398 protein-coding genes, 5 tRNA genes, 3 rRNA genes, 1 pseudogene and 2 riboswitches (1 of these 409 cut by a window edge) are annotated in these 458,486 nt (G+C 70.9%); of the genes and pseudogenes, 263 read left to right on the top strand and 144 right to left on the bottom strand.

All coding sequences use genetic code 11. The features are described from left to right. Positions 1-81: 81 nt before the first annotated feature. A complete protein-coding gene (locus tag ACTWJ8_RS26035; RefSeq protein ID WP_356373939.1) occupies positions 82-537 on the top strand; it encodes a DUF2550 domain-containing protein in 456 nt (151 codons plus the stop codon). A gap of 73 nt (positions 538-610) precedes the next feature. On the opposite strand, the gene ACTWJ8_RS26040 is transcribed toward ACTWJ8_RS26035, so the two are convergent. The 3 genes from ACTWJ8_RS26040 to ACTWJ8_RS26050 form a co-directional block, all read right to left on the bottom strand. Beyond that, positions 611-2,473, bottom strand: a complete 1,863-nt coding sequence (locus ACTWJ8_RS26040; protein WP_443260409.1) for a glycosyl hydrolase family 18 protein — start codon at positions 2,471-2,473, stop codon at positions 611-613. Between the two features lie 138 nt (positions 2,474-2,611). Further along, positions 2,612-3,259, bottom strand: coding sequence for a response regulator (locus ACTWJ8_RS26045; protein WP_443260410.1), 648 nt, complete (start codon positions 3,257-3,259; stop codon positions 2,612-2,614). Further along, positions 3,256-4,431, bottom strand: coding sequence for a sensor histidine kinase (locus ACTWJ8_RS26050; protein WP_356373936.1), 1,176 nt, complete (start codon positions 4,429-4,431; stop codon positions 3,256-3,258). Before ACTWJ8_RS26050 ends, ACTWJ8_RS26045 begins: the two co-directional genes overlap by 4 nt. Before the next feature lie 163 nt (positions 4,432-4,594). On the opposite strand from ACTWJ8_RS26050, the gene ACTWJ8_RS26055 reads away from it, so the two are divergent. Next, on the top strand, positions 4,595-5,146 hold the full coding sequence (locus ACTWJ8_RS26055; protein ID WP_356373935.1) for a hypothetical protein: 552 nt from the start codon (positions 4,595-4,597) through the stop codon (positions 5,144-5,146). On the opposite strand, the gene ACTWJ8_RS26060 is transcribed toward ACTWJ8_RS26055, so the two are convergent. The 3 genes from ACTWJ8_RS26060 to ACTWJ8_RS26070 are packed head-to-tail and all read right to left on the bottom strand — an operon-like array spanning position 5,143 to position 7,272. Next, a complete protein-coding gene (locus ACTWJ8_RS26060; protein WP_356373934.1) occupies positions 5,143-5,715 on the bottom strand; it encodes a cob(I)yrinic acid a,c-diamide adenosyltransferase in 573 nt (190 codons plus the stop codon). The genes ACTWJ8_RS26055 and ACTWJ8_RS26060 overlap by 4 nt on opposite strands. A 13-nt stretch (positions 5,716-5,728) precedes the next feature. Beyond that, complete coding sequence (locus ACTWJ8_RS26065) at positions 5,729-6,484, bottom strand: ABC transporter permease (RefSeq protein WP_443264995.1); 756 nt, start codon at positions 6,482-6,484, stop codon at positions 5,729-5,731. Between the two features lie 5 nt (positions 6,485-6,489). Then, complete coding sequence (locus tag ACTWJ8_RS26070; protein ID WP_443260411.1) at positions 6,490-7,272, bottom strand: ABC transporter ATP-binding protein; 783 nt, start codon at positions 7,270-7,272, stop codon at positions 6,490-6,492. A gap of 82 nt (positions 7,273-7,354) precedes the next feature. Here ACTWJ8_RS26070 and ACTWJ8_RS26075 point away from each other — a divergent pair, with 82 nt between their 5' ends. From ACTWJ8_RS26075 to ACTWJ8_RS26090, 4 genes are all read left to right on the top strand, one after another. Further along, a complete protein-coding gene (locus tag ACTWJ8_RS26075; protein WP_443260412.1) occupies positions 7,355-7,993 on the top strand; it encodes a TetR/AcrR family transcriptional regulator in 639 nt (212 codons plus the stop codon). 169 nt (positions 7,994-8,162) lie between these two features. After that, positions 8,163-9,014 (top strand): 3-hydroxyacyl-CoA dehydrogenase family protein, encoded by an 852-nt coding sequence (locus ACTWJ8_RS26080; protein WP_356373931.1) that lies wholly within the window; start codon positions 8,163-8,165, stop codon positions 9,012-9,014. 164 nt (positions 9,015-9,178) lie between these two features. Beyond that, complete coding sequence (locus ACTWJ8_RS26085) at positions 9,179-9,502, top strand: STAS domain-containing protein (protein WP_356373930.1); 324 nt, start codon at positions 9,179-9,181, stop codon at positions 9,500-9,502. Positions 9,503-9,752: 250 nt separating this feature from the next. Continuing rightward, a complete protein-coding gene (locus ACTWJ8_RS26090) occupies positions 9,753-12,206 on the top strand; it encodes an ATP-binding protein (RefSeq protein WP_443260413.1) in 2,454 nt (817 codons plus the stop codon). A gap of 51 nt (positions 12,207-12,257) precedes the next feature. On the opposite strand, the gene nucS is transcribed toward ACTWJ8_RS26090, so the two are convergent. Beyond that, positions 12,258-12,929 (bottom strand): endonuclease NucS, encoded by a 672-nt coding sequence (gene nucS, locus ACTWJ8_RS26095; RefSeq protein WP_356373928.1) that lies wholly within the window; start codon positions 12,927-12,929, stop codon positions 12,258-12,260. Positions 12,930-13,181: 252 nt separating this feature from the next. Here nucS and ACTWJ8_RS26100 point away from each other — a divergent pair, with 252 nt between their 5' ends. Then, positions 13,182-13,574, top strand: coding sequence for an SCO5389 family protein (locus tag ACTWJ8_RS26100; protein WP_356373927.1), 393 nt, complete (start codon positions 13,182-13,184; stop codon positions 13,572-13,574). Positions 13,575-13,665: 91 nt separating this feature from the next. On the opposite strand, the gene ACTWJ8_RS26105 is transcribed toward ACTWJ8_RS26100, so the two are convergent. Further along, the gene (locus ACTWJ8_RS26105) at positions 13,666-14,700 is read right to left on the bottom strand and encodes an LLM class flavin-dependent oxidoreductase (protein WP_443260414.1); all 1,035 of its coding nucleotides are present in this window, start codon (positions 14,698-14,700) and stop codon (positions 13,666-13,668) included. Between the two features lie 213 nt (positions 14,701-14,913). On the opposite strand from ACTWJ8_RS26105, the gene ACTWJ8_RS26110 reads away from it, so the two are divergent. Further along, positions 14,914-15,255, top strand: coding sequence for an ATP/GTP-binding protein (locus ACTWJ8_RS26110; protein WP_356373925.1), 342 nt, complete (start codon positions 14,914-14,916; stop codon positions 15,253-15,255). A gap of 25 nt (positions 15,256-15,280) precedes the next feature. Here the strand turns inward: ACTWJ8_RS26110 and ACTWJ8_RS26115 are convergent, their stop codons facing one another. The 8 genes from ACTWJ8_RS26115 to mce form a co-directional block, all read right to left on the bottom strand. Next, the gene (locus ACTWJ8_RS26115; RefSeq protein ID WP_356373924.1) at positions 15,281-16,114 is read right to left on the bottom strand and encodes an ABC transporter permease; all 834 of its coding nucleotides are present in this window, start codon (positions 16,112-16,114) and stop codon (positions 15,281-15,283) included. After that, complete coding sequence (locus tag ACTWJ8_RS26120) at positions 16,111-17,277, bottom strand: ABC transporter ATP-binding protein (RefSeq protein WP_356373923.1); 1,167 nt, start codon at positions 17,275-17,277, stop codon at positions 16,111-16,113. The genes ACTWJ8_RS26115 and ACTWJ8_RS26120 overlap by 4 nt, the downstream gene beginning before the upstream one ends. 113 nt (positions 17,278-17,390) lie before the next feature. Beyond that, positions 17,391-18,104 (bottom strand): hypothetical protein, encoded by a 714-nt coding sequence (locus tag ACTWJ8_RS26125; RefSeq protein WP_356373922.1) that lies wholly within the window; start codon positions 18,102-18,104, stop codon positions 17,391-17,393. Positions 18,105-18,139: 35 nt separating this feature from the next. Next, the gene (locus ACTWJ8_RS26130; RefSeq protein ID WP_356373921.1) at positions 18,140-18,910 is read right to left on the bottom strand and encodes an ABC transporter permease subunit; all 771 of its coding nucleotides are present in this window, start codon (positions 18,908-18,910) and stop codon (positions 18,140-18,142) included. A 1-nt stretch (position 18,911) separates the two neighbouring features. Further along, the gene (locus ACTWJ8_RS26135; protein ID WP_356373920.1) at positions 18,912-19,928 is read right to left on the bottom strand and encodes an ABC transporter ATP-binding protein; all 1,017 of its coding nucleotides are present in this window, start codon (positions 19,926-19,928) and stop codon (positions 18,912-18,914) included. A 74-nt stretch (positions 19,929-20,002) separates the two neighbouring features. Then, positions 20,003-20,938, bottom strand: coding sequence for a cellulose-binding protein (locus ACTWJ8_RS26140; protein ID WP_356373919.1), 936 nt, complete (start codon positions 20,936-20,938; stop codon positions 20,003-20,005). A 193-nt stretch (positions 20,939-21,131) separates the two neighbouring features. Then, positions 21,132-25,181, bottom strand: coding sequence for a polarized growth protein Scy (scy, locus tag ACTWJ8_RS26145; RefSeq protein WP_443260415.1), 4,050 nt, complete (start codon positions 25,179-25,181; stop codon positions 21,132-21,134). A 242-nt stretch (positions 25,182-25,423) separates the two neighbouring features. Then, complete coding sequence (mce, locus tag ACTWJ8_RS26150; protein WP_356373917.1) at positions 25,424-25,864, bottom strand: methylmalonyl-CoA epimerase; 441 nt, start codon at positions 25,862-25,864, stop codon at positions 25,424-25,426. A gap of 138 nt (positions 25,865-26,002) precedes the next feature. Between mce and ACTWJ8_RS26155 the strand changes: the two genes are divergently transcribed. Next, entirely contained in the window at positions 26,003-27,205 is a 1,203-nt protein-coding gene (locus ACTWJ8_RS26155) for an acetyl-CoA C-acetyltransferase (protein WP_356373916.1), read from the top strand. A gap of 42 nt (positions 27,206-27,247) precedes the next feature. After that, a complete protein-coding gene (gene meaB, locus ACTWJ8_RS26160; RefSeq protein ID WP_356373915.1) occupies positions 27,248-28,204 on the top strand; it encodes a methylmalonyl Co-A mutase-associated GTPase MeaB in 957 nt (318 codons plus the stop codon). A 1,400-nt stretch (positions 28,205-29,604) separates the two neighbouring features. Here meaB and ACTWJ8_RS26165 read toward each other — a convergent pair. Further along, complete coding sequence (locus tag ACTWJ8_RS26165) at positions 29,605-30,237, bottom strand: PepSY domain-containing protein (RefSeq protein WP_356373914.1); 633 nt, start codon at positions 30,235-30,237, stop codon at positions 29,605-29,607. 115 nt (positions 30,238-30,352) lie between these two features. On the opposite strand from ACTWJ8_RS26165, the gene ACTWJ8_RS26170 reads away from it, so the two are divergent. Beyond that, positions 30,353-31,024: a response regulator transcription factor gene (locus ACTWJ8_RS26170; protein WP_356373913.1), complete on the top strand. Its 672-nt coding sequence runs from the start codon at positions 30,353-30,355 to the stop codon at positions 31,022-31,024. Beyond that, on the top strand, positions 31,021-32,430 hold the full coding sequence (locus ACTWJ8_RS26175; RefSeq protein WP_356373912.1) for a sensor histidine kinase: 1,410 nt from the start codon (positions 31,021-31,023) through the stop codon (positions 32,428-32,430). The genes ACTWJ8_RS26170 and ACTWJ8_RS26175 overlap by 4 nt, the downstream gene beginning before the upstream one ends. Before the next feature lie 5 nt (positions 32,431-32,435). Here ACTWJ8_RS26175 and ACTWJ8_RS26180 read toward each other — a convergent pair whose 3' ends face one another. The 4 genes from ACTWJ8_RS26180 to ACTWJ8_RS26195 form a co-directional block, all read right to left on the bottom strand. Next, on the bottom strand, positions 32,436-32,912 hold the full coding sequence (locus ACTWJ8_RS26180) for a MarR family winged helix-turn-helix transcriptional regulator (RefSeq protein WP_356373911.1): 477 nt from the start codon (positions 32,910-32,912) through the stop codon (positions 32,436-32,438). Positions 32,913-33,007: 95 nt separating this feature from the next. Next, entirely contained in the window at positions 33,008-33,781 is a 774-nt protein-coding gene (locus ACTWJ8_RS26185; RefSeq protein ID WP_356373910.1) for an AIM24 family protein, read from the bottom strand. Continuing rightward, positions 33,778-34,431 (bottom strand): AIM24 family protein, encoded by a 654-nt coding sequence (locus ACTWJ8_RS26190; protein WP_356373909.1) that lies wholly within the window; start codon positions 34,429-34,431, stop codon positions 33,778-33,780. Before ACTWJ8_RS26190 ends, ACTWJ8_RS26185 begins: the two co-directional genes overlap by 4 nt. Continuing rightward, complete coding sequence (locus tag ACTWJ8_RS26195; RefSeq protein WP_356373908.1) at positions 34,431-35,069, bottom strand: AIM24 family protein; 639 nt, start codon at positions 35,067-35,069, stop codon at positions 34,431-34,433. Before ACTWJ8_RS26195 ends, ACTWJ8_RS26190 begins: the two co-directional genes overlap by 1 nt. Before the next feature lie 131 nt (positions 35,070-35,200). On the opposite strand from ACTWJ8_RS26195, the gene ACTWJ8_RS26200 reads away from it, so the two are divergent. The 4 genes from ACTWJ8_RS26200 (at position 35,201) to ACTWJ8_RS26215 (ending at position 39,720) form a co-directional block, all read left to right on the top strand. Beyond that, on the top strand, positions 35,201-35,545 hold the full coding sequence (locus ACTWJ8_RS26200) for a DUF3817 domain-containing protein (protein WP_356373907.1): 345 nt from the start codon (positions 35,201-35,203) through the stop codon (positions 35,543-35,545). After that, positions 35,542-35,835 (top strand): MTH1187 family thiamine-binding protein, encoded by a 294-nt coding sequence (locus ACTWJ8_RS26205; protein WP_356373906.1) that lies wholly within the window; start codon positions 35,542-35,544, stop codon positions 35,833-35,835. The genes ACTWJ8_RS26200 and ACTWJ8_RS26205 overlap by 4 nt, the downstream gene beginning before the upstream one ends. Positions 35,836-35,997: 162 nt before the next feature. Then, complete coding sequence (locus ACTWJ8_RS26210; RefSeq protein ID WP_356373905.1) at positions 35,998-37,761, top strand: glycosyltransferase family 2 protein; 1,764 nt, start codon at positions 35,998-36,000, stop codon at positions 37,759-37,761. A gap of 3 nt (positions 37,762-37,764) precedes the next feature. Continuing rightward, complete coding sequence (locus ACTWJ8_RS26215) at positions 37,765-39,720, top strand: kelch motif-containing protein (RefSeq protein ID WP_356373904.1); 1,956 nt, start codon at positions 37,765-37,767, stop codon at positions 39,718-39,720. A gap of 24 nt (positions 39,721-39,744) precedes the next feature. On the opposite strand, the gene ACTWJ8_RS26220 is transcribed toward ACTWJ8_RS26215, so the two are convergent. After that, positions 39,745-40,821: a glycoside hydrolase family 6 protein gene (locus ACTWJ8_RS26220; protein ID WP_356373903.1), complete on the bottom strand. Its 1,077-nt coding sequence runs from the start codon at positions 40,819-40,821 to the stop codon at positions 39,745-39,747. A gap of 212 nt (positions 40,822-41,033) precedes the next feature. On the opposite strand from ACTWJ8_RS26220, the gene ACTWJ8_RS26225 reads away from it, so the two are divergent. The 5 genes from ACTWJ8_RS26225 to ACTWJ8_RS26245 all read left to right on the top strand — a co-directional run bounded on the left by ACTWJ8_RS26225 (position 41,034) and on the right by ACTWJ8_RS26245 (position 46,332). Then, positions 41,034-41,543, top strand: a complete 510-nt coding sequence (locus ACTWJ8_RS26225; protein ID WP_356373902.1) for a MarR family winged helix-turn-helix transcriptional regulator — start codon at positions 41,034-41,036, stop codon at positions 41,541-41,543. A gap of 70 nt (positions 41,544-41,613) precedes the next feature. Then, complete coding sequence (locus tag ACTWJ8_RS26230; protein ID WP_356373901.1) at positions 41,614-41,952, top strand: DUF3817 domain-containing protein; 339 nt, start codon at positions 41,614-41,616, stop codon at positions 41,950-41,952. 14 nt (positions 41,953-41,966) lie between these two features. After that, positions 41,967-43,022 (top strand): acyl-CoA dehydrogenase family protein, encoded by a 1,056-nt coding sequence (locus tag ACTWJ8_RS26235; protein WP_443260416.1) that lies wholly within the window; start codon positions 41,967-41,969, stop codon positions 43,020-43,022. Between the two features lie 73 nt (positions 43,023-43,095). Beyond that, positions 43,096-44,796 carry an acyl-CoA mutase large subunit family protein gene (locus ACTWJ8_RS26240; RefSeq protein ID WP_356373899.1) on the top strand — a complete coding sequence of 567 codons (1,701 nt, stop codon included), beginning with the start codon at positions 43,096-43,098 and terminating at the stop codon, positions 44,794-44,796. A 453-nt stretch (positions 44,797-45,249) separates the two neighbouring features. Then, positions 45,250-46,332: an alpha/beta fold hydrolase gene (locus ACTWJ8_RS26245; protein ID WP_443260417.1), complete on the top strand. Its 1,083-nt coding sequence runs from the start codon at positions 45,250-45,252 to the stop codon at positions 46,330-46,332. Between the two features lie 15 nt (positions 46,333-46,347). Here ACTWJ8_RS26245 and ACTWJ8_RS26250 read toward each other — a convergent pair whose 3' ends face one another. Then, on the bottom strand, positions 46,348-47,001 hold the full coding sequence (locus ACTWJ8_RS26250) for a TetR/AcrR family transcriptional regulator (protein WP_356373897.1): 654 nt from the start codon (positions 46,999-47,001) through the stop codon (positions 46,348-46,350). A 329-nt stretch (positions 47,002-47,330) separates the two neighbouring features. On the opposite strand from ACTWJ8_RS26250, the gene ACTWJ8_RS26255 reads away from it, so the two are divergent. The 4 genes from ACTWJ8_RS26255 to ACTWJ8_RS26270 all read left to right on the top strand — a co-directional run bounded on the left by ACTWJ8_RS26255 (position 47,331) and on the right by ACTWJ8_RS26270 (position 51,523). Then, positions 47,331-48,302, top strand: a complete 972-nt coding sequence (locus tag ACTWJ8_RS26255; protein ID WP_443260418.1) for a tetratricopeptide repeat protein — start codon at positions 47,331-47,333, stop codon at positions 48,300-48,302. A 645-nt stretch (positions 48,303-48,947) separates the two neighbouring features. Beyond that, positions 48,948-49,565, top strand: coding sequence for a DUF6230 family protein (locus ACTWJ8_RS26260; protein WP_356373895.1), 618 nt, complete (start codon positions 48,948-48,950; stop codon positions 49,563-49,565). A 151-nt stretch (positions 49,566-49,716) separates the two neighbouring features. Further along, positions 49,717-50,280: a DUF6114 domain-containing protein gene (locus tag ACTWJ8_RS26265; RefSeq protein WP_356373894.1), complete on the top strand. Its 564-nt coding sequence runs from the start codon at positions 49,717-49,719 to the stop codon at positions 50,278-50,280. Between the two features lie 106 nt (positions 50,281-50,386). After that, complete coding sequence (locus ACTWJ8_RS26270) at positions 50,387-51,523, top strand: hypothetical protein (RefSeq protein ID WP_443260419.1); 1,137 nt, start codon at positions 50,387-50,389, stop codon at positions 51,521-51,523. A 93-nt stretch (positions 51,524-51,616) separates the two neighbouring features. Here ACTWJ8_RS26270 and pyk read toward each other — a convergent pair whose 3' ends face one another. The 3 genes from pyk to pta form a co-directional block, all read right to left on the bottom strand. Further along, positions 51,617-53,047, bottom strand: a complete 1,431-nt coding sequence (pyk, locus tag ACTWJ8_RS26275; RefSeq protein WP_356373892.1) for a pyruvate kinase — start codon at positions 53,045-53,047, stop codon at positions 51,617-51,619. Positions 53,048-53,121: 74 nt separating this feature from the next. Next, positions 53,122-54,336: an acetate kinase gene (locus ACTWJ8_RS26280; protein WP_356373891.1), complete on the bottom strand. Its 1,215-nt coding sequence runs from the start codon at positions 54,334-54,336 to the stop codon at positions 53,122-53,124. Between the two features lie 24 nt (positions 54,337-54,360). Further along, a complete protein-coding gene (gene pta / locus ACTWJ8_RS26285) occupies positions 54,361-56,436 on the bottom strand; it encodes a phosphate acetyltransferase (protein WP_356373890.1) in 2,076 nt (691 codons plus the stop codon). A 308-nt stretch (positions 56,437-56,744) separates the two neighbouring features. Between pta and ACTWJ8_RS26290 the strand changes: the two genes are divergently transcribed. Further along, positions 56,745-57,770, top strand: coding sequence for an ATP-dependent 6-phosphofructokinase (locus ACTWJ8_RS26290; RefSeq protein ID WP_356373889.1), 1,026 nt, complete (start codon positions 56,745-56,747; stop codon positions 57,768-57,770). 10 nt (positions 57,771-57,780) lie between these two features. Here ACTWJ8_RS26290 and ACTWJ8_RS26295 read toward each other — a convergent pair whose 3' ends face one another. From ACTWJ8_RS26295 to ACTWJ8_RS26310, 4 genes are all read right to left on the bottom strand, one after another. Then, positions 57,781-58,488 (bottom strand): helix-turn-helix domain-containing protein, encoded by a 708-nt coding sequence (locus tag ACTWJ8_RS26295; RefSeq protein WP_443260420.1) that lies wholly within the window; start codon positions 58,486-58,488, stop codon positions 57,781-57,783. Between the two features lie 39 nt (positions 58,489-58,527). Next, positions 58,528-59,352: a carbohydrate ABC transporter permease gene (locus ACTWJ8_RS26300; RefSeq protein WP_356373887.1), complete on the bottom strand. Its 825-nt coding sequence runs from the start codon at positions 59,350-59,352 to the stop codon at positions 58,528-58,530. A 1-nt stretch (position 59,353) separates the two neighbouring features. Next, positions 59,354-60,163 (bottom strand): carbohydrate ABC transporter permease, encoded by an 810-nt coding sequence (locus ACTWJ8_RS26305; protein WP_356375843.1) that lies wholly within the window; start codon positions 60,161-60,163, stop codon positions 59,354-59,356. Positions 60,164-60,254: 91 nt separating this feature from the next. Further along, positions 60,255-61,622 carry an ABC transporter substrate-binding protein gene (locus tag ACTWJ8_RS26310; protein WP_356373886.1) on the bottom strand — a complete coding sequence of 456 codons (1,368 nt, stop codon included), beginning with the start codon at positions 61,620-61,622 and terminating at the stop codon, positions 60,255-60,257. Positions 61,623-61,793: 171 nt separating this feature from the next. Between ACTWJ8_RS26310 and ACTWJ8_RS26315 the strand changes: the two genes are divergently transcribed. After that, positions 61,794-62,834 carry a YncE family protein gene (locus tag ACTWJ8_RS26315; RefSeq protein ID WP_443260421.1) on the top strand — a complete coding sequence of 347 codons (1,041 nt, stop codon included), beginning with the start codon at positions 61,794-61,796 and terminating at the stop codon, positions 62,832-62,834. 4 nt (positions 62,835-62,838) lie between these two features. On the opposite strand, the gene ACTWJ8_RS26320 is transcribed toward ACTWJ8_RS26315, so the two are convergent. Both ACTWJ8_RS26320 and ACTWJ8_RS26325 read right to left on the bottom strand, forming a co-directional pair. Then, positions 62,839-63,525 carry a response regulator gene (locus ACTWJ8_RS26320; protein ID WP_356373884.1) on the bottom strand — a complete coding sequence of 229 codons (687 nt, stop codon included), beginning with the start codon at positions 63,523-63,525 and terminating at the stop codon, positions 62,839-62,841. Next, on the bottom strand, positions 63,518-65,155 hold the full coding sequence (locus ACTWJ8_RS26325) for an ATP-binding protein (protein WP_443260422.1): 1,638 nt from the start codon (positions 65,153-65,155) through the stop codon (positions 63,518-63,520). Before ACTWJ8_RS26325 ends, ACTWJ8_RS26320 begins: the two co-directional genes overlap by 8 nt. 143 nt (positions 65,156-65,298) lie before the next feature. Here ACTWJ8_RS26325 and ACTWJ8_RS26330 point away from each other — a divergent pair, with 143 nt between their 5' ends. From ACTWJ8_RS26330 to rrf, 4 genes are all read left to right on the top strand, one after another. Then, complete coding sequence (locus ACTWJ8_RS26330; RefSeq protein ID WP_443260423.1) at positions 65,299-66,684, top strand: cation:dicarboxylate symporter family transporter; 1,386 nt, start codon at positions 65,299-65,301, stop codon at positions 66,682-66,684. 567 nt (positions 66,685-67,251) lie between these two features. Beyond that, positions 67,252-68,777 (top strand): 16S ribosomal RNA (locus tag ACTWJ8_RS26335). 303 nt (positions 68,778-69,080) lie between these two features. After that, positions 69,081-72,204: ribosomal RNA gene (locus tag ACTWJ8_RS26340) — 23S ribosomal RNA — on the top strand. 87 nt (positions 72,205-72,291) lie between these two features. Continuing rightward, positions 72,292-72,408: ribosomal RNA gene (gene rrf / locus ACTWJ8_RS26345) — 5S ribosomal RNA — on the top strand. Together the 16S, 23S and 5S rRNA genes form the textbook arrangement of a ribosomal RNA operon. A 52-nt stretch (positions 72,409-72,460) precedes the next feature. Here rrf and ACTWJ8_RS26350 read toward each other — a convergent pair. Further along, positions 72,461-73,258: a maleylpyruvate isomerase family mycothiol-dependent enzyme gene (locus ACTWJ8_RS26350; RefSeq protein WP_356389951.1), complete on the bottom strand. Its 798-nt coding sequence runs from the start codon at positions 73,256-73,258 to the stop codon at positions 72,461-72,463. Between the two features lie 122 nt (positions 73,259-73,380). Between ACTWJ8_RS26350 and ACTWJ8_RS26355 the strand changes: the two genes are divergently transcribed. The 4 genes from ACTWJ8_RS26355 (at position 73,381) to ACTWJ8_RS26370 (ending at position 76,910) form a co-directional block, all read left to right on the top strand. Beyond that, positions 73,381-73,749, top strand: coding sequence for a hypothetical protein (locus ACTWJ8_RS26355; RefSeq protein WP_356389949.1), 369 nt, complete (start codon positions 73,381-73,383; stop codon positions 73,747-73,749). Between the two features lie 29 nt (positions 73,750-73,778). Beyond that, entirely contained in the window at positions 73,779-74,201 is a 423-nt protein-coding gene (locus tag ACTWJ8_RS26360; RefSeq protein WP_356389947.1) for a MerR family transcriptional regulator, read from the top strand. Beyond that, positions 74,198-74,518 (top strand): thioredoxin family protein, encoded by a 321-nt coding sequence (locus tag ACTWJ8_RS26365; protein ID WP_443260424.1) that lies wholly within the window; start codon positions 74,198-74,200, stop codon positions 74,516-74,518. Before ACTWJ8_RS26360 ends, ACTWJ8_RS26365 begins: the two co-directional genes overlap by 4 nt. A 154-nt stretch (positions 74,519-74,672) precedes the next feature. Then, positions 74,673-76,910 carry a HelD family protein gene (locus ACTWJ8_RS26370; protein WP_443260425.1) on the top strand — a complete coding sequence of 746 codons (2,238 nt, stop codon included), beginning with the start codon at positions 74,673-74,675 and terminating at the stop codon, positions 76,908-76,910. 60 nt (positions 76,911-76,970) lie between these two features. Here ACTWJ8_RS26370 and glgB read toward each other — a convergent pair whose 3' ends face one another. The 5 genes from glgB to ACTWJ8_RS26395 all read right to left on the bottom strand — a co-directional run bounded on the left by glgB (position 76,971) and on the right by ACTWJ8_RS26395 (position 85,972). Beyond that, entirely contained in the window at positions 76,971-79,190 is a 2,220-nt protein-coding gene (gene glgB, locus ACTWJ8_RS26375; protein WP_443260426.1) for a 1,4-alpha-glucan branching enzyme, read from the bottom strand. A gap of 136 nt (positions 79,191-79,326) precedes the next feature. Beyond that, on the bottom strand, positions 79,327-80,682 hold the full coding sequence (locus ACTWJ8_RS26380) for a maltokinase N-terminal cap-like domain-containing protein (protein ID WP_443260427.1): 1,356 nt from the start codon (positions 80,680-80,682) through the stop codon (positions 79,327-79,329). Positions 80,683-80,753: 71 nt separating this feature from the next. After that, the gene (gene treS / locus ACTWJ8_RS26385) at positions 80,754-82,457 is read right to left on the bottom strand and encodes a maltose alpha-D-glucosyltransferase (RefSeq protein WP_443260428.1); all 1,704 of its coding nucleotides are present in this window, start codon (positions 82,455-82,457) and stop codon (positions 80,754-80,756) included. Positions 82,458-82,504: 47 nt separating this feature from the next. Then, the gene (locus ACTWJ8_RS26390; RefSeq protein WP_443260429.1) at positions 82,505-84,526 is read right to left on the bottom strand and encodes a maltotransferase domain-containing protein; all 2,022 of its coding nucleotides are present in this window, start codon (positions 84,524-84,526) and stop codon (positions 82,505-82,507) included. A 216-nt stretch (positions 84,527-84,742) separates the two neighbouring features. After that, on the bottom strand, positions 84,743-85,972 hold the full coding sequence (locus ACTWJ8_RS26395) for a S8 family peptidase (protein WP_356389251.1): 1,230 nt from the start codon (positions 85,970-85,972) through the stop codon (positions 84,743-84,745). 146 nt (positions 85,973-86,118) lie between these two features. Between ACTWJ8_RS26395 and ACTWJ8_RS26400 the strand changes: the two genes are divergently transcribed. The 3 genes from ACTWJ8_RS26400 to glgP all read left to right on the top strand — a co-directional run bounded on the left by ACTWJ8_RS26400 (position 86,119) and on the right by glgP (position 90,091). Next, the gene (locus tag ACTWJ8_RS26400; RefSeq protein ID WP_443260430.1) at positions 86,119-86,691 is read left to right on the top strand and encodes a maltokinase N-terminal cap-like domain-containing protein; all 573 of its coding nucleotides are present in this window, start codon (positions 86,119-86,121) and stop codon (positions 86,689-86,691) included. 140 nt (positions 86,692-86,831) lie between these two features. Beyond that, positions 86,832-87,302 carry a hypothetical protein gene (locus ACTWJ8_RS26405; RefSeq protein ID WP_443260431.1) on the top strand — a complete coding sequence of 157 codons (471 nt, stop codon included), beginning with the start codon at positions 86,832-86,834 and terminating at the stop codon, positions 87,300-87,302. A gap of 170 nt (positions 87,303-87,472) precedes the next feature. After that, positions 87,473-90,091, top strand: a complete 2,619-nt coding sequence (gene glgP / locus ACTWJ8_RS26410) for an alpha-glucan family phosphorylase (RefSeq protein ID WP_356389245.1) — start codon at positions 87,473-87,475, stop codon at positions 90,089-90,091. 24 nt (positions 90,092-90,115) lie between these two features. On the opposite strand, the gene ACTWJ8_RS26415 is transcribed toward glgP, so the two are convergent. The 3 genes from ACTWJ8_RS26415 to ACTWJ8_RS26425 all read right to left on the bottom strand — a co-directional run bounded on the left by ACTWJ8_RS26415 (position 90,116) and on the right by ACTWJ8_RS26425 (position 96,115). Continuing rightward, positions 90,116-92,185, bottom strand: a complete 2,070-nt coding sequence (locus ACTWJ8_RS26415) for a M4 family metallopeptidase (RefSeq protein ID WP_356389243.1) — start codon at positions 92,183-92,185, stop codon at positions 90,116-90,118. 256 nt (positions 92,186-92,441) lie between these two features. After that, positions 92,442-94,307: an ABC transporter ATP-binding protein gene (locus ACTWJ8_RS26420; protein ID WP_443260432.1), complete on the bottom strand. Its 1,866-nt coding sequence runs from the start codon at positions 94,305-94,307 to the stop codon at positions 92,442-92,444. Further along, a complete protein-coding gene (locus ACTWJ8_RS26425; protein WP_443260433.1) occupies positions 94,304-96,115 on the bottom strand; it encodes an ABC transporter ATP-binding protein in 1,812 nt (603 codons plus the stop codon). Before ACTWJ8_RS26425 ends, ACTWJ8_RS26420 begins: the two co-directional genes overlap by 4 nt. Before the next feature lie 160 nt (positions 96,116-96,275). On the opposite strand from ACTWJ8_RS26425, the gene ACTWJ8_RS26430 reads away from it, so the two are divergent. The 4 genes from ACTWJ8_RS26430 to ACTWJ8_RS26445 are packed head-to-tail and all read left to right on the top strand — an operon-like array spanning position 96,276 to position 99,943. Then, positions 96,276-97,196: an ABC transporter ATP-binding protein gene (locus ACTWJ8_RS26430; RefSeq protein ID WP_443260434.1), complete on the top strand. Its 921-nt coding sequence runs from the start codon at positions 96,276-96,278 to the stop codon at positions 97,194-97,196. Continuing rightward, the gene (locus ACTWJ8_RS26435) at positions 97,193-97,972 is read left to right on the top strand and encodes an ABC transporter permease (RefSeq protein WP_356389236.1); all 780 of its coding nucleotides are present in this window, start codon (positions 97,193-97,195) and stop codon (positions 97,970-97,972) included. The genes ACTWJ8_RS26430 and ACTWJ8_RS26435 overlap by 4 nt, the downstream gene beginning before the upstream one ends. A gap of 35 nt (positions 97,973-98,007) precedes the next feature. Then, positions 98,008-99,309: a sensor histidine kinase gene (locus ACTWJ8_RS26440; RefSeq protein ID WP_356389267.1), complete on the top strand. Its 1,302-nt coding sequence runs from the start codon at positions 98,008-98,010 to the stop codon at positions 99,307-99,309. Then, the gene (locus tag ACTWJ8_RS26445) at positions 99,299-99,943 is read left to right on the top strand and encodes a response regulator transcription factor (protein WP_356389234.1); all 645 of its coding nucleotides are present in this window, start codon (positions 99,299-99,301) and stop codon (positions 99,941-99,943) included. The genes ACTWJ8_RS26440 and ACTWJ8_RS26445 overlap by 11 nt, the downstream gene beginning before the upstream one ends. A 12-nt stretch (positions 99,944-99,955) precedes the next feature. Here ACTWJ8_RS26445 and ACTWJ8_RS26450 read toward each other — a convergent pair whose 3' ends face one another. Continuing rightward, positions 99,956-101,071, bottom strand: a complete 1,116-nt coding sequence (locus ACTWJ8_RS26450; RefSeq protein WP_443260435.1) for a haloacid dehalogenase-like hydrolase — start codon at positions 101,069-101,071, stop codon at positions 99,956-99,958. 135 nt (positions 101,072-101,206) lie between these two features. Here ACTWJ8_RS26450 and ACTWJ8_RS26455 point away from each other — a divergent pair, with 135 nt between their 5' ends. Further along, entirely contained in the window at positions 101,207-102,076 is an 870-nt protein-coding gene (locus ACTWJ8_RS26455; RefSeq protein ID WP_443260436.1) for a helix-turn-helix domain-containing protein, read from the top strand. Continuing rightward, a complete protein-coding gene (locus ACTWJ8_RS26460; protein ID WP_356389229.1) occupies positions 102,073-102,507 on the top strand; it encodes a VOC family protein in 435 nt (144 codons plus the stop codon). The genes ACTWJ8_RS26455 and ACTWJ8_RS26460 overlap by 4 nt, the downstream gene beginning before the upstream one ends. A 17-nt stretch (positions 102,508-102,524) precedes the next feature. Here ACTWJ8_RS26460 and glgX read toward each other — a convergent pair whose 3' ends face one another. Continuing rightward, positions 102,525-104,795: a glycogen debranching protein GlgX gene (gene glgX, locus ACTWJ8_RS26465; RefSeq protein ID WP_356389227.1), complete on the bottom strand. Its 2,271-nt coding sequence runs from the start codon at positions 104,793-104,795 to the stop codon at positions 102,525-102,527. A 144-nt stretch (positions 104,796-104,939) separates the two neighbouring features. Between glgX and ACTWJ8_RS26470 the strand changes: the two genes are divergently transcribed. From ACTWJ8_RS26470 to ACTWJ8_RS26495, 6 genes are all read left to right on the top strand, one after another. Continuing rightward, on the top strand, positions 104,940-106,160 hold the full coding sequence (locus ACTWJ8_RS26470) for an Ig-like domain-containing protein (protein WP_443260437.1): 1,221 nt from the start codon (positions 104,940-104,942) through the stop codon (positions 106,158-106,160). A gap of 152 nt (positions 106,161-106,312) precedes the next feature. Then, positions 106,313-107,506 (top strand): L,D-transpeptidase, encoded by a 1,194-nt coding sequence (locus ACTWJ8_RS26475; RefSeq protein WP_356389224.1) that lies wholly within the window; start codon positions 106,313-106,315, stop codon positions 107,504-107,506. A 47-nt stretch (positions 107,507-107,553) separates the two neighbouring features. Next, on the top strand, positions 107,554-108,321 hold the full coding sequence (locus tag ACTWJ8_RS26480) for an enoyl-CoA hydratase/isomerase family protein (protein WP_356389223.1): 768 nt from the start codon (positions 107,554-107,556) through the stop codon (positions 108,319-108,321). 189 nt (positions 108,322-108,510) lie between these two features. Beyond that, complete coding sequence (locus ACTWJ8_RS26485) at positions 108,511-109,119, top strand: ATP-binding protein (protein ID WP_356389265.1); 609 nt, start codon at positions 108,511-108,513, stop codon at positions 109,117-109,119. A gap of 73 nt (positions 109,120-109,192) precedes the next feature. Continuing rightward, positions 109,193-110,107: a MerR family transcriptional regulator gene (locus tag ACTWJ8_RS26490; RefSeq protein ID WP_356389221.1), complete on the top strand. Its 915-nt coding sequence runs from the start codon at positions 109,193-109,195 to the stop codon at positions 110,105-110,107. Positions 110,108-110,153: 46 nt separating this feature from the next. After that, a complete protein-coding gene (locus ACTWJ8_RS26495) occupies positions 110,154-110,366 on the top strand; it encodes an EF-hand domain-containing protein (protein ID WP_356389219.1) in 213 nt (70 codons plus the stop codon). A gap of 49 nt (positions 110,367-110,415) precedes the next feature. Here the strand turns inward: ACTWJ8_RS26495 and leuA are convergent, their stop codons facing one another. After that, positions 110,416-112,110, bottom strand: a complete 1,695-nt coding sequence (gene leuA / locus ACTWJ8_RS26500) for a 2-isopropylmalate synthase (RefSeq protein WP_443260438.1) — start codon at positions 112,108-112,110, stop codon at positions 110,416-110,418. Between the two features lie 211 nt (positions 112,111-112,321). Here leuA and ACTWJ8_RS26505 point away from each other — a divergent pair, with 211 nt between their 5' ends. Next, positions 112,322-113,008 (top strand): FadR/GntR family transcriptional regulator, encoded by a 687-nt coding sequence (locus tag ACTWJ8_RS26505; protein ID WP_443260439.1) that lies wholly within the window; start codon positions 112,322-112,324, stop codon positions 113,006-113,008. Positions 113,009-113,018: 10 nt separating this feature from the next. Here the strand turns inward: ACTWJ8_RS26505 and ACTWJ8_RS26510 are convergent, their stop codons facing one another. Next, positions 113,019-113,573 (bottom strand): glycoside hydrolase family 25 protein, encoded by a 555-nt coding sequence (locus ACTWJ8_RS26510; protein WP_356389213.1) that lies wholly within the window; start codon positions 113,571-113,573, stop codon positions 113,019-113,021. A gap of 202 nt (positions 113,574-113,775) precedes the next feature. Here ACTWJ8_RS26510 and ACTWJ8_RS26515 point away from each other — a divergent pair, with 202 nt between their 5' ends. Next, positions 113,776-114,444: an endonuclease domain-containing protein gene (locus ACTWJ8_RS26515; protein ID WP_443260440.1), complete on the top strand. Its 669-nt coding sequence runs from the start codon at positions 113,776-113,778 to the stop codon at positions 114,442-114,444. A 22-nt stretch (positions 114,445-114,466) separates the two neighbouring features. Here ACTWJ8_RS26515 and ACTWJ8_RS26520 read toward each other — a convergent pair whose 3' ends face one another. Next, positions 114,467-115,378: an SDR family oxidoreductase gene (locus tag ACTWJ8_RS26520; protein WP_443260441.1), complete on the bottom strand. Its 912-nt coding sequence runs from the start codon at positions 115,376-115,378 to the stop codon at positions 114,467-114,469. Positions 115,379-115,522: 144 nt separating this feature from the next. Between ACTWJ8_RS26520 and ACTWJ8_RS26525 the strand changes: the two genes are divergently transcribed. Together ACTWJ8_RS26525 and ACTWJ8_RS26530 are read left to right on the top strand one after the other, a co-directional pair. Continuing rightward, the gene (locus tag ACTWJ8_RS26525; protein ID WP_443260442.1) at positions 115,523-115,867 is read left to right on the top strand and encodes a DoxX family protein; all 345 of its coding nucleotides are present in this window, start codon (positions 115,523-115,525) and stop codon (positions 115,865-115,867) included. A gap of 96 nt (positions 115,868-115,963) precedes the next feature. Further along, a complete protein-coding gene (locus tag ACTWJ8_RS26530; RefSeq protein ID WP_443264997.1) occupies positions 115,964-116,992 on the top strand; it encodes a L,D-transpeptidase in 1,029 nt (342 codons plus the stop codon). A 4-nt stretch (positions 116,993-116,996) separates the two neighbouring features. Here the strand turns inward: ACTWJ8_RS26530 and ACTWJ8_RS26535 are convergent, their stop codons facing one another. The 4 genes from ACTWJ8_RS26535 to gcvT all read right to left on the bottom strand — a co-directional run bounded on the left by ACTWJ8_RS26535 (position 116,997) and on the right by gcvT (position 121,362). Continuing rightward, entirely contained in the window at positions 116,997-118,367 is a 1,371-nt protein-coding gene (locus tag ACTWJ8_RS26535) for an L-serine ammonia-lyase (protein ID WP_443260443.1), read from the bottom strand. A gap of 165 nt (positions 118,368-118,532) precedes the next feature. Beyond that, the gene (glyA, locus tag ACTWJ8_RS26540; protein WP_443260444.1) at positions 118,533-119,795 is read right to left on the bottom strand and encodes a serine hydroxymethyltransferase; all 1,263 of its coding nucleotides are present in this window, start codon (positions 119,793-119,795) and stop codon (positions 118,533-118,535) included. An 8-nt stretch (positions 119,796-119,803) separates the two neighbouring features. After that, positions 119,804-120,181, bottom strand: coding sequence for a glycine cleavage system protein GcvH (gene gcvH, locus ACTWJ8_RS26545; protein WP_356389199.1), 378 nt, complete (start codon positions 120,179-120,181; stop codon positions 119,804-119,806). A 65-nt stretch (positions 120,182-120,246) separates the two neighbouring features. Next, positions 120,247-121,362 carry a glycine cleavage system aminomethyltransferase GcvT gene (gcvT, locus tag ACTWJ8_RS26550; RefSeq protein WP_443260446.1) on the bottom strand — a complete coding sequence of 372 codons (1,116 nt, stop codon included), beginning with the start codon at positions 121,360-121,362 and terminating at the stop codon, positions 120,247-120,249. 56 nt (positions 121,363-121,418) lie between these two features. Next, positions 121,419-121,519: riboswitch (glycine riboswitch) on the bottom strand. Further along, positions 121,520-121,619, bottom strand: a riboswitch (glycine riboswitch). It abuts the riboswitch before it with no gap. 129 nt (positions 121,620-121,748) lie between these two features. Here gcvT and ACTWJ8_RS26555 point away from each other — a divergent pair. From ACTWJ8_RS26555 to ACTWJ8_RS26605, 11 genes are all read left to right on the top strand, one after another. Next, on the top strand, positions 121,749-122,405 hold the full coding sequence (locus ACTWJ8_RS26555) for an AAA family ATPase (protein WP_443260447.1): 657 nt from the start codon (positions 121,749-121,751) through the stop codon (positions 122,403-122,405). A 114-nt stretch (positions 122,406-122,519) separates the two neighbouring features. Beyond that, on the top strand, positions 122,520-123,344 hold the full coding sequence (locus tag ACTWJ8_RS26560; RefSeq protein ID WP_356389195.1) for an enhanced serine sensitivity protein SseB: 825 nt from the start codon (positions 122,520-122,522) through the stop codon (positions 123,342-123,344). Between the two features lie 126 nt (positions 123,345-123,470). Further along, complete coding sequence (locus tag ACTWJ8_RS26565) at positions 123,471-124,244, top strand: enhanced serine sensitivity protein SseB C-terminal domain-containing protein (protein ID WP_356389193.1); 774 nt, start codon at positions 123,471-123,473, stop codon at positions 124,242-124,244. A gap of 300 nt (positions 124,245-124,544) precedes the next feature. Further along, the gene (locus tag ACTWJ8_RS26570; RefSeq protein WP_356389191.1) at positions 124,545-125,549 is read left to right on the top strand and encodes an ABC transporter permease; all 1,005 of its coding nucleotides are present in this window, start codon (positions 124,545-124,547) and stop codon (positions 125,547-125,549) included. Between the two features lie 109 nt (positions 125,550-125,658). After that, complete coding sequence (locus ACTWJ8_RS26575) at positions 125,659-127,428, top strand: ABC transporter substrate-binding protein (protein WP_443260448.1); 1,770 nt, start codon at positions 125,659-125,661, stop codon at positions 127,426-127,428. 117 nt (positions 127,429-127,545) lie between these two features. After that, positions 127,546-128,547, top strand: a complete 1,002-nt coding sequence (locus ACTWJ8_RS26580; RefSeq protein WP_356389187.1) for an ABC transporter permease — start codon at positions 127,546-127,548, stop codon at positions 128,545-128,547. Further along, a complete protein-coding gene (locus ACTWJ8_RS26585) occupies positions 128,544-129,644 on the top strand; it encodes an ABC transporter ATP-binding protein (protein WP_356389185.1) in 1,101 nt (366 codons plus the stop codon). The genes ACTWJ8_RS26580 and ACTWJ8_RS26585 overlap by 4 nt, the downstream gene beginning before the upstream one ends. 26 nt (positions 129,645-129,670) lie before the next feature. Beyond that, positions 129,671-130,852 carry an ABC transporter ATP-binding protein gene (locus tag ACTWJ8_RS26590; RefSeq protein ID WP_356389183.1) on the top strand — a complete coding sequence of 394 codons (1,182 nt, stop codon included), beginning with the start codon at positions 129,671-129,673 and terminating at the stop codon, positions 130,850-130,852. Between the two features lie 127 nt (positions 130,853-130,979). Next, positions 130,980-132,377, top strand: coding sequence for a M1 family metallopeptidase (locus tag ACTWJ8_RS26595; protein WP_443260449.1), 1,398 nt, complete (start codon positions 130,980-130,982; stop codon positions 132,375-132,377). Positions 132,378-132,410: 33 nt separating this feature from the next. Next, on the top strand, positions 132,411-133,082 hold the full coding sequence (locus ACTWJ8_RS26600; RefSeq protein WP_356389179.1) for a trimeric intracellular cation channel family protein: 672 nt from the start codon (positions 132,411-132,413) through the stop codon (positions 133,080-133,082). A gap of 61 nt (positions 133,083-133,143) precedes the next feature. Then, positions 133,144-134,019, top strand: a complete 876-nt coding sequence (locus ACTWJ8_RS26605; protein ID WP_443260450.1) for a thioesterase family protein — start codon at positions 133,144-133,146, stop codon at positions 134,017-134,019. Between the two features lie 7 nt (positions 134,020-134,026). On the opposite strand, the gene ACTWJ8_RS26610 is transcribed toward ACTWJ8_RS26605, so the two are convergent. Further along, entirely contained in the window at positions 134,027-134,875 is an 849-nt protein-coding gene (locus ACTWJ8_RS26610; RefSeq protein WP_443260451.1) for an alpha/beta fold hydrolase, read from the bottom strand. An 18-nt stretch (positions 134,876-134,893) separates the two neighbouring features. Further along, entirely contained in the window at positions 134,894-135,517 is a 624-nt protein-coding gene (locus ACTWJ8_RS26615) for a TetR family transcriptional regulator (RefSeq protein ID WP_443260452.1), read from the bottom strand. A 101-nt stretch (positions 135,518-135,618) separates the two neighbouring features. Between ACTWJ8_RS26615 and ACTWJ8_RS26620 the strand changes: the two genes are divergently transcribed. From ACTWJ8_RS26620 to ACTWJ8_RS26630, 3 genes are read left to right on the top strand one after another with little or no spacing between them, the layout of a single operon-like run. After that, the gene (locus ACTWJ8_RS26620) at positions 135,619-135,780 is read left to right on the top strand and encodes a hypothetical protein (protein ID WP_443260453.1); all 162 of its coding nucleotides are present in this window, start codon (positions 135,619-135,621) and stop codon (positions 135,778-135,780) included. Between the two features lie 50 nt (positions 135,781-135,830). Next, positions 135,831-136,142: a hypothetical protein gene (locus ACTWJ8_RS26625; RefSeq protein WP_443260454.1), complete on the top strand. Its 312-nt coding sequence runs from the start codon at positions 135,831-135,833 to the stop codon at positions 136,140-136,142. A gap of 42 nt (positions 136,143-136,184) precedes the next feature. Next, positions 136,185-137,354, top strand: coding sequence for a cysteine desulfurase family protein (locus ACTWJ8_RS26630; protein WP_443260455.1), 1,170 nt, complete (start codon positions 136,185-136,187; stop codon positions 137,352-137,354). A 48-nt stretch (positions 137,355-137,402) separates the two neighbouring features. Here ACTWJ8_RS26630 and ACTWJ8_RS26635 read toward each other — a convergent pair whose 3' ends face one another. Further along, positions 137,403-138,098 (bottom strand): N-acetylmuramoyl-L-alanine amidase, encoded by a 696-nt coding sequence (locus ACTWJ8_RS26635; protein ID WP_443260456.1) that lies wholly within the window; start codon positions 138,096-138,098, stop codon positions 137,403-137,405. Positions 138,099-138,182: 84 nt separating this feature from the next. On the opposite strand from ACTWJ8_RS26635, the gene mnmA reads away from it, so the two are divergent. Beyond that, positions 138,183-139,334, top strand: coding sequence for a tRNA 2-thiouridine(34) synthase MnmA (gene mnmA / locus ACTWJ8_RS26640; protein ID WP_443260457.1), 1,152 nt, complete (start codon positions 138,183-138,185; stop codon positions 139,332-139,334). A 12-nt stretch (positions 139,335-139,346) separates the two neighbouring features. Here mnmA and ACTWJ8_RS26645 read toward each other — a convergent pair whose 3' ends face one another. Together ACTWJ8_RS26645 and ACTWJ8_RS26650 are read right to left on the bottom strand one after the other, a co-directional pair. Continuing rightward, complete coding sequence (locus ACTWJ8_RS26645; RefSeq protein WP_443260458.1) at positions 139,347-139,796, bottom strand: hypothetical protein; 450 nt, start codon at positions 139,794-139,796, stop codon at positions 139,347-139,349. 58 nt (positions 139,797-139,854) lie between these two features. After that, complete coding sequence (locus ACTWJ8_RS26650; protein WP_356389163.1) at positions 139,855-140,184, bottom strand: DUF427 domain-containing protein; 330 nt, start codon at positions 140,182-140,184, stop codon at positions 139,855-139,857. A 64-nt stretch (positions 140,185-140,248) separates the two neighbouring features. Between ACTWJ8_RS26650 and ACTWJ8_RS26655 the strand changes: the two genes are divergently transcribed. The 17 genes from ACTWJ8_RS26655 (at position 140,249) to ACTWJ8_RS26735 (ending at position 161,285) form a co-directional block, all read left to right on the top strand. Then, positions 140,249-140,794, top strand: a complete 546-nt coding sequence (locus ACTWJ8_RS26655; RefSeq protein WP_356389161.1) for a TIGR00730 family Rossman fold protein — start codon at positions 140,249-140,251, stop codon at positions 140,792-140,794. A gap of 7 nt (positions 140,795-140,801) precedes the next feature. Beyond that, entirely contained in the window at positions 140,802-141,500 is a 699-nt protein-coding gene (locus tag ACTWJ8_RS26660; protein WP_356389159.1) for an SDR family oxidoreductase, read from the top strand. A 1-nt stretch (position 141,501) separates the two neighbouring features. Then, complete coding sequence (locus ACTWJ8_RS26665) at positions 141,502-141,885, top strand: hypothetical protein (RefSeq protein ID WP_443260459.1); 384 nt, start codon at positions 141,502-141,504, stop codon at positions 141,883-141,885. Positions 141,886-141,920: 35 nt separating this feature from the next. Next, positions 141,921-142,940, top strand: coding sequence for a methionine synthase (locus ACTWJ8_RS26670; RefSeq protein WP_356389155.1), 1,020 nt, complete (start codon positions 141,921-141,923; stop codon positions 142,938-142,940). A 32-nt stretch (positions 142,941-142,972) separates the two neighbouring features. Further along, a complete protein-coding gene (gene ligA, locus ACTWJ8_RS26675; protein WP_443260460.1) occupies positions 142,973-145,174 on the top strand; it encodes an NAD-dependent DNA ligase LigA in 2,202 nt (733 codons plus the stop codon). 812 nt (positions 145,175-145,986) lie between these two features. Continuing rightward, positions 145,987-148,119, top strand: a complete 2,133-nt coding sequence (locus ACTWJ8_RS26680; RefSeq protein WP_443264999.1) for a putative bifunctional diguanylate cyclase/phosphodiesterase — start codon at positions 145,987-145,989, stop codon at positions 148,117-148,119. A gap of 227 nt (positions 148,120-148,346) precedes the next feature. Then, positions 148,347-148,643 (top strand): Asp-tRNA(Asn)/Glu-tRNA(Gln) amidotransferase subunit GatC, encoded by a 297-nt coding sequence (gatC, locus tag ACTWJ8_RS26685; RefSeq protein ID WP_016432511.1) that lies wholly within the window; start codon positions 148,347-148,349, stop codon positions 148,641-148,643. A gap of 6 nt (positions 148,644-148,649) precedes the next feature. Further along, on the top strand, positions 148,650-150,149 hold the full coding sequence (gene gatA, locus ACTWJ8_RS26690; RefSeq protein WP_356389151.1) for an Asp-tRNA(Asn)/Glu-tRNA(Gln) amidotransferase subunit GatA: 1,500 nt from the start codon (positions 148,650-148,652) through the stop codon (positions 150,147-150,149). A 5-nt stretch (positions 150,150-150,154) separates the two neighbouring features. Next, positions 150,155-150,388, top strand: coding sequence for a hypothetical protein (locus ACTWJ8_RS26695; protein ID WP_356389257.1), 234 nt, complete (start codon positions 150,155-150,157; stop codon positions 150,386-150,388). A gap of 19 nt (positions 150,389-150,407) precedes the next feature. Next, a complete protein-coding gene (gene gatB, locus ACTWJ8_RS26700) occupies positions 150,408-151,928 on the top strand; it encodes an Asp-tRNA(Asn)/Glu-tRNA(Gln) amidotransferase subunit GatB (protein ID WP_443260461.1) in 1,521 nt (506 codons plus the stop codon). Between the two features lie 737 nt (positions 151,929-152,665). Then, on the top strand, positions 152,666-153,901 hold the full coding sequence (locus ACTWJ8_RS26705) for an arsenic transporter (RefSeq protein WP_356389255.1): 1,236 nt from the start codon (positions 152,666-152,668) through the stop codon (positions 153,899-153,901). A 140-nt stretch (positions 153,902-154,041) separates the two neighbouring features. After that, complete coding sequence (locus ACTWJ8_RS26710; RefSeq protein WP_443260462.1) at positions 154,042-156,300, top strand: MMPL family transporter; 2,259 nt, start codon at positions 154,042-154,044, stop codon at positions 156,298-156,300. Next, positions 156,278-156,844 carry a GNAT family N-acetyltransferase gene (locus ACTWJ8_RS26715; RefSeq protein ID WP_443260463.1) on the top strand — a complete coding sequence of 189 codons (567 nt, stop codon included), beginning with the start codon at positions 156,278-156,280 and terminating at the stop codon, positions 156,842-156,844. Before ACTWJ8_RS26710 ends, ACTWJ8_RS26715 begins: the two co-directional genes overlap by 23 nt. A gap of 35 nt (positions 156,845-156,879) precedes the next feature. Beyond that, positions 156,880-157,497 carry a hypothetical protein gene (locus tag ACTWJ8_RS26720; protein WP_356389143.1) on the top strand — a complete coding sequence of 206 codons (618 nt, stop codon included), beginning with the start codon at positions 156,880-156,882 and terminating at the stop codon, positions 157,495-157,497. A 177-nt stretch (positions 157,498-157,674) separates the two neighbouring features. Continuing rightward, positions 157,675-157,866, top strand: coding sequence for a hypothetical protein (locus ACTWJ8_RS26725; protein WP_443260464.1), 192 nt, complete (start codon positions 157,675-157,677; stop codon positions 157,864-157,866). 62 nt (positions 157,867-157,928) lie between these two features. After that, positions 157,929-161,000 carry a helix-turn-helix transcriptional regulator gene (locus ACTWJ8_RS26730; RefSeq protein ID WP_443260465.1) on the top strand — a complete coding sequence of 1,024 codons (3,072 nt, stop codon included), beginning with the start codon at positions 157,929-157,931 and terminating at the stop codon, positions 160,998-161,000. A gap of 48 nt (positions 161,001-161,048) precedes the next feature. Continuing rightward, complete coding sequence (locus ACTWJ8_RS26735) at positions 161,049-161,285, top strand: DUF6191 domain-containing protein (protein ID WP_443265001.1); 237 nt, start codon at positions 161,049-161,051, stop codon at positions 161,283-161,285. Here the strand turns inward: ACTWJ8_RS26735 and ACTWJ8_RS26740 are convergent. Together ACTWJ8_RS26740 and ACTWJ8_RS26745 are read right to left on the bottom strand one after the other, a co-directional pair. Further along, positions 161,278-162,447 carry a PQQ-dependent sugar dehydrogenase gene (locus ACTWJ8_RS26740; RefSeq protein ID WP_356389135.1) on the bottom strand — a complete coding sequence of 390 codons (1,170 nt, stop codon included), beginning with the start codon at positions 162,445-162,447 and terminating at the stop codon, positions 161,278-161,280. The genes ACTWJ8_RS26735 and ACTWJ8_RS26740 overlap by 8 nt on opposite strands. 106 nt (positions 162,448-162,553) lie before the next feature. Continuing rightward, positions 162,554-163,495 carry an aldo/keto reductase gene (locus ACTWJ8_RS26745; RefSeq protein WP_443265003.1) on the bottom strand — a complete coding sequence of 314 codons (942 nt, stop codon included), beginning with the start codon at positions 163,493-163,495 and terminating at the stop codon, positions 162,554-162,556. Positions 163,496-163,641: 146 nt separating this feature from the next. Between ACTWJ8_RS26745 and ACTWJ8_RS26750 the strand changes: the two genes are divergently transcribed. From ACTWJ8_RS26750 to serA, 6 genes are all read left to right on the top strand, one after another. Beyond that, complete coding sequence (locus ACTWJ8_RS26750; RefSeq protein ID WP_443260466.1) at positions 163,642-164,592, top strand: 2-hydroxyacid dehydrogenase; 951 nt, start codon at positions 163,642-163,644, stop codon at positions 164,590-164,592. 532 nt (positions 164,593-165,124) lie between these two features. Further along, positions 165,125-167,938, top strand: coding sequence for a putative bifunctional diguanylate cyclase/phosphodiesterase (locus ACTWJ8_RS26755; protein WP_443265005.1), 2,814 nt, complete (start codon positions 165,125-165,127; stop codon positions 167,936-167,938). Positions 167,939-168,204: 266 nt separating this feature from the next. Then, positions 168,205-170,055, top strand: coding sequence for an acetolactate synthase large subunit (locus ACTWJ8_RS26760; RefSeq protein ID WP_356389127.1), 1,851 nt, complete (start codon positions 168,205-168,207; stop codon positions 170,053-170,055). 26 nt (positions 170,056-170,081) lie between these two features. Next, positions 170,082-170,606: an acetolactate synthase small subunit gene (gene ilvN, locus ACTWJ8_RS26765; protein WP_164300538.1), complete on the top strand. Its 525-nt coding sequence runs from the start codon at positions 170,082-170,084 to the stop codon at positions 170,604-170,606. 101 nt (positions 170,607-170,707) lie between these two features. Further along, the gene (gene ilvC, locus ACTWJ8_RS26770; protein ID WP_356389125.1) at positions 170,708-171,709 is read left to right on the top strand and encodes a ketol-acid reductoisomerase; all 1,002 of its coding nucleotides are present in this window, start codon (positions 170,708-170,710) and stop codon (positions 171,707-171,709) included. Positions 171,710-172,123: 414 nt separating this feature from the next. After that, on the top strand, positions 172,124-173,725 hold the full coding sequence (serA, locus tag ACTWJ8_RS26775; protein ID WP_356389123.1) for a phosphoglycerate dehydrogenase: 1,602 nt from the start codon (positions 172,124-172,126) through the stop codon (positions 173,723-173,725). Between the two features lie 67 nt (positions 173,726-173,792). Here serA and ACTWJ8_RS26780 read toward each other — a convergent pair whose 3' ends face one another. Together ACTWJ8_RS26780 and ACTWJ8_RS26785 are read right to left on the bottom strand one after the other, a co-directional pair. After that, positions 173,793-176,744 (bottom strand): helix-turn-helix transcriptional regulator, encoded by a 2,952-nt coding sequence (locus tag ACTWJ8_RS26780; RefSeq protein ID WP_443260467.1) that lies wholly within the window; start codon positions 176,742-176,744, stop codon positions 173,793-173,795. Positions 176,745-176,806: 62 nt separating this feature from the next. Next, positions 176,807-178,297: an MFS transporter gene (locus tag ACTWJ8_RS26785; RefSeq protein ID WP_443260468.1), complete on the bottom strand. Its 1,491-nt coding sequence runs from the start codon at positions 178,295-178,297 to the stop codon at positions 176,807-176,809. 83 nt (positions 178,298-178,380) lie between these two features. Here ACTWJ8_RS26785 and ACTWJ8_RS26790 point away from each other — a divergent pair, with 83 nt between their 5' ends. Next, positions 178,381-178,953 carry a TetR/AcrR family transcriptional regulator gene (locus tag ACTWJ8_RS26790; protein ID WP_356389117.1) on the top strand — a complete coding sequence of 191 codons (573 nt, stop codon included), beginning with the start codon at positions 178,381-178,383 and terminating at the stop codon, positions 178,951-178,953. Here the strand turns inward: ACTWJ8_RS26790 and ACTWJ8_RS26795 are convergent. Next, entirely contained in the window at positions 178,942-180,123 is a 1,182-nt protein-coding gene (locus ACTWJ8_RS26795; RefSeq protein ID WP_443260469.1) for a PucR family transcriptional regulator, read from the bottom strand. The two genes, ACTWJ8_RS26790 and ACTWJ8_RS26795, sit on opposite strands and share 12 nt — an antisense overlap. A gap of 168 nt (positions 180,124-180,291) precedes the next feature. Here ACTWJ8_RS26795 and ACTWJ8_RS26800 point away from each other — a divergent pair, with 168 nt between their 5' ends. Together ACTWJ8_RS26800 and pruA are read left to right on the top strand one after the other, a co-directional pair. Then, complete coding sequence (locus ACTWJ8_RS26800; protein ID WP_356389114.1) at positions 180,292-181,218, top strand: proline dehydrogenase family protein; 927 nt, start codon at positions 180,292-180,294, stop codon at positions 181,216-181,218. A gap of 56 nt (positions 181,219-181,274) precedes the next feature. Continuing rightward, positions 181,275-182,912 (top strand): L-glutamate gamma-semialdehyde dehydrogenase, encoded by a 1,638-nt coding sequence (gene pruA, locus ACTWJ8_RS26805; protein WP_443260470.1) that lies wholly within the window; start codon positions 181,275-181,277, stop codon positions 182,910-182,912. Positions 182,913-183,288: 376 nt separating this feature from the next. On the opposite strand, the gene ACTWJ8_RS26810 is transcribed toward pruA, so the two are convergent. Beyond that, positions 183,289-184,212, bottom strand: coding sequence for an NADP-dependent oxidoreductase (locus ACTWJ8_RS26810; protein ID WP_443260471.1), 924 nt, complete (start codon positions 184,210-184,212; stop codon positions 183,289-183,291). A 381-nt stretch (positions 184,213-184,593) separates the two neighbouring features. Here ACTWJ8_RS26810 and ACTWJ8_RS26815 point away from each other — a divergent pair, with 381 nt between their 5' ends. Beyond that, entirely contained in the window at positions 184,594-184,737 is a 144-nt protein-coding gene (locus ACTWJ8_RS26815) for a hypothetical protein (protein ID WP_266714423.1), read from the top strand. A gap of 22 nt (positions 184,738-184,759) precedes the next feature. Here ACTWJ8_RS26815 and ACTWJ8_RS26820 read toward each other — a convergent pair whose 3' ends face one another. Then, positions 184,760-186,337: a purple acid phosphatase family protein gene (locus ACTWJ8_RS26820; protein ID WP_443260472.1), complete on the bottom strand. Its 1,578-nt coding sequence runs from the start codon at positions 186,335-186,337 to the stop codon at positions 184,760-184,762. A 128-nt stretch (positions 186,338-186,465) separates the two neighbouring features. Here ACTWJ8_RS26820 and ACTWJ8_RS26825 point away from each other — a divergent pair, with 128 nt between their 5' ends. Both ACTWJ8_RS26825 and ACTWJ8_RS26830 read left to right on the top strand, forming a co-directional pair. Further along, on the top strand, positions 186,466-187,509 hold the full coding sequence (locus tag ACTWJ8_RS26825; protein ID WP_356389106.1) for a 3-isopropylmalate dehydrogenase: 1,044 nt from the start codon (positions 186,466-186,468) through the stop codon (positions 187,507-187,509). 282 nt (positions 187,510-187,791) lie between these two features. Continuing rightward, positions 187,792-188,880 (top strand): branched-chain amino acid aminotransferase, encoded by a 1,089-nt coding sequence (locus ACTWJ8_RS26830; RefSeq protein WP_356389104.1) that lies wholly within the window; start codon positions 187,792-187,794, stop codon positions 188,878-188,880. A gap of 76 nt (positions 188,881-188,956) precedes the next feature. Here the strand turns inward: ACTWJ8_RS26830 and ACTWJ8_RS26835 are convergent, their stop codons facing one another. Further along, the gene (locus ACTWJ8_RS26835; protein ID WP_356389102.1) at positions 188,957-189,121 is read right to left on the bottom strand and encodes a hypothetical protein; all 165 of its coding nucleotides are present in this window, start codon (positions 189,119-189,121) and stop codon (positions 188,957-188,959) included. Positions 189,122-189,264: 143 nt separating this feature from the next. On the opposite strand from ACTWJ8_RS26835, the gene ureA reads away from it, so the two are divergent. The 4 genes from ureA (at position 189,265) to ACTWJ8_RS26855 (ending at position 193,329) form a co-directional block, all read left to right on the top strand. Further along, positions 189,265-189,975: an urease subunit gamma gene (gene ureA, locus ACTWJ8_RS26840; RefSeq protein WP_443260473.1), complete on the top strand. Its 711-nt coding sequence runs from the start codon at positions 189,265-189,267 to the stop codon at positions 189,973-189,975. Next, positions 189,972-191,684: an urease subunit alpha gene (locus tag ACTWJ8_RS26845; RefSeq protein ID WP_356389098.1), complete on the top strand. Its 1,713-nt coding sequence runs from the start codon at positions 189,972-189,974 to the stop codon at positions 191,682-191,684. The genes ureA and ACTWJ8_RS26845 overlap by 4 nt, the downstream gene beginning before the upstream one ends. Positions 191,685-191,695: 11 nt before the next feature. Beyond that, on the top strand, positions 191,696-192,727 hold the full coding sequence (locus tag ACTWJ8_RS26850; protein ID WP_443260474.1) for an agmatine deiminase family protein: 1,032 nt from the start codon (positions 191,696-191,698) through the stop codon (positions 192,725-192,727). A gap of 65 nt (positions 192,728-192,792) precedes the next feature. Then, entirely contained in the window at positions 192,793-193,329 is a 537-nt protein-coding gene (locus tag ACTWJ8_RS26855) for a TetR/AcrR family transcriptional regulator (RefSeq protein WP_443265007.1), read from the top strand. Here the strand turns inward: ACTWJ8_RS26855 and ACTWJ8_RS26860 are convergent. From ACTWJ8_RS26860 to ACTWJ8_RS26870, 3 genes and pseudogenes are all read right to left on the bottom strand, one after another. After that, entirely contained in the window at positions 193,326-194,183 is an 858-nt protein-coding gene (locus tag ACTWJ8_RS26860) for a biotin-dependent carboxyltransferase family protein (protein WP_356389092.1), read from the bottom strand. The two genes, ACTWJ8_RS26855 and ACTWJ8_RS26860, sit on opposite strands and share 4 nt — an antisense overlap. Positions 194,184-194,629: 446 nt before the next feature. Next, positions 194,630-195,295, bottom strand: a pseudogene (locus ACTWJ8_RS26865) (5-oxoprolinase subunit B family protein); the annotation flags it as partial. Beyond that, positions 195,292-196,056: a LamB/YcsF family protein gene (locus tag ACTWJ8_RS26870; RefSeq protein ID WP_443260475.1), complete on the bottom strand. Its 765-nt coding sequence runs from the start codon at positions 196,054-196,056 to the stop codon at positions 195,292-195,294. The gene ACTWJ8_RS26870 and the pseudogene ACTWJ8_RS26865, both read right to left, overlap by 4 nt. A 138-nt stretch (positions 196,057-196,194) precedes the next feature. Between ACTWJ8_RS26870 and ACTWJ8_RS26875 the strand changes: the two genes are divergently transcribed. The 7 genes from ACTWJ8_RS26875 (at position 196,195) to ACTWJ8_RS26905 (ending at position 204,338) form a co-directional block, all read left to right on the top strand. After that, the gene (locus ACTWJ8_RS26875) at positions 196,195-196,914 is read left to right on the top strand and encodes a DUF969 domain-containing protein (RefSeq protein ID WP_356389088.1); all 720 of its coding nucleotides are present in this window, start codon (positions 196,195-196,197) and stop codon (positions 196,912-196,914) included. Further along, positions 196,911-197,870, top strand: coding sequence for a DUF979 domain-containing protein (locus ACTWJ8_RS26880; RefSeq protein ID WP_356389086.1), 960 nt, complete (start codon positions 196,911-196,913; stop codon positions 197,868-197,870). The genes ACTWJ8_RS26875 and ACTWJ8_RS26880 overlap by 4 nt, the downstream gene beginning before the upstream one ends. Before the next feature lie 11 nt (positions 197,871-197,881). Next, positions 197,882-198,526 (top strand): pyroglutamyl-peptidase I, encoded by a 645-nt coding sequence (gene pcp / locus ACTWJ8_RS26885; RefSeq protein ID WP_356389084.1) that lies wholly within the window; start codon positions 197,882-197,884, stop codon positions 198,524-198,526. A 182-nt stretch (positions 198,527-198,708) separates the two neighbouring features. Beyond that, positions 198,709-199,674: a DUF2891 domain-containing protein gene (locus ACTWJ8_RS26890; protein WP_356388855.1), complete on the top strand. Its 966-nt coding sequence runs from the start codon at positions 198,709-198,711 to the stop codon at positions 199,672-199,674. A 61-nt stretch (positions 199,675-199,735) separates the two neighbouring features. Next, positions 199,736-201,058 carry an MFS transporter gene (locus ACTWJ8_RS26895; protein ID WP_443260476.1) on the top strand — a complete coding sequence of 441 codons (1,323 nt, stop codon included), beginning with the start codon at positions 199,736-199,738 and terminating at the stop codon, positions 201,056-201,058. A gap of 293 nt (positions 201,059-201,351) precedes the next feature. Continuing rightward, positions 201,352-202,971 (top strand): citramalate synthase, encoded by a 1,620-nt coding sequence (cimA, locus tag ACTWJ8_RS26900; protein ID WP_443260477.1) that lies wholly within the window; start codon positions 201,352-201,354, stop codon positions 202,969-202,971. A gap of 35 nt (positions 202,972-203,006) precedes the next feature. Further along, the gene (locus ACTWJ8_RS26905) at positions 203,007-204,338 is read left to right on the top strand and encodes a hypothetical protein (RefSeq protein WP_443260478.1); all 1,332 of its coding nucleotides are present in this window, start codon (positions 203,007-203,009) and stop codon (positions 204,336-204,338) included. Here ACTWJ8_RS26905 and qcrB read toward each other — a convergent pair. After that, positions 204,335-205,975 (bottom strand): cytochrome bc1 complex cytochrome b subunit, encoded by a 1,641-nt coding sequence (qcrB, locus tag ACTWJ8_RS26910; RefSeq protein WP_443260479.1) that lies wholly within the window; start codon positions 205,973-205,975, stop codon positions 204,335-204,337. The genes ACTWJ8_RS26905 and qcrB overlap by 4 nt on opposite strands. 103 nt (positions 205,976-206,078) lie before the next feature. Next, on the bottom strand, positions 206,079-207,455 hold the full coding sequence (locus ACTWJ8_RS26915; protein WP_443260480.1) for a pentapeptide repeat-containing protein: 1,377 nt from the start codon (positions 207,453-207,455) through the stop codon (positions 206,079-206,081). A 210-nt stretch (positions 207,456-207,665) separates the two neighbouring features. On the opposite strand from ACTWJ8_RS26915, the gene ACTWJ8_RS26920 reads away from it, so the two are divergent. The 5 genes from ACTWJ8_RS26920 to ACTWJ8_RS26940 are packed head-to-tail and all read left to right on the top strand — an operon-like array spanning position 207,666 to position 212,112. Next, positions 207,666-207,824: a putative RiPP precursor gene (locus ACTWJ8_RS26920; protein WP_356388866.1), complete on the top strand. Its 159-nt coding sequence runs from the start codon at positions 207,666-207,668 to the stop codon at positions 207,822-207,824. A gap of 55 nt (positions 207,825-207,879) precedes the next feature. Further along, the gene (locus ACTWJ8_RS26925) at positions 207,880-209,718 is read left to right on the top strand and encodes an asparagine synthase-related protein (protein WP_443260481.1); all 1,839 of its coding nucleotides are present in this window, start codon (positions 207,880-207,882) and stop codon (positions 209,716-209,718) included. Beyond that, positions 209,715-209,966 (top strand): lasso peptide biosynthesis PqqD family chaperone, encoded by a 252-nt coding sequence (locus ACTWJ8_RS26930; protein ID WP_356388870.1) that lies wholly within the window; start codon positions 209,715-209,717, stop codon positions 209,964-209,966. Before ACTWJ8_RS26925 ends, ACTWJ8_RS26930 begins: the two co-directional genes overlap by 4 nt. Continuing rightward, positions 209,963-210,376: a lasso peptide biosynthesis B2 protein gene (locus ACTWJ8_RS26935; RefSeq protein ID WP_356388872.1), complete on the top strand. Its 414-nt coding sequence runs from the start codon at positions 209,963-209,965 to the stop codon at positions 210,374-210,376. The genes ACTWJ8_RS26930 and ACTWJ8_RS26935 overlap by 4 nt, the downstream gene beginning before the upstream one ends. Then, positions 210,373-212,112: an ABC transporter ATP-binding protein gene (locus ACTWJ8_RS26940; protein ID WP_443260482.1), complete on the top strand. Its 1,740-nt coding sequence runs from the start codon at positions 210,373-210,375 to the stop codon at positions 212,110-212,112. Before ACTWJ8_RS26935 ends, ACTWJ8_RS26940 begins: the two co-directional genes overlap by 4 nt. 14 nt (positions 212,113-212,126) lie before the next feature. Here the strand turns inward: ACTWJ8_RS26940 and ACTWJ8_RS26945 are convergent, their stop codons facing one another. Next, the gene (locus tag ACTWJ8_RS26945) at positions 212,127-212,741 is read right to left on the bottom strand and encodes a YceI family protein (protein WP_356388875.1); all 615 of its coding nucleotides are present in this window, start codon (positions 212,739-212,741) and stop codon (positions 212,127-212,129) included. A 369-nt stretch (positions 212,742-213,110) separates the two neighbouring features. On the opposite strand from ACTWJ8_RS26945, the gene ACTWJ8_RS26950 reads away from it, so the two are divergent. Further along, a complete protein-coding gene (locus ACTWJ8_RS26950) occupies positions 213,111-214,706 on the top strand; it encodes an acyl-CoA carboxylase subunit beta (protein WP_356388877.1) in 1,596 nt (531 codons plus the stop codon). A gap of 28 nt (positions 214,707-214,734) precedes the next feature. After that, positions 214,735-214,929 carry an acyl-CoA carboxylase subunit epsilon gene (locus ACTWJ8_RS26955; protein ID WP_356388879.1) on the top strand — a complete coding sequence of 65 codons (195 nt, stop codon included), beginning with the start codon at positions 214,735-214,737 and terminating at the stop codon, positions 214,927-214,929. Positions 214,930-214,998: 69 nt separating this feature from the next. Here ACTWJ8_RS26955 and ACTWJ8_RS26960 read toward each other — a convergent pair whose 3' ends face one another. From ACTWJ8_RS26960 to ACTWJ8_RS26995, 8 genes are all read right to left on the bottom strand, one after another. Then, positions 214,999-215,589, bottom strand: coding sequence for a GTP-binding protein (locus tag ACTWJ8_RS26960; RefSeq protein ID WP_306318780.1), 591 nt, complete (start codon positions 215,587-215,589; stop codon positions 214,999-215,001). Further along, the gene (locus ACTWJ8_RS26965; RefSeq protein WP_356388881.1) at positions 215,570-216,154 is read right to left on the bottom strand and encodes a DUF742 domain-containing protein; all 585 of its coding nucleotides are present in this window, start codon (positions 216,152-216,154) and stop codon (positions 215,570-215,572) included. Before ACTWJ8_RS26965 ends, ACTWJ8_RS26960 begins: the two co-directional genes overlap by 20 nt. A gap of 94 nt (positions 216,155-216,248) precedes the next feature. After that, positions 216,249-216,662 carry a roadblock/LC7 domain-containing protein gene (locus tag ACTWJ8_RS26970; RefSeq protein ID WP_240140277.1) on the bottom strand — a complete coding sequence of 138 codons (414 nt, stop codon included), beginning with the start codon at positions 216,660-216,662 and terminating at the stop codon, positions 216,249-216,251. A gap of 10 nt (positions 216,663-216,672) precedes the next feature. Then, the gene (locus ACTWJ8_RS26975) at positions 216,673-219,948 is read right to left on the bottom strand and encodes a nitrate- and nitrite sensing domain-containing protein (RefSeq protein WP_443260483.1); all 3,276 of its coding nucleotides are present in this window, start codon (positions 219,946-219,948) and stop codon (positions 216,673-216,675) included. Between the two features lie 380 nt (positions 219,949-220,328). Then, on the bottom strand, positions 220,329-220,916 hold the full coding sequence (locus ACTWJ8_RS26980; RefSeq protein ID WP_356388885.1) for a GTP-binding protein: 588 nt from the start codon (positions 220,914-220,916) through the stop codon (positions 220,329-220,331). Continuing rightward, positions 220,897-221,307 (bottom strand): DUF742 domain-containing protein, encoded by a 411-nt coding sequence (locus tag ACTWJ8_RS26985; protein WP_356388887.1) that lies wholly within the window; start codon positions 221,305-221,307, stop codon positions 220,897-220,899. The genes ACTWJ8_RS26980 and ACTWJ8_RS26985 overlap by 20 nt, the downstream gene beginning before the upstream one ends. A gap of 170 nt (positions 221,308-221,477) precedes the next feature. Beyond that, positions 221,478-221,891 carry a roadblock/LC7 domain-containing protein gene (locus tag ACTWJ8_RS26990; RefSeq protein WP_306318913.1) on the bottom strand — a complete coding sequence of 138 codons (414 nt, stop codon included), beginning with the start codon at positions 221,889-221,891 and terminating at the stop codon, positions 221,478-221,480. Between the two features lie 9 nt (positions 221,892-221,900). Next, positions 221,901-225,773 (bottom strand): nitrate- and nitrite sensing domain-containing protein, encoded by a 3,873-nt coding sequence (locus ACTWJ8_RS26995; RefSeq protein ID WP_443260484.1) that lies wholly within the window; start codon positions 225,771-225,773, stop codon positions 221,901-221,903. A gap of 563 nt (positions 225,774-226,336) precedes the next feature. Here ACTWJ8_RS26995 and ACTWJ8_RS27000 point away from each other — a divergent pair. From ACTWJ8_RS27000 to ACTWJ8_RS27040, 9 genes are all read left to right on the top strand, one after another. Further along, the gene (locus tag ACTWJ8_RS27000) at positions 226,337-226,525 is read left to right on the top strand and encodes a hypothetical protein (RefSeq protein WP_356388891.1); all 189 of its coding nucleotides are present in this window, start codon (positions 226,337-226,339) and stop codon (positions 226,523-226,525) included. A gap of 92 nt (positions 226,526-226,617) precedes the next feature. Beyond that, a complete protein-coding gene (locus ACTWJ8_RS27005) occupies positions 226,618-227,403 on the top strand; it encodes a fumarylacetoacetate hydrolase family protein (protein ID WP_356388893.1) in 786 nt (261 codons plus the stop codon). Next, complete coding sequence (gene gltX / locus ACTWJ8_RS27010; RefSeq protein ID WP_356388895.1) at positions 227,387-228,871, top strand: glutamate--tRNA ligase; 1,485 nt, start codon at positions 227,387-227,389, stop codon at positions 228,869-228,871. Before ACTWJ8_RS27005 ends, gltX begins: the two co-directional genes overlap by 17 nt. Before the next feature lie 73 nt (positions 228,872-228,944). After that, the gene (locus ACTWJ8_RS27015) at positions 228,945-229,676 is read left to right on the top strand and encodes an HAD family hydrolase (RefSeq protein ID WP_356388897.1); all 732 of its coding nucleotides are present in this window, start codon (positions 228,945-228,947) and stop codon (positions 229,674-229,676) included. A gap of 89 nt (positions 229,677-229,765) precedes the next feature. Then, positions 229,766-229,837: transfer RNA gene (locus ACTWJ8_RS27020), tRNA-Gln, on the top strand. 42 nt (positions 229,838-229,879) lie between these two features. Beyond that, positions 229,880-229,952, top strand: a tRNA-Glu gene (locus tag ACTWJ8_RS27025). 62 nt (positions 229,953-230,014) lie between these two features. Further along, positions 230,015-230,087: transfer RNA gene (locus tag ACTWJ8_RS27030), tRNA-Glu, on the top strand. A 37-nt stretch (positions 230,088-230,124) separates the two neighbouring features. After that, positions 230,125-230,196 (top strand) — tRNA-Gln (locus ACTWJ8_RS27035). A gap of 21 nt (positions 230,197-230,217) precedes the next feature. Continuing rightward, positions 230,218-230,290, top strand: a tRNA-Glu gene (locus tag ACTWJ8_RS27040). 149 nt (positions 230,291-230,439) lie between these two features. Here ACTWJ8_RS27040 and ndgR read toward each other — a convergent pair. Then, on the bottom strand, positions 230,440-231,156 hold the full coding sequence (gene ndgR / locus ACTWJ8_RS27045) for an IclR family transcriptional regulator NdgR (protein ID WP_055552755.1): 717 nt from the start codon (positions 231,154-231,156) through the stop codon (positions 230,440-230,442). Between the two features lie 189 nt (positions 231,157-231,345). On the opposite strand from ndgR, the gene leuC reads away from it, so the two are divergent. The 4 genes from leuC (at position 231,346) to ACTWJ8_RS27065 (ending at position 234,716) form a co-directional block, all read left to right on the top strand. Continuing rightward, on the top strand, positions 231,346-232,770 hold the full coding sequence (leuC, locus tag ACTWJ8_RS27050; RefSeq protein ID WP_443260485.1) for a 3-isopropylmalate dehydratase large subunit: 1,425 nt from the start codon (positions 231,346-231,348) through the stop codon (positions 232,768-232,770). 6 nt (positions 232,771-232,776) lie between these two features. Next, positions 232,777-233,370 carry a 3-isopropylmalate dehydratase small subunit gene (gene leuD, locus ACTWJ8_RS27055; protein WP_356388901.1) on the top strand — a complete coding sequence of 198 codons (594 nt, stop codon included), beginning with the start codon at positions 232,777-232,779 and terminating at the stop codon, positions 233,368-233,370. A 287-nt stretch (positions 233,371-233,657) separates the two neighbouring features. Beyond that, positions 233,658-233,897 carry a hypothetical protein gene (locus ACTWJ8_RS27060; RefSeq protein WP_266714505.1) on the top strand — a complete coding sequence of 80 codons (240 nt, stop codon included), beginning with the start codon at positions 233,658-233,660 and terminating at the stop codon, positions 233,895-233,897. Between the two features lie 132 nt (positions 233,898-234,029). Next, positions 234,030-234,716, top strand: a complete 687-nt coding sequence (locus ACTWJ8_RS27065; RefSeq protein ID WP_443260486.1) for an HU family DNA-binding protein — start codon at positions 234,030-234,032, stop codon at positions 234,714-234,716. A 124-nt stretch (positions 234,717-234,840) separates the two neighbouring features. On the opposite strand, the gene ACTWJ8_RS27070 is transcribed toward ACTWJ8_RS27065, so the two are convergent. Both ACTWJ8_RS27070 and cofC read right to left on the bottom strand, forming a co-directional pair. After that, the gene (locus tag ACTWJ8_RS27070) at positions 234,841-235,044 is read right to left on the bottom strand and encodes a hypothetical protein (RefSeq protein ID WP_443260487.1); all 204 of its coding nucleotides are present in this window, start codon (positions 235,042-235,044) and stop codon (positions 234,841-234,843) included. Positions 235,045-235,057: 13 nt separating this feature from the next. Next, entirely contained in the window at positions 235,058-235,693 is a 636-nt protein-coding gene (gene cofC, locus ACTWJ8_RS27075; RefSeq protein ID WP_443260488.1) for a 2-phospho-L-lactate guanylyltransferase, read from the bottom strand. A gap of 122 nt (positions 235,694-235,815) precedes the next feature. On the opposite strand from cofC, the gene ACTWJ8_RS27080 reads away from it, so the two are divergent. From ACTWJ8_RS27080 to ACTWJ8_RS27090, 3 genes are all read left to right on the top strand, one after another. Further along, a complete protein-coding gene (locus ACTWJ8_RS27080; protein ID WP_356388909.1) occupies positions 235,816-236,589 on the top strand; it encodes a lysophospholipid acyltransferase family protein in 774 nt (257 codons plus the stop codon). Next, a complete protein-coding gene (locus ACTWJ8_RS27085; protein WP_356388911.1) occupies positions 236,586-237,596 on the top strand; it encodes an NAD(P)H-dependent glycerol-3-phosphate dehydrogenase in 1,011 nt (336 codons plus the stop codon). The genes ACTWJ8_RS27080 and ACTWJ8_RS27085 overlap by 4 nt, the downstream gene beginning before the upstream one ends. 69 nt (positions 237,597-237,665) lie before the next feature. Further along, on the top strand, positions 237,666-238,838 hold the full coding sequence (locus tag ACTWJ8_RS27090; RefSeq protein ID WP_356388913.1) for a D-alanine--D-alanine ligase family protein: 1,173 nt from the start codon (positions 237,666-237,668) through the stop codon (positions 238,836-238,838). Between the two features lie 22 nt (positions 238,839-238,860). Here ACTWJ8_RS27090 and ACTWJ8_RS27095 read toward each other — a convergent pair whose 3' ends face one another. Both ACTWJ8_RS27095 and ACTWJ8_RS27100 read right to left on the bottom strand, forming a co-directional pair. Then, a complete protein-coding gene (locus ACTWJ8_RS27095; protein ID WP_443260489.1) occupies positions 238,861-239,373 on the bottom strand; it encodes a DUF3515 domain-containing protein in 513 nt (170 codons plus the stop codon). A 20-nt stretch (positions 239,374-239,393) separates the two neighbouring features. Further along, a complete protein-coding gene (locus ACTWJ8_RS27100) occupies positions 239,394-239,627 on the bottom strand; it encodes an Lrp/AsnC ligand binding domain-containing protein (RefSeq protein ID WP_356388917.1) in 234 nt (77 codons plus the stop codon). Between the two features lie 242 nt (positions 239,628-239,869). On the opposite strand from ACTWJ8_RS27100, the gene ACTWJ8_RS27105 reads away from it, so the two are divergent. Further along, entirely contained in the window at positions 239,870-240,838 is a 969-nt protein-coding gene (locus ACTWJ8_RS27105; RefSeq protein ID WP_356388919.1) for a thiamine-phosphate kinase, read from the top strand. An 87-nt stretch (positions 240,839-240,925) separates the two neighbouring features. On the opposite strand, the gene rpmB is transcribed toward ACTWJ8_RS27105, so the two are convergent. Continuing rightward, positions 240,926-241,111 carry a 50S ribosomal protein L28 gene (gene rpmB / locus ACTWJ8_RS27110; RefSeq protein ID WP_030195073.1) on the bottom strand — a complete coding sequence of 62 codons (186 nt, stop codon included), beginning with the start codon at positions 241,109-241,111 and terminating at the stop codon, positions 240,926-240,928. 267 nt (positions 241,112-241,378) lie between these two features. Between rpmB and ACTWJ8_RS27115 the strand changes: the two genes are divergently transcribed. From ACTWJ8_RS27115 to mutM, 10 genes are all read left to right on the top strand, one after another. Beyond that, positions 241,379-243,121: a DAK2 domain-containing protein gene (locus ACTWJ8_RS27115; protein WP_443260490.1), complete on the top strand. Its 1,743-nt coding sequence runs from the start codon at positions 241,379-241,381 to the stop codon at positions 243,119-243,121. An 86-nt stretch (positions 243,122-243,207) separates the two neighbouring features. Further along, a complete protein-coding gene (locus ACTWJ8_RS27120) occupies positions 243,208-244,539 on the top strand; it encodes a glucarate dehydratase family protein (protein ID WP_443260491.1) in 1,332 nt (443 codons plus the stop codon). Between the two features lie 59 nt (positions 244,540-244,598). Then, positions 244,599-246,809, top strand: a complete 2,211-nt coding sequence (gene recG / locus ACTWJ8_RS27125; protein ID WP_443260492.1) for an ATP-dependent DNA helicase RecG — start codon at positions 244,599-244,601, stop codon at positions 246,807-246,809. Between the two features lie 126 nt (positions 246,810-246,935). Beyond that, positions 246,936-247,535 carry a 16S rRNA (guanine(966)-N(2))-methyltransferase RsmD gene (rsmD, locus tag ACTWJ8_RS27130; RefSeq protein ID WP_356388927.1) on the top strand — a complete coding sequence of 200 codons (600 nt, stop codon included), beginning with the start codon at positions 246,936-246,938 and terminating at the stop codon, positions 247,533-247,535. A 26-nt stretch (positions 247,536-247,561) separates the two neighbouring features. Continuing rightward, positions 247,562-248,041, top strand: a complete 480-nt coding sequence (gene coaD / locus ACTWJ8_RS27135) for a pantetheine-phosphate adenylyltransferase (protein WP_356388929.1) — start codon at positions 247,562-247,564, stop codon at positions 248,039-248,041. 82 nt (positions 248,042-248,123) lie between these two features. Then, complete coding sequence (locus ACTWJ8_RS27140; RefSeq protein ID WP_356388931.1) at positions 248,124-249,227, top strand: ATP synthase F0 subunit B; 1,104 nt, start codon at positions 248,124-248,126, stop codon at positions 249,225-249,227. Positions 249,228-249,382: 155 nt separating this feature from the next. Further along, positions 249,383-250,027: a YceD family protein gene (locus ACTWJ8_RS27145; protein ID WP_356389069.1), complete on the top strand. Its 645-nt coding sequence runs from the start codon at positions 249,383-249,385 to the stop codon at positions 250,025-250,027. A 2-nt stretch (positions 250,028-250,029) separates the two neighbouring features. Continuing rightward, positions 250,030-250,203 carry a 50S ribosomal protein L32 gene (gene rpmF / locus ACTWJ8_RS27150; protein ID WP_026165248.1) on the top strand — a complete coding sequence of 58 codons (174 nt, stop codon included), beginning with the start codon at positions 250,030-250,032 and terminating at the stop codon, positions 250,201-250,203. A gap of 7 nt (positions 250,204-250,210) precedes the next feature. Beyond that, positions 250,211-251,002 carry a ribonuclease III gene (gene rnc / locus ACTWJ8_RS27155; protein ID WP_356388933.1) on the top strand — a complete coding sequence of 264 codons (792 nt, stop codon included), beginning with the start codon at positions 250,211-250,213 and terminating at the stop codon, positions 251,000-251,002. 83 nt (positions 251,003-251,085) lie between these two features. After that, entirely contained in the window at positions 251,086-251,946 is an 861-nt protein-coding gene (mutM, locus tag ACTWJ8_RS27160; RefSeq protein WP_356388935.1) for a bifunctional DNA-formamidopyrimidine glycosylase/DNA-(apurinic or apyrimidinic site) lyase, read from the top strand. 7 nt (positions 251,947-251,953) lie between these two features. On the opposite strand, the gene ACTWJ8_RS27165 is transcribed toward mutM, so the two are convergent. Then, positions 251,954-252,898, bottom strand: a complete 945-nt coding sequence (locus tag ACTWJ8_RS27165; RefSeq protein ID WP_443260493.1) for a CAP domain-containing protein — start codon at positions 252,896-252,898, stop codon at positions 251,954-251,956. A gap of 152 nt (positions 252,899-253,050) precedes the next feature. Between ACTWJ8_RS27165 and ACTWJ8_RS27170 the strand changes: the two genes are divergently transcribed. The 4 genes from ACTWJ8_RS27170 to ACTWJ8_RS27185 all read left to right on the top strand — a co-directional run bounded on the left by ACTWJ8_RS27170 (position 253,051) and on the right by ACTWJ8_RS27185 (position 259,413). Then, positions 253,051-253,332, top strand: a complete 282-nt coding sequence (locus ACTWJ8_RS27170) for an acylphosphatase (protein ID WP_356388939.1) — start codon at positions 253,051-253,053, stop codon at positions 253,330-253,332. Positions 253,333-253,713: 381 nt separating this feature from the next. After that, the gene (locus ACTWJ8_RS27175) at positions 253,714-253,914 is read left to right on the top strand and encodes a hypothetical protein (RefSeq protein ID WP_356388941.1); all 201 of its coding nucleotides are present in this window, start codon (positions 253,714-253,716) and stop codon (positions 253,912-253,914) included. Between the two features lie 222 nt (positions 253,915-254,136). Next, a complete protein-coding gene (smc, locus tag ACTWJ8_RS27180; protein WP_443260494.1) occupies positions 254,137-257,766 on the top strand; it encodes a chromosome segregation protein SMC in 3,630 nt (1,209 codons plus the stop codon). Between the two features lie 231 nt (positions 257,767-257,997). Next, entirely contained in the window at positions 257,998-259,413 is a 1,416-nt protein-coding gene (locus ACTWJ8_RS27185; RefSeq protein WP_443260495.1) for a sugar porter family MFS transporter, read from the top strand. An 87-nt stretch (positions 259,414-259,500) separates the two neighbouring features. On the opposite strand, the gene ACTWJ8_RS27190 is transcribed toward ACTWJ8_RS27185, so the two are convergent. Beyond that, positions 259,501-260,478: an LLM class flavin-dependent oxidoreductase gene (locus ACTWJ8_RS27190; protein WP_443260496.1), complete on the bottom strand. Its 978-nt coding sequence runs from the start codon at positions 260,476-260,478 to the stop codon at positions 259,501-259,503. Positions 260,479-260,541: 63 nt separating this feature from the next. Continuing rightward, positions 260,542-261,987 carry a cytosine permease gene (locus ACTWJ8_RS27195; protein ID WP_356388947.1) on the bottom strand — a complete coding sequence of 482 codons (1,446 nt, stop codon included), beginning with the start codon at positions 261,985-261,987 and terminating at the stop codon, positions 260,542-260,544. Between the two features lie 245 nt (positions 261,988-262,232). On the opposite strand from ACTWJ8_RS27195, the gene ftsY reads away from it, so the two are divergent. Continuing rightward, complete coding sequence (gene ftsY, locus ACTWJ8_RS27200; protein ID WP_443260497.1) at positions 262,233-263,459, top strand: signal recognition particle-docking protein FtsY; 1,227 nt, start codon at positions 262,233-262,235, stop codon at positions 263,457-263,459. Between the two features lie 86 nt (positions 263,460-263,545). On the opposite strand, the gene ACTWJ8_RS27205 is transcribed toward ftsY, so the two are convergent. Then, positions 263,546-264,214 carry a bifunctional DNA primase/polymerase gene (locus tag ACTWJ8_RS27205; protein ID WP_356388951.1) on the bottom strand — a complete coding sequence of 223 codons (669 nt, stop codon included), beginning with the start codon at positions 264,212-264,214 and terminating at the stop codon, positions 263,546-263,548. A 473-nt stretch (positions 264,215-264,687) separates the two neighbouring features. On the opposite strand from ACTWJ8_RS27205, the gene nsdA reads away from it, so the two are divergent. From nsdA to ACTWJ8_RS27225, 4 genes are all read left to right on the top strand, one after another. Beyond that, entirely contained in the window at positions 264,688-266,169 is a 1,482-nt protein-coding gene (gene nsdA / locus ACTWJ8_RS27210) for a transcriptional repressor NsdA (RefSeq protein ID WP_356388953.1), read from the top strand. A 237-nt stretch (positions 266,170-266,406) separates the two neighbouring features. Next, the gene (locus ACTWJ8_RS27215) at positions 266,407-267,768 is read left to right on the top strand and encodes an ammonium transporter (protein ID WP_356388955.1); all 1,362 of its coding nucleotides are present in this window, start codon (positions 266,407-266,409) and stop codon (positions 267,766-267,768) included. After that, complete coding sequence (locus ACTWJ8_RS27220) at positions 267,765-268,103, top strand: P-II family nitrogen regulator (RefSeq protein WP_266714579.1); 339 nt, start codon at positions 267,765-267,767, stop codon at positions 268,101-268,103. The genes ACTWJ8_RS27215 and ACTWJ8_RS27220 overlap by 4 nt, the downstream gene beginning before the upstream one ends. Positions 268,104-268,141: 38 nt before the next feature. Further along, positions 268,142-270,577 carry a [protein-PII] uridylyltransferase gene (locus tag ACTWJ8_RS27225; RefSeq protein ID WP_443260498.1) on the top strand — a complete coding sequence of 812 codons (2,436 nt, stop codon included), beginning with the start codon at positions 268,142-268,144 and terminating at the stop codon, positions 270,575-270,577. 43 nt (positions 270,578-270,620) lie between these two features. On the opposite strand, the gene ACTWJ8_RS27230 is transcribed toward ACTWJ8_RS27225, so the two are convergent. The 4 genes from ACTWJ8_RS27230 to ACTWJ8_RS27245 are packed head-to-tail and all read right to left on the bottom strand — an operon-like array spanning position 270,621 to position 274,228. Further along, the gene (locus ACTWJ8_RS27230; RefSeq protein WP_443260499.1) at positions 270,621-271,646 is read right to left on the bottom strand and encodes a glycine betaine ABC transporter substrate-binding protein; all 1,026 of its coding nucleotides are present in this window, start codon (positions 271,644-271,646) and stop codon (positions 270,621-270,623) included. A 40-nt stretch (positions 271,647-271,686) separates the two neighbouring features. Further along, on the bottom strand, positions 271,687-272,478 hold the full coding sequence (locus ACTWJ8_RS27235) for an ABC transporter permease (RefSeq protein ID WP_443260500.1): 792 nt from the start codon (positions 272,476-272,478) through the stop codon (positions 271,687-271,689). Then, positions 272,475-273,584 (bottom strand): ABC transporter ATP-binding protein, encoded by a 1,110-nt coding sequence (locus ACTWJ8_RS27240; RefSeq protein WP_356388963.1) that lies wholly within the window; start codon positions 273,582-273,584, stop codon positions 272,475-272,477. The genes ACTWJ8_RS27235 and ACTWJ8_RS27240 overlap by 4 nt, the downstream gene beginning before the upstream one ends. Further along, positions 273,581-274,228 carry an ABC transporter permease gene (locus ACTWJ8_RS27245; RefSeq protein ID WP_356388965.1) on the bottom strand — a complete coding sequence of 216 codons (648 nt, stop codon included), beginning with the start codon at positions 274,226-274,228 and terminating at the stop codon, positions 273,581-273,583. Before ACTWJ8_RS27245 ends, ACTWJ8_RS27240 begins: the two co-directional genes overlap by 4 nt. Positions 274,229-274,559: 331 nt before the next feature. Between ACTWJ8_RS27245 and ffh the strand changes: the two genes are divergently transcribed. Beyond that, complete coding sequence (gene ffh / locus ACTWJ8_RS27250) at positions 274,560-276,122, top strand: signal recognition particle protein (RefSeq protein ID WP_356388967.1); 1,563 nt, start codon at positions 274,560-274,562, stop codon at positions 276,120-276,122. Between the two features lie 128 nt (positions 276,123-276,250). On the opposite strand, the gene ACTWJ8_RS27255 is transcribed toward ffh, so the two are convergent. The 8 genes from ACTWJ8_RS27255 to yhfZ form a co-directional block, all read right to left on the bottom strand. Continuing rightward, a complete protein-coding gene (locus ACTWJ8_RS27255; protein WP_443260501.1) occupies positions 276,251-277,522 on the bottom strand; it encodes a phosphopentomutase in 1,272 nt (423 codons plus the stop codon). After that, positions 277,519-278,685 carry an alanine racemase gene (locus tag ACTWJ8_RS27260; protein WP_443260502.1) on the bottom strand — a complete coding sequence of 389 codons (1,167 nt, stop codon included), beginning with the start codon at positions 278,683-278,685 and terminating at the stop codon, positions 277,519-277,521. The genes ACTWJ8_RS27255 and ACTWJ8_RS27260 overlap by 4 nt, the downstream gene beginning before the upstream one ends. Positions 278,686-278,690: 5 nt before the next feature. After that, positions 278,691-279,875, bottom strand: a complete 1,185-nt coding sequence (locus ACTWJ8_RS27265; protein WP_443260503.1) for an aminotransferase class V-fold PLP-dependent enzyme — start codon at positions 279,873-279,875, stop codon at positions 278,691-278,693. 2 nt (positions 279,876-279,877) lie between these two features. Continuing rightward, positions 279,878-280,825 (bottom strand): phosphotriesterase family protein, encoded by a 948-nt coding sequence (locus ACTWJ8_RS27270; protein WP_443260504.1) that lies wholly within the window; start codon positions 280,823-280,825, stop codon positions 279,878-279,880. A gap of 43 nt (positions 280,826-280,868) precedes the next feature. Beyond that, entirely contained in the window at positions 280,869-282,221 is a 1,353-nt protein-coding gene (locus tag ACTWJ8_RS27275; protein WP_443260505.1) for a YhfT family protein, read from the bottom strand. A gap of 16 nt (positions 282,222-282,237) precedes the next feature. Continuing rightward, a complete protein-coding gene (locus ACTWJ8_RS27280; RefSeq protein ID WP_356388979.1) occupies positions 282,238-282,594 on the bottom strand; it encodes a DUF2620 domain-containing protein in 357 nt (118 codons plus the stop codon). Between the two features lie 22 nt (positions 282,595-282,616). Beyond that, the gene (locus tag ACTWJ8_RS27285) at positions 282,617-282,994 is read right to left on the bottom strand and encodes a PRD domain-containing protein (protein WP_356388981.1); all 378 of its coding nucleotides are present in this window, start codon (positions 282,992-282,994) and stop codon (positions 282,617-282,619) included. A gap of 113 nt (positions 282,995-283,107) precedes the next feature. Next, positions 283,108-284,052 (bottom strand): GntR family transcriptional regulator YhfZ, encoded by a 945-nt coding sequence (gene yhfZ / locus ACTWJ8_RS27290; RefSeq protein ID WP_356388983.1) that lies wholly within the window; start codon positions 284,050-284,052, stop codon positions 283,108-283,110. A gap of 123 nt (positions 284,053-284,175) precedes the next feature. Between yhfZ and ftsH the strand changes: the two genes are divergently transcribed. Next, positions 284,176-286,119, top strand: coding sequence for an ATP-dependent zinc metalloprotease FtsH (ftsH, locus tag ACTWJ8_RS27295; RefSeq protein WP_356388985.1), 1,944 nt, complete (start codon positions 284,176-284,178; stop codon positions 286,117-286,119). A gap of 19 nt (positions 286,120-286,138) precedes the next feature. On the opposite strand, the gene ACTWJ8_RS27300 is transcribed toward ftsH, so the two are convergent. Further along, positions 286,139-286,993 carry a class I SAM-dependent methyltransferase gene (locus ACTWJ8_RS27300; protein WP_356388987.1) on the bottom strand — a complete coding sequence of 285 codons (855 nt, stop codon included), beginning with the start codon at positions 286,991-286,993 and terminating at the stop codon, positions 286,139-286,141. A gap of 287 nt (positions 286,994-287,280) precedes the next feature. Between ACTWJ8_RS27300 and proS the strand changes: the two genes are divergently transcribed. The 18 genes from proS (at position 287,281) to ACTWJ8_RS27390 (ending at position 302,061) form a co-directional block, all read left to right on the top strand. Next, on the top strand, positions 287,281-288,696 hold the full coding sequence (gene proS / locus ACTWJ8_RS27305; RefSeq protein WP_443260506.1) for a proline--tRNA ligase: 1,416 nt from the start codon (positions 287,281-287,283) through the stop codon (positions 288,694-288,696). A 168-nt stretch (positions 288,697-288,864) separates the two neighbouring features. Then, positions 288,865-289,464: a hypothetical protein gene (locus ACTWJ8_RS27310; protein WP_443260507.1), complete on the top strand. Its 600-nt coding sequence runs from the start codon at positions 288,865-288,867 to the stop codon at positions 289,462-289,464. Between the two features lie 202 nt (positions 289,465-289,666). Beyond that, a complete protein-coding gene (rpsP, locus tag ACTWJ8_RS27315; RefSeq protein ID WP_356388993.1) occupies positions 289,667-290,086 on the top strand; it encodes a 30S ribosomal protein S16 in 420 nt (139 codons plus the stop codon). A 2-nt stretch (positions 290,087-290,088) separates the two neighbouring features. After that, the gene (locus tag ACTWJ8_RS27320) at positions 290,089-290,328 is read left to right on the top strand and encodes an RNA-binding protein (protein WP_014176063.1); all 240 of its coding nucleotides are present in this window, start codon (positions 290,089-290,091) and stop codon (positions 290,326-290,328) included. Between the two features lie 99 nt (positions 290,329-290,427). Then, positions 290,428-290,985 (top strand): ribosome maturation factor RimM, encoded by a 558-nt coding sequence (rimM, locus tag ACTWJ8_RS27325; protein ID WP_356388995.1) that lies wholly within the window; start codon positions 290,428-290,430, stop codon positions 290,983-290,985. Further along, a complete protein-coding gene (trmD, locus tag ACTWJ8_RS27330) occupies positions 290,982-291,803 on the top strand; it encodes a tRNA (guanosine(37)-N1)-methyltransferase TrmD (protein WP_356388997.1) in 822 nt (273 codons plus the stop codon). Before rimM ends, trmD begins: the two co-directional genes overlap by 4 nt. A gap of 132 nt (positions 291,804-291,935) precedes the next feature. Further along, complete coding sequence (gene rplS, locus ACTWJ8_RS27335; protein WP_356388999.1) at positions 291,936-292,286, top strand: 50S ribosomal protein L19; 351 nt, start codon at positions 291,936-291,938, stop codon at positions 292,284-292,286. 78 nt (positions 292,287-292,364) lie between these two features. Beyond that, positions 292,365-293,069, top strand: coding sequence for a signal peptidase I (lepB, locus tag ACTWJ8_RS27340; RefSeq protein ID WP_443260508.1), 705 nt, complete (start codon positions 292,365-292,367; stop codon positions 293,067-293,069). Next, positions 293,062-294,174 (top strand): signal peptidase I, encoded by a 1,113-nt coding sequence (gene lepB, locus ACTWJ8_RS27345; protein ID WP_443260509.1) that lies wholly within the window; start codon positions 293,062-293,064, stop codon positions 294,172-294,174. Before lepB (ACTWJ8_RS27340) ends, lepB (ACTWJ8_RS27345) begins: the two co-directional genes overlap by 8 nt. After that, positions 294,062-295,030 (top strand): signal peptidase I, encoded by a 969-nt coding sequence (gene lepB / locus ACTWJ8_RS27350; protein ID WP_443260510.1) that lies wholly within the window; start codon positions 294,062-294,064, stop codon positions 295,028-295,030. The genes lepB (ACTWJ8_RS27345) and lepB (ACTWJ8_RS27350) overlap by 113 nt, the downstream gene beginning before the upstream one ends. Positions 295,031-295,123: 93 nt before the next feature. After that, a complete protein-coding gene (lepB, locus tag ACTWJ8_RS27355) occupies positions 295,124-295,864 on the top strand; it encodes a signal peptidase I (RefSeq protein WP_356389007.1) in 741 nt (246 codons plus the stop codon). After that, complete coding sequence (locus ACTWJ8_RS27360) at positions 295,857-296,387, top strand: NUDIX hydrolase (RefSeq protein ID WP_356389009.1); 531 nt, start codon at positions 295,857-295,859, stop codon at positions 296,385-296,387. Before lepB (ACTWJ8_RS27355) ends, ACTWJ8_RS27360 begins: the two co-directional genes overlap by 8 nt. Positions 296,388-296,442: 55 nt before the next feature. Then, on the top strand, positions 296,443-296,751 hold the full coding sequence (locus ACTWJ8_RS27365) for a DUF2469 domain-containing protein (RefSeq protein WP_055510545.1): 309 nt from the start codon (positions 296,443-296,445) through the stop codon (positions 296,749-296,751). A gap of 134 nt (positions 296,752-296,885) precedes the next feature. Beyond that, entirely contained in the window at positions 296,886-297,269 is a 384-nt protein-coding gene (locus tag ACTWJ8_RS27370) for a YraN family protein (RefSeq protein ID WP_443260511.1), read from the top strand. Further along, entirely contained in the window at positions 297,269-298,891 is a 1,623-nt protein-coding gene (locus ACTWJ8_RS27375) for a YifB family Mg chelatase-like AAA ATPase (RefSeq protein ID WP_356389011.1), read from the top strand. The genes ACTWJ8_RS27370 and ACTWJ8_RS27375 overlap by 1 nt, the downstream gene beginning before the upstream one ends. Then, positions 298,888-300,228 carry a DNA-processing protein DprA gene (dprA, locus tag ACTWJ8_RS27380; RefSeq protein WP_443260512.1) on the top strand — a complete coding sequence of 447 codons (1,341 nt, stop codon included), beginning with the start codon at positions 298,888-298,890 and terminating at the stop codon, positions 300,226-300,228. Before ACTWJ8_RS27375 ends, dprA begins: the two co-directional genes overlap by 4 nt. Positions 300,229-300,578: 350 nt before the next feature. Further along, complete coding sequence (gene whiG / locus ACTWJ8_RS27385) at positions 300,579-301,421, top strand: RNA polymerase sigma factor WhiG (RefSeq protein ID WP_356389015.1); 843 nt, start codon at positions 300,579-300,581, stop codon at positions 301,419-301,421. A gap of 82 nt (positions 301,422-301,503) precedes the next feature. Beyond that, the gene (locus ACTWJ8_RS27390) at positions 301,504-302,061 is read left to right on the top strand and encodes a TetR/AcrR family transcriptional regulator (RefSeq protein WP_356389075.1); all 558 of its coding nucleotides are present in this window, start codon (positions 301,504-301,506) and stop codon (positions 302,059-302,061) included. A gap of 36 nt (positions 302,062-302,097) precedes the next feature. Here the strand turns inward: ACTWJ8_RS27390 and ACTWJ8_RS27395 are convergent, their stop codons facing one another. After that, a complete protein-coding gene (locus tag ACTWJ8_RS27395) occupies positions 302,098-302,646 on the bottom strand; it encodes a murein hydrolase activator EnvC family protein (protein ID WP_443260513.1) in 549 nt (182 codons plus the stop codon). Between the two features lie 286 nt (positions 302,647-302,932). Between ACTWJ8_RS27395 and rpsB the strand changes: the two genes are divergently transcribed. From rpsB to ACTWJ8_RS27430, 7 genes are all read left to right on the top strand, one after another. Then, entirely contained in the window at positions 302,933-303,811 is an 879-nt protein-coding gene (rpsB, locus tag ACTWJ8_RS27400) for a 30S ribosomal protein S2 (protein WP_356389017.1), read from the top strand. A 123-nt stretch (positions 303,812-303,934) separates the two neighbouring features. After that, entirely contained in the window at positions 303,935-304,771 is an 837-nt protein-coding gene (gene tsf, locus ACTWJ8_RS27405; protein WP_356389019.1) for a translation elongation factor Ts, read from the top strand. Positions 304,772-304,942: 171 nt separating this feature from the next. Next, complete coding sequence (gene pyrH, locus ACTWJ8_RS27410; protein ID WP_356389021.1) at positions 304,943-305,713, top strand: UMP kinase; 771 nt, start codon at positions 304,943-304,945, stop codon at positions 305,711-305,713. Positions 305,714-305,867: 154 nt separating this feature from the next. Beyond that, entirely contained in the window at positions 305,868-306,425 is a 558-nt protein-coding gene (gene frr, locus ACTWJ8_RS27415; RefSeq protein WP_356389023.1) for a ribosome recycling factor, read from the top strand. Positions 306,426-306,457: 32 nt separating this feature from the next. Then, entirely contained in the window at positions 306,458-307,723 is a 1,266-nt protein-coding gene (locus ACTWJ8_RS27420) for a phosphatidate cytidylyltransferase (RefSeq protein ID WP_443260514.1), read from the top strand. A 178-nt stretch (positions 307,724-307,901) separates the two neighbouring features. After that, positions 307,902-308,555 carry a YceI family protein gene (locus ACTWJ8_RS27425; protein WP_356389025.1) on the top strand — a complete coding sequence of 218 codons (654 nt, stop codon included), beginning with the start codon at positions 307,902-307,904 and terminating at the stop codon, positions 308,553-308,555. Positions 308,556-308,712: 157 nt separating this feature from the next. Next, the gene (locus ACTWJ8_RS27430; protein ID WP_443260515.1) at positions 308,713-309,804 is read left to right on the top strand and encodes a hypothetical protein; all 1,092 of its coding nucleotides are present in this window, start codon (positions 308,713-308,715) and stop codon (positions 309,802-309,804) included. On the opposite strand, the gene ACTWJ8_RS27435 is transcribed toward ACTWJ8_RS27430, so the two are convergent. Beyond that, on the bottom strand, positions 309,791-310,180 hold the full coding sequence (locus tag ACTWJ8_RS27435; RefSeq protein WP_443260516.1) for a hypothetical protein: 390 nt from the start codon (positions 310,178-310,180) through the stop codon (positions 309,791-309,793). The genes ACTWJ8_RS27430 and ACTWJ8_RS27435 overlap by 14 nt on opposite strands. Before the next feature lie 73 nt (positions 310,181-310,253). On the opposite strand from ACTWJ8_RS27435, the gene rlmN reads away from it, so the two are divergent. From rlmN to ACTWJ8_RS27455, 4 genes are all read left to right on the top strand, one after another. Continuing rightward, a complete protein-coding gene (rlmN, locus tag ACTWJ8_RS27440; RefSeq protein WP_356389037.1) occupies positions 310,254-311,360 on the top strand; it encodes a 23S rRNA (adenine(2503)-C(2))-methyltransferase RlmN in 1,107 nt (368 codons plus the stop codon). Between the two features lie 227 nt (positions 311,361-311,587). After that, complete coding sequence (locus tag ACTWJ8_RS27445; protein WP_356389039.1) at positions 311,588-312,682, top strand: thiamine ABC transporter substrate-binding protein; 1,095 nt, start codon at positions 311,588-311,590, stop codon at positions 312,680-312,682. Further along, complete coding sequence (locus tag ACTWJ8_RS27450; RefSeq protein ID WP_443260517.1) at positions 312,658-314,340, top strand: ABC transporter permease; 1,683 nt, start codon at positions 312,658-312,660, stop codon at positions 314,338-314,340. The genes ACTWJ8_RS27445 and ACTWJ8_RS27450 overlap by 25 nt, the downstream gene beginning before the upstream one ends. Before the next feature lie 4 nt (positions 314,341-314,344). Next, complete coding sequence (locus tag ACTWJ8_RS27455) at positions 314,345-315,382, top strand: ABC transporter ATP-binding protein (RefSeq protein WP_443260518.1); 1,038 nt, start codon at positions 314,345-314,347, stop codon at positions 315,380-315,382. Positions 315,383-315,461: 79 nt separating this feature from the next. On the opposite strand, the gene ACTWJ8_RS27460 is transcribed toward ACTWJ8_RS27455, so the two are convergent. The 7 genes from ACTWJ8_RS27460 to ACTWJ8_RS27490 all read right to left on the bottom strand — a co-directional run bounded on the left by ACTWJ8_RS27460 (position 315,462) and on the right by ACTWJ8_RS27490 (position 321,936). After that, complete coding sequence (locus ACTWJ8_RS27460) at positions 315,462-316,109, bottom strand: LAETG motif-containing sortase-dependent surface protein (RefSeq protein ID WP_443260519.1); 648 nt, start codon at positions 316,107-316,109, stop codon at positions 315,462-315,464. Positions 316,110-316,275: 166 nt separating this feature from the next. Then, positions 316,276-317,415 (bottom strand): LOG family protein, encoded by a 1,140-nt coding sequence (locus ACTWJ8_RS27465; RefSeq protein WP_443260520.1) that lies wholly within the window; start codon positions 317,413-317,415, stop codon positions 316,276-316,278. 38 nt (positions 317,416-317,453) lie between these two features. After that, the gene (locus tag ACTWJ8_RS27470) at positions 317,454-317,867 is read right to left on the bottom strand and encodes a VOC family protein (protein WP_356389049.1); all 414 of its coding nucleotides are present in this window, start codon (positions 317,865-317,867) and stop codon (positions 317,454-317,456) included. Positions 317,868-317,944: 77 nt separating this feature from the next. Next, the gene (locus ACTWJ8_RS27475) at positions 317,945-319,105 is read right to left on the bottom strand and encodes a hypothetical protein (RefSeq protein WP_356389051.1); all 1,161 of its coding nucleotides are present in this window, start codon (positions 319,103-319,105) and stop codon (positions 317,945-317,947) included. Continuing rightward, entirely contained in the window at positions 319,087-319,839 is a 753-nt protein-coding gene (locus ACTWJ8_RS27480; RefSeq protein WP_356389053.1) for an ABC transporter ATP-binding protein, read from the bottom strand. The genes ACTWJ8_RS27475 and ACTWJ8_RS27480 overlap by 19 nt, the downstream gene beginning before the upstream one ends. A 217-nt stretch (positions 319,840-320,056) precedes the next feature. Continuing rightward, the gene (locus tag ACTWJ8_RS27485; RefSeq protein WP_443260521.1) at positions 320,057-321,436 is read right to left on the bottom strand and encodes an aspartate aminotransferase family protein; all 1,380 of its coding nucleotides are present in this window, start codon (positions 321,434-321,436) and stop codon (positions 320,057-320,059) included. Then, positions 321,421-321,936, bottom strand: coding sequence for an Lrp/AsnC family transcriptional regulator (locus tag ACTWJ8_RS27490; RefSeq protein WP_356389057.1), 516 nt, complete (start codon positions 321,934-321,936; stop codon positions 321,421-321,423). The genes ACTWJ8_RS27485 and ACTWJ8_RS27490 overlap by 16 nt, the downstream gene beginning before the upstream one ends. Before the next feature lie 167 nt (positions 321,937-322,103). On the opposite strand from ACTWJ8_RS27490, the gene ACTWJ8_RS27495 reads away from it, so the two are divergent. From ACTWJ8_RS27495 to ACTWJ8_RS27510, 4 genes are all read left to right on the top strand, one after another. Continuing rightward, entirely contained in the window at positions 322,104-323,546 is a 1,443-nt protein-coding gene (locus ACTWJ8_RS27495; RefSeq protein ID WP_356389059.1) for a gamma-aminobutyraldehyde dehydrogenase, read from the top strand. Then, positions 323,543-324,037 carry a DUF1990 family protein gene (locus ACTWJ8_RS27500; RefSeq protein ID WP_356389061.1) on the top strand — a complete coding sequence of 165 codons (495 nt, stop codon included), beginning with the start codon at positions 323,543-323,545 and terminating at the stop codon, positions 324,035-324,037. The genes ACTWJ8_RS27495 and ACTWJ8_RS27500 overlap by 4 nt, the downstream gene beginning before the upstream one ends. Positions 324,038-324,120: 83 nt before the next feature. After that, positions 324,121-325,323, top strand: a complete 1,203-nt coding sequence (locus ACTWJ8_RS27505) for a polyamine ABC transporter substrate-binding protein (RefSeq protein ID WP_443260522.1) — start codon at positions 324,121-324,123, stop codon at positions 325,321-325,323. Between the two features lie 50 nt (positions 325,324-325,373). Beyond that, positions 325,374-325,928 (top strand): HXXEE domain-containing protein, encoded by a 555-nt coding sequence (locus ACTWJ8_RS27510; RefSeq protein WP_443260523.1) that lies wholly within the window; start codon positions 325,374-325,376, stop codon positions 325,926-325,928. Here the strand turns inward: ACTWJ8_RS27510 and ACTWJ8_RS27515 are convergent. From ACTWJ8_RS27515 to ACTWJ8_RS27525, 3 genes are all read right to left on the bottom strand, one after another. Further along, on the bottom strand, positions 325,897-327,018 hold the full coding sequence (locus ACTWJ8_RS27515; RefSeq protein WP_443260524.1) for a serine hydrolase domain-containing protein: 1,122 nt from the start codon (positions 327,016-327,018) through the stop codon (positions 325,897-325,899). The genes ACTWJ8_RS27510 and ACTWJ8_RS27515 overlap by 32 nt on opposite strands. A gap of 312 nt (positions 327,019-327,330) precedes the next feature. Continuing rightward, complete coding sequence (locus ACTWJ8_RS27520) at positions 327,331-328,011, bottom strand: glycerophosphodiester phosphodiesterase (protein WP_443260525.1); 681 nt, start codon at positions 328,009-328,011, stop codon at positions 327,331-327,333. Positions 328,012-328,034: 23 nt separating this feature from the next. Next, positions 328,035-329,123 carry an adenosine deaminase gene (locus ACTWJ8_RS27525; RefSeq protein WP_356389860.1) on the bottom strand — a complete coding sequence of 363 codons (1,089 nt, stop codon included), beginning with the start codon at positions 329,121-329,123 and terminating at the stop codon, positions 328,035-328,037. Positions 329,124-329,193: 70 nt separating this feature from the next. On the opposite strand from ACTWJ8_RS27525, the gene ACTWJ8_RS27530 reads away from it, so the two are divergent. Next, positions 329,194-329,604: a DUF4190 domain-containing protein gene (locus tag ACTWJ8_RS27530; RefSeq protein ID WP_356389856.1), complete on the top strand. Its 411-nt coding sequence runs from the start codon at positions 329,194-329,196 to the stop codon at positions 329,602-329,604. Between the two features lie 26 nt (positions 329,605-329,630). Here ACTWJ8_RS27530 and ACTWJ8_RS27535 read toward each other — a convergent pair whose 3' ends face one another. Then, positions 329,631-330,179, bottom strand: coding sequence for an NADAR family protein (locus ACTWJ8_RS27535; protein WP_356389854.1), 549 nt, complete (start codon positions 330,177-330,179; stop codon positions 329,631-329,633). Between the two features lie 226 nt (positions 330,180-330,405). Between ACTWJ8_RS27535 and ACTWJ8_RS27540 the strand changes: the two genes are divergently transcribed. The 8 genes from ACTWJ8_RS27540 to ACTWJ8_RS27575 all read left to right on the top strand — a co-directional run bounded on the left by ACTWJ8_RS27540 (position 330,406) and on the right by ACTWJ8_RS27575 (position 340,259). Then, complete coding sequence (locus ACTWJ8_RS27540; protein ID WP_356389852.1) at positions 330,406-331,959, top strand: gamma-aminobutyraldehyde dehydrogenase; 1,554 nt, start codon at positions 330,406-330,408, stop codon at positions 331,957-331,959. 75 nt (positions 331,960-332,034) lie between these two features. Continuing rightward, positions 332,035-333,288, top strand: coding sequence for a polyamine ABC transporter substrate-binding protein (locus ACTWJ8_RS27545; RefSeq protein WP_356389850.1), 1,254 nt, complete (start codon positions 332,035-332,037; stop codon positions 333,286-333,288). 72 nt (positions 333,289-333,360) lie between these two features. After that, positions 333,361-334,533 (top strand): ABC transporter ATP-binding protein, encoded by a 1,173-nt coding sequence (locus ACTWJ8_RS27550; RefSeq protein ID WP_443260526.1) that lies wholly within the window; start codon positions 333,361-333,363, stop codon positions 334,531-334,533. Continuing rightward, on the top strand, positions 334,530-335,462 hold the full coding sequence (locus ACTWJ8_RS27555) for an ABC transporter permease (protein WP_443260527.1): 933 nt from the start codon (positions 334,530-334,532) through the stop codon (positions 335,460-335,462). The genes ACTWJ8_RS27550 and ACTWJ8_RS27555 overlap by 4 nt, the downstream gene beginning before the upstream one ends. Then, positions 335,462-336,250 (top strand): ABC transporter permease, encoded by a 789-nt coding sequence (locus tag ACTWJ8_RS27560; RefSeq protein ID WP_356389843.1) that lies wholly within the window; start codon positions 335,462-335,464, stop codon positions 336,248-336,250. Before ACTWJ8_RS27555 ends, ACTWJ8_RS27560 begins: the two co-directional genes overlap by 1 nt. 30 nt (positions 336,251-336,280) lie before the next feature. Continuing rightward, positions 336,281-337,717, top strand: a complete 1,437-nt coding sequence (locus ACTWJ8_RS27565; RefSeq protein ID WP_443260528.1) for an NAD(P)/FAD-dependent oxidoreductase — start codon at positions 336,281-336,283, stop codon at positions 337,715-337,717. Between the two features lie 163 nt (positions 337,718-337,880). Further along, the gene (locus tag ACTWJ8_RS27570) at positions 337,881-338,339 is read left to right on the top strand and encodes a hypothetical protein (protein ID WP_356389839.1); all 459 of its coding nucleotides are present in this window, start codon (positions 337,881-337,883) and stop codon (positions 338,337-338,339) included. 90 nt (positions 338,340-338,429) lie between these two features. After that, on the top strand, positions 338,430-340,259 hold the full coding sequence (locus ACTWJ8_RS27575) for a chitinase (RefSeq protein WP_443260529.1): 1,830 nt from the start codon (positions 338,430-338,432) through the stop codon (positions 340,257-340,259). Here the strand turns inward: ACTWJ8_RS27575 and ACTWJ8_RS27580 are convergent. Both ACTWJ8_RS27580 and gabT read right to left on the bottom strand, forming a co-directional pair. Continuing rightward, positions 340,213-340,644, bottom strand: coding sequence for a phosphatase PAP2 family protein (locus ACTWJ8_RS27580; RefSeq protein WP_443260530.1), 432 nt, complete (start codon positions 340,642-340,644; stop codon positions 340,213-340,215). The genes ACTWJ8_RS27575 and ACTWJ8_RS27580 overlap by 47 nt on opposite strands. Positions 340,645-341,216: 572 nt before the next feature. Next, positions 341,217-342,551: a 4-aminobutyrate--2-oxoglutarate transaminase gene (gene gabT / locus ACTWJ8_RS27585; protein ID WP_356389833.1), complete on the bottom strand. Its 1,335-nt coding sequence runs from the start codon at positions 342,549-342,551 to the stop codon at positions 341,217-341,219. A gap of 269 nt (positions 342,552-342,820) precedes the next feature. On the opposite strand from gabT, the gene ACTWJ8_RS27590 reads away from it, so the two are divergent. From ACTWJ8_RS27590 to ACTWJ8_RS27665, 16 genes are all read left to right on the top strand, one after another. Next, on the top strand, positions 342,821-345,187 hold the full coding sequence (locus ACTWJ8_RS27590; RefSeq protein ID WP_443260531.1) for an ATP/GTP-binding protein: 2,367 nt from the start codon (positions 342,821-342,823) through the stop codon (positions 345,185-345,187). Positions 345,188-345,405: 218 nt separating this feature from the next. Further along, on the top strand, positions 345,406-347,052 hold the full coding sequence (locus tag ACTWJ8_RS27595; protein WP_443260532.1) for a PucR family transcriptional regulator: 1,647 nt from the start codon (positions 345,406-345,408) through the stop codon (positions 347,050-347,052). Between the two features lie 151 nt (positions 347,053-347,203). Continuing rightward, the gene (locus ACTWJ8_RS27600; RefSeq protein WP_356389827.1) at positions 347,204-348,646 is read left to right on the top strand and encodes an aldehyde dehydrogenase family protein; all 1,443 of its coding nucleotides are present in this window, start codon (positions 347,204-347,206) and stop codon (positions 348,644-348,646) included. 200 nt (positions 348,647-348,846) lie between these two features. After that, a complete protein-coding gene (locus tag ACTWJ8_RS27605; RefSeq protein WP_443260533.1) occupies positions 348,847-350,781 on the top strand; it encodes an acyl-CoA dehydrogenase family protein in 1,935 nt (644 codons plus the stop codon). Between the two features lie 62 nt (positions 350,782-350,843). Next, the gene (gene dxr, locus ACTWJ8_RS27610) at positions 350,844-352,112 is read left to right on the top strand and encodes a 1-deoxy-D-xylulose-5-phosphate reductoisomerase (RefSeq protein WP_356389823.1); all 1,269 of its coding nucleotides are present in this window, start codon (positions 350,844-350,846) and stop codon (positions 352,110-352,112) included. Then, positions 352,109-353,410, top strand: a complete 1,302-nt coding sequence (locus ACTWJ8_RS27615; RefSeq protein WP_443260534.1) for a M50 family metallopeptidase — start codon at positions 352,109-352,111, stop codon at positions 353,408-353,410. Before dxr ends, ACTWJ8_RS27615 begins: the two co-directional genes overlap by 4 nt. A gap of 174 nt (positions 353,411-353,584) precedes the next feature. Then, a complete protein-coding gene (gene ispG, locus ACTWJ8_RS27620) occupies positions 353,585-354,742 on the top strand; it encodes a flavodoxin-dependent (E)-4-hydroxy-3-methylbut-2-enyl-diphosphate synthase (RefSeq protein ID WP_356389819.1) in 1,158 nt (385 codons plus the stop codon). 372 nt (positions 354,743-355,114) lie between these two features. Continuing rightward, complete coding sequence (locus ACTWJ8_RS27625; RefSeq protein ID WP_356389270.1) at positions 355,115-355,963, top strand: GNAT family N-acetyltransferase; 849 nt, start codon at positions 355,115-355,117, stop codon at positions 355,961-355,963. A 141-nt stretch (positions 355,964-356,104) separates the two neighbouring features. Further along, complete coding sequence (locus ACTWJ8_RS27630; protein WP_443260535.1) at positions 356,105-356,815, top strand: DUF1684 domain-containing protein; 711 nt, start codon at positions 356,105-356,107, stop codon at positions 356,813-356,815. Between the two features lie 35 nt (positions 356,816-356,850). Then, a complete protein-coding gene (locus ACTWJ8_RS27635; protein WP_443260536.1) occupies positions 356,851-358,368 on the top strand; it encodes an ABC transporter substrate-binding protein in 1,518 nt (505 codons plus the stop codon). Between the two features lie 10 nt (positions 358,369-358,378). Next, on the top strand, positions 358,379-359,347 hold the full coding sequence (locus ACTWJ8_RS27640; RefSeq protein ID WP_443260537.1) for an ABC transporter permease: 969 nt from the start codon (positions 358,379-358,381) through the stop codon (positions 359,345-359,347). Then, positions 359,344-360,171, top strand: coding sequence for an ABC transporter permease (locus ACTWJ8_RS27645; RefSeq protein ID WP_356389278.1), 828 nt, complete (start codon positions 359,344-359,346; stop codon positions 360,169-360,171). Before ACTWJ8_RS27640 ends, ACTWJ8_RS27645 begins: the two co-directional genes overlap by 4 nt. Beyond that, positions 360,168-360,974, top strand: a complete 807-nt coding sequence (locus ACTWJ8_RS27650; RefSeq protein WP_356389280.1) for an ABC transporter ATP-binding protein — start codon at positions 360,168-360,170, stop codon at positions 360,972-360,974. Before ACTWJ8_RS27645 ends, ACTWJ8_RS27650 begins: the two co-directional genes overlap by 4 nt. Beyond that, positions 360,971-361,744 (top strand): ABC transporter ATP-binding protein, encoded by a 774-nt coding sequence (locus ACTWJ8_RS27655; protein ID WP_356389282.1) that lies wholly within the window; start codon positions 360,971-360,973, stop codon positions 361,742-361,744. Before ACTWJ8_RS27650 ends, ACTWJ8_RS27655 begins: the two co-directional genes overlap by 4 nt. A 43-nt stretch (positions 361,745-361,787) precedes the next feature. Further along, positions 361,788-362,351, top strand: coding sequence for a GNAT family N-acetyltransferase (locus ACTWJ8_RS27660; RefSeq protein WP_356389284.1), 564 nt, complete (start codon positions 361,788-361,790; stop codon positions 362,349-362,351). Positions 362,352-362,422: 71 nt separating this feature from the next. After that, positions 362,423-364,123: a proline--tRNA ligase gene (locus tag ACTWJ8_RS27665; protein WP_356389286.1), complete on the top strand. Its 1,701-nt coding sequence runs from the start codon at positions 362,423-362,425 to the stop codon at positions 364,121-364,123. Positions 364,124-365,448: 1,325 nt separating this feature from the next. Here ACTWJ8_RS27665 and ACTWJ8_RS27670 read toward each other — a convergent pair. From ACTWJ8_RS27670 to ACTWJ8_RS27680, 3 genes are read right to left on the bottom strand one after another with little or no spacing between them, the layout of a single operon-like run. Further along, entirely contained in the window at positions 365,449-366,351 is a 903-nt protein-coding gene (locus ACTWJ8_RS27670) for an aminoglycoside phosphotransferase family protein (RefSeq protein WP_443260538.1), read from the bottom strand. A 42-nt stretch (positions 366,352-366,393) separates the two neighbouring features. After that, on the bottom strand, positions 366,394-366,864 hold the full coding sequence (locus tag ACTWJ8_RS27675) for a ferritin-like domain-containing protein (RefSeq protein ID WP_356389290.1): 471 nt from the start codon (positions 366,862-366,864) through the stop codon (positions 366,394-366,396). Beyond that, on the bottom strand, positions 366,861-367,376 hold the full coding sequence (locus tag ACTWJ8_RS27680; RefSeq protein WP_443260539.1) for a hypothetical protein: 516 nt from the start codon (positions 367,374-367,376) through the stop codon (positions 366,861-366,863). The genes ACTWJ8_RS27675 and ACTWJ8_RS27680 overlap by 4 nt, the downstream gene beginning before the upstream one ends. 209 nt (positions 367,377-367,585) lie before the next feature. Between ACTWJ8_RS27680 and rimP the strand changes: the two genes are divergently transcribed. The 10 genes from rimP to ACTWJ8_RS27730 all read left to right on the top strand — a co-directional run bounded on the left by rimP (position 367,586) and on the right by ACTWJ8_RS27730 (position 380,210). Further along, positions 367,586-368,098 carry a ribosome maturation factor RimP gene (rimP, locus tag ACTWJ8_RS27685; protein WP_356389294.1) on the top strand — a complete coding sequence of 171 codons (513 nt, stop codon included), beginning with the start codon at positions 367,586-367,588 and terminating at the stop codon, positions 368,096-368,098. Between the two features lie 2 nt (positions 368,099-368,100). After that, positions 368,101-369,111, top strand: a complete 1,011-nt coding sequence (nusA, locus tag ACTWJ8_RS27690; RefSeq protein WP_356389296.1) for a transcription termination factor NusA — start codon at positions 368,101-368,103, stop codon at positions 369,109-369,111. Between the two features lie 101 nt (positions 369,112-369,212). Next, positions 369,213-369,491 (top strand): YlxR family protein, encoded by a 279-nt coding sequence (locus ACTWJ8_RS27695; RefSeq protein WP_356389298.1) that lies wholly within the window; start codon positions 369,213-369,215, stop codon positions 369,489-369,491. Positions 369,492-369,637: 146 nt separating this feature from the next. Next, positions 369,638-372,697 carry a translation initiation factor IF-2 gene (gene infB / locus ACTWJ8_RS27700; protein ID WP_443260540.1) on the top strand — a complete coding sequence of 1,020 codons (3,060 nt, stop codon included), beginning with the start codon at positions 369,638-369,640 and terminating at the stop codon, positions 372,695-372,697. 141 nt (positions 372,698-372,838) lie between these two features. Beyond that, positions 372,839-373,132 (top strand): DUF503 domain-containing protein, encoded by a 294-nt coding sequence (locus ACTWJ8_RS27705; RefSeq protein WP_266714802.1) that lies wholly within the window; start codon positions 372,839-372,841, stop codon positions 373,130-373,132. Between the two features lie 38 nt (positions 373,133-373,170). Beyond that, positions 373,171-373,623: a 30S ribosome-binding factor RbfA gene (gene rbfA, locus ACTWJ8_RS27710; protein WP_356389302.1), complete on the top strand. Its 453-nt coding sequence runs from the start codon at positions 373,171-373,173 to the stop codon at positions 373,621-373,623. Between the two features lie 2 nt (positions 373,624-373,625). Continuing rightward, positions 373,626-374,531 carry a tRNA pseudouridine(55) synthase TruB gene (gene truB, locus ACTWJ8_RS27715; protein WP_356389304.1) on the top strand — a complete coding sequence of 302 codons (906 nt, stop codon included), beginning with the start codon at positions 373,626-373,628 and terminating at the stop codon, positions 374,529-374,531. 239 nt (positions 374,532-374,770) lie between these two features. Beyond that, complete coding sequence (locus tag ACTWJ8_RS27720) at positions 374,771-378,559, top strand: serine protease (protein WP_443260541.1); 3,789 nt, start codon at positions 374,771-374,773, stop codon at positions 378,557-378,559. A 124-nt stretch (positions 378,560-378,683) separates the two neighbouring features. Continuing rightward, positions 378,684-379,637 (top strand): bifunctional riboflavin kinase/FAD synthetase, encoded by a 954-nt coding sequence (locus ACTWJ8_RS27725; protein ID WP_356389308.1) that lies wholly within the window; start codon positions 378,684-378,686, stop codon positions 379,635-379,637. A 102-nt stretch (positions 379,638-379,739) separates the two neighbouring features. Then, a complete protein-coding gene (locus ACTWJ8_RS27730) occupies positions 379,740-380,210 on the top strand; it encodes a carboxymuconolactone decarboxylase family protein (protein WP_443260542.1) in 471 nt (156 codons plus the stop codon). Positions 380,211-380,275: 65 nt separating this feature from the next. Here ACTWJ8_RS27730 and ACTWJ8_RS27735 read toward each other — a convergent pair whose 3' ends face one another. The 6 genes from ACTWJ8_RS27735 to ACTWJ8_RS27760 all read right to left on the bottom strand — a co-directional run bounded on the left by ACTWJ8_RS27735 (position 380,276) and on the right by ACTWJ8_RS27760 (position 388,829). Then, entirely contained in the window at positions 380,276-381,298 is a 1,023-nt protein-coding gene (locus ACTWJ8_RS27735) for an ABC transporter ATP-binding protein (protein WP_356389311.1), read from the bottom strand. After that, the gene (locus tag ACTWJ8_RS27740) at positions 381,295-382,290 is read right to left on the bottom strand and encodes an ABC transporter ATP-binding protein (protein WP_356389313.1); all 996 of its coding nucleotides are present in this window, start codon (positions 382,288-382,290) and stop codon (positions 381,295-381,297) included. Before ACTWJ8_RS27740 ends, ACTWJ8_RS27735 begins: the two co-directional genes overlap by 4 nt. Then, positions 382,287-383,210, bottom strand: a complete 924-nt coding sequence (locus tag ACTWJ8_RS27745) for an ABC transporter permease (RefSeq protein ID WP_443260543.1) — start codon at positions 383,208-383,210, stop codon at positions 382,287-382,289. Before ACTWJ8_RS27745 ends, ACTWJ8_RS27740 begins: the two co-directional genes overlap by 4 nt. After that, positions 383,207-384,292 carry an ABC transporter permease gene (locus ACTWJ8_RS27750; RefSeq protein ID WP_356389317.1) on the bottom strand — a complete coding sequence of 362 codons (1,086 nt, stop codon included), beginning with the start codon at positions 384,290-384,292 and terminating at the stop codon, positions 383,207-383,209. Before ACTWJ8_RS27750 ends, ACTWJ8_RS27745 begins: the two co-directional genes overlap by 4 nt. Before the next feature lie 49 nt (positions 384,293-384,341). Next, positions 384,342-386,255 carry an ABC transporter substrate-binding protein gene (locus tag ACTWJ8_RS27755; RefSeq protein ID WP_356389319.1) on the bottom strand — a complete coding sequence of 638 codons (1,914 nt, stop codon included), beginning with the start codon at positions 386,253-386,255 and terminating at the stop codon, positions 384,342-384,344. A 273-nt stretch (positions 386,256-386,528) separates the two neighbouring features. Next, complete coding sequence (locus ACTWJ8_RS27760) at positions 386,529-388,829, bottom strand: AAA family ATPase (RefSeq protein ID WP_443260544.1); 2,301 nt, start codon at positions 388,827-388,829, stop codon at positions 386,529-386,531. 241 nt (positions 388,830-389,070) lie between these two features. Here ACTWJ8_RS27760 and ACTWJ8_RS27765 point away from each other — a divergent pair, with 241 nt between their 5' ends. The 3 genes from ACTWJ8_RS27765 to ACTWJ8_RS27775 all read left to right on the top strand — a co-directional run bounded on the left by ACTWJ8_RS27765 (position 389,071) and on the right by ACTWJ8_RS27775 (position 394,457). Continuing rightward, on the top strand, positions 389,071-391,269 hold the full coding sequence (locus ACTWJ8_RS27765) for a protein kinase domain-containing protein (RefSeq protein WP_443260545.1): 2,199 nt from the start codon (positions 389,071-389,073) through the stop codon (positions 391,267-391,269). A gap of 65 nt (positions 391,270-391,334) precedes the next feature. Further along, positions 391,335-393,428 carry a protein kinase domain-containing protein gene (locus ACTWJ8_RS27770; protein ID WP_443260546.1) on the top strand — a complete coding sequence of 698 codons (2,094 nt, stop codon included), beginning with the start codon at positions 391,335-391,337 and terminating at the stop codon, positions 393,426-393,428. Between the two features lie 156 nt (positions 393,429-393,584). Beyond that, entirely contained in the window at positions 393,585-394,457 is an 873-nt protein-coding gene (locus ACTWJ8_RS27775) for a serine/threonine protein kinase (protein WP_443265008.1), read from the top strand. A gap of 23 nt (positions 394,458-394,480) precedes the next feature. Here the strand turns inward: ACTWJ8_RS27775 and ACTWJ8_RS27780 are convergent, their stop codons facing one another. Further along, positions 394,481-394,777, bottom strand: a complete 297-nt coding sequence (locus ACTWJ8_RS27780) for a DUF397 domain-containing protein (protein WP_356389327.1) — start codon at positions 394,775-394,777, stop codon at positions 394,481-394,483. 199 nt (positions 394,778-394,976) lie between these two features. Here ACTWJ8_RS27780 and ACTWJ8_RS27785 point away from each other — a divergent pair, with 199 nt between their 5' ends. Continuing rightward, on the top strand, positions 394,977-395,876 hold the full coding sequence (locus ACTWJ8_RS27785) for a hypothetical protein (protein WP_443260547.1): 900 nt from the start codon (positions 394,977-394,979) through the stop codon (positions 395,874-395,876). A gap of 55 nt (positions 395,877-395,931) precedes the next feature. On the opposite strand, the gene ACTWJ8_RS27790 is transcribed toward ACTWJ8_RS27785, so the two are convergent. From ACTWJ8_RS27790 to eccB, 6 genes are all read right to left on the bottom strand, one after another. Beyond that, complete coding sequence (locus ACTWJ8_RS27790; RefSeq protein WP_443260548.1) at positions 395,932-397,296, bottom strand: S8 family serine peptidase; 1,365 nt, start codon at positions 397,294-397,296, stop codon at positions 395,932-395,934. Positions 397,297-397,502: 206 nt separating this feature from the next. After that, positions 397,503-398,861: a S8 family serine peptidase gene (locus tag ACTWJ8_RS27795; protein ID WP_443260549.1), complete on the bottom strand. Its 1,359-nt coding sequence runs from the start codon at positions 398,859-398,861 to the stop codon at positions 397,503-397,505. Between the two features lie 88 nt (positions 398,862-398,949). Continuing rightward, positions 398,950-400,527 (bottom strand): hypothetical protein, encoded by a 1,578-nt coding sequence (locus ACTWJ8_RS27800; protein ID WP_443260550.1) that lies wholly within the window; start codon positions 400,525-400,527, stop codon positions 398,950-398,952. A gap of 14 nt (positions 400,528-400,541) precedes the next feature. Beyond that, on the bottom strand, positions 400,542-400,808 hold the full coding sequence (locus tag ACTWJ8_RS27805; RefSeq protein WP_443265010.1) for a hypothetical protein: 267 nt from the start codon (positions 400,806-400,808) through the stop codon (positions 400,542-400,544). Between the two features lie 197 nt (positions 400,809-401,005). Further along, positions 401,006-402,256: a type VII secretion-associated serine protease mycosin gene (gene mycP / locus ACTWJ8_RS27810; protein WP_356389336.1), complete on the bottom strand. Its 1,251-nt coding sequence runs from the start codon at positions 402,254-402,256 to the stop codon at positions 401,006-401,008. A gap of 29 nt (positions 402,257-402,285) precedes the next feature. Then, entirely contained in the window at positions 402,286-403,788 is a 1,503-nt protein-coding gene (gene eccB / locus ACTWJ8_RS27815; RefSeq protein WP_356389338.1) for a type VII secretion protein EccB, read from the bottom strand. A 258-nt stretch (positions 403,789-404,046) separates the two neighbouring features. Between eccB and eccE the strand changes: the two genes are divergently transcribed. From eccE to ACTWJ8_RS27830, 3 genes are all read left to right on the top strand, one after another. Next, positions 404,047-405,450 carry a type VII secretion protein EccE gene (eccE, locus tag ACTWJ8_RS27820; protein ID WP_356389340.1) on the top strand — a complete coding sequence of 468 codons (1,404 nt, stop codon included), beginning with the start codon at positions 404,047-404,049 and terminating at the stop codon, positions 405,448-405,450. Next, on the top strand, positions 405,450-407,039 hold the full coding sequence (locus ACTWJ8_RS27825; RefSeq protein ID WP_443260551.1) for a hypothetical protein: 1,590 nt from the start codon (positions 405,450-405,452) through the stop codon (positions 407,037-407,039). Before eccE ends, ACTWJ8_RS27825 begins: the two co-directional genes overlap by 1 nt. A gap of 224 nt (positions 407,040-407,263) precedes the next feature. Beyond that, positions 407,264-409,732, top strand: coding sequence for an AAA family ATPase (locus tag ACTWJ8_RS27830; RefSeq protein ID WP_443260552.1), 2,469 nt, complete (start codon positions 407,264-407,266; stop codon positions 409,730-409,732). 73 nt (positions 409,733-409,805) lie between these two features. On the opposite strand, the gene ACTWJ8_RS27835 is transcribed toward ACTWJ8_RS27830, so the two are convergent. After that, a complete protein-coding gene (locus ACTWJ8_RS27835; RefSeq protein WP_356389346.1) occupies positions 409,806-410,549 on the bottom strand; it encodes a sporulation protein in 744 nt (247 codons plus the stop codon). A 244-nt stretch (positions 410,550-410,793) separates the two neighbouring features. Here ACTWJ8_RS27835 and ACTWJ8_RS27840 point away from each other — a divergent pair, with 244 nt between their 5' ends. From ACTWJ8_RS27840 to ACTWJ8_RS27855, 4 genes are all read left to right on the top strand, one after another. Further along, the gene (locus ACTWJ8_RS27840) at positions 410,794-411,132 is read left to right on the top strand and encodes a hypothetical protein (RefSeq protein WP_443260553.1); all 339 of its coding nucleotides are present in this window, start codon (positions 410,794-410,796) and stop codon (positions 411,130-411,132) included. 103 nt (positions 411,133-411,235) lie between these two features. Beyond that, the gene (locus ACTWJ8_RS27845; RefSeq protein ID WP_443265011.1) at positions 411,236-412,468 is read left to right on the top strand and encodes a WXG100-like domain-containing protein; all 1,233 of its coding nucleotides are present in this window, start codon (positions 411,236-411,238) and stop codon (positions 412,466-412,468) included. Positions 412,469-412,532: 64 nt separating this feature from the next. Next, complete coding sequence (locus ACTWJ8_RS27850) at positions 412,533-412,883, top strand: hypothetical protein (RefSeq protein WP_443260554.1); 351 nt, start codon at positions 412,533-412,535, stop codon at positions 412,881-412,883. 5 nt (positions 412,884-412,888) lie between these two features. Continuing rightward, the gene (locus tag ACTWJ8_RS27855) at positions 412,889-413,524 is read left to right on the top strand and encodes a hypothetical protein (protein ID WP_443260555.1); all 636 of its coding nucleotides are present in this window, start codon (positions 412,889-412,891) and stop codon (positions 413,522-413,524) included. Positions 413,525-413,588: 64 nt separating this feature from the next. Here the strand turns inward: ACTWJ8_RS27855 and ACTWJ8_RS27860 are convergent, their stop codons facing one another. Continuing rightward, entirely contained in the window at positions 413,589-414,194 is a 606-nt protein-coding gene (locus ACTWJ8_RS27860) for a hypothetical protein (RefSeq protein ID WP_443260556.1), read from the bottom strand. Positions 414,195-414,426: 232 nt separating this feature from the next. Here ACTWJ8_RS27860 and ACTWJ8_RS27865 point away from each other — a divergent pair, with 232 nt between their 5' ends. Genes ACTWJ8_RS27865 through ACTWJ8_RS27875 form a run of 3 tightly spaced genes read left to right on the top strand, consistent with a single transcriptional unit; the run spans position 414,427 to position 415,882 of the window. After that, entirely contained in the window at positions 414,427-414,780 is a 354-nt protein-coding gene (locus ACTWJ8_RS27865) for a hypothetical protein (RefSeq protein ID WP_443260557.1), read from the top strand. Positions 414,781-414,794: 14 nt separating this feature from the next. Then, positions 414,795-415,436, top strand: a complete 642-nt coding sequence (locus ACTWJ8_RS27870; protein WP_443260558.1) for a hypothetical protein — start codon at positions 414,795-414,797, stop codon at positions 415,434-415,436. Then, complete coding sequence (locus tag ACTWJ8_RS27875; protein ID WP_443260559.1) at positions 415,433-415,882, top strand: hypothetical protein; 450 nt, start codon at positions 415,433-415,435, stop codon at positions 415,880-415,882. The genes ACTWJ8_RS27870 and ACTWJ8_RS27875 overlap by 4 nt, the downstream gene beginning before the upstream one ends. Positions 415,883-415,889: 7 nt before the next feature. On the opposite strand, the gene ACTWJ8_RS27880 is transcribed toward ACTWJ8_RS27875, so the two are convergent. After that, complete coding sequence (locus ACTWJ8_RS27880; RefSeq protein WP_443260560.1) at positions 415,890-416,531, bottom strand: hypothetical protein; 642 nt, start codon at positions 416,529-416,531, stop codon at positions 415,890-415,892. 283 nt (positions 416,532-416,814) lie between these two features. On the opposite strand from ACTWJ8_RS27880, the gene ACTWJ8_RS27885 reads away from it, so the two are divergent. The 5 genes from ACTWJ8_RS27885 (at position 416,815) to ACTWJ8_RS27905 (ending at position 420,274) form a co-directional block, all read left to right on the top strand. Next, positions 416,815-417,168: a WXG100 family type VII secretion target gene (locus ACTWJ8_RS27885; protein ID WP_443260561.1), complete on the top strand. Its 354-nt coding sequence runs from the start codon at positions 416,815-416,817 to the stop codon at positions 417,166-417,168. Between the two features lie 82 nt (positions 417,169-417,250). After that, a complete protein-coding gene (locus ACTWJ8_RS27890; protein ID WP_356389367.1) occupies positions 417,251-418,444 on the top strand; it encodes a WXG100-like domain-containing protein in 1,194 nt (397 codons plus the stop codon). Positions 418,445-418,689: 245 nt separating this feature from the next. Continuing rightward, positions 418,690-419,016 carry a WXG100 family type VII secretion target gene (locus tag ACTWJ8_RS27895; protein WP_356389436.1) on the top strand — a complete coding sequence of 109 codons (327 nt, stop codon included), beginning with the start codon at positions 418,690-418,692 and terminating at the stop codon, positions 419,014-419,016. Positions 419,017-419,122: 106 nt separating this feature from the next. Then, entirely contained in the window at positions 419,123-419,413 is a 291-nt protein-coding gene (locus ACTWJ8_RS27900; RefSeq protein WP_356389368.1) for a WXG100 family type VII secretion target, read from the top strand. Positions 419,414-419,950: 537 nt separating this feature from the next. Beyond that, the gene (locus ACTWJ8_RS27905) at positions 419,951-420,274 is read left to right on the top strand and encodes a hypothetical protein (protein ID WP_443260562.1); all 324 of its coding nucleotides are present in this window, start codon (positions 419,951-419,953) and stop codon (positions 420,272-420,274) included. Between the two features lie 106 nt (positions 420,275-420,380). Here ACTWJ8_RS27905 and ACTWJ8_RS27910 read toward each other — a convergent pair whose 3' ends face one another. Continuing rightward, positions 420,381-421,730, bottom strand: a complete 1,350-nt coding sequence (locus tag ACTWJ8_RS27910; protein ID WP_443260563.1) for a hypothetical protein — start codon at positions 421,728-421,730, stop codon at positions 420,381-420,383. A gap of 159 nt (positions 421,731-421,889) precedes the next feature. Next, entirely contained in the window at positions 421,890-422,255 is a 366-nt protein-coding gene (locus tag ACTWJ8_RS27915) for a hypothetical protein (RefSeq protein WP_356389374.1), read from the bottom strand. 286 nt (positions 422,256-422,541) lie between these two features. Here ACTWJ8_RS27915 and ACTWJ8_RS27920 point away from each other — a divergent pair, with 286 nt between their 5' ends. The 8 genes from ACTWJ8_RS27920 (at position 422,542) to ACTWJ8_RS27955 (ending at position 430,001) form a co-directional block, all read left to right on the top strand. Further along, complete coding sequence (locus ACTWJ8_RS27920; RefSeq protein WP_356389376.1) at positions 422,542-422,907, top strand: type VII secretion target; 366 nt, start codon at positions 422,542-422,544, stop codon at positions 422,905-422,907. 2 nt (positions 422,908-422,909) lie between these two features. Next, positions 422,910-424,205, top strand: coding sequence for an amidase domain-containing protein (locus ACTWJ8_RS27925; RefSeq protein WP_356389378.1), 1,296 nt, complete (start codon positions 422,910-422,912; stop codon positions 424,203-424,205). Next, on the top strand, positions 424,205-424,573 hold the full coding sequence (locus ACTWJ8_RS27930) for a hypothetical protein (protein ID WP_443260564.1): 369 nt from the start codon (positions 424,205-424,207) through the stop codon (positions 424,571-424,573). The genes ACTWJ8_RS27925 and ACTWJ8_RS27930 overlap by 1 nt, the downstream gene beginning before the upstream one ends. 88 nt (positions 424,574-424,661) lie before the next feature. Continuing rightward, entirely contained in the window at positions 424,662-425,282 is a 621-nt protein-coding gene (locus tag ACTWJ8_RS27935) for an SMI1/KNR4 family protein (RefSeq protein WP_443260565.1), read from the top strand. Positions 425,283-425,726: 444 nt separating this feature from the next. Next, positions 425,727-426,167, top strand: coding sequence for a hypothetical protein (locus ACTWJ8_RS27940; RefSeq protein WP_443260566.1), 441 nt, complete (start codon positions 425,727-425,729; stop codon positions 426,165-426,167). 537 nt (positions 426,168-426,704) lie between these two features. Continuing rightward, complete coding sequence (locus tag ACTWJ8_RS27945) at positions 426,705-427,088, top strand: hypothetical protein (protein WP_443260567.1); 384 nt, start codon at positions 426,705-426,707, stop codon at positions 427,086-427,088. Between the two features lie 43 nt (positions 427,089-427,131). Next, positions 427,132-428,532: a WXG100 family type VII secretion target gene (locus tag ACTWJ8_RS27950; RefSeq protein ID WP_443260568.1), complete on the top strand. Its 1,401-nt coding sequence runs from the start codon at positions 427,132-427,134 to the stop codon at positions 428,530-428,532. A gap of 92 nt (positions 428,533-428,624) precedes the next feature. After that, a complete protein-coding gene (locus ACTWJ8_RS27955; protein ID WP_443260569.1) occupies positions 428,625-430,001 on the top strand; it encodes a S8 family serine peptidase in 1,377 nt (458 codons plus the stop codon). Positions 430,002-430,140: 139 nt separating this feature from the next. Here the strand turns inward: ACTWJ8_RS27955 and ACTWJ8_RS27960 are convergent, their stop codons facing one another. Next, on the bottom strand, positions 430,141-432,801 hold the full coding sequence (locus ACTWJ8_RS27960; protein ID WP_443260570.1) for an SUKH-4 family immunity protein: 2,661 nt from the start codon (positions 432,799-432,801) through the stop codon (positions 430,141-430,143). Positions 432,802-433,026: 225 nt separating this feature from the next. On the opposite strand from ACTWJ8_RS27960, the gene ACTWJ8_RS27965 reads away from it, so the two are divergent. From ACTWJ8_RS27965 to ACTWJ8_RS27985, 5 genes are all read left to right on the top strand, one after another. Next, positions 433,027-437,334, top strand: coding sequence for a toxin glutamine deamidase domain-containing protein (locus ACTWJ8_RS27965; protein WP_443260571.1), 4,308 nt, complete (start codon positions 433,027-433,029; stop codon positions 437,332-437,334). Between the two features lie 89 nt (positions 437,335-437,423). Beyond that, positions 437,424-439,439: an SUKH-4 family immunity protein gene (locus ACTWJ8_RS27970; protein ID WP_443260572.1), complete on the top strand. Its 2,016-nt coding sequence runs from the start codon at positions 437,424-437,426 to the stop codon at positions 439,437-439,439. Positions 439,440-440,222: 783 nt separating this feature from the next. After that, positions 440,223-440,411: a hypothetical protein gene (locus ACTWJ8_RS27975; protein WP_356389398.1), complete on the top strand. Its 189-nt coding sequence runs from the start codon at positions 440,223-440,225 to the stop codon at positions 440,409-440,411. A 68-nt stretch (positions 440,412-440,479) separates the two neighbouring features. Further along, entirely contained in the window at positions 440,480-441,049 is a 570-nt protein-coding gene (locus ACTWJ8_RS27980) for a hypothetical protein (protein WP_356389400.1), read from the top strand. A 93-nt stretch (positions 441,050-441,142) separates the two neighbouring features. Continuing rightward, complete coding sequence (locus tag ACTWJ8_RS27985) at positions 441,143-441,514, top strand: hypothetical protein (protein ID WP_356389401.1); 372 nt, start codon at positions 441,143-441,145, stop codon at positions 441,512-441,514. A gap of 24 nt (positions 441,515-441,538) precedes the next feature. Here the strand turns inward: ACTWJ8_RS27985 and ACTWJ8_RS27990 are convergent, their stop codons facing one another. The 5 genes from ACTWJ8_RS27990 to eccCa form a co-directional block, all read right to left on the bottom strand. Next, a complete protein-coding gene (locus ACTWJ8_RS27990; RefSeq protein ID WP_356389403.1) occupies positions 441,539-442,015 on the bottom strand; it encodes a hypothetical protein in 477 nt (158 codons plus the stop codon). Between the two features lie 36 nt (positions 442,016-442,051). After that, positions 442,052-443,074, bottom strand: coding sequence for an SUKH-4 family immunity protein (locus ACTWJ8_RS27995; RefSeq protein ID WP_443260573.1), 1,023 nt, complete (start codon positions 443,072-443,074; stop codon positions 442,052-442,054). Then, a complete protein-coding gene (locus tag ACTWJ8_RS28000; protein ID WP_443260574.1) occupies positions 443,071-443,310 on the bottom strand; it encodes a hypothetical protein in 240 nt (79 codons plus the stop codon). Before ACTWJ8_RS28000 ends, ACTWJ8_RS27995 begins: the two co-directional genes overlap by 4 nt. A 108-nt stretch (positions 443,311-443,418) precedes the next feature. After that, positions 443,419-443,691: a hypothetical protein gene (locus ACTWJ8_RS28005; protein WP_356389409.1), complete on the bottom strand. Its 273-nt coding sequence runs from the start codon at positions 443,689-443,691 to the stop codon at positions 443,419-443,421. Positions 443,692-443,798: 107 nt separating this feature from the next. Beyond that, positions 443,799-447,740, bottom strand: coding sequence for a type VII secretion protein EccCa (gene eccCa, locus ACTWJ8_RS28010; RefSeq protein ID WP_356389410.1), 3,942 nt, complete (start codon positions 447,738-447,740; stop codon positions 443,799-443,801). 311 nt (positions 447,741-448,051) lie between these two features. Here eccCa and eccD point away from each other — a divergent pair, with 311 nt between their 5' ends. The 6 genes from eccD (at position 448,052) to ACTWJ8_RS28040 (ending at position 455,141) form a co-directional block, all read left to right on the top strand. Further along, the gene (gene eccD, locus ACTWJ8_RS28015; RefSeq protein ID WP_356389412.1) at positions 448,052-449,521 is read left to right on the top strand and encodes a type VII secretion integral membrane protein EccD; all 1,470 of its coding nucleotides are present in this window, start codon (positions 448,052-448,054) and stop codon (positions 449,519-449,521) included. A 200-nt stretch (positions 449,522-449,721) separates the two neighbouring features. After that, positions 449,722-450,009: a 30S ribosomal protein S15 gene (rpsO, locus tag ACTWJ8_RS28020; RefSeq protein ID WP_356389414.1), complete on the top strand. Its 288-nt coding sequence runs from the start codon at positions 449,722-449,724 to the stop codon at positions 450,007-450,009. Positions 450,010-450,301: 292 nt separating this feature from the next. Next, the gene (locus ACTWJ8_RS28025) at positions 450,302-452,521 is read left to right on the top strand and encodes a polyribonucleotide nucleotidyltransferase (RefSeq protein WP_356389416.1); all 2,220 of its coding nucleotides are present in this window, start codon (positions 450,302-450,304) and stop codon (positions 452,519-452,521) included. After that, entirely contained in the window at positions 452,518-453,894 is a 1,377-nt protein-coding gene (locus ACTWJ8_RS28030; protein WP_356389418.1) for a M16 family metallopeptidase, read from the top strand. The genes ACTWJ8_RS28025 and ACTWJ8_RS28030 overlap by 4 nt, the downstream gene beginning before the upstream one ends. A 29-nt stretch (positions 453,895-453,923) precedes the next feature. After that, entirely contained in the window at positions 453,924-454,679 is a 756-nt protein-coding gene (gene dapB / locus ACTWJ8_RS28035; RefSeq protein ID WP_356389420.1) for a 4-hydroxy-tetrahydrodipicolinate reductase, read from the top strand. A gap of 9 nt (positions 454,680-454,688) precedes the next feature. After that, positions 454,689-455,141 carry a hypothetical protein gene (locus ACTWJ8_RS28040; RefSeq protein ID WP_356389422.1) on the top strand — a complete coding sequence of 151 codons (453 nt, stop codon included), beginning with the start codon at positions 454,689-454,691 and terminating at the stop codon, positions 455,139-455,141. A 4-nt stretch (positions 455,142-455,145) separates the two neighbouring features. Here the strand turns inward: ACTWJ8_RS28040 and ACTWJ8_RS28045 are convergent, their stop codons facing one another. Both ACTWJ8_RS28045 and ACTWJ8_RS28050 read right to left on the bottom strand, forming a co-directional pair. Further along, positions 455,146-455,700 (bottom strand): hypothetical protein, encoded by a 555-nt coding sequence (locus tag ACTWJ8_RS28045; protein WP_443260575.1) that lies wholly within the window; start codon positions 455,698-455,700, stop codon positions 455,146-455,148. 106 nt (positions 455,701-455,806) lie between these two features. Then, positions 455,807-456,046, bottom strand: a complete 240-nt coding sequence (locus tag ACTWJ8_RS28050) for a hypothetical protein (protein ID WP_443260576.1) — start codon at positions 456,044-456,046, stop codon at positions 455,807-455,809. A gap of 220 nt (positions 456,047-456,266) precedes the next feature. Here ACTWJ8_RS28050 and thyX point away from each other — a divergent pair, with 220 nt between their 5' ends. From thyX to ACTWJ8_RS28065, 3 genes are all read left to right on the top strand, one after another. Next, on the top strand, positions 456,267-457,007 hold the full coding sequence (thyX, locus tag ACTWJ8_RS28055) for an FAD-dependent thymidylate synthase (RefSeq protein WP_356389427.1): 741 nt from the start codon (positions 456,267-456,269) through the stop codon (positions 457,005-457,007). Between the two features lie 199 nt (positions 457,008-457,206). Then, the gene (gene dapA / locus ACTWJ8_RS28060) at positions 457,207-458,106 is read left to right on the top strand and encodes a 4-hydroxy-tetrahydrodipicolinate synthase (protein WP_356389429.1); all 900 of its coding nucleotides are present in this window, start codon (positions 457,207-457,209) and stop codon (positions 458,104-458,106) included. Positions 458,107-458,253: 147 nt separating this feature from the next. Continuing rightward, a protein-coding gene (locus ACTWJ8_RS28065) for a ribonuclease J (protein WP_443260577.1) crosses the window boundary here: on the top strand, positions 458,254-458,486 show its beginning. 1,453 nt of this gene lie beyond the right edge of the window; the window shows 233 of its 1,686 coding nt (coding positions 1-233); it begins with the start codon at positions 458,254-458,256; the stop codon falls past the right edge of the window.

Genomic DNA, 458,486 nt, shown 5'->3' on the forward strand with positions numbered 1-458,486 from the left:
TCCGGACCGGGTCGCGGCTGAGGCGATCTACAACTGTTTTGCTGTTCCGTTATCGGTCGAGAAGCGAGGAGGTCGGTGCAGATGGTCCTCGTTCTCGTGCTGTGCGTAGTCGCGGTCGTCGTACTCGTGGTGGTGGGGCTCGTCGCCTTCGGCGTACGACGGCGGCTCATCCAGCGGTCCGGCGGTACGTTCGACTGCTCGTTGCGGTGGGACGCGCCGGCGCCCGATGCGGACGACGCCTCCGGCAAGGGCTGGGGGTACGGGATCGCCCGCTACAACGGGGACCGGGTCGAGTGGTTCCGCGTCTTCTCGTACGCGCCCCGGCCGAAACGAATCCTTGAGCGTGCGGCCATCGAGGTCACCGGGCGTCGTTCCCCCGAGGGCGAGGAAGAGCTCGCCCTCCTCTCCGACGCGATGATCCTCGCCTGCACCCATCGCGGCACGCGCCTCGAACTCGCCATGAGCGAGGACGCCCTCACCGGTTTCCTGGCGTGGCTGGAGGCGGCGCCTCCCGGCCAGCGGGTCAACGTGGCGTAGCCGCCAAAAGATGTCCTCGTGGAAGAAGCCGGGCCGCGGGGGGCGTTCCCGGGGCCCGGCTTCGGTCGGAGGGTTACTTCAGGCCGGAGTCGATGGCCGTCACCAGTTCGCCGTTGGACGTGTCGCCGGAGAACTCCCAGAAGAACGCGCCGCCGAGGTTCTGCGACTTCGCCCAGCTCATCTTGGAGTTGATCGTCGCGGGCGTGTCGTACGACCACCAGTCGGAGCCGCAGTGCGCGTACGCCGTCCCGGCGACCGTCCCGTTCGAGGGACACTTCGTCTTGAGGACCTTGTAGTCCTCGATGCCCTGCTCGTACGTCCCTGCGGCGGGCCCGGTCGCCGTGCCGCCCGGCTCCTTCTGCGTCACGCCGGTCCAGCCGCGGCCGTAGAAGCCGATCCCGAGGAGGAGCTTCGAGGCGGGCACGCCCTGCGCCTTCAGCTTGGCGATCGCGTCGGCCGACGTGAAGCCCTGCTGCGGGATGCCGGAGTACGAGGTGAGCGGGGAGTGCGGGGCCGTCGGACCCTTCGCGTCCCAGGCGCCGAAGAAGTCGTACGTCATGACGTTGTACCAGTCGAGGGCCTGCGCCGCCCCCGCGTAGTCGTTCTTCTCGATCTTGCCGCCGGCGGAGGCGTCGGCCGTGATCGCGGCGGTGACCAGGTTCTGCGAGCCGAACTTCGAACGCAGCGCCGTCGTCAGCTTCTTGAGCGCGTCCTGCCCCGACGTGTCACAGCTCAGGCCGCACGCGTTCGGGTACTCCCAGTCGATGTCGATGCCGTCGAAGACGTCGGCCCAGCGCGGGTCCTCCACCAGCTTGTAGCAGGAGTCGGCGAACGCGGCAGGGTCCTTCGCGGCGTCACCGAAGCCACCGGACCAGGTCCACCCGCCGAACGACCAGATGACCTTGAGGTTCGGGTGCTTGGCCTTCAGCTGGCGCAGCTGGTTGAACGCGCCGCGCAGCGGCTGGTCCCAGGTGTCGGCCTGCCCGGACACGGAGTTGGCCGCGGTGTAGGCCATGTCGGTGTCGGCGTAGGCGTCGCCCATGGTGCACTTGCCGCCCTGGACGTTGCCGAAGGCGTAGTTGATGTGCGTGACCTTGGCGGCGGAGCCGGACGTCTCCAGGTTCTTCGGGTAGTACTGGCGCCCGTAGACGCCCCAGTCGGTGAAGTACCCCAGCTTCACCTTGCCGCCGGTGCCGGGCCCGGGGTCGGTGCCGCCGCCCCCGGTGGTGTGCACCTTCACGGAGCCGGAGACCGGCCCCGTCTGGTCGGCGGTGTCACGGGCCTGCACGGTGTACGAGTAGTCCGTGCCGGCCTTGAGGCCGGTGTCGGTGTATGTCGTGCCGGTCACCGTGGCGACCTTGGCGCCGTCGCGCAGCACGTCGTAGTTCTTGACGCCCTTGTCGTCGGTGGCGGCCGTCCAGGACAGCTTGGCCGAGGTGTCGGTGATGCCGGACGCGGTCGGGGTGCCGGGCGCGGAGGGCGCCGCGTCGTTCGGCACGTCGCCGCCGTCGCAGGAGGCGCCGTTGAGCTTGCAGCCGGTGGGGGCGCCGTTTCCGGTGCCGTTGAAGCCGAAGGAGACCGAGGCGCCGGGGGCGAGCGACCCGTTCCAGGAGAGGTTCTTGGCGGTCCAGTGGTCCGCGGAGTTGGTGACGGTCGCGTCCCACGCGGAGGTCACCTTCGTACCGGACGGGAAGTCCCACTCGACGTTCCACGCGTTCACCGTCGTGGTGCCGGAGTTTTTGATCGTCCACTTGCCTTCGAAGCCGCTGCCCCAGTCCTGGGTCTTGGCGTACGTGGCGGTGACCGCGGAGGCCTGGGCGGCGGCGTCCGCCGGGGTGGCGAGGCCGACGAGGGCCGCGGCGGGGAGGGCGAGGGTCGCGAGGACCGCGGTCGTTCGGTGGCGAAGTCTCGGTCTGGGTACGTCGGTCGAGCGCATCGGGTGCTCCTCGGGAGGTCCGGGGTTCGTGATGGGGGTGGAACCCTGCGACGCCCGTGAGCACCGGAGTGGGGACTGTGCTCACCGCAGTGCGGCGAGAATAGAAAGGTCTGGACCAGCGGTCAAGGTCTAAACCAATCACTGCTTTCGGCCAACTTCCCGCGCCAGCACGGCCGCCTGCACCCGGCTGCGCAGGTTCAACTTGCCGAGCAGACGGCTGACATGGGTCTTCACCGTGGCCTCCGCCATGTCGAGCCGGTCCGCGATCTCCGCGTTGGACAGGCCGTCGCCCAGTCGGTCGAGCACCTCCCGCTCCCGGCGGGTGAGCGTCTCCAACTCCGGGGGAGCGTCGGTGGGTTCGCTCCCGGAGGGGCGCGCGAACTCGGCGATCAGGCGGCGGGTGACCGCGGGGGCGATCAGGCCCTCGCCGCGGGCGACCGTGCGGACGGCCTCCAGCAGGTCCCGCGCGTCGGTGTTCTTGAGCAGGAACCCGGACGCCCCCGCGCGCAGCGCCCCGAACACGTAGGCGTCGAGGTCGAAGGTGGTCAGGACGAGCACGTCGGCGAGCCCCTCCTCGACCACGGCCCGGGTGGCCGAGACCCCGTCGAGGCGCGGCATCTGTACGTCCATCAGGACGAGGTCGGGCCGCAGTTCGCGGGCGAGGTCCACCGCCCGCTCGCCGTCCTCCGCCTCGCCGACGACCTCGATGTCGGGCGCGCTGTTCAGGATCAGCACGAGCCCTGCCCGTACGGCGGACTGGTCCTCTGCGACGAGTACGCGGATCACGCGGGGTCCCCTCCTTCGGTGTGCAGCGGCAGGCCGGCCCGCACCCGCCACGTCCCGTCCTGCGTCGGCCCGGCCTCGAACGTGCCGCCGAGCAGCGCCGCCCGCTCCCGCATCCCGACGAGCCCGGCGCCCGACCCCGGCGCCCGCGGCCCCTCCCGCTCGCCGGGCGGGCTGTCGACCCGCACCTCGACCCGCCCGTCCGCGCGGTCGACGAGCACCACGACCCGGCCGGGCCCCGCGTGCTTGAGCGCGTTCGTGAGGGACTCCTGGACGATCCGGTAGGCGGCGAGCTCGACCGGCGCGGGCAGCCCCGTGAGGCCGCCGGAGACGGTCAGGTCGACGTCCAGCCCGTTCGCGCGGGACTGCTCGACGAGCGCGCCGAGGCCCGCGAGGGTCGGCGCGGCCACCGGCTCCGCGTCGCCGCCCGCGTCCCGCAGCAGCCCGATCAGGCGGCGCATCTCGGCGAGCCCGTCGACGCTGTTCTCGCGGATCGTGGTCAGCGCCGTACGGGTGGTGGCCGGATCGTCGAGGGAGAGCGCGGCCGTCGAGTGGATCGCGATGGCCGACAGGTGGTTCGCCACCATGTCGTGCAGCTCGCGGGCCATCCGGGCGCGCTCGGCCGTCACCGCCTGCGTCCGGTCCATCTCGGCGAGCAGCGCCGTCTGCTCCGCCCGCAGCCGCTCCGCCTGCGCCGCCTCCCGGTGCCCGCGCACCAGCAGCCCCGTGGCGGCCGGGCCGAACGAGACGAGCCCGGTCGCGACGCCGATCAGCAGGGCCTCCGGCTGCCGCAGCCAGGCCACGAAACCGAGGGTGACCGCGACCGTCACCAGGCCGGTGCTGACGGGGAGGCGGCGGGCCGCGGCCGGGGTGCCGTACAGGGCGGCCGCGTACATCAGGTCCGTGTACATGAGGACCGTCGCCAGGCTGCCCTGCGTGAACTGGTCCGCGACCAGCACGAGCGTGCCGACGACCACGGCGAAGCGGGGGCGGGTGCGGCGCAGCAGTTCCAGCGCGGCCATCGCGACGAGCGGCAGCAGCAGCCAGGAGCCGTCGAGGGGCCGCCCCGTGTTCATGCCGAGCCCGACGCCCCACAGCACGAGCCCGCCGAGCAGCCCGCCGACGGCGATGCGCACGTCGTCGCGGTGCGGGCGGGGGAGAGCGGCGGCCAGCATGCCTCCATCCAACACGGCCGGGGCGCGCCGGGCATGGTGCGGCGGGACGAGCCGTCGCCCGGCGGCACTACATCGAAGGATGCAGTCCCACTTCGTCACCTACGACGACGATCACGCGGCGCGCGGAAGGGAGCCTTGAAGTGGGGAACGAGAGGAGCCCGTCGTGATCGTCACGCTCATCGTCGTCTGCGAGATCGCCTTCTGGGTGTTGCTCGCCGCCGGCCTCGCGCTGCGCTACTGGGCGCGGATGCCGCGCGCGAGCGTCGCGGTGCTGCTGTGCGAGCCGCTCCTCGAGGTGCTGCTGCTCGTCGTGACGGCGGTCGACCTCAAGAACGGCGCCGAACCCGACTGGAAGCACGGCCTCGCCGCCGTCTACATCGGCTATTCGATCGCGCTCGGCCACTACACGATCAAGTGGGTCGACGTCCGCGTCGCCCACCGCTTCGCGGGCGGCCCGCCGCCCTCGACGCCGAGGTACGGGGCGGCGCGCGCGATCCACGAGTGGAAGCTGGCCGCGCGCTGGATCCTCGCGGCCCTCATCGCGATGGGCCTGCTCCAGGGCGCCATCTGGTACGTGGGCCCCGACGGGTCGACCGAGTCCCTCGCGCAGTGGCAGCAGCGCATGCTGTTCCTGATCGCCATCAACGTGGTCATCGCGACGAGCTACACGGTCTTCCCGAAAAAGGCGCCGACCGTCACCACGAACAAGGGCTAACGCTCACCGCCCGGCACCCACAGCACGTCCCCGACCTCCTTGTTCGCGATCCGGGCGAGAATGAACAGGAGGTCGGAGAGGCGGTTGAGGTAGGTGGCCGTGAGGGGGTTCATCGTGTCGCCGTGGGTCTCCATCGCCGCCCACGTCGAGCGTTCCGCGCGGCGGACGACCGTGCAGGCCTGGTGGAGGAGGGCGGCGCCCGGCGTGCCGCCGGGGAGGATGAAGGAGCGGAGCTTCTCCAGCTGCTCGTTGAAGCGGTCGCAGTCCGCCTCCAGCTTGTCGACGTAGAACTGCTCGACGCGCAGCGGCGGGAACTCGGGGTTCTCGACGACCGGCGTGGACAGGTCCGCGCCGACGTCGAACAGGTCGTTCTGCACGCGCACCAGCACCTTCACCACCTCCTCGTCGAGGCCGCCGAGGGCGATCGCCGTGCCGATGACGGCGTTGGCCTCGTTGGCGTCCGCGTACGCCGAGATCCGCAGATCGGTCTTGGCGGTGCGGCTCATGTCGCCGAGGGCGGTGCTGCCCTTGTCTCCGGTACGGGTGTAGATGCGCGTCAGATTGACCATGCGACCAGCGTAGTTACGCGGCGGCCCGGCGGAAGCCGCGTGTGCCGACCGTCACGGCGAGCGCCGCGAAGGCGACCGCGACCAGCGCCCCGTACAGCATGTGCGCTGTCGCATAGTGGCCGACGTACGCGTCCCGCATCGCGTCCACGAGGTACCGCAGCGGCATCACGTGCGAGAGCGCGTCGAGCCAGCCCGGCGCGAGCGCCATCGGCAGCATCAGCCCCGACAGCAGCATCGACGGCATCGTGACCGCGTTGATCACGGGCCCGAACTCCTGCGGCGTACGGGCCCGGAAGGCGAGCGCGTACGAGAGGGACGCCAGCGACACCGTCAGGAGCGCCACGAACGCGAAGCCGATGAGGATGCCGCCGAGCGGCGCCCGCAGGCCCATCACGAGCGCGGCGAGGACCAGCAGCACCGCCTGGAAGAGGAACAGCGCGGTGTCCCGCAGTACGCGCCCGAGCAGCAGCGCGAGCCGGCTCACGGGCGTCACGCGCATCCGCTCGACCACCCCGTGGTTCTTCTCCAGGATGATCCCGAAGCCGCAGAACGCCGCCCCGAAGAGCCCGAGTTGCAGCAGCAGCCCGGGGACCAGGACCTGCCAGGAGCTGCCGGCCGAGCCCAGCGGGAGCTCCGTGAGCAGCGGTCCGAAGAACAGCAGGTAGAGCAGCGGCATGAGGATGCCGAAGAGTATCTGGAAGCGGGACGACAGGGTCTGTCGTGCGTACCGTCCGAAGACGATCGCGGTGTCGGAGGCCAGGGTTCTCATCGCGCTCACACCGCCACCGGAGCCGTGTCGACGGGCGCGGGGCCGCGCCCGGTGATCGCCAGGAACGTGTCCTGGAGCGACGCGTCGATCGATCCGCCGTGCGCCAGCTTGAGCGCGCTCGGCGTGCCGTCGGCCGCGACGACGCCCTTGTCCACCACGACGATCCGGTCCGCGAGCGCGTCCGCCTCGTCGAGGTAGTGCGTCGTGAGGAAGACGGTCGTGCCGTGCTCGGCGCGCAGCCGCCGCACGAGGTCCCACAGGTCGGCGCGGCTGCCGGGATCGAGCCCGGTCGTCGGCTCGTCGAGGAAGAGCACCTCGGGGCGGTGCACGAGCCCCATCGCGATGTCGAGGCGGCGCCGCTGCCCGCCGGAGAGCGCCCCGGTCCTGCGCTCCATGAGGTCGGCGAGGCCGAGGTCCGCCGCCAACTCGTCGGCGCGCTCGGCCGCCTGAGCCTTCGTCAGCCGGTACAGGCGGCCCTGCGTGACCAGCTCCTCCCGTACGGACACGGAGGGATCGACGCCGCCGGACTGCGCGACGTACCCCACCGCGCGCCGCACGCCCGCCGGGTCGTCCGCCAGGTCGTGCCCCGCGACGGTGGCCGCGCCGCCGGTGGGCGGGAGCAGCGTGGTGAGCATCCGCAGGGTCGTGGTCTTCCCCGCGCCGTTCGGCCCGAGGAAGCCGAGGATCTCGCCCGGCTCGACGCGCAGGTCGATGCCGCGGACCGCCTCGACGGGCCCGTGCCGGGTGGTGAAGGTCCGGGCGAGGCCGGACGCGCTGATGACTGCCATGACAGCCAGAAAAACAGAGTCACTGAAATTTTGCAACGTCCCCAAAATTTCAGCGAGGCCAGCGAAGCCGTAGGATCGGGGCATGGCAGAAGGGCTCAGGGAGCGGAAGAAGCGGCAGACCAGGCAGTACATCTCGGACGTCGCGACCGCCCTGTTCGTGGAGCGCGGCTTCGACGCGGTGACCGTCGCGGAGATCGCCGACGCGGCGAACGTCTCCGTGAACACGGTCTACAACTACTTCCCGGCGAAGGAGGACCTGTTCCTCGACCGCTCCAAGGGCGTCGTCGAGCGCATGTCGCGCTGGGTGCGCGCCCGGGACGTGGGGGAGTCGGCCGCCGCCGCCGTGCTGCGCGAGCTGCGCGAGGAGATCGAGACCGTCTCGCCGCGCGTCGGTCTCATGGACGGCTACAGCGCGTTCATGCGGGTCGTGCACGCCGCGCCCGCGCTGCGCTCCCGGCTCTGGGCGATCCAGCAGGAGGTCCACGACAACCTCGTGGCGACGCTGCGCGAGGAGGTCGGCGCCATGGACGACGACCCGCTGCCCGACCTGATCGCCGGTCAGATCGGCTGGGTCCACCAGGCCGTCATGGCCGGCATCGGCCGCCGGATGCTCGCGGGCGGCACCCCCGCGGAGGTCTCCCGCGAGATGCTCGACGTGCTCGACGAGATGGAGGAACTTCTGAGCGACAAGGTGCTCAACTACGCCGTCCGTGACGCCTGATGACCACGGATGATCGATCACCGGGCCGTGTCGGTGTGATGTCCGTCATTCGAGACGTGACGCGCATCTCTAAGCGTCCACACGGCCGCCCACGGGCGCTAGTGTCCGCCGGAGAGCAACGTAAACAGTGGTTGAGCGGTCGCGCGTGACACGCGGTTAGGGGACGTACGTGGCAAGGAAGCTCGCGGTCATCGGTGCCGGTCTCATGGGGTCGGGCATCGCCCAGGTCTCCGCCCAGGCGGGCTGGGACGTCGTCCTGCGCGACGTCACCGACGAGGCGCTGAAGCGCGGCACCGACGGGATCAAGGCCTCGTACGACAAGTTCGTGAGCAAGGGGAAGCTCGACGCCGCCGACGCCGAGGCCGCGCTCGGCCGCATCACCGCCACCACCGACCTGGACGCCGCGGCCGACGCGGACGTCGTCGTCGAGGCCGTCTTCGAGAAGCTCGAGGTCAAGCACGAGATCTTCCGCGCGCTCGACAAGATCGTGCGCGAGGACACCGTGCTCGCCTCGAACACCTCGGCCATCCCGATCACCAAGATCGCGGCGGCCACCGCCCACCCGGAGCGCGTCGTCGGCGCGCACTTCTTCTCGCCGGTGCCGATGATGCAGCTGTGCGAGCTGGTGCGCGGCTACAAGACGAGCGACGAAACCCTCGCCACCGCGCGGGAGTTCGCCGAGTCCGTCGGCAAGACCTGCATCGTCGTGAACCGGGACGTCGCGGGCTTCGTGACGACCCGGCTCATCTCCGCCCTCGTCGTCGAGGCCGCGAAGCTCTACGAGTCCGGGGTCGCCACCGCCGAGGACATCGACGTCGCCTGCAAGCTGGGCTTCGGCCACGCCATGGGACCGCTCGCCACCGCCGATCTGACGGGCGTCGACATCCTGCTGCACGCGACGGAGAACATCTACACCGAGTCGCAGGACGAGAAGTTCGCCCCTCCGGAGCTCATGCGCCGGATGGTGGACGCCGGTGACATCGGTCGCAAGAGCGGGCAGGGCTTCTACAAGCACTCCTGATCGCACGGCTGATGCCATGTCACCCCTCGGGGTGAATTCGGTATCGGTTCGCTTACAGACGGCAACTTTCGGCCCCCGCGGCACGTCAGTTGCAGTGACATACCCAGATCACATCCAGATCGCATCGACCACCGCATGACACCTCTTGCCACGGGGGAGCGCATATGTACATCAGGGGCGACCACGCCGAGCTGGTCGTCGGGGGCCGCCTCGACGTCCGCAGCGCGGCGGACGCCCGTTCGGTCCTGCACACCGCCGTCGACGACGGGATCGGCGACCTCGTGCTCGACCTGTCCGAACTCGACTCCTGGGACGCGACGGGGCTCGGCGTCATCATGGGCGCCCACCGACGCGCGGGCCGCTGCGGGCGCCGGCTCGTGCTGCGCCGCGTGCCGCCCCAGATGCAGCGCCTGCTCGTCGCCACCCGACTCCACCGGATCCTGGCCATCGAGGGCGGCATCGGCCTCGAGTCCCTGCCGCGCGTCTGAACCGGAAGGTTTGGCCCCGGAAGGGGTGAATCCGTCATTCCGGAGGGAATCGCCCGTAATCCTCACGAGACTGTGACGTCTCGGGCGGCGCCGTACCTCCCGGCTTCGTAGATACTGGGCGAAGGTCTAAGGTTCGGTCGCCCGCCACAACAGAGAACCCGGGGCGCGGGCGCCGGGCCAGAAGCGACAGCGCTGTGTGCACAGGCCGGGAGGGGCAAGCGGCACACCACGCTTTTGGGGGGCTTTGACCATGGACCCGATGAACCGGGGACCGGAAGATTTCGGCCAGGACCGGCAGGACGGGACGGGGGACGGCGGCGCGGGCCGACGGCCGCCCCGCGACCCCCTGACGCCCGACTTCGGCCAGCCGTCGCCCGCGGTCGTCCGCGCCGTGCGGCTGGTCTCGGGCGACCACCTGCTGACCGTCAATCCCGTCGACGGCAGCGAGATCGAACCCTGCCCGCCCGGCGAGCGCCCCGCCCGGCCCGCCAAGCACGACGCGGCGGCGCGCGCGGCGCGGGCCCGCGCGTCCAGGCCGCCGCTGCCGCCGGGCCCCGCGCAGCCCCAGCGGCCGCTCCTGGAGCGTCAGGAGGAGCGCGAGCGCCTGGTGCGGCTCCTGGCGCGCGGCCGCTCCGTACGGCTCACAGGGCCCGCCGGAGCCGGGCGCACGGCGCTGCTCGACCAGATCACCGAGGACTGCGCCGACCTCGCGCCCGACGGCGTCGTCCGGCTCTGCGGCCACCGGCGCACCGTCGACGAGCTGCTGCACGAGCTGTTCGCCGCCGTGTACGACGCGCCGCTGCACCGCCCCGACCGGGCGCTGCTGCTCGAACTCGTCCACGAGATCGGCGCCGTCGTCGTCCTCGACGACCTGGAGTTCGGCGGCGCGGCGCTCGACGAACTCCTGGAGGCCACGCCCGAGTGCGCCTTCCTGCTGTCCACGACGCCCGACGTGCCGGCGCCCTCCGCGGACTCGCACGTCGAGGAGGTCTTCCTCGCGGGACTCGGTCGCGGCGCGGGACAGGAGCTCCTGGAGCGGGCCGTCGGCCGGGTGCTCACCGACGAGGAGGCGCAGTGGGCCGCCGACCTCTGGTTCGAGTCCGAGGGCCTGCCGCTGCGCTTCGTCCAGGCGGGCGCCCTGCTGCGGCAGCGCGACCAACTCCGCGCCGACCCCGAGGCCTTCGACGCGTTCGGCTACTACGAGGGGCCGGGCGCGGCCCCCGTCGACGCGCCGTTCGACACCTCCGACGGGCACGACGTGCCGCTGCCCGCCCTCGCCGAGGCCGCAGCGCCCGCCCCGCTGCTCGCCTCCCGGCTCGGCGCGTCCGCGCGCGCCACCCTGGAGTTCGCGGTCGCGCTCGGCGGCGAGGTGCCGCACCAGGCGCACCTGCCGGCCCTCGTCGGCGACACGCACGCCGACGCGGCCCTCGCCGAGCTCGTCTCCTGTGCGCTCGTCACCCCGGTCGGCGGCCGCTACCGGCTCGCCGCCGGAGTCCGGCAGCAGCTGGAGGCCGCGGGCTACGGCACCGACGGCGCGGGCCGCGGGCGCACCGCCGCCCAGCACTACGCCTGGTGGGCCGCGCACCCGTCGGTCGGGCCCGAGCGCGCGGTCGCCGAGTGCGACGCGGTGCTCGCCGCGCTCGCCGCCGCACCGGCCCCCGAGGTCTCCCTCGAACTGGCCCGCGCCGCCGCACCCGCGTTCGCCGCGGGGCTCGCCTGGGGTGCGTGGGAGCGCGCCCTCAGGGCCGGGCTCGAAGCGGCGCGCTCCGCGGGCGAGGTGGCCGAAGAGGCGTACTTCCACCACGAGTTGGGCGTCCTCGCGATACTCGACGGGCAGCTCGACCGGGCCCGCGTCGAGCTGGAGGCCGCCATCGCGCTGCGCGGCGCCGCCGCCGACAAGCGCGGCACGACCGCGGGCCGCCGGGCCCTCGCGCTCGTCGCGGACCGCTCGGGCGGCGCGACGGCCGGCGAGGAGATCCCGGAGGCGATGTACGAGGAGTCGGCGTCGCCGCCCGGGGGAGTCCCCGCGCGACCGGTCGAGCCCGACACCGTGGTGACCCGGCAGGCCGCCCTGCCCACCCCGGCCCCGCCGCCCGCCCCGACGGTCCTCGGGGCCAAGGCACCCCCGCGCAGGTCGGTGCTGAACGGCGCGCGGCGCAACATGGTGGCGGCCGGCGCCGGCGCGCTGCTCGCGGCGGTGCTCGGCACGGTCGTCACGCTCGGCGCCACGTCGGGCAACGACGACTCGCCGTCGGACAAGGTCAGGACGAACCCGTCGGCGACGGCGGGGGAGAGCGGCGGGGACCTCGGCGCCGACGAGGCGGGCGGCGAGGGCGGCGGCGCGAGCGCGGCGCCGACCGATCCCGGCGAGGACGGCGTCCTCGGCACATCGGACGACCCGACGCCGTCGAAGGCCCCGAGCGACGACGCCTCCGGCACGCCGAGCGACTCGGCGTCCCCGGACGACCCGACGAAGAAGCCGACCAGGTCCCCGTCGAAGTCGCCCTCGAAGTCCCCGTCCAAGAGCCCGACGAAGCCCCCTACGCAGTCCCCGACCAAGCCTCCGTCGTCGTCCCCGCCGCCGAGCCCGACCACGACGGAACCGACGACCCCGACCACGGAGCCGTCCACCCCCGACACCTCGGACACGGCCAGCGGACCGATCTCGACGTCGCCGGGTTCGTCGGGAACGACCACCGCATAGGAAAGCGGGGCCGACGCCGCAAAGCGTCGACCCCGCCTCCCGCGAACAACGTCAGAAGAGCCGCAGCTTGTCGTCCTCGATGCCCCGCAACGCGTCGTAGTCCAGCACCGCGCACCCGATCCCCCGGTCGGTCGCGAGCACGCGCGCCTGGGGCTTGATCTCCTGCGCCGCGAAGATTCCCTTCACCGGCGCGAGGTGCGGGTCGCGGTTCAACAGCTCCAGGTACCGGGTGAGTTGCTCGACCCCGTCGATCTCGCCGCGCCGCTTGATCTCGACGGCCACCGTCTGCCCGTCGCCGTCCCGGCAGAGGATGTCGACGGGCCCGATCGCGGTCATGTACTCGCGGCGGATCAGCGTGTAGCCCTCGCCGAGCGTGTCGATGCGGTCGGCGAGCAGCTCCTGGAGGTGCGCCTCGACGCCGTCCTTGATGAGGCCGGGGTCGACGCCGAGCTCGTGCGAGGAGTCGTGGAGGACCTCCTCCATCGTGATGATGAGTTTCTCGCCCGCCTTGTTCGTGACGGTCCACTTGCCCTCGTCCTCGCCGCTGCCCTCCTTCAAGGTGCAGGGCGGCGACATCCAGTTGAGGGGCTTGTAGGCGCGGTCGTCCGCATGGATCGAGACGCTGCCGTCCGCCTTCACGAGGATGAGGCGGGGTGCCGACGGAAGATGGGCGGTGAGCCGGCCCGCGTAGTCCACGGAGCAACGGGCGATGACGAGACGCATGGTCGGCAACGCTACTCGACGCACAGTGGTCCACGCACTTCGCCCTAATAAGCACGCGTAAGCACGCGTTCAGCATTGGCCGGTTGTGTGCGACCCGTTGCCCCTACGCCCTGTTGCCGTCCGGACACGTTGCCTACCGTAGAAGCAGGAGGTCGCGGCGCGTGCACGCTGCGTGTTCCACGGGCCGTGCGTGCCGAGGACTTCTGCCCTGTCCGTCAACCCCCGCTCCCCGGGGGTGCGAGAGGAGAACCCATGTCGCTCGACGTCTCACCGGCACTGTTGGAACAGGCCGAGCGAGGCGAGGTCGACGAAAAGGACTTCGTCGACTGCGTCCGGACCTCCCTGCCTTACGCATGGGAGATGATCAGCTCCCTGGTGGCCCAGCTGAAGGTCGACGGCGGAGACTTCGCCGACAACCAGACGCCGCCCCCGGACGAGCAGGCGCGCGGACAGCTTCTGCGCGCGCTCGCGAGTGACGCGATACGTGGGGCACTGCAGCGGCACTTCGGTGTCCGCCTCGCGTTCCAGAACTGCCACAGGGTCGCGGTGTTCCCGCAGGACCCGTCGGTGGACGACACGCTCGCCCGCTTCACCTCGGCACGTAACCAGCTGCTCAACCAGTCGCCGGAACTGCGTGACTGCTGAGCGGTGAGGGCGTGACAGCCCTGCCTGCCGTCCCGTACGCGGGAGGTGCATCAGTACGGGTCGGCAGGCACTGGGCGAACGCCCCACCGGTTCAGCCGAGTTGCGGCAGGACCTCGGCGCCGAGGCGCCGCACGTTCTCCTCCGTCGCCGCGAGGTCGCCCGAGCCCTCGACGAGCAGGGCGAACCGCGTGATCCCCGTCCGCTCCGCCGTGGCCGCCAGCCGGTCGGCGCACAGCTGCGCGGTGCCCACCGGATGCAGCGAGCAGAGCAACTCCGTGTACGCGTACGGGTCGCGCATCGACCGCGCCCGGCCGTCGACCGTCACATGGGCGTCAAGACCCTGCTTCAGCCAGCCCGGCATCGCCTTGAGGAGGGTCTCCGAGGCCTCGGGCCCGCTGTCACCGATCTGGGCGACACCGGCGGACACGTGCTCCGCCGCGTAGATCTCGTCGACCGAGCGGCCCGCCTCGCGCGCGTGGCGCCGCCACAGGCCGACCATCTCCGCCTTCTCCGCGTCCCCGACGTGCATGCCGAGCAGCATCGGCAGGCCCCGCTCGGCGGCGAGCCGCACGGTCTTCGGCGACGTACAGGCGACGACCACTTCCGGCCCTTCCGCGCCGGCCCCGCCGATCGCCTCAGCGGGGCGCGGCACCACCGGCACCTCGCGGAACGCGAAGCGCTCGCCGGAGCCGCCGACGCGCTCCTCCCGCAGCCAGTCGAGCAGCAGGTCGAGGGATTCCGGGAACCCCTTCTCGTACGCCTCGATGCCCGAGCCGAAGACCTCCAGGTCCACCCACGGGCCGCCGCGGCCGACGCCGAGCGAGAACCGGCCGCCCGACGTGACGTGCAGCAGCGCGGCCTGCTCGCCGAGGGCGACGGGGTGCGCGGTCGGCAGCACGCTCACCGCCGTGCCGACCCGCAGGGTGCGGGTGCGGCCGAGCAGCAGCGCGGCCAGGGTGACGGCCGAAGGGCACGTCCCGTACGGCACGAAGTGATGCTCGGCGAGCCAGACGGAGTCGAGCCCCGCCTCCTCGGCGACCTCGGCGGACCGCACCGCGCGGTGCAGCGCCTCCCCCTGACCCTGGCCGGGAAACTGGGCGGCCAGTACAAACGTTCCTACACGCATCGCACTCCTGCCTTCCTTGGCGCCGACGCGGGCACTCCCCCCTGAAGGCAATAACGGTTGGCAAGTGCCAAGGACACGGCCTCGCAAGAAGATTGGCGGATTTTCCGGCAATTCCCGGTGCGGCCCCCGGCGGGACGGTCCTCGGGTACCCCCGCTCCTTCGGCGTAGGCTGGACACGACCTCCTGCTCCGTTCATACATCCCGAGGTGAGACGTGTCTCCGCGCCGCAACCGCCCGAAGGCCGGCGGGTCCTCCAGCAGCAGCGAGTCCGCCGGGGGCGGGGGCGAGTCGAGGCGCTACGGCGGATTCCAGTTCACCGAGAGCTGGCAGGGCGAGGAGTGGAGCGTCCGCCACGTCGCCGGCGCGAGCGCCGCGGGGAAGACCTACCGCTGCCCCGGCTGCGACCAGCAGATCCCCTCCGGCGTCGCGCACGTGGTGGCCTGGCCCGAGTACGGGGGAGTGGACGACCGCCGGCACTGGCACAAGGCGTGCTGGAACGCGAAGGACCGCCGCACCACGAAGGTGCAGCGGTCCAGGAACGCGCCGCGGTACTGAGACCCGCCGGGGCCTCCCGATCCCGCTACACGTCGCGGTTGTTGAGCGAGAGGAACGCGCCGCCGAGCGCGACGGCGGTGATGAGCGCCATGATCCACAGGGGCTCCCAGCCGGTGGGGCCCGATGTGCCGGTCACGGACTGGTCGTAGAGCACGGCGAGCTGGCTCGGGACCGAGTACTCGAACAGCGCCTGCTGCACGTCCTTCAGCGACTCCGCGAACATGAACATCGCCATGACCAGCGGCAGCAGCACGACGCCCACCATGATGGTGATCGCGCCCGCCGAGTGCCGCACCAGCGTGCCGACGGCGAGGCCCAGCAGACCGAGCAGCGCGACGAACAGTCCGACGCCGACGGTCGCCTTCGCCCACGTGCCGCCCTCCGGCGAGTCCACGCCGACGATGCCGACCTGGAGCGCGCCGACGAGCGCGGCGAACACCGTCGTCAGGACGGAGACGAGCACGAAGAACACGATCGCCTTGGCGGCGAGCACCCGGCTCCGGCTGGAGCAGGCCGTCATCGTCGTCCGGATCATGCCGGTGCCGTACTCGGACGCGATGGTCAGGACGCCGAGGGTCATCACGCAGATGGTGCCGAGCAGCGTGCCGAAGAAGCCGAGGCTGAGCACCTGGTCGCTGCTCGGCTTCGGGCCGTCGTCGGAGGCGACCACGGCGGCGGACGCCAGGCCGATGCCGACCATCAGCACGATCATCACGCCCAGCGTCCACATCGTGGAGCGCACGGACCGGATCTTCGTCCACTCCGACGCGAGCGCGTCGCCGAGGTGCGCCTTGCGGACCGGGATGGGCGAGGCGTACGTGGCGCCGGGGGCGGCGAGGGGCGGGGGCGGCGTGCTCATCGGGCGTCCTTGTCCATCGGCGGGGCGGTCGGGGCCGGGGCTGCGGGCGGTGCCGGGGGCGCGGCGGGCGGGGCCGCGGGAGGCATCGGGGCCGCGTACGGGTTCTGGTCCGCCATCGGCGGCATCGGCTGCGCCTGGGGCGGCGGCGGGGCGTACCAGCCGGGCTGGCCCTGGCCCGGCACCGGCATCTGGCCGGGCGGCACCGCGCCGGGCGGCAGCGGCTCGTGCAGGCCCGCGCGCTGGTCGGCGGTCGAGCGGTAGTCGACGGCGCCCTGCGTCATCCGCATGTACGCCTCCTCGAGGGAGGCCTGGTGCGGCGAGAGCTCCCACAGCCGTACGTCCGCGTCGTGCGCCAGGTCGCTGATGCGCGGCAGCGGCAGGCCGGTGACCCGGAGGCCGCCGTCCTGCTCGGGCAGCACCTGGCCGCCCGCCTCGGTCAGCGCCGCCGTCAGCTTCTCGCGCTGCTGCGGCTCGCTGTCGGGCGTGCGCACGCGCGCGAAGCCCGCCGAGTTGTGCGCGATGAAGTCCCGCACGCTCATGTCGGCGAGCAGTTGCCCGCGCCCGATCACGATCAGGTGCTCTGCGGTCAGCGCCATCTCGCTCATCAGGTGCGAGGAGACGAAGACCGTGCGGCCCTCGGAGGCGAGCGTCTTCATCAGATTGCGGACCCAGAGGATGCCCTCGGGGTCCAGGCCGTTGACCGGCTCGTCGAAGAGCAGCACCTGCGGGTCGCCGAGCAGCGCCGCCGCGATGCCGAGCCGCTGCCCCATGCCGAGCGAGAAGCCCTTGGAGCGCCGCTTGGCGACCTCCTGGAGGCCGACGACGCCGAGCACCTCGTCGACGCGCCGGGCCGGGATGCCGGACAGCTGGGCGAGGCTCAGCAGATGGCTGCGGGCCGTCCGCCCGCCGTGCACGGCCTTCGCGTCGAGCAGCGCGCCCACCTGCCGCGGCGCGTTCGGCAGCTTGTTGTACGGGTAGCCGCCGATGGTCACATGGCCCGCCGTCGGCTGGTCGAGGCCGAGGATCATGCGCATCGTCGTGGACTTGCCCGAGCCGTTCGGCCCGAGGAACCCGGTCACGGTTCCCGGCCGGACCTGGAAAGAAAGGTTGTACACGGCTGTCTTCGCGCCGTAGCGCTTCGTCAGGCCGACTGCCTCGATCATTCTCCGCACCCATCGGAAGGTTCTGAGAGTTTCAGGACGTCGGGGCAGACGCCCCCGTAAGGGTTAGGAGCGTATACGGGCGCTGACGGTTCCGGCCAAGAGTGGGCAAAGAGTCAGACGGGGCCGGAGGGGGTGGTTCCGACCGCGCGGAGCAGCCGGGTGCCCTGCTCGCGCACGGCGGGCGACGCGGCGGCGAGCCGCACCCAGTCCCGCGGGGTCGGCCCGAGCAGCGCGGCCAGCTCGGGGGAGCCCGCCATGAGCGCGCTCAGGAGGCCCGCCTGGTCGCCGCCGCCGGCCCGCGGCAGCCCGGTGGCCGGGTCGAGGAGGACGCCGTGCTCACCGACGTACATCTGGAGGCCGGGCACCGGGGCGTCGGGGACGGCGACCCGGCGGTAGTTCGGCAGCTCGGTGGCGTCGACGGCCTTCAGCTGCGCCGCGTCGAGCCAGGACACCACGAGGGTGCGGGCGGCGCGCGGGTCCGGGTAGGGGGCGGCGGCCACATAGCCGTTGCGCCCGATGTGTGCGGAGCAGCCGACGCCGATGCCGCGGGTGGGCAGCGGCACCATCGGCACGGCGACCGGAAGCCCGAGCTTCTTCAGCTTGTACGCGACCTGGGCGGGGGCCGCGTTGGAGCCGACCGCGAGGACGGGGGTGCGGTCCTCGGTCCAGCGGGGCAGCTCGCGCTCCACGTCCAGGTCGAGGAGTTCGTCGCCGCGCAGCAGGGCGGGGGCGGTGACCGGGCGTCCGGGGTAGCTCAGCGGCGTGAGGGCGGGGACGGTGTCGTAGCCGAGGGAGGCCAGGGTGCGGCCGGGGTCGATGAGCGCCATGGGGCCGCAGGGTAGGGCAGGCCGGGGCTGCCGTCCTACGCGTCCCGCTTCTTCAGGAGCACGTACCCGACGATCAGCGCCACGGCCACCCACACCAGCAGGATCGCGAGGCCGCCCCACGGCCCGTACGGGGCGTCGTCGCTCGGCGGGTCCACCACCTGCATGATCTTCGCGCCCGCCTGGTCGGGGAAGTACTGGGCGACCTTCTTCGTCGCGGAGACGCTGCCGAGGATCGGCGAGACCAGGAAGAAGAACGGCATCAGGATGCCGAGCGAGAGCATGGGGGAGCGGAGCATCGTCGCGACGCCCATCGAGAACATCGTCAGCAGCGTCATGTAGACGGCGGCGCCGAACACGGCGCGCAGCACGTTCGGCGCGCCGAGGTCCGTGCCGTGGTCGCCGAGCATCAGCTGGCCGAGGAAGAACGACGCGAAGCTGATGACCAGGGCGACGACGAGTGCGAGCAGCGCGGCGACCAGGATCTTCGAGAACAGGAACGTGCCGCGCTGCGGGACCGCCGCGAGCGAGGTCCGGATCATGCCCGTGCTGTACTCGCTGGCGACCACCAGGACGCCGAAGACGAGCATCGCGAGCTGGCCGAGGGTGAGGCCGGAGAACGAGATGAAGGTCGGGTCGAAGGTCAGCTTGTCCCCGGTCGACATCTTGTCGAACTCGTTGTTGGTGAGCGCGCTGATCAGCATGCCGAGGCCGACGGAGACCAGCACCGCGAGGCCGAGCGTGAGGGCCGTCGAGTTCACCGATTTGATCTTGGTCCACTCGGAGCGGAGGACCTGGGCCGCGGCCATCTCAGGCGCCCTTCTGTCGGTTCGCGTGCTTCGCCTGTTTCCAGCTCGAACCCCATCCCGGCTGCTGCGGGTCCTGCGGCGGCTGCGGGTTCTGGAGGTCGTACCGGTCCGGGGCGTCGGTGTGTGCGTGGTACTCCACGGACTCCGCCGTCAGCTGCATAAACGCTTCTTCGAGCGAGGCCTGCTGGGGGCTCAGCTCGTGCAGGACGATCTGGTTGCGCGCGGCGAGTTCGCCCAGCTCCTCCGCGGGGTGGCCGTCCACCTCCAGGGCGTCGCCGGACTCGACGACGGTGATGCCGGCGTCGTGCAGCACGTCGAGCAGGCGCTCGCGCTGCGGGGAGCGCAGGCGGACGTACGAGCGGGAGTTCCGGCGGATGAAGTCCGGCATCGACATGTCGGCGAGGAGCCGGCCCTGGCCGATCACCACCAGGTGGTCGGCGGTGAGGGCCATCTCGCTCATCAGGTGCGAGGAGACGAAGACCGTGCGGCCCGCCGCGGCGAGGGACTTCATCAGGTTGCGGATCCAGTGGATGCCCTCGGGGTCGAGGCCGTTCACCGGCTCGTCGAACATCAGGATCCGCGGGTCGCCGAGGAGGGCGCCGGCGATGCCGAGGCGCTGGCCCATGCCGAGCGAGAAGCCCTTGGCCTTCTTACGGGCCACGGCCGTGAGGCCGACCGTGTCGAGGACCTCGTGCACCCGGGTCTTCGGGATGCCGTTGGACTGCGCCAGGCAGAGGAGGTGGTTGTAGGCGCTGCGGCCGCCGTGCATCGCCTTCGCGTCGAGCAGGGCGCCGATGTGGCGCAGCGGGTCCTTCAGCTGGGCGTAGTGCTTGCCGTCGATGCGGACGTCGCCGGCCGTCGGGTTGTCGAGGCCGAGCATCATCCGCATGGTGGTGGACTTGCCCGCGCCGTTGGGGCCGAGGAAGCCGGTGACGATTCCCGGCCGCACGGAGAACGTGAGGTCGTCCACGGCGGTCTTCTCGCCGTACCGCTTGGTCAGCCCCGAGAGCTCGATCATGCGCCCACGCTAAAACGCACCAAAGCCCCCGGCCACTTGTGTGTGACCGGGGGCCGGGTGAGCGCGAGCGAGCGCTACCGGGACTGCTGGGCCGGGACGCCGCGGGAGACGGGCTCGTCCTCCGCCGGGGCGCCCGCGGCGGCGACCGCCGCACCGGTGAGCGTCGCCAGCATCTCGCGCACGTTCGTGAGCTGCGCGTTGATGGAGTCGCGGCGGTTCGTGAGCGCCGCGAGCTCCCGCTCGGATTCGCTGCGGATACGGTCCGCCTTGGCGTTCGCGTCCGCGACGATGTCCTCGGCCTGGCGCTGCGCCGTCTCCACCGTCTGGCGCGCACGGCGCTCGGCGTCGGTGCGCAGCTTCTCGGCCTCGAGGCGGAGCTGCTCGGCACGGTGCTCGATCTCGGCGAGGCGCTTCTCGGCCTTGGCCTGACGCGAGGCCAGATCGCGCTCGGACTGCTCGCGGCGCTTGGCCAGGTTCGTCTCGAAGTCGGCGGCGGCCTGGGCGGCCTTGGCGCGCGTCTCCTCGAAGAGGGCGTCCGCCTCCTCGCGCTTGGACTGCGCGTCCTTCTGCGCCTCGGTGCGCAGCGCGGTGGCCTCGCCCTTGGCCTTCTCGACGATCCGAACGCCCTCGTCCTCGGCCTTGGCCTTGCGCTCGGCGGCGAACGACTCCGCGTCGTTGCGCACCTGCTGGGCCGCGGACTCGGCGAGCTCCCGGTGCTGCTCGGCCGCCCTGCGGGCCTCTTCGCGCAGGTCCTTGGCCTCCTCCTCGGCGAGGCGGAGGATCTTCTCGACGCGCGCGCCGAGGCCGGCGTACGACGGCTCCGCGTCGTTCACCTGAGCCTGGGCGTTCTGCGTCTCGAGGTGGAGTTCCTCGATGCGCTTTTCCAGAGCAGTGATACGGGCAAGAGCGCTGTCACGGTCGGAGACGAGCTTGGAGATCCGTTCGTCCACCTGAGCGCGGTCGTACCCACGCCGCACAAGCTCGAAGCCGTAGGGGGAAGTGTCGCTCATGGGGTTCCTGTCGAATGAGACCGGTGAGGTGATAGGGGGAATCCTAGGGGGCACAGCGGCGTGTCATCGGGCAGATGTCGGATTGATCAGCCTTCAGCTCTAGAATGACCCCCCTTTTGAGTGGCGTAGGGACGGAGTGCTTGCGGGGAACCGGGACCAAGGTCCTTGATGAGCACGGTCGTTGGCCGAATCGCTAGCCCTCCGAGCCCTTGCCACCCGAACGTGTGGCCCCTGCCGCGGCCCCCGCCTTGACGCCGTCCTTGCTTCCCCCGCCGGACGGCGCCTCAAAACTCTCCAACGCTTCCAGCACGTCCTGGACACGGGAGATCTCGGCATTGATGTCCTCGCGCCGCCTGACGAGCACGTCGAGTTCGCGCTGACCCTTCTCGATCATCGCGGCGGCCTCCTGCTCGGCTTCCGCCTTGATCCGGTCCGCCTCGCGGGAGAGCTCGGCCTTCTTCTGCTCGGCTTCCTTGAGCAGACCCTCGGCCTTCTTCACGGCGGCGATCCGGACCTTGCCGGCCTCCGAATCCGCGTCGCTGAGCACTTCCTTGGCCTTGGCCTGCGCCTCGGACAGCTGCTCCTCGGCGGCCTTGACCAGCGCGTCGCAGCGCTCGCCCGCGCTCTTCATGGCCTCCGCCGACTCGCGCCGCGCGTGCTCGTGCAGCTCCTCGATCTCGGCCGTGATCCGGTCGCGCAGCTCTTCGGCGCGCTCCCTGATCTGCGTCGCGTCCCTGCGGGCACCGACCAGCAGCTCGTCCGCGTCCGTACGGGCCTTCTCCACAATGGAGTTGCCCTCGACGGTCGACTCGGCGATCAGGCGCTCGGCCTCGGTGCGGGCCGCGCCGACCATCGTGTCGGCCTGCGCCTCCGCGTCCGCGGTCTTCTTCTGCGCCGCCTCCTGGGCCTCGCGGGTCAGCTTGTCGGCCTCCGCGGTGGACTCCGTGATCAGCTTGTCGACCTGCTCGGCGGCCTCCGTACGGCGCTTGTTGGCGTCCTTGCGGGCCTCGTCGAGGGTGCGCTCGGCCTCCTCGCGGGCGGCCGCCGTGATGCGGTCCGCCTCGGCCGCCGCGTCCGCCTTGACGCGCTCGGACTCGCTGCGGATCCGCTCGGCGTGCTGCTGCGCCGACGTCACCGTCTCCGCGGCCTCGGCGCGCAGCCGCTCCGCGTCGCCCGACGCGTCCGCGATCAGCTTCTCGGCCTTGGCGACGGACTCGGTCCGCACGCGCTCGGCCTCGGCCCGCGTCTCGTTCGCCAACTGCTCGGCGGCGGCCGTCGATTCGGCGCGCAGCCGCTCGGCCTCCGCCGTCGCGTCCCCGACGAGCTTCTCGGCCTTCGCCGTCGACTCGGCGGTGAGCCGCTCGGCCTCCGCGGTGGCGTCGCCCACCAGCTTCTCGGCCTTCGCGGTGGACTCGGCGCGGACGCGCTCCGCCTCCGCGTTCGTCTCCGTCGTCAGGCGCTCGGCCTCGGAGGTCGCCTCGGTGATCAGGGAGTCGGCCTGCTCCGCCGCGTCGGACCTGATCCGGTTCGCGTCCTCGCGGGCGTCGGCCCGGGTGCGCGAGGCGTCCTGGTCGGCCGCAGCACGCAGGTCGGAGGCCTCCGTACGGACCTGCTGGGCGTGCTCGGACGCGTCCGTGCGCAGCCGCTCCGCCTCCGCGAACGCCTCCGAGACGGTGCGCTCCGCCATCGCCTTGGCGGCCTCCGCCTCCGCGGTGGCCTCGGAACGCAGCCGGTTCGCGTCCTCGGTCGCGCGCTCCCGCTCCGCGTAGGCGTCGGAGCGGACCCGGTCGGCCTCCTCCTGCGCCTCCGTGCGCGTGCGCTCCGCCGCGTGCTCGGCGGCCGACCGGAGCCCGGTGATCTCCTCCTGGGCCTGCTCGTGCAGACCGGCCACGGAGTCGCGCACCTGCTGCGCCGTCTGCTCGGCGGTGGAGACCATCTCGGTCGCCCGCTGGTCCGCCTCCTCGACCAGGCGGACGGCCTCGGCCTGTGCCTCCTCGACGCGGGCGCGCGCCACGGCGAGCAGCTCCTCGCTCTGCTCGCGGGCCCGCTCGCGCTCCTGCTCGGCCTCCTCGCGCGCGCTGCCGAGCGTCTCCTCGGCCTCGCGGCGGCGCCGTGCCGCCTCCTCCTGGGCGGCGGCCAGCGTCTCGGCGGCCTCCGCGGAGATCCGCTCGGCGGCGGTCCGTGCCTCGGCGCGGGTCCGGTCGGCGGACTCCTGCGCCTCCGTCTTGAGCCGCTCGGCCTCGGCCGCGGCCTCGGACTGGAGCCGTACGGCGGCGTTCTCGGCCTCGGAGCGGGTCGTCGAGGCGTCAGCCGCGGCCTCCGTACGAAGGCGCTCGGCCTCCGCCTCGGCCTGCGCCTGCACCGTACGGGCGCGCTCCGCGGCCTCGGTGCGCAGCCGCTCGGCCTCCTCCGCGGCCTCGCGGCGCAGCGTCTCGCCCTGCTCCCGCGCCTCGTTCAGCGTCGTCTCGGCCGCGGCCAGGCGCTCCTCGGCCTCCGTGTGCAGGCGGGTCAGCTCCTGGGCCGCCTCCTCCTGCTTGGCCCGCATGGCCTGCTCGGCCTCGTCCTTGAGCTCCTGCGCTGCGCGCTCGGCCTCGGCGCGGGTGGCCTCCGCCTGCTCCTCGGCCTCGGTGCGGTAGCGCTCCGCCTCCGCGCGCGTGCGCTCCAGGGTCTCCTCGGCCTGCTTGCGCAGCGACGTGGCCCGCTCGATGGCCTCCGTGCGGACGCGCTCGCTCTCCGTCGTCGCCGCGGTGCGCAGCTCGTCGGCGTCGGCCTTCGCCTTGGCGAGGACCTGCTCGGCGGTGCTGGCCGCCTCCTCGATCTGCTGGACGGCCTCGCGGCGGGCCTCGGCCCTGATCCGCTCGCCCTCCTCCACGGCCTCGGCCCGCAGCTGCTCGGCCTCGCCGCGCAGCCGCCGCGCCTCCTCCTGGAGCTCGACGGTCTTGGCGCGGTACTCCTTGGTGTCGTCCTTCGCCGCGCCCTTGAGCTCGGCGGCCACGTCGTGCGCCTCTGCGCGCAGCCGGTCCGCCTCGGCCTCGGCCTCGGTGCGGATCCGCTCCGCCTCGTCGGCCGCCGCCTTCGTCGTCGCCTTGGCTTCCTCGGACGCCTTGTTGAGCACGTCCTCCGCGGTGCGCGCGGCCTTCGCGAGCTCGCCCGCCGTCTCCTCCGCGGTGACCGTACGGGCCTTCTCCTTGGCCTCGGCGATCAGCTTCTCGGCCTCGGCCCGCGCGTCGGCGACGACCTGCTCGGCCTCCGACTTCGTGGTCTCGGCGTCCTTGGTCGCCTCCTGGACCAGGCGGGCGACCTGCTCCTTGGCGGTGCGGGTGCGCTGCTCGTTGGCCGCCTCGGCGCTCGCGAGCTGCTTCGCCGCCGCGTCCTTCGCCTCCGCGAGCACCTTGTCGGCCTCGGCGCGGGCCTCGCGCAGCGCGCTGTCCGCCTCGGCGATCTTCTGCTCGGCGGCCCGGTTCAGCTCGCTGGAGCGGCGGCGGGCCTGCTCGGACTCCTCGGTCGTCGACGTCCGCAGCTGCTCGGCGTGGTCGGTGGCCTCCTGCGCCTGCGTGGAGGCGGCGCTCAGCAGGCGCTCGGCGTCCTGGCGGGCGCGGGCCAGGATCGACTGCGCCTCGGCGCGCGCCTCCTCGGCCTCGGACGTGAGGCGCTGGCGGGCCTGCTCGGCGACGCGCTCGGCCTCGGTGCGGGCGGCGGCGAGCGCCTGGTCGGCCTCGGCGCGGGACTCGTCGAGGAGGCGGCGGGCCTGCTGCTCGGTGCGGGCGCGCAGCTGCTCGGCCCACTGCACGTTCTCGTTGACGTGGTTCTCGACCGTGCGGCGGCGCTCGGCGAGCTCCTGGTCGAGCTGCTGCCTGCGGTTGACCGCCTCGGTGTGCAGCTCGGACTGGAGCCGGGACTGCTGCTCGGCGTGCTCCTGGAGGATGCGCTGGGTCTGCGCGCGGGCCTCGCGCAGCTCGCGCTCGGCGTCGGCGCGCAGCTGGTCGGCCTGGATCTGCGCGTTCCGGAGGAGCTGTTCCGCCTGGTAGCCCAGGTCGGCGCTGTCGTAGGCAGGCCGGGACGCCAGGCTGCGGCGCGCCTCGTGCAGCTTGGCGCGCAACACCTCCACCTGGTAGCCGAGGTCCTCGGCGTGCTGGACGGCCTTCTCCCGCTCGGTCTTCAGCCGGTCCATCTCGGCTTCGAACCGCGAGAGATGGTCGGTCTCAGCCGGCCGACGGCCGTCCTGGCTCTCATAGCCCCGCACTGCGCGGTCCCATCCGTCCCCTGGTCGCAAGTTCTTCTTACGAGCCCCGCCCATCCCGCGAACGGGGCCCCCGGGGAATGGTGTCAGATCGAATCCGCCGGTGCCGTCGGACCGTTACGGCTGATGCCGTGTGCTGCCCGACTTGCCCCGACCCTCGTCCCCCGATACCCGGACCCCGGCCCGCGGCTGGCCGTCCAAGACGTCAGCCGCCCCACAACCCTACCGGCACGGCTATGTGGAGGTCAGTGCTCCGCCGACTCCTTCGGTGCGGCGGTGACGAGTTCGGTGAGCACGCCGTGGCAGTCCTTGGGGTGCAGGAACGTGATGCGGGAGCCCATCGAGCCGCGCCGGGGCTCGTCGTAGAGGACGCGTACGCCCTTGTCCTTGATGTCGGCGGCGTCCGCGTCGACGTCGGCCGTGCCGAAGGCGATGTGGTGCACGCCCTCGCCGTTCTTGGCCAGCCACTTGCCGACGGCGGAGTCCTCGCGGGTGGGTTCGAGCAGCTGGAGGTAGGAGGCGCCCCCGTCGCTCGTCTCGTTGATCTTGAGCATGGCCTCGCGCACGCCCTGCTCCTCGTTGACCTCGGAGTGGAAGACCTCGAAGCCGTACGTCGCCCGGTAGAACTCGACTGTCTTGTCGAGGTCGAAGCAGGCGATCCCGATGTGGTCGATTCGCGTCAGCATGCTGTCAGTGCAGCGCGGACCGAGTGGTTACGCAACGTGCGCGCGATCACACTCACGCGACGATGACGCGGGCCATACCGGTCAGTACCTTTTGAGGTAAACCCTCGTTCACTTCTCACCTCCAAGGGGCCGTGCCTCATGTCAGGAACGACCGGTACCACCTCAGTGATCGTCGCGGGCGCGCGGACGCCCATGGGCCGACTGCTCGGCTCGCTCAAGTCCTTCTCCGGAGCCGACCTCGGCGGCTTCGCGATCAAGGCCGCCCTCGACCGTGCGGGGATCGGTGGCGACCAGGTGCAGTACGTGATCATGGGCCAGGTGCTGCAGGCCGGGGCGGGGCAGATCCCGGCGCGCCAGGCCGCGGTCAAGGCCGGCATTCCGATGAACGTCCCCGCGCTCACGATCAACAAGGTGTGTCTGTCCGGGCTCGACGCCATCGCGCTCGCCGACCAGCTCGTTCGCGCCGGCGAATTCGACGTGGTCGTGGCCGGCGGCCAGGAGTCCATGACGAACGCGCCGCACCTGCTCCCGAAGTCCCGCGAGGGCTACAAGTACGGCGCGGTCGAGATGCTCGACGCGATGGCGTACGACGGCCTCACCGACTCCTTCGAGAACATCCCGATGGGCGCCTCCACGGAGAAGCACAACACCCGCCTCGGCATCGCACGCCCCGAGCAGGACGAGATCGCGGCGCTGTCCCACCAGCGGGCGGCCGCCGCGCAGAAGAACGGCGTCTTCGAGGCCGAGATCACGCCGGTCGAGATCCCACAACGCAAGGGCGAGCCGGTCGTCTTCAGCAAGGACGAGGGCATCCGCGCCGAGACCACGGCGGAGTCCCTCGGCAAGCTGCGCCCCGCGTTCGCGAAGGACGGCACGATCACCGCGGGCACCTCCTCGCAGATCTCCGATGGCGCCGCCGCGGTCGTCGTCATGAGCAAGGCGAAGGCGCAGGAGCTCGGCCTCGAGTGGATCGCCGAGATCGGCGCGCACGGCAATGTCGCGGGCCCCGACAACTCGTTGCAGTCGCAGCCGTCGAACGCGATCCAGCACGCCCTCAAGAAGGAGGGCATCGGCGTCGAGGACCTCGACCTCATCGAGATCAACGAGGCGTTCGCCGCGGTCGCCGTGCAGTCAATGAAGGACCTCGGCGTGTCCTCGGAAAAGGTGAACGTCAACGGCGGGGCCATCGCCCTGGGTCACCCGATCGGGATGTCCGGCGCGCGCATCGTGCTGCACCTCGCCCTGGAGCTGAAGCGGCGCGGCGGCGGCGTCGGCGCGGCCGCGCTGTGCGGTGGCGGCGGTCAGGGTGACGCGCTGGTCGTGCGGGTACCCAAGGCGTAACGCGGTTCGTTGTACGTACGGCAACTGGTGAACGGAGCTGTGATGCAGGACGTCCCCACGTTGGTAGCGCAGGCGAGGGAGGGCAGGCCGCGGGCCGTGGCCCGGCTGATCTCGCTGGTGGAGGGGGCGTCCCCGCAGCTGCGCGAGGTCATGGCGGCGCTGGCGCCGCTGACCGGGAACGCGTACGTGGTCGGGCTCACCGGCTCGCCCGGTGTCGGCAAGTCGACCTCCACGTCGGCGCTCGTGAGCGCGTACCGGCGGGCGGGGAAGCGGGTCGGCGTGCTCGCCGTCGACCCGTCGTCGCCGTTCAGCGGGGGCGCGCTCCTCGGTGACCGGGTCCGGATGTCGGAGCACGCCTCCGACCCCGGGGTCTACATCCGGTCGATGGCGACGCGCGGTCACCTCGGCGGGCTCGCCTGGGCCGCGCCGCAGGCGATCCGGGTGCTGGACGCCGCCGGGTGCGACGTGATCCTCGTCGAGACGGTCGGCGTCGGCCAGTCCGAGGTCGAGATCGCCTCGCAGGCCGACACGTCGGTGGTGCTGCTCGCGCCCGGCATGGGAGACGGGATCCAGGCGGCCAAGGCCGGAATCCTGGAGATCGGCGACGTGTACGTGGTCAACAAGGCGGACCGGGACGGGGCCGACGCCACGGCCCGCGAGCTCAACCACATGCTGGGGCTCGGCGAGGCGCGCTCCGCGGGCGACTGGCGTCCGCCCATCGTGAAGACGGTCGCCGCGCGCGGGGAGGGCATCGACGAGGTCGTCGAGGCCCTCGAGAAGCACCGGGCGTGGATGGAGGAGCGCGGGGTCCTCGCGGAGCGCCGTGCGGCGCGGGCGGCGCGCGAGGTCGAGGCGATCGCGGTGACGGCGCTGCGCGAACGCATCGGCGACCTCTCCGGCGACCGCCGCCTCGGCGCCCTGGCCGACCGCATCGTCACGGGCGACCTGGACCCGTACCGCGCGGCGGACGAACTGGTCGAGGGCCTGACGGGCAACTGACCGGCTCCGCCGGGGTGGCGGGGGTGTGTTGCGGCGTAGGCGGGGCGTTCGGGTCACGCCCCGCCCTCGCCTCCACCTACGGGCGGTCGCCCGCCCATCTCCCACCCACCCGCCCCTCCGGGGGCTCGGCTCCCGTGGGTTGCGGCGTGCGGGTCACGCCGCGGTGGGCCCGAGGGCTGCGGGGCGCGGCTCCGGCCGCCGTGGTGCCAGGGCATGCCTGCGCGTTCGCCGCCTTCTGCGGCCCGTTGCCTGCTTATGTTCCACGCTCCGGTCCCCTCCGGGGCTGGGCCTTGTGGGGTGCGGTGTGTGGGTTACGCCGCTGTGGTGCCTGTGGGCTGGGTGCGGTTTCGGCCGCCGTGGTGCCAGGGCGTGCCCGCGTGTTGGCCTCCGTCTGCGGCCCGTTGCCTGCTTATGTTCCGCGCTCTGGTCCCCTCCGGGGCTGGGCCTTGTGGGGTGCGGTGTGTGGGTTACGCCGCTGTGGTGCCTGTGGGCTGGGTGCGGTTTCGGCCGGCGTGGCGCCAGGGCGTGCCTGCGTGTTGGCCTCCGGTTGCGGCCGTTGCCCGCTGATCTCCCACCCTCCCGCCCCCTCCGGGGGCTCGGCCCCCGTGGGTTGTGCGGGGTGGGTGTGGCCTGAGCCGAGGTGCCCGCTGAGTGGGTGTGGCCTGGAGTGGTTGTGCGGCGTGGCTGCGCTTGCGTTGCCGGTTGCGGGCTGCCGTTGCCCGCCTGCCACCCGCCCTCCCGGCCCTTCCGGGGCATGGCCGCCGTGGGCGTGCCCCGTGCGGGGCGGTATCGGTCGGTCACGGCTGCGCGGCATGGGAGGCCGGGTGATGCGTGGTCACATCCGTTGCGCGGCACCAACGTGCCGCCCCGTCCTGCCGACGCCCCCGGAGGGGGCGGGAGGGTGGGAGACGACCGGGGGAACGTGCTCGACCCGGGCAGCGCCGCGTACACCGAGCCGCTGCCGAGGGTGGGCAGAGAAAGCCCCTGCGGCGTTTGAGCAGCCGGGGGCCCGGGGCGGAGCCCCGTGACGTGTGTGCGGGGTGCCGGTGGGGGTCGGCTGGGCTCGCTCGGGCCCGGCTTCGGGGCTGGCGTGGGCCCGATGCTGGTGGCTCAAGACCTGCGGCGTTGGAGTCACGGGGCTCCGGGGCCCGGTGGCGTGTGGGCGGGGAGTAGACGTGGGTCGGCTGGGCTCGCTCGGGCTCGGCTTCGGGGCTGACGTGGGGCCGGTTTCGGTGGCTCGAGTCACGGGGCTCCGGGGGGCGGAGCCCCGTGAGGCGTGGGTTGTCGTGCCGCAGAGGGTCGGCTTGGCTCGGGGTCGGATGTCGCGGCCCGCACAGGGCCGGCGCCGAGCGGGGTCCGGGGCGGAGCCCTGTCGGCCGCGCCCCGGTGCCGGGTGAACGTCAGTCGTCGTCGCCGTCGTCGTCCGACGCGTGATCCACGGTCACCGCGCCCGACCGGAGGTCCACGTGCCAGTCGTGCTGCTTGCCGGTCGTCGACGTCGTCTCGACCTCCCACACCTTGACCGAACCGTCGTCGTCGGCGTCGACCGACGTCACCGTGCCCTTGGAGGCCGCGGCCTTCGCGGCGTCCTCGGCCGACGTCGGCGCGTCCTTCAGGGCTGCCGCGACGCGGGACGCGCTGTCGTCCTCGTCCCGCTCCTCGTGGGCGCCGAGGACCTTGCCCGTGCCCGGGTCGACCTCGACGTGCTGCCACTTGTCGCCGGAGCCGATGACGTCGACGTCCCAGACGAGCCGGCCGTCGTCGGAGTCGAGGTCCGCGCCCACGGCCGTGCCGGGCGTGTGCTTCAGGGCGGCGGCGATGGCGTCCTCGGCGGAGACCTTGGCGCCCTTCGCCTCGTTCGCCTCCTCTTGGTCGTCGCTCACGCCGTCGTCGTCCTTCACCTTCACGGACGACTGGGAGGCGGCCGACTTCGTGGGGGCGTCGTCGTCGGCGACCGCGACCGCGGTGGCCGTGCCCGCGCCGAGCAGGGCGACGACGGCGATGGCGGAGATGACAGTGGTACGGCGCTTCATGAGCTTCTCCCGTGTCCGGTGGGCGACTTCGGGAACCACACTGCCCGGACGCACCTGAAGCCCCGCTGAAGGAGCCTGAAGCCTTCTTCAGGTTCGACCTGCGACCCTTGCTCACATGCGCCTGTTGATCGTCGAGGACGAGAAGCGACTCGCCCTGTCCCTCGCCAAGGGCCTCACCGCCGAGGGCTACGCCGTGGACGTGGTCCACGACGGCCTGGAGGGGCTGCACCGCGCGAGCGAGGCACCGTACGACCTGCTCGTCCTCGACATCATGCTGCCGGGCATGAACGGTTACCGGGTCTGCGCCGCCCTGCGCGCCGCCGGCAACGACGTGCCGATCCTGATGCTGACCGCGAAGGACGGCGAGTACGACGAGGCGGAGGGCCTCGACACCGGCGCCGACGACTACCTGACGAAGCCGTTCTCGTACGTCGTCCTCGTCGCGCGCGTGAAGGCGCTGCTGCGGCGCCGTGGCAACAGCCAGAGCGCCAACCCGGTGCACACCGTGGGCCCGTACGCCGTCGACACCGCCGCCCGTCGTGTCACCCATGCCGAGGACGGTGAAGTGCCGCTCACCGCCAAGGAGTTCGCCGTTCTGGAGCAGCTCGTCACGCGGGCCGGTGAGGTGGTGTCGAAGGGCGAGATCCTCGATCACGTGTGGGACTTCGCGTACGAGGGCGATCCGAACATCGTCGAGGTGTACGTCTCCGCCCTGCGCCGCAAGCTCGGCTCCTCGCTCATCCGCACCGTGCGCGGCGCCGGCTACCGCCTGGAGGTGCCCCGATGAGGCGCCCCTTCGGCTCCGTACGGGCCCGCGCGGCCCTCGCCGCCACCCTCGTCGTCGCGGTCGCCCTCGTCGCGGCCGGCGCCACCGTGCTGCTCTCGCTGCGCGCCAACCTCACCGACCAGGCGGGCGGCGACGCCGACTCCACCGCCCGCCGCGTCGCCACCGCCCTGGCCACCGGCACCGCCCCCGACGCCCTGGACCTGGACGACGAGGACCCGGTCCAGGTCGTCGACGGCGACGGCCGGGTGGTGGCCGTGTCCGAGGACCTGGAGCAGGTCTCCGGTACCGGCGTGCGCGACGTGAAGCCCGTCGCCGCGCGCCCCGAGGACGACGGGGACGACGACGGGGGAGACGACGACAGGCGGAGCGCGAGCGTCTCCGACCACACCGACTACACCGACGGCGCCGCCACCATCGACGGCGACGAGGGCGACTACCGGTTCGCCGCGGTCGAGGTCGAGGACACCGCGTACGGGGATCTGACCGTGCACGCGGGCGGCTCCCTGGAGGCCGAACGCAGCGCGGTCAACACGGCGTTGACCTCGATGCTGATCGGTTTCCCGGTGCTGCTCGTCATCGTGGGCGGAGTGACGTACCTGGTGACCCGGCGCGCGCTGCGGCCCGTGGAGGGCATCCGCGCGGAGATGGCCGCCATCACGGCGTCGCAGGACCTCGGCAGGCGGGTGCCCGAGCCGGACACCCACGACGAGGTGGCCCGCCTCGCCGGCACCACGAACGAGACGCTGGCCGCCCTGGAGTCGTCCGTGGAGCGCCAGCGCCGCTTCGTCGCGGACGCCTCGCACGAGCTGCGCAGCCCGATCGCCTCGCTGCGCACGCAGCTGGAGGTGGGCGCGGCGCATCCGGAGCTGCTGGACGTGGACGGCGCGGTGGAGGACACGGTGCGGCTCCAGGAGCTGGCGGCCGACCTGTTGCTGCTGGCCCGGCTCGACGCGGGGGAGAAGCCGGGCGGCGCCGAGGTGGACCTCGCCGCCCTGGTCCGCGAGGAGCTGTCGCAGCGCACCGGCGACCGGGTCCCGGTCACCGTCGACGTACGGGACGTGCCGCGGGTCAGCGGCTCGCGCGGCCAGCTGGCGCGGGTGCTCGGGAACCTCGTGGACAACGCGCAGCGGCACGCCCGCGCCGGGGTCCGGGTGGGCGTGCGGGCCGAGGGCGGCCGGGTGCTGCTGGGGGTCGCGGACGACGGGCAGGGTGTGCCCGACGCCGAGCGCGAGCGGATCTTCGAGCGCTTCGTGCGGCTCGACGACGCGCGTACCAGGGACGGCGGCGGGGCCGGTCTCGGCCTCGCCATCGCCCGGGACGTCGCGGAGCGGCACGGCGGCACGCTCACGGTGCGTTCCGCGCCGGAGGGCGGCGCGTTCTTCGAGCTCGCGCTGCCCGCCGACTAGTCAGTTCAGGGTTTGCCGCGTTGCGAACGCAGGTGTTCCGCGATCGGTGAGAGGGCCTGGCGCAGATTGCCGAGCTGCTCCGCCGAGATCAGGTCCACGAAGTGCCGGCGCACGGACGCCACGTGGTGCGGGGCGACCTTCCGCATGGTCTCCATGCCGTGGTCGGTGAGCACGGTGTAGAGGCCCCGGCGGTCCGACTCGCAGTTCTCGCGGCGGACCAGACCGGCGTTCTCCATGCGCGTGATCTGGTGCGAGAGCCGGCTCTTGGACTGCAGCGTCGCGGCGGCGAGGTCGCTCATCCGCATCCGCAGATCCTCGGCCTCGGAGAGGTTCACGAGGATCTCGTAGTCGTTCATCGTCAGGCCGAAGGGCTGGAGATCCTTCTCCAGCTGATAATTGAGCAGTCTGTTGACCTCCAGGTGCGTGCGCCAGGCGCACTGCTCCTCGTCGGTCAGCCACGGCGTGGCCGTCTCGGTCTCCATGGAATCGATTCTACCTAAGAAGTTGAAAGGTGAACGAATGTGGGGGGTGACACACTACGCACTCGCGTTCGACGTCACACTCCGCAGATTACCGCTCACAGCCCGAAGCGACGCTGGAGGTCGCCGAGCTGTCCGGGAAGGCGCGGTGCTCCAGGATTGCCCGCGGAGGCTCCCGGTCCGCCCGGAACTCCGGCCTGGTGAGGTACGTCACCCACCGGCTGTTCCGGCATCAACGACTCGCTGGACTGCAACAGCACCGTACCGGCACCCACGAACTCGAACTGGTGCTCCTCGCCGGAGACCCCGCCGACGCCCGTCATCGCACGTAGACCGCCGATCACGCCCGTCAGATACCCGTGGTCGTAGTGGTGGCACGGCGAGGGGCAGTCGGCCCAGCCGACGAGCGCCTGCGGATCGACCCGCAGCGGCGGCTCCATGAACACAACCGGACCGTTTGATGCCGCGACGAATTTGCCGGTGCCAATGAGTGTGAGGAAGCCGGGCACGATCGACTGCTTCAGCGAGAGAGTTGGCTGAAAAGCGAGCAGATTGCCCGCGCGGATCGTCAGATTCCCCTCGTCGAGGTCGTACGAGTTCACGTCGAAGGCCCGGTCCGCGAGCAGCATCTTGCCGGTGCCCTCCGCGACCACCCAGTCGCTCGCGTGCAGCGGCGAGTGGAACGAGGTGCGCACGAGCCGGTCGAGCCTGCCGTGCCCGATGCCGTTGAAGTCGATCCGCCCGTAGTAGGCGATCATCTTGCCCTTCTGGAGGAACCACTGGCCGCCGCGCAGCTCCACGCAGAAGGTGTACGCGTTCACGTTGTCGTCGACCGGCAGGGACGCCGGGTCGTACACGATCGGGCCGGTCACAGCTTCTCCTCCGACGCCTGGACGTACACCGCACCGCTCCCGCTCAGCTCCAGCTGGAACGCCTCACCGCTGCCGCGCCCCACCATGTCCCGCCAGCCGACCGCCGTGGACAGCCTGTTCCGTACGTCGCCGTGGTGCGCCACGTACGCCTGCGGGTCGACGTGCACGGAACGGCCCGGCGTGATCGGCACCTCGATGACCCCGCCGTGCGCCATCACGGCCACCGCCCCGTGCCCCTCCAGCGTCGTCGTGAACAGGCCCTGGCCGCTGACCTGACCGCGCACCATGCCCATCACGCCGCCCTGCGAGCCCAGGAACATCGTGCCCTGGCGCAGCGCCCCGTCGAAGGCGAGCAGCCGGTCCGCCTCCACGTACAGGGTGTCGCCGGACAGCGTGATGACCTGCACGTGGTGGCCGCCGTGGCCGAACAGCACGGTGCCGCTGCCCTCGACCGTCATCAGCGGCGTCGCCTCGTTCGCGACGCGTCGGCCGATCATGGACATCAGTCCGCCCTGGCCGCCCTGCACGTTCGGGGTGAAGGTGACGTCGCCGCGGTACGCGAGCATCGCGCCGCGCTGGCTGTAGAGCCGCTGACCGGGGACGAGGGTCGCCTCGACCATCTTCGAGTTGATCTCGCGGAAGGCGGCCATCACACGTCACCCGCGATCGTGTTGCGCTCGCTGGGCTGCACGTAGACGAGCCCGTCGCCCTCGAACAGGATCTGGAACGCCTCGCCGCCGCCTTCCCCCAGGTACGTACGGAAGGTCACGCCCGACTGGAACGACTGGTGGAGGTTCCCCTGGTGGGCGATGTACGCGCCGGGGTCCACGGTCAGCGGGAAGTCACGGCTGACGCGGAGCACGACGGCCGGACCCTCGCTCATGATCGCCGCCTGGCCGTGGCCCTCCACGGTCGTCGTGAACAGACCGTTGCCCTGCGAGGCCCCGCGTACGCCGGTGAACGAGGTGCCGGTGCGCAGGCCCGCGTCCGTGCACAGCAGATTGCTCGCCTCGACGTACAGCTTGTCGCCGGTCAGGCCCACCAGGTTGATCTCGCTCGCCCGGTCGGCGAACCAGCAGGTGCCTTCCCCTCTGACCTCCATCACGGTCAGCTGTTCGCCGGTGATGCGCCGGGTCACCATGCCCCGGATGCCCTCGCCGCCGCCGCTGAGCTTCTTGAACGCCATCCGGCCGTCGTACGCGACCATCGAGCCGTTCTTCGCCTTCACGCTGTCGCCCGTCATGTCGACGGCGAGGACCTTGCTGCCCTGAAGTCGGAACGTAGCCACGAGGTCGAAGGTAGCCGCCGACGGCAGCCCGCCGACAGGGCCCCCGAAGTGCGATGCCACAATGGGAAAACGCTTGTGCGTACATTCACAAGATCATCGACCCGTCCGCCCGCTCTGCCGAAGGTGCACCTGTGGACCTCAAGACCGCCTCCGCCCTCCGACGCCTCCGCCTGGTCTCCGCCCCGGAGGCCGTCTCCTTCCTCCTGCTCCTGATCTGCTCGGTGCTGAAGCGGACGACGGAGTTCAACGCGGTGCCCGTGATGGGCATGGTGCACGGCGTCCTCTTCGTGCTGTACGTGATCTTCTGGCTCGACGCCTGGAACCGCGCCAAGTGGAGCTTCGGCACCGCCGCGCTCTACTTCGTCCTCTCGGTCCTGCCCACCGGCGGCTTCTTCGCCGAACGCAAGCTGAAGCGCGAGGGCGAGGCCGCCGTGATCGCGAGCCGCGCCCGCCAGGAAGGCGTGGTCAACGCATGATCGTCGCCTTCTCCGTGACCCCGCTCGGGGTCGGTGAGGACGTCGGCGAGTACGTCGCCGACGCCGTCCGCGTGGTCCGCGAATCCGGTCTCCCGAACCGCACCGACGCGATGTTCACGTCGATCGAGGGCGAGTGGGACGAGGTGATGGCCGTGATCAAGCGCGCCGTCGCCGTGGTCGAGGAGCGCGCCCCGCGCGTCTCCCTCGTCGTCAAGGCGGACATCCGCCCCGGCGTCACGGACGGCCTGACGTCGAAGGTGGACACGGTCGAGAGGCACCTCGCCGAGTAACACCTGACCGAGTAACAGTGGGGCGGCAACTCTCCGGCGGCTGACCGGAGTAGCGTGCCGCCCCGCTCACTCTTACGCCCTCTTCTGGTCGACACGCCCCGGAACGTCCCCTTTTGTGGGGTGGGTACCGAAGCGGTTGATCCCCAGATACCGGAGGGCGCTGTGCGGCCTGACGAGGGCTACGACTACGACACCTACAGCCGGCTCGCCGGGCCGCTCACCGAGCCGCCCGCCGACGGCCACTACCGGGTGCAGTACACCTCGCTCCTCTCGAACGAGCCGCACCGAATACGAGCCGTCCTGCTGATGACGCTCGCGCCCCTGCTCACCGGGGCGCTCCTCGTCTATCTGGTGTGGCCCTCGCACTGGGTGGAACGCGAGGGCGGCGACCGCTGGTTGGTCTCGCTCGACATCGTGATGCTCGTCGCGATCGGGCTCATCGAGCTCTTCATGCTCGTCAACGTCATCTCCATCGCCCACGCCACGATGGTCGCCAGGGACCCCGTCCCGGTCCGCCCCGAGCCCGGCACCCGCGTCGCGTTCCTCACGACGTACGTCCCCGGCAAGGAACCCCTCGCGATGGTTCGCGCCACCCTCGAGGGCGCCGTGCGCGTCGCGCACGACGGGCCCCTCGACGTCTGGCTCCTCGACGAGGGCGACGACCCCGAGGTCAGGGAGCTGTGCGCGCGGCTCGGCGTCCGCCACTTCACCCGCAAGGGCATCCCGGAGTGGAACCAGAAGAAGGGCGCCCACAAGACCCGTACCAAGCACGGCAACTACAACGCCTGGCTCGCCGCGCACGGCGGCGACTACGACTTCTTCGCCTCCGTCGACACCGACCACGTGCCGCACCCCGAGTTCCTGGAGCGGATGCTCGGCTACTTCCGCGACCCGGACGTCGCCTTCGTCGTCGGCCCCCAGGTCTACGGCAACTACGACTCCCCGGTCACCAAGGCCGCCGAGTCCCAGCAGTTCCTCTTCCACGCGCTGATCCAGCGCGCGGGGAACCGCTACCGCGCCCCCATGTTCGTCGGCACCAACAACGTCGTACGGATCTCCGCCCTCAAGCAGATCGGCGGCCTCGTCGACTCCATCACCGAGGACATGGCCACCGGCTTCGAGATCCACCGCCACCGCAACCCGGCCACCCACGAGCGCTGGCGCTCCGTCTACACCCCGGACGTGCTCGCCGTCGGCGAGGGCCCGGCCTCCTGGACGGACTTCTTCACCCAGCAGACCCGCTGGTCGCGCGGCACGTACGAGACGCTGTTCCGGCAGTACTGGAAGGCGCCCGCCTCGATGCCGCCCGGCCGCCTCTTCTCGTACTCGATGATGCTCGTCTACTACCCGATGACGGCCGTCAACTGGCTGCTCGGCGTGCTGAGCTGCGTGCTCTTCCTCTGGTTCGGCGCCTCCGGCACCCAGGTCTCCGCGTCCGTGTGGCTGATGCTCTACAGCGATGCCGCGGCCCTCCAGATCGGCCTCTACCTCTGGAACAGGCGGCACAACGTCTCCCCGCACGAACCCGAGGGCTCGGGCGGACTCGCGGGCATGGCGATGTCGGCGATCTCCGCGCCCATCTACCTGAAGTCGCTCGGCTCGGCCGTCCTCGGCCGCCCCAGCCGCTTCGTCGTCACCCCGAAGGGCGGCGACGCCAGCGCCGACCGGCCGCTGACCTTCCGTATCCACCTGTCCTGGGCGGCCGTGCTCGGCACGTCGCTCGCGGCGTCCGTCGTCCTCGACCACACCCACGTCGCCATGCGCACCTGGGCGGTCCTCGCGCTGGCCATCGCGCTCGCACCGCCCGTCGTCTGGTACGCCACCCAGCGCCGCGAGACCGCGGCCGCCAGGTCGGCGGCGGTCTCGCGGAGCGAGCCGGTGCGCGCCGTACAGCCGGTCTCCAGCTCGACCTCAGGAGGGAACTGACCCATGGCCTACAGACCGTCACGCCGGATGAGGAAGACCGTCTTCGGGGCCGGCGGCGTCGCCGTCCTGGTCGGCCTGAACGCGCCGGCCGCCTGGACCTTCGCCAGCGAGCAGTACGAGGACTGGAAGATCGCCCGCCCCGGCTACAAGGCCAAGTACGGCTCCTGGTCGCAGGTCGACATCCCGGAGGAGTACCGCACCAACGCCATCCACGCCGCACTCCTGCACACCGGCAAGGTGCTCATCGTGGCGGGCTCCGGCAACGAGCAGAAGAAGTTCGACGCCGGCTCCTTCGACACCGTCCTGTGGGACCCGAAGGCGAACACGTTCAAGAAGATCCCCACGCCCGCCGACTTCTTCTGCGGCGGCCACGCCCAGCTCCCCGGCGGCCGCCTGCTGGTGGCGGGCGGCACCGCCCGCTACGAGCGGCTCGACGGCGAGGTCGAGAAGGCCGGCGGCGGCATGCGGGTGAAGAACGAGAGCCCCGACAAGGCGGTGTTCCTGAAGAAGGGCACGAAGTTCCGCTCGCCCTCGGGCGTCGAGTACGTCTCGAAGTTCGACGTCACCGTGCCCCGCGCCAAGCGCACCTTCGACAAGAAGCGCAACGCGGCCGGCGTCATGCAGCCCTGGAAGACGAAGGTCGAGGCGAGCGAGGCCCGCGTCTTCGTCGAGGCCACCAAGAAGGGCAGGCAGTACGTCACCGACGACAACGCCCAGTACGAGATCGAGGGCCTGCGCGGCAAGGACGCCGACAACACGTACGGGCTCTCCGAGAAGATCACCCTGGAGAAGCAGGACTTCCAGGGCATCAAGGAGGCGTACGAGTTCGATCCCGTCGCCGAGCGGTACGTGCCGGTCGACCCGATGGAGAAGGCCCGCTGGTACCCGACGCTCGTCGGCCTCCAGGACGGCAAGGTGCTCGCGGTGTCGGGCCTCGACGACGTCGGCGTCATCGACCCCGGTGACAACGAGATCTACGACCCCAAGACCAAGAAGTGGTCGATGGGCCCCAAGCGCTACTTCCCGACCTACCCGGCCCTCTTCCTCACCAAGGGCGGCAAGCTCTTCTACCCGGCCTCGAACGCCGGGTACGGACCCGCGGACAAGGGGCGCGTGCCGGGCCTGTGGGACCTGAAGACCAACAAGTTCGAGAAGGTCCCCGGGCTCACCGACACGGACCAGACGGAGACCTCGTCCTCGCTGCTGCTGCCGCCCGCGCAGGACCAGAAGGTCATGATCCTCGGCGGCGGCGGGGTCGGCGAGTCCAAGAAGTCGACGCCGCGCACGGCGGTGGTGGACCTGAAGAAGGAGAACCCCTCCTTCAAGACGGGCCCCGACCTCCCGCAGGGCACCCGCTACCTGAACTCGGTGATCATGCCGGACGACTCGGTCTTCACGACGAACGGCTCCAAGGACTACCGGGGACGCAGCGCCAGCAACATCTTCAAGGCGCAGTTCTACGACCCGAAGAGCAACGCGTTCCAGGAGGCCGCCGCCCCCAAGGTCGGCCGCAACTACCACTCCGAGGCGCTGCTGCTGCCCGACGGCCGCGTCGCCAGCTTCGGCTCCGACCCGCTCTACGACAACCAGCAGAACACCAAGCTCGGCCACTTCGAGCAGCGCATGGAGGTCTACACGCCGCCCTCGCTGCACCGAGGAGGCGATGACCGCCCCGTCCTCGGTTCGGGGCCGAAGGCCCTTCCGGAGAGCGGCGTCGCCACGTTCGGCACCCAGCAGGCCGACACGATCGTCAAGGCCCGCCTGATGCGCCCGTCCGCCGTGACCCACACGACGGACGTGGAGCAGCGCTCGATCGCCCTCGACGTCAAGAAGTCGAAGCACGCGGTGTCGGTGACCGTCCCGAAGGACCGCACGCTGGTGCCTCCGGGCTGGTACATGCTCTTCGTGACGGACAAGGACGGCGTCTCGTCCGAGGCGAAGTGGATCCAGGTGACGTGACGTCCCGCCGGGCGCGGGACGGGCTCAGCCCTTGGCGTTGCGGGCGAGCCCCAGGGCGTAGTCCGGCCACCAGGTGCCTGCCGCGGGGCCGCCGCGGCAGGTGCCGTCGGATTCGCCGGGCCGCTTGATCCACAGGTTCGCGTCGTTCAGGGCGTCGCCCGTCCGCGTCGTCGGGGCGGCGCCGAGCGCGCGGCCGGGCGGGTTGCACCAGGCGTCGCCCTTGCCGTCGCCGTAGGGGCCCGCGCCGTTGCGGCTCGTGTCGACCACGAAGTGCGCGCCGCCGAGCAGCCCGGACAGCCGCCGCCCGTACGCCGCCGTGGCCTTGTCCGTCTGGAAGTTCGACACGTTCAGGGCGAAGCCGTCGGCCTTGCCGATGCCGGCCCTGCGCAACGGCTCGACCAGCTTGTTCGCGTCGGGGATCCAGGCCGGGTTCCCCGCGTCGACGTACACCTTGGTGTTCGGCTGCCGCTTCAGGCGGTCGACCGCCGACGACAGCAGGGCGTACCGCTCGTCGTCGTACTGCGGGGCGGTGCAGCCGCTGACCGTCTGGCCGATCGCGTCCGGTTCGAGGACGACGACGGCCTTGGCCTGCCCGATGCCGTCGGCGAACGCGTCGATCCACTGGTGGTAGAACGCCGCGCTGTGCGCCCCGCCGGCCGAGTGCTGGCCGCAGTCCCGGTGCGGAATGTTGTACGCGACCAGGACCAGCGTCCTGTCCGCCTTCCTCGCCTGCGCCGCCGCCTCGGCGATGGGCGGCTTCGGGTAGTCGCCGGGCGCCCACATCGCCTGCGGGTGCGCGGCGATCCGCCGGATCAGCGCGGCGTCGGAGCCGCGGCCCTCCTGCCGCCACTTCTCGACCTGGCGGGCGGCCGCCGTGTCCGGGTCGACCCAGAACGGCGAGGTGTCGGCGGCAGCGGAGTCCGGCGCGGTCCTCTGGGCGGCCTCCGCGGCGGAGTCGCGGCCCCCGCCGCTGCTGCCCGCGCCCGAGCCGCCGCCGTCGGAGCAGCCGAGCACGAAGGCGGACAGGCAGAGCGCCGCGGTGGCGAACGCGAGCGTGTGGGCGGGTCGACGGGCGGGTGTGCGGCTGGGTCGCACGGGCATCCAGGCCCCCTGGTTCGGAGCGCGTACAGGGCGACGTACAGGGCGTACGAATACGTACGAACGCGTACGAAAAGGTAAAGGCCGGGCAATCCTTGCACAGGGTCGCCGCCCCGCCCCGTATTCCGCGCCGCGCGAGGCCGCGCACACCCACCGGTGGTTCAAAGGCCGAGACGGGGCTGACCGCCATATGACCGCCCGGTAGGGTCGGGAGCGTGCCGAAGCCCCTCTCTCTCGCCTTCGATCCGATCGCCCGCGCCGACGAACTCTGGAAGCAGCGGTGGGGGTCCGTGCCCTCCATGGGCGCCATCACCTCGATCATGCGCGCGCACCAGATCCTGCTCGCCGAGGTCGACGCGGTCGTCAAGCCGTACGGGCTCACCTTCGCGCGCTACGAGGCGCTGGTCCTGCTCACCTTCTCCAAGGCCGGCGAGCTGCCCATGTCGAAGATCGGCGAGCGCCTCATGGTGCACCCCACGTCCGTGACGAACACGGTCGACCGGCTCGTGAAGTCCGGCCTCGTCGACAAGCGCCCCAACCCGAACGACGGGCGCGGCACGCTCGCCACCATCACGGACAAGGGCCGCGAGGTCGTCGACGCGGCCACCCGCGACCTGATGGCCATGGACTTCGGCCTCGGCGTGTACGACGCGGAGGAGTGCGCCGAGATCTTCGCCATGCTGCGCCCGCTGCGGGTGGCGGCGAACGACTTCACGGACGAGTAGGGCGACGAGTGAGACGCGGGCCACCCGGCCCGCCCGAGGTCCGCGCAAAACGGGCGGTTACCCTCGACCCATGAAGAAGAGCGTGCTGACCCGCTACCGCACCATGGCCTACGTGACCGGTGTGCTCCTGGTCCTCCTGTGTCTCGGCATGATCGCCAAGTACGCGCTCGGCATGGACGGCGCCGCGGACGTCACGCGCGTCATCGCCATCGCCCACGGCTGGCTCTACGTCGTGTACCTCGTCTTCGCCTTCGACCTGGGCTCCAAGGCGAAGTGGCCGGTCGGCAAGCAGCTGTGGGTGCTGATCGCGGGCACCATCCCGACCGCCGCCTTCTTCGTGGAGCGCAAGATCTCCGCGGAGCTGGAGGGCAAGGTCGCGGGCGACGACACGAAGCTCGCCAAGGCGTAGCCGAGCGGACCCGGATGACCGTCGACGACCACCCGCTGGTGCGGTCCGCGCGGCGGCTCGCCGACGATGTTCTCGCGCCCGCCGCCGAGGCCCACGACAGAACCGGCGTCACGCCGGAGGCGATCGACGCGGTCAAGGCGTCCGGGGTGCTCGGCGTCAACGCGCCGACCGGCTACGGCGGTTCGGCGGCGTCCGCCGCCGTCGCCCGGGAGATCGCCGAGATCCTCGCGGGGGCGTGCTGCTCCACGTTCTTCGTGCAGGTCCAGCACCACACGCCGGTCCGCGCCCTCGCCACGGGCGCCGCCCCCGCGCGCGAGCGATGGCTGCGCCCGCTGGCCGAGGGGCGCGCGCTCGCCGGCATCGCCGTCTCGCACCTGCGCGCCTTCCCGAAGCTCCCGGTGCGTGCGACGCCGCTGCCGGACGGCGGCGTGCGCTTCGACGGCCGGGTGCCCTGGTACACCGGCTGGGGCCTCAACGACGTGTTCCTGCTCGGCGGCGCGACCGAGGACGGCGAGGTCGTCTTCGCGGTGGCGGAACCCCGCGAGCAGCCCGGCCTCACCCCCACCGAACCGCTCCAGCTGGCCGCGCTCACCGGCACCCGCACCGTCGGCCTGCACCTCGACGGCCTCACGGTGCCCGCCGAGAACATCGTCGTACGACAGCCGTACGAGGAGTGGGCGCGGGCCGACCGGCCCAAGAACACCAACACCAACCCGGCCGTCTTCGGAGTGGCCCGCGCCGCCCTCGACCTGCTCGACGCGTCGGGCGACGCCGAGGCCAAGGAGACGGCGGGCGCCCTTCGCGAGCGCCTCGATGCCGCGCGCCGGGACGCGTACGCGCTGGTGGACGAGGTCCCGGCGGGGGAGCGGCTCACGGACCGGCTCGCGGTGAAGACCCGCGCGTACGACCTGATGCGGGCGGCGACGACGGCCGCGATCGTGGCCGGGGGAGGGCGCGCCTTCGGGCTCTCGGCGCCGGCCCAGCGGCTGGCCCGCGAGGGGCTCTTCCTGGTGGTGCAGGGCCAGACGGCGGACGTGCGCACGGCCCATTTGGCGGCGCTGCGGGCCTGAGGAGGCCCCGATTCCGGTGATCGGTCGCCGTGGCCCATCGACATTTAGTAGGACGTCCAAGTAAATTTGAAGCATGGACGCTGACGCGATCGAGGAAGGCCGCCGCCGCTGGCAGGCCCGTTACGACAAGGCCCGCAAGCGCGACGCGGACTTCACCACGCTCTCCGGGGACGAGGTCGACCCCGTCTACGGGCCGCGGCCCGGCGACACGTACGAGGGCTTCGAGCGGATCGGGTGGCCCGGCGAGTACCCGTTCACGCGCGGCCTGTACCCGACCGGGTACCGGGGCCGTACGTGGACGATCCGCCAGTTCGCCGGGTTCGGCAACGCCGAGCAGACCAACGAGCGCTACAAGATGATCCTCCGCAACGGCGGCGGCGGGCTCTCGGTGGCCTTCGACATGCCCACGCTGATGGGCCGGGACTCCGACGACCCGCGCTCGCTCGGCGAGGTCGGGCACTGCGGCGTCGCCATCGACTCGGCGGCCGACATGGAGGTCCTGTTCAAGGACATTCCGCTCGGCGACGTCACGACGTCGATGACGATCAGCGGCCCGGCGGTCCCGGTCTTCTGCATGTACCTGGTGGCGGCGGAGCGGCAGGGCGTCGACCCGGCGGTCCTGAACGGCACGCTCCAGACCGACATCTTCAAGGAGTACATCGCGCAGAAGGAGTGGCTCTTCCAGCCCGAGCCCCATCTGCGCCTCATCGGCGACCTGATGGAGCACTGCGCCACCTCCATCCCCGCGTACAAGCCGCTGTCGGTCTCCGGCTACCACATCCGCGAGGCGGGCTCGACGGCCGCGCAGGAACTCGCGTACACGCTGGCGGACGGCTTCGGATACGTGGAGCTGGGCCTGTCGCGCGGCCTGGACGTGGACGTCTTCGCGCCGGGCCTCTCCTTCTTCTTCGACGCCCACGTGGACTTCTTCGAGGAGATCGCCAAGTTCCGCGCGGCGCGCAGGATCTGGGCCCGCTGGATGCGCGACGTGTACGGAGCGCAGAGCGAGAAGGCGCAGTGGCTGCGCTTCCACACGCAGACGGCGGGCGTCTCGCTGACGGCGCAGCAGCCGTACAACAACGTCGTGAGGACGGCGGTGGAAGCACTCGCGGCGGTCCTCGGCGGCACCAACTCCCTCCACACGAACGCGTTGGACGAGACCCTCGCCCTCCCGAGCGAGCAGGCGGCCGAGATCGCCCTTCGCACGCAGCAGGTGCTGATGGAGGAGACCGGTGTCGGCAACGTCGCGGACCCGCTGGGCGGTTCCTGGTACGTCGAGCAGTTGACTGACCGCATCGAGGCCGACGCCGAGAAGATCTTCGACCAGATCAAGGAGCGGGGGCTGCGCGCGCATCCGGACGGACAGCACCCGATCGGGCCGATCACGTCCGGGATCCTGCGCGGGATCGAGGACGGGTGGTTCACGGGCGAGATCGCCGAGTCGGCCTTCCGGTACCAGCAGGCGCTGGAGAAGGGCGACAAGAAGGTCGTCGGCGTCAACGTCTCGGAGGAGTCCGTCACCGGCGACCTCGAGATCCTCCGCGTCAGCCACGAGGTCGAGCGGGAGCAGGTCCGGGTCCTGGCCGACCGCAAGTCGCGGCGTGACGAGGGGGCGGTGCGGGGGGCGCTCGACGCGATGCTCGCCGCGGCGCGGTCCGGGGGGAACATGATCGCGCCGATGCTGGACGCGGTGCGGGCGGAGGCGACCTTGGGCGAAATCTGCGGGGCGCTCCGCGATGAGTGGGGCGTCTACACGGAGCCGCCCGGCTTCTGACCGTGACCACGACGGGACCCCCACGTCCGGGGCGCGCTGCACCGGGGTGCCTGTGCTTTGCGGTGGTCGACGCCTGACGCGGGTTCGGCCTGCGCCGGGGGCCGCCTTGCCCACCCTGCCGCCCTGGGGGTCCCCCCGGACGGAGTCTGGGGGAGGCAGATTGCCCAAGTCGGTGACGGCTAGCCGTAGCCGTTACGGCTGCCCGTGGCGGGGCGGCGGAGTCAGTGGGCCCGGGAACGGGATGCCTGGCAGGGCGGCGCGGGCAGGTACTTCAAGCCCCTGCGGCGTTTGAGCAGCGGGGTCCGGGGCGGAGCCCCGAGGCGTAGGGACGGACGGCCGGCAGGGGCGGAGCTCGAGGCGTCAACGCCGGGGAGCCGGGGTGACAGGTGTCACCGGTGATCTTGGGGGTAGGCGCGGGCACGCCATGTGTCCGTGCCCAACGAGGAGTCACCCGTGTTCAAGCGCCCCAGGATCACCACCACCCTCGCCCTCCTCGGCGGCATCGCCATCGGCGGAGCCGCCGCCGGCGCCGGCGCCGTGAGCGCGAGCTCCCCCGCCGAACCGAAGGTGCAGAACCGCTTCGACTCCCTCGGCGCCGACGTCCACGCCGCCGACCTGTCCTCCGGCCGCACCGCGCACTACACGGACTCCGGCCCGGCCGACGGCACCCCCGTGCTCTACATCGGCGGCACCGGCACCAGCGCCCGCGCCGTCCACATGACCGACTTCATGCGCACCACCAGACAGAACCTGGACCTCCGCATGATCACGGTCGAGCGCAACGGCTTCGGCGACACCGACTACGACCCGAAGCTCGGCAAGGCCGACTACGCCAAGGACGCCCTCGAGGTCCTGGACAAGCTGGGCGTGAAGAAGTTCAAGGTGATCGCGATATCCGGCGGCGGCCCGTACGCCGCCGAGATCGCGGCCGAGGCCCCGGACCGGATCAGCGCCCTGCACCTCGCCGCCGCCCTCCCGCCGTACGGCGAGAAGCCCTCCTACTGCGCCCTGACGGACGATCAGCTCGCGGCCGCCGTCAAGGACGAGATCAAGGACCCGCGCAAGTGGTGGGCCTTCCCCGACGACAGCCCCGTCAAGTCGATCCCCGGCTTCGCCGACACCGCGTACGAGGAGGGCGCCCGCACGTACAACCAGCGCGGCCAGCAGGCCGATCCGGCTCCGCAGGTGCACGAGCAGCGGCTGTACTGCGACCGCCCCGGCCCGGACCTGTCGCAGCTGAGGGCGCCGGTCTTCCTGTACCACGGCGACAAGGACACGACCGTGCCGGCGAGCACCCTGAAGGCCTGGCGCGACAACCTCCCGAAGTCGGCGCAGGTGACCACCCGCACGTACGCCGACACCGGGCACGACGTCCAGTACCGCCACTGGGACCAGATCCTGCTCGACCTGGCGGGCCGCTCCGACCGCACGGTGGTCTGCCACGACGACCGCACCCGCGCCCTCCCGGCGACGGAGGCCGACGCCCTGGTGGCCAAGAAGCGCGCCACCCTGGGCAGTTGCGCCTGGAACAAGTGACGGACGAGTGACCTGCTAGTCGGCCGACGCCGCCGCGAGGCCGCCGAGCAGCAGCGCCGTGAACCGGCGGACCCACTCCGCGTCCGCCGGCTCCGCGCTGACCAGCGTGCGGTGCACGACCGCCCCCGCCGCCACGTCGTAGATGAGGTCCGCCGTGGCCGCGGCGGCGGCCGGGTCGGGGGAGGCCGGGAGTTCGCCGCGGCGCTCGGCGCGGGCGCGCCCCTCCAGGACGAGCCGCTTCTGGCGGTCGACGATGGACGTCCTGATCCGGTCCCGCAGCGGAGCGTCCCGCGTGGACTCCGCCACCACGGCCATCAGCGCCGTCTTGGTCTCCGGCCGGTCAAGGATCGCCGCGAACTGCCGCACCACGCCTTCCACATCGGCCGCGAGCGACCCCCGGTCGGGCAGTTCCAGCTCGTCGAAGAGGACCGCGACCGCGTCCACGACGAGCTCGCTCTTGCCGGGCCACCGCCGGTACAGCGTCGTCTTCGCGACGCCCGCGCGCGTGGCCACGTCCCCGAGCGTCAGCTTCGACCAGCCGAGCTCCACGAGCGCCGCCCTGGTCGCCTCCAGGATCGCCTCGTCCGCCGCCGCGGAACGCGGACGCCCCGTCCGAACGTTGGAGGGGGAGGACGGGTTGGGCGAGGGAGACGGCGTGCGGCTCTGCATGGTCGTCGACCATACCGGCGGGTACGGCCGAAAGATCGCGTGAGGCAGATCACCGGCCGTTCACCGGGGCCCTGTTTCCGTGCCCGGTCCACGGCAGTTACGCTACGAGTCGTAGCGAAAGCTACTCGATCTCGTACGACCGTCTCGGATCTGCACCCCGAGCGGCCCGGACGAGCGGCAACCACACAAGGTGCCGGGTGGGGACCCGGCGCCGAACCCACATCGGGCCGAGTCCGCTCCGTGCCCCCATATGCGTCTCGCATTCCGGCGGAGGGCGCACGGGGCAGGACCCGGCCCACAACTGTCCGCGGAAGGGGGAGACTGTACGCATGCAGCCACGGAACATGTCCATGAGCGGAGTCGTCGATCTCGCCGCGGTGAAGGCGGCCCAGGAGGCCAAGGCGAAGGCCGAGCAGGCCCGCGCCGAGCAGGCCCGGCAGGGCGGCGGCGGCGCCGTACCGCCGTCGAGCCTGGTCATCGACGTCAGTGAGGCGGACTTCGAGCGCGCCGTGCTTCAGCGCTCCACCGAGGTGCCCGTCGTCATCGACTTCTGGGCCGAGTGGTGCGAGCCCTGCAAGCAGCTCAGCCCGCTGCTCGAGCGGCTCGCCGCCGAGTACAGCGGCCGCTTCGTGCTCGCCAAGATCGACGTCGATGCCAACCAGATGCTGATGCAGCAGTTCGGGGTCCAGGGGATCCCGGCCGTCTTCGCCGTCGTGGCGGGACAGGCGCTGCCGCTCTTCCAGGGCGCGGCCCCCGAGTCCCAGATCCGCGGCACCCTCGACCAGTTGGTCCAGGTCGCGGAGGAGCGCTTCGGGCTCACCGGCATCGCGGTCGACCCGGAGGCGGAGGGCGCGGCCCCGGCCGCCCAGGAGGCGCCCGCGGGCCCGTACGACGCCCTCCTGGAGGCCGCCGTGCAGGCGCTGGACGCCGGTGACCTCGACGGCGCCGTGCAGGCGTACAAGAACGTCCTGTCGGACGACCCGGGCAACACGGAGGCCAAGCTCGGCCTCGGCCAGGCGCAGCTCCTCCAGCGCGTGCAGGGCCTCGACCCGCAGCAGGTCCGCAAGGACGCCGCGGAGAAGCCCGGCGACGTACAGGCGCAGATCGCGGCGGCCGACCTCGATCTGGTCGGCGGTCACGTCGAGGACGCCTTCGGGCGGCTCGTCGAGACCGTGGGCCGCACGGCGGGCGAGGACCGCGATGCGGCACGCGTGCGACTGCTCGAACTGTTCGAGGTCGTGGGCTCGGACGACCCGCGCGTGACGACTGCGCGTACGGCTCTGGCCCGAGTTCTCTTCTGAGCCTTCAGTGACCAGTTGTTAAACACTGCGGCTTGTGATGCCGGAGTGAAAATTTCGTCTGCGGAAGCCCACAGCGGCCGCGTTTTACCAAAACTTGGTAATCGCGGCCGCTGTTACTTGGAGTAAGTCGGGCGCGATCTTCTGTCCGGTTCCGTCCTGTATTCAACCTGTTTAAAAACTCTGTTGACTGCACCCTCAGTTGTTGTTCGGTCTCCGTCCGCATGTGTTCGGTTACCCGTCCGTTACCCGCGAGTAACGAACCCCCTTGTGTCAGCGGCTCGAATGCACCACGATCGGGCACGCTCGGTCCTCTCCCCACCGTCCGACAGCCAATCGTGCGGCGGGGTTTTTGGGTCCCCACCGGGCGGTCGACGGCGAACCAAGGGGAGCGCCGGCGGTCTAGGACAGGGGGGTCTCAGCCGTCCGGCTGGGCCTGTCCGGCAGGTTGCGCGTGATGGCTCAGGTGCGACCAGTGGTTGTCGCTCGGGGGTGATCGCCGGTGATCAGGGTGCAGTACAGACCAGGCACTCCCGATGCGGGCGCTCTCCTTCCCGAGGACGTAGCACTTCTCCCATCCCTGCCCGGCTGAGCCGCCTTTCGGGGCAGTCAGGGCCGGAGATGTACGTCCGAGAAGGAGGAACAGTCATGAAGTCCGTGACTCGTGGCGGAACCAGATGGAAGCGGTTCGCCGTAGTCATGGTGCCGAGCGTCGCGGCGACTGCCGCGATAGGCGTGGCCCTGTCCCAGGGCGCGCTCGCGGCATCGTTCAGTGTGTCGGGTCAGTCGTTCAAGGTGACGGCGGACTCCCTCGACGGCAAGGGCTTTGTCCAGTACGGAGCCATTGACTCCGGCAAGACGGGCAACCACCCGGTCGCCGTCGTCGGCATGAAGTCGGCCCAGATCACCAACCTCTGCCAGTCGGTGGTTGTCCCGGTCCCGGTCTTCGGCGACGTGTCGATGAAGCTCGGTGCCGGTGCCGCGGGCGGTCCGCGGGTCGAGGCCAAGACCCTGTACATCGACGCCGATGACCTGAAGGCCGACGCGACCTTCAACAACATCGACATCGGTGTGGCGGCGGGTGACGCCAAGAAGGGCCCCGGTATCCACCAGGGCGACAAGGCGGACCCGAACTCGTTCGCCCAGCAGGCGGACTCGGTGCACTTCGAGAACGTCAAGCAGCGTGCGTGGGCCACCACGGCCGGCACCTTCAAGCTCTCGGGCCTCAAGATGAGTGTTCAGAAGGGCAAGCACGAGTGCTACTAGGCCCACAGGGCCCGAGCACGGGCCGGGGTCTTGGCACTTGATGCGCTGAACGGCCGGGCGCGGGGGCACTCGCACTGACAGGGTCCCCGTGCCCGTTTCCGGACAGCCACCATCACCACAGATCAACGCCTTTCCCGAGGAGCTGTACGACATGAGCGCCGAAGCGCACGCAGGACTGGGCCCCAAGCTTGGTCAGATGCGCCAATCGTTCCGAGGGTGGCGCGGTCAGCGCCCGTTCTGGGGCGGTCTGCTGTCAATCCTCGGCGGCCTCCCGATCATGTACTTCCCGTACGCGAACCTCACGCTCGGCAATATGACGATCAAGATGGCGACCACGGCCGGTGCCGGTTCGCTCATCATCGGCATCCTGCTGGTCGTGCTCGGCCTGACGATGTGGTTCCAGCCGCACTCCCGTGTGTTCGCGGGTGTCGCGGCGATTCTTCTCGCCCTGGTCTCCCTCGTGGTCTCGAACTTCGGCGGCTTCGTCATCGGTTTCCTGCTGTCGCTCGTCGGCGGTGGCCTCGGCATCGCGTGGGCTCCGGGTGAGCAGCAGGAGGACTCGGCCAGGAAGGGCGGTGACGACGCCACGTCCACGGACGGGGCACCGGTCGTGCCGCCGATCGCGGGAGCCACCTATCAGGTCGCGGGCGTAAACGACGACGTGTCAGGGACGAGCCCGAACAACGGGACGAACGGGAGGCACCGTGCCGGCTGACGAGGTGCACCACGAGGGCTCTTCTGAGCCCCGTGCGAGAACCGGGCCGCGGCATGCGGCGCGGCGGCATGCGGCACCGAAGAAGCATCTGTTCACCAAGATGCACATGCCCGCGGGCAAGGCGGTGGCACTCGCGGCCATGCCCACGGCCGTGCTGATGGGGCTCGGCCTGACGCCGACGCTCGCGTCGGCGAAGGACAACCCGACCAAGTTCTCCGTGGACGACTACAAGGCGTGCGCCGACGCCATCGAGTCGAACAAGAAGGACGACGGGGCCGACAAGGACAAGGCGGAGGAGTCGGCCAAGCCGACGCCGTCGCCGTCCGCGTCGGAGTCCAAGGACAGCGCCGACGAAAAGGCCGCGAAGAAGGAGGAGGCCACCCCGACTCCTTCGCCGTCCGCCTCCGAGTCGAAGCAGTCCGACGACGGGTCGGACGACTCGGCCACGCCGTCGCCCTCGGCCTCTGAGACGAAGAACCCGCTGGACCCGCTGGGCGTCGGCGACGCCCTCAAGAAGGCGTTCACGCCCGACGACCAGGAGTCCGAGAGCGCGACTCCGACCCCGTCGGCGTCGACGTCCTCGAAGGAGTCCGGCGGTCTGCTCGGCGGCACCACCGACAAGGTGGGCGACACCGTCAAGGACACGACCGACACGGTCAAGGACACCACCGACAAGGTCAAGGACACGACCGACAAGGTGGGCGAGGCGGCCAAGGACGCCACCAAGAACGTCGGCGATCCGCAGGGCTCCGGCGACGTGCCGGAGAACTGCCCCGCCGCCACGGACGCCTCGGGCGCGGACGAGGACACCCCCTCGCAGCTCCCGGACAAGTCCTGGCGCCTCGAGGCCAGCTCGCTCCTGCTCAAGGGCGCGGACTACAAGGGCCTGGTGGATGTGCGGATGGCCGACGGGTCGACCAAGCGCGTCATGAAGTACATCATCTCGAAGGGCACGGACATCGGTGATCTGCACCAGATCGCCCCGGGCCCGAACGGGAAGTTCTTCCACATCCGCGCGGACAAGGGCTCCACGTCCACCATCCGCGGCGGGCAGACGACGATGTACACGGAGGAGCTCTCGGGCAATCTGTTCGGGCTCATCCCCATGACGTTCAACGCGAAGAACCCGCCGCCGCTCAACCTGCCGACGCTGTTCTTCACGAACGTCAAGGTCACGCAGGCCTCGCAGTTCGGCGGGAACCTGCACGTGCCCGGCCTGCACACCACGGTCGAGGACAGCTGACCGTAGCCACGAGGCCCGTTCGGGAGCCGCACACGACAAAGGGCGCCCCCCTCTCAGGGGGCGCCCTTTGTCATGCCGTCGGGCGGGCGGGCGTCAGGCGCGCTCGCCGCCGCCCAGGTGGTGCACCCGGACCATGTTGGTGGTGCCGGGGACGCCGGGGGGCGAGCCGGCCGTCATGACCACGGTGTCGCCGTCGTTGAAGCGGTTGAGCTTCACCAGCTCGGCGTCGACCAGGTCGACCATCGCGTCCGTGGACTCCACGTGCGGGACGACGTGCGCCTCGACGCCCCAGCTCAGCGAGAGCTGGTTGCGGGTCTCCTCGTCCGTGGTGAACGCGAGGATCGGCTGGGCGGCGCGGTAGCGGGAGAGGCGGCGGGCCGTGTCACCGGACTTGGTGAACGCGACGAGCGCCTTGCCGTCGAGGAAGTCCGCGATCTCGCACGCGGCGCGGGCCACCGAACCACCCTGCGTACGCGGCTTCTTGCCGGGCACGAGCGGCTGGAGGCCCTTGGAGAGCAGCTCCTCCTCGGCCGCGGAGACGATCTTCGACATCGTCTTGACGGTCTCGATCGGGTACGCGCCCACGGAGGACTCGGCGGACAGCATGACCGCGTCGGCGCCGTCCAGGATCGCGTTCGCGACGTCGGAGGCCTCGGCGCGCGTCGGGCGCGAGTTGGTGATCATCGACTCCATCATCTGGGTCGCGACGATCACCGGCTTGGCGTTGCGGCGGCACATCTCCACGAGGCGCTTCTGCACCATCGGGACCTTCTCGAGCGGGTACTCGACGGCCAGGTCGCCGCGGGCGACCATGACGCCGTCGAAGGCCGCGACGACGCCCTCCATGTTGGCGACGGCCTGCGGCTTCTCGACCTTGGCGACGACGGGGACCCGGCGGCCCTCCTCGTCCATGATCTTGTGGACGTCCTTGACGTCGTTCGCGTCCCGCACGAAGGAGAGGGCGACCAGGTCGCAGCCCATCTTCAGGGCGAAGCGGAGGTCCTCGATGTCCTTCTCGGAGAGGGCGGGTACGTTCACGGCCGCGCCGGGCAGGTTGATGCCCTTGTGGTCGGAGATGACACCGCCCTCGACGACCATCGTCTTCACGCGCGGCCCGTCGACCTCGACGACGCGCAGCTCGACGTTGCCGTCGTTGATCAGGACCTGGTCGCCCTTGGAGACGTCGCCCGGCAGCCCCTTGTACGTGGTGCCGCAGATCGACTTGTCGCCGGGGACGTCCTCGGTGGTGATGGTGAACTCGTCACCGCGCACCAGCTCGACGGGGCCCTCGGCGAAGGTCTCCAGGCGGATCTTGGGGCCCTGGAGGTCGGCGAGCACACCCACGGCGCGGCCCGTCTTCTTGGCGGCGGCGCGCACCCGGTCGTAGCGACCCTGGTGCTCGGCGTGGGTGCCGTGGCTGAAGTTGAAGCGGGCCACGTTCATGCCGGCCTCGATCAGCGAGACGAGCTGCTCTTCGGAGTCGACGGCGGGGCCCAGCGTGCAGACGATTTTGGAACGGCGCATGGGGGCGATCCTATCGGTTTGTTTCGCTACGGAATATTCCGTCTGGTGGAATCTACAAATGGGCGGACGGGCGCTCAGTCGTTGCGGTTCTGGACCAGGGCGTAGGTCTGCTGCGCGATCTCCAGCTCCTCGTCGGTCGGCACCACGGCCACGGCCACCCGGGCGTACTCGGGGGAGATCAGCCGCGGCTCGTCGGAACGTACGGAATTCAGCGCGCCGTCGACCGCGAGCCCCAGCTCCTCCAGGCCCGCGACGGCAGCCTCGCGCACCGGCGCCGCGTTCTCGCCGACCCCCGCCGTGAACGCGATCGCGTCCACCCGGCCGAGCACGGCGTAGTAGGCGCCGATGTACTTCTTCAGGCGGTGCACGTAGATGTCGAAGGCGAGCCTCGCAGCCTCGTCGCCCTCGTCGATGCGGCGGCGGATCTCGCGCATGTCGTTGTCGCCGCACAGGCCGATGAGGCCGCTCTTCTTGTTCAGCAGATCGTCGATCTCGTCCGCGGACATCTTGCCCACGCGCATCAGATGGAAGATGACGGCCGGGTCGACGTCTCCCGAACGCGTACCCATCACGAGCCCCTCAAGCGGGGTGAGGCCCATCGACGTCTCCACGCACTGCCCGGCGCGCACCGCCGACGCGGAGGCGCCGTTGCCCAGGTGCAGCACGATCACGTTGACGTCCTCGGGCTTCTTGCCGAGGAGCGCGGCCGTCTTGCGCGAGACGTACGCGTGCGACGTGCCGTGGAAGCCGTAGCGGCGCACCCGGTGCTCGTCGGCGGTCTTCACGTCGATGGCGTAGCGCGCAGCCGACTCCGGCATCGTCGTGTGGAACGCCGTGTCGAAGACCGCGACCTGCGGCAGGTCCGGGCGCAGCGCCTGGGCCGTGCGGATGCCGGTCAGGTTCGCCGGGTTGTGCAGCGGCGCGACCGGGATGAGCCGCTCCACCTCCTTGAGCACCGCGTCGTCGATGACGGTCGGCTGCGTGAACAGCTTCCCGCCGTGCACCACCCGGTGGCCGATCGCGGCCAGCTCGGGGGAGTCCAGGCCGAGACCGTCCTCGGTCAGCTCGGCCGCGACCGCCTTGAGGGCCTCTTCGTGGTCGGCGATCGGCCGGTTCTGCTCGCGCGCGGCGCCGCCCGTGGCGAGCGGCGTGTGCTTGAGCCGGGAGGTCTCCTCACCGATCCGCTCGACGATGCCCACGGCGAGCCGCGCGTGGTCCCGCATGTCGAGGAGCTGGTACTTCACCGACGAGGAGCCGGAGTTGAGGACGAGGATGCGCGTCGGGGTCACGGGTACTGCTTTCGGTGGTGGGGGTCAGTTGGCGGGCGTCTGGGCCTGGATCGCCGTGATGACGACCGTGTTCACGATGTCCTGCACGAGCGCGCCGCGCGACAGGTCGTTGACCGGCTTGCGCAGGCCCTGGAGGACCGGTCCTACGGCGATGGCGCCGGCCGAGCGCTGCACGGCCTTGTACGTGTTGTTGCCGGTGTTGAGGTCGGGGAAGATCAGCACGCTGGCCTGGCCCGCGACCTCGGAGTCGGGCAGCTTGGTGGCCGCGACGGACGGCTCGACCGCGGCGTCGTACTGGATCGGCCCCTCGATCTTCAGGTCGGGCCGCGCCGCCTTCACGATCTCGGTGGCCTCGCGGACCTTGTCGACGTCGGCGCCGGAGCCGGAGGTGCCGGTGGAGTACGACAGCATCGCGATCCGCGGGTCGACGCCGAACCGCGCGGCGGTGCCGGCGGACTGGGTGGCGATGTCGGCGAGCTGCTGGGCGTTCGGGTCCGGGTTCACGGCGCAGTCGCCGTAGACGAGGACCTTGTCGGCCAGGCACATGAAGAAGACGGACGAGACGATCGCGGCGTCCGGCTTGGTCTTGATGATCTCGAAGGCGGGCCGGATCGTCGCCGCCGTGGAGTGCACGGAGCCGGAGACCATGCCGTCGGCCAGGCCCTCCTGGACCATCAGCGTGCCGAAGTAGTTCACGTCCGCGACCACGTCGTGGGCCAGCTCGGGAGTGACGCCCTTGTGGGCGCGCAGCCCCGCGTACGTGTCGGCGAACCGTTCCCGCAGCGGCGAGGTCTGCGGGTCGATGATGTCGCTGTCGGCGAGATCGACGCCGAGGTCGGCCGCCTTCTTGCGGATCTGCTCGACCGGCCCGAGCAGCGTCAGATCGCAGACACCGCGGCGCAGCAGCACGTCGGCGGCGCGCAGCACGCGCTCCTCCGTGCCCTCGGGCAGCACGACGCGCCGCTTGTCCGAGCGGGCCTGCTCCAGGAGCTTGTGCTCGAACATCATCGGGGTCACGCGGTCGGAGGACGGCGCCTGGATGGTGCGCAGCAGGCCCGCCGTGTCGACGTGCTTCTCGAAGACGCCGAGCGCGGTCTCCGCCTTGCGCGGCGTCGCGGCGTTCAGCTTGCCTTCCATGGCGAAGAGTTCGGCCGCCGTCGGGAAGGAGCCGCCGGTCACCGCGATCACCGGGGTGCCGGGCGCGAGCCGCTCCGCGAGCTTGAGGATCGCCTCGCCGGGCCGCTCGTTCAGGGTGAGGATGACGCCCGCGATCGGCGGGGTGCCGGCGCTGTGCGCCGCGAGCGCGCCGACGACGAGGTCCGCGCGGTCCCCGGGCGTGACGACCATGCAGCCGGGCGTCAGGGCGTTGAGGAAGTTCGGCAGCATGGCGCCGCCGAAGACGAAGTCGAGGGCGTCGCGGGCCAGGCCCGAGTCGTCGCCGAGCAGCACCTTGCCGCCCAGCGCGTGGGTGATCTGGGCGACGGTCGGCGCGGCGAGCGCGGGCTCGTCCGGCAGCACGTAACAGGGCACGGGCAGCCGGTTGGCGAGCTTGTCCGCGATCTCCTCGCGGTCCGCCGGGGCCACCCGGTTGACGACCATCGCGAGGACGTCGCAGCCGAGGCCGTCGTACGCGCGGTACGCGTTGCGGGCCTCGGCGCGCACGGACTCCTCGGTCTGCTTCTTGCCGCCGACGACCGGGATCACGGAGGCGCCGAACTCGTTCGCGAGCCGCGCGTTCAGCGCCAGCTCGTCCGGGAGCTGGGTGTCGGCGAAGTCGGTGCCGAGCACCAGGACGACGTCGTAGTCGCGGGCCACGTGGTGGAACCGGTCGACGAGCCGGGAGACCAGCTCGTCGGTGCCCTGCTCGGCCTGGATGGCGGAGGCCTCGTGGTAGTCGAGGCCGTACACCGTCGCGGGGTCCTGCGACAGGCGGTAGCGCGCCCGCAGCAGGTCGAAGAGCCGGTCGGGGCCGTCGTGGACGAGCGGTCGGAAGACCCCCACCCGGTCGACCTGACGGGTCAGGAGCTCCATGACCCCCAGCTCCACGACCTGGCGGCCGTCGCCGCGGTCGATCCCGGTCACGTACACGCTGCGCGTCACGCGTGCTCTCCGTTTCCCTCGTGTCCTGCGCGTCTTGTTCTACGCGTCCCAACCCGGCTTTTCCGGGCGTATTCGGTCTCTTTCGGGTCAAAAAAAGGCCCGCAATGGAAGCCGTGCCCTCTTGACAATACCTCCGGCTGTGGCTAGGTCGCCCGCCGGACGGAAGGCCTGTTTCCCTGGGTCCAAGTGCCCAGGGAACCCCTTCCGAAGCTCCCTGCCCAGCCGCGCGCGAGCGCGCCCCCCTCATGGGCGTGGAAGAATCGACAGCGCTCACCGACGTACCAGTAGCGAGCAGGAGACACAGCACGATGCGTATCGGAGTTCTCACCGCAGGCGGCGACTGCCCTGGCCTGAACGCCGTGATCCGGTCGGTCGTGCACCGCGCCGTCACGCACTACGGCGACGAGGTGCTCGGCTTCGAGGACGGCTACGCGGGGCTCCTCGACGGCCGCTACCGACGCCTCGATCTGAACGAGGTCAGCGGCATCCTCGCCCGCGGCGGCACCATCCTCGGCTCCTCCCGACTGGAACGCGACCGGTTCCGCGCGGCCTGCGAGAACGCCAAGCAGCTCGCCGAGGAGATCGGCTTCGACGCCCTCATCCCGATCGGCGGCGAGGGCACGCTCACGGCGGCCCGCATGCTGTCGGACGCGGGCCTTCCGGTGGTCGGCGTGCCGAAGACGATCGACAACGACATCTCCTCCACCGACCGCACCTTCGGCTTCGACACCGCCGTCGGCGTCGCCACCGAGGCCATCGACCGGCTCAAGACGACCGCCGAGTCCCACCAGCGCGTCATGGTCGTCGAGGTCATGGGCCGGCACGCGGGCTGGATCGCCCTGGAGTCCGGCATGGCGGGCGGCGCCCACGGCATCTGCCTGCCCGAGCGGCCCTTCGACCCGGCCGACCTGGTCAAGATGGTCGAGGAGCGGTTCGCCCGCGGCAAGAAGTTCGCCGTCGTCTGCGTCGCCGAGGGTGCCCACCCCGCCGAGGGCACCATGGACTACGGCACCGGCGAGATCGACCAGTTCGGCCACGAGCGCTTCCAGGGCATCGGCACCGCCCTCGCCTACGAGCTGGAGCGCCGCCTCGGCAAGGAGGCGCGGCCCGTCATCCTCGGCCACGTGCAGCGCGGCGGCACCCCCACCGCGTACGACCGCGTGCTCGCCACCCGGTTCGGCTGGCACGCCATGGAGGCCGTGCACCGCGGCGAGTTCGGCAAGATGACCGCCCTGTACGGCACCGACATCACGATGGTGCCGCTCGCCGAGGCGGTCACCGAGCTGAAGACGGTCCCCAAGGACCGGATGGACGAGGCCGAGTCGGTCTTCTAGCCGCCCGCCGCTACGGATGACGGATCCTGGACCAGAACTCGTCCAGGATCCGCTCCAGGAACTCCCGGCCCGCGTCCCCGGCCCCCGGCGACGTGCCGCCGCCCCAGCTGAGCGTCGCGGCCATCAGCGCCTGGTACTCCAGGTGCATCTCGTGCAGCACGTCCTCCAGCTCGCGGCGCTGCACGGGCACGAGCCGGGCGATCGGCCGCACCGAACCCTGCCAGCGGGTCCGCGCCGCGTCCCGCAGCAGCTCCGCGAGGTGCGCGTCCCTGCCGGTCACCGTCGACAGCGCGCGCGGGGAGAGCCGCAGCGTCTCGGCGAGCGCCGCCGCCTGCCGGTCGTTGCCCTGCCACTCGCCCGTCTCCTCGGTGCGCAGATACGAGTGGATCTCCATGCCGACGGCGCGCGCCACGTCCTCGGGCGCGAGCCCGAGCGCGAGCCGGTACTCGCGCAGGGTCCGCGGCGTCCCGATGAGCTCGCTCACCGAACACCACAGCGCACCGGCGAGCGCGGTCAGCTCACCGGACGTCGGCGCCGCGTCGCCGCGCTCCCACGCGACGATGACGTCCGGCGTGATGTGCGCGAGCCCGTACGAGGCGCGCATGCCGTACGCGACGTGCCCCGGCGCCATCCCGAGCGCTTCGCGCAGGCGCCGGGCGGCGGGGGCGTTGAACGGTGGTGTCGGCTGGTTGGGCGTGACCTCGTGCTGCACGGCCACAAAGTAGGGGGTCGCGGGGCGCTTGGCTACAGTCCGCGCTCATCCCTTCACGGCTCCGCCCAGCGCGAAGCCCCCGCCGAAGCGCCGCGACACCAGTACGTACAGCAGCACCACGGGTGTCGAGTAGATGATGGAGAACGCCGCGAGCTGCCCGTACACGACGGTCCCGCGGTTGCCGAAGAAGTCGTTGATGCTCACCGACGCCGGCATCTGGTCGGGGGAGAGCAGCAGCATGAACGGGACGAAGAAGTTCCCCCACATCATCGCGAACGAGTAGACGGTGACGACCGCGACACCCGGCCCCATCAGCGGCAGCACGATCCGCACGAGTCCCTGGAAGGTGCTCGCCCCGTCCGTCCACGCCGCCTCCTCCAGCTCCTTGGGCACGCCGTCCATGAAGTTCTTCATCAGCCAGACGGCGAACGGGAGTTGGGACGCGGCGAAGAAGTAGATCGTGCCGGACAGCGTGTCGATCAGGTTCACCTGCACGAACAGCGCGTACACCGGGACCATCACCGCCGTGATCGGCAGACAGGTCGCGAACAGCGTCGTCGTGAGGAACGGGTTGTTCAGGCGCGAGCGGTACCGGGAGAGCGGATACGCCGCGAGCGCCGCGCAGCCGACCGTGAGGGCCGTCGCGCCGCCGCACAGGATCAGCGAGTTGAGCAGCGGCGTGAACGTGACGTCCGGCTTCAGGACGTCGTCGAAGTTCCCGAACGTGAACCGCTCGGGCCACTTCACCCGCAGATTCGCCCCGGCGTCGACCGACGACAGGACGACCCAGGCGAGCGGCAGCGCGAAGGCGAGCGCGACGACGAGCAGCGCCACGTCCGCCGTCAGTCTTCTCCGGATCCGGGTCCGCACCTCAGACCTCCTCGGTCCGCAGCAGCCGCATGTAGACCAGCGAGAACAGGGAGCCGACGACGAGCAGCAGCAGCGCCACCGCGGTGCCGTAGCCGATCATGCTCTTCTGGAAGGCCTGCTCGTACATGAACAGCGGCAGCGTCTGGCTGTGGTTGCCAGGACCGCCGCGGGTCATCACCCAGATCAGGCCGAAGACCGACAGGGTCTGCAGCGTGTTGAGCATCAGGTTCGTGCCGATGGAGCGGCGGATCATCGGCAGCGTGATGTGCCACAGCCGCTGCCAGGCGTTCGCGCCGTCCACCTCGGCGGACTCGGTGACCTCCGTCGGGATCTCGCCGAGCGCCGCCGAGTAGACGAGCATCGAGAAGGCGGTGCCGCGCCACACGTTCGCGAACGACACGGCGAGGATCGGCAGCGTGAACAGCCAGTTCTGACCGGGCAGTTGGAGCCAGTCGAGGATCGCGTTGAGGGTGCCCTCGCGCCGGAAGAACGCGTACAGGAGAAACCCGGCGACGACCTCGGGCAGCACCCACGCCGTCACCACGACGGCCCCGGTGACGGTGCGGACCGGCTTCGACGCGCGCTGCATCAGCGCCGCGAGCGCGAGGCCCAGCGTGTTCTGCCCGACGATCGACGACAGGAACGTGAAGACCAGCGTCAGCCAGACGGCGTTCAGGAACGCGGGGTCCTTGAACGCCGTCGCGAAGTTGTCGAAGCCGACGAAGGACGACTCCGCCTGCCCGGTCAACTGGAGGTCGGTGAAGGCGATGTAGACGCAGTACGCGATCGGCCCCGCGAGGAAGAGCGCCATGAGGACGGTCGCCGGGGCGATCGGTACGAGCCGGAGGACGGTTCTGCGACGGTTCACGGTGAGCCTGCTGTCTGCCTCGAGTCCCCTTCCGCTACGGCTTCTCGACGACCTTCCCGTCCGTGGCCGCCTTCACCTGCTCGTCGTACGTCGCCGCCGCCTTGTCGACCGACGCGTCCCCGGTCGTCACCGACTCCATGGCCTCCTGGATCGCCGTGGAGACCTTCGGGTACGCGGGGTAGGCGGGCCGGTAGTGGGTGCTCGCCACGAGGTCGGTGAAGAACTTGATGCCGGGCTGCGCCTTCACGTACGCCGGGTCCTCGGCCACGTCCTTGCGGACCGCGATCCCGGAGTTGGCGATGTACCAGCGCTGCGCGTTCTCCTTCGTCTGCATCGTCTTGACGAACTCGAAGGCCAGGTCGGGGTTGGCCGACTTGGCGGGGATCGCCCAGGTCCAGCCGCCGGACATCGAGACCTTGCCGGGCGCCTGCCCTTCTTGCGTCGGCATGTGCGCGAGGCCCAGCTTCTGCGACCACTCGGGCCATTCGTGGCCGCTGCCCTTGATCCAGTCCTGCGGCAGCCAGGAGCCGTCGAGGTTGATGCCGAGCTTCCCCTCGGGCAGCAGCTCGCCGCGCACCTGCGTGGGGAAGTTCGGGTCGAGGGCGTCGGCGGTGTCGGGCCCGAGCTTCTCCTTGTAGACCGTCTCCACGAACTCCAGGCTGTCCCTGAACGCCTTCGAGCCGGTGACCCACTTGCCGCTGCCCTTGTCGTAGAGCGGGTCGGCGGACCCGTCCCCGGTCCCGTACAGGAGCATCTGGAAGCCCTGCATCGTCGAGGCCTCGCCGGCCGGCTTGCCCGTGTAGACGTTCAGCGGGGTGACGCCGGGGACCTTCTTCTTGATGGCGCGGGCGGCGTCCAGGACCTCGTTCCAGTTCTTCGGCTGCCACGGCAGCGCGATCCCGGCCTTCCTCAGGATCGCCTTGTCGTACCAGAGGCCGCGGGTGTCGGTGCCGTCCGGGACGCCGTACGTCTTCCCGTCCCTGGCCTTCGCCGCCGTCTTCGCCGTGTCGATGAACTGGTCCCAGTCCTTCCACTTCCCCAGGTACGAGTCGAGGGGCTTCAGATATCCGCTGGCGATGTCGGAGTTGATGAGGAACGTGTCCTCGTAGACGAGGTCGGGCGCGGTCCTGGGGGAGCGGAGCATCTGCTGGAGCTTCGTGTAGTACTCCGCGTCCGGCGCCTTGATCGGGACGAACTCCACCTTCTTGCCGGGGTGCGCCTTCTCGAACTTCTTCTTCATCGCGGCCAGGTAGTCGTCCATGACCTTGACCTTGTTGTCCGTCGACTGCTTGAAGGAGACCTTGATGGTGTCCGCGTCGCTGCCGGACCCGCCGCCGCAGGCGGTGAGCGTCGCGGCGGCCAGCAGGACGGTGGCGGAGAGGAGCGGGGCGGTGGGACGCACGGGCACGACCTCCTACGGAGCATCGCGGGCTTCGTTGCCTCGCGGGGCTGCCGTGAAGGTATGAGCGGCGGCGATCAGGGTCAATGGGTGGTGCAAGTTAGGTTAGGCTAAGCTAAGTTGGTCTTCGGGTGGCGTCACAACGCCCCCGTCCGCAAAGGAGATTGACGCAGCATGCCTCGAATCACCCCCAGGATCCGCCGTTCCGCCGCCGTCGCCGTGGCCCTCGTCGCGGGCGCCACGCTCGCCCCCGCGGGCACCGCGAGCGCCTCCACCGGCCCCGCCACCGCCACCGCGCCGGTCACCAAAGGCCTCTACCAGTCGGCGTACTCGGAGCGGAACCACGCGCTGTGGACGACGTCGGCCGTGGGCCGTCCCCCGGTGACGACCTCCGCGCTCACCAAGCTCGACCCCGTCACGCTGAAGGTCGAGGCGACGTACACCCCGCCCGTCACCGACGCGACCACCGGGGCCGTCGAGGCCGTCTACGGCATCGCCGTCGACGACGAGCACAACACCGTGTGGGTCACCAACACCCGCGACAACTCCGTCGCCGTCTACAGCCAGCGCGACGGCTCCCACCTCGCCACGCTCCCGAACGTCGCCCACGCCCGCGAGATCGTCGTCGACGAACGGCACGACACGGTGTGGGCCAGCGGCTTCGGCGACGGCAGCGTCGTCGCCTTCGACAGCCGTACGTACAAGGAGAAGAAGCGCGTCACCGTCGACGGCGCGGGCCCCACCGGCCTCACCGTCAATGAACGCACCGGCACCGTCTACGCCGCCGACCTCACGAACGACCAACTCATCGAGGTCACCCGCAAGTCCACGAAGCCCCGCCTCATCCCGACCGGCGACGGCCCCATCTCCGTGACCCTCTCCAAGAACGGCCGCACCGCCTACACCGCCGACAACACCGCGGGCACCGTCTCCGTCGTCGACCTCGACAAGGGCCTCGTCGCCAAAACGATCCCGACCGGCGCCGGCACGCTCTCCGTCAGCGCCGACGACCGCTCCGGCAAGGTCGTCGCGGTCAACCGCACCGACGCGACCGCCACCGTCGTCGACCCGCGCAAGGGCTCCGTGGTCAAAAAGGTGAGCACGGGCGCCAACCCGAACCACGTCGAGGTCGCCCGCGGCACGGCCTACGTCGTCGACAAGTCGGGCACGGGCCCGTCCGGCGAGGACACGCTGACCCGCTTCCGCGTCCGCTGACGGGCTACTTCCAGGTGTAGATCAGCTCCGGCCGGCCCACCTGCCCGTACTGCGGGCTGCGCACGGCCCGGCCGGAGTCCACCAGATGCTCCAGATAGCGCCGGGCCGTGATCCGCGAGATGCCGACCGCCTCCGCCATCGCCGCCGCCGTCATGCCCTCGGGCACCGCGTCCCGCAACGTGGTCGTCACCCGCTCCAGGGTGGGCGCGCTCAGCCCCTTCGGCAGCGCGGCCGGCGCGGGCGACCGCAGCGCCGCGAGCGCCCGGTCCACCTCGTCCTGCCCCGCCGCCTCGCCGGACGTCGCGCGGTACTCGGCGTAGCGCACGAGCCGGTCCCGCAGCGTCGCGAACGTGAACGGCTTCAGCACGTACTGCACGACCCCCAGCGACACGCCCTCCCTGACCACGGCCAGGTCCCGCGCCGACGTCACCGCGACCACGTCCGCCTGATGCCCGGCGGCCCGCAACGAACGGGCGAGCGTGAGCCCGTGCCCGTCCGGCAGATGCAGGTCGAGCAACAGCAGATCCACCGGATTCCGGTCCAGGAACCGCCTGGCCTGCGCCGCGGAATGCACCTTCCCCACCGCCACGAAGCCGGGCACCCGCCCGACGTACAAGGCGTGCGCATCAGCCGCGACCGGGTCGTCCTCGACGACGAGGACCCGGATCCTGTCGCGCTCGACGTCACTCACGGGCACTTCCCTCCACACTCACCGCGGCCCGACGGGCCGAGCCGATCGGGACCCGGACCGTGAACTCCGCCCCGCCTTCCACCGCCCGCTCAAGATCCAGCCCACCCCCGCACCGCGTCAACGCCTGCCGCACCAGCGCAAGCCCCAAGCCACGCCCCCCGGCCCCCGACGGCTTGGTCGACCACCCCCGCTCGAAGACGGAGTCGACATGCTCCGGGTCCACGCCGGGCCCCGTATCGGAAACCCGCAACAACAACACGTCCCCGTCCGCCCGCGCCGTCACCGTCACCCGCGCCCCCGGCGACCCCTGCGCCGCGTCCACCGCATTGTCGACGAGGTTCCCCAGCACCGTCACCAGGTCCCGCGCCGACAGCGCCTGCGGCAGCAACCCGTCGTCGATCCGCGTGTCCGCCGACACCACCAGCTCCACCCCGTGCTCATTGGCCTGCGCCGCCTTCCCCAGCAGCAGCGCGGCCAGCACCGGCTCGTTCACCGCCCCCACGACCTGATCGGTCAACGCCTGCGCCAGCTCCAGCTCCGCCGTCGCGAACTCCACCGCCTCGTCCGACCGGCCCAGCTCGATCAGCGAGACGACCGTGTGCAACCGGTTCGCCGCCTCGTGCGCCTGCGACCTGAGCGCCCGCGTGAACCCCCGCTCCGAGTCCAGCTCACCCATCACCGCCTGCAACTCCGTGTGATCCCTGAGCGTGACCACCGTGCCCCGCCGATCCCCGCTCGCCACCGGCGACGTATTGACGACGACCACCCGGTCGACCGTCAGATGCACCTCGTCGACGCGCGGCTCCGCCGCCAGCAACGCCCCCGTCAACGGCGCGGGCAGCCCGAGCTCGGCGACCGACCGCCCCACGACCTCGCCCTCCACACCGAGCAGCACCCGCGCCCCGTCGTTGATCAACGCGACCCGCCGCTGCCCGTCCAGCATCACCAGACCCTCGCGCACCGCGTGCAACGCCGCCTGGTGATACGCGTGCATCCGGCTCAGCTCGGTCGCGTTCATCCCGTGCGTATGCCGCCGCAGCCGCGCGTTGATGACGTACGTACCGATCCCGCCGAGCACCAGCGCCGCCAGCGCCACCCCGGCCACGGCGAGCACCTGACCCTGCGCCTGGGCCGTGATCTCGTCGATCGTGATCCCCGCACTGACCAGCCCGACGACCCGATGCCGCCCCTCGTCGTACACCGGCGTGACCACCCGCACCGAAGGACCCAGCGTCCCCGTGTACGTCTCCGAGAACGTACGCCCCTTCAACGCGGGCCCGATGTGCCCGAGGTAGCGCTCCCCGATCCGCCGCTCGTCCGGATGCGTCCACCGGATCCCGTCCGGATCCATGATCGTCACGAAGTCCACGCCCGTGTGCCGCTGCACCTCACGCGCGTACGGCTGCAACCGCCCGGTCGGATCGACCGCACCCGACGCCGCCTCCCGCACCGACGCCGCATCCGCGACCGACCGCGCCACGGCCGTCGCCTGCCGCCGCGCACTGCCCTCCGCCTGCCCCCGGTCACTGACGTACGTGAACAGCGCACACCCCGCCACCACGACGGCCACCAGCACGACCTGCATCGCGAAGAGCTGGCCCGCGAGGCTGCGGGGACGGGGGATACGCATGCGGGCCAGTCTGCCTCTTCGTATAAGCGCGAACTAAATGAACGGAAGGGTGACGGTGCTCACCGGGGGGAGAGATAGTCGCCAGGATTCGCAGGACGTGAGCCGCACGACCTGGTACGCCGACGTCGTCGTCAGGAGGAACCGTGGCCGACACAGAGACCACAGGGCCAGCAGCACCAGCGAAGCGGGACCGCACCCACTATCTCTACATCGCCGTGATCGTGGCGGTGCTGCTCGGCATCGCCGTCGGCTTCATCGCACCCGACTTCGCCAAGGAGCTCAAGCCCATCGGCACGGGCTTCGTGAACCTGATCAAGATGATGATCTCGCCCATCATCTTCTGCACGATCGTCCTGGGCGTCGGCTCCGTCCGGAAGGCCGCCAAGATCGGCAAGGTCGGCGGCCTCGCCCTCGGCTACTTCATCGTGATGTCGGTCGTGGCCCTCGCCATCGGCCTGCTCGTCGGCAACTTCCTGCACCCCGGTGACGGCATGCACCTCACCGAAGCGGTGAAGGGCGCCGGCCACACCGCCGCCGAAGAGGCCAACGAAGGCCCCGTCGACTTCATCCTCGGCATCATCCCGACCACCATGGTCTCCGCCTTCACCGGCGACTCCGTCCTCCAGACGCTGCTCGTCGCCCTGCTCGTCGGCTTCGCCCTCCAGGCCATGGGCCGCTCCGGCGAGCCCGTCCTGCGCGGCGTCGAGCACATCCAGAAGCTCGTCTTCCGGGTCCTCGGCATGATCATGTGGGCCGCCCCGGTCGGCGCCTTCGGCGCGATGGCCGCCGTCATCGGCGAAACCGGCCTTGACGCCCTCAAGGCCCTGCTCACGATCATGGTCGGCTTCTACGTCACGTGCGCCCTGTTCGTCGGCATCGTGCTGGCCGCGATCCTCCGCCTGGCCACGGGCTTCAACGTCTTCTCGCTCCTGAAGTACCTCGGCCGCGAGTTCCTGCTGATCCTCTCGACGTCCTCGTCGGAGTCGGCCCTGCCGCGCCTCATCGCCAAGATGGAGCACCTCGGCGTCTCCCGCCCGGTCGTCGGCATCACCGTCCCGACCGGCTACTCCTTCAACCTCGACGGCACCATGATCTACCTGACCATGGCGTCCCTCTTCATCTCCGACGCCATGGACCAGCCGATGTCCGTCGGCCAGCAGATCGGTCTGCTCCTCTTCATGATGATCGCGTCGAAGGGCGCCGCCGGCGTCTCCGGCTCCGGCATCGCCGTCCTCGCCTCCGGCCTCCAGTCCCACAAGCCGGCCCTGGTCGACGGCGTCGGCCTGATCATCGGCATCGACCGCTTCATGAGCGAGGCCCGCGCCCTCACCAACTTCGCGGGCAACGCCGTCGCCACGCTGCTCATCGGTACGTGGACCGGTGAGGTCGACCGGGACCGCGTGAAGCGCGTCCTCGCCGGCGACCTCCCCTTCGACGAGCGCACGCTCCTCGACTCCGCCACCGACGACTCCGACGGGGACGTCCCGACGCCGCGCGACGGCGGCACGAAGGAGCCGGTCGGAGCCTGAGCCTCCACCACCCTCCACCGGGCGGGGTCCGATGCGCACAGCCGCATCGGACCCCGCTTTTGTGTCGCTGGGGCGGGTGGCGTAGAGTCCTGCGAGTTGCCTTCACCGGCGACACCCCCCCCAACCAACAGCACGATCTCCCACCGGGATTGTTTTCGGCTGCCCGAATTCAATTCCAAAACCCCGATTAGCTTCGGGGCGGGAAATCCGCTAAAGTCTGGGACGTCGGAACGGCCCAACAGCCGCGAAGACAAAACCCCCGCCGACCGGGAATCGGGCCCGAAAGAGTCTGATAGAGTCGGAAACGCAAAACAGCAAGACCGAAGGGAAGCGCCCGGAGGAAAGCCCGAGAGGGTGAGTACGAAGGAAGCGTCCGTTCCTTGAGAACTCAACAGCGTGCCAAAAATCAACGCCAGATATGTTGATACCCCGTCTCCAGCATCCGCTGGGACGAGGTTCCTTTGAAAAGTCCTTCTTCGGAAGGCACACAGCGAGGACGCTGTGAACGGTCGGATTATTCCTCCGACTGTTCCGCTCTCGTGGTGTCACCCCGATTACGGGGAAACATTCACGGAGAGTTTGATCCTGGCTCAGGACGAACGCTGGCGGCGTGCTTAACACATGCAAGTCGAACGATGAAGCCCTTCGGGGTGGATTAGTGGCGAACGGGTGAGTAACACGTGGGCAATCTGCCCTGCACTCTGGGACAAGCCCTGGAAACGGGGTCTAATACCGGATGACACTCCTTCAGGCATCTGGAGGGGTTGAAAGCTCCGGCGGTGCAGGATGAGCCCGCGGCCTATCAGCTTGTTGGTGAGGTAGTGGCTCACCAAGGCGACGACGGGTAGCCGGCCTGAGAGGGCGACCGGCCGCACTGGGACTGAGACACGGCCCAGACTCCTACGGGAGGCAGCAGTGGGGAATATTGCACAATGGGCGCAAGCCTGATGCAGCGACGCCGCGTGAGGGATGACGGCCTTCGGGTTGTAAACCTCTTTCAGCAGGGAAGAAGCGAAAGTGACGGTACCTGCAGAAGAAGCGCCGGCTAACTACGTGCCAGCAGCCGCGGTAATACGTAGGGCGCAAGCGTTGTCCGGAATTATTGGGCGTAAAGAGCTCGTAGGCGGCTTGTCGCGTCGGTTGTGAAAGCCCGGGGCTTAACCCCGGGTCTGCAGTCGATACGGGCAGGCTAGAGTTCGGTAGGGGAGATCGGAATTCCTGGTGTAGCGGTGAAATGCGCAGATATCAGGAGGAACACCGGTGGCGAAGGCGGATCTCTGGGCCGATACTGACGCTGAGGAGCGAAAGCGTGGGGAGCGAACAGGATTAGATACCCTGGTAGTCCACGCCGTAAACGGTGGGCACTAGGTGTGGGCAACATTCCACGTTGTCCGTGCCGCAGCTAACGCATTAAGTGCCCCGCCTGGGGAGTACGGCCGCAAGGCTAAAACTCAAAGGAATTGACGGGGGCCCGCACAAGCAGCGGAGCATGTGGCTTAATTCGACGCAACGCGAAGAACCTTACCAAGGCTTGACATACACCGGAAAACCCTGGAGACAGGGTCCCCCTTGTGGTCGGTGTACAGGTGGTGCATGGCTGTCGTCAGCTCGTGTCGTGAGATGTTGGGTTAAGTCCCGCAACGAGCGCAACCCTTGTTCTGTGTTGCCAGCATGCCCTTCGGGGTGATGGGGACTCACAGGAGACCGCCGGGGTCAACTCGGAGGAAGGTGGGGACGACGTCAAGTCATCATGCCCCTTATGTCTTGGGCTGCACACGTGCTACAATGGCCGATACAATGAGCTGCGATACCGCAAGGTGGAGCGAATCTCAAAAAGTCGGTCTCAGTTCGGATTGGGGTCTGCAACTCGACCCCATGAAGTTGGAGTTGCTAGTAATCGCAGATCAGCATTGCTGCGGTGAATACGTTCCCGGGCCTTGTACACACCGCCCGTCACGTCACGAAAGTCGGTAACACCCGAAGCCGGTGGCCCAACCCCTTGTGGGAGGGAGCTGTCGAAGGTGGGACTGGCGATTGGGACGAAGTCGTAACAAGGTAGCCGTACCGGAAGGTGCGGCTGGATCACCTCCTTTCTAAGGAGCACTTCTAAGCCAAGCTTGCTTGGTTCAGAGGCCAGCATGCGAGCGAACGTCTCGCACTGGTTGCTCATGGGTGGAACGTTGATTATTCGGCACGCTCAGGATGAGGGCTGTTAGTACTGCTTCGGCGTGGAACGCAGATCGTCAACTGGGCGTGTTGGGCACGTTGTTGGGTGTCTGAGGGTACGGCCGCGAGGTCGCCTTCAGTGCCGGCCCCAGTGCACTCGAGCCGTAAGGCTTGGGGTGATGGGTGGTTGGTCGTTGTTTGAGAACTGCACAGTGGACGCGAGCATCTGTGGCCAAGTTTTTAAGGGCGCACGGTGGATGCCTTGGCACCAGGAACCGATGAAGGACGTGGGAGGCCACGATAGTCCCCGGGGAGTCGTCAACCAGGCTTTGATCCGGGGGTTTCCGAATGGGGAAACCCGGCAGTCGTCATGGGCTGTCACCCGCTGCTGAATATATAGGCAGTGTGGAGGGAACGCGGGGAAGTGAAACATCTCAGTACCCGCAGGAAGAGAAAACAACCGTGATTCCGGGAGTAGTGGCGAGCGAAACTGGATGAGGCCAAACCGTATACGTGTGAGACCCGGCAGGGGTTGCGTGTGCGGGGTTGTGGGATCTCTCTTGATCAATCTGCCGGTTGGTCGACGAGTGAGAAACCGTTGATGTAGGCGAAGGACATGCGAAAGGTCCGGCGTAGAGGGTAAGACCCCCGTAGCTGAAACGTTAGCGGCTCGTTTGAGAGACACCCAAGTAGCACGGGGCCCGAGAAATCCTGTGTGAATCTGGCGGGACCACCCGTTAAGCCTAAATATTCCCTGGTGACCGATAGCGGATAGTACCGTGAGGGAATGGTGAAAAGTACCGCGGGAGCGGAGTGAAATAGTACCTGAAACCGTGTGCCTACAAGCCGTGGGAGCGTCGGAACCAAGCTTGCTTGGTTCTCGTGACTGCGTGCCTTTTGAAGAATGAGCCTGCGAGTTTGCGGTGTGTTGCGAGGTTAACCCGTGTGGGGAAGCCGTAGCGAAAGCGAGTCCGAATAGGGCGATGTAGTAGCGCGCTCAAGACCCGAAGCGGAGTGATCTAGCCATGGGCAGGTTGAAGCGGAGGTAAGACTTCGTGGAGGACCGAACCCACCAGGGTTGAAAACCTGGGGGATGACCTGTGGTTAGGGGTGAAAGGCCAATCAAACTCCGTGATAGCTGGTTCTCCCCGAAATGCATTTAGGTGCAGCGTCGTGTGTTTCTTGCCGGAGGTAGAGCACTGGATAGGCGATGGGCCCTACCGGGTTACTGACCTTAGCCAAACTCCGAATGCCGGTAAGTGAGAGCGCGGCAGTGAGACTGTGGGGGATAAGCTCCATGGTCGAGAGGGAAACAGCCCAGAGCATCGACTAAGGCCCCTAAGCGTACGCTAAGTGGGAAAGGATGTGGAGTCGCAGAGACAACCAGGAGGTTGGCTTAGAAGCAGCCACCCTTGAAAGAGTGCGTAATAGCTCACTGGTCAAGTGATTCCGCGCCGACAATGTAGCGGGGCTCAAGCGTACCGCCGAAGTCGTGTCATTCATGCAATAGCCCCAACGGGTGCATGGATGGGTAGGGGAGCGTCGTGTGCCGGGTGAAGCAGCGCCGGAAGGTAGTTGTGGACGGTTCACGAGTGAGAATGCAGGCATGAGTAGCGATTCACACGTGAGAAACGTGTGCGCCGATTGACTAAGGGTTCCTGGGTCAAGCTGATCTGCCCAGGGTAAGTCGGGACCTAAGGCGAGGCCGACAGGCGTAGTCGATGGATAACCGGTTGATATTCCGGTACCCGCTGTGACGCGAAAGACATCGAATCCAGTGATGCTAAGGCCGTGAAACCGCCCGCGCCGGCTTTGCCGGTGGTGGGAGTGGTGGAGCCGCTGACCCAAGTTGGTAGTAGGTGAGTGATGGGGTGACGCAGGAAGGTAGTCCAGCCCGGGCGGTGGTTGTCCCGGGGTAAGGGTGTAGCCCGTGCGGTAGGTAAATCCGTCGCACATTGAGGGTGAGACCTGATGCCGAGCCGATTGTGGTGAAGTGGATGATCCTATGCTGTCGAGAAAAGCCTCTAGCGAGTTTCATGGCGGCCCGTACCCTAAACCGACTCAGGTGGTCAGGTAGAGAATACCGAGGCGTTCGGGTGAACTATGGTTAAGGAACTCGGCAAAATGCCCCCGTAACTTCGGGAGAAGGGGGGCCACTTCTGGTGATCACTCTTGCAGTGTGAGCTGGGGGTGGCCGCAGAGACCAGCGAGAAGCGACTGTTTACTAAAAACACAGGTCCGTGCGAAGCCGTAAGGCGATGTATACGGACTGACGCCTGCCCGGTGCTGGAACGTTAAGGGGACCGGTTAGTCACATTTCGGTGTGGCGAAGCTGAGAACTTAAGCGCCAGTAAACGGCGGTGGTAACTATAACCATCCTAAGGTAGCGAAATTCCTTGTCGGGTAAGTTCCGACCTGCACGAATGGCGTAACGACTTCTCGACTGTCTCAACCATAGGCCCGGTGAAATTGCACTACGAGTAAAGATGCTCGTTTCGCGCAGAAGGACGGAAAGACCCCGGGACCTTTACTACAGTTTGATATTGGTGTTCGGTTCGGCTTGTGTAGGATAGGTGGGAGACTTTGAACCCGGTACGCCAGTATCGGGGGAGTCGTCGTTGAAATACCACTCTGGTCGTGCTGGATGTCTAACCTGGGTCCGTGATCCGGATCAGGGACAGTGTCTGATGGGTAGTTTAACTGGGGCGGTTGCCTCCCAAAGGGTAACGGAGGCGCCCAAAGGTTCCCTCAGCCTGGTTGGTAATCAGGTGTTGAGTGTAAGTGCACAAGGGAGCTTGACTGTGAGACCGACGGGTCGAGCAGGGACGAAAGTCGGGACTAGTGATCCGGCGGTGGCTTGTGGAAGCGCCGTCGCTCAACGGATAAAAGGTACCCCGGGGATAACAGGCTGATCTTCCCCAAGAGTCCATATCGACGGGATGGTTTGGCACCTCGATGTCGGCTCGTCGCATCCTGGGGCTGGAGTCGGTCCCAAGGGTTGGGCTGTTCGCCCATTAAAGCGGTACGCGAGCTGGGTTTAGAACGTCGTGAGACAGTTCGGTCCCTATCCTCTGTGCGCGTAGGAATATTGAGAAGGGCTGTCCCTAGTACGAGAGGACCGGGACGGACGAACCTCTGGTGTGCCAGTTGTTCTGCCAAGGGCATGGCTGGTTGGCTACGTTCGGGAGGGATAACCGCTGAAAGCATCTAAGCGGGAAGCCTGCTTCGAGATGAGTATTCCCACCCCCTTTGAGGGGTTAAGGCTCCCAGTAGACGACTGGGTTGATAGGCCGGATCTGGAAGCACCGTGAGGTGTGGAGGTGACCGGTACTAATAGGCCGAGGGCTTGTCCTCAGTTGCTCGCGTCCACTGTGTTGGTTCTGAAACCACGAACAACCGTCGAAGCCATGGTTTCGGCTCCGGTTGTGTGTTTCATAGTGTTTCGGTGGTCATAGCGTGAGGGAAACGCCCGGTTACATTCCGAACCCGGAAGCTAAGCCTCACAGCGCCGATGGTACTGCAGGGGGGACCCTGTGGGAGAGTAGGACGCCGCCGAACTAATATTGCAGAAAACCCCCGTGCCATTCGGCACGGGGGTTTTCTGCGTTCACTACTGCGTCGAAATGTTGAGGCACATCCGCAGTTCCGCCATCGCCTCGGACGGTGCCGGGCCCTCCGCCGTGTCCGCGCGGTTCCACAGGTCCCGCAGGACCTCCTCCGGTGAACCGCTCACCGTCGCGTCCGCCGGCTGCCCGGCCCCGGTGCCGCCGTCCTCCACCGTGAACGTGGGACCCGGGCCCGTACGGATCAACCAGGAGGCGGGCGGTTCGGTGTCGGCCCGGACCTCGTACGTACGGCCCGGGGAGTCGGCCAGGGGTTCGCGGAAGTAGTCGGACCACTCGGTGACGGCGTACGCCGTGAAGACCTTCAGGAGTTCGTCGATACCGTCGATCGCCAGGTCGTCGGGGACGGGGGAGACCGGGCCGCCCGCGGCGAGTTCGGCGTCGATGCGGTGGACGACCGTCTCCTGGGCCATGCGGCGGATCCAGAAGCCGACCGTCTGGTCCGGGGCGTACCAGGTGCCCGAGGGGGCGTCGGGGGCGTGTGTGGTGAGGGCCGTGCGCAACTCCTCGTAGGCGCGGTCCAGGAGGGCGAAGGGCTCCTCGGTGTCCGTGCCCTTCGGCGGCCACTCCGGCTCGGTGCCCGGCGTCGCCGCGAGGACGGCCTCCGTCTTGTGCGCGTAGACCTGGCCCACGTGCCGCACCAGGTCGGTGGCCGTCCAGTCGGGGCAGCTCGGCACCTGGGCGGTCGGCGCCGACGCGGCGGCTGCCCTCAGGAGCGCGAAGTCGGCGGCCAGGCAGTCGAGGTACCGGGAGGCCGGCAGCGGTGTGCGTTCGTCGTGGCTCATGACCGCAACGTAGCGGCAGGCACTGACAATTGGCCGTGCGTCATGTGTGCGGCGCCGTCTGAGTACGTCACCTGAGTACGCGCACTCAGGTACGGGAACGGCTGTGCGCCTTGGATGGGAGCATGATCTCCGAACTCGTGGACGAGCCCGTCGCACCGCCCGCGCCGCGTCCCAGGACGTGGGTCGCCCCGCTGGTGTCCAGCCTGATCACGCTGCCCGCGGCCCTCGTGGCCCATGTGATCGCCGGGGCCTCGCAGATGGCGTGCGACGCGTGCTCGCCGGCCGTGGCGGTCCGGTTCGAGCGGAGCGTGGAGTGGGCGTTCACCGTCTTCGGGTGGGGGCTCACCGTGTCGCTCCTGACGCTCGCGACGGCCTGGCTGCTGCCGTGGGAGGAGCGGTTCGCGGGGCGGCGGATCGGGTTCTCGGTCGCGGCGCCGTTCGCCGTCGCGGCGACGTTCGTGCTGTTTCTCGCCCTCGTCGACTGGCCTTGACGTCAGCGGCAAGGTCTAACGTCTTCGGTATGCGCATCGGAGAGCTCGCCGCCCGCGCCGGTACGACGACGCGGGCGCTCAGGTACTACGAGTCGCGTGGGCTGCTGCCCGCGCGGCGCGGCAGCAACGGGTACCGGACGTACGACGACGCCGACCTGAAGGCCCTGCGGCAGATCCGTGTCCTCCAGGACTTCGGGTTCGACCTGGAGGAGACCCGGCCGTTCGTGGAGTGTCTGCGGGCCGGGCATCCGGAGGGCGATTCGTGTCCCGCCTCGCTCGCCGTGTACCGGAGCAAGGTGGCCGAACTCGATGCGCTGATCGGCGAGTTGACCGCCGTACGGGAGAAGGTCGGCGCGCAGTTGACGCGTGCCGAGCGGGCCATGGAGGCGCTGGCCGCGTCGCAGGAGACGGAGCCGCGCTGCGAACTGGGTGAGGCAGGGGAGACAGGATGACGCTGAGTGCCGTGACCGACGTGGACTTCGGGGAGCGGGTGCTGCGGGCCGGGCGACCGGTGCTCGTCGAGTTCACCGCGCGGTGGTGCGGGCCGTGCCGGCAGCTGGGGCCGGCCCTGGAGTCGGTCGCAGAGGAACAGCGGGGGCGGCTCGACGTCGTGGCCGTCGACGTCGACGTGAGTCCGGAGACGGCGGTGACGTACAACGTGCTGGGGACGCCCACGCTCATGGTGTTCAAGGACGGCGAGCCGGTGTGGTCGCGCGTCGGGGCCCGGTCCAAGCGGAAGCTGCTGGAGGAACTGGCAGAGCTTCCTTAGCGCCGGAGGAGCGCGACCGGCAATTGGAATTCAACCCCTGCCCGGGGTATATTCGGTGTTTCTGTGTGCCCACAGAAAAGGCCCCTCACTGGGGGCCAACAAAAACCACGGTACCGGGCAGGGAGTTGTTTTGTCAAGCCGGGACAGCCTGGAATTGCAGAAAGAACAGGAATACATCGACGCGCTCTACAGGCGCGTCGATGAACTGCGTGGCGTCGCCGCGGACTCCGTCCGTGACGCGATCACCCCGGTGGGGACCGGCCAGCAGGCCCGCCTCGAGCGGGACCTGCTGGTCGTCGAGCGTTCAGGTCTCCTTGCCGCGCTGAACGCGGTCGAGGGCTCGCTCTGCTTCGGTCGAATTGATCTCAAGCCCGAGGCCGATCAGGAAGACGGTGTCGCGCACCACATCGGCCGTATCGGAATTCGCGCCGACGACTCGGAACGCACGCCGATGCTGATCGACTGGCGGGCGCCCGTCGCCCGGCCTTTCTATCTCGCCACCGGTCATACGCCGATGGGTCTTCGCCGGCGCCGCCACCTCACGTTCGACGGGCGCACGGTCACCGAGCTGCACGACGAGATCCTCGACCTCGACGACGCGGAGCGCACCGGGTACGAGGACCCGACAGGCGACGCCGTGCTGCTCGCCGCGCTGAACTCGGCGCGCACCGGCCGCATGGGCGACATCGTGCAGACGATCCAGGCCGAGCAGGACCGCATCATCCGCCACCCGCACCCCGGCGTGCTGGTGGTCGAGGGCGGGCCCGGTACCGGAAAGACGGCCGTCGCGCTGCACCGCGCCGCGTTCCTGCTGTACGAGCAGCGGGAACTGCTCGCCAAGCGGGCCGTGCTGATCGTCGGCCCGAACCCGGCGTTCCTGAAGTACATCAGCGAGGTGCTCCCGGCCCTCGGCGAGACCGGCGTGCTGCTCTCCACGGTCGGCGAGCTGTTCCCCGGCGTGCACGCCACCGCGAAGGACACGCCGCGCGCCGCCACCGTGAAGGGCGCGGCGACCATGGCCGAGACGCTGCGCAGGGCCGTCGAGGACCGGCAGCGGCTGCCCGAGCCCGGCGCGCCGCTCGTGATCCCGCACGACGACGGCGATCTGATCCTCGACTGGGAGATCGCCTACGAGGCCCGGCAGGCGGCCCGCGACACGAAGCTGCCGCACAACCTGGGGCGCCCGCACTTCGCCTTCCGGGTGATCGACGCGCTCACCGAGCAGCTCACGGAGCGGCTCGGCGCCGACCCGTACGGCGGTCCGAACTTCCTGGGCCCCGACGACATCGCCCAGCTCGGCAAGGCCGTCGCGTCGAGCGCCGAGGTGCACGCGGCCATCGAGGAGCTGTGGCCTCAGCTCACCCCGCAGGGCTTCGTCGCCGACTACCTCGCCGACCCGACGCATCTGCCGGAGGACGACGCGGACGCGATCCGGCGCGCCGAGGGCGGCGAGTGGACGCTCGGAGACGTACCGCTGCTCGACGAGGCCGCCGAGCTGCTCGGGTACGACGACAGCGCCGAGCGGGCCGCCGCCGAGGCCGAGCGGCAGGAGCGGATCGCGTACGCGCAGGGCGTGCTCGACCTGTCCAAGGGGTCGGAGACGTACGAGTTCGAGGACGAGGACGAGTCGGAGGTGCTCGCCGCGCACGACATCGTCGACGCCGACCGGGTCGCCGGCTGGTACGAGGAGGAGGACCACCGCAGCGCGGCCGAGCGGGCCGCCGCGGACCGGACCTGGGCGTTCGGGCACATCATCGTCGACGAGGCGCAGGAGCTGAGCCCGATGGCGTGGCGGCTGCTCATGCGCAGGTCGCCGACGCGGTCGATGACGCTGGTCGGCGACCCCGCGCAGACCTCCGAGGAGGGCAGCGTCGGCGCCTGGGCGGACATCCTCGAGCCGTACGTCGAGGACCGCTTCGAGCACACCCGGCTCGGCGTCAACTACCGGACGCCGTCCGAGATCATGGACGTCGCGGCGGCGGTCCTCCGGGACGCCCACCCGGGCTACGAGCCGCCGTCGTCCGTGCGGTCGACCGGGGAGCGGCCGTGGGTGCTGCGTGCCGACGACGTCGTGGAGGCGACGGCCAAGGCCGCCGTCGAGCGGATTCCCGAGGAGGGGCGGCTCGCGGTGATCGCGCCGCGGCGGCTCCACGAGGGGCTGGCCGCCAGGCTGCCCGGGGTCGTCGCCGGGGGTGAGCCCGATCTCACGCGGCACCTCGTGCTGCTCGATCCGCGGCAGGCCAAGGGGCTCGAGTTCGACCGGGTGATCGTGGTCGAGCCCGGTGAGTTCGGGGTGAGCGATCTGTATGTGGCCTTGACTCGGGCCACGCAGGATCTTGGTGTGGTGCACGAAGGGGAGTTGCCGGAGGCGTTGGGGGCGGCGCTGCGGTAGGGCCGCGGTGGGGTGGGGGTGTTGATTCCCCCACCCCGTCCCTTCCCGAAACCGGGGGGATCAGGGGCGCAGCCACACCGTTGCCAGGGGCGGCAGCGTGAGGGCGATGCTTGCCGGGTGGCCGTGGGCGGGGGTGTCCGTCGGTTTGATCGGGTCGCGGTTTGTGACGTCGCCGCCGCCGTAGCGGGACGCGTCCGTGTTGAGGGTCTCGTGCCATGCGGGGATGTCGTCGGGGACGCCCAGGCGGTACGCGTGGCGGACCACCGGGGAGAAGTTGGAGACCGACAGGAGCGGGGTGCCGTCGGCGGCGTGGCGGAGGAACGCGAAGACGTTGTCCTCGGCCGCGTCTCCCGCGATCCACGAGAAGCCCGCGGGGTCCGTGTCCCGTTCCCACAGGGCGGGTGCCGCGCGGTAGCGCGCGTTCAGGTCGCGTACGAGCTCGCGCACGCCCCGGTGGTCCGGTTCCGCGCCGTACGCCGGGTCGAGCAGCCACCAGTCAGGGCCGTGCGCCTCGGACCATTCGGCGCCCTGGGCGAATTCCTGGCCCATGAAGAGGAGTTGTTTGCCGGGGTGGGCCCACATGAAGGCCAGGTAGGCGCGGAGGTTGGCGCGTTGCTGCCACCAGTCGCCGGGCATTTTGGACACGAGGGAGCGTTTGCCGTGGACGACCTCGTCGTGGGAGATGGGCAGGACGTAGTTCTCGCTGTAGGCGTACACCATGGAGAAGGTCATCTCGTTGTGGTGGTACCGGCGGTGCACGGGTTCGTGGCTCATGTAGTCGAGGGAGTCGTGCATCCAGCCCATGTTCCATTTGAGGCCGAAGCCGAGGCCGCCGAAGCCGGTGGGCCCGGTGTGGTGGGTGGCGCGGGTGACGCCGTCCCAGGCGGTGGATTCCTCGGCGATGGTGACGACGCCGGGCACCCGCCGGTAGAGGGTGGCGTTCATTTCCTGGAGGAAGGCGACGGCGTCGAGGTTCTCCCGGCCGCCATGGCGGTTGGGGGTCCACTGGCCGTCCTCGCGGGAGTAGTCCAAATACAGCATGGAGGCGACCGCGTCGACGCGCAGGCCGTCGATGTGGAACTCCTCGCACCAGTACAGGGCGTTGGCGACCAGGAAGTTGCGGACCTCGGTGCGGCCGTAGTCGAACTCGAGGGTGCCCCAGTCGGGGTGGGCGGCGCGGGCCGGGTCCTCGTGCTCGTACAGGGGGCGGCCGTCGAACTCGGCCAGGGCCCAGTCGTCGCGGGGGAAGTGGGCGGGCACCCAGTCCATGAGGACGCCGATGCCGGCCTGGTGGAGGGCGTCGATGAGGTGCTTGAAGTCGTCGGGGGTGCCCAGGCGGGCGGTGGGGGCGTAGAAGCCGGTGACCTGGTAGCCCCAGGAGCCGCCGAAGGGGTGCTCGGCCACCGGCAGGAACTCCACGTGCGTGAAGCCGAGTTCGGATACGTAGGCGGGCAGCTGCTCGGCCAGTTGACGGTAGGTCAGGCCGGGGCGCCAGGACGGCAGATGCACCTCGTACACCGAGAACGGCGACTCGTGCACCGGACGCGCCGACCGCTGCTCCAGCCACGCCGCGTCGCGCCAGGTGTGGTGGGAGGCGTGCACCACCGACGAGTTGGCGGGGGGCTCCTCGGTGCGGGTGGCCAGCGGGTCGGCGCGCATCGTCCTGGTGCCGTCGGGGCGGGTGATCTCGTACTTGTAGAGCTCGCCCTCGCCGATGTCCGGCACGAACAGCTCCCAGACGCCGGTCGAGCCGAGGGAGCGCATGCTGTGGGCCGCGCCGTCCCAGAAGTTGAACGTGCCGACGACGCGGACACCGCGGGCGTTCGGCGCCCACACGGTGAAGCGGGTGCCCTGGATCCCCTGGTGGGTCATGGGGTGAGCGCCGAGCGCAGTCCACAGCTCCTCGTGGCGGCCCTCGCCGATCAGGTGCAGGTCGAGTTCGCCGAGGGAGGGGAGCAGGGCGTACGCGTCCGCGATCCGCTGGGTCGTCTCGGCGTACGTGATCTCCAGCTCGTACGAGGGTGGGATCTCGCGGAGCTGGAGCAGCGCGGAGAAGAAGCCGTCGCCGTCGTCGTGGAGGTCGGCGTGCAGGCCCTCCGGGGTGGTGACGGCGACGTGGCGGGCGTAGGGGCGCCAGGTGCGGAAGGCGATGCCGGCGTGGGTGGGGTGTGCGCCGAGCACTCCGTGCGGGTTGTGGTGGGTCGCGGTCAGGAGTCGCTCGCGGTCGTCCGGGGGGACGGGGGACGGGGGCGGTGTGGTGGTCGTCGGGCGGCGGGTCACGGTGGGGCCTCCTTGGGGGCCGTCGTGGGTGGTCCGGTTCGCGTGTGGTGCCGTTTTGTCGGAGGTCGCCCCCTCCTCCCCTTCCCGTCCCGTCCCCGGGGGCTGCGCCCCCGGACCCCTCGCCCCCAAAGGACAGCTACTCGGCCAGGTGCTGCAGCGCTGCCAAGGGGACCTTCAGCCAGTCCGGGCGGTGGCGGGCCTCGTAGAGGGACTCGTAGATCGCCTTGTCCGTTTCGTAGGCGCGCAGGAGGACCGGGGAGGTGCGGGGGTCCGTGCCGGTCACCTGGGCGTAGCCGTCGCAGTAGGCGGCGCGGCAGGAGCGGGACCAGTCCGACTGGGGGGAGGCGTAGTCGAAGGAGCGGAGCATTCCGGCGATGTCGCGGTGGACGGGGTGCGGGAGGCGGCGTTCGGCGAGGGGGCGGGACGGTTCGCCCTCGAAGTCGATCAGCTTCCAGGCGCCGGACGGTTCGCGCAGGCACTGGCCGAGGTGCAGGTCGCCGTGGATCCGCTGGGCCTGCCAGGTGCGGCCATCGGCGCCGAGCCGGGCGAGCGCGTCGAACGCGGAGCGGAGCCCGGGGACGTGAGGGAGCAGCGCGGGGACCTGCTGGGCCGTGGCCTCCAGGCGGTGCGTCATGGACGCGGCGAGCTGCTCGATGTGGGCCCGTGTGTATGTGACCGTGGGCAGCGCGCGGGCCAGGGCCGTGTGCACCTCCGCGGTGGCGCGGCCGAGGTCGCGGGCCTGCGCCGTGAAGTCCTGCTGGTTGGTGAGGTGCTTGAGGGCGAGGTCCCAGCCGTCGGCGGCGCCCTTGAGGAAGGGCTGGAGGAGGCCGAGCGTGGTGGGGGCCGTGTGGTCGCTCTCGCGGGTCTCGAACCAGGCGACGGGCGTCGGCACGCGGTCGCAGTTCTCGCGGGCGAGCGCGAGGGGGAGTTCGAGGTCGGGGTTGGTGCCGGGGACGACCCGGCGGAACACTTTGGCTATCAGTGTGTCGCCGTACACCACCGAGGAGTTGGACTGTTCGGCCATGAGCGGGCGGGGCGGCAGGTCGCGCGGCACCTCGCCGTGCGGGCCGCGGTGGAAGCGGAGGGCGCCGAGCGCCCCGGGTATCCGGAGCCGTTCGAGGAGGACGGCGCTGTGCCGCGGGTCCTGGAGCGCCTCGTACGCGGTGCGGCCTGCCAGCGGGCCGTGCGTGACGTGGCCGATGACGGCGGGCGCGAGGTGCGGGGCCGCGGCCTCGGCGGTGCCGATGAGCAGCTGGTAGCGGTCGCCGGGGCCTTCCTCGTCGGCGGGTGGCTGGTGGACGCGGACGAGGAGGTGCAACAGGCCCGCGTCCGGGAGCAGTTCGGTGACGGACTCCAGGGTGAAGCCGGTGACCGGGCGTCCCTTGCCCGCGAACCAGCGCCGGCGCGGCAGCCAGGCGCGCAGCAGCGGGTCGAGCGAAGGGAGCAGGTCGTCCACCGGCTGTGCGGTGGGCCGGGTGGTGGCTTCCGACATGGTGTCGCGTCCTTTCCCCGGGATGTGGAGAGTGCCCAGGGCGGGGCGGCGAAAACCGCCCCGCCTTGTCGCTATTCGCCCATTTCGTTGCGCAGCCTGAACCAGTAGAAGCCGTGTCCGCCGAGGGTGAGGAGGTAGGGGAGTTCACCGATGGCGGGAAAGCGGACGCCGCCGATCAGCTCGACCGGGTGGCGGCCGTCGTACGTCCGCAGGTCGAGCTCGGTGGGCTGCGCGAAGCGGGAGAAGTTGTGCACGCACAGCACCAGGTCGTCCCCGTACTCGCGCAGGAACGCGATCACGGCCGGGTTGGAGGAGGGGAGTTCGGTGTACGAGCCGAGGCCGAAGGCGGGGTTCTGCTTGCGGATCTCGATCATGCGGCGGGTCCAGTGCAGCAGCGAGGAGGGCGAGGACATCGACGCCTCGACGTTGGTGACCTGGTAGCCGTAGACCGGGTCCATGATGGTCGGGAGGAACAGGCGGCCGGGGTCGGAGGACGAGAAGCCGGCGTTCCTGTCGGGGGTCCACTGCATCGGGGTGCGGACGGCGTCGCGGTCGCCGAGCCAGATGTTGTCGCCCATGCCGATCTCGTCGCCGTAGTAGAGGATCGGGGAGCCGGGCAGGGACAGGAGCAGGGCCGTGAAGAGTTCGATCTGGTTGCGGTCGTTGTCGAGGAGCGGTGCCAGGCGGCGGCGGATGCCGATGTTGGCGCGCATCCGTGGGTCCTTGGCGTACTCCGCGTACATGTAGTCGCGTTCCTCGTCGGTGACCATTTCGAGGGTCAGCTCGTCGTGGTTGCGCAGGAAGATGCCCCACTGGCAGCCGGATGGAATGGCCGGAGTCTTGGCGAGGATCTCGGAGACGGGGTGGCGGGATTCGCGGCGCACCGCCATGAAGATGCGCGGCATGACCGGGAAGTGGAACGCCATGTGGCACTCGTCGCCGCCGGAGGGGAAGTCGCCGAAGTAGTCGACGACGTCCTCGGGCCACTGGTTCGCCTCCGCCAGCAGGACGACGTCGGGGTACTGGGCGTCGATCTCCTTGCGGACCCGCTTGAGCATCTCGTGCGTGGCCGGCAGGTTCTCGCAGTTCGTGCCCTCCTGCGCGTACAGGTACGGGACCGCGTCGAGGCGGAAGCCGTCGATGCCCAGGTCCAGCCAGAACCGCAGCGCGGCCAGGATCTCCTCCTGCACGGCCGGGTTCTCGTAGTTCAGGTCGGGCTGGTGGGAGAAGAAGCGGTGCCAGTAGTACTGCTTGCGCACCGGGTCGAAGGTCCAGTTCGACGCCTCGGTGTCGACGAAGATGATCCGCGCGTCACCGTACTGCTTGTCGTCGTCGGCCCACACGTAATAGTCGCCGTACGGGCCGTCCGGGTCCGAGCGGGACTGCTGGAACCACTCGTGCTGATCGCTCGTGTGGTTCATGACGAAGTCGATGATCACGCGCATGCCGCGCTGGTGCGCCGCGTCCACGAACTCCACGAAATCCGCGAGGTCGCCGAATTCGGGGAGCACCGACGTGTAGTCGGAGACGTCGTAACCGCCGTCCCTGAGCGGCGACTTGAAGAACGGTGGCAGCCACAGGCAGTCCACGCCGAGCCACTGGAGATAGTCCAGCTTTGCCGTGATGCCCTTGAGGTCGCCGATGCCGTCGCCGTTGCTGTCCTGGAAGGACCGCACCAGGACCTCGTAGAACACGGCACGCTTGAACCAATCGGGGTCCCGGTCCTTCGCAGGGGTGTCCTCGAAGGTGTCCGGGACGGGTTCGTTCATCATCATGGTGTGGGTGACCCTCCGATTCCCATGTCCCGTCAGATCCTGGGAATTCATCGCGGCGTGGCCGGGTGCGGGACGACGAGGATGTGCGCGGGCGTGCGGCCCGGCTCCAGGCGCACGTAGTTCGTCCTGCCCCAGTGATAGGTGTCGCCGGTGAGTTCGTCGCGTACCGGCACGGACGGGTGCCAGTCGAGCCCCAGGCGCGGCATGTCCAACGACACCGTGGCCTCCTGGGTGTGGTGCGGGTCGAGGTTCACGACGACCAGAACCGTGTTCGAACCCTGCCCGGTCCGGGCCGACTTGGAGAACACCAGCACCGCGTCCTTGTCCGCGTGATGAAAGTGCACCCCGCGCAGCGTGCGCAGCGCCGGGTTGCGGCGCCTGATCGCGTTCAGCTCCGTGATCAGCGGGGCGATGGTGCGGCCCTCCCGCTCGGCCGCCGCCCAGTCCCGCGGACGCAACTGGTACTTCTCCGAGTCCAGATACTCCTCGCTGCCCGCCCGCAGCGCAGTGTTCTCGCACAACTCGTACCCGCTGTAGACCCCCCACGTCGGCGACAGCGTCGCCGCCAGCACCGCCCGCAACTCGAACGCCGGACGGCCGCCCTCCTGCAACACCTCATGCAAAATGTCCGGGGTGTTCACGAAGAAGTTCGGCCGCATGTACGCCGCCGCCTCCCCCGCCAACTCACTCACATAGTCCGTGAGTTCACTCTTCGTGGTGCGCCAGGTGAAGTACGTGTACGACTGCTGGAAACCGATCGCGGCCAGCGTGTGCATCATCGCCGGACGCGTGAACGCCTCCGCCAGAAAAATCACATCCGGGTCGGTCGCGTTGATGTCGGCGATCACCCGCTCCCAGAACACCACCGGCTTGGTGTGCGGATTGTCGACCCGGAAGATCCGCACCCCGTGCCCCATCCACAGCCGCAGGATCCGCACCGTCTCCGCGACCAGCCCCGGCATATCCGCATCGAACGCGATCGGATAGATGTCCTGGTACTTCTTCGGCGGATTCTCCGCATACGCGATCGACCCGTCCGGGCGGTGGTGGAACCACTCCGGATGCTTGTCCACCCACGGATGATCCGGCGAACACTGCAGCGCGAAATCCAGGGCCACCTCCATGCCCAGCTCCCGCGCCCGCCCCACGAAATGATCGAAGTCGTCGAAGGTGCCCAGGTCCGGATGGATCGCGTCGTGCCCGCCCTCGTGCGAACCGATCGCCCACGGCACCCCCACATCGTCCGGACCCGGCGACAGCGAGTTGTTCGGCCCCTTGCGGAAGGTCCGGCCGATCGGGTGCACCGGCGGCAGATACACCACGTCGAACCCCATCCCCGCGATCGCCGGAAGCCGACGCTCCGCCGTCCGGAACGTCCCGCTCACCGGCGCCTCACCCGGCCGCACCACCGCCCCCTCAGAGCGCGGAAAGAACTCGTACCACGACCCGAACAACGCCCGCTCCCGCTCGACCAGAAGCGGCAACTTCCCGCTGCGCGTGACGTGTTCGCGCAGTGGATGGCGGGCCAGCGTGCGCCGTACGTCGGGGGCGAGCGCGGCGGCGAGCCGGGAGGCGGCGGGGCGTGTCTCGTCGCGGAGCGCGGCGGCGGCCCGCACAATCGTTTCGCGGAGCGGCGCGGGGACGCCCTTGGCGGCGCGCTCGTGCAGCAACGCGCCCTCCTCCAGGACGAGTTCGGTGTCGATGCCCGCCGGAATCTTGATCTTCGCCGTGTGCCGCCACGTCGACACGGGGTCCCCCCATGCCTCGACCCGGAACGACCAGTGCCCCGTCGCGTCGGGGGTGACCTCGGCGCCCCAGCGGTCGGTGCCGGGCGCCAGCTCGCGCATCGGGATCCACGGCCCCGGTTCGCCGTCGGGGCCGCGCAGCACGACGTTCGCGGCGACGGCGTCGTGCCCCTCGCGGAACACGGTCGCCGTCACCATGAAGGTCTCGCCGACCACGGCCTTCGCCGGGCGCCTGCCGCGCTCGACGACGGGTCGGACGTCGCGTACGGGAATGCGCCCCATGACGGTGCGCGGTGTCGTGGGCGTAGAGCGTTGTGTGGGCATGACCGCTCCTGTCCGCGGGGAATTCGGGGGTGCGGAGACGAGATTCGGGGAGAGGGCCGTGCGATGAAGCCGTGCGGCGTACCGGGGGAGCCTTCCACGCTCCATCGGCGGGCAATCCGTGTCGTACCAACTACTCGTCACTACTCGCGCGTAAGGGAACACATAAGACCGGTCCCGCCGAAATCGACGGGACCGGACCATGAACTCACCGTCCTTCTACGGCCTGTCGGCCGCGTCGTCGACCTGGAGCAGCTTGTCGGGCGAGCCCACGCCCGCGTCCGTCACCCTGCCCGGTGCGGCGCGCTCGGCCAGCGCCCTGCCGACCTCGGCGGGCGTGGCCCCCGCGTGGTCGGCGAGGTACAGCGCGGCCGCGCCCGCGGCGTGCGGTGACGCCATGGACGTGCCGGAGAAGGTGGCCTTCCCCGAGTCGCTCGCGTACGAGGCGGAGGTGATGCCCACCCCGGGCGCGAACAGGTCGAGACGGGTACCCCAATTGGAGAAGCTCGCACGTGCGTCCTTCTTGTCGCTCGCGCCGACCGTGATCGCTTGCTTCACGCGGGCGGGCGAGTACAGCTCGGCGGGCATTCCGTCGTTGCCCGCGGCGACCGTGTACGTGACGCCCGACGCGATGGAATTGCGGACGGCGGCGTCGAGTTGGGCGTTGGCGTAGCCGCCGAGGCTCAGGTTGGCGACGGCCGGCTTCTGGGCGTGCCGTGTCACCCAGTCGATGCCGGCGAGCACCTGCGCCGTGGTGCCCGAGCCCTCGTCGTCGAGGACCCGCACGGCGACCACGTCGGCCTGCTTGGCGACGCCGTACTTCTCGCCCGCGACGGTTCCCGCCACGTGCGTGCCGTGCCCGTTGCCGTCCTGCGCCACGGAGTCGTTGTCGACGAAGTCCCAGCCGCTGGTGGCCCGGCCGCCGAAGTCGCGGTGGGTGGCGCGGACTCCGGTGTCGATGACGTAGACGTGCACGCCCTCGCCCGCGGACTCGGGCCACGTGTACGCCTTGTCGAGCGGCAGATCGGGCTGGTCGACGCGGTCGAGGCCCCACGACGGCGGGTTCTTCTGCGTGTGGTCCATGGCGATCCGGGAGTCCTGGACGACCGACGCGACGTTCCCGTCGGCGGCGAGCCGCCCGGCCTGGTCCTTGCCGAGGGTCACCGCGTACCCGTTGAGCGCCTTGCTGTAGGTGTGGCGGATTTTCGCCCCGTACTTCGCCGCGAGGTCCTTGCCCGCGGCGGACGGGGCCTTCGTGTCCCCCTTCAGTGTCACGATGTAGCTGCCCGCTATGGAGCCGGGCTCCCCGGCGCCGGATATCCGTCCCGTCGCGGGGGCGGCGTCCGCGGGCAGGGTGATGGCCGAAAGCACCGCGACCGTGGCGACCGCGACGAGCCCGGGGGCCCAGCGCGTCCGTCGCCTCCGCGTCACTCGCACGGTCCCTGCCATGGGTGAGTTCCCCTCCTCAACACGGCGCGCTCTCACGCCAGTTGGCAGCCTCTCGTGCGGTGTGAAGCGCCACAAGGAGGTACGAGGTGGCGGAATCGGCCATATCCCCCTTGGCGGGAGGGGCGGGAGCGGCCGATGATGACCCCGTGTCGATCATTCACCGCACCACACTGAAGCCCACGAAGCTCGAACTCCTCGCCGAGTGGCTGCCGAAGCAGCCCTGGTACCAGGGGTCGGGGGCCCCGGACCTCGCCAAGGCCGGCGGGTTCCGCCTCGACGACCCGGCGGGCGAGGTCGGCCTCGAGTTCATGGCCGCCACGGACACCTCGGGCCCCGAGCCCGTTACGTACCACGTGCCGATGGCCTACCGCGGCGCCCCGCTGGAGGGCGCCCCCGACGACGCGCTCATCGGCACCGTCGAGCACGGCGTCCTCGGGAAGCGCTGGGTGTACGACGGGGCGAAGGACCCGGTCCTCGTACGGGAGTTGACCGCCCTGCTGAAGGGCGAGGTGCCCGCGCACGCGCAGAGCGTCGACGGGGAGCTCGACCCGACCGTGCACGCCCGCGCCACCGTTGATGACGTGCGCCCCGAGATCGTGCGCGTCCTGGCGGCCGGTTCGACGGTGCCCGACGACGCGCTCGGCGAGGTGACCGCCGAGTGGGAAGCGGAGGACGGGCGGCGGGTCCGTGGGGTTTTCGTGGTGGTCCGCGCCGGCTGACGACCTCTGGGCGTTGCGTGCCTCTGGGTGATCATGAAATCTGACATCGTGGGAAGGTCGCCGACGACCTGAGGCGACGACTTCCTGCACCGACGTCCGAATGGTTTGGATGTGGTTTTTTGATCTGGGGGGCAACACGCATGACAGCGACCCGACGTCCGCGGCGCCTGGCACGCATCCTCACGGGAGCGGCCCTCGCGGTGGGCGCGCTGCTCGGGGCGGCCGCGGCACCCGCGGCGGCCGCCGACCCCAACCCCGAGGCCTCCGTCACCTACCAGAACGTCGGCACCAGTGTCGGCGTCCGGGTGGCGCTGACGCAGGCCGGCACGTACCTCGGCCAGGTCGAGTTCGACCCGGCCGAGCAGCAGCTGCGCGTCCTCGACACGCTGAACGACGACGACACGTTCTACGTGCACGTCTCCTCCACGCAGGGCGGTGTCCGGCACAACCTGGGCACCTACTCGGCGCCCGGCAGTGAGGCGCCCGTGGACTCCCTCGTGAAGGACTTCGACCTGCCGAAGGGCACGCCCCTCGACATCGAGGTCTACGACGACGCGGCCCTCACCGACTACATCGGCGGGGCGCGCGGCACCGGGGCGGCCATCGCCTAGCAGCGGCCTTCACGGCATCCGCGGACGGCGGTCCGGGCGCGCACGGCGCGTGCCCGGGCCGCCGTCCGCGTTCCGGCGCCCCGGCACGCGCCGTGGCCCGCGGCGCGGAGGGGCCGCTACCGTCGGGGGCACGACCCAGGCATCCGACGCGCAACCGCAGAGGTGAGCACGTGAAGGCCATCCGTCGATTCACCGTCCGCCCGGTCCTGCCCGAACCCCTCGCCCCGCTGCACGACCTGGCGCGCAATCTGCGCTGGTCCTGGCACGCGGGGACGCGCGACCTGTTCGCCGCCGTCGACCCGGAGCGCTGGGCCGCGTCCGGCGGCGATCCGCTGCGGCTGCTCGGCAGCGTTCCGCCCGAGCGGCTCGCCGCGCTCGCGGGCGACGAGGACTTCCTGGCGCGGCTGAGCGAGGTCGCCGACGATCTGCGCGGCTATCTGCACGACGACCGCTGGTACCAGGAGCGGGCGCGCCAGTCCGAACTCCCGTCCGGCATCGCCTACTTCTCGCCGGAGTTCGGCATCACGGCCGCGCTGCCGCAGTACTCGGGCGGCCTCGGCATCCTCGCGGGCGACCACCTCAAGGCGGCCAGCGACCTCGGGGCTCCGCTGATCGGCGTAGGGCTCCTCTACCGGCACGGGTACTTCCGGCAGTCGCTGTCGCGGGACGGCTGGCAGCAGGAGACGTACCCGGTCACCGACCCGAACGAGCTGCCGCTGACGCTGCTGCGGGAGCCCGACGGCACGCCCGCGCACCTCGCGCTCGCCCTGCCCGGCGGGCGGCGGCTGCTCGCCCGGGTGTGGCAGGCGCAGGTCGGCCGGGTGCCGCTGCTCCTGCTCGACTCGGACGTCGAGGAGAACGACGTCCACGAGCGCGAGGTGACCGACCGGCTCTACGGTGGCGGCAGCGAGCACCGGCTGCTCCAGGAGATGCTGCTCGGCATCGGCGGGGTGCGCGCCGTCCGCGCGTACTGCCGGATCAGCGGGCATCCGGCGCCCGAGGTGTTCCACACGAACGAGGGGCACGCGGGCTTCCTCGGCGTCGAGCGGATCGCCGAACTCGCCGAGCAGGGCCTCGACTTCGACGCGGCCCTGGAGGCCGTGCGGGCGGGCGCCGTCTTCACCACTCACACCCCCGTGCCGGCCGGTATCGACCGCTTCGACCGGGAGCTCGTCGCCCGCCACTTCGGCGCCACCGCCGAGCTGCCCGGACTCGACGTGCAGCGGATCCTCGGCCTCGGCATGGAGACGTACGCGGGCGGCGACCCGAACGTCTTCAACATGGCGGTGATGGGCCTGCGGCTCGCCCAGCGCGCCAACGGCGTCTCCACGCTGCACGGCTCGGTCAGCCGCGCCATGTTCGCGGGCCTGTGGCCGGGATTCGACGTCGAGGAGGTGCCGATCGCGTCGGTGACCAACGGCGTGCACGCGCCCACCTGGGTCGCGCCCGAGGTGTACCGGCTCGGCGCCCGGCAGATCGGCGAGCGGCGCACCGAGGACGCCCTGTCGGTCGGCGGCTCGGACCGCTGGGACGCCGTCGGCGAGATCCCCGACCGGGACATCTGGGAGCTGCGCGGCGAGCTGCGCCGTCAGCTCGTGGACGAGGTGCGCGAGCGGCTCGCCGCGTCCTGGCGGCAGCGCGGCGCGGGCGCCGCCGAACTCGGCTGGATCGACGGCGTGCTGGACCCCGACGTGCTCACCATCGGCTTCGCGCGCCGCGTCCCCTCGTACAAGCGGCTCACACTGATGCTGCGCGACCCGGACCGGCTGATGCGGCTGCTGCTCGACGAGGAGCGTCCTGTTCAGATCGTGGTCGCGGGCAAGGCGCACCCGGCGGACGACGGCGGCAAGCGGCTCGTGCAGGAGCTGGTGCGGTTCACCGACGACCCGCGCGTGCGGCACCGGATCGTCTTCCTGCCCGACTACGGGATGGCGATGGCGCAGAAGCTCTACCCGGGCTGCGACGTGTGGCTGAACAATCCGCTGCGCCCGCTGGAGGCCTGCGGCACGTCCGGCATGAAGGCCGCGCTCAACGGCTGCCTCAACCTGTCCGTCCTGGACGGCTGGTGGGACGAGTGGTTCGAGCCCGACTTCGGCTGGGCCATCCCCACGGCCGACGGCACGGCCACGGACGAGCACCGGCGCGACGACCTGGAGGCGGCCGCCCTCTACGACCTGCTCGAACGCCGGGTGACGCCGCGGTTCTACGAGCGCGGGCCCGGCGGGCTGCCCGACCGGTGGATCGAGATGGTCCGCCAGACCCTCACCCACCTCGGCCCGAAACTGCTCGCGGGGCGCATGGTCCGCGAGTACGTCGACCAGCTGTACGCCCCGGCCGCCGCCTCGGCCCGCTCCCTGGGCCCGGACGCCGCCCGGGACCTCGCCGCGTGGAAGGCCCGGGTGCGGGCCGCCTGGCCGCGGGTCACCGTCGACCACGTGGAGGCGTCGGCGGGCGGCGCCGAGCTGGGCGCCACCCTCGGCCTCCATGTCCGGGTCGCGCTCGGCGCGTTGGGGCCCGACGACGTCGAGGTGCAGGCCGTCGCGGGCCGCGTCGACTCCGAGGACCGGATCACCGAGCCGACGACGGTGCCGCTGAAGCCGGTCGGCGGCCCCGACGACGAGGGGCGTTGGGCGTACGAGGGGCCGCTGGCCCTCGACCGGAGCGGCCCCTACGGGTACACCGTGCGGGTGCTGCCCGCGCATCCGCTGCTCGTCTCCGTGGCGGAGACGGGGCTCGTGGCGCTGCCGACGGAGGCGACGCAGGAAGGGGCCGGGGTCCTGATGCGCTGACCCCGGCCCCACCGCATCCGCGGTCTACGGGAACGTCAGCTTGAAGCTGTTGATGTAGCCCGTGTCCGAGGCGCCGAGGTCCTGCACCTTGAGCTTCCAGGTGCCGTTCGCGGTCTCGGCGGAGGCGTTGACCGTGTACGTGGTCTGGATGTTCGGCGTCGGGTCGTACGCGGAGCTGTGCAGCCGGTACGTGCGGCCGCTCGGCCCCACCAGGTCGACCTGGAGGTCACCGCTCCAGGTGTGCACGATGTCGACGCCGACCTTCAGCGTGGACGGGGCCGCGCCGCTGATGCCGGAGACCGTGACGGATGAGGTGACGGCCGAGCCCGGGTAGTCGGGGATGTTCACGTTCGTGTCGTTGGTGAACGTCTTGCCGGTGCCCGGGTCGCTGCCGCCGGAGCGGGCGCCGACGTTGACGCCGGCCCACGCGTCCTGCACGGCCTTGTACTCGGCGGACGTCGTCCCGTACAGCTCACCGGCGGCGGCGAGGGTGCCGGTGCGGGCGCCCGCGTAGTTCGTCGTCGACGTGAACTTCGTGGAGAGCGCCTTGAACCAGATCAGCGCCGCCTTGTCGCGGCCGATGCCGGTGACCGGAAGGCCGTCGGAGGTCGGCGAGTTGTAGGTGACGCCGTTGATCGTCTTCGTTCCGCTGCCCTCGCTGAGCAGGTAGAAGAAGTGGTTCGCGGGGCCCGACGAGTAGTGCACGTCGACGCTGCCGATGCCCGAGTACCAGGCGTCCTTGGAAGCGCCGTCCTTGCTCGGCTTGTCCATGTAGCGCAGCGGGGTGCCGTCACCGTTGATGTTGATCTTCTCGCCGATGAGGTAGTCGCCCACGTCGGTCGAGTTGTTGGCGTAGAACTCCACGGTCGAGCCGAAGATGTCGGACGTCGCCTCGTTCAGGCCGCCGGACTCGCCGGAGTAGTTGAGACCCGCGGTGTGCGACGTGACGCCGTGCGTCATCTCGTGCGCGGCCACGTCGATCGAGGTCAGCGGGTGGGTGTTGCTGGTGCCGTCGCCGTACGTCATGCAGAAGCAGCTGTCGTCCCAGAACGCGTTGACGTACGCGTTGCCGTAGTGGACCCGGCTGTACGCGCCGACGCCGTCGCCGCGGATGCCGGTCCTGCCCTGCACGTTCTTGTAGTAGTCCCAGGTCAGCGCGGCGCCGTAGTGCGCGTCGGCGGCGGCCGTCTCGGAGTTGGAGGCCGAACCGTTGCCCCACACGTCGTCGGCGCCGGAGTAGAGGGTGCCGGTGCCGGACGTGCCGCGGTTCAGGTTGTACGTCTTGTGGCCGCCGCGGTTCGTGTCGTTCAGCGTGTACGAGGAGCCGGACTGCGCGGTGCCGAGGGTGACGGTGCCGCTGTACTGGGTGTTGCCCGTGCCGGTCTCGATGGCCTGCCACTCGTGGAGCTTCTTGCCGGTGGTGGCGTCGGTGATGACGTGCAGTTCGTTGGGCGTGCCGTCCTCCTGGAGGCCGCCGACGACGGTCTCGTACGCGAGGGTGGGCTTCCCCTTCGTCGCGCCCTGGCCGAGCCAGACGACCTTGCGGGGCGCCTTGTCGGCCTCGGTCTTCTTCGAGCCGTCGGCCTTCGCGAGCTTCACCGCCTGGTCCTCGGCCGCGGCGGGCTTCACGTCGGCGCTGGTGTCGACGTTCGTGAGCCGGGCCTTCGCCGCCTTGGTGACGCTCTTCTCGGTGCCGGACTTCGTGGCCTCGACGATCAGGTCGCCGCCGAGGACCGGGAGGCCGTCGTAGGTGCGCTCGTAGCGGGTGTGCGTCGTGCCGTCCTTGTCCTGGAGGACGTCACGGACGACGAGTTTCTCCTGCTTGCCGAGGCCGAGGTCCTTGGCGGTGTCGGCCTTGCCGGCGTTCGCCTCGCGTATCAGCTCGGCGCGCTCGGCGGGGGAGAGCTTCACGGGCAGGGCGCCGGGGTCGGCCCCCTTTGCGGCGTTGGCGACCGAGCGGGCGGCGGGGCTCGCGCCCTGGGCGTCCGCGGTGGCGGCGCCCGAGGGGAAGGCCACGGCCAGCAGGGCGGTGACGGCTCCGACGGCCGCCGCAGCGGTCGCCCTACGTCTGTGGGAGGTGGAGGTGCGTGTCACGCTGACTCCTTCTGCACGGCCGCAGCATGGGTGCGCGGCCAGCGGGGAACGGACGGCGGGGTTGGCCGTCCGGGCAGAACGCAGTGCAGGCAGTGCTCTGTGGAGAGGCCGGGCACGTCGGGGCTGTGGGGCAGCTGTGCTTCGGCCGTGGGGAAGAGTGGCAGCAGAGAGCGCGATCTGTCAGGAGCGCGCCAACAGGTTGGCCGGAAATCGTTCGTTGTCCGGTGGACGACGTTCGGTTGCCGGTGCGGCCGGCTCAGCCGACCACGCTCTCCCGCCACGCCCGGTGGAGTTCGGCGAACGTGCCGGTCCCCGCGATGAGTTCGGCCGGTGGGCCGTCCTCGACGATCTCGCCGTGCTCCATCACCAGCACCCGGTCCGCGATCTCCACCGTCGACAGTCGGTGCGCGATCACGACGGCCGTGCGGTCGCGCAGCACCGTGCGCATGGCGCGCTGCACCGCGCGCTCGCCGGGGATGTCGAGGGAGCTGGTCGCCTCGTCGAGGATCAGCACCGCGGGGTCGGCGAGCAGGGCGCGGGCGAACGCCACCAACTGCCGCTGACCTGCGGAGATCCGGCCGCCGCGCTTGCGTACGTCCGTGTCGTAGCCGTCCGGGAGACCGGCGATGAAGTCGTGCGCGCCGATCGCCTTCGCGGCCCGCTCGATCTCCTCGCGGCTCGCCTCGGGGCGGCCGATCGCGATGTTCTCCGCGACCGTCCCGGAGAACAGGAAGGCCTCCTGCGTCACCATCACGACGCCCGCGCGCAGCTCGGTGAGGGACAGCTCGCGCAGGTCCACACCGTCGAGGAGGACCTGCCCGTGCGAGGGGTCGTAGAAGCGGGCGAGGAGCTTGGCGAGCGTCGACTTGCCGGCGCCCGTGGAGCCGACGACCGCCACCGTCTGCCCGGCCGGAAGCGTCAGGTCGAAGCGGGGCAGGACCTCGCCGCCCGTCCGGTAGCCGAAGGAGACCGACCGGAACTCGACCTCGCGGCCCCGCTGTTCGCCCTCGCGCGCGGGCAGCGGGCGCGGCGTGGCCGGTTCCGGCACGGACGGCTCCTGGGCGAGCAGTCCGGCGATCTTCCGCAGCGAGGCGGCCGCGCTCTCGTACGCGTTGAGGAACATCGCGAGCCGGTCGATCGGGTCGTACAGGCGGCGGATGTACAGCACCGCGGCCGCCAGCACACCGAGTTCGAGGGTGCCGCCCGCCACCCGGTAGGCGCCCCACAGGACCATGCCCGCCACCGCCGTGTTCGCGACGAGCCGGGAGCCGACGACATAGCGGGCCATCTCCAGCATCGCCGTGCCGTTGGACCGCTCGTGCCGGTGGTTGAGCCGCGCGAAGTGCTCGTCGTTGGCCCGCTCGCGGCGGAAGGCGCGCACCGGCCTGATCCCGTTCATGGTCTCGACGAACTTCACGATGACCGCGGCGATGGCCGAGGAGCGCTCCGCGTAGGCCCGCGCCGCGCGCTGCCGGTACAGCCGGATCAGGACGTAGAGCGGGCCGAAGGACAGGGCGGCCACGGCGCCGATGCCGAGGTCGAGCCAGAGCAGCATGGCCGTGATGTAGACCGAGCCCACGATCACGTTGACCAGCTCCTGCAGGCCCTCGCTGAGCAGTTCGCGCAGCGCCTCGACGTCCGTCGTGGCCCGCGAGATGACCCGGCCCGACGTGTACCGGTCGTGGAAGTCGACGCTCAGCGCCTGCGCGTGCCGGAAGATCCGGCCGCGCAGGTCAAGCAGCACGTTCTGGCTGACGCGGGCCGAGAACTGGACGTACGCGTACACGAAGGCCGCCGATCCTGCCGCGCACAGCAGGAACGCCGCGCCGACGACCACCAGCGGGCCGTGGTCGCCCGCCCGGAACGCGGGGACCGCGCTGTCGATGGCGTACGCGACGATCAGCGGGCCCGACTGCACGGCCGCCTGTTGCAGGAGCAGCGCGAGGACGGTGAGCGCCACCGTGCGGCGGTGCGGGGCGAGCAGCGAGCGCAGCAGGCCGCCCGTCGCGCCCTTGGCGGCCGGCAGGTCGTCGCGGTCGAAGGGGTCGCCGGGGGAGGGGAGCCGGACGTCCTCGTCCTCCGGCTCGCCGGTCGTGGGGTTCGGCTTCGCGGTCGTCGTCATACGCGCTCGGTCTCCGTCCTCGTGCCCTGCTCCTCCGCGTCGCCCGACATCAGGTGCCGGTACTCGGCGTTCGTGCGCAGCAGTTCGTGGTGCGTGCCCACCGCCGCGATCCGGCCCTCCGACAGCAGCGCGACCCGGTCGGCGAGCAGCACCGTCGACGGCCGGTGCGCCACCACGAGCGCCGTGCTGTCGGCGAGCACCCGGCGCAGGGCCGCCTCCACGGCCGCCTCGGTGTGCACGTCGAGCGCGGACAGCGGGTCGTCCATGATCAGGAAGCGGGGCGCGCCCACGACGGAGCGGGCGAGGGCGAGCCGCTGGCGCTGGCCGCCGGACAGGCTGAGGCCCTGCTCGCCCACCTCGGTGTCGACGCCGTCGGGCAGCCGCGCCACGAAGTCGGCCTGCGCGACACCGAGCGCCTGCTCAAGGCGGTCGGGGCCGGTGGCCTCTCCGGCACCCATCAGCACGTTCTCCGCGACCGACGCCGAGAACAGGGTGGGCTCCTCGAACGCCACGGACACCAGCTCGCGCAGCTCGGCGCGCGGCATCGAGGCGATGTCCCGGCCGTCGACCGTGATGCGCCCCGCCGTCACGTCGTACAGCCGCGGCACGAGCGCGGTGAGCGTGGTCTTGCCGCTGCCGGTGGCCCCGACGAGCGCCATCGTCTCGCCGGACCGGATGTGCAGGTCGACGCGGGCGAGGGTGGGCGGGGAGTCCGCCGCCGCGTCGGGGTACCGGAAGGAGACCCCGTCGAACCGCAGCCCGTCCGCGGCCGGTTCGCCGGCCTCGGCGCGCACCCGGGGGTCCTCCGGGTCCGCGTCCATCACCTCGAAGAACCGGCGCGTGGCCGTCGCCGCCTCCTGGCTCATCGCCAGCAGGAAACCGATGGACTCGATGGGCCAGCGCAGCGCGAGCGCCGTGGACAGGAACGCGACGAGGGTGCCCGCCGACAGCGATCCCTCGGCGACCTGCACCGTGCCGACCACCAGAGCGGCGCCGAGCGCCACCTCGGGAAGCAGCGTGATCACCGTGAGGATCCCGGCGAGCAGCCGCGCCTTGAGCAGCTCCGTGCCGCGCACCGTACGGGCCAGGTCGCGGAAGGCGCGGGCCTGGCTGCGGTGCCGGCCGAAGCCCTTGATGACGCGGATGCCGAGCACCGACTCCTCGACGACCGTCGTCAGGTCGCCGACCTGGTCCTGCGCACGCCGCGACGCCTGCGCGTAGCCGTGCTCGAAGCGGTAGCAGAACGCGATCAGCGGCACCGCGGGAGCCAGCAGCACCAGTCCGAGGCCCCAGTCCTGCACGATGAGCAGGGCGAGCCCGGCGAGGATCGTCACGCCGTTGACGATCAGGAACGTCAGCGGGAACGCGAGGAACATCCGCACCACCATCAGGTCCGTCGTGCCGCGCGACAGGAGCTGGCCCGAGGCCCACCGGTCGTGGAAGGCCACGGGCAGCCGCTGCAGATGCCCGTACAGATCGGCCCGCAGCGCCGCCTCCACCCCCGCGAGAGGCCGCGCCACCAGCCAGCGGCGCAGCCCGAAGAGCAGCGCCTCCGCGACGCCGAGCGCCAGCAGCATCCCGGCGCCCAGCCACACCCCGGCCGGATCGCGGTCGGTGACCGGGCCGTCCACGATCCACTTCAGGACGAGCGGGAACACCAGCGCCAGGCACGAGGCGAGCACGGCCACGACGGCCGCGCCGGCCCACCGCGCGCGCACCGGGCGCACGTACGGCCACAGCCGCAACAGCGTCCGCACGGCGGAGAGTTGACCGGTCGTCTCTGTGGTGGCACGTGTCGTCTTCGGCATCAGGAGCGAGCCTACGGATTGCCACTGACAACGCCCACCGAGTTTCGGCCCGGCCCCCGCGGCGCCCCGGAGTCGTACCCGCCATCAACCGATCGGCTGATGCGCGCTCGAGCGCGATGGCCGATGCCCCGGCCCGGCCCGCGCCGCGAGTCTTGATGCCATGACCACCACCACAGCACCGCTCATCGAGGTCGCAGGGCTGCGCAAGACGTACGCCGGGCGGGCCGTCGTCGACGGGGTGTCGTTCACCGTCGGCGAGGGCGAGATCTTCGGGGTCCTCGGGCCGAACGGCGCCGGCAAGACCACCACCGTCGAGTGCGTCGAGGGCCTGCGCGCGCCCGACGAGGGGCGGGTGCGGGTCGCGGGCCTCGACCCCGTGCGGGACCACGCGCGGGTCACCGGGATCCTCGGCGCCCAGCTCCAGGAGAGCGAGATCCAGCCGAAGCTGACCGTCCGCGAGGCCCTGGAGCTGTACTCCGCGTTCTACCCGGACCCGCTCGACTGGCGGCCGCTCGCCGAACGACTGCGGCTCACCGACAAGCTCGGCACCCGGTTCGCGAAGCTCAGCGGCGGCCAGAAGCAGCGCCTGTTCATCGCGCTCGCCCTCGTCGGCAACCCGCGGGTCGTCGTCCTCGACGAGCTGACCACCGGGCTCGACCCGCGCTCGCGCCGCGACACCTGGGAGCTGATCGAGGAGGTGCGCGCGGGCGGCGTCACCGTCCTGCTCGTCACGCACTTCATGGAGGAGGCGCAGCGGCTCTGCGACCGGATCGCCGTGATCGACAACGGCCGGGTCGCCGCGCTCGACACCCCGGCGGGCCTGATCAGCAGGGCCGCCTCGTCCACCGTCATCTCGTTCACGCCGTCCGCCCCGCTCGACGCGGACGCGCTCGCCGGACTGCCCGCGCTCACCGCCGTCGGCCACAAGGACGGCCGGATCACCCTGAACGGCACCGACGACACCGTCACCGCGCTGCTCACGCTGCTCGCCCGGCAGCACATCACCGCCCACCAACTCCGGGTCTCCGACGCCACGTTGGACGACGCCTTCCTGGACCTGACGGGAGTCGGACAGTCATGACCACCGCGACCGCACCCACCTCCGCGGCCGACCGGACGCCCGCCAACAGGGCCGTCCTCAAGGCCGAGTTCACCCTCTTCCGGCGGGAGGCGGGCAGCGTCGTCGGGATCCTGCTGTTCCCCGTCGCGCTCCTCGTGATCCTCGGCTCCATCCCGTCCTTCCGCGAGACCGACGCCGGGATCGGCGGGATCCGGCTCGTCGACGCGTACGTGCCCGTGACCGTGCTGCTCGGCATGCTCGCGGGCGGCATCCAGTCGATGCCGCCGATCATCACCGGGTACCGGGAGCGCGGAATCCTGCGCCGCATGTCGACCACGCCGGTGCGCCCCTCGGCCGTGCTCGGCGCGCAGATGGGCATCCACGGCGCGGCCGTCCTCGTCTCCGTCGCGCTCTGCCTCGCCGTGGGCCGCCTCGCCTTCGACGTGGCGCTGCCCCGGCAGCTCGCCGGCTACCTCCTCGCGCTGGTCCTGTCCGTCGTCGTCTCGCTCGCCCTCGGCGCGCTGATCGCCTCCCGGGCCCGTACGACGAAGGTGTCCAACGCGATCGGGTCGATCGTGTTCTTCCCCGCGATGTTCTGCGCGGGCGTCTGGCTGCCGGTGCAGGCGATGCCGGACACGCTGGCCCGGATCGTGGAGCTGACCCCGTTCGGCGCCGCCGCGCAGGCGCTCAACGAGGCGGCGGCGGGGGACTGGCCCGCCTGGTCCCACCTCGGCGTGCTCGCGCTGTGGGCCCTCGTGCTGATCCGCGCCGCACGGCGCTGGTTCCGCTGGGAATGACCCGGGAGGCGGGCATGGTCGCGCAGACTGAGGTCATGGACGAGCGTGACCCCCAGGACGTGCCGGCGGCGGGCGGGCCGCTCGGCGACGCGGTGGCGGACGTCGAGCGGCGGTGGCGCGAGTTCCACCGCTACTCGCCGTACGCCCTGCTCGGCGTCAGCGTGCTCCTTTCGGTGCCGACGAACGCGGCCTTCGGAGTCACCCGGCCCGGCTGGTACGCGATGGCCGCCCTGGTCGTCGCGGCGGCCGTCCTGGAGGGCCTCGCGGTGCGCGCCCGGCTCGCCGCGAAGGGGCCGTCGGCCACCGGGTCGGTCTACTACGGGCTGCGCTGGGCGCTCGCCTTCGGCCTCGCCTGGATCAACCCGCTCTTCGCGTTCTACGCCGCCATCGGCTACTTCGGCGCCGACCGCTTCCTGCTGCCCCGGCTGATCAAGCCGGGCCTCGCCGCGTCCGCCGTGATCCTCGCCGGCTCGCAGTCCGGCGGGCTCCCGCCGCAGAACGCGGCGCAGTGGGCCCTGTTCGGCGCGCTGTACGCCATCAACATGGCGCTCGTCGCGGCCATGATCCACCTCGACTCGAAGGAACGGGAGCGCACCCAGGCGCAGGTCGCGACCATCGCCGAGCTGGAGCGCACCAACAAGGCGCTCCAAGAGGCCCTCGACGAGAACGCCGCCCTGCACTCCCAGCTCCTCGTCCAGGCGCGGGAGGCCGGCATCTCCGACGAGCGGCGCCGGCTCGCCGCCGAGATCCACGACACCATCGCCCAGGGCCTGACCGGGATCATCGCCCAGCTCCAGGTCGTCGCGGGCACCGACGACCGGGACCTGGCCCGCGAGCACCTCGACCGGGCCGCCGACCTCGCCCGGCACAGCCTCGGCGAGGCCCGCCGCTCCGTGCACAACCTGGCGCCCGCCGCCCTCGACGACGCGACGCTCGCCGAGGCGCTGAAGAAGACCGTCGCCGACTGGTCGGCGCGCACCGGTGTCCGTGCCGACTTCACCCTCACCGGCACCGCCGAACCGCTGCACGAGGAGATCGAGGCCAGCCTGCTGCGGATCGCCGAGGAGGCGCTGTCGAACGCGGCCCGGCACGCCGCCGCCACCCGCGTCGGCGTCACCCTGTCCTTCATGGCGGGCCAGGTCACCCTCGACGTGCGCGACGACGGCCGCGGCTTCGACCCGCTCGGCGTGCCCGCCCGCTCCGGCAGCGGCGGCTTCGGCCTCGACGGCATGCGGGCCCGCGCCGAGCGGCTCGCGGGCGGCGTCACCGTCGAGTCGGAGCAAGGCGGCGGCACCGCGATCTCCGCTCACGTACCGTTGGTGCGCCATGACCAGTGACCCCGCCATCAGCCTGCTCATCGTCGACGACCACCCCGTCGTACGGGACGGTCTGCGCGGCATGTTCGAGTCCGCCGCCGGTTTCACGGTCCTCGGCGAGGCGGCGAACGGGGTGGAGGCCGTCGCCCGCGCCGCCGCCCTCGACCCGGACGTCGTCCTCATGGACCTGCGGATGCCGGGCGGGAACGGCGTCGACGCGATCCGGGAGCTGGCCAGGCAGGGCGTGCGGGCCCGTGTCCTGGTCCTCACCACGTACGACACGGACTCCGACACGCTGCCCGCGATCGAGGCGGGCGCCACCGGCTATCTGCTGAAGGACGCGCCGCGCGAGGAACTCTTCACGGCGGTACGGGCCGCGGCCGAAGGCCGCACGGTGCTCTCGCCCGCGGTGGCGTCCCGCCTGGTCACGGCCGTGCGGGCGCCCGCGCCCGGCACCGACGAGACGCTGTCGGCGCGCGAGCGCGAGGTCCTCGTGCTGGTCGCGAAGGGCACGTCGAACAAGGAGATCGCTCGCGAGCTGTTCATCAGCGAGGCCACGGTCAAGACCCATCTCACCCACATCTACGGCAAGTTGGGCGTGAAGGACCGCGCGGCGGCGGTGGCCGTGGCCTACGACCGGAAGATCCTCGGCTGAACCGCGGCGTCCCTAGCGGATCTCGTCCGGAGTCACCGTCACCCACCGCTTGTCGGCGGTCACCTTCTGGCCCAGCTCCTTCTGCCGCTTGACGCCGTCCGCCTTCATGGCGTCCAGCTCCTTCATGTAGCTGTCCTTGCGGTTGACCCACACCCGCACGCCGCCGTGCGCCACGTCCACCGAGCGGAACAGCATCGGGCCGTCGCTCTTCGGGGTGTCGCCGGCGGCGAGGATCGGCTTCTTCCAGGCGTCGACGTACGTGCTGATGGCGGCGGGCTTGCCCTCGTACCAGGTCGCCGGTGCCCACAACTTCGGCGTCAACTCCCGGTTCTCCAGGGCCTTCTGGTCGAACGTCCCGGCCGCGATCTCCTTGCGCGCGCTCGTCACGTCACCCGTCTTCCGGTCCTTCAGGAGCGCGGCGACCCCGATGACGTTCTCCGGCTTCACGTCGTAGCCGTACTTCGGGTCGGCGAGCACCATCCGTACGAGGTCCTCGCTCGCGGCGCTCACCACGTACACCTCGATGCCGTGCGAGCGCAGCACGTGGTACAGCTCGCGCATCCCCTCCGAGAACTCCGGCGGCTTCGCCCCGCCCGGCAGCGGCCCGTCGTACGCGAGCAGCTCGTCGACCCAGCCCTTCAGCTGCTTCAGCGTGAACCCGGAGAAGATCTGCGCGGCCCACGGATAGCAGACCTGGTCGTCGACCTCGCACAGCCGGTTGTAGTACTCGGTCAGCGTCTCCTTGTGGTCCGCCGTGTCCTTGAAGGGGATCACCTTCAGCGACGGGTCCATGGTGTCCCGCGTCAGGACGCCCTTCTGCTCCAGGAACGGCAGCAGCGACTCCTCCAGGTCGTTGCGGTACGTCGTGTTGTCCGCGTCGAACGTCGCGTAGGCGCCCTTCTCGCCCTCGTGCGCCGCCACGACCCGGGCGAGCTGCTTCGCCTGCGCCCGCGGCCAGTGCTTCAGCTGGGCGGCGACGGCCCGCGCCGTCGCGTCCCGGCCCGTGGCAGCGGTCGCCTCGGTGTCCGGCCACGCCACGGTGGTGGCGAGCGCGGCGGCGAGGGCGGCGGCCGCGGCGCCGATGAGGAGGGGCTTCTTGCGCGAGGAGTTTCTGCTGGCTTCGGTCACGGCGCGCCACCCTAGAGCCACGGCCGCCGGATTCCCATGATCGAACTCACCGTCCGTGACCGGCATGCGACCGCCGGGCGCGGGTAGGTCTCGGGCTCGTATAGCGGGTAGGCCTCCGGCTCGCATACTGGAGGCATGACCGGCTCCCAGGAGTTCGTGCGCGCGACGCCACGGCCCGGCGGACCGATCGTCTCGGCGGTCGGCTACCGCACGCAGGGCCTGCCTCCCGCGCTCCACCGCGGCCTGCCGTCGCCGTACCTCACGGTGATCTTCACCCTCGACGAGCCGGTCGTCGGCGGCCACACCCCCGAGGAGGCGCTCGGCCCCGGCGCCGTCCGCACCGACATCGTCGTCGGCGGACTGCACCAGCGCCCCGAGTACATCGCCCAGTCCGGCTCCGACGCGGGCATCCAGCTGGCCGTGCACCCCCTCGCCGCCCGCGCGCTGCTCGGCGTCCCGGCGGCCGAACTGGCGGGGCCCGTGGCGGTCGAGGGCACGGACCTGCTCGGCCGGGCCGCCGCCGACGTACGCGAGGAGCTGGCGGAACTCGACGACTGGCGGGCCCGGTTCGACCGGCTCTCCGGCTACCTCGCGCGCAGGGGCGGCGGCGAGCCGCTGGCCGGGGTGCGGCCCGAGGTCGCGGAGGCCTGGACCTGGATCGCACGGCACCGCGGCGCCGGCACCCTGAAGGGGCTCGCCGCGCACGTCGCCCTCAGCGAGCGCCGACTCACCACGCTGTTCCGCGCCGAGACCGGACTCAGCCCCAAGCAGGCCGCCCGCCTGATGCGCTTCCAGCACGCGAAGGCCGCCGTCGTCCGGGCCGTCGCCGCCGGTGACCCGCCCGACCTGGCCCGCGTCGCCGCCGAGCACGGCTACTGCGACCACTCCCACCTGGTCCGCGACTTCCGCCAGTACACGGGCGTGAGCCCGACCGGGTGGATCGCCGAGGAGTGCCGAAACATCCAAGCCGGGGGCCACCGCAACGGCGAAGAATCGACAGCATGAACACCACACAGAGCACCCAGCGGACCACCCGCGAGCCCGCCGTCTGGCCCACTCTCCAGGCGAACGACGCGCCCGCGCTCATCGACTTCCTCGTCAACACCGTCGGCTTCCTGCGCACAGCCGTCTACGAGGACGGCGACCGCGTCGCCCACGCCCAGCTCGACTGGCCCGAAGGCGGCGCGATCATGCTCGGCTCCCACAAGCCGGAGGCCGAGGAGGGCGCCTGGTGCCTCAAGCCGGGCACCTTCGGCTGCTACGTCGTCACCGCCCGCGTCGACGAACTGTACGGCCGCCTCGTCGACGCCGGCGTCAAGATCCTCCGAGAGATCGCCGACCAGCCGTACGGCAGCCGCGAGTTCGCGATCGTCGACCCGGAGGGCAACCGCTGGTCCTTCGGCACGTACGCGGGCGAGCCGCGGCCTACGGCCTGACCTTCACGCCCTGACGTTCAGGACCCGACCTTGAGGAGCAGCACCGTCCGCGCGGCGACGGTGATCGTGGCGCCGGCCTCGTACGACACGGCCGGCGCCGCGGACTGCTCCTCCTCACCGGTGTCCACCACCACCTCGTACGCGCGGGCCCAGGGCTCCGGCGGCAGCACGAAACTCTCGGCGCGGTCGCCGGCGTGCAGGATCGCCAGGAAGCTGTCGTCGCGCACCGGCTCGCCGCGCGCGTCCCTGCCGGGGATGTCGCGCCCCGACAGATACATGCCGACCGTGCCCGCGGGCGCGTACCAGTCGGCCTCCGTCATCTCGGTGCCCCGCGACGTGAACCAGGCGAGGTCCCGCAGCCCGTCCGCCGAGTGCGCCCGGCCGGAGAAGAAGGCCCGCCGCCGCAGCACCGGATGCGCGTGCCGCAGCGCGACGAGCCGCGCCGTGAGCTCGAACAGCTGACGGCAGCCGGGGTCGTCCATGAGGCCCCAGTCCACCCAGCTGATCTCGTTGTCCTGGCAGTACGCGTTGTTGTTGCCGCGCTGCGTGCGGCCGAACTCGTCGCCCGCGACCAGCATCGGCACCCCCGTCGAGAGCAGCAGCGTCGTCAGCAGGTTCCGCAACTGCCGCCTGCGCAGGGCCCGTACGTCCTCGTCGTCGGTCTCGCCCTCGACGCCGCAGTTCCACGACCGGTTGTCGTGCGTGCCGTCCCTGTTGCCCTCGCCGTTCGCCTCGTTGTGCTTGAACTCGTACGACACGAGGTCCCGCAGCGTGAAACCGTCGTGCGCCGTCACGAAGTTGACCGAGGCGTACGGGCGGCGCCCGCCCCACGCGTAGAGGTCGCTGGAGCCGGACAGGCGGTACCCCAGGTCCCGTACGTCGGGCAGCGCTCCGCGCCAGAAGTCCCGCACGGCGTCGCGGTAGCGGTCGTTCCACTCCGTCCACAGCGGCGGGAAAGCGCCGACCTGGTAGCCGCCCGAGCCCACGTCCCACGGCTCCGCGATCAGCTTCACCCGGCGCAGCACCGGGTCCTGCGCGATCACCGCGAGGAACGGCGAGAGCATGTCGACGTCGTGCATCGAGCGGGCCAGCGCCGCCGCCAGGTCGAAGCGGAAGCCGTCGACGCCCATCTCCGTGACCCAGTACCGCAGCGAGTCCGTGATCAGCCGCAGCACCTGCGGCTGCACGACGTGCAGGGTGTTTCCGCAGCCCGTGTAGTCGGCGTAGCGCCGCGCGTCGCCCTGGAGCCGGTAGTAGCCGCGGTTGTCGATGCCCTTCAGGGAGAGCATCGGACCCAGCTCGCCCGCCTCCGCCGTGTGGTTGTAGACGACGTCGAGGATGACCTCGATGCCCGCGTCGTGCAGCGCCCGCACCATCCGCTTGAACTCGCCGACCTGCTGCCCGGCCGTGCCCGACGCCGCGTAGCCCGCGTGCGGGGCGAAGTAGCCGATGGAGTTGTAGCCCCAGTAGTTGCGCAGGCCCCGGCGGAGCAGATGGTCCTCGTGCGCGAACTGGTGCACCGGCAGGAGCTCCACCGCCGTCACACCGAGCCGCACCAGGTGCTCGATCGCGGCGGGGTGCGCGAGCCCGGCGTACGTACCCCGCAACTCCTCCGGGATTCCCGGGTGCTGACGGGTGAAGCCGCGCACGTGCAGCTCGTAGATCACCGAGTCCGCCCACGGCGTCTTCGGCCGCCGGTCGTCCACCCACTCGTCGCCGTCGGCGTCGTCGTGCACGACCACGCCCTTCGGCACGTACGGCGCCGAGTCCCGGTCGTCGCGCACGGTGTCGGCCACATGCTGCTCGGGCCAGTCCCGCACGTGCCCGTAGACCTCGGGCGGCAGGCCGAACTCGCCGTCCACCGCCCGCGCGTACGGGTCGAGCAGCAGCTTCGCCGGGTTCCAGCGGGCGCCGGTCCACGGGTCCCAGCGGCCGTGCACCCGGAACCCGTAGCGCTGCCCCGGCAGCACGCCCGGTACGAAGCCGTGCCAGATCTCGTGCGTCAGCTCGGTCAGCGGCGCCCGCCGCTCGTGACCCGCCTCGTCGAACAGGCACAGCTCCACGGACTCGGCGCCGCCCGCCCACAGCGCGAAGTTGGTGCCCGCGACCCCGTCGGGGCCGACCCGGAAGCGGGCGCCGAGCGGCACGGGCGTGCCCGGCCACACCGGTTCCAGGGCGGGCACGCGCTCCCGCTCGTGGGCCCGCCCGGAGAACGGCGCGGGCAGCGCTCTGCCGTTGCCCCCGCGCGGTGCGCTCTGTACTGCCTCCTGCTCGGCTGCGCTCGACACCTGTCGGCCTCCCGCGGCTCCACGACTCATGGGCACGGGGTGCCCGGCGTCCCGGCCGCGCGCCCCGTGCTCCTTCCCCTGTTCTGCCCAGAGGTTCGCTCGCACTCACGTTTCCCCATCGGGGTGCACGTCGTTGCCCTTGGCGTGAGAGCAGCTGTGAGGCGTGCGCGGCACGCAGGGGCGACACTGGGCGCCGTACTGACCGGGGCAGGACTGATCGGGGCGCTCGCCGGGTGCACGTCGGACACCACGTTCGACAAGCCGCCGTCCGCGCGGGAACTGATCCGTGTCACGCCGGACGACCGGACGAAGGGCGTCCGGACGCAGCAGCCGCTCCGCGTCACCGTGCCGGAGGGCCGCCTCCAGTCCGTGCGGGTCGTCGAGGTGAGGGACGCGGAGGAGCGGGCGGTGCCGGGCCGCCTCGAGCACGACGCGATGCGCTGGCGCCCCGCGGGCCGCGACCGCCTCGCGCTCGCCGCGCAGTACAGGGTCGACGCCGTCGCGGTCGACGGGCACGGCCGCCGCGTCGCCCGGCACACCACGTTCACCACCGACGTCCCGGACAAACGGTTCATCGGCTACGTGACGCCCGAGCACCGCGCCAGGGTCGGCACCGGCATGATCGTCAGGATCGCGTTCAACCGGCGGATCGAGAACCGGGCCGCCGTGCAGCGCGCCATCCGGGTCACCGCGAGGCCCCGCGTGGCGATCGCCCCGCACTGGTTCGGCCACGACCGCCTCGACTTCCGGCCGCGGCGATACTGGCGGCCCGGCACCAGGGTCACCGTCGACCTCGGCCTGCGCGACGTACGGGCGGCGCCCGGTGTCTACGGGCGGCAGGACAAGACCTTCACGTTCACGGTCGGCCGCAGCCAGGTCAGCGTCGTCGACGCGGCGGCGCACACCATGCGGGTGTTCAGGAACGGCCGCCTCGCGGAGACCGTGCCGATCACGGCGGGGGCGCCCACCTCGACGACGTACAACGGAAAGATGGTCGTCAGCGAGATGCTCGACGTGACGCGCATGGACGGCCGCACCGTCGGCTTCGGCGGCGAGTACGACATCCCCGACGTGCCGCACGCGATCCGGCTCACCGACTCCGGCACCTTCCTGCACGGCAACTACTGGTCGGGCGGCGTATTCGGCAACAGCAACGTCAGCCACGGCTGCGTGGGCCTGCGCGACGTGAAGGGCGGCGGCTCCTGGACGCCCGCGGGCCGCTTCTTCGACCGCACGCTCATCGGCGACGTGGTCGAGGTCAGGAACAGCGCGGACAAGAAGGTCGCGGCCGACAACGGTCTGGGCGGCTGGAACATGGACTGGAAGCGTTGGAGGGCCGGGGGAGCGCGGGCCGGCGGGGCGTAGTCGAACGTCACGCGTCCTCCCCGTTGTTGGGACTGAACGGTGACATCCCTGGGGATCCGTTTCCCCAGGTCGTGTGGTTATCTTTCGCAGTGCGCGCGTGTTGGCGCGGTAGTGCGGGCCTTGGGGCAAGGCCGTGCGAGGGGAGAAACATCTTGAACGGGCGACGACCGATATCGGCGGCTCTGCTGGGGGCGGCGGTCTTCCTTGTCACCGCGTGCGGTGGCGGCGGCTCGGGTTCGGGCCACGACGGCAAGGGCGCGGAGAAGGCGGGTGCGGCGCAGAAGGCGTCGCAGGCCGTGGTGAAGGTGGCGCCGAAGGACGGCGCCGACGACGTGGCGACCAGCGGGGAACTGGAGGTCACGGCGGACAAGGGGAAGCTGACCGAGGTCAAGGTCGCCGACACCAAGGGCAACGAGGTGCCGGGCTCGATCACCGGCGGCGGCGCGAGCTGGAAGCCGGCCCACCACCTCGCCGCGTCCACCGAGTACAAGGTGCACGCGGTCGCCAAGGACACGGCGGGCCGCGAGTCGGCCAAGGACTCCACGTTCACCACGCTCACCCCGAAGAACACCTTCATCGGCACGTTCACGCCGGAGGACGGCTCGAAGGTCGGCGTCGGCATGCCGTTCTCCGTCCGCTTCTCGCGCGGCATCACGCACCCCGAGGACGTGGAGAAGGCGATCTCGGTCAAGGCGGAGCCCTCCGTCCCGATCGAGGGCCACTGGTTCGGCAACGACCGCCTCGACTTCCGGCCCGAGGAGTACTGGGCCAAGGGCACCAAGGTCACCGTCAGGATGAACCTGGACGGCGTCGAGGGCCGACCCGGCGTGTACGGCAAGCAGGTCAGGACCGTGAAGTTCACCGTCGGCCGCAGCCAGATCTCCACGGTCGACGCGAAGACGCACATGATGACCGTCAAGCGCGACGGCAAGACCATCAAGAAGATCCCGATCACCACGGGCAAGCCGGGCTACGAGACGTGGAACGGCAAGATGGTCATCAGCGAGCGGCTGCGCGTGACCCGCATGAACGGTGAGACGGTCGGCTACGGCGGCGAGTACGACATCAAGGACGTCCCGCACGCCCAGCGCCTGACCGACTCCGGCACGTTCATCCACGGCAACTACTGGGGCGGCGGCACCTTCGGCAACGTCAACTCCAGCCACGGCTGCGTCGGCCTGCGCGACGTCCGCGGCGGCTACGACAAGAAGATCCCGGCGGCCTGGTTCTTCGACCAGTCGATGACGGGCGACGTGGTCGTGGTCAAGAACTCCCACGACAGGACGGTCGACCCGGCGAACGGCCTGAACGGCTGGAACATGTCCTGGGCCGACTGGAAGAAGTGACCAAGCGCACCGCCCCTCTTCCGGTGAACGCCCGCTAACCTGCGGGCATGACCGTTCACCTCGAAGTAGCCGAAGGCGTCGGGACCATCCGCCTGGACCGGCCCCCGATGAACGCCCTGGACATCGCCACCCAGGACCGCATCAAGGAGCTTGCGGAGGAGGCCACGGCCCGCGACGACGTGCGGGCCGTGGTCGTCCGCGGCAGCGAGAAGGTGTTCGCGGCCGGCGCGGACATCAAGGAGATGCGGGACATGGACCACGCGGCCATGGTCGTCCGCTCCCGCGGCCTCCAGGACGCGTTCACGGCGGTCGCCCGCATCCCCAAGCCGGTCGTCGCGGCCGTCACCGGCTACGCGCTGGGCGGCGGCTGCGAGCTGGCGCTGTGCGCCGACTTCCGGATCGCCGCGGACAACGCCAAGCTCGGGCAGCCGGAGATCCTGCTCGGCCTGATCCCCGGCGCGGGCGGCACCCAGCGCCTGTCCCGGCTCGTCGGCCCCTCCAAGGCCAAGGACCTGATCTTCACGGGCCGCCAGGTGCGGGCCGAGGAGGCGCTCACCATCGGCCTGGTCGACCGGGTGGTGCCCGCGGCCGAGGTCTTCGACGCCGCGAACGCCTGGGCGGGGCAGCTCGCCAAGGGGCCCGCGATCGCGCTGCGGGCGGCGAAGGAGTCGATCGACGCGGGTCTCGAGACGGACCTCGACACCGGTCTGGCCATCGAACGCAACTGGTTCGCAGGGCTGTTCGCCACCGAGGACCGGGAGACCGGGATGCGCAGCTTCGTGGAGGACGGGCCGGGCAAGGCGAAGTTCGCCTGACGGCCCCTCGGGGCGCCTCCGGACGGCCCGTCAAATGCCCTGTGGACAAGCGGAGTTGATCAGTTCGCCCGTTCGGGGAGCATTATCCGAACCTTAAACGAACCTTAAGCGATGTCGGCCGTAAATGATCAATGGCGTCGCGCAGGCGGGGCGTTTACGCAGGTCAGCAGGGCTGCGGAGGGGGTTGTCCTGCCACGGGCATATGCCCAAACGGCCCTCCGGAACGAAGCGTTCCGGGGGGCTTATTCCGTCGGAACGACCCCACGGAACGCTCCGTGGCCCCATCATGGAGGCATGGCGGGGCTTGAGGGTGTGGAACAACCGCGGCGGCACGCGAGTGCGACCGCGGCGCGCTGGTCTCCCGCGGTCGAGGACGAACACGCCCTGAGGGCCCTGGAGTTGTTCGGGAACCCGGCCGAGGCGGAGGTGTCGCTGCCGTCGCGCCCCGAGTCGGCCGCGACCGCGCGACGGCTCGCGCAGGTCGTCGTCCTGCGCCACTGGGGCCTCTCCCCGAAGATGACCGAGGACGCCGTCCTCCTCGTCTCCGAACTCGTCGGCAACGCGGTGCGGCACACCGGCGCCCGCCACTTCGGCCTGCGCATGGTGCGCCGCCGCGGCTGGATCCGCATCGAGGTGCGCGACCCGTCCCGCGGACTGCCCTGCCTGATGCCCGTCCACGAACTCGACATCTCGGGGCGCGGCCTCTTCCTCGTCGACAAGCTCTCCGACCGCTGGGGCGTCGACCTGCTGCCGCGCGGCAAGACCACCTGGTTCGAGATGCGCGTCGCCGACCGCTGACCCGTCTTCCCCCCGCAGGGCCTCGTACGCTGGGCTTGAGTCTCCACCCACTGGAAGGCCCAGACTCCTCGACATGATCGACGACGGTCCCCGGCTGCTCACGATCGGACAGCTGGCCCGCCGCACCGGCCTCACGGTGCGCACCATCCGGTTCTGGTCCGACGAGGGCGTCCTGCACCCCGCGACCCGCAGCGAAGGCGGCTACCGGCTCTACGACGCCGAGTCCGTGGCCCGCCTGGAACTCATCCGCACCCTGCGCGAACTGGGCCTCGGCCTGGACGACGTACGGAAGATCCTCTCCGGCGAGCGGGACATCGCGTCCGTCGCCGCCGCGCACGTGGCGGCGCTCGACGCGCAGATCCAGGTGCTGCGGCTCAACCGGGCCGTCCTGTCGACCGTCGCACAACGGAACTCGACCGCCGAGGAGATGGCCCTCATGAACAAGCTGGCACGACAGTCCGCCGCCGAACGCAAGCGGATCATGGACGACTTCGCCGAGGAGATGCTGCGCGGCCTCGACACCGTCGACCCCGCGGTCCAGGAGCGGATGCGGGGCATGAGCGCGGGACTGCCCGACGACCCGACGCCCGAGCAGGTCGACGCCTGGGTCGAGCTCGCCGAACTGCTCCAGGACCCGGAGTTCCGGGCCGGCATGCGGCGGGCCACCGAGTACAACGCCGCCGACCGCGGCCCCGAGGACGCGGCCGGCGCGTCCATGCTGTTCCTGCGCAAGCTCGTCGCGCTCGCGGGCGACGCGGTGCGCGAGGGCGTCGACCCCGCCTCGCCCGCCGCCGAACCCGTCCTCGCCGAGCTGCTCGGCGACGCGGACCGCGCCACCGTCCTCGACCGGCTGCTCGCCACCATGAACGACAAGGTGGCCCGCTACCGCGAACTCCTCGGCGTCCTCAAGGGCGGCGGCCCCGACCACCCGCACCGCGAGGAGTTCGCCTGGGTACTCGCCGCACTGCGCGCCCGGGTCGCCGAGTAATCTGACCTCCGTCAACACGGCAGTGAGAACAACGAGGGGTGACCCGGTGGCGGACATAGAAGAGGCACGCAAGGCGTTCCAGCGGTTCGACGCGGACGGCGACGGCTTCATCACGGCGGCCGAGTACAAGAGCGCCATGGCACAGATGGGCGACTTCAACGTCACGGACTCCGTGGCCGAGGTCCTCATCGCGGGCCAGGACGCCAACGGGGACAAGAAGCTCTCGTTCGACGAGTTCTGGGCAAACCTGAACAAGTGAGCCCGAACCCGGTGGGGCGTACGCGACACGCGTACGCCCCACCGGTGCGTCAGGCCCCGGCCCTGTTCACGGCCGACAGCACCGCCCGCACCGACGCGGCGAGCACGGACGTGTCACGGCCCGCGCCCCACACCGGCACCCCGTCGACCCGGCAGTGCGCGAACGCCACGGTCTCGGCCTCCCGGCCCGCCGCCACCGCCTGCTGCCCGAAGTCGAGGACGTCCACGTCGCGGCCCACCGCCGCGAGCGCGTCCGCGAACGCCGCCAGCGGCCCGTTGCCCTTGCCCTCCACCTCGCGCACGACCCCGTCGACATCGAGCGCACACGTGAAGCGGTGCACGGCACCTTCCTGCCGCGCCGACCAGCCGTCGGCGAGCACCACAGGCCCCGCGGCATCCAGGTAGACCGTCCGGAACAGGCCGTACAGCTCGTCGGGCGTCGCCTCCCGGCCGCTGTCGTCCGTGGCCTCCTGCACGATCCGCGCGTACTCGGGTCGCAGCGCCGCCGGCAGGTCCACGCCGTACTGCTCCTTCAGCAGATACGCCATCCCGCCCTTCCCCGACTGCGAGTTCACGCGGATCACCGCCTCGTACGTGCGCCCCACGTCGGCCGGGTCGATCGGCAGGTACGGCACGTCCCACGGCTCGTCCGGGTGCGCCGCCCGGTGCGCGAAGCCCTTGGCGATGGCGTCCTGGTGGGTCCCGGAGAACGCGGTGTGCACGAGATCGCCCGCGTACGGGTGGCGCGGGTGCACCGGCAGGCGGTTGCAGAACTCGACCGTCTCGCGCACCCCGTCGATGTCCGAGAAGTCGATCATCGGGTCGACGCCCTGCGCGTACAGGTTCATCGCCAGGGTCACCAGATCGACGTTCCCCGTCCGCTCGCCGTTGCCGAACAGGCAGCCCTCCACCCGCTGTGCGCCCGCAAGGACCGCGAGTTCGGCGCAGGCGACGCCGGTTCCGCGGTCGTTGTGCGGGTGCACGGAGAGGATCACCGCATCGCGGCGGGCCAAGTGGCGGTGCATGTACTCGATCTGGTCCGCGTACACGTTCGGTGTCGCGATCTCGACCGTCGTCGGCAGATTGTGGGTGACCGGACGGTCGGGGCTCGCGTCCCACAACTCCGTCAGGCCGTCGCACAGCTCCAGCGCGAAGTCCGGTTCGGTCAGGTTGAACGTCTCCGGGGCGAACTGGAAACGGATGTGCGCGTCGGGGCGGGCGTCCGCGAGGCGGGCCATGCGCGTGCCGGCCTCGCGCACGGTGCGCAGGATCTCGGCGCGCGTCATGCCGAGGACGACGTCGCGCCAGGTGGGGGAGGTCGCGATGTAGAGGTGCACCACGGCACGTGGCAGCCCTTCGATCGACGCGAAGGTCCGCTCGATCAGCTCCGGCTTGGCCGGGGCGAACACGACGGGCGTGACGTCGTCGGGCAGTGCGGCGGAGGTCGCCAGGTGCCGTACGAAGTCGAAGTCCGTCCGGCTGGCCGACGGATAGCCGACCTCGATCTCCTTGAAGCCCATCCCCACCAGCAGGTCGAAGAAGCGACGCTTGCGGTCGGTGTCCATCGGCTCGGCGAGCGCCTGATTGCCGTCGCGCAGATCGACGGGCACCCACAGCGGCGCCGCGGTCAGCTGCTTCGACGGCCAGCTCCGGTCGGCGAGCGGCGCGGTGGCGACCCGCTCGTGGTACGGGCGGTAGCGGTGGTACGGCATCGGTCCGGGAGTCTGCGGATTCCAGCGGTACATGGTGGCTGAGGCCTTCCTCGGCTCGGTCGTGAGGGGACGACCGGCAGCACGGCACCCCGCGGCGGGGTGCCGGTCGCGTCAGGCCCCGCCGCGGCAGCCGAGAAGAAGGAGTCCGCGGAGCATGGCCGGTACACTAGCCACACCTCAGGTCCTCAGACAAGTACCCCTCAGACAAGTTCCGTTTCGCCCCGAGTTCGATTGGAATGGCCCCGTGTCCACCGGCCCCCTCCGCCCCAGCCCCCTCGTCGAACAGGCGGCGGAACACCTCCGCACGCAGATCGCCGACGGCGTCTGGCCCCTTGGTGCCCGCCTGCCCGGCGAGACCACCCTCGCCAAGGAACTCGGCGTCGGCCGGTCCACCGTCCGCGAGGCCCTGCGCGCGCTCACCGGGCAGGGGATGCTGCGCCCGAAGCAGGGGGCCGGCGTCTTCGTGACGGCGATCCGCCCCGTCGAGGACTGGCCGACCCGCCTGCGCCGCGCGGCCGTAGCCGACGTCTACGAGGTCCGTACGCTCCTGGAGATCCAGGCCGCACGCCTCGCCGCCGAGCGCCGCACCGACGAGGACATCGCGGCGATGCGCTCCGCGCTCGACGCGCGCCGGGCGGCGGCGGGCGGCCCCGGCGACGCCTTCGTCGACGCCGACATCGCCCTGCACGCCACGGTGGTGGCGGCCGCCCGCAACCCCGTCCTCACCGACCTCTTCACCGAGTTCACCCCGGCCCTCCGCCAGGCCCTGATCGACCTCCTCGCCCTGGTCGACGTGCAGGCCGCGGAACAGGACCACGGCGACGCGGCCCACGCGACCCTGGTGGAGTCGATCGCGACGGGCGACGCCGAGTCGGCGACACGGGCGGCGCGGGACGAACTCACCGCCATCCAGGGCAAGTTGGCCCCCTGAAGCGAGCCACTCAGTCCCCGCTCGCCCACTCCTTCATGGCGGCCTTGCTACCGAAGTCGGCGACGTTCTTGTCGAGGGGGCTGTCGGTGTACTGGTGGATGGTCCAGTCCGCCTGGATGCGCGGCTTGCCGGCGGACACGTAGTCGGCGATCCAGAGGCCGTCGCCGGCGTAGGACGTCGTGTCCTGAGTGAGCCAGTAGTGCCGATTGCAATAGAGCAGCGTCCTGTGGTTCGGGCGCAGCCGCTTCACCTCGCGGATGAACCTGTCCTTCTCCGCATTGCTCGCGTGGGTGCCCTCACTGGTCGTCTCCCAGTCCACGGCCAGCAGGTCCCCGGCCTTCTCGGGGGCCTTGCTGACGAAGTACTCGGCCTGCGCCGTGATGTTCCCCGGCCACAGGAAGTGGTAGAAGCCCACGACGCATCCGGCGTCGCGGGCCCGCTTCGTCTGGGCGGCGAGGCGCGGATTGACGTACGAACGCCCCTCGGTCGCCTTGACGAAGACGAAGGACAGGCCGTCCGTGTCGAACGTGGACTGGTGCGAACTGACGTCAATGCCACGGATCACGCAGGCCTCCTGGCCGGTGGGGCGACTAGGTCGAGCCTTCATCTTTCCCGGTCGGGGCGCGGGTGGAACTCCGATGGAGTAACCAGATTCACGCTCGACCGTTAATGCGACTATGAAACAAGTGGCCGTATGTCGGGCGCAGGGGGACGGGTGGGCATGTGCCCGGTCTTCGGATCAGTTCAGGCTCACGCGAGGGCTGTGCATGGGGCACTACCGGCAGACGCAGAAGGGGAAGCCGTTCACCGAGCTCGGACCGGGGCGGTCCCTGGCACTCGATCGCCGGGGCTGCTTGTTCGACGGCTGTGACAGGGCTCTGGTCGCCAGAGGGCTCTGCAACGGGCATTATCAGCAGGACATTGCGGGAAAGCCGTTGGCGCCGCTGCGCCGGAGAAGATCCACGGGGTCACTCGAGGCCGCGCTCGCACAAGGTTTGACCGATTGCCTGGCGTGCGGCGAGATCAAGCCTGTGGAAGATTTTTCCACCGACCAGGTTTCGGGCTATCCGCGGGCGTACTGCAAGGTATGCAATGCCGAGCGTGTCCGGTTGAGCCACTACAACATCGATCGTGACTTCCTGGACCGACTCTGGGGATATCAGAAAGAGCGTTGTGCGATTTGTGAGTCGGCGGATGTGGGGAGCAGGCGCGCTTTGCACATCGATCACGACCATGCGTGCTGCAAGGGACGGCGTAGTTGTGGCATGTGCGTACGAGGCCTCGTCTGCTCGAGCTGCAACGCCTACGGGCTTGCCTGGTACGAAGCGTTGCCACTCCACCTGCGGACCTACGACGTGCTGAACACGTACCTGTCCTGCCCGCCGGCTCGAGAATTCCGCGAGGCTGTGAAAGTCGGCGTGGCCTCGCCCGGTTGAACCCTCTGGGCGGGAGGGGGAGTCAGCGGCTGTCCGTCATGCCTCCCGTGACCGCGACGACCTCGCCGACCGTGTAGCTGGAGTCCGCGTCGGAGGCCAAGTGGACGTAGGCGGGGGCCAGTTCCTCGGGTTGGGCGGCGCGGCCCATGGGGTCGGACGTGGAGCCGAGGTCTTCGAGGTAGCTGTCGGGGAAGCGCTGTCCGGAGAGGTTGAGGACGGTCCAGGTGGGGCCGGGGGCCACGACGTTGGCGCGGATGCCGCGCTGGGCGAGGTGGCTCGCGATGGACTTGGTGAAGGCGATCTGCGCGCCCTTCGTGGCGGCGTAGTCCATCATCATGTCGCTGCCCTTGAGGCCCTCCTCGGAGGCCGTGGCGATCACCGCGTCGCCGTCGCCGAGGTGCGGGAGCGCCGCCTTGAGGAGGTGGAAGTAGGCGTACATGTTGGTCTTGAAGACCAGGTCGAAGTCCTCGAAGTTCAGGTCGTCGAGGCTGTTCTGGCCGTTGAGCCGTGCGGCGTTGCTGACCAGGACGTTGAGTCCGCCCAGTTCGCGCACCGTGGCCTCGACCGTCTCCCGGCAGACGTCCGCGTCGCACAGGTCGCCGGGCAGCAGCAGGCAGCGCCGGCCCTCCGCCTCGACGGCCTCGCGGGTCTCCTCGGCGTCGGGCTGTTCCACGGGGAGGTACCCGATGGCGACGTCCGCGCCCTCCCGTGCGTAGAGGACGGCGACGGCCCGGCCGATCCCGGAGTCGCCGCCGGTGATCAGGGCGACCTTGCCCTCGAGCTTGCCGGAGCCGCGGTAGCGGGGTGCCAGGTAGTGGGGGCGCTGGCTCATCCGCGACTCCAGGCCGGGCCGCTCCTGCCGCTCGTACGAGTACGGCGGCGTCGGCTGGTCCTCTTCCTGGGCGGGCCGTGTGTTCGACGGGAGACCGGTCACCGTTCTCGCCTCCTTGTCCGGGGAGCGTGTGCCCCTCCCGTGTCTCCCACCAGCACGGAACGAAACGACCGCGCCGCGCTGCCGATGTCACATCCGCGCGGGGCCGGACCGTCGGTGTGGTGAAGGGTTCGGAAGGAGCAGAGCATGTTCAGCGTCTATGTCGTCGTCACCGCCCTCGCCGCCGCCGTCTACGGCTCTGCGGCCGTCGCCAACCTCGCGGGGCACTCGTATCCGAAGGCGCAGGCCGACAAGCTGCGGGTGCCGTACGCGTGGATCCCGTGGCTCGGGACGGCGCTGGGGGCCGGGGCGCTGGGGCTGGTGGCCGGGTTCGTGGTTCCGGCGCTCGGGGTCGCCGCCGGGGCGGGCCTGGTCCTGTACTTCGTCGGGGCGCTCGGCGCGCATCTGCGGGTCGGTGACCGGAGTTACGGTCCGTGGTCGTTCTGTTGCGCACTCGCTGTGGCCGCGCTGGTTCTGAGGGTAATTGTCTAGCTCTGGGCGTTTCGTGAGCCCCGGTTTTGGAATGCGTGGGGTATGGATTGGCGGAACAGTGGCGGCCGTACCGGGGTCGCGATAGCGGCGGTCGTCATGCTGGTGGGCGCGAGCGCCTGCGGCGGCGGTGACGGTGGTGGGCCCAAGGCGGACGGGGATCAGTCCGGGCGGACGAGTGCGAGTGAGAGTCCGAGCGCGGGCGACTCGCCGTCGTCGTCGCCGAGCACGTCCTCGTCGCCGAGCAGGTCGACGTCGAGCAAGGCGTCGCCCAGTACGACGAAGCCCAAGCCGCCGCCGATGCTCCTGGACAGCATCACTCCGCAGTCGGGCGCGACGGTCGGCGTCGCCATGCCGGTCTCCGTGGTGTTCACCAACCCCGTGGCGGCGAAGGCCCGCGCGAACGTCGAGAAGCACCTGAAGGTGAGCGCGTCGCAGCAGGTGAACGGCGCCTGGCACTGGTTCGGCGACCGGCGCGCCGACTGGCGCCCCCAGACGTACTGGCCCCCCGGTACGAAGGTGAAGGTCGACGCCGACATGAAGGGCGTCAGCAACGGCTACGGCCGCGTCGGCACGCACGGCTACACCCACACGTTCACGATCGGCGACGACGTCCGCGCGGACGTCTCCGTACCGGGCCACACCCTGAAGGTCACGAAGAACGGCCGGGCGATACGCACCCTGTCGATCAACGCGGGCAGCGAGAAGTACCCGACGTGGAACGGCACGATGGCCGTGATCGACAAGCAGCGCAAGGTCCACATGACCTCGTGCAGCATCGGGATCACCTGCGACAAGAACGACCCCGACTACTACGACCTGACGCTGCCCTGGGACGTCCACCTCACTCAGTCCGGCACGTACGTCCACTACTCGACCGGCGACCCGAACCCGGGCAGCGGCAGCGCCCGCGGCTCGCACGGCTGCGTCCACCTGTCGTTGTCCGACGCCAAGTGGTTCTACGACCAGGTGAAGCAGGGCGACCCGGTGACGATCACCGGCTCGCCCCGCGCGAAGGCCCCCGCCGACAACGGCTACGCGTCCTTCAACCTCAGCTGGAGCGACTGGCTCGCGGGCAGCGCGTCGGGGGAGGGCACGACCAGCGCCCTCCAGACCACAGGCCGGTAGGGGCTCAGCACTCGATGATGTTGACCGCGAGGCCGCCCCGCGCCGTCTCCTTGTACTTGACCGACATGTCGGCGCCGGTGTCCCGCATCGTCTTGATGACCTTGTCCAGGGACACCTTGTGCGAGCCGTCGCCGCGCAGCGCCATCTTCGCCGCGGTGACGGCCTTGACCGCCGCCATGCCGTTGCGCTCGATGCAGGGGATCTGGACGAGGCCGCCGACGGGGTCGCAGGTGAGGCCGAGGTTGTGCTCCATGCCGATCTCGGCCGCGTTCTCGACCTGCTCCGGGGAGCCGCCGAGGGCCTCGGCGAGCGCGCCCGCCGCCATGGAGCAGGCGGAGCCGACCTCGCCCTGGCAGCCGACCTCGGCGCCGGAGATCGAGGCGTTCTCCTTGAACAGCATGCCGATGGCGCCCGCGGTGAGCAGCAGGCGGACGACGCCGTCCTCGTCGGCGCCCGGCACGAAGTTCACGTAGTAGTGCAGGACGGCGGGGATGATGCCGGCCGCGCCGTTCGTCGGGGCGGTGACGACCCGGCCGCCCGCCGCGTTCTCCTCGTTCACGGCCATCGCGTAGAGGGTGATCCACTCCATGGCGTGGGCCACGGGGTCGCCCTCGGCGCGCAGCTTGCGGGCCGATCCGGCGGCGCGGCGGCGGACCTTGAGGCCGCCGGGCAGGATGCCCTCGTGGGACATGCCGCGGGAGACGCAGGCCTGCATGACGCGCCAGATGTCGAGGAGGCCCTCGCGGATCTCGTCCTCGGTGCGCCAGGCCTTCTCGTTCTCCAGCATCAGCGCCGGGATGGACAGGCCGGTCTCGCGGGTGAGGCGGAGCAGCTCGTCGCCGGTGCGGAAGGGGTACTTGAGGACCGTGTCGTCGGGGACGATCGGGTTCTCGCCCTCCACGGCGTCCTCGTCGACGACGAAGCCGCCGCCCACCGAGTAGTACGTCTTGGAGAGCAGCTCCTCGCCCTCGGCGTCGTACGCCCACAGCGTCATGCCGTTCGCGTGGTACGGCAGGGCCTTGCGGCGGTGCAGGATCAGGTCGTCGTCGAAGGAGAACGCGATCTCGTGGGCGCCGAGCAGGTTCAGGCGGCCCTTCTCCTTGATCGTCTCCACGCGCTCGTCGGCCTTCTCGACGTCGACGGTGCGCGGCGAGTCGCCCTCAAGGCCGAGCAGCACGGCCTTCGGGGTGCCGTGTCCGTGCCCGGTGGCGCCGAGCGATCCGTACAGCTCGGCGCGGACGGAGGCGGTGTGGGCCAGCAGGCCCTCGTTCTTGAGGCGCCGCGCGAACATGCGGGCCGCGCGCATCGGGCCGACCGTGTGCGAGCTGGACGGGCCGATGCCGATCGAGAACAGGTCGAAGACCGAGATGGCCACGGTGGGACTCCAAAGATGGTGGTAGACGCCGTTGTCTGCCGGACGTGCGGGAGTGCGGTGCGGTGGAAGCGGGCGGGGCACCGCGCTCACTGTTCTCCTGGTGGTTCCAGTGTGCGGGTGCCCCGTCCGGACGTACCTACGAAAGGGTACGTAATCCGGGCCGAATTACTTCAGGCCGGGGTACAGCGGGTGCTTCTCGGCCAGAGCGGTCACGCGGGCCTTGAGCGCCTCGGCGTCGTACGTCGGCTGGAGGGCGAGCGCGATGACGTCGGCGACCTCGCGGAAGTCCTCAGCCCGGAAGCCGCGGGTGGCGAGGGCCGGGGTGCCGATCCGGAGGCCGGAGGTGACCATCGGCGGGCGCGGGTCGTTCGGGACGGCGTTGCGGTTGACCGTGATGCCGACCTCGTGGAGGCGGTCCTCGGCCTGCTGGCCGTCGAGCTCCGACTCGCGCAGGTCGACGAGGACCAGGTGCACGTCGGTGCCGCCGGACAGCACGTTGACGCCCGCCGCGCGGGACTCCGGGGTCGTCAGACGCTCGGCGAGGATCTGGGCGCCCTCGATCGTGCGCTGCTGGCGCTCCTTGAAGTCCTCCGAGGCCGCGACCTTGAAGGAGACGGCCTTGGCCGCGATCACGTGCTCGAGCGGACCGCCCTGGAAGCCCGGGAAGACGGCCGAGTTCAGCTTCTTCGCGAAGTCCTTGTTGCGGGCGAGGATGATGCCGCCGCGCGGACCGCCGAGCGTCTTGTGCGTCGTGGACGTGACGACGTCGGCGTAGGGGACCGGGTTCGGGTGCAGGCCCGCGGCCACGAGGCCCGCGAAGTGCGCCATGTCGACCCACAGGTACGCCTCGACCTCGTCGGCGATGCGACGGAACTCGGCGAAGTCCAGCTGGCGCGGGTACGCGGACCAGCCGGCGATGATCACCTTCGGGCGGTGCTCCTTGGCGAGCCGCTCGACCTCGGCCATGTCGACCAGGCCGGCGTCGTCCACGTGGTACGGGACCACGTTGAACTGCTTGCCGGAGAAGTTCAGGCGCATGCCGTGCGTGAGGTGGCCGCCGTGCGCCAGGTCCAGGCCGAGGATGGTGTCGCCCGGCTTGGCGATGGCGAAGAGCGCGGCCTGGTTCGCGGAGGCGCCGGAGTGCGGCTGCACGTTCGCGTACTCGGCACCGAAGAGCGCCTTCACGCGGTCGATGGCGATCTGCTCGGTGACGTCGACGTGCTCGCAGCCGCCGTAGTAGCGGCGGCCGGGGTAGCCCTCCGCGTACTTGTTGGTGAGGACCGAGCCCTGGGCCTCCATGACGGCGGCCGGGGCGAAGTTCTCCGACGCGATCATCTCGAGCGTCGACTGCTGGCGCTTCAGCTCGGCGTCGACCGCGACGGCGACCTCGGGGTCGAGCTCGTGCAGGGATTCGTTCAGTACGGACATCGGTGGGGTCAGCTCCCGGAGAACTCGGTGTACTCGTCGGCGGAGAGCAGGTCCTTGGGCTCGTCGCTGAGCCGGACCTTGAACAGCCAGCCGCCCTCGAACGGAGCGGAGTTCACGAGCGCCGGGTCGTCGACGACGTCCTGGTTGGTCTCGGTGACCTCGCCGGTGACGGGGGAGTACAGGTCGGAGACGGACTTGGTGGACTCCAGCTCACCGCAGGTCTCGCCCGCCGTGATGGAGTCGCCGACCTCGGGAAGCTGGACGAACACGATGTCGCCGAGCGCGTTGGCCGCGTGCTCGGTGATGCCGACCGTCGCCACGCCGTCCTCGACGGCCGACAGCCACTCGTGCTCCTTGCTGTAACGCAGCTGCTGGGGGTTGCTCATGATGCGAATTCTCCTGTACGCGGGAAGGTGCTGGTGACAGAGGGGGAGACCCGGGCGGGCGCGGGCTACTTCTGACGCTTGTAGAAGGGCAGGGCCACGACCTCGTACGCCTCGTGCGTGCCGCGGATGTCGACACCGACACCGGCCGTGCCCGGCTCGGCGTGCGCCGCGTCCACGTACGCCATCGCGATCGGCTTGCCGAGCGTCGGGGAGGGGGCGCCGGAGGTGACCTCGCCGATCACCTGTCCGTCCGCGACGACCGACATTCCGGCGCGCGGCACGCGGCGGCCCTCGGCGATCAGGCCGACGAGCTTGCGGGGCGGGTTGGCCTCGGCCTTCGCGGCGGCCTCCTTGAGGGCGTCGTGGCCCACGAAGTCGTCGCCGTGCGAGGTCTTCTCGAACTTCACGACGCGGCCGAGCCCGGCGTCGAAGGGCGTGAGGTCCGTCGTCAGCTCGTGCCCGTACAGCGGCATGCCCGCCTCCAGGCGCAGCGTGTCCCGGCAGGACAGGCCGCAGGGGACGAGGCCGTGCGCGGCGCCCGCCTCGGTCAGCGCCTGCCACAGCTTCTCGGCGTCGGCGGGGGAGACGAACAGCTCGAAGCCGTCCTCGCCCGTGTAGCCGGTGCGCGCGATGAGCGCCGGCACGCCGGCGACGGTGCCGGGCAGACCCGCGTAGTACTTGAGGCCGTCCAGGTCGGCGTCCGTGACGGACTTCACGATCGTCGCGGAGTTCGGGCCCTGCACGGCGAGCAGCGCGTACGCGTCGCGGTCGTCGCGGACCTCGGCGTCGAAGCCGGCGGCGCGCTCGGTGAGGGCGTCGAGGACGACCTGCGCGTTGCCCGCGTTCGCGACCACCATGTACTCGGTCTCGCCGAGCCGGTACACGATCAGGTCGTCGAGGATCCCGCCGTCCTCGCGGCAGATCATCGTGTACCGGGCGCGGCCGGGGCCGACGGAGCCGATGTTGCCGACGAGGGCGCGGTTGAGCAGGTCCACGGCCTGGGGCCCGGTCACCGTGATCTCGCCCATGTGGGAGAGGTCGAAGAGCCCTGCCGCCGTGCGCACGGCGTTGTGCTCGTCGCGCTCGCTCGCGTAGCGCAGCGGCATGTCCCAGCCGGCGAAGTCGGTCATCGTGGCGCCCAGCGAGCGGTGCAGGGCGTCCAGTGCGGTGGTGCGGGTCATGGCTGGTGTGCTCCCGGTGGCATGACGGCGATGGCGGAGTCTCGGAACACGAGACGTCCTCCCCATCTGTCATCGGAACCTGAGAGGTTCGCCCCGAGGGGCTTGCACCTTGGGTGGGGGCGCCGTGTCACAAAGGCGCCCCACTTTTCAGATCTGCCTCGCCCGCGCGGTACGGGGCCTGAGAGATTCAAGGGAGGAACTTGCTCCTTCGGCGTCCGGGGACCGATGGGTACCCGGAACTCTCCCGCGCGGATTCAAGCGGCCGGTATGCAGTTGCGCGCACATCATTGCATGCCGGTCGGACAGGGAAACCCCTTGAGGGGCATTACCTTCTCTTTACACTCGAGGGGCAGGGGTGACGTGACCGAACGGGGAGGACGATCACGGTGCACAAGGCAGTGGCGGGGGCATACGCGGTGTCGGCATCGGCGCCGGCGGTCGCCGGGGTGCGGATTCCCGGCCAGCGCTCGGTGCGGGACCTGCGCGGGCGGCGCGGGCACACACCGCGGCGGCTCGCGTTCGCGGCGGGCGACCTGGTCGTGCTCTCGGGGCTGCCCGGCAGCGGCAAGTCGACGCTGATGCGGCGGGCCGTCACGGAGGTCCGCATCGACTCGCAGGACACCAGGGAGCGCTGGGCGGCCCGGATGCCGCGCTTCCTGCCGTACGCGCTGTACCGGCCGCTGGTCCGGATCGCGCACTACGCGGGGCTCAGGCGGGCGATGCGCTCGGGCGCGAGCGTCGTCGTGCACGACTGCGGTACGCAGGCGTGGGTGCGCCGCTGGGTGATCCGCACGGCGCGGCGGCGCGGGGTCGCCGTCCACCTGATGCTGCTCGACGTGCCGGAGGACACGGCCCTTGACGGCCAGCGGGAGCGCGGCCGCGGGGTGTCCCGGTACGCGTTCGCCCGGCACCGCCGCGCGGTCGGCGCGCTCGTCAGCTCGACCGAGCGGGGCGAACTGCCGGCCGGGATGGCGTCGGCGGTGCTGCTCGACCGGGCGGCGACGGAGGCGCTGGGCGGGATCACCTTCGGCGACGGCCGCTGAGGGCGGGGGACGCGCCGCGTACGTTTGTATGCACGGGCTAAGGTCGGGTGCGCGGGCGCGGACGGGTCCGCGCGGGCACAGCAGCGGGCAGAACAGCAGAGGTTGATGGCAGTCATGGAGTTCCCAGGCACCCCCGAGCCGGGTCACGGTCACGCCCAGGGGCACGAGGGCGCGTACGCGCACCCGGCGCAGGGCTGGCCCGCGAACGAGCTGGAGGAGATCCTCGCCGCGGCCCTCGGCCAGGACGCGGGCGGCTCGGCGGCGGGACGGATCGTCGAGGCGCTGGGCCGCAGCCATGTCTGGATCCCGCTGCCCAAGGGCGGTTCGAACGCCAGCCGCGATCTCGACCTGCCGAGCCTGGAGATCGAGGGACAGGCCTACGTCCCGGTGTTCAGCTCCGAGCAGCAGTTCATGGCGGTCACCGGCGGCCGGATGGACTGCACGATCGCCCCGGCCGTGGAGTTCGCCCGCGGGCTTCCGCCGCAGGTCGGCATCGCCGTGAACCCCGACGGCACGGTGGGCGTGCCGCTGCCGCCGCCGGCCGTCGCCGAGCTGGCCCGCAGCGGGCGCACCCCGCTCGACGGGCCCGCGACAGGCGGCCGTGTGGTGCTGTCGGAGCCGGACTGGCAGGTCGACCCGGTGGACTTCCTCGCGGCGGTGCGCGAGGAGTTCGAGGGGATCGGCACGGTGCTGAGCGCGCGGCGCTGCCTGGCGAAGGTGGAGGACACGGAGCCCTCCCTGTTCATCGGCGTGGAGCTGGCGCAGGCGGCCGGTGCGGCGGGGGCCGCGCGGGACCTGCCGCTGGACGCGCTGGGGCGCGCGCTGGGCCGGGTGCCCGTGCCGTGGGCCGTCAACATGGTGTTCCTGGACGTGACGCAGGACCCCGTCGCGGACTGGCTGCGTACACACGTACGGCCGTTCTACGTACGAGAAGGGTGACGGCGTCCGTCAAGTCGGTGTCAGTATCGCCGCTTAAGCTGGTTTCATGACGTGACCGGTCGGCGCTTCGCTTTCCGGCCATGTGTGGAACACGGACGTATTGAAGAGCCGAAGGGGCGGTTACGGGTGAGTGCGTCGGGCACGGCCGCGGCCGGACAGGTCGAGCACATGCTGCGCCAGGTGACTCCCGGGCGCTACGACGCGTACGAGGCGCTCCTCAAGGCCCTCGCCGACCCCGCGGCCGGGCAGGTCTGGATGCTGCTCTGGCACGGCCAGGCCGGATCCCCCGACGCCCAGTACGGGAACATGGAGGTGGACGGCTTTTCGTACGCCCCCTGCGTGACGTCCGCCCAGGAGCTCTCCGCCTCCGGCTGGTCCCGGGCGTACGAGGTGGTGAGCGGCGTCGACGCGGCGCGCACGCTGTACCCGGACCACTACGGGCTCTGGCTGAATCCGCACGCGCCGGGCGGCGGCGTCGGCATCCCGTGGCTGGATCTGCGCCGTATCGCGGGCGGCCTCGACCGCCAGCCCGCCGGGCCCCTGCGCCTGTCGGAACCCACGATCGAGATCCCCCAGTTCTACGCGGTGCTCACGCAGAACGCGCACCGGACGACGGCGGTCCGCTCGCTGCGCCGCGCATGGGTCCAGCCCGCGCTCGGCGCCCCGTACCTCGCCATCGGCCTCGACGTGTACGACACGTCGCCGGCGTCCGTGGACGCCGTCCGCGCGATGATGCAGCAGTCCATCCCCGCGGTCCCCGAGGGCCTCCCGGTCTCCACGGTCGCGATGTCGGACGAGTACGACCCCGTCGCCATGTGGCTCCGCCAGGCCCGCCCCTTCTACGACCGCGACGCGGCCCCCAGCCCGACGGGCTACGGCTACCCGCCCTCGCACGCCTGACCTCGTGTAGCCCGGTATGGGCAGGTTCCTCACCAACTGGTGGGGTCAAGGGCGGAGTTCACCCCTAACGCCCCAACTGCCCACCGTCCGACCCCCGTTCACGGCAGTCCGGATAACGGAACACCCCAGCCAGCATCACGTTTAGGCATCCTTTCGCCGTCAAGTCTGGCAACAGATCGCGCCCAGGTTGAAGACTCCCGCTCCAAGGGGGCTTCGCCTCTGTGTACGACGGACTGAACCAAGCCGCCACAGCGGCAAGTGCGGGCCGGTCACCGCCGGTTGAGAGGGGTCCCTGCCACGATGACGGCACCATTGCACGACACGAGCGCAGAAGCGGAACCGAGCGCACCGGTCGAGCCTGTCAAGGGAGACGGCGGCCGCAAGGTCGAGGGCCGGTCGCTCAAGCAGATCGCCTGGAACCGGCTCAAGCGCGACAAGGTCGCCCTCGGCGGTGGCATCGTTGTCGTCCTCCTCGTCCTGGTCGCGGTGTTCGCCCCGCTCATCGTCAGCCTGCTCGGCCACCCGCCGAACGAGTTCCACCAGGACAAGCTGGACGAGCTGACCAACCTGCCGAAGGGCGCGCTGGGCGGCGTCAGCGCCGATCACCTCTTCGGCGTGGAGCCCAACAAGGGCCGCGACATCTTCAGCCGCATCGTCTACGGCACCCGCGTCTCGATGCTGGTCGCCGTCCTCGCCGCGGTCGTCGCCGTCGTGCTCGGCACCTTCTTCGGCATCATCGCCGGGTACTTCGGCGGCTGGGTGGACGCGATCATCAGCCGCGTGATGGACGTGCTGCTCTCCTTCCCGCAGCTCCTCTTCATCATCTCCCTGGTCTCCGTGCTCCCCAACGACCTGCTCGGACTGACCGGCAGCGGCGTCCGCATCATGATCCTGATCATGGTGATCGGCTTCTTCGGCTGGCCGTACATCGGCCGGATCGTGCGCGGCCAGACGCTCTCGCTGCGCGAGCGGGAGTACGTGGAGGCGGCGCGCAGCCTCGGCGGCGGATCCCGGCACATCCTCTTCCGCGAACTGCTGCCGAACCTGGTGGCGCCCATCACCGTGTACACCACGCTGATGATCCCCACCAACATCCTCACGGAGGCGGCGCTCAGCTTCCTCGGCGCCGGTGTCCGGCCGCCGACCGCCTCGTGGGGCGGCATGCTGCGGGACGCGCTCGGCACCTACGAGCACGACCCGATGTTCATGGTCTTCCCTGGCGTGGCGATCTTCATCACCGTGCTGGCCTTCAACCTCTTCGGGGACGGCCTGCGCGACGCGCTCGACCCCAAGGGCACCCGATAGACACCCAGTTCACTGCCCCTGCCGTCCCGTCAGGAGCACTCCCTGTATGTCCCCCATGGCCCTGCGGCCGCAAGGCCGGGGGCCGCGAATCCCGGAGGATGCGAGAAGAATGCCCAAAGGTTTCCAGAGTCGACGGATGACGGCCGCCGCGGCCCTCGTGGCCGCCTCGGCGCTCACGGTCACCGCCTGTGGCGGTGGCGGCGACAGCGACGACAAGTCGAAGGGCGCCGGCTACAACGCCGCCATCGGCAAGATCGCCAACAAGTCGACCAAGACGGGCGGCACGCTCCGCATGGTCGCCAAGCAGGACCTGGACAGCTTTGACCCGCAGCGCGCCTACTTCGGCATGGCGTGGGACTTCATGCGGTTCTACAACCGCACCCTGGTCACGTACGACACCAAGCCGGGCGCCGCGGGCAACGCGCTGGTCCCCGACATGGCCAAGGACATGGCCAAGATCACCGATGGCGGCAAGACCTACACGTACCAGCTGCGTGACGGTCTGACCTGGGAGGACGGCTCCAAGCTGACCTCCAAGGACATCAAGTACGGCATCGAGCGCATCTGGGCGGACGACGTCATCACCGGCGGTCCCGTCTACCTGAAGCAGGTCCTCGACCCCAAGGGCGAGTACAAGGGCCCGTACAAGGACAAGTCCAAGGACAAGCTGGGCCTGAAGGCGATCGAGACGCCCGACGACAACACGATCGTCTTCCATCTCCCGCAGCCCAACAGCGACTTCGAGCAGATGCTCGCCATGCCGTCCGGCTCCGCCGTGAAGGCCTCGGCCGACACCCGCGAGAAGTACACGACCAAGCCGCTCTCCAACGGCCCGTACAAGATCCAGTCGCACAAGGCGAACAAGTCGATCGTGCTGGTCCGCAACAAGGCGTGGAAGAAGTCCTCGGACCCGAACAACCCGGCGCTGCCCGACAAGATCACGGTCGCGATCAACAAGAATCTCGAAGAGAACGACAAGAACCTGATGGCCGGCGAGTACGACGTCGACCTCAACGGCACCGGCATGACCCAGTCCGGCCGCACCACCGCCGTGACCGACCACAAGGCCGACGTCGACAACATGCAGACGCCGTTCGTCCGTTACGTCGCCCTGGTCACCACGACCAAGCCGATGGACAACGTCAACTGCCGCAAGGCCGTCTTCTACGCCACCGACTTCAAGAGCCTCCAGCAGACCCGCGGTGGCGAGGTCGCGGCCGGCAAGATCGCCAACAACCCCTTCCCGAAGGCGGTTCCGGGCCACGACGACTCGTACGACCCGTACGGAGTGGTGGCGCGCAAGGGCAAGCCGGACCTGGCCAAGGCCAAGGAAGAGCTGAAGAAGTGCGGCAAGCCGAGCGGCTTCTCGACCGTGCTGACCGCGCGCAGCGACCAGCCCGGTGAGGAGGACGCCGCCGAGGCGCTCCAGGAGCAGCTGGGCAAGGTCGGCATCAAGCTGACCATCGACACCTTCTCCGGTGCCGACGCCTCCTCGATCTCCGGCGACCTGAAGAAGGTCAAGGAGCGCGGCTACGGCATGACGATGAGCGGTTGGGGCCCGGACTTCAACACCGGCCAGGGCTACGGCCAGCCGCTGTGGGACAGCCGCTTCATCCAGAAGACCGGCAACTACAACGAGTCGCAGATCGACGACCCGAAGATCGACAAGATGTTCGACGACGCGCTGAAGACGACCGACAAGGCCGAGGCGAAGAGCATCTACACCGACATGGGTCACCGGATCCTCGACCAGGCCTACTGGATGCCGTTCATCTACGAGGCCAACATCACCTGGCGCGGACCGCGTCTGACGAACGCGTACTCGGCTCCCGCCTGGAGCGGTCGCTACGACTACGCCAAGCTCGGCGTGACCAAGTAGCACTCGCCGATTCGCTGAAACACCAGCCGATACCCGCCAGTCCGAAGGGCAGGTGATGGTCCCGGCAGGCGGCCGGACCCCGCAACCCGAGGTCCGGCCGCCCAGGGGCCGCGCACAGTGCTTGCTTACCTCATCCGGCGCTTGAGCGCCGTCATTGTGATGGTGCTGATCGTCTTGCTGACGACGTTCGCCATCTTCTTCCTGCTGCCGAAGTGGTCCGGGCAGGACGTCGCCACGCTCTTCGCGGGCAAGGCCACATCGCCGGAGCAGCTTGCGGGCATCCGCGTCAAGCTCGGTCTCGACGACCCGCTGCTCGTGCAGTTCTGGGACTTCATCCGGGCGATCCCGATGGGCCGCGACTACGTCTCCGGCGGCAGTGTGACCCACTGCCCGGCGCCGTGCCTCGGCTACTCCTTCCGTACGGAGGAGCCGGTCTGGGACACCATCACCGCCGCCCTGCCGGTGACCGTCGCGCTCGCCGCCGGCGCCTGCGTCCTGTGGCTGGTCGGCGGCGTGGCCGTCGGCGTCGTCTCCGCGCTGAAGCGGGGCACGATCTGGGACCGCAGCGCGATGATCGCCGCGCTCTCCGGCGTCTCCATGCCGATCTTCTTCACCGGCATGGTGATGATGGGCATCTTCGTCCACAGCCTGGGGCTCATCAAGATCAGCGACAACCTGTCGAGCGACCAGTCCATCGGCACCTGGATCGAGACGCTGATCCTGCCGTGGATCGCCCTCGCCTTCCTGCAGGCGGCGATGTACGCCCGCCTCACCCGGGCCACCATGCTCGAGGTCATGGGCGAGGACTACATCCGTACCGCCCGCTCCAAGGGCCTCGGCGAACGGGCCGTCATCACCCGGCACGCGCTGCGCTCCACGATGACGCCGATCCTCACCGTCTTCGGTCTCGACCTGGGCGTGCTGATGGGCGGCGCCATCCTGACGGAGTCGACCTTCGGGCTGAAGGGCGTCGGCTTCGAAGCCGTCAACGCCGTCGAGGCCAAGGACCTCCCGGTGATCCTGGGGGTCACCCTGGTCATGTCGCTGGCCATCGCCGTGGCGAACCTCGTCGTCGACATGATGTACGCCGTGATCGACCCCCGAGTGAGGCTGGGATGAGCGAGCAGATCAACACCGGGACCGCAGTGGGCGAGCCGTTCGCGGCCGACTCCCGGCCGCCCTCCGCCTTCCTCGAGGTCCGCGACCTCAAGGTGCACTTCCCCACCGACGACGGCCTCGTGAAGTCCGTCGACGGCCTGAACTTCACGCTGGAGAAGGGCAGGACCCTCGGCATCGTGGGCGAGTCCGGATCCGGCAAGTCCGTGACCTCGCTCGGCATCATGGGCCTGCACACGGTCGGCCAGTACTCCAAGCGCCGGGCGCAGGTCTCCGGCGAGATCTGGCTGGACGGCGAGGAACTGCTGTCCTCCCCGGCGGACAAGGTGCGCAGGCTGCGCGGCCGCGAAATGGCGATGATCTTCCAGGATCCGCTGTCGGCCCTGCACCCGTACTACACGATCGGCAAGCAGATCGTGGAGGCCTACCGGGTCCACCACGACGTCGACAAGAAGGTCGCGCGCAAGCGGGCCGTCGAGATGCTCGACCGCGTCGGCATCCCGCAGCCCGACAAGCGCGTCGACTCCTACCCGCACGAGTTCTCCGGCGGCATGCGCCAGCGCGCGATGATCGCGATGGCGCTCGTCAACAACCCCGAACTCCTCATCGCCGACGAGCCGACCACCGCGCTCGACGTCACGGTGCAGGCGCAGATCCTCGACCTGATCCGCGACCTCCAGAAGGAGTTCGGCTCCGCCGTCATCATGATCACGCACGACCTCGGGGTCGTCGCGGAGATGGCCGACGAACTGCTCGTGATGTACGGCGGCCGGTGCGTCGAGCGCGGCACCGCCGAACAGGTCTTCACCGCGCCCCAACACCCGTACACCTGGGGCCTGCTGGGCTCGATGCCGCGCATCGACCGGGAGCAGACCGACCGGCTCACCCCGGTCAAGGGCTCCCCGCCCAGCCTCATCAACCTGCCGAGCGGCTGCGCCTTCAACCCGCGCTGCCCCTACGCGGACGTGCCCAAGGACAACATCACGCGCACCGAGCGCCCCGAACTGCGGGAGGTCGGCTCCGGCCACTTCTCGGCCTGTCACATGTCGGCCGGGGAACGCGAGCGGATCTGGAACGAAGAGATTGCGCCGAAGCTGTGACGGACGCCAAAGGACCTGACACCGAGATGACGCCCTCCACGATTCCCCAGCAGGCGACGACCTCTCCGGACGCCGCGGCCGGTGAGCCGCTGCTCAAGGTCGAAGGGCTGGTCAAGCACTTCCCGATCCGCAAGGGCCTGCTCAAGCGGCAGGTCGCCGCCGTGCAGGCGGTCGACGGGCTCTCCTTCGACGTCCGCGCGGGGGAGACCCTCGGGGTCGTCGGCGAGTCCGGCTGCGGCAAGTCGACGATGGGCCGGCTGATCACGCGGCTTCTCGAACCCACGGGCGGGCGCGTCGAGTTCGAGGGCAAGGACATCACGCACCTCGGCACCGGTGGCATGCGGCCGCTGCGCCGCGACGTGCAGATGATCTTCCAGGACCCGTACTCCTCGCTGAACCCGCGCCACAACATCGGCACGATCGTCGGCACGCCCTTCCGCCTCCAGGGCGTCAAGCCGGAGGGCGGCGTGCGCAAGGCGGTCCAGGAGCTCCTGGAGAAGGTCGGGCTCAACCCCGAGCACTACAACCGCTACCCGCACGAGTTCTCCGGCGGCCAGCGCCAACGCATCGGTATCGCACGGGCGTTGGCCCTGCGCCCGAAGCTGGTCGTCGCCGACGAGCCGGTCTCGGCCCTCGACGTGTCGATCCAGGCCCAGGTGGTCAACCTCCTCGACGACCTCCAGGACGAGCTCGGCCTCACGTACGTGATCATCGCGCACGACCTGTCGGTAATCCGGCACGTCTCGGACCGCATCGCGGTCATGTACCTCGGCAAGATCGTGGAGCTCGCCGACCGCGACGACCTCTACTCGACGCCGATGCACCCGTACACGAAGGCGCTGCTCTCCGCGGTGCCGGTCCCGGACCCCAAGCGCCGCGGCGCCAAGAGCGAGCGCATCCTGCTGCGCGGCGACGTCCCGTCTCCGATCGACCCGCCCACCGGGTGCCGTTTCCACACCCGGTGCTGGAAGGCGACGGAGCTCTGCGCGACGAAGGAGCCCCCGCTGCTCCAGCTCGGCACGGGCCACCAGGTGGCCTGCCACCACCCGGAGAACGCCCCCGACCAGGCCCCCGAGGACACGAAACTCCTCCAGGTGGCCAAGGAGGCGATCGACGTCATCACGGTCCCGAAGACGGTGGCTCCGCCGGAGGACGGGAAGCCTCCGACGGACGGTGAGCCTCCGGCGGACGAGCCGACGTCGGACTGACGGAAGGCCCGTCCGCCCACTTCCGCGGTCGGCGTGTACATGGCCCGAAAGGGTCATGTACACGCACACCCCCTCGCGGCAGAGTTCCGCTGTCCGTTACACCGGAACCCGCTCGAAGGGACGCCCCATGGCACTATCCCGTTCGGCACGCCTGGCCGCGCTCACCGTAGCCGCCGCCTCGTTCTGTCTGATCGCCGCCGCTCCCGCCCCCACCCCCGGCTCCGACGGCGTCGGCGACCCGTACTTCCCGCAGCTCGGCAACGGCGGCTACGACGCCCGCCACTACGCCCTCGACGTCGCGTACAACCCGGACACCGACCGCCTCGACGGCCGCACGACCCTCACCGCGCGGGCCACCCAGAACCTCTCCTCGTTCGACCTGGACCTGCAGAAGCTCACCGTCACCAAGGTCGAAGTGGACGGCAGACGCGCCGAGTTCACGCGCAGCGGCGACGAGCTGCGCGTCACCCCGCGTGCCTCGATCCGCAAGGGCAACACCTTCACCACGACCGTCACCTACGGCGGCGTGCCCGAACCGCTCAGCGGTCCCATCGTCTTCGGCTCCGACTACGGCTGGATGAAGACCGAGGACGGCGTCTTCGTCGCGTGCGAGCCGAACGCCGCCTCCACCTGGTTCCCGTCCAGCGACCACCCCTCGGACAAGGCGACGTACGACATCAGGATCAAGGCTCCGAAGGGCCTGACCGGCGTATCGAACGGCCGTCTTGTCGACACGTACGACACCGACAAGGGCAAGCAGACCGTCCACCACTGGCGCGAGTCGAAGCCCATGGCGACGTATCTCGCGACCGCCACCATCGGCAAGTTCGACGTGAAGACCGGGAAGACGGCCGGGGGCACACCCGTCTACGTGGCCATCGACCCGGTGCTCTCCAACAGCAACGACGTCGACGTGTACGCCGTGACCGCCGAGGCCACCGACTACTGGTCGCAGGTCTTCGGCCCGTACCCGTTCGAGGAGACCGGCGCGATCGTCGACGACATGCCGCAGGCCGGCTTCTCGCTCGAGACCCAGTCCAAGCCCATCTACTCCGCGGTCCGCTCCGAGTCGACGATCGTGCACGAGCTGGCCCACCAGTGGTTCGGCGACTCCGTCTCCGTCGAGCAGTGGAAGAACATCTGGCTCAACGAGGGCTTCGCCACGTACGCCCAGTGGCTGTGGACCGAGCACAAGGGCGGCGCCTCCGCCCACGACTCCTTCCTCGCCGGCTACAACTCCCGCCCCGCGAACTCCACCTTCTGGCAGGTGAAGGTCGGCGACCCGCAGCGCGACACGATGTTCGCCTCCGCCGTCTACCAGCGCGGCGCGATGACGCTCCAGATGCTGCGCGAGCGCATCGGCGACAAGGCGTTCTTCAAGCTGCTGCCGCAGTGGACGCGCCTGCACAGCTACGGAAACGCCGACACGGACGACTTCATCGCCCTCGCCGAGCGGGTCTCCGGGCAGCAGCTCGACGACCTGTTCGACACGTGGCTGTTCACGACGGGCAAGCCCAGCCTGTAGTAGGCCCGGGGACGCGGCAGGTAAGAATGTCGCGTGCTTCAGGAACTGTTCAGTCCCTCCGTCCAGCATTGGCTCGACCTCATCGGGATCTTCGTCTTCGCGATCTCCGGCGCCCTGATGGCCGTCCGCAAGAACTGGGACGTCTTCGGGATCGCCGCGCTCGCCGAGGTCACCGCGCTGGGCGGAGGGGTGTTCCGCGACCTGGTGATCGGCGCCGTGCCACCGGCCGCCTTCGTCGACCTCGGCTATTTCGTCACGCCGCTGATCGCCGCCGCGCTCGTCTTCTTCCTGCACCCGGAGGTCGAGCGCACCCAGACCGCGGTGAACGTCTTCGACGCGGCGGGCCTCGGCCTGTTCTGCGTCACCGGCACGACGAAGGCGTACGACTACGGGCTCGGGCTCACCGCGTCCGCCGCGCTCGGCCTGGCCACGGCGGTCGGCGGCGGTGTGCTGCGCGACATCATCGCCAACGAGGTGCCCTCCCTGGTGCGCTGGGACCGCGACCTGTACGCGGTGCCCGCCATGGTCGGCGCCGGGATCGTCGTCCTGTGCATCCAGCTCGACGCCCTCGACGGCTTCACCAGCGGCATCGCGGTCCTCACCGCGTTCGTGCTCCGGCTGCTCGCGATGCGCTACCACTGGCGGGCGCCGCGCGCGTGGAACCGCAGGTCGGCCGGGGTGGACGTGACGGAGGAGACGCCGTAGTCGGCGACGGGTAACCGATGAAAGCTACCGCTTAGTAATTTCCTGTTGTACGTTTCCGGGTATGGCAGACGCAGTATCCACGCAGAGCCGCCCGGCGACCGTCGGCGACAGCGAGTTCGACCGCGACACCGCCGTCACGCGGCGCCCGGACGAGCCCGGTGTCTACGACATCGACCTCTCCGCGGGCTGGACGATCATCAACGCCCTCAACGGCGGCTACCTCCTCGCCGTGCTCGGCCGCGCCCTCTCGGACGCCCTGCCGCACGACGACCCGTTCACGATCTCGGCGCACTACCTCACCGCGTCCGCGCCGGGCCCCGCCGTGATCAGGACCGACGTGGCCCGCACCGGCCGCACCCTCTCCACGGGCCAGGCCTCCCTCTTCCAGTACGCGGAGGACGGCAGTGAGGTCGAGCGGATCCGGGTCATCGCGTCGTACGGCGATCTGGACACGCTCCCCGACGACGTGCGCACCAGCGCCGAGCCGCCCGTGCTGCCCGCCATCGACCAGTGCTTCGGCGCGGGCGACGCCCCCGAGGGCGCGCCGCCGGTGCCCGGCAGCTCCGCGATCTCCGACCGCCTGCACCTCAAGCTCGACCCGGCCACGCTGGGCTGGGCCCTCGGCGCGCCGTCCGGCAAGGGCGAGATGCGGGCCTGGTTCGGCCTCGCCGACGGCCGTGACATGGACCCGCTGGCGCTGCTGCTCGCGGTGGACGCGCTGCCGCCGACCGCCTTCGAGATGGGCCTCAAGGGCTGGGTGCCGACGGTCGAGCTGACCGTCCACGTGCGCTGCCGCCCGGCTCCGGGCCCCGTCCGCGTGTCGATCACCACGCGGAACCTGGCGGGCGGCTTCCTGGAGGAGGACGCCGAGGTCTGGGACGCGAAGGACCGCCTCGTCGCCCAGTCCCGCCAGCTCGCCCGCGTACGGCTCGGCTGAGCGGGCCCTACGAACGCAGGAACTCGCCGAGTACGGCGGCGAGTTCCGCGGGCGCGTCCTCCTGGACGAGATGCCCGGCGCCCTCGATGATCCGCAGCTCGGCGCCGGGGATCAGCTTCGCCAGCTCGTGCGCCCGCTCGACCGGGATCCAGGTGTCGTCGGCGCCCCACGCGACCAGGACGGGCAGGTCCAACTCCCCGTAGCGGCCCTGGATGTCGTCGGTGGCCGCCCACAGCGGGTTCTGCTCGATCTGCCGGTAGAACGAGTCCTTTCCGGTCTCGGTCAGCCAGGGAGCGACCACGCGCGCGTGCGTCTCGGGGTGCAGCCCGCGGTGGCTGCCGGAGGCGACGTACCGGTGCACGAGCGCCTCGTGGAGGTCGGGCGGCAGCTGCCGGAACACGTCGGAGTGCTCGCCGAGCAGCCGGTACGTGGGGGAGCCCCACGGCCGGATCGCCACCGGGTCGACCAGGGCGAGGCGGTCGTACGCGGCGCCGTGCACGAGATGCGCGCGCAGCGCGACGCAGCCGCCGAAGTCGTGCCCCACGACGGCGGGTGCGCGCCCCTCGCCGGTCAGGCCCCAGTGGTCGAGCAGCTCGGTCAGGGCGCGGGCCTGGGCGTCGAGTGAGAGGTCCTGGTCGGGGCGCATCTCCGAGTCGCCGTAGCCGGGCAGGTCCCAGGCGTACACGCGGTGCCGGCGGGCGAGGGCGCGGGCCGGCTGCCGCCAGACGTACGAGGAGAACGGCGTGCCGTGGACGAGGACGACGGGCGGCGCGTCGGCCGGCCCGAGCGCCGTCCAGCGGATCTCGCCGGACGAGCCGGAGAAGCTTCGGTCGAGGTTCCAGTCGGCTGATGTCATGACCGTAACGCTAGTTGCTCATGACATGTCGAGCCAGTGCTTTCGGCCGATGCTCACGAGACGGAGCTGCCGCTCGGCCCGGTCCGCCACCCGGTCGAAGTCCTCGGCGGGCGTCGTGAGCAGCACCGATGCCGTCACCAGCATGTGGTCGACGTACAGATTCGCCAGCATCATCAGGTCCTCCTGGCTCCAGCCTGCCGCGCCGGGATCGTGCCGGAGCGCCTCCCGCACCTCGTCCGCGAACTGTCCGAGCTGCTCGCCGATCGCCTCCCGCACCCGCTGGACGCCGCCGTGCCGTTCGCGCGCGATGAAGCGGACGTGTGCGGGGTACGCGTGCACGTGGCGGGCGATCAGCTCGATGGTGCGCGTGATGCGCTCGTCGCTGTCCCAGGTCGCCGTCAGGGCGTCGCGGATCACCGCGTGCAGGCTGCCGAGCGCCTCCTCGACCAGGGCGACGCCGAGGTCGGCCGTGCTGTCGAAGTGCCGGTAGAACGCGGTCGGGGTCACGCCCACGGCGCGCGTGACCTCGCGCAGGCCGAGGCTGCTGAGGCTCTGGTCCTCCAGCAGTCCGAGGGCCGCGTCCAGGAGCGCCTGCCGGGTCTTCTGCTTCTGCGCCTGGCGCGCGCCGAGAGTGTGACTCATGTCATCCAGTTAACAACTGTTCTCTGTAATGGGGAAGTCGTGGCGCGAGCTAGACTCGATAGTCAGTGAACAGTTGTAACCCAACTTTCCGAGAGGCAACCATGCTGTTCCTCGTTGCGGCCCTTCTCCTGCTGGGCTTCGCGCTCGGCACCGTGGCCCACGCCCCGCTGCCCGTCACGCTCGTCGCGGCCGCCGTCATCGCCGTCTGGCTGGCCGTCTTCGCCGTCCGCGAGCGCCACGCGCGCCGCAGGCACCAGCACTGAACCGTTCGGCGGTTCACCTTCCGCAGTTCACGTTCTCAGGGGGTATCACCGTGCAACTCACCGCAGAACAGCGCGTCGTAGAAACCGAGAAGGCAGGAACCGGGGAGCAGGCCCGTCCCGTCGGCCGCCGCGACCGCGACGGCATGGCCGTCGCCTCGTTCGTGCTCGGCCTGGTCGGACTGCTCGTCATGAACGTCTTCCTCGGCCCCGTCGCGATCGTCCTCGCGTCCATCGCCCTGTGGCGCGGCACCGAGCGGCGCGGTCGCGCCCTGCTCGGCCTCGGCCTCGGCGTCGCCGATCTCGTCGTGCTCGCCGCCCTGATCGCCGCCGACGGCACCATGTCCTGGAGCATCACGGGCTGACCGTCGGCCGGGCGCCGCCGGGCTCGTAGAATCGAGCCCACCATGGCTTACCTCGACCACGCCGCGACCACTCCGATGCTCCCGGAGGCGGTCGAGGTGATGACCGCCCAGCTCGCCGTCACCGGCAACGCCTCGTCCCTGCACGCCGCGGGGCGCCGCGCCCGCCGCACCGTCGAGGAGTCCCGCGAGACCCTCGCCGAGTCGCTCGGCGCCCGCCCCAGCGAGGTCGTGTTCACCTCCGGCGGCACCGAGGCCGACAACCTCGCCGTCAAGGGCCTGTACTGGGCGCGCCGCGCCGCCGATCCGGCCCGCACCCGCGTCCTCTCCAGCCCCGTCGAGCACCACGCCGTCCTCGACGCCGTGCACTGGCTCGCCGAGCACGAGGGCGCGACCGTCGAGTACCTGCCCGTCGACGCGCACGGCCGCGTGCACGCCGACGCGCTGCGCGAGGCGGTCGAGCGGAACCCCGACGACGTCGCCCTGGCCACGGTCATGTGGGCCAACAACGAGATCGGCACCGTCCAGCCGGTACGCGAACTCGCCGACGTCGCCGCCGAGTTCGGCATCCCGCTGCACGCCGACGCCGTGCAGGCCTACGGGCAGCTCCCGCTCGACTTCGCCGCGTCCGGGCTCGCCGCGATGACCGTGTCGGGCCACAAGGTCGGCGGCCCGTACGGCATCGGGGCGCTGCTGCTCGGCCGCGAGTACAGCCCCGTCCCCGTCCTGCACGGCGGCGGGCAGGAGCGGCACGTCCGCTCCGGCACCCTCGACGTCCCCGCCATCGCGGCCTTCGCCACGGCGGGCCGGATCGCGACCGAGCGGCGCGAGTGGTTCGCCCGCGAGATCGGCGCGCTCCGCGACGCCCTCGTCGACGCCGTGCGCTCCGCCGTCCCCGAGGCGATCCTCGGCGGCGACCCGGAGCCCGGCGGCCGCCTCCCGGCCAACGCGCACTTCACGTTCCCCGGCTGCGAGGGCGACTCGCTCCTGCTCCTCCTGGACGCGCAGGGCATCGAGTGCTCCACCGGCTCGGCCTGCACCGCCGGAGTCGCCCAGCCGAGCCACGTACTGCTCGCCACCGGCACCGACCCGGACCTGGCGCGCGGCACGCTGCGCTTCTCCCTCGGCCACACCACGACCAAGGCCGACGTGGAGGCGGTGGCGACGGCCATCGGCCCCGTGGTGGAGCGGGCGAGGTCGGCGGGGCTCAGCTAGGGCCTGACGAACGACAGACCCCAGGCCCTGCCGTCGGACTCCCGGCCGTCACGTCTTGGCCGCGCCGTCCCGCTCGTACGCCGCCTTCACCAGGCGCATGTACCGGTCCCAGTCCCAGTGCGGCCCCGGATCGGTGTGATCCGTGCCCGGCACCTCGACGTGCCCGATGATGTGCTCGCGGTCGACCGGCATGTCGTAGCGCCTGCATATCCGGGCGGTGAGCCGCGCCGACGCCTCGTACATCGCGTCCGTGAAGTCGGCCGGCCGGTCCACGAAGCCCTCGTGCTCGATGCCGACACTGCGCTGGTTGTAGTCCCGGTTCCCCGCGTGGAACGCGACGTCCAGCTCCCGGATCATCTGCGCGATGTGCCCGTCCTGCCGCACCACGTAGTGCGCCGCCGCCCCGTGCCACGGGTCCTTGAAGACCTTCAGCGTCCCCTGGTAGCTGCCCTGTGTGACGTGGATGACGACGCGGTCCACCGTGTAGTCGGCCGGGCGGTCCGCCCGCCGCCAGTTCGCCGACGCCGCCGCGACCCACTCCGCGCCCTTGAAGTCGACCTCGCCCGCCTTGCGCGGCTTGTCGACGCCCGGGACCTGCCACCACATACGGGCCAGGTCACCGCGCGCGAGCAGGCCCACGCCGACGGCCGACGCGGCCCCGCCGACGATCAGCGTCCGCCGGCTGATCCCGCGGTCCTTGTCCCCGCCCCGGCCCTTCCCCGAACCGGACTTCTTGTTCGCCATGCGACGCCCCCGTCATTCCCGTACGAGATCCACAACGCATCTCCGGCCGATTCGGTTCCCGGGGGCCCGTACCCTGTTAGGGCTATGACTTCGCAGACTCCGCAGCGCCCCGCGGGCCCCGAGAAGGCGGCCCGACCCCTCCGCGTCCTGGCCGCCATGTCCGGCGGCGTGGACTCCGCCGTCGCCGCCGCCCGCGCCGCCGAAGCGGGCCACGACGTCACCGGCGTGCACCTCGCGCTCTCCGCGAACCCGCAGTCGTTCCGCACCGGAGCCCGCGGCTGCTGCACCATCGAGGACTCCCGCGACGCGCGCCGCGCGGCCGACGTCATCGGCATCCCGTTCTACGTCTGGGACCTCGCCGAGCGCTTCCGCGAGGACGTCGTGGAGGACTTCGTCGCCGAGTACGAGGCCGGGCGCACGCCCAACCCCTGCCTGCGCTGCAACGAGAAGATCAAGTTCGCCGCGCTCCTCGACAAGGCGCTCGCCCTCGGCTTCGACGCGGTCTGCACCGGCCACTACGCGCAGGTGATCGTCAACGAGAACGGCGACCGCGAGCTGCACCGCGCCGCCGACATGGCCAAGGACCAGTCGTACGTCCTCGGCGTCCTCGACGACCGGCAGCTCGCCCACGCGATGTTCCCGCTGGGCGACACGGAGACGACCAAGGAGGAGATCCGCGCCGAGGCCGAGCGCCGCGACCTCGCGGTCGCCAAGAAGCCCGACTCGCACGACATCTGCTTCATCGCCGACGGCGACACCCAGGGCTTCCTCGCGAACCGCCTCGGCAAGGCGGAGGGCGACATCGTCGACGAGTCCGGCGCCAAGCTCGGTACCCACGAGGGCGCGTACGGCTACACCATCGGCCAGCGCAAGGGCCTGCGCATCGGCACGCCGGCGCCCGACGGCAAGCCCCGCTACGTCCTGGACATCTCGCCGGTGAACAACACGGTGACGGTCGGCCCCGCCGAGGCCCTCGACGTCACCGGCCTCACCGCCATCAAGCCCCGCTGGTGCGGCGCAGCGCCCACGGGCCCCGGCACCTACACCGCCCAGCTGCGCGCGCACGGCGGCGAGACCGAGGTGTCGGCCGAGCTGGTCGACGACGAGCTGCGGGTGCGCTTCACCGAGGCCGTCCGCGGCGTCGCCCCCGGCCAGGCGATCGTGCTGTACGACGGCACGCGCGTGGTGGGCTCGGCGACCATCGCCACGACGGAGCGGGCCACGGCTGCGGCCTAGGCTTCCGGCCCGCTAGGCCCTGCCCTGGAGGTAGTGCTGGAGCACGGCGCCCAGGTGGCCGCACCACTCGGCCGCCTGCGCCTTCTTCCTGGCCTGCACCTGGCAGGTGTAGACGGCGCCGTCCGACATGGACGCCGTGACGAACACCCCGGACGGCATCGGCTGGAAGTGCGCTGTGCGCACGTGCGACCAGGGCAGGTCGATGGCGTGCGGGCCCTGCTCGAAGTGCAGCCCCTCCGCGTCCACGACCATGCCGTTGTGCTTGTCGGCGGCCACGAACTCCGGCCCACCGGGCCCGCCCGGCCCCGCCGGGGGAGCGGGCGGTGCGGGCGGGGCGCCCGGCGCGTACGCGGGCGGCGGCGGGGCCGCGGGCGGCGCGGCCGGAGGGGCGGGGGCGAACGGCGGTGGGGGAGCGCCGAAACCGCCCGTGGGAACGTCCTGCTGACCGTCTCCGTGAGTCATGTCGGGCTCACCTTCCGCCGTGCTCTGCCTACCTTCCCATTCGACCACGCGCGCGTGGTCAGTCGGTGACCACCTGCGTGTCGTAGAAGCACAGGTGGTCCTTGATGGCGGCCACGTCGTCCTTCGGATCCGGATACGCCCACACCAGGTCGGGTGCGCCGGGCAGCGACCAGTAGGAGGCGTCGCCCTTGAAGGGGCAGTGCGTTGTCGTGTTCGAAGGAGTAAGGAGCTCCGTGCGGACGTCGTCCGGCGGCAGGTAGTACCGCACCGGACAGCCCGTCTCCTTGAGGACCAGCGGGCGCGCGCTCTCGGCGAGCACCTGCCCTTCGTGGACGACCCGCACGCGCTGCGAACCCCGCTCGACGGTGATCGTGTGTCCTTGAGTCATGGGTGTGTCAGCGCTCACAGCGGGCGAGTTCTTCCCGCCGGCGGCGGACCGTACGGTAGATGGCATGAACATCTGTGTCTTCCTCTCCGCCGCCGACCTCGACGAGCGCTACACCCGGCCCGCCCGCGAATTCGCCGAACTGCTCGGCAAGGGCGGCCACACGCTCGTCTGGGGCGGCTCGGAGAGCGGCCTGATGAAGGTCGTCGCCGACGGCGTCGCGGCGGCCGGAGGACGGCTCACCGGGGTCTCCGTGGACTTCCTCGCGGCGAAGGCGCGCGTCGTGGCCGAGCCCGACCAGATGGTGATCGCCAAGGACCTCGCCGAGCGCAAGGCGCTGCTCCTGGAGAAGGCCGACGCCGTCGTCATCATGGTGGGCGGCACCGGCACCCTCGACGAGGCCACCGAGATCCTGGAGCTGAAGAAGCACGGCAAGACGGACAAGCCGATCGTGCTGCTCAACTCCGAGGGCTTCTACGACGGCCTGAAGGAACAGTTCCGGCGCATGGAGGACGAGGGCTTCCTCCCCGTGCCCCTCACTGACCTCGTGTTCTTCGCCGAGGAGCCGGTCGGCGCCCTGGCCTACCTGGAGGAGTCGCGCGGCATCGAGTAGTGCGAGCATGGCGGGCATGGCTACCCATGTGATCACCGGCGCCGGTTCCGGAATCGGCGCCGCCGTCGCCCGCCGTCTGCACGAGCGCGGCGATGAAATCTATCTCCACGCGCGCGACGCGGGCCGGGCCAAGGAGCTCGCCGCCGAGTTCCCCGGCGCGAAGACGCTCGTCGGCGACCTCGCCGACCCGGACAAGCTGTCCTGGGCCTTCTCGCACCAGACGCTGCCGGACCGGATCGACTCGCTGCTGCACATCGCCGGCGTCGTCGACCTCGGCAAGGTCGACGAGCTGACGCCGAAGTCCTGGCGCCACCAGCTCAACGTCAACCTGATCGCCCCGGCCGAGTTGACCCGGCACTTCCTGCCCCAACTCCGCGTCGCCCAGGGCCACGTGCTCTTCGTGAACTCCGGCTCCGGCATCCACGCGGGCCCCGCCTGGTCCGCGTACGCCGCCTCCAAGCACGGACTGCGGGCCCTGGCGGACTCGCTGCGCAAGGAGGAGCACGACAACGGCGTGCGCGTCACCTCCGTCTACCCGGGCCGCACCGCGAGCGCCATGCAGGCCAAGGTGCACCAGCAGGAGGGCAAGGAGTACGACCCCTCGCACTGGATCGACCCCGAGTCGGTCGCCACGACGATCCTCATGGCCCTCGACCTCCCGCGCGACGCCGAGGTCAACGACCTGACGGTGCGCCCCGGCCGCTGACGTGACCGCCACGGGGGAGGGCGCGATCCGCGCGTGGCTCGACGACGTGTGGGGGCGCGCGGAGGCCGCGGCGCTGCTCGCCGGCGGCGACACGGCCGAGCCGTTGGCGCGACGCGAGGTGCTGGCCGAGGTCTACGACCCGGCCGCCCTCGCCGCGCTGCGGCGGCTCACCACCGAGGGTGTGTTCGCCAGTGACATCTGCCGCTGCCCGGGTGGTGCGACGCTCGTGCTGCTCGACGTGGACGGCGAGTTCATCGCGCGCGGCAGCCTGCACGGGCCGGACACGATCGCCTGGGAGCGCGCCCGGTTCCGCAACAATCTGGACCTGGCGGACCCGGACGGTCTGCGCCGCCGTCTGGAGCGGATCGGCGTCCGCTCCGTGTGACACGCCCGGTCGGAGGCGTTGCGTACCCTTCCTGGGTGGATGAAAAGAGCGACTTCAGGTGGGGGCCGGCCACGGGTGTCGGGTCGATGCCCGGTGGTGACGCCCGCGAGGCCGCCAAGACCGTGACCGGCAGCTTCGAGGGGCCCGAGCAGGGCATGCCGTACCTCCCGGAGCTGCCCGCGCGCGGTCCTGGCGCCGACATGATCGGCCGGACGGCCGGACTGCTGGTCGACCTCTACGCGCGCGTGGAGCCCAGCGGCTGGCGGATCGGCGACCGGCCGGGCCGCGACACCAAGCGCGCCCGGTCCTGGCTGGGCGAGGACCTCGACGCGCTCGAGGAGTTCACGCAGGGGTACGAGGGCCCGCTCAAGGTCCAGGCCGTCGGTCCCTGGACGCTCGCCGCCGCCCTGGAACTGCGGAACGGCGAGGCGGCCCTCTCCGACCTCGGCGCCTGCCGCGACCTCGCCGCCTCCCTCGCCGAGGGACTGCGCGCGCACCTCGCCGACGTCCGCCGCCGGGTGCCCGGCGCCCGGCTGACGCTCCAGCTCGACGAGCCCTCGCTCATCGCCGTGCTGCGCGGCCAGGTCAAGACCGCCAGCGAGTACCGCACGCACCGCGCCGTCGACCGCCAGATCGTCGAGAGCGCGCTGCGGGACGTCATGGACGTGCTCGACGACGGGCCCCGGATCGTCCACTCGTGCGCCCCCGACGTGCCGTTCGCGCTCCTTCGCCGGGCCGGGGCCGACGCCGTCTCCTTCGACTTCTCGCTGCTCACCGAGCGTGACGACGAGGTGATCGGGGAGTCCGTCGAGGCGGGACTGCGACTCGTCGCCGGTGTCGTGCCCGGCGTGGACGGCCCATTGTCAGACCCTGCCGGTAGCGTCATGGGTGTCAGGACGCTGTGGCGCAGGCTGGGGCTGAATCCGGGTTCCCTCGCGGACTCGGTGGTGCTCACGCCGTCGTGCGGACTCGCGGGTGCCTCACCCGCGTACGCCCGCGCGGCGCTCGCCCACTGCGTCCGGGCGGCGAGATCACTCGCGGACAACCCTGAGTGACCGTGGACGAAGGCATACGGGAGGACGAGACGGTGGCTGACGCACTGCAGAGCGAGGGCACGGTGCCCGCCGAGGCGAGGGACGAGCACGCCCAGCTGGCGGAGCAGATCGAGGAACACCGCTTCCGGTACTACGTGAACGACGCCCCGGTCGTCTCCGACGCCGAGTTCGACAAGCTCCTGCGCTCCCTGGAGGCGCTGGAGGAGAAGTACCCGGAGCTGCGCACGCCCGACTCGCCGACCCAGAAGGTCGCGGGTCAGTACGAGACGGAGTTCACGTCCGTCGAGCACCGCGAGCGCATGCTCTCCCTCGACAACGCCTTCGACGACGAGGAGTTGGCGGCCTGGGCCGACCGCGTCGCCAAGGAGGTGGGCGCGCCCGGCTACCACTTCCTGTGCGAGCTGAAGATCGACGGCCTCGCGGTCAACCTGACGTACGAGAACGGGCGGCTGACGCGCGCGGCCACCCGCGGCGACGGCCGGGTCGGCGAGGACATCACGCCGAACGTCCGCACGATCAGCGACATCCCGACCCGCCTCAAGGGCGACAACATCCCGCCGCTCGTGGAGATCCGCGGCGAGGTGTACTTCCCGATGGAGAAGTTCGAGGAGCTGAACGCGCGGCTCGTCGAGGCCGGCGACAAGCCCTTCGCCAACCCCCGCAACGCGGCGGCGGGTTCGCTGCGCCAGAAGGACCCGCGCGTCACGGCGACCCGCCCGCTGCACATGGTCGTGCACGGCATCGGCGCCCGCGAGGGCTTCGACATCGACCGCCTCTCCCAGGCGTACGGGCTGCTCCGCGAGTGGGGCCTGCCCACCACCAAGTACAGCAAGGTAGTCGACGACCTGGCGGGCGTCCGCAAGTTCATCGCGTACTACGGGGAGAACCGCCACTCGGTCGACCACGAGATCGACGGAGCCGTCATCAAGCTCGACGAGATCCCGCTCCAGGGCCGCCTCGGCTCCACGGCGCGCGCCCCGCGCTGGGCCATCGCCTGGAAGTTCCCGCCCGAGGAGGTCAACACCAAGCTGGTCAACATCCGGGTGGGCGTGGGCCGCACCGGCCGCGTGACGCCGTACGCGCAGGTCGAGCCGGTCACCGTGGCGGGCTCCGAGGTCGAGTTCGCGACGCTGCACAACCAGGAGATCGTCAAGAAGAAGGGCGTCCTCATCGGGGACACCGTCGTCATCCGCAAGGCGGGCGACGTCATCCCCGAGATCCTCGGCCCGGTCGCCGACCTGCGGGACGGCAGCGAGTACGAGTTCGTGATGCCCGCCGAGTGCCCCGAGTGCGGCACCCCGCTGCGGGCCATGAAGGAGGGCGACATCGACCTCCGCTGCCCCAACGCCCGGACGTGCCCCGCCCAGTTGCGCGAGCGCCTCTTCTACCTGGGCGGCCGCCAGTGCCTCGACATCGAGAACTTCGGGTACGTCGCGGCCGCCGCGCTCACCGGCCCCCTGGAGCCGGAGCAGCCGCCGCTCACCGACGAGGGCGATCTGTTCGACCTGACGATGGACCAGCTGCTGCCCATCAAGGCGTACGTCCTCGACCAGGACAGCGGGCTGCCCAAGCGCGACCCGAAGACCGGCGAGGAGAAGATCGCCGACATCTTCGCCACCAAGGCCGGCGAGCCGCGCAAGAACGCCGTGTCGATGCTGGAGCACATCGAGGCCGCGAAGACCCGCCCCCTGGCCCGCGTCATCAACGGTCTCTCGATCCGGCACGTGGGCCCGGTCGCCGCCGCCGCGCTCGCCCGCGAGTTCCGCTCCATCGACCGCATCGACCAGGCCACCGAGGAGGAGCTCGCCGCCACGGACGGCGTCGGCGGGATCATCGCCGCGTCCGTGAAGCAGTGGTTCGCCGAGGACTGGCATCGGGAGATTCTGCGGAAGTGGCGTGAGGCCGGTGTGAGGATGGAGGAGGAAGGGGCCGGAGAGGACGAAGGGCCGCGCCCCCTCGAAGGACTCACCGTCGTGGTCACCGGAACGTTGCAGAACTTCACGCGGGATGGCGCAAAAGAGGCCCTCCAGACCCGGGGTGCGAAGGTCACGGGTTCCGTTTCGAAGAAGACGTCCTTCGTGGTCGTGGGCGACAACCCCGGGTCGAAGTACGACAAGGCCATGCAGGTGAAGGTTCCGGTTCTGGACGAGGACGGCTTCGCCGTCCTGCTGGAGCAGGGGCCCGAGGCCGCCGCGGAGGTGGCGCTGCCCGCGGAGCAGCAGACCGCCGAGTAGCGTTCGGAAAGTCACTCGAACGGCGCATACCAGACGCACGCGGAACGCCGGGGTCATTCGGGCAACCGTGCCCGGGCGCGTCCGTCTGGTGCCCGTGGAAGCCTTCTGCGGCCTACTGTTGAGGTGTGCGCCTGCCGAGTCCTGCTGCGGATGGGGCGAATCCCCGCTCAGTGGAAGCGAGGAGCGCGGGCAGCGGACGGAGAGTGCCGCCGGCAGTGAGAGGGACGGGAATGGAACCGACCGAGAGCGCCGCCCCGGACTCACGCCTGCGCCCGCGCCGCCGCACGCGACGCGAGACGGCACGGCGCCCCGGCGGCGACGGACCGGCCGGCAGCGAAAGCGGTCACGGGGAGAACGAGCGCGGTGGTGTGGTGAACTGGCGCAACTGGTGGCGGGGCGGCGCGCTCGGCGCCGGCCGGACGGACGGGCCCGAAGTCGCGGGCCGCGAAGGGCCGGTGCGGCACGGAGCCGCCGACCGCCCGGCGGACGACGGGAGTTCGGCCGAGGCGCACGCCGTGTCGGCCCCCGACGACCCCGCCCCGGCCTGCTCCCGCGAGGAACCGGCGGCGCCGCGCGCGCTGCCCGCCCGCGTGCGCAGGGCCGAGGGGACGGCCGACGAGCCGGGACCCGGCGCGGGCCCGCCCAGCGGCCCGATATCCAAGGCCTGCCGCCTGGACGACCGCCCGTCCGACCACCCCGCGCCTGTCGAACGCCCCGCGGCCGGCCGTGAGCCCCGCGTGCTGGACGGCCGGCCGATCCCGCCGACCGGACCCGCACGGACCACCGACGGCACCGTCGTCAGGGGGAGGCCGCTGCCCGGTACCGTCCCCGCGGGCGGCCGGGTCGGCGCCGCCACCCCCGCGCGCAACCAGTACGCCGCACCGGGCGAGGCCTCGCGGGCCGCGCTCGTCCCGCTGCTGCCCGGCGTCGTCGTGGCACTCGCCGCCGTCGTGCTCGGCGCCGGCTTCTACTGGTCGTTCGGCGACGGCCACGCGCTCTTCCCGTCCGGGGCGGTCGGCTGGTGCCTCGCCATCCTGACCGGGATCATCGTCGGCCACCTCGTGGCCCTCGGCCGCGACCGCTGGTGGGGCGGCACCGGATCGGGCGCCGCCCTCACCCTCGCCGTCCTGCTCCTCTACGGCTGGGTGCCCGCGGGCATGGTCAGCCTCACCGTCGTCGTCCTCGTCGGCGTCGCCCGCAGGAACTGCTGGCGCCAGGGTCTGCTGCACGGCGCCATCGACATCCTCGGCATCGGCGCGGGCGCTCTCGTCCTCGCCGCCTTCGGCCGCGTGCCGTCCGTCGAGACGCCGTGGCGGCCGGAGGGCTGGGGCATTTCCACCGTCCCCGAGGTCGTTCTCGCCGCCGTCGCGTATCTGCTGGTCACGCGCAGCCTCCTCTGGTACGTGCACGCGCCGCCGAACTCCGGGCTCCCGACCGTCGCCCGCACCGCGCTCGTCCGGCACGGCCTCGTCGCCGTCGCGCTGCTCGGCATCGCGCCGCTGATCTGCGTCGTCGCGGACGCCCTGCCGGTGCTCCTGCCGCTGTTCGCGATCCCGCTCATCGCCCTCGACTCCACGCTGTGGATCGCCCGCGCCCGCGCCGAGGAGCAGCTCCGCGACCCGCTCACCGGGCTGCCGAACCGCCAGTGGCTTTTGGAGCGCACCTGGTCCGCGCTGGACGACGCCGAGCGGATCGGGGCCCGCAGCGCCCTCATGCTGATCGACCTCGACCGGTTCCGTTCGGTGAACGACACGCTCGGGCACCTCGCGGGCGACCGGCTCCTGCTCCAGATCGCGGACCGGCTGAGAGCCGCTCTGCCGCGCGGGGCGGAGGTCGCGCGGCTCGGTGGCGACGAGTTCGCCGTGCTGCTGCCGGTCGCCGACTCCACGACGTCCGCGACCCGCGTGGCCCGCGGTCTCGTGGCGACGCTGGGCTCGCCCCTCGATCTGGACGGGCTGACCCTCGTACTGGAGGCGAGCGCCGGGCTCGCCGTCTTCCCCGACCACGCGCTCGACGCCGAGGGGCTGCTGCGGCGGGCCGACGTCGCGATGTACCAGGCCAAGCGGGACAGGACCGGCGTCGAGGTGTACGAGTCGAAGCGGGACTCCAACACCCCGGACCGGCTCGGCCTGTTGGGCGACCTGCGGCGCGCGCTCGACGCGGGCGAGGTCGAGCTGCACTACCAGCCGAAGGTCCGGTTCGACGGGCACGTCGCGGGCCTGGAGGCGCTCGTACGGTGGGTGCACCCGGAGCGCGGGAAGGTGCCGCCGGACGAGTTCATCGCCATCGCCGAGTCGTCGGGGCTCATGCCGCATCTGACCGAGTACGTCCTGGAGACCGCGCTCGGACAGGTCGCGCGCTGGCGCAAGCAGGGGCTGCACGTGCCGGTCGCCGTGAACGTGTCGCCGCGCGACGTGCACACGCCCGGATTCGCCGGAGCGGTCGCGGCGCGGCTCGCCCGGCACGGGGTTCCGGCCGGGTCGTTGCAGCTGGAGATCACGGAGCACGTGCTCCTCGAGGACCCGCAGCGGGCCGCCGACACCCTCGCGGGGCTCACCGGGCACGGCGTGAAGATGTCGCTCGACGACTTCGGCACGGGCTACTCCTCGCTGGTGCACCTGCGCCGGCTCCCGGTCAGCGAGCTGAAGATCGACCGCTCGTTCGTGGCCCGGCTCGCCGTGGACACCGAGGACGCGGAGATCGTCCGCTGCACGGTCGACCTCGCCCACTCCCTCGGCCTCCTGGTCGTGGCGGAGGGCGTCGAGGACGACGAGACGTGGGAGCGGCTGCGGGACCTGGGCTGCGACGCGGTGCAGGGCTGGCTCGTCGCCGCGGCGATGCCGCCCGACGAGACGACGGCGTGGCTCCGCGCCCGCGGCGACCGCGGCTGGCACCCGGCCGCCCTCCCGGCGGCCCCGGCCGACGACCGCGGCCAACTGGGCTGACCGATCCCGGCGGGCGCCACCACGGGTGGGCATCTTGGGGGCGCGGGGAACTGCGCGCCCAGCCCCGTTTCGCGCGCACCGGGGTGCGGCCCACCCCGGCTCCGCGCGCCCCGTGCCTCGCCGCCGAGCGCCGCCCCCGGTAAACCGTTTACCGGGCACGGCCCCGCGCCCCATAGGATTGGGGCACACGCCGAAAACACAGAAAAACGCACCCCGTGAGGATCCGCATGCCTGGCATCACGCGCGAGGAGGTCGCCCACCTCGCCCGGCTGGCGCGTCTGGAGCTGAAGCCCGAAGAGCTCGACCACTTCGCAGGCCAGCTCGACGACATCATCGGCGCGGTCGCCCGCGTCAGCGAGGTCGCCGACCAAGACGTACCGCCGACTTCGCACCCGCTGCCGCTGACGAACGTCATGCGCAAGGACGAGGTCCGTCCGTCGCTCACCCCCGAGCAGGCGCTCTCCGGCGCCCCGGCCCAGGAGCAGCAGCGTTTCAAGGTGCCGCAGATCCTGGGGGAGGACTAAGAAGTCATGACGGACACGAACATCATCAAGCTCACCGCCGCCCAGACCGCCGAGAAGATCGCTTCCGGTGAGCTGACGGCAGTCGAGGTCACCGAGGCCCATCTGGCCCGGATCGAGGCCGTCGACGAGAAGGTGCACGCCTTCCTGCACGTCGACCGCGAGGGCGCCCTCGCGCAGGCCCGTGCCGTCGACGAGAAGCGCGCCAACGGCGAGAAGCTCGGCCCGCTGGCCGGCGTCCCGCTCGCGCTCAAGGACATCTTCACCACCGAGGGCGTCCCGACCACGGTCGGCTCCAAGATCCTCGAGGGCTGGATCCCGCCGTACGACGCGACGGTCACGAAGAAGCTGAAGGCCGCCGACGTCGTCATCCTCGGCAAGACCAACATGGACGAGTTCGCCATGGGGTCCTCCACCGAGAACAGCGCGTACGGCCCGACCGGCAACCCCTGGGACCTCACCAAGATCCCCGGCGGTTCCGGCGGCGGCTCCTCCGCCGCCCTCGCCGCGTACGAGGCCCCGCTCGCCATCGGCACCGACACCGGCGGCTCCATCCGCCAGCCCGCGGCCGTCACCGGCACCGTCGGCGTCAAGCCGACCTACGGCGGCGTCTCCCGCTACGGCATGGTGGCGTTCAGCTCCAGCCTCGACCAGGGCGGCCCCTGCGCCCGTACGGTCCTCGACGCGGCCCTGCTGCACGAGGCCATCGCCGGGCACGACCCGCTCGACTCCACGTCCATCGACGCCCCGGTCCCGCCGGTCGTCGAGGCCGCGCGCAACGGCAGCGTGCAGGGCATGCGCGTCGGCGTCGTCAAGCAGTTCCGCGGCGAGGGCTACCAGGCCGGTGTCGTGCAGCGCTTCGACGAGTCGGTCGAGCTGCTGAAGTCGCTCGGCGCCGAGATCGTCGAGCTGGACTGCCCGACGTTCGACCTCGCCCTGTCGGCGTACTACCTGATCGCGCCGTCCGAGTGCTCCTCGAACCTCGCCCGGTTCGACGCCATGCGCTACGGCCTGCGCGTCGGCGACGACGGCACGCACTCCGCCGAGGACGTCACCGCGCTCACCCGCGAGGCCGGCTTCGGCCCCGAGGTCAAGCGCCGCATCATCCTCGGCACGTACGCCCTGAGCTCCGGCTACTACGACGCGTACTACGGCAGCGCCCAGAAGGTGCGCACGCTGATCACGCAGGAGTTCGAGGCCGCGTTCGAGAAGGTCGACGTCATCGTGTCGCCGACCACGCCGACCACCGCCTTCCCGATCGGCGAGCGCGCCGACGACCCGATGGCGATGTACCTCGCGGACCTGTGCACGATTCCGACGAACCTCGCGGGGAACTCGGCGATGTCGCTGCCGTGCGGTCTGGCCCCCGAGGACGGCCTGCCGGTCGGTCTGCAGATCATCGCCCCGGCGATGAAGGACGACCGCCTGTACAAGGTGGGCGCCGCCGTAGAAGCCGCTTTCGTGGAAAAGTGGGGACACCCGCTGCTTGAGGAGGCTCCGTCGCTGTGAGTGCCATGGCAAAGAAGGCCAAGAACTTCAAGAAGTCCAAGACCGGCGTCTATGTCTCGCTGGCCAGCACCGCCTTCGGCGCGATCAGCGTCGCCAAGCAGGCGAAGATGGCCCGCAACGACAACGACACCCTGCGGCTGATCGACGCCGCCGTGTCCGCCGCCGCCATCGTCACCGGTATGGCGATCCTCTACCGGGAGCTCAAGCGCCTGGGCGACGACGACGTCCTGCTGGGCTGAGAGGGAAGTTTCAACAATCGTGACTGCCACGACCACGTCCGAGCTGATGGGGTACGAGGACGCGCTCGCGTCGTACGACCCGGTCATGGGCCTCGAGGTCCACGTCGAGCTCGGCACGAAGACGAAGATGTTCTGCGGCTGCTCCACCGAGCTGAAGCAGGACGCCAACAGCCAGACCTGCCCGACCTGTCTCGGCCTGCCCGGCGCGCTGCCGGTCGTCAATGAGATCGGCGTCGAGTCCGCCATCAAGATCGGCCTGGCGCTCAACTGCCAGATCGCCGAGTGGTGCCGCTTCGCCCGGAAGAACTACTTCTATCCGGACATGCCGAAGAACTTCCAGACCTCCCAGTACGACGAGCCCATCGCCTTCGACGGCTACCTCGACGTACAGCTGGAGGACGGCGAGGTCTTCCGCGTGGAGATCGAGCGCGCCCACATGGAGGAGGACACCGGCAAGTCGACGCACGTCGGCGGTGCCACCGGCCGCATCCAGGGCGCCTCGCTCTCGCTGCTCGACTACAACCGGGCCGGCATCCCGCTCATCGAGATCGTCACCAAGCCCATCGAGGGCGCGGGCGAGCGGGCTCCCGAGGTCGCGAAGGCGTACGTCGCCGAGCTCCGCGAGGTCATCCGCGCGCTCGACGTGTCCGAGGCCCGGATGGACAAGGGTCAGATGCGCTGCGACGTGAACCTCTCCCTGCGTCCCAACGGGACCAAGGAGTTCGGTACGCGTTCCGAGACGAAGAACGTGAACTCGCTGCGTTCCGTCGAGCGCGCCGCGCGCTACGAGATCCAGCGGCACGCCGCGGTGCTGTCCTCCGGCGGCTCGATCGTGCAGGAGACCCGTCACTTCCACGAGGACGACGGCTCCACCACGTCCGGCCGCATCAAGGACAACGCCGAGGACTACCGGTACTTCCCGGAGCCCGACCTCGTCCCGGTCGCCCCGTCCCGCGAGTGGGTCGAGGCCCTGCGTGCCGAGCTGCCCGAGCTGCCGCTGGCCCAGCGCAACCGGCTGATCGAGGAGTGGGGCATCAGCTCCCACGACATGCAGTCGATCCGCAACGCCGGGGCCATCGCCCCGATCGTCGCCACGATCAACGCCGGCGCCGACTCGGCGTCCGCCCGCAAGTGGTGGATGGGCGAGCTGGCCCGCTCCGCGAACGACCAGGGCGTCGAGCTCGGCGCGCTGCCGATCACGCCGGAGCAGGTGGCCCGGGTGTCCGAGCTGGTCGCCAAGGGCGACCTCAACGACAAGCTGGCCCGCCAGGTCATCGAGGGCGTCCTCAAGGGCGACGGCACGCCCGACGAGGTCGTCGAGAAGCGCGGCCTGAAGGTCGTCTCCGACGAGGGCGCGCTCACGGCGGCCGTCGACGAGGCGATCGCGGGGAACGCGGCGATCGCGGACAAGATCCGCGGTGGCAAGGTCGCCGCCGCGGGTGCCCTCGTGGGCGCGGTCATGAAGGCGACCCGGGGTCAGGCCGACGCGGCGCGCGTCAAGGAGCTGATCCTGGAGAAGCTGGGCGTCTCCGACGGCTGATCGGATTCCGGGCGGCGGGGCATCGGACAGCCGACGCCCCGCCGCCTTTCCACCCCCGCCACCTCGGGGCCCCACCCCGCACCCCGCTGCTCAATCGCCGCAGGGGCTTGCTGTGGGGGCTCTGCCCCGGACTCGGCTGCTGATTTGCTGCCGGGGCTGGGTTCGGGGCTCTGCCCGGGCTCCGCTGTTCAGTCGTTGCTGGGGTTTGGTGTGGGGTCTTGCCCCGGGCTCGGCTGCTTCTTCGCTGCTGGGGCTTGGTGTGGGGTCTTGCCCCGGGTTCGGCTGCTTCTTCGCTGCTGGGGCTTGGTGTGGGGTCTTGCCCCGGGTTCGGCTGCTTCTTCGCCGCTGGGGTTTGGTGTGGGGCTCTGCCCCGGGTTCCGCTGTTCGGTCGCTGCTGGGGCTTGGTCTGGGTTCCTGCCGCGGGCTCGGCTGGTTCTTCGCTGCTGGGATTGGTGTGGGGTCCTGCCGCGGGTTCCGCTGCTTCATCGCCGTAGGGGCTTGGTTTGGGGCTCCGCCCCCCGCTGTTCAATCGCCGCTGGGGCTTGGCGTGGGGCTCTGGTCCCGGGCTCCGCTGTTCAATTGCTGCTGGGGCTTGGTGTGGAGCTCTGCCCTCGGCCCCGCCGCTCAATCACCGCTGGGGTTTGATCTGGGGCTCTGCCCCGGCCCCGCTGTTCAATCGCCGCAGGGGCTTGGTCTGGGGTTCTGCCCCGTATTCAGCTCCCCGATCGCCGCAGGGGCTGACCTTGCTCGTCTCTCTCGCCCTTCTCGCCGCCACGCTCGTCTTCGCGGTGCTACGGCCCCGTAAGTGGCCGGAGGCCGTCGTCGCCGTGCCTGCCGCGGCCGTGGCCGTGGTCACCGGGAAGGTCACGCCCGACCACGCCTGGGCCGAGACCCGGGAGCTGCTGCCTGTCGTCGGGTTTCTCGCCGGGATCCTCCTCCTCGCGCAGCTGTGCGCCGACGAGGGGTTGTTCCGGGCCGCCGGGGACGCGGTCGCCCGCGCCTGTCACGGGAGTCCGAGGCGGATGCTCGGCGGCGTGTTCGTCGTGGCCGCCGGGATCACCGCCGTACTGAGCCTCGACGCCACCGTCGTGCTGCTCACCCCGGTCGTCTTCGCCACCGCCGCCCGGATCGGCGCGCGCCCGCGCCCGCACGTCTACGCGGCGGCCCACCTCGCCAACTCGGCGTCCCTGCTGCTGCCGGTGTCGAACCTCACGAACCTGCTGGCCTTCGCGGCGAGCGGGCTCACGTTCACGCACTTCGCGGGGCTGATGGCGCTGCCCTGGCTGGTCGCGATCGGCGTCGAGTACGCGGTGTTCCGCCGGTACTTCGCGGACGATCTGGCGGCGCCCGCGCACGAACCGGACCCCGAGGACGCGCCCGGCGTCCCGCTGTTCACGCTCACGGTGCTCGCGCTCACCCTCGCCGGGTTCGTCGTCACGTCGTTCGCGGGCGTGGAGCCGCTGTGGGCGGCCTTCGCGGGCGCGGCCGTCCTGGGCGCGCGGGCCCTCGCCCGCCGCCACAGCACGCCCGGCGAACTCCTCAAGGCCGCCAACCTGCCGTTCTGCGTCTTCGTGCTCGCGCTCGGCATCGTCGTCAAGGCGGTCGTCGACAACGGCCTCGGGGACGCCGTCGCCCGCTTCCTGCCGGACGGCTCCGCGCTGACCACGCTCCTCGCGATCGCCGGTGTCGCCGCACTGCTGTCCAACGTGATCAACAACCTGCCGGCGATCCTCGCCCTGCTCCCGGTCGTCGGCCCGATGGGCCCCGGCCCGGTGCTCGCCGCCCTGATCGGCGTCAACATCGGCCCCAACCTGACGTACGTCGGCTCGCTGGCGACCCTGCTGTGGCGGCGCATCGTGCACGCCCACGGCACCGAGCCCGAGCTGGGCGAGTTCACCCGGCTCGGCCTGCTCACGGTCCCCGCGACGCTCGCGGCGGCGACCGTTGCGCTGTGGGTGGGGCTCTCCTTGTGAGTAAGGACACGAAAGCGACAAAGGATCACTTCCGCCTGTAAGAGTGTCTCGTCATTGCTCATGTGTTCTTTGCGGGCTGTTCACGCGCCAAGCGGATGTACCCGGTCAAAGATCCACGAAATGACTCAGGGAGCACGTCCGTGGCCGCACTCGCCCGCTGGTGTGTCAATCACCGGCTCGTGGTCGTCCTTCTGTGGCTGACCGCCCTCCTGGGCACCAGTGCCGCGGCGGCCGTCGCGGGCTCCGCGTACTCGAACGACTACGAGGCACCCGGCACCGAGTCGGGCCGCGCCACCCAGCTCCTAGACGAGAACTTCTCCGGGCTCGGCGGCGACAGCGACACGGTCGTGTGGCACATCGAGGGCTCGACCGTGCGCGCCGCCGACGTCGAGAAGACGATGAGCAACACGCTCGGAGAGATCGCGGACCTGCCGGGCATCGCCTCCGTCGGTTCCCCGTACGAGTCCGGTGGCACGGGCCAGGTCAGCGCCGACGGGCACACCGCGTACGCGACCGTCACCTTCGAGAAGCAGGCCGACGACATCCCCAAGGGACAGGCGCAGGCCCTCGTCGACACGGCCCTGGCCGCGGAGGACGACGGTCCCGACGGGCTCCAGGTGGAGCTCGGCGGCAGCGCCGTCGCCCTCACCGAGTCCACGTCGGCGCACACCTCGGAGATCATCGGCGTCGTCGTCGCGGCGGTCGTGCTCTTCGTCGCCTTCGGTTCGCTCGCCGCCGCCGCGCTGCCCATCGCCACCGCGCTGGTGAGCGTCGGCACCGCGTACGCGGGGATCGTGCTGCTCGGGCACGTCATGACCGTCGCGGACTTCGCGCCGATGCTCGGCATGCTGGTCGGTCTCGGCGTCGGGATCGACTACGCGCTGTTCATCGTGACCCGGCACCGCAGAGGGCTGAAGCGGGGCCTGCCGGTGGCCGAGGCCGCCGAGCGGGCCGTCGCCACCACCGGCAGGGCCGTCGTCTTCGCGGGCGCCACGGTGTGCATCGCGCTGCTCGGCATGCTCATGCTGGGCCTCGACTTCCTCAACGGCGTCGCCATCGCCGCCTCCGTGACCGTGCTGCTCACCGTCGCCGCGTCCGTGACGCTGCTGCCGGGACTGCTCTCCTTTATCGGGATGCGGGCCCTGTCGCGGCGCGAGCGGCGGCGGCTCGCCGAGCACGGTCCGGAGCCGACGGTGCCGACCGGGCTCGCCGCCCGCTGGGCCGCCTTCGTGGAGCGCAGGCCGAAGCTGCTCGGCGCGCTCGCCGTCGGCGTGATCGCGGTGCTCTCGCTGCCCACCTTCTTCCTCCACCTCGGCACGTCCGACCAGGGAAACAACCCGGCGAGCAGCACCACCCGGCAGGCGTACGACCTGCTGGGCGACGCCTTCGGCCCCGGTGTCAACGGGCCGCTGACGCTCGTCACGCCGGTCGACGGCGCCAAGGACAAGGCCGCTCTCGCCGAACTGACGGGCGAGCTGCGGACGACCGACGGGGTCGCCTCCGTCTCCCGTGTCACGTACAACGCCGACGACAGCGCGGCGCACCTCACCGTCGTACCGACGTCGTCGCCGCAGTCCGAGCGGACCAGCGACCTCGTCGACCGGCTGCGCGCCGACGTGGTGCCGGCCGCCGAGCAGGGCAGCACCCTCGACGTGCAGGTCGGCGGCGTCACCGCGAGCTACGACGACTTCGCCGAGGTCATCGTCGGCAAGCTGCCGATGTTCGTGGGCGTCGTGGTCGGGCTCGGCTGCGTGCTGCTCCTGCTGGCGTTCCGGTCCATCGGGATCCCGCTCAAGGCCGCCGCGATGAACGTCGCGGCGGTGGGCGCCGCCTTCGGTGTCGTCGTCGCGATCTTCCAGTGGGGCTGGGGGAGCGAGCTGATGGGGCTCGGCAGGTCGGGGCCCATCGAGCCGTTCCTCCCGGTGATCATGGTCTCGGTCCTCTTCGGGCTCTCCATGGACTACCAGGTGTTCCTCGTGAGCCGGATGTACGAGGAGTGGCTGGAGACCGGCGACAACCGGCGGGCCGTGCGGGTCGGGCTCGCCGAGACCAGCCGCGTGATCAACTCGGCGGCCGTGATCATGATTTCGGTCTTCCTGGCGTTCGTGCTCAGCGGGGACCGGGTGATCGCCATGTTCGGCATCGCGCTCGCCGTGGCCGTCGCCGTCGACGCCTTCGTCCTCCGTACGCTCCTGGTGCCCGCCCTCATGCACATGCTCGGCGGCGCCAACTGGTGGCTGCCCGGCTGGCTCGAGCGGCGGCTGCCGCGCCTGAGCATCGAGCCGCCGGAGTGCCGCGCCGCCGCGGGTGCGAGGATCCCCGTGCAGCGCGCGGCCACCAAGGGCGCGCTGGACGAGCTGGTGACGAAGGAGACCGATGTACGCGATCCCGCTGGGTGACGGCGCCGAACTGCGCCCGCTGGAGCCCTGGCACGCCGAGGAGTTCCTGCACCACCTGGACCGGGGCCGCGACTTCATCGGGGAGTTCATCCCCTTCGGCTCGACGGCGACCGACCTCGAATCCGCGCGCGAGCTGCTCCAGGGCCACGCGGAGGCGCGGGCCGCGGGCACGCGCGCGTACCACGGCATCTGGCTCGACGGCACCCTCGTGGGCGGCGTCCTGACGCTCAACTTCGACGCGGACAACGGCAACTGCGAGGTCGGCTGCTGGCTGGAGCCGGCCGCGGCGGGCCGCGGGCTCGTCACGCGCGCGATGCGGCACCTCATCGACTGGGCCGTGGACGAGCGCGGAATGCACCGTGTGGAATGGCATGCCGCGTCCGGGAATGTCGCGAGCGTGAACGTCGCCCGGCGCCTCGGATTCACGAAAGAGGGAGTGCTCCGGGAAAGTTTTCCCTGGCGGGGAAAGCGCCATGACATGGAGGTTTGGTCCGTGCTCGGCCCCGAGTGGCGCACGGCACGGAGCGGGCACAGGGAACGTTAAGACACCTCTCAGACTCCGTCCGTACGGTGCGCAGCATGACTACGAAGACTGAAGCGCAGCGCGACGCCGAGACCCGGGAGGAGGGCACGGAGGCCCAGGACGCCAAGGCCACCGAGGCGACCGACACGACGGAGGACACCACGGCGGCCACGGCGGCCGACGAGGCCACCGAGGACGCGCGGGACGACGAAGCGGCCGCCGAGGCGGCTGCGGAGGCCGAGCTGGAGGCCCTCGCGAGGGCCGAGGCCGACAAGCCGTCCGGCGTCGGCCAGGGCGCGGGCGCGATCGTCTCCGTGGCGCTCGGCGTCGTCGGGCTCAGCGGCGGCTGGCTCGGCACCATCGCCTCGGCCCGCGAGCAGCTCATCGGCCAGCTCAACACCGCGCAGAGCGCGGGCATCGCCAAGCAGATCCAGGCGATGTACGGCGAGGCCTGGCACTCCGCCGCGCTGGTCGGCGGCCTCTTCTCGCTCGTCGCGCTGCTGGTCGGCGCGGCCGTCCTGGCGCGGCCCGCGTTCGGCGCGCCCGGCAAGCCGCAGGCGCTGTGGATCAAGTCGACCGCGTGGGCGGGGCTCGCCGTCGGCGTCATCGGGCTGCTGCTCGCCGTCGCCAAGTACACCGACCTCATCATGGGCATGCCCAGCACCAGCGGCTGAGGCCGCGACATAAGGGCGGCCGAGCCGCCTAAGGCACCCCGTGGGCCGCGCCTAAGGAGGCGCGGCCCACGAACATGCGGCACTCTCCCGATGTGCCGCACCCCCCTGGGAGACGAAAGTCGAGGCATCGCGGAAAACGGTCCGCGAAACCCGCAGCGATCGTCACCAGGGGGCGACATGTTCGAGTACGAGATGCACCAGTTCCGCTCCGCCGAACTCATCGAGGAGGCCGAGCGGTTCCGGCTCGCGCGCTTCGCCCGCGAGCAGGCCAGGGCGCGCCGCGCCGAGCGCCGCGATCGGCGCCACGAGGCCGAGAGGACGGTGAGTACCGACCGCTCCGGCCGGCGCCGCGCCCCGCGCACCGCGTGAGCGCGCACGCACCGGTCGACGGCGGTGCCGAAATACCCGGCCCGTTGTCAGACCCCTGTGCGATGCTCAGCGATGTGGAGACCAGGTCCGTCAGCCCGGTTTTCGTCGGCCGGGCCGACGAACTGGGCGTACTGAACAAGGCCCTTGCCCGGGCCGAGGCCGCCGAGCCGCAGGCGCTGCTGCTCGGCGGCGAGGCCGGCGTGGGCAAGACACGCCTCATCGAGGAGTTCGGCGCCGGCGCCCGCGCGCGCGGCGCCGTCGTCGTGACCGGCGGCTGCGTCGAGATCGGCGCCGACGGACTGCCGTTCGCGCCGTTCTCCACCGCCCTGCGCGCCCTGCGCCGCGCGCTGCCCGCCGAGGTGGACGCCGCGGCATCGGGCCGCGAGCACGAACTGGCGAGGGTGCTCCCCGAGTTGGGCGACACCGAGGGCCGCGGCTTCGACGCCCGGGGCGACGAGAGCGCCATGGCCCGCCTCTTCGAACTGACCGCGCGGCTCCTGGAGCGAGTCGCCGCCGAGCACACCGTCGTCGTCATCCTCGAAGACCTGCACTGGGCGGACGCCTCCACCCGCCACCTGCTCAGCTACCTGTTCCGTACGCTGCGCAGCGGCCGCCTCGCCGTCGTCGCCAGCTATCGCGCGGACGACGTGCACCGGCGCCACCCGCTGCGCCCCCTGCTCGCCGAGCTCGACCGGCTGCGCACCGTCACCCGCATCGACCTCGACCGCCTCAGCAGGGACGAGGTGGCCCGCCAGGTCGCCGGCATCCTGGCCGCCGAGCCCGACCCGGCCGTCGTGGACGACATCTTCCGCCGCTCGGAGGGCAACGCGTTCTTCGTCGAGGAGCTCGCCTGCGCCGCCACCGAGGGCTGTGCCACGGGCCTGACCGACTCGCTGCGCGACGTCCTCCTGGTCCGCGTCGAATCGCTGCCGGAGTCCGCGCAGCGCGTCGCCCGGATCTGCGCGGAGGGCGGCTCCACGGTCGAGTACCCGCTGCTCGCGGCCGTCGCGGGGCTCGGCGAGGACGAGCTGATCGAGGCGCTGCGCGCGGCCGTCGGGGCGAACATCCTGCTGGCGTCGCCGGACGGCGACGGGTACCGCTTCCGGCACTCCCTGGTCCGCGAGGCCGTCAGCGACGACCTGCTGCCCGGCGAGCGCTCCCGGCTCAACAGGCGGTACGCACAGGCCCTGGAGGCCGACCCGGCGCTGGTGCCCGCCGACGCGCGCGTGACGCGGCTCGCCAGCTACTGGTACCACGCGCACGACCCGGCGAAGGCCCTGCCCGCCGTCCTCGACGCCTCCGTGGCGGCCCGCCGCAGGCACGCGTACTCCGAGCAACTGCGCCTCCTGGAGCGGGCGATGGAGCTGTGGGACGTGGCCCCCGAGGAGATCCGCGCCGACCTGCGCATGGGCGAGTACGTCATCGCCTTCAGCTCCTGCGGCTGCGACCCCGCCGAGACCCCGCTCGACCACCTCGACCTGCTCTCCGAGGCCGCGGTGGCGGGCCGCCTGTGCGGGGAGCGGGAGCGCGCCCTCAAGATCGGCAAGCGGGCGCTGCGCATCCTGGAGGAGGCCGAGGGCACCGGCAGGGCGGACCCCCTGCGCGCCGCGTGGTTCCACATCCAGAACTCCAAGATCGTCTCCCATATCGGGCGCGGCGACGGCTGGGACGAGATCGCCACGGCCCAGGAGCTCGTCCGCGGCCTCCCGCCGTCCGCCGTGCACGCGGAGGTGCTGGCGAACGTGGCGGCGTGGGGCATGCTGCACAGCCCCGGCGCCGAGACCCTCGCCGCCGCCGAGCGCGCGGTCGAGTACGCGCGCATGGTCGACGACGCGGAGGAGATCGAGCTGCACGCGCGGCTCGTCCGCGGCGGACTCCTCGTGGACGCCGGCGCCATCGAGGAGGGCTTCGCCGAGATGTACGCGGTCCGCGAGCGCGCCTTCGGCCGCGGCATGACGGCCCGCCTCATCAATGTGAACGTGAATCTGCCGTCCCAGCTGGAGGGCGTCGGCCGCTCCGCCGAATCCGTGCGGATCTGCGAGGAGGCCGTCGCCCTGTGCCGCCGCTACGGCCTCACCGACAACAAGGGCTGGGTCAGGTCCAACCAGGCGGAGTCCCTCGTCTCCCTCGGCCGCTGGGACGAGGCGGTCGAGCTGGCCGAGTGGGTCAGCCGCCGCTTCGGGCTCAGCGACAAGCCGCGCGGCACCGCCTGCGCGCATCTCGCGATGATCGCGCTCGGCCGCGGCGCCCTCCAGGAGGCGTCCGACCACCTCGCGGCGGCCAACGGGTACTACGGCGCGCACGACCCGCAGCCCCAGTACACGCTGCCCCGCGCCCACCTCGCCCTCGCGCTCGCCGCCGCCCAGGGCCGCCTCCAGGACGCGCGCGCCGAGCTCGAGCGGCTGGTCGCGGCGGGCCTCCCGCCCTCCATGCACCGCTACTCCTGGCCCCTGCTGCGCTCCGCCGCCGCGGCCGAGGCGGACGCCCGCGGGCTGCCCGCCGCCGACGCCGGACGGGCCGAGGCCGTCGCCCGGATCAGGGACGCCGCCAAGCGTCAGGCCACCCCGGTCCCCGTCTGGCAGGCGTACGAGCGGTGGGTGCGCGCCGAGCTGCTGCGCGCGGAGGGCCGCGACACCGCCGACGACTGGTCCGCCACGGTCACCGCGTTCGAGCCCCTCGACCGGCCCTACGACCTGGCCCGCGTCCGGCTCCGGCTCGCGGAGGCCCTGGTCGCGCGCGGCGCGGACGACGACAGGGACCGGGCGACCGAGCTGCTGCGGCTCTCCGGAGCCGTCGCCGAGCACCTGGGCGCGCGTCCGCTCGCCGAGTGCGTCGCCCTGCTCGCCCAGCGCGCCCGCCTGAGCCTGACGCCCGACGCGCCGCGCCCGAGCGGCGGCCCGGCCGACCCCGCCGAGGAGTTCGGCCTCACCGGCCGCGAGCGGGACGTGCTGCGCCTGGTCACGGCGGGGCGCAGCAACCGCCAGATAGCCGAGGAGCTGTTCATCTCGCCGAAGACGGCCAGCGTCCACGTCTCGAACATCCTGGCCAAGCTGGGCGTCGCGGGCCGCGGCGAGGCGGCCGCCCTGGCCCACAGGCTGCACCTCTTCCCGCAGGAGGCCGCTCCCGTACGCTGAGGAGGAGGGCCCGGTCGGGCCACGCCACTGGGAGGCGCCGTGTTCAACATGTTCGAGGAACTGTTCGCGCCCGGCCGCAAGCACACCAACGACGAGCGCAAGCGCCTGGAGCTGACCCGTGTCGACCTGAACGACGGCGACCCGGGCCGCGGCCCGATAGACCTCACCTCGGGCAAGGTCGTCGTCCGCCCACCGAAGCCCGCGGAGGCGGATGCGGCGGACGCGGCGGACGCGGATGCCACCGACAAGGACGCCACCGACGGGGACGACGGCGCGGTCAGCTGACCTTCAGCTCCAGGATCCGGTCGTCGCCCTTCTCCGGCGTCCCCCGCGTATCGGTCTCGCTCGTCACGAGCCACAGCTTGTCGCCGCCCGCGGGCACCACCGTGCGCAGCCGCCCGTACTTCCCCTCCAGGAACGCCTGCGGGTCGTGCGCCGCCTTCGCCCCGTCCAGCGGGATCCGCCACAGCCGCTCGCCGCGCAGCCCCGCCATCCAGATCGACCCCTTCGCGTAGGCGATCCCGCTGGGGGAGGCCTCCGAGGTGTGCCACTGGGCGGCGGGGTCGTGGTACTTGTCGCCGCCGCTCTTCCCCTCGGCGTCCGGCCACCCGTAGTTGTCGCCCGCCACGATGTGGTTCAGCTCGTCCCAGGTGTCCTGCCCGAACTCCGACGCCCACAGCCGCCTGTCGTCGTCCCAGGCCAGGCCCTGCACATTGCGGTGCCCGTACGAGTACACGGGGGAGTCGCCGAAGGGATTGCCCGGCGCGGGATCGCCCTCGGGGGTCAGCCGGAGGATCTTGCCGCCCGTCGACTTCTTGTCCTGCGCGAGCGGCTTGTCGTACGTCTCGCCCGTGCCCACGTACAGCAGCTTGTCCGGGCCGAACGCGATCCGCCCGCCGTTGTGGTTCGTGCCCTTGGGAATGCCCCGGAACACCGTGTCGGGCGCGCCCAGCCGCTCGCCCGACGGCTTCTTCTCGTCGTAGATCATCCGCACGATGCGGTTGTCCGACTCCGTCGTGAAGTACGCGTAGACCATGTGGTCGGAGGCGTACGAGGGGGAGAGCGCGAGCCCGAGGAGGCCGCCCTCGCCCTCCGGGGCCACGCCCGGCACCTCGCCCAGGACCGTCTTCTTGCCGGTCTTCGTGTCGACGCGGGTGATCGTGCCCTCGTCGCGCGACGACACCAGCAGATCGCCGCCGGGCAGCTCGACCAGCCCCCACGGCGACTTCAGGCCCTCCGTGACGGTCCGCTCCACGCTCACCGAGCCCTTCGCCGGCGGCACGTCCTTCTTCGGCGCCGAGGAGCCGCCCGAGCCGCTCGCGCTCGGCGCGCTCGTGTCGCCCCGGCCGGGCGGCGGCGAGTCGTCGCCCGAGGAGCACCCGGCCGTGAGCAGGAGCGCGGCGCAGGCGGTGAGGGCCAACGCGGGCCGCACAGCTGGACGTTGCACGATCAGGATCCCTTCGACGCGAAGCTCTGCCGTTCACACACCGCTCTACCGTTGGAACACCGCACAGACGGCTCAGGTTCCCGAGCCGCCCCACGAACCGGGCGGCTCAGTCCCAGGAACCCTGCGCCGGGGGCAGCGCCGCGATCTCCGCGAAGTCCTCCGCGGTGAGCCGGAGTTCGGCGGACGCCGCGTTCTCCAGCGCCCAGCGCTCCTGCTTGGTGCCCGGTACCGGCACCACGTTCTCACCCTGCGCCGCGACCCAGGCGAGCGCCACCTGGGCGGGCGTGACGTGCTCCCCGTGCCGCGCGGCGACCCGGCGCAGGCCCGCCACGATCGGCTGGTTCGCCGCCATCATCTCGGCGGTGAACCGGGGGTGCCTGGCCCGCAGGTCGTCCGGCTCGAAGCCGCCTCCGGGGGTGAGCGTGCCGGTCAGGAAACCGCTGCCCAGCGGCATCGCGGCCAGGAACCCGACGCCACGCGCCGCGCACCACGGCAGCAGCGCCCCGAGCGCCTCGGGGGACCACACCGACAGCTCGGCCATCACGGCGCTCACCGGGAACACCTGTTGCACGCGTTCGAGCAGGCGGATCGTTCCGGCATGCCGGTCGGCCCGGCCACCCCGGCGCGCGGCCCGCGCGCCCACCGCGCAGAACCCCAGCGAGCGCACCTTGCCCGCGCCCACCAGCTCCGCCATCGCGCCCCAGGTCTCCTCGACCGGCACCTCGGGGTCCTCGCGGTGCAGCTGGTACAGGTCGATGACGTCGGTCTGGAGCCGCCGCAGCGACGCGTCGCAGGCCCGCTTCACATAGCCGGGGCGGCCGTTGGCGACGATGTGCTGCTCGCCGACGAGCAGCCCCACCTTCGTCGACACGAAGGCGTCCGCGCGCCGCTCCTTGAGCACCCGGCCCAGCAGCAGCTCATTGGTGAAGGGGCCGTACATGTCCGCGGTGTCGACCAGCGTGCAGCCGTGGTCCAGGGCGGCGTGCAGGGCCCGCAGCGACTCCTCGCCGCGCTGCCGCGAACCCGTGTAGGCCCAGCTCATCGGCATGCAACCGATGCCGACCGCGCCCACGTCGAGGCCTGCCGCGCCGATCGCCTTGCGCGCACCACCTTGCTTCACGAACCCGTGCCCCTCCTGCTGAGGTCCCCAACCTAACCTCTGTACCTTCACTCGGCTGACATAGCCTCCTGGCCATGACTGGTGATGTATGGCTGCCCTTCCGCGCCGATGAGATCCCGGGCCTGCCGGAGGGCCTCGACTACCGCTTCTGGAACGGCGAACCGGACTTTCCGGCGGACCCGGCCGACTGCGCGTTCTACGTCGTCCCCTACATGAAGCCGCCGGGCGTGGGCGTCCGCCCGATGCCGGAGATGACGTCCGTACGCGCCGTGCAGACGCTCAGCGCGGGCGTCGACCACGTACAGGGCGGCCTGAAGTACCTGCGCCCCGGCGTCCAGTTGTGCAACGCCCGCGGGGTGCACGACGCCAGCACCGCCGAGCTCGCGCTCACCCTGATCCTCGCCTCCCTGCGCGGCATCCCGGACTTCGTGCGCGGCCAGGACCGCGGCGAGTGGCGCGGCGGCTTCCGCCCCGCGCTCGCCGACAAGCACGTCCTCATCGTCGGGTACGGGGCGATCGGCGCGGCCATTGAGGACCGGCTCACGCCGTTCGAGGTCGCGCGGGTGACACGCGTCGCGCGCTCCGCCCGTACAACGGAGCGCGGGCCCGTGCACCCGCTCACCGACCTGCCCGGGCTGCTGCCCGAGGCCGACGTCGTGGTCATGGTCACGCCGCTCACCGAGGACACCCGCGGCCTCGTGAACGCCGAGTTCCTCGGCCGCCTCAAGGAGGGTGCCCTGCTCGTGAACGTCGGCCGCGGCCCGGTCGTCGACACCAAGGCCCTGCTCGCGGAGCTGGAGACCGGCCGCATCACCGCGGCCCTGGACGTCACCGATCCCGAACCGCTGCCCGAGGGCCACCCGTTGTGGCAGGCTCCTGGGGTGCTCATCTCGCCGCACGTGGGCGGTCCGACATCCGCCTTCCTGCCGCGCGCCAAGCGCCTGCTGGCGGCTCAGCTCACGCGGTACGCGGCGGGGGAGCCGCTGGAGAACGTCGTGCTCACCACCGACGGGCACGGCGACTGACCCCGGTGGCCCATGGCCCTGCCCACCCCCGCAGGCCCCACGCGCCACACCGGCCCCACGGGCAACTCCCGTGCGGTCGCACGCCGTTCGCCGGGCACGCTGCGCGCCCGTCCGGATGCACCCCGTGCCCATTCCGTGTCGGCATCGTGCCTGGTCGTCACGGAGAGTAGAGGAACTATGTCCCTGAGTGACGAGACTGGTGTATCGTCCCGACTGGGGCAGCGCCGTGCCAGCACACGGCGCCGGGGAAGAGTGACGGACTGCGAGGGGGGCGACGGGCGATGCACGGCCTATGGGCGAACGATCCGACGCGGCGGGGCCGCCGACGGCTGTCTTGTACGGTGACCCGCGCACCGATGCGGGGCCGAAGTCCCGGCTGCCGCAGGACACATGTGCACCGGACCGGACCGCGCGGGGGCCGCAGGAGGCACCCGCAGGCGGGGCAGCGCAAGGCGGACACGGGGGCCGCCCGGCGGACCGGGGCGGCCCGGTGAGTACGCACCCCACGCCGACGACAGCGCTGGGCGCCTCCATGTACTCCGGCGGCCACGCACCCGCCCGCGCGCCTCAGCGGGGCAGCACGGGAGCCCAGTTGCTCCTCGCCCTGCTCTGCGCCGGCTTCGCGGTGGGCTCCGCCGTCGGCTGGGGTTCCGACCGACTCGCCCTGATCATGGGCGACTTCGGCCTGAGTTTCGCGGCCGCCGTCGCCGCCGTGTCGAACTTCGTGTACGCGCGCAGCCGGTACGGCCGCTTTCGACCCGCCTGGCTCCTGTTCGCGTTCTCCTCGCTGATGGCCAGCCTCGGGAACGGGGTGTGGGGCTGGTACGAGGTCGTGCTGCGCCGCCCGGTGCCGACGCCGAGCCTCGCCGACCTGTTCTTCCTCTGCTTCGCTCCGCCCGCCATCATCGGCCTGCTCGTGCTCGCCCGGCGGCCCATGACCAAGGCCGGCTGGATCTGCCTCGCGCTCGACGCGTGGCTGATCGCCGGCTCCCTGATCACGCTCTCCTGGAGCCTCGCGCTCGCGCACACCGCCGAGTTCGAGGGGCAGAGCGTGCTGCGCACCGCGCTCTCCCTCGCGTACCCGCTGCTCGACATCGCCCTCGTCAGCATGGTCCTCGCGCTGCACTTCCGCCGCACGCCCGGCAACCGGACTGCGGTGAACACCGCGATCGGCGCGCTCGCCCTCACCGTGCTGTGCGACGCCCTGTTCACCTCGCCGCTGCTGCACGCCAGTTACCGCTCGGGCGAGATCCTGGACGCCGGCTGGTTCGCCGGATCGCTGCTGCTCGCGTACGCGCCGTGGGTGGGCGCCAAGCGCGAGGCCCGCGAGGACGAGGGGCCGCTCGGGCCCGGTGGCCGCTACCAGGTGAGCTACACGCGGCCCATCTCCGGCTCGCTCGCCGCCCTCACCCCGTACCTGGCCGCCGCGGTCTGCACGCTGGGCATTCTCTACAACGTGCTGGACGGGCACCGGGTGGACCGCGTCGTGCTCTTCACGGCCTGCACCGTCGTCCTGGCGCTCGTCATGCGCCAGGGCATCATGCTGCTCGACAACATCACGCTCACCCAGGAGCTGGCGCAGAAGGAGAACCACTTCCGCTCCCTGGTCCAGGGCTCGAGCGACGTCATCATGATCGCCGCGCCGAACGGGACGCTGAGATACGTCAGCCCGGCCGCCGCGGGGGTCTACGGGCGGGAGGCCGACGAGCTGGTCGGCTCCGAGCTCGCCTCGATCATCCACCCCGAGGACCTCGGGCGCGTGATGCACGAGGTGCGCAGATTCCTCGCCGCCAGCCAGGTCGAGGAGCCCACTACGCGCATCGAATGCCGCTTCCGGTCCGGCACCGGGGCCTGGTTGAACGTGGAGTCGACGATCAACCGCCACCACGGCGGCCTGATCCTCAACAGCAGAGACGTGACCGAAAGGGTCCGCCTCCAGGCCCAGTTGCAGCACAACGCCGAGCACGACCCGCTCACCGACCTGCCCAACAGGTCGCTGTTCACCAAGCGGGTCGGCCAGGCGCTCGCCGGGCGCAGAGCAGGCGACCCCGGCACCGCCGTGCTCTTCATCGACCTGGACGGCTTCAAGCAGGTCAACGACACGATCGGCCACCAGGCGGGCGACGAGCTGCTCGTGCAGGCGGCGAGAAGGCTGGCCGACTCCGTGCGCGCGTCGGACACCGCCGCCCGCCTCGGTGGCGACGAGTTCGCGGCGCTGATCGTCGGTGACGGCGGCCGTGACCACGCGGCCCGTGAGCAGCAGATCTACGAGTTGGCCGACCGGCTCAGAATCACCCTGTCGCAGCCCTACACGATCGAGGGGCACGACGGGGTGCGGGTCGCCGCCTCCATCGGCGTCGCCTTCGCCGAGCCCGAGATCACGGCGGGCGAGCTGCTGCGCAACGCCGACCTGGCGATGTACCGCGCGAAGGCCGCGGGCAAGGGCCGCGTCGAGCTGTACGCGCCGCAGATGCAGGCCGACGTCGTCCGCAAGGCCGAGCTGGCGACCCGGCTCCGGTCGGCGCTCCAGGAGGGCGAGTTCGCGCTGCTCCACCAGCCCGTGGTCTCGCTCGACGACGGCCGGATCACGGCGGTCGCCGCCCAGGCCCGCTGGCGCAGCGCCCAGGGCATCCTGTTCACGCCCGCCGAGTTCCTGCGGGTGGCCGACGACAGCGAGCGCACCGCCGAGCTGGGCCGCTGGATGCTGGAGGAGGCCGTCGAGCAGGCCGCCGAGCGCGGCCGCAGCGGGCACGCGACGCCGGTCTGCGTGCGGATCAGCGCGCGTCGACTCCTCGACCGGGCGATGCCGCTCGGCTCGATAGAGGCGCTCCTGACGCGGCACGGGCTGCCGTCGGGCGCGCTCATCATCGAGCTGGCGGACAGCGACCCCAGAGTCCCGCTGGACGAGCTGGAGCGCCGCCTGACGGCCTTGCGGCGGCTCGGCGTCCGGATCGCCCTGGACGGTTTCGGCAGCGGCTATGCGGCCATCACGGCGCTGCGCCGTCTCCCCGTCGACGTACTGAAGCTGGACCGTTCGCTCGTCGAGGGCGTCGTCGAGTCCGCGCGCCTGCACAAGATCACCAGTGGGCTGTTGCGGATCGCGAGCGATCTGGGGCTGAGCTCCGTGGCGGACGGTGTGGACCTGCCCGAGCAGGTCGCGGCGCTGCGGGCGATGGGGTGCACGCACGGGCAGGGCATGGCGTTCTCCGGGCCGCTGGACGAGTACCGGCTGCGCCGGGCGCTCGGCTCGGGGGAGTACCCGGTGCCCACGGGGCCCGCGGAACCGGTGTTCGCGGGCATCCCCGCGGCGCGCTCACATAATGAGACGCCTGTCCCACCCACTTGACACGCCATATGCGCCGGGGGGATGGTCAGTGCCATGCGCACCCGAATTCTCGTACTTGGAAAGCGCGTCGGCTGAAGCTGGGACCACCGGTCAGGACACCGGAAACCCAGCGACCGCACCCGGCGCGCTCCCCTCGCTTGCCTCACGGCACGAGGGGTTTTTTGTTGCACCGGTGCCGCTTCAGACCCGCCGCCGCCCGCCCGACAAACACGTAAGACCCTGCAGAACCCTCGCAAAAAACCCTCAGCATCGAGAAGAGAATGCCGATGACCGAGCAGGCCACCGGGGCCGGCAATCCGCAGCCGCGGCCCCGTTCCGGAGGACAGCAGTCCGCCCCCGTCGAGCACGTCACGGGTGCGAAGTCCCTCATTCGCTCGCTTGAGGAGGTCGGGGTCGACACCGTATTCGGCATCCCCGGCGGCACGATCCTTCCCGCGTACGACCCGATGATGGACTCGAGCCGGGTGCGCCACGTGCTCGTCCGTCACGAGCAGGGAGCGGGCCACGCGGCCACCGGTTACGCGCAGGCCACCGGCAAGGTCGGGGTCTGCATGGCGACTTCGGGTCCTGGTGCCACCAACCTGGTGACGCCGATCGCCGACGCCATGATGGACTCGGTGCCGCTCGTCGCGATCACCGGCCAGGTCGTCTCCAAGGCCATCGGTACGGACGCCTTCCAGGAGGCGGACATCGTCGGCATCACCATGCCGATCACCAAGCACAGCTTCCTGGTCACGAAGGCCGAGGAGATCCCGCAGGCGATCGCGCAGGCGTTCCACATCGCCTCCACCGGCCGCCCGGGCCCGGTCCTCGTGGACATCCCGAAGGACATCCTGCAGTCGCAGACGACGTTCTCCTGGCCCCCGCAGCAGGACCTGCCCGGCTACCGCCCCGTGACCAAGCCGCACGCCAAGCAGATCCGCGAGGCCGCGAAGCTGATCACGAGTGCGAAGCGGCCCGTCCTCTACGTCGGCGGCGGCGTCCTCAAGGCGCAGGCCACCGCCGAGCTGAAGATGCTCGCCGAGCTCACCGGAGCGCCCGTCACCACCACCCTGATGGCGCTCGGCGCATTCCCCGACAGCCACCCGCTGCACGTGGGAATGCCGGGCATGCACGGTGCGGTCACCGCCGTCACCGCGCTGCAGAAGGCCGACCTGATCGTCGCCCTCGGAGCCCGCTTCGACGACCGCGTCACCGGCAACCTGGACAGCTTCGCCCCGTACGCGAAGATCGTGCACGCCGACATCGACCCGGCGGAGATCGGCAAGAACCGCGCCGCGGACGTGCCGATCGTCGGTGACGCCCGCGAGGTCATCGCCGACCTGATCCAGGCCGTCCAGAAGGAGCACGGCGACGGTCACACCGGCGACTACAGCGCCTGGTGGAACGACCTGAACCGCTGGCGCGAGACCTACCCCCTCGGCTACGACCAGCCCGAGGACGGCTCGCTCTCCCCGCAGCAGGTCATCGAGCGCATCGGCCAACTCGCCCCGCAGGACACGATCTTCGCGGCGGGCGTCGGCCAGCACCAGATGTGGGCCGCGCACTACATCCAGTACGAGAAGCCGGCCACCTGGCTGAACTCGGGCGGCGCCGGGACCATGGGCTACTCCGTGCCCGCCGCGATGGGCGCCAAGGCCGGGGCCCCGGACCGGACCGTCTGGGCGATCGACGGCGACGGCTGCTTCCAGATGACCAATCAGGAGCTGACCACCTGCGCCCTGAACAACATCCCGATCAAGGTCGCCGTCATCAACAACGGCGCCCTCGGGATGGTCCGCCAGTGGCAGACGTTGTTCTACAACCAGCGCTACTCGAACACCGTGCTGCACGCGGGCCCCGACGGCGAGATCCCGCCGAACAAGGGCACCCGCATCCCGGACTTCGTGAAGCTGTCCGAGGCCATGGGCTGCTACGCCATCCGCTGCGAGCGCCCCGAGGACCTCGACAAGTGCATCGAGGAGGCGAACTCGATCAACGACCGCCCGGTCGTGATCGACTTCATCGTCCACGAGGACGCCATGGTGTGGCCGATGGTCGCCGCCGGCACCTCCAACGACGAGATCATGGCCGCCCGGGACGTCCGCCCCGACTTCGGCGACAGCGAAGACGACTGAGAGCCGCAGGAGAAGGAACCAAGACCATGTCCAAGCACACGCTCTCCGTCCTCGTCGAGAACAAGCCCGGTGTCCTCGCCCGGATCACCGCCCTCTTCTCGCGCCGCGGCTTCAACATCGACTCGCTCGCCGTCGGCGTCACCGAGCACCCCGACATCTCGCGCATCACCATCGTCGTGAATGTCGAGTCGCTCCCGCTCGAACAGGTCACCAAGCAGCTCAACAAGCTGGTCAACGTCCTGAAGATCGTCGAGCTCGAGCCGGGCTCCGCCGTCCAGCGCGAGCTCGTCCTCGCCAAGGTCCGCGCCGACAACGAGACGCGCTCGCAGATCGTCGAGATCGTCCAGCTGTTCCGCGCCAAGACCGTGGACGTCTCCCCGGAGGCCGTCACCATCGAGGCCACCGGATCGAGCGACAAGCTGGAGGCGATGCTCAAGATGCTGGAACCCTTCGGCATCAAGGAGCTCGTGCAGTCCGGCACCATCGCGGTCGGCCGCGGCTCGCGCTCCATCACCGACCGGAGCCTGCGGGCGCTCGACCGCACCGCCTAGCGCTTCCGCGCGCCCCCTCTCGCATAGCGAGACCTGAAAACTTTCCTTCCGCACCCCGCCGTACGGTGGGACGCAACACCAGCACACCAAGGAGAACCCCAGTGGCCGAGCTGTTCTACGACGACGACGCCGATCTGTCCATCATCCAGAACCGCAAGGTCGCGGTGATCGGCTACGGCTCCCAGGGCCACGCCCACGCGCTCTCCCTGCGCGACTCGGGTGTCGACGTGCGCGTCGGTCTGCACGAGGGCTCGAAGTCCAAGGCGAAGGCCGAGGAGCAGGGCCTGCGCGTGGTCACGCCGTCCGAGGCCGCGGCCGAGGCCGACGTCATCATGATCCTGGTCCCGGACCCGATCCAGGCCCAGGTCTACGAGGAGACCATCGCCCCGAACCTGAAGGACGGCGACGCCCTCTTCTTCGGCCACGGCCTGAACATCCGCTACGGCTTCATCAAGCCCCCGGCCGGCGTGGACGTCTGCATGGTCGCCCCGAAGGGCCCGGGTCACCTGGTGCGCCGCCAGTACGAGGAGGGCCGCGGCGTTCCGTGCATCGCGGCCGTCGAGCAGGACGCCTCCGGCAAGGGCTTCGAGCTGGCCCTGTCCTACGCGAAGGGCATCGGCGGCACCCGCGCCGGCGTCATCAAGACGACCTTCACCGAGGAGACCGAGACCGACCTCTTCGGCGAGCAGGCCGTTCTCTGCGGTGGTACGGCCGCGCTGGTCAAGGCCGGCTTCGAGACGCTGACCGAGGCCGGCTACCAGCCGGAGATCGCGTACTTCGAGTGCCTGCACGAGCTGAAGCTCATCGTCGACCTCATGTACGAGGGCGGCCTGGAGAAGATGCGCTGGTCGGTCTCCGAGACCGCCGAGTGGGGCGACTACGTCACCGGCCCGCGGATCATCACGGACGCCACCAAGGCCGAGATGAAGAAGGTCCTCGCCGAGATCCAGGACGGCACGTTCGCCAAGAACTGGATGGACGAGTACCACGGCGGTCTGAAGAAGTACAACGAGTACAAGAAGCAGGACGAGGACAGCCTGCTCGCCACCACGGGCAAGGAGCTGCGCAAGCTCATGAGCTGGGTGAACGACGAGGAGGCGTAGCCTTCACGGAACGGGGTCGCGGCACACGCCGCGACCCCGTTCTCCATCACTCCTCCACCCGGTTGTCCACCGTGTCCAGCCTCGGACGAGTGATCCTTCCGGGGAGGCGCAAGACGCCCTCTCCAGCGCCACTACACTGCTGACTACATTCGCGTTGGGCCCACAGCGTCGTGCGTCTTCCACGCGGCAAAGCGACACCGAGATGGACCAGGCACGTCCCCACGCCGCCCGGCACGCACTCTCGCCGCACCGGCCAAAGGCCCTAGTAGCTCCGCTACGAGAACCTTCGTCCGGCACGCCGATAGCACGCACCGAACGACGTGGGAACGCACCCGGCCCATCCCGGTGCCGCTACACCCTCCACCGCCTGCGGCCGTCGGGACGGCCGTCCGCATTGGACCTGTGAGGACTCACGTGAGCACTGCTGCCAACGGCAAACCCGTCGTACTCATCGCCGAAGAGCTGTCGCCCGCGACGGTCGACGCCCTGGGCCCGGACTTCGAGATCCGCCAGTGCAACGGCGCGGACCGGGACGAGCTGCTCCCGGCCATCGCCGACGTCGACGCGATCCTGATCCGCTCGGCCACCAAGGTCGACGCCGAGGCGATCGCCGCCGCGAACAAGCTGAAGGTCGTCGCCCGCGCCGGCGTCGGCCTCGACAACGTGGATGTCTCCGCCGCCACCAAGGCCGGCGTGATGGTCGTGAACGCCCCGACCTCCAACATCGTGACCGCCGCCGAGCTGGCCTGCGGTCTCCTCATCGCCACCGCGCGCAACATCCCGCAGGGTTCGCAGGCCCTCAAGGGCGGCGAGTGGAAGCGCAGCAAGTACACGGGCGTCGAGCTCGCCGAGAAGACGCTGGGCGTCGTCGGCCTGGGCCGCATCGGTGCCCTCGTCGCGCAGCGCATGTCCGCCTTCGGCATGAAGGTCGTCGCGTACGACCCGTACGTGCAGCCCGCGCGCGCCGCGCAGATGGGCGTGAAGGTGCTCTCGCTCGACGAGCTGCTCGAGGTCTCCGACTTCATCACCGTGCACCTGCCCAAGACGCCGGAGACCCTCGGCCTCATCGGCGACGAGGCGCTCCACAAGGTCAAGCCGAACGTACGGATCGTCAACGCCGCGCGCGGCGGGATCGTCGACGAGGAGGCCCTCTACTCGGCGATCAAGGAGGGCCGCGTCGCCGGCGCGGGCCTCGACGTGTACGCGAAGGAGCCCTGCACGGACTCCCCGCTGTTCCAGTTCGACCAGGTCGTCTGCACCCCGCACCTCGGCGCCTCCACGGACGAGGCGCAGGAGAAGGCCGGTGTCGCCGTCGCCAAGTCGGTGCGCCTCGCGCTCTCCGGCGAGCTCGTGCCGGACGCCGTGAATGTCCAGGGCGGCGTCATCGCCGAGGACGTCAAGCCGGGTCTGCCGCTCGCCGAGCGCCTCGGCCGGATCTTCACCGCCCTCGCGGGCGAGGTCGCGGTCCGCCTCGACGTCGAGGTGTACGGCGAGATCACCCAGCACGACGTGAAGGTGCTCGAACTCTCCGCGCTCAAGGGCGTGTTCGAGGACGTCGTCGACGAGACGGTCTCCTACGTCAACGCCCCGCTGTTCGCGCAGGAGCGCGGCGTCGAGGTCCGCCTCACGACGTCCTCCGAGTCGCACGAGCACCGCAACGTCGTCACCGTGCGCGGCACCCTCGGCGACGGCCAGGAGGTCTCGGTCTCCGGCACGCTCGCGGGCCCGAAGCACCTCCAGAAGATCGTCGCCGTCGGTGAGTACGACGTGGACCTCGCGCTCGCCGACCACATGGTCGTCCTGCGCTACGAGGACCGTCCCGGCGTCGTCGGCACCGTGGGCCGCGTCCTCGGCGAGGCGGGCATCAACATCGGCGGCATGCAGGTCTCCCGCGCCGACGTCGGCGGCGAGGCTCTCGCGGTCCTGACCGTGGACGACACGGTGCCGCAGTCGGTCCTGAACGAGCTGGCGGCCGAGATCGGCGCCACCTCGGCGCGCTCCGTCAACCTCGTCTGAGGTCCGGCGGCTTTCCCGAGTACGGCCGAGGGCCGGGTCACCCGCGGGTGACCCGGCCCTCGCGCGTTCAGCTTCCGGAGGTGCTCGGCTCCGGTTCGATCAGGCCCTCGCGGTAGGCGATGCCGACGGCCTCGGTGCGGCTGGAGGCGCCCAGCTTGGCGAGGATGTTCGACACGTGGACGCTCGCCGTCTTGCCGCTGATGAACAGCTCCTCGCCGATCTGCCGGTTGGTGCGGCCACGGCCCAGCAGCCGCAGCACGTCGCTCTCCCGGGCGGTCAGCGCGGCGATCCGCTCCCCGGCGGCCGGGGCGTCGGACAGCCGGCCCCGCCGGATCAGCGCGTCCAGGGCCTCGCGCAGCGGCACCGCACCCAGCTGCTCGGCGGTGTCACGGGCCGCGTACGCCTGCTCGGCGGCCTCCTCGCGGCGGTCCGCGCCGAGCAGCGCCTCCGCCAACCGGCGGCGGCAGCGGGCCAGTTCGTACGGTTCGCCGTAGCCGAACGCCGCCACGGTGCGCTCCCACGCCGCGACGTCGGGGCCCGTGGCCGCGCGGATCTCCTCGGCCTCGGCGCGGGCCAGCCAGGCCAGGCCCTCGGGGCCCTGCTCCACGCCGTCGCCGCCGCGGGTCGCCGTGCTCCTGGCCAGCTCCGCCAGCTCGGCGGCGGCCGAGGCCCAGCGTTCGGCGGCCGCCGTGTCACCGGTGAGGCGGGCCCGCTCCGCCGCGTCCGCGACCGCCGCCAGGGCGAGCGCCGCGATCCGCACCAGGGCGTCGGGCCGCTCGCCCGAGACCTCCGTGAGCGCCTCGACCGCCGTGTCCGCCTGCCGTGCGCAGTCCTCCGCGTCGCCCCGCAGCGCCGCCGCGTCGACCAGGACGACGCTCGCGACCAGCATCGCCATCCAGTCGACCGTGCCGTCGACGTCCGTCAGGGCGCGGGCCCCCGCGACGGCGGTGTCCAGGTCGCCGCGGGCCAGCGACACGTACAGGGCGGGCGCGGTCGCGAACGCCCCGGCGGCCGGGAGGAGTTCGGCGTCGGCCGCGGCGGCCCGCGCGCACTCGTCCCAGCGGCCCCGCGTGTAGAGCAGCAGCGACTGGAGGTAGCGCAGCTCCAGGGCGTACGGGGAGGACAAGAGGCCCGCGCGGCGGGCGCCGTCGAGGCCCTCGCCGATCCACGTGAGGCTCTCGTCGAGGTCGCCCGACTCGAAGCAGCCGACGGCGAGGTTGTAGAGCGCGCGCATCTCCACCGGCAGGTTCCCCGCGGCCCCGGCCAGCTCCCGGGCGTCGACGAGCCGCGCACGGCCCTGCGGGGTGCCCCGGTCGTGCGGTTCGAGGCCGACCAGCGAGACGATCAGGTCGGCCTGCGCGTCGGCGAGCCCCAACCGCTCGGCGACGCCCACGGCCTGCCGGGCGACGCGCTCGGCGTCCTCGTCACGGCCCACGTACCGGGCGGCCATGACGTGCGTCGCGGCGGCCCACACCCACGTAGGGGACGGAGGCTCGGCCGGGATCAGGTCCAGCGCCTCGCTGCTGTACGCGAACGCGGCCTCCAGGTTGTCGATCCGGATCAGATTGCCCGCGAGGGTGTAGCGCACGCGCGCGGCGATCTCGGTGTCGGCGTCGGAGCCGGTGTTCGCGAGCGCGGAACGGGTGAGCTGGACCGCGCGGTGCGGTTCGCCGGCCCGCGCGGCGGCGGCCGAGGCGCGCAGCGTGAGTGTGATCGTGTCGTGGTGCGCGGGGTGGGCGGACGCGTCGACCACGTCCCACAGCTCGAGCGCGGTCTCCAGGTGGCGCAGCTCCTCGGCGGGCGCGCCGACCCGCTGGGCGTGGTCGGCCGCCTCCAGGGACGCGGCCAGCGCGTCGGCGAGGTCGTGGGACTCGCGGGAGTGGTGGGCCCGCTCGGCCGCGCTCTCCGGCGATCGGCCCTCGCCCGCGAGGAGTTCGGCGAAGAGCCGGTGCAGCCGGATCCGCTCGCCGGGCAGCAGGTCCGCGTAGACGGCCTCGCGGATGAGGGCGTGCCGGAAGGAGTACGTGCCGTCGTCGCCCGGCAGCAGCAGCTGCCGCCCGATGGCCTCGCGCAGCGCCGACTCCAGCTGCTCCTCGGGGAGCCGGACGGCGTCGCGCAGCAGGGCGTGCTCGACGCGGCGGCCCGCCACGGCGGCCGTGCGCAGCACCTGCTGGGCGGTCTCGGTCAGTTGCTCGACGCGGATGAGCAGCACGTCGGCGAGGCCGCCCAGCGCCTCGTCGCCGGGCAGCGCGGCCAGCAACTCCTCGGCGTAGAAGGCGTTTCCCTCCGCGCGGTCGACGATGCGGCGCACGGTGCCGTCGTCGACGGGGCCCGCGTGCCGCGCGCGCACGAGCCGGGCGACGTCCGCGTCGGCGAGCGGGCGCAGGTCGAGTCGGTCGACGGCGGGCAGCCTGATCAGCTCGGCGAGCAGCGGGCGCAGGGGGTGGCGGCGGTGCAGGTCGTCCGTGCGGTACGAGGCGAACAGCGCGAGGCGGCGGGGCGGCCCGCCGGGCGCGGGCCGCTGGAGCACGCCCCGACCGAGCAGGAAGCGGAGCAGGTCGCGTGAGGACTGGTCGGCCCAGTGCAGGTCCTCGACGACGAGGAGCAGCGGGGTCAGCTCGGCCAGGTCGGCGAGCAGCCCCGCGATGCCCTCGAAGAGCTGGAGGCGGCTGCCGGAGTCCGGCGCGGGGGCGGCGCCGAGCAGCCGCCCCACCGCCGGATACGCGTCGAACGCGGGGGCGAGCCGCTCGTCGGCCGCCGCCGCGCCGAGGATCTCCGTGAACGGCAGGTACGGCAGGCCCACGTCGCCGAGGTCCACGCAGTGCCCGGTCAGGACGGTCGCCCCGGAGTCGGCGGCGTGCGCGGCGGCCTCCGTGAGCACCCGGGTCTTCCCGACGCCCGCGTCCCCCGCCACCAGGACGGCCCGCGGCTCACCGGCCACGGCCCGCGCCAGCACACCGGTGAGCCGGTCCAGCTCGTCCGCCCGACCGATCAGCGGTGCCCCGTAAGTCTCTGCCACGGGGTCATCCTGGCACGACGGTCCGACATCCCCCACGGGGATGCCGGACCGAAGTGGCGGGGTCAGGCGGCCGGTTCGACCCGGGGCGCCGTGGCCCCGTCGTGCGCGGCCACCGGCTCGGCGCGGCCCGTCCGCAGGAGTCGTACGGCGAGCAGCGCGCCCACGAGGAGGACGGCGATCGCCGTGTACGAGGCCCAGGCCATGCCGTCCACGAAGGCGGTGCGGGCCGCGTCGGCGAGGGCCGGGACCGTGATCGCCTCGCCCAGCGTCTCGGGGGCGCCGGCCGGGAGGCCCGACTGGAAGACCGCGGTGCCGACCGAGCCGAGCACCGCCATGCCGAGCGCCCCGCCGAACTCCTGCCCGGTCTCCAGGAGCGAGCCCGCCGTGCTGGCCTTGTCCGCGGGGGCGGCGCTGAGGGCAAGGTCGCTGACGACGGACGACACCGTGACGACTCCGCAGCCGATCAGGGCGGCGCCCGCGAGGACCGGGACCAGCGAGTCCGTCCCCGACAGGGACATCAGCCCGAATCCGGCCGCGGCGAGCAGGAACCCGGAGGCCACCACGTACCGCTTCTCGACGCGCTGCCCCAGCGAGGCCGCGAGGGGCGCGACGCCGCCGATGACGAGCGAGGGCGCCAGTGACCAGAGGGCCGCCTTCAGCGGGGCGTAGTCGAGGACCGACTGGAGGTACTGCGTGGTGAAGAACGCCGAGCCCATCATCGCGAACATCACCAGGGTGTTGAGCGTGACGCCCGCCGCGTAGAGCCGCTCGGCGAACAGGGAGCGGCCGAGCATCGCGTACGGGACGGTCCGCTGGCGCCGCACGAACAGCCACCCGAAGGCGAGGCCCGCGAGGAGGAAGAGCAGGTAGCGCGTCTCGAAGCCCTCGGCGGCGATCTGCTTCAGGCCGTAGACGACCGGAAGCACCGTGGCCATCGACAGCGGCACGGACAGCAGGTCGAAGCGGGCCGGGGGGTTGGGGTCCCGGCTCTCCGGCAGCAGCAGCGGGCCGACGACCAGGAGCAGCAGCATCGCCGGCACGTTCACCAGGAACACCGAGCCCCACCAGAAGTGCTCCAGGAGCACCCCCGACATCACTGAGCCGAGGGCCACGCCACCCGCCATCGCGCCCGACCAGATGCCGATCGCCTTGGCGCGCATGGCGTCGTCGGTGAACAGGGAGCGGACGATGCCGAGCGTCGACGGCATCAGCGTGGCGCCGCCGACGCCGAGCAGCGCGCGGGCCGCGATCAGCGCCTCGGCGTTCGGCGCGTACGCCGCGAGGACGGAGGCGGCACCGAAGGCGGCGGCCCCGATCAGGAGGAGCCTGCGGCGGCCGATGCGGTCGCCGAGCGAGCCCATCGTGAGCAGCAGGCCGGCCAGGACGAATCCGTAGATGTCGAAGATCCAGAGCTGCTGGGTGGCGGTGGTGTGCAGTTTCTGGCTGATCTCCGGGATCGCGAAGTAGAGCACGGAGACATCCATCGAGACCAGGAGCAGCGGAAGCATCAGGACGGTGAAGCCCGTCCACGGGTTGGTCGTCTTCTGCGTCATGAGAAGGACTGTACGGCCGTCTTATACGCTTGTCTAGAACGCATGTATAAGACAGGCGTCTGAAATCTGGGTAGGGTGAGGCCATGGGACATCGCGAGGATCTGCTCGAAGGCGCCAAGCGCTGCCTGATGGAGAAGGGGTTCGCGCGCACGACGGCGCGTGACATCGTCAAGGAGTCCGGGGCGAACCTGGCCTCGATCGGCTACCACTACGGATCGAAGGACACGCTGCTCGCGCAGGCGTACGTGGCCCTCATCGAAGGGGCGTCGCTCGACTGGGGCGGGCCGGACGAACTGGCGGGCGCGCCGGGCTCGCTCGAGCGCTTCCACGCCCTGATGGCGAACATCGTCGCCGGCCTCGGCAAGCCGGACTCCATGTGGCACCTGAGCATCGAGCTGCTGACGCTGGGCGACAAGATGCCCGCCCTGCAGGAGTACCTGGTGCGGGCCCAGGCGGAGGCCGGGCGCGGCTTCATCGGGATGATCACGGGGGAGGAGCCGCCGGTCGACGACCCCAAGGTGGCGACGCTCGGCGGGCTCCTGTCGGTGCTGTTCCTCGGGCTCGTCGCCCAGTACACCTTCGACGCGGAGACCGCGCCGTCCGCCGAGCAGCTCACCGAGGGGCTGCGGCAGCTCTTCGAACTCTCACAGGCGTGACGCCTTCAGGCCCATGTGAAGCAGCAGCCGGTCCTCGCCCTCGTCCAGGTCGAGGCCGGTGAGCTGCTCCACGCGCGACAGGCGGTAGTACAGCGTCTGGCGATGGATGCCGAGCGCCGCGGCCGTGCGGCCCGCCTGGCCTGCGCAGTCGAGGAACACCTCGGCGGTGCGCGCCAGTTGCCGGTGCGCGGGGGAGAGCAGCGGGGCGATCACCGGGTCGTGCACCGCCTCCGCGGGCAGCGCGGTCAGCAGCCGGTAGGGGCCGATCGCCGACCACTGCGCGTCGGGGCCGAGCCGCGGATCGGCCAGCGCGGCCCGCGCCGCCGCCGTCGCCTCCTGCCAGGCCGTCGCCAGCTCCGCCAGATCGTCCCGCGCCGCCCCGATCCCCGTCGCCACCGGGGAGCCCGCCCGGTCGCGCAGCTTCGCCGCCGCCGTCAGGGCGGGCGCCAACGCCTCCCGCGACCGCAGTCGTACGAGGAGGGCGAGGCACTGGCCCGTCGCACCCCACGGCACCGTGCACAGCGCGTCCGCCGCCGGAATCGTCCGCACGGACGGCGCGTCGTCCGGATCCGCCGATGGCCACGGCGCGACGCACACCACCGTGTGCAGGCCCGGCGCCCTGCTGCCGAGCGCCGTGCGCAGCGCCGCCACCGCCATGTCCCGCTGCCAGCCGCGCTCCGCCGTCAGGACGGAGTGGAACTCGCGGGTCAGGTCGGCGCCCGCCTGCGCCTCGTCGGCGAGCAGCGCGCCGATCCGGCCCGCCACCTCCATGGCGGCATCGAGCTGCTCAGCCGTGGGACCCGGTTCGTCGTCGAGCAGCCACACGTACCCGAGGACGAAACCGTGGTGACGGACGGGCAGACAGATACGGCCGCGATAGACGCCGGCCTCCGGGGTCGCCGGGATCCGGACCGGCTCCCTGGCGCTCGCGATGCCGAAGCCCTCGAACCAGGTGCGGACCGCCGACGTCGAGCCGCGGGTCAGGATCGAGCGGGTGCGCACCGGGTCGAGCGCCGTCTCGTCGAACTCCGTGTCGCTGTCGGAGACCTGCGCCCCGAACGCGATGAGCCGGAAGTCCCGGTTCTCCAGGGTCGCCGGGGCACCGAGCAGCGCGGAGATCTCGTCGACCAGGTCCTGGTAATCGCCCTTCACCCCGCCATTCTCGCCCATCCCACCGGCCCCTTCATACAGATGTCTGAGGTGGGAGCCACAGATGCGTGACAGCTGTCGATGGCACAGGATCGGAGGGATCCTTAGATTTCACGGTGGTTCCGCGTGCTGTTCCCGCTTTGCGGCAGTACGTCCCCCTTCTCAATAGATGCTTCGTGGAGGTGCCCCGTGCTGGCTCCCTTGATCCTCGCCGCGTCGCGCAGCGACAAGATGCGCGCCTTCGTGTCGGCGGCGCCGGGCACCAAGCAGGTCGTCGACCGCTTCATCGCCGGCGAATCGGTCGACCAGGTCGTGCCGATCATCGAGGACGCCGCCGCCAAGGGCCTCGAGGTCACCCTCGACGTCGTCGGCGAGGACATCACCACCGTCGAGCAGTCGCACGCCGCGCGCGACGCCTACCTGGAGCTGATCGGACGCCTCGAGAAGCTCGGCCTCGGCACCAAGGCCGAGATGTCCGTGAAGCTGTCGATGTTCGGCCAGGCCCTTGAGGGCGGCCACGAGCTCGCCCTCGCCAACGTACGGCCCGTGGTCGAGGCCGCCGCGAAGATCGGCACCACCGTCACGCTCGACGCCGAGGACCACACCACCCTCGACTCGATGTTCGCCATCCACGAGGAGCTGCGGAAGGACTTCCCGCAGACCGGCTGCGTCATCCAGGCCTACCTGTTCCGCACCGAGGACGACGCCCGCCGCCTCGCCGCCGCCGGCAGCCGCGTGCGCATCGTCAAGGGCGCCTACAAGGAGCCCGCCGAGGTCGCGTACCAGGACAAGGCGGAGATCGACAAGGCGTACGTGCGCATCATGCGCATCCTCATGGAGGGCGCCGGGTACCCGATGATCGGGTCCCACGACCCGCGACTCGTCGCCATCGCGCAGGAGCTCGCCCGGCAGGCCGGGCGCAAGCTGGACGAGTACGAGTTCCAGATGCTGTACGGGATCCGCAGCGACGAGCAGCTGCGCCTCGCCGCCGAGGGACACCGGATGCGTGTCTACACCGCGTACGGCACCGACTGGTACGGATACTTCATGCGCCGTCTCGCGGAGAAGCCGGCCAACCTTCTCTTCTTCGCCCGCTCCGTCCTCACCAAGGGCTGAGCCCGCCCGCTTGTTCAACCGATAACTCCCCGACCCCCCGAAGGAGATACGGACCCATGACCCTCGACGCCGTGACCCAGGTCCCCGCGCCGGTCAACGAGCCGGTGCACGGCTACGCCCCCGGCAGCCCGGAGCGTGCCCGCCTGGAGGCCAAGCTCAAGGAGCTGGCCGACAACCCGATCGAACTGCCCTGCACCATCGGCGGTGTGCGTCGGATGGGCGGCGGCGAGCGCTTCGACGTCGTGCAGCCGCACAACCACAAGGCCGTCATCGGTACGTACGCCAACGCCACCGAGCAGGACGCCCAGGACGCGATCGACGCCGCCCTGGCCGCCGCCCCGGCCTGGCGCGCAATGTCCTTCGACGACCGCGCCGCGATCATCCTGCGCGCCGCCGAACTCCTTTCCACGAAGTGGCGCGAGACGATGGCCGCGTCCACGATGCTCGGCCAGTCGAAGACCGCCCAGCAGGCCGAGATCGACACTCCCTGTGAGCTCATCGACTTCTGGCGCTTCAACGTCCACTACGCCCGCAACCTGCTCGCCGAGCAGCCGCCGGCGAACTCCACCGGCGTGTGGAACCGCATGGACCACCGCCCGCTGGAGGGCTTCGTCTACGCGATCACGCCGTTCAACTTCACGGCCATCGCGGGCAACCTGCCCACCGCCCCGGCGCTCATGGGCAACGTCGTCGTGTGGAAGCCGTCGCCGACGCAGACGCACGCCGCCGTCCTGCTGCTCCAGCTCCTGGAGGAGGCCGGTCTTCCGAAGGGCGTCATCAACCTGGTGACGGGTGACGGCAAGGCCGTCTCCGAGGTCGCGCTCAACCACCGTGACCTCGCCGGCATCCACTTCACCGGCTCGACCAAGACCTTCCAGCACCTGTGGAAGACGGTCGGCAACAACATCGAGAAGTACCGCACGTACCCGCGGCTCGTCGGTGAGACCGGCGGCAAGGACTTCGTCGTCGCCCACCCGAGCGCCGACCGCGCCGTCCTGAAGACCGCGCTGACGCGTGGCGCGTTCGAGTTCCAGGGCCAGAAGTGCTCGGCGACCTCGCGTGCGTACATCCCGGCGTCCATCTGGAACGACGGGTTCAAGGAGGAGTTCGCGGCCGAGGTCGACGGCATCAAGATGGGTGACGTCACCGACCTGTCGAACTTCATCGGCGCCCTCATCGACGACCGCGCGTTCGCCAAGAACAAGGCCGCGATCGACCGGGCCAAGGACGACGCGGCCTGCACGATCGTCGCCGGTGGTACGTACGACGACTCCGTGGGCTACTTCGTGCGGCCGACGGTCGTCGAGTGCTCGGACCCGGAGAACGAGGTCTTCAAGACCGAGTACTTCGGCCCGTTCCTCGCCGTGCACGTGTACGAGGACGACCAGTACGACGCCATGCTGGAGCAGATGGAGTCGGCGTCGGACTACGCGCTCACGGGGTCGGTCATCGCCAACGACCGTGCGGCCGCGGCCCACACGATGGAGAAGCTCCGCTACGCCGCGGGCAACTTCTACATCAACGACAAGTCGACCGGGGCCGTCGTCGGGCAGCAGCCGTTCGGTGGTGGGCGCGCCTCCGGCACCAACGACAAGGCCGGTGCCCCGCAGAACCTGATGCGGTGGACGCTGACCCGTGCCATCAAGGAGACGCTGGTTCCGCCGACGGACTACGTGTACCCCCACATGGGCTGACGCCCCTGCACTGGTTCCGCCCCCGCCCGAGGTTCCGCCTCGGCCGGGGGCGGTTCCGCGTCTTCCGCTCCTACGCCACGGGGCTCCGCCGACGGGGCTGTCCTGCCGCACCGGCGTTGCACCTTGGGGCTCCGCCCCAAACCCCGCTGCTCAATCGCCGCAGGGGCTTGATTTACCTGCCTGCACCGGCCCTTCAAGCTGCTGCCGCCGCCCAAGATCCCACCCGCCCCCTCCAGGGGCGTAGGCACCCCGGGGTGCCGCAACCGTTGCGGTCGACCGCCCCCCGCCTCGGGTAAGCGGCCGCCGGAACGGCTCCGCAGCCGCCCGCGGTCGGCCGCACCCGACTTGGGCAATCTGGCGAGGCGGGGTCCGGGGATCACGGAACCGTCAGGATGACCTTGCCCTGGGTGTGGCCCGAGGCGGAGAGTTCGTGGGACTTGGCGGCCTCCTCCAGGGGGAGTGCCGCCGAGACGTGGGGGCGGATGCGGCCCGCGGCGAGGAGGGCCGCGACCTTGCGAAGGGTCGCACCCGACGGCTGCACCGAGACCGGGGCAAAACGCGCGCCGCGTGCCTCCGCGTCCTCCTGGGTGACCCCCGGGTCCCACAGGACCGCCGTGACCAGCAGCCCGCCGGGCCGCAGGGTGACCAGCGTCCGGGGGCCGTAGTCACCACCGATGAGGTCGAAGGCGACGTCGACATCGCGCACGGTGCGGGCGAAGTCCGTGGTCGTGTAGTCGAGGGGCTCGTCCACCCCGAGATCCCGCAGGAACTCGTGCTTGTCGGCGCGCGCCGTCCCGATGACGTACGCCCCCTCGGCCTTGGCGATCTGCACCGCCACATGCCCCACACCCCCCGCCGCCGCGTGCACGAGCACCCGCCGCCCCGGCCCGATCTGCCCGATGTCGACGAGCGCCTGCCACGACGTGAGCGCCGCCGACGGCACCGCCGCCGCGTGCACGTGGTCGACGTTGCCGGGCTTCGGCGCCAGATGTTCCGTGCGGACCACGACGTACTCCGCGTAGCCCCCGCCCCGGATCATCGCGAACACCTCGTCGCCCGGCCGGAATTCGGTGACGTCCTGCCCCGCCGCCTCGACGACGCCGGAGACGTCCCAGCCGAGCGTGAACGGCGGATCGCCGAAGAGCGGCGCCTCGCCCGAGCGCACCATCCGGTCGACCGGGTTCACCCCCACGGCCCTGACCCGGACGAGCACTTCGCCCGCCAGTGGTTCCGGCCGCTCCGCTTCCACCACTTCGAGCACCTCTGGTCCGCCGAGCCGGCGCTGACTGATGACGCGCATGGTGGGACTCCTCCCCAGGACCCGCCGGGCCACCGCGGCCCGGGCGGGTACGGGACCCATCGTGGGGCGTGACGGGCGGGCGCGCCATGGCCCGTACCAACGCTGTGACGGGTGTGGTCGAAGGGGCCGACGGGGCTGGTGACGTGGCGTCCGTCTCAGATAGTAGGAAGTCCGAGTAATTGTGGAGACAGAAGCAGAGACCTGTCCTAGCTTTGTAGAAGCCGAACGTCTCGCCCGATCCGGCGAATGGCGGCAGCGAGCCGGAGCACCTGGCAGGCAACCCCTGCGGCTCCTCGCTCCCCGCCCTTCCGGCGCCTCGAAATCCCCATGCGCGCATCGGCGCGCGCGGATTCCCACGGATTCTCAAGGAGTCGATCCCTCATGGCCACTGCGACGCCCGTCCGCCGCCGAGTCCGCCACGTCTCCCCGTCGAGCGAAGCCGACCGCCAGGCCGCAAGGACCGCGGCCGCCGCCCTCCAGCGCGCCCTCGACCGCCGCGACAACGGCGGGGAGACCGGTCACTGAGACCGGCCGCCCCCGAGCCGCCTCAGGAACCGCGCTTCACCTCGAAGTGGTCGATGCGCTCGCCGGTCTCGGCCAGCGCCGACACCTTCATCCGGCCCTTCTCCACCTCCACCGCGAGGAACGAGAAGCCGGTGTACCGCACCCGGGACCACTCGACGGTGTCCGGGTCGGGCAGGCGTGACCTGGTCCAGTGGAAGGTGACGATCGAGTCGCGATCGTGCACGTTGCCTTCGTGGCTGTCCGGCACGCCCGGTCCGAAACCGTAGAGGTCCTTGCCGGCGCCGCCCGCGGTGACGTACACGATGCCGTCGCGCGTCGGATCGGTCGACGCGCCGACCGGCACCGGCTTGCCGACCTCGCCGTTGCCCGCGCCCTTGATGGCGTCCGTGCGCTCGTACACGTGGTTGTGCCCGTTGATCACCAGGTCCACCTGGTGCTTGGCGAACAGCGGCACCCAGGCCTCGCGCACCCCGCCGTCCGAGGCGTGCGTGGACGTCGAGTACGCGCAGTGGTGGAAGAAGACGACGATGAACTCGATGTCCTCGCGCGCCCGCAGCTCCCCGAGCCGCTTGTCGAGCCACGCCGTCTGCTTTCCGTCCAGGTAGCCCTTGTTGGCCGGGATCTCGAACGACACGTCGTTCGCGTCGAGGGCGACCACGCCCACACTCCCGTACGTGAAGGAGTAGACGCCCGGCGCGTTCTTCGGGTCGGGGCCGTTGCCGGGCAGCGACCAGCGCGCGCTCTGCCCGCCGTAGCCGTTGGGGGAGTACCAGGCCTCCATGTCGTGGTTGCCGGTCGTCACCATCCACGGCACCGACTTGGCGACCGTCTCCGTCTGCGCGAGGAACTGGTCCCACACCCGCGCGTCGTACGTGTCCGACTCCTTGCCGCGGCCGCTGCTGTCGGCGTAGCAGATGTCGCCCGCGTGCAGATGGAAGGACGGGTTCTGGCCGAGGATCACCTGGTCGTTGGCGAGCGCGTCGTAGCTGACGCCCTGGTCGCCGAAGGCCGTAAAGACGAACGTCTCCGGGGCGGCGGGCGCCGTGCGGAAGGTGCCGAGCGTGCCGATGCGCTCCGCGTCCGCCGGGTCGAAGCCGTCGTGGCCGACGCCGTAGTAGTACGTCGTGCCGGGGGTGAGGTTGTCGAGCGCGGCGTGGAGGTAGTGCTGCTCGACCTCGGGGAGCTTCTTCGACAGGGACGGCGTGTGCAGGGCGCGCACCTCCGCCGGGATCTTCCGGCTCAGCTCCCAGGGCTTCGAACCCACCCGCAGATACGGGTTCTTGACCGCGAACGGCACCTGCCACGACACCCGCATCTGCGTCTTCGGGTCGGCCCCGAACGCGAGGTGCCGGCCGAACGGGGCGACGAGCGAGCCGTCCACCTGCGCGGCCGCCCGCGTCGGCAGCAGCGGCGCCGCGTACGCGCCGGTCGCGGCGCCGCCGCCGAGCAGCGCGGCCCCGCCCACGGTGGCCGCGGCCCCCGTCAGGGCGCGCCGCCTGCTGAACTTGGCGCGCAGGTACTCGTGTTGCTCGGGCATGCTCAGTCGTCTGGCGAGCCGCTCGGGTATGCCGACATTGGGGGTGTCGTTGGCGGTGGTCATGGAAGGGAACTTCCCAGTAACGTCCAACTGCCGCCAGACGTACGGGTGAACAGAAAGCGGCGACTCGGCGGCTGTCCACATCATGGACACCGAGTGTCATCCCATGGGACGAGGAGTACGGTGCTGACATGTCTCGCAGCATCAATCTCGCAGTGATCCCCGGCGACGGTATCGGCCAGGAGGTCGTGGCCCAGGGTCTCAAGGTCCTCTCCGCCGTCCTTCCGCAGGATGTGAAGCTGGAGACCGAGGAGTACGACTTCGGCGCCAAGCGCTACCACGCGACCGGTGAGACCCTCACCGACGCCGACCTCGACTCCCTCAAGAAGCACGACGCCATCCTGCTCGGCGCCATCGGCGACCCGTCGGTGCCGTCCGGCGTCCTGGAGCGCGGCTTCCTGCTCAAGCTCCGCTTCGCGTTCGACCACCACGTGAACCTGCGCCCGTCGAAGCTCCTTCCGGGCGTCTCGACGCCGCTCGCCGGCCAGCCGGAGATCGACTTCGTCGTCGTCCGCGAGGGCACCGAGGGCCCGTACACCGGCAACGGCGGCACGATCCGCAAGGGCACCGAGCACGAGGTCGCCACCGAGGTCTCCGTCAACACCGCCTTCGGTGTGGAGCGCGTGGTCCGTGACGCCTTCGCCCGCGCCCAGGCCCGCCCCCGCAAGAAGCTCACGCTGGTCCACAAGAACAACGTGCTGACGTTCGCGGGACACCTGTGGACGAACACGTTCAACAAGGTGGCCGAGGAGTTCCCCGAGGTCACCACCGACTACATCCACGTCGACGCCGCGACGATCTACCTCGTCACCGACCCGGCCCGCTTCGACGTGATCGTCACCGACAACCTCTTCGGCGACATCATCACCGACCTCGCCGCGGCCGTCTCCGGCGGCATCGGTGTCGCGGCCTCCGGGAACATCAACCCGAGCCGCGAGTTCCCGTCCATGTTCGAGCCCGTGCACGGCTCGGCCCCGGACATCGCGGGCCAGGGCAAGGCCGACCCGAGCGCCACGATCCTCTCGGTCGCCCTCCTCCTGCGTCACCTCGGCTACGAGGCCGAGGCCGAGCGCATCGACGCCGCCGTCGCGGCGGACCTCGGCGAGCGCGGCGACACGGTCCGCTCCACCGACGAGATCGGTGACGCCCTCGTCGCCCGAGTAGTAGCCGGCTGACCCGGCGCTCATCTCGTACTGCTGAACAGCAGCAACAGCCGCCGGGTCGCACACCGCGCCCGGCGGCTGTTCCTGTGCGGCCCCTGGGTGCGACCATCAACCCATGGCCGCTTTCACGCACCCGTATCCGTCAGGTACCACCGGGTCCGTTTTCGAGCACACCCCGCCTCGCGCGATAATCGAACGCGGGGCCGCGATGTACGGCGAAGCTCGGACTTCCTAGTACCGGGAGAGCAGGCGTGAACGCGGTCCGTCACAACCAACGGTGAAGGACACGCAACCATGACGACGCCCACGATCGAGCTCAAGCCCACCTCCAGCCCGCTGTCCGCCGCGCAGCGCGAGGAGATCCTGGCCAACCCGGGATTCGGCCGCCACTTCACCGACCACATGGTGACCATCAAGTGGACCGAGGGGCGGGGCTGGCACGACGCCGAGCTCGTTCCGTACGGGCCGATCTCCCTCGACCCCTCCTCGCACGTCCTCCACTACGGCCAGGAGATCTTCGAGGGCCTCAAGGCCTACCGGCAGCCCGACGGCTCCGTCGCCGTCTTCCGCCCGGAGGCCAACGCCCGCCGCTTCCGCAACTCCTCGCGCCGCATGGCCATGGCCGAGCTGCCCGAGGAGCTGTTCATCGGGGCGCTCGACGCGCTGCTCACGCAGGACGCCGACTGGGTCCCGGAGCACGGCGGCGAGGCCGCGCTGTACCTGCGCCCGTTCATGTTCGCCTCCGAGGCCGCGCTCGGCGTCCACCCGGCCAACGAGTACATGTTCATGCTGATCGCGTCGCCGTCCGGCGCGTACTTCTCGGGCGGCGTCAAGCCGGTCACCATCTGGGTCGCCGAGGACCACGTCCGCGCCGTCCCCGGCGGCACCGGCGACGCCAAGACCGGCGGCAACTACGCCGCGTCCCTGCTGCCGCAGGCCGAGGCCGCCGCCCACGGCTGCGACCAGGTCGTCTACCTCGACGCGGTCACCCGCACCAAGGTCGAGGAGTCCGGCTCGATGAACGTCGCGTTCGTCTACGGCGACCGCATCGTCACCCCGTCGCTCACCGGCTCGATCCTCGAGGGCATCACCCGCGACTCGCTCCTCCAGGTCGCCCGCGACCTCGGCTACACCGCCGAGGAGGGCGTCATCACCCTGGAGCAGTGGCGCGCAGACGCCGCGTCGGGCGCGCTGACCGAGGTCTTCGCCTGCGGCACCGCCGCCGTCGTCACCCCGATCGGCCACGTCAAGACCAAGTCGGACCAGTGGACGCACGGTGACGGCAACCCCGGCCAGGTCACCCTCAAGCTCCGCGAGGCGCTCCTCAACCTCCAGCGCGGCACCGCGGAGGACACCCACGGCTGGATGCACAAGATCGGCTGAGCCCCGCCCCGTAGCCACGGCGAAGGCCCCGGACCGCAGCGGCGGTCCGGGGCCTTCGCCGTGCCCGCACGGGCTCTCAGTCCCCGTCGTCGCCGCCCGACCCCGAGCTCTTGCGCGGGGACGAGGCGAGCGCGCCGACGACGATCAGCAGGACCTGGCCGCAGCGCAGCAGCGCGGCGCCGGTGTACTTCGCCGCGCGGATCGCCTTCGTCCGGGCGGGGGATCTCGTGGTCTCCGTCATGGCACGCATGTTCCCACCTCGGGGGCCGTCCTGTCTTTGGAACGGCGCTCTATGTCCTTCGCCTCAGTACGTATCCGGAGGCTGGTCATTCGGATGCCGGGGTTTAGAGTGGCGTTCTAAGAACGACGAGGAGGTGTGACGGCGTGCGACTGACCCCCACGGAACGCGACCGGTTGCTGCTGTTCGGTGCCGCCGAGCTCGCGCGGTCCCGCAAGGCCCGCGGCCTGCGGCTCAACGTGCCGGAGGCGACCGCCCTGATCGCGGACACCGTCTGCGAGGCGGCCCGCGACGGCAAGCGGCTCGCCGAGGCCATCGACGCGGCCCGCTCCGCGCTCGGCCCGGACGACGTGCTGCCGGGCGTCGCGGACGTGGTGACCGAGGTGCACGTGGAGGCGGTCTTCGACGACGGCTCTCGGCTCGCGGTCGTGAGCGACCCGATCGGCACCGGCGAGGACTCCGGCTCCCTGGGCGAGGACGCCCCCGGCGCCCTGCTCCCTGGCCCCGAGCACGAGGACCCGCGCCCCGTCCTGACGCTCACCGTCACCAACACGGCGACCGTCCCCGTCTCCGTCACCTCCCACTTCCACTTCTTCGAGGCCAACCCGCGCCTGGACTTCGTGCGGGCCGAGGCGTACGGGATGCGGCTCGCGGTGCCCGCCGGGTCGTCCGTGCGGTTCGGCCCGGGGGAGACGCAGGAGGTCGGCCTGCTGCCGATCGGCGGGGACCGGATCGCCGTCGGGTTCGCCGGCCTCGTCGACGGACCGCTGGACGCGCCCGGGGCCCGCGAGGAGGCGCTCCGCCGCGCCGCCGCCTGCGGATATCTGGGCGTCGAGATCGAGGAGGAGGGCCGATGAGCCGCCCCGGAGGCCACCCCGCCGAAGCCCGCCGACTGACTCCGTACGAGTACGCGGGGACGCACGGCCCGCGCGCCGGCGACCGCGTCAGGCTCGGCGACTCGGGGCTGACGATCAAGGTCGAGTCCGACTCGCAGGCGTACGGGGACGAGTTCCTCGCCGGGTTCGGGAAGACCGCGCGCGACGGACTTCACCTGAAGGCGGCCGCCGTCCGCGACACGTGCGACATCGTGATCAGCAACGTCGTCGTGATCGACGCCGCGCTCGGGATCAGGAAGGTGTCGATCGGCATCCGCGAGGGCCGCATCCACGCCGTCGGGCGCGCGGGCAACCCGGACACGATGGACGGCGTCGACGTCGTGGTCGGCACCGGCACCACGATCGTCTCCGGCGAGGGCATGATCGCCACCGCGGGAGCCGTCGACACCCACGTCCACCTGCTGTCGCCGCGCATCATGGAGGCCTCGCTCGCCTCCGGCGTCACCACGATCATCGGCCAGGAGTTCGGCCCGGTCTGGGGCGTCGGCGTCAACTCGCCGTGGGCGCTCAAGCACGCGTTCTCCGCCTTCGACGCATGGCCGGTCAACATCGGCTTCCTGGGCCGGGGCTCGTCCTCGCACGGGGCGCCGCTGGTCGAGGCGCTCGCCGAGGGCGGTGCCTGCGGCTTCAAGGTCCATGAGGACATGGGCGCGCACACCCGCGCGCTCGACACCGCGCTGCGCGTCGCCGAGGAGCACGACGTCCAGGTCGCCCTGCACAGCGACGGCCTGAACGAGTGCCTGTCCGTCGAGGACACCCTCAAGGTCCTCGAAGGCCGCACCATCCACGCCTTCCACATCGAGGGCTGCGGCGGCGGCCACGTACCGAACGTCCTGAAGATGGCGGGCGTCCCGAACGTCATCGGCTCCTCCACCAACCCCACGCTGCCCTTCGGACGGGACGCCGTCGCCGAGCACTACGGCATGATCGTCTCCGTCCACGACCTGAAGACGGACCTGCCCGGCGACGCCGCGATGGCCCGCGACCGGATCCGCGCCGGGACGATGGGCGCCGAGGACGTGCTGCACGACCTGGGCGCCATCGGCATCACGTCGTCGGACGCGCAGGGCATGGGGCGCGCGGGCGAGACCGTGCGCCGTACGTTCGCGATGGCCGGGAAGATGAAGCACGAGCTCGGCGACCCGGGCGTCGGCCACGACAACGAGCGCGTCCTGCGCTACATGGCGAAGCTGACCATCAACCCCGCCATCGCGCACGGCCTCTCGCACGAGATCGGCTCCCTGGAGCCCGGCAAGATGGCCGACATCGTCCTCTGGTCGCCCGAGTACTTCGGGGCGAAGCCGCAGCTCGTCCTGAAGTCCGGCTTCCCCGCGTACGGGGTGGTGGGCGACCCCAACGCCGCCACCGACACCTGCGAACCCCTCGTCCTCGGACCGCAGTTCGGGGCGCACGGCGCGACGGCCGCCGAGCTCTCGGTCGCCTTCGTCGCGCAGGCCGCCGTGGACGACGGGCACGACACGATGCCCACCCGCAGGCGCCGCGTCGCCGTCCGCGGCACCCGCGGCATCGGCCCCGCCGACCTGCGCCTCAACTCCCGCACGGGATCCGTCGACGTCGACCAGCGCACCGGACTGGTCACCCTCGACGGCGACCCGCTCCGCTCCGAGCCCGCCGACTCGGTCTCCCTCAACCGCCTCTACTTCCTTTAAGGGGTCACCCGATGACGAAGCAGTACGTGATGCCGCCCGAGTGGGCCCCGCACGAGCGCACCTGGATGGCGTGGCCGGGCCCCAACCCGACCTTCTCCGACGACGCCGAACTGGCCGGGGCGCGCGCCGCCTGGGCGAAGGTCGCCAACACGGTGCGCCGCCACGAGCCGCTGACGATGGTCGTCGGCACGGGCCAGGCGGAGTCCGCCACGGCACTTCTCGACCCGTCGATCGAGCTGGTCGAGCGGGACCTCGACGACGCGTGGATGCGCGACATCGGCCCGACGTTCGTGAAGAACGAGGCCGGTGAACTGGCCGCCGTGGACTGGACGTTCAACGGCTGGGGCGCCCAGAGCTGGGCCCGCTGGGAGCACGACGCGAAGATCGCGCGGCACGTCGCGGACCTCGCGGGCGTGCCCGTCCACTCCACGTCCCTCGTGAACGAGGGCGGCGGCATCCACGTCGACGGCGAGGGCACGGTCCTGCTCACGGAGACCGTGCAGCTCGACAAGGGCCGCAACCCCGACCGTACGAAGGAGGACGTCGAGGCCGAGATCCACGCCCGGCTCGGCACCACCAAGGCGATCTGGCTGCCGCGCGGACTCACCGCGGACTACGGCGAGTTCGGCACGCGCGGCCACGTCGACATCGTCGCGGCGTTCGCGGCGCCGGGCGTCGTCCTGGTCCACACCCAGCGCGACCCCGCGCACCCGGACTTCGAGGTCAGCCGCGAGATCGTCGCGGCCCTCTCCGGGCAGACGGACGCGCGGGGCAGGAGCCTGGAGATCGTCGAGGTCCCGGCCCCGACCGTCCTCACGGACGAGGACGGCGACTGGGTCGACTACTCGTACATCAACCACTACCTCTGCAACGACGGCGTGGTGCTGTGCGGATTCGACGACCCGAACGACGAGGAGGCCGCCGCGATCTTCCGCAGGCTCTTCCCGTCCCGGACGGTCACCCTCGTCGACGCCCGCACGATCTTCGCGGCCGGCGGCGGCATCCACTGCATCACCCAGCAGCAGCCGGTCGCGGGGGCCTGAGCGTGACCGGGACGCAGCGGCGGCGCACCCCGGCGCCGCCGCGCGAGGACGTGCTCGCCGCGACCATGGCGATGATCGCGGAGCACGGCCTCGAACGGCTGACCATGGCCGCGCTCGGCCGTGAGGTCGGCATGAGCAGCGGGCACCTCGCGTACCACTTCGGCAGCAAGGACGAATTGCTCCTTCGCACGCTGGAGTGGAGCGAGGGCCGCCTCGGCGCACGCCGCAGGGAATTGCTGGTGGGTCCCGCGGGGGCCCGGGAACGCCTCGACGCCTACGTCGACCTGTACGTCCCCGACGCCCCGCGCGATCCGCACTGGACGCTGTGGCTGGAGGTGTTCAACCGCTCGCGGAACGCGGACGACGACGCGCGCGCCCGGCAGGCCGCCATCGAGGGGGCCTGGCACCGCGACCTCGTGGCGCTGCTCGCGGAGGGCATCTCGCGCGGCGAGTTCGGACCGCTCGACCCCGACCGCTTCGCGACCCGCCTGCGGGCCCTGCTCGACGGCTTCTCCATCGCGGTCGCGATCGGCCTGCGCACGGACCGGGCCGAAGTGATGGACCACGTACGGGAGTTCCTGGACGCGGCCCTCCGGGGTTAGACGGTGAACCGGATCGGGGTGCCGGGAGCGGCCTGCGCGGCGGCGCCCAGCGCGTCCTCCCGGACGACGGCGATCACGGGGTAGCCGCCGGTCGTCGGATGGTCGTGCAGGAACACCACGGGCCGGCCGTCCGGCGGCACCTGGACGGCGCCGAGGACCATGCCCTCACTGGGCAGCTCACCGTCCAACGCGCGCTCCAGGGCGGGCCCTTCGGTGCGCAGCCCGATCCGGTTGCTGTTGCCCGAGACGGTGTACGTGGCCGTGACGAACGTCCGCCGGGCGGCCTCGGTGAACCAGTCGTCCCGCGGGCCGAACCGGACGGGCAGCACGAGTTCCGCCGGGGGAGCGGGCCACGGGGCGGCGACGGGTGTGGCGGGGCGGGTACGGGGTGCGTCGCCGACGGGCAGCACGTCGCCCGTGCTCAGCGGCGCGGGCCCAAGACCCGACAGCAGATCGGTCGACCGGCTCCCGAGCACGGGCTCGACGGCGATGCCGCCGGCGACGGCGACGTACGACCGCACGCCCGCGCTGACCGCGCCCACGTCGAGGGTCGCTCCGGCGGGTACGTGGACGGGGGCGCCCCAGGCCGCGGGCGCGTCGTCGACGGTGACCGGGCAGGGGGCGCCGCCCACGACGACGGTGATGCCGCGGTCGGGCCGCAGCGCACACCCGGTGAGCGTGGTCTCCAGTACGGCGGCGTCCTCCGGATTCCCTACGAGCCGGTTCCCGAGCCGCAACGCACGCTCATCGAGCACACCGGACCGGGGCACGCCCAGGTGGGCATGGCCTGCCCGTCCGAGATCCTGCACGGTGGTGAGCGCCCCGGCGCGGGTGACGGTGATCTTCCCGGTCACGCCTCCACCACCCCGTGGCCAGGCCCCTCCGAAGGTGCGGCCTGCACCGTGCGCCGCCTTGCCCACCCTGCCGCCCTGGGGGTCCCCCCGGACGGAGTCTGGGGGAGGCAGATCGCCAAGGCGGGGTCGGCACCTTCAAGCCCCGACGCGCCGGGCAATTCCAGCCCCTGCGGCGTTTGAGCAGCGGGGGCTGGGGCGGAGCCCCGTGGCGTTGGGTCGGTGGGCCGGGGGGATCCGGCTGCTATTTCCAGCCCCTGCGGCGTTTGAGCAGCGGGGTCGGTGGCGGAGCCCCGTGGCGTTGGGTCGGTGGGCGGGGGGGATCCGGCTGCCAATTTCAGCCCCTGCGGCGTTTGAGCAGCGGGGTCCGGGGCGGAGCCCCGTGGCGTGGGCCCGGTCGGGCTGGGTGATTCGGCTGCCAAATTGAGCCCCGCCGGCGATTGAGACGCGGGGGCCGGGGCGGAGCCCCGAGGCGTCGACGCCGTCGCGGCGAAACGGACCCGCGTGCCAGGGGCCAAGAGCGCCGCCGGCTCCCGCAACGGATCCCACAACCCCGCAGGATCCGGCATCGACCCGATCAACTGCCACCCGCCCGGCGTGGCCCGCGGGTACACCGCCGAGTACCCCCCGGCCACCGCCACCGCCCCGGCAGGGACCCGCGTACGCGGCGTCGCCCGCCGCGGCACGTGCAACTCCTCCGGCAACCCGCTCAAGTACCCGAACCCGGGCGCGAACCCGCAGAACGCCACCCGGTACTCGTACGAGGAGTGCACCGCGGCGACCTCCGCCACCGACACCCCCCACAACTCCGCGACCTCGGCCAGATCGGGCCCGTCGTACACGACCGGAATGGTCACGACGTCCCCGTCCGCGGCGCCGGCCCCCGCGAGGTCCCACGCCTCGACCTCCCGCGCGAGCGCCGCCGGCTCGGCCACCCCGTCGAGCAGCACGGTCCGCGCCCCCGGCACGATCTCCCGCACCGGCGGCAGCACCCCCGCCCCCCGCCTGCGCAGCAACTCCGCGTGCAGGGACCCCGCCTGCCCGGCGTCGGCGCACTCGACGAGCAGCGCGTGCCGTCCGGCGGGCCGCACGCGCAGCCCTTCGGCGCCGCTCACGCGAACGCCCCGACCTTGACCCCGGCCCCCTCGAGCGCCACCCGCACCCGCGCGGCGATCGCGGCGGCGCCCGGGGTGTCGCCGTGCACGCACAACGACCGTGCGGCGACGGCGACATGGGACCCGTCGACCGCCTCGACTCCGCCGTCCACCGCGAAGCCGACGGACCGCCGCACCACGGCGTCCGCGTCCTCGACGACGGCGTCCGCCTCGCGGCGCGGCACGAGCGTGCCCTCCGGGGTGTAGGCACGGTCGGCGAACGCCTCGCGCACGGCAACCAGCCCGAACTCCTCGGCGGCGGCGAGCAATTGAGACCCCGGCAGGCCGAGCACCGGAAGCTCCCCGCCCGCGAGCCGCACCCCGTCGACGACGGCCCGGGCCTGCTCACCGTCCCGTACGGTCCGGTTGTAGAGCGCGCCGTGCGGCTTCACGTACGCGACCTCGGCCCCCGCCGCCTCGGCGAACACCCGCAACGCCCCGATCTGGTACGCCACTTCGGCCGCCAGCTCGTCCGGCGGCACGTCCATCGCCCGCCGCCCGAACCCGGCGAGGTCCCGGTACGAGACCTGCGCCCCGATCCGTACGCCGCGCTCGGCGGCCAGATCGCAGACCCGGCGCATCACGACGGGATCGCCCGCGTGGAAGCCGCACGCGACATTGGCGCTGGTCACCACGGACAGCAGGGCCTCGTCGTCGGTGAGCGTCCACCGGCCGAAGCCCTCGCCGAGGTCGGCATTGAGGTCGATGACATCCTGAAGCACCGCCTCAACGTAGAGGATCGTTGAACGATCCGACAAGAGAAGTCCGTACTCCGGAACCTCTTGTTAGATCGTTGAACGATCCTCTAGGGTCCGTGCATCCCTCATCCATAGTGCGTCCCTCATCGAAAAGGCCGCCGCATGATCGTTCTGCTCGGCGTGCTCGTGGTGATCCTCGGATTCGTCACGCGCCGCAATCCCGTACTGGTGGTCGGCGTCGCCGGCATCGTCACCGGACTGCTCGGCAAGATGAACCCGATGGAGATCCTCGCCGCTTTCGGCACCTCCTTCGCCGACAGCCGCTCCGTCACCGTGTTCGCCATCGTGCTCCCGGTGATCGGCCTCCTGGAGCGCTACGGCCTGCGGGAACAGGCCCGCACCCTGATCGGCAAGCTCGGCAGGCTCAGCGCCGGCCGCTTCCTCACCGCGTACCTGCTGGTCCGCCAGGTCACCGCCGCCTTCGGCCTCAACAACCTCGGCGGCCCCGCCCAGGCCGTGCGCCCGCTCGTCGCGCCGATGGCCGAGGCCGCCGCCGAGCGCAAGTCGGGGGCCGTGCTGCCGGACAAGCTGCGCGAGAAGGTCCGCTCCTACTCCGCGTCCGCCGACACCGTCGGCGTCTTCTTCGGCGAGGACTGCTTCATCGCGATCGGCTCGATCCTGCTCATCACCGGCTTCGTCAACTCGACGTACCACGAGCACCTCGAACCCACCCAGCTCGCGCTCTGGGCCATCCCGCTCGCCGTCTGCGCCTTCGTCATCCACGGCGCCCGGCTGCTCCTCCTCGACCGGCAGCTGGAGCGCGAGCTGGCGCTCGCCGTCGCCGAACACGACATCCCCCTGCCGAAGGAGACCTCGAAGTGATCAAGGTCGAATGGCTCTACTGGCTGATCGGGCTCGTGTTCGTCGTCATGGCCGTCCAGATGGCGATGGACCGCAGCAACCCCAAGCGCTGGACGTCCGCCGCCTTCTGGGGCCTCCTCGGCCTCACCTTCCCCTACGGCACCGGGGTCGCCGGCGGCTCGAAGGCGCTGCCCGCCGAACCCCTCGGCGTCGCGGTCCTCGCCCTCATCGCCCTCGCCGGGTTCAACTTCATCGGCAAGGGCGAACCGGTCACCACGACGCAGGAACAGCGCGAGAAGTCCGCCGCGCGCCTCGGCAACAAGCTCTTCATCCCTGCGCTCACCATCCCGCTCGTCGCGATCGTCTGCGCCTCCTTCCTCGACGACTCGGGCCTCTTCGAGACCGGCCAGGCCACCCTCCTCGGGCTCGGCGTCGGCTGCGTCGTCGCGCTGATCGTCGGCATGGTCGTCACCGGCGAGCGGAAGGTGTCCACGCCGATCCACTCCGGGCGTTCGATGCTGGAGGCGATGGGCTCGGCGCTGCTGCTGCCGCAGCTGCTCTCCGTCCTCGGCTCGATCTTCGCGGTCGCCGGCGTCGGCACCCAGGTCGGGAAGATCACCAACGCGGTACTGCCCGACGACTCCAAGTACCTGGCCGTCGTCGCGTACTGCGTCGGCATGTTCCTGTTCACCGTGATCATGGGCAACGCGTTCGCCGCGTTCCCCGTCATGACCGCGGCGATCGGCTGGCCGGTGCTCATCGTGCAGATGGGCGGCAACGAACCGGCGATCCTCGCGATGGGCATGCTCGCCGGCTTCAGCGGCACGCTCGTCACGCCCATGGCCGCCAACTTCAACATCGTCCCGGCGACGCTCCTCGAACTGAAGGACCAGTACGGGCCGATCAAGGCACAACTGCCGACGGGCGTCGCGCTCCTCGGCTGCAACATCGTGATCATGTCGCTCTTCGCGTTCTAGGAGGTCGAGAGATGACTCGGGTGCTCATCACCGGGTTCGAACCGTTCGGCGGGGAGTCCGTGAACCCCTCCTGGCAGGCGGCGGAGGCCGTCGCCGCCGATCCGCCGGAGGGCCTGTCCGTCACGGCGGTCCGACTCCCGTGCGTCTTCGGCGAGTCGATCACCGCCCTGCGGAAGGCGGTGGCGGAGACGTCGCCCGACCTCGTCGTCTGCCTCGGCCAGGCGGGCGGCCGCCCCGGCGTCACCGTCGAGCGCGTCGCGATCAACGTCGACGACGCCCGCATCCCCGACAATGCCGGGGCCCAGCCGATCGACGAACCGGTGGTGCCGGGCGGCCCGGCGGCGTACTTCTCCTCGCTCCCCGTGAAGGCATGCGTGGCGGCGATGCGTGAGGCGGGCGTCCCGGCGGCCCTGTCCAACACGGCCGGAACGTTCGTCTGCAACCACGTCGCGTACGGCCTCGCCCACCTCCTGGCCACCGAACTCCCGCACGTACGCGGCGGCTTCGTCCACGTCCCGTGGTCCCCCGAGCAGGTCACGGACGGCACGGCCCCGGCACTCGCGGTCGAGACGGTGGCGGAGGGCGTCCGCGCGTTGCTGCTGACCGCGGCGTCGACCGGCGAGGACCTGCGGGTCACCGAGGGCGCGACTCATTAGAGGTGGCGCCTTGCGCCCTCGAAGCCCGCACCGTGGTGGCGTTCGCGCAGTTCCCCGCGCCCCTTTCAGGGGCGCGGGGAACTGCGCGAACGCAACCCACAACACCACCGCACCCGGCACCGCACACGCACCCCGCGGACACCCACCCGCACCCTCACCCCGCCCCACCGAAACGGACCCCCATGCTCACCCCGGAGGAAACCGCCCAGCTGGCGGCAGCCAACGTCACCCGCGAATACCCCAACTTCACCGCCCACCTCACCACCTCCCCGGCCGACAACCCCCGCCCGTCCGACCTCCACCCCGCCTTCTACGGCGCCTACGACTGGCACTCGTCGGTCCACATGCACTGGCTGCTGCTGCGCACCCGGCCGGAGGCCCACGCCGACGTGCTCGACCGCCACCTCACCCGCGAGAACCTCGCCACCGAGGCCGCGTACCTCCTCGACCGCCCGAGCTTCGAGCGCCCCTACGGCTGGGCCTGGCTCGTCGCCCTCGCCGCCCAGTGCCGGGGCACCCGCTGGGCCGACGCCTTCGAACCCGCCGTCGACGCGGTCGACCGCCTCCTCACGGACTGGCTCCCCAAGGCCACGTATCCCGTGCGCCACGGCAATCACCCCAACAGCGCCTTCGCCCTCGGCCTGATCCTCGACACGGGGGAGCGGGCCGGACTTCCGGGCCGCACCCTGGACGCCGTACGGGACCGCCTGCGCAGCTGGTTCGCCGACGACCACGACGCGCCCGCCCACTGGGAGCCGTCGGGTCAGGACTTCCTGTCGCCCGCGCTCACGGAGGCCGACGCGATGCGCAGCGTGTTCGAGAACGCCGACGACTTCGCCGCCTGGCTCGACCGCTTCCTCCCGGCCCTCGCCACCGGAGCACCCTGTCCGCTGCTCGACGTGCCGGTCGTCTCCGACCACGCCGACCCGCAGATCGGCCACCTCCTCGGCCTCGCGCTCTCCCGCGCCGCGTCCCTGCGCGCCATCGCGAACGCCCTGCCCGAGGGCGCCGTGCGCGAACGCCTCGCGAAGGCCGCTCAGGAGCACCTCGACGCGGGCCTCCCGGCCGTCGAGAGCGGCGACTTCACGACCGACCACTGGCTCGCGACGTTCGCCGAACTCGCCCGTGAACACTATGAACGCAAGTAGGCGCGATCGTTGCCAGGTACACCCTTGCCCTGAGCACGACAGGTCCCGCATCGTGCCGATCATGGAACGACAGCAATGGAAGAAGATCCTGGTCGGCTCGGCCGGGAACATGGTCGAGTGGTTCGACTGGTTCGTGTACGCCAGCTTCGCGACGTACTTCGCGGGGTCCTTCTTCCCCAGCGGCAACCCGACCGCCCAGCTGATGAACACCGCCGGCATCTTCGCCGTCGGCTTCTTCATGCGCCCCGTGGGCGGCTGGCTGCTCGGCCGGGTCGGTGACCGCAAGGGCCGCAAGGCCGCGCTGACCCTCACGGTCACCCTGATGTCCGCCTCGGCGATCCTCATCGCCGTCGCACCGACCTACGCGGTGGCCGGCTACGGCGGCGCCGCCGTCCTGCTGATCGCCCGCCTCCTCCAGGGCCTCTCGGTCGGCGGCGAGTACGCGGCCAGCGCCACGTACCTCACCGAGGCCTCCAGCCCCGAGAAGCGCGGCTTCGCCTCCAGCTTCCAGTACGTGTCGATGACCGCGGGCCAGATCGTCGGCCTCGGCCTCCAGATCCTGCTCCAGCGCACGATGTCCGACGACGCCCTGCACAGCTGGGGCTGGCGCATCCCGTTCATCATCGGCGCCCTCGGCGCGGCGATCATCTTCTACCTGCGCCGCAACATGCTGGAGACCGACGTCTACGAGGAGTCCGCCGACGCCGACGCCACCGTGGGCGGCGACGACAAGGGCACCCTCAAGGCCCTGTGGGCGCACAAGCGCGAGGCGTTCCTCGTCATCGCCCTCACCATGGGCGGCACCGTCGCCTACTACACGTACACGACGTACCTGACGAAGTACCTCTCCAACTCCGCGGGCCTCAGCAAGCAGACGGCCACCCTCGTCTCCTTCTGCGCCCTCGTCGTCTTCGCCTGCCTCCAGCCGCTCGCCGGAGCCCTCTCCGACCGCATCGGCCGCCGCCCGCTCCTGATCACCTTCGCGATCGGCTCGACCTTCCTGACGGTCCCGATCATGACGCTGCTCCAGCACGCGGGCTCCTTCTGGCCGGCCCTCGGCCTCTCGCTGCTCGCGCTCCTCATCGTCACGGGCTACACGTCCATCAACGCCTGCGTGAAGGCCGAACTCTTCCCGACCGGCATCCGCGCCCTCGGCGTGGCCCTCCCGTACGCCATCGCCAACGCCCTCTTCGGCGGCACCGCCGAATACGTCGCCCTCTGGTTCAAGAACGCGGGCATCGAGTCCGGCTTCTACTGGTACGTCGCCGGCTGCGCGGCCGTCTCCCTGATCGTCTATCTGACGATGCGCGAGACCCGCGACATCGACCTGAACCGCGTCAAGACCGCGGAACCGGCCACGAACCAGGAAAAGCAGGTCGCCTGACCGCATCGTGAGACCACGGCCCGGCCCCCGGCCGGGCTGTGGCAGACTGCCGCCGTGCTCTCGTTCGCCATGATTATTGGCAGCAGGCGCGCCGGTCCGCAGTGACCGCCTCGTACGACCCGGTACGGGCGGACACCGTCGTCCTCGACCCGCGCGCAGACCTCTCGCACCCGCGAGGGGTTTTTCTGTTTCTGGCCCACCCACAGCCAGGCGGAGAGCGCGGGGGATCATAGAAGGACGGTGGAGCCGGTCATTCCGGTAGACCGAGAATCCCCATCAGGAGCCAGATCAGCATGAGCAGCAGCCACAGCGAACGTCCCAGCGAACTCGACGATTCCTTCCACGTCTTCGACACCACGCTGCGCGACGGCGCACAGCGCGAGGGCATCAACCTCACCGTCGCGGACAAGCTGACCATTGCCCGGCACCTGGACGACTTCGGCGTGGGCTTCATCGAGGGCGGCTGGCCCGGCGCCAACCCGCGGGACACCGAGTTCTTCGCCCGCGCGCAGGAAGAGATCGACTTCAAGCACGCGCAGCTCGTCGCCTTCGGCGCCACCCGCCGCGCCAACGCAAGGGCGAGCGAGGATCCGCAGGTCAAGGCGCTGCTCGACTCCGGCGCCCCGGTCGTCACGCTGGTCGCCAAATCGCACGACCGGCATGTCGAGCTGGCGCTGCGGACGACCCTCGAAGAGAACCTGGAGATGGTGCGCGACACCGTCTCGTACCTCGTCGCGCAGGGCCGCCGGGTCTTCGTCGACTGCGAGCACTTCTTCGACGGCTACCGCGCCAACGCCGAGTACGCGAAGTCCGTCGTCCGGGCCGCGCACGAGGCCGGCGCCTCCGTCGTCGTCCTGTGCGACACCAACGGCGGCTTCCTGCCCGCCCAGGTCCAGGCCGTCGTCTCCACCGTCCTCGCCGACACCGGCGCCCGGCTCGGCATCCACGCCCAGGACGACACGGGCTGCGCCGTCGCCAACACCCTCGCCGCCGTGGACGCGGGCGCGACCCACGTCCAGTGCACCGCGAACGGCTACGGCGAGCGCGTCGGCAACTCGAACCTCTTCCCGGTCGTCGCCGCCCTGGAGCTCAAGTACGGCAAGAAGGTCCTCCCCGAGGGCGCGCTGCGCGAGATGACCCGCATCTCGCACGCCATCGCCGAGGTCGTGAACCTCACCCCGTCCACGCACCAGCCGTACGTGGGCGTCTCCGCGTTCGCCCACAAGGCGGGCCTGCACGCCTCCGCGATCAAGGTCGACCCCGACCTGTACCAGCACATCGACCCGGACCTCGTCGGCAACCACATCCGGATGCTGGTCTCCGACATGGCGGGCCGCGCCTCGATCGAGCTCAAGGGCAAGGAGCTGGGCGTCGACCTCGGCGGCGACCGCGAGCTGGTCGGCCGCGTCGTCGAGCGGGTCAAGGAGCGCGAGCTGGCCGGCTACACGTACGAGGCCGCCGACGCCTCGTTCGAGCTGCTGATGCGCGCCGAGGTCGAGGGCAAGGAGCGCAAGTACTTCGAGGTCGAGTCCTGGCGCGCCATCGTCGAGGACCGCCCCGACGGCTCGCACGCCAACGAGGCCACGGTGAAGCTGTGGGCCAAGGGCGAGCGGATCGTCGCGACGGCGGAGGGCAACGGCCCGGTCAACGCCCTCGACCGGGCGCTGCGCGTCGGCCTGGAGCGGATCTACCCGCAGCTCGCGAAGCTGGAGCTCGTCGACTACAAGGTCCGCATCCTGGAGGGCAAGCACGGCACGTCCTCCACGACCCGCGTGCTGATCTCCACGACCGACGGCTCCGGCGAGTGGTCCACGGTCGGCGTCGCCGAGAACGTGATCGCGGCGTCGTGGGGCGCCCTGGAGGACGCGTACACGTACGGCCTGCTGCGGGCAGGCGTGGAACCCGTCGAGTAGGTCATTACGGCGCGGCCTGAGCTAGCGTCGAGGGTATGAGGCCCTTCCTCGCGGCCCTCGCCGCTCCGTTCCTCGTCCTGGGCGCCACCCTCGCGGTGGCGCCACCCGCCTCCGCCGCCACGGACGTCTCGACCGTCGCCGACGCCCTGCGGGAGAGCCCTGTCTACGTTGCGCCCGGCGCGGGCAAGGGGCTCACGTCGGACGACGTCGACGCGCTGGAGAACCGGATCAAGGACGCGGACAAGCCGGTGATGGTGGCGGTGCTGCCGGCCGACTTCCCGACCCAGGACCTGTTCTCCGACCTGCGGACGAAGACCGGGGTCGTCGGGGTGTACGGGGTGCGGCTCGGCGACCGTTTCGACGCGCGCGCCGACCATCAGGTGATGTCGAACGACGCCGTCCAGCGGGCGGCACACAGCGTTCGGAACCAGTCGGCCAAGAGCCAGCTCGACGACTTCGTCGGCATCTCGCTCCGTACGGCGAAGGGCTCGGCCCCGTCCTCCTGGGGAGGCGGCGACGACGGTGTCTCGGCCGGTGCCCTGATCGGCGTCGGCGCCGTCGTCGTGCTCGGCGGCGCCGGTGTGTACGCGGTGAGCAGGCGCAGCCGCCGCAAGCGCGAGGAGGAGCAGCGCGCGGCGCTCGAGAAGCTGCGGGTCGTGGTCGACGAGGACATCACGGCGTTCGGCGAGGAACTGGACCGCCTCGACTTCCACCCGGCGGAGGCCGGCGCCGACGACGCGATGCGCGCGGACTTCGAGCGGGCCCTCGACGCGTACGAGAAGGCCAAGCGGTACATGAACGACGCGCAGCGCCCCGACGACGTGCGCGGCGTGACACAGGCGCTGGAGGACGGCCGGTTCTCGCTCGCGGTGCTCGCCGCGCGCCGTGAGGGCCGCCCGCTGCCGGAGCGCAGGGCGCCCTGCTTCTTCGACCCGCGGCACGGCCCGTCCACCGAGGACGCCTGGTGGACGCCGCCGGGCGGTTCGCCCCGCGAGGTCCCGGTCTGCGCGGCGGACGCGACGCGGCTGCGCGACGGCGAGGACCCGGACGTGCGCACGGTCGACGCGGGGGCGGGGGAGCGGCGCCCGTACTACGACGCGGGCCCCGCGTACGGGCCGTGGGCCGGCGGGTACTTCGGCGGCGGCATGCTGCCGGGGCTGCTCGTCGGCACGATGCTCGGGTCCATGCTGTCGACCCCGGCGTACGCGGCGGACTACGGCGGCGGGGACTTCGGCGGCGGATTCGACGGCGGCGACATCTCCGGCTCCGACTTCGACCCGGGCGACTTCGGTGGCGGCTTCGGCGACGGCGGGGGCGGCGACTTCGGTGGTGGCGGAGGCGGCGGGGACTTCGGCGGCGGGTTCTAGCGGTCCGACGTCTCGGGGCTCCGCTCCGGGTCCCGCCGCTCGATCGCCGCGGGTGACGCGGCCGGTACGTGCGTGCCCGCGCCGAACATCCACCGCGACAGCGCCACCCGCAGCCGCTGGGCCGCCCGCACCCGGCGTCGTACCCCGTGCTCGTCCTCGTCCGGGAGGGGTTCGAGGGCGGTCGGCCGCTCGTGCTGGGTGAGGCGGTACGCCTCGCCGGGGTCCAGCGGCTCGTGGACCTCCACGTACTCGCCGTGCGGGAGCCGCTTGACGCGCCCCGTCTCGCGGCCGTGCAGGACCTTCTCCTGGTCGCGGCGCTGCAGCCCGAGGCAGATCCGCTTGGTGACGACGAACGCGAGGACCGGGCCCGCGAACAGGGCGACGCGCGCGCCCCACGTGATGGCGTTCACCGAGAGGTGGAAGTGCGTGGCCCACAGGTCGTTGCCGCCCGCCGCCATCGCCACGAGGAACCCGGTGAGCCACGCGACGCCGAGTGCCGTACGGACGGGGCGGTTGCGCGGCCGGTCCAGCACATGGTGCTCCCGCTTGTCGCCGGTGACCCACGCCTCCACGAACGGGTACACCCCGATCAGGACCAGCCACAGCGGGAACGCCAGGAACGGGACGAAGACGCCGAGCGCGAGGGTGTGGCCGCCGACCACGACCTCCCACCCCGGCATCACGCGCACGAGCCCCTCCGCGAACCCCAGGTACCAGTCCGGCTGGGCGCCCGTGGACACCTGGTCCGGACGGTACGGCCCGTACACCCAGACCGGGTTGATGGACGCGACCGCCGACACCAGCGTCACGACGCCGAACACGAGGAAGAAGAAGCCGCCCGCCTTCGCGACGTAGTTGGGGAAGAAGGGCTCGCCGACGACGGTCGTCTCGGTCTTTCCCGGCCCCGGATACTGCGTGTGCTTGTGGTAGAAGACCAGGATCAGGTGGGTGACGACGAGCGCCAGCATGATGCCGGGCAGCAGCAGGATGTGGATCGAGTAGAAGCGGGCCACGATGTCGTGTCCCGGGAACTCCCCGCCGAACAGGAAGAACGACAGATACGTGCCGACGACCGGGACGGCGAGGGTCATGCCCTCGATGAGCCGCATGCCCGCGCCGGAGAGCAGGTCGTCGGGGAGCGAGTAGCCGAGCAGGCCCTCGAAGAGGGCGAGGAACAGCAGCAGCCAGCCGAACAGCCAGTTCAGCTCGCGCGGCTTGCGGAACGAGCCGGTGAAGAAGTGCCGCATCATGTGCACGAACATCGCGGCGACGAAGATCAGCGCCGACCAGTGGTGGATCTGCCGGATGAGCAGCCCGCCGCGCACGTCGAAGCTGATGTCGAGCGTCGACGCGTACGCCTCCGACATCCGGATGCCCTGCAACGGCACGTAACTCCCGTCGTACGTCACCTCGTTCATCGACGGATGGAAGAAGAGGGTGAGGTAGATACCGGTGAGGATCAGGATGAGGAAGGTGTAGAGGCAGATCTCGCCCAGCATGAACGACCAGTGGTCGGGAAACACCTTGCGCAGATAGCTGCGGCCGAGGTGGTAGATGCCGAGCCGGCCGTCGGCCCAGTCGGCGATGCGCTCGCCCCTGGCGGGGGCGGGCGAGCGGTGGTCGGTGCGTGCGGACATCCGGATCCTCCCGTGGCTGCTCACGGAGGAGACGGATCGGGGCGGCCGTGATGTGACACGGGGGCGCCGGAATGTGGCGCGGGTCACTCCGTGGGCGGCGCGGTCAGTTCCGGCTGAGGGTGCGGGTCACGCCCGCCACCAGCGTCGTGGTCAGGATCCAGCCGACGGCGATCAGCGCGTACGACAGGGCCTGCACGCCGCCCTCGGCCCAGTGCCAGCCGTCCCGCTGTCCGAGGCCGCCGACGGGTATCAGCAGGTCCAGCGTGTACGCGACCGGGTTGAACGGCGCGCCCTCGCCCGGCTTGTTCGGCACCGGCCGGTGCGCGTGGAAGACGAGCGACCCGGCGAGGGTGAGCAGCACGAGCCAGATCCCGGCGATCCACGGCCGGTAGCCGTAGCCGACGGTCGCGTCGAGCAGCCGCCCCCACGCCTTCCCGGCCGGGCCGAGCGTGCCGCGCCGTCTGCGCTCCCGTACGAGGAGGACGCGGCGTGCCTCGTCCTCGTGGCCCGCGCGCCGGTAGTGCGCGGCGAGCTGCTCGTACGGCTGCGGCGCGTAGCCGGGCTGGCGGCGCAGCCACGCGAGGCGGCGGGTGACGTCCTCGCGGCGGGTCGGGGCGACGTCGCCGAGCCAGTCGTACGTGAGCCCGTCGAGGCCGACCGTCGCGGGCCAGGTCCGCGGGTCGTCCTGGAGCCTGGCCACGTAGGCGTTGCGCAGGTTCACGCCGCCCGCGGGGGTGCGGGCGAACGCGAGGTCGATGGCCTCGGCGCGCAGGCCCACGCACATCAACGACGAGCCGGAGCCGCCCAGTTCGGCGTCCTGGAAGGAGACGAGGTCGGTCACCTTGGCGCCGCGCAGCCGGATCCTGCCGTCCGCGCGCAGGCCCTGGCAGCGTACGTTCGAGGCGCTGAGGCCGTCGCCCTGGAACGCGTACACGTCCGGTGCTCCCACCCGGATGCGGGCCCCGCGCAGCCACAGGCCGCCCGGCAACTCGGCGCCGGGGAAGCCGACTTCGCCCTCCGCCACGAATCCGTTCTCGCAGAAGACGCCGCCGCGCACCACGCTGCCGCCGCCCTCCAGGGCCACACGGCCCGGCGCCACGAGGTGCGCCCCGTCGAGCCGGACGCCGCCCGCGACGTCGGCGTGCACCAGGTCCACGGCGCTCTCCGCGCCGTCCCGCTCGCCGATCGTGGAGCCGCGCAGATCGAGCCGGCCGCCGAACCGGGCCGTCGAGGCCCGGAGTCCCGGCAGCACGCACTCCTTGAACGTGACGCCCAGGGTGCTCGCGCCCTCCAGGCCCACGGCCTCGTCGAAGCGGCACGCCTCGAAGCGGACGGCGCGCCGGACCTCGGCGCCGTCGAGCCGCAGCGCGCCCGTGACGCGGGTGTCGCGCAGGACGTACGGCGTGGGGCCCGCGCTCTCGTCGAGGATCTCCCGTGCGACGCGCTCGGCGTCGGCACTCCGCTCGGGCGCGAGGGTCATGGCGGCAGCATTCCACACTTCCCCCGCGACGTGAACGCGTCACAAAAGTCGACGCGAACGCAAATCATTTCGCGTCACGCTCGGGCGGGCGCCGACGCTATTTGGCGTGAACTGGCGCGCGTGCGCCGCGCCGAACGGGTCATGATGGCACCGGTGTTCACACGTTGCACACCGGACACATCCGTCCCGTACAGATGAGGTGGAGAGGTCATGACGCAGCAGTCCCCGTCGCAGTTGCAACCGCAAGAAGACGTCAGACGCAAGGCGTACGCGAAGCCGACGATGCACCGGCAGGGCGACTTCACCAGCACGACGGCCGGCTACTTCTACGGCGCCTACAAGGAGTGGATCGTCCGCCGCTTCACCTGACCGCACCGAGCGGCCGACCGGAAGACGTCAGGCACCCAGGGAGAGGAAGCCAGGAATGAACGTGCCCCCAGCCGCCCGTGACTGCTTCGTCGTCCTGCCGGACACCCCGGAGGGCGAGCGCGCGGCAGGGAGCCTCGACGGGGCGCACGTCTTCCGCCATCTCTCCGGTCGGCCGTGGCTGGTCGTCCGCGCCCCGCTGCGCCGCGTGAGCAGCGCGGTGTGCGGCGCGGACGCCGTCGTCGTCATCGGACCGAGCGCGGTCGACGGCCTCGCCGCGGACCTCCGCGCGGCCCGCGACCCCGCCGGGCTGCACGCCCGCGTCGCCCGCCGCCTGCCCGGCGTCCATCACGTCATCTCCCGTACGGGGACACAGACTTGGGCGCGCGGCACCGCGTCGGGCCTGCGTCGCGTCTACGTCACCACGGGCCCCGGCCCCCGGTTCGCGTCCGACCGGCCCGCCGTCCTCGCCGCGCTCACCGGCACGGGACTCGACGAGGCCGCGCTCGCCCTGCGCCTCCTCGACTTCGTGCCGCACCCGCTGGCCGGACGGCCCGTGTGGCGCGGCGTCACGGAGATCGACCCGGCGCACGCGCTCGTACTGGACGGTGGCGACGGCGGCACCGGATATCGCACCCGCCGCTGGTGGCACGCCCCCGACGCCGAACTCCCGCTCGCCGAAGGCGCGGCACGCCTCCACGACGCACTCGACCGCTCCGTCCGCGCCCACCTCGCGGGCCGCACCCGCGTCAGCTGCGAGCTCTCCGGCGGCCTCGACTCCACGTCCCTCACGTTCCTCGCCCGCCGCACGGCGCCCGAACGGCTCGCCCTGCTGACCGTGGCGTCCCGGGAGCCGCACGCCGAGGACGAGACCTGGGCCCGCCGCGCCGCCGCCCTCGCCCCCGAGGCGTCCCACCAGGTCGTCGACGCCGACCAAGTCACCTTGTTCTACGCGGGGGTTGGCGACCCGGCGGGCCCCGACGACGTACCCACCGACGAACCGCTGCCCGTCGCGCCCGCAGGGGCCCGCGCCCGGATGCTCCTCGCCCGCGCCGCGGCCACCGGCTCCGCCTGCCATCTCACCGGCTACGGCGGCGACGAACTGTTCATGCCGCTCCCGGCCGTCGCGGCCGACCTGTTCCCGCGGCGCCCGCGCACGGCGTGGAACCGGATCGGCGCGGCCCGGCACCAGCTCGGCTGGCCCCTCGCGGCGACCGCCCGCGCCCTGCTCGCCCGGCCGCGCTTCGGCACCTGGCTCGCGGACGCCGTCACCGATGCCGCCCCGCCCACCGCCCGGACACCCCAGCTGACCTGGGGATTCCGGCAGAGCTTCGCCCCGTGGCTGACGCCCGACGCGCGCGCCCTCGTCCGGGACGCCTTCCGCGAGGCCGCCGCCCACGCCGAACCGCTCGGAGCGCGGCCCGGACGCCACCTCGACCTCGACACCCTCCGCATGGGCGCCCGCCACTTCCAGGCCATGGAGGAGTACGGGCTCGCCCTCGGCCTTCCGGTCGCCGCGCCGCTGTACGCCGACCACGTCATCGAGGCGACGCTCGCCGTGCGCCTGGCCGACCGCCTCGACCCGGCGCGCTACAAACCGCTGCTCGCCGAGGCCGTGCGCGGCGTCGTGCCCGCGCCGCTGCTCGCCCGCACCACCAAGGACCACATGAACGGCGACACCGCGCAGGGCCTCGCCCGGCACGCCGACGAGCTGCGCGAACTGTGGCACGGCTCCCGGCTCGCCGCCCTCGGCCTGGTCGACGCCCGCGCCCTCGACGGCCTCGCCGCCGACCCGTACTCGCCCCTGCACACCCGCCACTGCGTGGACACGGCGGTGGCCTGCGAAATGTGGCTGCGCGCCACCCGACCCTCGACCAGAGAGGCCCTCACCCGGTGAAGCTCAACGACGGAATCGCGGTCACCACGACGGACTACGGCGGCGTCCTCCTCGACCAACGGGCCGGAACGTACTGGCAGTTGAACGAGACCGCGACCGTCATCGCCATCGCCGCGGCCCAGGGCCTCACCCCCGCCAAGGCCGTGGACCGCCTCGTCGCCGCCTTCGACGTCACACGCCCGCAGGCCGAGTCCGACGTCAGGGCGCTGACGGACCAGCTCGTCGCGGCGAAGCTGGCGACGCCGTGAGCACCGAGATGACGATGCCGGGCCGGCGCGGTGTCGGCGGGGTCCGGGTGCGGCTCGCCGTCGCGGTCGCCCTGCCGCTGGCCAGGCTCCGGCCCGACCGGCTGTGCCGCGTGCTCCGGTTCGTGGGCCGCGGCGCCCGCCCCGTCCCGTACGGCGACGCCCTCGCCGCGTACGAGGCGGTCGTCGGGGCCAGCCGGCGGTGCGCCGGATGGTACGGGTGTCTGCCGCGGTCGCTCGCGGTCACGCTGCTGTGCCGGCTGGGCGGCGCCGTGCCCGCCTGGCACGCGGGGGTGCGCGCCGCGCCGCCGTTCGCGCCGCACGCGTGGGTGACGGCGGAGGGGCGCGTGGTGGGGGAGCGGGCGACGGCCGACGAGTACCGGCCGCTGCTGACCGTCCCGGCGGGCCGATGAGGGCCGACCTCCTCCGGCTCCTCGCGTACGCACGGCCCCACGCGCGGCGCCTCGCCCTCGGTGGGGCGCTCGCCGTCGCCGGATCGGGGGCCGCCCTCGCCCTGCCCGTCATGGCGGAACACGCGGTGCGCGCCTTCGCCGAGCACCGGTCACCGGCCCCGGCCCTCCTGCTGCTCACCGGCGTCGTCCTCGCGGGCGCCGCCCTCACCGCGACCGGCACATACCTGCTGTGCCGCACGGGCGAGGACGTCGTCCTCGGGGCCCGCGAGCGGCTGGTGGCGCGGATGCTGCGGCTCGACGTGGCGTCCGTCGACCGGCTGAGCCCCGGCGATCTGCTGACGCGGGCGACCGGCGACACGACCCTCCTTCGTACGGTCCTCTCCCGCAGCCTCGTCGACACCGCGACCGGCGCGCTGACCCTGGTGGGGACGGTCGTCCTGATGGGGGTGACGGACGCGGTGCTGCTGGGCGCGACCGTGCTGGCGCTGGTCGTCGTCGGAGCGGTCCTCGGCCTGCTCGCGCCGCGCATCCGTCGAGCACAGAGCGAGGCCCAGGAGGCCGTCGGGGAGATGGGCGCGCGGCTCGACCGGGCGCTCCAGTCCTTCCGCACGGTCAAGGCGAACGGCGCGGAGGGCCGGGAGCACGCGGCCGTCGCCTTCGCCGCCCGGCGCGCCCGCGACCGCGGTCTCACGGTCGCCCGCTGGACCTCCGTGTCGGACGTCGCGACGCACGCGTCGGTGCAGCTGGCGTTCCTGTGCGTGCTCGGCGTGGGCGGCGCGCGCGTCGCGTCGGGCGCGCTGGACGTCGCGTCGCTGGTCGCGTTCCTGCTGTACGTGTTCTACCTGGTGGGCCCGCTGGGACAGCTGACGGAGGGCTGGATCGGCCTCACAGGCGGTCTCGCCGCCGTCGGGCGGCTCGCGGAGGTGGCGGATCTGCCGGGGGAGCGGCCGGGCCCTGCGTCGGCCGGGGCGGTGGCGGTGCGCGGCGGGCTCGGCGTCACCTTCACCGACGTCGTCCTGCGCTACCCGGGCGACGATCGGCCGCCCGCCCACGACGGCGTCACCTTCGCGGCCCCGCCGCACGGCATCACCGCGCTCGTGGGCCCGTCGGGCGCGGGCAAGTCCACGGTGTTCGCGCTCCTCGAGCGCTTCTACGACCACGGCTCCGGCCGCGTGACCGTCGGCGGCCGCGACATCCGCGGCTGGCCGCTCACCGACCTGCGCGCCGCCCTCGGCTACGTGGAGCAGGACGCCCCCGTCCTGGCGGGAACGCTCCGCGAGAACCTGCGGTACGCGGCGCCCGACGCGAGCGAGGAAGAGGTGAGGGAGGCGCTCGTCCGCACCCGCCTCGACGATCTGGTGGACCGGCTGCCCGCGGGCCTCGACACCCCGGTGGGGCACCGCGGCGTGCTGCTGTCGGGCGGCGAACGCCAGCGCGTGGCCCTCGCACGGGCCCTGCTCGGGCGGCCCAGGCTGCTCCTCCTCGACGAGGTGACGTCCCACCTCGACGCGGTCAACGAACAGCGTCTGCGCGAGGTCGTCCGGGACCTGGCGGACGACGCCACGGTCCTGGTGATCGCGCACCGCCTGTCGACCGTCGTCGACGCGGACACGATCGTGGTCCTGGAGAACGGGCGCGTACGCGCCCAGGGCACCCACGCCGATCTCCTCGAAAGGGACGCCCTCTACGCCGAGTTGGCGGCCACGCAACTCGTGGCCGCCGCAACTCGTGAATGAACCCCGGGGGCCGCTCAGGCCTCCTTGATGGCGGAGATGTCGAAGTTCAGCTTGATCTTGTCCGAGATCAGGACGCCACCGGTCTCCAGCGCGGCGTTCCAGGTGAGGCCCCACTCCGAGCGGAGGATCTCGGCCTTGCCCTCGAAGCCGACGCGCTCGTTGCCGAACGGGTCCTTCGCGACGCCGTTGAACTCCAGGTCGATCGTGAGCGGCTTGGTGGTGCCGAGGATCGTCAGGTCACCGGTGATGCGGTAGTCGTCGCCGCCCAGGGACTCGGCGGACGTCGAGCGGAACGTCATCGTCGGGAACTCGTCGATCTTGAAGAAGTCGGCGCTCTTCAGGTGACCGTCACGGTCGTCGTTGCCCGTGGAGATGCTCTCCATCCGGACGTCGAAGGAGGCGCTGGACTTCGCCGGGTCCGAGCCGTCCAGGTGCAGCGAGCCGGTGAAGTCGGAGAAGCTGCCCTTCACGTTCGTCACCATGGCGTGCCGGGCGACGAAACCGAGCGTGGTGTGCGCGGGGTCGACCGTGTAGTCGCCGGTGACGGCGGCGAGGTCGGGGTTGGCCGGCGCGGCGGCAGCGGCGGCGGGGGTGGAAGCGGACTCGTTCTTGCGGCCGAAGATGCCCATGACGTGCTCCTTGGGGACGGGTGGCACGGTCGTGCCGAGGTCATTGATGTTGAACGTTGAACCATCAACTGCTCCGACTGTAGCGCGATGATGTTCAATGTTCAACATCAAACGGCGTGTGCCTCTTCGATTACAGCCCGATACGCCTCCCGTCGCCCTTTCGGGCGCGCGCCGGACGGGGCGCGGCGGGGCGGTGTGAGGCGGGTCTCAGGAGGCCGCTTTGTGCGACGTCTACAAGCGGGACCCGTGCTGAGCAGTCACTTCGGCCCTCTCCTGGCGTGGTTCTGTTCAGGGCTACCAGGAAAACGGGCCGGAGACTGTACGGAGTCGACGGACCGTTTTCCCATGGGCACTTCGTAAGGTCACTACATGACCGTTTTGGACGACACTGCCTCGAACCCTGGGGACGAGCCCACCGACGCCCGCGGGCGCGTCGCCGAGCTGCACGCGATCCGTGCGCAGGCGCTGGCCGGACCCAGTGAGAAGGCGACCGAGGCCCAGCACGCGAAGGGCAAGCTGACGGCGCGCGAGCGCATCGAGCTGCTCCTCGACGAGGGTTCGTTCAACGAGGTCGAGCAGCTGCGCAGGCACCGCGCCACCGGCTTCGGCCTGGAGGCCAAGAAGCCGCACACCGACGGTGTCATTACCGGCTGGGGCACGGTCGAGGGCCGCACGGTCTTCGTCTACGCGCACGACTTCCGGATCTTCGGCGGCGCCCTGGGCGAGGCCCACGCCACGAAGATCCACAAGATCATGGACATGGCCATCGCGGCCGGTGCCCCGCTGGTCTCCCTGAACGACGGCGCGGGCGCCCGAATCCAGGAGGGCGTCTCCGCCCTCGCCGGCTACGGCGGCATCTTCCAGCGCAACACCAAGGCGTCCGGCGTCATCCCGCAGATCAGCGTGATGCTCGGCCCGTGCGCCGGCGGCGCGGCCTACAGCCCCGCCCTCACGGACTTCGTGTTCATGGTCCGCGACACCTCGCAGATGTTCATCACGGGCCCCGACGTCGTGAAGGCCGTGACCGGCGAGGAGATCACCCAGAACGGCCTCGGCGGCGCCGACGTGCACGCCGAGACGAGCGGCGTCTCCCACTTCGCGTACGACGACGAGGAGACCTGCCTCGCCGAGGTCCGCTACCTGCTCTCGCTGCTCCCGCAGAACAACCGCGAGAACCCGCCGACCGTCGAGTCCGACGACCCGGCGGACCGCCGCGGCGACGTCCTGCTCGACCTGGTCCCCGCCGACGGCAACCGCCCGTACGACATGACCAAGGTCATCGAGGAGCTCGTCGACGACGGCGACTACCTGGAGGTCCACGAGCGCTGGGCGCGCAACATCATCTGCGCCCTGGCCCGGCTCGACGGCCAGGTCGTCGGCATCGTCGCCAACCAGCCGCAGGCCCTCGCGGGCGTCCTGGACATCGAGGCGAGCGAGAAGGCCGCACGCTTCGTCCAGATGTGCGACGCTTTCAATATCCCCATCGTGACCCTGCTCGACGTCCCCGGCTTCCTGCCGGGCGTCGACCAGGAGCACGGCGGCATCATCCGGCACGGCGCCAAGCTGCTGTACGCGTACTGCAACGCCACCGTGCCCCGGATCTCGCTGATCCTGCGCAAGGCCTACGGAGGCGCGTACATCGTCATGGACTCCCAGTCCATCGGTGCCGACCTCACGTACGCCTGGCCGACCAACGAGATCGCCGTCATGGGCGCCGAGGGCGCGGCCAACGTGATCTTCCGCCGGCAGATCGCCGAGGCGGAGGACCCCGAGGCCATGCGCCAGAAGATGGTCAAGGAGTACAAGGCCGAGCTGATGCACCCGTACTACGCGGCGGAGCGTGGCCTGGTCGACGACGTGATCGACCCCGCTGAGACCCGCGAGGTGCTGATCAGGTCCCTGGCGATGCTCCGGACCAAGCACGCCGACCTGCCGTCCCGCAAGCACGGCAACCCCCCGCAGTAGCGGCCACGAGTCGTAGGAGACCTGCCACATGTCCATGCCTGACATCCGCGTCGAGAAGGGCCACGCCGAGCCCGAGGAGGTCGCGGCCATCACCGCGATCCTGCTCGCCCGCGCCTCCGCCGCCCCCGAGGCCGCCCCGACGCACCACACGCGCCGCACCCGCGCGGCCTGGCGCCGCCTGGAGCGCGAGCCGGGCTTCCGCGCCCCGCACAGCTGGCGCTGACCCGCACACACACGACTGAGGCCCTCCTCCCGATCGGGAGGAGGGCCTCAGTCGTGTGTACGAACGTGCCTACCGGAGCCGCGCCATGAGCGCGTGCTCGACGAGCGTGATCAGCGTCGACTTGGCGTCCGCGCGGTGGCGGGCGTCCGTCGTGATGATCGGGGTGTCGGGGCCGATCTGGAGGGCCTCGCGGACCTCGTCCGGGTTGTACGGCTGCTGGCCGTCGAAGCCGTTGAGGGCGATGACGAACGGCAGCCCGGAGTTCTCGAAGTAGTCCACCGCGGGGAAGCAGTCGGCGAGGCGGCGGGTGTCGACGAGGACGACGGCGCCGATCGCGCCGCGCACCAGGTCGTCCCACATGAACCAGAAGCGGTCCTGACCCGGCGTGCCGAACAGGTACAGGATCAGGTCCTGGTCCAGCGTGATGCGGCCGAAGTCCATGGCGACCGTCGTGGTCGTCTTGTCACCGGTGTGGGTGAGGTCGTCGATGCCCGCGGAGGCGGACGTCATGACGGCCTCGGTGCGCAGCGGGTTGATCTCGGAGACAGCGCCTACGAACGTCGTCTTGCCGACGCCGAAACCACCTGCCACCACGATCTTCGCCGATGTGGTGGAACGGCTTGGAGCAGCCGGCCCTCCGCTAGAGCTTGCGAAGTCCACTGAGCACCCTTTCGAGCAATGTCACGTCTGGCTGGCCGCCGGCGCTCTCGTCGCCGCCGGGCTGATGGATGGCGACCAGTCCCGCCTCCGCGAGGTCGGCGACGAGAATCCTGGCCACGCCGAGCGGGATCGTCAGGAGGGCCGAGATCTCGGCCACCGACTTGATCTCTCGGCACAGATTGCAGATCCGCTGGTGCTCGGGCAGTTGGCCCTGCAACTGGTGCGGCTGCGCGGTGGTGTGCACCAGCGCCTCGATGGCGAGCTGGTACCGCGGCCTGGTGCGGCCGCCCGTCATGGCGTACGGGCGCACCAGCGGGTTGTTCTTCGCGGCGGGTGCGGGATTCGCGTCGGGACGCGGCTGCGGCTGCACGGGCTGGATGCGCGGCGCGGGCGGCTGGTCGTAGGGACCGGGCTGCCGGGTCGGGCGGGCGTGGCCGGCCGAGGAAGGGGTGGACGGAAAGTTGTACCGGTTCTGCGACCCGTCGTCGCCCATGCCTGCCTGGCCGTGGCCGTAGGGCGGCCAATGGGCCGACGAACCGCTCGGCGGTGTTGCTGAACCAGACACGAACTTCCTCCTCCGACTGCGCTGGACACCATCACTGTGGAGCCGCGTCCCGAAACCTTACGGCCCCGGGACGCGAATTCGCACGGCCTGTCTGTTAGTTGAGAAGGCTTCCCTGAAGCTCCGCACGCAGGTCCGGCGTGAGAACCGAGCCCGCACGGTCGACAAGAAGGGCCATCTCGTACCCAACGAGGCCAATGTCCGCCTCGGGGTGTGCAAGGACGGCGAGAGAAGAGCCGTCCGAGATGGACATGATGAAGAGGAATCCTCGCTCCATCTCCACAACTGTCTGGTTCACAGGGCCGCCCTCGAAGATGCGGGAGGCGCCCGCGGTCAACGAGGTCAGACCCGAGGCGACGGCCGCAAGCTGGTCGGCACGGTCGCGGGGGAACCCTTCGGACATCGCCAGAAGGAGTCCGTCGGCGGAGACCACCACCGTGTGGGACACCCCGGGGGTGTTGTCCACGAAGTTGGTGATCAACCAGTTCAGGTTCTGTGCCGCCTGGCTCATCGGGCTCACACTAACGCTCCTGGTTGTAGGTGCTGTCAGGACCACCGTGCTGACTCCACGTGGCCTGGCCGTTCGTATCACTGCTGCCCTCACTGCGTCCCCGCTGTACGCCGCGACGCAGGTTGCTGAGCCTGCCCCGGACGTCCTCGGGTGCGCGGGAGACCTGGGGGCCGCCCTGGGGCGTCGATTCCGCGGTGCCCTCGACCAGGTTGGCCCTGGGCACCCGGCGCGGCAGCCCGGACGCGGTGACCCCGCCCGCCTTCGGCTTCCTGAGCTGCTCCGCGCGCTCCCACCTGGCGTCGTTGGCCGAACGCCACGGGGTGTCCTCGTCGGAGCGGGTCTCGGGGGCCTGCGGAGGGGTCTGCGCGGGCTCCTGCGGGGCCCCGCCGCCGCGCCGCGGCAGACCGGCGTCGGTCAGCGCGTGGGGAGCGGACGGGGCAGGCCCGGACGGTTCTGCCGAGGGGGCGGCACCGTGTCCGTCGAAGCCTACGCGTTCCTGGTCCGCCGCGGCAGTGCCCGGAGCGGATTCCGCTTCGGGACCGAACGGGCCCTGGAAATCGCCCTGGTAGGCGTCCTGGGCCTGCCAGTCGGCCTGCGGCGCGGCCGGCTCGAAGGGGTTGTACGACTCCTGCGGAGCCTCCGCATAACCGTCCTGCCGGAGGCCGCCGGGCGTGAAGGCGTCCGGTTGCCCGTTGTCGTGCGTCGGCTGAACGGGGACGAAGCCGTCGAAACCGCCCTGCGCCCGGCCGTCGTAGCCGGACTGGTGCTCCTCGTAGACGCCCTGCTGCTGCTCGTCGTAGCCGAGCTGCCGCCGGTCGTCGTACGGGGCCTGACGGGTGTCGTACGCGTTCTGCTCGGCGAAGGGCGGACGGTCCTGCTGCGCCTGCTGTGGCTGGAACTCGTCACGGAAGAGCGGGCGCTCCTGCGGGTCCTGCTGCGGGTTCTGCTGGAGGTTCTGCTGCGGGTCCTGAGCGGTGTCCTGCTGCTGGGCCTCGAGGGCCGCGCGGCGCTCCTCGCGCATGAGGGAACGGCCGACCGGGTCCAGCTCGCGGGCGTCGTCGGGGACGTCGTAGCGGCTGTCGTCGAAGCCGAGCTCGGCGGCGGTGCGCAGCGGGGCGTGCTCGAAAGCGGCCTGCTTCGGGATCATCGTCGAGACGGTGAACTCGGAGTCCAGCGGCTGCTGGTCGCCGCCGCCACCGTGGGTGATGACCTCGGGGAGCATGACCAGCGAGGTCGTGCCCGCCTGCTCGCCCGAGGGGCGCAGCTGCACGCGGATGCCGTGCCGGTCGGAGAGCCGGCCGACCACGAACAGGCCCATGCGCTGGGAGATCGCGGCGTCCACGGTCGGCGGGTTGGCCAGCTTGTGGTTGATGTCCGCGAAGTCCTCGGCGGTGAGGCCGATGCCCTTGTCGTGGATCTCGATCATCACGCGGCCGTCGGGGAGACGGGTCGCGGTGACGCGGACCTTGGTCTGCGGGGAGGAGAACGTCGTGGCGTTCTCCAGGAGCTCGGCGAGCAGGTGCACGAGGTCGGTGACCGCGCGGCCGTGGATCTCGGCCTCCGGCACGCCCTGGAGCTCGATGCGCTCGTACTGCTCCACCTCGGAGGTCGCGGCGCGCAGCACATCGACCAGCGGGACCGGCTGGTCCCAGCGGCGGCCGGGCTCCTCGCCCGCGAGGACCAGGAGGTTCTCGCCGTTGCGGCGCATACGGGTCGCGAGGTGGTCCAGGCGGAAGAGGTTCTCCAGCTGGTCCGGGTCGGCCTCGTTGTTCTCCAGGTCGGTGATGAGGGTCAGCTGGCCCTCGATCAGCGACTGGTTGCGCCGCGACAGGTTGGTGAAGATCGCGTTGATGTTGCCGCGCAGCAGGGCCTGCTCGGCGGCGAGCCGGACGGCCTCGCGGTGCACCTGGTCGAAGGCGCGGGCGACCTCGCCGATCTCGTCGGTCGTGGAGATCGGGATCGGCTGCACGCGGGTGTCCACGCGGCCAGGCTCGGTGCGCGAGAGCTGGTCGACCAGCATCGGCAGGCGCTGCTCGGCGACGTCGAAGGCGGCGGTGCGCAGGCGGCGCATGGAGCGCGACATCTGGCGGGCCATCTGCCCGGCGAGCAGGAACGCGGCGAGCAGCGCGACCACGACGGCGGCACCGGTGATGATCGCCTCGCGCTTGGCGTCGGCGGCGATGCCGGAGGCCTCGTTCACGGCCTTGGTCGCCAGATCCGACTCGATCGTGCGATAGGCGTCGAACTTCGCCGTGTTGACCGCCCACCAGTTCTCGGGCGTGACGCCCTTCTGGGCGAGCGCGAGCCGCGCGCTGGGCTGGGTGCTCGGCAGGGCCGCCACCGCGGCGACCATCTTCGTGGTCTCGGGCGGCGGGGTGTACGAGGGGTTCTTGGCCTTGGCGGCGGCGGCCTGCTCGGCGCCGTCGGCCTTCAGCTTCTTGACCGCGTCCTCCAGCTTCTGGAGGTCCTGCGGGGTGCCGCCGCCCTTGTACTCCTCGATGGCGATGTTCTCGAGGTACGCGTAGGAGCCGAGCGCGGTGCGTTGACGGTTCAGGCTGGAGGCGCTGGTGCCGGGCTTCACCAGGAGGTGCATGCCGATGGACCGCTCGAGCGAGAGCGCCGCCTTGGACAGCGAGATCGCGTAGACGGTGCGGCCGTAGCTGGTGATGTTGCCGGTGCCGAGGCCCAGCTCGTTGGCGAACTCCATCAGCGGGTGCTGGATGGCGACGTAGCCCTCTTCGGTCTGCACACCGGGGAGCTTGGAGGTGTAGGCGGCGGCGCGCAGCTTCTTGAGCCCGGGCTCGACCTCGGTGAACTGCGCCATGCGGCGCTGGAGGCCTTCCTTCTGCGGCATGTCCTCGGCCGCGGCGTGGAACTTGTCCGCTGCGGCGTCGGTCGCCTGGCGCGCCTTGGTGACCTTCGGGTCGTCGGTCTTGCCCTGGAGGAGGGGCGCGGCGGTGACGTCGCGCTCCTCGATGAGGCGGTTGCCGTACGTCAGCGAGGCCTGCACGAGGCGCGCGGTGCTCTCGGCGTCCTCGGCCTCCTGCCAGGTGTCGATCGAGTTCGCCACCTGGAAGCCACCCATGACGAGGCCGACGACCACGGGTATGAGAAGGATGGCGTTGAGCTTGGCAGGTACACGCCAGTTACGGGGTGACATCCGGCCGCCCGACGGTGCCGGCGCTGGGGCCTCGGCCGCCGGTGCGGTCCGCGCCGCGTCGCGCGGGGGCGGGGTGAAGTTGCCCCGCGCCGAGACCGGCTCGGGACTGTTCTTGCTTCGCCTCACTCGACCAACAACCTCTCGGCGTCGGCACCTACGTTGTGCCGCTGTGTGTCTCCAGGCCCATTCCTACTGGGCAGTTCAGCGCATTCCAGCACGTCAAGAGGCGCACCTCCAAACAGTCGGAACCGGAAGCTCCGCGTGACGCATGCCCCAGATAAAACGGTCATAAAGAGCGAGCCCCGCCAAAAGGCGGGGCTCTTGTGAGCACAGCGGAACCGGGTGTGCGCGACGTGTGTCGGTGCCCTGGGAATTCTCTTTCGAAACGTTATGAACAGCACGGCCCGGCGTGTCAAAGGCCACAGAGGGCGCCGAACGGGCTACGACAACTGCCGTACGGATCTGGCCACTTGGTGACCGAGATCCGACCGTTTCTGGCAGGCGGGCTACTTCAGGCGGGCCATGAGCGCGTGCTCGACGAGCGTGATCAAGCCACTCTTCGCGTCGGCGCGGTGCCGGGCGTCCGTGGTGATGATCGGGGTGTCCGGGCCGATCTGGAGCGCCTCGCGGACCTCTTCGGGCGTGTACGGCTGGTGCCCGTCGAAGCCGTTGAGGGCGATGACGAACGGCAGCCCGGAGTTCTCGAAGTAGTCCACCGCCGGGAAGCAGTCCGCGAGCCGGCGCGTGTCCACGAGCACCACGGCGCCGATCGCGCCGCGCACCAGGTCGTCCCACATGAACCAGAAGCGGTCCTGGCCCGGCGTACCGAACAGGTACAGGATCAGGTCGTCGTCGAGCGTGATGCGGCCGAAGTCCATGGCGACGGTGGTCGTCGTCTTGTCCCCGGTGTGCGTCAGATCGTCGATCCCGGCGCTCGCCGAGGTCATGACCGCCTCGGTGCGCAGCGGGTTGATCTCGGAGACGGCGCCCACGAACGTCGTCTTGCCGACGCCGAAGCCGCCCGCCACCACGATCTTCGCCGAGGTGGTCGCGCGGGCGGTTCCCACGGAGCCGTCAGAGCTTGCGAAGTCCACTGAGCACCCTTTCGAGCAGAGTCACGTCCGGCGCGCCACCGTTGGCCTCGTCGCCGCCCGGCTGGTGAATCGCGACGAGCCCGGCCTCGGCCAGGTCCGCGACGAGGATCCGGGCCACGCCCAGCGGCATCGAGAGCAGCGCCGAGACCTCGGCCACCGACTTCACCTCACGGCACAGGTGGCAGATGCGCTGGTGCTCCGGCAGCAGCGTCATCAGGGCCGCGGGGTCCGCTGTCGTGCTCACCAGCGCCTCGATCGCGAGCTGGTAGCGCGGACGGGTCCTGCCACCGGTCATCGCGTACGGGCGGACCAGGGGCTGGTCGCCCTCGGGACCGTACGCGGCGTGGGCGGTGGCGCCGTACGGGTCGTGTGCGTCGGTGGGCGGGGTCATGGATCCTCCGGGCGGGACGACAAGGGTGGGGCCTGCCGTCTGAGGGTGGGCCGGTGGGGGGATTGTGACGGCGGAACAACGGGTGTGCGGATTGCGTGCGCTGACTGGATTCCGGGGCTGCTCATGCAGCAGACTGCGGGGGCGGCCGGGGTTACCGGCCGTTACCCGCCTCAGTGCAACAGGCTGCCCTGGAGCTCTGCGCGCAGGTCGGGGGTGAGCACGGAGCCCGCCCGGTCGACCATCAGCGCCATCTCGTAGCCGACGAGGCCGATGTCGCAGTCGGGGTGCGCGAGCACGGCGAGCGACGAGCCGTCCGAGATGGACATGATGAAGAGAAAGCCGCGCTCCATCTCCACGACCGTCTGATTCACCGGGCCGCCCTCGAAGATCCGGGACGCGCCGGCCGTGAGCGAGGTGAGCCCCGACGCCACGGCCGCCAGCTGGTCCGCGCGGTCGCGCGGGAACCCCTCGGACATCGCGAGCAGCAGCCCGTCCGCGGACACCACGACCGTGTGCGAGACACCCGGTGTGTTGTCCACGAAGTTCGTGATCAACCAGTTCAGGTTCTGTGCCGCCTGGCTCATCTGGCTCAACTAACGCTCCTGCTGGTGAGTGGGGCGGGGGTAGCTGCCGGTGCTGCCGGCCTGCCGCCCCTGCTGGATGCCCCGACGGAGATTGGTCAGCCGACCGCGCACCTCGTCCGGTGCGCGCGAGACCTGAGGACCGGTCTGAGTCTGCTGCTCCTGGGCCGTGCCCGCCACCAAGTTCGCCCTCGGCACACGACGCGGCAGGCCGGAGTGGGTCACACCACCGGCGGCCGGCTTGCGCACCCGCTCGGCCTGACGCATCAGGTCGTCGTTCGGCGACTGCCGCCAGTTGACCTCGGACGGGTCGGGGGAGGCGGCGGGACGTGCGGGGGCCGCGGCGGGAGCCTGCGGCTGCGGACGCTGCGGAAGGCCACCCTGCTCGGGGCGGTCACCGGGCGACTGCGGAGCCTGGTTCCCTGCCTGACCGTGCTGGGCCTGACCGTTCTGGCTCTGTCCGTGCTGCGCCTGGCCGTTCCTGTCCTGGCCCTGACCCTGGTTCTGCCCCTGGCCACGGCCGTTCTGCCCGTGGAACCAGTTCGTCTCCAGCGTGTCGTACAGCGGCGTGCGCCCGTCACCGCCCGACGCGTCGCCCGGCGGCAGGATGTCCTGCTGCGAGGGCTGCTCCGGGATGCCCTGGTCCTGGGCGCCGTTGCGCTGCGGCGGCTTCGGCGGCGTGAACTCGAACTGGCCACCGACCGAACGGCCCTGCGGCTGCGTGTACTGGCCGGTGTTCTGCCCCGCGTTCTGGCCCGCGTTCGGCACTGTGCTCCGGCCCGCGTTCGGGACCGGCGGGAACTGCGCCGTGCTCGACGGGTCGCCGCCCTGCGACGGCACCGCGTACTGGCCCGTGCCGGACGGGTCCTGCGGGCGCTGGAAGGCGCCGGTGTCCTGCGGGCCCTGCGGCTGCGCGAACCGGCCGGTCGAGGACGGGTCCTCGACGCGCGGGAACTGCGCGGTACCCGGGTCCTGCGGCCGCTGCGGCAGCCCGGCCGTCGACGGGTCGCCGTGCGGCTGCTCGAACTGCCCACCGGCGGACGGGTTCTGACGGTCCGTGAGACCGCTGTCCCGGAAACCGTTCGCCCCGGACGCCTCGCCGTCGCGCGGACCGAACACGTCGGAGCGGACGAACTGACCGGAGTCCTGCGCGGGGCCGCGGCCGCCGTGGCGCGGGCCCTGACGGTCGTCGCGGACGCGCGGGAAGCGGGCCGTGGAGTCCGGCTCGTCGTGACCGCGCGGAGCGTCCAGGTTCGGCTGCGCGTTCTCGTCGCCCCAGCTCGGCGTGCGCGGCTGCGGGGTGCCGCCCGGCAGCTCGGCGCGCGGACCGCCGCGCGGGGGCAGCACCGGGCGCCGGCCCTGCTGCTCGTTCGGGTCGCTGTGGGTGCGCTGCTGCGGCGGCACGGGGCCGCCCGGAGCCTGCGCGTTGCCGAACATGTCGGGAGCGGACGGGCCGCCGGGAGCACCGGGGCCACCGGCACCAGGGCCGCCCTGCGCACCGGGAGCCGCCGGACCCTGCGGGCCACCACGACCCGGCAGCGCCGCACGCGGCCCGGACGCACCGGCACCGACCTGCGGGCGACCGGCACCCGGACCACCGGAACCGGCGGCGAGCCGACCGGCGGCGCCACCCGCGTTCCCCGGAGTCTGGCCACGACGCGCGGCGGCCACACCGGCGGCGGCCTGCGCGGCGGCCGGACCACCGGCACCGCCCGGACCACCCTTGCCGGACGGCTTCTTGCCGCCCTGGGCGACGTCCACGGGGAGCATGACCAGCGCGGTCGTACCACCGGAGTCGGACGGGCGGAGCTGGATGCGGATGCCGTGCCGCTGCGACAGACGACCGACCACGAACAGACCCATGCGGCGGGACACCGACACGTCCACGGTGGGCGGCGACGCGAGCCGCTCGTTGATCGCCGCGAGGTCCTCGGGGGAGAGGCCGATGCCGGTGTCGTGGATCTCGATCAGCACACGCCCGTCGGGCAGCGCGTGACCGGTCACCTTCACCTTGGTCTGCGGCGAGGAGAACGAGGTCGCGTTCTCGAGCAGCTCGGCGAGCAGGTGCACGAGGTCGTTGACGACACGACCCGCGACATCCGTGGCGGGCACGGCGGCCAGCTCAATACGCTCGTACTGCTCCACCTCGGACGCGGCGGCACGCAGCACGTCGACCAGCGGCACGGGCCGCGTCCAGCGACGGCCGGGCTCCTCACCCGCGAGAACGAGCAGGTTCTCACCGTTACGACGCATACGCGTGGCGAGGTGGTCGAGCTTGAACAGCGACGACAGCTGGTCCGGGTCGGCCTCGCGGGACTCGAGCTCGGAGATGAGCGACAGCTGGCGCTGGATGAGGCCCTGCGAACGGCGCGAGAGGTTGGTGAACATCGCGTTGACGTTGCCCCGCAGGAGGGCCTGCTCGGCGGCGAGGCGGACCGCCTCGCGGTGCACGTCGTCGAAGGCCGCGGCCACCTTGCCGATCTCGTCGCGCGAGTGCACACCGACCGACTCCACGGACGTGTCCACGTCCTGCGGGTCCGACTCGGAGAGCTCCTTGACCAGCTCGGGCAGGCGGTCCTGGGCGACCTTGGTGGCCGTGTCCTGGAGCCGGCGCAGCGAGCGGATCATGGACCGGGCCACGACGAACGCGCCGACGAGCGAGACGCCGAGCACGAGCAGGATCAGCGCACCGTTGATGATCGCCGAACGCTCGGACGCGTTCCGCAGCTCACGGGCCTGCTGTTCCATCTGGTTGAGCAGCGTCAGCTCGATCTTGGACATTTCCTGGATGCGCGTGGTGTCCGCGTCGATCCAGTCCTTGTACGAGCGCTTGTCCTGGGACTTGATCCCGTCGGACTTCTGGAGCACGCGGTTCGCGTACGTGTCCGCGGCCTTGATCGTGGAGTTGTTCTCCTCGATCGGCTTCAACAGCTCCTGGGCGGGCACGGCGCCGTAGACGGCCTTGAACGACTGGATCTGCGACTTCTGGTTCTCGGCGGCGGCCAGACCGTACTGCCGGTCGGTCTCCGAGAGCCGGCCGAACCGGGCGCTGTTCGGCGGCAGGGCGGCGGCGATGATGGCGCGCTGCTCCGACGCGTACTCCTTGGCGGAGGAGAACGCGGCAAGGGCGCGCGTGCGCTGGATCATCTCGGGGCTGCTGGTGGCCTGCGCCATGTCGGTCGACAGGGAGAGCAGCTCATCGATGATGCGGCTGTACGAGTCGACGGTCTGCGACGAGTTCGACTTGTCGTCGTACGCGGCCTGCCGGATCTTGCTGAGGTTGATCAGCTCGCTGGCGATCTGCACCGCGTGCTCGCGCACACCGTTGAGACTGCCGGCCTCGCCGTCCGCCTTGATGTCCGTGGTGCTCTGAAGGAACGTGTCCTGCGCGCGGTCGGTCTTCTCGCGCGTCGACTTCACGTTGAAGTCGCTCGTCGAGCCGCCGTTCGAGAGCGGGCCCGCGGCCTGGTCGCGCTCCTCCTGGAGCGCAGACGCCAGCTCGGTGGCCTGCTTGGTCATCTCGGTCAGCAGCTTCATGTTGTCGAGCTGCTGGATGTCGTTCAGGGACTCGGCGATACGGAGCGCGCCGAGCGAGGTCGCCGCGACCACGGGGAGCGCGAGCAGCGAGACGAGGCGCGTCGAAATGCGCCAGTTGCGCAGCGCCATCCGGGAACCGGGACCCGTGGGCCCCTTGGGCTTCGCCGACGACGGCGCGGCAGCGCCCGAAGGGCCGCCCTGGCCGTCGGCCTCCGAGGTCTCGACGGACGCGGTGCGTCCCGGGTTCTGGGCGTGCGGGGGCCGGACGCCGCCCGCCGTCGGGCCGGTCCCGCCGCGCGGCTCCGGCTCCGCCGCAGCGCTGCCATCCCTGTTCTTACGTCCCTGCACTAGCGTCGCAACCTCTGGACCAGGCGCCCCGCCCGCGTGCGCGGACAAGGCGGTGTCGGCGTCGTTCGGGGGACGACCTGAAACGTCCCCCTGTGGTCGTGAGTGACCGGCGCTGGTTCCCCCTGTTCCGCCGCTGCTCGGCGCTGCGTTGCGCCCGTGCGCGCCGGTTCTGTACCCGCGGCGGTCCACGCGATTCCAGCACAGTGCAGGATCTCCAACAAGGCCCGAGGTTCCGGCTGCACCCTGTGTGACACGGCGTAAGAGGAGAGTCACGAGACGTCGGACGCGACCCGCTCCAAGCCGCTCATTACGGGACTTTCCGCGTACGCCTGGGGGGTGTCCCAGACGCCATGATCGGGAGCGGAATAGCGGCTTCAGCTATGCAATGTCCGTTTCGTGCGCGGTGATCGACAGTCCAGAAAGTCGGTTTTGCGTGACAGCTCGTGAGCAAACTCACACGCGGACGATCACAACTTCCCGGCTTTCGACGGGAATCAGATGTTTAGCCTGACGCTTTACAGGGATGGCCCATCGGACTACGGAGAAGGTTCCCGAGCACAGTCATGACGAAGACGATGATGTTCCAGAACATTGCCAACCCGCGGCGCACCACGCTCGCGCACCTCGCGGACGCCGAGGAGATCCAGGCCGCGCCCGCCGTCCCGGAGCACTCGGCGACCCTCCCCACGAACACGGCCAACCCGAAGCGCACCATCCTCATGGAGGCGCCGGAGACCGCCCCCGCGGCGTAACGGCCCGCAGCACGGCGGCAGCCCCACCGCGTTAGCCTGGCTCTGTCACATCCCACCCGGGTCAACGCCAGAAAAAAGGGGCGCAGCAAACCGTGCGCATCGCCAGATTCTCCATCGACGGGAACGTCGCCTTCGGCGCGGTCGAAGGCGACAAGCCTGACGAGCTCGTCCTCGACATCATCAAGGGCATCCCGTTCGCGGACTACGAACTGAGCGGCACCAAGGTCCCGCTCAACAAGGTCCGGCTGCTGCCCCCGGTGCTCCCGAACAAGGTGATCGCCTTCGGCCGCAACTACGCGGAGCACGCGAAGGAGCTGGGCAACGAGGTACCGGACGCCCCCTTCGCCTTCTTCAAGCCCTCGACGTCGGTGATCGGCCCGGACGCCGAGATCCAGTACCCGGCCTTCTCGCAGGAGCTGCACCACGAGGCGGAGCTCGCCGTGGTCATCGGCCGGATGTGCCGCGAGGTCCCGCGCGAGCGCGTCAAGGACGTCGTCTTCGGCTACACCGCCGCCAACGACGTGACCGCCCGCGACGTCCAGAAGCGCGAGAAGCAGTGGGCGCGGGCCAAGGGCTTCGACACCTCCTGCCCGCTCGGCCCCTGGGTGGAGACCGACCTCACCCTGGAGCAGGCCTCCGACCTCACCATCCAGTGCACGGTCAACGGCCAGCAGCGCCAGCTGGGTCGTACGTCCCAGATGATCACGTCCATCGAGGACCTGGTCGTCAACATCTCCGAGGCCATGACGCTGCTCCCCGGCGACGTCATCCTCACGGGCACCCCCGAAGGGGTAGGCCCGCTCGCCGTCGGCGACGAGGTCGCCGTCAGCATCGAAGGCATCGGCACTCTCACCAACAAGGTTGTCAAGCGTGGCTAGCGCACCCGTACGCGTCCGTTTCTGCCCCTCGCCCACCGGTAACCCCCACGTGGGCCTGGTCCGCACCGCCCTGTTCAACTGGGCCTTCGCGCGCCACAACCAGGGCACCCTGGTCTTCCGCATCGAGGACACCGACGCGGCCCGCGACAGCGAGGAGTCGTACGAGCAGCTCCTCGACGCGATGCGCTGGCTCGGCTTCGACTGGGACGAGGGCCCCGAGGTCGGCGGCCCGCACGCCCCGTACCGGCAGTCCCAGCGGATGGACATCTACAAGGACGTCGCCGACAAGCTCGTCGCGGCCGGCAAGGCGTACCCCTGCTACTGCTCCACCGAGGAGCTGGACGAGCGCCGCGAGGCCGCCCGCGCCGCCGGCAAGCCGTCCGGCTACGACGGCCACTGCCGCGACCTGACCGCCGAGCAGAAGGCCGCCTACGAGGCGGAGGGCCGCAAGCCGATCGTCCGCTTCCGGATGCCCGACACGAAGATCACGTTCAACGACCTGGTCCGCGGCGAGATCTCGTACGAGCCGGAGAACGTGCCGGACTACGGCATCGTGCGCGCCAACGGCGCCCCGCTCTACACGCTCGTCAACCCGGTCGACGACGCCCTGATGGAGATCACCCACGTCCTGCGCGGCGAGGACCTGCTCTCCTCCACCCCGCGCCAGATCGCCCTCTACTGGGCGCTCCAGGAGCTGGGCATCGCCAAGCTGGTGCCGGAGTTCGGCCACCTGCCGTACGTGATGGGCGAGGGCAACAAGAAGCTCAGCAAGCGCGACCCGCAGAGCTCCCTCAACCTCTACCGCGAGCGCGGCTTCCTCCCCGAGGGCCTGCTCAACTACCTCTCGCTGCTCGGCTGGTCCCTCTCCGCCGACCGCGACATCTTCTCCATCGACGAGATGGTGGCGGCGTTCGACGTCAAGGACGTGCAGCCGAACCCGGCCCGCTTCGACCTCAAGAAGTGCGAGTCGATCAACGGCGACCACATCCGCCTGCTCGACCCGAAGGAGTTCGCGGCGCGCTGCGAGCCGTGGCTGAAGGCCCCGTTCGCCCCGTGGGCCCCCGAGGACTTCGACGAGGCGAAGTGGGCGGCCATCGCGCCGCACGCCCAGACCCGCCTCAAGGTCCTCTCCGAGATCACGGACAACGTGGACTTCCTCTTCCTCCCGGAGCCGGTCTTCGACGAGGCGAGCTGGAACAAGGCCATGAAGGAGGGCTCCGACGCGCTCCTGCGTACGGCCCGTGAGAAGCTCGACGCGGCCGACTGGAGCTCCCCGGACTCCCTGAAGGACGCGGTCCTCGCCGCCGGCGAAGCGCACGGCCTCAAGCTCGGCAAGGCCCAGGCCCCGGTCCGCGTGGCCGTCACGGGCCGCACCATCGGCCTCCCGCTCTTCGAGTCCCTCGAGATCCTGGGCAAGGACAAGACCTTCGCCCGCATCGACGCGGCCCTGACCAAGCTCACCGCGTAACCACGCGCGCGTAGTCCCCCAGAAAGACCCGGAAGCCCCTCGCTTCCGGGTCTTTCGCCATTACGGTCGAACCATGCCGCACAGCACCCCGATCAAGGCCATCGTCTGGGACATCGACGACACGATCTTCGACTACGCCACCGCCGACACCGTCGGCATGCGCGAGCACCTTGCCGTGGAGGGGCTGCTCGACGGGTTCGGGGGTGTCGAGGAGGCGCTGGTGCGGTGGCGGGCGGCCACGCGGGAGCACTGGGCGCGGTTCGAGGCGGGGGAGGCCGACTGGGAGGGGCAGCGCAGGGATCGCGTGCGCAGCTTCGTGGGGCGCGCGATGGCGGACGAGGAGGCGGATGCCTGGTTCGCCCGGTACCTCGCCCGCTACGAGGCCGCGTGGAAGCTGTTCCCCGACACCGTGCCCGCGCTGGACGCCCTGGCCGACGGGTACCGGCACGCCGTGCTGTCCAACTCGTCGCTGCACAACCAGGACCGCAAGCTGCGCGCCCTGGGCGTACGGGACCGTTTCGAGGCCGTCCTGTGCGCCGCGGAACTGGGCGTCGCCAAGCCGGAGGCGGCCGCGTTCCACGCCGTCTGCGAGGAGCTCGCGCTGGAGCCGCACGAGGTCGCGTACGTGGGCGACCAGCCCGACACGGACGCCCGCGGAGCGGTCGACGCGGGCCTGAGCGGAATCTGGCTCGACCGCGCCGAACTGGGCGGCAGGCCCGAACTCGTACGCATCACGGGGCTCGGGCAACTGCCCGCGCTGCTGGCGGGGGATACCCGTTTTGGAGCGCAGTCCACCTTCAGGTAATGTTCTTTCTGCGCCAAGGGGAGCGGGCCGAAAAGCCCGGGACCCGGAAGCGCAAGCCAAGCAAGATCCCCCCGGGGGTTGCGTTTCGGTGGCCTATGGTGTAATTGGCAGCACGACGGTTTCTGGTTCCGTTAGTCTAGGTTCGAGTCCTGGTAGGCCAGCTCGCAGAGCTCATCTGCACTCGTGGACATGGCGTCCACAATGCCCCCGTTGTGTAGCGGCCTAGCACGCCGCCCTCTCAAGGCGGTAGCGCCGGTTCGAATCCGGTCGGGGGTACAGATCCTTCCCGCGGGGACGGCTCGGGTAGCTCCCACCGACTCTGATGCAGGATCGCTAGGGCCCCCGTTGTGTAGCGGCCTAGCACGCCGCCCTCTCAAGGCGGTAGCGCCGGTTCGAATCCGGTCGGGGGTACGCATGGAGTCGCAGGTCGCAAGGCCTTGAACTTCAGTGGTCTATGGTGTAATTGGCAACACTACGGTTTCTGGTACCGTCATTCTAGGTTCGAGTCCTGGTAGACCAGCTCGATCACGCAAGTGGTCAGGCCCCCGTTGTGTAGCGGCCTAGCACGCCGCCCTCTCAAGGCGGTAGCGCCGGTTCGAATCCGGTCGGGGGTACGCGAACGATCAAGACCCTTCCCGAAGTCGGGAAGGGTCTTTTTCGTGCACCGGGACAGGTCGCGCGTACAACTCCGGCCGGTCGCTGCGGCGTTGGAGCGACCGGCCGGGAACGGGCAGGAGACGTAAGGGGAGTTGAGGCAACCGGATCAACCGGTGCGGCGCAGGGCCTCGGAGAGGCGGCCCGCGGCGTCGATGACGGCCTGGGCGTGCATCCGGCCCGGGTGGCGCGTGAGGCGCTCGATCGGCCCGGAGACCGATACGGCGGCCACGACACGGTTCGAGGGACCGCGTACGGGCGCGGAGACGGACGCGACGCCCGGCTCCCGCTCGCCGATCGACTGGGCCCAGCCGCGGCGCCGTACGCCCGAAAGGGCGGTCGCCGTGAAGCGGGCGCCCTGGAGGCCCCTGTGCAGCCGCTCGGGCTCCTCCCAGGCCATCAGGATCTGCGCGGACGAGCCGGCCTTCATCGTGAGCGTGGAGCCCACCGGGACCGTGTCCCGCAGGCCGGAGAGCCGCTCCGCCGCGGCGACGCAGATGCGCATGTCGCCCTGGCGGCGGTAGAGCTGGGCGCTCTCGCCCGTGACGTCCCGCAGGTGCGTGAGCACGGGGCCCGCCGTCGCGAGGAGACGGTCCTCGCCGGCCGCCGCCGCGAGTTCCGCGAGGCGCGGGCCGAGAATGAAACGGCCCTGCATGTCGCGCGCCACCATGCGGTGGTGCTCCAGGGCCACCGCCAGGCGGTGCGCTGTGGGTCTTGCCAGTCCGGTGGCCGCGACAAGGCCTGCGAGGGTCGCGGGTCCGGACTCCAGGGCGCCCAGGACAAGGGCTGCCTTGTCCAGAACGCCGACGCCGCTACTGTTGTCCATGCGTCGATACTCCCGTCTCACTCTGTGAAACGCAAGTTCAATTTTCCGTGGAACTTGCCACTCTGGACGTCACACCGGCCCGTGGACCAGCGGGCCCGGCAGTCGGCGTCCGGTACGAGGGGTACGGGCGACGGCGATCCGAAATCTCTAGTTGGGCCGGCGCACCTCAAGCCGGTCGGAGGGAAAGCGATGGGTAGGACACTCGCGGAGAAGGTCTGGGACGACCACGTCGTCCGGCGCGCCGAGGGCGAGCCCGACCTCCTCTTCATCGATCTGCACCTGCTGCACGAGGTGACCAGCCCGCAGGCCTTCGACGGCCTGCGCAAGAGCGGTCGCAAGGTGCGGCGCACCGACCTCACCATCGCCACCGAGGACCACAACACCCCGACCCTCGACATCGACAAGCCGATCGCCGACCCGGTCTCGCGCGTGCAGCTGGAGACGCTGCGCAAGAACGCCGCGGAGTTCGGCGTCCGCCTGCACTCCCTGGGCGACGTCGAGCAGGGCGTCGTGCACGTGGTCGGCCCGCAGCTGGGCCTGACGCAGCCGGGCACCACCGTCGTCTGCGGCGACTCGCACACCTCGACGCACGGCGCGTTCGGCGGTCTGGCGTTCGGCATCGGCACCTCGCAGGTCGAGCACGTGCTGGCTACGCAGACGCTGCCGATGGCCCGCCCGAAGACGATGGCGATCACGGTCGACGGGGAGCTGCCCGAGGGCGTCACCGCCAAGGACCTGATCCTCGCCATCATCGCGAAGATCGGCACCGGCGGCGGCCAGGGCTACATCCTGGAGTACCGCGGCTCGGCCATCGAGAAGCTGTCGATGGAAGCGCGGATGACCATCTGCAACATGTCCATCGAGGCCGGTGCCCGCGCGGGCATGGTCGCCCCCGACGAGACCACGTTCGCGTACCTGGAGGGCCGTCCGCACGCCCCGAAGGGCGCGGAGTGGGACGCCGCGGTCGAGTACTGGAAGACGCTGAGGACGGACGACGACGCGGTCTTCGACGCCGAGGTCTTCATCAAGGCCGACGAGCTGGCGCCGTTCGTCACCTGGGGCACCAACCCCGGCCAGGGCGCGCCGCTTTCGGCGAACGTCCCCGACCCGGCTTCGTACGAAGACGCTTCGGAGCGCTACGCCGCCGAAAAGGCCCTGGAGTACATGGGGTTGACCGCCGGGCAGCCGCTGCGCGAGATCAAGGTCGACACCGTCTTCGTAGGCTCGTGCACCAACGGCCGCATGGAGGACCTGCGTGCCGTCGCGGACATCCTCAAGGGCCGCAAAGTCGCCGACGGCGTACGGATGCTGGTCGTCCCCGGCTCCGCGCGGGTGGGCCTTCAGGCCGTCGAGGAGGGCCTGGACAAGGTCTTCAAGGAGGCCGGCGCCGAGTGGCGGTACGCGGGCTGCTCGATGTGCCTGGGCATGAACCCGGACCAACTCGCTCCCGGCGAGCGCTCCGCGTCCACCTCCAACCGCAACTTCGAGGGCCGGCAGGGCAAGGGCGGCCGCACCCACCTGGTCTCGCCCCAGGTGGCCGCCGCGACCGCCGTCCTGGGCCACCTGGCCTCGCCCGCCGACCTGTCCGACGCCCCTGTCGCCGCTGGAGTCTGATCAGTCATGGAAGCTTTCACCACCCACACCGGCCGGGCCGTCCCGCTGCGCCGCAGCAACGTCGACACCGACCAGATCATCCCCGCCCACTGGCTCAAGAAGGTGACGCGGGACGGGTTCGAGGACGGGCTCTTCGAGGCCTGGCGCAAGGACTCCGAGTTCGTGCTCAACCAGCCGGAGCGCGAGGGCGCCACCGTTCTGGTGGCAGGACCCGACTTCGGCACCGGCTCCTCCCGTGAGCACGCCGTCTGGGCGCTCCAGAACTACGGCTTCAAGGCCGTCATCTCCTCCCGCTTCGCGGACATCTTCCGCGGCAACTCCCTCAAGAACGGTCTGCTGACCGTGGTTCTGGACCAGAAGGTCGTGGACCAGCTGTGGGAGCTGGTGGAGAAGGACCCGCAGGCCGAGATCACGGTCGACCTCCAGGAGCGCGAAGTTCGCGCCGAGGGCGTCACCGCGTCCTTCGAGCTCGACGAGAACTCCCGCTGGCGGCTGCTGAACGGCCTCGACGACATCAGCATCACGCTGCGGAACGAGGAGGACATCGCCGCCTACGAGGCGAAGCGCCCGTCCTTCAAGCCGCAGACGGTCCAGGTCTGAGTCGTAGCCCGGCAAGGCTTATTCAGGCCACTTCCACAGGGCCCCGTACCCCCAATCGTGCACCGGTTGGGGGTACTTCTGTGTTCGGCCCCGAACCCCTTCAGGAGCCCGCGGCGGGGGGCCCGGGAGTCGTGTCAACTCCCTTGATTACCAGGGGTGTTCCAGGGGTACGCGTGTTGCGGTGCGGCTCGGGGCGAGCGTGCCGAGCGGGGCTCCAGAAGGGGCCTGCGAGGCGGGAGTTGCACCCTGCGGAGGCGACAACTCGCCCCAGATGGCACAATCTGTGCATGGAACACGACGGCCAACTCCAGCTGTACGCGGCGGTCGCGGACCAACTCAAGGAAGCGCACGCAAGAGTGCGCACACTGCAAGTCCCGGAGGGCGTACGGATGGCGCTGACCCGGAAGCTGCTGGCCGTGACGGCCGCGGCCAAACACGATCTCGCCGGTGCGGCAAGGCGTCTGGAGCGATTCATGGCGGACCTCGACGACTTCGAAGAGGGCTCCATCACTGAAGAGGAACTCTGAGACAGCCCAGTTCGTTGCGGCACAAGGGTGATTAGCCCGTTTCGCGTTTGATTTGCGGTATATATCTGCCTAACGTGCGAAAAAGCCGGTCCGAAAGAGATTCGTTCCGGCAATGTCTCCGAAGGGGAAGACGTGAACAAGGCGCAGCTTGTAGAAGCCATTGCCGACAAGGTGGGCGGCCGTCAGCAGGCCGCTGACGCCGTCGACGCCGTTCTCGACGCCATCGTGCGTTCCGTGGTCAGCGGTGACCGTGTCTCGGTCACGGGCTTCGGTTCGTTCGAGAAGGTCGACCGTCCGGCCCGGTACGCCCGCAACCCGCAGACCGGTGAGCGCGTGCGGGTCAAGAAGACCTCGGTGCCGCGCTTCCGCGCAGGCCAGGGCTTCAAGGACCTCGTCGCGGGGTCGAAGAAGCTCCCGAAGAACGACGTCGCGGTCAAGAAGGCGCCCAAGGGCAGCCTGAGCGGCGGCGCTTCGGCGACGGTCAAGAAGGCGGCGGCCAAGAAGACCACCGCCAAGAAGGCCGCGACGAAGAAGACCACCGCCGCGAAGAAGACCACGACGGCGAAGAAGACCACCGCCGCCAAGAAGGCCACGGCGAAGAAGACCACCACGGCCAAGAAGGCGGCCCCGGCCAAGAAGGCCACCACCGCCAAGAAGGCCACGGCCAAGAAGGCCACCGCCAAGAAGGCGACTCCGGCGAAGAAGGCCACCGCGAAGAAGACGGCGCCCGCCACCAAGGCCACGGCCAAGAAGGCGCCCGCCAAGAAGTCGACTGCGCGCAAGACCACCGCCAAGAAGGCCACGTCCCGCAAGAAGTAAGTCGCTTCTCGGGCGTACGCCACAAGGTTGCTCACGCGTCGGGCCGGGCTCCCTCCGGGGAGACCGGCCCGCGGTGTGTGTACGGGCCCGGTGCCGGGCCCCGCGGCATGTCGGAAGCCGCGTCTCAGAAGGTCTGGAGGGTCACCAGCGTGATCTCCCGCTCGTCGCCCTCGCCCCGCACCTCGATCCGCACCCGCTGCCCCGGACGCAGCAGCCGCAGGCCGCCCGCGTCGAAGGCGGTGGCGTCGAAGGACACCGGCGTGCCGTCGTCCAGGAGGACGCTGCCGGAGCGGGTTTCGGAGTCGTACGTGTAAGCGGTGGCCTGCATACGTGAAGCGTACTCAGTCGGGGATGAGCAGCCCCGCCGCGGCCCGCGCGGTGTGCGGGCCCACCCCCAGGGCGAGCGCCGCCCGCAGGTCATCGCCGGTGTCGACGTCCTGGCGCACGGAGTCGACGCCCTCGCCGGGAAGTTCCGCGGCACCGGACGCCGTGTGCCGGGCCCGCGAGGCCCCGCCGAATGCGGGAAGCAATTCCGTCCCCGGGGCCGCCGACAACAACGTCGTACCGATTCCGGCGGCATCGGGCAGAAATGCGCGGGGAAATACGGCGGCCGATGCCAGGACGCGGGCCAATTCGGCGGGGCGCAGCGCCGGCAGATCGGCGTTGAGGGCGGCCACCGGGGCCTGCGGGCAGGCGGAGCGCACGGCGGCCGCTCCGTGGGCGAGAGCGGCGTTGAGGCCCGCCTGCGGGCTGTCGGGGACGATACGGGCGCCCAGGGCCGCCAGTTCGCGTCCGGCGCGGGCGTCGTCCGTGACGACCACCACATCCCGTACCTCCGCACAGGCCCCCGCGGCGGCCACGGTGTCCTGGGCGAACGCCAGGGCGAGGCCGGGGCGCACGGCGTCTCCCGCCGTCGGGGCCAGCCTGCTCTTCGCCCGCACCAGCGGTTTCAGCGGTATCACCAGGGTCCACTGCACGCGCCCATTGTGACCTGTGCATGAGGTGCGTCCTTCGGTGCGGGCGTACGGTGTTCTCGACAGACCGGTGGTCGGGGGCGACACTTGTGCGCCCGTAGACCCCCTTAGAGGAAGGTGTCCGAGTGTCCCGCCGCAGAATCGGCTTCTGGTACCGCTTCGCCGCGGTCCTCTGCAAACCACCGCTGGTGGTTCTGTTCAAGCGGGACTGGCGCGGAATGGAGAACATTCCGGCCGACGGAGGCTTTATCACCGCGGTCAACCACAATTCGCATCTCGACCCGTTCCTCTACGCCCACTTTCAGTACAACACGGGGCGGGTCCCGCGTTTCCTCGCCAAGCACGGCCTCTTCAAGAAGGGGTTCGTCGGCGCCGCGATGCGCGGCACCGGGCAGATTCCCGTCTATCGCGAGTCCACGAACGCGCTGAGCGCCTTCCGTGCCGCGATCGACGCCGTGGAGCGCGGCGAGTGCGTCGCCTTCTACCCGGAGGGCACGCTCACCCGCGATCCCCAACTGTGGCCGATGACCGGCAAGACCGGCGTCGCCCGCGTCGCGCTCCAGACCAAGTGCCCGGTGATCCCGGTCGGCCAGTGGGGCGCCACCGACGCGCTCGCGCCGTACTCCAAGAAGCCGCACTTCTTCCCGCGCAAGACGCACCACGTGCTCGCGGGCGAACCCGTCGACCTCTCCGCGTTCTACGACCGGGAGATCACGCCCGAGCTGCTCAAGGAGGCGACCGAGGTCATCATGGCCGCGATCACCGCCGAGGTGGAGGAGCTGCGCGGCGAGAAGGCCCCCGCGAAGCGCTACGACCCCCGGGAGGCGCGCATCGAGCAGCGCCGCAAGTCGCAGGCGGCCAAGAAGAGTTCGGCGCCGACCGAGGAGAGCAGCAAGTGACCCGACCCGTGAAGGCCGCCGTCTTCGGCACCGGCTCCTGGGGCACCGCCTTCGCGATGGTGCTCGCGGACGCGGGCTGCGACGTCACCCTCTGGGCCCGCCGTGCCGAGCTCGCCGACGCCGTCAACTCCACGCGGACCAACCCCGATTACCTGCCCGGCGTGGAGCTCCCCGAGAACGTGCGGGCCACCACGGACCCGGCCGAGGCCGCCGCCGGCGCCGACTTCACGGTGCTCGCCGTGCCCTCGCAGACGCTGCGCGGGAACCTGGCGGAATGGGCGCCGCTGCTCGCCCCCGACACCGTCCTCGTCTCGCTCATGAAGGGCGTCGAGCTCGGCTCGGCGATGCGCATGAGCGAGGTCGTCGAGGACGTCACGAAGGTCGGCGAGGACCGCATCGCGATCGTCACCGGGCCCAACCTGGCGCGCGAGATCGCCGCCCGGCAGCCCGCCGCCGCGGTCGTCGCCTGCCGCGACGAGGCCGTCGCCCAGCGCCTCCAAGTCGCCAGCCACACCCCGTACTTCAGGCCGTACACGAACACCGACGTGATCGGCTGCGAGCTCGGCGGCGCCGTCAAGAACGTCATCGGGCTCGCCGTCGGCATCGCGGACGGCATGGGGCTCGGCGACAACACGAAGGGCTCGCTCATCACGCGCGGGCTCGCCGAGACGACCCGGCTCGGCCTCGCCATGGGCGCGGACCCGCTGACGTTCTCCGGGCTCGCGGGCCTCGGGGACCTGGTGGCCACCTGCTCGTCGCCGCTGTCGCGCAACCACACGTTCGGCACGAACCTCGGCAAGGGCATGACCCTCGAGGAGACGATCGCGGTCACCAAGCAGACCGCGGAGGGCGTCAAGTCCTGCGAGTCCGTGCTCGATCTGGCGCGCAGGCACGGCGTCGACATGCCCATCACGGAGACCGTCGTCGCGATCGTCCACGAGGGCAAGTCCCCGGTCGTCGCGGTGAAGGAGCTCATGTCGCGCTCCGCCAAGCCCGAGCGACGCTGAGCGACGGCGGCACCACGCGGCTCTGCGGGCGCTGACTCTCGTCCTACCAGCAGGTACGCTCAACGCGATATGAGCAGCGAGAACCTCCCCCAGAGCCCTGCGTCCGCAGCGTCATCAGCGGGCGGCACCAAGCCGCGCGTGGCCGTCGTCTTCGGTGGCCGCAGCTCCGAGCACGGCGTCTCCGTGGTCACGGCGGGCGCCGTGCTGCGCGCCATCGACCGCTCCAAGTACGACGTGCTGCCGGTCGGCATCACGCGTGAAGGACGCTGGGCGCTGACGGCGGACGACCCCGAGCGGATGGCCATCACCGACCGCCGGGTGCCGGACGTCGCCGATCTCGCCGAGTCGCCCGAGGGCGGAGTGGTGCTCCCGGTCGACCCGGGCTCCCGCGAAGTCGTCTACACCGAGCCGGGATCGGTCCCCAAGGCCCTCGGCGAGGTCGACGTGGTCTTCCCCGTGCTGCACGGCCCGTACGGCGAGGACGGCACCATCCAGGGCCTCCTGGACCTCTCCGGGACGCCGTACGTCGGCTGCGGTGTGCTCTCCTCGGCCGTCGGCCAGGACAAGGAGTACATGAAGCGCATCTTCACGTCCTTCGGGCTGAAGGTGGGGCCCTACCTGGTGATCCGGCCGCGCGAGTGGGAGCAGGACCAGGAGGGGGCGCGGCGTCGCGTCGCCGACTTCGTCGGGGACCACGGCTGGCCGCTGTTCATCAAGCCCGCGCGCGCGGGTTCGTCGATCGGCATCACGAAGGTCGACTCCTTCGAGGGGCTCGACGAGGCGATCGAGACGGCACGCGAGCACGACCCGAAGGTCATCGTCGAGGCCGGCATCGTCGGGCGCGAGATCGAGTGCGGCGTCCTGGAGTTCGAGGACGGGCCGCGCGCCTCCGTGCCCGCCGAGATCCCCCCGGCCGACTCCCACGACTTCTACGACTTCGAGGCGAAGTACATCGACTCCGCCGCCGGGATCGTGCCCGCGCCGCTGAGCGCGGAGCAGACCGCCGAGGTCCGCAGGCTCGCGGTCGACGCCTTCGAGGCGATGTCCTGCGAGGGGCTCGTGCGGGCGGACTTCTTCCTCGACGAGGACGGCGAGTTCGTCATCAACGAGATCAATACGCTGCCGGGCTTCACGCCGATCTCCATGTACCCGCGGATGTGGCAGGAGACCGGGGTCGGCTACCCGGAGCTGGTGGACCGGCTCATCCAGGCGGCGCTGCGGCGGTCGACAGGGCTGCGGTAGACCGCGTCTTCTCATGAGGTGTCTAGTCGGCGATCCCCTTGGGGATCGCCTTCTTGATGGGCGCGGCGAGGTCGACCAGGGAGCCCGCCCCGTTCTTGGCGACCTCGCCCTTGGGGATCGTCACCTCCACGTAGGCGAGACGCCCGCCCGTCGTCATGCGCTGGGCGCCGCCGTCGAGTTCCTCCGCGACCCAGCCGACGCCGTTGATGGTCGCCGTGTTGCTGCTCGTCTTCACCGCCGCGTCGGGCCACGGCACGCCGCAGCGCAGTATGATCGCGGGGCTTCCCCACGCCGCGGTGAGCTCCGAGCCCGGTTCGGGATCGTTGCGCTCGAGTCCGTCGACCTTCTCCGGCAGGACCTTGTCCAGGTTCCGGCACAGCTTGGCGGCCTTCGCGTCCGGAGTGGGAACCGCCACCTTGGGCGCATCGTCCGTCGAAGCGCAGCCCGCGGTGGCGATCAGCAAGGAGAGCGAGGGCACCGCGATGGACAGGCGGCCGAGCCGGCCGTGCCGGGTCCGGTGACGATATGACTTCACCGGCACAGGGTAGACGGGGGCTACAGGTGGACGACCGGGCAGGTCAGCGTGCGCGTGATGCCGTCCACCTGCTGGACTCTGGCGACCACCATGCGGCCCAGCTCGTCGACCGTGTCCGCCTGGGCGCGCACGATCACGTCGTAGGGGCCGGTGACGTCCTCGGCCTGGATGACTCCTGCAATCTTCCCGATCAGCTCGGCGACGGTAGACGCCTTGCCGACTTCGGTCTGGATCAGGATGTACGCCTGTACCACGGAACCTCCAGGGCGGCCACGAGGATCATCACGAGGATCATGTGGGGAGAAGGGACGCCACGGTATCGCGTCACCGCTCGTCGCGGGGAGACCCGGAGGCGGCTGTGGCGCCCCACGGACGTGGGAGGCAGGCCCGTAGCAAAAACCGTACCCATGACAGAGACGGTCCGCGACCGCAAGCGGGCCGGGGCAGACGGCCCTGGCGGGCGCCAGCGAACCGGGGCAGAAAGGGCAGCACGCGCATGAAGGGCACCGTCGGCGAGTTGGGGGAGTTCGGCCTCATCAGAGAGTTGACCTCGCGGCTCACCACCACCCCGGCCGTACGCATCGGTCCCGGCGACGACGCCGCCGTGGTCGCGGCCCCCGACCGCCGGGTCGTCGCCAGCACGGACGTCCTGCTGGAGAACCGGCACTTCAGGCGCGACTGGTCCACCGCGTACGACGTCGGGCGCAAGGCCGCCGCACAGAACCTCGCCGACATCGCGGCCATGGGCGCCGTGCCGACCGCGCTGCTGCTCGGCCTCGTGGTGCCCGCCGAACTGCCCGCCTCCTGGCCGTCGGAGCTGATGGACGGGCTGCGCGACGAGTGCCAGGTGGCCGGCGCAGCCGTGGTCGGGGGCGACGTCGTGCGCGGCGACACCATCACCGTGGCGATCACCGCGCTCGGCGACATGCAGGGCCACGAGCCGGTCACCCGGGCCGGCGCGCAGCCCGGCGACGTCGTGGCCGTGACCGGCTGGCTCGGCTGGTCCGCGGCGGGCTTCGCGGTGCTCTCCCGGGGCTTCCGCTCGCCGCGCGCCTTCGTGGAGGCGCACCGCCGCCCGGAGCCCCCGTACGAGGCGGGTCCCGCGGCGGCCGGGCTCGGCGCCACCGCCATGTGCGACGTGAGCGACGGGCTGATCGCCGACCTGGGGCACATCGCGGAGTCGAGCAAGGTCCGGATCGACATCACGTCCGGGAAGGTGGACGTGCCGTCGCAGATGAACGACATCGGGCAGGCCGTCGGCGTCGATCCGCTGCAGTGGGTGCTGACAGGGGGAGAGGACCACGCGATCGTCGCGACCTTCCCGCCGAGCGTGAAGCTGCCCGCCCGCTGGAAGGTGATCGGCGAGGTGCGGGGGCCTTCGGCGCTGCCTCAGGTGACCGTGGACGGGGAGCCGTGGACGAACCAGAGCGGCTGGGACCACTTCGGTGGGGAGATCGAGTCCTGAGCGTCCTGTGGAACGCACGAAAAAGCCGGTCCCCGAAGGGACCGGCTTTTTCAAGCAACCAGCGAGGTGGCCGCGCTAAGCGTTACGTCAGCGCGAGACCTTGCCGGCCTTGATGCACGAGGTGCAGGCGTTGAGGCGCTTCGGCGTCCCGCCGACCACTGCACGCACACGCTGGATGTTCGGGTTCCAGCGACGGGGCGTACGGCGGTGCGAGTGCGAGATGTTGTTGCCGAAGCCCGGCCCCTTGCCGCAGACGTCGCAGTTGGCAGCCACGGGTCACTCCAAAGACTTCAGATGCACTTACGGTTGATCCCGGCATGCCGGGATCGAGATCGGAGGATCTGAGTGGCGGTGCCAGGGGATGGCCCGACGGATATCGGGCAACCCGAGCAGCATACAACGGCTGCGTCGGTAGAACGAAACTACCATGGCTGGTCCGGGCCCCTGCCCGGGCTCCGGACCCGCTCCGGCCCTGCTCCGGGGCCGACCCGAGGGGCGGGCCCTCTTTCCGGACGGTCACCTTCCGGGGTCTACTCTGCGGTGCCAGTCCAGCAGCTCGAGGAGGCGCAGGTGCCGCAGGTGCTCGACGTGATCGCGGTGCGCGCCTGGTGCTCACTGGCCCTTGAGGCGCTCGGCCGCGACCGCGCGGAGATCGACGCGATCAACGTGTATCCGGTCGCCGACGGGGACACCGGCACGAACCTCTATCTGACCCTGGAGTCCGCCCACCAGGCCGTCGAGGCGGTCTTCGCGGGCCTCGAGGCGGGCCCCGAACCGGCCGCCCCCGCGCTCCCCGATGTGATGCGGGCCATGGCACACGGCGCCCTCATAGGTGCCCGCGGCAACTCCGGGACGATCCTCGCGCAGCTCCTGCGCGGCATGGCCCAGGTGCTCGCCGCGGACGGCTCCGGTGAGGGAGATCACGCCGAAGGCGCCGACGCGGGAGCCCTGCGGCTCGCCCTCGGTCGTGCGGCCGAGGCCGCGCGCGAGGCCGTCGCCCACCCCGTGGAGGGCACCGTCCTGACCGTGGCGACGGCGGCCGCGGATGCCGCCGCCGGGGCCGATGGCGACTGCCGTGACGTCGTCCGCGCCGCCTACGAAGGCGCGTGCGTGGCGCTCGACGCGACACCGGGGCAGCTCGCCGCGCTCGGCAGCGCGGGCGTCGTGGACGCGGGCGGGCGCGGGCTCGTGGCCGTCCTGGGGGCGTTGAGCGAGGCGGTCTCCGGGGAGGCGGCGCCCGTACGACGCGGGCACGCGCGCGTGGAGGCGGGTTCCGCACGTGTGGAGGCGACTTCCGCGCGCGTGGAGGCGGCTTCCGAGGCCTGCCCCGATCCGCGCTCCGACGAGGACGGCGCCGCGGGGCCCGCCTTCGAGGTCATCTACCTGCTGGAGGCGGACGACGCGGCCGTGGCCCGGCTGCGCACCCGGCTCGACGCCCTCGGCGACTCGCTGGTCGTCGTCGGCGGGGACGGCCTGTGGAACGTCCACGTGCACGTCGACGACGCGGGCGCCGCCGTGGAGGCGGGCGTCGAGGCGGGCCGGCCGTACCGCATCCGCATCACGCACTTCGGGCTCGGCGACGTGCACGCCACGCACGCGTCGGCGCCGCCCCGCGAGCGCGCCCAGCGGGCCGTCGTGGCGGTCGTGCCGGGCGACGGACTCGCGGGGCTCTACGAGGAGGCAGGCGCCACGACCGTGCCCGACCGGCCCGGCGAACCGCCCGCCAGCGGTGAGCTGGTCGACGCGATCAGGCGCGCCCACGCGCGCGAGGTGGTGCTGTTGCCGAACGACGCGGAGCTGCGGCACACCGCGGCGGCCGCGGCGGAGCAGGCCCGCTCCGAGGGCATCCGGATCGCGCTCATCCCGACCCGCTCGGCGGTCCAGGGCATCGCCGCGCTGGCCGTGCACGAGCCCGACAGGCGCTTCGACGAGGACGTCGTGGCGATGACCTCGGCCGCGGGTGCGACCCGGTACGGCGAACTGGCCGTCGCCGAGCGGCAGTCGTGGACCATGGCGGGCATCTGCCAGGCGGGCGACGTCCTCGGCCTCATCGACGGCGACGTCGCCGTCATCGGCGCGGAGGTCCCGGCCACGGCCCGCACGGTCCTCGACCGGATGCTGTCGGCGGGCGGCGAACTGGTCACGCTCGTCCTCGGCGAGGACGTCTCCGACGAGCTCGCGGCCGGACTCGAACAGCATGTGCGCGCGTCCCACCTGGCCGTGGACACGGTCGTGTACCGGGGCGGGCACCAGTCGCCGCTGATGCTGATCGGCGTCGAGTAGCGGCGTTCCCGCCCCTTCCTCGCTCCCCGCGTGAGTCACGTACGCAACCCTTGTCTACATACGTAGATCGTGCCAGCATCCGGATCATGCCCTCCACGCCGCACACCGATGCCAATGTCGATGCCGCTGCCGCCGCCGTCGCCGTCGCCGAGAAGCACCGGATCGCCGGGATACGCGTGACGCCCGTGGCCTTCCGCGACCTCCCGCTGCTCAACTCCGTAGGCGTGCACGAGCCGTTCGCGCTGCGGTCGGTCGTCGAGGTGGTGACCGACAGCGGACTGACCGGGCTCGGGGAGTCGTACGGGGACCTGGCCCATCTGCGTCGCCTGGAGCGGGCCGGGCGGCTGCTCACCGGCGTCGACGTCTTCGACCTGAACGGCATGTGGCGCGCGGTCACCACGTCGCTCGCCTCCGACAGCGGCGCGGGCGGGCACGGCATGAGCGGGATGGTGACCGGCAGCTCGCTCGCCGACCGCGTCGTCTCGCCCTTCGAGGTCGCCGCGCTCGACCTCCAGGGGAAGATCGTCGGCCGCCCCGTGAGCGATCTGCTGGGCGGCGCCGTGCGCGACCGCGTCGCCTACAGCGCCTACCTGTTCTACAAGTGGGCCGGCCATCCCGGACAGGACGACGACCCGTGGGGCGCGGCGCTCGACCCCGACGGCCTCGTCCGGCAGGCGCGGCGGATCATCGACGCGTACGGGTTCGGTGCCATCAAGCTCAAGGGCGGTGTCCTGCCTCCCGAGGAGGAGATCGAGGCGGTCCGCGCGCTGCGCGCCGCCTTCCCCGACCTGCCGCTCCGGCTCGATCCCAACGGCGCCTGGACCGTGGCCAGTTCGATCAAGGTCGGCCGGGAGCTCGACGGTGTCCTCGAATACCTGGAGGACCCGACGCCCGGCATCGACGGCATGGCCCGCGTCGCGCGCGAGGTGCCGATGCCGCTCGCCACCAACATGTGCGTCGTCGCGTTCGACCACCTGCCGCCCGCCGTGCGGCAGGACGCCGTCCAGGTGGTGCTGTCCGACCACCACTTCTGGGGCGGACTGCGCAGGTCGCAGCGGCTCGGCGCGATCTGCGAGACGTTCGGCATGGGCCTGTCCATGCACTCCAACTCGCACCTCGGCATCAGCCTCGCCGCCATGACCCACCTCGCCGCCGCCACCCCGAACCTCGACTACGCCTGCGACACGCACTGGCCGTGGAAGGACCCGGCCGAGGATGTCGTCGTGCCGGGGGCGCTCGCCTTCCGCGACGGCGCCGTCGCCGTGCCCACCGGGCCGGGACTCGGCGTCGAACTCGACCGCGACGCCCTCGCCCGGCTGCACGAGCAGTACCTCGCGTGCGGCCTTCGTGAGCGCGACGACACCGCGTACATGCGCCGCTTCCGGCCCGACTTCGACCCCGCGGTGCCGCGCTGGTGAGACCCGCCGGGCCCGGTGTTTCCGGGGGAGGAGGGTGATTGTCAGTGGCGTGGTGTGCAATGGATCTCGTGCCCGCGCTCGAAGAACCACTGAAGAAGGTGCTCGGACCAGCCACCGCGAAGGTGATGGACGAGCACCTCGGCCTGCACACCGTCGGTGACCTGCTCCACCACTATCCGCGCAGATACGCGGAGCGGGGCGAGCTCACCCGCCTCGCCGAGCTGCCGCTCGACGAGCACGTGACGGTCGTCGCGCAGGTCGCGACCGCCCGCATCCTGAAGTTCAACGGCGGCAGGGGCCAGCGCCTCGAAGTCACCATCACCGACGGCAGCGGCCAGCTCCAGCTCGTCTTCTTCGGCCGGGGCATCCACAAGCCGCACAAGGACCTGCTGCCCGGCACGCGCGCGATGTTCGCCGGCAAGGTCTCGGTCTTCAACCGCAAGATGCAACTGGCGCATCCGGCCTACCAGTTGCTGACCGCCGAATCCTCCGAGGACGCCGCGGAGGCCGCCGGTTCCTGGGCCGGAGCGCTGCTGCCGATCTACCCGGCCACCGCCAAGCTGGAGTCCTGGAAGATCGCCAAGGCGGTCGACCTGGTGCTGCCCAGCGCGCAGGAGGCGCTCGACCCGCTGCCCGCATCGCTGCGCGAGGGCCGGGGGCTCGTCCCGCTGCCCGAGGCCCTGCTCAAGATCCATCGGCCGCACACCAAGGCCGACATCGCGAGCGCCCGGGACCGGCTCAAGTGGGACGAGGCGTTCGTCCTGCAAGTGGCGCTCGCCCGGCGCCGCTTCGCGGACACGCAGCTGACCGCCGTCGCGCGCGAGCCCAAGGCGGACGGGCTGCTCACGGCGTTCGACGCGAAGCTCCCCTTCACGCTCACCGAGGGCCAGCAGAAGGTCTCCAAGGAGATCTTCGACGACCTGGCGACGGAGCACCCGATGCACCGGCTGTTGCAGGGTGAGGTGGGTTCCGGAAAGACGATGGTGGCGCTGCGGGCCATGCTCGCCGTCGTCGACGCGGGCGGTCAGGCGGCGATGCTCGCGCCCACCGAGGTCCTGGCCCAGCAGCACCACCGGTCCATCACCGAGATGATGGGCGAGCTCGCGGAGGGCGGGATGCTGGGCGGGGCCGAGCACGCCACCAAGGTCGTCCTCCTCACCGGTTCCATGGGCATGGCCGCGCGTCGTCAGGCGCTGCTCGACCTGGCGACCGCCGAGGCCGGGATCGTCATCGGCACGCACGCGCTGATCGAGGACAAGGTGCAGTTCGACGACCTGGGCCTGGTGGTCGTGGACGAGCAGCACCGCTTCGGTGTCGAACAGCGCGACGCCCTGCGCTCCAAGGGCAAGCAGCCGCCGCACCTCCTGGTCATGACGGCGACGCCGATTCCGCGCACGGTCGCCATGACGGTCTTCGGCGACCTGGAGACGTCCGTGCTCGACCAGCTCCCGGCAGGGCGCTCGCCGATCGCCAGCCATGTCGTCCCGGCGGCCGACAAGCCGCACTTCCTCGCGCGCGCGTGGGAGCGCGTACGGGAGGAGGTGGAGAACGGGCATCAGGCGTACGTCGTCTGCCCCCGCATCGGTGACGACGAGGACGAGAAGGGGGCGAAGGGCAAGGCCAAGAAGCAGTCCGCCGAGGACGAGGCGGAGAAGAGGCCGCCGCTCGCGGTGCTCGATGTGGCGGAGGACCTCGCGCGGGGCCCGCTCCAGGGGCTCAAGGTCGAGGTGCTGCACGGCCGGATGCAGCCCGACGACAAGGACGCGGTGATGCGTCGCTTCGCGGCGGGCGAGACGGATGTCCTTGTGGCGACCACGGTGATCGAGGTCGGCGTGAACGTCCCGAACGCCACGGCGATGGTGATCATGGACGCCGACCGCTTCGGCGTCTCGCAGCTGCACCAGCTGCGCGGCCGTGTGGGGCGTGGGTCTGCGCCGGGCCTGTGTCTCCTGGTCACGGAAATGCCCGAGGCGAGTCCGGCGCGAGCCCGGCTCGGGGCGGTCGCCTCCACGCTCGACGGGTTCGAGCTGTCCCGCATCGACCTGGAACAGCGGCGCGAGGGAGACGTCCTCGGGCAGGCCCAGTCCGGGGTCCGGTCGTCCCTGCGGATGCTCGCCGTGATCGAGGACGAGGAGATCATCGAGGCGGCGCGGGAGGAGGCCACGAGGGTCGTCGCAGCCGACCCCGACCTCACCTCCCACCCACCCCTCCAGGTGGCCCTCTCCGCCCTCCTCGACGAATCCCGCGAGTCCTACCTCGACAAGGGCTGACGCGGGCCTCCGGCGTACCGGTTGCGGGGCACCGCACGCCGTGCCCCGGAGGCGGGGGCCCCGCGTGCCCTGAGAGACTGGAGGCCGGAAGCACGGAAACGCAGAAGAGAAGGACGTACCAGCGCGATGACCCGCGTGATCGCCGGAACCGCCGGAGGCCGCCGCCTCGCCGTCCCCCCGGGCAACGGCACACGCCCCACCTCCGACCGCGCACGCGAGGGCCTCTTCTCCACCTGGCAGGCGCTCCTCGGCGGCAGCCTCACCGGCACCCGCGTCGCCGACCTCTACGCCGGCTCCGGCGCCGTCGCCCTGGAGGCCCTCTCCCGCGGCGCCGCCCACGCCCTCCTCGTCGAGGCCGACGCCCGAGCCGCCCGCACGATCCGCGACAACATCCGCACCCTCGGCCTCCCCGGCGCCGAGGCACGTACCGGAAAAGCGGAGCAAATCGTCGCGGGCCCACCCCCAACTGCCCCCTACGACCTGGTCTTTCTCGATCCGCCGTACGCCGTCTCCGACGACGATCTTCGGGAGATACTGCTCACACTCCGTGCCGGGGGCTGGCTCGCGGACGAAGCGCTCGTCACCGTGGAACGCAGCACCAGAGGCGGCGAATTCCGGTGGCCGGACGGCTTCGAGGGGCTGAGGTCCCGTCGCTACGGCGAAGGCACGTTTTGGTACGGTCGCGCCGCCTTGAACACCACCCTCACGTGCGACGACGCACGATGACCGGACCGGAGAGCGAGGGACTTCCCGTGCGCCGCGCAGTCTGTCCGGGGTCGTTCGACCCCATCACCAACGGCCACCTCGACATCATCGCCCGAGCCTCCAAGCTCTACGACGTCGTGCACGTCGCGGTGATGATCAACCAGTCCAAGAAGGGACTGTTCGAGGTCGAGGAGCGGATCAAGCTGATCCGCGAGGTCACGGCCGAGTTCGGCAACGTCGAGGTGGAGGCGTTCCACGGCCTCCTCGTCGACTTCTGCAAGCAGCGCGACATCCCGGCCATCGTGAAGGGCCTGCGCGCCGTCAGCGACTTCGACTACGAGCTGCAGATGGCCCAGATGAACAACGGCCTGTCCGGCGTCGAGACGCTCTTCGTGCCGACCAACCCGACGTACAGCTTCCTGTCGTCCTCCCTGGTCAAGGAGGTCGCGGCCTGGGGCGGCGACGTCTCGCACCTGGTTCCGCCGCAGGTCCACGAGGCACTGACGGAGCGCCTTCCCAAGAAGTGACACGCACGCGCGAGTTGGGCTTACAGTCGTCTCGTCCGTCTCAACAACCCTCTGACGAGAACGAGAGAGTGGCGAGCACACGGTGGACGTGCAGAAGAAGCTCGACGACATCGTCGGCACGGTCGGCGGGGCGCGCTCGATGCCCATGTCGGCCTCGTGCGTGGTCAACCGCGCCGACCTGCTCGCGATGCTCGAGGAGGTGCGCCAGGCGCTGCCCGGCTCCCTCGCGCAGGCCCAGGAGCTGATCGGCGGCCGCGAGCAGATGGTCGAGCAGGCCCACGCGGAGGCCGAGCGGATCATCGAGAGCGCACGCGCCGAGCGCAGCACCCTGATCGCCGACACGGAGATCGCCCGCCAGGCCCAGGCCGAGGCCGACCGGATCCTCGCCGAGGCCCGGCAGGAGGCCGAGGAGATCAAGGCGGAGGCCGACGACTACGTCGACTCCAAGCTGGCCAACTTCGAGGTCGTGCTCAACAAGACGCTCGGCTCGGTCGGCCGCGGCCGCGAGAAGCTGCTCGGCACCGGGCCCGGCCTCGACGCGGAGGGCTACGAGGACGAGGACGCCCCCGAGCGCAGCCACGACCCGGAGACGCTGCGCCGCGACGCGGACGCCTACGTGGACACCAAGCTCGGCGCCTTCGAGGCGGTGCTCGCCAAGACCCTGGAGGCCGTCGGCAAGGGCCGCCAGAAGCTGCACGGCCGGATCGCCACCGACGACCTCGGCACGCTGACCGGGGACGGCGAGGGCCAGGCGCACACCAGCGACGCCGACTACCTCGCGGGCCTCGCCGAGATCGGCGCCCAGGACCAGCGGCCGGCCGCCCCGCAGGCGCCCCAGGCCCCGCCGATGCAGGTCCCGCAGATCCCCGCGCAGGCCCCCGAGCCCGCGCCCGCGTACGCGCAGCAGGGCCAGGACCCGTACGGCTACCAGCAGCAGCCCTTCGCCGCGCAGCAGGACGCGTACGGCGGCTACCAGCAGGACCCGTACGCCGCGTATCAGCAGGACCCGTACGCGTACCAGGCACAGCAGGCCCAGCAGCAGGACCCGTACGGATACCAGCAGCAGGCACAGCAGCCGCAGCAGCAACAGCAGCAGGCGCAGGACGGGGCGCTCGACGAGACGAGCCTCTTCGACACCAGCATGATCAGCCTGGAGCAGATGCGGCACTACGAGCAGGGGCGCTGAGCGCGCGCCTGCCCGCTCCGGGGGCAGATTGGGCCGTGAGCGAAAGGTCCAGTACCCTGGTTCTTCGGTCGCGCGTACACGTGCGTTCCGAGCTGCCCGGAACGACAAGGGCGGCAACCCCCCCAGAGCTTCGAAGAACGAAAGCAGGATCGGCCCTGAGTACGCATCTCGACCACCGCAACCCGTTCGTGTTCGATACGCACGAGCTGGGTCGGCGTCCGGGTGCCATGCAGCGGTTGTCCCGCACGATCGACGCTCCCAAGGAGTTCGGTCTCCTGGGGGTCATCGAGGTGCCGGAAGGCGCCCCGGTGGAGCTCGAGCTCCGTCTGGAGTCGGTCATGGAAGGGGTGCTTGTCACAGGCACCGCCCGTGCATCGGCGAAGGGGGAGTGCGTAAGGTGTCTGGAGCCGCTCGTCCAAGAGGTCGACGCGGACTTCCAGGAGATGTTCTCGTACCCTGACGCCGACGACCGGGGCCGTCCCAAGGACGACGCCGGCGACGACGCCGAGGACGACGAGGACAGGCTCTTTCTCGAGGACGGCCTGTTCGACCTCGAGCCGGTGCTGCGCGATGCGGTGGTGCTCGCACTGCCGATGCAGCCGGTGTGCCAGGAAGACTGTGAGGGTCTGTGCTCCGAGTGCGGAGTGCGTCTCGCGGACGAGCCGGGCCACCACCACGACGCCGTCGACATCCGTTGGGCGGCTTTGCAGGGACTCGCTGAATCCATCCAGGACGGCGAGAAGGACGAGATGAGCGGCGCCGAAGCGGAAGCGGGCGTCGACGAGAAGCAGGAGAAGTAGCCGTGGCTGTTCCGAAGCGGAAGATGTCGCGCAGCAACACGCGCCACCGCCGGTCGCAGTGGAAGGCTGCGGTCCCCACCCTGGTTTCGTGTGAGCGTTGCCAGGAGCCCAAGCAGCAGCACATCGCGTGCCCGTCTTGCGGCACCTACAACAAGCGCCAGGTCCTCGAGGTCTGAGCGGCTGGTGAGAGGCACAGTGTCGAGCCCCAAGAAGGCGGATGACGCCAAGAAAAAGGTGGACACGACAGCCTCGTCCCACACGCTTCTGGAAGGGCGGCTCGGGTACAAGCTCGAGTCCGCCCTTCTGGTGCGTGCGCTGACACACCGTTCGTACGCGTACGAGAACGGTGGCCTGCCGACGAACGAACGCCTGGAATTCCTCGGCGACTCGGTCCTCGGCCTCGTGGTCACCGACACGCTCTACCGCACCCACCCCGACCTGCCGGAAGGCCAACTGGCCAAGCTGCGGGCCGCGGTGGTCAATTCGCGTGCACTGGCGGAGGTCAGCCGCGGGCTCGACCTGGGCTCCTTCATCCGGCTCGGCCGGGGCGAAGAGGGCACGGGCGGCCGGGACAAGGCGTCGATCCTCGCCGACACCCTCGAAGCGGTGATCGGTGCGGTGTACCTGGACCAGGGTCTGGACGCGGCGGGCGAGCTCGTCCACCGCCTTTTCGACCCGCTGATCGAGAAGTCCTCGAATCTGGGTGCCGGCCTGGACTGGAAGACCAGTCTCCAGGAGCTGACGGCGACCGAAGGGCTCGGTGTTCCCGAGTACCTGGTCTCCGAGACCGGCCCGGACCACGAGAAGACCTTCACTGCTGCCGCCCGCGTCGGAGGCGTCTCGTACGGCACCGGCACCGGCCGCAGCAAGAAGGAAGCGGAGCAGCAGGCCGCCGAGTCCGCGTGGCGTGCGATTCGCGCCGCGGCGGACGAGAAGGCCGCTGCCGCCGGGGTCGAGACGGCCCCCGGAGCGTAACCGCTCCGCTTCCTGAGCCCGTCCTTGTCGGTCCGACCGGCGGGGGCGGGCTTCGTATGTCCCTACATGGCTGGAGGTCCGACGTGCCGGAGTTGCCCGAGGTCGAGGTCGTGCGGCGGGGGCTCGAGCGGTGGGTGGCGCACCGGACCGTCGCGGCCGTCGACGTGCTGCACCCGCGGGCCGTGCGCCGGCACGTCGCGGGCGGGGAGGACTTCGCTCGGCGGCTCGAGGGGCTGACCATCGGCGAGCCGAGCCGGCGCGGCAAGTATCTGTGGCTGCCGCTGGAGGGCACGCACCAGTCCGTCCTCGCGCACCTGGGCATGAGCGGGCAGCTCCTCGTGCAGCCGCACGAGGCGCCCGACGAGAAGCATCTGCGCATCCGTGTCCGCTTCGACGACGACCTGGCCACGGAGCTGCGCTTCGTCGACCAGCGCACCTTCGGCGGGCTCTCGCTGCACGACAACGACGACAACGGGCTGCCCGACGTCATCGCGCACATCGCCCGCGACCCGCTCGACCCGCTCTTCGACGACGCCGCGTTCCACACCGCCCTGCGCGCGAAGCGCAGCACCATCAAGCGCGCCCTGCTCGACCAGTCGCTGATCAGCGGCGTCGGCAACATCTACGCGGACGAGGCGCTGTGGCGCGCCAAGCTGCACTACGAGCGCCCCACGTCGACGTTCACACGCCCCCGCACGGCCGAACTCCTCGGCCACGTAAGGGACGTGATGAACGCGGCGCTGAGCGTCGGCGGCACCAGCTTCGACTCCCTGTACGTGAACGTGAACGGGGAGTCGGGCTACTTCGAGCGGTCCCTCGACGCGTACGGGCGTGAGGGGCTGCCCTGCCGGCGATGCGGGACGCCGATGCGCAGGCGCCCGTGGATGAACCGGTCCAGCTACTACTGCCCGCGCTGCCAGCGCCCGCCGCGCATCGCGCCCTAGTCGCCGGTCAGTAGCCGAAGTCCTGTGTCCACCAGGGGCCGCCCGAGCCGAAGTGGACGCCGACGCCGAGGGTCTTGAAGTCGCAGTTCAGGATGTTCGCCTTGTGGCCGGGGCTGTTCATCCACGCGTCCATGACCGACTGCGCGTTGGCCTGGCCGCGGGCGATGTTCTCGCCGCCGAGGTCCGTGATGCCGGCCTTCTTGGCGCGGTCCCAGGGCGACGCCCCGTCCGGGTCGGTGTGGTCGAAGAAGTCCCGCGCGGCCATGTCGTCGCTGAACGCCGTGGCGAGCGCGGCGAGGCCGCTGTCCGCCGTCACGGGGGAGCACCCCACCTTGGAGCGCTCCCGGTTGACGAGGGAGAGGACCTGCGCGGCGGCCGCCTTCTCCGACGTGCTCGCGGCGCTGCCCGCCGAGCCGCCCGCGGGCGCCTGGGTCCGCGTGGGCCTCGCCGGGGCGGTGGTGGCCGGGGCGGCGCTCTTCGTGCGCGTATCGCCGTCCGACGCGGGGCGGGACGTCCGCGGTGCCTTCGACGGCTTCTTGGCCGGTGCGGACGACGACGCGGAGGTGGACGGGGAGGCGGAGGGCGTGGCGCGTTCGGTGTCGCGGCTGGCCGCGGAGGGCGCCCGGTCGTCGATCTCGCCGCCGGTGCCGCCCTGCGTCGACACGTCGGGGGAGTCGGCGGCCTCGACCTTGCTGCCGCCGCCGTCGCCGAGCTTGAAGCCGCTGCCGCCCGGGATCAGGCCCGTGGTCACGGCGACCGCGCCCATCGCGACGGCCGCGGATGCGCCCAGCAGGCCGGTGCGCAGCGGGACGCCGTCCCGGCGCTTGCGGTGGTGGGAGGCACCGGTCCTGGGCGCGGTCGGCGACGTCGGGGGCGGCGGGTACTCCGCGTAGCCCTGCGCGAAGTCGCTCGCGTGCGGGCGGCTCGCGGCGGAGCGTCGGTGGCGTCCCATGTCCTGGCCTTCCTCGTCCTCTTGGTCCTCGCGGTCGTCACTGTGGTGCCTGCTTCTCACCCGTACGAGTGAGGTTCGATGGTCGGGGACGCTACCCCAACTCCCCAGGGGACGAAGTGCTCCGAGTGCTTTTGGCCGGTTAGCGTGCACCCATGAACGAAGAAGTACGGCTGACCGCGTGGGTGCGCGGACGCGTCCAACGTGTGGGTTTTCGGTGGTTCACCCGTGCACGTGCTCTGGAGATCGGCGGCCTGAGTGGCTTTGCTCTCAATCTCGACGACGGGCGTGTCCAAGTGGTCGCCGAGGGGCCCCGCGACAACGCCCAGCAACTGCTCGACTGGCTCCACGGCGACGACACACCCGGCCGCGTCGACGGAGTGACTGAGATCTGGGACACGCCCCGCGGCGGCTACGACGGGTTTGCCATTCGCTGAACCGTCACCGCAGGCGGGCGCGGGGGAGGGGGCGGCGAACGTGCCGCGGGCACCCGCCTCGGGCAGAAACGCCCTGGTGGTTGCCAAGAACGGGGACTCGTGGCAGGCTCCCCGGCAACGGATGATCTCTACGCCCCCGGGCCCCGGACGTGAGGCCGCACCGCAGGTTCTGCGGCGTGAAGCCCCCGGTTTGCCCGCCAATACGGGGCGTGATCGTGTTGACCGTCAAACTTTTTGGTGAGACTCTGGAAGTCCCCGCGCACCTTAGCTGTTTGGCATGTGAGAACGGCAGCAAAACAAGAAGTGCCAAGCACCGCGGGTGCGATTCCCTCACGACCCACACCGATTCGGTCGGTCACTCAGTGTGGAGGACCATCCATCATGGCAAAGGCGCTTCTCGGTTACGTCGGCGGCAGCGACCCGCGACTTCTCGCCGAGATGCGACGGCTCCAGCAGCGCGTCCAGGACCTTGAATCCGAGCTCGGCCGGATCCAGGCCGAGAACGACGCGCTCGCGGCTGCCGCTTCTCACGACGCTCACTTCGAGGTCGACGTACCCCAGGCGGAGCCTGCGCTCACCTGACCACCCCCAGCGACGTAGGTGGTCGGGCTGCCAGTCACCAGCCGCTCGACAGTGACACAAGGGACGCTTCGGCGTCCCTTTTTTCTTCCGGGCGCCCCCGCGCACCGCTGACTTCACGCCCGGTTTCCCCGACGTTCTTCATGTCTGATGTGCCCTGCATGTTCATGGGTGAAACCGCGGGTTCATGGAGTGAGACAGGGGTGGCCGGTAGAGTCCGACGGCGTGCACCTCAAGGCCCTGACCCTGCGTGGGTTCAAATCGTTCGCCTCGGCCACCACCTTGCGGTTCGAGCCGGGCATCACCTGCGTCGTGGGTCCCAACGGTTCCGGCAAGTCCAATGTCGTGGACGCGCTCAGTTGGGTCATGGGCGAGCAGGGCGCCAAATCGCTGCGCGGCGGCAAGATGGAGGACGTCATCTTCGCCGGCACCACCGGGCGGCCACCGCTCGGCCGCGCCGAGGTCTCCCTCACCATCGACAACTCCGACGGCGCGCTGCCCATCGAGTACGCCGAGGTCACCATCACGCGGATCATGTTCCGCAACGGCGGCAGCGAGTACCAGATCAACGGCGACACGTGTCGACTTCTCGACATCCAGGAGCTGTTGTCGGACTCCGGCATCGGGCGCGAGATGCACGTCATCGTCGGGCAGGGCCAGCTCGACGGCGTGCTGCACGCCGACCCCATGGGCCGCAGGGCCTTCATCGAGGAGGCCGCCGGCGTCCTCAAGCACCGCAAGCGCAAGGAGAAGGCGCTGCGGAAGCTGGACGCGATGCAGGCCAACCTCTCCCGCGTACAGGACCTCACCGAAGAGCTGAGGCGGCAGCTGAAGCCGCTGGGCAGACAGGCCGCCGTCGCGCGCCGCGCCGCCGTCATCCAGGCCGACCTGCGCGACGCGCGGCTGCGGCTGCTCGCCGACGATCTCGTACGGCTGCGGGGTGCGCTCAGCGCGGAGGTCGCGGACGAGGCGGAGCTGAAGCGGCGCAAGGCAGCGGCCGAGGACGAGCTGAAGAAGGCGCAGCTGCGCGAGGGGCATCTGGAGGACGCGGTCAGGCAACTGACGCCGCGGCTCCAGCGCGCGCAGCAGTCCTGGTACGAGCTGTCGCAGCTCGCCGAGCGGGTGCGCGGGACCGTTTCGCTCGCCGACGCGCGGGTCAAGAGCGCCACGGCCGCGCCCGCCGAGGAGCGGCGCGGGCGCGACCCGGAGGAGCTGGAGCGCGAGGCCGCGCGGGTGCGCGAGCAGGAGGCCGAGCTGGAGGCCGCGCTCGAGGCGGCGCAGATCGCCCTCGACGAGACGGTCGCCCACCGCTCCGAGCTCGAGCGGGAGTTGGCGGTGGAGGAGCGCCGCCTCAAGGACGTCGCGCGGGCCATCGCCGACCGCCGCGAGGGCCTCGCCCGCCTCCAGGGCCAGGTCAACGCCGCCCGCTCCCGGGCGGCCTCCGCGCAGTCCGAGATCGACCGGCTCGCCGCGTCCCGTGACGAGGCGCAGCGGCGGGCGGAAGCGGCGCAGGAGGAGTACGAGCAGCTGAAGGCCGAGGTCGACGGGCTCGACGCCGGGGACGAGGAGCTGTCCGCGCGGCACGAGGAGGCCAAGGCGGCGCTCGCGGACGCGGAGGCCGCGCTGAGCGCCGCGCGGGAGGCCGCCACGTCGGGGGAGCGCAAGCGGGCGGCGCTCGCGGCCCGGCACGAGGCGCTCGCGCTCGGGCTGCGGCGCAAGGACGGAACGGGCGCGCTGCTCGACGCGAAGGAGCGCCTCGCGGGGCTCCTCGGCCCCGCCGCCGAACTCCTCTCGGTGACCCCCGGCTACGAGGTGCCGATCGCGGCGGCCTTCGGCGCGGCGGCCGACGCGATCGCGGTGACCACGCCCACCGCCGCCGCAGAAGCGATCCGCCTCCTGCGCAAACAGGACGGGGGGCGGGCGTCGCTGCTGCTGGCGGGCGACCCTGGGGCCCCCGGCGGCACGGCTTCGTACGGCTCCGGCGGCGCCCCGGACGCGTACCGCTCCGGATCCCGGCCCTCCGACCCGGGCACGGAAACGCACCGGCCCGACGGCCCCCCGGCCGCCGCCGACCTCGTGCGCGGGCCCGACGAGTTGATGCCCGCCGTGCGGCGGCTGCTGCGCGACGTCGTCGTCGTGGGGACGCTCGAGGATGCCGAGGACCTGGTGTACGCGCGGCCCGAGTTGACCGCCGTGACCGCCGAAGGGGATCTGCTCGGGGCGCACTTCGCGCAGGGCGGCTCCGCGGGCGCGCCCAGCCTGCTGGAGGTGCAGGCCTCCGTGGACGAGGCCGCCGCCGAGCTGGAGGAGTTGGACGCGCGCTGCGAGGCGTGGGCCGAGGAGCAGCACGCGGCGGCCGAGCGCCGCACCGAGTGCGCGGCCCTGGTCGAGGAGTTGGGGCAGCGGCAGCGGGCGACGGAGCGCGAGCGATCGGGCCGCGCCCAGCAGCTCGGCCGCCTCGCGGGACAGGCCCGCGGCGCCGCCGGTGAGGCCGAGCGCAGCGCCGCCGCGGCGGCCAAGGCGCAGGACGCGCTGGAGAAGGCCGTCCAGGACGCCGAGGAGCTGGCCGAGCGGCTCGCCGTGGCCGAGGAGCAGCCGGCGGACGAGGAGCCGGACACGTCCGTGCGGGACCGGCTGTCCGCCGACGGGGCCAACGCGCGGCAGACGGAGATGGAGGCGCGCCTCCAGGTCCGTACGCACGAGGAGCGGGTCAGGGGCCTCGCGGGCCGCGCCGACTCGCTGGACCGCGCCGCCCGCGCCGAGCGGGACGCCCGCGCGCGGGCCGAGCGGCAGCGCGCCCGCCGCCGCTACGAGGCCGCCGTCGCCGAGGCCGTCGCCTCCGGCGCCCGCCAGCTGCTCGCCCACGTGGAGGTGTCGATCACCCGCGCCGACGAGGAGCGCACCCTCGCCGAGCGCGCGAAGGCGGCCCGTGAGCAGGAGCTGGCCGCCGAGCGGGCGCGCGGTCGCGAGCTCAAGGAAGAACTCGACAAGCTGACGGATTCGGTCCACAAGGGCGAGGTACTCGGCGCCGAGAAGCGGCTGCGGATCGAGCAGCTGGAGACCAAGGCGCTGGAGGAACTCGGTGTCGAACCGGCGGGGCTCGTCGCGGACTACGGTCCTGACCAGCCCGTGCCGCCCTCGCTCCCCGCCGAGGGCGAGGAGCTGCCGGAGGACCCGGAGCACCCGCGCAACAAGCCCCGCCCGTTCGTCCGTTCGGAGCAGGAGAAGCGGCTGAAGTCCGCGGAGCGCGCGTATCAGCAGCTCGGAAAGGTCAACCCGCTGGCCCTGGAGGAGTTCGCGGCGCTCGAGGAGCGCCACAACTTCCTCAGTGAGCAGCTGGAGGACCTGCGCAAGACCCGGGCCGATCTGCTTCAAGTGGTGAAGGAGGTCGACGAGCGCGTCGAGCAGGTCTTCACGGAGGCCTACCGGGACACCGCGCGCGAGTTCGAGGGCGTCTTCAGCCGGCTGTTCCCCGGCGGCGAGGGGCGGCTCGTCCTGACCGACCCGGAGAACATGCTCACGACGGGTGTCGACGTCGAGGCCCGGCCGCCGGGCAAGAAGGTCAAGCGGCTCAGCCTGCTCTCGGGCGGCGAGCGCTCGCTGACCGCGGTGGCGCTCCTGGTCTCCATCTTCAAGGCGCGGCCCAGCCCGTTCTACGTGATGGACGAGGTCGAGGCCGCCCTCGACGACACCAATCTGCAGCGCCTGATCCGCATCATGCAGGAGCTGCAGGAGGCCTCGCAGCTCATCGTGATCACGCACCAGAAGCGCACGATGGAGGTCGCCGACGCGCTGTACGGGGTCTCCATGCAGGGCGACGGGGTGTCGAAGGTCATCAGCCAGCGGCTGAGCTAGCCGCCGCGCGCACCTCACCTAGCAGTGTTCAAGCCTTGAACGCATCACGACACGCCCACGCCTGAAATTAACAGCACCCGAAGTATTGACTTCAAAACATGAAGGCATAGTCTCTGCAACGTTGCTTTTACCTTCAGGTGGTGGGCGGCGTGAACCTGTGCGCCACTGGAATCACATCTGAAGGGCTCGCCCCCACCCCCGGCAGCGCAGCCGGTGGCCCGAGGAGTACATGTGACCAGCAGTACGGCCCCCAAGTCCGGAGCCCGGGAAGCCAGGCCCGAGCATCTGAGCCATGTCATCTTCATCGCGGCGGCCGCCGCGATGGGCGGTTTCCTCTTCGGCTACGACAGTTCCGTGATCAACGGCGCGGTCGAGGCCATCCGTGACCGGTACGACATCGGGTCTGCCGCGCTCGCTCAGGTCATCGCCATCGCCCTGATCGGCTGCGCCATCGGCGCCGCCACCGCGGGCCGCATCGCCGACCGCATCGGCCGCATCCGTTGTATGCAGATCGCGTCCGTGCTGTTCACCATCAGCGCCGTCGGTTCGGCGCTGCCCTTCGCGATCTGGGACCTCGCCTTCTGGCGGATCATCGGCGGCTTCGCCATCGGCATGGCCTCCGTGATCGGCCCGGCGTACATCGCCGAGGTCGCCCCGCCCGCCTACCGCGGCCGGCTCGGCTCCTTCCAGCAGGGCGCCATCGTCATCGGCATCGCCGTCTCGCAGCTCGTCAACTACGCGCTGCTCCAGGCGGCGGGCGGCAACCAGCGCGGCACCCTGATGGGCCTCGAGGCCTGGCAGGTCATGCTCGGCGTGATGGTCATCCCGGCCGTCCTCTACGGTCTGCTCTCCTTCGCGATCCCCGAGTCGCCGCGCTTCCTGATCTCCGCCGGCCGCGTCGACCGCGCCAAGCAGGTCCTCGAGGAGGTCGAGGGCAAGGAGGTCGACCTCGACGCCCGCGTCGCCGAGATCCAGCACGCCATGCGCAGCGAGCACAAGTCCACGTTCAAGGACCTGCTCGGCGGCAGCTTCTTCTTCAAGCCGATCGTCTGGATCGGTATCGGCCTCTCGGTCTTCCAGCAGTTCGTCGGCATCAACGTCGCGTTCTACTACTCCTCGACGCTGTGGCAGTCGGTCGGTGTCGACCCGACGGACTCGTTCTTCTACTCGTTCACGACGTCGATCATCAACATCATCGGTACGGTCATCGCGATGATCTTCGTCGACCGGATCGGCCGCAAGCCGCTGGCCCTGATCGGTTCGGTCGGCATGGTGATCGGTCTGGCCCTGGAGGCCTGGGCGTTCAGCTACGACCTGGTGGACGGCAAGCTGCCGGCGACGCAGGGCTGGGTCGCCCTGGTGGCGGCGCACTTCTTCGTCCTCTTCTTCGCCCTGTCGTGGGGTGTCGTCGTCTGGGTCTTCCTCGGCGAGATGTTCCCGAACAACATCCGCGCCGCGGCGCTCGGTGTGGCCGCATCGGCCCAGTGGATCGCCAACTGGGCGATCACCGCGAGCTTCCCGTCGCTGTCCGACTGGAACCTCTCCGGCACGTACGTGATCTACACGATCTTCGCCGCGCTCTCCATCCCCTTCGTGCTCAAGTTCGTGAAGGAGACGAAGGGCAAGGCGCTGGAGGAGATGGGCTGACGCCCAGCGCCTCCCACGAACCCGGGGAGATGGGCTCAAGTCCCCGCTGCCATCTCCCCGCTGCCGTCACTGCCCCGGCTGATCGACCTACGACTGGTCCTTCAGCCGGGGCAGTACGTTTTCGCAGTACAGCTGGAGGCTGCGGCGCCCCTCGTCCAGGGGCATGCCGCCGGACAGCGGGTGCAGGACGTAGTTGTCGAGCCCCTGCGCCAGGCACTCGTCGGGCGTGAGCACCCGGTAGACGCCCTCGGCACGCAGCTCGTCCACGGTGCCCGCGCCCGACTTCACCGCCGACTTGATGTCCCCCGACTGCCACGACGCGTAGGTCCGCGCCTCGTGCAGGAAGTGCTTCCCGTGCGTGGCCCAGGTGCGGTCCGGGTCCTCGGAGATGTGCAGGAGCGGGGTGACCTTGCCCGGCATCATGGTCCAGCCCTCGGTCCCGTACTCCTGAAGGCGCTCGTTGTAGTACGACTCCAGCTCGGGCAGGTGGGCGCTCGGGAAGAAGGGGAGCCCGAGGCGGGCCGCCCGGCGCGCCGCGGCCTGCGAGGAGCCGCCGACCAGGAGCAGCGGATGCGGCTGGGTGAAGGGGCGGGGCGTGACGCGGACCCGCCGCCCGCGGAACTCGAACTCCTCGCCGGTCCACGCCTTGAGCAGCGTCTCGAGCAGCTCGTCCTGGAGCTTGCCGCGCCGCTTCCACTCGACGTCGAACTGGGCGTACTCCTCCGGCCGGTAGCCGATCCCGGAGACCGTCACGAGCCGCCCGCCGCTGAGCAGGTCGAGTACGGCGATGTCCTCCGCGAGCCGGAGCGGGTCGTGCAGCGGGCCGATGATCGCGGAGACGGTGACGGCGATCCGTTTCGTGGCGCCGAGGACCGCGCCCGCGAAGGTGAAGGGGGAGGGCAGCCAGTTGTTGGCGACGCCGTGGTGCTCCTCGGTCTGCACCGTGTCGATGCCCCGTTCGTCGGCGTAGCGCGCCATCTCGACGGCCGCCTGGTAGCGGGCGGCGAGCGACTCGGGCGTGCCGGCGGGGTCGACGAGATTGAACCGTACGACGGACACGGGCATGAGAAGTCCCCCTTCACGCGGGCACGCGGGCTCTGGTGAAGGGGGACGGTAGCTGACGGGGCGTCAGGAAGCCATGGCCGCGGCGGGGTCGGGCTCCTCGGGGGCCTTCGTGGTGTCGGCCGGCTTGGGCAGCGCCAGGTACAGCAGGCCGGAGACGACGATCGTGACGATCCAGCCGAGGCCGTACTCACCCACGAAGTTGTTCGTGGCGAGCGGGCCGCTGAACCAGGAGGAGGACGTGAACAGCAGGCCGACGACCAGGCCGACCGCCCAGGCGACGCACGCGGCGGGGGAGAAGCCGCCCTTGTACCAGTAGGCGCTGGTGCGGGTCGTGTCGATCAGGGCCGCGCCGTCGTAGTGCTTGCGCTTGAACATGTCCGCGCCGAAGACGCCGACCCAGGCGGAGAAGGCGACCGCGAGCAGCGAGAGGAACGAGATGAACGAGCTCATGAAGCTCGTCGCGACCAGCATCAGGATCGCGCCGAAGACCAGCGAGATCACCGCGTTGATGGAGACGGCCCAGTGCCGCGGCACCTTGAAGCCGAGGGTCTGCGCGGTGAAGCCGGCCGAGTACATCGACATGGCGTTGATCAGCAGCATGCCGACCAGGGCGATCAGCAGGTACGGCACCGCGATCCACAGCGGCAGGATCTCGCCGAGGAACGAGACCGGGTCCTGCGCGCTGGCGAGGTCCGGAACGGAGACCGCCATGACGGAGCCCATCAGGACCATCGGGAGCACGACGATGCCGGCGCCGCCGATCGAGTTCCCCACGATGCCCTTCGTCGACGCGGTGCGCGGCAGGTAGCGCGTGAAGTCGGGGGAGGACGGGATCCAGCTGACGCCACCCGCGGCGATCATGCCGATGCCCGCGACCATCAGGGACGTCTTGCCCGCGGGCTGCCCGAAGACCTCGGACCAGTCGGTGTTGATGATCAGGTAGACGAGCACCAGGACCGAGAAGACGCCGAAGAGGTACGTCGCGTACTTGTTGCACATCTGCACGACGTTGATGCCGAGGCCCGAGATCGCGAACGTGGCGCACACGAACAGCAGCAGGGTGAGGATCACCAGGAAGTTGTTCTGCTTGATGCCGAACAGGATGTCCAGGACGGTGAGCACGGCGTACGCGCCGGTCACCGCGTTGATCGTCTCCCAGCCCCAGCGCGCGATCCAGATCAGCGAGCCAGGCAGCAGATTGCCGCGCTGGCCGAACACGGCGCGCGACAGCGCCATGCCGGGCGCGCCGCCGCGCTTGCCCGCGATGCCGATCAGGCCCACGAGCCCGTACGACACGATGGGCGCCGCGACGGCGACGCCGATGGCCTGCCAGAAGTTGAGCTTGTACTGGACGACGAGGCTCGCGCCCATCGTGAGCAACAGCACACTGATGTTGGCGGCGACCCAGGTCGGGAAGAGCTCGCGGGTCTTGGCTGTGCGCTCGGCGTCCGGGACGGGCTCGATGCCGCGTGTCTCCAGCGCGCCTTCGGCTTCGGCGGTCTTGCTCATGCGGTGGGGTTCCGTGCCTCTCGCTCGGCTCGGCCGTGGGGGCGGCGGGGAGCCGGTGGGGGTGGCGGGCCCGCGGGGTGGGCCCATGTGTGGCGGGTTGCCGTGATCGCGTTGGACTCTACGCGCGTTGACGCAACCACTGCCATCGTACTTTAGTCCGAGTCGAACCCATCAGAGTCCTTTGTCCTTCGTGGGAAGCTACGAACAGGGCCTCGATCGAGCCCATGACTGATACTGGACGGGTTATGGAAACCGTCATCCTTGCTGTAGTCATCGCCGTGGTCGTGCTCGGCGCGCTCGGCGGGCTCGTGGTCGGCAGCCGCAGGAAGAAGCAGCTGCCTCCGCCCCCGCCCTCGGCGCCCGACATCACCGCCGCCCCGCCCACCGAGCCGCACGTCGGCGAAGAGGCCGAGACGCCGCGCGACGAAGCGCGGCGCACGATCGAAGAGGTCGACCTCCCGACGGCCGAGCCGACCGTCGAGGAGGAGCCCGAGGCCCCGGCCGCCGAGGAGCCCGCCGCCCCCGAGGTCGAGGTTCCGGAACCCACCGCGGGCCGCCTGGTGCGGCTCCGCGCCCGCCTTTCCCGGTCGCAGAACGCGCTCGGCAAGGGCCTGCTCACCCTCCTGTCCCGCGAGCACCTCGACGAGGACACGTGGGAGGAGATCGAGGACACGCTGCTCACCGCCGACGTCGGCGTGCAGCCCACCCAGGAGCTGGTCGAGAACCTGCGCGAGCGCGTCAAGGTGCTCGGCACCCGCACGCCCGACGAGCTGCGCGCGCTGCTCCGCGAGGAGCTCCTGAAGCTCGTCGTCCCCGAGTTCGACCGCACCGTGAAGACGGAGAACGTCGCGACCGAGGGCACGACGCCCGGCATCGTGATGGTCGTCGGCGTCAACGGCACCGGCAAGACCACCACCACGGGCAAGCTCGCCCGTGTGCTCGTCGCCGACGGCAAGAACGTGGTGCTCGGCGCCGCCGACACCTTCCGCGCGGCCGCCGCCGACCAGCTCCAGACCTGGGGCGAGCGGGTCGGTGCCCGCACCGTGCGCGGCCCCGAGGGCGGCGACCCGGCCTCCATCGCGTTCGACTCCGTCAAGGAGGGCATCGAGGAGGGCGCCGACGTCGTCCTCATCGACACCGCGGGCCGGCTGCACACCAAGACCGGCCTGATGGACGAGCTCGGCAAGGTCAAGCGGGTCGTGGAGAAGCACGCGCCGCTCGACGAGGTGCTGCTCGTGCTCGACGCGACGACGGGGCAGAACGGTCTGGTGCAGGCGCGCGTGTTCGCCGAGGTCGTCGACATCACGGGCATCGTGCTGACCAAGCTGGACGGCACGGCCAAGGGCGGCATCGTCGTGGCCGTGCAGCGGGAGCTGGGCGTGCCGGTCAAGCTCGTCGGGCTCGGCGAGGGGCCGGACGACCTGGCGCCGTTCGAGCCGGAGGCGTTCGTGGATGCGCTTATCGGCGAGTAGACGCTTCGCTTCGGCGCGGGAGGCCGCGGTCGGGCTGCTCTGGATCGGAGCAGTGCGGCTGCGGCTTTTTCGTGGCCCCTTTGCGCCTACGCGGACGGTGAGCGGTGCGCCACGTAGGCCAGGGTGCCGAGCAGCAGCCGTGCCTGTGGTGGCTGGTTCGCCGTGTCCAGGGACGGCGGGCGCAGCCACGTCGTCGGGCCGAGGCCGCCGCGGTCGGACGGGGGCGCCGTGACGTACGCGCCCGCGCCCAGCGCGTGCAGGTCGAGGGCCGCGTCGTCCCAGCCCGTCCGGTAGAGCAGCGTGGGCAGTTCGGCGGCTGCGCCGGGGGCCACGAAGAAGTGGGCGCGGCCCTCCGGGGTGGCGACGACCGGGCCGAGGGGCAGGCCCATGCGCTCCAGGCGGATGAGCGCGCGCCGCCCGGCGGCTTCCGGCACATCGATGACGTCGAAGGCCCGGCCCACCGGCAGCAGTACCGCGGCCCCGGGGAACCGGCCCCAGGACTCGGTCACCTCGTCGAGCGTGGCCCCCGCCTTCACCACGGCGTCCGGGTCGAGGGGGTGCGCCCCGGGGGCCGGGCAGCCGGCCTTCCCGCAGGAGCACGCCGAGCCGACGGCGCGGGCGCCGGGCACCACGTCCCAGCCCCAGAGTCCGGTGTACTCCGCCACCGTGGTGCAGTCCGAAGCGCGGCCGGACGTGCGGCCGCGGCGACGTGAGCCGGAGCGCATCTCGCGCATGCCGCCGATCGTGAAGCCCATGCCCCCTCCAACACATCCTGCGCGCCGGTGGTTACGTGGCGGAATCGGATCGTTACCCGACGCGCACGCTACTCCGAGTGAACCGGAGCCGTGTGACATTCGGGGTGGTGCGCCCCGTGTCGTGCGCCCCCGTCCACCCTGGTCCGCCTACTTCCGGCTGTCCTATGTCAAGTGAATCGCGTGCGAGCCCAACTGAGTTCATTCGAAGGGGTGGCGAATGGTGGCGTTTCAGTGTTCGCCCTCGCCGGAGGGGTGATCGTAGGATTACTTTCAGTGCATGAGCCCTGGGGGTCAGTGCACCCGTGGGTATGCCGGAGGCAAGTCGGTTTCCTGTTCGAGGAGTGACAACTGCCGGACGGGAAGCCTGGTTTGACGGCATCCTGGTAGGGCTTGCGGGCAAGAGTGTGGAGAACGGCGGACGACGGAACTTCACACGCGGCGTCTTAGATGGCTTCAGGGATGGGGGCGTTCCAGTGGGCGGCAGCGGCGGTAGCGTCACGAACGCTGAGAAGCGCCCGAACGAACTGCTCGGTTCGTGGTTCGTGCGCAGCGGCTGGTCCAAGGGTGAGCTGGCGCGCCAAGTGAACCGCAGGGCCCGGCAGTTGGGTGCGAACCACATCTCGACGGACACCTCCCGCGTGCGCCGATGGCTCGACGGGGAGAACCCGCGCGAGCCGATCCCCAGGATCCTCAGCGAGCTGTTCTCCGAGCGCTTCGGCTGCGTCGTCGCCGTCGAGGACCTCGGCCTGCGCGCCGCGCACCAGGCCCCGTCGGTCTCCGGCGTCGACCTGCCCTGGACCGCCCCCCAGACCGTGGCGCTCATCGGCGAGTTCTCCCGCAGCGACCTGATGCTCGCCCGCCGCGGTTTCCTCGGCAGCTCCCTCGCCCTCGCCGCGGGCCCCGCCCTGATCGAGCCGATGCAGCGCTGGCTGGTCCCCACCCCCGGCGGCGCGCAGGCCGGGTCCGAGCCGGAGTCCGCCGCCCAGCGCCGGGGGAACCGGCTGTCGAAGCCGGAGCTCGACCTCCTCGAGTCGACCACGGTGATGTTCCGCCAGTGGGACGCCCAGTGCGGCGGCGGCCTGCGCCGCAAGGCCGTCGTCGGCCAGCTGCACGAGGTGACCGACCTGCTGCAGGAGCCGCAGCCGGAGGAGACCACGAAGCGCCTGTTCAAGGTCGCCGCCGAACTCGCCGAGCTGGCGGGCTGGATGAGCTACGACGTCGGTCTCCAGCCCACCGCCCAGAAGTACTTCGTCCTCGCTCTGCACGCCGCCAAGGAGGCGGGCGACAAACCGCTCGGCTCGTACGTGCTGTCCAGCATGAGCCGCCAGATGATCCACCTCGGCCGGCCCGACGACGCGCTGGAGCTCATCCACCTCGCCCAGTACGGCAGTCGGGACTGCGCCAGCCCGCGCACCCAGTCCATGCTGTATGCGATGGAGGCCCGCGCGTACGCGAACATGGGGCAGCCCGGCAAGTGCAAGCGCGCCGTGCGGATGGCCGAGGACACGTTCACCGACGCCGACGACTGGGACGAGCCGGACCCCGACTGGATCCGCTTCTTCTCCGAGGCCGAACTGCACGGCGAGAACAGCCACTCGTACCGCGATCTCGCCTACGTCGCGGGCCGCAGCCCCACGTACGCGTCGATGGCGGAGCCCGTGATGGCCCGCGCGGTCGAGCTGTTCGGGAAGGACCCCGAGCACCAGCGCTCGTACGCGCTGAACCTGATCGGGATGGCCACGGTGCACCTGCTCCAGAAGGAGCCCGTGCAGTCCACGGTGCTCGCGGGGCAGGCCCTGGAGATCGCCAGGAAGGTCCGCTCCGAGCGCGTCAACACCCGCATCCGCAAGACCGTCGACAATGCGACACGCGACTTCGGTGACGTCGCCGAGGTCATCGACCTCACCGAGCAGCTCGCGCTGCACCTGCCCGAGACCGCCGAAGCCGCGGTCTGACGGGCGGGGGAGCACCCCAGAACCCCGGCCACGGCCACCGTCCCGAAACAGCCCGACTCGGCTCCCCTACGCCAGGTCATTCGGACGGAGGCCGTGGTCGGCCTGTTTCCGGCACTTCATGCATCCGTAACACCCGCGACCTCTTCGTCACTGCGGCGAAACATCGAGGGGCACCGGCGGAAACGGTGCTGCGCCAATGTCTGGCGCATAACCGGCCCCCGTGACGAGGAGACGCCGATGGCAGCAGCCATCACGCTGGCGGCAGACGCACCCACGCTGTCGCCCGCCAACACAGGCTTCATGTTGATCTGTTCCGCCCTGGTGATGCTGATGACGCCGGGCCTCGCCTTCTTCTACGGAGGCATGGTCCGCGTCAAGAGCACCCTGAACATGCTGATGATGAGCTTCATCAGTCTCGGGATCGTGACGATCCTGTGGGTGCTCTACGGCTTCTCCGTCGCGTTCGGCACCGACAAGGGCTCGCTGATCGGCTGGGACGGCGACTTCGTCGGGCTCAGCGGGATCGGCCTCACCCAGCTCTGGGACGGCTACACGATCCCGGTCTATGTCTTCGCCGTCTTCCAGCTGATGTTCGCCGTCCTCACGCCCGCGCTGATCAGCGGCGCGCTCGCGGACCGCGTGAAGTTCAGCGCGTGGGCGCTGTTCATCGCGCTGTGGGCCACGATCGTGTACTTCCCGGTCGCCCACTGGGTGTGGGGCACCGGCGGCTGGGCCTTCGACCTCGGCGTGATCGACTTCGCGGGTGGCACGGCCGTGCACATCAACGCCGGTGCCGCGGCGCTCGGCGTGATCCTCGTGATCGGCAAGCGCGTCGGCTTCAAGAAGGACCCGATGCGTCCGCACTCGCTGCCGTGGACGATGCTCGGCGCCGGCCTGCTGTGGTTCGGCTGGTTCGGCTTCAACGCCGGGTCCTGGCTCGGCAACGACGACGGCGTCGGCGCCCTGATGTTCATCAACACGCAGGTCGCGACCGCCGCCGCCATGCTCGCCTGGCTGATCTACGAGAAGATCCGGCACGGCGCGTGCACCTCGCTCGGCGCCGCCTCCGGTGCCGTCGCGGGCCTCGTCGCCATCACTCCTTCCGGTGGTTCCTGCTCGCCGCTCGGCGCGATCGCCATCGGCGCCATCGCCGGTGTGCTCTGCGCGATGGCCGTGGGCCTCAAGTACAAGTTCGGCTACGACGACTCGCTCGACGTCGTCGGCGTCCACCTGGTCGGCGGCGTCGTCGGCTCCCTGCTCGTCGGCTTCTTCGCCACGGGCGGCGGCCAGTCCGACGCGGCGGGCCTGTTCTACGGCGGCGGCCTCGACCAGTTCTGGAAGCAGTGCGCCGGGGTCGGCGGCGTCCTCGCCTACTCGCTGATCGTCTCCGCGGTCCTCGCCTTCGCCCTCGACAAGACCATCGGCATGCGGGTCAGCGAGGACGACGAGGTCTCCGGCATCGACCAGGCCGAGCACGCCGAGACCGCCTACGACTACAGCGGAGCGGGCGGCGGCAGCATGGCCCGCCAGGCGGTTCCCACCCCGGCAGGCGCGCAGGTTTCCCAGGACAAGGCCAAGGACAAGAAGGTCGACGCATGAAGCTGATCACCGCCGTCGTCAAGCCGCACCGGCTCGACGAGATCAAGGAAGCCCTCCAGGCCTTCGGGGTGCAGGGCCTGACCGTGACCGAGGCCAGCGGATACGGCCGTCAGCGCGGCCACACGGAGGTCTACCGCGGCGCCGAGTACACCGTCGACCTGGTACCCAAGATCCGTATCGAGGTCCTGGTGGAGGACGACGACGCCGAGCAACTGCTGGATGTCGTGGTGAAGGCCGCACGGACCGGCAAGATCGGGGACGGCAAGGTCTGGGCGGTCCCCGTCGAGACGGCCGTGCGGGTGCGCACCGGCGAACGCGGGCCGGACGCGCTGTAACGGACATGGACGGAAGCGGGAGTCGCCGGGTGACGAGCATGAACGACGTACGTGCTGATGCGGAGGACTCGGGATCCGGCGGCTATGCGGCGGCCCGGCTGCGCCTTCTCCAGGGGGAGGCGCGGTCCGGGCCGCCGCGCCGTGCCGCCCTCGCCGAGCTCACCGACGACTGGCTCGCCCAGCTGTTCGGGGGAGGGGTGCCCGGGGTCTCGCTCGTCGCGGTCGGCGGCTACGGGCGCGGCGAGCTCTCCCCGCGCAGCGACCTCGACCTGCTCCTGCTGCACGACGGCTCGGCGGACCCCGACGCGGTCGCGGCGCTCGCCGACCGCATCTGGTACCCGGTCTGGGACCTCGGTCTCGCCCTCGACCACTCCGTCCGCACGCCGGCGGAGGCCCGCAAGACCGCGGGCGACGACCTCAAGGTGCAGCTCGGGCTGCTCGACGCCCGGCACGTCGCCGGTGACCTCGGGCTCACGGCGGGGCTGCGCACTGCCGTGCTCGCGGACTGGCGCAACCAGGCGCCCAAGCGGCTGCCCGAACTGCGCGAGCTGTGCGAGGAACGGGCCGAGCGCCAGGGCGAGTTGCAGTTCCTCCTCGAACCCGACCTGAAGGAGGCGCGCGGCGGTCTGCGGGACGCCACCGCGCTGCGCGCCGTCGCCGCGTCCTGGCTCGCCGACGCGCCCCGCGAGGGCCTCGCCGAGGCGCGCCGCCGCCTCCTCGACGTACGGGACGCCCTGCATCTGGCGACCGGGCGGGCCACCGACCGGCTCGCGCTCCAGGAGCAGGACCAGGTCGCCGCCGAACTCGATCTGCTGGACGCCGACACGCTGCTGCGGCAGGTGTACGAGGCGGCGCGCACCATCGCGTACGCCAGCGACGTCACCTGGCGCGAGGTCGGGCGCGTCCTCAAGTCCCGGTCCTCCAGGCCCCGGCTGCGGTCCCTGCTCGGCGGCGGGAAGCAGGCGCCGGTCGAGAGGTCGCCGCTGGCCGAGGGCGTCGTCGAGATGGAGGGCGAGGTGGTGCTCGCCCGCGCCGCCAAGCCCGACCGCGACCCGGTGCTGCCACTGCGGGCCGCCGCTGCCGCCGCCCAGGCCGGCCTTCCGCTGTCGCTGCACGCGGTGCGCCGGATGGCGGCCGCCGCCCGCCCACTGTCCGCCCCCTGGCCCGCCGAGGCCCGCGAACAGCTGGTCACCCTGCTCGGCGCGGGCCGCCCGACCGTCGAGGTGTGGGAGGCCCTCGAGGCCGAGGGCCTGATCACCCGGCTGATCCCGGACTGGGAGCGGGTGCGGTGCAGGCCGCAGCGGAACGCCGTGCACACCTGGACCGTCGACCGGCACCTGGTCGAGACCGCCGTGCGGGCCGCCGAACTGACGCGCCGGGTGCACCGGCCCGACCTGCTGCTCGTCGCCGCGCTGCTGCACGACATCGGAAAGGGCTGGCCCGGCGACCACTCCGTCGCGGGCGAGGTCATCGCGCGGGACGTCGCCGCGCGGATCGGCTTCGACCGCGCCGACGTCGCCGTGCTCGCCTCCCTCGTACGGCACCACCTGCTGCTCATCGAGACCGCGACGCGGCGCGACCTGGAGGACCCGGCGACCGTGCGGTCCGTCGCGGACGCGGTCGGCTCGACCGGCACCCTCGAACTGCTGCACGCGCTGACCGAGGCGGACGCGCTGGCCACCGGGCCCGCCGCGTGGTCGGCCTGGCGGGGCTCGCTCGTCGCCGACCTGGTCAAGCGGGTCGCCGCGGTGCTCGCGGGCGACGAACCCGACGACCCGGACGACGCGGAGCCGACGGCCGAGCAGGAGCGGCTCGCCGTGGAGGCGCTGCGCACGGGAGGGCCGGTGCTCGCGCTGCGGGCGCAGCCGGACGCCGTGCCGACCGAGGCGGACACGGCCGAACCGGAGCCCCTCGGCGTCGAGTTGGTGATCGCGGTGCCCGAGCAGGACGGGGTGCTTCCGGCCGTGGCGGGCGTGCTGGCGATGCACCGGCTGACCGTGCGGACGGCGGAGCTGCGGGCGCTGCGGCTGCGCGAGGTGGAGGGCGACGCGCTGCTCCTGAACTGGCGGGTCGCCGCCGAGTACGGCTCGCTTCCGCAGGCGGCCCGGCTGCGCGCCGATCTCGTACGGGCCCTGGACGGTTCGCTGAACATCGCGGCGCGGCTCGCCGAGCGGGACGCCGCGTATCCGCGCAGGCGGGGCGTGGTGGCGCCGCCCGCGCGGGTCTCCGTGGCCTCGGCGGGCTCGCGGCGTGCGACGGTGATCGAGGTGCGGGCGCACGACGCGCCGGGCCTGCTGCACCGGATCGGTCGGGCCCTCGAAGGGGCCGGGGTGCGGGTGCGTTCCGCGCACGTGTCGACGCTGGGCTCCAACGCGGTCGACGCGTTCTACGTGGCCGGGGCCGACGGCGGTCCGCTGCCCTCGGAGCGGGCGGCGGACGTGGCGCGGGGGCTCGAGGAGGCGTTGCGGGGGTGAGGCCGTACGGGGCCGGGGCGGGTGCGTCCCGGCCCCGTGGGCGTCACTTGGCGGCGATGAAGCCGTTCGAGCGCAGGAAGTACAGCGCCGCCTGATCGGCGCTCCTGCCCTCCAGGTCGACCATCCCGTTGAGCTTGATGATGGTCTTCTCGGTGAGCGCGTCACCGAGCTTCTTGGCGAGCTTCGCGAGCTGCGGGTACTTCTTCGCGGTCTCGTCGCGCACGGTCAGCGCGGCCAGCTCCGTGGTGAAGTGCCCCTTGTCGTCGTCCAGGACCTTCAGGTCGAGCGACTCCAGGCGGGCGTCCGTCGTGAACACCTCGGCGAACGCGCAGGGACTGCCCTTCGCCACGTTCACGAAGTTCAGCGCGAACGCGTTCTGGTAGACCTGCGGCGCCGGGAAGCTCAGCTTGTACGGGCTGCGCTCCAGGGCCGTCAGCTCGCGGTCGAGGAACTCCGACGCGCCGCACAGGGTGGCGTCGTCCGGATGGTTCCTCGCCAGCTTCGCGAGGTCGCTGATCGAGTCGACCTTCCCGGCCGGGCCCGGTGCGTCGGCGGCGCGCGCCATCGCGTACTGGTTGCCGAACTTGGCGGGCCCGAGCCACTTGATGCGGTGCTTCTTCAGGTCCTCGCGCGACGTCGCCGCGAACTGCGCCGCGCTGCCCCGCACGGGCTTGTCGTGCTGGAGGAACTGGGTCCAGCCGGTGCCGGAGTAGTCCCAGTACATGTCGATGTCGCCGCTCTGGAGCGCGCTGCGCGCGATCGTCGTGCCCTGGAGCCCCGTCTGGTCCTTGGTGCTCGCCCCCGCGGCCTCCAGCGCGTACTTCGTGATCTTGCCGAGGATCTGCTGCTCGGTGAACTCCTTGGATCCGACCGTGAAGTGCGCGCCCTTCAGGTCGACGTCCTGGGCGATCGAGCCGCCGGTGAGCTGCTTCTGGCTCGCTGTGCGCGGCAGGTCGCCGGCCGAGCCGCCGGACGCGCCGGTGTTCGTGCAGCCGGTCAGCGCGGCGCCGCCGAGCAGGGCGGCGCAGAGCGCGAGGGACAGCGGCCGCAGCCGCTTGTGTGTCGTCACGGTGTTTCCGGGTGTCGTCACTTCTCTTCCAGGCCCCTTCTCACAGGCCGCGCGGGCGCAGCAGGTTCTCGACGATCCCGGCGACCCAGTCCACGAGCAGCGCGAGGACGGCGACGAGCACGCTTCCGGTGATCAGGACCAGATTCCGGCTGGAGTTGATCCCGTTCGAGATCACGTCGCCGAGGCCGCCCGCCCCGATGAACGTCGCGAGCGCGACCGTGCCCACCGTGATCACCAGTGCCGTACGGATACCGGCGAGCATCACCGGTACCGCGAGCGGCAGTTCGATCCGGCGCAGCACCTCGCCCTTCGTCATCCCCATGCCCCGCGCCGACTCCAGGATCGACGGATCGACCTGCTGGAGCCCCGCGATCGTGTTGCGCAGCACCGGCAGCACCCCGTACGCGACGAACGCGATCAGGGCGATCTGCGTGACGCCGAGGCTGACGAAGGCCACCGCGAGCAGCACGATCAGGCCGAGCGAGGGCAGCGCCTGCCCGATGCTCGCGATCGCGAGGACGGGACCGGCGAGCGGGCGCGCCCAGCGGCGGGTCAGGAGCACGCCGAGCGGGATGGCGATCACGAGGATCAGGACGGTGGCGGCCGCGGTCAGTTCGAGGTGCGTGAGGGTGCGGCTGAGCAGGTAGTCCGCGTTCAGGCTGCGCTGCTCGATGCGGTCGCGGTGCTGCCCGGAGACGTACCGGGCGAGCAGCGCGAGGACCGCGGCGAGCGCGAGCGGGGTGAGGGCGAGACGCCACAGCGGCGGCAGCGCGCGGGTGCGCTCGGGGGCCTCGGCCGCCGCCGGGAGGTCGTCGACGAGTGCCTGGGTCACGGCCGGGCCCCCTGGAGCAGGCCGGAGGCGCCGTTGCCGTGGGTCAGCGTGCGCAGCGTGTCGAGGGAGACGACGCCCCGGTAGCGGCCCATGTCGTCGACGACCGTCAGGGCCGACGCGTTCGCGGCGAGCAGCTCGTCGAGCGCGTCGTACAGGCTGGTGGCCGGGCCGAGGGGCGAGATCAGCGGCAGTCGCGGGCCGCCGTCGGCGGGCAGCCAGGCGACCGGGCGGCGGTCCTCGTCGAGGACGACGACGAACTCGCGGTCGCTGTCGGCCGCTGCGTCCCGCTGCTCCTCCGCGCTCGCCGAGTCGGCGACCGTGGGCCACAGCGGGACGTCGACGTCGCCGAGCCGGGTCAGCGACAGGCGGCGCACGGCGGCGCCCGCGCCGATGAAGTCGGTGACGAACTCGCTCGCGGGCTCGGCGAGGATCTTCTCCGGGGTGTCGTACTGCACGACGGTGCCGTGCTCGGCGAAGACGGCGATCTTGTCGCCCATCTTCACGGCCTCGTCGATGTCGTGGGTGACGAAGACGATCGTCTTGCGCAGCTTGGCCTGGATCTTCAGGAACTCGTTCTGGAGCGCCTCGCGGTTGAGCGGGTCGATCGCGCCGAACGGCTCGTCCATGAGCATCACCTGCGGGTCGCCGCCGAGCGCGCGGGCGACGCCGACGCGCTGCTGCTGACCGCCGGAGAGCTGCTTCGGGTAGCGGCCGCGGTACGTGTCCGGGTCGAGCCCCACCATGTCGAGCAGCTCGTCCACGCGCGCGTGGATGCGTTTCTTGTCCCAGCCGAGCAGGCCGGGCACGGTGGCTATGTTCTGGGCGACCGTCTGGTGCGGGAAGAGGCCCGACTGCTGGATCGCGTAGCCGATGCGGCGGCGCAGCTCGTGCACCGGGATCTTCGTGACGTCCTCGTCGCCGAGGTGGATGCGGCCGGAGGTCGGCTCGATCAGCCGGTTGATCAGCTTCATCGTCGTCGTCTTGCCGCAGCCGGACGGGCCCACGAAGACGACGATCCGCCCCTCGGGGATCTCCAGCGTGAGATCGTCCACCGCCGGACGCTCCTGGCCCGGGTAGGACTTGGTCAGCCGGTCGAGCCGGATCATCGGGTGACCCCCTTCGGAGTGGTCAGACGGTTGAGCAGGGCGAAGAGCAGATCGAAGAGCAGCGCGAGGACGACGATGCCGAGCGCGCCCTCGAGCGTCAGATAGACGGCGAACGGGGTGCCCGCGCTGGCGAGCCCGTCGAGGATGAGCTTGCCGAGTCCCGGCCCGTTCACGGCGGCGGCGATCGCGGCGATGCCGAGCAGCATCTGCGTCGCGACGCGCAGGCCGGTGAGGACGACGGGCCAGGCGAGCGGGAACTCGATGGTGGCCAGTACCTTCAGGCGGGTCATGCCCATCGCGTTGGCCGACTCGACGATCGCCGGGTCCAACTCGCGCAGGCCGACGACCGTGTTGCGTACGACGGGCAGCAGCGCGTACAGCGTCAGGGCCACGATCGAGGGGCCCGTGCCCAGGCCGAGCGGCGTGATCAGCAGGCCGAACAGCGCGTACGAGGGGATCGTCAGGAGCAGCCCCGCCGTCCCGAGCACCGCGGCGCGCGGCGCCCGCGTCCGGTACGTCAGGAGCGCCACCGGCACCCCGACGAGCACCGCGAGGGCGAGGCCCTCGACGACCAGCAGGACGTGGGCGAGCGTGGCGTCGAGCACATCGGGCCAGTTGCCCTGGAAGTAGTCGAAGAAGTTCACGCCGGCCCGCCCTGGGGTGCCGGCGGCCTGCGCACCGGCCGGGGCGGCCGGTACGGGGACGGGGAGGTCATCTGCGCTCTCCTTTTGTACGTGGTGGTGCGGCGGTTCCGGACACGCCCGGGCACGCCCCGACCAGGGGCGGAAGTGAGGTGTGGCGTCGGAACCCGAGGGCGCCTACCCGCTCGGGCGCCACTGATGTGCACTGATTTACGGAACCGACAGGGTCGTAATTATGGCGAACGCACCGGGCCACTGACCACGGTCGCGTGGGCGGATACCCTGGAGGGCGACCTGTCCGTAAAGCCACCCGACCCGAGGATTCGCGACCGCCGTGTTCGACACTCTCTCCGATCGCCTCGCAGCGACATTCAAGAACCTCCGCGGCAAGGGGCGCCTCAGCGAGGCGGACATCGACGCCACGGCGCGCGAGATCCGGATCGCCCTCCTTGAAGCCGACGTGGCGCTGCCCGTCGTCCGCGCCTTCATCAAGCAGGTCAAGGAGCGCGCGCTCGGCGCCGAGGTCTCCCAGGCGCTGAACCCCGCCCAGCAGGTCATCAAGATCGTCAACGAGGAGCTCATCGGCATCCTCGGCGGCGAGACCCGCCGACTGCGCTTCGCCAAGACCGGCCCGACCGTGATCATGCTCGCGGGTCTTCAGGGTGCCGGTAAGACGACCCTCGCGGGCAAGCTCGGCCTCTGGCTCAAGTCCCAGGGCCACTCGCCGCTGCTCGTCGCCTGTGACCTCCAGCGCCCGAACGCCGTGAACCAGCTGAGCGTCGTCGCCGAGCGCGCCGGAGTCGGCGTCTACGCGCCGGAGCCGGGCAACGGCGTGGGCGACCCGGTGCGGGTCGCCAAGGACTCCATCGAGCACGCCAAGGCGAAGGTCTACGACGTCGTCATCGTCGACACCGCCGGTCGTCTCGGCATCGACCAGGAGCTGATGCAGCAGGCCGCGGACATCCGCGACGCCGTCAGCCCCGACGAGGTCCTCTTCGTCGTCGACGCCATGATCGGTCAGGACGCGGTCAACACGGCCGAGGCCTTCCGCGACGGCGTCGGCTTCGACGGCGTGGTGCTCTCCAAGCTCGACGGCGACGCCCGCGGCGGCGCCGCCCTCTCGATCGCGCACGTCACCGGCAAGCAGATCATGTTCGCCTCCAACGGCGAGAAGCTGGACGACTTCGACGCGTTCCACCCGGACCGCATGGCGTCCCGCATCCTCGGCATGGGCGACATGCTCACGCTGATCGAGAAGGCCGAGCAGACCTTCTCGCAGCAAGAGGCCGAGAAGATGGCCTCCAAGCTGGCCTCCAAGAAGGGCCAGGACTTCACCCTCGACGACTTCCTGGCTCAGATGGAGCAGGTCAGGAAGATGGGTTCGATGTCCAAGCTGCTCGGCATGCTGCCGGGCATGGGGCAGATGAAGGACCAGATCGCCAACCTCGACGAGCGCGACGTCGACCGCACCGCCGCCATCATCAAGTCGATGACCCCGGCCGAGCGCCAGGAGCCGACGATCATCAACGGCTCGCGCCGCGCCCGTATCGCCAAGGGCTCCGGCGTCGAGGTCAGCGCGGTCAAGAACCTCGTCGAGCGGTTCTTCGAGGCCCGCAAGATGATGTCCCGCATGGCCCAGGGCGGCGGCATGCCCGGGATGCCCGGCCTGCCGGGCTCCGGCGGCGGCCCCGGCCGGCAGAAGAAGCAGCCCAAGAAGGCCAAGGGCAAGCAGCGGTCCGGCAACCCGATGAAGCGCAAGCAGCAGGAGCAGGAGGAGGCCGCCAGGCGCGCGGCCGCCGCTGAGCAGGGCGGCGCGCTCGGGCTTCCGGGGGCCGGTGCGGGGCAGCAGGACGGCAAGTTCGAACTGCCCGACGAATTCAAGAAGTTCATGGGCTGAGGCCCGTAGCGCGTAGGCGTAGGTAAGGGGCGTCCACCATGGGTGGGCGCCCCTTACGCGTGCGTCTGCACGCATGCGCCTGCGCGGGCGTGGGTCTTCCCGTGGGGGCCGCGTGCTGTCTACGGAGGTCAGGCGGCCCGCGCCGACGAGCCGCGGATCTCCGTGCCGTTGGCCAAGCCCGTCGGGTCGAGCCCCAGCGCCGCCGCGGCCGTGGCCCCGACGTCCGCCAGGCTCGCCGCATCCGGCAGCAGCTCCACGCCCGCGGCGCCCGGCCGGTGGATCAGCACCGGCACGTACTCCCGCGTGTGGAAGGCGTGGCCGATCGTCGGGTCGTTGCCGTGGTCGCCCGTGACGATCAGCCGGTCGCCGGGCTCGGTGAGCAGGGACAGCAGCGCCGCGAGCCCCGCGTCGACCTGCTCCAGGATCCGGCCGTACCGCTCGACGTCCTGCTGGTGCCCCGCGAGGTCCGACTCCTGCACATTGGCCACGACCAGCGCGTCGCCGTCGGTGCGCACCGCCTCCAGGGTGTGCGCGAGCACCTCGGCCGTGTCCACGGCGGGCCGCCGCACCGCCGCCTCGCAGGCGAGGATGTCCGCGGCTTTGCCGACGAGGGTCACCGGCACCCCGGCCCGCGCGGCCAGATCGGGGAGCTGCCGGGTGTGGTCGAGCTCGGCGCCCAGGTGCTGCACCTGGAGCCCGCCGTTGCGGTAGAAGCCGGTCGCCGGGGTGTCGAGGCCGATCGTGCCGCCGTCCCCGTCCCGTACGAAGCCGGGCAGCGGTCCGTCTGCGTGCCCGCCCACCGCGATGACCCGGGCCACGGGCGCCACGGCCCGCACCGTGCGGGCGACGGCGAGGATCCCGTCGAAGCCGAGGTCGTCGACACGGCCCGACGCGTTCCAGTTGATGCCCGGGTCCGCCTCCAGGTTGTCGTGCACCAGGACCGCGCCGTCGACCACCAACAACGGTTTGCCTTCGAGGAGTTCCACCCGGTGGCCCGCGTCCGTCAGGGCCCGCGTCACCTCGTCCAGGTGGTCCGCGAGCCGGGCCACCGTCACCCGGCTGAAGTCCGCGCCCATCATCGTCTGGTGCCCGGCGAACGTGTCCGCCCCCGGGTAGCCGAGCGCCGCCCTGCCGACCGCGACCGGGAGCTGTGTGCGCCGCGCCAGGTCGGGGTGCGGGTGCACCAGACCGAGCCCCAGCGCCCCGAGCACCGGAAGCCGCAACGGGCGGCCGAACGCGTCCCGGCACCGGTCGAGGACGTGCCCGCAGGTGTCCGCCGCGAGGTCCCCGGGGCGCAGCGCCCCGGCGTCCGGCATCGCGCCGACGCCGAATCCGTCGACCACCACGATCACGGTCTTGCTCGCCCTGCTGGTCTTGTTGGTCTTGTTGGTCTTGCTCATCGCAGGGCCCTTCCTTGCGCGTCGTACAGCCCGCGGAGGCGGGGCGCTCCGGAGGCCAGGCCCTCGACCACCGCGACCGTCGAACGCGTCACGAAGATCTGCGTACGGAACGCGAGGAGCGCCGTGTCGCCCACCTGGACCCCGGCGTCGGGCGCGGGCGCGTCGAGCAGGCGGTAGTAGTCGATGTTCTCGGCGGGCGCGCTCCGCACGCGCAGGCGCTCGCCCGTGCGGGGCAGCAGCGCCGTCCTGATCCCGGAGCGCGGGTAGAAGCCGCCGCCGTACACCGCGGGCCTGCCGTCCGCGAGCGTGTGCGCGACCTCGGTGACGTACACGTACGCGGGCTTCTCCGGCTGGGTGAGGTCGTGGGCGTGCAGCGGGGTGGTGCCGGTGAGGGCGTGGCCGGGCTCGCCGTGCGTGGCGCCCAGCTCGGCGAGCAGCGGGAGCGTGGCCAGGGAGGTGGCGCTGGGGGCGCTGAGCTTGAGGCTCGTGTGCCCGCGTGCGGCGAGGGCCTGGCGTGCCTTGAGGGCGAGTTCGAAGTTGGGCGTGGGAGCCGGCGCGCCGGTCGCCGGGTCGCACAGCACGCAGGGGAACGCCGTGACGCCCGCGATCCGCACGCCCGGCAGCTGCTCGACCTCCGCCGCGAAGCCGTCGATCCCGGTGAGCGGCACGCCGCCCTCCTGGCCGGGGTACACGCTCCCGGGAGCGCCCTCCAGGCGGATCAACACGTCCTGCACGAAGCCCAGTTCGCGGGCCGCTTCGGACACCGCGCGCGCATTGTCCAGGTCGTACACCGTGACCGTCTCGGGGCGCCAGGACAGCATCTCCGGCAGGGCGCGGCGGGGGATCTGCACCAGGTGGCCGAGGTTTCCCGCCGCGGCGCCCGCCGCGTGCAGGGTGCGGGCCTCGGGCGGGTCGATGGCGGCGTAGCGGGGGATGTGCCGGGCGATGGCGCGGATCAGCTCGGGGTTGCGGCCCAGCTGCTTGACGACGAACCACAGGCTCAGGCCGAGCCGGTCCGCCTCGGCGGCGAGCAGCGCCGCGTTCGCCTCGATGGCATCGAGGTCCATCACGTACGTGTCGGGCGGGATCTCGCCCCGTCGGTGCAGGTCCGCCGCGGCGTCGGCCAGCTCGGGGTTGCGGGTGAGCAGACTGTCGAGGAACACGGCGGTCAGTCCTTGCTGGGGTGGTTCGGTGAGCTGGGTTCGCTTCGTGAGCCGGGGTCGTGCGGTTCGGTTCGGGAGCCGAGCTCGTTCAGTGCGCGGCGCAGGATGTCGACGACGAGGTCGGCGCCCGCGCGCATCGGGTTGATCCGGACCGTCCAGTCGGCGAGCCCCGGCGCGTCGTCGAGGGCCGAGCTGGACATCCGGTAGAAGAGCGGCGCGATCTCGTACCGGGAGTTGGAGCCCACCGGGTAGGGCGCGGCACCGAACCGGGCGGCCACGGACGGCAGCTCGCGCGCCACCGGCCGGTCGAGACGGACCAGGAGGCAGCGGTCCTGCGCGTTGGCGATCCGTACCTCGGCGACGCCCGGCACCTCACCGGCCGCGAGCCGCTCGGCAACCTCGGCGCCCACCCGCGACTGGAGGGCCCACATCACCGGTACGTGGGTGAGGGCCCGCAGCGCGTCGAGCGCCTGGTGGCCCTGGACCTGGCCGCCGCCCGAGTAGTTGTCCGCGCGCACGCGCTCGACGAGGTCGCGGGCGCCGACCACGGCGCCGACGCCCTCCGGCCCGTGCAGCTTGAACAGCGAGAAGCAGGAGGCGTCGGCCCCCAGTTCGACCCCGGAGGCGGGGACCCGCATGACCGCGTAGTTGTCGTCGACGATCGTGCGCACCCCGGCCTCGCGGCAGGCGGCGATCACCTCGCCGGGATCGTAGGAGTCGCCGAGCCGCTGCCGGGTGTGCTGCACGTACGCCCAGCGGAACCGGCCCGTCGCCAGCGCCGCGCGCAGCGCTTCCAGGTCGTTGAAGTCGACCTCGTGGGTGCGCACACCGATGCCGCGCAGGGTGACCTCGGTGGTGCGGTAGACCGGCGCGCGGTGGATCAGGAGCGGGTCGCCCGCGCTCACCGCCGCGTTCAGGGCGGCCCGGATGGTGCCGGTGCCCGCGCCCTGCACCAGCGCCGCGTCCTCGGCGCCGAAGAAGTCGGCGAGCACGGCCTCCACCCGGGCGGTCGTCCGCGGCCTGCCGAGCCCGGGCACCACGCCCGCGTCGGCGGCGAACAGTTCGGTGCCCTCGAAGTGCGCCGCCGTGCACTCCAGGAGCCGGAACTGGCGCGCGGCGGCGTCCTCCACGGGCACGGTGGCCAGCGGGTGCGTCGTCGGCAGGGCCGGCGGGTTCACGGGTGATGGCATGGTCAGTTCTCCTCCACGCGCGTGCCGGTCAGAAAGCGCAGCGGATTGCGCCGGGTCAGCAGGTCGACGAGGTCGTCGTCGGCCCCCGCCGCCCGCAGCCGCGGCAGGAACGAGCGGAACAGATGCCCGTACCCCTGGCCGCCCTCGCCGAGCAGATAGCCGTGCCGCGAGATGTCGCAGCTGAGCAGGGCCCGGTCGGCGTGCCCCGCCTCGATCAGGCTCAGCAGCAGCCGCAGCCGGGTGTCGTCGCTCTGGTAGCCCTCCTTGCCGACCGTGTCGAAGGCGACGTACGCGCCGCGCGCGGCCAGCTCCTTGTGCACACCGGGGTCGTCGAGCAGGTCCTGATGGCCGATGGAGACGCGCTCGGGGGCCAGGCCCTCCGCGGTCAGGAGGTCCAGCTGGGCGCGGCCGCCGCGACCGAGCTGGGCGTGCGTCGCGACGGACAGGCCGGTGGCCTCGGCGGCGCGGGCGGCGGCCCGCAGCGACCGGGCCTCGGGTTCGCTGGGCTCGTCGCCGTGGCTGCCGATCTCGCCGAGGACGCCGGGCCTGATGCCCGTCGTGCCGAAGCCGTCCTCGATCTCCCGCACCAGCGTCTCCGTGAGCCGGCCGACGTCCGTGCCCGCCACCTCAGGTGTGTGGAACGGCTCGTAGTACCAGCCGGTGGCGGCGACGACCGCGACCCCGCTCTCCCGGGCCAGCGCGGCGAGCGCGGTGGCGTCGCGGCCCATGCCGCGGCAGGTGAGCTCGACGACGAGCGAGAGCCCGAACTCCCGGCGCAGCTCCGTGAGTTCCGCGCCGACCGCGGCGCCGTGCCGCCGCGGGTCGAGGACGGCGCCGTCGTCGCCCTTGAGGTCCAGGTCGAGCGCGAGGTGCTCGTGGGCGAGGACGGGGCCGCGTACGGACGCCGGGGACAGCGGGCCCGTGACGGTGCGGAGGGTGGTGGTGGGCATGGTGGGGGGTGTCCTCTCCTGTGTGCTGCCCGGCGGGGCGGGCTCAGCCCTTGATCGGGGTGAACAGGTCCAGCCAGTAGAGGATGTTGAGCACGATGCCGCCGACGATCACTGCGGCGGGCGCCGCGGCCATCCGCACGACGGGGCGTCCCATCGCCTCGTTGAGCAGATACAGGCCGCCCACGATGAGGATGCCGAGGCCGGCGCCCATCGCGTTCGCGGCCATCAGCGAGCCGAACAGGATCGCCAGTTGCAGCGTGTCGGTGATCGCGCTGCGCAGGTGCTCCGAGGAGTCCCGCACGCTCGGCAGCCTGCCGAGGAACCGGCCGATGTACGACAGGGCCAGCACCTCGACCGCGAAGACGAGCGCGCCGACGACCGCCGCGAGCACCGGGTTCGGCATCAGGTAGCCGATGGGGTAGACGAGCGTGAAGCCCGCGATGCCGTACGCGCCGGAGGCCAGGGCCGTCGTCGCGATCAGCGGGATGAACCCGAAGACGCGGTAGAAGTCGACCTGCGCCGCCTCGCTGTAGTCGCCCTTGGCGATCAGGAAGCTGGTCGCCTCGCCGCCGCCGAATATGTGCATCTGCGCCAGCACGCAGACGCCCGCGCCGAGCACCATGAAGAGCGGCAGATATCTGCGCAGCCGCGTGGCGCTCGCGCTGAACAGGGAGGCCATCGGGTCGTCGGCGGGGGCGGCCCCCTCCTCCGCTGTCGCGTTCGCCCGGTCCTCCTTGCGCTGCTTGAGGTCCTTGGCGACGGCGAGCCCGATCAGCATCAGGACGCCGACGGCCATGGCGATGGCGCCCGCGAAGACGGTCGGCCACAGCTTCATCGTCATCACGACGAGCGCCAGCTCGACGATGCCCGCGACCCCGCCCCACTTGCGCCCGAACTGCTTGGTGATGGCGAGCACCGGGAACAGCGTGAACAGGAACAGGATCGGCGTCGACATCTGCTGCATCGCGGTCAGGAAGTCGACGGGCAGGTCGTGCGCCAGGTTGTTGGCGCCGCTCAGTCCGAAGACGACGACCGCGCCCCAGGCGCCGCCCAGGATCGGGGCGAGCCACTTCTTGGGCGACAGGATGCCGAGGATGTCGGTGGGCAGGAACAGCAGCCACGGGTTGAGCACGCCCGACGACAGGGCCATCGGGGCGCCGAGACCGAAGATGAACCCGGCGGAGAGCCCGAAGGAGACCGCCGTGGTGGCGCTGCGGGTGGTCCGCCCCTGGATGAAGTCCAGCATGAAGGGGCGCACGCCGTCGTTGAAGACGGCCAGGGCCATGTGCGAGACGAAGGCCGTCAGGGCGCACAGGGCGATCACGGTGAGCTGCTGCGCGAGCGTGAAGTCGAGGTTCGCGCCCGCCGCGAGGACGGTGCCGGGGGAGGTGTTCATGGCGTGTCCAGGGGGCTCACGAGCGGGCGGCGATCGCGCGGGCGAGCATCGGCGCGATCCTGTCGATCTGGTCCATGGAGAAGCCGAACACCTTCTTGCCGTCCGCGAGGAGGGCGTCGACCTCCTCCTCGGTGGGCACCGAGCGGCCGAAGGTGTGGCAGGCGGGCTGCCCCATCAGGCCGACGAGGACGCCGAGCGAGGCGCCCGCGCCGGTGTGACAGGTGCCCAGGAAGTAGTCGGCCTGGCCTGCGCGCAGCTTCATCGCGGCGTCCATGTCGCTGGAGACGGTGACCTCGACGCCGTCGAGCCCCAACTCCTTGACCGCGTTCGCGGCCTCGACCTTGCCGACGCCGCCGGTGAGGATCTTCGTCATGGCTTGATTCCCTCTCTCGGGCTCAGTGGGTGGTGTGCTGCCGCGCCAGGACGGCGAGGTGCAGGGCGAGGAAGTTGACCTCGGACTCCGGCAGGGAGGCGCCGAGCTCGCGGTGGGCGCGCGCGGAGACGCGGCGGGCGCGCTCGACGGCGGCGGGGTGGTCGCGCAGCTCGGCGGCCACCTGCTCGTCCGTCACGAACTGGTCGATGGGCGCGCCGTCGAGCAGCCGGTTCAGCGCCATCAGGAGATGGCTGGTGAGCATGCCGGCGCTCTCCTCGGTGACCGTGCGGCCCTCGTCCTCCAGCGCGGCGAGTTCGGCGGCCACGAAGTCGACGACCTCGGGCCTCACCTGGCCGCCCTCACGGAACAGCCGGATACGGAGGGCTAGTTGGTCGTCCATCGGACCTCCTGAGCGAGACGAGTGGGACAGTAACCTGGATTCTGGATTTTGAGCCGAGTCGTAGCTCCTTCTGTGCGAGGGGCCTGCGCGAGTCGTCGGTGAGAGGGGCAGGGTCAGTACGAGGGGATGCGATCGCCCCGCAGTACCTCGGACTGCAGTTGTGCCACCTGCGAGAGGTCGAGGGCGTCGCGCACCGCGGACAGTGCCTTCGCGCCCTCGGTCCTGCCTATGACCGCCGCGCTGGAGTTGCGCAGCGCGAGATCGCGGGTGACCTCGTCGCCGAGCGGCAGCACGTCCACCTCCATCCCGAGCCGCCCCTGTACCTCGTCGAGGTTCCAGACCGTGGCGTCGACCCGGTCCTGCGCGAACAGGTCGCGCAGCTGCATGTACGAGGACTCGATCCAGTGGACGTCCTTGTGTCCGGCGAAGGCGCGCTCCGCCAGCATCCGGTGGTCCTCGGACGTGTGGTCGACGGCGACGCGCAGCCCCGAGTCGTCCAGGGAGGCGCCCTTGCGCACCAGGAACCCGTGCGCCCCCACGTAGGTGGCAGGGCCCAGGTCGGCGACCAGTGCCAGGTCGTCCTTGTGCTGCTCGACCAGGCCGTCCGCCGCGAGCCGCGACAGGACGACGAGGTCGACCTTGCCTTCGAGCAGCGCGGCGGTACGGGCGCCGGCGCCGCGCATGAAGGTGATGGCGAAGGGGGTGCCGGCCTCCTCGAAGGCGGCGCGCAGCCCGGTCGCGAGGCCTTCGTAGCGCCGAGAGTAGGGGAGCGGCATCGCGGCCAGCAGGGTGCCGAGGCCGGAGAGCTGCCAGAGGATGGCGCGCTCCGCGTGGGTCAGGAAGGTGCCCAGGTGGCCGCGGGCCGAGGTCTCGATGGCGCCGGACTCCTCCAGGAGGCGCAGGGCCGCCTGCACCGTCCCGTTCCCACAGCCCAGCTCGTGGGCCAGGTCCTTCACCCGGGGCAGCCGCGTCTCCGGCTCGTGCCCCATCAGCAGGACCGCGAGCCGGCGCGCCGCAAGACCGTTCCGAGTGAGGAAGCGATCGTCGAAACCGTTCACGATTCAGACAGTAACCAGGATTCTGGATACTGGCAAGGGGGTCCGATCTGTGCGCTTATGGGCCCAAGGCGATGAGGGCCATGGGCCCGTGGCAGACGGCAGGCCGCAGGAGGCGAGGCAGGAGTGGCGAACCCGGTACCCCCGCGCGATCGGACGGATCAGCCCTGGCGCTCCGAGGGCGCGCCGCCTCCGCCGCCCCCGCAGGGACCCAAGCGCAAGATGCCCGGCGGCTGGGGCAGCCTCATCCTGACGGCCCTGATCGTCTACCTGATCGCCAATCTGGTCCTTTCGGCCTTCAACCACGGCGACGAGCCCACGGTCTCGTACACGGAGTTCAGCAAGCAGGTCGCGGCGGACAACGTCAGCAAGATCTACTCCAAGGGCGACGCGATCCAGGGCGAGCTCAAGAAGGAGAAGCCGACCCCGAGCGACAGCGACAGCAAGCGGAAGAACTACACCAAGTTCACGACGCAGCGCCCCGCCTTCGCCGACGACGACCTCTGGGCCAATCTGGAGAAGCACGACGTCACGGTCACGGCCGAACCGGTCGTCCAGGAGCGCAGCTTCCTCTCCAACCTGCTGATCTCGCTCGCCCCCATGCTTCTGCTCGTCGCGCTGTGGGTGTTCATCGCGCGGCGCATGAGCCAGGGCATGGGCGGCGGCGCCGGCGGCATGCTCGGCCGCAAGCAGCCGCCCAAGCCGGTCGAGCTCGAACCCGGCAAGAAGCGCACCACCTTCAAGGACGTCGCCGGCATCGACGAGGTCAAGGGCGAGCTCAACGACGTCGTCGACTTCCTCAAGAACCCCGAGGACTACCGCGTCATGGGCGCCAAGATGCCGCGCGGCGTGCTCCTCGCGGGCCCGCCCGGCACCGGCAAGACGCTCCTCGCGCGGGCGGTCGCGGGCGAGGCGGGCGTGCCGTTCTTCTCGGCCTCCGCATCCGAGTTCATCGAGATGATCGTGGGCGTGGGCGCCTCGCGCGTGCGCGAGCTGTTCGCCGAGGCCCGCAAGGTCGCCCCCTCGATCATCTTCATCGACGAGATCGACACCATCGGGCGGGCCCGCGGCGGCGGTGGCGGCGTCGGCGGCCACGACGAGCGCGAACAGACGCTCAACCAGATCCTCACCGAGATGGACGGCTTCAGCGGCTCCGAGGGCGTCATCGTCATCGCCGCCACCAACCGCGCCGACGTCCTCGACCCGGCGCTGACCCGGCCCGGCCGCTTCGACCGCATCGTCACCGTCGCCCCGCCCGACCGCGGCGGCCGCGAGTCCATCCTCAAGATCCACACCCGCGACATCCCGCTCGCCCCCGACGTCGACCTCGACCAGGTCGCCCGTACCACCCCCGGCATGACGGGCGCCGAACTCGCCAACCTCACCAACGAGGCCGCGCTGCTCGCCGTGAAGCGCAAGCAGAAGCAGGTCAGCCAGTCCGACCTATCCGAAGCCCTCGAGAAGGTCCAGCTCGGCGCCGAGCGGCCCCTGGTGATGCCCGACGAGGAGCGCCGCCGCACCGCCTTCCACGAGAGCGGCCACGCCCTCCTCGGCATGCTCCAGCCCGGCGCCGACCCCGTCCGCAAGATCACCATCGTGCCGCGCGGCCGCGCCCTCGGCGTCACGCTCTCCACCCCGGACGCCGACAAGTACGCGTACACGGAGGAGTATCTGCGCGGCCGGATCATCGGCGCGCTCGGCGGCATGGCGGCCGAGCAGGTCGTCTACGGCGTGATCACGACGGGCGCCGAGAACGACCTCGAACAGGTCACCAACCTCGCCCGCGGCATGGTCGCCCGCTGGGGCATGAGCGAGAAGGTCGGCCGCCTCTCCGCCCTCCCGAACGACTCCCAGCAGCCCTACGGACTCGCCGCCGCCCCCGACACCGTCAACGCGATCGACGGCGAGATGCGCCGCATCGTGGACGAGTGCTACGAGGAGGCCTGCCAGAAGCTGCGCGACAACCGGGACAAGCTCGACGCCCTTGCCGCCGCGCTCATGGAGAACGAGACCCTGGAGGAGGCGGAGGCCTACCGCATCGCCGGGGTGACCCGCCTCGGCAAGGACTGACCACGCCGCATCCGGTGCCTCAGCGCGTGCGCGCGATGAGGTACCGGAAGACGTTCGGCATCCATACGGTGCCGTCCGCGCGCACATACGCCTGAAGCGCCTCCGACACCTCCTTGTCCACCTGCGCCGGATCCGTCGCCCCCACGGCGGCGTCGAAGAGCCCCGTCGACAGCAGGCCCCGCACCGCGCTCTCGGCGTCCGCGTACCCGAAGGGGCACGCCACCCGGCCCGAACCGTCGGGCCGCAGCCCCGCCCGCTGCGCGACCTCCTCCAGGTCGTCACGGAGCGCGGGGCGCCAACTCCCCGTGCTGCGCAGCGGGTCCGCCAGCTTCGTGGCCACCCGCAGCACGGACGACGTGGCACAGCGCTCCGGAGGGCCCCAGCCGACGAGGACCACGGCCGCGCCCCGGCCCGCCAGCGGTGCCACGCTCTCCAGGCGCGCCGAGAGCCCCTCGGAGTCCCCGGCCACACACCCGATCGGCTGGAAATCGGTGATCACGTCGTACGGAGCGCCACCCGGGTCGGACACCGCGGGATCGGCCGCGGTGAGCCGCGCGTCCGCGCCCTCCCCGGGCCGTGAGCCGTCCGGCAGCAGTCGCTCCTTGGCCAGGGCGAGCCGTTCGGGCTCCGCGGGCTCGACGCCGGTCACGGCCGCGCCGCGCGAGGCCGCCATCAGGAGGGCGAGACCGGAGCCGCAGTCGAGCCCCAGGAGCCGGGTTCCCGAACCGACCTCAAGGCGCTCGTACACCGCTTCGTAGAGCGGCACCAGCATCCGCTCCTGGATCTCCGCCCAGTCACGCGCGCGTGCGCACACGTCCGCCCGCGGCCCGGGCGCCGCGTGAGGGAGCTGCCGCCGCACGAGCGTAGGTGTCATCGAAAGTGCCCCAATCCACCGAGAGATGCCGAGAGTTGTCCGCCGTGACACCCGATCCGTTCGCGTGGCGTCCGGCCGTGTTCGCGTGCTGCTCGCGCCCCCCCGTATGCCAGAGAACTCCGCAACGTCCGTCACGTCTAGGGGGTGTTTGGCAGGCGCGGCGACAATGCGCGTGTGCACCGTCGTGCGCCCCCACGGGGTCATATGACGGGCGCACCCGGGTGGCCGCGGGCATACGGGCGAAAAGGATTCGAGTGGTCCGCCGCCCGCGCCGTAGCATCCGCGCCATGGCCACATCCCGCGTTCTCACGCCCCGGTCGGAAGACTTTCCGCGCTGGTACCAGGACCTGATCACCAAGGCCGAGCTGGCCGACAACGGGCCGGTGCGCGGCACCATGGTCATCCGACCGTACGGCTACGGCCTGTGGGAGCGGATGCAGCGCGAGATGGACGACCGCATCAAGGAGACCGGCACGCAGAACGCGTACTTCCCGCTCCTGATCCCGCAGTCCTATCTCACCAAGGAGGCCGACCACGTCGAGGGCTTCGCGCCCGAGCTGGCCGTGGTCACGCACGGCGGCGGCAAGGAGCTGGAGGAGCCCGCCGTCGTCCGCCCCACCTCCGAGATGATCGTCAACGCCTCGTTCGCCAAGTGGGTGCAGAGCTACCGCGACCTGCCGCTGCTCATCAACCAGTGGGCCAACGTGGCCCGTTGGGAGCTGCGCCCCCGCCTCTTCCTCCGTACGACGGAATTCCTCTGGCAGGAGGGACACACGGCGCACGCGACCTACGAGGAGGCGCGCGACTTCGCGGCGCGCATCCACCGGGACGTCTACGCCGACTTCATGGAGAACGTCCTCGCGATGGACGTCCTCCTGGGCCGCAAGACGCCCAAGGAGCGCTTCGCCGGCGCCATCAACACCCTCACCCTCGAAGGAATGATGGGCGACGGCAAGGCCCTCCAGATGGGCACCAGCCACGAACTCGGCCAGAACTTCGCCAAGGCCTTCAACACCCGCTACCTGTCCAAGGACGGCACCGAGGAACTGGTCTGGCAGACCTCCTGGGGTTCGACGACCCGCATGATCGGCGCCCTGGTGATGATGCACGGCGACGACAACGGGCTGCGTGTCCCGCCCCGCCTCGCTGCCACCCAGGTCGTCGTGCTCGCCGTCAAGGGCGACGAGGCGGTGCTCCGCAAGGTGCGGGAGATCGGCGACCTCCTCAAGAAGACGGGCATCCGTGTCCACGTGGACGACCGCACCGACATCCCGTTCGGGCGCCGCGCCGTCGACTGGGAGCTCAAGGGCGTCCCCGTACGCGTCGAGGTCGGGCCGCGCGACCTGGAGAACGGCACGGCGATGCTCGCCCGGCGGATCCCGGGCGGCAAGACCTCCGTCGCCCTGGAGGCGCTGACCGCGGTGCTGCCCAAGATCCTCGACGAGGACCAGGCGCTGCTGCTCGCCCAGTCACGGGAGCGGCGGCAGCTGCGGACCACCGACGTGACCACGGTCGCCGAGGCCCTGGAGGCGACCTCCGCGGGCGGCTGGGCACGCATCCCGTGGGCGACCCTCGGGGCGGCGGGGGAGGACGAGCTCGCCGGACACGGCGTCACCGTGCGGTGTCTGGTCACTCCGGAAGGGGCGGTGCCGGACGCCGACGACGCGGCCGGTAACGTCGCCGTGGTGGCACGCGCGTACTAAGGACGTACGTTCCGCTACGCACCACCTTGGTGCGAGCTGTGCGTCTTCTCCGCAGTTCGGCGCACCCGCCCTCGTCGGGACGCATCAGCGGCAACTGACTGGTACGTGCAAATTATTTGGGATGCCCCGTAATAGGAACACGGAGGCACCCCGGCTCGTTGTCACGACGTGAGCACGACACCACCTGTTCTCGCCGCAGAGCTGGCAGGGGCGTGGGCCGACATTCAGCGGCACCACCCCGAGCTGCCGGATCTTGCCGCGCCCGAATCCCTGATCGGCGAGTCGTCGTCCGCCTGTGGACGCGAGCTCTCCTTCGAGCGACTCCTTCACGAGGCAGTCCACGGCATCGCAGCCGCGCGCGGAATCCGCGACACCTCCCGCGCCGGCCGCTACCACAACCGCAGATTCCTGGCCATCGCCGAGGAGTTGGGCCTCGACCACCCCGAGGAGCCGCACCCCAGCAGCGGCTTCTCGCTGGTCACGCTCAACCCCGAGGCGAAGCAGCGCTACCGGCAGACGATCGAGCGGATCCAGCGCGCCCTCAAGGCGCACACCGTGGCGACCGCCGCGGACACCAAGCGCAGCTTCCGCGGCCCCGCCGCGCGGCACGGCTCCTCCGGGGGCGGCGTCCGCGTCAAGGCGGTCTGCGACTGCGGTCGCAACGTCCGCGTGGTGCCCTCGGTGCTCGCGCAGGCTCCGATCATGTGCGGCGGCTGCGGGAAGCCGTTCCGCATCCCGGAGGTCGTCGGCGTCGCCGCCGCGGGCTGACGGCTCTCAGTTCCTGGTGGGGGTGGCCGAGGGGGGTTCGGCCACCCCCGGAGACGTATGGCACAATGGCTAGCTGTACTCGACAGCCGCACAGGACCCCTCTCTCCTCCGGCTGACGCGTCCATCGGGCACTCGGGTACCGCAACCCCACGCGGCAATCTCGCCGTGCCCACCCACGTCAAGACCAGGAGACACCACTCCCGTGGCAGTCAAGATCAAGCTGAAGCGTCTGGGCAAGATCCGTTCGCCTCACTACCGCATCATCGTCGCCGACTCCCGCACCCGCCGTGACGGCCGTGCGATCGAGGAGATCGGCCTGTACCACCCGGTGCAGAACCCGTCGCGCATCGAGGTCGACTCGGAGCGTGCCCAGTACTGGCTGTCCGTCGGCGCCCAGCCGACCGAGCCGGTCATGGCCATCCTGAAGCTCACCGGTGACTGGCAGAAGCACAAGGGTCTGCCCGCCCCGGAGCCGCTGAAGGTCGCCGAGCCGAAGGCCGCCCGCCCCTCCTTCGAGGCGCTGGCCACCGAGGACGAGCCCAAGGGTGAGGCCATCACCCAGAAGAAGAAGGCTGAGAAGAAGGACGAGGCCGAGGCCGCGTCCGAGTCGACCGAGGCCTGAGCATGCTCGAGGAGGCTCTTGAGCACCTCGTGAAGGGCATCGTCGACAACCCCGACGACGTGCAGGTCGCCTCGCGCAACCTGCGCCGGGGCCGCGTCCTCGAGGTCCGGGTCCACCCCGACGACCTCGGCAAGGTGATCGGCCGCAACGGCCGCACCGCGCGCGCCCTGCGTACCGTCGTGGGTGCCATCGGCGGCCGTGGTGTCCGCGTCGACCTCGTCGACGTCGACCAGGTTCGCTGAGAAAAGTTGAACACCGGCTCGGGCCGGGGAGGGCTTACGAGCCGTCCCCGGCCCGAGCTGTATTGAGCCCCCTGGCGGGCTGACAGGAGAGTTTCCGACGTGCAGTTGGTAGTGGGGCGCATCGGCCGCGCCCACGGCATCAAGGGCGAGGTCACCATCGAGGTGCGCACCGACGAGCCCGAGCTGCGGCTCGGCCCCGGCGCGCGCCTCGCCACCGACCCCGCCTCCGCGGGGCCGCTCACCATCGAGTCGGGCCGGGTGCACTCCGGCCGGCTGCTGCTGCGCTTCGAGGGCGTACGCGACCGGAACGGCGCCGAGGCGCTGCGCAACACGCTCCTGATCGCCGAGGTGGACCCCGAGGAACTCCCCGAGGAAGAGGACGAGTTCTACGACCACCAGCTCATGGACCTCGACGTCGTCACGGTCGACGGCACCGAGGTCGGCCGGATCACGGAGATCTCGCACCTGCCCTCGCAGGACCTGTTCATCGTGGAGCGGCCCGACGGCAGCGAGGTCATGATCCCGTTCGTCGAGGAGATCGTCACCGAGATCGACCTCGAGGAGCAGAAGGCGGTCATCGACCCGCCGCCCGGACTGATCGACGACCGCGCCGAGATCGCGTCCTCCCGCGACGACGCGGAGGAAGAGGGCGCATGAGGCTCGACGTCGTCACGATCTTCCCCGAGTACCTGGAACCGCTGAACGTCTCCCTCGTCGGCAAGGCACGCGCGCGTGGTCAGCTGGACGTGCACGCGCACGACCTGAGGCAGTGGACGTACGACCGGCACAACACGGTCGACGACACCCCCTACGGCGGCGGCCCCGGCATGGTCATGAAGACCGAGCCGTGGGGCGACTGCCTCGACGACGTGCTCGCCGACGGGTACGAGAACGGGGCCCGGGAGCCCGCTCTGGTCGTTCCCACGCCCTCCGGGCGCCCCTTCACCCAGGAACTCGCCGTGGAGCTCTCCGAGCGCCCCTGGCTCGTCTTCACGCCCGCCCGCTACGAGGGCATCGACCGCCGCGTCATCGACGAGTACGCGACCCGCATGCCCGTCTACGAGGTCTCCATCGGCGACTACGTCCTCGCGGGCGGAGAGGCCGCCGTGCTCGTCATCACGGAGGCCGTCGCCCGGCTGCTCCCCGGCGTCCTCGGCAACGCCGCGTCGCACGAGGACGACTCCTTCGCGCCGGGCGCCATGGCCAACCTCCTTGAAGGGCCCGTCTACACCAAGCCGCCCGAGTGGCGCGGCCGGGACATCCCCGACGTGCTGCTCAGCGGCCACCACGGCAAGATCGCCCGCTGGCGCCGCGACGAGGCGCTGCGCCGCACGGTGCGCAATCGGCCCGACCTCATCGAGCGCACCGACCCGAAGGCCTTCAACAAGAAGGACCGCGAAATGCTCTCCATCCTCGGCTGGGGACCGCGTCCCGACGGACGATTTGGGCCGACGCCCGACGTCGTGGAAGAATAGGCCGCTGCTGTACGTCCAGCCTGCGCCCCTGCCACAGGGGGAACGACGCAAGGCCCGACGCGAACAGCTACCGAAACTCATCGCATACCTCCCGCCGATGACCTGTGGCATCGGCGAAGAAAGCAGACGATCATGTCTCACCTGCTCGACACCGTCGACGCCGCGTCGCTGCGCAGCGACATCCCGGCCTTCCGCCCGGGTGACACCGTCAACGTCCACGTCCGCGTCATCGAGGGCAACCGCTCCCGTGTGCAGCAGTTCAAGGGCGTAGTCATCCGCCGCCAGGGCGCCGGCGTCCGCGAGACCTTCACGGTCCGCAAGGTCTCCTTCTCCGTCGGCGTCGAGCGCACCTTCCCGGTGCACACGCCGATCGTCGAGAAGATCGAGCTCGTCACCAAGGGTGACGTCCGCCGCGCCAAGCTGTACTACCTCCGTGACCTGCGCGGCAAGGCCGCGAAGATCAAGGAGAAGCGCGAGAACTGAGCCGCTCGGCGCCTTCGAGAGGCGCCGGCGCATCTCGCCTGCGGCGTCCACAGGGCGGCCGGATAACATCTGGCCTCGATGGACACCGAAGCACAGCACGAGGAGCGCGACCGCTCCTCCGAGCCCCACGAGAACACCTCACAGGGCGAGGAGGACCGGTCGCGCTCCTCTTTGCTGTCCGCTGTCGTCGACTGGCTGCCGGGCGGCCGGGTCACCTTGACCGTGCTGCTGTGCCTGGCGTTCCTGCTCGCCTTCACCGTCTTCGTGATGAAGCCGTTCCAGATCCCCAGCAGCTCCATGGAGAGCACTTTGAGGGTCGGGGACCGCGTTCTCGTAAATAAGTTGGCGTACCGTTTCGGTGCCGAGCCGGCCAGGGGCGACGTGGTCGTCTTCGACGGCAGCGGGTACTTCGGGGAGGGCGACTACATCAAGCGCGTCGTGGGCGTCGGGGGAGACCGGGTGGTCTGCTGCGACAGCAAGGGGAGGATCGCGGTGAACGGGAAGTCCGTGGACGAGCGGTCCGTGCTGCACGCCGGGGACGCGCCCTCGGCGGTGCCGTTCGACATCGTGGTCCCCGAGGACAGCCTCTTCCTGCTCGGCGACCACCGCAGCGACTCCCGTGACTCCCGTGACTACCTGGGCGCGCCGGGCGGCGGCTTCGTCCCCGTGGACCAGGTGATCGGCAAGGCCGAGTGGATCGCGTGGCCGACCGGACACTGGCACTCCCTGACGCGTGACGACGTCTACGCGCGCGTGCCCGCTCCCGGCGGCGCCCATGGGTAGGCGGGGCAAGAAGCGCGGTCACGGCGGCGACGAGCGGCTCCCCACGGGCAGCAGGCCCACCAGCGGCCCCGCGCACCAGGGGAGGGCGGAGCGGCGCAAGCTCGCCCGCAAGGTGAAGCGCCGCCGCAGGCGCTCGGTCCTCAAGGAGATACCCCTCCTCATAGGCGTGGCCCTGGCCATCGCCCTCGTACTGAAGACGTTCCTCGTGCAGGCCTTCGTGATCCCGTCGGGCTCCATGGAACAGACCATCCGGATCGGCGACCGTGTCCTCGTCGACAAACTCACCCCCTGGTTCGGCGCGAAGGTGCAGCGCGGCGACGTCGTCGTCTTCAACGACCCGGGAAAATGGCTTGAACAAGAGGCCAAGCCGAAGGGCGACCCACCGGTCGGCCTCAAGCAGATCAAGGAAGGCCTGACCTGGATCGGGCTGCTGCCGTCCGACAACGAACGCGACCTCATCAAGCGGGTCGTGGGGGTCGGCGGCGACACCGTGAAGTGCTGCGACAAGCAGGGCCGTGTCACGGTCAACGGAACACCCCTCGAGGAGCGGGCGTACATCCACCCCGGCAACGCCCCCTCGAAGTTCGACTTCTCCGTGAAGGTGCCCCCGGGGCGCCTGTTCGTGATGGGCGACCACCGCGCCAACTCGGCCGATTCCCGCTACCACCTCACCGAGGCGTTCAACGGGACGGTGTCCGAGGAATCCGTCGTCGGGCGGGCCCGGTTCATCGGGTGGCCGGTCGGACACTGGGCCTCACTGGACGAGCCTCCGACCTTCGCGGCCGTGGCCGACGCGCAAGGGGACGGGTCGACCGCGGCCTCAGGAACGTCGCATAGGGTGGCCCCCACGTACGGTGCCGGACCGGGCTCGAACGCTTCGGATTCGGACGGATTTATCCCCCTCCCGACCCCTGCGGAACTCCCGCTCGTTATGGGAGTGGTGGGCCTGCATCGGATACGGATCAGGCAGCGGCACGGAGTGAGGAGTGGATGTGGGGGACTTGGCGGTCGGCGCACGGTCAGGGCATGGCCCCGAAGAGGAGCCCGGGCGAACCGACGACGCGGCGGGTCCGGGTCCCGTGGAGCGGGTGCCGGAGGCGGATGACGCCGCCCCGGGCGACCGCGAGGAACGCTCGGGCGGTTCGTCGCGGAGCGGAGCGAAGAAGCAGCGGTCCTTCTGGAAGGAGCTGCCGCTCCTCATCGGCATCGCGCTGATCCTGGCGCTGCTGATCAAGACGTTCCTGGTCCAGGCGTTCTCGATCCCCTCGGCGTCGATGGAGAACACGCTGAAGATCGGCGACCGGGTCCTGGTCGACAAGCTCACCCCCTGGTTCGGTTCGGAGCCCGAGCGCGGCGAGGTCATCGTCTTCCACGACCCGGCGAGCTGGCTCGAGGGCGAGCCGACGCCGGAGCCGAACGCGGTGCAGCAGGTGCTCAGCTGGGTCGGCCTGATGCCGTCCGCCGACGAGAAGGACCTCATCAAGCGCGTCGTGGGCGTCGGCGGCGACACCGTCGAGTGCAACGGCACGGGGCCGCTCAAGGTCAACGGCAAGGCGCTCAGCGAGCCGTACGTCTACCCGGGCAACACCCCGTGCAGCGACGACAACGCGGGTGGAACGTTCAAGGTGAAGGTTCCCGAGGGCAAAGTTTGGGTCATGGGCGACCACCGCCAGGACTCCATGGACTCGCGCTACCACCAGAACGACAAGAACAACGGCTTCGTCCCCGTCGACAACGTCGTGGGCCGCGCCATCGTCGTCGCCTGGCCGCCCACCCACTGGTCCACGCTGCCGGTGCCCGACACCTTCGACCAGTCGGGCCTGAACGCGGTGGCCAACGTGGCGCCGGGCGCGCTCGGACTCGCGGGTGCCGCGCCGCTGGTGCTGTGGCGCAGGCGCAAGATCAATCAGCGCGTTACCGAGGGGAACACCAGGGTTTCTGCGACCGGTGGCGCCCGGTAGGGTGCCGTCCCAGATCGCCGATCTTCCGTGATCCGTGCCGCTCCGGGGCTGGTTCGACGAGATCGACTTCTCCGAACCGCGGGAGCAACTGGGATGAGCAGGACGCGTCGTACGAATGAGGGCCACGGCAAGGTCGGCAGCGCACTGTCCGGCATAGCCGTGGCCCTCGGCTGTGTGCTGTTCCTCGGCGGCTTCGTCTGGGGCGCCATCGTCTACCAGCCGTACACGGTCCCGACCGACTCCATGGACCCGACGATCAAGGCAGGCGACCGGGTGCTCGCCGAGCGGATCGACGGCAGCGAGGTCAAGCGCGGCGATGTCGTCGTCTTCCAGGAAGCGACCTGGGGAAACGTTCCTATGGTGAAGCGCGTGGTCGGCGTCGGCGGCGACAAGATCGCCTGCTGCACCGACAACAAGCTGACCGTGAACGGCAAGCAGATCGACGAGCCGTACCTCCCCAAGGGCGAGAGCGCCTCGCTCACCGGCATCAGGACCACGACCGTCCCGCAGGGCCGGCTCTTCCTCCTCGGTGACCACCGCTCCGACTCCCTCGACTCCAGCGCGCACATCGGCGACAGCGAGAACGGCTCGGTGGAGCGTGGCGCCGTACAGGGCCGCGTGGACGCCCTGGCGTGGCCCATGGCCGGGATGAAGAAGCCCACCGGCTTCGAGGCGCTGCCGGGCGGCATCTCGCAGCCCGGGCCGATCAAGACACAGCTCGCCGCCGTCGTCGTGGGCGCGGTCCTCGTGCTCGGCGGCGCGGCGTACGGGCCGATCGCGAAGCGCTCGCGGCGGCGCCCCAGCGGCAGGGCCGCGGAGCCGGTCCGTGCCTGAGCCCGCCGAGGTGCCGGAGCTCGGCCCGGAGCTGCGCAAGGTCGCCCGTGTCGTGCTGCTCGACCCCGAGGGCCGGATCCTGCTGCTGCACGGGCACGAGCCGGGCGACACCGCGAACGACTGGTGGTTCACGCCGGGCGGCGGCCTGGAGGGCGACGAGACGCGTGAAGAGGCCGCCCTGCGGGAACTGGCAGAGGAGACCGGCATCACCGACGTCGAACTGGGGCCTGTGCTGTGGCAGCGGATCTGCTCCTTCCCGTTCGCCGGTCGGCGCTGGGACCAGGACGAGTGGTACTTCCTGGCCCGTACGAGCACGGTCTCGGCGGGGCACGGGGAGATCAATGCGACGGGCCTGACCGACCTGGAGCGCCGCAGCGTCGCCGGAGCGCGCTGGTGGACGTGCGGGGAACTGGCCGAGGCGCATGAGACGGTGTATCCGACCAGACTCGCCGGGCTGCTGAAGCGGCTGCTCGACGAAGGTCCCCCGAGCCGGCCCGAGGTCCTCGACACGGAAATCGTCTAGAGGCGCACGAGGCTGGCGCACAATAGGGGGACGCACGGCTGAAGGGGAACATGCCATGAGCGCCGAGGACCTCGAGAAGTACGAGACCGAGATGGAGCTGAAGCTCTACCGGGAGTACCGCGACGTCGTCGGTCTGTTCAAATACGTGATCGAGACCGAGCGGCGTTTCTACCTCACCAACGACTACGAGATGCAGGTGCACTCGGTCCAGGGCGAGGTGTTCTTCGAGGTGTCGATGGCGGATGCCTGGGTGTGGGACATGTATCGGCCCGCACGTTTCGTGAAGCAGGTCCGCGTGCTCACGTTCAAGGACGTGAACATCGAGGAGCTCAACAAGAGCGACCTGGAGCTTCCGAGCAGCTGAGCGGCTGCGCGTGAGGGCGCGCCGGGGTGCCGGGGTGCCGGAGTGGCGGGGTTTTCCACAACCCGTCGGTAGTTCACCAAGATCCACTTCTGGATCGCGCACGCGTCAGCGTGGGTGCCGGAGGTGGTGCCGACGTGAACGCACGGGGAGCACTGGGGAAGTACGGCGAGGATCTGGCCGCGCGGCGGCTGACCGAGGCCGGGATGACGGTGCTCGCGCGCAACTGGCGCGCGGGCAGGTCGGGCGAGATCGACATCGTGGCGCGGGACGGCGACGCCGTCGTCGTGTGCGAGGTCAAGACGCGCAGCGGCAGAAGCGGCGGGTCCGGGGGCGGGGCCTTCGAGCATCCGATGGCCGCGATCACACCCGTGAAGGCGGCGCGGCTGCGCGATCTCGCCGAGCGCTGGGTGCAGGAGCACGGGGGAGCGCCGCCCGGCGGCGTCCGCATCGACCTTGTGGGCGTGCTCCTCCCGGAGCGCGGAGCACCCCGCGTCGAGCACGTGCGGGGGGTCTCCTGATGGGCTTCGCGCGTACGTGTTCCGTGGCCCTCGTGGGAGTCGAGGGCGTCGTCGTCGAGGTGCAGGCAGACCTGGAGCCGGGCATCGCCGCGTTCACTCTGGTGGGGCTGCCCGACAAGAGCCTGACCGAGAGCCGCGACCGGGTCAGGGCCGCGGTGGTCAACTCCGGGTGCGACTGGCCGCAGAAGAAGCTCACCGTGGGACTGAGCCCGGCGTCCGTGCCGAAGGGCGGCTCGGGCTTCGACCTCGCCGTCGCCTGTGCGGTGCTCGGGGCCGCCGAGCGGATCGACCCGCGGATCCTCGCCGACATCGTGATGATCGGGGAGCTGGGTCTCGATGGGCGGGTGCGACCGGTGCGCGGCGTGCTCCCGGCCGTCCTCGCTGCGGCCGACGCCGGTTACGAGCAGGTGGTGGTCCCCGAGTGCACGGCGGGCGAGGCCTCCCTCGTGCCCGGGGTGTCGGTCCTCGGCGTCCGCAGCCTGCGCCAGCTCATCGCCGTGCTCACGGACGAGCCGGTGCCCGAGGAGGACGTGGTGGCGGAATCGGGGCGCCCCGATCCGATGCTCGCCGGGCTGAGCATGCCGGGCAGCGGTGTCGGCACGGGCCTCGGCGGCTCCGCGCACGACGGGCCGGGCCCCGACCTCGCCGATGTTGTCGGTCAGCTCTCCGCGCGGACGGCGATCGAGGTCGCGGCGGCGGGCGCGCACCACGTGATGCTGTCCGGGCCACCGGGCGCGGGCAAGACGATGCTGGCCGAGCGACTCCCCGCCGTCCTGCCCACCCTCACCCGTGAGGAGGCCCTCGAGGTCACGGCCATTCACTCGGTCGCGGGAATGCTGCCGCCCGGCACATCCATGATCGACACCGCGCCGTACTGCGCGCCGCACCACTCGGCGACCATGCAGTCCCTCGTCGGTGGCGGCCCCGGCGTGGCCCGCCCCGGCGCGGTCTCGCTCTCGCACCGGGGCGTGCTGTTCCTCGACGAGGCCCCGGAGTTCAGCGGCCAGGCCCTCGACGCCCTGCGCCAGCCCCTGGAGGCGGGCCACGTGACCATCGCGCGCAGCGCAGGGGTGGTACGGCTGCCCGCGCGCTTCCTGATGGCGCTCGCCGCGAACCCCTGCCCCTGTGGGCAGTACCGGGCTCTGGGCGGCGAGTGCGACTGCCCGCCGGCCACCGTCCGCCGCTACCAGGCCAGGCTCTCCGGTCCGCTGCTCGACCGGGTCGACCTTCGCGTGGAGGTCGACGCCGTCACCCGCAACGAACTGGCGGGATACGGGCCGCGGGGCGAGAGCAGCAAGGTCGTCGCGGACCGGGTGCGGGAGGCCAGGGAGCGGGCGGCGGCGCGGTACGCGGACACCCCGTGGCGGACCAACAGCGAGGTGCCGGGCCACGCCCTGCGCACCCGCTGGCCTGCCGCTCCCGGCGCGCTCGACGAGGCGGAGCTCGACCTGGAGCGCGGCTTCCTCACCGCACGCGGACTCGACCGGGTGCTGCGGGTGGCCTGGACGGTGGCGGACCTCGCGGGCCGCGACCGCCCCTTCGCCCAGGACGTGGCCCTCGCGCTCCAACTACGGACGGGAATCTCGCGCGGGGTGCCGATGACGATCGGGGCGGGGGCATGACGGGGGTCGTGGGGCCTGCCGGGGCCGAGGGCGAATCGACGTCCACCAGCGCGAACAGCGCCGCCACCGGCGCCGCGTCCGAGGCGGCCACCGGCGCCGTGTCTGGGGCCGTCGCCGGCGCCGCGCCCGAGGCCGTCGCCGGCGCCGCACCCGAGGTCGTCGACGGCCCGGGGACCGCTCCACCCCGGGACGAGACGCGGCTCGCACGCGTGCGGCTCACCCGGATCGTCGAGCCCGGGTGGGAGGTCGCAGGGCAGTGGTTGCGGGAGTTCGGGGCCGTGGAGACGGTGCGGCGGATCGAGGCTGGCGGGGCGGAGCCGCAGCTGCCGGGGGTGCGGTCCGACCGCTGGGCCGGCCTCGTCGCGCGGGCGGCGGACGCCCCACCCGCCGAGCGGGACATCGACCGGGCGGCGACGGCGGGGGCCAGATTCGTGTGCCCGGGGGACGCCGAGTGGCCGGGACAGTTGGACGACCTGGGGGACGGGCGGCCGATCGGGCTCTGGGTGCGGGGCGGGCCGAACCTGCGGATGTGGGCGCTGCGCTCGGTGGCCGTGGTGGGAGCCCGGGCCTGCACCGACTACGGGGTGCGGATGGGCGCCAGCCTCGGCGCCGGGCTCGCCGAGCGCGGCTGGGTCGTGGTCTCCGGCGGGGCCTACGGGGTGGACGCCGCAGCGCACCGCGGGGCCCTGGGCGCGACCGGGGCGACGGTCGCCGTGCTGGCCTGCGGCATCGACCGGATCTACCCGAGGGGCCACACACAGTTGATCGACCGGGTCGCGGAACAGGGGCTCGTGATCGGCGAGTTGCCGCCCGGTGATCACCCCACACCCAGCCGCTTCATCCTGCGGAACAGGGTGATCGCGGCGCTCACCAGAGGGACGGTCGTGGTCGAGGCCGCGTACCGCAGCGGAGCGCTCGTCACGGCCCGCTGGGCGCAGCGTCTCGGGCGGCACGCGATGGGCGTCCCCGGGCCCGTGACCAGCAGCGTCTCCGCCGGAGTGCACGAACTGCTGCGGAAGGAGGCGGTGCTGGTGACCGACGCGGCGGAAGTCGTCGAGCTGGTCGGGGAGATGGGCGAGCTGGCGCCCGAGCGGCGCGGCCCGGTGCTGCCGCGCGACCTGCTGCCGCCCGCCGCGGCCCGGGTGCTCGCCGCGCTGCCCGCGCGCGGCACGTGCGGCGTCGCCCAGGTCGGCCGGGGCGCGGGGACGGGCGAGGACGAGACGATCGCCAGGCTGTACGAACTGCGCTCGTTGGGGTTCGTCGAACGACACGGCGAGGGCTGGCAGTTGACACGCCAGGCGAGGGAATCGGTCTTTCCCGGAAGGGAGCTGCCCTGACGCCGAGCGTTGCGCCGTCCGGATGACACCCCGATGGCCTTGGCAATTCCGGCAGTTGGCGCTCCGACCCGGTCGGCCGGGGCGCCGGAACCGTCCACGCGAGTCGACGAAGGGAACGTATCTGCGCAACGGTGATCTCGCACCCTTCGCACACTGCGACGCTCCAGTCACGCTACGCTCACCAGGATCCCGGGTTCGTCCCCTCCGTCCGGAATCGGGCGGGTGGCTCGGACCGGGCAGCACCAGACGGGCGACACGGCATCTTCACAGGCAGAGCGATCACAGCGACCAGTACGGCAAGCACCCTCGGTTTCCTGGGTACGCAGCAGCAGAACGGCACAAGGCGGCGCATGCCACAACACACCTCCGGATCCGACCGGGCGGCGGCACCCCCCTCCGCGCGCGGCTCCAGCGTGCGGCCTCCGGCTCCCTCCTCCCTCGAGGAGCTGTGGAGGTCGTACAAGGCGACGGGCGACGAGCGGCTGCGGGAGCAGCTGATCCTGCACTACTCGCCGCTGGTGAAATACGTGGCGGGCCGGGTCAGCGTGGGGCTGCCGCCCAATGTGGAGCAGGCGGACTTCGTCTCGTCGGGAGTGTTCGGGCTGATCGACGCGATCGAGAAGTTCGACATCGACCGCGAGATCAAGTTCGAGACGTACGCGATCACCCGGATCCGCGGCGCGATGATCGACGAACTGCGGGCGCTGGACTGGATTCCGCGTTCGGTGCGGCAGAAGGCGCGGAACGTCGAGCGGGCCTACGCCACCTTGGAGGCGCAGCTGCGGCGCACTCCTTCGGAGAGCGAGGTGGCCGCGGAGATGGGCGTCGCGCTCGAGGATCTGCACGCGGTCTTCAGCCAGTTGTCGCTGGCCAACGTGGTGGCGCTGGAGGAACTGCTGCACGTGGGCAGCGAAGGCGGCGGTGACCGGCTCAGCCTCCTGGACACCCTCGAGGACCACGCGGCGGACAATCCGGTGGAGGTCGCAGAGGACCGGGAGCTGCGTCGGTTCCTGGCGCGGGCGATCAACACGCTGCCCGAACGCGAGAAGACCGTCGTCACGCTCTACTACTACGAGGGCCTGACGCTCGCCGAGATCGGGAACGTGCTCGGGGTCACCGAGAGCCGGGTCAGCCAGATCCATACGAAATCCGTCCTCCAGCTGCGCGCCAAGCTGGCGAGCTTCGGCCGCTGAGCGACCGGGAAGAGCCCGTCGACTCCCGTCGCGGGAGGCATCTTCGTAAAGTGGAGACGTGCCTAGGATTCGAGCGGCCTCCGTGGCCGAGCACCGGTCGATGCAGCGCGACGCCCTTCTGGACGCCGCGCGTTCCCTGCTGTCCGAGGGCGGGACGGAGGCGTTGACGTTCCCCGCGCTCGCGGAGCGGACGGGGCTCGCGCGGTCGTCCGTCTACGAGTACTTCAAGTCCCGCGCTGCCGTGGTCGAGGAGCTGTGCGCGGTCGACTTCCCGGTGTGGGCCGCCGAGGTCGAGGCCGGGATGGCGCGCGCCACCACCCCCGAGGGCAAGGTCGAGGCGTACGTCCGTGAGCAGTTGGCGCTGGTGGGGGACAGGCGGCACCGCGCGGTCGTCGCCATCTCCGCGAGCGAGCTGGACGCGGGCGCACGCGAGAAGATCCGGGCGGCGCACGGCGGGCTCGTGGCGATGATCGTCGAGGCGCTGGAGCAGATGGGGCACGCGCAGCCGCGGCTCGCGGCGATGCTGCTCCAGGGCGTCGTGGACGCGGCCGTCCGCAGGATCGAGCTGGGCGCGGCGGAGGAGCCCGACGTGATCGTCGACGCGGCCGTGGCCATGGCCCTCCGAGGCGTCCAGGGCTGACAGGCCTGACACCGCTCGCTGCCGCCCGCCGCCGGGTCACGTCCACAGCCACGCCCACCCCCACACCGGCAGCAGCCGCGACGGCCTGCCGTGCAGCGCCGAAGGGCCGAGCAGCGACAAGGGGTCCAGATACACCGCACCCCTGCGCAACCCCCAGTGGAGGCAGGAGCGGGCGGCCGGCGGGCAGTGCCCCGTAGGCAACTGCACCGTGCCCACCACCTCGCCGGCCCTGACCTTCGCACCCCGTCTCACCAGCGCCGTCACCGGCTCGTACGTCGTGCGCAGGGGTGGGCCCCCGGTGCGCGGGAGCGTGATGGAGAGCACGCCTCTGCCCGCGACCTCGCCCGCGAACGAGACCCGACCGCCGGCCACCGCGCGTACGGGAGCGTCGATGGGCGCCGCCAGGTCCACGCCGCGATGCCCGGGGGCGTAGGGCGAGGCGGGCGGGGCCCAGGCGCGCACCACCTTCGGCCGCCCGCCAGGCTCGCCCACCGGCCAGAACCGGGCGTCCCCGGCCCGGGCCGCGGGCCCGAGCGCCAGGAGCAGCAGCACCGCCGCCATCGTCACCGTGAGTAGTTTCCGCATGGCGCTCAGGTTCCTCCGCGGAGCGCTCCCGCAGGGATCATGGCCGGGAAACGTGGACTACCGGGCGGTTGTGGACAGCGGCGTCACCCGGTACCTCGCGGGTCCCGTACACTTCATGTGGCGATCCGGCCCACCGGATCGACTTCGCACGCCCCGACACCGGCCCTCACAGGCCGTGTCAGTGGCCTATCGGTCCCGTACGGACGGCTCGAAAGACCCGAGCGTACGCGGCAGGCACACGCAGTGGGCGTCAGGAAACAACCGAGAAAACACAAGGAGTACGGCCATGGCCGTCGTCACGATGCGGGAGCTGCTGGAGAGCGGCGTCCACTTCGGTCACCAGACCCGTCGTTGGAACCCGAAGATGAAGCGCTTCATCTTCACGGAGCGCAACGGCATCTACATCATCGACCTGCTCCAGTCGCTGTCGTACATCGACCGCGCCTACGAGTTCGTCAAGGAGACCGTCGCCCACGGTGGCACGGTCATGTTCGTCGGCACGAAGAAGCAGGCGCAGGAGGCCATCGCCGAGCAGGCCACCCGCGTCGGCATGCCCTACGTGAACCAGCGCTGGCTGGGCGGCATGCTCACCAACTTCTCGACCGTCTACAAGCGTCTGCAGCGCCTCAAGGAGCTCGAGCAGATCGACTTCGAGGACGTCGCCGCGTCCGGTCTCACCAAGAAGGAGCTTCTCGTGCTCTCGCGCGAGAAGGCCAAGCTGGAGAAGACCCTCGGCGGTATCCGTGAGATGTCCAAGGTTCCCAGCGCCGTCTGGATCGTGGACACCAAGAAGGAGCACATCGCTGTCGGCGAGGCCCGGAAGCTCAACATCCCGGTCGTCGCGATCCTCGACACGAACTGTGACCCCGACGAGGTCGACTACAAGATCCCGGGCAACGACGACGCGATCCGCTCCGTCACCCTGCTCACCCGCGTGATCGCCGACGCCGTCGCCGAGGGCCTCATCGCCCGCTCCGGCGTTGCCGCGGGCGACCAGAAGCCGGGCGAGAAGGCCCAGGGCGAGCCGCTCGCCGAGTGGGAGCGCGACCTGCTCGAGGGCGAGAAGAAGGCCGACGACAAGGCCGAGGCGAAGACCGAGGAGGCCCCGGCCGCCGAGGCCGCCGCCCCCGCCGAGGCCCCGGCCGCGGACGCCGACAAGGCCTGACCCGTTCGGGATTCGGTTTCATGAGGATGACGGCGGGGGTCGGCTTCGGCCCCCGCCGTCACCCCATGACCGTCACCTTCGTTCTCACACTGCTTCAGACTTCGTAGAGAGAAAACCAGGATCATGGCGAACTACACCGCCGCTGACGTCAAGAAGCTCCGCGAGCTCACCGGCGTCGGCATGATGGACTGCAAGAAGGCGCTCGACGAGGCCGACGGCGACGTCGACAAGGCCGTTGAGGCCCTGCGCATCAAGGGCCAGAAGGGCGTCGCCAAGCGCGAGGGCCGCTCCGCCGAGAACGGTGCCGTCGTCTCCCTCATCGCCGACGACAACACCTCCGGTGTCATCGTCGAGCTGAAGTGCGAGACGGACTTCGTCGCCAAGGGCGAGAAGTTCCAGGCCGTCGCGAACGAGCTGGCCGCGCACGTCGCCAAGACGAACCCCGCCGACATCGAGGCCCTGCTCGCCTCCGAGATCGAGGCCGGCAAGACCGTCCAGGCGTACGTCGACGAGGCCAACGCCGTGCTCGGCGAGAAGATCGTCCTGGACCGCTTCGCGCAGTTCTCCGGCGCCTACGTCACCGCGTACATGCACCGCACCATGCCCGACCTGCCCCCGCAGATCGGTGTCCTGGTCGAGCTGGACAAGGCCGACGCCGAGCTGGCCAAGGGCGTCGCCCAGCACATCGCCGCCTTCGCGCCGAAGTACCTCTCCCGCGAGGACGTCCCGGCCGAGGTCGTCGAGTCCGAGCGCCGCGTCGCCGAGGAGACCACCCGCGCCGAGGGCAAGCCCGAGGCCGCGCTCCCGAAGATCGTCGAGGGTCGCGTCAACGGCTTCTTCAAGGAGGCCACGCTGCTCGGTCAGCCGTACGCCCTCGACAACAAGAAGTCCGTCGAGAAGGTCCTCCAGGAGGCCGGTGTCACCCTGAAGCGCTTCTCGCGCATCAAGGTCGGCATCTGAGTCCGTACCGCGACGAACGCGAGACCCCGCTAGGGTCGACAGCAGTCGTCCGGGTTCGCGCCGGACGACCGCAGTTGTGACGAGGAGGCCATTGCCGCGCATGGGATGCGAACCACCCCACCGGCAGTGGCCTCTTTCGTATGTGTGCCAAGCAAAAGAGGCGAGAATCCCATGACCACCACCCAGGCCGACACAGGTGACAAGAGCGACGCAGGCAAAGGCGCGGGGCGCTTTCTGCTGAAGCTTTCCGGCGAGGCGTTCGCCGGGGGCGGGGGTCTGGGCGTCGACCCCGACGTGGTGCACGCCATCGCCCGTGAGATCGCGGCCGTCGTACGGGACGGCTGGCAGATCGCCGTCGTCATCGGCGGCGGCAACTTCTTCCGCGGCGCCGAGCTCCAGCAGCGCGGCATGGACCGCGCCCGCTCCGACTACATGGGCATGCTCGGCACGGTCATGAACTGCCTGGCCCTCCAGGACTTCCTGGAGAAGGAGGGCATCGACTGCCGCGTGCAGACCGCCATCACCATGGGGCAGGTCGCCGAGCCGTACATCCCGCTGCGAGCCGTGCGCCACCTGGAGAAGGGCCGCGTCGTCATCTTCGGCGCCGGCATGGGAATGCCGTACTTCTCCACCGACACCACCGCCGCGCAGCGCGCCCTGGAGATCGACGCCGAGGCGCTGCTCATGGGCAAGAACGGGGTCGACGGTGTCTACGACTCCGACCCCAAGACCAACCCCGAGGCCGTGAAGTTCGACGCGCTCAGCTACGGCGAGGTCATCACGCGCGACCTCAAGGTCGCGGACATGACCGCGATCACCCTGTGCCGCGACAACAAGCTGCCGATCCTCGTCTTCGAGCTCCTCACGTCGGGCAATATCGCCCGTGCCGTCAAGGGTGAGAAGATCGGGACCCTCGTGGGCGAACAGGGCACCCGAGCCTGACCCCTCCTGTCTCCCGGGAGCCCCGTGTCCTTGGGGGTTCCCGAGGGATGGACAATGTCCTGCCGGTCGGACACCGTGCAGGAAAGACACGCGACGCAGCCGACCGCGCCCCCGTGCCCGGCCGGGCCTCACTCAAGACACGCAGGAGCAAGTGGTGATCGAAGAGACCCTCCTCGAGGCCGAGGAGAAGATGGAGAAGGCCGTCGTCGTCGCCAAGGAGGACTTCGCCGCGATCCGCACAGGGCGTGCGCACCCGGCGATGTTCAACAAGATCGTGGCCGACTACTACGGCGCGCTGACGCCGATCAACCAGCTGGCCTCGTTCTCGGTGCCCGAGCCGCGGATGGCCGTGGTGACCCCGTTCGACAAGAGCGCGCTGCGCAACATCGAGCAGGCGATCCGCGACTCCGACCTCGGCGTCAACCCGAGCAACGACGGCAGCATCATCCGAGTGGTCTTCCCGGAGCTGACCGAGGAGCGCCGCAAGGACTACATCAAGGTCGCCAAGGCCAAGGCCGAGGACGCCAAGGTGTCGATCCGCTCCGTGCGCCGCAAGGCCAAGGACACCATCGACAAGGCGATCAAGGACGGCGAGGTCGGCGAGGACGAGGGCCGTCGCGCGGAGAAGGAACTCGACGACACCACCGCCAAGTACGTGGCCCAGGTGGACGAGCTGCTCAAGCACAAGGAAGCCGAGCTGCTCGAAGTCTGAGCGAGCGCGGAAGATCGAGGTTCGAGGAATCCGTGAACGACTCTTCCTGGGGGGCGCCGACCGGGCCCGGACACTGGGGCCCGACCGATGGCCACGGGTCCGCTCCCGGCCATGGGCCCGCTCCTGGTCAGGGCCCCGCGTACGGGCAGGTGCCGGCGTACGGCGAGGGCTCGGCGTACGGCGACGGCTCGGGGTACGAGGGCCCGGCGTACGGCCACGGCCCGTCGTACGAGCAGGGGCGCGCTCCGGCGGGTCCCGCGTACGAACGGCACGCGGTCGATGAGACTCGGCCCATGCCCATCGTGCCCGATATGCCTGACACGCCCTCTGGTGACGGAAGGGGCGACGACCAGGACGACCGGGGGGCCGCTCGGCTGAGTGGCCCCTTGTTCCGCGACGAGGCGCCGCAGCGGCCCGAGCCGGCCGAGCAGCACGCGCAGGCGCCCCACCCGGCGGAGCCCGCGCGGCCCGAGCCGCCCAAGAAGAAGAGCGCGGGCCGGGACCTCGGTGCGGCCATAGGCGTGGGCGTCGGTCTCGGCGCGGTGATCATCGCGTCGCTGTTCATCGTCAAGGCCGTGTTCGTCGGAGTGATCGCGGTCGCCGTCGTCGTCGGCCTCTGGGAGCTGACCTCGCGGCTCGACGAGCGCAAGGGCATCAAGGCGCCGCTCGTGCCGCTCGCCGTCGGCGGAGCGGCCATGGTGGTGGCCGGATACGTACGCGGCGCCGAGGGTGCCTGGGTGGCCATGGCGCTGACCGCGCTCGCCGTCCTCGTGTGGCGGATGACCGAGCCGCCCGAGGGCTACCTCAAGGACGTCACGGCGGGGGTCTTCGCGGCCTTCTACGTGCCGTTCCTCGCGACCTTCGTGGCGATGATGCTCACGGCGGACGACGGAGCGTGGCGCGTGCTCACGTTCCTGATCCTGACCGTCGTCAGCGACACCGGGGCGTACGCCGTCGGCTGGCGCTTCGGCAAGCACAAGCTCGCGCCGCGCATCAGCCCCGGCAAGACCCGCGAGGGCCTGGTCGGAGCCGTCTCGTTCGCCATGGTGGCCGGCGTGCTCTGCATGCAGTTCCTGGTGGACGACGGCACGTGGTGGCAGGGCCTGGTCATGGGTGCGCTCGTCGCGGCCAGCGCGACGCTCGGCGACCTCGGCGAGTCCATGATCAAGCGGGACCTCGGGATCAAGGACATGGGGACGCTGCTGCCGGGGCACGGCGGCATCATGGACCGGCTCGACTCGCTGCTGCCCACGGCGCCGGTCGTGTGGCTGCTCCTGGTGCTGTTCGTCGGCTCCTGAGCGGGTCGAAGTCGGCTCCTGAGCGGATCGAAAAGCCTGGTGGAAGCCCCCGTCCGTAACCGGACGGGGGCTCTTCGTATACGTACCCCAGGGGACTTGTGAAGACCTGTTCACGAAGGTGGTCGGGTTCGTTGAGGGGGGCTTGCGAGCGTTTCTTACCCTCGCGTAACAACGCCCCATGAACATCTTCGGCCGCAGCTTCTCATCCCGGCGTGCAGAGGGATCCGCTGCTCCGGGGGCCGCCGGCACCGCCGTACTCGATCCCGCCGGTCACGACCCGTCCATGGCGGCGCTCACCGGCGCCTGGATGGTCGACCCCGCACACAGCAGAATCGGTTTCTCCGTGCGGCACGCCATGGTGACGACCGTGCGCGGCGCCTTCACGGACTACCGGAGCCGCCTCTACTTCGACGGCGAGGACCCGACCCGGTCCTCCGCCGAACTCGTCCTTGCCACGGGCAGCGTCGACACGGGCGTCGAGCAGCGGGACGCCCACGTGGTCGGCCGCGACTTCCTCAACGCCGCCCAGTACCCCCGTATGACCTTCAAGAGCACCGCGGTGGAGCTCGCCGAGCCGGACGTCTACCGCATGCACGGCGACCTCACCATCAAGGACGTCAGCCGTCCGGTCGTCCTCGACCTCACCTACATCGGCTTCGTCACCGACGCCTTCGGGGACGAGCGCGTCGGCTTCGACGGCACCACCACCATCAACCGCATCGACTGGGGTCTCACGTACAACGCCCGCCTCGCGCAGGGCGGCAACATGGTCAGCGAAAAGGTCCGCCTCCAGTTCGACATCGCGGCGATCCGCATGCCGTCCGGGGGCTGACGCCACCGCACACCGGCATCTCAAGGCCCCCGATCCGCGCGCAAGGCGTGGGCAGGGGGCCGCTTGCGTCTTACTGGGGCGGCGGGGGTGTGTGATGATGCGCGACATGTGAACGGCCCTGGGGAGGGGCCGGCACGTCAGAAGGGTGGGGACCGGCGTGGCGTCGGGCAAGGAGTCCATACCGGACGAGGAGTGGGAGCGCTTCCTACGCGAAGCGGAGGCCGGCGCAGCGGGGGCGCCCGAGGAGCCGTCGGCGCGGGCGCGGATGGTGACGCGGCGTCTGGCGGAGCAGGGGCCGGGCGCGCCGGAACCGTGGCGGGGCCATCAGCCGCCCCGGCGCCGACGAGGCAAGGGCTGGTACGTGGTGGGGCTGCTGGCCGCGGCGGCGCTGGTGGTCGTGGCGCTCGACCCCGGGCGGGTGACGGGCTGGTTCGGCTTCGGCGCCTCCAGGTCGACTCCCCTCGCAACGGAGTCCACCCGCCCCTCCGGTCCACCACCGACGCAGGCGGCGGCGGAACGGCCCACTCTGAGGGAGCCGTTCCGCAGTTCACCGGCGGCGCGCTGGCGCGACGGTCGCGACGGCATCGGGGTGCCCGAGGCGCGGGCGACCGGATGGATGAGCGAGAGCCAGGTCGAGCAGGCGCTGCGGAAGTCGCTCGACTTCCTGGAAGCCTCCAACCTCGACGCGTCGGTCCTCCGCGGCAAGCGCCCGACCAGGGCCATCGCCCTCATGAACCCGCACCAGCGGGACATGACGACCTACCTGTCGAAGGCCTTCCGCACCCCGACCCGCACCCACGACCCCGTACGCCTCTTCAGCCGCTTCGACCCGTCCAAGGTCCGCCTCGTCGGCGACGTCGTCAGAACGCGCGGCCGCATCACGTACGAGGAGGGGGAACGCGGCGCCCTCCAGGTGACGACCGACGTCACGTACGTCTATCCGGTGGCGCCCGCCGACCAGGAGAGCGACCAGGTGGCGCGCACGATCGTGCGCCGCGAGGTGGTCATGAGCTGGGACGACCCGAAGAAGATCGTCACGGAGCCCGGCACGTTCTCCGTCGTCTCCTACCGCTCCGACACCACGAACGCCGGCTGCGGCACGCCCACGGGCTACCTGACGCCGACGTTCGACGAGAACCACGCGCCTCCGGGAGGCCCGTCGGTGGACCCGTACGACCGCAGCACGTCGTTGGAGTCCCGCATGAAGGACTCGGCGAACGCCGACTGCGGTACGGCTACGCGTTCGTAGCCGGCACCACCACGACCTGCACGTCGTCCTCGTACACCACACGCCCCGGCGCGCTGGACCGCACCTCCCGGCAGTCCACCCCGTGCGCGTCCAGAATCTCCAGGTACCCGGCCACCCGCTCGATGAGATGGGTGGCCGACACCTTGAACCAGGCGGCGGCGCCGGGGTTCACGTCGGGGTCGTACACGCCCGGATCGACGCGCGACGGGTCGGGGTACGCGGCGTCGTACCACGCGTTCCCCTCCCGCCGAACCCGCTCCTGCTCAACACTCAGCTGCCCACTCCGGGCCAGATTGTTGACGAGCCCGAACACGCCTTTGAACTGGCCCTTCTCATCCGGCACGACCGCCTGAAACCGCACATACTCACTCCCCATGCGGCGATCCTGCCAGAGGCCCCCGGGCGACGGCGCCAGGTCACCTCCGATTGTCTGCGACACTGGAAGCGCTATGCCTAAGCCCGGAGAACTGACCTTTGTCGCCCCCCGCGGGGCCAAGAAGCCGCCGCGGCACCTTGCTGATCTTTCGCCCGCTGAGCGGAAGGAAGCTGTTGCCGCGATCGGTGAGAAGCCGTTTCGCGCCAAGCAGCTGTCGCAGCACTACTTCGCGCGGTACGCGCACGACCCCGCGGAGTGGACCGACATCCCCGCCGGGTCGCGCGACAAGCTGCGGGAGGCGTTGCTGCCGGAGCTGATGTCCGTCGTGCGGCATCTGTCGACCGACAACGACACCACGCGCAAGACGCTGTGGAAGCTGTTCGACGGGACGCTCGTCGAGAGTGTGCTCATGCGGTATCCGGACCGCGTGACCATGTGCATCTCGTCGCAGGCCGGGTGCGGCATGAACTGTCCGTTCTGTGCCACCGGGCAGGCCGGGCTCGACCGGAATCTGTCGACTGCTGAGATCGTGCATCAGATCGTTGATGGGATGCGTGCGCTCAGGGATGGTGAGATTCCTGGGGGGCCCGCGCGGCTCAGCAACATCGTGTTCATGGGGATGGGCGAGCCGCTCGCCAACTACAAGCGGGTCATCCGGGCCATCCGCGCCCTCACCGACCCGGAGCCGGACGGGCTCGGGCTCAGCCAGCGCGGGATCACAGTGTCGACGGTCGGGCTCGTGCCCGCCATCAATCGGTTCACGGATGAGGGGCTGAAGTGTCGGCTCGCCATTTCGCTGCATGCTCCGGACGATGAACTGCGCGACACCCTCGTACCGGTCAATACGCGGTGGAAGGTGCGGGAGGTGCTCGACGCCGGGTTCGAGTACGCCGCGAAGTCCGGGCGCCGGCTGTCGATCGAGTACGCGCTGATCCGGGACATCAACGATCAGGCGTGGCGCGGGGACCGGCTCGGGCGGATGCTCAAGGGCAAGCCCGTGCACGTCAACCTCATCCCGCTGAACCCGACCCCCGGGTCGAAGTGGACCGCCTCGCGGCCCGAGGACGAGAAGGCCTTCGTCGAGGCCATCGCCGCACATGGTGTGCCGGTGACCATTCGGGACACCCGTGGCCAGGAGATCGACGGAGCCTGTGGACAGCTGGCCGCCACCGAGCGGTAATCTGGCCACAGGAAACAAGTAGTACGACAACTGCATCTGCAATTCCGACAGGGGAGCGCCACAGCGCTGAGAGTGCGGCATCGGCCGCAGACCCTCTGGACCTTGCCCGGGTCATTCCGGGTAGGAAGTTCGGACACCACTCAAGCTGTTGCGCCCTGCCCGGAGCTCCCGAGGGACTCCGGGCAGGGCCGCGTCTTCTCCTGGTCAGCTCCAGGAGGAATGAAGAAGTGAGAAGCAAGAAGGCGGCCGCCACCGCGTACGTTTCCGTGGCCGTGGGGGTCGGGCTCGTCGCCCTGTCCGCGTGCGGGTCCTCCGGCGGCTCGGGTGCCGCGGGCGGTGACGCGAAGACCGTGACCCTCGTGAGCCACGATTCGTGGGCCGTGTCGAAGGGCGTGCTCAAGGACTTCGAGAAGAGCTCCGGGTACAAGGTCAAGGTCCTCAAGGACGGCGACGCCGGTCAGGCCGTCAACAAGGCGATCCTCTCCAAGGACAACCCGCAGGGCGACGTCTTCTTCGGCGTCGACAACACCCTGCTCTCGCGCGCGCTCGACAACGGGATCTTCTCCTCGTACCGCGCGAAGGGGCTCGGGGACGTGAAGAGCGAGTACCGGCTCGACAAGGGCAAGGACCGTGTCACGCCCGTCGACACCGGGTCGCTCTGCGTCAACTACGACAAGGCGTACTTCAAGAAGCACGACCTCGCGCCGCCGGCCTCCTTCGCCGACCTGGCCAAGCCCGCGTACAAGAACCTGCTGGTCACGGAGAACGCGGCCACGTCGTCGCCCGGCCTCGGCTTCCTGCTCGGCTCCGCCGCGAAGTACGGCGACGACGGCTGGCAGGCGTACTGGAAGAAGCTGAAGGCCAACGGCGTGAAGGTCGTCGACGGCTGGGACCAGGCGTACAACGAGGAGTTCAGCGGCAGCGCCGGCGGGAAGAAGGCCGGGGGCGATCGGCCGCTGGTGGTTTCGTACGCGTCCTCGCCGCCCGCCGAGGCCGTGTACGCCGATCCGCAGCCGAAGACCTCGCCGGTCGGGGTGGCGAAGGGGACCTGCTTCCAGCAGGTCGAGTTCGCGGGGCTGCTGAACGGGGCGCGGAACGAGAAGGGCGGCAAGGCGTTGCTCGACTTCCTGGTCTCCAAGAAGTTCCAGGAGGACATGCCGCTCAACATGTTCGTCGACCCCGTCACGAAGAACGCCACCGCGCCCGCCGACTACACCAAGTACGCGGTGAAGATCGACGATCCCGAGACGATGAGCCCGCGCGAGATCGCGGACCACCGGGACGACTGGGTGAAGTCGTGGACGTCGCTCGTACTGAAGTAGCCGTTCCGAAGAGACGCACCGGCAACGCGGCGCGGATCGGGCTCATGGCCCTGCCCGTCGTGTTCTTCGGGCTGTTCTTCGCCTACCCCGTGGTCGCGATCGTCGAGCGCGGGCTGCACGTGGACGGCGGCTGGCAGATCGGGCGGCTGTTCGACGTGCTGGGGCAGTCGGACATCCGGCACGTGCTGTGGTTCACGGTGTGGCAGGCGCTCGCGTCGACGGCGCTCACGCTGCTGATCGCGCTGCCGGGGGCGTATGTCTTCGCCCGGTTCGAGTTCCCGGGCAAGCAGGTGCTGCGGGCGGTGGTGACCGTGCCGTTCGTGCTGCCGACCGTCGTCGTGGGCACCGCCTTCCTCGCGCTCGTCGGGAGGGGCGGGCTGCTCGACGAGGTGTGGGGCGTCCGGCTCGACACCACCGTGTGGGCGATCCTGCTCGCGCACGTCTTCTTCAACTACGCGGTCGTGGTGCGGACCGTCGGCGGGCTCTGGGCGCAGCTCGACCCCCGGCAGGAGGAGGCCGCGCGGATGCTCGGCGCCTCGCGGTTCGCGGCGTGGCGGCGGGTGACGCTGCCGGCGCTCGGGCCCGCGGTCGCCGCTGCCGCGCTCATGGTGTTCCTGTTCACGTTCACGTCCTTCGGCGTCGTGCAGATCCTCGGCGGACCCGGGTTCTCGACGCTCGAGGTCGAGATCTACCGGCAGACCGCGCAGATTTTCGATCTCTCCACCGCGGCCGTGCTGACCATCGTGCAGTTCGTCGCCGTCGGGCTGATTCTCGGTGTGCACGCGTGGACCGTGCGGCGGCGGGAGAGCGCGCTGCGGCTCGTGGACGCGGCGGGGACGTCGCGGCGGCCGCGCGGCGCGGGGCAGTGGGCGCTGCTCGGCGGGGTGCTCGGCTCCGTCGCGCTGCTGATCGTGCTGCCGCTCGGCGTGCTCGTCGAACGGTCGCTCGATGCGCCCGGCGGGTACGGGTTCGGGTACTACCGGGCGCTCGGGAACGCCGACGGCGGCACCTTCCTCGTAGCGCCGATCAACGCCGTCTGGAACTCCCTCCAGTACGCGCTCGCCGCCACGGCCATCGCCGTCGTCATCGGTGGGCTCGCCGCAGCGGCGCTCACCCGGCGCGCGGGGCGGCTCGTGCGCGGGTTCGACGCGCTGCTGATGCTGCCGCTCGGGGTGTCGGCGGTGACCGTCGGCTTCGGGTTCCTGATCACGCTCGACGAGCCGCCGCTGGACCTGCGGTCGTCGTGGATCCTGGTGCCGCTCGCGCAGGCGCTCGTGGGTGTGCCCTTCGTCGTACGGACGATGCTGCCGGTGCTGAGGGCCGTCGACGGGCGGCTGCGGGAGGCCGCGGCGGTGCTCGGGGCGTCGCCGCTGCGGGCGTGGCGGGAGGTCGACCTGCCGATGGTGCGGCGGGCGCTGCTGGTCGCGGCGGGGTTCGCCTTCGCGGTGTCGCTCGGCGAGTTCGGGGCGACGGTGTTCATCGCGCGGCCCGACAATCCGACGCTGCCGGTGGCCGTGGCGCGGCTGCTGGGGCGCGCGGGGGAGCTCAACTACGGGCAGGCGATGGCGCTTTCGACCGTACTGATGGTGGTGTGCGCGGCCGCGCTCCTTGTGCTTGAACGTGTGCGGCCCGCCAAGGCCTCGACCGGGGAGTTCTGATCTGATGTCGCTGCTGGAGCTGGACGACGCGACCGTACGGTTCGGTGGGCGCGCCGTACTCGACGGGGTGGGCCTCGAGGTGGCCGAGCACGAGATCGTGTGCGTGCTCGGGCCGAGCGGGAGCGGGAAGTCCACGCTGCTGCGGGCCGTCGCGGGGTTGCAGCCGCTGGACGGTGGGCGGGTGTCGCTCGGCGGGGCCGATCAGGCGGGGGTGCCCGCGCACAAGCGGGGCGTGGGCCTGATGTTCCAGGACCACCAGCTGTTCCCGCAGCGGGACGTGGGGCGGAACGTCGCGTTCGGGCTGCGGATGCGCGGGGCCGGGAAGCGTGAACAGGCGGAGCGGGTACGGGAGTTGCTCGCGCTCGTCGGGTTGCCGGGGGCGGAGCGGCGTGCGGTCGGGGAGCTGTCCGGTGGGGAGCAGCAGCGGGTGGCGCTCGCGCGGGCGTTGGCGCCGAGGCCGCGGTTGCTGATGCTGGACGAGCCGTTGGGGCAGCTCGACCGGTCGTTGCGGGAGCGGCTCGTCGTCGAACTCCGCGAGCTGTTCGGTGAGTTGGGGACGACCGTGCTCGCGGTCACGCACGATCAGGGGGAGGCGTTCGCGCTGGCCGACCGGGTCGTGGTGATGCGGGACGGGCGGATCGCGCAGAGCGGGACGCCGCTCGAGGTGTGGCAGAACCCGGCGGACGAGTTCGTGGCGCGGTTCCTCGGGTTCGACAACGTGGTGGGGGCGACGGTGACGGGGGCGGTCGCCGATACGCCGTGGGGGAAGGTGCCGGTGCCCGAGGGGGCGGCTGACGGGGAGTGCCGGCTGCTTGTGCGGCCTGCGGGGGTACGGGTCGTGCCGGTGGCCGAGGCGCAGCTGACGTGTGTCGTGGCTGCGCGGACCTTCCGGGGGACGCATGTTGCGCTGCACTTGCAGCCGGGGGATGCGCCGCGGTTGGAGGCGGCCTGCGCGCTGCGCTCCGCGCCGGAGCCGGGGGACGTGGTCGGGGTCGCCTTCGACGAGGCGGAGGTCGTGGTGCTGCCGGCGGCGACCCCTTAGCACCCTCGTTTTCCGTTGCGCGGCACCGGGGCGCCGCCTTGCCCACCCTGCCGCCCTAGGCGGCAGGGTGGGACAACGGTCAGCGGGACGTCTTGCGGCGCAGAGCGAAGACCACGCCCGCACCCGCCGCGACCAGGAGGGCCGCGATGCCGGCGATGATCGGGGTGTTGCTGCTCGCGCCCGTCTCGGCGAGGTCCGAACCGCCCGCCGGGGAGGCGGAGTTGCTCGGGGCCGGGGCCGCCGGAGCGCTCTTCGAGGGCGCCGGCTTCGACGGAGCCGGCTTGGACGGCGCCGGAGCGCTCGTCGACGGCGCCGGCTTCTCCGGCGTCGTGGCGCACGCCTTGCCCGGCGCCGTCACATTCGGCTTGATGTCCTCGTCGACCTGGTTGCCGGCCTTCACGTGGACGCGATAGGTGGCGTTCGGCTGCCAGTTCTCCTTGAACGTGACGGTCGCGCCCTCGCGCGTACCGGTCACGTCCTGCGTACCGATGAGCTTCTCCGAGCCGTCGGTGCTGAGGAAGACGGAGACCGTCGCCGGGGTGCCGGAGGCGTCCTTGTCGACGACGGTGATGACGCCCTGCTCGCCGGAGCACGACGCCTCGGCGGAGAACTCGCTGATGTTGCACGCGAGCGCGGTGTCGGCGACGCCGAGGGTGAGGGCCGCGGCGCCACAGGCGACCACGGCGAGACGCGCGGATCTGGAGGTTATGCGGGGGGCTACGGACACAGCTGTCCTTCACGGGTACTGGGAAGAGAAGGGGTGCGGCGCGGCGCGAACGCACCTCGAAGCTCAACACCCCCACGGTCACCGCTGGTTTATCGGTGACCGTGACGGGCGGTCAAGACACGAGGGAGCTCATGCGCCACTCTTGACCCCCGCTTGACCCAACGCGCTACCCGAGCCGTCCGATCGCCTCGCCCGCCTCCTCGGCCGTGTCCACCAGGGCGATCCGGTCCTCCATGGACCGCCCGCGCGCGAGCGCCTGCAGGAGCGGCCAGGTGGGCAGGTCCTCGGTCCAGTGGGCCCGGTCGACCAGCACCATCGGCGTCGGCTCGCCCCGCGACTCGTAGTAGTTGGGCGTCGCGTTGTCGAAGATCTCCTGGACCGTGCCCGCCGCGCCCGGCAGGAAGATCACGCCCGCGGTGGACCGGGCGAGCAGGCCGTCCTCGCGGGTGGCGTTGGCGAAGTACTTGGCGATGTGCTCGGCGAACACGTTCGGCGGCTCGTGCCCGTAGAACCAGGTCGGGATGCCCACCGAGGGGCCGCCGCCGGGCCAGCGCTCCCGCACCGCGAACGCCGCCTCGGCCCACTCCGTGATCGACGGCGTGAACGACGGCGATTTGGCGAGGAGTTGGAGCGCGTCGTCGAGCATCGCGTCGGCGAAGGGCGCCGCGTACGCCCCGAGGTTCGCGGCCTCCATCGCGCCGGGGCCGCCGCCCGTCGCCACGGTGTACCCGGCGCGCGCGAGCGCCCGCCCGAGCCGGGCCGCGCCCGCGTACGCATCGGTGCCGCGCGCCATCTGGTGCCCGCCCATGACGCCCACCACCCGTGCGCCCACGAGGAGTTCGTCGAGCGCGTCGGACACGGAGTCGTCGTGCACCGCGCGCAGCATCGACGCGAACACGTCGCCGTCGGCCTTGGTCCGCTGGAACCAGTCGTACGCGCGGGCGTCGGGAGTGGCCGCGTAACCGCCGTCGGAGGACAGCCCGTCGAAGAGCTCGTCCGGCGTGTAGAGGCGACCCCGGTACGGGTCGAAGGGGAGGCCGGGGACCGGCGGGAAGACGAGGGCGCCGCGCGCCCTGACCTCGGCCGCCGCCGCGGGCTCCATCGGGCAGCCGAGGAATATGGCGCCCTCGACCTCGGCGCCGCGCAGGCGCTCGGTGCGCCCGGTGAGGTCGACGGCCTGCACCCGGTGCCCGGTCAGCGTGCCGCGCGCGGCCACCACCTCGTCGAACTCCGCGAGCGTCTCGATCTCGCGGTCGGTGGTCGTGGAGGGCACGGACGGTTCGTGGGACTGCTCTGGATTCGGCACCCGCCCATGCTAAGCACGGGCGGGCGCCGGGAAGTTGCTCAGCTCTCGATGACCGACGGGTCCATCCACATGACCTCGAAGGTGTGGCCGTCGAGGTCGTCGAAGGCGCGGCCGTACATGAAGCCGTGGTCCTGCTTCTCACCGGTCTCCGTGCCGCCCGCGGCGATCGCCCGGTCCACGAGCTCGTCGACCTTCTCGCGGCTCTCGGCACTCAGCGCGAGCAGCACCTCGCTGCTGCTCTTCGAGTCGACGATCGACTTCTTCGTGAAGGCCGCGTACTTCTCCTTCGTGAGCAGCATGAGCACGATGTGGTCGCTGATGACGATGGAGGTGGCGGTGTCGTCGGAGAACTGCGCGTTGCGCTCGTAGCCCAGCTCGGTGAAGAACTTGGTGGAGGCGGCCAGGTCGTTCACGGCCAGGTTCGGGAAGATCATCTGCTGGTACTCGCTCATGACGTGTCCGTCGCCTTCTCACTGGAATCAGGTGGTGTGGTCCGTACGAACATGTAGACGGCCAGTGTGGGCAAAACTCATCGCGCCGTCAGGGGAGCGGCCGAAAGTTCCGCGACGACCCAGGTCAGCGGCCCGAACAGGGCGAGCAGCGCGGCGGCCCTGAGCGCGGCGGCCCCGCGCAGCGCCGTGGCGGGCGCGCCGATCCGCAGCAGCGCCTCCGCCGTGTGCCGCCGTTCCTTGCGGGCCTCGAAGGACGCGGTCACCAGCGTCGCCACCGCGCACCCGACGACCAGCACCGCGCCGAGCGTGGCCAGCGGTCCGACGCCGGACGCCCGCTCCCCGTACACGACCCCCGCCGCGTACAGGCCGGATGCCACCGCGCAGACCACGCCGAGCGGGCGGCCGATGCGCCGCGCCTCCTCCTGGAGCACCCGGCCCGCCAGCAGCCGCACCGCCGAAGGCCGTACGGACTGGAGGGCGCGGCCGCACAGGTACGTGAGGCCGGGGCCGGCGAGCGCCAGGCCGAGCGCGGTCAGCGTCCAGCCCGCGAGCACCCCGGTGGGGCTGCCGGTGAGGCCGCCGGGCAGCCGGGAGCCCGCGGCGCCGCGCGCGCTCGCCGCGTACGTCTCCACGGCGAGGCCCGCCGCGAGCACCGCGAAGCCCCAGGGGAGACCGGCGGGGGCGGAGGCCGGTTCGGCCGGCCGCGCGGTGTCCTCGACGGGGCGCGCGAGCCGCGGGCGCAGCGCGAGGGCGCTCGCCGCGGACGCCGCGAGCGGCACCCACGTGAGCAGGGTGATCGTCGCGGCGAGCGGCAGCGGCCGGTCGGCGGCGAGCAGCCCGCGGGCGGCGCCGTCGAACGGGAGGCCGGAGATGTCGCCCCGTAGATGCAGGAAGAACAGCAGCGCCAGCATCGAGCCGAGCGTGCAGGCGATCGCCGTGGAGATCGCCGCGATCAGGGTGAGGCGGCCGGGGCCGAGGCCCACGGCGGACAGGCCCTCACGGGGTTTCGTGCCGGGGTCGGAGCGGGCCACGGCGACCGCGAAGTACACCGTGGCGGCGAGCGGCAGCGTGCACCAGGCCAGGCGCAGCAGGGAGTTGGCCGCGGCGTCGGGGTGCGCGAGGGCGTGGCCTAGCGTGCACAGGAGCAGGAAGCCGGTGCCCGCGGAGGCCGCGGCGACGAGCAGTCTGCGCAGCTGGACCAGCGGGTGCGCGCCGCGCGCTAGACGGAGAGCGAGCACGCGGCCCGGCCTTCCGCCTCGGCGGTCTTCTCGGGCAGCGGCACGGTGTGCACGCGGCGCCCGTCGAGCAGCGACTCTGTGCGGTCGGCGAGGGCGCCCACCGCGGAGTCGTGGGTGGCGAGGACGACCGTGATCTCGTGCGAGCGGGCCGCGGCGGTGAGGGTGCGCAGCACGTGGGCGCTGTCGGCGCGGTGCAGGGCGGCGGTCGGCTCGTCGGCGAACACCACGCTCGGGGCGTGCGCGAGGGCGCGCGCGATGGACACGCGCTGGCGCTCGGCGACGGACAGGGCGTGCGGGCGCTTGCGGGCGAGCCGGCCGACGTCGAGCCGGTCGAGCCACTCGTGCGCGGTGGTCTTGGCGATGCGGCGCGGGGTGCCGCGCAGCATCAGGGGCAGCGCCGCGTTCTCCCACACGTTCAGCTCGGGTACGAGGACCGGCTCGGGGTCGATCCAGCCGAACCGGTCGCGGCGCAGCCGCTCGCGGACCAGCGGGCCCATGGTGTGCACGGGCGTGCTGTTGAACCAGACCTCGCCCTGATCCGGCAGGAGCTGCCCGGAGAGGCAGCGCAGCAGGGTCGTCTTCCCGCTGCCGCGAGGACCCGTGACGGCGAGGATCTCGCCCTCCCGAACGCCCAGCGAGACGCCGGTGAGCGCGGGCGTCGCGTCGTCCGATCCGCTGTGCGCGTAGTGCAGGGAACGCGCCCACAGCACGTCGTTGTCCGGCGGGGCCACCATGACGTACACCTCGGTTCTGATCAGTTGCCGTCCCCCGATAGGGGGAACGAAGGCGGGGCCGATCGGTCACTGGGCACGGTAAGGAGGCGGGGGCGCGCGCCGGAGAAGGGCACGGCCCGGTCGCCTCCCATCTCACTCGGATGGGTGCGACCGGGCCGTGCGTCAAGCCAGTTGGCGTTCCGTGGCCGCCCTGGCTCGGGCCGTGATCGGGCCTTGATCAGATCTTCGCCCAGGCCTCGGTGAGCACCTGGCGGATGATCCCCTCGATCTCGTCGAAGGTGGACTGGTCGGAGACCAGCGGCGGGGAGAGCTGGATGACCGGGTCGCCACGGTCGTCGGCGCGGCAGTACAGGCCGTACTCGAAGAGCTTCTTCGAGACGAAGCCGTAGAGGATCCGCTCCGACTCCTCGTCCGTGAAGGTCTCCTTGGTGGCCTTGTCCTTCACGAGCTCGATGCCGTAGAAGTACCCGTTGCCGCGGACGTCGCCGACGATCGGCAGGTCGTTCAGCTTCTGCAGCGTGTTGAGGAAGTTCGCCTCGTTGTCGAGCACGTGCTGGTTGAGGCCCTCGCGCTCGAAGATGTCGAGGTTGGCGAGGCCCACCGCGGCGGACACCGGGTGACCACCGAAGGTGTAGCCGTGCAGGAACGTGTTGTCGCCCTTGTAGAACGGCTCGGCGATGCGGTCCGACACGATGGCCGCACCGATCGGGGAGTAGCCGGACGTCATGCCCTTGGCGCAGGTGATGATGTCCGGGACGTAGCCGAACTTGTCGCAGGCGAACATCGTGCCGAGGCGGCCGAAGGCGCAGATGACCTCGTCGGAGACGAGCAGCACGTCGTACTGGTCGCAGATCTCGCGCACGCGCTGGAAGTAGCCGGGCGGCGGCGGGAAGCAGCCACCGGCGTTCTGCACCGGCTCCAGGAAGACGGCCGCGACCGTCTCCGGGCCCTCGAACAGGATCTGCTGCTCGATCTGGTCGGCGGCCCAGCGGCCGAAGGCCTCCGGGTCGTCGCCGTGGATCGGGGCGCGGTAGATGTTCGTGTTCGGCACCTTGTGCGCGCCCGGGACGAGCGGCTCGAAGGGGGCCTTGAGGGCCGGCAGGCCGGTGATGGACAGGGCGCCCTGCGGGGTGCCGTGGTAGGCGACCGCGCGGGAGATGACCTTGTACTTGAGGTTGTTGCCCTTGAGCTTGTGGTACTGCTTCGCCAGCTTCCAGGCGGTCTCGACGGCCTCGCCGCCGCCGGTGGTGAAGAAGACCTTGTTGAGGTCGCCCGGAGCGTAGTGGGCCAGGCGCTCGGCCAGCTCCACGGCCTTGGGGTGGGCGTACGACCAGATCGGGAAGAACGCCAGCTCGGCCGCCTGCTTGGCGGCGACCTCGGCGAGCTCCTGGCGACCGTGACCGGCCTGCACCACGAACAGGCCGGAGAGGCCGTCCAGGTACTTCTGGCCCTTGTCGTCGTAGATGTAGGTGCCCTCGCCACGCACGATGGTGGGAACGGGCGCGTTCTCGTACGACGACATGCGCGTGAAGTGCATCCACAGGTGGTCGTACGCGGTTTGGCTGAGGTCCTTGCTCACGGCTATCGGGTTCCCCACATATAGGTCTGCTTCTTGAGCTTCAGGTAGACGAAGCTCTCGGTGGAGCGCACTCCGGGGAGGGCCCGGATGCGTCGGTTGATGACCTCCAGAAGGTGGTCGTCGTCCTCGCAGACGATCTCCACCATCAGGTCGAACGAGCCCGCGGTCATCACGACGTACTCGCACTCCGGCATGGCCGTCAGCGCATCCGCCACGGGATCCAGATCGCCCTCGACGTTGATGCCGACCATCGCCTGCCGCCGGAAGCCCACGGTGAGCGGGTCGGTGACGGCGACGATCTGCATGACGCCCTGATCGAGCAGCTTCTGGACGCGCTGGCGCACGGCCGCCTCGGAGAGGCCGACGGCCTTTCCGATGGCGGCGTACGGGCGCCTGCCGTCTTCTTGGAGCTGTTCGATGATGGCGAGGGAGACGGAGTCGAGCGGCGGATTGCTGCCGTTCCTCGAACTGGGTCCCTTGGGGTCTGCGCTGCGACTGGCCACGGCCTCACTGTGCACGAGGAGTCGTCTGTTTCGCAACCCCGGATCGATGAAATTCGTTGTCTGGGTGCTTCGCGCTGACGAATTTCGTGGTTCAGCAGGGGTGGGGGGTGTCGAAAACGTCTGTCGACGGTCTAGGGTGGGCGTCTCAAGCTTTGGACAGCGAACAGTCAGGAGGGCCGGCAGTGAGCACCAGTGAGCTGCGTCGTCTGCGTAATTACATCGACGGTGAGTTCCGGGACGCCGCCGACGGACGGACCACCGAGGTGGTCAACCCCGCCACGGGCGAGGCGTACGCGACCGCGCCGCTGTCCGGGCAGGCCGACGTCGATGCCGCGATGGCGGCCGCCGAGGCCGCGTTCCCGGCCTGGCGCGACCTGGTCCCCGGCGAGCGCCAGAAGTACCTCCTGAAGATCGCCGACGCGTTCGAGGAGCGGGCCGAGGAGCTCATCGCGATCGAGTCGGAGAACTGCGGAAAGCCGATCGGCCTGACCCGCAGCGAAGAGATCCCGATGATGCTCGACCAGATCCGCTTCTTCGCGGGCGCCGCGCGCATGCTCGAGGGCCGCTCCGGCGGCGAGTACATGGAGGGCCTCACGTCCTTCGTGCGCCGCGAGCCGATCGGCGTCTGCGCGCAGGTCGCGCCGTGGAACTACCCGATGATGATGGGCGTGTGGAAGTTCGCCCCGGCGCTCGCCGCGGGCAACACGGTCGTGCTCAAGCCGTCCGACACCACCCCGGCGTCCACGGTCCTGATGGCCGAGATCATCGGCTCCATCGTGCCCAAGGGTGTCTTCAACGTGGTGTGCGGCGACCGTGACACCGGCCGTCTCATGGTCGAGCACAAGACCCCGGCGATGGCCTCCATCACCGGCTCCGTGCGCGCCGGCATGCAGGTCGCCGAGTCCGCCGCCAAGGACCTCAAGCGGGTCCACCTGGAGCTTGGTGGCAAGGCACCCGTCGTCGTCTTCGAGGACGCCGACCTGCAGAAGGCCGCCGAGGGCATCGCCGAGGCCGGGTACTTCAACGCCGGCCAGGACTGCACCGCCGCCACCCGCGTGCTCGTGCACGAGTCGGTGCACGACGAGTTCGTCACCGCCCTCGCGAAGATCGCCGCCGAGACGAAGACCGGCGCGGCCGACGACGAGGACGTGCTCTACGGCCCGCTCAACAACGCCAACCAGCTGAAGCAGGTCACCGGCTTCATCGAGCGCCTCCCGGCGCACGCCAAGGTCGAGGCGGGCGGCCACCGGGTCGGCGAGCAGGGCTACTTCTACGCCCCGACCGTCGTCTCGGGCCTCAAGCAGGACGACGAGATCATCCAGAACGAGGTCTTCGGCCCCGTCATCACCGTCCAGTCCTTCACGGACGAGGACCAGGCCGTCGAGTACGCCAACGGCGTCGAGTACGCGCTCGCCTCCTCGGTCTGGACGAAGGACCACGGCCGCGCGATGCGGATGTCCAAGGTCCTCGACTTCGGCTGCGTGTGGATCAACACCCACATCCCGCTCGTCGCCGAGATGCCGCACGGCGGCTTCAAGAAGTCCGGCTACGGCAAGGACCTGTCGGCGTACGGCTTCGACGACTACACGCGGATCAAGCACGTCATGACGTCGCTGGACGCGTGAACCTCACCTACGAAGAGGTCGGCGCGACCCTGGCGGCGGGTGAACTGCCGCCCGGGTACGCCCACATGGACCGCCGTGTCCGGCTCGGCTCGGGGCAGGAATGCCTCGAGCGGGCCGGCGCGGCGGTTCTCGCGTGGGGCGCGCAGCGCGGGGCCGGGCTCCGGGTGACACCGGGCGACGACGTCCGGGAGGGCGCCGACGTCGAGCTGCGGGCGCCGTTCCTGCGGATTCCCTGCCGGGTCGTACGGGTCGTGCGCGAGCCCGCGCGCATCGGGTTCGCCTACGGGACGCTGCCGGGGCATCCCGAGTGCGGCGAGGAGGCGTTCCTCGTGGAGCGGGCGGCGGACGGGACCGTGTGGTTCCGAATCCGGGCGTTCTCGCGGCCGGGGCGGTGGTACGCGCGGCTCGGCGGGCCCGTGGCGCGGGGCGTGCAGAGGTGGGTGACGGGCCGGTATCTGCGGGCTGTCGCCGACGCGGCCGCCGGGGCGTAGATCGACAAGGTGTCGGCCCCTGCCCCCGGGGCTCGACGCAGCGTCCATTGTGGGGTCAAGTCACCGGGGGAGAGGCTGAGTTCGTGCGAGCGAACCCGATACCCCACCAGGTCAACCGTCGTTCCCTGCTGCGCGCGTTGGGCGGTGGTGCCGCCGCCGTGGCGGTCGGCGCCCTCGCCACCGGCTGCGGGGTGCCCGCCGCGTACGTCGCGCCCGGCGAGCGCGCGGCGCACGACCTGTCCGCCGGTGACAAGCGGCTCACCTGGGCGAACTGGCCGCTCTACATCGACGTCGACGACGACAACCCGTCGAAGCGCCCCACCCTCGACGCGTTCGAGAAGCAGTCCGGGATCCAGGTCAAGTACACCGAAGAGATCAACGACAACGACGAGTTCTTCGGCAAGATCAGCCCGTCGCTGATGAACCACCAGAAGACCGGCCGCGACCTCATCGTCATCTCCGACTGGATGTGCTCGCGCTTCGTGCGGCTCGGCTGGGTCCAGGAGATGGACCGCTCCCGCCAGCCGCACGTCACCGAGTACCTCGACCCGCTGCTGCGCTCGCCCGCCTTCGACCCGGGCCGCAAGTACACCGTGCCGTGGCAGTCCGGCATCACCGGCATCGCGTACAACAAGCGGAAGCTGGGCCGCGAGATCAAGCACGTCTCGGACCTGTGGGCGGACGACCTGAAGGGCCGCGTCACGCTCCTGTCCGGACTCGACGAGTCCTTCGCCCTCCTCATGCAGGGCAACGGCGTCGACATCACGAAGTGGACCGCCGCCGACTTCGACAAGGTCTGCGACCAGGTCGAGAAGCTCGTGCGGACCAAGCACATCCGCCGCTTCACCGGCAACGACTACATCAAGGACCTCTCCAGCGGCGACGTCCTCGCCTGCCAGGCGTACAGCGGCGACATCATCCAGCTCAAGGCCGACAACCCCGACATCGAGTTCGTCGTCCCCGAGGAGGGCGCCGAACTCTGGGCCGAGTCCCTGATGATCCCCAACCTCGCCGACCACAAGGCCAACGCCGAGCGCCTGATCGACTACTACTACGAGCCCGAGGTCGCCGCGGAACTCGCCGCCTGGGTCAACTACGTCTGCCCCGTCCCCGCCGCCCGCGACGTCCTCGCCTCCTCCAAGGACAAGGAAACGGCCGCCCTCGCCGATGACCCCCTGATCTTCCCCGACGACCGCATGCGCTCCCGCCTGGCGATCGCCCGGGACATCAGGGCGTCGGAGCGCACGGAGTTCTCGAAGCGGTGGAACAGGATCGCGGGGTTGTGATTCAACGGGTGTGAGGGCGCGCCGAGTTGAGGCCGATCTAGGCTGTCGCCATGACCGATGACCCGTCGCCCGTCGGGGCCGCCGTGACGCTGGGGCTCTTCGTCGCATGGGCGTTGCACGATGCCGAAGAGGTCGTTGCCGCGCCGCGTTGGGTGCGGAGGAACGTGCCGGTGCTGAGGGAGCGGTGGCCGGGGGTGCCCGAGCGGGTGTGGCGGGGGCTCGAAGGGGTCGATGAGCGGGAGTTCGCGGCGGCCGTCGGGGTGATGGCCGGGATCGTCGGTGCCGGCGCCGTCGCGGGGTGGGCGAGTGGTGGGCGCAGTGCCACGTACCAGGCGATGCTGAACGGGTTCGGGGCGCACGGGCTTGTGCACGTCGGGCAGGCCGTCGCCGTGCGGGGTTACACACCGGGGGTCGCGACCTCGCCGGTGCTCGTCGTGCCGTTCACCGTGTGGGCGCGGCGGCGGCTCAGGAAGGCGGGGGTGCTGCGGTCGGGCCGCCCCCGCGACGTCGTCGCCGGTGTCGCGTGGGCGGCCGCGGCGACCGTCGTGTCGCACGCGGTGGCGCGGCGGGTCGTCAGGCGGTGTTCCGGACCGCTGCCAGGATGATGCGCTGGGCGACCGGGTTCATCTCCTCGCCCTTGGCGTCCGTGGAGTTCACCGAGTAGACGGCCGTCCGGGAGAGGTTCCGGGTCGCGGCCATGCCGGTGCTGTAGCCGTAGCGGGAGCCGGACTTGCCCCAGTAGGTGTGGTTGTCGATCTTGATGCGTTGGAGGCCGGCGGTCATGGTGGCGTCGGGGAGGCCCGCGGGAGGCGTGAACATCTCCTTCAGCTGGGGCTCGGGGACGATGCGGGCGCTGAAGAGGGCCGTCAGGAGGCGTTCCAGATCGGCGGTCGTGGAGATCATGTCGCCCGCCGCCGTACGGTCGGTCTGCACCCACTCCGTCACGTCGACGAACTTCCCGTCCACCAGCTGGTAGCCCCGGTTGTGCGGGCCGTGGATGCGGCGGTCGGTCCCCGGGAAGTACGTGTGGCGCATTCCGGCCGGGCGCAGGACGAGCCGGGTCGCCGCGTCCGCGAAGGTGTCGCCCGTGACCTTCTCCACGAGCAGGCCGAGCAGCGTGTAGTTGATGTTGAGGTACTGCTGGCGTGTGCCGGGCGCGAACGCGGGCTCCTTGGCGAGCGCCGACGCCGCGACCCATGCCGGCGTGACGACGTCGAAGCGGTGCGCGTACTGGTCCGCGAACGCGTCGCCCCAGCCGTCGCCCGCCGGTATCCCGCTGGTGTGGTTGAGCAACTGCCGTACGGAGACGGGCCGGTGGAAGGCGCTGCCGGCGAACAGCTCCGGGAGGTAGCGCTGCACCGGGGCGTTCAGGTCGACCCTGCCGTCGGCGGCCAGCCGCAGCACGGTGGCGGCCGTCACCACCTTCGTCGTCGAGCCCGCCCGGAACCGGGCCTCCTCCCGCGCCGCCGCCCCCGTACGCAGATCCCGTACGCCCGCCGCCCCGTGCCAGGAGCCGCCGGTGCCGCCGACCCGGACAAGCGCCGCCGTGGCGTCGTCGTCCGGCAACCTCTGGAGCGATCCGGCCAGCGCCTTCGCGTCGGGTGCGCCCGGGGTGGGCAACGCCGCCGCCCGCGTGGGGGCGGCGGCGCCGAGGGCGAGGGCGGTGGACAGGGCGAGCACGGTGCGACGCTTCAACGGGGCCTCCTGGGACGGGAGTCGGCCCGCTCGGGCCGACACGGATCATCCTCGGCGGCCCCGGCCCGCGGCAGCTCGTCGTACGGGATGAACCGAACCCTGGTCCGGACGGCCCGCGCCCCCTAGGGCCTGTCGTCAAACTCCCGTCTGCGGCGCGACGCCTGGCACGCACGCTCGCTGCGTTGCCGAAAGACCCGAGTAGCTCCGCTACTAGGATCTTCCGGCGCCTTGCGATCGCACGCACCAGACGCCGCGCCGCCGCCCTTCGGGCGACGACGGGAGTTTGACGACAGGCCCTAGGGGCTCGGGGCGTCAGGCGCCGCGCAGTGACGTCAGGACGTCGATGCGGTTGGTGGTGATCGAGTCGACGCCGAGGTCGAGGAGGCGGCGCATCGAGCGCTTGGTGTCGGGGGTCCACGTCGACAGGAGGTAGCCGTCGTGGTGCACCTTGGCCGCCAGGTCGCGGGTGATCAGAGAGAAGCGGTAGTTGAGCCAGCGGGGGGCGAGGGCGGCGAGGACGCCCGCGCGCGGGGGCGCGAGGGTGGTCCAGGTCAGGGCGAGTTCGGCGGCGGGGGCCGCGGCGCGGACCTTGAGCAGCGTCTGGGCGCCCGCGCAGTAGTAGACCCGCTCCTGCGCGCCGCAGTCGGCGACCGCGCCGACGATCGTGCGGACGGAGCGGGCGTCGGCGCCCGGCAGGTCGATCATGACGCGGGCGTCGCCGCACGCCTCCAGGGCGTCCGCGAGCGTGGGCACGCCGCCCTCGGTGAGGCCGCGCACCTCGTCGTAGGAGAGCGCGGACAGCGGGCGTTCGTGCTGCCACAGGCGCTCGAGCGTGGCGTCGTGCAGGAGGACGGGGACGGCGTCCCGCGTCACGCGGACGTCGACCTCCACCGCGTCCGCGCCCCGTTCGAGCGCGGAGCGCAGGGACGGCAGGGTGTTCTCACGGACGCGGTAGGGGTCGCCTCGATGGGCCACGGCAGTCACGGTGCGCATGGCCCCATTGTGACGTCCGGCGCTCAGGCCGTGGTCGGCCAGTTCGCCGTGTATGTGTCGATCTCGGCGGCGATCCGTGCCTTGCCGACCTCGTCGAGGAACGACGCCCGCACCGCGTTCTTCGCCAGCTCCGCCACGCCCCGCTCGTCGAGGTCGAGGAGGCGGGCCGCCACCGCGTACTCGTTGTTGAGGTCGGTGGAGAACATCGGCGGGTCGTCGGAGTTGATCGTCACGGTCACGCCCGCGTCCACGAACCGGCGCAGCGGGTGCTCGTCGAGGGTGTCGACGGCGCGCGTCGCGATGTTCGACGTCGGGCAGACCTCCAGCGGGATGCCGTGCTCGGCGAGGTGCGCGAGCAGCTTCGGGTCGTCCGCCGACGACGTGCCGTGGCCGATCCGCTCGGCGCCCAGGTGGGTCAGCGCGTCCCACACCGTGCCGGGCCCGGTCGTCTCGCCCGCGTGCGGGACGCTGCGCAGGCCTGCCGCCCGCGCCCGGTCGAAGTACGGCTTGAACTGCGGGCGCGGAACGCCGACTTCGGGCCCGCCGAGCCCGAACGACACGAGGCCCTCAGGCCGCAGCGCGTCGTCCGTCGCCAGGCGGGTGGTCACCTCGGCAGACTCCAGGCCCGCCTCGCCGGGGATGTCGAAGCACCAGCGCAGCACCGTCCCGAACTCGGCCTCCGCAGACTTCCTGGCGTCCTCGATCGCGTCCATGAACCCGCGCTCGTCGATGCCGACGGACGGCTTCACCGACGAGAACGGGGTGATCGTCAGCTCCGCGTACCGCACGTTCTGCCGGGCCATGTCGCGGGCGATCTCGTACGTGAGGAGGCGGACGTCCTCCGGCGTGCGGATCAGGTCGACCACCGACAGGTACACCTGGATGAAGTGCGCGAAGTCCGTGAACGTGAAGAACTCGGCCAGCCGCTCCGGGTCGGTCGGGACCTTGGAGTCGGGGTGCCGGGCGGCGAGCTCCGAGACGATCCTGGGGGAGGCGGAGCCCACGTGGTGGACGTGCAGTTCCGCCTTCGGCAGTCCGGTGATGAAGGCGCGCAGGTCCCGCTCGGGGCGCTGGCTCTGGCTCACGGTTTCCTCCCCAGGAACGTGGGTGATCGGCTGATCGGGGTCCTCGTCATCGTATGCGGGCCGGGCGGGCTGCCGGGGCGGCGCCTAGCATGACCGGGTGAGCGAGCACGACCCGTGGCGCCCGCCGCCGGCGCCCTCCGCGTACGGGTACGTCAATCCGTACGCGGCGCCGGACGAGCCCGTGCCGCCACCGCCGATCGGCCCGGAGGGTCCCGGCCTCTGGCCCTGCCAGATGTACGCCCCCGGCTTCGGCGCCCCCGCCGTCGCCCCGCCCCGCAACGGCATCGGCGTCGCCGCCCTGGTCCTCGGCGTCGTCACCGCCGTCGGCTTCCTCGCCTGGCCCGTCGCCCTCGTGACCGGCGTCCTCGCCATCGTGCTCGGCGTGATCGGCCGACACCGGGCCGGGCAGGGGGCCGCGACCAACGGCGGGCAGGCGCTCGCCGGGCTGATCTGCGGTGTCGGCGGGCTGCTCTCGGCCGTGGGCATCGCGATCGCCGTGCTGGCCTGAAGCCGCCGAGGCCCGGAGAGCGCGGCTCAGCGCAGCCGCCGTCTCGCCTCCATCAGCGCGAACCCCAGCAGATTCGGCCCCCGCCATGCCGCCGGATCGTCCGCCCCCGCGTCGTCCGCCGCCATCCCGATGCCCCACACCCGGTCCAGCGGACTGGCCTCGACGAGCACCCGGTCACCCGTCCCCACCAGGAACTCCCGCAGCGCCGGATCCGACCCGAACTTGTGGACGCTGCCCTCGACGACCACCCGGAAGCGCTCCCGCTCCCACACCGCGTCGTCGAAGCCCCGCACCAGGCGCCCCGCCTTCTTCGCCTCCGCCGGATGCCCGGCCGAAACCGCCCTGCGCTCCGCCTCCGCGTCCCCGAACAGGCGGGCCTTCTCCGCCATCATCCAGTGCTCCGCCGTCCCGTACTCCACCCCGGCCACCGTGAACGGGGAAGGCCACCACTGGCTGAGGCAACTCGCTCCGAGCGCCCCGTCCTTGCGCGGCGCGTGCCCCCAGAAGTGCAGGTACTTCACGCGTGTCCCCGCCTCCAGGGCCGCGATCAGCGATTCCCTGCTGTCGATCTCCATACACGGGAGTCTGGCAGGTACTACTGACAATCCGTCCTGCGTTTTCCAGGAGGACTCGACATCTGGCCGACAGATTCCGTCGCGTAACCAAAAGGCAACAACGGAATCACTTGTTGGCGTAGTGGTCCTCTGTCAGGATCGGCACTCAAATCGAGCTGGAGCCACGGCTGGAACCGCGACGGCCCTCGGGACGGGGCCGACGCAGGAGAAGCGAGAGCGAGCACTCATGCACCACCCCACCTCGGATCACCCCGCCACCGCCAAGAGCGTGGCCGCACTGGCACAGGAACGCTTCGCCGACGGCGCGAATTTCATCGCGGGCCGCCTCGTCAAGGGCACGTCGGGCCAGAACCACGCGGTCGTCGACCCGGCCACCGGCGAGGAGGTCCACACGTACGAGCTGGCGGGCACCGCCGACGTGGACGCCGCCGTCGCCGCCGCCCGCGCGGCCTTCCCCGGCTGGTCGGGGGCCACGCCCGGCGAGCGCTCCGACGCCATGCACAGGTTCGCCGCGGTGCTCGACGAGAAGGCCGAGGAATTCGCCCTGCTCGAGTCGCTCCAGTGCGGCAAGCCGCTCAAGCTGAGCCGCGAGTTCGACGTGCCGGGCTCGGTCGACAACGCCGCGTTCTTCGCGGGCGCCGCCCGTCACCTGGAGGGGCGGTCCGCGGGCGAGTACAGCGCCGACCACACCTCGTACGTGCGTCGCGAGCCCATCGGGGTCGTCGGCTCCATCGCGCCGTGGAACTACCCGCTGCAGATGGCCGCCTGGAAGGTGCTCCCGGCGATCGCGGCGGGCAACACGATCGTCCTCAAGCCGGCCGAGCTGACCCCGTTCACCTCCCTGCTCTTCGCGCAGGCCGCCACCGAGGCGGGCCTCCCCGACGGTGTCGTCAACGTCGTCACCGGAGCGGGCAAGGATGTCGGCGAACACCTCGTCGGCCACCCGGACGTCGCCATGACCTCCTTCACCGGCTCCACGGGCGTCGGCAAGCGGGTCGCCGAGATCGCCACGGCCACCGTGAAGCGGCTCCACCTGGAGCTCGGCGGCAAGGCCCCGTTCCTCGTGTTCGACGACGCCGACCTCGACGCCGCCGTGCACGGCGCGGTCGCCGGCGCCCTCATCAACACCGGGCAGGACTGCACCGCCGCCACGCGCGCGTACGTGCAGCGTCCGCTCTACGACGCCTTCGTGGAGAAGACGGCCGCCCTCATGGAGACCGTCCGCCTCGGCGACCCGTTCGCCCCCGACACCGACCTCGGGCCGCTCATCTCGCACGCCCAGCGCGACCGCGTCGCCGCATTCGTCGACCGGGCGCGCGGGTACGCGCGCGTGGTGACCGGCGGCGAGGCCCCCGGCGGCGATCTCGCGGCCGGCGCGTACTACCGGCCGACGCTGATCGCCGACGCCGCGCAGGACAGCGAGATCGTGCAGTCGGAGATCTTCGGGCCCGTCCTCGTCGTGCTGCCGTTCGACAGCGACGACGAGGGCATCGCGCTCGCGAACGACACCCCCTATGGGCTCGCCGCCTCCGCCTGGTCCACCAACGTGTTCCGCGCCAACCGCGCCACGCGTGAGATCAAGGCGGGCTGTGTGTGGGTCAACGACCACATCCCGATCCTCAGCGAGATGCCGCACGGCGGCTACAAGGCGTCCGGCTTCGGCAAGGACATGTCCGCGTACTCCTTCGACGAGTACACGCAGATCAAGCACGTCATGTTCGACAACACAGCGGTGGTGCGCAAGGACTGGCACCGCACGATCTTCGGGGACCGACCGTAACGATCATCCGGCTACGCCGGGTGGCCAGGCCGTCCGACCAGCGGCCGCCTACCTCCCGAAAGGGCAACCACGCGCATGGAGCAGTACGAGCCCGACAGCCTGTCCCCGGCCCAACTGGCCGCCATGCACCGCAGCTTCAGGAACGGCAGGGCCGCGATGTCCCGCCGTTCCCTGATGCGGGCCTCGGCCGGCGGCGCGCTCGCCCTCGGCGGGCTCGGCGCCCTCACCGGCTGCGGCATCCCGGCGGCGAGCAAGTCCTCGGGCGGCATCTCGTCCGAGGACCACTCGGCCAAGGAGAAGGTGATCAACTTCTCCAACTGGACCGAGTACATCGACATGAGCGACGACGAGAAGCACCGTCCGACGCTCGAGGCCTTCACCAAACGCACCGGCATCAAGGTCAAGTACACCGAGGACATCAACGACAACGTCGAGTTCTTCGGCAAGATCAAGCCGCAGCTCGCCGCGGGCCAGGACACCGGCCGCGACATCATCATCCTCACCGACTGGCTGGCCGCGCGCCTGATCCGCTACGGCTGGGTGCAGAAGCTCGACCCGGCCAACCTGCCGCACGCGTACACCAACCTCGCCTCCCAGTTCCGCAACCCCGACTGGGACCCGGGCCGCGCCTACTCCTACCCCTGGCAGGGCATCGCGACGGTCATCGCGTACAACACCAAGGCCACCGGCGGGAAGGAGATCACCTCGGTCTCGCAGCTGCTCGACGACCCCAAGTTGAAGGGCCGGGTCGGGCTGCTGTCCGAGATGCGCGACACCATCGGCATGACGCTCATCGACATGGGCAAGGACCCCGCCGACTTCACGTCCGACGACTTCGACGCGGCGATCGCGCGCGTCCAGAAGGCCGTCGACAAGAAGCAGGTGCGCCGCTTCACCGGCAACGACTACATCTCCGACCTCAGCAAGGGCGACCTCGCGGCCTGTCTCGCCTGGGCAGGTGACGTCGTGCAGCTCCAGGCGGACAACCCGCACGTCAAGTTCGCGATTCCGGACGCCGGTTACATCTCGTCGACCGACAACATGCTGGTGCCCAACAAGGCGCGTCACAAGACGAACGCCGAGAAGCTCATGGACTACTACTACGAGCCGGCGGTCGGCGCGGAGCTCGCGGCCTGGATCAACTACGTCTCGCCGCTGGAGACGAGCATCGTCAAGCCGGAACTCGCCAAGATCGACAAGGACGTGGCGAACGATCCGCTGATCGTCCCCGACAAGAAGATGTCGGCGAAGGCGCACGGCTTCCGCTCCCTGACGGCCAAGGAAGACACGGCGTTCGAGCAGAAGTTCGCCCAGCTCACCGGCGGCTGATCCACCGCCCTCCGCCCTTCGCCCCCACCGGCACCGCACCGCCCCTGCCCGCACCGACTTCTTGGACTCACCATGACGACCTTCACGACGTCGGAGACCGGCGGAGACGTCCGTCTCTCCGGGATCAGCAAGACGTACGACAACGGCTTCACCGCCGTCCAGCCGCTCGACCTCACCGTGCCCGAGGGCTCCTTCTTCGCGCTGCTCGGCGCGTCCGGCTGCGGCAAGACCACGACGCTGCGCATGATCGCCGGGCTCGAGGACCCCACCACCGGCACCGTGCACCTCGGCGACCAGGACGTCACGTCCCTGCCCCCGTACAAGCGCCCGGTGAACACCGTCTTCCAGTCGTACGCGCTCTTCCCGCACCTCGACATCTACGAGAACGTCGCCTTCGGCCTGCGCCGCCGCGGCATCAAGTCGGTGAAGAAGCAGGTCGAGGAGATGCTCGACCTGGTGCAGCTCGGCGAGCACATCCGCAAGAAGCCGCAGCAGCTCTCCGGCGGCCAGCAGCAGCGCGTCGCCGTGGCCCGCGCGCTCATCAACCACCCCAAGGTGCTCCTCCTCGACGAGCCGCTCGGCGCCCTCGACCTCAAGCTGCGCCGCCAGATGCAGCTGGAGCTCAAGCGGATCCAGACCGAGGTCGGCATCACCTTCGTGCACGTCACGCACGACCAGGAGGAGGCCATGACGATGGCCGACACCGTCGCTGTGATGAACGCGGGCACCGTCGAGCAGCTCGGCGCCCCCACGGACCTGTACGAGAACCCGGGTTCGACGTTCGTCGCGAACTTCCTCGGCACCTCGAACTTCATCGAGGCCGAGATCGCGGGCCGGGCCGGCGACGACCTCACCCTCAAGGCGGGCGACTGCAAACTCGTCCTGCCCGCCGCCCGCAACTCCGCCCGCACCACGTCGACCGGCGACAAGCTGCTCCTCGGCGTGCGCCCCGAGAAGATCTCGCTCACGCACGCCGACGACGCGGGCGAGATCCCCGAGGGCCGCAACCGGATCACCGGCCGCATCGCCGACTCCTCGTTCATCGGCGTCTCCACGCAGTACGTCGTCGACAGCCCGCTGTGCGACTCCTTCGAGGTCTACGCGCAGAACATCGAGCGCGACAGCCGCCTCGCCCCCGGCGCCGAGGTCGTCCTGCACTGGAACCCGGCGCACACCTTCGGACTCGATGCAGCCCAGGACATCGACGCGGGCGCCGCGAAGGTCTCGGAGGACGCCGCCGCATGAGCACGACACTCTCCGACGCGCCCCCGGCGGCGCCCGCTCCCACGGAAGAGCCGCGCAGGCCCCGCAAGCGCGGCCGCCTCGTCCCGTACTGGCTGCTGCTGCCCGGCATCCTCTGGCTGGTGATCTTCTTCGCCCTGCCGATGGTCTACCAGGCGTCGACCTCCGTACAGCAGGGGTCACTTGAAGACGGCTTCAAGGTCACCTGGCACTTCGCCACGTACTGGGACGCGCTGTCCGAGTACTGGCCGCAGTTCCTCAGGTCCGTCCTGTACGCGGGCCTCGCCACGGTCCTGTGCCTGCTGCTCGGCTACCCGCTCGCGTACCTCATCGCGTTCCGCGCGGGCCGCTGGCGCAACTTCATCATGATCCTGGTGATCGCCCCGTTCTTCACCAGCTTCCTGATCCGTACGCTCGCGTGGAAGACGATCCTCGCGGACGGCGGCCCGGTCGTGGGCGTGCTCAACTCGCTGCACGTCCTCGACGTCACGAGCTGGCTCGGCATGACCGACGGCAGCCGGGTGCTCGCCACCCCGCTCGCGGTGGTGTGCGGACTCACGTACAACTTCCTGCCGTTCATGATCCTGCCGCTCTACACCTCGCTCGAGCGGATCGACGGGCGGCTGCACGAGGCGGCGGGCGATCTGTACGCCTCGCCCGCGACGACGTTCCGCAAGGTGACGTTCCCGCTGTCGATGCCCGGCGTCGTCTCCGGCACGCTGCTGACGTTCATCCCCGCGGCCGGCGACTACGTCAACGCGGACCTGCTCGGCTCCACCGACACCCGCATGGTCGGAAACGTCATCCAGACGCAGTTCCTGCGCATTCTGGACTATCCGACGGCGGCGGCGCTCTCCTTCATCCTCATGGCGGCCATTCTCGTCATGGTCACCTTCTACATCCGTCGTTCCGGGACGGAGGACCTCGTCTGATGCGCTGGCTGCGAAAGAACCTCGTCGTCATTGCGGGCCTGATCACGCTCGGCTATCTGCTGCTCCCGAATCTCGTCGTGACCGTCTTCTCCTTCAACAAACCGAAGGGCCGCTTCAATTACGAGTGGCAGGCGTTCTCGACGGACGCCTGGAAGAACCCGTGCGGCGTCGCCGACATGTGCGGATCGCTCTCGCTCAGCCTCCAGATCGCGCTGTGGGCCACGATCGGGGCGACCGTCCTCGGCACGATGATCGCCTTCGCGCTGGTCCGCTACCGGTTCAGGGCGCGCGGCGCGATCAACTCGCTGATCTTCCTGCCGATGGCCATGCCGGAGGTCGTGATGGCGGCCTCGCTGCTCACGCTCTTCCTCAACATGGGCGCCCAGCTGGGCTTCTGGACGATCCTCATCGCCCACATCATGTTCTGCCTCAGCTTCGTGGTGACCGCGGTGAAGGCGCGCGTGATGTCGATGGACCCGCGCCTGGAGCAGGCGGCGCAGGACCTGTACGCGGGGCCCGTGCAGACCTTCCTGAGGGTCACGCTGCCGATCGCCGCGCCCGGTATCGCGGCGGGCGCGCTGCTCGCCTTCGCGCTGTCCTTCGACGATTTCATCATCACCAATTTCAACGCGGGCTCGACCGTCACCTTCCCCATGTTCGTATGGGGTTCGGCGCAGCGCGGCACGCCCGTCCAGATCAATGTCATCGGTACGGCCATGTTCCTGGTCGCCGTACTGTGTGTGCTGGTTGCAATGACCATCGGAAAGCGCAAGAACAAAACCGCTTGATGCGCACTGTGTTGTGAGGGAGTTGGAATCATGGCCGCACGTGCCATGAATCGCTGGAAGAATTCACCGGTCTCTCTGGAGGCGCTGGCCGACGCCAAGCCGGTCGCCTACTGGCTCGACGACCCCGGCCGCCCCGATGCCCGCCCGGCCCTGACCGGGGACGAGCGCTGCGATCTGCTCGTCGTGGGCGGCGGCTACAGCGGGCTGTGGACGGCGCTCATCGCCAAGGAGCGCGACCCCGACCGCGACGTGGTCCTCGTCGAGGGCCGCGAGATCGGCTGGGCCGCCTCCGGGCGCAACGGCGGGTTCTGCGCCGCCTCCCTCACGCATGGCACTGCCAACGGGCTGGCCCGCTGGCCCGACGAGATCAAGAAGCTGGAGGAGCTGGGCGCCGCCAACCTCGACGCCATCGAGGCGGCGGTCGCCCGCTACTCCATCGACTGCGACTTCGAGCGCACCGGCGAACTCGACGTGGCGACCCAGCCGCACCAGGTCGCCGAACTGCGCGAGTTCCACGGCGAACTGCGCGAGGCGGGCCTCGCCGACGGCGTCGAACTCCTCGACGCCGACCAGACCCGCGAACAGGTCGACTCGCCCACCTTCCTCGGCGCGATGTACGACCGCGACGGCGTCGCCATGCTGCACCCGGCGAAGCTCGCGTGGGGCCTCAAGCGCGCCTGCGTCGACCTCGGCGTGCGGGTCTACGAGAACACCCCCGCCACGGAGCTGTCGTCGAAGGGCGCGGGCGTCGCGGTCCGCACCCCGTACGGCCGCGTCTTCGCCCGGCACGCCGCGCTCGCCACGAACGTCTTCCCGTCGCTCGTCAAGCGCACCCGCGCGTACACGGTCCCGGTGTACGACTACGCGCTGATGACGGAGCCGCTGAGCGCGGAGCAGCTGGCCTCGGTCGGCTGGAAGAACCGGCAGGGCCTCGGCGACTCCGCCAACCAGTTCCACTACTTCCGGCTGTCCGCGGACAACCGGATCCTGTGGGGCGGCTACGACGCGATCTATCCGTACGGCGGCCGGGTGCGGGCCGAGCACGACCACAGGCCCGAGACGTACGCGAAGCTGGCGGGACACTTCTTCACGTGCTTCCCGCAGTTGGAGGGGCTGCGCTTCACGCACGCGTGGGGCGGCGCCATCGACACCTGCTCGCGCTTCTCCGCGTTCTTCGGCACGGCGCACGCGGGCCGGGTGGCGTACGCCGCCGGGTTCACGGGCCTCGGCGTCGGCGCGACCCGGTTCGGCGCCGACGTGATGCTCGACCTGCTGTCGGGCGAGCGCACGGAGCGCACGGAGCTGGAGATGGTGCGCAAGAAGCCGCTCCCGTTCCCGCCGGAGCCCTTCGCGTCCACCGGCATCGCCCTCACCAAGTGGTCCCTGGCCCGCGCCGACGAGAACGGCGGCCGCAGGAACCTGTGGCTGAAGGCCATGGACGCGGTCGGCCTGGGCTTCGACAGCTAGCGTTCCACCCCCGCGCGCCTCCCCGCGGCCACCGGCGTGCGCCCCGGTCGAAGACGGCGGAGAAAATTCACTGCCTTCAGGCAACCGAAGTCGCGTAATGCTCGGCCCGGTTCGCCCTCTCGTTCGTGACGATCAGCGTCGATCTGAACGAGGAGGCCCCGTCATGACTGGCTCGGGGGACAAGGCCGCCGTCGAGTGGCTGGTGTCCGTGGCACCGGATCCGGACGCCTGCCGGTGGGAGTGGGAACGCAATCCGCACGGGGTGGCGCTGCTGCCCGCGGGCGAGCGGTGGGACGTGCTGATCCTGCCGGGGGAGTTGGGCTACCCGACGCTCGACGTGCTGCGCCGGGTGCTCGACCGGCCGGGGCCCGTGCTCGCGGACTTCGGCGCCGCGCGCATGGGCTTCTTCGTGCCTCCGGGCACGGCGGCCCGCTGGCTCGGCACCGGCGTGCGCGCGGCCGGGCGCGGCACCTGGATCGTGGTGCCGTACCCGGGCCGGCTCGCCGGCGGCGTGCGCTGGCTCGTGCCGCCGGACGGCTCGGGCACGCTCACGGACCCGGCGCTCCTGGAGCTCGCCATGCACGAGGCGGCGGCCCAACTGGCGCGGGACGAAGAGGAGTAGGGGAGACCGGACCCTTGACAACTCAATTGGTCTGGACCAAGTTGGGCGCGCTCCACGGTGCTCGTTTCCCCGCCATGCCCGGAGGCAGCCATGTCCCGCTCCAGACCCCTTCGTCCCCGCAGGGCGCGCACGGCCCTGACCGCGCTCACCGCCGCCGCGCTCGCCGCGACCGGTCTCACCGCCCTGTCCACCACCGCGACCGCGGCCGACGCCGACCTCGCCCGCAACGGCGGATTCGAGTCGGGCCTGGACGCCTGGACCTGTACGTCCACCACCGGCAGAAACGTCAACTCACCCGTCCACGGCGGCACATCGGCCCTCCAGGCCACCCCGACCGCCGCCGACAACGCCCAGTGCGCCCAGACCGTCACCGTCAAGCCCGACTCCACGTACACGCTGTCCGGGTACGTCCGCGGCAGCTACGTGTACCTCGGCGCGAGCGGCACCGGCACCACCGACGTGTCGACCTGGACCCCGTCGGCCGCCGACTGGCAGAAGCTCACGACCACCTTCCGCACTGGCCCCGCCACGACCAGGGTCACGATCTACACGCACGGCTGGTACGGCAGCCCCGCCTACACCGCCGACGACATCAGCCTGCTCGGGCCCGGCGCCGACGCCCCGGCGCCGCCTGCCGCGCCCACGGGCCTCAAGGCATCGGCCGTCACCGCGACCAGCGTCGGCCTGTCCTGGTCGGCGGTGCCGGGCGCCACGGGCTACGCGGTGTACCGCAACGGCGCCAAGGATCGGACGGTCACCGGGACCTCGGCCACGGCGACGGGGCTCACGCCCGACACCGCGTACAGCTTCCAGGTCACCGCCCTGAACGACGCGGGCGAGTCCGCGAAGTCGGCGCCGGTGACGGCGACGACGGCCCAGGGCCCCGGCGGCGAGACCGGCGGTGACCTCCCGGCGCACGCCCTCGTCGGCTACCTCCACGCGAGCTTCGCCAATGGGGCCGGGTACACCCGCCTCGCCGACGTACCCGACAGCTGGGACGTCATCGACCTCGCCTTCGGCGAACCCACCTCGACGACCTCCGGGGACATCCGCTTCGACCGCTGCCCGGCCACCGAGTGCCCCGGCGTCGAGTCGGACGCCGACTTCAAGGCCGCGATCAAGGCCAAGCAGGCCGCGGGCAAGAAGGTCCTGATCTCCATCGGCGGCCAGAACGGCCAGGTCCAGCTCACCACGGCCGCAGCCCGCGACACCTTCGTCTCCTCCGTCTCGAAGATCATCGACGAGTACGGCCTCGACGGCCTGGACATCGACTTCGAGGGCCACTCCCTCTCCCTCGACGCGGACGACACCGACTTCAAGAATCCCAAGACCCCGGTGATCGTGAACCTGATCTCGGCGGTCAAGACCCTGAAGGCCAAGTACGGCTCCGACTTCGTGCTGACCATGGCCCCTGAGACGTTCTTCGTCCAGCTCGGCTACCAGTACTACGGCACCGGCAAATGGGGCGGCCAGGACCCGCGCGCCGGAGCGTATCTCCCGGTCGTCCACGCGCTGCGCGACGACCTGACGCTCCTCCACGTCCAGGACTACAACTCCGGCTCGAGCATGGGCCTCGACAACCAGTACCACTCCATGGGCGGCGCCGACTTCCACATCGCCATGACGGACATGCTGCTCACCGGCTTCCCGGTCGCGGGCGACGCGAACAACGTCTTCCCGCCGCTCCGCCCCGACCAGGTCGCCATCGGCATGCCGGCCTCCACCCAGGCGGGCAACGGCTACGTGTCACCCGCGGAGACGACCAAGGCCCTCGACTGCCTCACCAAGAAGACCGACTGCGGCTCGTACACCACCCACGGCACCTGGCCCGCCCTGCGCGGCCTGATGACGTGGTCGATCAACTGGGACCGCTTCAACTCCTGGCAGTTCCAGAAGACGTTCGACGGCTACTTCGGCTGATCGCGTACGCCGCCGCGCACAGCAGCAGCACCGCCACGCACCAGCTCCCCACCACGTCCGCCGGCCAGTGGTAGCCCTGGTGGACGAGGCCCAGGCCCACGGCCGCGTTCAGGAGGGCGCAGCCGTGGGGCAGGAGGCGGTGGTGGAGGAGGAGGGCGCAGAGGCCGTAGGCGACGGCGGCCGTCGCGGCGTGGCCCGAGGGGTAGAAGCCCGTGTCCGGGGCCATCGGGGGCGGTCCGGGCCGGGCGAGGAGGGACTGGAGCGGGGCCACGAGCGCGGGGACGAGCGCCATTGCGAGGACGGCGACGAGCGCGGGGAACCAGGCGCGGGTGCGCCACACGACGTACGCGAGGGTGACGGCGAGGACCGGGAGCGCGACCGACATGTTGCCGAGGTCCGCGAGGAATTCGGCGGGGCCCGAGGGGATCGGGCCGGTGCGGATCGCGTCACCGAGCCGCTCGTCGTACGCGAGGAGGGGGCCTTCGGCAGCGACCTGCCAGGTGAGTACGGCGAAGAGAAGGGCCGCGAAGAGGGCCGAAAAGATGGCCGGCCGGTTCGGAACAGGGGGGGTGGTTCCGAACCGGCCGTGCTGGTCGGCGTGTCGCGCGCCCCGGGGGGTTTGGGGCGAGCGATCGTCCGACCGGTGAGGAGTTCCGGAGCCGGAAGCTCCGGGTGTGTGCGCGAGGGCACGACCAGGGCGAAGCTGGGGAGGCCTCGACCCGGTTTCGCCCGCAGTCTCCTGCGAGCGGGGTGTTTCTCTCATCTGCAGAAACCGTACGGCAGGGGCTCAGGGTGCGACAGCCGGTTCGGCAACATCCCATCGCCCCCGCACAGCTTCTTCACACGCCCCGACCGTCGTCGCAGGTCACGGAAGCGTCGCGGTCCGCGTCGTCACGATCGGGCGGTGTGACTCCTGTTGTCGGAGCGCCTTTGAGGGGGCCGACAACAGGAGGGCGCTCAGAGCGCGGCGAAGGCGTTCTCGATGATGTCGAGGCCCTCGTTCAGGAGCTCCTGGCCGATGACGAGCGGCGGCAGGAAGCGCAGCACGTTGCCGTAGGTGCCACAGGTGAGGACGAGCAGGCCCTCGGCGTGGCAGGCCTTGGCGAGCGCGGCGGTGGCCTCCGGGTTCGGCTCCTTGGTGGCCGGGTCCTTGACCAGCTCGACGGCGATCATGCCGCCGCGGCCGCGGATGTCGCCGATGACCGGGAACTTCTCCTGCATCGCCGACAGGCGCGTCTTCATCGTCGACTCGATCTCCTTCGCCTTGGCGTTGAGGTCGAGCTCCTTCATCGTCTCGATGGCGCCGAGCGCACCGGCACAGGCCACCGGGTTGCCGCCGTAGGTGCCGCCGAGGCCGCCCGCGTGCGCGGCGTCCATGATCTCGGCCTTGCCGGTGACGGCGGCGAGCGGCAGACCGCCCGCGATGCCCTTGGCGGTCGTGATCAGGTCCGGGACGATGCCCTCGTCCTCGCACGCGAACCACTGGCCGGTGCGGCAGAAGCCGGACTGGATCTCGTCCGCGACGAAGACGATGCCGTTGTCGGCGGCGAACTGGCGGATGGCGGGCAGGAAGCCCTTGGCCGGCTCGATGAAGCCGCCCTCGCCGAGCACCGGCTCGATGATGATCGCGGCGACGTTGTCCGCGCCGACCTGCTTGGAGATCTGCTCGATGGCCTGCTTGGCGGCCTCGGGCCCGGCGTTCTCGGCGCCGGTCGGCCAGCGGTAGCCGTACGCGAGCGGGGCGCGGTACACCTCGGGGGCGAACGGGCCGAAGCCGTGCTTGTACGGCATGTTCTTCGCGGTCAGCGCCATCGTCAGGTTCGTACGGCCGTGGTAGCCGTGGTCGAAGACGACGACCGCCTGGCGCTTGGTGTAGGCGCGGGCGATCTTGACGGCGTTCTCGACGGCCTCGGCGCCCGAGTTGAACAGGGCCGACTTCTTGGCGTGGTCGCCCGGCGTCAGCTCGGCGAGCGCCTCGGCGACCGCGACGTAGCTCTCGTACGGCGTCACCATGAAGCAGGTGTGGGTGAAGTCCTGGAGCTGGGCGGAGGCGCGGCGGACCACGGCCTCGGCGGAGGCGCCCACGGAGGTCACGGCGATGCCGGAGCCGAAGTCGATCAGGCGGTTGCCGTCGACGTCCTCGATGATGCCGCGGTCGACCTTGGCGGTGAAGACCGGCAGCGTGGAGCCCACGCCGGCGGCGACGGTGGCGTTCCTGCGGGCCTGCAGCTCCTGCGACTTCGGGCCGGGGATGGCGGTGACGACGCGGCGCTCCTGCGGGATGTCGCTCATGCGGGGCTCCTGGTTCTGGAATCCGGTCCCGGTTTCGCCGGGGCTGCTTTCGGGGGGTTTCCCGCAGGTTATGGGCGGGGGAGCGGGGCGGTCATGCTCCATCCGGGCAGGGTCGGCGATGTGTGTTGTCCGTCTTGGACAGGTGTGGGTTCGTCACCGGTGCCGGGCCATGGGGCGCGTATGCGGTGAACTCCCCTGGTGCGGGCATTAGATTGAGGCCCGATCGACGCACACGGCACGGACGGACCGGCAGGTCAGGGGGCTACGTCATGGACAGCGACGGCGGCACGCAGGAGACGCGGGGCGCGGGCGGTGAGGAGCTGCGGGCCACGGCGGTGCCGCGCCCCGCGCGACCGCCCCGGCCCGTCGCCCCGCCGATGCCCCGGCAGGCCCCGAGCGCACCCCGCGGCTCGGTGGCCGAGTGGCTCGCCGCGCGGCGCCCCAAGGCCCAGCCGGGGGTGTGGCGGTACGAGTACGAGCCCCGGCCGCCCCAGCAGGACACGGCCGCGGTCGGCCGCAAGCTGCTGCTGTGGATGGCGGTGTCGTTCCTGGTCGGCGTGTTTCTGTGGAGCCTGTGGCGGCGCGGCACGCTGCCGTACCAGTGGGCGCCGCTGAAGATCTTCACGCCGGACGAATGGTGGTTCCCCGGCACGACGTCGCCGCGCGACCCCAAGGCGTACGACGCGCTCGTCGTCTACGAAGGGGTGGCCTTCGGGCTGCTCGTCCTTCTGGTGGGCCGGTTCGGGGCCTGGGCCGAGGGCATCAAGCACTTCGTCGTGAACCGCCCGCAGCCGGCCCGCGCCGTCATCGCCTCGGTCGCCGCCGTGGGCGTCCTCGTCTTCGTGTGGCCGGACGCGCTGGGCCTCGACTGGCGGCCGCTGCCGATCGCCGACCCGGTCCTCTCCCTCGTCGTCCTCGTCACCGGTGGCTACGGCTTCTTCCAGGTCCCGGTCCTCGCCTATCTGCTGTACGCCCTGATCACGCTCGCGGTGCTGTGGCCCTTCGCCCGGATCGGCGGCTGGCTCGAGGCGTTCTCCGCGCGCCGCGCCAGGCAGGCCCCGCCCCGCCCCACCGCGCCGCCCGCGCAGGCGAACTGGGCGCAGCTGCGCGACGCCGGCCAGGACCGGGCCGCCGACGTGCTCACCGCCGAGGTCGCGGGCGGCCGCATGAACGACGTCGACTGCGCCCGCGTCACCCACGCCTGGCGCACCACCGCCGACCCGGCCGCCTTCACCAAGACCGTCGTCGAGCAGGGCGCCGGCGCGTGGGCGCACCCCTCGGGCCAGCGCGATCTGCCGGGCCGCGCCGCCGCCCACGACCTGCTCGTCGGCCAGGTGCGGATCGGCTCCTACGCGCGGGACGAGCGCAACCCGTACGCGCTGCGTGGCGCGGGCGTCGCCCTCGACCCGAGCCTGCTCGGCACCTCGCTGCTCGCCGTCGGCCCGCCCGGCGCGGGCAAGACCGCGGGCGTCGTACGGCCCGTCGTCGAGTCCCTCGCCCTCCAGGCCCTCACCCGCCAGTGCGCCGTCCTCGCGGTGTGCGCCGAGGGCACTCCGCTCGGCCCCGACGAGGCGTACGACGTGGTGGTCAGGCCGGGCGACCGGGCGTCGGTGCACGACCTCGACCTGTACGCGGGCGCCAGCGACGCCGACGAGGCCGCGGGCTTCCTCGCCGAGGGCCTGATCGGCGACCTGTCCGCCGACGAGCAGGGCGTCACCCGGCGCGCCGCCACGGCGCTCGCCCAGCTCCTCGGCCCCTACCGCGAGGCGCACGGCGCGTTCCCCGCCGTTCCCGTGCTGCGCGAACTCCTGGAGGGCGGCAGGGACGCCGTCGCCGACCTCACGGCGCGGCTCGCGGCGGACTCCCCGATGCGCCGCGAACTCGACGCGCGGCAGCGCCAGTTCGGCACCGCGAGCGATCCGGGGCCGCTGCTCGCCGACCGCCTCGCCCTCCTCGACCGGCCGGTCTTCGCGGGCGCCTTCGACCCGGACGCGGCCCGCCCGTTCTCCGTACGGGCCCTCGTCCACCACCCGCTGCGGGTCCGCGTCGACCTGCCCGAGCAGGGCCACGAGGAGGCGTCCCGACTGCTCGCCCGGCTGCTCCTCGCCCAGTTCACCTCCGTCGTACGGGCCCGTGGGCAGCGCTCGCACTTCGCGTGCATGGTCCTCGACGACGCGGCGCGCACCGTGACCCCGGAGACGGTCCGCGGCATCCAGCGGCTGCGCTCCGCGCACGCCGGTGTGGTGCTCGGCCTGCGCACCATCGGCGAGGTCGCCGAACCCCTCCAGGGGCCGCTGTACGCGGCCGTCGGCTGCCGCATGGCGTTCTCCGGCGTCACCACATGGGACGGCAGGCGCTTCGCCGAGGCATGGGGCACCGAATGGGTGGAGACCGAGGAGGTCGCGCAGCACGCCGTGTACGCGCAGGCGCCGGTGACCCGCGCGCTCTACAAGATGCGCCAGATGGTCACGGGGAAGGCCGTCACCACGGACGCCGTCACGGTCCGCAAGGTCGAGCGCGAGCGCTGGTCGGCCTCCGACCTGGCGCACGCGGTGCCGCCGGGGCACGCGGTGCTCTCGCTCACCACCGTGCGCGGGGAGCACGCGCCCCCGCTGCTCGTCGACCTGAGGGGCTGACGAGGGGCCGACCGAGGGCTGAGCGAGGGGCTGAAAAGCGTCTGAGGAAGCCCTGAGGGGCCTGAAGGTTCAGTGAGCTTCCCAGGGGCCGGGCGCCAGTGGTACGTACGGTGAGGCAGAATCAACACTGGTCGTTCATACGGACCGGCCAAAAGCTTCACAAGATCCATCTGTACGCCCGGACCCCGTGTACACCCGCTCACCCGAAGGCCTGGCCCATGCCGCCCACGCTCGCCTCGCTCGTCCACCACTCGGCGCTCAAGCTCGGCGTGCGCGCGGGCGAGCAGCACCTGGACACCCCGGTCCGCTGGGCGCACGTGAGCGAGCTCGAAGACCCCGTCCCGTACATGGAGGGCGGCGAGCTCCTGCTCATCACCGCGCTGAAGCTGGACGCCGAGGACCCCGAGGCCATGCGCCGCTACGTGAAGCGGCTCGTCGGCGCCGGCGTCGTCGGCCTCGGATTCGCCGTCGGCGTCAACTACGACGACGTGCCCGAGGCACTCGTCAAGGCGGCGCAGAGCGAGGGCCTGCCGCTGCTCGCGGTGCCGCCCCGCACGCCGTTCATCGCCATCAGCAAGGCGGTGTCCGCGGCGATCGCCGCCGAGCAGTACAAGGCCGTCACCTCCGGGTTCGCCGCCCAGCGCGAGCTGACCAAGCAGGCGCTCGGCAGCGGCCCCGAGGGCGTGCTCGCCGTGCTCGCGGGGCAGGTCGACGGCTGGGCCGCGCTGTACGACGCTTCGGGCGCCGTCGTCGCCACCGCCCCGGACTGGGCGGGCCGCCGCGCCGCCCGCCTCACCGCCGAGGTCGAGCGCCTCAGGGACCGGCCCGCCCCCGCGAGCGCCGTCGTCGAGAGCGGCTCGGACGACCGGGTCGAACTGCACTCCATCGGCACCGGACGGCGTCCCCGCGCGGCGCTCGCCGTCGGCACCGCCGCGACCCTCGGCACGGCCGAGCGGTACGCCCTGCACTCCGCGATCGCCCTCCTCACCCTCACCACCGAACGCTCCCGCGCGCTCTACGCCGCCGAGCAGCGGATCGGCGCGGCCGTCCTGCGGATGCTGCTCGCGGGCGAGCCCGACCACGCGCGGGCCGTCGCGGGCGACCTCTACGGGGCGCTGCTCGACGCGCCGTTCCGGATGGTCATCGCCGACGCCGTCGCGCCGCCGCCCAGCGGGGTGGCGCCCGCGGCCGGGACCCCGTCGACCGGGACGGCGGCGCTCCTCGCGGAGGCGGCGACCGGGGCCGGCGGGGCGGGGGCGGGGCCGCTGCCGGTCCTCGCCGACGTCGTGGAGTCCGCGGCGGCGCGCTCCGGCGAGGCGCTGCTCGTCGTGCCCGACGGGGAGCGGCTCGTGCTGCTCGCCGTCGACGGGGGAGCGGCGGCCGAGGCCTGCCTCCAGTACGCGGAGGCCCTGGAGGCCACGCGCGGCGAGAACTCCTCCGACGACGAACTGGTCATCGGCTTCTCGGCGCCCGCCGGGCCGATCGCGGCGGTCACCGCGTACAAACAGGCCGAACAGGCGCTCTCCGTCGCCCGCAGACGCGGCCGGATCCTCGTCGAGCACGAGGACGTCGCGGCGGGCTCGGTGCTGCCGCTCCTCGGCGACGACGCGGTCCGCGCCTTCGCGGACGGCCTCCTGCGGTCGCTGCGCGACCACGACGCCACGGGCCGCGGCGACCTGGTCCGCTCCCTCAAGGCGTGGCTCTCCCGGCACGGCCAGTGGGACGCGGCGGCGGCCGACCTCGGGGTGCACCGGCACACCCTGCGCTACCGGATGCGCCGCGTCGAGGAGATCCTCGGCCGCTCCCTGGACGACCCGGACGTCCGCATGGAGCTGTGGCTGGCGCTGAAGGCGACCGGGACGTAGGGCCGGTTCGGCCGGCACTCCAAAGCGGCGCTCCAAAACGGCCAATCGTCGCCCGCGACTACTCCACCCCGGCCAAACCGAGACCCCGCACTCCCGACCTACCGTGGTCACACGCACCCCCACCCACCACGGAGAGGCCGGTAACCGACCCATGACCACCCACGCCTTCTGGCTCGCCGGCCGCCAGGCCACCGGTGACACGACGTTCGACGTCCACAACTCCTACGACGGCCGCCTCGTCGGCACCGTCTCCGAGCCCACCGAGGCCCAGGTGGAGGAGGCCGTCGCCGCCGCCCACGCCGTGGTGGACGAGTTCGCCGCGACCCCGGCGCATGTACGGGCCAAGGCCCTGAACCACGTCGCCGACCGCCTGATCGAGCGCACCGAGGAGATCGCCCAGCTGATCTCCGCCGAGAACGGCAAGCCGATCAAGTGGGCCCGAGGCGAGGTCGGCCGCGCCGTCTCCGTGTTCCGCTTCTCCGCCGAGGAGGCCCGCCGCTGGAACAGCGGCGAGGCCCAGCGCCTCGACACCGACGCGGGCGGCACGGGCCGCATGGCGATCACCCGCCGCATCCCGAAGGGCGTCGTCCTCGGCATCGCCCCGTTCAACTTCCCGCTGAACCTGAGCGCCCACAAGGTCGCCCCGGCCATCGCGGTGGGCGCGCCCATCATCCTCAAGCCGGCCCCGGCCACCCCGATCTCCTCGCTGATCCTCGGCGAGCTGCTCGCGGAGACCGACCTCCCTGCCGGTTCCTGGTCGGTCCTCACGGTCCCGAACGACCGCATGCCGGCCCTCGTCCAGGACGAGCGTCTCCCGGTCATCTCCTTCACCGGCTCGGGCCCGGTCGGCTACGCGATCATGGACAGCGTGCCGCGCAAGCACTGCACCCTGGAGCTCGGCGGCAACGGCGCGGCCGTCGTCCTCGCCGACTACTCCTCCGAGGCGGACCTGGACTGGGCGGCGCAGCGGATCGCCACCTTCTCCAACTACCAGGGCGGCCAGTCCTGCATCTCGGTGCAGCGCGTCATCGCCGACGCCGCCGTGTACGACCGGCTGCTGCCGAAGATCGTCGCGGCCGTCGAGGCGCAGGTCACCGGCGACCCGGCGGACGACGCCACCGACGTCGGCCCGCTGGTCAGCGAGGACGCCGCCAAGCGCGTCGAGTCCTGGGTCGACGAGGCCGTGCAGGCGGGCGCGTCCCTCCTCGCGGGCGGCAAGCGCGAGGGCGCCACGTACGCGCCGACCGTCCTCGCCGACGTCCCGGCCGACGTGACGATCGCCTGCGAAGAGGTCTTCGGGCCGGTCCTCACGGTCAAGAAGGTGGACGGCGAGGCCGAGGCCTTCGCCGCCGTCAACGACTCCAAGTACGGCCTCCAGGCGGGCGTGTTCACGCACGACCTCCAGACCGCGTTCCGCGCCCACCGCGCGCTCGAGGTCGGCGGCGTGGTCATCGGCGACGCCCCGTCCTACCGCGCCGACCAGATGCCGTACGGCGGCGCCAAGCAGTCCGGCGTCGGCCGCGAGGGCGTCAAGTTCGCCATGGACGACTACACGTACGAGCGCGTCCTCGTCCTGACGGGCCTTGCGCTCTAGGACACCCGCGAAGACCCCGGCGCGCGCCTGAATCCGCGCGCCGGTCACGACGGCCGGAGCCCACTGTGCGGGGGCTCCGGCCGTCGGCGTTCGGGTGCACGGGGACTGGTCGACATGCCCGTTATCGGGTACATACGATCCAGTAGCACCGGTCGGTAACGAGCCGGGCGGTGGACCCGACGCGCGGCGAGGTGAACCTCATGTCCGCAACATCGCAGCCCAAGGTCTCGGAGCGGGAGGCCAGGCAGGTCGCCGAGGCGGCCCGCGAACAGGAATGGCGCAAGCCCAGCTTCGCCAAGGAACTGTTCCTCGGCCGGTTCAGGCTCGACCTCATCCACCCGCACCCGCTGCCCGCCGACGAGGACGCGCAGCGCGGCGAGGAGTTCCTCGCCAAGCTCCGCGACTTCTGCGAGACGAAGATCGACTCGGCGCGCATCGAGCGCGAGGCGAGGATCCCCGACGAGACGATCAACGGGCTCAAGGAGCTCGGCGCGCTCGGCATGAAGATCGACACGAAGTACGGCGGCCTCGGCCTCACGCAGGTCTACTACAACAAGTCGCTGGCCCTGGTCGGTTCGGCCTCGCCCGCCATCGGCGCGCTGCTCTCCGCGCACCAGTCCATCGGCGTACCGCAGCCGCTCAAGCAGTTCGGGACGCAGGAGCAGAAGGACGCGTTCCTGCCGCGCTGCGCCCGTACCGACATCTCCGCGTTCCTGCTGACCGAGCCCGACGTCGGCTCGGACCCGGCCCGCCTCGCCACGACGGCGGTGCCCGAGGGCGACGAGTACGTCCTGGACGGCGTGAAGCTGTGGACGACGAACGGTGTCGTGGCCGACCTGCTGGTCGTCATGGCCCGCGTGCCGAAGTCCGAGGGCCACAAGGGCGGCATCACGGCGTTCGTCGTCGAGGCGGCGTCCGAGGGCATCACGGTGGAGAACCGCAACGCCTTCATGGGCCTGCGCGGCATCGAGAACGGCGTCACCCGCTTCCACCGCGTCCGGGTGCCCGCGGCGAACCGGATCGGCCCCGAGGGCGCGGGCCTGAAGATCGCCCTCACCACCCTCAACACCGGCCGGCTCTCGCTGCCCGCCATGTGCGTCGGCGCGGGGAAGTGGTGTCTGAAGATCGCCCGTGAGTGGTCGGCGGAGCGCGAGCAGTGGGGCAGGCAGGTCGCGTTCCACGAGGCGGTCGGTTCGAAGATCAGCTTCATCGCGGCGACGTCCTTCGCGCTCGAAGCCGTCCTCGACCTGTCCTCGCAGATGGCGGACGAGGACCGCAACGACATCCGCATCGAGGCCGCCCTCGCCAAGCTCTACGGCTCCGAGATGGCCTGCCTGATGGCCGACGAACTCGTCCAGATCCGCGGCGGCCGCGGCTTCGAGACGGCCGAGTCCCTCGCGGCCCGCGGCGAGCGCGCGGTCCCCGCCGAACAGGTCCTGCGCGACCTGCGCATCAACCGCATCTTCGAGGGCTCGACCGAGATCATGCACCTGCTGATCGCCCGCGAGGCCGTGGACGCCCACCTGTCGGTCGCGGGGGACCTGATCGACCCGGACAAGTCCCTCTCGGACAAGGCGAAGGCAGGAGCCAAGGCAGGCGGCTTCTACGCCCGCTGGCTCCCGAAACTGGTGGCAGGCCCCGGCCAACTCCCGCGCACGTACGCGGAGTTCCATCCCTCCGGCCACCCCGACCTCTCCACCCACCTCCGCTTCGTCGAACGCACCTCCCGCAAACTCGCCCGCTCCACCTTCTACGCGATGTCCCGCTGGCAGGGCCGCATGGAGACGAAGCAGGGCTTCCTCGGCCGCATCGTCGACATCGGCGCCGAACTCTTCGCCATGAGCGCCGCCTGCGTACGCGCCGAACTCCTGCGCACCACGGAGCCGCACGGCCGCGAGGCCTACCAGCTCGCCGACGCCTTCTGCCGCCAGGCCCGGATCCGCGTCGACGAACTCTTCGCCCGCCTGTGGACCAACACCGACGACCTCGACCGCAAGGTCGTCAAGGGCGTCATCGGCGGCACGTACACCTGGCTGGAACAGGGCATCGTCGACCCCAGCGGCGACGGCCCCTGGATCGCGGAGGCGACACCCGGCCCAAGCAAACACGAAAACGTCCACCGCCCGATCCGCTGATCCCCGGCGCGCTTGTGCCATCCCGTGTCAGGGGCACGGGGAGTTCGCGCAAGAATGGGGGGATGAGCGACAGCCCAGCCCCCCTCGCGGACCCGCATCTCGTCTTTGACCCGGCGCCCGGCGATGTTCCAAGGGACATCGTCGTGCTCGGGTCCACGGGGTCGATCGGTACTCAGGCCATCGACCTCGTGCTGCGCAATCCCGACCGGTTCCGTGTCACCGCGCTCAGCGCCGCGGGCGGGCGGGTCGAGCTGTTGGCCGAGCAGGCGCGGCGGCTGGGTGTGCGGAGCGTCGCCGTGGCCCGCGAGGACGCCGTGCCCGCGCTGCGCGAGGCGCTCGCCGCGCAGTACGGGGCGGGGGAGAAGCTGCCCGAGATCCTCGCCGGGCCGGACGCCGCCACCGAGATCGCGGGGCGGGGCGACTGCCACACCGTCCTCAACGGCATCACCGGCTCCATCGGCCTCGCCCCGACGCTCGCCGCCCTGGAAGCGGGCCGCACGCTCGCGCTCGCCAACAAGGAGTCGCTGATCGTCGGCGGCCCGATCGTGAAGCGCCTCGCCAAGCCCGGCCAGATCATCCCGGTCGACTCCGAGCACGCCGCGCTCTTCCAGGCCCTCGCCGGCGGCACCCGCGCCGACGTCCGCAAGCTCGTCGTCACCGCCTCCGGCGGCCCCTTCCGGGGACGTACGAAGGCGGACCTCGCGAACGTCACCGTCGACGACGCCCTCGCGCACCCCACCTGGGCGATGGGCCCCGTCATCACGATCAACTCCTCGACCCTCGTCAACAAGGGACTCGAGGTCATCGAGGCGCACCTGCTGTACGACATCCCGTTCGACCGCATCGAGGTCGTCGTGCACCCGCAGTCCTACGTGCACTCCATGGTCGAGTTCACCGACGGCTCCACGCTCGCCCAGGCCACCCCTCCCGACATGCGCGGACCGATCGGCATCGGCATCGGCTGGCCCGAGCGGATCCCGGACGCCGCCCCCGCGTTCGACTGGACGAAGGCCTCCACGTGGGAGTTCTTCCCCCTCGACAACGACGCGTTTCCCGCGGTCGGGCTCGCCCGGCACGTGGGGGAGCTCGCGGGCACGGCCCCGGCGGTGTTCAATGCCGCCAACGAGGAGTGCGTGGACGCGTTCCTGAACGGCGCCCTGCCGTTCAACGGGATCATGGAAACGGTGACGAAGGTCGTGGAAGAACACGGCACACCCGGAACGGGAACTTCGCTCACCGTCGCGGACGTCCTTGAAGCGGAGACCTGGGCGCGCGCCCGGGCCCGTGAACTGACCGCAACGGACAAGGCAGCCGCGGAGGCCCGTGCATGACGACCTTGATGATGATCCTCGGCGTAGTCATCTTCGTGGTGGGTCTGCTCGTCTCCATCGCCTGGCACGAGCTGGGCCACCTGTCGACGGCCAAGCTGTTCGGCATCCGCGTGCCCCAGTACATGGTCGGCTTCGGCCCGACGATCTTCTCCCGGCACAAGGGCGAGACCGAGTACGGCATCAAGGCCATCCCGCTCGGCGGCTACATCCGCATGATCGGCATGTTCCCGCCCGGCGCCGACGGCCGCATCGAGTCCCGCTCGACCTCCCCGTTCCGCTCCATGGTCGAGGACGCGCGCGCCGCCGCCTTCGAGGAGCTCAAGCCCGGCGACGAGACCCGGCTCTTCTACACGCGCAAGCCGTGGAAGCGCGTCATCGTCATGTTCGCCGGACCGTTCATGAACCTGATCCTCGCGATCGGACTGTTCCTCACGGTCCTCATGGGCTTCGGCGTCACCCAGCAGACGAACGTCGTCTCGTCCGTCTCCGCCTGCGTCATCCACGCGAGCGAGAACCGCGACAACTGCAAGGCCGGCGACCCGCAGTCGCCCGCGAAGGCGGCGGGACTCCAGCCGAAGGACAAGATCGTGTCCTTCAACGGCGTCGAGACGGACGAGTGGAACGCGCTGTCGGACGAGATCCGCAAGAGCGCGGGCGAGACCGTGCCGATCGTCGTCGAGCGCGACGGACAGCAGAAGACGCTGACCGCGAAGATCGCCACCAACCAGGTGCCGAAGAAGGACGCCAGCGGCCAGATCACCGACGGCTACGTCAACGCCGGATTCCTCGGCTTCACCGCCGCCACCGGCGTCGTACGGCAGGACTTCGGGGACTCCGTCACCTGGATGACCGACCGGGTCGGCGACGCCGTGGACTCGATCATCGCGCTGCCCGCGAAGATCCCCGCCCTGTGGGACGCGGCGTTCGGCGACGGCCCGCGCGAGCAGGACTCGCCGATGGGCGTGGTCGGCGCGGCCCGGGTCGGCGGCGAGATCTTCACCATGGACATCCCGGCGACCCAGCAGCTCGCGATGTCGCTGATGCTGGTCGCGGGCTTCAACCTGTCGCTGTTCCTGTTCAACATGCTGCCGCTGCTGCCGCTCGACGGCGGGCACATCGCGGGCGCCCTGTGGGAGGCGCTGCGCAGGAACCTGGCGAAGGTGTTCCGCCGGCCGGACCCGGGCCCGTTCGACGTGGCGAAGCTCATGCCGGTGGCGTACGTGGTGGCCGGTGTCTTCGTCTGTTTCACGATCCTCGTGCTGATCGCGGACGTCGTGAACCCGGTCAAAATCTCCTGATCAGGCGCCGTTCACGCGCCGGTCGTACGCCCGTGGGAACCGCTCGGCACTCATGAGTGCCGAGCGGTCCCTCTTTACGGGGGTTTGCGGGGGCGCGATGTGCTGGCCCGTGCGCCGGTGACGTAATCTCGGAAGCCTCTGGACTCGATCCACATCCTTGGGGTTGCACAGCAGATGACTGCGATTTCTCTCGGCATTCCGTCGGTACCGACCAAGCTCGCCGAGCGGCGCAAGAGCCGCCAGATCCAGGTCGGCACCGTGGCGGTCGGCGGGGACGCCCCGGTGTCCGTCCAGTCGATGACGACGACGCGCACGTCCGACATCGGCGCGACGCTCCAGCAGATCGCCGAGCTGACCGCGTCCGGCTGCCAGATCGTCCGCGTGGCCTGCCCCACGCAGGACGACGCCGACGCGCTGCCCGTCATCGCCAAGAAGTCGCAGATCCCGGTCATCGCCGACATCCACTTCCAGCCGAAGTACGTCTTCGCGGCCATCGAGGCCGGCTGCGCGGCCGTCCGTGTGAACCCCGGCAACATCAAGCAGTTCGACGACAAGGTCAAGGAGATCGCCCAGGCGGCGAACGACCACGGCACGCCGATCCGCATCGGTGTGAACGCGGGCTCCCTCGACAAGCGGCTCCTCCAGAAGTACGGCAAGGCCACCCCGGAGGCGCTCGCCGAGTCGGCGCTGTGGGAGGCGTCCCTCTTCGAGGAGCACGGCTTCCGCGACATCAAGATCTCCGTGAAGCACAACGACCCGGTGATCATGGTCAACGCGTACCGGCAGCTCGCCGAGCAGTGCGACTACCCGCTGCACCTCGGTGTGACCGAGGCCGGTCCGGCGTTCCAGGGCACCATCAAGTCGGCGGTCGCCTTCGGGGCGCTGCTCTCCGAGGGCATCGGCGACACCATCCGCGTCTCCCTCTCCGCCCCGCCGGTCGAGGAGATCAAGGTCGGCAACCAGATCCTCGAGTCCCTCGGCCTCAAGCCGCGGCGCCTGGAGATCGTGTCCTGCCCGTCCTGCGGGCGCGCCCAGGTCGACGTCTACAAGCTCGCCGAGGAGGTCACCGCCGGCCTCGACGGCATGGAGGTCCCGCTGCGCGTGGCCGTCATGGGCTGTGTCGTGAACGGTCCGGGTGAGGCGCGTGAGGCCGACCTCGGCGTCGCCTCCGGCAACGGCAAGGGGCAGATCTTCGTCAAGGGCGAGGTCATCAAGACGGTGCCCGAGTCGAAGATCGTCGAGACGCTCATCGACGAGGCGATGAAGATCGCCGAGCAGATGGAAGCGGACGGCATCCCCTCCGGGGAGCCCTCGGTCTCCGTCGCCGGCTGACCCCGCCCCCGCCGGGCCCGCGCACCCTTCCGGGTGGGCGGGCCTTTCGCGTCGGCGACCGCGGTCCCGCTGCGGTCCGGTGTGCGCAGTTCCCCGCGCCCCTGATCAGCCCCCGTCCGGTCTGCGCTCCATCCGCGTCGGCTGCTCACTGTCCCGCCGCTGGTCCCGTTTGCGCAGTTCCCCGCGCCCCTGAAGGGGCGCGGGGAACTGCGCGAACCACCCACCCAACCGGACCCTCCGACGCGGCAGGGAGGCGTACGGGTCCCCGGCGGGACGCCATGCGCGGATGGGCGAAACGTCGACCCGTCACACCCGCGGAGCGCCAGGTACAGTGCGGAGATCAGTAGCCCATCTGGTGAGGCCCCTCCGCACGTGTTGACTCAGACCACCACCCGGGTCCTCGAACCGAGTGACCTCGACGCCGCGCTCGCCGTCCTCGACCGCGAGCCCGTCGCCAACGCCTTCGTCACGGCCCGCGTCCGCGTCGCGGGCCTCGATCCGTGGCGCCTCGGCGGCGAGATGTGGGGCTGGTACGAGGACGGCATGCTGGAGTCGCTCTGCTACGCGGGCGCCAACCTCGTCCCGATCTGCGCCACCGACCGCGCCATCCGCGGCTTCGCCGACCGCGCCCGCCGCGCCGGACGCCGCTGCTCGTCCATCGTCGGCCCGGCGGAGCCCACCGCACGCCTGTGGGAGCTCCTCGAACCCGGCTGGGGCCCCGCCCGCGAGGTCCGCGCCCACCAGCCGCTGATGGTGACCGACCGGATGCCCGACGACGTCACCCCCGACCCGTACGTCCGCCGCGTCCGCAAGGACGAGATGGAAACGATCATGCCGGCGTGCGTGGCCATGTTCACCGAGGAGGTCGGCGTCTCCCCGCTGGCCGGCGACGGCGGCCTGCTCTATCAGGCCCGCGTCGCCGAACTCGTCGGCTCGGGCCGCTCCTTCGCCCGCCTCGACGAGCACGGCAAGGTCGCCTTCAAGGCCGAGATCGGCGCCGCCACCGAACAGGCCTGCCAGATCCAGGGCGTCTGGGTCGCCCCCGAGTACCGAGGCATGGGCCTCGCCGCCCCCGGCATGGCCGCGGTCCTGCGCTACGCCCTGGCCGACGTCGCCCCCGTCGTCAGCCTCTACGTCAACGACTTCAACACCCCGGCCCGCGCCGCGTACCGCCGCGTGGGGTTCGAAGAGGTCGGGGCGTTCATGAGCGTGCTGTTCTAGCCACCCGCCGGACACCCTGCCCGACACCCCTGTGGTGCCCGTCTCATCTCTTTCGTGCGCATTGACATTAGTAAGTCTTATGGACCATAAAGGTACTGCTTAGCTTTGGTTCAAGCTTCACTGACTGTAGGTGCCACTCGAATGTCTGCCCCCGACCCCGGCGCAGCCGCCTGGCAGGAATGGCGTGCCGACCGGCACCGCTCCGTCGCCGCCCCCACCGGAAACCTCGCCCTCGTCGAGACCCGCTGGCTCCCCGCCGGCGAGACCCCCGACCTCGACGCCGCCCGCGAGGGGCAGCCCGACACCGTCATCGTGACGAGCCTCGAACGCACCGACATGGTCACCGGCGCCCCCGAGCACGGCCTGCGCTTCTGGGACGCGGACTCCCCGGCGATCCGCGCCTTCGACCGCATCGACGCCTTCCCGTACGACCCCGAGTGGGTCCTCGACGCCACGTACACGCCCGTCGAGGGCGCCCGCACCGTCGCCTTCGAGCACCTGCGGGACAACGGCGGAACACGCGAGAAGGTCGTCCCCGGCGACATCGCCCTCACGATCGACGGCACCGACTACACGCTCTCCGCGTTCGACGACGACGGCACCCTCCTGCTCGTCTTCGGCGACCCCACGAACGGCGACTCGACCTACGGCGCCGGACGCTTCCTCTTCGTCGAGCACACCGGCGAGGGCCGCGTCCGCCTCGACTTCAACCGGGCCTTCGTGCCCCCGTGCGGCTTCTCCGATCAGTACAACTGTCCGATGCCGCCGCGGCAGAACCGTCTCCACCTGCCCGTGGAGGCAGGCGAGAAGCTCCCGGTCCTCCGCGACGGCTTCGCCGGCACCGCTCACTGATCGACTCCCCGCACCCCTTCACGTAAGGCCCCCTCATGCGCATCTCCAAGAGATCCCTCTCCGTCGGCACGCTCACCGTCGCCCTCGCCGTCACGCTCGCCGCCTGCGGCGGAGGCTCCGAATCGGCGTCCGGCGGCGGCGCGTACGACAAGGACGCCACCGTCAACATCGGCTCCCTCTACGAGCCGCAGAACCTCGACAACACCGGGGGCGGCGGCCAGGGCGTCACCGAGGCGCTCAACGGCAACGTCTACGAGGGCCTGTTCAAGCTCACCGACAAGGGCAAGGTCGAGAAGCTCCTCGCCGACGACTACAAGGTCAGCGGCGACGGCCTCACCTACACCTTCACCCTCCGCGACGGCGTGACGTTCCACAGCGGCAAGAAGCTGACCAGCCAGGACGTCAAGTACAGCCTGGAGAAGGTGATCGCGAAGGACTCGCAGTCCGCGCGGAAGTCGAACCTCGAGGTCATCAAGGACGTCGCCACCCCCGACGCGAAGACCGTCAAGGTCACCCTGTCGAAGAAGTCGATCTCCTTCGTCTACAACCTCAGCTACGTCTGGATCGTCAACTCCGACGCGAAGAACCTGAAGACGACCGAGGACGGCACAGGACCGTACCGGCTGAAGAAGTGGACCCGCGGCTCCGCCCTCAGCCTCGACCGGTTCGCCGGCTACTGGGGCGACGCCGCCAAGAACAAGCAGGTCGTCTTCCACTACTACAAGGACGCGAGCGCCCTCAACAACGCGCTCCAGACCAACGCCGTCGACGTCGTCACCAGCGAGCAGTCGCCCGACGCCCTCGACCAGTTCAAGTCCAACCAGAACTACAAGGTCAACGACGGCAACTCCACCACCAAGCTGCTCCTCGCCTTCAACGACAAGGCGAAGCCGTTCACGGACGCCAAGGTCCGCCAGGCCGTCTCCGCCGCCATCGACGACAAGAAGCTCCTGGAGTCCGTCTGGGGCGGCTACGGCAAGGAGATCGGGTCGATGGTGCCGCCCACCGACCCCTGGTACGAGGACCTCACCGACGTCAACGCCCACGACGTCGCCAAGGCCAAGAAGCTCCTCAAGGAGTCGGGCCACGCGAAGGGCTTCAGCTTCACGCTGGACACCCCGAACTACGACCCGCACCCCACCGCCGCGACCTTCATCAAGTCGCAGCTCGCCAAGGTCGGCATCACCGTCAGGATCAACACGATCACGCCCGACGAGTGGTACACGAAGGTCTACAAGAACCACGACTTCACGGCCACGCTCCAGGAGCACGTCAACGACCGCGACCTCGTCTGGTACGGCGACCCCGACTTCTACTGGGGCTACGACGACAAGCAGGTCCAGGACTGGGTCGAGAAGGCCGAGCAGGCATCCTCCACGGCCGAGCAGACCGAACTCCTCAAGAAGGTCAACCGCAAGACCGCCGAGGACGCGGCCAGCGACTGGCTCTACCTGTATCCGCAGATCGTCGTCGCGAACACCAAGCTGTCGGGCTACCCGCTCAACGGCCTGAACTCGCAGTTCTTCGCGTACGACATCAAGAAGAGCAGCTGAGCCAGGGGACATGACCCGCTATCTCCTGCGGAGACTGGTGTTCCTGCTGGTCTCCCTCGTCCTCGCGTCCGTCGTGCTGTTCGTACTCCTCCGGATGCTGCCCGGCGACCCGGCGAACGCGCTCACCTCGGTGGGCGCCTCGCCGGAGCAGATCGCCGCGGCCCGGCACTCCATCGGCTCCGACAAACCGCTGCCCGAACAGTTCACGCACTGGATCGGCCAGCTCGCCACCGGCGACCTCGGCACGTCCTTCGTGTCGTCACTGCCGGTCGGGCCCGAGGTGTCGCAGCGCCTGAACGTGACCGTGCCGCTGACGCTCTCCGCGTTCGTCCTCGCGGTCCTGGTCGCGGTCCCGGCGGGCTTCGTGGCCGCGTACAAGAAGAACACCTGGTACGGGGCGCTGCTCAGCGGAATCTCCCAACTCGGCATCGCCGTCCCGGTGTTCTGGCTCGGCATGATCCTCATCGCCGTGTTCGCGCTGAACGCGGGCTGGCTGCCGTCCGGCGGCTTCCCGCAGGACGGCTGGGACACACCGGGCCCGGCCGTGCAGTCGCTGGTCCTCCCGGTGATCACGGTCGCCCTCGTCATGTCGGCGTCCCTCATCCGCTACGTACGGTCCGCGACGCTCGACGTCCTCGACAGCGAGTACCTGCGCACCGCGCGGGCCCTCGGCTCGTCGTTCGGGCGAGCCATGTGGCGGCACGGCCTGCGCAACGCGTCCGTGCCGGTCATCTCCGTCCTCGGCATCGAACTCGCCTCCACCCTGCTCGGCGCGGTCGTCGTCGAGTCCGTGTTCGCGCTGCCGGGCCTCGGCTCCCTGCTCGCCACGGGGATCGCGCAGCACGACTACCCCGTGATCCAGGGCGTGCTGTTCGTGTCGACGTTCGGAGTGCTGATCATCGGATTCCTCGCCGACCTCGTGCAGCGGATCGTGGACCCGCGCCTGCGCGGCCGGCTCTCGGGCGGAGGTGCCCGATGAAGCGCAGGTCGTCCCTCACGCTCTGGACGGGCGGCGTCTTCGCCGGACTCGTCGTCCTGCTCGCGCTCGTCTCCCTGTTCTGGCTCCCGTACGACAGCGACGACACGTCCGGCGGACGGCTCGCCGGACCCGGCGGCGGGCACCTGCTCGGCACCGACAAGCTCGGCCACGACCTGTTCACCCAGCTCATGACCGGCTCGCGGATCGCGCTCCAGGCCGGGCTCGGCTCGGTCGCCGTTGCGGCGCTCATCGGCGTGACGCTCGGGCTGCTCGCGGCGTTCGCGCAGGGCTGGTTCGACGATACGCTCTCCGCGCTGCTCGACATCCTCATCGCGTTCCCGACGCTGCTGCTCGCGATGCTGATCGTCGCCGCCCGCTCGGCGACGCTCGGATCGGCGATCCTGGCCATCGGCCTCGCGCAGAGCGCCGTCGTCGCCCGGCTGACCCGCATCCTCGTCAAGCGGGTGCTCGCGCAGGACTACATCACGGCGTCCCGCACGTCCGGCACGAGCTGGCCGCGCGTCGTCGCCGGGCACGTCCTGCCCAACATCTGGCCCACCCTCGCGGTGAACCTCGCCCTCCAGTTCGGCCTCGCCGTCCTCGCCGAGGCGGGCCTGTCCTACCTCGGCCTCGGCGCGCCGCCGCCCAACGCGTCCTGGGGCCGGATGCTCCAGGAGGCGCAGGCGACGTTCACGACGGCGCCCGCCGGTGCGCTCGCGCCGGGCGTGCTCCTCGTGCTGCTGGTGATCGGCGTCAACCTGATCGCGGACGGGCTGCGGGACGTGCTCGACCCGACCGCACGGAAGGAACGGGTGGCGGCATGAGCGAACCCCTGCTGTCCGTCGACGACCTCACGATCCGCACGGGGAACGGACGCGCACTCGTCTCCGGCCTCGGCTTCGAGATCGCACGCGGCGAACGCCTCGGCCTCATCGGCGAATCCGGCTCCGGAAAATCCCTGACGACCCTGGCGGCACTCGGGCTGCTGCCCACGGGCATGACAGCGACCGGCAGCGTACGGCTGGACGGCACGCAGATCATCGGTGCGAGCGAGAAGACCCTCGTCGGCGTACGCGGCCGAAGCGCGGCCGTCGTCTTCCAGGAACCCCTCACCGCCCTCGACCCGCTGATGCGGGTGGGCAGACAGATCGCGGAACCGCTGCGCAGACGCCGTGGCCTGAAAGGCGCGGCGCTGAGGACCGCAGTGCACGAACTCCTGGAACAGGTCCACCTCCCCGACCCGGCCCGCATCGCCCGCGCCTTCCCGCACGAGATCTCCGGCGGCCAGCGCCAGCGCGTCGCCCTCGCCACGGCGCTCGCCTGCGACCCGGCGCTGCTCATCGCCGACGAACCGACGACCGCGCTCGACGTCACCGTGCAGGCCGAGATGCTCGACCTGATCGACGGGCTCGTACGCGAACGCGGCATGGCGGTCCTGTTCGTCAGCCACGACCTGGCGGTGGTGGCGAAGGTGACGGACCGCGTCCTGGTGATGAAGGACGGGCGCGCCGTCGAGTCCGGCGCGGTCGCCGACGTCGTACGGGCACCGCGCGAGGCCTACACGAAGGCGCTCGTGGACAGCGCGCGGCAGCTGGAGTCCGCGCTCGACCTGGGAGGCGTGCGATGAGCACTCCCGTACTGGAACTGGACCGGGTGTCCTACGCGTACCGGGGCGCCGCGGCACCCACGGTCACGGACGTGTCGGTGACCGTGGAAACGGGCCACAGCCTGGCCCTGGTCGGCGAATCCGGCGCCGGCAAGACGACCCTCCTCCGCATGCTGCTCGGCCTCGCACGCCCCACATCGGGGACGGTCCGGTTCGACGGCGACGAGCTGCGGACGCGCGACCGGGCGCAGATGAAGGCGTTCCGGCGGAGCGTGCAGTGCGTGTTCCAGGACCCCTACGCGTCGTTGGACCCGCGGCAACGGGTCCGCCGGATCGTGGCCGAGCCCCTCCGCTCGCTCGGCGTCGCGACGGGCGAGGAGGCCGACCGGAAGGTCGCGCACGCCCTCGAACGGGTCGGCCTCCCGGCCGACGCCGGCGACCGCTACCCGCACGAGTTCTCCGGCGGCCAGCGCCAGCGGATCGCCATCGCGCGGGCCACGGTCTGCGACCCGCGCGTCCTCCTCGCCGACGAACCGGTCTCCGCCCTCGACGTCACGACCCGCGTCAAGGTGGTCGACCTCCTGGCCGAGCTGAAGGAGACGGCGGGCCTGACGATCGTGATGGTCTCCCACGACCTGTCGGTGGTGGCGGCCCTCTGCGAACGCACCGCCGTGCTGGAACGGGGACAGGTGGTCGAATCGGGCCCCACCCCGGAGGTCCTGGGCGCCCCCGCCCACGCGTACACACGCCGCCTCCTCTCCAGCGTCCCCCGCCTCCCGACGTCCGCGTAAGGCAGCCGTACTGCCCGGGGGCCCACCGGGGTACCCTCCGGGCATGCCGCACCGGAACCGTACGGACGACCGTGCCGTCACCATCGGGCCACTGGACCTGCGCAGCCGTGTCGACGAGGCGCTCGCCGTGCAGGCGTACGCGTTCGGGTTGAGCGACGACGAGATCGCCGTGCGGCGCCAGATCGTGCTGCGGCACATCATGTATCCCGGAGCCCGCGCCCTGGGCGCCACCACCGCCACCGGCCGCCTCGTCGGCTTCGTCTACGGCATGCCGAACGACCGCACCCACTGGTGGTCCACCGTCGTCGAGCCCTACCTGCGCTCCCGCGACGAGGATCACTGGCTCGACGACTCCTTCGTGATCACCGAGCTGCACGTCCACCCCGGCTACCAGAACCGCGGCATCGGCCGCACCCTCATCACCGCGATCACCGACGGCGCCACCCAGCCCCGCTCGATCCTCTCCGCGATCGACTTCGACAGCCCGGCCCGGGGCCTGTACCACTCCCTCGGCTACACCGACCTGGCCCGCCAGGTGCTGTTCCCCAGCGCCCCCCGCCCGTACGCCGTGATGGGCGCGCCGCTGCCGCTGCGGCGCAAGCCATGACCGATTTCCGGCCGCGACCGACCCCCGGCTAACCTCCTGACATCACCCTTTCGTCGCAGGAGTCAAGAATCATGGCCAAGGTCCAGGTCCAGCGCATGTCCCGACTGATGGTGAAGACACTGCGCGACGACCCGGCGGACGCCGAAGTCCTCAGCCACAAGCTGCTGGTCCGCGCCGGTTTCGTGCGCCGTACCGCCGCCGGTGTCTGGTCCTGGCTGCCGCTCGGCCGACGGGTCTACGCCAACGTGGAGCGCGTCATCCGCGAGGAGATGGACGCCATCGGCGGCCAGGAGGTCCTGCTTCCCGCCCTGCTGCCGAAGGAGCCCTACGAGGCGACCGGGCGCTGGGAGGAGTACGGCGCCGAACTGTTCCGCCTCAAGGACCGCAAGGGCGGCGACTACCTGCTCGGCCCGACGCACGAGGAGATCTTCACCCAGCTGGTCAAGGACCAGTGCACGTCCTACAAGGACCTGCCGGTGATCCTCTACCAGATCCAGACGAAGTACCGCGACGAGGCCCGCCCCCGCGCCGGCATCCTGCGCGGCCGCGAGTTCCAGATGAAGGACTCGTACTCCTTCGACCTCTCCGACGAGGGCCTCGCCGAGTCGTACGGCCTGCACCGCGCCGCGTACCAGCGCATCTTCGAGCGCCTCGGCCTCGACTACCGGATCTGCGCCGCCACCGCGGGCGCCATGGGCGGCTCGAAGTCGGAGGAGTTCCTGGCCCCGGCCGCGGCCGGCGAGGACACCTTCGCCGACTGCCCGAACTGCGACTACGCGGCGAACACGGAGGCGGTCGGCTTCGCCGTGAAGGCCGTCGACGCCGAAGGGGTTCCCGCCCTCGTCGAGGTCCCGACCCCCGACACCCCCACCATCGAGACCCTCGCCGCGTACATGGAGGTCCCGGCCTCCGCGACGCTCAAGAACCTCCTCGTGAAGGTCGACGGCGAGATTGTCGCGGTCGGTGTCCCCGGCGACCGCGAGGTCGACATGGACAAGGTCGAGGCGCACTTCTCCCCGGCCACCGTCGAGCTCGTCACGGCCGAGGACTTCGAGGGCCGCGACGACCTCGTACGCGGGTACGTCGGGCCGCAGGGCCTGGAGAAGGTCAAGTACGTCGCCGACCCGCGGGTGGCGCCCGGCACGGCGTGGATCACCGGTGCGAACCAGGACGGCGTGCACGCGAAGAACGTCGTCGCGGGCCGTGACTTCGAGGTCGACGAGTACGTGGACGTGGTCGTGGTCGTCGAGGGCGACCCGTGCCCCGCCTGCGGCACCGGCCTCAAGCTCGACCGTGCCATCGAGATCGGCCACATCTTCCAGCTCGGCCGCAAGTACGCGGACGCGTTCCAACTCGACGTCCTCGGCCAGAACGGCAAGCCCGTGCGCGTGACCATGGGCTCGTACGGCATCGGTGTCTCGCGGGCCGTCGCGGCGCTGGCCGAGCAGCACGCCGACGACAAGGGGCTGGTCTGGCCGGACGAGATCGCCCCGGCGGACGTCCACGTGGTGGCGGCCGGCAAGGCGCTCCAGACGGAGCTGGCGCTCGACGTCTCCGACAAGCTGGCGGCGGCGGGCGTGCGCGTCCTGGTCGACGACCGCCCCGGCATCTCGCCCGGCGTGAAGTTCACCGACTCCGAGCTGATCGGCGTCCCGAAGATCCTGGTCGCGGGCCGCCGCAGCGCGGACGGCATCCTGGAACTCAAGGACCGCCGCACGGGCGAGCGCGAGGAACTCACGGTGGCCGAGGCCATTTCCCGCCTCTCCCACTGACCCCCTCCGGGGTTCCGCCGCGACCCGTACCCCGGCTCTGCGCTTCGTGCGCGGGGCCGGGGTTTGCGCTTATCGGGGGTGGGGCGGGGGTTTTGGGTTCAGCGGGGGCCGGGGTTGCGCACGGCGGGGGCGCGGGACCCGGGGGTTTCGGCCTCCCGGGCCCGGCGCCGACCGGAACCACGGCTCCGAGTTCACCTACGCGAGCCGGGCCCCGCAGCGGCACCGTGCCCGGCCCACCACGCCCCCGCGGCCTGCACCCCGCCTGCCGACCTCCCGCCGCCCACCTCCCACCCACCCGCCCCCTCCAGGGGCGTCGGCCCTCCGGGCCCCGGGCGCCCACGGGGCTGTGCCCTCGACACCTTCGCGCGAATCCGGGCTCGCGAGCACGCCTGAGCCGCCGTGGCCTCGTGGCCCGCGCCGACTCTCCATTCGCCTACCGGCGCCGGTGCGGCGATTCAAGCCCCGCCGGCGATTGCGACCGCAATGCCGGTCCGGCCATCCCCAGCGCCGGAACCGAGCCATACGCGTCACCCGACGTCGCGGTGACTGCTCGGGTACGCCCATCTCCCGCCAGCCCGCCCCCTCCGGGGGCTTCGGCCCACGGGGTGCCGCTCCGGGCCACCGGATGGCTGTGGCACGCGCCTCCAGCCGAGGGCCACTCAATCGCCGAGGGGCCGCGGGGCCCTCGCAGATAACCGTGGCGCCTGTGGTCCTCGCCGGCTACGCCCTCACGCGCCGCGTCGCACCTGCGGTGCGCCTTGGCGGTGGCCACGGGGCCGTGCCCCCGGAGCCCTGGCCCTGGTGGCCAGGGCGAAGCCCTTGGAGAGGGGGTGGGGGCGGCGAGAGATGGGCGGGGGAGACGGGGAGGGCGGCCGCTGGCCGGGTTCGGGGCGTTCCGCGACGCGGGTTCGGCAGATTCGGACCGGGGGAGTCCGTGTGTTGCCGACTACAGACTCGTGCGCCCGACGGTGCGCATGTGGTGCGTGTCGGCGATAGCCGGGTGCCCGTGGGCGGCGCCCCGTCGGTTCGGAGGGTGGAGGGGGAGCCCACCCGTCGCTGGCCACGGACTCGTGCGCCCAACGGTGCCCGTGCGGGTGCGATTTGGCGTTGACCGGGTGTCCGGCGCGGCGCCCCGTGGGGCCGACGCCCCCGGAGGGGGCGGGTGGGTGGGAGATGGGCGGCGGGAGGCAGGCAGGCAGCGGTCGACCGGTGGTGGGCCGAGGACCGGGGCGAGCGCACGCCGGATGAGTCCCACCGAAGGTCGACCCCGCCCCGGCCGAAGGTGACCCCTCACGCCACCCGGAGGCCCCCGCCCCACCCGGAGGTCAGAGCCAGCCGGCGAATTCCAGGAGGTTCTCGCCGTCCTGGCGGCGGCCCACCCGCAACGCCCTCGCCCCCGACTCCACCGCCCGGAACAACGTCCACCCCCGCAGCCGCTCCTGGTCGACCTCCAGGGACTCCGCGAGGCGCTTCACGCGGCGGCGGGTGATCGCGGGGCCGGAGGGGGAGCCGATGAGGTCCTCTACGCGGTCCCGTACGAGCCGCGCCAGGTCGAAGGCGGTCTCGCCGACCACCGGGTCGGGCCCGACCGCCAGCCACGGCATCCGCTCCCCGGACAGCACCTTGGACTGCCGGAACGTACCGTGCAGCAACCGGAGTTCGGGCGCGGAGGCCACCAGCTCGTCCCGGGTCGCGAGGGCCGCGTCGATCAAGGGCGCCACGTCCGGGAACGACTCGACCGTCGCCCGCATGCCGACCGCCTGCCGCCCCGTGCGCTCCGGCACGGTCTCGCAGTTGCGCCCTTCCGGCGGGTCCACCCACAGGCGGCGCAGCGTGCCCGCCGCCTCCAGGAGCGCCTTGGCCTCCGGCAGCGTACGGACGGAGATCTCCGGGTGGAGGCGTTCCAGCAACAGAGCGCCGTCGTTGACGCCCGGGTCCAGGAGGCGTACCGCGCCGAAGCCGTCCCAGTGCGTCAGCGCCGCGCGCTCCGCCTCCGGCCGGAACCGTTCCGGCGCCAGTTTCAGGATCGCCGGCGAGCCGTCCGCCCTGCGGACATGGGCGACGAGGCTGCTGCGGCCCCCGGGCACATGCACCCGCTCCACGGTGACCTCACGCCGCTCCGCCGCCTCGTCGAGCAGCGCCCCGACCCGGTCGAGCCACGCCGACGCCCCGTCGTCGCGCACCTCGCCGAGCGCGTTCACAAGCCGCTTCGGCGGTTCGAAAGCCATGCGCGGGGATGCCATGCGCGGGGATTCCCTTCCCGAGTCTGCCTACGTGCTGGGGTCCTCCGACGGCGAGGCCGACGCGGACGGCGCCGCGGCCCGTTCGGAGAGCCCAGGGAAGGCTACGCTGCCGCCGCCCCAGCGCACGGCACGGACCGCCGCCTCCCGCAGCGCGTCGGCCGCGCTCCGCCGCCGCTCGCCGCTCGACGCCCGTACGAGATCGGAGTACACGCCCGCGACCCTGCTCTCGATGTCCGCGGCGAGCCGCGCCGCCGCCGAGGAGTCGGGCACCGGGAACGGCAGCGCGTAGGCCCCCGCGGACTCCTCCGGGTTCCCGCCCAGGTCGCGCACCGTGCGCCGCAGTTCGTCACGGCGGGCGCGATGCGTGTCGTACGCGTCCCGCGCCTGCGACCTGCGGTCCTCGCCGATCCGGCCGCCGACGACCCCGTACCCGTACACGGCCGCGTGCTCGGCGCGCAGCGCCGCCTGTACCGCGGCGATGAGTGCGTTCTCGGTCATTTCCGTCCGTCCTCCGAGAGCAGGTACGCGTGCGCGGCCCCGGCCGCCGCCACCGAGGCGAGCAGCCGCGCCAGCTCGGCGGGGGCGTCGACGAGCGCGGTCATCCGGCGGTCCGAGAGCGCCTGCTCGGCGACGGAGAGCGCCTTGAGGATGTCCTTCTCGGTGGCCGGGCCCGCGGCCGGCTTGCGGCCGGGAGGCGCCGCGGCGCCGGACGGCAGGCTCTTGCCGCCGAACGCCTTCACGTGCCGCTCCACCTCGGCCCGCAGCGGCCCGAGCCGCTCGGTGAGCGCGGGCCGCGCCGCGAGCGCCTGGTCGTACTGGCCGAGCAGGTCGGCGCTCTCCCGCGCCGCCTTCGTCCGCAGCCGCTTCTCCTGCGCGGCGGCGGGCGCACCGCTGCCGCCGTCGGCGCCGCCCTCGGCACCCGAACAGCCGGTCAGCAGCGCGGCCCCGGCCAGCGAGGCGATCAGGGTCCTGCGGCGGGGCCCTGAGCGGGCGGGGAGGGGCAGCGGCACGGCGGGCGTCCTCAAGAGGCGTGGTGAGAGAGCTTTCGGAGGCGGCGGTTTCCTGATCGGAACCGATCAAGCGGGAGTGGCCGTGATCACCGTACCGTCGCGCTTGGCCGGGTGGACGGCAACACCCCCCTGGACCGGATACCCTTTGACCTGACGCGCAAGGAAAGTCAGTAACCCACAACAGCACACGCGGCCGAGGAGTCACCCGGATGAGCACCACCCAGAACGAGAGGCTGCGGGAACTACTGGAACCGCTCGTCACCTCACAGGGGCTCGAACTCGAAGAGATCGAAGTGGCCTCGGTCGGACGCAAGCGTGTGCTGCGCGTCGTCGTCGACTCCGACGAGGGCGCCGACCTCGACGCGATCGCCGATGTGAGCCGCGCGCTCTCGGCGAAGCTCGACGAGACCGACGCCATGGGCGAAGGGGAGTACGAGCTCGAGGTCGGCACCCCCGGCGCCGAGCGCCCCCTGAGCGAGCACCGCCACTACGTCCGCGCCGTCGACCGCCTCGTCAAGTTCCAGCTCAAGGACGACAGCGAGCTGGTCGCGCGCATCCTGAAGGTCGACGACGACGGCCTCGACCTCGAAGTACCGGGTGTGAAGGGCCGCAAGGCGACCACCCGCAGGCTCGACTTCGCCGACATCGCCAAGGCGCGGGTCCAGGTCGAGTTCAACCGCAAGAGCAAGAACGACAGCAACGACAACGAAGAGGAGGCGTAGCCGTGGACATCGACATGAGTGCCCTGCGGGGTCTGGTCCGGGAGAAGGAGATCTCCTTCGATCTGCTGGTCGAAGCGATCGAGTCGGCCCTCCTCATCGCCTACCACCGCACCGAGGGAAGCTTCCGGCACGCGCGCGTGCGGCTCGACCGCGACAGCGGCCACGTGACCGTGTGGGCCAAGGAGGACCCGGCCGACCTCGAGGAGGGCCAGGAGGCCCGCGAGTTCGACGACACCCCCTCCGACTTCGGCCGGATCGCCGCGACGACCGCGAAGCAGGTCATCCTGCAGCGGCTGCGCGACGCCGAGGACGACGCGACGCTCGGCGAGTACGCGGGCCGCGAGGGCGACATCGTGATGGGCCAGGTCCAGCAGGGCCGCGACCCGAAGAACGTGCTGGTGGACATCGGCAAGCTGGAGGCCATCCTGCCGGTGCAGGAGCAGGTGCCGGGCGAGGAGTACCCGCACGGCCTGCGCCTTCGCTCGTACGTCGTGCGCGTCGCCAAGGGCGTCCGCGGCCCGTCCGTGACCCTGTCCCGTACGCACCCGAACCTGGTGAAGAAGCTCTTCGCGCTCGAGGTGCCGGAGATCGCCGACGGCAGCGTCGAGATCTCCGCCATCGCGCGCGAGGCCGGTCACCGTACGAAGATCGCCGTGCGCTCCACCCGGAGCGGGCTCAACGCCAAGGGCGCCTGCATCGGCCCGATGGGCGGCCGTGTGCGCAATGTCATGGGCGAGCTCAACGGCGAGAAGATCGACATCGTCGACTGGTCCGACGACCCGGCCGAGATGGTGGCCAACGCGCTGTCCCCGGCGCGCGTCTCCAAGGTCGAGATCGTGGACCTCGCGGGCCGCTCCGCGCGCGTGACGGTGCCGGACTATCAGCTCTCCCTCGCCATCGGCAAGGAGGGGCAGAACGCCCGGCTCGCGGCGCGGCTCACCGGCTGGCGCATCGACATCCGTCCCGACACCGACCAGGGCGCCGCGGGCGACTCCTCCGGCGGCGGGGAATAAATCCGAGCGCTGAGCGCTTGGATCACGACAGTATGTGACGAGCCAACCGTTCGATCTTTGCCCCAAAGGGGTGAGGTCGGTACGGGGAGGTAGACTTAACCGTGTCTGGTCGGACGCATGCCCGCGCATGCCCTGAGCGAACCTGCGTGGGATGCCGGGAGCGAGCGGCCAAGAGCGATCTGCTGCGGATCGTGGTGATCGAGGGCCAGTGCGTCCCCGATGATCGCGGTACGCTGCCCGGCCGGGGTGCTTACGTGCATCCCGCCCTGGCCTGTCTTGACCTGGCGGTCCGCCGCCGGGCGTTCCAGAGGGCTTATCGGGCCCCTGGACCGTTCGACACGGCGGCCCTGCGCCACCGCGTCGAGCAGGCGACACCGTAAGAAGCGCCGTACGGAACCGCCGTGCGGCCCTGGTACCTCGCGAGTTGGAAGTAGGTCGAGATTGCGATGAGCACTCGATGAGTACGCGATGAGTACGCCCATGAAGTAGCGACGGTCCGGCGTAACCCGGACCTAAAAGGAGCGAAGTGGCTAAGGTCCGGGTATACGAACTCGCCAAGGAGTTCGGTGTAGAGAGCAAGGTCGTCATGGCCAAGCTCCAAGAACTCGGTGAATTCGTACGTTCGGCGTCTTCGACCATCGAAGCGCCGGTTGTACGCAAGTTGACTGACGCCCTGAACCAGGGCACCAACGGCGCGGCCAAGAAGCCCGCCGCCAAGAAGGCCGCGCCCGCGAAGCCCGCGGCGCCGCGTCCCACCCCCTCTTCCGCGCAGGCCGCCAAGCCTGCCGCCCCGCGTCCGGGCCCGGCTGCGCCGAAGCCCGCCGCGGAGAAGCCCGCCGCCGCGGAGAAGCCGGCCGCGCCGGCCCCCGGCCCGCGTCCGACGCCCGGTCCGAAGCCGGCCCCGAAGCCCGCTTCGCCGGCGCCGAGCACCCCGGAGTTCCAGGCCCCGGCCGCCTCGCAGGCCCCCGCGGCCCCGAAGCCCGGCCAGGCCGGTCCGCGTCCCGGCGCCCCGAAGCCCGGTGGCCGTCCGGCCCCCGGTCAGGACCGTGGCCAGGGCGGCCAGGGCCAGCGCGGCGACCGTCAGGGCGCCCCGCGTCCCGGCGGCGGCCAGGGCCAGCGTCCCGGCGGCGCCCGTCCCGCGGGTCCGCGTCCGGGCAACAACCCGTTCACCTCTGGTGGCTCCACCGGCATGGCGCGCCCGCAGGCGCCCCGTCCGGGCGGCGCCCCGCGTCCCGGCGGCCAGGGTGCCCCGGGCGGTCCGCGCCCGCAGGGTGGCGGCCAGGGTGGTCCCCGTCCGCAGGGTCAGGGCGGCGCCGGTCGTCCGACCCCGGGCAACATGCCGCGTCCGCAGGGCCAGGGCGGCGGCGCCGCGGGCCCGCGTCCCGGCGGCGGCAACCGTCCGAACCCCGGCATGATGCCGCAGCGTCCCGCCGCGGGCCCGCGTCCGGGTCCGGGTGGCGGCGGTCGCGGTCCCGGCGGCGGCGGTCGTCCGGGCGGCGGCGGTCGTCCCGGCTTCGCCGGTCGTCCCGGCGGCGGCGGTGGCGGCGGCGGCTTCGCCGGTCGTCCCGGTGGTCCGGGCGGCGGCGGTGGCGGTCGTCCCGGCTTCGGCGGTCGTCCCGGTTTCGGTGGCCGTCCCGGTGGTCCGGGTGGTCGCGGTGGCACGCAGGGCGCCTTCGGCCGTCCCGGCGGTCCGGCGCGTCGCGGTCGCAAGTCGAAGCGGCAGAGGCGCCAGGAGTACGAGGCCATGCAGGCCCCGTCGGTGGGCGGCGTCATGCTGCCTCGCGGCAACGGATCGACGGTCCGTCTGTCGCGCGGTGCCTCCCTCACCGACTTCGCCGAGAAGATCAACGCCAACCCGGCGTCGCTCGTCGCGGTGATGATGAACCTCGGCGAGATGGTCACGGCCACGCAGTCCGTCTCCGACGAGACGCTGCAGCTCCTCGGTGACGAGATGAACTACGTCGTCGAGATCGTGTCCCCCGAGGAGGAGGACCGCGAGCTGCTCGAGTCGTTCGACATCGAGTTCGGCGAGGACGAGGGCGGCGAAGAGGCCCTCATGGCGCGTCCGCCGGTCGTGACCGTCATGGGTCACGTCGACCACGGTAAGACGCGACTGCTCGACGCGATCCGCAAGACGAACGTCATCGCGGGCGAGGCCGGCGGCATCACCCAGCACATCGGTGCCTACCAGGTCGCGACCGAGGTCAATGGCGAGGACCGCGCCATCACCTTCATCGACACCCCGGGTCACGAGGCGTTCACCGCCATGCGTGCCCGTGGTGCGAAGTCGACCGACATCGCGATCCTCGTGGTCGCGGCCAACGACGGCGTCATGCCGCAGACGATCGAGGCCCTCAACCACGCCAAGGCGGCCGAGGTCCCGATCGTGGTCGCGGTCAACAAGATCGACGTCGAGGGTGCCGACCCGACCAAGGTGCGCGGTCAGCTGACCGAGTACGGCCTGGTGGCCGAGGAGTACGGCGGCGACACGATGTTCGTCGACATCTCCGCCAAGCAGGGTCAGAACATCGACTCCCTGCTCGAGGCCGTGGTCCTGACCGCGGACGCCTCGCTCGACCTGCGGGCCAACCCCGACCAGGACGCGCAGGGTATTGCGATCGAGGCCCACCTCGACAAGGGCCGCGGTGCCGTCGCGACCGTCCTCGTCCAGCGAGGCACGCTCCGTGTCGGCGACACGCTGGTCGCGGGCGACGCCTACGGCCGTGTCCGTGCCCTCCTCGACGACAAGGGCGAGAACGTGCAGGAGGCGGGTCCCTCGACCCCGGTCCTCGTGCTCGGTCTCACCAACGTCCCGGGCGCCGGCGACAACTTCCTGGTGGTGGACGAGGACCGTACGGCCCGTCAGATCGCCGAGAAGCGTGCCGCCCGCGAGCGGAACGCGGCCTTCGCCAAGCGCGTGCGCCGTGTCTCCCTCGAGGACCTGGACAAGGTGCTCAAGGCCGGCGAGGTCCAGCAGCTCAACCTCATCATCAAGGGTGACGCTTCTGGTTCCGTCGAGGCCCTCGAGTCCTCCCTGCTCCAGCTGGACGTCGGCGAAGAGGTCGACATCCGGATCCTGCACCGCGGCGTCGGTGCGGTCACGGAGTCGGACATCGACCTGGCCATGGGCTCGGACGCCATCGTCATCGGCTTCAACGTCCGTGCGGCCGGCCGTGCCGCGCAGATGGCGGAGCGCGAGGGCGTCGACGTCCGCTACTACTCGGTGATCTACCAGGCCATCGAGGAGATCGAGGCGGCCCTCAAGGGCATGCTCAAGCCGGAGTACGAGGAGGTCGAGCTCGGCACGGCGGAGATCCGCGAGGTCTTCAAGTCGTCCAAGCTGGGCAACATCGCGGGTGTTCTCATCCGCTCCGGCGAGGTCAAGCGCAACACGAAGGCCCGCCTCGTCCGCGACGGCAAGGTCATCGCGGAGGACCTCAACATCCAGGGTCTGCGTCGCTTCAAGGACGACGTCACCGAGATCCGCGAAGGGTTCGAGGGCGGTATCAACCTCGGCAACTTCAACGACATCAAGGTCGACGACGTCATCGCGACGTACGAGATGCGCGAGAAGCCGCGCGTCTGACCTGAGCGTCAACGGACGGGGCCGGTCGACGGGACTTATTTCCGTCGATCGGCCCCGGCCGTTGCGTGTACCGTTCCCGTATCGGTGGCCGGAAGCGGCCGCCCATACGACCCCGGACCGGCGGGACATCCGGACACACACATGTATGTGGGGACTCTGTCCTTCGATCTGCTCCTCGGCGACGTCCACTCGCTGAAGGAGAAGCGCTCCCTCGTCCGTCCGATCGTGGCCGAGCTGCACCGCAAGTACGCGGTGAGCGTCGCGGAGACGGGCAACCAGAACCTCCACCGCAGGGCCGAGATCGGGCTCGCGGTGGTCTCGGGGGACACCGGCCACCTGACCGACGTACTGGACCGCTGCGAGCGTCTTGTCGCCGGTCGGCCCGAGGTGGAACTGCTCTCGGTTCGACGCAGGCTCCACAGCGACGAAGACTGAAGCAACAAGCAAAGCAAGCACTTAAAGGAGACGGACCAGTGGCCGACAACGCGCGCGCCAAGAGGCTGGCGGACCTCATCCGAGAGGTGGTGGCCCAGAAGCTGCAGCGCGGGATCAAGGACCCGCGGCTCGGCTCGCACGTCACCATCACGGACACCCGCGTGACGGGGGACCTGCGGGAGGCGACCGTCTTCTACACGGTGTACGGGGACGACGAGGAGCGGGCGGCGGCCGCCGCGGGCCTCGAGAGCGCCAAGGGCATCCTGCGCTCGGCGGTCGGTCAGGCGGCAGGCGTGAAGTTCACGCCGACCCTGACCTTCGTCGCGGACGCCCTCCCGGAGAACGCCCGCACCATCGAGGACCTCCTCGACCGGGCCCGGCAGTCCGACGCCCAGGTGCGCGAGGCGTCCGCGGGCGCGAAGTTCGCCGGCGAGGCGGACCCGTACAGGAAGCCCGAGGACGACGAGTCCGACGAGGACGGCGACGCCTGAGCATGACCGACCGCACCCCTCCGCCCGACGGCCTTGTCATCGTCGACAAGCCGTCGGGCTTCACTTCGCACGACGTCGTGGCCAAGATGCGTGGGATCGCCAAGACCCGCCGCGTCGGCCACGCGGGCACCCTCGACCCGATGGCGACGGGCGTGCTCGTGCTCGGCGTCGAGCGCGCCACCAAGCTCCTCGGCCACCTCGCGCTGACCGAGAAGGAGTACCTGGGCACCATCAGGCTCGGGCAGAACACCCTCACCGACGACGCGGAGGGCGAGATCACCTCGTCCACCGACGCGTCCGGCGTGAAGCGCGCCGACATCGACGAGGGCATCGCCAAGCTCAGCGGCGACATCATGCAGGTGCCGTCGAAGGTCAGCGCCATCAAGATCAACGGCGTGCGCAGCTACAAGCGGGCCCGCGAGGGCGAGGAGTTCGAGATCCCGGCGCGCCCGGTCACGGTCTCGTCCTTCGCCGTGTACGACGTCAGGGACGCGGTCGCCGAGGACGGCACGCCGGTCCTCGACCTGGTCGTCTCCGTGGTCTGCTCCTCCGGTACGTACATCAGGGCGCTCGCCCGTGACCTGGGCGCGGACCTCGGTGTCGGCGGGCATCTGACGGCGCTGCGGCGCACCCGCGTCGGCCCGTACAAGCTGGACTCGGCGCGCACCCTCGACCAGCTCCAGGAGTCGCTGACCGTGATGCCGGTGGCCGACGCCGCCGCGGCCGCGTTCCCGCGCTGGGACGTCGACGGGCGGCGCGCGAAGCTGCTGCTGAACGGCGTGCGCCTGGAGATTCCCGAGGAGTACGCGGGCGTCGGCCCCGTCGCCGTGTTCGGACCCGGTGGCCAGTACCTCGCCCTCGTCGAGGAGGCGAAGGGCAAGGCGAAGAGCCTCGCCGTCTTCGGCTGAGGCTCCTGCCGACGATCTCGGTGGAGCGGCGGAATCCGGCCCGTCGGGTGGCCGCCGCTCCACTCCCCCTCTTCGGGTGTATCCCACCGCGCCCGAATACTTCACCCCTTTGGGCGGGCGCTCGGAGTGAATGGGGGGAGCGCAAGGGGGCGCGTTTGCCTCGAGCGCTGTCCTGCTGATCATCGCGCGCCTACCGTCGTGGTCAGGGGTGTGGCGGAGAGCGGCGGGAGGATCGCGTCATGGTGGATCCGCCGCTGGTACGGATCTGCGATCCGGGCGGGCGGCCGCGCGGTGTGGGGTTCGCGGCGGACGACCGCGGGACGGTCGTCACCGGGCACGAAGTGGTGAGCGGTCTCGAGCGACTGCTGGTGCACGCGCCGGGCGGCGCGAGCTGCGTGCTGGGACCCGAGTCGGTCGTCGAACTCCCCGAAGCGGCCCTCGCGCTGCTGCGCACCGAAGGGCTCGGCGTGACACCGCTCCCGGTGGCCGCGGCGCCGACGACGGAGCCCGGCGCGTATGTGCGCATCCCCGCGGGCGGCTGGCGCGAGGCCCGCGTCCTGGGCCACTCGCCCGTCTCCTACGTCACCGAGGGCGGGCGGCATCTGCTGCACGGCGCCCTGGAGCTGGCCGTCGGCACGGCCGGGGCCGACGGGCTGCGGCCCGGCGGCGGCGCCGCGGGCGGCCCCGTCCTCAACGCGCGTACGGGGTCCGTCGTCGCGGTGCTCGGCACGGCGCTGCGGGCCGGGCACCGGGCGGCCGGGTTCGCGGTGCCGCTGCGGGCGGCGGCCGGGGGCAGGGGCGGGCGCGGACCGCTCGCCGAGCTCCTCGCCCGCAACGCGGCGACCGTGCCCGCGTACGGCCCCGACCTCAACCTCGGCGGCGTGCTGCAACTGGGCGGCATCTCCGTGGGCAGCGACGGTCCGGGGGACACCGGAGTCGATCCGGTCGAACGGCCGGATGTCGTACGAGAATTGGAGGCCTTCACCGCACGGGCGGACGGGGAGGCGCGGGTGCTCGCGCTCGTCGGGGAGCCGGGCAGCGGGCGGACCACGGAACTCGCCGCGTTCGCCGCGCGCCGGGCCGAGGGGCACTGCGCGGCGCCCACGGTGTGGCTGCGCGGCGCCGATCTGAGCGCGGACGACGCGTCGGTGGCGCAGGCCGTCGGCAGGACGCTCGCGCGGGCGGCGCGGATCGTCGCGGCGTCCCGGGAGGACGCGGGTGAGGGCGGCATCGGGGACGTGTCCGCCGAGCGGATCGCCGAGGTCGCCAGGGTGGCGGGGCGGCCGCTCGTGCTGCTGCTCGACGGGCCCGAGGAGATGCCGCCCGTCCTCGCGCACCGGCTCGACGCGTGGTCGCGTGGGACCGAGCGGTGGCTCGCGGCGTGCGGGGTACGGCTCGTGGTGGCCTGCCGGGGCGAGTACTGGGAGCAGGCCGGAGCGCTGTTCGGGCCTGGTGTGACGTACGGGCGCGGGGCGCCGCCGTGCGTGCGCGTCGGGGACCTGGCGGGGGAGGCGGCGCGGCGGGCGCGGGAGCGGTTCGGGGTGCCGGAGGGGGCGCTCGTGGAGCGGGAGGCCGGGCATCCGTTGTCGTTGCGGCTGCTGAGCGAGGTGCGGGCCGCGTTGCCAGGGGATGTGGCCGGGTGCCCCGACCGGGACGAGATCTTCGGGGCGTACCTCGACCTGATGTGTCTGCGGGTGGCGGTGCGGTTGGCCGCGCCCGCAGGGGTGCGGGGGAGCGGGGTGCGCAGGCTCGCGGCGCGGGTGGCGGGGCAGGTGCACGAGGCGGCGCGGCGGAGTCTCGGTCCTGGGCAGGGGGAGTTGGACCGGGAGGCGTTCGAGGAGCTGTTTCCGTGGGGGACGCGGTTCGGGGTGTCGGGGTGGGCGTCGGCGGTGCTTGCGGAGGGGGTGCTGGTGCCGGCGGGGGAGGGGTATCGGTTCGGGCACGAGGAGGTGGCGGACTGGATCCAGGGGATGCACCTGGATGTGGACGGGGCGTTGGACTCGCTCGTCTTCCGGCGCCGGCCCGACGCGTTTCCGGTTCCGCGGCACCGGGCGGGGCCGGTGGTCCAGGCGCTGCTCTTCCTCGACGGGGTCGAGCTGGGGGAGAGGTTGCGGGAGTTGGTGGGGTGGGTGGTGCCTGATGTGGGTTCGGCCTGTGCCGGGGGTGAGGTGTCTGCGACGGGGTCGGCGCCTGATGTGGGTTCGGCCTGTGCCGGGGGTGAGGTGTCTGCGACGGCGTCGGCGCCCGACGCGGGTTCGGCCCGCACCGGGGGCCGCCTTGCCCACCCTGCCGCCTGGGGGTCCCCCCAGACGGAGTCCGGGGGAGGCAGATTGCCCAAGTCGGGTGGGGTTGACCGTGAGGGGTGGGGAGTCGGGGGTGGTGAAGCCTTGCCCAAGGCGGGTGGGGTTGGCCGTTACGGGGCGGGAGCCGAGGTTGGGGGCCCGGCGGGGCGACGCCCCCGGAGGGGGCGGGAGGGCGGGGGTGCCGCGGGGGCGCGGCCGTCTCAGGGGCGGAGCCCCGGGGCGGGGGGCGTGCACGATCGCGACGGTCAGTCGGATCAATCCCCGTACTTGGACGAGAGGCAGCGGGCTTCGGGGCGGAACCCCGAGAGGGCCGAGGCCGCGTGGTGGGGGGCCGTGCTCGTGCGGGGGGTGTTGGGGAAGGTGCCGGATGCCGCGGCGTACCCCGACGTCGTCCGGGTTCTGGCGGAGCGTGGAAGCTTCGACGGGGAGTTCTGGATGCGGCTCGCCGTGGACGACGACACCCGGTTCGAGCTGCTGCGGCACCGCGTCGTACGGGACGGCGCCGAGGCCGGTGACCGCTGTCTGGACACCGTCGCCGCCTGTCTCGCCACCGAACCCCGGAGGGTCCACCGCAGGCTGACCCGCTGGTTCGACGACGACCGCCCGCTGCCCGCTCTCCCGGACGCCACGGTCGCCGAGGTGGCCCAGGCCCTGCTCCACACCCACCGGCACGGCGACATCGACGATCTGGTCGAGGCCCTCGTCGAGCGCGCCCACCCGCGCGCCGACGAGCTGCTCGTGACCCTGGCCGACGAGGAGCCCGCAGCCCTGTGCCGCGCTGTCGCCCGCTGGGCCCACGACGAGCGCCCGGCACGGCACGCGGCGGCCGCCACGTACGGCACGCTGGTCGCGCCGAAGGCCGTCGACCCGGCCGACCGCGAGGCGCTGCGGCACGCCGCGTACGCCCTGCTCGACGCGCCCGACCGCGCGCTGCACGGCGCCGCCCTCGCCGTCCTCGTACAGGACCTGGAGGCGCGGCCCGCGTATCTGGCGGCGGCCCTCGACCGGTTCGCGGCGGGCGACGCGCGGGTGCCGGCGCACGTGCTCGCGGAGGCCGCGGCCACCCACCCGGAGCCGGTGTTCGCGGCGTTCCGCGCCCGGCTGCGGCAACCGGGCCCCGGCCTGGGCGAGCTCCTGCGGGCCCTCGCCGCCCTGTCCGACCCCGCCCACGCGCGCCGCGCCGCCGAACTGGTGCGGGAGCTGGCCGAGGACTGGCCGGACGCCGCCGCGAGCCACGTCGCCGCGTTCGTCGACCGCTGCCTCGAGCACGGCCCCGGAGCACGCCCCGTACTGTTCCCGCTGGTCGTGGGCCTCGTGGCGGAGCGGCCCCCGGCCGTCCGCGCCGCCCTCGCCCCCGTGCTCGCCGCCCCCGGCACGACCGCGTCGCGCGCGCTGCGGGCCGAGCTGCTCGACGTACTCCTGGAGGAGGAGCGCGAGCTCGACGTGCTGGACGCGCTGCTGTGCGCGGCGGCCCGTGACGCGGCCCGGCGAGGGCAGCCGAGGACGCGGGACCTGGTGCACCGCACGGGCACGCTCCTGGTGCGCACCCCGGAGGGCGCATCCCGCTTCGACGCCCGGCTCGTGGACCTCGCCAGGACCGTGCCGGGCTTCGCCGCCCTGGTGGCGGACTGGCTCGCGGAGGCGCCCCGCGAGTGGGCCGCGCTGGTCGGGCCCGCCTCACGGCGCACGATCGAGAACGTGGCGGGGGCACGGGTCCCCGCATAGCGGTCGCGGGCCCCGCCCGATGCGAAGCGCGAGCGGGCGGCATGGCACTCTTAGACCTGCGTATTCGGTAGAAGAGACGCAACGTTCCAAACGGTCGGACACAGGTTTGCGAGGGGCAATCACCGTGCAGCGCTGGCGTGGCTTGGAGGACATCCCCCAGGACTGGGGGCGCAGCGTCGTCACCATCGGCTCCTACGACGGGGTGCATCGCGGGCACCAGCTGATCATCGGGCGGGCCGTGGAGCGCGCGCGTGAGCTGGGCCTTCCCGCGGTCGTGGTCACCTTCGACCCGCACCCGAGCGAGGTCGTGCGCCCGGGTTCGCACCCGCCGCTGCTCGCCCCGCACCACCGCCGCGCCGAGCTGATGGCCGAGCTGGGCGTGGACGCGGTGCTGATCCTCCCGTTCACCACCGAGTTCTCGAAGCTGTCGCCCGCCGACTTCGTGGCGAAGGTGCTCGTCGACAAGCTGCACGCGCGCGTGGTCGTCGAGGGCCCCAACTTCCGCTTCGGCCACAAGGCCGCCGGCAATGTCGACTTCCTGGCCGAGCAGGGGCAGACGTACGACTTCGAGGTGGAGGTCGTCGACCTGTACGTCAGCGGGTCCGCGGGCGGCGGTCAGCCGTTCTCCTCCACGCTGACGCGGCGGCTCGTGGCGGAGGGCGACGTCGTCGGCGCCGCCGAGATCCTCGGCCGGCCGCACCGCGTCGAGGGCGTCGTCGTGCGCGGCGCGCAGCGCGGCCGTGAGCTGGGCTTCCCGACCGCCAACGTCGAGACGCTCCCGCACACCGCGATCCCGGCCGACGGCGTCTACGCCGGGTGGCTGTACGTGAACGACGAGGCGATGCCCGCCGCGATCTCCGTCGGCACGAACCCGCAGTTCGACGGGACCGAGCGGACCGTCGAGGCGTACGCCATCGACCGCGTCGGGCTCGACCTGTACGGGCTGCACGTGGCCGTGGAGTTCGTGGCGTTCGTGCGCGGCATGGCGAAGTTCGAGTCCCTCGACGAGCTGGTCGCCGCGATCGCGGACGACGTGAAGCGCTCGCGGGAGCTCGTCGAGGCGGCCTCCGAGGCCTGAGCCTCCGGAGTGGCGCAGGTCACATCCGGGGCTGTCACATCGGGGCGGGGCGCTCCGTCGTAGTGGTGTCACCACTTATGACGGAGTGCGAAGGAGCCCCTCATGGAACCGCGACTCGACCTCTTCACCAACCCGGCCCTCGGCAAGGTCCTCAAGCACATCATCGCCGCGGGCAAGGGCGTCGAGGACACCGGCGTCCCGGCGGCGACCCTGGAGCTGGTGAAGATCCGGGCCAGCCAGATCAACGGCTGCGCCGGCTGCCTGGACATGCACGTCAAGGACGCCGCCGAGGCCGGTGAGACGCCGGTCAGGCTCGCCCTGGTGGCCGCCTGGCGCGAGGCGAAGGTCTTCACGGAGGCCGAGAAGGCCGCCCTGGAGCTGACCGAGGCGGGCACCCGCATCGCCGACAGCGCCGGGGTCTCCGACGAGGTGTGGGAGAAGGCCGCCAAGCACTACGACGAGACGCAGCTCGGCGCGCTCATCGCCTGCATCGCCGTGATCAACACGTTCAACCGGTTCAACGTGATGACCCGGCAGCCCGCCGGCGACTACGTGCCCGGCATGTTCGGCTGAGCCGTCGACCGACCATGCGTGAAGGCCCGGCTCCGCACGGAGCCGGGCCTTCACGTCCGTGCGGACTACTCGGTCGCGCCCTTCGCCGCCGCCCAGTGGCACGCCACCTGCGACGCCGCCGCGCCCGTGAGCAGCGGCAGGTCCACCGTCCTGCACGCCTCGTCGACGCCCGCCCCGGCCGCCCGGCCGTCCGCGAGGACCTGGCAGCGCGCGTGGAAGCGGCAGCCGCTCGGGATGCGGGACGGGTCCGGCGGCTCGCCCGTGAGCACCACGGGCTCGCCCGGCGCCTCTGGCAGCACCGACAACAGAGCCTGGGTGTACGGGTGCCGGGGCGCGGTCAGGACGTCCTCGACCCGGCCCGTCTCCACGATCCGGCCCAGGTACATCACCGCCACCCGGTCCGCGATGTTCCACGCGAGACCGAGATCGTGCGTGACCACGAGCGCCGAGAGGCCCAGCTCGTCGCGCAGCCGCAGCAGCAGGGCGAGGATCTCGCCGCGCACGGACGCGTCGAGGGAGGCCACCGGCTCGTCCGCGACGATGAGTTCGGGGTCGAGGACCAGGGCGCCCGCGATGACGACGCGCTGGCGCTGGCCGCCGGACAGCTCGTGCGGATAGCGCAGGAAGAACCGCTCGGGGGGCCTGAGTCCCGCGCGCGACAGGGCGTTCGTGACGGCCTCCCGCTCGTCGCCCGCGTAGCCGTGGATGCGCAGCCCCTCGGCCACCGCGTCGTACACCGTGTGCCGGGGGTTCAGGGAGCCGCTCGGGTCCTGGAGCACCAACTGCACGCGCTTGCGGTACGACTTGAGGGCCTTGGAGGCGTAGTCGAGGGACTCGCCCGCGAACGTGACCCGGCCCGACGTCGGCCGCTCCAGGCCGAGCAGGGTGCGCGCGAGGCTCGTCTTCCCGCACCCGGACTCCCCGACGAGCGCCACGATCTCGCCCGGCGCGATGTCCAGGTCGACGCCGTCCACGGCGCGCGCCTCCGCGGCGCCGCGTCGGCCGGGGAACGTGACGTGCAGCTTGTCCGCGCTGAGCAGGGGCCGCGCGGTCTCCGGGGCCTCGGGCTTCTGAAGCGTTTCCGTCATGCCGTGGTGCTCCTTGCTTCGACTTCCTCGCCCAAGGGCTCGTCCGAGTCCACGCGTACACACGCGGCCCGCCGTTCGGGGCCCGCGTCCCGCAGCGCCTGGTCCTCGTGCGCGCAGACGTCCAGCGCGACGGGGCAGCGCGGGTGGAACGTGCAGCCCGACGGCAGCGCCGACGGGTCCGGCGGATCGCCGGGCAGCCCGCGCGGCGCGAACCGGGAGGCCGGGTCGCCGATCGTGGGGAACGCCGCCGACAGCGCCTTCGCGTACGGGTGCACGGCGTCCTCGTAGACCTGGAGCGCCGGGCCCTCCTCGACGACGCGGCCCGCGTACATCACGGCGAGCCGGTCGCAGGTGTCGGAGAGGACCGCCAGATCGTGGCTGATCATGATCAGGCCGAGGGACTGCTCGGCCACCAACTGCTCGATCAGGCGCAGGATCTGGGCCTGGATCATCACGTCGAGGGCCGTCGTCGGCTCGTCGGCGATGATCAGGTCGGGCTCGCAGGCGAGCGCCATCGCGATCATCACGCGCTGGCGCTGGCCGCCGGACAGCTCGTGCGGGTACGCGTTCGCCCGCGCCGCCGGGAGGCCGACGTGTTCGAGGAGTTCGCCGACCCGCTTCTTCGCGCCCTCCTGCGTCGCCTTCTTGTGCAGCAGGATCGGCTCGGCGATCTGGTCGCCGATGCGGTGCACCGCGTTGAGGGAGTGCATGGCGCCCTGGAAGACGATCGAGGCGCCCGCCCAGCGGACGGCCCGCACCCGGCCCCACTTCATGGCGAGGACGTCCTCGCCGTTCAGCAGGATCTCGCCGGTGACCTTCGCGTCCTTCGGCAGCAGCCGCAGCAGCGCGAGCGCCAGCGTCGACTTGCCGCAGCCGGACTCGCCCGCGATGCCGAGCTTCTGGCCCGCCGCCACGGACAGGTTCACGCCGCGGACGGCCCGCGCCCCGCCGGCGTACGTCACGTCGAGGTTCCGTACCTCGAGAAGCGTCATGAGCGCACCCCCAGCTTCGGGTTGAGGACGGATTCGACGGCGCGGCCGCACAGGGTGAAGGAGAGCGCGACGATCGCGATGGCGATGCCGGGAGGCGCCAGGTACCACCAGTCGCCCGCGCTGACCGCGCCCGCCTCGCGCGCGTCCTGGAGCATGCCGCCCCAGGAGGTGACCGTCGGGTCGGACAGGCCGAGGAAGGCGAGCGTCGCCTCGGTCAGGATCGCCGAAGAGATGATCATCGTGGTCTGGGCGAGGACCAGCGGCATCACGTTCGGCAGCACGTGCCGCGTCATGACGTGGCTGTGGCTGCCGCCGAGCGCCCGCGCCCGCTCGATGTACGGGCGGGCCTCCACGGACAGCGTCTGGGCGCGCACCAGGCGCGCGGTCGTCGGCCAGGTCGTCACGCCGATCGCGATGATCACGGTCCACATCGACCGGTCCATGACGGTCGCGAGCGCGATGGCGAGGACCAGCGTCGGCATCACCAGGAACCAGTCGGTGACCCGCATCAGGACCGTCGAGTACCAGCCGCGGAAGTGGCCGGCGACGATGCCGATGACGGTGCCGATCGCCACGCACAGGAACGCGGCGAGCAGGCCCACGGTGAGCGAGATCCGGGCCCCGTACACCAGCAGGGCCAGCACGCTGCGGCCGAACTGGTCGGTGCCCAGCGGGAATTCGGCGCTCGGGCCCTCCAGCGGCCCGCCGGGCGCGTCGGTCACGCTCTGCGAGTCCGCGCCGACCAGGACCGGCGCGAGGATCGCGATCAGGGCGATCAGAATCAGCAGGCCGAGGCCCCACAGGCCGCTGCGGTGCGCCCGGTAGGAGCGCCAGAAGCGGGCCAGGGACTGGCGCTTGCGGGCGCGCGCGAGGGAGCGCGCGCTGGGCGCCTTCGCAGGGGCGGCGGTGTCGGTCGTCATCGGCCCACCCTCGGGTCGAGCAGCGGATACAGGATGTCGGCGAGGGTGTTCGCGAGGATCACCGCGGTCGCGAAGACGAAGAACAGGCCCTGGACCAGGGGTAGATCGGGCACGGACAGCGCCTGGTAGAAGAGCCCGCCGAGACCCGGCCACGAGAAGACGGTCTCCACGAGGATCTGCCCGGCGACCACATGCCCCAGGTTCACGAACATCAGCGTGAACGTCGGCAGCATCGCGTTCGGCACCGCGTGCTTGCGGCGCACCAGATCGTCGCGCAGCCCCTTGGCGCGCGCGGTCGTCAGATAGTCGCTGCCCATCTCGTCGAGCAGCGAGGACCGCATGACGAGGAGCGTCTGCGCGTAGCCGACCGCGACCAGCGTGACCACCGGCAGGAACAGATGGTGCGCGACGTCGATGACGTACGCGAACCCGGTCTCGCCGCCCGATTCGAGGCCGCCTGTCGGGAACATGCCGGGGATCGGCCCGATGCCGACGGCGAACACGATGATGAGGAGCAGGCCGAGCCAGAACGCCGGGACCGAGTACAGGGTCAGCGCGAACGCCGTGTTGAAGCGGTCGCTGCGCGAGCCGTTGCGCCACGCCGTGCGCGTGCCCAGCCAGATGCCGAGCGCCGAGTACAGCACGTACGCCGTGCCCGTGAGCAGCAGCGTCGCCGGGAGCGCGTCGAGGATCTTGCCCATGACCGGGGTGTGGAACTGGTACGAGATCCCGAAGTCGCCGGAGAGCGCGTCCCCGATGTACGACGTGAACTGCTTCCACATCGGCTGGTCGAGGCCGTACTGATGGCGCAGGTTCTGGAGCTGCTCCGAGGAGACCTTGCGGCCGCCGGTCATCTGCTTGACCGGGTCGGAGGGGATGAGACGGAACAGGAAGAAGCTGGTCACGAGGACGGCGAACAGCGAGACGATCGCGCCGCCGATCTTCGTGAGCGCGTACTGGACGTACGCCTTGGTGTTGCGGGCCCGGGGGCCGCGGGCGGCCGGCGGCGCCCCGGCCGAAGCCGGGTCGCCTTCCGTGCCGTCCGCGGGCTGCACGAGCGCCGGAGTGCTGTCAGCTGTCATGTTTCACATGTCTTCTTACTCGCGTGTTGCTCGCGTGGCTGTGCGTCGCCTACTCGCGCTCGTCCGCCGTCGTGCGGCGCCGCCGCGCGAAGAACACTCCGCCGCCGATGACGACGAGGGCCGCCACCACGATGCCGATCACGATCCCGGTGGAACTGGACGAACCGCTGTCCTCGCTGTCGGACGCCGACGCGGGCTCGGCCGACCACCAGCTCCAATACCCGTCCTGGCCGTAGATGTTGCCGGCCGCCGTGGGCATCGTCTGGATGGACTTGATCTGGTCGGTGCGGTAGGCCTCGACCGCGTTCGGGTACGCCATGACGTTCATGTAGCCGGAGTCGTAGAGCCAGGACTCCATCTTCTTCACGGTGTCCGCGCGCGACGCCGGGTCGTAGTCGGCGAGCTGCTGGTTGTAGAGCTTGTCGAAGGTCTTGTCGCAGATGCCGTTGTCGGTCTGCGCGACCTCCTTCGGCTTGCTCGGCAGGGCGGCGCAGGTGTGGATGCCGAGGACGAAGTCCGGGTCCGGGTTGACCGACCAGCCGTCGAAGGCGAGGTCGTACTCGCCCGCGTACCAGGGCACGGAGACGTCGTCGACGCAGTTGAGCTTGAGGCCGATGCCGAGCTTGCCCCACCACTCCTTGAGGTACTTGCCGACCGCCTTGTCGTTGGGGTCGGTGGCGTGGCACAGCATCCGCAGGTCGATCGGCTTGCCGTCCTTGCCGACGCGCTTGCCGTCCTTCATCTTGTAGCCCGCGTCGTCCATCATCTTGGCCGCGGCCTTCGGGTCGTAGCTCAGTTGCTGATCGCTCGACGGCTGCCAGTAGTAGTCCTGGAAGCGCGGCGGGATGTAGCCCTGGCCGCGCACCGCGTGCCCCTGGAAGACCTTGCTGACGATGGTCTTGGTGTCGACGGAGCGGAAGAGTGCCTGGCGGAAGTCCTTGTCGAGCAGCGCCGGGTTCCCGTCGCCGAACTTCTTGCCGCTCTTGGTCTTCCAGCCGGGGTTCACCGCGATCGCGTAGAAGCGGCGGCCCGGGCCCTCGTTGACCTTGATGTCCTTCTCGCCCTTGAGGGACGCCGCCTGAGCGGGCGTCAGGGCGGGGGAGCCCGCCACGAAGGAGACCTCGCCCTTGCGCAGGGCGGCGACCGCGGCGTCCTGGTCCTTGTACGTCTTGAAGACGATGTTGTCGAACTGCGGCGTCTTCGTCTTGCGCCAGAAGTCCGGGTTGCGCTTCAGCTTCACGTACTGGTCGGTCTTGTAGCCGGTCACGACGAACGGGCCGTTGCCCACGATCGGGAACTTGTCGTCGTTGTTGAACTTCGAGTAGTCCTTGACGTCCTTCCAGATGTGCTCGGGCACGATCGGGATGTCGAGGGCCGTCATCGTCGCCTGCGGCTTCTTCAGCTCGACGACGAGCTTGGTGTCGCTGGGCGCCGTGACCTTCTTGAAGTTGCCGACGAACGAGCCGTTGGCGGTCGCCGCGCCGTCGTCCGTCATCATCTTGTTGAACGTGAAGGCGGCGTCGTGGGCGGTGGCCTTCTGGCCGTCGGACCACTTCGAGTCGGAGCGGATGGTGTACGTCCACGTCAGCTTGTCGGCCGACGGCTTCCACTTGGTGGCGAACCCCGGGATGACGTGGTTGTCCTTGGGGTCGTAGTTGGTCAGGTACTCGTACATCAGCCGGTGGATGCTCGTACTGACCAGGCGCGTCGCCAGGAACGGGCTCAGCGAGTCGACGCTCTGGGCGACGGCCACGGTGAGGGTCTTCTTCTTGCCGTCGTCGGCCTTGGCCTTCGCGGCGCTGTTCGCCTGCGCCTCAGCCCGCTGCGGTGCCGGGTTCAGCGGCGTCGCGAGACCGGCCGTCAGGGCGAGGGCCGCGGCGCCCGCCGCGAGGAGTATCCGTGCTCCGCGCCGTGTGGGGCGTGCCGTTCTGTCGTGCTGGTCTTGCTGAACTGGTGTGTCCATCGGCGGTGACCTCGCGCATCGCTCGCACAGCTGGGCTGGATCTGAGTATTCAGGTGGATTGAAGTGTTGGTTTATCAGCGCCAGTTGAGGGACGTCAACGGTGGGTGAACCCCATGTGGCCTGCGGAAATAACGAGTTGACCTGCATTTCACGCACATTGGTCGAGACCTCTGACGCGGTGCAGGCCAGGGGATGACACCCGGATGGGTGCAGGACACGCCGATGACCCGCACCGGCGTTCGACCGGGGCGGGTCATCGGGGTGATCGGCGGGTCACCGGGGGAGGGCGAACCCCTCGGCGACCATCGCGGACAGGTCGAAGTACGCCTCCCGCACCTTGGGTCGCATCATGTCGAGGTCGACCTCGGCGCCCGCCGCGAGGTGCTCGTCGAAGGGGATGACGGTGACGCCGCGGCAGCGGGTCCTGAAGTGGCCCACGATGTCGTCCACCTTGATCATCCGGCTGGTGTCGCGGACGCCGGAGATGACGGTGAGCGAGCGGCGGACGAGTTCGCTGTAGCCGTGCGCCGACAGCCAGTCGAGGGTGGTGCTCGCGCTCGACGCGCCGTCGACGGACGGGGTCGAGATGATGATCAGCTGGTCGGCGAGGTCGAGGACGCCGCGCATCGCGGAGTACAGCAGGCCCGTGCCGGAGTCGGTCAGGATGATCGGGTACTGGCGGCCGAGCACGTCGATCGCGCGGCGGTAGTCGGCGTCGTCGAACGTCGAGGAGACCTCGGGCTCCACGTCGTTGGCGATGATCTCCAGGCCGGACGGGGTGCGCGAGGTGTACTGGCGGATGTCCATGTACGAGTGCAGGTTCGGGATGTTCTGCACCAGGTCGCGGATGGTGGCGCCGGTCTCGCGGCGGACGCGGCGACCGAGGGTTCCGGCGTCGGGGTTGGCGTCGATGGCGAGGATTTTGTCCTGGCGTTCGGCGGCCAGCGTCGAGCCGAGGGCGGTCGTCGTGGTCGTCTTGCCGACGCCGCCCTTGAGGCTGATCACGGCGATCCGGTAGCAGGACGCGACCGGGGTGCGGATCAGCTCCAGCTTCCGCTGCCGCTCGGCCTCCTCCTTCTTCCCCCCGAACTTGAACAGCCCACCGCCACCACCGGCGCTGGGTGCCTTGCTCTTCTGCTTCTGCCGCTTGCTGTTGACCAGCCGATCCGCCGACAACTCGACGGCGGCGGTGTAGCCGAGGGGAGCGGTGGGGGTGGCGGGGTAGCTGTGGGGCGGGGGTGCCTGGTGCGGTGCGGCGGGATGTTGGGCGTGCGGCTGCGCGGGGGCGGCTGGTTGGGGGTGTGGCTGCGCCGGGGGCGCGGGGTGGTGCGGCGCGGCGTGCGGGGGGAGCGGCTGAGGCTGTGGCTGCGGAGGGCCGAAGCCGGGGTGCTGCTGGGGGTGGCCGTAGCCGGGCTGGGGGCTCTGCGGGGCGGGTGGCGGAGGGAATCCGTAGCCGGGCTGGGGTGAGGGCTGTGCGGGCTGAGGGAACCCGTAACCGGGCTGCGGCTGTTGGCCGGACGGCGCCGGGGGCTGCGGGAAGCCGTAACCCGGCTGGGGTTGCGGCTCAGCCGGGGCGGCGGGCTGGAACGACGGCGGCAGGGGCGGCACCCCGTCGGCCGGGGGAGGCGGAGGCGCCCACCCGGCGGGGCCGTCGGGCGCGGGAGCCGGCGCCTGCCCGGGGCCGACGGGTGCGGCGTCCCACGGGGTGGCATCGGCGACGGGCGCCGGGGCCTGCATCGGGGGCATGGCGCCGGGCGCGGGTGTGGGCGGTGCCGCGGGGGCGTGGGCCCACGAGTTGGGGTCGGTCGAGGGCGGCGCGGGCGCTTCCGCGGGCATCGCGCCAGGTGCTTCCGGCGTCGCGGTGGCTTCCGCTCGTACGGGGGCGGATTCGGGCTCCGGGGCAGGCGTCTGCGCAGGCGGTTGGGGTTCCGCCGCGGGCATCGCGCCGGGTGTCTCCGGCGTGGCGGTGGCTGCTGCTCGTACGGGAGTGGGCTCGGGCTCCGGGGCAGGCGTCTGCGCAGGCGGTTGGGGTTCCGCCGCGGGCATCGCGCCAGGTGCTTCCGGCGCCGCGGTGGCTTCTGCCCGTACGGGGGCGGATTCGGGCTCGGTGGTGGGCGCAGTGCCACCGGCCGCGGCAGGCGGCGCGGCCTCGGCGGCGGGTGCCGGGACCTCCGCCGGAGGCGTCGCCGCAGGCATCGCGCCCGGTCCCGCCGGAGGCGTCGGCGCAGCGGAATCCGGACGCGACGGTGTCGTCGTGTCGATGTCGACGTGGACCCGGTGGGCGTCCACCCACGCGCGGGCGCGCTCCTCCGGGCTCTGGGCCGGTTCCGCAGGGGCCGGGGCGGGCGGCTCACCCAGGGCCGCCAGCTCCTCGAAGCTCCGCTTCAGGGACGGCGCCGAGAACCGCAGCGTCGACCCGCTCTCCAGGTCACCGCCCCCGGCGGGAGCGTCCCCGTTCGCGCCCGCCGCCGCCGAACTCGCCCGCTCGTACCACGGCGGAGGCGCGTAGTCGATGGTGAACTCGCCCGTCGGCTCGGCGCCGGACGGCTCACCGGCTTCCCGATCGCTGCTCACAATGCCCCACCTTCCCCCTGCCCACTGGCACGTCCTGCCCCAGCCTAATCACCGGAACCGACAGCACGGCAGGCCCGCCCGACACCCCGTCGACTAGACTCGCCGCGCTGTGACAGGGGGAGGACGTGGCGTGCGGACACACATCAGGGGCGGCGCCCCACCCGTAGGCGTGCAGCGCCCCCGGCGCACTCGCACCGACTGACGACCCGCACCGCACCCGACCACGGCGAGAACTCACCCCATGCCTACCGCGCTCACCCACGACGACCCCGTCGCCCTCGGCCCGTTCCGCCTCGTCGCCCGCCTCGGCAGCGGCGGCATGGGCACGGTGTACGTCGCACGGACCGCAGGCGGCCGCACCGTGGCCGTCAAGACGATGCACGCCGCGCTCGCCGCCGACCAGGCGGGCCGCACCCGGTTCCGCCTGGAGATCGACGCCGCCCGCGTCATCGGCGGCCGCTTCGGCGCGAAGGTCGTCGACGCCGACCCGCTGGCCGAGACCCCGTGGCTGGCCACCGAATACGTGCTCGGCCCCCCGCTCGACGAGGCCGTCGAGACCGGCGGACCGCTCCCCGAGGCGACCGTACGGGCCCTGGGCGCCGCCCTGTGCGGAGCGCTCGGCCAGCTGCACCGCAGCGACGTCGTGCACCGCGACCTCAAGCCCTCCAACATCCTCGTCACGGCGTACGGCCCGAAGGTCATCGACTTCGGCATCGCCCGCGCCATCGGCGACATCCACCTCACGCACACCGGCTCCGCCGTCGGCACCCCCGCGTTCATGTCGCCCGAGCAGGCCACGGGCCAGGAACACGGCCCGGCGGGCGACGTGTTCGCGCTCGCCGGCGTGCTGGTGTTCGCGGCCCGCGGCAGCGGCGCCTTCGGTAACGGCCAGGCCGCCGACCTCCTGTACCGCGTCCGCTACGGCGAACCGGATCTGACCGGCGTACCGGCGGCACTGGCCCCCGTACTGGCGCGGTGTCTCGACAAGGACCCGGCACGACGGCCAAGCACCGAGGAACTCGCGGCCCAACTCCACAACGGACAGGGCGAGTTCGCCGACCACCTCTCCGAGTCGCTGCTCGGAGAGATCGGCCGCCGCGCCACCGACGTGTGGCAGGCCGCCCCGCCGCGCCTGCCCGCACCCCTGAACCACACGCTCCCGCACACCACCGCCGTCGCCACCACCGCGGGCGCCCCCGTCTCGCGGCGCCGGTTCCTCGCCGCCGGAGGCGTGCTCGGCGTCGGCGCCCTCGCGGCCGGCGGCGCCTGGTGGTGGACGGGCCGCTCCTCCGGCGAACCGGTCGCCGACCCCAAGAAGCCCACCACCCACGTCAAGCGCGACCTCGACCCCCTCTGGAAGGACGAGGGCTACTTCGAGAGCAGCGTCGTCGACGGTGGCAAGGCGATGATCCCGGCGATCGCGGGCGGCGTCGCCGTCGCCATGCGCGGCTACGCCCGCGGCCTCTCCGTGTCCGACGGCACGAAGAAGTGGGACGACCACATCGGCAGCGGCTGGCAGTGGGCCGCCGCGAGCGACACCCTCTACCACCTGTCGTACAACGTGTACCAGGACGAACGGGCCGGCGACCCCGTCACCCTCGACGCCGTCGACCCGCGCACGGGAAAGAAGACGAAGACCCTCGCCCGCCTCGCCGACACCAACGACCACCTCGAAGGCAACCAGATCCTCTGCGTCGCCGACGACATCGCCTACGTCGCGGTCGGCAAGGGCAAGGGCGACAAGCTCGGCTACGCGCCGGGCCAGAAGTGGACGCTGCGCGCCGTCGACTGCCGCACGGGGAAGACCGTGTGGTCGCGGCCGCTGCCCAAGCGGGCCGAGCTCGACCAGTCCATGCACATCATCGCCGCGAAGGCGGCGGGCGGGCGCCTCGTCACGTACCAGCAGATGAAGGAGGACGAGCCGCACATCGTCGTGCGCGACGCGAAGAACGGCCGTGTCCTGTGGGACGAGCCGTACCGCGTCGACGACGTCGCCCCGCTGTGGGCCGAGTTGGCCGTCGACGACACGCACCTCTACATCGGCGGGACCCGGCTGCGCGCCGTCCGCCTCAAGGACGGCAAGGCGCAGTGGCAGACCCCGGAGGGCCGCCCGTACGGCCCGCCGGTGCTCGCCGACGGCGTCCTGTACGCGGTCGGCGAGGGCGTCGGCCTCACCGCGTACACCGCGCGCACCGGAAAGCGGCTGTGGGCCGAGAAGAACGGCACCGCCGACGAACAGTCCAGGGCCTGGCGCCCGCTCGTCGGCAAGACGTGCGCGTACTACCGCAACGGCGGCCAGCTGTTCGCCGTCGACCTCGAGCGCAAGGAGGTCGTCCGCACGTACAAGACGGACGGCGACCGCTTCTACGCGAACCCCGAGCGCACCCGCATCCTCTCCCTCAGCAACAACGCCAAACTGGCCGCGTATCCCATGAAGTGACACCGCCCCCCCCCACAGATGCACAGGCACATTCCGCGACCGCCTCCCCGGCAGAAGGCCCCCAGATGAAACCCCTCGGCACAGGCGACCCCCTCCGCCTCGGTCCCTACCGCGTCCTCGGCGTGCTCGGCGAAGGCGGCATGGGCAAGGTGTACGTCGGCCAGGACGGCGCCGGGACGCTCGCCGCGGTCAAGGTGCTCAAGCCCGAACTCGCCCACGACACGAACCTCGCCCAGCGGTTCGTGCGCGAGGCGCAGGCCGCACAGGCCGTGCGCAGCAAGGGCGTCGCGAACGTCCTCGGAGCGTGGACCGAGGGCGGCAGGCCGTGGATGGCCACCGAGTTCCTCGCGGGCCTCACCCTCGACCAGGCAGTCGAGGCGCACGGCCCGCTCCCCGAACCCGCCCTGCGCGCCCTCGCGGCGTCCCTCGCGCACACCCTCGCCGACATCCACGCGGCGGGCTTCATCCACCGCGACCTCAAGCCGCCGAACATCGTGCTGACGTCCACGGGCCCGCGCATCATCGACTTCGGCATCGCACGGCCCGAGCACGGACTGACCCTCACCACCACCGGCGAGGTGCCCGTCACGCCCGGGTACGGCGCCCCCGAGCAGGTGCTCGGCCGCCGCGTCACCCCGGCCGCCGACATCTTCTCGCTCGGCGCGGTCCTCGTGTACGCGGCCACCGGGCAGCGCGCCTTCGACGGCGGCCACGTCGCGGCCGTGCAGTACGAGGTCGTCCACGGCGAACCCCAACTGCACGCGATACCGCCGCAGTTGACGCAACTCATCGCCCCCTGCCTCGCCAAGGACCCCGCCCACCGCCCCACCCCCGCGCAGATCGCCGACGCGATGCGGCCGCCCAAGGGCGCGGAGAAGGTGTGGCGGCGCGGCTCCGTCGCCGACGCCATCACCGAGCGCGAGACCGGCGCCAAGCACCTCGCGACGACCGTTGTGGGCGGCGTGGCCCCGCAGAAGCCCGGCATGTCCCGAAGACGCCTCCTGACCACGCTCGCCGTCGGCGGCACCGTCGCCGCGGTCGGCGGCGGCACGGCCGCCTGGTGGTACGGCTCGCGCCCCGACAGCGCCCTCTTCGACATCCCGGAGGCCGCCAGGACACCCGTACAGGCGCTGAAGTCCAAGCCCTCCGACGACTACGCCGAGAACGGCGGATCCATGAAGCTGTGGTCCGTCACCACCGCCGACGCCACCTCGCCCGAACTGCTGCCCGTGCGCGACGTCCTGGTCTTCGGCCTCGGCTCCGGCGGCATCGGAGCGTACGGCGTCAAGAACGGCACCAAGCGCTGGAGCGCCGACGGACTCCAGGCCCGATGCGGCTACGTCTCGCAGGGCGACCGGCTCGTCATCGGCGCGGACGCCGACGGCACGCTGCACACGTTCGTGCCCGCCACCGGCGAGGCCAAGTGGACCTGCGCGAAGGCCGAGGCCGAGACGCTGCTCGCCGCGGACGCCGACGCCGTGTACCTGATCACGAAGGACGGCAGGCTGCGCTCCGTCTCCAGCGCGGACGCCGAGGTGCGGTGGACCGTCACCGTGCCCGCGAAGTTCCGCAAGAAGCTGCACGGCCCCGCGGCCGTCGGCGGCGGCCGCCTCGTCGTCCCCGCCACCGACGGCACGGTCCTCGCGGTCCGCACCGACGACGGACGCACCGCCTGGCGGCAGGACGAGGAGTCCGAGTCCGTCGTCCGCCCCGCGATCGCCGACGGCATGGTCTACCTCAACGGCAAGACCCTGGAGGCCTACCGGCTGAGCGACGGCAACCGCGAGTGGAGCACGCTGCAGCTCGGCGGCGCCGACTCCGTCTACAGCAAGTGGGGCCCGCCGGAGGTGCACGGCGACCACGTGTACGCCAACGCCGTCGACGTCACCCGCTGCCACGACCGGTCCAACGGGCAGCAGCAGTGGTTCGCGGTCGGCCCGTCCACCACGAGCCGGGTCCTTTCGCAGGGCAGCGCCGTCTGGTCCGTCGACGACGGCGGCGGCATCGGGGAGCTCCAGCTCAAGGGCATCCCGCGCAAGGACGGCAAGAACCCCTGGACGACGCGCTACCCCCGCCCCCACTACTCGCGGATCGCCGTCGGGGGCAACCGGGTCTTCTTGCTCCTGGACAGCACGGTGCAGGCGCTGTCGGTGTTCTGAGCGACGGGTTCCGAGCGACAGGCTGTGAACGACGGGCTGTGAACGACGGGTTCCGGGCGCCGGATAGGCTCAGAGCGCTTTTGTCGACAACGGGGATGTTCCCGGGTGGGGGAGTGGTGACGGGTGGAGCGGTCGTACGGCTCGGGGGTGCAGCAGATGGGCCCGTACCAGCTGCTCACATCGATCGACCAGGAACCCGGCGCCGCTCCGGCGAACCGCTGCATCGCGCGCACGGTCGGCGGCGACCGTACGGTCCTGCTCTCCATGCCGGCCGCGGGCGTGGACCCGAACCGTTTCATGGCGGAGGCGGACGCCGCGCGCTATCTGCTGGGCAGTTGGACGCTGCCGACCGTGGAGCTGGCGCCGCCCGGCGGGGCGCCCTGGCACGCCCGCCCCTACGTCCCCGTGCTGCCGCTGCCGATGGCGCTCGCGCTGCACGGCGGCCCGCTGCCGGAGCGCACCGTCCGGGCCCTCGGCGTCGCGCTCGCCGAGACGCTGTCCGTCATCCACGGCCAGAGCCTCGTCCACGCCGGGCTCTCCCCGGCGGCCGTGCTGCTCTCCTTCGACGGTCCGCGCCTCGACTGCTTCGGCGCGGTACGGGCGGCGGCACCGGACGGTGCGGCGCGCCGCGACCTGCCGGGCATCGACGGCACGACCCTCGCCCCCGAACAGGCGGCGGGCGGCCGCCCGCGCCCCCTCGGAGACGTCTACGCACTGGGCGCCACCCTCGCGTACGCGGCGACGGGCCACACGGTGCCTGAACGCGACGAACTCCCGCCCTGGGCAAGGTCCTTGGTGAGCCGCTGCCTGTCACGCGACCCGGTGGGCCGCCCTCAACTGGCGGACGTGGTAGCCGAGTTGACGCGGGGCGCCGGGGCGGCGCACCAGCCGGTGGGCTTCGGCGCGACGGACCACGCGTCGACGCTCCTGCGACCGGGCTGGCTGCCGCCGCGCCTGGTGGCGGCACTGGCGCACCAGGCGTCGTCGATCCTGGACGCGGACGTACCGACGCCGACGCCGACGTACTGAACCCTGCAATCGCCTATGGGTGCTTACTGAGATTCGGAGTTACGGGGAGCGGGCTCGAGGTCGAACTCCCCGTCCCGCGCACCGAGCACGAACGCCGTCCACTCGGCCTCGGTGTACCGCAGGACGGTCTCCGGCTCCAGAGACGAACGCATCGCCACGGCGCCACCGGGCAGCCTCGCGATCTCGACGCGCTCCTCGTGCTGTTCGGTGCCGGGCGCGCTCTCCCACTCGACGCCGGAAATGTCGAGCGCGTACAACTCGTTCTTCTCGCGCTCCTTGCGGGCCTCGATCTCCTCCGGCGTCTCGCCTGAGTTCCCCACCGCCGCACCAGCCCTTTCCGTCGTCCTGCGACAATCACGTTCAGCTTAGTGCGACCCCTCCCGCCCTCACGGGCTTTGGCCAAAGGTCAACCCTGATGGGTGGTCCGGGATCTTTGGTGGAGGAAGCGCCCCGAGGGACACGGGGGTCCCGTGAGTCCGGCAGGATGACTGACGCAACTTCACGGGAGGACTTTCAGCAGTGAGCACCAACCATCCGGGCCCGTACGGCGCGCAGCCGGGACCGTACGGCCACCAGCCCCCGCCGCAGGCGCCGTACGTTCAGCAGCCGGTCCCGCCCCAGGGCCCGTACGGCCAGCAGCAGTTCGGCGGTGGGGGAGGCGTCGGCCACGGCTACGGCTGGCCGCCCCAGCAGGGATTTCCCTCAGGCCCCCCTCGTAAGAGCGGAAAGGGCTGGTGGGTGGTGGCCGGTGTGCTGACGGGCCTCATCGCGCTCGGCGGCGGAGTGGTCTGGCTCCTCCTTCCGAAGGGCCCGGAGGACGACGGCCCGCACCGCCTGGCGGCGCCGTCCACGATGTCCTTCTCGACGTACTACCGGGCGGGCGACCCGAAGGACCCGCACCTTGCGACGACCGATGCGAAGAAGCTGGACTGGTACGAGATGGAGAAGCCCACGGAGATCGCCGTGAGCTACTCCGACGAGCTCCTCGACGGCGCGGACACGTCGTCCGACGCGTCAGACGCGTTGCGGCGCGCGCAGAACAGCAAGAGATTCTCGGTGGTCGGCGCGTACGGACGTTTCAACAACCCGGAACTGGCCCTGAGTTACTACTTCGGGATGGTGCGCGACAACCTCCGCGAGACCGCGGACAAAGCCCCCGGCCACGTCATCTCGTCGCTGAGCGTCGAGGAGGACACGGAAACGGACTCGCTCGACGGAGCGGCGCTGCGGTGCGCGAACCTCAAGGTGGACAGCTGGGACGACGACGAACCGGCCACGGAGACGGTGGTGTGCGGCTGGGCCGACTACGCGACGGTCGGCGTGGTGACCCCGTACAACGGCATGCTCCGGATGTCGAAGGAGGAGTCGGCGGACCTCACGGGCAAGATCCGCAACGAGATGCGGGTACCGACGAACTAGCCAAAAGGCCCGTGACCAGTTGCTGGTCACGGGCCTCCCTGTCTCATCTCTTCGGCTACTGCCGGGGCGGCCCCCACTGCGGGGGCTGCTGCTGGTGGGGCGCCTGCTGCGGATACCCGCCCTGCTGGTAGGCGTGCGGCGACGGCATCATGCCGGGAGCACCGGGCCCGCCCGGGCCGCCGCGGTTGTTCTTGTTGCGGGAGACGACGACGATCACGATGATCACGGCGATGACGACGAGGGCGCCGATGCCGATGCCGGTGTAGAGGAGGACGTTCGAGTCGTCGCTGTCCGAGGAATCGGAGGCGCTGTCGGACGAATTGCCTGCCGCCTTGCCCTTGTCACCGGAGGCCTTGGGAAGCGTGGACAGGTCCCAGGGCCCGTCGGCGCCTCCCTTGGGGATGTCGGCGGTGAGTGCCTTGAGCGGGCTGAGGTCGCCGTAGCCGTGGTAGGCATCCGGCAACTTGGCCTTGTCGACGCCCTTGGCGATGTACGTGGACTTGATGATCCGGTTGACGAGCTGGCCGGGGGTGTAGTCCGGGTACTTCTGCTTGAGGAGGGCGAAGGTGCCGGAGGCGATGGCGGCGGACATCGAGGTGCCGTCGGTGGTGAGGTAGTCGCTCTTGTGCGAGTTGCCGTCGGCGTCCTCGTAGTCACCGTTCGCGGTGGCCATGATGAGGCTCTTCGCGGGTGCGGTGAACATCAGGGACTTGGAGTAGTTCGATGCGCCGTCGTCATCGTCCCAGCGGTTGCCGTCCTGCGTGGAGCCGCCGACCTGGACGACTCCCGGAACGCTGGCGAGGCCGCGCTTCTCCTCGGCTCCGTCGTTGCCCGAGCTGTTGACGACGACGACGTTGTGAGCGAGGGCGTAGGCGATGGCCGCCTTGTCCGTATCGTCCGCGTAGTCCTCGCCGACGGAGATGTTGATGACGTCCGCGCCCTGGTCCACGGCGTACTTGATTGCCTCGTCCCACTCGCAGGCATGCGGGTTGTCGGCGCCGACGGGGCCGCCTTCGTTCTCGAAGATGTCGATGGGCAGGATCTTCGCGGCGGGGGCCATCCCGAGGACGCCCTGACCGTTCCCGGCGCCGTGCCCGTGGCCGGCGATCAGGGAGGCCATGGCCGTGCCGTGGTCGTCGAGCGTTTCGCGATTGGCGGGCTGGCCGTCCTTGCAGCGCTTTCCGGGGAGGACGTTGTTGGTGAGGTCGGGGTGTGTGCCGTCGACGCCGTCGTCGAGGACGGCGACGGTGACGCCCTTGCCGGTGGCGACCTTGTGGACGGCGTCGATGTCGAAGGCCTTGTTCTGCCACTGGCTGTTTCTGGTCGCGTCTGCCGACGCGGCCGATGCGGTGCCGAGCACCAGGGCTCCCACCATGGCCGCGCCGCCGATCGCGCGTAGCGTCCTGTGCGCGAAGCGCATGCTCTGACACCTTTCGTGGTGAATTCCGTGCAGCGTGCGTGGGGCCCACGACCGGGAAAGGTCGTGGGCCCCACGCAAGGGTTCTGATTGATGATGGGTGAGCGGCCGTCATGGGACTCGTTCGCGACTGGTTTCATCCTCGAAGAGGTGACCGGACGGCGAGTGTTGTCACCGGCCGCAGTCGTCGTTGACGCCCCGCACGGCTGTCACTGGCGAGGCGGTCCCCACTGCGGAGGCTGCTGCTGGCCGTAGGGGCCGGGCTGCTGCTGGGGCGGGTAGCCGCCCTGCTGGTAGGTGGGCGGGGGCATGGTGCCGAGGGCTCCCGGCCCGCCGGGGCCGCCGCGGTTGTTCTTGTTGCGGGAGACGACGATGATCACGATGATCACGGCGATGACGACGAGGGCGCCGATGCCGATTCCGACGTAGAGAAGCGTGTTGGAGCCGCCGTCTTCCGAGGAGCTGGAGGCGTTGTCGGACGAGTTGTCGGCCGGCTTGCCCTTGTCGGCAGTCTTCGGGAGCGCGGACAGGTCCCAGGGGCCGTTCTCGCCGCCCTTGGGAATGTCGGCGGTGAGTGCCTTGAGCGGGCTCAGGTCGCCGTATCCGTGGGTCGCGTCGGGGAGCTTGGCCTTGTCGACGCCCTTGGCGATGTAGGTGGACTTGATGATCCGGTTGACGAGCTGGCCGGGGGTGTAGTCCGGGTACTTCTGCTTGAGGAGGGCGAAGGTGCCGGACGTGATGGCCGCGGACATCGAGGTGCCGTCGGTGGTGAGGTAGTCGCCCTGGTGGCTGTTGCCGGCGGCGTCGTCATAGTCGCCGTTGGCCGTGGCGACGGTGATGTCCTTGCCCGGGGCGGTGAAGAGCAGGTCCTTGGAGGAGTTCGATTCCTCCCAGACGGTTCCGCTCTGCGTGGAGCCGCCGACCTGGGTCACACCAGGTACTGAGCCGAGACCATCGCGCTCCTCGACCCCTGCGTTGCCCGAGGACTGGACAACGACGACGTTGTGGGCGAGCGCGTAGGCGATCGCTTCCTTGTCGCCTTGGCCCGAGTAGTTCTGCGAGACGGAGATGTTGATGACGTCGGCGCCTTGATCGACGGCATAGTGAATCGCCTTGCTCCAGTTGCAGGCGGCTTCCTTCTCCTCATCGACGGCGCCGCCCTCGGTGGAGTAGATGTCCACCGGGAGGATCTTGGCGTCCGGGGCCAGCCCCAACAAGCCCTGGCTGTTGCCCGCGCCATGACCGTGGGCTGCGATCAAGGAAGCCATTCCCGTGCCGTGGTCGTCGAGCGTTTCGCGATTGGCGGGCTGGCCGTCCTTGCAACGCGTGCCGTCGAGGACGTTGCCCTTCAGATCGGCTTGTGTGCCGTCGACGCCGTCGTCGAGGACGGCGACGGTGACGCCCTTGCCGGTGGCGACCTTGTGGATGGCGTCGATGTCGAAGGCCTTGTTCTGCCACTGGCTGTTTCTGGTCGCGTCTGCCGACGCGGCCGATGCGGTGCCGAGCACCAGGGCTCCCACCATGGCCGCGCCGCCGATCGCGCGTAGCGTCCTGTGCGCGAAGCGCATGCTCTGACACCTTTCGTGGTGAATTCCGTGCTGTTGTGCGTGGGGCCCACGACCGGTGATGGTCGTGGGCCCCACGAACGCTATCTGGTTACTCGATGACAGGCGGATTCGCCTTGCGGTCCTTCGGCTTCCAGGTGCTCTCGTCCTCGACCAGGTAGTCGGGGAGACGGCCCGCGTTGCCGTTCTCGCCGCGCTGCTTTCCTGCACCGCGTCCGCCGGCTGCTCCGGCGGGGCCGAAGCCGTTGCGGCCGTTCTGGCCCCGGCCGCCCGCACCGGCACCGCCTCCGGCAGCGGGGCGATTGCGGAGGCCGGTGCCGCCGGGGGTGAACGCCCCGCCGGTCTTTCCCTTGGCTCCGCCGACCATGCCGCCCTTCACACGGGCGCCCGCGCCGGTCTTGCCGCCGAGGCCGCCCTTGCCCGCCGCGCCGCCTGCGCCGTGGGCGCCGCCGCCCATGCCGCCCATGCCGCGACCTGTCGCGCCGGTGCCGCGACCCGCCGCACCGCCGCCTGCCATGCCGCGACCGGCTGCTCCGCGGCCTGCAGCGCCGCCGCCCATGCCGCGGGCGAGGCCTGCGGCGCCGCCGGCCATGCCGCCTGCGAGGCCACCGGCCATGCCGCCACCGATGCCGCCGCCACCCGCGCCGGCTCCGGCTCCGCCGCCGCTGAGGCCGGGGGCCGAAGGAAGACCGGCTCCGGCGCCGGAACCCGGGCCTCCGCCGATACCGGGACCGGCGCTCTCCAGACTGGTGCCGATCTGGGAGGGGGCGGCTCCCGAGGCGGTCGGAGACTTCAGCCCGCTCGTGTCGAAGCCGGGGATGCCCTGGCCCGCGCCGCCTCCGCCGATACCGGTGCCACCGCTGATGCCCGGGTTGGTGCCTCCTGCCCCGGGGACGTTCATGTCGCCGCCAGGACCATTGATGTCCGGCTTCTTCGGGGGCTGAGGCGGCGTGTACTCGCCACCCTTCTTGAGCGAGGACGCGTTCGCCTTGTAGTTGTAGCCCAACTGCTCCATGTGGGTCGCAGCTTGGAGCGCAGCCTGCCGCTTCGCTCCCATCTTGTCGCCCCACTTGTTCATGACGTCTTCGGTCTTCATGCCGGAGGCGAGGTCGGCGTCAATGCTGCTTCCGGAGCTTCTGACGCTCTGGTACAGCTGGTATTCGGTGTACAGCTGTGTGGCAGGGTTGGCGAGCATCATGGCGTAGTCCTTGGCGGACATGTTGCTGAACATGTCCGTCGCGGTGTCCCACGCCTCGTCCCACCAGCTGACGTCGATGCTCTGGACCTGATCCTGGATCCGATACAGCTCGTCCGCGGAGTTGTCCATCGCCTTGCCGGCGAGTTGGGCGAAGGTCCCGCCCTGGGCCATCTCCTGGCTGATCTTGCCGGCCTCTTCCTGGAACTTGTCCGCGGACGAGCCCTTCCACTTCTCCAGGACCTTCTTGACGGCGCTGTCGAACTGGGCCTTCAGACCACCGTTGCCGTCGGAGCCCACGAGTTGTTCCTGGACCTCGGTCCAGTTCTGCGCGACCTCTTTGACGGTCTGAGGCTTGGCGTCCGCAACCATCTGCTTCAGCCGGTCGAGGTCGTTCTGGTTGAAGTGCGTGTCCCAGCCCTTGCCCGAGCCACCACCGCTCAAGCCGCCGCCCGACGGCGCGTCTGCCACCATCTCCCCGTCCCCCTTCAGGCGTTGCGGTCCGCGACGCCGGTGTCGCCGGTCTCCTTGACCGTGTTGTTGGCTTCGGCGTCCTGGTAGACGCCGTGAGCCTTCTTCGCCTTCTTGCCGAACTTGTCGACGAGCTTCTCGATCTTCTCGATCATGTCGACTTCGATCTTGTGCTTCATCTCGCCGTGGGCGTCGTACAGCTCCTGCGCCTCCGAGAAGCCGTTCCCCAGGGCGCCGTTCGGCAAGTACGTCCCGTACTTGACCTTGTCCTTGGGCCCGTTCATGTCAGCCAAGACCTGATTCAGCTCCTTGACCACCTGGTCAAGGGCGTCAAGATCGACCTCGTAACCACCATCAGCCATCGCAGGCCGCCTTCCCCGTTCTCCCCTGATGCCGTTGTTTCGCGCCTGGTTCAGCGCGCAGACAGCGTCTCTAGAATCTCGCGTCGCACACCGAACTCACAAGTCGAGCACAGGTTCCCTCACACAACGTCCTCGCCTCGCCGCCGCAACCAGTCCCGCCGCGCCATCGCGCCCGCCGCGATCACCGCGAGGCCGAGGCCGCCGCCGATCACCAGGTACGTGCCGTAGCGGGAGTGGCGTTCCGCGGGGGTTTCGCCGAGGGTGAGTTTGGCGGCGGTGATCTTTTCGTCGCCGTTGCGGTTGGTGCCGGCCGCGCCCTGGAGGTCCTCGTTGGTGATCTGCTTGCTCGGCGGCGTCGGGTCCTTGATCGCGGCGACGGGGTCGATGACGCCCCAGCCGATGTTGTGGTCGTGGTACGCGTGGGAGCGCGAGGCGGTGTCCTCGAGGTGCCAGATGATCTGCTCCGGCGTCCACTTGGGGTGCTTCTGCTTGAGCAGCGCCGCGACCCCGGCGACGTAGGGCGCGGAGAACGACGTGCCCTGGTCGACGCACTGGCCGCCCTGCGGCACCGTCGAGACCATGTCGACGCCGGGCGCCGCGATGTCCACGTGCTTGTTCGGCGTCGAGAACGGCGCGCGCTCGTTGTTGCGGTCGGAGGCCGCGACCGACAGCACGTTGGTGTTCGCGAGCGCCGCGGGATAGGTGTCGGACGACTTGCCCGACGAGCCGCTGTTGCCGGCCGAGGCGACGATGAGGATGCCCTTCGCCTCGGCCCGGTTCACCGCGGCCTGGAGCGCGGCGACCTTGGACACGTTGGCCGACGTGCCCTGCGAGATGTTGATGACGTCCGCGCCCGCAGAGACGGCCGTGTTGATGGCGTCGACCATCGTCGCCAGGTTGCCGCCCTCCTCCGCCGTGCTGGTCTGGAGGGGCAGGATCTTGACGTTCGGGGCGAGGCCGTGGAACCCGGTGCCGCTCATCTGGCCCGCGGCGATGATGCCGGCCACCTTGGTGCCGTGGCCGACACCGTCGACGGTGGCCTTGCCCTTCGCGAACGACTTGCCGGCGAGGACCTTGCCGGCCAGCTGCTCGTTCTTCTTGTCGACGCCGGTGTCGATGACCGCGACGGTCATGCCGTCACCCTTGAGGGTGCCGCCCTCCCACAGCTGCTCCGTGATGACACGCTGGAGCGACCACGGGGTTCCCTTGATGACATTGCCGCCGAACTGGCAGTCGGTGGATGCCAGTTGCGTACCGTCGCCCTCGTCGGCGACCGCGGGCGTCGCGGTCAGACAGGCGAGTGCGGCCGTCGCCGCGAGCGCCGCGGCTGCGCGTCGCGCTGCGGCCTTGGGTGCCACGCTGGGTGCCACGGTGTCGGTTCCCCCTAGGAAGTGCTGCGTCACGAGTTCTGCGTCTGCTCGGCGGCCTTGGTCGTCAGGTCGGGGCCGGACGGCAGCAGCTTGGACCACTGGGACGGCACCGACACCTTGGTCGTCTTCTCGTAACCGAGGCGGATCTGCGCCTTGCCGACCTCGTCCTTGTCCGAGCCGGAACCGTCCTTGCCGGAGTCGTTGTTGACCGGCAGGTAGTAGCGCAGACCCGTGTCCGTGACCAGGTAGTTGAAGCCGCTGGCGGACTCGCCCTCCTTCTCCTGGTAGAGCAGGCCGCTGCCAGGGCTCACGTACGACGACGCGCTCGACGCGATGGAGGTGATGGGCAGCGAGTCGCCGGCCCAGGTCGACAGGTTCGTCGACTTCCCGCCGTTGTAGACCGAGCAGGAGGTGTCGTTCGAGCCGCCGTTGGCGAGCGAGACGGCCTCGGTGGGCCAGCTGCTGCCGCCCGACAGGCTGCTCCCGGTGTCCGGCTCGAGTTCGGTCTGCCGGATCGTCCGGGCCTGGCGGTTGCGGAGGGTCTCGGCCAGCAGCTTCGTCTGGAAATCGCTGACGGCGATGACGCGGTCCTGCTCGACCAGGTAGTGCTGGCCACTGTTGGTCTTCAGGAGCGTGCCGGTGGTGCGGTACTTCGGCGGAACGCCGTCGGCGGTGGACGGAGAGCCGTCACCAGGGATGAACGGCATCTTGATCGGCTGACGGCTCTGGGTGAGCGTGGCGAGCCAGTCGTCGGTGACGGTGCGCGGCTTGGCGCCGTCGCCGAACAGGGTGCGGATCAGCGAGTCGAGGTTGCCGCCCTGGCTGGCCTCGAGCTTGTACGCCACCCCCTTGCTGCTCACCAGGTACGGAGTCCTGGCCTCGTCCTGGACGTACAGCGCCTGGCCGGAGCCGAGCTTGCCCGAGCCCTTCGCGGAGACCTTCTTCGCGTCGTCCTTGTCGAGCACGAACACGGTCTGCTGCGTGGACGTGGACATCGCGTCGGCGCCGCCGATCGCCTGCTGGCACAGCGCCCACACCTTGGCCGTGCCGGCGTCCTTGGAGTTCGGCATTCGGTCGGGGGCGTACGGAATTCCGACCATCGAACCCTGGGCGATATTCGATTCGTCGAGGAACTTCTCCTTGACGGTCTTCACGGAACCCTCACCGCTGTTTTTCGGGTTCAGCAAAAGCTTCGCGGATGCGAGGTTGAGGACCGGGTGAAGGACCGGCTTGTCCTTGCCGTTCTTGTCCTTCTTGCCCGACTTGAGGACCACGTACCGCGTGGCGGACGGGTCCGTGACGATGATCCCGGCCTCGGGGGTGTCCCAGCCCTTCGGCGCCACCGGGCTGATCATGCCGCAGGCGCCGAAGCCCGCCAGGACCACCACGGCCATGACGATGCCGGGCACCGCGTGCTTCAGCGGGCGCGGGGCGCTGTCCACCGATCCATTGGGGAGTGGCTTGAGAAAAGCGGCAACGGTCCGCTTGCGTGCGAAATTGTAGGCATTCAGCTCATCACGACGTGATGCCATCGTTACGTATTCTCCCCGTCCTCGCTGGACCGTGCTGGACTATTGCTGCTGGCCCACTTCTCGACCACCCCCGGCGCATGCGCCGCACGGGCCTCTACTATGCCGTGTGGTGATCGGGCCGTAGCGTACGGGTACGGTTTTTCCACGCGCCAGCCGACGTTGGGTCCCGATGGCCCCGGGGCGGTCCGATACCGACCGATTCAGCCCAGCCGGCCATCACGAATCATCACAGCAGCGAGCGAAGGAGCAGGGCGGGGGATGTCCAGCGCCAGCAGGACCCGACAGCGCGGCAATCAGGGGCGACCGGCCCCGAACGGGCGCCGCGGAGGGGGCCGTTCCGGAGGTCGCCCCAACGGCAGGCCCGGTGGGCAGAACGGGCGTGGCGGACGCGGTGGTCGTACCGCGCAGGTCGCCGCGCCGCCGCAGCAGCAGGCCGCGCCTCCGGCCAGGCCCAAGCTGCCGCGCAAGACCGGCAGCTTCGGACCGATCAGCACGCACCACCTGATCATCATCGAGATCGCGCTCGCTCTCGTCGTGGCCGCCGCCGCGATCAAGGCCGTGCTGATCCTGCCCGCCGCCGTCATCGGCGGGCTGCTCGTCTTCCTCCAGCTCGGCAGGCGCCGCCGCCACCCGCTCCCCGAGTGGATGGCGATCGGCCGCGCGCTCAAGCGCCGCCGCCGCGCCTTCAACGGACCGCCGCCCGCCGACATCGACAGCGGATTCGCGCCGCTCCTCGAGGCGGACCCGAGCCTGCGCACGTACGAGTACGAGGCCAGGGACCGCCGACTCGTCGGGTTCGTCGGCGACGGCACGTTCCTGACGGCACTCGTTCAGGTGGACTCCGCGCCCGGCCCGCTGCGCCCGCAGGGCGAAGCCAGGCCGCTGCCCGTCGAGCTGCTCGCCGACGCCCTCGACGTCGAGGACATCCACCTCGAATCGGTGCAGTTGGTGCAGTACACCCAGCCCGCGCCCGCCCCGCACCTGCCGCCGCAGGCCCTCGCCGCCCAGGCGTACGCCGCGCTCCAGGCGCAGGCCGGCACCCCGGCCGTCCGCATGACGTGGGTCGCGCTCAAGCTCGACCCCGAGCTGTGCCCGGAGGCCGTCGAGGCCCGCGGCGGCGATCTGCGCGGCGCCCAGCGCGCCCTGCTGCGCGCGGCCGACCAGCTGATCAGCCGGCTCAACGGCCAGGGCTTCGTCGCCGAGATCCTCGACGAGAACGCGGTGCTCTCCGCGCTCTCCGTCGCCACCTGCGTCAACCCGCGCGCCAACCTCAACGCCCAGTCCCAGCGCGGCAGTTCGGGCCCGCGCACCGAGGAGACCGTGCGCGCCTGGCGGTGCGACGACCGCTGGCACGCCTCGTACTGGATCGGCACCTGGCCGCAGCTCGGGCGCGGCGGCACCCCGCTCGGCGCGCTCGCGGCGGGGCTCTCCACGACCCGTACGCTCGCGACGACGTTCAGCGTCGCCCTCGCGCGCGCGGGCCGTGAGGACGTCGCGGTCAGCGGTCACGTGCGGCTCTCCGCGCGCAGCGAGAACGAACTCGGCCAGGCCAAGCGCGAACTCGAGCGCGCCGCCTCCGGCCTCAAGGCCGGCCTCGTCCGACTCGACCGGGAACAGCTGCCCGGCCTCCTCGCCACTCTTCCCCTCGGAGGCACGCGCTGATGAGCACCCCCCAGGACCCGAACGGGCAGATGACACCCGAGCAGTACGCCGAGCAGGAGCGCCGCGCCGCGGAGGCGGCCGAGCGTCGCAGGCAGTGGGAGGCCCAGCAGGCCGCCGCCCAGCAGCAGATGACCCCCGAGCAGCAGGCGGACCAGGAGCGGCGCGCGGCCGAGGCGGCGGAGCGTCGCAGGCAGTGGGAGGCCCAGCAGGCCGCCGCCCAGCAACAGCAGCAGGGCTACGGCTACCCGCAGCAGCAGCCCACGCCGGAGGCCGGTGGCTACGGCTACCCGCAGCAGCAACAGCAGCCCACCCCGGAAGCCGGGGGTTACGGCTACCCGCAACAGCAGCAGCCGACCCCCGAGGCGGGCGGCTACGGCTACCCGCAGCAACAGCAGCAGCTCACGCCCGAGCAGGCGGCCGCCCAGCAGCAGGCCGCGCAGCAGCAGGCGGCCGCCGAACAGGCCGCCGCCCAACAGCAGGCCGCCGCCGCCCAACACGCGGAAGAACAGCGGCAGTTGCGCCTCCGGTACCAGGAGGAGCAGCGGCGCGCCGAGGAGGCGGAGGCCCGCCGCCGCGAGTGGGAGGACCAGCAGCGCCAGCAGCAGATGGCCGCCCAGCAGCAGCTCGCGGCCCAGCAGCAGGCGGCGGCGCAGCAGCAGTACGCCCAGCAGCCGCAGCCGGACCAGCAGCAGCCGCAGGACCCGTCGCAGGGCGGCGTCGTCGGCGGTGTCTCCGGCGGCGTCGGACACGTACAGCAGCAGGCGCCCGCGGCCACCGGCACCACCATGACGTACGCGCCCGCGCCCGAGGTCGGCTCCGGCAGGCCCACGCACCGCGCGCTCCCCGACGAGCCGGACGAGGACGACTTCGCCGAGTTCGAGGAGGAGTTCACCAGCCCCGGCTACGGGCTCCGCGGACCGCGCAGGCGCCGCCACGTCATGTCGAAGAAGTCGCTCGGCTCGCTCGGCGTCAGCGTCGGCGACGACGGCGTCGTCATCGGCGTCGACCCGCAGGGCAGCCCCGCCGTCCTCGACGTGCTGCGCCCGCGCCCCCGCGAGATCGTCGTCGTCGGCTCGATGTGGACCGCGCAGATCATCGCGCTGCGCACCGCCGCCATCGGCGCGCGCATCGCCGTCGAGTCGGTGCGCCCCGCCGCGTGGGCGCCGATGGCGCAGGCGGCGGGCGGCGGCCTCCAGTGCGTCTCCGTGTACGAGCCGCGCCAACTGGCCGCGCAGGGCGCGTCCGTGGCGAGCCCCGTGCTCGTCGTACGGGACCTGGGCGCGCAGCCCGGACGCTCCCAGGTCGCGCCGACGCCGTGGCAGTCGACGCTCACCGTCGTGCCGTTCCTCGGACCGCGCGCGCCGCGACTGCTCGCCCGCGCCGACGTGATCGGGCTGCAGAACCTCTCCCCGCAGGAGGCGGAGGTCATCGGCCGGGTGCTGCGGCTGCCCGAGCAGGTCACGCAGACGCTGCCGACGCTCAGCGACGCGACGATGCTGTGGATCGCGGGCGACAAGCACCAGTACGTGATGGTGCAGCCGACGGAGCCGGAGACCGGGCTGCTGGGCGGCCCGCGCCGGATGGACTGACCGCGGCAGACAGTTTCACGGGGCGGGTCGTGCCGTGGAGAGCGGGTACGTGGTGACGCGTACCGCCTTTACGGCCGCCGCCCCGAACCGTTTACGCTGTCCGGACGAACGGCTGAGACACGAGTGGCGCGGGGCCGCCGCGACGGTCGGGGGCGACGGCGCGCGACCCGCCAGGTCCCGCCGGATCCGGTCGTTCAGGTGCACAGCAGAGACCAGGAGGCACAGTGACCAGTGACCGGGACCAGCGGAACCCGGACCCCGGCGACGGTTCGATCGAGACGGAGCTGACCGGGGAGTTCCGGCTCGACTTCGACGCGCCGTCCTGGTACGCGCAGCCAAGCGGATCGAATGCGACGCCGCCGTCCGGTACGCCCGCGAACGCGCAGGCCGACACGGCAGGGGGGAACACCCCGCCGCCCGCGCAGGGTCCCTCGTCCGAGGGGTCCGCGCCGCCGCCTCCGCCGGCCGCGCCGGGATTCCCGACGTTCGGCGCGCCTGCCGCGGGTGCGGGTGCGGAAACGGGTTCGGGTTCCGGTTCGCCGGAGCAGCCGGCACCGGCCGCACCGCCCGCCGCTCCTGAGGCCGAGGCCGCGCCGTCGAGCCACCGGTCCGGTGCGGTCGACCCCACGGGTGACCTGTGGGGCGACGACGATGACGAGGACGAGGCCGAGGAAGCGGTGTCGGCCGAGCCCGCTGCCGCCGAGGCCGCGGGGGACGCGAACCAGGCGGCGGAGCCCGAGGGTTCGGACGTGCAGCCGGCCGCTGCCGCCGCTCCCGCTGCCCCGGCGCCCGCTCCGGCTCCGGAGGCGCCGCAGGCTCCGGCGCCGCCCGCCCCGGTCGCGGGTGGGTACGGCTACCCGCAGCCTCAGGCCCAGCCGCAGCCCCAGCCGCAGCCGGGCCAGCAGCCGCCGGCCGCCGGTGGTTACGGCTATCCGCAGCCGCCGGTCCAGCCGGGGTACGGCTACCCGCCGCAGCAGCCTCAGCCGGGGCAGCCCGGTCAGCCGCAGCCTCCGGTGCAGCCGCAGGCCGGTCAGCAGCCCGCTCCCGGTCAGCCAGGCCAGCCCATGCCGCCGCAGCAGCCCGGCCCTTACGGTCAGCCGATGCCGCCGCAGCAGCCGGGTCCCTACGGTCCGCCGCAGGGCCAGCCCCAGCCGGGGCAGCCGCAGCCCACCGCGGGTGGTTACGGCTATCCGCAGCCGACGGCTCAGCCGGGGTACGGCTACCCGCCGCAGCAGCCCCAGCCGGGGCAGCCCGGTCAACCGGGTCAGCCGCAGCCTCAGCCGCAGCCCGGTCAGCAGCCGGCCCCCGGTCAGGACGCGGGCCAGACGCCGCCCGCGGCCCCGTCCCCGTACGGCCAGCCGCCGCAGGGACAGCCGGGCCAGCCGCAGCCTCCGGTGCAGCCCGGTCAGCAGGCCCCCGGTCAGCAGGCCGCTCCCGGCACCCCCGCCCCGCCCTCGTACCCGCAGCCGGCGGTCGATCCGCGCGCGGGCTGGGACCCGGGTGCGGGCCAGCAGCGCTCGGCGCCGGGCGCGCCCCTCGGCTACAACGCGCAGGTGGAGCTCAGCTCCGACCGACTCCTGCGCAACCAGCCGAAGCGCAAGAACAACAACAAGGGCCCCAGCAAGTTCAAGCTGGGCGCGAAGGCGGCCGAGGCCGAGCGGCAGCGCAAGCTCCAGTTGATGCGCACGCCGGTCATGTCCTGCTACCGCATCGCGGTGATCAGCCTCAAGGGCGGCGTCGGCAAGACGACGACCACGATGTCGATCGGCGCGACCCTCGCGTCGGAGCGCCAGGACAAGATCCTCGCGATCGACGCCAACCCGGACGCCGGCACGCTCGGCCGCCGTGTGCGCCGCGAGACCGGTGCCACCATCCGCGACCTGGTGCAGAACATCCCGCACCTGCACTCGTACATGGACATCCGGCGGTTCACCTCGCAGGCCCCCTCGGGCCTCGAGATCATCGCCAACGACGTGGACCCGGCCGTCTCGACGTCCTTCAACGACGCCGACTACCGCTCCGCGCTCGACGTCCTGGGCCGCCAGTACCCGATCATCCTGACCGACTCCGGCACGGGCCTGCTGTATTCCGCGATGCGCGGAGTCCTCGACCTGGCCGACCAGTTGGTCATCATCTCGACCCCGTCGGTGGACGGCGCGTCCAGCGCCAGCACGACCCTCGACTGGCTGTCGGCGCACGGCTACGCGGACCTCGTCCAGCGTTCCCTCACGGTCATCTCCGGTGTCCGCGAGACCGGCAAGATGATCAAGGTGGACGACATCGTCAGCCACTTCGAGACGCGCTGCCGCGGCGTGGTCGTCGTCCCGTTCGACGAGCACCTGGCGGCGGGCGCCGAGGTCGACCTCGACATGATGCGCCCGAAGACGCGGGAGGCGTACTTCGAGATCGCGGCGCTGATCGCCGAGGACTTCGCGCAGCGCGCCGAGGCGCAGATGCAGGCGGGCGGCATGTACGGCGGCCAGCAGCAGCCGGGCATGCCCCCGGCCGGCTTCCCGCCGCAGCAGCAGGGCGGTTACGGGCAGCAGCAGCCGCCCGCGGCCCCGCAGGGCTACGGCTACCCGCAGCAGCAACAGCCGCCGCAGGCCCCGCAACAGCCGCAGCAGCAGCCGCCCCAGCAGCCGGGCGGCGGCGGCCTCCCGTCGGGCTGGACGACGCAGCAGCCGCCGCAGTAAGCCACACGTTGCATGACGAAGGGGCCCCGTCCATCCAGGACGGGGCCCCTTCGTCATGCCCGACGAGCGCGCTTCACCTCTGGAAGGTGCTCCGCAGATGCTGGTCGAGCCACGCGGTCCACGCCGGTACGTCGATGTTGTCGTACGGGAACGTGAACGGCCCGAACTGGCCGGTGACCAGGTCGAGCGAGTCGTGCCGCGCGAAGAACATCGACTCCAACTGGCCGCCCGGACGCCGATACTCGGGCGGGAACCACATCTCGATCTCCTGCCAGAAGTTCTCCCGCGAGTTCTGGCCGCCCTTCGGGGTCCCCTTCTTCACCTCGGCCTCGTCGAACCGGAAACCGAGGTTGGCGTACGCCTGGAGCAGCGCGTCCTGCGCGGGCAGCGCGTGCACCTGGATCTCGTCGAAGTCACCGCGGTCCACGGCGTTGTCGACGGCCAGCTCCGTACGGACCGCGACCCGCGCGCCCTTGAACGGCCGCCCGCCGAGGAAGTGCGTCAGCGGCGTCTCCCACGGCACGTCGAACGTGACCTGCCCGTCCTTGATCTCCTCGGCCTTCAGGTCGAACTTCTCGCCGAGCACGAGGGACTTGACGACGCCGGGGTTGCTCCACAGCGTCTCGGTCTCCTCCAGGTCCTCGAACCGGGTGACGATCTCGATGCGCACCCGCTCGACCTCGATGTCCACCGAACCGCCCTTCAGCCGCACATTGCAGTGCAGCTGATCCCCGGGCCGTACGGCGGTCGCGCTGAGCGTGGTCTCGACCTCGGGCGCACCGACACCGAGCGAACTGAGGAACTTCCGAAATGCCACGAATCCCACTCCCCGAGCCGCCGACACCACAACCTGGACCCTCCAGGCACCCGCCCCGACCCGCAGCGCGCACCCTAACGTGGCGTTGCCGCGCAGGCAGCAGACCGTAGCGGACCTCGGTGACCGAGGTGCGTGTGACGTGTGAAGATGCCGGTGGCCCGGAACGGTCCGATCCGGCCGTCGACTAACCTGATGGCCGGGATTCGACTGTGGTCCCTACAGTGACAGGCAGCAGGGGGAAGACATGGCGGGCCCGCAGTTCGACGTCGATCCGGACGTCCTCAAGGCGCAGGCTCGGAGCTTCGACAGGATGGCGAGCGAGTTCGCCTCCAAGTCGAAGGATTTCGAGGGCCGGATCAAGGAGCTCGAGAAGGGCTGGGGCGAGGACGACGTCAAGCTCGTCAGCGCGCTCCTCGAGGTGTACGGGCCGGTGAGCGGCGGCATCCTCGGTGCCCTCGAACACCTCGGTGAGGCCTTGAAGGGCGTCGGCGAGAAGCTCGAGTCCACGGCGCGCAATTACGAGCAGACGGAGCAGGACCACTACGACGCGCTGCAGAAGGCGGCCCAGCAGCATCACGGCTGAGCCCGCCGCGCGTGGCCCGATGGCCACCCCGTCCTCTTCACATCCGCATGCGCCGATACGGCGGCGCCCCTCCGTCTCCTGAGGAGAAAACCCCGTGTCCATCATGTTGCCCGGAGAACTCGACTGGGTTCTCGACCTCCTGGGTTTTGAATGGCCGAACATCGACGAGGACCTGCTGTTCCAGGCCGCTCAGGAATGGCGTGACTTCGCGCAGGCCGTCTCCGAGTACCAGGAGCAGGGCAACACGGCGGCGAGCCTGGTCGTGAGCGCGCACGTCGGTGACGCCGCGGACGCCTTCATGAAGGAATGGGGCAAGTTCGCCGACAACGGCCTGGGCATCGGCGGGCACGGCATCGGCTATCTGGACGGCCTGACCGGCGCCGGTGAGGTGCTCGCGGGGATGCTCGAGATCTGCGCGATCGCCGTGATCGCCCTGAAGATCTTCGTCATCGTCCAGCTCATCGACCTGGCCATCGAGTTCGCCATCGCGCAGGCCTCCGCACCGGTCACGCTGGGTGCGTCCGAGGCCGCGCTGGCCGGCCGGGTTGTCATGATCCGGATGCTGGTCAAGCGCGCCCTGACGGAAGCGGCGCAGAAGATCGAAGAGGCGGTCATCAAGGCCGTCAAGGAGCGCGTCGTCGTCAAGGCCAAGGACATGGCCGTCGACCTGGCCAAGGACATCGGCAAGAAGGTGGCGGGCGAGCTGGCCTCGCAGGGCATCAAGGCGTCGTTCGGCGCGGGCGGCAGCTGGGGCGAGAACCTGACCTCGCTCGGCGTCGCCGCCGCCAACCCCGTCCTGGGCAAGGTCGCGGGAGAGATCAAGGAAGACGACGACGGCTCCGGCTACCACTTCGAGACGAAGGCGGGCGGCAAGGTCGTCGAGGGCGCGATCGGCGTGGCCCAGGGCGACTCCGAGGGCCTGTCGAAGATGGCGCAGGGCTCGGGCGAGCTCTTCAACAACTTCACGGAGAAGAAGGGCGAGGAGACCGGCAGCGGCACGACCCCGGAATCCGGTGAGGGCTCCGGCAGCGGTTCCGGAGAGGGCTCGAGCGGCGGCTCCGGTGAGGGCTCGGGCGGCGGTACGACATCGGGCTCGGGTACGTCGGAGTCCGGCGGTGCCACGGCCACCTCGGAGTCCGGGGGCGGCGGCACCACCACCACGTCGGAGTCCGGTGGCGGTACGACCGAAGGCTCCGGTGAAGGCACGTCGCAGGAGTCGGGCAACGGCACATCGCAGGAGACCGCGGCCCAGGCGCCGCCGGAGCCCCGGCAGGGCAGTGCGACGAGCGCCGAGGGCGTCCCCGAGGACGACCGCGTCCGCACCGTGTTCGGCTGACGGCCGCACACCCGCATCCCGCCGCACCGCACCTGACGCCCCCCGACGAGGAGACCAACACATCATGAGCACGGGAAACCAGTTCGGCCCACAGGGTGAGCGCGAGTACCCGATCGAGGACAAGAACCTCACCGAGGAGCAGAACGAGCATCTGACGGAGTCGCTGCGCAAGGTGCGGGACATGAAGGGTGCGCCGCCCGCGCTTCAGGACCTGGCGCGTCAACTGCTGGGTGGGCGGATGGAGTTGAAGGACGTACTGGACTCGCCGTCGGGGCATCGTGCCCTGGGTGAGGGGCTCGCTCCGCTGCGGGAGCAGTGGCGGAACATGTCTCCGCAGGAGCGGCAGCGGGTCCGGGACTACGACCCGGACGAGGACCCGAAGAACGCGCCCGAGCGCGACCGCAGGATCCGCTAGTCGCCATGGCCCCCAGCAGTGAGGCGATGCAGCGCCACAGAACCCGACGCGCATTCGTGTACCGCCGGGGTGTGGGCTGGATCTTCGGTGCCGTCCTCGTCGTGTTCGCCGTCAAGTTCCTCGTGTCCGCGGGCAGTTGGGTGGGCTGGCAGGTCACACCTCAGGACGGCGTCGGCACACCCGGACTCTTCAAGGCCACCGCGTGCGCGCCCGCCGGGGACGGCTACCGGTGCACCGGCGCCTTCCGGGAGGACGAGAGCCACCGGACGTACGACGACGCCGTCTTCGTGTTCTCCTCGCGTCCGGTCGAGGGCGGCCTGACCCCCTTGTACCGGTCGCCGGACGGCGGCTACTCGTACGGCGACCCGGACGAGGTCACCACAGGGATGCTCGGCGGCGCGTCCATGGTGTTCGGCGCAGCCGCCCTGATGGTCGGCTCCGGCATCTTCTTCCTGGCCACCGGGTACACGCCGCGCCCGCCGCGAATGTACGGCAGTTGGTCCCGATGGGGGCGGGTCTCCTTCGGTGAGGCCTGGCAGATCGTGCGCTCGCGCGCCCCGCTCCTCTGGTCGATCGTCGGTCTCTGCGCCCTGGGCCTGGTGCTGCTCGTCGTGGGACCGCTGGTGGCACTCCTGGCGTGACGCGCGCGGATAAACGACGTGGGCCCCGAGTCGAGTACGACTCGGGGCCCACGTGTGTCACCGGTCAGACGAAGATCTTCACCAGGACGATGCCGACGACGGCGGCGGAGGCGAGCGTGATCACCGTGCCGCGCGTGCCGGGTCCCACGCTCTCGCGCCACGCGACCTTGAGCGGGACACTCCCGCCACCGCCCCGCGGCCAGTCGGCCCTGAGGCAGAAGATTCCGCCCGCGAGGAGAAAGAGGCTCGCCAGCGCGACGGACGCCGACGTCCCGGTCTTCTGCGGATTCGACGTGTTGAACTCGCCGAGGAGGCTCCCGAGCGGCGAGCCGGGGTCGAGGCGGGTGGTGTGCAGCTCGGCGCCCTTGCCGCCGGTGTCCATCAGGTCACGGACGTACGCGTCGCCGTCCGAGGCCGGGGCGTCGTCGGCGGTCACCGTCATCTTGGCGGACGTGACGGCCGCGCCGCCCCCGGCGGGACGGAACGTGCCGTCGCACGTCACCTGCCGGTCGTCCGACGAGCCGCTCTTGTGCGAGCCGCCGGGGGCCCTCCCGAAGCTCTCTTTGCACGAACTCGCGGCGAATGTCCCTTCGGTTCCGACCTTCCCGCTGGAGTAGACGGCCTGGAAGGAGAACCAGGCGGCCAGGACCACGAAGGCCGCGACGAACACGAATCCGAGAACGCCACGATCCCGCAAGCGGGTCTTCGGTTGCGCTTCCACAGGCTGACTCACGAGTACCGACCTTCGGCGTGGGGGGGGGCTTACGGCAGGGGGACCCGAAGGCCCGGTCCGTTAGGGTACGAGACGCGATGCGCCGCGCGCGCCCGGCCCGGGTACCGGAGGCCGGTGACGAAGACGGTTCGCCACGTACACATGACGCACAGCTAGGGGGCACCACACCGTGAGCAGTGGTGGCAAGGGGTACAGCGCGCCCGAAGAGCGCGAGTACCCGATCGAGGACAAGAACCTCACCGAGGAGCAGAACGAGCATCTGACGCAGTCGCTCCGCAAGGTGCGTGACATGAAGGATGCGCCGCCCGCGCTCCAGGACCTGGCGCGTCAACTGCTCGGCGGGCGGATGGAGTTGAAGGACGTGTTGGACTCGCCGTCGGGGCATCGTGCCCTGGGCGAGGGCCTTGCCCCGTTGAGGGAGCAGTGGCGGAACATGTCTCCGCAGGAGCGGCAGCGGGTCCGGGACTACGACCCGGACGAGGACCCGAAGAACGCGCCCGAGCGCGACCGCAGGATTCGTTGAGGGCGAGTGCACACGTGACACCCACGGGGGCCGCCGAGCAGTACGTGGCTCGGCGCGACTACATCTTCCGCCGCATGTTCGGCTGGATCGTCGGAATCGGCATCGTGGCCATCGGCTGCGCCACGGCCTGGGCGGGCGTCGGGTACCTCGACGGCCATGTCTCGGTGTCCGCGCGGCCCGGCTCGCTCGTCGTGCAGTCGTGCAAGCCGACCGGGGCGGAGTTCAGCTGCACCGGCACGTTCGAGGACGACGCGACGGGTGAGCGGAGCCCGGACGCCACCATGACGTGGGAGCGCGACGCCATCCCGAGCGCCGCGATCCCCGCGTTCAAGACGGACGACGGCTACACGGCCACGGACGACGGCGAACTCACCACGGGCAAGCTCTCCAGGGCCCTGTTCTGGCTCGGCCTCACGGACCTGCTGTGGCTCGTCGGCGCCTTCTTCCTGCTCACCGGCTACCAACCGCGGCCGACCCTGCACTTCGACGTCTTCGGCATCTGGCGCGAACGCGAACGCCGCTTCGGCCGCGTCGGCATCGAGGAGGCCTGGCACGTCGTCCGCCACGAGCGCGGCCCCGCGCTGCCGATCCTGGCCGTCATGGCGGTGCTGTGCCCGGTGCTGTTCGTCGGGAGCTGGCTGGTGGGTGGGGCATGAGCCTTCAGCGGGACGAGTTGCGGGAGCACGCCGAGGCGCGCAGCACCCATGTCATGCGGCACCTGGCCGGTTGGCTGCTCGGATCCTTCGTCATCCTGGTGGGCGTCTTCTTCGGCCTCGGCGGAGTCAACGCCCTCGACGGGAACGTGCTCCACGTGGGACCGGGCGGTGCCGACCCGGACGAGCTCGTGCGCGGCCTCGTCCTGATCGGGGCGGGTGTGATCGCGGTGGCCTGCGGGCTCTTCTCCGTACTCACCGGCTACGCGCCCCGCGCCAGTTACACGAGCGGGCGCCCGGACCCGTCGTACGGCCGTATCGGGCTGGCCCAGGCATGGCGCGGCCTGGGGCGCCGCAAGGCCGTGCGTCCGACTCTCTGCGGCATCGCCGGCCTCGGTGTGCTGATCGCCGCGGGCGGCAGCGGGATCGTCTCGCTGCTGTACCGCTGACCACCCGCTACAGCACGACCCCCAGAAGCACCGACACCACCGCTCCCAACGCCCCGACCCCGGCAAGCCCCAGGATCACCGGCCGCTTCGCCCCGCCCGCTGTCGACCGCCACGCGTCGCCGTACGACACCCTGCTGCGCGTACCGGTGCACCCGGTCGTGAACACGAAGGCGCCGAGCGCCGTGCCGATGAGCATGGCGAAGGCGAAGGCGGACAGCAGGCCGGCGTTCCACGCGTTCGCCTCGACGTACGAGAACCGGGGCGACGCCGAGGCGGCGGGGGAGTCCGTCCGCGTCACGGAGAGCTTCGTGCCGGCGGAGTGGTACGCGTCCGGTTCCAGGTAGGCGTCGGAGTCCTCGGCCCGGCCGTCGTCCGAGGTGTACGTCCCCGTGCACTTCACCTCCTCGCGGGTGCGGTGCTTGCCGTGGGAGCGGTACCCGACGGTCTGCGCCGAACAGTGGGACACCGTGAACTCGCCGTGCGTACCACGCAGTCCGGCGGCGTACGTGGCCTGCCACCCGAAGATGCCCGCCGCGCCGAGCGTCACGATCACGATGCCCGCGCCGATCAGACGCGCGATGAACGGGACCGGGTGAGGAGACGTCGGCGTGGGCTGCTGCTCGTAGTGGGACATCTCGTGGTGGGACATCTTTCGGGTGATTCCCCCTGTGCCGAACGGGACGCGGCGCTGCTCGCCCCACCCGACGCGTACGCGGTTGTGGACAGGCGCGGCACGCTACCGCAGGTACATGGCAATAGTGCGTGGAGGCGGTGAAGACCGGCGGTTCGGGGCAGGTCAGGCGTTTCGAGATCACTAGAGTCGCGGAGTCGGGCGGCCGCGACGGAGACGCGCGGGAGTGAGCGGCGAGCAGCCGCGGCCCGACCACCTCGCGCATCTCGCGCGACACGCACGCACATTCATGGGGGAGCACATGGCAGGTTTCGGCTCTGGCAGCTTCGACGTCGACCCGGCGGTGCTCAAGGAACAGGGCGCCACATTCGGTGAGTTGGGCAAGTCCTTCAAGGCCGCCACCAAGGAACTCAAGTCCGCCCTGGAGGGCGCCGAGGGCGACTGGGGCGAGGACATCATCGGCACCTTCAGCGACATCTACGAGCCGGTGCGCGAGGGCATGTTGACGTCCATGGACCACCTCGCCGACGAACTCGACAAGATCGGCGGCAACTTGGGCGTCATGGCCACCCAGTACGAGGTGACCGAGGACGATCAGGCCCAGATCATGATCGGGCAGCAGTCGAGCCGCCCCGGCCTGGGCATGCAGTTCTGACCCGCGGAACCGCTGGCGCATACGCCATCACCCATCTCGAGAACCACCACCACACACGCACACCACGGGGGAGTGACACGGCATGGCATTGACCCTGCCCGACGAGGTCGCATGGGTCCTCGACCTGCTCGGCTACAGCTGGCCCGACGCGGACGAGGACAAGATCCACGAAGCGGCCGAGGCATGGCGGCAGTTCGCCACGGCCGTACGGGACACGCAGAACGGCGGGTCGAGCGCGGCGAGCGCCGTGCTCGGCTCGAACTCGGGTGAGGCGGCCCAGGGGTTCGAGGAGGCGTGGAAGAAGTTCTCGGGCGGTGGCGGCGGGTACCTCGACGACGCCGCGATGGCCGCCGAGATCCTCGCCTTCGCGCTCGACGCGGTCGCCGTCATCGTCGTCGCCAGCAAGATCGCGGTGATCGTGCAGCTCATCGCGCTGGCCTTCGAGATCGCGGCGGCGCAGGCGGCGGCGCCCGTGACGTTCGGGCTCTCCGAGATCGGTGCGGCCGGGGCCACGCAGGCGACCCGGCTCATCGTGCGCCGCATCCTCGACGAGCTGAAGCAGAAGCTGATCCAGCAGGTCACGCAGGCCGTGGAGCAGCAGGCGGTCAGGTCCGTCAAGGAGATGGTCGTCGACATCGTCAAGGAGGCGGCCGTCGAGGCCGGCAAGGCGGCCGGGCAGAACCTCGTGCAGCAGGGCGTGCAGACCCACTTCGGCGCGCAGGACGGCATGAAGTGGGGCGAGGCCGCGGTGGTCGGCGCGGGCACCTTCGCGTCGTCGGCCGTCAGCGGCGCGGGCGGAGCGGTCAGCGAGGCCACGGGCCAGATGGGTCCCGCGGGCAGGCTGCTCGGCGGGGCCGCGAGCGCGGGGCTCGGCACCATCGGCGAGGGCATCGGCGAAGGCGTCCACGCGACGGGCGAGGGCGTGGGCCAGGGTGCAGGGGCCGCGGCCCAGGGCATCGTGGACAGCACGGCCGAGAGCCTGCCGAAGGCCGGCCAGGCGGTCACGGACGCGCTGGACCCGTCGTCGATGGTGTCGTCGCCGGGCGAGGCGGCCCAGGGCGTGGTGGACGGTGCCGTGGAGGGCGCGACAGGAAGGGCGGGGGAGCTGGCGCAGGACGGGCTCACGCGCCTGAGGGGCGGCGACCAGTCGGCGCCTGAGACACCGGCGACGGACTCCGCTCCGGCGGCCGGCTCCGGTGGTGGCTCTGGTGGCTCTGGTGGTGGCGGAACCGGCCGGACCTCGGAAGACGCCCGCACCAGAGCCGTCTTCGGCTGACCCAACCCACGTAAAACGGACGTAAAGGGGACCCGCGCGAGCGGCATGCCCCGATATCGATCCGTGACATTGTGTGGATCCTGTCACGGCACGGCCGGTCACCTGGGAACCGCCTTGGGTGACCGTGTCAGTTGTGGCTAAAGTACTGTCGCGGCACTATCGAGAAGTGCCACCCGTGCCCCAGTTCCCCGAGGGAACCGTGAGGCGCGGGGACCGATGTCGAATTCTCATGGGGGCAAGTGGCCATGGCCGGTCAATTTAATGTCACGCACGAGGAGATGGTCGCGTTCAGCGGCCGTATCTCGCAGGTGAACGAGTCCATCCAGGGTGAGATCCAGCGACTGCAGACGGTGGTCGACTCGATCACCTCCGGCTGGAAGGGCCAGGCGGCCACTGCGTACAACAACCTGCAGAACCAGGTGAACGAGGACGCCACCGCCCTCAACCGCGTGCTGAACGAGATCAAGGAAGCGATCGACGCGACCGCGCAGAACTACCAGACGTCCGAGGACGAGCAGGCCTCGTCGATCTCGCACGTCGCCTCTGGCGCGGAGGCCTCTCCCTTCGGATGAGCCGCCCGACCGCTGACCAGGTCCGTCAGGACGTGGACAGTGGCCAGCGCGTCACCGACGCAACCCTTCTTCACCTTTCCGTCCAACATCCCCCGGGGGAGACATCATGTCCGGTCAGGTTCTGGTCAATTTCCAGACCATTTCCCAGGCTTCGCAGGACGTCAAGTCCACGGCCAGCAACGTTCGCCAGCAGCTCGACGACCTCGAGGCCGGCGTCAAGCGCATCGCTTCGACCTGGGAAGGTGCCGCCCAGGAGGGCTACCAGGCCAAGCAGAACGAGTGGGACCAGCGCGCCGCGTCCCTCCACCAGACCCTCGAGTCGATCGCCCGCGCGCTCGACACGGCCGCCCAGAACTACCAGGCGACCGAGAGCCGCAACACGAGCGTCTGGTCGTAACGCCGACGCGTAGCGTTTCCGCGTGACCGGGGGCGGCTGGTGCGAATGCACCGGCCGCCCCCGGTGCGTTTTTCGGAGTCGGTCCGGTGCGGCCGCCGATGCCTTTGCGCTTCCAACTCGCACAGCTGGAAGCGCAATTCGAGGCCGAGGCCATCGGCAGGGAAGGCACGGCCGAGCTGCTCCAGAAAGCGGCCGACGAGTGCCGCGTCAGCCAGAGGAACTCCAGGCCGATGAACAAGGAATGCCGCAGCCAGGTCGAACCGCACTTGCGGCCCGGCGAGCAACTGATCGCGGTCTGTGAGTGCGACACCAGGGGTGCCGGACCGGCCTTTGTGGCTGCGACCGCCCCCGCGGGAGTCCGCACTCGAGCGCCGGATCAAGTCCCGGCTTCCTGGCCCGGTGCAACGCTTTCTACAGCCGAGCGCCCCCGACGCCCATTCCCGTGTCGAGCGGATCACGGATGGCATCGAGCGGGTGTCGGACAGCGCCGGGTAGGCCATCGACGACGGGCTCGCGCGGGCCGCGCACGGCAAGGGAATGCACGGCGGATGGGAGAGCCAGGCCGGAAGGCTCCTGGTCGCGCACTATTCCGCCGCGTACCTGCCGGCTTCCCAACTGGCCATCGCGTTCACCGACCGCCGAGTGCTCGCCTTTGGCGACCGCGCCAAGGTGTGGCAACTCAAGAGGGCGTACGAACCTCAGTGGGAAGCGCCGCAGGCCGCCGTCGCCGGCATCCGCGCGAACCCGAAGGGGGTCGTCCAGCGGGGGCGTTTCGAGCTCCTCTTCGCCGACCAGTCGTGGATCGCGCTGGTGGCATCGGTCCCGACGCACGCCGAGCCGTTCGCGGCAGCAGTGAGCTGAATCCACCGGAGGACGGCCAGGGTCGGCGGCACGATGCGTGTGCCCTCGCGTACGGTCGCCGCCGCTCACGCCTGGTACGTGACGATGCTCCGGCGCACGAGGAAGCTCACACCGTGGTCTCCCGCGCCCCCACCGTGCCGTTCGGCTCCTTGGCCAGCACCCACCCGGCGATCGGCGCGAGTACGACCGCGAGGGACGTCCAGATCCGCCAGCCGCCGTTCACCGGCAGCAGCAGCGCGGCTGCAGCCGCCGCCGAGACCAGTAGCCCGACGAGCAGGCCCACGGGCACCGTACGGACCCAGAAGGCCCCCGGCTCGAGGAGCCGGACCCGGCGGCCGGGATCGGTCGGGACGGGACCGCGCGGTGACGCGGCGACACGGGTCGCGACCGAGCCGGGGACCCGCCCCGGCAACTGCCAGCCCTCGTCGGCCACGAAGTCCGCGGCGACCTTCGCCTTGCCACCGCCCCGCGGATCCCACAGCAGCCAGCCCGTGCTGCCGGTGAGTACGGGGACCGCCGCCGACAGCTTCGCGGCGATGGCCAGCGGAACGTCCTCACCCGCGTCGGTGCGCAACGTCAGACATGCGTAACGGCCGCTGTTCTTACCCTGCTTGTCCGTCCCCTCGACGTGCTCCGTCTGCCCGGACACCACGACCCGCAGGGCGACCCAGTCGTCCCCCACGCGCCGCCCGCCCCGAGGCCGCGACGCCACTCCGGTACCCATGCCCACAGCAGCCGCGGCTACGACGGCCCACACGACCGCGATGAGCAGAATGTTGCGATACGGCAGCGTATGCCCGGCCAGTCGAGCCTCGACGGCCGCCACGGAGATGTCACCGACCGCGCCGAGGTCGGGCCGCGACGGCACGTGGGCGACCTCGTAGGTGTCGCCCACTTCTCGTACGCCCTTGCCGTTGTACGCGCGGAACGTGGCAGCCGCCTCCTTGCCACCGTCCGCCGTCGGCAACTCGACCGTGTAGTCGGCCATCGTCGAACTCCGCGGGCTGCTCCCGGCGGCGTCCACGCGCGCGACGGAGACGACCGACAACTCCTCGATCACGTAGTCGGCTTCAGAGATCGCGGCGGCCGTCGATGAGCGTTCGGGCTGCGCGAAACCGAGAGACGCGGCGAGCACCGCCGTCGTCACCACGGCGACCGCGACCGACGTGACACGCACCCACACCCACCACGTGCCGTGCACGGTGGCCGGTACGGTGCTCGCCTGCCGCCCCGGTTCCCGCACCTCGGCAACGGCCAAGCCGTAGGCCTCCGCCCGTGAAATCCGCCGCCCGGAACGCACCTGCCCCGCGACCGCCCCCACGCACACGACGAGCACACCGAGGGCCGCCCACGTCAATACGGTTCTGACCGTCCCGGCGGGCAGAAGCAGCCAGCCACCGGTGAGGGCGACGAGCGCGACGGCCCCGGAGACGGCGACCCATCGACCGAGCCGCACCGTTCCGACACTCGTCCGCTCGAGCTGTTCGGAGGGTTCCGGCCGATCCATCCGCGTATCGCTGTCGTGCACCCGATTCCCCGTCCCCGTAAGGCATTTGTGAACCGCCGACCCTAGCGTCCGAGGCGCGTCACACGGGAATCCGGGGGGGAGGGGACCTCACCCGAACATCGGCCCGTCCCCGAGCGCCGCGACCCCCGCCCCCACGCAGACCGCCGCCAACGCCCACCGCGTCCGCCCGGCGCGCGCGAGGAGGATGCCGCAGGAGCTGATGGCGGCGCCGGCGAGGTACAGCGCGGTCCACGTTCCGGCCGCGCCGCCCTGTACGAGCCGGACCCCGGCGACCGCGACCGCGACGACGGCCGTCAGGGCGGAGATCCCCGCCGACACCCGCCGTGCCTGACGGGCGGCCCGTCTGCGGTCGGCGACGACCTTCTGCCGACCCTGACCCTGGAACCGCGTTCTCAGCGACGTAGGCGACGTGGGCGCCTTCAGCTGTCCGTCGAATTCCGAGCCATAAGTCATGTCGCGGAGCCTAAACGCCCCCGTCCCCGAGGGCGCCGCACACGACAGCTTCCCTACACACCCTGCCCAAGTCGACACCGCACGCCCACGCCCTCGCGCCCACCGTCACGGCCGTACGCACAGGTCAGGGCCGTGTGAGGAGACGATGTCGCAGGCAGGGGCCGCGCGCCCCGCACGGACCTCGCATCGACGTTCCGGGCCCCGGCCCGGCGCCGTACGATGATCGCCGCATTCGAACAGGCCCGGGCACGGTCCCCGGGCCCAACGGGGGAGCTGTCCAACGCCCATGGCACACACCGCCACCACGCCAGGCGGCGCGGCGAACATCGACATCGACGTCACCCGCGTACGCGCCACAGCCGACGACACCGCGTCCTTGGCCCGGCACACCATGAACCGCCTCGGCCACTCGCTCGACACCAGCGACGACGTCGCCGCCACCCACGAAGGCCACGGCTGGCGCAGCCCCGCCCGCCTCCAGGAGTGCGCCCGCGCGTGGGAGGACCACATGGTTTCACTCGCAAAGCGGATGGCCGAGCTGAGCGAGAAGCTGCGCGACTCCGCGGACGGTTACGACCGCGCGGACGCGGAGGCCGAATCCCGCCTCCGCACCGGTCTGCACGACCTCGGTCACGATCTCCGGAGGGCCTGAGCATGGTCGCGTACGAAGGGGTGGACTCCGCCCGGCCGAAGACCTGGGCCACCGCCGCCGACGAATGGCACGCCCTCGCGAAACACGCCCTGAGCGCATCGCAGGACCTGCGCGAGTACGGCGCCAAGCCGCTCGCCGACAACTGGACGGACGCGGTCGGCGCCACGGCGGCAGCCGAATTCGCCAAGCTGGCCGACCAGTTGGAGTCCGCGTACGACATCCTGCTCGCGGTCAATATGGTCGCGGACGGCATGACGACCACCATTGAGACCGCGCAGAGCACACTCGACGCGGCGAGGGAACTCGCGGCGCGCCACGGTCTGGAGATCGCCGCGGACGGCACGATCGCCGATCCTCCGGGAGGCGAGGCAGGCGACGCGGACACGAACGCGGATGCGAAGGCAGACGCGAAGGCAGACGCAGACAGACACCGCGCCGAGATCCAGGCCCTGATCGACCAGGCGGTCCAACAGGTCACGACGGCGGACGAGTTGGCGGCTTCCGAGTTCGCGAAACTCGCCGCCCAGACGGGTGTCACCGACCCCGACAAGGCGCTCGGCGACCTCCAGGAACACGCCTCGCACACCCAGATGCGCATGCTCGCCGCCGACATCCCCACCGGCGCCGACCCGGCCACCGCCCGCCGATGGTGGAACGGCCTCACGCCGCAGCAGCGCAAGGACATGATGCTGGCCGAACCCGTCGCGATCGCGAACCTCGACGGTGTTCCTGCCGACGTGCGCCAGGAACTGCGCGGCACCGACGGCAAGTACGACCGCGTCAAGATGGTCGAGTACGCCCTCGCCAACTGGAACAAGGCCGACCCCACCGACTTCGGCAACAACTGCGCCAACTTCGTCTCCAACGCCCTCCACCACGCCGGCATGAAGGAGAAGACCAGCTTCTGGGGCACCGCGGACGACGACACCTGGATGATCGGCCACCGCACCGGCATCGACGCCATCGACAAACGACTCGCCTACTCGGACACCTGGGCCGCGGCCGAGAACCAGCAGAACTTCCTTCTGAAGCACGGGGGTTCGGAGGTCCGACAGTCCGAGGCGAAGCCGGGGGACCTCATCTACTACGAGCAGGCGGGCGAGGCCGACACGGCGGACCGCGGCAACACCCACCACGTGGCCATCGTCACCGCGGTGATGCCGGACGGCGAGATCAAGTACACGCAGCACAACAACGAGTACCAGAACGTCAGCCTCGAGGGCCGCCTCCCCTCGACGGAGAAGAACGACGGCGACCAACACCTCCGCTTCGTCCGCCCGTCCCCGGACTGGTACTGATGCCGACCCGGCCATCCGGTGGGCGGTCCCTGCTCGCCCCACTCCTGATCCTCGCCTCGGCGGCCCTACTGGCAGCTCACTTCTCCTTCGAGGGCGACACGTACCAGCACTGCCACTACCTGGGCCCGTCGACGCGCATGTACGTGACGGCGTGGGCGGCGCCGGTGTGCGCGGTTGTGGGCGCCCTGCTGCACGTGCGCCTGCACCGCAGGCTCCCGCCTCGTCCGCCAACGTGGCAGACGCGCCTTTCCCTGGCGGCGGCCTGCACCACCCCCGTCCTCCTCCTGCTCCAACTCGCCGCCCTGTACTGGGTGTACGCGCCGGACCCCGCGGGCGGGCAGGACTGCTCGGGGCTTGTGATGCTGTGACCCGGACGGCTGACCTTCTGAGCGAGGGGCCCACTCAAGAACGCGTCAAGCAGCCGACGATCCCGACCCGAAAGCGAAGTGACACACCATGGCCGCCGACGCCCTGAACGAACTCCTGAACCGCGCGCGAGGCCCGATGGGCCCGACCATCGACATGGACTTCGGCGTGGAATCCGGCCCCCTGGCGGAACTCGGCTCGATCCTCTCCCGCACGAACGGCTTCTTTCTCTTCAACGCCGGCGTACAGGTGTTCCGAGCGGGCGACGAGGGCCTCGGCCCCGACCTCCTGTCCTGGAACGCCGCTGACACCTGGAAGGACACCTACGGCGACCTGGCCGACGACTTCTTCTGCTTCGGCCAGGACATCTTTGGCACGCAGTTCGGCATCGTCGACGGCGCGAGGGTGGTCACCTTCCACCCGGAATCCGCGGAGCGGACTGAACTGGGTGCCGGCCTGAACGACTGGGCGCAATGGCTCCTCGACGACCCTGACGTCAACGGCGCCGCGAGCTTCGCCTTCGCGTACCAGAAGGCCAACGGCGCGCTGGCCCCGTCCGAGCGCCTGGTCCCGCTCCAGTTCTTCATCACGGGCGGCAACTACGAGTTCGACAACTTCAAGGTCGCCGACGCGGCGACGGCGATGCGCATCCGCGGCCCGCTCGCTCAGCAGGTCGCCGACCTTCCGGACGGGGCGACGCTGCGACTGTGATCCCTGCTGCCGGAATTGGAACTCGCCGACCCAGGTGCGTTCCAGGAGATGCGGACGTCTCTCCGATGCTCTCGACAAGGAGCGTCATGACTTCATCCACGTTGCCGCGTGGAAGCTGTGGGGTTTGGTGCGAGTGGCCACATGCTCTCCTTTCCAACTGGATCTGCAACCTTTCGACAGGCGCCTCCCGCTCGTGGGCGCCGAACATTTCACTGGTGAGGAGGTTTTCAGTTGAGTGGACAGGGCCGTAAGGACATGTCGATCGTGCGAGCGCGCGAGGCTGTGCAGGCCGACGAGGCGTTGAGAGGCGAACATCGGGTTGGCCTGGCCGCGCGGGCCCCCGAACCGAGCTATTTGCGTCGGCCGCGGGGTCTCCGAGCGGAGCGTCGGACGTTCTGGAGTTGGTGCATGCTCCCGGTGGGTGTGACATTCGGGTTGGTCACCATGACGTGGAATCCCATCGAAGCACTGGCCGACGCCGTCACCTGGCAAGGGGAGAAGAAGCCCGGCAAGCCGTTCAACGGTGGTTGGAACTCCATGGCGGGGAGCCTGGCCAGAGCCGTCATGCCTCGGACGAAGAACGGCACCGATGTGATCATGCAGGTCACTGACCGCCGCCTACAGCTGACCTACGTTTCACGCGCCGGTACGCGCACGGGCAGGTACGGCCCGGTCGAGGTGGGCTGGTCCGCTCAACTCGGCAACGTGCGATGGATCCGGGACCGAAGCGATGTCGCGGGCGGCTGTCACGAAATCGGCTTCGTCGACGGCTCGTGGTGCTCGGTCCAGTTCATCGGCCAGGGCTGGCGACACATGGCAGACGCGTTCCCCCTCCGACTGAGCCACGTCGACCGCGTGCCGACGGGCTCGGGGGTCGCAGGGTAATGAGACTTCTCGATGGTGTGGCGGTGTCGCGCGGGCGTGAAAAATGCCTTACATACCCGGTAGTTGGGCGCTCGGACAGGCCCCGTGGCAGCTTCCGCGTGCATGGTTGTCACGTTCTTCCGAGCTCTCGACCGAACGAAGCCCAAACGCCGCATCGGGCCTGGGCGGTTGAGATCACGTCACGTCACATCGCGTCTGGGCAAGCCATCCGGGTGTGTCCCAGAACCGAGGGTGCGCCTGTATGAGTGATGCCGATGACGGACTCCGGGTGACTCGAGCTGGGGCTGGGCGAGAGCCTCTGGCGGGGTAGGACTCGAGGGAAGCTGACAGCGAGGACAGCTGTGCCTCGCGATTGTGTGCCTTATGCCCCATAAGGCGGTGTATCCGGCACGCTTGACGCGCAGTTGTGACGGGCAGCACCGAGCGGGGTGTGGGTGCCGTTCGATAGGCTAAGGGCAGGCTTGTGACAGGGGACCGGACTTATCGCCCCCAAGGTGAAGAACGGGACTAGCAGGATGAACGGGGAGGGCCAAGCGCATGGCCGGTGACGGGTACAAGGTCGATCTGAGCGCACTCGACAACGTCATCAAGAAGTTGAACGGGGTCATTGGTGACCTTGGTAAGGCGAGCGCGGACACCAAGCACAGGACGTACCTGCCGAAGGGTGCATTGGGGACCGGGTTCGACGAAGCCGAGAAGTTGACCGCCGCACACGATGAGATGAAGACCTACCTTGAGGCCGTCGTGGACCACCTTGAGTCGGTGATGGACGACTTCGGTACAAAGACGAAGAGGGCGCACGGCGCGTACCAAGACGCGGAAGCGGATACGGCGAGCTCGGTGAACGGCGCGACCACGGCGTCCGCCAGCGTGTCGTCGGGTGGTAACTCGGGTGGGGCAACTGCCGGGTCAATGGCGTGACGTACTGGACGGCCAGCGGAGGCGAAGGGGAAACGGGGCAGGGATGAGTGACAAGGGCGCGGACTACGAGTTCGTGGCGCCGATGCAGTGCTTTGCCGGCGAGAACACGACCAACTTCAAGGACCACGACATGGACACCATGAAGTCCATGGTCCAGAACTCCGACCCTGGTGCGGTTCATGAGGCCGCCCAGGGGTGGAAAGGCGTCCACGATCAGCTTGTCGAGATCAAGTCCGTCTACGAGGCGGCAGTCGCCGAGGTGCTGAAGGACTGGCACGGAACCTCGGCGGACCAGTTTCAGGCTCGGTCCAAGGTGATCTCGAAGAAGATTCACGACACCTCCACCTATGCGTCGCATGTCTCCACAGCGATGACCAGTGCGGGCAACGTGCTTGATGAGATCAAGCCCGAGGTCATGGCAATGGAGAAGCCGAGTAGCGGCAGCAGCATCGGTGACCGGCTCACCGATGGCGGCCGCGACGAAGATGGCCTCAATCGAGACATCGCGAACTCGAACGTCTCCGCTCAGCAGATCGTCGACAATCGCGAAGGCGATATGTCGGAGGGTCGCGAGGCGCAGATGAAGATGGCCGTGAAGATGGAGCAGCTGGGTGCTGCTTATAACGGCCAGACCAAGTCAATGGGGTCGTGGCAGCGCAAGCCACCGGTTGATGGCTCCGACGACTATCCGGGTGACCCCGGGGGGGTCGCTCCCGTGCCTATCGTCGCTGGTTCCGTGACGGGCCCCTCCCGGGGCGCCGGCTCCGGGAACCTGGCTCGTTCCGCTGGGACGGGGGCGCCGATCGCCGGAGCGAAGTCGCCGAAGCCGACTACAGGTGGCATCAGCGGCGGGATCGGCTCGCAGAAGCCGACGGCTGGGTCTCAGATCGGTGCGGGCAACCTCAGCTTCGGAGGGGGCTCGGGTGCTGGTACCAGCGGTATCGGGACGGGCTCGGCGGTTGGCGCTGGCAGCGGCATCGGTGGCGGAGCGGGTGCAGGCGCGGGCGGTGCTGGCGGTACGGGTATCGGCGGAGGCCTGGGTGCTGGAGCCGGCCTCGGCGCTGGTGCTGCGGGCCGTGGTGGCGCCGGTGCGATGGGCCGTGGCGGCATGGGTGCCGGCGGCGCCGGTTCCGGCGCTGCGGGCAAGGGGGCGGCGAAGGGCCTGAAGGGCAACTCGCTCGCTCGCACCAAGGGCGGCGAGATCGGCAAGTCCGTCGTGAAGCCGGGCTCCGGACAGCAGGGCGGTTCGGCTCTGCGCCAGAAGCCGAAGACCGCGACCGGCGGTGCCGGTAAGAACGCCGGACGTAATGGTCTCGCCGGACACGGCGCCCAGACGAACGGCAAGGACAAGAAGAAGCGCGAGAACGCTCGCCCGGACTACCTGGTCGAAGACGAGCAGACCTGGGCAAACGACCGCACTGTTAACCCCAAGGTCGTGGAATAGTCAGGCCTACTGGTTAAGTATGCGGTGAAGACAAGACGGGGCCCGCAGCCTTCGGGCTGTGGGCCCCGCCCTGCGAGGGAAGGTGTTACGGCATGAGCTTCACGCGAGCGCTGCGCGCGGCGGGCGCTGCAGCGGCGGCGGGAGCGCTGCTTTTCGCGGCGGCGCCGACAGCGTCGGCGGACCAGGTCAGAGACGACCAGTGGCCGCTGACGGCGTTCGCTGCCGAGAAGGTCTGGAGCGAGGCGACCGGTAAGGGCGTCACGGTTGCCGTCATCGACGGCGGCTTCAAGAAGGACCACCCTGACCTCACGGGCCAATTCCTCAAGGGGAAGGATTTCACCAGCGGGGAATCTTCGAGCGGCTCCGGACCGAGCGAGGATGATGTGCGGCATGGCACTGCGATGGCAGGCGTCATTGCTGGGCACGGCCATGGTGCGGGTGGCAAGGATGGCGTGAAGGGGCTGGCGCCCGACGCCAAGATTCTTCCCATTCAATCGATTGGTGACGACGAGACATTCTTCGCGAAGCCGATCAGGTATGCCGTGGATCATGGCGCGGATGTCATTAACATTTCCCGACAGGTGTGGAACTCGGGTGACAAATCCGCAGCGATCCAGGCGGAGCGCGAAGCAATTGCATACGCGCTGGAGCACGGAGTGCCGGTGGTCGCTGGAGCCGGAAACGACGGTAAGACCGGCGTCGAGCACTTGAACTACCCCGCCAGCGACCCAGGCGTCGTCACCGTGGGAGCCGTCGATTCGAGTGGCAACATCTGGGACAAGTCCAACTACGGACCAGAACTGATGCTCGCCGCGCCAGGCGTGAAGAACGTCGCTGCAGGTCTTGACGCTGATGGTTACGACATCAACACCGGTACTTCGGACTCGACGGCCTATACGTCCGCAGCCTTGGCCCTCCTCAAGCAGAAGTTCCCCGATCTGACCGCAGGGCAGCTGGTCAACCGCCTGGTCAAGACCGCGGCTCTCCCCGCTTCCGCAAGCGGTACGTCGCTCCCGGACGAGCACTATGGGTACGGCTTTATCAAGCCTTACTCGGCCCTCACCAAGGACATCCCGGCTGGTCCCAAGAACGGCCCGCTGAAGGTCGACGAGCTGAATTCTGCCATCGCGAAGGGGAAGGGCAGCGATGCGTCTGCCCCGTCCTCTTCGGCGCCGGACGCCGCGTCTGATTCGTCGGATTCCAGCGGCATCAGCACTGGCGTAATTGTTGGAATCGCTGTCGCGGTCCTGGTTGTGCTGGCGATTGTTGTCGTGGTGATCGTGCGCAGCCGCAAGAACAACGGTGGCGGCCCGCCGCCTCCTGGTGGCTGGGGTGGCGGGGGCCAGACTCCGTATCCCGCGCAGCAGAGCTACCCGGCGCAGCAGCCGAATCCGTACCAACAGCAGGCGCACCCTGCCCCCGGTTCGTACCCGCAAGCACCGCCTCAGCCGCCGTACGGCCAGCAGTAGTCGTTTTCCTTCCCTGAGCAGCGCAGAAGGGCCCCGCATCCGTTTCGGATGCGGGGCCCTTCTGCGTCTGTGGACCGTTCTGCCTCGTGCCTCATTCTTGCGTCGCTGGATTTCCTGGGGCGAGCTTTGCGTTCGACTCTCAGAACAAGCCGTGCCACATCTGTTCGATGATCAGGGACCACCAGTTGTTCGGGTCGGAGAGGGAGGCCGGGTCGATGGAGAGCAGGCGGGACTGGAGGTCGGTGAGGAGGGTTGCCGATACGTAGGGGTCCGTGTCGCGCATGTGGGTGCGGGTCGCGGAGAGTGTCGCCAGGGAGTGGGCGAAGGCGGTCAGGGACGAACTGACGTACTGGAGGCGGCCGTCCAGCGGCAACACCGCCCAGATCTGGCCCGTCTGCTGGTGCACCGAGATCACGTACACGCCGTCCGTGCCGAGGCGGGTGTGTGCCGCGAGGGTGGTCGAGGCCTCGGGGCTCAACTGGGTGCCCGTGCCGATGAGGTGGGTGCGTACGTCCGCGAACATGCCGCCCATGACGGGCGGGGTGCCCGGCGCGTCCGTGTCCGCCAGGAAGAAGAGCGGGACGTCCGCGGGGATTCCGGCCGTCGAGAGGGTGGTGCGGGTCGAGGGTGGGAGGGGCGCCGTGGCGAGGAGTTGGGGTGCGTAGCGGCGTACCCCTTGGTCGCCGAAGGTCTGGGTGAGCAGGGTGCCCAGGTCCGCGTCCGGCAGTGTGTGCGCGGGTGGTGCCGGGTGGGGGAGTGGGGCGCGGCAGGGCGTGGGCGGAGGCTGCTGGCCCGCGAGTTGGGCCATCAACTGGGCGTGGGACGTGAGTGCGGCGATGCCCTCCGCGCGGGAGGCCGGGTCCCAGCCGTAGGGGTGGGCGTGCGACTGGGAGGCGTTCGGGAAGGCGGACGACAGGAGGTTCGCCGTGTAGCCGCCGGGGAAGTAGCCGGGGCTCAGGTCGGTGTGGATCGCCACGACGTTGTTCGCCGGCACGCCCAGCCGGTTGAGCTCCGCCATGCCTCGATACTCCGCCGGGGGTTGGCCCGGGGCGGAGGTGGCCGTCGCGTATGCCTCCTGGCCCGTGCGGGGGTCGACGTACGTGAACACGGCGGTGTTGCCGGGGCCGGTGGCGGGGCGGGGTGCCGCGGAGGGGCCGGAGGGCGTCGCCGTCGCCGCGAGGGGGACGCCGTCCGGGACGGTGGGTGTGGGTGTGGGTGTGGGTGTGGCGGGAGCGGGGGCCGGCGCCGGGGAGCGGGGTGCTGGTGTCGTCGTGGGTGGTTGTGTGTGGCCGAGGGCCTGGGCGTATGGCGTGAGGCCGTCCTCGGCGAAGGCCTCCGAGAGCAGGTGGGCGCGCTGCGGTGGGGTTGCCTGCGAACGGGTCAGCAGCGGGGCGATGCGCAGGTACGTGCGGCCCGGGGCGGGGAGTTCGGGGGACCCTGACGCGGCGGTCTCTTCGACTGCCGCCCGCAGCGTCACCGGGTCCGCGTGGACCAGGAACCACGGGTCCTTGAGGAGGCGTGGCAGGTGGCCCGCGCCCAGGAGGTGGCCGATGACGCCGTCCCGTACGTAGGGGTCGGCATGGTCCCAGCCCTCGCCCGGGACCCGTTCCAGCAGCTCCATCGCGAGGCAGAGGTGGGCGGCGCGTACGTCGGGCAGGGTGGTGCGGAGGGCCTCGGCGAGGGCCGGGTGGGCGAGGGAAATGCGGGTGGGGGCGCTCGGTTCGCCTGATGTGTGCGTCTGCGGTTCCGGCGTCGTGATGAAGGGGGCCGCCAGTTGTCTGCCCGCCGCGATCTCCGACGACAGGTCGCGGGCGGCGAGTGCCGAGGCCAGGGGTGCCCACAGGGGCAGCGGCAGGCCCTCGTCCTCCGCGAGCGCGAGTGGCGCCAGCATCGCGCGCAGCGTGCCGGGGTCGGCGCCGAGGCGATGCGCGTGCATGTCGACGGCTTCGGTCGGGTCGGAGGGGAAGTGGGCCGGGTTGGGCGGGGCCTCGGGGGCCAGCAGGTGCGCGTTGACGGCCAGTTCGGCGGTGAGGCGGCTGCCGCCCCGGCCGGCCCCAGCGCGCGCCGTGATGCCCTGCGCCAGCCACAGCCGCATCTGCGGGTCCTCCGTGAACGGCAGTCGGGGCGCCCCGAAGTTCGGGTCGAGCGCCGTCTGCACCTGGAGGAGCAGGCCCTGCGGGTCGGCGTGCTCCGGCGCGTCGAGGTCGATGACCTGCGCCGTCCCGGCGGGCAGCGCGGCCGCGATGTCGGCTGCCACCGCGCGCGGGACCTCGGCGAGCAGCCGTACGGACGGAATTCCGGCCAGTGGCAGCAGCAGCTCGCGGGCCATCCGCTCGGGCCCGCGCCCCGACCGTACGGGGCCCGCCCTGTCCACATCAGGTACGACGATCACGCGTTCGGTGCCGACCGTGGCCAGGGCCTCGTACACCTCGGCGTCGCGCGTGGCGTCGATGCCGTAGTGGTCGGCGAGCAGCCACAGCAGTTGGGCGGGCGTGCGGTCGGCGGCGCTCGGCACCGCGGGCGCGGGCAGCGGCGGCGGAACGGTCCACGGGTCCAGGCGCGCGAGGTCGATCCGCTCGCGGTGGCCCGGGTCGCACAGCATCAGGAAACCGGTCAGCAGGCGCGAACTCCCGCAGCCCGGCGACCCGGTGAGCAGCGCCACGCGCGGCACGCCCTGAGCGGACGCCCGCCACGCGGCCAGCGCGCGCAGGGCGGAGGCCCGGCCGCCGATGAACGGGTGCGGCTCGTGGGCGACGTGCGAGTGCGGTGCCGCTCCCATCTGGCTGCTTTGCGCGGTCACGTGTCTCCCTGGTGCTGAGCGTGGTGCTTCTTACGTATGTGCTGTGTGCGCTGGTCGCGGTGACCGTCGTGGCGTCGTGATCACGTGCTTCGTCACTTTATCGGCGGGGACTGACAACGGGGCGAGAGCGAGCGGAGGGGGTGTGCTGCCGTGCGGGTGACTGACTAAACTCCGGTTTTCGATGTGCCAGTTGGGCACGGAGGGCGACACGGGGGAGATGCCGCCATGGCGATGATGCTGCCGGACGAGCTGGCCTGGTTGTTGGAGATGCTGGGCTTCGACTGGCCCACCGCCAACGAGGACCACATGATGCAGTGCGCCCAGACCTGGCGGGACTTCGGGGCGCAGGTCGGCGACATCCAGGCTGCGGCGATGCAGTCGGCCGGCAACGTCACCTCGGAGAACTACGGCGAGTCCATCGACGCGTTCGTCGAGAAGTGGGACAACTTCGCGGGCGGTTCCGGTTACCTCGACGACGCCCGGCAGGCCGCCGAGGTCATCGCGGGCGTCTTCGACGTCGCGGCGATGCTGATCATCGGCATGAAGATCGCGGTCATCGTCCAGTTGATCGTGCTGGCGATCCAGATCGCGGTCGCGGCGGCGACGGCCGTGGTCACGTTCGGCCTGTCCGGGGTGGCGTCGGCGGCGATGACGCAGGTCTCCCGGATCGCCATCCGCAAGATCCTGAAGGAGGCCGCGCAGGCGCTCCTTGAGGCGGCCCTCGAGGCGGTGAAGGAACCGTTCGTCTCCGCGTTGGAGGAGATGTCCAAGGACCTCGTCGCGCAGACGGTCAACCAGAACTTCGGCGCGCAGGACGGCTACAACCTCGGGCGCACCGCCGATGCGGGCAAGACGGCCGTCAAGGACGGGTTCGACAACTTCGGCTCCACGCTGGGGGAGTCGTTGCGGGACGGGGCGGGTGGCCGGGCCGGGCATCATGCGCGGAGTGGGCTGGACAGTGCGGCGGGGAATTCGTCGTCATCGGATTCGTCCACGTCCTCGTCGTCCTCGTCCTCGTCCTCGTCCTCGTCGTCATCGGATTCGTCGAGGGGCGGAGGCGATGGAGGGACGGGCTCGAGTGGTTCGAGCGGTTCCAGTGGTTCCAGTTCTGGTTCGAATGGCTCGGATTCCGGTTCCGGTTCGAGTTCTGGTTCCGACTCCGGTTCCTCGCCCTCTGGTTCGGAATCGAGTTCGGGTTCGGGCTCTACGGGGACTGGCGGCAGCCCAAGTTCCGGCCCCAGCCACAGTGCAGGCGCCTCGGGCTCGGCGGGCGTCGGGCACGCCGCCTCGGGCGGAACGGGAGTCGGCGCCCACGCCAACGTAGGCAATGACGGAGCCTCCGCATCCGTTTCCGCTACGGCACCGGGGGCCGACCGGCCGCTGACCCCGTTCGACGCGGGCTACAACGACCAGCCGCAGGCGAGCACGCCGGACGCCTCGAACAGCGGCGGCACCCCGGACACCTCCGCCCCCACCCACCACCAGGGCAACGACCACGCCACCCCCGCGGCCGCCTCGATCGACCACGGCACCCCTGACACGTCCTCCGCCGTCCCCCACGCGCGCGTGGACGCCGACGTCAACACGCCTACCGCGACGCCCACCCCGGACCCAGCGCCGTCGACGCAGCACGACCCGGTCGCACAGGGCATCAACACGGCCACCGAGAGCGCCGCCCCCGCCCACGACGGCAACGGCCCCCTCTCGCAGTCCCCCGCCCACGACCCGTCGACCGCCACGGATCCCCGTACGCAGGCGCAGCAGCCCACGACGCCGACGACCCCGGCGGGCACCCCCACGCCCACCGACACGTCGTCGCCCACGACGCACACCCCCGGCACCCCGGGCTCCATACCCGGCGCCGCCACGCACACGGGCACGAGCACGGCCACGAGCACCGGCTCCGACACGACGTCGCACGCGCGTACGTCCACCCCCACGTTCCACTCGCAGAGCGTGTCGGCCACGGAAACCCACACCACCCCCAGCCGCCCCGCGCACACCCCGACCCCCACGAACACCGATCCGAACCAGTCGACGCCGGCCCAGAACCAGGCCCCGCACACCGGCCCCGCCCCGGCCACCGCCACGCCCACGCCGAACGCGACGACGCCGTCCCCCGGCCCGACCCGCCAGGCCCCGCCTCAGGCCACCCCCACGACTCCCACAACCCCCAACCCCCGTACGACACCCCCTCGTACAGACGCTCCCCGTACCGACACCCCTCGTACGGACATCCCCCGACGCCAGCCCTCGCACCCGGCCCCCACGCAGCCCTCCACCCCGTCGCCGAACATCCCCTCCCAGCCGTCGCCCGCCACCCCGCAGCGCCCCACCCCCACGGAGACCCACAACCCGACGGCCGCCCAGGCACCCACACCCGCCCCGGTCGGCGTCTACGCGGTCCCGACCCCCGCCGCGAACCCGGCGCCGAACAACAACCCCAACTCCCAGAACCACGGTTCGAACCCGCCCGGTACGCCGCCGTCCGCGGCGCCCACCCCGTCGCAGCCCGCCCCGCTCTCGCAGGGCCAGAGCCTCCAGCAGATCCGCGACAGCCTCAACCACGCCCCGTACGGCCTGCTGCCGCCGGACCCGGCCGACCAGCAGGCGCTGGTGAACGCCGTGCCGCGGAACCCGGACGGGACGCCGCAGCGGCACCCGGATCCGTTCGGCCAGTGGGCGCAGTTGCAGAACGACGGCGGCTTCCAGCAGCCCGGGCGCTCCAACAACTGCCTGGACAACGCCCGCGCCGCGCTCTCCACCTGGTTCGGCAACCCCCAGGTCGCGGCGCCGCGCACCCCGGACACCAACCCGGACGGCTCGCTCGACACGATGTCGCCCGAGCGCGACTCGTACAACAACCTCGACGCGTGGGCCGGCCGCCCGCAGATCTGGGCCGGCGCCGACCACCCCAACCCGTACGCGCGAATAGCCCAGCACCTCCAGGAGGCGGGCCCCGGCTCGGCGGCCGTCGTGGGCGTCCAGTGGCCGGGCGGCGGCGGTCACGCCTTCAACGTCTACAACCACAACGGCCAGATCGTCTGGGCCGACCACCAGACCGGCGAAATCAGCCCCAACCCCATCCACACCGGCGCGGCGGGCGTCCGCTACGTCCCGTTCGACGCCAACGGCCAGACGATGGACGCGCCGTGGGAGAAGAAGCAGGACGAGGGGGCCGAGGCGCAAGCCAATCAGAAGGATGAAGCCAACCCAGATCACGAGCACATAACCCAGGAACAGGCCAGCATGTCTAGCGTCCCGATTGGCACGCCCGGGACTGATGGTGCAGCTCGTTCTGGAGCCCTGCTCGGTGAAGGGCCTTTGGCAGGGGCGGAGCAGGCTCCTTCGTACGGTGCGGCGGGCGACAAGCAGAACTCTCAGGACGACTCAAGCGCTGAGGAAGCTCCGAAGAAGCCGAAACGTAAGGGAGCACTTCCTTTGGAGCCCGAGGGGAGTGGCTCGACTCCCTTCGGCGAAGGCCAACCTGGCCAGGGGAGTCACGCGCATTACAGCATGCTGCCAGAGGAATCACAGGACGCACTGCGTGAAAGTCATGAAGTCACGCAGATAGACAGCGAGCGCACTCATCAGGAGCTTCAGAGGTGGCTGGATGACGGCTCTCTGGCTCGCGTCCTTGATGTGTCGTCTCGTGAAAACGGCAACACGGGTTCGTACACGCACAGGGAACTTGCGGAGGCTCTACCTGGGTTCGATTCCTTGTCGCCGTCCGAGCGGGGAGAAGTGGTGGCGACTCTGGCTCGATTGAGCCTGGACTTCCATCGGGAAAATGCGGTGGGTCACAATTCCTTCGGGGTCGACCCTGAGCTTTTGAACCCTCCCTATGCGAACCCGCCGTCCACGCTCCCACAGCAGAATGACATATCGCGCGGGGTGCATTACCACGCGCAAGCCGACATGTTTGGCACCCGGAATGGAAGCAAGCTGAGCCCCAGTCGGCAGGCCTTTGAACATGCGCAAGGGAAGTACGGCGAAGACGTAGTTCAGCACATGCGTGCTACGGAAGGAGGGGGGAGCAGCGGGAATCGGCCAGACTTCACGGCGCGAAACTATGCTGTTGTCGAGGTTTTTGATCCGAGCGACAATCAAACGTACTACCTAGTCGATAGCTCGATCCCTCAACAAACTCCTGATGAGGCGCATTCAGAGCCCCACCTCGGAAACTATCTGGATTTGGTCAACTCTCACCGTCAGGCGGCCGGACAGGAACCGGTTTCGGCGCGAAATCTTTACACGGAACGCGAGCCCTGTGGAGACCGGTCCGGGAAGCCGCGCGCTGACTGTTCAGGGTACATTCATGATGCGGAAGTTTTTGAAGGTGTTCCGGTCGGATACGCCACAGGGTTCCGCAGGGGGAGCCTTGAAGACGGGGCGGAAGTCAAGAAAAGTCAGGTTCAACGTAGCTTTAGTCGCGATTTTCAAGCGAACCTGAACCGGAAAATTGAGATCTGGATGGAGCTTGCCATACAGAGGCAGGGAGGGGCGGCTGCTGTGGAAGGCCCAGGCCAATAGCCCTCTGGCCGGGACGGTGGTGCGGGTACGTATGATGCGAGCCCCACCGCTCGCAACAAGGAGTGTCTGTGCGTATCGATTGTTCGGGGTTGACGGCCGACGAAGTGTTGTCTGCTGTGGCGGGCGTTGTGGCTGCCTCGGACGAAAGGGTGCAGGACGTCGCCGAGTTGGTGAACGTTGACCATGCTGGTCCACTGTTCACCACGACCGAGCCGGCACGGATCGCGGAGTCCGTCCCTTTGGCGGTGCAGCGGGAGTTTGGTCTGCAGACGCGCGTTGTGATTGCCGAGGCCGAACTCGCCCCTGTCGTTCGTGTGCCGACGGTTACAGATGTTGCGCCGGTGGTAGTCGAGACACTTGTCGCAGCCACAGGGGCACTGGAGCGCGACGCGGTAAGTCTTGCGGTCTGGCAGTGCGTTGCTCAGGCCGTACTTGATCGCGAAGTGCCTGTCTCAACACTGCGGGCGTTGGCGAATGCCTGGCCCGAAGTCCTCGTGCTCGAAGCTCCTGACGACGGCTCCGGACTGGAAACGGTGCGGTTCGTCAACCGTGCCGCGCATCGTCTGATCCGCGCCTCCCACCCCATACCCGTGGCCGCTCAACAGGCCATCACCACCGCCCTGTTGGAACTCCACGCACGCCGGCCGGACACCCTCTACACGACATGGGCCCTCCCAACGCACGTGGCGCTCGCAGACGACATCGAGGGCCTGTTGCGCGAGCCCGCTCTCCTTGCCACTGTCCACTGGTACGGACTGTGGTCCGCCCTGGCGACGGCGTATCCAAATGGTGTCCCCGGCGGCGGCACCGCCGCTGACGTGCACTTCCTGCACGCCCAAGGCGTGCGGCCGGGAACCCAGGGGGAGTGGGTCGCGTGGCTGCACCATGCCGCTGTCTCGCGGGGGGATCGCGCGATGGCGGACGCGCTGGTCGGGGCGGTGACGGCACCGCTGCCGTGGCGCACGATCTGGTCGCGTTGGCGGCTGCCGGGCGGCCCACTCGTGGCGTATCCGGGGCGTGTGGGTGTGCAGGAGATACGAGCCGACGCTGACGCCGATGGTCGCCCGCTGGTGGCGGAGTGGCGTGAGACCGCAGAGGCGTCGCCGGGCGAGACCGCGGCCGACAGCGGTGGCGCCGTGCGATACGTGTACGAGCGGTGGCGCCGGGATGCGTGGACGGGCCGGCCGGTCGACGGCCCCACCCGGGTCGTCAGCGCGTGGCCGAAGCGGAGCGCGGGGCATCCCGCCGCCGAGGTCTCCTACGCCTCCAACCATCGCGGCGCATGGCAGCGGTCCCCGCGTGAGCCCGCAACGGATGTGCCCAGGATGCCCGAAGCGGTCCGCCAAGCCGTGCGCCTGTCCCGGGACGCGGACGGCGCCGAACTGTGGGCCTTCGCCGGGTACGGGGGCCAGTTCGCCGCGCTCGTCGACCCGAAGGCCGTCGAGTCGCTTCCTCGGAGCCGAAGCCCCTGGACGGAACTCTTCCTCCCGGGCCCGCTCACCAGCGCCGCCCTCTGGCCGCTCCCCGCCGACATCCCTCGTACGGATGACGAGGTCACCCGCGACCGCCTGGAACGTGCCGACGCCTTCCGCGAGGGAGCGTGCCGTCCGATCGCGCCCGCCTCCGTGCCCGACCTCTTGACCCACGAGCCGTCCCGCCGGTTCCTCACCGAGATCGGCTGGCCGCACACCCGTGTCATCGGTGGCTTGTACGCCCCCGACCTGGAACAGCAGCCGCTGACTCCATCCCCTGATCATCCGGGGATGGTCGAAGGGCTCGGTCAACTGGCGTCCTGGACGCTGTACCTCGACGGATCGAGCGGCGTGGTCCATGTCGTCGACGACGGTGAGCTGGTGCCGGTGGCGAGCAGCCTGCCGCGACTGTTGGCGCTGGTCCTCCTCGACCACCTGGTCCTGAGCACGTCGCTGACGAGCTCGGAGCTGGAGTCGGAGGTCCTGTCCGACAGTGTCCCGGCGTGGTTCGCGGCTCTGGATCCCCTCGCAGCGGATTCGCCTGCCTGGGAGGGAATTTTCGAGGATCTCGAGTACGAGTCCGAGGACTACGCGACGCTCCTCGACGAACTCGATGCCTCGGCGCCGAGGTGACGGGTGAGGTGAACGAGGCCATTCGCGAGAGCGTCATCGTGGACGCGGCCGCCGAGCGGATTGCGGCGTGACAGCAAGGCGACGAGTCGTTCGTCGCCGAGCTGATGGGGTCTCCCGGCTAGGGGCGTACGGAGGTCCTCCGGCGGTCGCGGGCGCTGCTGCCCCGGGCCGTATGGGTCGACGCCACGGGACTCAACGCGCGCGAACTGCTGCAACAGGCGCGCGAAGGGCTGGAGCGCGTGGTGTCGGCGGGGGCGACGGCCTCCGGTCGTGCTCGCCGCTCAGGGGCAGACACTGGCTCGGGCGGGCGCGTACGGCTGCCCGCAGGCCGTGCTTGACTGCCTGCAACGCGAGATCGTCGGGCGCGCGCGTTGACTGTTGTGGAAGTGGGCTGGTGCGACCGGTGGTTCGTGTCCCGGCCGAGGCTGGAGGCCGAGACGCCCCAGCGGCGGCTCGACGAGCGTTCCTCCGACCCAACTGCGGGAGTGGGCGCTCCAGGCGCTCACCTCGCGCAGTCGTCCGCGGCCACCGTCGAGGTGTGGCGGCACCTGTCCCGTCTCCTCAACGGCGGCGACCTGGAACTGCCCCTGGACGCCCCGGAGGTCTCGCGCTCCGACGACGGCGGTCGCGTGTGGTTCGGTGACTGGTCGCGGCGAGATGAACTGGCGGCCACCGTGGATCGTAGCCACGCCCGTCGCGTCCATACCGAGATGCCCCCGGCGACGACTGGGCCCCGAGTGGCACAGGGGCAAGTGGAACGTCGACTACCAGGCCCCTCATCTCGTGGCAGAGAATCTGGACGTCTTCGTTCGCCTCGTCACCACCTGGGCCGCCATCGGCGGCCACTTCCCGATGGCGTACACCCGGAGCGAAGTCTTCGGCCTGCGCAGCACATTGGAGGGCAGCCTCCGCGATTTCACCCCGCATGCCGCGTACAGCTGGTGGACTGAGTGTCTTCAAGAAGTGCTGTAACCGGCGTGCGCCCCGCCACGTCTGAATCAACGAAGCCCAACCGTCAACGACCTCGGAACGGAGCCCCCGTGTCCCTTCCCACCCTGTCCGCCCCCGACGCCGTCATCGCCCACCTCCGCACCCCCACCAAGGAGTGGGTGGAGGCCTGCACCGGTGAGGTGGGGACCTTGTTTCCGCGGATCGACATCGAGGGCGGTGGCTATCAGGGGAAGGGCGGCGACGTCGGGTGGAGCCCCGAGCCCGCCGAGATCTTCGCCGGGCACTATGGCAAGGATGACGAGGTTCCCGAGTCCTGCGACTGCATCGGCGTGTACGGCAGCGAGTACCACCTGATGGAGATGCCGAGCGGCGAGATCGCGGTCTACGACCCCAACGGCTGGGACCACGCCTCCGGCATGGCCTCCGCGCGCGAGTTCGCCTCCGCCGCGCATGCCGGCGCCGCCGTCGCGCTGCTCGCCGCCGTCGTACGGGATCTGGATCAGGCCGACGGCATCGAGGACGACGACGAGCGGGCGGAGGCGCTGGAGACGGGGCTCGAGGAGCTCGGTGAGTTCGTCGGGGCGCTGCCGGACGATGTCGGTGGAGCGCATTTCTGGGAGGCCGCCACCGAGAGTCTCGCCGATCACTACGAGCCCTAGAGGCCCCGCCAAGGGTGCCCGACAATCGTCTCTACCTGGGCCCCACCCGGCTCAGGATGAGCCCCCACCCCCTCGTCGGCTAGGGTCGCGGGCATGACACGTACGGGTGGAGACAGCAGCGGTCTGCAGTGGGAGGCGGACTTCTCGCGGAAGTGGGAGACCGAGCTTCCGCCGGAGGAGCGCGCGCTCGCCGAGGAGCGGGAGCGGGTCGCGGGGCTCGAGCGGAGCGAACGGCGGCGGGGGATCGTCTGTGCCGCCGTCTTCCTCCTCGCCGCCGTCGCCGCGCTCGTCGGGCAGGCCGTCGGCAGCGCAGGTGCGGTGGCGATCGGGGCCAACGGTCTCGGTGTCCTCGGCGCCTGCGGCGCGCTCTGGCTCGCCGTGCGCGGGGCGGGCGGCATGGGCCGTCAGGGGCTGTGGGTGATGGTCGGATCGCTTCTGGTCATCGGGGTGGGGCAGGCCTTCTGACCAGGCCAGGACCGGCCCCGTCCGTCACGTCATCTTGTGCATGCTGGAGATCGTCCCGCCGTTGCCCGCGGCGAAGTTGATGTCGTTCTTCTCCTGGCGGATGAGTTCCTCGTTGAAGGACTCGTTCTCGTCGTGGTTCTTGGCCATCGCGCCGAGCGCGCCGCCGATGTTCGTCAGCTCCTGCGCGAGGTGCTGCATCGACTCGAACATGCCGGTCTGCAGGCCTTCGTAGGCGATGCCGAACTTCTCGCCGATCTCGTCGTCGCCCCACGGCGGCATGTCCGCCTTGTCGGCGAAGCTGGTCAGGCCCTGGACGAAGCCGTCGACCTGGCCCTTCTGCGGGGCCGGAGCCTCGCCGCTGGTGGGGGCGCAGGCGTTGACGGAGGCCAGGCCGTTCTGGAGCGAGGCGGCCGCCCGGGCGAACGCGGCGCCGAGGTCCTGGAAGTTCGTGCCTTCCCGGGCCAGGGACGTCGTATTGGTACCGAATCCTTCGCGGGGCATCGGGACTCCTCTCGGAACGGGCGGGTGGTCAGCGGGTCAGAACAGGCCGTGCCACATCTGCTCGACGACGACCGACCACCAGTTGCCGGCGTCGTCGAAGCACGTGGGGTCGAGCGCGAGGAGGCGGGCCTGGAGGTCGGCGACCGTCGACCCCGCCTCGTACGGGTTCATGCCCAGCATGAGGTCGCGCGTGGCGGCGAGCGTGGCCAGGCAGTGCGCGAGGGCGGCCACCGACGCGTTGACGTAACGGCCGCTGCCCGTCGCCGGGTTGGCCGCCCATACGGTGCCGGCCTCCTGCTGCACCGTGATCACGTACTGGCCGTCCGTGCCGATGCGGGTGTGCCCGGCGAGGATGTCGGCGGCAGCGGGGGACAGCTCGGCCCCGAGCTCGCGCAGGTGCGTCGCCGCGTCCACGAAGAGGCCGCCGCGCGGCGCGTTCTCCGGCCGGTCCGCCGTGAAGAAGAAGCGGACGTCGGCCGGGAGGCCAGGGCTCTGCAGAGCTGTGCGCGCGGAGTCGGGGAGCGCGGCCGAGGCGAGCAGTTCCGCCTCGTAGCGCTGCACCGGGAGGTTCCCCGGGAGTTCGGCGGGCAGCGTCGGTGCGGAGGTCGGCGGTGCGGGCAGCGGTATGCGGTGCGGGCGCGGCGGCGGCGCCTGGCCCGCCAGCCGCGCCATCGACTCCACCTGCGCCGTCAGCGCGGCGACCCCCTCGGCCCGCTCGGCCGGGTCCGCGCCGTACGGGTGGCTGGAGGAGAGCGCCGCGTTCGGGAAACCGGCCCTGAGCGCGTTCAGCGTGTAGCCGCCCGGCAGGGAACTGGGGCTGAGGTCCGTGTGGACCGCCACCACGTTGCTCGCGGGCACCTCCGCGGCGCGCAGGTCCGCCCACCCCTGGTACTCGACGTGCGGCAGGCCCGGGGCCGAGACGCGCGTCAGGTACGTCTCCTCGCCGGTGCGCGGGTCGACGTACGTGAACACCGCGGTGTTGCCGGGGCCGGTGGCCGCGGGGGTGCCGCCGCCGTCCGACTGCGCTGCGTGCCGTTCGTCCTGGTCGTGCGTGGTCACGGCTGGGTCTCCATCGGACGGGGGTGGGGGACGGTCGGGGAAGGTGTCGAGGCTAGTCGACCGCCCTGCTCGGAGAACTCGGGGCGGGCCCGAAGGACCTGCGCGTACTCGGACAGCCCGTCCTGGTCGAACGCCGCGGCAAGATCCCGCAGCGCGGCACCCCGGCCGCCGATCAACGGATGCGGCTCGTGGGCGGCGTGACCGCCCGCACCGCCCGTCCCCTCGTGTTCCCCCATGCCCCGTCTCCCCCGGAATTCGCGTGGCGCACGCCCGTCCCACCAGCGTGCTGATCACTGCCGACAAAGTCTAGTGCGGCCCACTGACAACCCGGCGGAGAAGCCCGCCTAGCCCTGTCCGACCGTCCGCCGGTACAGGCTGATCGCCGAGTCCGGCGGGAAGTTCGGGACGTACATCGTCGAGCCGTCCGTCTTCGAGATCACGAGGTGGCTGCCGCCGTAGGAGGGCGGCTCGGTCGGCGGGAACGTGGCGTAGATCAGGAAGCCCAGGTCGAACTCCTGGACGTTGAGCGTCGCCGGCGTCCCGTCCGCGCACAGCGGCTGGAACGTCGTCCGGGCGATCGCGAGCGCCTCGTCGGCGGTGCGCGGTGCGGTGGTCAACTTCCGTCTCCTCCGGTCGTATTGCGCGAACGGCGCCGGGGATCGGATGAAACCGAACCCCGGCGCCGTACCGTACACAGGTCACACGGACGCGAGCACTCCGTGCGTCAGCTGCTGCGCATCGGCAGCCACGCCGTCTGCACGAGCTGCGCGCCGCCCTTGCGGGTGACGAGCATGCCTCGGCCGGGCGGCAGCTTCTGCGGCTTGAGCGGGCCGAAGATCTGGCCCTCCGCCGGGTCGCCGGACAGGATCAGACCCGTCGCGCCGAGCTCCTTCATGCGCTGCATGACCGGCTCGAAGGACTGCCGCGCCGCACCCGAGGACGAGCGCGCCACGATGATGCGCAGGCCCAGGTCGCGGGCGAACGGCAGGTACTCGAGCAGCGGGTTGAGCGGGTTGCCGGAGCTGGTGGCCACCAGGTCGTAGTCGTCGACGATGACGAACGCGTCCGGAAGGTCGTACCAGGAGCGGTTGCGCAGCTGCTCCGGAGTGACGTCCGGGCCGGGCATACGGCGGCCCATGGAACCGGCGAGGCCCGTGATGACCTCCTGGAGCTGCGGACCCGAAGCGCAGTACTTGTAGACGTGCGAGTCGGGCATCTCGCCCAGGTGCGCGCGCCGGTAGTCGCCCACCACGATGAGCGCCTTGTCGGTCGCGTACCGCTCGGAGATCTGCTTGGCGACCATGCGCAGGACCGCGGACTTGCCGGACTCGGACTCGCCGTAGACCACCATCAGCGGGTCGTTCTCGAAGTCGATGAACGACGGCGAGAGCGTCGTCTCGTCGACACCGATCGCGATACCGCGCTCCGGGAAGTCGTTGCCCTTGGGGACCTCGCTGATGTGCAGCTTGGTCGGCAGCATCCGCACCGGCGGGGCCGCCGGGCCCTGCCAGTGCTCGGAGATCGACGACACCATGTGCTCGATGGCCTGGCCGAGCGTCGACACGTCGGAGGCGGCGTCGATGCGGGGGAGCGCCGACAGCGAGTTGAGCTTGTCGGGCGTCAGACCGCGACCGGGCATGCCGAGCGGCACGGCCTCCATCTTCTTGCGGTCGAACTCCGACTCCATCGGGTCACCGAGCTTGAGCTCCACACGGTTGAGGAGCTGGTCGCGCAGGGCGGGCCTGACCTCGGTGTAGCGGGCGGAGCCGATGATGAGGTGGACACCGAAGCCGAGACCGCGCGACGCCAGGTCGAGGATGACCGGGTCCAGCTGCTCGTAGTCGGTCTTGAACGCGGCCCAGCCGTCGATGATGAGGAAGACGTCGCCCCACCGCTGGTCCGGGTACTGGCCCGCGGCGCGCCGGGACCGGTACGTGCCGATGGAGTCGATGTTGTTGGCGCGGAAGAACTCCTCGCGCTCGTTGAGGATGCCGCGCACCTCGGCGACCGTACGGCGCACCTTCTCGGAGTCGAGGCGCGACGCGACGCCGCCGACGTGCGGCAGCCCCTCCATCGCGAGCATGCCGCCGCCACCGAAGTCCAGGCAGTAGAACTGCACTTCGGACGGGGTGTGGGTGAGCGCGAACGACGTCATGACCGAACGGATCAGCGTCGACTTGCCGGACTGCGGACCACCGACCACGAGACCGTGACCGGCCGAACCGGAGAAGTCCAGGTACTGGATGTCGCGCCGCTGCTCGAACGGCTTGTCGACGAGGGCCATCGGCACGACGAGCTTGCCGAGCGCCGGGTAGTCCGGCGCGTGCAGACCGCGCTCCGCCGTCGCCGACAGCGGGGGCAGCAGCGAGTCCACCGAGGGGGACTCCTCCAGCGGCGGCAGCCACACCTGGTGGGCGGGCGGGCCCTGGCCGACCATGCGGGCCACGATCACGTCGAGGACGGTGTCCGCGAGCGCGTCGTCCACCTGGTCGGGCACGACCTCGGGCTCCGGCTCGTGGATGATCTGCTCGGCGACCGGCGCGGCCGTGAAGAGCACCGGCTGCCGGTGGGTGCGCGAACCGCCGCCACCGGAACCGCCGGCGCGGTACACGCCACCGACGTAGGCCGCCTTGAACTGGATCATCGTCTCGGTGTCGTACTTGAGGATGCCCGAGCCGGGGACGTTCGGCAGGTGGTACGCGTCGGGGACACCGATCGCCGTACGGGACTCGGCGGCCGAGAACGTACGCAGACCGATGCGGTACGACAGGAAGGTGTCCAGGCCGCGCAGCTTGCCCTCTTCGAGGCGCTGCGAGGCGAGCAGCATGTGCACACCCATGGATCGGCCGATGCGGCCGATCTGGATGAACATGTCGATGAAGTCGGGCCGCGCGGTGAGGAGCTCGGAGAACTCGTCGAGCACCATGACGAGGGAGGGCAGCGGGTCCAGCGGGGCGCCGGCCGCGCGGGCCTTCTCGTAGTCGGTGATGTTCGCGTAGTTGCCCGCGGAGCGGAGCAGCTCCTGGCGGCGCTGGAGCTCACCGGTGATCGAGTCGCGCATGCGGTCGATCAGCGTGAGGTCGTCGGCCAGGTTGGTGATCACGGCGGCGACGTGCGGGAGTTCGGACATGCCCGCGAAGGTCGCGCCGCCCTTGAAGTCCGCGAGGATGAAGTTCAGCGTCTCCGAGGAGTGCGTCACCGAGAGGGCGAGCACGAGCGTGCGGAGCACCTCGGACTTACCGGAACCGGTGGCGCCGACGCACAGGCCGTGCGGGCCCATGCCCTCCTGGGAGGCCTCCTTGATGTCGAGCATGACGGGCTGGCCGTCGCGGTCGACACCGAGCGGCACACGCAGCCGCTCGTGCAGGGTGCGGGGCCGCCAGGTGCGCCCGACGTCCACCGAACCCGCGTCGCCGATGCCCATGAGCTCGGTGAAGTCCAGGTTGGCGAGGAGCGGTTCGTCGCCGTCGGCCGAACCGGCGCGCAGCGGCGCGAGCTGGCGGGCGAGCGCCTCGGCCTCGGTGAGCGACAGGGTGTCGCAGACGCCGGTGTACTGCGTGCCGCCCTGCGACTCGAGCAGCAGTTCGCCCGGCTGGACCTGCACGGACAGCGAGCCGCGCAGCTCCTCCACGACACCGGGGACCACCTCGATGATGGTGACGCCCTGAAGACCCTCGGCGCCCGCGATCAGCGACTCGTCGGGGATGCCGCCGCCGTCCATGACGACCACCAGGTGCGGCTGGTCGACGACGGGCGGGCCCTGCGGGTTGAACCGGCCGCGGCCCTCCAGCTCGTCGGCGAGCATCTCCTCGACCTCGCCGAGGTCGCCCACGATGACGCGCTGCGATCCGGCGCCGTCGGTGGAGCTGTGCTGCACGTGCGGCAGCCACTTCGTCCACTCCCACTCGGCCATCGCACCGGGCGAGGCCACCACGGCGACGCGCAGGTCCTCGGGGGAGTGCAGCGTGCAGAGTTGGGCGATCATGGCGCGCGCGGCGCCGTACGTGGTGTCCGGATCGCCGGACACGCTCACGTGGTAGAAGGAGCGCAGCGACACCGCGAGCGGCAGCGCGTCGAGCGTGCCGTGCGTCTCCAGGAACGACTTCATCGCGTGCGCGGTGAGCGGTTCCAGCTCGTCCAGCGGCGCGGTTTCCGGCGCCATCAGGGGAGTTGCCAGCTGCTGCGGGCCGAGCCCGAGGCGGACCTGCGTGAAGTCCGAGTCGCTTGAGCGCCGTTCCCACACCCGGCGGCCCTCGGCGACGAGCGCCCAGAGCTGCTCCGGGTTGGGGTGCAGGAAGTACTGCCCGTCGCGCTGCATGCGTGCCGTCTTGCGCACGTCACGCCGGATCTGGGTCAAGTACTTGAGGTAGTCCTGGCGTTCCTGGGCCATCTCGGCCCCGCCGCCCTGCCGCGCCTTGATCAGCTGCGCGAGCGCCATGGCCAGAGTGGAGGCGATCATGACGCCACCCATGATCTTCATGATCGACTGGCCGGAGGTGAAGAAGAACGCCGAGGACGTGCCCATGCCCAGCATGGGCAGCAGGCTCATCATCAGGTTCTGGTCTTCAGCCCGTGCCAGCTCCGGCGGGGGTTCGAGACGCACCTCGTCCGTCGGCACATCGGGTGGCAACACCCGAGGCGGTCGCTTGACGATGACCACGCTCACCGAGGCACCAGTCCTTAAATCTTCAGTCGTCGATCAGTTCAGCGCGCACGAGATGTCGTGCACATCGGGACATGTCGGACCGCCCCCGTTACTGGCGGTTCCCCCAGGCCGAGTCCGCGGCGCATACGGCGCAGCTCTCGGCGTGCCCGGTGATCCTACTGACTCATCCCAACTCGCGGGGCCCATGGGGTGAGGAGGCTTTGTGGACGCTACGCTGTCGCCCCGCGCGTGACGCCGTCCGGAGGTCGCGCCGCCGCACCGATACCACATCAAGTACCACGCCAAGTCATGACATTAGGGGGAACCGCGAGGTGAGCACCACAGCTCTTGCCGGGGGCGGAACCGGCTTCTGCCGGGTCACCGTCGCCGCACCGGACGCACGTATCGATGTGGCCCTGCCCGAAGACGCCGCCCTTGCCGACATCTACCCGGAGATCCTCCAGCTCTCCGGGCAGAGCCAGGCCGAGGGCGCCCCGACCGGGTACCACCTGGTCCGCCGGGACGGCACCGTCCTCGACGCCGGCCGCTCGCTCGCCGACCAGCGGGTCCTCGACGGCGACGTGCTGCTGCTGCGCCCGTTCGCCGAGTCGCTGCCCGCCGCGGTGTTCGACGACGTGTCCGACGCGGTGGCCTCGGCGGTCCGCCGCGACCGGCGCCGCTGGAGCGACGGCCTGATGACCGTCGTCGGCCTCGGCGCGGGTGTCCTGCTGCTGACGCTCATGGCGTTCGCGCTCTGGTTCGCGAACCCGGTCGACCGCGACATGCACAGCCTGCCCGGCATCATCGCCGGCGTCGTCGGCGTCCTCCTGGTGGCGCTCTCCGTGGTCCGCGCGCGGGTGTACGACGACCGGGCCGCGTCCACGTCGCTCGGTCTCGCCGCCCTGCCGCACCTGCTCATCGCCGGCTCCGGCGTCTTCGGGGCCGACGCGGGGTCGGGCCCCGGCCGGCTCCAGCTGCTGTCCGGCTGCGTCGTGGTGCTGATCGCCTCCGCGCTCCTCGTGGTGCTGCTGCCGCACGGCGACGCCGTGTTCGTCGCGTCGTCCCTGTGCTCGGCCGTCGGCGCCCTCGCCGCGTTCGGCGCGCTGCTCACGGAGGCCTCGCCGAGCGAGGTCGCCTCCGTCACCGGCGTCGTCGCGATCATCGCCATCTCCTGGCTGCCCGGCATGTCCGCCCGTTCCGCCCGGCTCCCCATCGGATACCGCTCGCCCGACCAGATCGCCCAGGGGCGTGACTACGGTCGCGACGAGGAGGAGAACATCGACTTCGGCCGCATCGGCGCCCAGGTCCGCCGCGGCCACGAGCTGCTCCTCGGCCTCGTCATCGGCTGCGCGGCGCTCGCCGTCGGCTGCGCCGGCGTGGTGCTCGGCTTCTCCGACAACGTCTGGGCCCAGCTGCTCGCCCTGGCCTCCGGCATCGCCGTCATGCTGCGCGCCCGTCTGTTCGACTACACCGCGCAGGTCGCGTCCCTGGTCGTGGGCGGCCTGGTGATCCTCGGTCTGCTCATCCTCGGTGTGACCCTGAACACCCCGGCCTCCCTCCTGCAGAGCTTCATGCAGGGCGACAGCGCGCCGCTGAACATCCACATCCTCTGGTTCGCCGCCGCGATCGGCGGGGGAGCGGCGCTGCTCGTCATCGTCGGCCTGTCGGTGCCGCGCAAGGGTGTCTCCCCGTTCTGGGGTCGCATGCTCGACCTGTTCGACGGCTTCGTGCTGCTGACCCTCGTACCGCTGTGCCTCGCGGTGCTCGGCCTCTACACGCAGGTCCGCAGCATGGTCAGCTGACCGCGGACCGAGCGGCCCACGGCCGTGGTCGGGGTGCCTGCCTGCCGGCTGGTACCCTGTTCCACGGCCGTTTGTGTACGCGCCCCCGGCAGCAGCTGGGAGCAGCGCCCAGCGAGCCCCGCCTCCCGAGTCACGGAAGCTCCCCTGAGATGTAGACCAGGGGCACTCGGTGGCCACGATGAACACTACGAGGAGTACGCGTGTCTCTCGACGCCGCTACGAAGAAGCAGATCATGACCGAGTTCGGCACCAAGGAGGGCGACACCGGCTCCCCCGAGGTCCAGGTCGCGCTGCTTTCCCGCCGCATCTCGGACCTGACCGAGCACCTCAAGACGCACAAGCACGACCACCACTCGCGTCGTGGTCTGCTGATCCTGGTCGGCCAGCGTCGCCGCCTGCTGCAGTACCTGGCCAAGAAGGACATCCAGCGCTTCCGTACGCTGGTCGAGCGCCTCGGCATCCGCCGCGGTGCGGCCGGCGCCCGATAAGACGCTGTGAGAGGGGGCGGTTCCCGATTGTGGGAGCCGCTCCCTTTGCCGTACGTGCGCACTGTCACTGACGCTTTGTAGTCTGGTGACGTACGACTACGCATACGAGGGGAAGCGCCCTCTCGCCGCCGCCGGTCCTCGGTAGTGGCCCCCGGAGACGCAAGAGGATCCCCGGGAGCTTCGATCGAAGACCGGCCCGCACCCAAGGCGCGCTTCTCCGTACCGTCCCCCGGCCACACGGGCCGAGCGGGACAAAAGACGCATCAGACGAAAGCAAACGGAGAGATCGCTAGTGGAGAACGAGACCCACTACGCCGAGGCCGTCATCGACAACGGCTCCTTCGGCACCCGCACCATCCGCTTCGAGACGGGCCGCCTGGCCCGCCAGGCCGCCGGCTCCGCCGTCGCCTACCTCGACGACGACACGATGGTGCTGTCGGCCACCTCGGCCTCGAAGAGCCCCAAGGACCAGCTCGACTTCTTCCCCCTGACGGTGGACGTCGAGGAGCGGCAGTACGCCGCGGGCAAGATCCCCGGCAGCTTCTTCCGCCGTGAGGGTCGCCCCTCCGAGGACGCCATCCTCACCTGCCGCCTCATCGACCGCCCGCTGCGCCCGTCCTTCAAGAAGGGCCTGCGCAACGAGATCCAGGTCGTCGCCACGGTCATGGCGCTCAACCCCGACCACCTGTACGACGTCGTGGCGATCAACGCCGCGTCCGCGTCCACGCAGCTGGCCGGCCTGCCCTTCTCCGGCCCGGTCGGCGGCGTCCGCGTCGCGCTGATCAACGGCCAGTGGGTCGCCTTCCCGACGCACACCGAGCTCGAGGACGCCGTCTTCGACATGGTGGTCGCCGGTCGCGTCCTCGAGGACGGCGACGTCGCGATCATGATGGTCGAGGCCGAGGCCACCGAGAAGACCATCAAGCTGGTCGAGGGCGGCGCCGAGGCGCCGACCGAGGAGGTCGTCGCCGCCGGTCTCGAGGCCGCCAAGCCCTTCATCAAGGTGCTGTGCAAGGCCCAGTCGGACCTCGCCGCGAAGGCCGCCAAGCCGACCGCCGAGTTCCCGATCTTCCTGGACTACCAGGACGACGTGCTCGAGGCCCTCACGGCCGCCGTCAAGACCGAGCTCTCCGCCGCCCTCACCATCGCGGGCAAGCAGGAGCGCGAGGCCGAGCTGGACCGCGTCAAGGGTCTCGCCGCCGAGAAGCTCCTCCCGGAGTTCGAGGGCCGCGAGAAGGAGATCTCCGCCGCGTACCGCTCGCTGACCAAGTCCCTGGTCCGTGAGCGCGTCATCAAGGAGAAGAAGCGCATCGACGGCCGCGGTGTCACCGACATCCGCACCCTGGCCGCCGAGGTCGAGGCCATCCCGCGCGTGCACGGCTCGGCGCTGTTCGAGCGTGGCGAGACCCAGATCCTGGGCGTCACCACCCTCAACATGCTCCGCATGGAGCAGCAGCTGGACACCCTCTCCCCGGTGACCCGCAAGCGCTACATGCACAACTACAACTTCCCGCCCTACTCCGTCGGTGAGACGGGCCGCGTGGGCTCCCCGAAGCGCCGCGAGATCGGCCACGGCGCGCTCGCCGAGCGCGCGATCGTGCCGGTCCTGCCGACGCGCGAGGAGTTCCCCTACGCGATCCGCCAGGTCTCCGAGGCGCTGGGCTCGAACGGCTCGACGTCCATGGGCTCGGTCTGCGCCTCCACCATGTCGCTGCTGAACGCCGGTGTGCCGCTGAAGGCCCCCGTCGCCGGTATCGCCATGGGCCTGATCTCCCAGGAGATCAAGGGCGAGACGCACTACGTCGCCCTGACCGACATCCTCGGTGCCGAGGACGCCTTCGGTGACATGGACTTCAAGGTCGCCGGTACGAAGGACTTCGTGACGGCCCTCCAGCTGGACACGAAGCTCGACGGCATCCCGGCCTCCGTCCTGGCCGCCGCCCTCAAGCAGGCCAAGGACGCCCGCCTCCACATCCTCGACGTGATGATGGAAGCGATCGACGTCCCGGACGAGATGTCCCCGAACGCGCCGCGGATCATCACGGTCAAGATCCCGGTCGACAAGATCGGTGAGGTCATCGGCCCGAAGGGCAAGATGATCAACCAGATCCAGGAGGACACCGGCGCCGACATCACGATCGAGGACGACGGCACCATCTACATCGGTGCCGCCGACGGCCCGGCCGCCGAGGCCGCCCGCGCCACGATCAACGGCATCGCCAACCCGACCATGCCGGAGGTCGGCGAGCGCTACCTGGGCACCGTCGTGAAGACGACGACCTTCGGCGCGTTCGTGTCGCTGCTCCCGGGCAAGGACGGTCTGCTGCACATCTCGCAGATCCGCAAGCTCGCCGGCGGCAAGCGCGTGGAGAACGTCGAGGACGTCCTCGGTGTGGGCCAGAAGGTCCAGGTCGAGATCGCCGAGATCGACTCCCGCGGCAAGCTCTCCCTCATCCCCGTGATCGAGGGCGAGGACGGCGACGAGGCGAAGAAGGACGACGCCGACAAGTGACGTCCCGTAGCACCAGGACGACGGCCCGCACCTCTTCGGAGGGGCGGGCCGTCGCCCGTACCCAAACCCTCATCAAGGGCGCGAACGGCATCGGTACGGTCCGCAAGACGACGCTGCCGAACGGCCTGCGCATCGTCACCGAGACCCTCCCCTCGGTCCGCTCGGCCACCTTCGGCATCTGGGCACACGTCGGCTCGCGCGACGAGACGCCGACGCTGAACGGCGCGACGCACTACCTCGAGCACCTGCTCTTCAAGGGCACCAAGAAGCGCAGCGCGCTCGACATCTCGGCCGCGATCGACGCGGTCGGCGGCGAGATGAACGCCTTCACCGGCAAGGAGTTCACCTGCTACTACGCGCGCGTGCTCGACACCGACCTGCCCCTTGCGATCGACGTGGTCTGCGACATGCTGACCGGCTCGCTCATCGAGGAGGAGGACGTCGACGCGGAGCGCGGCGTGATCCTCGAAGAGATCGCGATGACGGAGGACGACGCGGGCGACTGCGTGCACGACCTGTTCGCGCACACCATGCTCGGCGACACCCCGCTCGGCCGCCCGGTCCTCGGCTCGGTCGACACGATCAACGCGCTGGGCCGCGGCCAGATCTCGCGCTTCTACAAGAAGCACTACGACCCGACGCACCTCGTCGTCGCCGCGGCGGGCAACGTCGACCACAACAAGGTCGTCCGCCAGGTCCGCGCCGCCTTCGAGAAGGCCGGCTTCGACGCCACCGGCGCCGCGCCCCTGGGCCCGCGCGCCGGCCGCAGGACGCTGCGCACCGCGGGGCGCATGGAGCTCGTCAACCGCAAGACGGAGCAAGCGCACGTCATCCTCGGCATGCCGGGCCTCTCCCGCACCGACGAGCGCCGCTGGGCGATGGGCGTGCTCAACACGGCCCTCGGCGGCGGCATGTCCTCCCGCCTCTTCCAAGAGGTCAGGGAGAAGCGCGGCCTGTCGTACAGCGTGTACTCGTACACCTCGGGCTTCGCCGACTGCGGACTGTTCGGCGTCTACGCCGGCTGTCGGCCCAGCCAGGTGCAGGACGTGCTGAAGATCTGCCGCGAGGAGCTCGACCACGTCGCCGAGCACGGCATCAGCGACGACGAGATCGACCGCGCCATCGGCCAGCTCCGCGGCTCCACGGTCCTCGGGCTCGAGGACACCGGGGCGCTCATGCACCGCATCGGCAAGAGCGAGCTGTGCTGGGGCGAGCAGCTGTCGGTCGACGCGATGCTCGACCGGATCTCGGCGGTGACCCCGGACGAGGTGCGCGCGGTCGCACGCGACATCCTGGGACAGCGGCCGTCCCTGTCGGTCATCGGCCCGATCAAGGACAAGCAGGCGTCGCGCCTGCAAGAAGCGGTCGCGTAAGCGCCCCTCACTGAAGGATGACGGAGATCATGAGCAAGCTGCGCGTGGCGGTTCTCGGAGCCAAGGGCCGCATCGGTTCCGAGGCCGTACGGGCCGTCGAGGCGGCCGAGGACATGGAGCTGGTCGCGGCCCTCGGCCGGGGCGACAAGCTGGACGTCCTCGTCGAGTCCGGCGCCCAGGTGGCCGTCGAGCTGACGACGCCAGACTCGGTGATGGAGAACCTGGAGTTCTGCGTACGCCACGGGATCCACGCCGTCGTCGGCACCACCGGCTGGACCGACGAGCGCCTCGCGCAGCTGAACGAGTGGCTCGCGAACTCCCCGGAGACGGGCGTGCTCATCGCCCCGAACTTCTCCATCGGCGCGGTCCTGACCATGAAGTTCGCGGAGGCGGCGGCGCCGTACTTCGAGTCCGTCGAGGTCATCGAGCTGCACCACCCGAAGAAGGTCGACGCCCCGTCCGGCACGGCCGGCCGCACCGCCCAGCTGATCGCCGCGGCCCGCGAGAAGGCCGGCAGCGCGCCGCAGCCCGACGCCACGGCCACCGCGCTCGACGGGGCGCGCGGCGCGGACGTCGACGGCATCCCGGTGCACTCGGTGCGCCTGCGCGGCCTCCTGGCGCACCAGGAGGTGCTGCTCGGCGGCGAGGGCGAGACGCTGACGATCCGGCACGACTCGCTGCACCACAGCAGCTTCATGCCCGGCATCCTGCTCGGCGCCCGCAAGGTCACGACGCACCCCGGCCTCACCTTCGGCCTGGAACACTTCCTCGACCTGAACGGCTGACCTGCTGCGATGCGCGCGAAAATCACGTATGCCGTCACGGCCGTCGTCCTGGTCTTCTACTTCGTCCTGGCCGGCGACCGCGGCGTCATGCTTCTGAGGCAGGGCACGGCACTGACGATCACCTTCGGTGTCGCGGTGCTGATCCTGCCGCTGATCGGCGTGTGGTTCCTGTGGGCGAACACCCGGTTCGTCACCAAGGCGAACCGGCTCGCCGAACTCCTGGAGTCGGAGGGCGGTCTGCCCGTCGACGAGCTGCGGCGCGACCAGTACGGCCGGATCGACCGCGACTCGGCCGACGAGGTCTTCGCGCGCCGCAAGGCCGAGACCGAGGACGCGCCGGGCGACTGGCGCTGCTGGTTCCGGCTCGCGGTCGCCTACCGGGACGCGCGGGACACCCCGCGCGCGCGGAAGGCGATGCAGCGCGCGATCGCCCTCCACGAGGGCCGCTCGATCGGCGCCTGACGGCTCAGCGGCGCGGCCGGTACTCCTCGGCCCACACCTCGACGGTGTCGGCGGCCCGGTCGAAGGCCGTGGCCCGCCCGAGGAAGTCCGCGCTGTGGCTCGTGAGCAGCGTCGTGTGATCCCCCTGCTGATCCCGCTGTACGAGGACCAGGGCCTGCCCCTGCACGGTGCGGGGCAGCCCGAGCCAGCGCACGGGCTGCTGCACCGTACGCGCGGTGACGACCCGGTCCCACGGAGCGGTCCGGGTGACGAAGAAGCCGACGTGCCGCAGCCCGCGCGCGCTCACCCAGGTGCCCATCCGCAGCAGCCGCAGCGCCGCGGCGATGATCAGCACCGCGAGGACGCCGCAGATCGTCGCGGCGGACGTGTCGCCCGCGACGGCGATGATCACCGAGGCGAACAGCACGTACGACGCCAGGAGCAGCAGCACCGCGGCCGCGCCCACCCGGTACGGGCCCGGGCGGTACGGGCGGCGCCACTGGTCGCGGTCGTCGAAGGGCAGCGGGATGTCCGCCGCCTCGTCCAAAGCACGGTCGGCCGTCAGGAAGGGCAGGGGCACGACGGGTCCTCACTCGGTCCACGCGGTATGGGGGCTGTGCCCGGTGAGGCTATCCGGGGCCGCACCGCCCTTCCACCCCAGGGGGGCCGGAGGGGTGTGCCTCCGGTCAGCGACCGTCGGAGGCCTCCGACTGCTGGGTGTGCTGCGTGGTCTGGTCGATCGACAGCGCCGGCATCCCGATCAGCAGGGAGCCCACGAGACCGGCCACGACGGTGAGGCCGACGAGCGCGCGACCGGCGATCTGGCCGGGTGAGGGACGCTCGGGGGCGGGCGGTGTGACGTTGCTGCGGAACTTGTCGGCTTCGGCGATGAAGGCGAACGGTACGGGCTCGCGCCGACGGAACATGGGACTGCTTCTCCTCAAGCGACTCAAGATGCTCGAACAAAGTGTGTTCATCTACACAGACGAGCGATCGCTTCAAAGGGTGCCCTGTTTCGCCAAATTCACCAAACTTCGCTCCCGTTCGCCTGAGATCGGCGCGAGAGCGAGCGAATGCCCTGTTGTCAGTGGCGGCCCGTAGAGTGGGCGCCGCCCTGGAGACAGTGATCGGAAGGACCCCGGCAGCATGACCGAAACCCCAGCTGAAGACCTCAAGCCGACGTTCCGCGGCGACGTCACCGTCGAGCTGGTGAAGCACACCGCGAGCGACTCGGACGTGCTGTTCGCGGCCCGCGTCTCCACGGTCGGCGAGCAGTCGATCGACGAGCTGTCGAAGGACCCCGAGCGCTCCAAGGGCCTCATCAACTACCTGATGCGGGACCGGCACGGCAGCCCCTTCGAGCACAACTCGATGACGTTCCTGATCAGCGCCCCGATCTTCGTCTTCCGCGAGTTCATGCGGCACCGCGTGGGCTGGTCGTACAACGAGGAATCCGGTCGCTACAGGGAGCTCCAGCCGACGTTCTACGTCCCGGACGCCGAGCGGAAGCTGGTCCAGGAGGGCCGCCCCGGCAAGTACCAGTTCGTCGAGGGCACGCAGGCGCAGCAGGAGCTGACGGGCCGCGTGATGGAGGACTCGTACCGCCAGGCGTACGAGGCGTACCAGGAGATGCTGGCCGCGGGTGTCGCCCGCGAGGTGGCTCGCGCTGTGCTTCCGGTCGGCCTGTTCTCGTCGATGTACGCGACGTGCAACGCGCGCTCGCTGATGCACTTCCTCGGCCTGCGCACGCAGCACGAGCTGGCCAAGGTGCCGTCCTTCCCGCAGCGGGAGATCGAGATGGTCGGCGAGAAGATGGAGGCGGAGTGGGCGAAGCTCATGCCGCTGACGTACGCGGCGTTCAATGCCAACGGGCGGGTCGCGCCGTAGTCCTGGCACCGGCACACATGTACGGACACTCGACCGAAGTGTCCGTATTGCGGCATTTCCAAAAGTTCATCTAGCCTGATCAAACGGACCCGGCACTGCTTGAACCCCCGAGCAGGCAGTGCCGGGCTCCGCCTTTGTTCCGACTTGTCGCATCCCCCGAGGGGGGACCCGGTACTGAGCAGCGAGTAGCGTGTTACCCATGGCTCCGACCTCGACTCCGCAGACCCCCTTCGGGAGGGTCCTCACCGCCATGGTCACGCCCTTCACGGCGGACGGCGCACTCGACCTCGACGGCGCGCAGCAGCTCGCCGCCCATCTGGTGGCAGCAGGCAATGACGGCCTGGTCGTCAACGGCACCACCGGCGAGTCCCCGACCACCAGCAACGCGGAGAAAGCGGATCTCGTACGAGCCGTCGTCGAGGCCGTCGGTGACCGCGCGCACGTCGTCGCGGGCGTCGGCACCAACGACACGCGCCACAGCATCGAGCTCGCCCGCGAGGCCCAGCAGGCCGGCGCGCACGGCCTGCTCACCGTGACGCCGTACTACAACAAGCCCCCGCAGGAGGGCCTGCTCCGCCACTTCACAGCGATCGCCGACGCGACCGAACTGCCCGTGATGCTGTACGACATCCCGGGCCGCAGCGGCGTACCGATCAACACGGACACCATCGTCCGGCTCGCCGAGCACCCGCGCATCGTCGCCAACAAGGACGCCAAGGGCGACCTCGGCCGCGCCTCCTGGGCGATCGCCCGCTCGGGCCTCGCCTGGTACTCCGGCGACGACATGCTCAACCTGCCGCTGCTCTCCGTCGGCGCCTGCGGCTTCGTCTCGGTCGTCGGCCACCTGGTCGCGCCCGAGCTGCGCGCCATGCTCGACGCCTTCTCCGCCGGCGACGTGACCAAGGCGACCGAGATCCACCAGAAGCTGCTCCCGGTCTTCACCGGCATGTTCCGCACCCAGGGCGTCATCACGACGAAGGCCGCGCTCGGCCTCCAGGGCGTCCCCGCCGGACCGCTGCGCCTGCCTCTCGTGGAACTCACCCCCGAAGAAACGGCCCAGCTCAAGATCGATCTTGCCGCCGGCGGGGTACAACTCTGATCACAGACTTGGCAAAGCCTCACAACTGAATGAACAGAATCACCAACTGAAGAGCACGACCCCGGAACCACCACAACTGCTACTGCACGAACGTCATGCGCGCCACGTGCCTACAGGTACGTGGCGCGTGTGGTTGAGGAGAGTCTTTTGAGTCATCCGCATCCTGAACTCGGCGCCCCGCCGAAGCTCCCGAAGGGCGGCCTGCGCGTCACCCCGCTCGGCGGCCTCGGCGAGATCGGGCGCAACATGACCGTCTTCGAGTACGGAGGCCGTCTGCTGATCGTCGACTGCGGAGTGCTCTTCCCCGAGGAGGAGCAGCCCGGAATCGACTTGATCCTGCCGGACTTCACGTCCATCAGGGACCGTCTCGACGACATCGA

Origin of the sequence: Streptomyces sp. SDT5-1, assembly GCF_052245995.1 — a bacterium.
Taxonomy (GTDB): Bacteria; Actinomycetota; Actinomycetes; order Streptomycetales; family Streptomycetaceae; genus Streptomyces.

What these genes read in the sequence shown, in the direction of transcription:
- ACTWJ8_RS27060 (WP_266714505.1), top strand. Translation starts at nt 233,658, where the DNA reads ATGGAACACGACGGCCAACTCCAGCTGTACGCGGCGGTCGCGGACCAA.
- ACTWJ8_RS27665 (WP_356389286.1), top strand. Translation starts at nt 362,423, where the DNA reads ATGGCCAAGGTCCAGGTCCAGCGCATGTCCCGACTGATGGTGAAGACA.
- ACTWJ8_RS26090 (WP_443260413.1), top strand. Translation starts at nt 9,753, where the DNA reads ATGGACCCGATGAACCGGGGACCGGAAGATTTCGGCCAGGACCGGCAG.
- ACTWJ8_RS27655 (WP_356389282.1), top strand. Translation starts at nt 360,971, where the DNA reads ATGAGCACTCCCGTACTGGAACTGGACCGGGTGTCCTACGCGTACCGG.
- ACTWJ8_RS26490 (WP_356389221.1), top strand. Translation starts at nt 109,193, where the DNA reads ATGATCGACGACGGTCCCCGGCTGCTCACGATCGGACAGCTGGCCCGC.
- ACTWJ8_RS26985 (WP_356388887.1), bottom strand. Translation starts at nt 221,307, where the DNA reads ATGACCCCGCCCACCGACGCACACGACCCGTACGGCGCCACCGCCCAC.
- ACTWJ8_RS27675 (WP_356389290.1), bottom strand. Translation starts at nt 366,864, where the DNA reads ATGACCGAGAACGCACTCATCGCCGCGGTACAGGCGGCGCTGCGCGCC.
- ACTWJ8_RS26760 (WP_356389127.1), top strand. Translation starts at nt 168,205, where the DNA reads ATGACCGAGCAGGCCACCGGGGCCGGCAATCCGCAGCCGCGGCCCCGT.
- treS (WP_443260428.1), bottom strand. Translation starts at nt 82,457, where the DNA reads ATGATGATGAACGAACCCGTCCCGGACACCTTCGAGGACACCCCTGCG.
- ndgR (WP_055552755.1), bottom strand. Translation starts at nt 231,156, where the DNA reads ATGGACAACAGTAGCGGCGTCGGCGTTCTGGACAAGGCAGCCCTTGTC.
- rpsB (WP_356389017.1), top strand. Translation starts at nt 302,933, where the DNA reads ATGGCCGTCGTCACGATGCGGGAGCTGCTGGAGAGCGGCGTCCACTTC.
- ACTWJ8_RS27395 (WP_443260513.1), bottom strand. Translation starts at nt 302,646, where the DNA reads ATGCGGAAACTACTCACGGTGACGATGGCGGCGGTGCTGCTGCTCCTG.
- ACTWJ8_RS26755 (WP_443265005.1), top strand. Translation starts at nt 165,125, where the DNA reads ATGTACTCCGGCGGCCACGCACCCGCCCGCGCGCCTCAGCGGGGCAGC.
- ACTWJ8_RS26325 (WP_443260422.1), bottom strand. Translation starts at nt 65,155, where the DNA reads ATGCGTATCCCCCGTCCCCGCAGCCTCGCGGGCCAGCTCTTCGCGATG.
- ACTWJ8_RS26950 (WP_356388877.1), top strand. Translation starts at nt 213,111, where the DNA reads ATGACCGTTTTGGACGACACTGCCTCGAACCCTGGGGACGAGCCCACC.
- ACTWJ8_RS27365 (WP_055510545.1), top strand. Translation starts at nt 296,443, where the DNA reads ATGAGCGCCGAGGACCTCGAGAAGTACGAGACCGAGATGGAGCTGAAG.
- ACTWJ8_RS26620 (WP_443260453.1), top strand. Translation starts at nt 135,619, where the DNA reads ATGCTGTTCCTCGTTGCGGCCCTTCTCCTGCTGGGCTTCGCGCTCGGC.
- leuA (WP_443260438.1), bottom strand. Translation starts at nt 112,110, where the DNA reads ATGTACCGCTGGAATCCGCAGACTCCCGGACCGATGCCGTACCACCGC.
- ispG (WP_356389819.1), top strand. Translation starts at nt 353,585, where the DNA reads ATGACTGCGATTTCTCTCGGCATTCCGTCGGTACCGACCAAGCTCGCC.
- ACTWJ8_RS27375 (WP_356389011.1), top strand. Translation starts at nt 297,269, where the DNA reads ATGGGCTTCGCGCGTACGTGTTCCGTGGCCCTCGTGGGAGTCGAGGGC.
- ACTWJ8_RS27900 (WP_356389368.1), top strand. Translation starts at nt 419,123, where the DNA reads ATGTCCGGTCAGGTTCTGGTCAATTTCCAGACCATTTCCCAGGCTTCG.
- ACTWJ8_RS27175 (WP_356388941.1), top strand. Translation starts at nt 253,714, where the DNA reads ATGGCAAAGGCGCTTCTCGGTTACGTCGGCGGCAGCGACCCGCGACTT.
- ACTWJ8_RS27770 (WP_443260546.1), top strand. Translation starts at nt 391,335, where the DNA reads ATGAAACCCCTCGGCACAGGCGACCCCCTCCGCCTCGGTCCCTACCGC.
- ACTWJ8_RS26065 (WP_443264995.1), bottom strand. Translation starts at nt 6,484, where the DNA reads ATGAGAACCCTGGCCTCCGACACCGCGATCGTCTTCGGACGGTACGCA.
- ACTWJ8_RS27165 (WP_443260493.1), bottom strand. Translation starts at nt 252,898, where the DNA reads ATGGGACGCCACCGACGCTCCGCCGCGAGCCGCCCGCACGCGAGCGAC.
- ACTWJ8_RS26315 (WP_443260421.1), top strand. Translation starts at nt 61,794, where the DNA reads ATGCCTCGAATCACCCCCAGGATCCGCCGTTCCGCCGCCGTCGCCGTG.
- ACTWJ8_RS27705 (WP_266714802.1), top strand. Translation starts at nt 372,839, where the DNA reads ATGTATGTGGGGACTCTGTCCTTCGATCTGCTCCTCGGCGACGTCCAC.
- nucS (WP_356373928.1), bottom strand. Translation starts at nt 12,929, where the DNA reads ATGCGTCTCGTCATCGCCCGTTGCTCCGTGGACTACGCGGGCCGGCTC.
- ACTWJ8_RS26070 (WP_443260411.1), bottom strand. Translation starts at nt 7,272, where the DNA reads ATGGCAGTCATCAGCGCGTCCGGCCTCGCCCGGACCTTCACCACCCGG.
- lepB (WP_443260509.1), top strand. Translation starts at nt 293,062, where the DNA reads ATGGGTAGGCGGGGCAAGAAGCGCGGTCACGGCGGCGACGAGCGGCTC.
- ACTWJ8_RS26925 (WP_443260481.1), top strand. Translation starts at nt 207,880, where the DNA reads ATGAACGTGCCCCCAGCCGCCCGTGACTGCTTCGTCGTCCTGCCGGAC.
- ACTWJ8_RS26655 (WP_356389161.1), top strand. Translation starts at nt 140,249, where the DNA reads ATGAACATCTGTGTCTTCCTCTCCGCCGCCGACCTCGACGAGCGCTAC.
- ACTWJ8_RS27905 (WP_443260562.1), top strand. Translation starts at nt 419,951, where the DNA reads ATGCACGGCGGATGGGAGAGCCAGGCCGGAAGGCTCCTGGTCGCGCAC.
- ACTWJ8_RS27435 (WP_443260516.1), bottom strand. Translation starts at nt 310,180, where the DNA reads ATGGGGAGTGAGTATGTGCGGTTTCAGGCGGTCGTGCCGGATGAGAAG.
- ACTWJ8_RS26390 (WP_443260429.1), bottom strand. Translation starts at nt 84,526, where the DNA reads ATGCCCACACAACGCTCTACGCCCACGACACCGCGCACCGTCATGGGG.
- ACTWJ8_RS26240 (WP_356373899.1), top strand. Translation starts at nt 43,096, where the DNA reads ATGGACGCTGACGCGATCGAGGAAGGCCGCCGCCGCTGGCAGGCCCGT.
- ACTWJ8_RS26945 (WP_356388875.1), bottom strand. Translation starts at nt 212,741, where the DNA reads ATGGGCATCTTCGGCCGCAAGAACGAGTCCGCTTCCACCCCCGCCGCC.
- ACTWJ8_RS26615 (WP_443260452.1), bottom strand. Translation starts at nt 135,517, where the DNA reads ATGAGTCACACTCTCGGCGCGCGCCAGGCGCAGAAGCAGAAGACCCGG.
- eccB (WP_356389338.1), bottom strand. Translation starts at nt 403,788, where the DNA reads ATGGCATCACGTCGTGATGAGCTGAATGCCTACAATTTCGCACGCAAG.
- ACTWJ8_RS26460 (WP_356389229.1), top strand. Translation starts at nt 102,073, where the DNA reads ATGAACACCACACAGAGCACCCAGCGGACCACCCGCGAGCCCGCCGTC.
- ACTWJ8_RS26850 (WP_443260474.1), top strand. Translation starts at nt 191,696, where the DNA reads ATGACGAAGCAGTACGTGATGCCGCCCGAGTGGGCCCCGCACGAGCGC.
- ACTWJ8_RS26355 (WP_356389949.1), top strand. Translation starts at nt 73,381, where the DNA reads ATGATCTCCGAACTCGTGGACGAGCCCGTCGCACCGCCCGCGCCGCGT.
- ACTWJ8_RS27755 (WP_356389319.1), bottom strand. Translation starts at nt 386,255, where the DNA reads ATGGACACACCAGTTCAGCAAGACCAGCACGACAGAACGGCACGCCCC.
- truB (WP_356389304.1), top strand. Translation starts at nt 373,626, where the DNA reads ATGACCGACCGCACCCCTCCGCCCGACGGCCTTGTCATCGTCGACAAG.
- ACTWJ8_RS27255 (WP_443260501.1), bottom strand. Translation starts at nt 277,522, where the DNA reads ATGAGCAAGACCAACAAGACCAACAAGACCAGCAGGGCGAGCAAGACC.
- ACTWJ8_RS27195 (WP_356388947.1), bottom strand. Translation starts at nt 261,987, where the DNA reads ATGAGCAAGACCGCCGAAGCCGAAGGCGCGCTGGAGACACGCGGCATC.
- gabT (WP_356389833.1), bottom strand. Translation starts at nt 342,551, where the DNA reads ATGAGCGACATCCCGCAGGAGCGCCGCGTCGTCACCGCCATCCCCGGC.
- ACTWJ8_RS27510 (WP_443260523.1), top strand. Translation starts at nt 325,374, where the DNA reads ATGACCGATGACCCGTCGCCCGTCGGGGCCGCCGTGACGCTGGGGCTC.
- ACTWJ8_RS27915 (WP_356389374.1), bottom strand. Translation starts at nt 422,255, where the DNA reads ATGACTTATGGCTCGGAATTCGACGGACAGCTGAAGGCGCCCACGTCG.
- ACTWJ8_RS26695 (WP_356389257.1), top strand. Translation starts at nt 150,155, where the DNA reads ATGGCAAAGAAGGCCAAGAACTTCAAGAAGTCCAAGACCGGCGTCTAT.
- ACTWJ8_RS26940 (WP_443260482.1), top strand. Translation starts at nt 210,373, where the DNA reads ATGAGGGCCGACCTCCTCCGGCTCCTCGCGTACGCACGGCCCCACGCG.
- rplS (WP_356388999.1), top strand. Translation starts at nt 291,936, where the DNA reads ATGTCTCACCTGCTCGACACCGTCGACGCCGCGTCGCTGCGCAGCGAC.
- glyA (WP_443260444.1), bottom strand. Translation starts at nt 119,795, where the DNA reads ATGTCCGTACTGAACGAATCCCTGCACGAGCTCGACCCCGAGGTCGCC.
- ACTWJ8_RS27470 (WP_356389049.1), bottom strand. Translation starts at nt 317,867, where the DNA reads ATGAGCGAGTACCAGCAGATGATCTTCCCGAACCTGGCCGTGAACGAC.
- pyk (WP_356373892.1), bottom strand. Translation starts at nt 53,047, where the DNA reads ATGCGCCGTTCCAAAATCGTCTGCACGCTGGGCCCCGCCGTCGACTCC.
- ACTWJ8_RS27890 (WP_356389367.1), top strand. Translation starts at nt 417,251, where the DNA reads ATGGCATTGACCCTGCCCGACGAGGTCGCATGGGTCCTCGACCTGCTC.
- ACTWJ8_RS26660 (WP_356389159.1), top strand. Translation starts at nt 140,802, where the DNA reads ATGGCGGGCATGGCTACCCATGTGATCACCGGCGCCGGTTCCGGAATC.
- ACTWJ8_RS27825 (WP_443260551.1), top strand. Translation starts at nt 405,450, where the DNA reads ATGAGCACCCCCCAGGACCCGAACGGGCAGATGACACCCGAGCAGTAC.
- ACTWJ8_RS26350 (WP_356389951.1), bottom strand. Translation starts at nt 73,258, where the DNA reads ATGAGCCACGACGAACGCACACCGCTGCCGGCCTCCCGGTACCTCGAC.
- ACTWJ8_RS27840 (WP_443260553.1), top strand. Translation starts at nt 410,794, where the DNA reads ATGGCGGGCCCGCAGTTCGACGTCGATCCGGACGTCCTCAAGGCGCAG.
- ACTWJ8_RS26595 (WP_443260449.1), top strand. Translation starts at nt 130,980, where the DNA reads ATGGCACTATCCCGTTCGGCACGCCTGGCCGCGCTCACCGTAGCCGCC.
- ACTWJ8_RS27800 (WP_443260550.1), bottom strand. Translation starts at nt 400,527, where the DNA reads ATGGTGGCAGACGCGCCGTCGGGCGGCGGCTTGAGCGGTGGTGGCTCG.
- ACTWJ8_RS27630 (WP_443260535.1), top strand. Translation starts at nt 356,105, where the DNA reads ATGTCTGCCCCCGACCCCGGCGCAGCCGCCTGGCAGGAATGGCGTGCC.
- pyrH (WP_356389021.1), top strand. Translation starts at nt 304,943, where the DNA reads ATGACCACCACCCAGGCCGACACAGGTGACAAGAGCGACGCAGGCAAA.
- ACTWJ8_RS26855 (WP_443265007.1), top strand. Translation starts at nt 192,793, where the DNA reads ATGGCGATGATCGCGGAGCACGGCCTCGAACGGCTGACCATGGCCGCG.
- ACTWJ8_RS26180 (WP_356373911.1), bottom strand. Translation starts at nt 32,912, where the DNA reads ATGGAGACCGAGACGGCCACGCCGTGGCTGACCGACGAGGAGCAGTGC.
- ACTWJ8_RS26725 (WP_443260464.1), top strand. Translation starts at nt 157,675, where the DNA reads ATGTTCGAGTACGAGATGCACCAGTTCCGCTCCGCCGAACTCATCGAG.
- ACTWJ8_RS26215 (WP_356373904.1), top strand. Translation starts at nt 37,765, where the DNA reads ATGGCCTACAGACCGTCACGCCGGATGAGGAAGACCGTCTTCGGGGCC.
- ACTWJ8_RS26100 (WP_356373927.1), top strand. Translation starts at nt 13,182, where the DNA reads ATGTCGCTCGACGTCTCACCGGCACTGTTGGAACAGGCCGAGCGAGGC.
- ACTWJ8_RS27985 (WP_356389401.1), top strand. Translation starts at nt 441,143, where the DNA reads ATGACACGTACGGGTGGAGACAGCAGCGGTCTGCAGTGGGAGGCGGAC.
- ACTWJ8_RS26130 (WP_356373921.1), bottom strand. Translation starts at nt 18,910, where the DNA reads ATGGCCGCGGCCCAGGTCCTCCGCTCCGAGTGGACCAAGATCAAATCG.
- ACTWJ8_RS27940 (WP_443260566.1), top strand. Translation starts at nt 425,727, where the DNA reads ATGACGTGGAATCCCATCGAAGCACTGGCCGACGCCGTCACCTGGCAA.
- dapA (WP_356389429.1), top strand. Translation starts at nt 457,207, where the DNA reads ATGGCTCCGACCTCGACTCCGCAGACCCCCTTCGGGAGGGTCCTCACC.
- ACTWJ8_RS27520 (WP_443260525.1), bottom strand. Translation starts at nt 328,011, where the DNA reads ATGCGCACCGTGACTGCCGTGGCCCATCGAGGCGACCCCTACCGCGTC.
- ACTWJ8_RS26220 (WP_356373903.1), bottom strand. Translation starts at nt 40,821, where the DNA reads ATGCCCGTGCGACCCAGCCGCACACCCGCCCGTCGACCCGCCCACACG.
- ACTWJ8_RS27535 (WP_356389854.1), bottom strand. Translation starts at nt 330,179, where the DNA reads ATGGAGATCGACAGCAGGGAATCGCTGATCGCGGCCCTGGAGGCGGGG.
- ACTWJ8_RS27935 (WP_443260565.1), top strand. Translation starts at nt 424,662, where the DNA reads ATGGCCGCCGACGCCCTGAACGAACTCCTGAACCGCGCGCGAGGCCCG.
- ACTWJ8_RS27015 (WP_356388897.1), top strand. Translation starts at nt 228,945, where the DNA reads ATGCCGCACAGCACCCCGATCAAGGCCATCGTCTGGGACATCGACGAC.
- ACTWJ8_RS26425 (WP_443260433.1), bottom strand. Translation starts at nt 96,115, where the DNA reads ATGCCGAAGACGACACGTGCCACCACAGAGACGACCGGTCAACTCTCC.
- ACTWJ8_RS26575 (WP_443260448.1), top strand. Translation starts at nt 125,659, where the DNA reads ATGCCCAAAGGTTTCCAGAGTCGACGGATGACGGCCGCCGCGGCCCTC.
- ACTWJ8_RS27730 (WP_443260542.1), top strand. Translation starts at nt 379,740, where the DNA reads ATGGAACCGCGACTCGACCTCTTCACCAACCCGGCCCTCGGCAAGGTC.
- ACTWJ8_RS26260 (WP_356373895.1), top strand. Translation starts at nt 48,948, where the DNA reads ATGAAGTCCGTGACTCGTGGCGGAACCAGATGGAAGCGGTTCGCCGTA.
- ACTWJ8_RS27875 (WP_443260559.1), top strand. Translation starts at nt 415,433, where the DNA reads ATGAGCCTTCAGCGGGACGAGTTGCGGGAGCACGCCGAGGCGCGCAGC.
- ACTWJ8_RS26435 (WP_356389236.1), top strand. Translation starts at nt 97,193, where the DNA reads ATGACCACCGCGACCGCACCCACCTCCGCGGCCGACCGGACGCCCGCC.
- ACTWJ8_RS27740 (WP_356389313.1), bottom strand. Translation starts at nt 382,290, where the DNA reads ATGACGCTTCTCGAGGTACGGAACCTCGACGTGACGTACGCCGGCGGG.
- dxr (WP_356389823.1), top strand. Translation starts at nt 350,844, where the DNA reads ATGAGCGACAGCCCAGCCCCCCTCGCGGACCCGCATCTCGTCTTTGAC.
- ACTWJ8_RS26970 (WP_240140277.1), bottom strand. Translation starts at nt 216,662, where the DNA reads ATGAGCCAGGCGGCACAGAACCTGAACTGGTTGATCACCAACTTCGTG.
- ACTWJ8_RS28000 (WP_443260574.1), bottom strand. Translation starts at nt 443,310, where the DNA reads ATGGGGGAACACGAGGGGACGGGCGGTGCGGGCGGTCACGCCGCCCAC.
- ACTWJ8_RS27455 (WP_443260518.1), top strand. Translation starts at nt 314,345, where the DNA reads ATGTCGCTGCTGGAGCTGGACGACGCGACCGTACGGTTCGGTGGGCGC.
- ACTWJ8_RS26730 (WP_443260465.1), top strand. Translation starts at nt 157,929, where the DNA reads ATGCTCAGCGATGTGGAGACCAGGTCCGTCAGCCCGGTTTTCGTCGGC.
- ACTWJ8_RS26455 (WP_443260436.1), top strand. Translation starts at nt 101,207, where the DNA reads ATGACCGGCTCCCAGGAGTTCGTGCGCGCGACGCCACGGCCCGGCGGA.
- pruA (WP_443260470.1), top strand. Translation starts at nt 181,275, where the DNA reads ATGACCCTCGACGCCGTGACCCAGGTCCCCGCGCCGGTCAACGAGCCG.
- ACTWJ8_RS26875 (WP_356389088.1), top strand. Translation starts at nt 196,195, where the DNA reads ATGATCGTTCTGCTCGGCGTGCTCGTGGTGATCCTCGGATTCGTCACG.
- ACTWJ8_RS27805 (WP_443265010.1), bottom strand. Translation starts at nt 400,808, where the DNA reads ATGAACGGGCCCAAGGACAAGGTCAAGTACGGGACGTACTTGCCGAAC.
- ACTWJ8_RS27240 (WP_356388963.1), bottom strand. Translation starts at nt 273,584, where the DNA reads ATGATCCGGCTCGACCGGCTGACCAAGTCCTACCCGGGCCAGGAGCGT.
- ACTWJ8_RS27285 (WP_356388981.1), bottom strand. Translation starts at nt 282,994, where the DNA reads ATGGACGACCAACTAGCCCTCCGTATCCGGCTGTTCCGTGAGGGCGGC.
- ACTWJ8_RS26645 (WP_443260458.1), bottom strand. Translation starts at nt 139,796, where the DNA reads ATGACTCACGGAGACGGTCAGCAGGACGTTCCCACGGGCGGTTTCGGC.
- ACTWJ8_RS26290 (WP_356373889.1), top strand. Translation starts at nt 56,745, where the DNA reads ATGCGTATCGGAGTTCTCACCGCAGGCGGCGACTGCCCTGGCCTGAAC.
- ACTWJ8_RS26590 (WP_356389183.1), top strand. Translation starts at nt 129,671, where the DNA reads ATGACGCCCTCCACGATTCCCCAGCAGGCGACGACCTCTCCGGACGCC.
- ACTWJ8_RS26920 (WP_356388866.1), top strand. Translation starts at nt 207,666, where the DNA reads ATGACGCAGCAGTCCCCGTCGCAGTTGCAACCGCAAGAAGACGTCAGA.
- ACTWJ8_RS26825 (WP_356389106.1), top strand. Translation starts at nt 186,466, where the DNA reads ATGTCTCGCAGCATCAATCTCGCAGTGATCCCCGGCGACGGTATCGGC.
- ACTWJ8_RS27275 (WP_443260505.1), bottom strand. Translation starts at nt 282,221, where the DNA reads ATGAACACCTCCCCCGGCACCGTCCTCGCGGCGGGCGCGAACCTCGAC.
- ACTWJ8_RS26715 (WP_443260463.1), top strand. Translation starts at nt 156,278, where the DNA reads ATGTACGCGATCCCGCTGGGTGACGGCGCCGAACTGCGCCCGCTGGAG.
- ACTWJ8_RS27425 (WP_356389025.1), top strand. Translation starts at nt 307,902, where the DNA reads ATGAACATCTTCGGCCGCAGCTTCTCATCCCGGCGTGCAGAGGGATCC.
- ACTWJ8_RS27565 (WP_443260528.1), top strand. Translation starts at nt 336,281, where the DNA reads ATGGCCGCACGTGCCATGAATCGCTGGAAGAATTCACCGGTCTCTCTG.
- thyX (WP_356389427.1), top strand. Translation starts at nt 456,267, where the DNA reads ATGACCGAAACCCCAGCTGAAGACCTCAAGCCGACGTTCCGCGGCGAC.
- ACTWJ8_RS26235 (WP_443260416.1), top strand. Translation starts at nt 41,967, where the DNA reads ATGACCGTCGACGACCACCCGCTGGTGCGGTCCGCGCGGCGGCTCGCC.
- trmD (WP_356388997.1), top strand. Translation starts at nt 290,982, where the DNA reads ATGAGGCTCGACGTCGTCACGATCTTCCCCGAGTACCTGGAACCGCTG.
- ACTWJ8_RS27590 (WP_443260531.1), top strand. Translation starts at nt 342,821, where the DNA reads ATGGACAGCGACGGCGGCACGCAGGAGACGCGGGGCGCGGGCGGTGAG.
- ACTWJ8_RS27570 (WP_356389839.1), top strand. Translation starts at nt 337,881, where the DNA reads ATGACTGGCTCGGGGGACAAGGCCGCCGTCGAGTGGCTGGTGTCCGTG.
- ACTWJ8_RS27775 (WP_443265008.1), top strand. Translation starts at nt 393,585, where the DNA reads ATGGGCCCGTACCAGCTGCTCACATCGATCGACCAGGAACCCGGCGCC.
- ACTWJ8_RS26515 (WP_443260440.1), top strand. Translation starts at nt 113,776, where the DNA reads ATGGGGCACTACCGGCAGACGCAGAAGGGGAAGCCGTTCACCGAGCTC.
- ACTWJ8_RS27000 (WP_356388891.1), top strand. Translation starts at nt 226,337, where the DNA reads ATGACGAAGACGATGATGTTCCAGAACATTGCCAACCCGCGGCGCACC.
- ACTWJ8_RS26605 (WP_443260450.1), top strand. Translation starts at nt 133,144, where the DNA reads ATGGCAGACGCAGTATCCACGCAGAGCCGCCCGGCGACCGTCGGCGAC.
- ACTWJ8_RS27790 (WP_443260548.1), bottom strand. Translation starts at nt 397,296, where the DNA reads ATGCGCTTCGCGCACAGGACGCTACGCGCGATCGGCGGCGCGGCCATG.
- proS (WP_443260506.1), top strand. Translation starts at nt 287,281, where the DNA reads ATGGCCACATCCCGCGTTCTCACGCCCCGGTCGGAAGACTTTCCGCGC.
- leuD (WP_356388901.1), top strand. Translation starts at nt 232,777, where the DNA reads ATGGAAGCTTTCACCACCCACACCGGCCGGGCCGTCCCGCTGCGCCGC.
- ACTWJ8_RS26115 (WP_356373924.1), bottom strand. Translation starts at nt 16,114, where the DNA reads ATGAGCACGCCGCCCCCGCCCCTCGCCGCCCCCGGCGCCACGTACGCC.
- ACTWJ8_RS27640 (WP_443260537.1), top strand. Translation starts at nt 358,379, where the DNA reads ATGACCCGCTATCTCCTGCGGAGACTGGTGTTCCTGCTGGTCTCCCTC.
- ACTWJ8_RS26270 (WP_443260419.1), top strand. Translation starts at nt 50,387, where the DNA reads ATGCCCGCGGGCAAGGCGGTGGCACTCGCGGCCATGCCCACGGCCGTG.
- ACTWJ8_RS27920 (WP_356389376.1), top strand. Translation starts at nt 422,542, where the DNA reads ATGGCACACACCGCCACCACGCCAGGCGGCGCGGCGAACATCGACATC.
- ACTWJ8_RS27750 (WP_356389317.1), bottom strand. Translation starts at nt 384,292, where the DNA reads ATGACAGCTGACAGCACTCCGGCGCTCGTGCAGCCCGCGGACGGCACG.
- ACTWJ8_RS27070 (WP_443260487.1), bottom strand. Translation starts at nt 235,044, where the DNA reads ATGCAGGCCACCGCTTACACGTACGACTCCGAAACCCGCTCCGGCAGC.
- ACTWJ8_RS26135 (WP_356373920.1), bottom strand. Translation starts at nt 19,928, where the DNA reads ATGATCGAGCTCTCGGGGCTGACCAAGCGGTACGGCGAGAAGACCGCC.
- ACTWJ8_RS27300 (WP_356388987.1), bottom strand. Translation starts at nt 286,993, where the DNA reads ATGACACCTACGCTCGTGCGGCGGCAGCTCCCTCACGCGGCGCCCGGG.
- ACTWJ8_RS27895 (WP_356389436.1), top strand. Translation starts at nt 418,690, where the DNA reads ATGGCCGGTCAATTTAATGTCACGCACGAGGAGATGGTCGCGTTCAGC.
- ACTWJ8_RS26720 (WP_356389143.1), top strand. Translation starts at nt 156,880, where the DNA reads ATGACTACGAAGACTGAAGCGCAGCGCGACGCCGAGACCCGGGAGGAG.
- ACTWJ8_RS27945 (WP_443260567.1), top strand. Translation starts at nt 426,705, where the DNA reads ATGGCCGGTGACGGGTACAAGGTCGATCTGAGCGCACTCGACAACGTC.
- ACTWJ8_RS26140 (WP_356373919.1), bottom strand. Translation starts at nt 20,938, where the DNA reads ATGAGCGACACTTCCCCCTACGGCTTCGAGCTTGTGCGGCGTGGGTAC.
- ACTWJ8_RS27925 (WP_356389378.1), top strand. Translation starts at nt 422,910, where the DNA reads ATGGTCGCGTACGAAGGGGTGGACTCCGCCCGGCCGAAGACCTGGGCC.
- ACTWJ8_RS26560 (WP_356389195.1), top strand. Translation starts at nt 122,520, where the DNA reads ATGGAGTTCCCAGGCACCCCCGAGCCGGGTCACGGTCACGCCCAGGGG.
- ACTWJ8_RS26430 (WP_443260434.1), top strand. Translation starts at nt 96,276, where the DNA reads ATGACCACCACCACAGCACCGCTCATCGAGGTCGCAGGGCTGCGCAAG.
- ACTWJ8_RS26820 (WP_443260472.1), bottom strand. Translation starts at nt 186,337, where the DNA reads ATGACCACCGCCAACGACACCCCCAATGTCGGCATACCCGAGCGGCTC.
- ACTWJ8_RS27225 (WP_443260498.1), top strand. Translation starts at nt 268,142, where the DNA reads ATGAACGACGTACGTGCTGATGCGGAGGACTCGGGATCCGGCGGCTAT.
- ACTWJ8_RS26040 (WP_443260409.1), bottom strand. Translation starts at nt 2,473, where the DNA reads ATGCGCTCGACCGACGTACCCAGACCGAGACTTCGCCACCGAACGACC.
- ACTWJ8_RS27670 (WP_443260538.1), bottom strand. Translation starts at nt 366,351, where the DNA reads ATGGCTTTCGAACCGCCGAAGCGGCTTGTGAACGCGCTCGGCGAGGTG.
- lepB (WP_443260508.1), top strand. Translation starts at nt 292,365, where the DNA reads ATGGACACCGAAGCACAGCACGAGGAGCGCGACCGCTCCTCCGAGCCC.
- dprA (WP_443260512.1), top strand. Translation starts at nt 298,888, where the DNA reads ATGACGGGGGTCGTGGGGCCTGCCGGGGCCGAGGGCGAATCGACGTCC.
- ACTWJ8_RS26610 (WP_443260451.1), bottom strand. Translation starts at nt 134,875, where the DNA reads ATGACATCAGCCGACTGGAACCTCGACCGAAGCTTCTCCGGCTCGTCC.
- ACTWJ8_RS26890 (WP_356388855.1), top strand. Translation starts at nt 198,709, where the DNA reads ATGCTCACCCCGGAGGAAACCGCCCAGCTGGCGGCAGCCAACGTCACC.
- meaB (WP_356373915.1), top strand. Translation starts at nt 27,248, where the DNA reads ATGCAGGACGTCCCCACGTTGGTAGCGCAGGCGAGGGAGGGCAGGCCG.
- ACTWJ8_RS26735 (WP_443265001.1), top strand. Translation starts at nt 161,049, where the DNA reads ATGTTCGAGGAACTGTTCGCGCCCGGCCGCAAGCACACCAACGACGAG.
- ACTWJ8_RS27650 (WP_356389280.1), top strand. Translation starts at nt 360,168, where the DNA reads ATGAGCGAACCCCTGCTGTCCGTCGACGACCTCACGATCCGCACGGGG.
- ACTWJ8_RS26750 (WP_443260466.1), top strand. Translation starts at nt 163,642, where the DNA reads ATGACTGGTGATGTATGGCTGCCCTTCCGCGCCGATGAGATCCCGGGC.
- tsf (WP_356389019.1), top strand. Translation starts at nt 303,935, where the DNA reads ATGGCGAACTACACCGCCGCTGACGTCAAGAAGCTCCGCGAGCTCACC.
- ACTWJ8_RS27635 (WP_443260536.1), top strand. Translation starts at nt 356,851, where the DNA reads ATGCGCATCTCCAAGAGATCCCTCTCCGTCGGCACGCTCACCGTCGCC.
- ACTWJ8_RS27850 (WP_443260554.1), top strand. Translation starts at nt 412,533, where the DNA reads ATGAGCACGGGAAACCAGTTCGGCCCACAGGGTGAGCGCGAGTACCCG.
- ACTWJ8_RS26050 (WP_356373936.1), bottom strand. Translation starts at nt 4,431, where the DNA reads ATGCTGGCCGCCGCTCTCCCCCGCCCGCACCGCGACGACGTGCGCATC.
- ACTWJ8_RS28050 (WP_443260576.1), bottom strand. Translation starts at nt 456,046, where the DNA reads ATGTTCCGTCGGCGCGAGCCCGTACCGTTCGCCTTCATCGCCGAAGCC.
- ACTWJ8_RS27845 (WP_443265011.1), top strand. Translation starts at nt 411,236, where the DNA reads ATGTTGCCCGGAGAACTCGACTGGGTTCTCGACCTCCTGGGTTTTGAA.
- ACTWJ8_RS26405 (WP_443260431.1), top strand. Translation starts at nt 86,832, where the DNA reads ATGACAGCGACCCGACGTCCGCGGCGCCTGGCACGCATCCTCACGGGA.
- mce (WP_356373917.1), bottom strand. Translation starts at nt 25,864, where the DNA reads ATGCTGACGCGAATCGACCACATCGGGATCGCCTGCTTCGACCTCGAC.
- ACTWJ8_RS26165 (WP_356373914.1), bottom strand. Translation starts at nt 30,237, where the DNA reads ATGAAGCGCCGTACCACTGTCATCTCCGCCATCGCCGTCGTCGCCCTG.
- ACTWJ8_RS26360 (WP_356389947.1), top strand. Translation starts at nt 73,779, where the DNA reads ATGCGCATCGGAGAGCTCGCCGCCCGCGCCGGTACGACGACGCGGGCG.
- ACTWJ8_RS27205 (WP_356388951.1), bottom strand. Translation starts at nt 264,214, where the DNA reads ATGGGCTTCACGATCGGCGGCATGCGCGAGATGCGCTCCGGCTCACGT.
- ACTWJ8_RS26815 (WP_266714423.1), top strand. Translation starts at nt 184,594, where the DNA reads ATGGCCACTGCGACGCCCGTCCGCCGCCGAGTCCGCCACGTCTCCCCG.
- ACTWJ8_RS26915 (WP_443260480.1), bottom strand. Translation starts at nt 207,455, where the DNA reads ATGACCCTCGCGCCCGAGCGGAGTGCCGACGCCGAGCGCGTCGCACGG.
- ACTWJ8_RS26420 (WP_443260432.1), bottom strand. Translation starts at nt 94,307, where the DNA reads ATGACGACGACCGCGAAGCCGAACCCCACGACCGGCGAGCCGGAGGAC.
- lepB (WP_356389007.1), top strand. Translation starts at nt 295,124, where the DNA reads ATGAGCAGGACGCGTCGTACGAATGAGGGCCACGGCAAGGTCGGCAGC.
- ACTWJ8_RS27270 (WP_443260504.1), bottom strand. Translation starts at nt 280,825, where the DNA reads ATGCCCACCACCACCCTCCGCACCGTCACGGGCCCGCTGTCCCCGGCG.
- rsmD (WP_356388927.1), top strand. Translation starts at nt 246,936, where the DNA reads ATGACCCGCGTGATCGCCGGAACCGCCGGAGGCCGCCGCCTCGCCGTC.
- ACTWJ8_RS26990 (WP_306318913.1), bottom strand. Translation starts at nt 221,891, where the DNA reads ATGAGCCAGGCGGCACAGAACCTGAACTGGTTGATCACGAACTTCGTG.
- ACTWJ8_RS26395 (WP_356389251.1), bottom strand. Translation starts at nt 85,972, where the DNA reads ATGGCAGGGACCGTGCGAGTGACGCGGAGGCGACGGACGCGCTGGGCC.
- gatA (WP_356389151.1), top strand. Translation starts at nt 148,650, where the DNA reads ATGACGGACACGAACATCATCAAGCTCACCGCCGCCCAGACCGCCGAG.
- ACTWJ8_RS26525 (WP_443260442.1), top strand. Translation starts at nt 115,523, where the DNA reads ATGTTCAGCGTCTATGTCGTCGTCACCGCCCTCGCCGCCGCCGTCTAC.
- ACTWJ8_RS26230 (WP_356373901.1), top strand. Translation starts at nt 41,614, where the DNA reads ATGAAGAAGAGCGTGCTGACCCGCTACCGCACCATGGCCTACGTGACC.
- ACTWJ8_RS27540 (WP_356389852.1), top strand. Translation starts at nt 330,406, where the DNA reads ATGCACCACCCCACCTCGGATCACCCCGCCACCGCCAAGAGCGTGGCC.
- ACTWJ8_RS27795 (WP_443260549.1), bottom strand. Translation starts at nt 398,861, where the DNA reads ATGCGCTTCGCGCACAGGACGCTACGCGCGATCGGCGGCGCGGCCATG.
- ACTWJ8_RS27885 (WP_443260561.1), top strand. Translation starts at nt 416,815, where the DNA reads ATGGCAGGTTTCGGCTCTGGCAGCTTCGACGTCGACCCGGCGGTGCTC.
- gatC (WP_016432511.1), top strand. Translation starts at nt 148,347, where the DNA reads ATGCCTGGCATCACGCGCGAGGAGGTCGCCCACCTCGCCCGGCTGGCG.
- ACTWJ8_RS26085 (WP_356373930.1), top strand. Translation starts at nt 9,179, where the DNA reads ATGTACATCAGGGGCGACCACGCCGAGCTGGTCGTCGGGGGCCGCCTC.
- ACTWJ8_RS28040 (WP_356389422.1), top strand. Translation starts at nt 454,689, where the DNA reads ATGCGCGCGAAAATCACGTATGCCGTCACGGCCGTCGTCCTGGTCTTC.
- ACTWJ8_RS27745 (WP_443260543.1), bottom strand. Translation starts at nt 383,210, where the DNA reads ATGACGACCGACACCGCCGCCCCTGCGAAGGCGCCCAGCGCGCGCTCC.
- ACTWJ8_RS27090 (WP_356388913.1), top strand. Translation starts at nt 237,666, where the DNA reads ATGAGCAGCGAGAACCTCCCCCAGAGCCCTGCGTCCGCAGCGTCATCA.
- ACTWJ8_RS27575 (WP_443260529.1), top strand. Translation starts at nt 338,430, where the DNA reads ATGTCCCGCTCCAGACCCCTTCGTCCCCGCAGGGCGCGCACGGCCCTG.
- ACTWJ8_RS26790 (WP_356389117.1), top strand. Translation starts at nt 178,381, where the DNA reads ATGGGACATCGCGAGGATCTGCTCGAAGGCGCCAAGCGCTGCCTGATG.
- ACTWJ8_RS26125 (WP_356373922.1), bottom strand. Translation starts at nt 18,104, where the DNA reads ATGGCGCTCATCGACCCCGGCCGCACCCTGGCCTCCCTCGGCTACGAC.
- ACTWJ8_RS26365 (WP_443260424.1), top strand. Translation starts at nt 74,198, where the DNA reads ATGACGCTGAGTGCCGTGACCGACGTGGACTTCGGGGAGCGGGTGCTG.
- ACTWJ8_RS26830 (WP_356389104.1), top strand. Translation starts at nt 187,792, where the DNA reads ATGACGACGCCCACGATCGAGCTCAAGCCCACCTCCAGCCCGCTGTCC.
- ACTWJ8_RS27930 (WP_443260564.1), top strand. Translation starts at nt 424,205, where the DNA reads ATGCCGACCCGGCCATCCGGTGGGCGGTCCCTGCTCGCCCCACTCCTG.
- leuC (WP_443260485.1), top strand. Translation starts at nt 231,346, where the DNA reads ATGGGTAGGACACTCGCGGAGAAGGTCTGGGACGACCACGTCGTCCGG.
- dapB (WP_356389420.1), top strand. Translation starts at nt 453,924, where the DNA reads ATGAGCAAGCTGCGCGTGGCGGTTCTCGGAGCCAAGGGCCGCATCGGT.
- ACTWJ8_RS27965 (WP_443260571.1), top strand. Translation starts at nt 433,027, where the DNA reads ATGGCGATGATGCTGCCGGACGAGCTGGCCTGGTTGTTGGAGATGCTG.
- ACTWJ8_RS27280 (WP_356388979.1), bottom strand. Translation starts at nt 282,594, where the DNA reads ATGACGAAGATCCTCACCGGCGGCGTCGGCAAGGTCGAGGCCGCGAAC.
- ACTWJ8_RS26120 (WP_356373923.1), bottom strand. Translation starts at nt 17,277, where the DNA reads ATGATCGAGGCAGTCGGCCTGACGAAGCGCTACGGCGCGAAGACAGCC.
- ACTWJ8_RS26255 (WP_443260418.1), top strand. Translation starts at nt 47,331, where the DNA reads ATGCAGCCACGGAACATGTCCATGAGCGGAGTCGTCGATCTCGCCGCG.
- ACTWJ8_RS27615 (WP_443260534.1), top strand. Translation starts at nt 352,109, where the DNA reads ATGACGACCTTGATGATGATCCTCGGCGTAGTCATCTTCGTGGTGGGT.
- ACTWJ8_RS27605 (WP_443260533.1), top strand. Translation starts at nt 348,847, where the DNA reads ATGTCCGCAACATCGCAGCCCAAGGTCTCGGAGCGGGAGGCCAGGCAG.
- ACTWJ8_RS27170 (WP_356388939.1), top strand. Translation starts at nt 253,051, where the DNA reads ATGAACGAAGAAGTACGGCTGACCGCGTGGGTGCGCGGACGCGTCCAA.
- pcp (WP_356389084.1), top strand. Translation starts at nt 197,882, where the DNA reads ATGACTCGGGTGCTCATCACCGGGTTCGAACCGTTCGGCGGGGAGTCC.
- ACTWJ8_RS27855 (WP_443260555.1), top strand. Translation starts at nt 412,889, where the DNA reads ATGGCCCCCAGCAGTGAGGCGATGCAGCGCCACAGAACCCGACGCGCA.
- ACTWJ8_RS27645 (WP_356389278.1), top strand. Translation starts at nt 359,344, where the DNA reads ATGAAGCGCAGGTCGTCCCTCACGCTCTGGACGGGCGGCGTCTTCGCC.
- ACTWJ8_RS26265 (WP_356373894.1), top strand. Translation starts at nt 49,717, where the DNA reads ATGAGCGCCGAAGCGCACGCAGGACTGGGCCCCAAGCTTGGTCAGATG.
- ACTWJ8_RS26905 (WP_443260478.1), top strand. Translation starts at nt 203,007, where the DNA reads ATGAGGCCCTTCCTCGCGGCCCTCGCCGCTCCGTTCCTCGTCCTGGGC.
- ACTWJ8_RS26795 (WP_443260469.1), bottom strand. Translation starts at nt 180,123, where the DNA reads ATGGGCGAGAATGGCGGGGTGAAGGGCGATTACCAGGACCTGGTCGAC.
- cimA (WP_443260477.1), top strand. Translation starts at nt 201,352, where the DNA reads ATGAGCAGCAGCCACAGCGAACGTCCCAGCGAACTCGACGATTCCTTC.
- ACTWJ8_RS26250 (WP_356373897.1), bottom strand. Translation starts at nt 47,001, where the DNA reads ATGCAGAGCCGCACGCCGTCTCCCTCGCCCAACCCGTCCTCCCCCTCC.
- ACTWJ8_RS26075 (WP_443260412.1), top strand. Translation starts at nt 7,355, where the DNA reads ATGGCAGAAGGGCTCAGGGAGCGGAAGAAGCGGCAGACCAGGCAGTAC.
- ftsY (WP_443260497.1), top strand. Translation starts at nt 262,233, where the DNA reads ATGGAAACCGTCATCCTTGCTGTAGTCATCGCCGTGGTCGTGCTCGGC.
- mnmA (WP_443260457.1), top strand. Translation starts at nt 138,183, where the DNA reads ATGACTTCGCAGACTCCGCAGCGCCCCGCGGGCCCCGAGAAGGCGGCC.
- ACTWJ8_RS26155 (WP_356373916.1), top strand. Translation starts at nt 26,003, where the DNA reads ATGTCAGGAACGACCGGTACCACCTCAGTGATCGTCGCGGGCGCGCGG.
- gcvT (WP_443260446.1), bottom strand. Translation starts at nt 121,362, where the DNA reads ATGACCCGCACCACCGCACTGGACGCCCTGCACCGCTCGCTGGGCGCC.
- ACTWJ8_RS26530 (WP_443264997.1), top strand. Translation starts at nt 115,964, where the DNA reads ATGCTGGTGGGCGCGAGCGCCTGCGGCGGCGGTGACGGTGGTGGGCCC.
- ilvN (WP_164300538.1), top strand. Translation starts at nt 170,082, where the DNA reads ATGTCCAAGCACACGCTCTCCGTCCTCGTCGAGAACAAGCCCGGTGTC.
- ACTWJ8_RS27550 (WP_443260526.1), top strand. Translation starts at nt 333,361, where the DNA reads ATGACGACCTTCACGACGTCGGAGACCGGCGGAGACGTCCGTCTCTCC.
- ACTWJ8_RS26170 (WP_356373913.1), top strand. Translation starts at nt 30,353, where the DNA reads ATGCGCCTGTTGATCGTCGAGGACGAGAAGCGACTCGCCCTGTCCCTC.
- ACTWJ8_RS26745 (WP_443265003.1), bottom strand. Translation starts at nt 163,495, where the DNA reads ATGCCGATGAGCTGGGCCTACACGGGTTCGCGGCAGCGCGGCGAGGAG.
- eccE (WP_356389340.1), top strand. Translation starts at nt 404,047, where the DNA reads ATGTCCAGCGCCAGCAGGACCCGACAGCGCGGCAATCAGGGGCGACCG.
- recG (WP_443260492.1), top strand. Translation starts at nt 244,599, where the DNA reads ATGGATCTCGTGCCCGCGCTCGAAGAACCACTGAAGAAGGTGCTCGGA.
- rlmN (WP_356389037.1), top strand. Translation starts at nt 310,254, where the DNA reads ATGCCTAAGCCCGGAGAACTGACCTTTGTCGCCCCCCGCGGGGCCAAG.
- ACTWJ8_RS26305 (WP_356375843.1), bottom strand. Translation starts at nt 60,163, where the DNA reads ATGGCGCTCTTCCTCGCGGGGCCGATCGCGTACTGCGTCTACATCGCC.
- ACTWJ8_RS27320 (WP_014176063.1), top strand. Translation starts at nt 290,089, where the DNA reads ATGCTCGAGGAGGCTCTTGAGCACCTCGTGAAGGGCATCGTCGACAAC.
- ACTWJ8_RS26630 (WP_443260455.1), top strand. Translation starts at nt 136,185, where the DNA reads ATGGCTTACCTCGACCACGCCGCGACCACTCCGATGCTCCCGGAGGCG.
- ACTWJ8_RS26105 (WP_443260414.1), bottom strand. Translation starts at nt 14,700, where the DNA reads ATGCGTGTAGGAACGTTTGTACTGGCCGCCCAGTTTCCCGGCCAGGGT.
- ACTWJ8_RS26835 (WP_356389102.1), bottom strand. Translation starts at nt 189,121, where the DNA reads ATGACGGAGACCACGAGATCCCCCGCCCGGACGAAGGCGATCCGCGCG.
- ACTWJ8_RS26845 (WP_356389098.1), top strand. Translation starts at nt 189,972, where the DNA reads ATGAGCCGCCCCGGAGGCCACCCCGCCGAAGCCCGCCGACTGACTCCG.
- ACTWJ8_RS26380 (WP_443260427.1), bottom strand. Translation starts at nt 80,682, where the DNA reads ATGTCGGAAGCCACCACCCGGCCCACCGCACAGCCGGTGGACGACCTG.
- ACTWJ8_RS27955 (WP_443260569.1), top strand. Translation starts at nt 428,625, where the DNA reads ATGAGCTTCACGCGAGCGCTGCGCGCGGCGGGCGCTGCAGCGGCGGCG.
- ACTWJ8_RS27120 (WP_443260491.1), top strand. Translation starts at nt 243,208, where the DNA reads ATGCCCTCCACGCCGCACACCGATGCCAATGTCGATGCCGCTGCCGCC.
- ACTWJ8_RS27720 (WP_443260541.1), top strand. Translation starts at nt 374,771, where the DNA reads ATGGTGGATCCGCCGCTGGTACGGATCTGCGATCCGGGCGGGCGGCCG.
- ACTWJ8_RS27555 (WP_443260527.1), top strand. Translation starts at nt 334,530, where the DNA reads ATGAGCACGACACTCTCCGACGCGCCCCCGGCGGCGCCCGCTCCCACG.
- ACTWJ8_RS27600 (WP_356389827.1), top strand. Translation starts at nt 347,204, where the DNA reads ATGACCACCCACGCCTTCTGGCTCGCCGGCCGCCAGGCCACCGGTGAC.
- ACTWJ8_RS27580 (WP_443260530.1), bottom strand. Translation starts at nt 340,644, where the DNA reads ATGTCGGTCGCGCTCCCGGTCCTCGCCGTCACCCTCGCGTACGTCGTG.
- ACTWJ8_RS26810 (WP_443260471.1), bottom strand. Translation starts at nt 184,212, where the DNA reads ATGCGCGTCATCAGTCAGCGCCGGCTCGGCGGACCAGAGGTGCTCGAA.
- ACTWJ8_RS26205 (WP_356373906.1), top strand. Translation starts at nt 35,542, where the DNA reads ATGATCGTCGCCTTCTCCGTGACCCCGCTCGGGGTCGGTGAGGACGTC.
- ACTWJ8_RS26785 (WP_443260468.1), bottom strand. Translation starts at nt 178,297, where the DNA reads ATGACGCAGAAGACGACCAACCCGTGGACGGGCTTCACCGTCCTGATG.
- whiG (WP_356389015.1), top strand. Translation starts at nt 300,579, where the DNA reads ATGCCACAACACACCTCCGGATCCGACCGGGCGGCGGCACCCCCCTCC.
- ACTWJ8_RS27190 (WP_443260496.1), bottom strand. Translation starts at nt 260,478, where the DNA reads ATGCCCGTGTCCGTCGTACGGTTCAATCTCGTCGACCCCGCCGGCACG.
- ACTWJ8_RS27765 (WP_443260545.1), top strand. Translation starts at nt 389,071, where the DNA reads ATGCCTACCGCGCTCACCCACGACGACCCCGTCGCCCTCGGCCCGTTC.
- ACTWJ8_RS27950 (WP_443260568.1), top strand. Translation starts at nt 427,132, where the DNA reads ATGAGTGACAAGGGCGCGGACTACGAGTTCGTGGCGCCGATGCAGTGC.
- ACTWJ8_RS27660 (WP_356389284.1), top strand. Translation starts at nt 361,788, where the DNA reads ATGCCGCACCGGAACCGTACGGACGACCGTGCCGTCACCATCGGGCCA.
- ACTWJ8_RS27595 (WP_443260532.1), top strand. Translation starts at nt 345,406, where the DNA reads ATGCCGCCCACGCTCGCCTCGCTCGTCCACCACTCGGCGCTCAAGCTC.
- gcvH (WP_356389199.1), bottom strand. Translation starts at nt 120,181, where the DNA reads ATGAGCAACCCCCAGCAGCTGCGTTACAGCAAGGAGCACGAGTGGCTG.
- qcrB (WP_443260479.1), bottom strand. Translation starts at nt 205,975, where the DNA reads ATGTCCGCACGCACCGACCACCGCTCGCCCGCCCCCGCCAGGGGCGAG.
- ACTWJ8_RS27545 (WP_356389850.1), top strand. Translation starts at nt 332,035, where the DNA reads ATGGAGCAGTACGAGCCCGACAGCCTGTCCCCGGCCCAACTGGCCGCC.
- ACTWJ8_RS26955 (WP_356388879.1), top strand. Translation starts at nt 214,735, where the DNA reads ATGTCCATGCCTGACATCCGCGTCGAGAAGGGCCACGCCGAGCCCGAG.
- ACTWJ8_RS26175 (WP_356373912.1), top strand. Translation starts at nt 31,021, where the DNA reads ATGAGGCGCCCCTTCGGCTCCGTACGGGCCCGCGCGGCCCTCGCCGCC.
- ACTWJ8_RS27990 (WP_356389403.1), bottom strand. Translation starts at nt 442,015, where the DNA reads ATGCCCCGCGAAGGATTCGGTACCAATACGACGTCCCTGGCCCGGGAA.
- ACTWJ8_RS26635 (WP_443260456.1), bottom strand. Translation starts at nt 138,098, where the DNA reads ATGGCGAACAAGAAGTCCGGTTCGGGGAAGGGCCGGGGCGGGGACAAG.
- ACTWJ8_RS27880 (WP_443260560.1), bottom strand. Translation starts at nt 416,531, where the DNA reads ATGTCCCACCACGAGATGTCCCACTACGAGCAGCAGCCCACGCCGACG.
- ACTWJ8_RS26650 (WP_356389163.1), bottom strand. Translation starts at nt 140,184, where the DNA reads ATGACTCAAGGACACACGATCACCGTCGAGCGGGGTTCGCAGCGCGTG.
- ACTWJ8_RS27220 (WP_266714579.1), top strand. Translation starts at nt 267,765, where the DNA reads ATGAAGCTGATCACCGCCGTCGTCAAGCCGCACCGGCTCGACGAGATC.
- ACTWJ8_RS26585 (WP_356389185.1), top strand. Translation starts at nt 128,544, where the DNA reads ATGAGCGAGCAGATCAACACCGGGACCGCAGTGGGCGAGCCGTTCGCG.
- ACTWJ8_RS26895 (WP_443260476.1), top strand. Translation starts at nt 199,736, where the DNA reads ATGGAACGACAGCAATGGAAGAAGATCCTGGTCGGCTCGGCCGGGAAC.
- ACTWJ8_RS26570 (WP_356389191.1), top strand. Translation starts at nt 124,545, where the DNA reads ATGACGGCACCATTGCACGACACGAGCGCAGAAGCGGAACCGAGCGCA.
- rimP (WP_356389294.1), top strand. Translation starts at nt 367,586, where the DNA reads ATGAGCACCACCCAGAACGAGAGGCTGCGGGAACTACTGGAACCGCTC.
- ACTWJ8_RS26445 (WP_356389234.1), top strand. Translation starts at nt 99,299, where the DNA reads ATGACCAGTGACCCCGCCATCAGCCTGCTCATCGTCGACGACCACCCC.
- ACTWJ8_RS26190 (WP_356373909.1), bottom strand. Translation starts at nt 34,431, where the DNA reads ATGGCCGCCTTCCGCGAGATCAACTCGAAGATGGTCGAGGCGACCCTC.
- ACTWJ8_RS27215 (WP_356388955.1), top strand. Translation starts at nt 266,407, where the DNA reads ATGGCAGCAGCCATCACGCTGGCGGCAGACGCACCCACGCTGTCGCCC.
- ACTWJ8_RS27735 (WP_356389311.1), bottom strand. Translation starts at nt 381,298, where the DNA reads ATGACGGAAACGCTTCAGAAGCCCGAGGCCCCGGAGACCGCGCGGCCC.
- ACTWJ8_RS27265 (WP_443260503.1), bottom strand. Translation starts at nt 279,875, where the DNA reads ATGCCATCACCCGTGAACCCGCCGGCCCTGCCGACGACGCACCCGCTG.
- ACTWJ8_RS26480 (WP_356389223.1), top strand. Translation starts at nt 107,554, where the DNA reads ATGACCGTTCACCTCGAAGTAGCCGAAGGCGTCGGGACCATCCGCCTG.
- ACTWJ8_RS26035 (WP_356373939.1), top strand. Translation starts at nt 82, where the DNA reads ATGGTCCTCGTTCTCGTGCTGTGCGTAGTCGCGGTCGTCGTACTCGTG.
- ACTWJ8_RS26440 (WP_356389267.1), top strand. Translation starts at nt 98,008, where the DNA reads ATGGACGAGCGTGACCCCCAGGACGTGCCGGCGGCGGGCGGGCCGCTC.
- ACTWJ8_RS27105 (WP_356388919.1), top strand. Translation starts at nt 239,870, where the DNA reads ATGAAGGGCACCGTCGGCGAGTTGGGGGAGTTCGGCCTCATCAGAGAG.
- ACTWJ8_RS27480 (WP_356389053.1), bottom strand. Translation starts at nt 319,839, where the DNA reads ATGGTGGCCCCGCCGGACAACGACGTGCTGTGGGCGCGTTCCCTGCAC.
- ACTWJ8_RS26060 (WP_356373934.1), bottom strand. Translation starts at nt 5,715, where the DNA reads ATGGTCAATCTGACGCGCATCTACACCCGTACCGGAGACAAGGGCAGC.
- ACTWJ8_RS27560 (WP_356389843.1), top strand. Translation starts at nt 335,462, where the DNA reads ATGCGCTGGCTGCGAAAGAACCTCGTCGTCATTGCGGGCCTGATCACG.